The sequence below is a fragment of the Rickettsia parkeri genome (assembly GCF_051427245.1).
GTDB lineage: Bacteria > Pseudomonadota > Alphaproteobacteria > Rickettsiales > Rickettsiaceae > Rickettsia > Rickettsia rickettsii.
Genome location: NZ_CP195774.1, coordinates 922,747 through 1,301,832, shown reverse-complemented (window position 1 = coordinate 1,301,832; position 379,086 = coordinate 922,747). Strand labels below are relative to the sequence as shown.

Sequence of the window (379,086 nt, the reverse complement as noted above, 5' to 3'; positions counted from 1 at the left end):
TTAAAACTGCCACGGTAAGTTATTTTGTTTCCAGCCTTTATCTTGATTATTTCCTTCAAAGCCGTCACTAATATTATAACAATTTTTATAACCTATATTAGTTATAAAATTTGCTGCGATAAATGACCTATATCCTGAACGGCACAGAAAAAATATTATTGCATGAATTTTATCGTTAACGATAGATAAAAAATTATCTTCAAAATCTTTATTCAATTGCCAACTTAGAAAGATCACCTTATTTTTATTATCTAAATGAGGTATCCCCACTTGCTGCCACTCTTCTCTAGTTCTAACATCTACAAGAAAAGCATTATCATTTGAAATTAGCATATCATAAGCTTTTGTAGAACAGATATTTTGAACCGACATATTTATGCTTTTTTGCTGTTATTGATAATAAAAGTTAATAGAATTTTACCCATGTAGAATGGATTTATTAGAGTGCTGAATTATTAAAGCATTTTAAAATGATCTTGGTATCTGATTATTTTAATAATATTATTATAAAAAAATTTTGCAAGATGTTATAGATGAATAAATTAAATAAAAACTCTTTACAAAAGAAACTTTTTTACCGTAGTAAAAATCGCGGTTGCAGAGAAATGGATTATATACTCGGTAGCTTTGCCGAAAAGTACCTATCCTTAATGGATGAAACAAAACTTGGAAGCTATTCTTTAATACTTGATCAAAATGATAATGATCTTTATAATTGGATTAATAATAAATCTTCTGCTCCTTCTTATCTAGATGCCGAAATAATTGATAAATTACACAAAATAGCAAAAATATAAACTCCTGTAGAATGTTACAACAAAAATTTCCGGCGGCTGCCAAATCTTTCTTTACAATTGATAATTTTACTAAGAATCTTAAGCAAGATTTCATCTTGAGTGCGAGTAATGAAGAGGAGGCGTTGCAATTATACAAGCAAGCTTTATTTTTTTCTTCTAATGAAAATATTTATTACTTTCCAAGCTATAATACCATCCCTTATGACCATACGTCACCAAATGCAAATATCTTATCTAGACGTGCAGAAACATTAATCAAGCTAACAACAAATAATAGTAATAGCAACAAAGTACTTATCACTCATACAGTGAACTTATTAAACAAATTACCGCCGAAAGATTTTTTTTCTAAATATTTTTTGAAATTATCCCCTAAAATGAAATTTACTATGGATGAGCTTGTTATGTTTCTAGTAGACAATAGTTTTACAAGAAATGCGAGTAGCATCGATGTCGGGGAATTTGCGGTTAGAGGCGAAATCATTGATATAATATTGTCCGGTCCTAAAGCTTATAGAATTCATTTTAGCTGGGGTTATATTGAATCAATAAAAGAATTTGATATTGATACGCAAATTTCGACTAAATCCTGCAGGGAGCTTATTATTAGTCCTGCAAATGAGATAGTTTTAAATAGTGAAACTATAGGTAATTTTAAGAATAATTACTTACGAAATTTTGGAGTTAATCATACTGATAATGTTTTATATGAGGCGGTAATATCTGGAAGAAAATTCACAGGATATGAACAATTACTCCCATTATTTTACGATTCCTGCTCTAACTTAATAGATTATTTAAACGATCCTATTTTCATATTCGATCATTTGTCAAAACAAGCCATTTTAGAATTTGAACATAGTTATAACGATTTTTATTCGGCAAGGTCAGAGGCAAATAAACTTAAATTTAATAGTTTCTATCCCACCCTTTCACCGACTAGCTTATATTTTACCGCTTCTGAAATAACGGCATTACTAGAACAAAAAAATAATATACTACTTACTTTTGAAAACTCAGAGCAAGCTAGCTTAATTAAAAATATCGCTGCTACAAGTTTTATAGAAAAGAAAACGGTTTCCGATAAATTATTTGAGGTTATTAAAGCAAATTCTCATAAGAAAATTATTATAGGCTCAAGCGTTTTAAGTAGTTTTGAGCGAATCAAAAGCATAATTCAAAATTATGAATATAAATATAATGAGATAAATAAATTAGATGAGGCTAAGGCTTCAATAATAAATGTCGCGATAATTCCTTTAAATCAAAGCTTTTATACGAAAGAATATTTATTTATTACCGCTAGCGAATTATTAGAAGAAAAACCTAGCTCTACAAACACTAACAAAAAACTTAAAAATATCTTGCTGGAGCTTGATAATTTAGCTGAAGGCGAATTTGTTGTTCACAAAGATCATGGAATAGGGCAGTTTTTAAAGCTAGAAGTTTTAGAAATCAAAGGCAAACCACATGATTTTTTAAAGATTTTATATGCCGGCAATGATAAATTATATATACCAGTTGAAAGTATAGAGGTAATAAAAAAATACGGCAATGATAATGCGGAGCTTGATAAGCTTGGTAGCGTTTCATGGCAAAGAAGTAAGGCAAAGCTTAAAAAGCGTATAAAAGAGATAGCACTGCATTTAATACAAATAGCAGCTAAAAGGAAACTTAATAGTAGTGCTTCCGTTGAATTTGATCTTGAAGAATATGATAAATTTTGTGCTAATTTTCCTTTCAGCGAAACGGAAGACCAATTAATCGCTATAAACGATATTAAAGAAGATCTAAGAAACGGTATGTTAATGGATAGGTTAATATGCGGTGATGTCGGGTTTGGCAAAACAGAGGTAGCAATGCGTGCCGTCTTTATGGTAGCAAAATCTCTAAATGAACATTTACCTCAAGTAGCCGTAGTTGTACCGACAACTATTTTATGTAGTCAACATTTTTCAAGGTTCATAGAAAGGTTCAAAGGTTTTGGTTTAAATATCAAGCAATTATCTAGCGTTATTAGTTCTAAAGAAGCAAAAATTATAAGATCGGAGCTTGAAAGCGGTAAAATAAATATAATAATAGGCACTCATTCTTTATTACATAAAAATATAAAATTCTTTAATTTGAAATTGTTAATAATCGATGAAGAACAACATTTCGGTGTCGGTCAAAAAGAATTTCTTAAATCGCTAAAATCCTCTTCCCATGTACTTGCAATGTCGGCAACACCGATTCCTCGAACGCTGCAAATGTCAATGACCGGTTTAAAAGAACTTAGCATTATTGCAACGCCGCCTCTAAACAGGCTGGAAGTTCATACCTCGGTTATGCCGTATGATCCCGTTATTATCAGAGATGCATTATTACGCGAACATTTTAGAGGCGGAAGAAGTTTTTATGTAGTTCCAAGAATTAAAGATATAGAGGATATCGCAAAACAATTAAAACAAATCGTGCCGGAATTAAGTTATAAAATAGCTTACGGAAAAATGACTCCGAGTAAAATTGATGAGGTTATGAGCGAGTTTTATGCCGGCAAATTCGATATACTAGTCTCAACTACTATTATAGAATCAGGAATTGATATAGCCGAGGCAAATACCATGATCATACATAATGCTGATATGCTGGGTCTTAGTCAGCTATATCAATTGCGTGGTCGCATAGGTCGAGGTAAAATGCGGGGTTATGCCTATCTAACGGTAGCAAGTCATAAAAAGATGACATCGCACTCCTTAAGACGCTTAGAGATAATACAAAATAGTTGTGCTTTGGGCTCAGGTTTTACTATTGCAAGCCGTGATATGGATTTACGAGGTTTCGGTAATTTGATAGGTGAAGAACAATCAGGACAAATTAAAGAAGTAGGTACAGAACTATATCAAGAAATGCTGGAAGAACAAATAGCTATTTTTAAAGATGAACCGATTGTTTCAGAACAACCCTTTATCCCGACTATTAATTTGGGATTATCCGTCTTTATTCCAGATAATTATGTAGCCGATGCAGCTCTTAAACTTGGACTATATAGAAGAATAGGTAATTTAAGTAATGAGATAGAAGTAGAGACATTTAAAGATGAGATGATTGATAGATTCGGTTTACTACCGATTGAATTTAATAATTTACTTGATATTGTAAAAATAAAACTATTATGCTTTAAGTTAAATATTGAAAATCTAGATTCAGGAGATAACGGATTTGTGATTAAATTTTATAAAAATGCCGATATGACTGATAAAATTATAAAATTCGTTAGTACTTACTCTAATCAGGCAAAAATCAAACCAGATAATAAATTAGTGTATATCAAGAAATTAGTAGATAAAAATATAATTGTTGAGGCAAATCAACTACTTTGGAATTTATCGGAGGTGTAGACTCGATGTCATTCCTGCTCTGTCATTGCAAGCAGCCGTATGCTGCGTGGCAATCTCATGAAATAATAACAAACTCTTGAGATTGCTTCGTCAATTGCTATGCAATTTCCTCGCAATGACGGTAACACGTTTTTAACATAATAAATATGTCCCATAACCTAAAGCAATTATTTCAACAACATAACGTAAAAGGTTTGTCGATTAATTCTAAAACCGTTAAGGATAAAGATATCTTTTTTGCGATTAAAGGACGGAATACTGATGGAAATGATTTTATTAAGGATGCTTTAAGCAAAGGTGCAGTATTAGTAATTACGGACAATAAAAAAAATATTGTTATAGATAAAGTAATTTACGTAAAAGATGTGCAGGCAGCTTTATATGAAGCCATAGAAATATTCTATCCTAAAAAACCAAAGGATCTAATAGCCGTAACCGGTACTAACGGTAAAAGCTCGGTAGTATCCTATATAGCTCAAACATATTCGTTACTTGGGAAAAAAGCAGCATCTATAGGTACGATAGGGGTAGAAATATTTGGCTGCGTTAATCTTATAAATGATGTACCGGAATTAACAACTTTAGACTATTTAAGCTTTAGAAAAATTGCTCATAATTTAGCTGAAAATGGTATAGAATATTTAGTTTTTGAAGCTTCTAGTCATGGTCTTGATCAAGCAAGACTTAGGGAAATAAAAGTGAATATCGCATGTTTTACTAGCTTTAGTCAGGATCATCTAGATTACCACCATACAAAAGAAAATTATTTATTAGCCAAACTGAAATTATTTATAAATCATTTATTACCGAACGGTATCGCAATATTAAATTCTGATATAGAAGAAATAGAGTTTGTTAAAGATTATCTACATAATCATAATATTAAATTTATAACCGTTGGGACAAAAGGTGATTTAGAAATAACTAGACTTAACGGTTCTTTAAAAGGACAAAATATTAATTTTACATTTAATAATAGAGAATATAATTTTAATACCCGATAATTGGTAGCTTTCAGGCTAGTAATTTATTAATTGCTGTTCTTAGCATTCATTATATTGGTTTTGCTTTTGATGATGTTATAGATTCTTTAGTAGAAGTTAAAGCAGTAAAAGGCAGAATGGAGAGAATAGATAACACTAATATCTTCGTTGATTATGCCCACACTCCGGACGCTCTTGAAAAAGCTTTAACGGAACTGAAAAATATTAAATTACGTGATAGTAAGCTAAGCGTAATTTTTGGCTGCGGCGGTAATCGTGATAAGGCAAAGAGAAGTCTTATGGGGCAAATAGCCGCAAAACGTGCCGATACCATCATAATTACAGATGATAATCCACGCCATGAAGACCCAAAGCTTATTAGAGCTGAAATCATAAGCGGTATAGAGAAAGCAGATTATACAGAAATAGCAAATAGAGAAGAGGCTATTAAATACGGTATAAATAATTTAAAACAAGATGATATCTTATTAGTTGCCGGCAAAGGTCATGAAAATTACCAAATTATAGGCGATAAGAAATTACCTTTTGATGATGCTGAGGTTGTGAGGAAGTGTGTAAAAGTTTGTCATCCCGTGGCTTGACCCATAGTACCGGACAGTTTTAAAAAAACCTTGATGTCATCCCCGCGGAAGCGGGGATCCAGAAAAATAACTTTAATATTAATACAGAAGTTACATATTTGATAAAATAAACATATAAAAAGCTTGCTTTTTATATGTTTACTGGCTTCACGTCTACGCGGGAATGACATAAACACGCCATACAACAACACATAAATAACAAAAACATATGATCTGGAACTCTAAAACTTTAAGTGCTGTTCTCGGTATAACAATCTCTAATTCTATAAGTTGTAATGAAGTGCAATTTAATTCCAAAGATGTTAAAAAAGGTAATTTATTTATAGCACTTCAAGGTAATAGAGATGGTCACGATTATGTTCTAGATGCAATAGATAAAGGAGCAGCAGCCGTAATTATTAGTAAGCGAGTAGAGATCAATGATAAAGATAAAATTATCTTAGTCGATGATTGTTTTGAAGCTCTACAAAAAATGGCTTTATATAAACGAGAGAATTCAAAAGCTAAATTTATAGCTATAACAGGCAGCGTCGGTAAAACTTCTACAAAAGAAGCACTGAAAGTATTATTACAACATGATTTTCTAGTTTTTGCTAGCCGAGGTAACTTCAATAACAAACTCGGTATGCTTATTAATCTTGCTTCAATGGCTGATGATACGGAATATGCTATTTTTGAGCTTGGCATGAACCATAAAGGTGAAATAAGAGAGCTGGTTCAAATATTAAAGCCAAATATTGCCATGATTACTAATATTTCAGAGGCTCATTTAGAATTTTTTAACTCGCTTGAAGAGATAGCTGAAGCTAAATGTGAGATTTTTGCAAATTTTAGCAAAAATGATATTGCCGTTATTAATGCCGATACTAATTGCTATAACAAAATATTATCGATATTAACAAACCTTTCTATCACCGATATACATAGCTTTGGTAGATCAGCTAAAACTTCAGCAGAATTAATTTTATATGAGAACCTAGGAGAGCAAGTCTACTTAAAGTATAAGATAAATAAGAAAGTCTTAGATGTAACGATACCGTTTATTCCTCGGCATTTTACCGAAAATTATACCGGTGTACTTTTAATTATCGATATATTAGGTAAAGATATAGAGATAGCTGCAAATCACTTAGCAAATATTTCTCCTACTAAAGGAAGAGGGGAAATTATCAATATACAAAATTGTCGTGTAATTTGTGATTACTATAACGCAAGTCCGCAGTCAATGAAAGCTGCATTAGAATATTTAAAACAAGTACCTGCCGAGAATAAAACTGCTATAATAGGTGATATGCTAGAGCTAGGGGAAAATTCTAAACGATTACATGAGAAACTAGTACAGTACATATTAGATGCTGCTTGTTCTAAGGTCTATTTAGTAGGAGTAAATACTAAATATATTAATGATTTACTACCTTCCAAAATAGCTAAAAAATACTTTAAAAATGTTGATGAATTAATTACGCATATTACGGATTTATTTGAAGGTAATGAGCTGATTCTAATAAAAGGGTCAAGAGGCGTAAAACTTGATAAGATTGTTGATTATTATAAATAAATACACTAGGATATTCTTAATATTGTGTGGTTTGGTTGCCCGTCATTGCGCGGAAATTACGTAGTAATTGACGAAGCAATCTCAGGATGTTTGACGAGATTGCTGCCGCGCAGTCGTAGACTGCGCGCAATGACGATTTAGTATCCATGCACAATGAATAACATCAAAATATACTTTTAAATTTAAATCTACAAATGTTATACAATCTTTTACTCCCTCATATCCATAATTCACATATAGCTAATTTATTTCACTATATTACTTTTCGTAGCGGTCTTGCTATTATTATAACTCTAAGCCTTAGCTTTATCACGGGTCCGATATTAATAGAATTTCTGCGATCTCTTCAAAAAAACGGTCAGCCTATACGCTCAGACGGACCTGAATCGCATCAAACAAAAGTAGGTACTCCGACAATGGGGGGCATTATGATTATTTTGTCTAGTTGTCTTTCTACTTTATTACTTGCTGATTTAACGAATAAATATATTTGGATTACGTTATTTGGTTTTATTAGTTTCGGTATTATAGGATTTATGGATGATTATGCTAAGGTAACTAAAGATAATCATTACGGAGTAAGAGGAAAAAGTAAGCTTTTACTTCAAGGAATTATTAGCTTCATTATATGTGTTTTACTAGAATATCTAGATAAAAGTCCAAGTTATTTACTTAACGTACCGTTTTTTAAAAATTTAAGTTTGGATCTTGGTTATTGTTATATAGTTTTTGCTATATTTGTTATAGTCGGCTCTTCTAATGCCGTGAATCTAACGGATGGGCTTGATGGTCTTGCTACCGTTCCTATTGCCTTTACTGCCGGTTCTTTTGCTTTAATAAGTTATTTAGTAGGAAATCTAATTTACTCGAACTACTTACAGCTAACCTATATACCGAATACCGGAGAGTTAACGGTGTTATGTGCGGGATTAGTCGGTAGCTGCCTTGGATTTTTATGGTTTAATGCACAACCGGCAGAAGTTTTTATGGGCGATACCGGTAGTCTAAGTCTTGGCGGTGTGCTTGGTATTATTAGCGTTATTACTAAGCATGAAATAGTTTTAGCTATAGTCGGCGGCTTGTTTGTTATTGAAACGGCATCCGTAATTTTACAGGTATATTACTTCAAAGCTACTAAAGGAAAAAGAATATTTAAAATGGCACCGCTCCATCATCATTTTGAAAAACACGGCTGGCCAGAATCAAAAGTCGTAATAAGATTTTGGATTATTTCAGTTATATTTGCTCTTATAGGCTTATCATCCTTAAAATTACGTTAACTATATTCGTTTATCTATCTTTTATTTATCAAAATACATTACATAAATTAACTTTCTCTTTGCTTTTGTACAAGAAATTTGCTATAATACTGATATTAATTTATATTAGGTGTATGGCATGGTTAAAGAAATAGATATAAATAAATTATTAGCACAAGAAAATAATGCTTTAAATACTATATTGAGCCAAGTAAATGAATTATGCAAACAAAATAAGCAGTTGCAAGGTTTAATCGAAATACAAAATGAAACTAAACAACTAGAAAAAGAACATAATAGATCGTTGCCTTGGTTTAAAAGATTTGTAAAAACAGTTTCTAATGTAAAGTATATTTTGATAAAAAGTGAAGAACAGTTAACAAATGAAGCAATAAAGTATAATAATAAAATATTAAAAGATATTGATAATAAGATATATAATATAGCGGAAAAATCTGCACCTTTAAAGCAAGCATTACAAGAAGAAATCGAAAAAAATTTTAAGGATTTAACAAAGAAAGATTTATCTAAAGATCAAAGAGCAAGATTATCGGAAGTATTTTTTAGTTATAAGAGTAAACCTGAAAGATTCTCATCTCTACATATGACAAATCCCTTACAATTCATTAATGCTGAAGCACTAGAGAAACAATATAATTCTTTAAATGCTACAAAACAAAACATCCAAAATTTAATATCCGAAAATTCTAATATCAAAGAACTTAAAGAAATACAAAAACAGGTTGCTGAAATTAGGGCAGAAGTACCTCATACATTTTTTGAAAAGTTAAATAATATTTGGCAAAATGTTAAAAATGTTTTTGTAAATAATAGTGAGCAGGTTTTAGCAAAAAACAAAGAGAGTAATACTAGAACAATTAGAAAGATTGATGAACAATTATATAAAACGAAGCATAAATTTGAGGAATTAATTGAAAATAAAGAAAGAAATATTAAGGATATAATTGCAAAATTACCTGACAATGAGAAGTTACAAAAGATAGTAAGTAACCTTACAAATCACATGGCTTCACAAAAAGAACCAATATTAGCAAATGCGTCCCTAGCTAAACCTTTGGAAAATAATATAACACCACCGTCTCCTTTACCGGAAAATAACACTCCATCACCACCTCCACCTCCTTTACCGGAAAATAACACTCCATCACCACCTCCACCTCCACCTCCACCTCCTTTACCGGAAAATAACACTCCATCACCACCTCCACCTCCACCTCCACCTCCACCTCCACCACCGCCTATGGCTCCGGCTAAGACATTATCTAAGCCTGTAGAATCTACTACGGTTAAAAAACTGGAAAATCAACCAAGTCCTTCTATAGATACTTTTGATTTAATGAGAGAACTAGCAGGGCCAAAAAAACTAAAAAAAGTTGAATTTGACCCTAATACAGGAAAACCGGTTGCACATCCTCATAGTAAGCCTGCTCAGAATGTTAACAAACCTAGTGGACTTGAATCAATTTTCGCACGAAGAGTTGCTATAGAGGTGAGTGATAGTAGTAGCAGTGAAAGCGATAGTGGTAACTGGAGTGATGTTAGTGTTAATAGGAATAAATCAAAAATACTTAAAACTAAAGGAGAACGAGATGCTAAAATGACTACGCATGCTCAAAAAATTAATAATAGGAACTCACAAAAACCATCATTTGTTAGATAATAAATGTCATTCCCGCTTTGCGGGAATGACATAAAACACCATATAAATCTACCCTTTAAACTTCTTAGTTATTTCAACTATTCTTTTACCAAAGAAATTAGCAGTTTTTAAATCGCCTTGAGTAGGAGTAATATCAGGAGAAGATTTGTGGTTAGATTGAGTCATACGTCCTGACCAGCTACCTAAGCGGTGAATTTTATTGGGATCAGGCATCTCATGATCAGAAAAATTCGGAGCAGTTTCAGCTTGCCCGACCCAAATCATACAATGCTGCATAGCGAAGTGAAATAGCTGCTGAATACTGCAAATTTATTACCTGAATAAAAAGCAGAATTAGTAAAAGCTGCAGCTATTTTATCTTTCCATTTTTGTTGTGCCCATCTAGTTGAGGTAGCTTCCATAAATGTTTTAAACGATCTGGCTAAACTACCCATATAGGTTGGGACTCCAAAAATGATAGCATCTGCATTGTCTAATAAATCTCAATCGAGATTATTAGGTTTATCTTTATTTATTTGTATAAGAAACATTTGCTCCTGCTTCCTTTATGCTCTTATTTAGTGTTTCAGCTACTTTGCAGTATGACCGTATCTACTATAATATTTACGATAGCTACTTTAACCATGTTATTCTCCATATTATAAATTAACTATAAACTCGGCTTCAGTTTTAGACTTTATTTCTTCAATAGTAACATCGTCAGCTTGTCTAACTAATATCATTTCATCTTTATCAATATCAAAAATTCCAAGATCGGTAATGACTCTGTTAACTACTTTTTTACCTGTTAACGGAAAGTTGCATTCTTTTAATAATTTAGCACCGCCATCTTTTGCGTTATGTTCCATTATAATAACTACTCTTTTGGTGTTAGCGACCAAATCCATAGCTCCTCCCATACCTTTAACCATTTTACCCGGAATAGTCCAGTTGGCAAGATCGCCTGTTTGTGAGACTTGCATAGCACATAAAATAGTTAAATCGACATGCGAACCTCTAATCATCCCAAATGAAAAGCTACTGTCGAAATAGCTGCTTTCAGGAATAGCAGTAATAGTTTGCTTACCGGCGTTAATTAAATCAGGATCCTCCTCTCCTGCGTAAGGAAATGGTCCCATACCAAGCATACCGTTCTCACTTTGAAATATTACATTCACTCCTTGAGGTATATAATTTGCTACATGCGTAAGCATACCTATACCAAGATTGACATATAATCCGTCTTTAAGTTCCTCTGCGGTTATTTGATAAATTTCTTCTTTGCTCCAAGGCATATCTTATTTTTCCCTGACAGTTAATTGCTCAATACGTTTCTCATATTTTTTACCTACTATTAATCGCTGTATGAAAATATTAGGTGTGTGAATATTGTTAGGGTCAAGCTCTCCCACCTTAACTATTTCCTCTACTTCACAAACTGTAACTTTAGCGGCACCTGCCATGACTGCATTAAAATTTCGTGCAGTTTTATTATAAATCACGTTGCCGCTTTTATCAGCTTTAAAGCCTTTAATAATAGCAAGGTCAGCTTGAAGGGCAGTTTCCATTATATATTTTTTGCCGTTAAACTCCTTTGTTTCTTTACCTTCCTCTACAATTGTACCTATACCTGTTTTAGTATAAAAAGCCGGAATTCCCATACAAGCAGCCCTAATTCGTTCAGCTAAAGTTCCTTGTGGGTTTAGCTCAAGCTCTAAAACCTTATCAAGATATTGTTGCTCAAAAATCTTATTTTCTCCGACATACGAAGAAATCATTTTTTTTATTTGTTTAGTTTGAATAAGAAGCCCAAGTCCGAAGTTGTCAACACCGCAATTATTGCTTATAACTGTTAAATTTTGAACATTGCTTTTAAGAAGTGCATTTATTAAATTTTCAGGAATATCGCATAGACCGAATCCGCCCGACATTATAGTCATGCCGTCATAAAGAAGTCCTTCAAGAGCAGCTTCAGCCGAAGGATAGATTTTTTATTCATAAATTTTAAATTATTTAATATCTATTATTTAAGACATTAGGAAGATTTTCAAAAGAAGTCAAGGACATACACAAGTTTGGTATATTAAAAAAATACTTTACAAGAAATTAAATTTAACCATTGCGGCTTGTTTTTTGTATTCATCAACAGTATTAGTAACTGCATCAAATATTGATGACAATATAACAATTCAAGAAAATTCTAAAAAAATTATAGTTATGTAGTGACGTATGATAAAGATATGTCCTCAAGAGCGAGTAGCAATGTTGCTATGTCATTAATTGAAGGTTACCGTCAATTAGATGATGCTATGTTTGCCGATTCAGATAATATAGCTATGAAGATCTTACGTTATATTACAAGATTTACTGCTACATCTTGGATTATGGTAGGTAATCATGAAATAGGAGGTTATGGAGCAAGAGCAAAGAAGTTGATTTAAAAGTAACAAAATATGAAGTAGATCCTTTTGAGGGTACAACATATTTTAAAACTAAAGATTTTAATTCTTTGCAAGTTCATAAGCACATTGCTATAGATACAGGGGGCATGCAAGCAAGTTATTTGTTATCTGAAAATATTAAAGATAGATACATGGCAAGTAACAAAATTAATCCTACTTACGGTATAGGTTATTTATGGACAAGACTAGAGCAAACAAGTTATATTTTTAGTACTAAGTTTGATGGCAAAGATAAAAGCGGTGATGATATAAATACATATGTAAAAGCGATTAACTCCATATACGGTAAAAATTATATTACTAAAAATAAAATTTTTTCATATGCTTATTTAGATTTATTTGATCCGTTTTTATTCTATTCAGGATATTCATTTATTAACTTAAATAATATTCCGATGATTGAATTAGGACCGGTTAAATATTTACCGGCTACTAGAGCGATACTTGCTCCATACGGTTTAGAGTGTGGTTTAGTTAACCATTTTGTTGTTGATAACAAATATATGCAAGTTAATATTAATTACGGCAAAAATCAAAAATTTAAGTCTTACGGTGTCGGAGTTAAAGCTAATAACTTAGTCAAAGTTGAATTTATCGGTTTAGGTAAGGTATGCCTTTAAAATCCTCAGCTATAGTTAGAGCAGGGTTAAAATTAGATTTATAAGAGAAGGCTTTGTTGCATGATTAATATGTCATTCCTGCGAAAGCAGCAATCCAGAAAAAAGCGCGATACATCAAGCTTTTAATTTTCAAAACTTACTGTGTATGCACCGTTTAATTACTGGATTCCCGCTTTTGCAAGAATGACATATTAATCATAATTTGTATATTTTATTATTCTTCTTTTATTATAAAGTATATATATTTGTATATAAGATAATTATGACTATATATGCTAACTATTTTAGAAAAATTCTTATTCTCTTCTGTAAAAACGTTCATCAATATACGTGAAGATACCGTATCTGCTCTTAAAAGGCTTGGTATTAACAATATTCGTGATTTATTATTTTATCTACCTGTTTCATATCAAAATAAAATATTATCGCCTAATTTAACTGAAGTTAGAGACGGTGACATAATCCAAACAGAAATTGTAGTTGAGAGCATTAATTTACCAAAGAAAAGTAGTCAGCCTTTAAAAATTACAGCTAGCAATGATACTGGTTCTTTGTTATTAGTGTTTTTTCATAAACCCCCACCGTTTATTTTTAATAAGCTGCAAGTTGGTACTTCTCATATTATCAGCGGAAAGGTACAATTTTTTGATCATTACTTACAAATTGCGCATCCTGAATTTATTGTAAATCCTAAACTCGCAAAAGAAATAGAGCCGATTTATTCCCTGACATATTTACTTAGTAACAAGCAGTTATATTCATATATCATAAAAGCAATAGAGATATTTGAAGAGAAGTGTAAGAGTATAGAAGATAAAGAAGTAAAAGATTATTTGGATATTATATTGCAGAATTTGCAAATGTTGCATGTTTTCCATCATTGCGAGGAGGCATGCATGCCGACGAAGCAATCCAGTAATGTAAAATTAATAAATTCTAGATTGCCGCAGCCCCTAAAGGGGTTTCGTAATGACGATTTATATACTAACGCCAAAAAACAACTAGCAGCTAAGGAGCTTATCGCTAATCAAATATCTCTTTTAAATGTACGTACGCAAATAAGTAGAAGACAAGGTAATATTTACCCTAAAGCTGTATCTATTCAAGTAAATATATTAAATGAGCTAGGATTTGAGTTAACCTCTTATCAAAAGCAAGTCATAGAAGAAATAGAGTGTGATCAAAGCGATAAAATAGAAATGATGAGATTGTTGCAAGGCGATGTTGGCTCCGGTAAAACTTTGGTAGCTCTGCTGACGATGGTAAATGTGGTAGCCACTGGATTTCAAGCAACGCTTATGGCTCCAACTGATTTGCTTGCCAATCAGCATTATGAGTTTTTTGTTAAAGCTTTAAAAAATACTAATATAAGAGTCGGATTACTTACAGGTAAGATACTGGGGACAGCTCGTAAAAATATTATGATACAACTTGACAACGATGAGATTGATATATTAGTCGGCACTCATGCTTTATTTCAAGAAAAAGTAAGTTTTAAGAAATTAGGTTATATAGTTATTGATGAGCAGCATAGATTTGGGGTACAACAGCGTTTGAATTTAATAAATAAAGGAGTAAATCCCGATGTGTTAGTTATGACTGCAACGCCGATTCCTCGAAGTCTTGCACTTACTATGTTTGGTGATATGACTATCTCAAAGCTAATGGGTAAGCCGAAAAGTCGTTTACCTATCGCTACAAATACCATGTCCGTTAATAAGATAGAGCATATTATAGTAGCGATAAATAAGAAGCTTATTGCAGGTGAGCGGGTATATTGGATTTGTCCATTGATAGAGCAGGGAGAGAAAGAAACGTCGGAAGAGGATAGTTTATTGATGGATGTGATGAATCGTTTTAACTCTATCGACAATATCTATCCAGGTTATACCGGTATTATTCACGGTAAGATGAAAAACGAGCAGAAAGACCAAATAATGAAGCAATTTAAGGAAGGTGAAATTAAGATATTAGTTGCAACAACCGTTATTGAAGTTGGAATAGACATACCTGAAGCCACTTTGATAATTATTGAAAATGCTGAGCAATTTGGTCTCGCTCAACTTCATCAGCTTAGAGGTAGAGTAGGGCGGGGTAGTTTGCAGTCATATTGTATATTGTTATACAATCCTAAAAGGCTTAGAAAAGTTGCACGAGGTAGGTTTGAGATAATGAAACAAACTAATGATGGATTTTATATAGCTGAGCAGGATTTAAAACTTCGAGGTAGCGGTGAGATTTTAGGAGTAAAACAAAGCGGCGAAATCGCATTTTTCTTCGCCGATTTGGCGGACGATTATGACCTACTTCTTAAAGCGCATAAATTTGCGGCAATAGGCTCAAAAGGTAATGTAAATTTTGTTAACTTTCAGATCAAGCTCTTTGCCAAATCTCAAGTAAGCGAGTTGGTTTAGTTTGAATATGCTATTTCCGCTTGACATTAGCGTTGTTGCGTGGATCGATTTTTCCGTCATTGTGAGAAGAATTACGCAGTAATTCGATAAAGCAATCTCGTGCCAAAATCCTGAGATTGCCGTGCTCCTTTCAGTCGCTCGCAATGATGAAAAACCGTACAGTGCAAGCAAGCTTTTTTATAAAATCTAGAATACTATAAGTTAAAGCTAATCCTGTGTGATTTCAGCAAGTCTAGTAAACAGAGCGTCAATCATATCCCAGCCTTTTTTTTGAATAGTGAGTAAAGAAGAATCATTAATGTTTATTTGTTTTAATAAATCTATTCCCATTTGTTCATGTTCAGGATCAAGATACATATGTGTTTTGAAATGTTTTGCTGCTTTATGATTAAAAAATATTGATCCTAGTTTTGCATAAAATATAGTAGCACAAGACTCTATTACTAAATGGACAAGGACGGCTCTTTCACTATCTCCAAGAGTCATCATTTTTAGCGTAAACCAAGAACCTAAGGCCTCAAAAATAGAATCTGTAGTTTCTTCATTATTTTCTAGATTTTGGAATAATTCTATATTATGTCCAAATTCATCGGTAAGATGCTCCCATGCAAGTTGTTGAAATTCTTTTGTTTCAGAAAACACTACTCTTGCTAATACCATTTTTTGAAATTCGTATGACCAAATCCGAAAATGTTTAAGAAATTTATTTTTTCGTAGCGTACTATCTAACTTAATTTTAAATAGTTTGTTTTTTTTAAATTGCTCTTTATATTGTTCATTATCCAAAATTAAACGATCTATTATATTCATATATTTAATTATCAATTTATTTAAATATATTAATATTAACTAAATTACGCTGTCACTCATTATTAATGTTTATTTACCAATTTTTAAAACCATATGTGTATTTATAGATGAATATGAATTGTAAGATCATAATGTGTATGCAGTAAATATATAAAACATTGCGACTTATCCATTTTAGATTTATAGCTATTTTTTGTGAATAATCGCTTAGGATCATTAATATATAGGTAATTGTTAAGAAAGTGAGGTTTAAAATTAAGTCAGTATTTGAAAAATTAAACTCATTAAAGGAAATCGCAAGAGTAAAAAGAGTTGAATGCACGAAAGAAGCAAAAATTGCTATAAAACAGCAAAGTTTTAAGTTTGCCTGCTCATGTTTTGAAATAAATCCAAGTATCATTGTAGCAATTACAAAAGTCCCGTAATCAATCAAAGTCCAGCTAATATACCACAATAGTACCATTATAATTGCATGACAATAACCGCTATAGAAAAAGCGAGTTAAAGAATTACGAAAATAATAAATATACCATTGCCCTAAATAGATAGAGATTAGAATATTTGTAGTAAGAAACTGTTTAAATAGTACAGTGGTATATATTTGTAATAAAACACCGAATATTATTATATGGGTTTTTGGTTTATCATGAAAATTATAACCGGCAAAAAAGCAAAATACTGGCATAGTTGTACGACCTATGATCCGCATAATCGTTAATTCAGGATATAGATATAAACCTACATGATCAATGATCATGGTTATAATAGCTAAGGCTTTTAGCCAATCCTGATAATTTGATTGGTGCTTATTTGTTGTTATTATCATAATTAACCGTTTTTAATAAATATGCCGTGCCGAAAAATGCTCCCATTCCAACTGCAATTGTACTACCTAGCATACAGACTTTAATCAGTAAATATTCCGAATAAAAATATTCTAAATAATAATGCTTTATTAAAGCAATTATAATAGACATTAATATACAGCATAACAAAATTTTACCGCAGAAAAGTTTTATACCGGCTTCTATATGAAGCTTATTTTGTTTTGTAGTATAGCTATATAATAAACCTAGATTATACCAAGCTGCAATAGATGTACCGACTGCAATACCGATATGTTTCAAAGAATCCATTAATAATAGGTTCATGCCGGTATTAATTATTATTGAAAATAAGGTTATTTTGAGCGGTGTTTTAGTATCTCCGTTAGCATAAAAGATAGGAGTTAAAATTTTTGCCAAAATAAAAGCAGGGAGCCCAAGTGCAAACGCAGAAATAGCCTCAGCTGTATTTGTAGTATCTTGGCTCGTGAATACTCCTCTTTCATAAATTATATTAATAATCGGATGAGATAGAATTATAATACCGAATGTAGCAGGCAACGATAATAATAATCCCATTCTAATAGCATTATTCTGTATTTTTTTTGCAGCTACTATATCATTTGATTTATAGATTTTTGACAGCTCAGGTAGCAATATAGTAGAGAAGCTAGTACCTATTATTGATAGAGGAAATTGATATATCCGGTCGGCATAAGATAATATAGAAATAGCACCTTCAATAAAGCTAGCAATAGATTGGGATATGAAAAGGTTTAATTGCTGTATGCCGGAGCTAATGGTTGCCGGTCCCATATTAATCAAAAGCTTTTTTACATCGGGATCGCTTGGGTTAAAAATTATCGGAAAGTTTAAATCCGCTCTTTTCACACAGACAAACATAAACGAAACTTGTAATATTCCGGCCATTATTAAAGATAAGCTAATTGAGATAATAGATTCTATATAATGATCAAATGTTAAAGTAAAAATTATTACGCATATACTTAAAATAACCGGTGAAAAAGCAAATGCAGCGAATTTTTTTATAGAGTTTAATATTCCGCCAAGTAGAGCCGTTAATGAAACAAATATTAAATAAGGTATTGTAATTCGGCATAAAAATACCGTAAGCTCAAACTTTTCTTTTTTACCGTGAAATCCAGGAACAATAAACAGCATTAATTGTGGCATGAAGATTTGCATTAATGCTATTATTACTATTAATGTCAGAAGTAAAAGGGTAAAAATCTCACCTGAAAAATTATTAGCGGCTTTCTTAGAAATAAGCATTTTTTCATTATAAATAGGAATGAATACGCTTGATAATGCTCCTTCTGCAAAAATTCTTCTAAATAGATTCGGTAGTTTAAAAGCAACATTAATGCTATCACCCATAGGCGTAGAGCCGAATAATGATGCGATAAACTGTTCACGCACTAAGCCAAATATGCGAGAAATTAATGTGAAAAAAGCTACTACGACTCCTGAACGAAATAATCGACTTCTTGCATAACTTGCTTCTAAAGGTAATTTGTGCGCCAATCCGGTACTCGCATTCTCACGTACTAAAGTGTACGCTGCGGTGCTGCGTTCCGTGTTTCCTTCAAATTCCTCTTTATTAGCTACGTTATGCAAGAAGTCGGTCACTGTTTGTTTTTTATCTTATTTTTCTGATGTCATTCCCGCGGAGGCGGGAATCCAGTAAAACCTATAAAAAATAAAAACTTGTTTTTATAGGTTTATTTTGTTAATTAATGTGTAATTGTTGAGATCGGGATTAAGGCTACTTTTTCTGGATTCCCGCCTCCGCGGGAATGACATCAAGCACCATGCAAGCAACGTCATGAATTCTTATCCCTAGCTGACCCTATCTATTCCTTCATTGATTAAAGCGTCTGCTTTTGATTTATTTTCCCATCCAGTAACTTTAACCCATTTACCTTTTTCTAAATCTTTATAATGCTCAAAGAAATGCACGATACGTTGCTTGAGCATGTCACATAAATCATCTAGCTCTTTAATATGATCGAAAGTAATATCGAGCTTAGAAGTCGGTACTGCGATTATTTTCTCATCAAGCCCTGATTCGTCTTCCATCATCAATACACCGACTGCTCGGCATTTTATAACCGACCCAGGCACTACCGGATGATGAGCTACGACAAGTACGTCTATTGGATCACCGTCATTTGAAAGAGTATGAGGAATAAAACCGTAATTGCATGGATAGCTCATGGTAGTTTGCATAAAGCGATCAACAAAAATTGCTCCTGATTCTTTGTCAAATTCGTATTTGATTGGACCGCTATTCATCGGAATTTCGATAATTACGTTTATTTCGTAATTATTTGCTTTTGCTTTGATTTTATCTATAAACATGTTTTTATTTATTTGGTTTAGTTATTTTTTGTCATTGCGAGGAGAATTACAACGTAATTCGACGAAGCAATCTCAGGCCTATTTTACTAGATTGCCACGTCGCTTCGCTCTTCGCAATGACGTTGTTATTGCGGAGGCCTGTAATTCTCATCATGCTTTGCAAGTAATTGTCTTGCTATAAATTTCCCGTTCGATAATTGCCCGATGGCAATAATTCCTTGTCCTTTACGAAATAGAGCCGGAAGGGCTCCTTGATATAATATCTCGAAATCCTTAATATTATCGGTAATAACAAAACTTATCTTATCATCAGCAATTTTATTTATTGAGTCTGTTTTAACAAGCCCACCGACTCTTAACTCTTTGCCTTGTTCTATTTCATTAATTTTTGACGGCGGCAAAAAAAATACTATATTTTTCTCTAAATTGTAAAGTATTATACTAATTCCTAAACATGCTGAGCAAAAACAAATAATTATTGTTATTAATCTATTTCTTACTCTCTTTTGCATTAAAGTTCTGTTTATTTTTCAATGACTTGTAATTTACAAAACTTACAATTAACAATGTCGCTAAGGTTAAAAAGGTAAATAAATACGCTACCGATATATAATTATTCATTTCTTAAAAATTCCATCATTTCCTTAGGTGAAGAATCTAAATAGAAATGTTTCAGATATTTTCCGTTTGCATCGATTAAATATGTAAAAGATGAATGATCAAGCATATAGTTCGGGTCGTCATCATCACCATGCACACGAGCATAGAAAACCTTGAATTTATCAGTTACATCTTTTATTTGCTGCTCGTTACCGGTAAGACCTATAAATTTCGGATGAAAATGTTTTAGATATTCTTTAAGTGCTATAGGAGTATCACGTTTTGGATCAATAGTGATAAAAACAGGTAGAATATCTATTTTATGTTTATTTAAAATTTCTACAATCTCCGTCATTTTATTTAGAGAGGTTGGGCATATATCAGGACAACTAGTAAATCCAAAGTAAATGAGGCTTAAGTTGCCTTTCAACTTATCACTATTAAATATCTCTCCATTTTGGTCTATTAGTTCAAAGTCACCGCCGATTTTTACGTTATCTTCATAGATATTAACTTGACCGGCAAGTGGCTTTTCAGGCGTTCTTAAAGATAACAACAAATATAATGCTCCTACTCCTATTAATAAGCTAATTACGATAATTATTTTTATAACATTTGACTGTATTTTCATAAGATATTATCCATTTTTGCGTTGTCATCCTAGCTGGTCTTGCTGTATGGCTCTTATGTCATTCCTGCGAAAGCAGGAATCCAGAGAAAAGTGAAAATGTCATACCGTGGCTTGACTACGGTATCTTATATCATAGGCCGTGTTCTGAGATTCCGCAATCAAGTTGCGGGATGACATTAAAGGTTACTGGATTCCCGCTTTCGCAGGAACGACATAAAAATACCATACAACAAAGTCTACTCTTTTACACAAGCCCTAATTTTTTAGGTTTAAAATATTGTACCCAAATATCTATTAACAATTTAGTAATGATAATCGCCGAAAACATTGAAGATATAATCCCGATCGTTAATGCAACGGCAAAACCTTTTATTGCACCTACTCCAAATATATAAAGTAAAAAAGCAACGATTAAAGTAGTTAGGTTAGCATCAAGGATAGTGGCAAACGCAGATTCAAAACCGGTTCTAATAGCATAAAGATTAGACACTCCTTTATGCAGTTCCTCTTTAATTCTTTCGTAAATCAATACATTAGCATCAACAGCCATACCCATAGTGAGTATTATTCCTGCAATTCCCGGCAGAGTTAAAGTAGCTTGGAAAAGTGAAAGTAAAGCTAAAATATATAACAATGCAAGGCTTAAGGCTATATTGGCAAATAAACCAAGCACACCGTAAGACCAAACCATAAATATACACACTGCTATAAATCCTATAAGTCCTGCCTTTTTGCCCGACTCTATAGAATCAGCACCCAAATTTGGACCTATACTTCTCTCTTCAATAATTTTAAGTGGGGCAGGAAGCGAACCGGCTCGCAATAATAGTGCAAGCTCATTTGCCGACTCAACGGTAAAATTTCCTGTTATTATACCGCTTCCGCCCATAATCGCTCCGTTTATCGTTGGAGCACTTAGTAATTTATTGTCTAAAACTATAGCAAGGCGTTTACCGGTATTATTTTTAGTTATTTCACCAAATATTTTACTACCTAAATTGTTGAAAGAAAAAGCAACTACCGCTTGCGAATTTTGGTCAAAAGAAGCTGAAGCGGTTGTAAGCTGATCCCCACCCAAAACAACTTTTTTCTTTATAACGACATAATACTCCCCATGACTTGCGTTATCTCCCTTAACTAGCATTGAACCTACTGGAACATGTCCTTTTACCGCTTCTTCGATATTGGCATTTTCATCAACTAAATGAAAAGTTAGCTTTGCAGTTTTCCCTAATATATTCTTCAGGTAAGAGGGATTTTCTTCACCGGGAACTTGCAGTAATATATGCTTATCGCCTTGTTTCTGTAGGGTCGGCTCTTTAGTGCCGGTACTATCAACTCTCATGCGAACGATCTCAATAGATTGGTCTACTACCTTATTAAGTAAGTCATTTAATCTAGATTCGCTGTAGCTAAGCTTTATTTTATTTTCATTTACTTCAGCGATAATTTCTGGATCGATTTTATTAATTATTTTCTTTAACGGCTTTAATTGCTTAGGCGATCTTACTTCTAATTGAATGCTATTTTGTCTAACTAACAGATTTTTATAGCCGATTTTATCCTCACGAAAATTTTTGCGTAAAGTGTCGGCAAGATTTTCCATTGAATCATTTAAGTAGGTGTCAAAATCAACATCGAGTAATAAATGGGCTCCTCCTCTAAGATCAAGTCCTAGATTTACTGAATCATGAGGTAGAAACTTAGAGTTTACCTGCATGAAATTAGGTAAGGCACAAATAACCGCAAAAACCGTACATATAATTGAAAGAAAAATTTTCCACTTAGGAAGCTTTTGCACCGCTTACCTTCTTATTTTTTTTGTTTTCTTTTTTTACTGCTACTTTTTTTGTACGACTAGTTATATCGATAATAGCACTTTTTAAAACTTTAACACGTACATCTTTAGCTATTTCGATTTCAATATTATTGTCATTTTCACTTACTTTAGTCACAATACCATAAATGCCGCTATTTGTTAGAACTTCTTCGCCTTTTTTAACTTCACTTACTAATTTCTCTCTTTCTTTGCGTCGTGTTTCTTGTGGACGTAATAATAAGAAGTAAAATACAGCAAAAATTAAAACCATCGGTATTAAGCTTGTTAACCCCGATTGTAAAGAATTTGTTTCTGCAGGCACTACCTCAGTTTCCTGTATTTCTATAGTGTCGTTATTATTTGCCTGATTATCTTGCGTATTTGCTGACATATGTAATTTCCTAATTGTTGCAATAGTCTTCCTGTATAACCTCTTTCTAAAAGTAATTTGTATACCTTTGATACTTCAAGCTTTGGTACGTCAAATTTTAGGCTTCGCCTTTGCTTATGTAGTTTTCTACGCTCCGCAGGCTCACCACTTATTTGGCTTCCAACTTTTGAAGTATTTGCGGTATACATCAATCCGGTACTCGCATCTCACGTCCCTTTTTGTACGCTGCGGTGCTGCGTGCCGTGTTTCCTTAAAATTTCTCTTTATAAGATAGGTTATGCACTAAGTTTAATAAAATAAAAATAGCTACCTAATAGCTTTAATGCAAGGGTAAAATAATAATATTAAATATATTTAAATGTATTTTATACTAATATAAGTTATCACAAAACCGATAAATAGCTATTTTTATGACAGTTATAACTACTAGAATTTCTAATGAACTAGATATTATACGTAAAGCAATAGAAAGTTATATAGAAGAAAAAGCAGATTTATTAATTGCTTTGTCTTGTATAGAAAAAAGAGAAGAAGTAATTTCATTAGAAGATATTAAGAAAAAATATGGTTTGGAAGATTGAATTTATGATAAACTTACTGATGTCATCTGCAAAAGGGCGTTGTTGCTTAGCTCGAAAAACATGCTCTATGTCATTCCTGCGTAGGCGGGAATGACATAAAACGGACAAAATCACTGGAGCGGGTGAAGGGATTCGAACCCTCGACTTCAACCTTGGCAAGGTAGCGCTCTACCCCTGAGCTACACCCGCTTAAATAAAATAACGGCGTTTTAATGTAACAAGTTTAAGGGGATCAAAATTAATTACATATAAAACGCCTTAGTGCTTTTTAATCTAAGCGAATCTGAATATAAGTAATTATAAGATAAATTGCAAGTATTAAATTAGAAATTTATTGGCATTGCTAAATAAAGATAGATTATTTAATAAATTAACGCCATTGCAAGGCAATTACAAAGTATATTGACTAAGCAATCTAGTTAAAAACTCTGTAAACTAGAAGTTATTATTATTTTTTTAGATTGATACGCTCCTTTCAGTCGCTCAGCTCATTACGACACCTGTCTTGAGTTAGCAATGCTATAAAAAATCTAATTTTGTTAACTTGACTTTTATTTTTATATAAAACAGTATAGTTCTTTATTAATTTTAACTAATCTGTAAAAAAGTATGTGAAGTTACGCAAAAGAGCAAAAAAGTTTAGCCCGTAATCAAAAAGAAACAATAGGGCTACTATCGATAGGTACGTTTCTTGAATATTTTGATCTCACGCTCTATGTACACATGGCGGTAATACTTAACGAGCTATTTTTTCCTGAAGCCGATGCACGAGCAGCTTCTCTATATTCTGCCATTGCATATTGTGCAACATATGTATTTAGACCTATCGGTGCTTTAATATTCGGTTGGATAGGAGATACTATAGGTCGTAAGGCAACGGTCATTATTACAACTTTTTTAATGTCGCTTTGTTATCTTATAATGGCTAATTATAAAAACTTATGCCGAAATTGGTATTACGGCGACTTTTGTAGTAACTGCGTGTCGTATCGCTCAGGGGATGTCCTTTATAGGGGAGGTAGTAGGTGCCGAGCTTTATCTAACCGAAATGACAAAAATTCCTCAACGTTATTGGGTGGTGGCTTCGCTTGTTGTTTTTGTAATTTTAGGTGCAACCGTGTAGCATTGGCGGTAGGAACACTTGTTACTTCTTTTGGACTTGATTGACGTATTGTATTTTGGTTTGGAGCAGCTATTGCTATAGTTGGTGCTGTTGTAAGGACAAATCTTAGGGAGACTCCAGATTTCATTGATGCAAAAAGACGAATAAAGAAAACTGTAGCGTAAGCAGGGATAGATAGTAATCGGCTAAAATCAAGCCCTATTTGGAGTGAAAAAATTAATAAACCAACAGCAATAGCTTTCTTTTTGGTACATTGTGGAGCCCCGTTATGGTTTTATATTGTTTATATTTATTGCGGTAATATGCTAAAAACTCATTTAATTACAGTGCTACTCAAGTAATTCATCAAAATTTTATTGTTTGTGGTACAGAATTAATAAGTACAATAATTGTTACTTATTTGGTTTGTAAAATACATCCTTTAAAAGTCCTTATAAGTAAGATTAACAATATTTTCTATGGTAGCCCTTATGTCTCCTATCTTACTAAATAATATTTCAAATACTATAGAATTACTTTTATTCCAATTATTTATTGTAGTATTTGCCCCTACTATTTTTCCGGCAGGTGCAGTGTTTTATGCAAGATTTCCAGTATTAAAACGTTTTACATGCGGCAGTTTTATATTTGCTTTATCACGAGCTTTAATGTTTGCAGTTTCTTCTTTTAGAACAATTTACTTGATAGATTATTTTAATCACTGGGGATTATTATTCTTGATTATTCCAATTCTAATTGGTTATACATTTGGAGTAAATTATTTTATAAAGTTAGAGGAGGAAGCAGAGAGTTATTATTAGAAAAAGCTTTGTGTCTTTCAAGTTCAATATTAAAAACTTTTAGGCATAACTTAATTCTTGTTCTAGTTTATAATTTATATTAGCAGCGACCAAAAGAAAATTTATTAAAGTCGCTTCAATAATTTTTCTAGCTTTCTCAGGTGATTTAACTCCCAAAGTTTGCACATTATGAATTCGGTCAAATAATTTTATTAATGCCGTATTGTATCTTTTCTCTTTAATTAATAAGTTTAGGCTTTCTCCTCTACTTATCTTCCCGTAAGATTTAATTCTAGTTAGACCTTCTACGTGTTTTGCTACTTCCGGTCCAAAAATTTCGGTAATTGCTTCTTCAGTTAATTCAGTGTCTTCAATAGTATCATGAAGTAAAGCGGCTTGCAGCATAATAATGTTATAAAGCTTAGGTGCAAATTCAGCAAGCATAATTTTTACCTCAATCGGGTGCGAATAATAAGGATTGCCTGATTGACGCATTTGAGAACCGTGTTACGTGCATAGTAGATACCTTTTGTGATTTCGAAGTATATCTATAGGATTTGCTACTTTAGTATTTAAATATTCGAGTTTATCAAGTAATGTTTTACTATAAACACAAATTGCAAACTTTTCTTTCCAAGAGCTTATATCTTCTATAAAAGTTATTTCTTATTTCATTATAATTTGTGGGCTATTAATTAAAAAATTAGGCATTGCCTAGAAAAAGTTGATAATTTGAAAAGTTTACGTCATTGCCACGCTCTTTGCAGTTGCTTAGCTCATGACGATATCAACCGTTTCGAGGAAATGCCAAAAATTGCAGTAATAAATAGCTGCAGATTAGGTTCTGTGAAGGAAAATTAAATTAATCTATTTTTGCTATTTTTTGCTGTAAATCATAAGATTTTTTTGAAATAGGAACAACTATTACTGCAAAAATCTTATTAATGTTCGCTAAAAAATATCTGAAAATATAAATAATTTAATTTTCCTTCACAGAACCTAAAGATTATTGTTATATTATTTTAAATATTAATCCTAAAGTCAAAATATAACTATGTCAAACCGTAATAGTTTAGAAGTACAAGAGTACGCACAAGCTAGCTCCTTAAATAATACTAATCTAACTGCATCACAGGGTGAGTTAATACTAACTGTTGCAAATTTATTGTTCAAAGAGTCAAATATTAATAATCATCAGAATATACAAAGAGATAATAATATATCTTATGAGAATAATATTACTACCGACTTTGGAAATCAGGATACAAGTTGTGGTATATGTAAATGTCTTGGAGCGATAGCTACTGTTTGCTGCAATGTGTATGTATTTTTATTTGAATAAATTTTACACTAAAAAAATATGAGCAAGGCTTAAGAAAGTTAGGAAACCTAGAGCATCGGTTATGGTTGTTAGAAATACACCGGAGCCTGTAGCGGGGTCTATATCAAAATAATGCAGTATTATAGGAATAGCAGAGCCGAATAATCCGGCTATTAAAAAATTTAAAATAACTGCAATAGCAAAAATAACGCTAAGATTTAAGTCAAGCAACATCACAAAGCTAAGTCCTGCTCCGATAATTGCAAGTACAAAACCGTTAAAAGCCGATACGGCTATTTCTTTTAATATAACTTTATTGACATTATTATAATGAATATCTTTATTAGCAAGGGCTCTAACCGTAACGGTCATGGCTTGTGTTCCGGCATTTCCGCCCATTGAAGCTACAATAGGCATAGTGGCTGCAAGCGTTACAAGTTTTGCAATAGTATCGTTAAAATGGTTAATGATAAGTGAGGTCATGCAGGCAGTGATTAGATTAACAAAGAGCCAAGGAAAACGATGTCTAACGGTATAAAATACATTGAAGAAAGTATCTTGAGTGTGTACCCCGCTTAATGATAATATATCTTTGCCGGCTTGTTCTTCGATAATATAAATTATATTATCGATTGATACGCTACCTACTAACTTACCGCTTTTATTTACTACCGGTACAATAGTTAAAGCATATTGTCTAAAAATGAAGCTTAGTTCATTTAAGTCGGTAAAAGCATCTGCAAGTTTAAAATCTTTGTTCATCAAATCTTTTATCAATTCATTTTGTTTACCTTTAATTAGCATGCTAAGAGAAATAATACCGATAGGGCGTAATTTATTATCCGTAACGATTGCCGCATAAAAGTCATTCTTTACGTTCTTGATAAAATTTAATGATTCCTCGACCGTCCATCCTTCTTGAAGATTAATAAAATCTCGTTCAATTACCCTACCTACCGTATTTTCGGGATATGTACAACCTACGGTAATTTGGTGTTTTTTTTCTTTAGTGAGATTACTTAGGATAAGGTCTTTTATATCATCGTCTAGATCGATTACTACTTCAATAGCATCTTCTATAACTAGCTTATTGATTAATTCTGCAGATTTTTTTATGCCTAAAGTTTCTATTATTAAAGGTTTACTATAAGCATTTAATGATACTAACGTTTCAGGCTTAATTTCATCCTGTAATAAAGGAATAATTATTTTATATGTTTTATTGTTAAGATTATCTAAGAAATCTGCTAAATCGGCATAATGAAGCTTGGCCAGCCTGCTTGCAGCAGCATCATAATTGTGATCTTCGATCAGATCGTTAATTTGATCAAAAATTTCAGCAAATTGATCGTGATGATCTGGTAAGATGCTTTTAAATATATTGAAATTAGGCATAGCCTATTGACCTAATAGTTTATTATATACTTATTATAATTATTTAAAGCTGGGTAGCTAGGCTTGGCACAGAATTGTGTACAATTTGCTAATCAATATAAAGCACAGAGTACAAATAAGCAATAGTTTTTATTTCAACTCCTTTTCATTTATCAGGAGTATACAATTAGCACAAACATTTGCTAACAAGACGAACTTAGGAGTAAATATAAAATCTGAAGTGTCGAAACAAACAAAAATTTGACTTTGTGAAAAACCGGCGAATGGTGCGGTCGAGAAGACTTGAACTTCCAATCTTTTTACAGAACAGCACCCTCAATGCTGCGCGTCTACCAATTTCGCCACGACCGCTTAAGTTTTACTCTATAGCAGATTATGAGTAAAATATCAATAGAATTCTTTTGATGTTATTTCCACCTTTCTATGTCATTCCCACTTCCACGGGAATGACATAAACTAGTCATGCGACAACACCTTTAGTCGTTCGCAATGACGGCAAAGCTATTCAAGATAAATCAACAACAAAACTAGGTGTAATCGATTGCTTAACAGCAGCTTTCATTAAACTATCTAGTTTTTCATCAATATTATCAAAATCAATATGATATTCTCTAGAATTTCCGGTTAACACTAGGGCAGAGTCTATACCAAGGCGATTTGCTGCAAGTATATCGGTGTAAACAGTGTCCCCAATCATTAACATGCGATTCTTAGGGGTATTATGACATTCTTTTAAAATTTTGCTATATATTTCTTCATATGGCTTACCACTATAAATTACTTTTCCGCCAAGCTGCTTTATTTTTTCGGCATAATAGCCGCTACAATATCTATAAACACCGTGCTGATTTATTCCAAGGTCAGGATTAGCACAAATATTGACCATTTTACGTTGTACAACAATTTTAAATAATTCATTGAATTCGTTTAAATCTAAATTTTCGTTTTCGTCTCTGTAAATAGTCATTAAGAAAATATTAGCTTTGTTAATATCATCAGTGATAGGACATTGAATTCTGTTTATTATATCATTTTCTAAATGTCCTAAATGATATATTGCTGGTTTTTCTATACCGAATCGCTCTTTACTTTCTAGTATCATTTCTACTGCTATTTCGCCTGAGCTAATGATCATTCCCGGTTCTGCATTTAATCCCCACGATTTAATTGTTTGATGCAGTGAAAAAATATTGCGTGGAGCATTAGTGACAAAATATACTTTTTTTCGTTCAATAATCTTATTGATATTTTGTACGACGCCCGGATAGGTACACCCCCCTTCAATTATTACCCCCCAAAGATCGAATAAAAACACGTCATAATCATTAATTACGTCGAAAACATGTTTTAACTTTAATATATTCATTGTTATCTCGCTAATTTGGTATTGACTAGAATCAATTGATATCGTCATTGCGAGCAGCCGTAGGCTGCGTGGCAATCCCGTCAAATATTCTGAGATTGTGGACGTACAATTACTTCGTAATTTTCTTGCAATGACGTAAACTTTTTAAATTATCAATCTTTATTTTGTTATCTCGCTAATTTTAAATCAAGAAACTTTACTATTTTAATAAGTTACGTTATAGTCATTTTTATTGTTTCTAGCAACAAGTAATAGAGCCAAATATATAATATATATAATATGTCGGAAATTGAAGAAAAATTTAACGAATCATCATACGGTGCTGATTCCATAAAAGTTTTAAAAGGTCTTGAAGCCGTAAGAAAAAGACCGGGAATGTATATTGGGGATGTTGGAGACGGGTCGGGTCTACATCATATGATTTATGAAGTAGTCGACAACGCTATCGATGAGTCGCTTGCTGGTTATTGCGATCTAGTACGAGTAACATTAAATAAAAACGGTTCAGTAACCGTATCCGATAACGGGCGAGGTATACCCGTTGAAATTCATGGAGAAGAAGGCATATCGGCAGCTGAAGTTATTATGACGCAACTTCACGCCGGCGGTAAGTTTGACCAGAACGCTTATAAGGTTGCAGGCGGTCTACACGGTGTTGGTGTATCGGTTGTAAATGCTCTTTCTGAATGGCTTGAGCTGCGTATTTGGCGTAATAATAAGGAATATTTGATGAGATTTAATAATGGTATAACGGAAGCTCCGCTTGCGGTTGTCAAAGAAAATATTGATAAAAAAGGTACAGAAGTTACTTTTTTTCCGTCTGTAGAAACGTTTACTAATATAGAATTTGATTTTGGCACTATAGAGCATCGTCTTCGTGAGCTTGCTTTTTTAAATTCAGGCGTAAAGATTTTACTCGTCGATAATCGCTTTGAAGAAGTTAAAAAAGTAGAGTTTTATTATACGGGTGGTATAGAAGCTTATATAAAATATATAGACAGAGCGAAGCACGCTATCCATCCATGTATAGTAGTTAATACGGAGAATGCTGAGTCTGGTATAAGCCTTGAGCTTGCGATGCATTGGAACGATTCTTATCATGAAAATATTTTATGCTTTACTAATAATATTAGGCAGCGTGATGGCGGAACTCATCTTAGTGCTTTCAAATCAGCGATAACACGTGTTATTACCTCGTATCTTGATACTACGGGTCTTAATAAAAAAGCTAAAAATTACTTTAGCGGTGAAGATACTAGGGAAGGGCTATGTTGTGTGCTTTCCGTTAAAGTGCCTGATCCTAAATTTTCTTCTCAAACAAAAGATAAGCTAGTAAGCTCCGAAGTACGACCGGTTGTTGAGAATGCCGTTTATACAAAGGTTCTTGAGTGGTTTGAAGAGCATCCAGCAGAAGCTAAGGCAATTATAGCTAAGATTATGGAAGCTGCGAATGCTCGTGAAGCTGCTAGAAAAGCAAGGGAACTCACTCGAAGAAAATCAGCTTTAGAAGTTTCGAATTTACCAGGTAAACTTGCAGATTGCCATGCAAAAGATCCTGCTATTTCAGAATTGTTTATTGTTGAGGGGGACTCTGCGGGCGGTACTGCAAAGCAGGGTAGGGATAGCAAAATTCAGGCTATATTGCCTTTGCGTGGTAAAATTTTGAACGTTGAACGTGCAAGATTTGATAAAATGCTCGGTTCGGACCAAATCGGTACGTTAATTACAGCGCTTGGAATTAGTGTTGAACGAGCATTTTCCTTAGAAAAGCTTAGATACCATAAAGTTATTATTATGACCGATGCTGATGTTGATGGTTCGCACATTAGAACTTTATTACTCACGTTTTTCTATCGTCATATGCCTGAGCTAATAAATAAAGGCTATCTATATATAGCTCAGCCACCGCTTTATAAAGTAAAGAAAGGAGCAGCCGAGTTTTATTTAAAGAATGAGCAAGCGCTGCAAGATTATTTGATCAAATCAACTATTAATGATGCAACCTTAATTCTAGACGATAAAGAGCGGTTAGTCGGTGATAATTTAGAAGAGCTAATTAATAAAGTGGTTAAGTTTAACGGCTTGCTTGACCATGCTAGCAAAAAATTTAATCGCTCAATTACCGAAATTCTTGCTATTAATGACTTACTTAATAACAAAATATTTGAGCCTGAAAGTGATTTAAGACTTAAAAAAGCTTTAGATGTTTTAAATAGCTTAGAAGATTCGCCTGATAAGACTAATTGGGAAGTTTTAAAACATGAAAATAAAATAGAGTTCTTCTGTTTTAGTAGGGGTTTAAAAGAAAGTAAAATATTATTGAAAGAGCAGTTAGAATCATTTGAGTTTGTACAAATATCAAAGCTTGCTTTAACGATTTTTGATATATTTAGTAAGCAATTAAAGCTTATAGTGAAAAGTCAGGAATTCGATATTTTAACACCGAGTCAGTTGTTAAATACCATTATAGAATGCGGAAAAAGAGGTATAAATATTCAGCGTTTTAAGGGGCTTGGTGAGATGAATTCCGACCAGCTATGGGAAACTACTCTTGACCCTACAAAAAGAACTTTGCTTCAGGTAAGAGTTGCAGAAATTGATGAAGCAGAAGGCATTTTCTCTACTTTAATGGGTGACGTTGTTGAACCTCGCAGGTTATTTATCCAAGCAAATGCGTTGAATGTCGTGAATTTGGATGTGTAGTATAATCGGTGTCATACCGTGGCTTGACCACGGTATGACAATTTAATCAGTTTCTCCTCGCAATGAAGTTACAATTTTATCAAAATAATTTATGCACAAATTAATTATTCACGGTGGTACACCTCTGAAAGGTAGTATTAATATTAGCGGTGCTAAAAATGCCGTGCTACCTATTATGGCAGCGTCTATTCTTACCGATAAACTGCATATTACTAATGTTCCAAAGTTAACGGATGTTAGTACTATGAAAGATTTGCTCCGAAGTCACGGGGCAGATATTGAAATAATAGAACATCAAGATGAATTTGAGCTTATAATTGATACCAAAAATATAAATAACTTTACTGCAGATTATGAAATAGTCCGTAAAATGAGAGCATCGATTTGGGTGCTTGGTCCTTTGCTTACCAAATACGGTAAAGCAAAAGTATCGCTTCCGGGTGGTTGTGCTATTGGAGCAAGGCAAGTAGATTTGCATATTGCTGTATTAAAAGCTATGGGAGCTGAGATTGAAATAGAAGACGGTTATATTAACGCTTCAAGTAAAGGACGCTTAAAAGGTACTCATTTTGTTTTTGATAAAGTTTCCGTAGGTGCTACGATTAATGCAATACTTGCAGCTGTTTTAGCAGAGGGGGAAACTGTGTTTTTTAATTGTGGTCGAGAGCCGGAAATAGTTGATTTATGTAATTGTCTTATCACAATGGGAGCCGATATTGCAGGTATCGGCACTAGCGAAATAACAATTAAAGGCAAGGATTCTTTAAATAAAGCGAGCTATAAAGTACTTTCTGATCGTATTGAAGCCGGTACTTATATGTTTGCGGCAGCTATTACTAAAGGTGATGTAAAAATTTGTAGGATTGATTATCATATTGTAGAAAATATAGCTTTAAAACTTATCGAAACGGGTATAAAAGTCGTGCCGATCAATAACGGAGTTCAAGTAACTTATGAAGGGAAGTTAAATTCAGTTGATTTAGAAACTAATCCCTATCCTGGCTTTGCTACTGATTTGCAAGCACAATTTATGAGCCTTATGACGCTTAGTAGCGGTGTTTCAATGATCACCGAGAATATTTTTGAAAATCGTTTCATGCATGTCCCTGAATTATGTAGAATGGGAGCAGATATAGTAGTACGAGGTAATAAGGCGGTTGTTCGAGGTGTAGAAATGTTAAAAGGCGCAGAAGTTATGGCAAGTGATCTTAGAGCTTCAGTATCGCTAATACTCGCCGGTCTTAGTACTAATAGCAAAACCGTATTACACCGAATATATCATTTAGATCGTGGCTTCCAAGATTTAGAAAAAAAATTAAGTAATTGTGGTGCAGATATAAAAAGGGTATAATATATTCGATCAACTTCAAAAATGGGCTAAGTCGTTCTACAAGAGCTGCGGTACGCAGCACGTATTAATAAGTATACGCTGTTCCTCGCCTTGTGAACTCCTTGCTCTTTTTGAAGTTGATCTGCGTATAGTCGTTTCCTATTTATTTGTAGTATACTATTTTTAACGGAGAAAAATTATGGCAAGAATTACAGCAGAAGATTGTAATAAAATTATACCGGATAGGTTTCGGCTTGTTGTCCTAGCAACAAGATATGCTAAATTATTAAATTATAAAGTAGAAACTAATCAAATTAAAAAAGAAAAGCGTGATAAGCCTCCTGTTATTGCATTACGTAGAATTGCTGCCGGAAAAGTATCGGTAGCTCAGTTAGAACAAGATTTAATAAATAGTCTGCGTACAAGAACTATGATAGAGCCGCTTGTTAATCAAGATGAATCAGAAGCTGTAGAAGAAAAATTTGAGTATTTACCTGAAGTTTATATCGGGGAAGATTATTCTGATTTAGATGATCAAATCTTTATTGATGAGAATGGCGAAGATTATGAAACCGATAAGTAAATGCTTATCGGTGTTGGTACTGATATAGTACAAATTCCTAGAATCGAAAAAATATTACATTTATATCCAGAACTTTTTGCTAAAAAAATTCTAACTTCAAAGGAATTAAAACAGTTTGCTTTGTTGGGAAAAATAAACCATGCTGCTTTTTTAGCCAAGCGTTTTGCTGCTAAAGAGGCTGTGAGTAAAGCCTTTGGAGTCGGTATAGGTCAAGGTATAAATTTTAAAGATATTACTATACTAAATAATGATTTAGGTAAGCCTATAGTGGAAGTTAGCTCAAACTATACAAACACACTCTCTCCTTTTAATATTCACCTTTCTCTTGCTGATGATTATCCTGTGTGTGTAGCATTTGCAGTGATTGAGAGTGGTTATAATGTTATTCTTGGGTAGAGGCGTGTTTACTGTGTGAACCCTATTTCATTCCCGCGGAGGCATTGTTGTGTGGATACCCAAACCGTCATTGCGAGGCACGAAGCAACGTGGCAATCTCATGCAGTAATAACAAACTCCTGAGATTGCTTCGTCAAAACTTACAGTTTTTCCTCGTAATGACGACTTGGTATACGGGGAATGCCCGCTCTCGCAATAACAAAATATAAATTACGATCCGGCTTTGCTGTCTGCTTTAGGTAACATGATTTTTAAATTAGCTTTAGCTTCTAAATCAGCAATATATTTCTTTAGTATTTCTGCAGCTAATATATTATCAATAGTTACTTTTGCTTCTTCTTTTGTTGGAATATGCACAGGTTTTTTCTCAAGCACTTTGATAATATGCCAACCGAAATCGGTTTTTACAGGAGTTGAAACTTCATTTACTTTTAAAGCAAAAGCTTTCTTTTCAAATTCCGGTACTAACTGCCCAGGTTGATTTAGTAGAATGTAACCGATAACGCCGCCGTTTGAAGCTGAAGCTTTATCAAGAGATAACTCTTCTGCAAGCTTAGTAAAGTTTCCGCCTTTGCTTAATTTGGTTTTGATATCATTAGCTTCTTTTTGAGACTTAACTAAAATATGAGCAACTTTTATTTGTTCTTTACCTTTAAGATTACCGACATATTTATTATATTCGTCATCAAACATCTTATCTGTAATGTTAGATTTTATGTAGTTTGCTAGTAATTCTTGTTGAGCTAATTGATTTTTTGCATTTTCAAGTTTTTCTTGGAATTCTTTAGACGAGGTAATATTTGACTTAGCAACTTCTTCTTTTAACAAAAGATTATTAACATAAATTTTTATTAATTTTTCCTGATCTTGTGGTGGAAAATCATCAAAATTTTTGATTGTTTCACCTGATTGAAGACTAAGCTGAGGCTTAAATTCTTTCATAATTTGCGATTCTTTTACTTCACCGCCTTTATAGGTAGCAACTACCTTGTCTTTATCAGCAAAAGCAATACCGGAAAGCATGCTAACTGATAAAAATATAACAGATAATTTTTTCATTTATGACTCATAATTGTGTTAAATATAAGCTTAAATTTTATAAAAATAATATATAACCGTCAACAGCTATTTGAGAATATTTTATTTATTAATAATAATTTACAAATATTTGTAGTAAAAAATTATTCATTTAAATAAAATTATAACATTTGATAATTTTATAAAATATACCTATATTTAAGTACTAAAATACTAAAAATATCATAAGGACTTTAATGCTTTCTATTTTAAAAAAACTTTTCGGTACTGCAAATGATCGTACTGTAAAAAAACTATTTTCTGAAATTACAAAAATTAACTCGCTTGAACCTGCTATACAAAAATTATCAGATGAGGAGTTGAAGAATAAAACTGTGGAGTTTAAAGAAAAGCTTAAAAACGGAGCTACTTTAGATGATATAGTATATGAGGCGTTTGCGGTAGTTAGGGAAGCAGCTAAAAGAGTTTGCGGTATGCGTCATTTTGACGTTCAGCTTATAGGTGGCCTGATATTACATCGAGGCATGATTACCGAAATGCGTACAGGTGAGGGTAAGACCTTAGTTGCAACGCTTCCTGCTTACTTAAATGCTTTAACTGGAAAAGGTGTACATGTTGTAACCGTAAATGATTATCTAGCACGCCGTGATTCTGCTTCCATGGGTAAAATTTACAATTTTTTAGGTTTATCGGTTGGATGTATTGTTGGCGGTATGCCTGATGAGGTAAAACGAGCCGCCTATAACGCCGATATTACTCATGCAACAAATAATGAACTCGGTTTCGATTATTTAAGGGATAATATGAAGTATAGCTTGCAGGAGCGGGTACTTCGTCCTTTTAATTTTGCTATCATCGATGAGGTTGATTCGATTTTGATAGATGAAGCAAGAACTCCGCTCGTTATCTCGGGTCCGGTTAATGATAATGCAGAATTATACGGTAAAATTGATAAAATAGTACGTCTGCTTAATGCAAGTGATTTTGAAAAAGACGAAAAATTAAAAACTATCAATTTAACGGAAACCGGCATTACACATATAGAATCCCTTTTAAGTAAAGAAAGTATTATAAAACCAGATACCAGTTTATATGATTTTGAGAATTTAACTTTAGTACATTATGTTAACCAAGCCTTAAGAGCTCATAATATGTTTACTGTTAATGTAGATTATTTGGTGCGTGAAGGTAAAGTAATGATTATTGATGAGTTTACCGGTCGTGTAATGGAAGGGCGTAGATATTCGGAAGGGTTACATCAAGCATTAGAAGCAAAAGAAAATGTGAAAATTCAAAATGAGAACCAAACTTTAGCATCTATTACTTTCCAAAATTATTTTCGTAATTATCCTAAATTATCGGGTATGACCGGTACGGCTATGACCGAAGCACCGGAACTAAAAGATATATATAATCTCGATGTGGTCGCAGTCCCAACCCATAATAAAGTTACAAGGCTTGACCTTGATGACGAAATTTACGGTAGTAAAAAAGAAAAATATGATGCTATCTTAAAGCTAATTAGGGATTGTTACGATCGTGGACAGCCTATACTTGTCGGTACGATAAGCATAGAAAAGTCAGAAGAACTTTCAAGCGTTTTAAATAAAGAAAAAATCCCTCATAAAGTATTAAACGCCAAATTTCATGAGCAGGAAGCTTTTATTATTGCTCAAGCAGGTAGGTTTAAGGCAGTAACGATTGCAACTAATATGGCAGGGCGGGGTACTGATATTATGCTTGGCGGTAATCCTGAAATGTTAATAGAACAGCTGGATAAAGAACATAATTATGAAGCTAAAATAGCTGAAATAAAAGCTCAAATTGCCGAAGAAAAGAAGCAGGTTATTGAAGCAGGCGGTTTATTTGTGATAGGTACGGAAAGACATGAAAGCCGTAGGATAGATAATCAACTAAGAGGAAGATCAGGTAGACAAGGTGATCCTGGTAAAACTAAGTTTTTCCTATCGCTTGATGACGATTTAATGCGTATTTTTGCATCAGATCGTATATCAGGAGTCCTTAGAACACTTGGATTGAAAGACGGAGAGGCTATCCACCATCCAATGATTAGTCGTTCACTTGAGAAAGCGCAGCAAAAAGTGGAAGGACATAACTACGAAATGCGTAAAAATTTATTACGTTTTGATGATGTAATGAATGACCAACGTAAGATAATATACGAGCAACGTACTGAAATTATTAAATCTAAAGATAGTCACGGTTTCTTAAATAGTACTACTGAGGAACTCGCCCAAAAGATAGTATTAACTTTCATGCCGGTAGGCTCTTATAGAGAAGATTGGGATATAGAGAATTTAAGCGTAGAATTACATCGTGTTTTTTCTATAAAATTTGATCATAATGTAGTAAGTAAAAATGATGTAACGGAAGAAGAAATCACGAAGACCGTTATACAAATGGCTCATGATATATATAAGTCAAAAGAAGAAGCCTATAGTAGCGAGTTAATGCATAATGCCGTGAAATATATTTTATTAACTACCCTTGATCAAGTTTGGAAAGATCATTTATATAGCTTAGATCATTTAAGACAAGGCATATCTCTTCGAGCTTATGGCCAAAAAGACCCTCTTAGTGAGTATAAAAGAGAAGCATTTAACTTATTCGAGCAGATGCTTAATAATTTAAAAGAATTATTTATTCAAACCGTATACCATTTCCATATTGACTTAAAAAATGTTCAAAAAGAAGATGTTTCGCTTGAGTATAAAAAACTTCAGAAAAATATGCGTGAGAGTCGGGAAGATCCGGCATTTAGTAAATATAACGCAGGAAGTAGCATTGAGACTGACCTTAAACCAGTCGTATCACGCATTGATCCAAAAGATAGAAACCCTGACGATCCTACTAGTTGGGGTAGGGTATCTCGTAATGAGCTATGTCCGTGCGGTTCAGGCAAGAAATATAAATATTGTCATGGTGCAAATTAATAGATGAAAACCTATAATACCCTACGATTTTTACTCTATGTCATTCCCGCGAAGGCGGGGATCCAGCAAAACTCGAAAAAATCAAAAGGTTATAGCTATTTCTTAAAATTTCTTTATATTTTTAGAAAAAGTAAAAATTCTTCGAGATTTTTATATTTGCTGGATCCCCGCCTTCGCGGGAATGACATAGAGTAAAAATCGTAGGGTATTATAATGAAAACCACTTTACCTCAGCGTTCTCTAAAAATCCAAGCTAGGCTTAATTTTATAGTGTAGCAAATTCTAGATATTGCACAAGATAAAATCGCTATGATTATCTTTGGCTCTTTTGCAAGAGGTGATTGGGTGCGTGATCTACCTAACGGTTACCATACGGCAAGGATTAATTAGTAGGAGTTCTTAGTATTGTCTGCGTGACTTCCTAATCGTCATTGCGAGGAAATTGCATAGCAATTGACTAAGCAATCTCAGGAGTTTGTTATTATTTCATAAGATTGCCACGTAGCCTACGGCTGCTCGCAATGACGATTTGGGTATCCAAGCAAGCCTTTTGCAGGAATGACAATGAGATCTTTATCACCTTTAAGAAATACAAAGTATAAATTAAGTAGAATATGATAAAAGAACTATTAAATAGTAATTTAACTCTGTTGCTAAAGTCAAATAGAGTAGTAGTGCAAGATATAGAACATTATGTAAAACAATGTAGCTTTAAAAATGTTTTAAAAGAGTCTATTTTTCTCTTGATTAAAGTGGGCCTAGTAAGGAGTTTAAATGAATTACGTGCAGTATCTACTACTGAACTATTTTCGGTATCTACAAATAATGCACTAAAAGTTGGCTAAATGGTTAGTTGAAGAAAAAAAAGCAAATGTTAATATGTGTAGTGATATTTTGAAGAATACTCCTTGAAATTCAGCCGCACGTCACGGAAATTGTAGCAGAATATCTAATATCAAAAGGCGCTGCAGTAAACGGGAACGAGGAGCTTGGCTAGGATCACCTTTATATGAAGCAGTAAGCACTTTAGTGTAGCAAAACTATTACTTAAGAACGGAGCTGAGGTGGATCAAAGAAAATCCGGAGGAATACCTTTGCATGCGGTTGCTAAAAATGTTCGATGTACTTCTAAAGATATTAAGGATGATGAAATATATAAGCTGTTAGTATCATATGGTGCTGATATCAACGCAAAAGTAGAATTTACAGGAGTAGGGTTTAGTATATATGATGGAAAAACGATATCAGAAATAGTAGAATTTAAAATAGCATTCGTCGGTGAAAGTGAAGTAATAACGGAAGAATAATTATGGATATCTTAACATATTTATAGGCATTGCCTAGAAATCGTTGATACCTTCATTGTAAGTGGCTGTAGGCTCCTGTTGCATGGATACAAAATCGTCATTGCGAGTGATTGTAAGGAGCGTGGCAATCCAGAAAAATAATAAAAATGCTACGCATTTTACTAGATTGCTTCGTCAATTACTTTGTAATTTTCCTCGTAATGACGTCAACTTTTCAAATTATCAACTTTTTCTAGGCAATGTCTATTTATCGACACGGTAGTTATTGACAAGTTTAGGAAAAAGTTTTATATTCTTCACAAGTTTAAGAAAAAGTTAATAGTATATGTCTAAAGCAAAAACAGCTTCCAAAAATAACCCGACTTCTAGGGAACAGGCTAAAGAATATTTTCATAACGGTCAGAAAATCAAACCGGTCAAGCTTATTGCTGCTCAAAAGTCTTTTCTAGCTGCCGAATATGAATCTTCCGGAGATTTAGTCGTAGGGAGCAATGGTCAGCCATTACCTTGGGATTAGTTAAAAGCTTATCTTAATATTTTCACTTCCAAAAACCTCGCCAATAAATAATCGGGGGTATAGCTCAGGGGTAGAGCATCTGCTTTGCACGCAGAGGGTCAAGGGTTCGATTCCCTTTGCCTCCACCACTTCCAATAAGGGTTTCAAGGCTTTTTGAAATTTAGTAAAAACTTTGAATGTTCCTTTTGTTTTAATTTTCGCTCCATGTCTTGCTAAAAAAATATTCTGTACCTACTATTATTGGTTATGGGAAGTATTTACAACAGCAGAATCTAGGCAAAAATAATAATCTACATACTCAAAAGCTGAGGTGACTATTTACTTGAGAAAGAAATATACGAAGCTTTGCTAGAACTCAGTAATTATAGCAGTGAAGAGAATAATAAATTATTAAATACGACTTATTTTCTTATAAATTAATAAAAAAATAAGGACATAATATGAGTGGTACAACAAAAAATATAAATGCAAAGGGAGTTTAGATACTAATAGTAATATTTTTTAGGTATCACCGATACTATGAATTACTATAATGGCTTAGGTAGTATAGACATAAATAATGCACGTGTTAATTTTAATATAACTAATAGAGCTTTAGAAATAAATGCTAATAACAGACCTTTTAAATTGATTGTAGACGAGGATTTTTCTATAAAAATTGCAGAGTTTAACACCTATGAAAATGAGCAATATACTTTTACAAATCATTATCAAGATAAAATGAGTTTCCAAGATATAAATACGTTAGCAAAAATAACTAATCTATCTCATAAAGAATTTGTTAAAATTTTATCTAATAATTATACGCTAGAAGAAATAAAGGAGATTGCAGATAAATATAAAGCAATAGATAAAGAGGCATTAAATTTATACCAGCTAGGTACTCAGACTATGCAGATAGCAGGCGATATAAGAAAGCTAGTAGCAGGCACATCGCTGGTAGACTTAAAGAAAAATTTACAAAATCTTGACTCTGTAAGATTTGGTATGTAGGTATCAAGGGGAGTAAGTACTACAAATAATTTAGTAGTTGAGAGTTTGCAGGACGTAATACAAGATTTTGATATGATTACTAATGGATTAAATAAAGAAGAAAAAGCAGCTTTGAAAACAAGATTCAGTTGCTCAAAGATGCTTGCTCAAACAAAGGAAGCTATTTATGCCAAAGCATTTGATATTTCAACGCACTATTTAAAAACATTTAAAGGCACAGGTTTAAAAGGTATGTTAATAGCTCCTTCTAGATTAATTGCCGTTCGTTTTAAAAAATTTTTAGATGATATAGGACAAGTAAGTTCTGAAGTTGTTATATCTGCTACTGATGACCGGGACGGTTATAAAGATATTGAAAGCGAAAATGAAGTAGATAAATTTATAAAAAACATGAGGGAACAATATGGAGCAAAATTTAATAATAGAATTATTAAAAAATTTAAAAGTTCTGATGATCCTGAAATTTTAATTGTAGTTTCAAAATTACTAACCGGTTTTGATGCACCGCGTAATGTCGTTATTTACATATGCAAAGAATGAAAAGAGTATAGTCTTTTACAAGCAATTGCTCGTGCGAATCGTCTATTTGAAGAAAAAGGGAAAACTAAAGAATACGGTTACATAATTGACTATGTAGGGTTGTCGAATCAATTAAAACAAGCACATCAATTTTATGAAAATTATGGTTTAAACAATTTTGATAGAGAAGATTTAGAAGATGCTATATTTTTTGTAGATGATAAATTGAAAGCATTTTTTCCGTTACTACAAGAAATTAAAAATATTTTTATAAATGTGCCTAACGATTTGGATTCTGAACAGCTCGAACAGCATTTAGCCGATGAAGTTATATGCAATAAGTTTTATTTCTTGTTGAATAAATTTAAAAATCTGATGTTTATAGCTTCTAATTCTTATGAATTTTATGAAGAAAAAGAACAAGTTAATTTACAATATGAATAAAATTTAATAAGCTCAAAGAGATAGTGGAAAAGCGTTATAAAGAAAAACCGGATAAAAAAATATATACCGCTCAAGTCATGAAGTTGCTTGATGAGTATGTTATTGCCGGTCATATTACTAAAATTGAGGCGGTTAACATTCGGTCATGGATATGGCTAATCAAATACAAGATACTATTAAGGCTTATATCAATATCGATCCTGCCTTTTATCAAAAATTTTCTACCCTTAATAAATAACACAATAATACAGCATCATAATAAACGTTTATCGGATAGTGATCTTTTAAATAGAGTTAAAAAAATAAGAGCTGAATTTAAAAATGATGTGCCAAGTGAACTCGGCACTAACAAAACAATAATAGCTTCTTACAGAATCGCAAAGATCAAAATCAGCGTGAAAATGCCATTCAAATTGCTCTTGATACCTATGACATCATTAAGCAGGAAATAATTGTTCATTGGACAAAAAACACTTCCATTTTAAATGAAAAATTCACTTGATGATTATTTTGTTGATGTTGTTAAAAAAGAAATGAGGATTGACTTTAATAATGAAAATTTAAGTGATGTTGTGGAAAGCCTAATTGATTTTGCTAAAGATCATGAAGCTAAATGATTTGGCTTAAATAACGCAAATAGCGAATTATTGCATAATGCGCTATTGTAGAATTTTTAAGCTATCAATATTTATATAATATCTTTAGTCGTATTATCGTAATATTTTCCTAATATGTTTAAAGCGTTTTGGTCATAGTCATTTTGAGCTTTCATATGCCATACCGGTTCATAATCGCGAGCTGCTAAAAAATGTTTTGTATAATGTTTTAATTCTCTCTCACCTGAGTTACCAAGTTTGTATGAAAGTGTATAAGAAATGGTGGGTTGACTTGGGGTCTTTTCTATTTTTTATTGAATATAATTATACTGTAATTCGTTTGTATTGCCTATAATGTGGATATGAAATTTATGTGTCTGTTGTAAGTTATATATCTCTGTTAGCTTTTCAGGTTCTATTTTGCACATAGCATTCCAGCCTTGATCAAATACCTCATTATCTCCTATAGGATTACCGTTTTTTGCTTGTATAAGCTCATTCATTTTCTTACGAAATTTTGCAGTAGTTATTTTACCGGTTTTATACTGATCTATGATTCCGTTAGTTTTTCTTCTTCTTTTGCCATAGTAGCAATATCCGGTATACTTAGTCCGCTGTATTTGCTAAATTTTATTATAGCGAGTTCCCTCTTGGTTAAAATTACCTGAGAATATTTAAAAACATGAGCTTTTATCATAGTGATTACCTATAAATTGTTATAGTTTTAAAAATATAAAATTGTTAAATAAAAAATCAATATTATAATATTAAGAAATCATATTTAGGGTAAAATAATGAGTTTAAAATCCGCTTGGCTAGATACGCCTCTTGGTTCTATGCTGGCAATTAGTGATACAGAGAGACTTTATTTGCTCGATTTTGTTGAAAGTAAAGGATTAGAGTATAAAATTAAAAGACTTAAGATTAACACAAAATCGGCTATTACTGAAGATCGCACTAGACCGATTATATCAATTGAAGAGGAGCTTAAATCTTACTTTAGCGGTACTTTGCAAAAATTTAATACTCCGATATATCTTTTAGGAAGCGAATTTCAAAAATTAGTATGGCAAGAGCTAATGAATGTACCTTATGGTGAAACAAGAAGTTACTTTACCCAAGCTAAATTAATAGGTATGGAAAGATCTTATAGAGCCGTTGCAAATGCTAATGGAGCAAATAAATTTGTTATAATTATTCCGTGTCACCGCATCATCAATAATAACGGTAAGCTTGGCGGTTATGGTTCAGGGCTAGATCGCAAAAAATGGCTTATCGAGCATGAGAGACAGAAGTATTAAATAAAAAATCAATGCCTGAATTTCGGTTACAGGAGTTTTAAAAAGTTCATATAATATAATTATAAATTTATATTATAGGATAAATTAATATGTTTAATAAGCTTCAAAGACAAGAATATTATCAGGCATTAATTAATAAAGATGACAGATATGAAAATATCTTTTTTGTAGCGGTTAAAATAACAAGAGTATTTTGTAGACCGACTTGTCCTGCACGGAAACCTAAATTTGAAAATTGTGAATTTTATAAAACTGCTAAGGAAGCTTGGCATGCTTCATATAGACCTGGTCAGCGTTGCAAGCTTCTTTCACATCCTTGGTGAAGCTTCAGGTTTAGTTTGTACTCTTGTTAATGCTATTGAGTTTAATCCTGCTAAAAGATGGAAAGATAGTGATTGTGATGAGCTATCAGTAGATGCTTCTACAGCACGTTGCCAATTTAAAAAACGTTTTGGTATGACGTTTGTAGAATATGCGAGAGCAAGGCGTATGGGTATTGCGATGAAGCAAATGCGTATGGGTGCATCGGTCATGAATACACAAATTGATATGGGTTATGAGTCAAGTAGCGGTTTGCGAGATGCTGTCTCTAAAATAATGGGAGGACCGCCGACAAAATTTAACCGGCATTTAAATATTTTAAAAGCGGCTTGGCTAGATACGCCTCTTGTTTCTATGCTGGCAATTAGTGATGAAAAATTGCTTTATTTGCTAGAGTTTGTTGATAGAAGAGGTTTGGAGCGTGAACTTGAGAGGCTAAGGATTAAGACAGAATCTGCTATTATTCCTGGAAGCACTGAACCGATTTGAATGATTGAAGAGGATCTTCAATTGTACTTTAACGGTACTTTACAAAAATTTAATACGCCTATATAGCTTTTAGGAAGCCCATTTCAAAAAATGGTTTGGCAAGAATTAATGAATATACCTTACGGTGAAAACGAAGCTATTTAAATCAGGCTAAAGTTTTGGGCAAACCTTAATTCTTATAGAGCTGTTGCAAATGCTAATGGTATGAATCAGTTAGCAATCATTGTTCCTTGTCATCGTATTATTAATAGCAATGGCAAACTTGGATGCTATGGCAGGGGATTACATCGTAAAAAATGGCTTATTGAACATGAGAGACAATTTACAACAAATTAGAAATATTTTACTTGAGAATGCTACTATTCCTGTAGAACGTAGAATGCTATTCTTGAAAACTAGAGAAGGAGAGTATGGAGAGCATGACCGATTTATTGGTGTTACCGTGCCGACTTTACGTACAATAGCTAAAAGTTATTTATAATTTGGATATGGAGGATTTAAGCCGACTTATTACTTCAGAATTTAATGAAGAGAAATTTTTAGCATTAGCTATTTTGATTATGCAATATCAGACAGCACAAGATAAAGAGTTTTTGTATAATTTTTATTTAAACAATATAAAACACGTAAATAATTGGAATTTAGTGGATGCATCAGCTCATCATATAATCGGAGCTTATTTATGGGATAAAGAAAAGGATTATCTCTTTACACTAACAAAATCGGAAATTCTATGGGAAAGACGAATAGCTATAGTTGCTACTTGGTATTTTATCAAAAATAATACATTAAATACGACTTTTGAAATAGCAAAATTACTCTTAAACGATAAACATGATTTAATGTATAAAGCAGTAGGTTGGATGCTACGTGAAGCAGGAAAAAAAGATGCAAAACAATTCATAGATTTTTTGGATCGCTATACTTTAAAAATGCTAAGAATCGCAGTTCGTTATGCTATAGAGAGATTACCACAAGCAGTGTACAAAAAATATCTTTTAAAAAACTAGATTTATATTTAATCTATGTTAATATTTCATTTTAATTTATTAAGGGTATTATTATGCTAAAAACATTACTAATTAGTTTTATAACTTTAATTTGTGCAGTAAACTATGCTGATGCTGATAACCAAACAGCTCGAAATCCTAATTCTACAACTTCTTCTTCTGATCAGCCCGATGATTTACCTGCAGAGGCAGCCGTTCACTTTGCAAAGCCTTGGGCAAGACCTACAACAAATGTGCAAGGTAAAGTTAGCAATTCTGCTATGTATTTTACATTAATAAATAGTAGAAGTAAGAGTTATAATTTAGTGAATATATCTTCAGATAAGATAAGTGGAATAGAAATTCATCAAACAATTAATGATCAAGGGGTTAGTAAAATGGTAAAAGTGGATTATCCATTTTTAATTGCCGGTAATATTAATGTTGATTTTAAGCCCGGTGACATGCATATTATGCTTTATGACCCAAAAGTAGATTTAAATGTAGGAGATGAGTTTAAAATAACCTTTTTCTTTGATGACAATACACGAAAAATAGTGAATGTTAAAGTCGCAAATGACAATCCGTATAATAAAACGGGGAATTGAAGGTTATTGTTGCATGGTGCACTCTTCTATGTCATGCTCACAAAGGCAGGAATCCAGTAAAACCTATAAAAAACTTGTTTTTTTAGGTTTAATGTGTAATTTTTATATCAATATTAAGGTTATTTTTTCTGGATTTCGGCTTTTAGCTAAGAATGACATAGGACCACTATACACATGACCCTAGAAATTACCGGAAGTGAGTTAATTAAATCTAAACTTATAGATGCTCCTGAACGTTCAGGGGTTTATCGAATGTTTGACGTTAACAAGCAAGTTCTCTATGTCGGTAAAGCTAAAAATTTAAAGAAACGCCTTACTAATTACATTAAAAGCAATTTAGATAATAAGACGCTTCGGATGATTGCAAATACTTGTTTTTTAGAGTATAGCATCACTAATTCCGAAGTTGAAGCACTACTTTTAGAAGCACAGTTAATCAAGAAATTTCAGCCGAAATTTAATATTCTTCTTAAGGACTGCAAGTCTTTTCCTTTCATTAAGTTACGTTTAGATCATGATTTCCCACAATTACTAAAATATCGAGGTAAAACTCTAAGTGACGGGAAGTTTTTTGGTCCTTTTGCCTCGAGTGCGGAAGTTAATACTACTTTGACCGAACTACAAAAAATTTTTAAATTACGTTCCTGCACGGATAATTACTTTAATTCACGTACTCGCCCTTGCTTACAATATGAAATAAAACGTTGTTATGCTCCTTGCGTCAGTAAAATAAACAAGGAAGACTATAGAGACTTAGTAACTCAGGTTAAAGATTTCTTACAAGGTCGCACTAAAGAACTCCAAGAGAACCTATCTAGAAAGATGGAAGAGCTAAGTAGTCAGATGCGTTTTGAAGAGGCGGCAGAAATTAGAGATCGCATTAAAGCACTGAGTTATGTGCAGCTTAAGGCAGGGGTTTCAGATGTCGTTAAAGACGCAGATATAATCGCTATTGTGGAAAAGAACGGGCATTATTGCGTGGAAGTGTTTTTATATAGGGCAGGGCAAGCATGCGGTAATATTCCTTATTTTCCTACTTCTACCGAAAATAGTACCAAAGAAGAAGTATTAGAATATTTTTTATTACAATTTTACCAAAAACAACACGTGCCTGCGGCAATTATAATTAATCATGAAATTAATGATAAAGAGAATGTGATAGAGGCGATTAAGAAAATCAACAATATACTTCAGATTAATATTACAGTACCTAATAAAGGTGGTAAGGCTAAATTAGTTCAAAATGCTGAGACAAATGCTTTATTTTCTCTAGAGCAGTATTTGAAGAAATTTGCAAAAAATCAAGAGATTATGTTTGAAATTAAAGAGCTATTTGGTCTTTCTGAAATTCCTGAAAGAATTGAGATTTATGATAATAGCCATATTCAAGGTAAGTTTGCGGTTGGAGTGATGGTAGTTGCTGGTAAAGTCGGTTTTGATAAAAAAGAATATCGGGTTTTTAATGTCCATGCTCCCTCTCTCGTATGTCATTCCCGTGAAAGCGGGGATCCAAAAAGGTTAATGGATTCCTGCTTTCGCGGGAATGGCATAAAGAACTGCGGGGGTGACATAAAAGGTGACGATTATGAGATGCTTCGGCAAGTCCTAACAAGGCGGCTTACAAGGTTAAGGCAAGAGCCGCATAAATTGCCAAGCTTAATGATTATAGACGGCGGCAAAGGGCATTTAGGCGTTGTTAAAGAGGTGATGGATAAATTTGAAATGAATATTCCTTTTGTTTGTATGTCAAAAGGAGTAGATAGAAATGCCGGTTTTGAACAGTTCCATGTGATAGGTAAGGAAGTATTTACTCTAGATAAGAATTTGCCGGTTATGAAATATTTACAAATCTTGCGAGATGAGGCACATAATTTTGCCATAAAGAATCATAGACTAGGTAGATCACGTGCTATAAAAATATCACGCCTTGACGATATAGAGGGCGTAGGTGAAACCCGAAAAAAAGCATTACTGCATTATTTCGGTTCGTATAAAGCAGTATGCGACGCAACCATATATGAGCTTGCTAAAGTAAATGGTATTAACAAGTTACTTGCTGAGATGATTTTTAATGTTTTGCACAGAAAAAACTAATATTATAACTCATGAAAAACCTAGTTGTATGAGTCGCGATGTCATTCCCGCGGAGGCGGGAATCCAGTCACTAAAAAGTCTAGGCATACTAAATTTAAAAAATTAAAAGCTCGATTTTCCTACTTGTCACTGAATTCCCACTTCCGCAGGAATGACATCGAGCAGGTTTCTGGATGCATGCAAAAGGCTAGCTTTTTATATCCTCAATAGGATCTTTAAGTTCTTGGCATGCTTCGCCTATTAATTTAGGTTCATCATTCTGAGATAAATCATTAATATTAAATTTAGTTAAGTCAGGATAATATGGAGTCATTGTACTATGAATAGAATAATTTAAAGTTCCTGTCATTAAAGAGTTAACAGCATCATTTTTTGCTTAGTAGAGTAATACATATTACGCATATTTTCTGAATACGTAGCTATATCAGCTAAAGTGCTGTCATTAATGTCATCACGTGAATTTAAGCTTAAATTTTATTCTCCCATTCTTGTCTTCAATAGGAATTATTATGCTATATTTTCCTTCAATACTATTTTGCTTAGACATAAAATCCTCATAATTCAATTATTAACCTTGAGTTAATATATTAAATTATTTAAAACTGCAAGTAAATAGATAATATATTTTATATGATTTTCTTCGTAATGACATTAGAATACCACCATTCTAGAATAAATATCACAAGACTCACCATTGTCCCTATAAACACTCCTCTAAGGTTGAAATATTGCAACGATAAAGAATAATATTCCCATATTAAGAAGATAGCTGCTCCGCCAAGTGATGATAAGACCATTATAGTTTTAGATGTTCTGATACCAAAAAGCGTTGTTATTAACGGTACTAATGTTACCGGTCCCCAGAAACCAGTGAAGAATACTACTAAGTCAATTACATTACTAAATTTTAAAGCTACAATTATTGCAAAACTTCCTATTATAACGTTAATAATTCGAGCAATTAATAATAATTTTTGCTGATTTTTAACCTTAAAAATAGGATTGATTATATCTTTAACAATAGCTATAGAAGTAACGTTTAAATCAGAATCAGCAGTAGACATAACGGCAGCTAAGAGTCCACTCATTACTATCCCTTGAATTAAAGTTGGGATGATTTGGTTGATTAAATAAGGTAATACTAAATTTGACGGTTGGTTTGGATAAAGCTTATAAGCAATTAAACCATTTAAAGTAATGCAAATCAAGAAGAAAAAATATATAGCGGATTTTGCATATATTGCTTTAGTTGTTTGCGTAGGATTTTTATTAATTAAAGCTCTTTGAATAAATGTAGGATATAGATTCATGACGCTAAAACTTAAAGCTGCTGCAATTGTATAAGAAAGTAGGTTGCTCCGATCAAAATTTGCATTTTCCGTAGGTAGGTTATTAATAAAATCTACAAAACCGATTTTATTTAAACTGATAAAAGTTATGGTTGGTATAGCGATTATCATCGCCAAAAATTGTAGTAAATTAGTAAAAACAATAGATTGTAAACCGCCTATTGTAGTATATATAAGTACTATACTATAACTTAAAATTACCCCATTTACATCATTTATTTCTAAGATATATTGAAAAATATAGCCGCTGACGCTTATTTGAGCAGCCAAAAACCCCACTGAAACGATAACCGAACTAACCCCTCCGATAAAACGACCTATATTACCGTAATATGTACTTAGGATATCGCCGATGCTTTCAGCTCCGTAATGTTTGGCAATTAAAGGCACTATATAGATTGCAATTAATATATCTATAGGTATTGTAAGTATAAGAGCGTAAGCATAATATTCATGCCCCAAAAAAGCCTTTTCCATAATGCCGAAAGTGGTGGCTCCTCCGACAGAACTTACAAATATCGTAGCTATTAATAACAGCTTACTATTTTGCGCTTTACTTTCAACATTTGCATAGTTCTTAAAACTACTATTTTTAGCTCGGTAATATACACCAATAAGTAGAATAGATATTAGGTATATGAATACGATAATATTATCAATAGGTAAATTAAACATAAATTAGATTTTAAAGCTCAAACTTAGCATTTGTTCACAATATATATGTAGTCAAGAATGCTAGATTTATAATTATGTGTCATAATCTGTTCCAAGAAGTTCAGTATCTGGTGTCCAAATATCTTGGTTGGGATCATATTTCTATATTTTACAGTGGGGTTTAATTTTTGTTCAGTAGTTTTTTTCTTTAGGGGATAGTTAGCGTTTGATTGAGTTGTAGTTTTTATATTTTTACAATATTTATGTATTTTAAAAATACCTATTTTAAGTTGCGGCATAATTAACCTTTATTTATGTAAAAAATAAAATCCTTATTAACATTAATCAATAATTATTTCAAATAAAACATAATAAAAATTAATAAGTCAATATTTTTTAAATTAACCTATATTAAAATAGTTCTATAGGTCATTATTGAGTATGTTTAAGAAACCTATTCATGTACTTCACCAGCTAATTCAAGTCCCAACTCTTCAGGATTTTCATTAGCAACTACAACAATTTTAGATATTCTTGAACCGGTATAGAAATTTGTAGTATCATTTAATTTTTCTATATCTTTAGTGGTAACAAGAGAATTATCTATTGTGCTAGAATTATTATTTTGAGACGCTATTGCAAGGCTTAAAAAAGCTTTTAATTCAGGTTTATCATCGGGTACTAATTCTATTAGTTTTTATCTCGATGATCTGCTCCATATTATTAAATTTAACCATTTCTGTGTAGCCTTCATGAATAACTAATTGAAGAGGTGTATATCCATCTAAATCTTTTAACTCTGTTGAAGCTCCTTTTTCTAGTAAAAATTCAGCTATATCATAAAGTTTGCGGTAAATAGCCTTATGTAGAACTGTATGATAAAACGAATCTTGAATATTGATATCATCACCTTGATGATCTAAAATCTTTTTTATAAGATGTTTTAGTTGAGCGGTTTGAAAAAACTTGGATTGGTAAACAGAATATGCGCCGTAAGTGATGTGAAACTGTTCGAATAGTTTATCTAGTGTAATGTTGTAGTCGGAGTCTTGTGCAGAAGATGAAGATATCAGTGGTACTTCTTGAATGGCCGATAAACTAATGCTAGGGATAAAATTGGAAGAAGCAATAGGAGTGAGGGTGTCGTCTTGCTCTAGTAAGGTAATATCCAGACACCATACCTGTATCATAAGAAGATGTTTGTTTTGTTATTAGAGTAGCCATCGTTTCTATAACTTTAGCCATAAAATTACTATAATCATTTATCTGAAATTAATATATTAAATAATATGAATTTTCAAGGTGAAAATCACTTTAAAAAATCCATAAAATCATTGGATTAAGCTTTGTTGTGTGGTTCGATGTTATTCCTGTATGGCGTTGTTGTGTGGATCAATTCCCCCTCTGTCATCCCACGACTTGATCGCGGAATCCATTCTAAAATACTAATATTAGTAGTTTAAATTATTTTTTTGGATACCGTGGTCAAGCCACGGTATGACATCTTAATAATTTAACTCATCCTTGTTAAAAACCCTTGACTCCTTGATATTCCTATAATATCCTATAATTTCCCATTAAATCCCAAATTAACCCAATGAATGTATTTTTATCTAAGTATGTAAATGGTGTTGATAAAAAGAGTAGGGTGTCGGTGCCGGCGAATTACCGTGCGGTACTAGGTAAAGAATTATTTAACGGTGTAATTGCTTATCCGTCGATTAGGAATAATTGTATAGAGGTGTGCGGTATTTCGCATATCGAGAAATTAAGGCAGATGATAGAGACGCTTGATCCTTATTCCGAGGAGCGTGATGCGTTTGAGACTATGATATTCGGGAAGCTGTACAACTTTCCTTTGATGGGGAGGGAAGAGTTATATTGCCGCAATCTTTAATGAAGCATGCAGGAATCGAAGAGCAAGCATGTTTTGTAGGTAAAGGGGTGATTTTTGAGATTTGGCAGCCGCAGAATTTTGAGAAATATTTAAATGCCGCTCAAAAAATTGCTCATGAAAAGCGCTTAACTCTAAGGAGTGCTCATTAATGATACAATCTCACGTGTCTGTAATGCTAAATGAAATGTTAGAGGCCTTAAGCCCAAAAGCCGGTGAGTCTTATTTAGATTGTACGTTTGGAGCAGGAGGATATAGCAAAGTAATATTAGAAAGCTGTAACTGTTATGTCACAGCCTTGGATCGTGATCCAAACGTGATTAAAAGAGCCGAAGAAATTCAGCAAAATTACGGTGAGAGATTTGATTTTGTAGAAACAAATTTTGCGGATAGTTTTGCAAAGCTTAAGGAAAAAAAATTTGATGGGATAGTGCTGGATTTAGGCGTTTCATCAATGCAGTTAGATATAGCAGATAGAGGATTTTCGTTTTTGCATGACGGACCACTCGATATGCGTATGAGCGGGCAAGGGCTTAGTGCCGAGGAGTTTGTAAATGCGGCAGAGGAAAAAGAGCTAGCTGACGTAATTTACAAATACGGAGATGAGAGTTTTTCACGAAGAATTGCTAAGAGAATTGTAGAATATAGAAAAACGGCGAGAATTGATAGTACAAGCAAGTTAGCCGAGATTGTTAGAAGTAGTATAGGATTTAGAAAAGGCAAAATTGATCCTGCAACTAAAACCTTTCAAGCCATTAGGATTTATGTAAACGATGAGCTTGGGGAGTTAGAGCAGTTTTTAGTGAATGTAAAAAATATATTAAAGAAAGACGGACGTTTAGTTGTGGTGTCTTTTCACTCTTTAGAAGATAGGATAGTTAAGAATTTCTTTAAAGAAAATTCGGAAAAGCCGGTAGTAAGATCAAAATATGCTAAAGGCGACATGACGATTGATCCAAATAAATGGCTTAAGATTATTACTAACAAAGCTCTAGCACCGTCAGATAAAGAAGTAGGGCTAAATATTAGAGCGAGATCGGCAAAACTTCGAGCAGCAAAAGCGATATATGAGTAATTAATTATGAGTATAAGAAAGCTTCACTATTTAACAGTATTGATAACAATTATAGCAATATGTAGTTTGTTTAGCATAAAGGAGCGAGTCTCAACTCTTGATTATCAATTAAGTAGCGTTGTAAAACAGATAAATAGTGAGAATAATAATATTCATATTTTAAAAGCAGAGCAAGCTTATCTACTTTTGCCGGCTAGATTGGAAAAACTTGCGGCGGCTTATTTAAAATTAGAAACAGTTAAATCTTATCAAATGATAAAAGATCCGTTAGGGCCAAATATCGATCAAAATATTAAATTTAATCATAATATTAGTATTTCCAAGAGTAGTAAATGGCGTTACAAAAGAATTACAAATAATAAGTATATACAGACTGTTTCGAGTAGAGTGAAGGATACTCGATGAACTTCAAAATTGGCTACGTTATCCTACAAGTACTGTGGTACTCACGTATTAAGTATACGCTCCGTTCCTCGTCTTGTGGATTTCTTGCTCTTTTTGAAGTTGATCTTGTATCTTGGTAGGATTGTTGCATGGCTTGGAAAAAGCGTTCGATGTCATTTCCGCGTAGGCGGGAATCTAGGGTAAAGCGAGATAAATCGAGCTTTTCAAAAAATCTTGATTTTAAAGATTTTTTATTTTTCAAATCAAGTTTTGAAAAGGTTTTAAAGTACTGGATTCCCGCTTTCGCGGGAATGACATAAGGATTGCGGAAATATTAGTGTTTGAAACACCATAAATAACATATGAAACAAATTTGGGAAAAATGGAAACCTACAATTAAAAGTCTAACAATTTGGAATGTTTGTAGTAAAAATACAAAAATCCGATTATTAATGGTTATTTGTGTCTTTTCTTTTCTTTTTTGTACTTTATCTTACAGATTGATAATCGTTGCTACGAATGTTTACGATAAAAATATTAATTCCTTTAAAAAAAATCATCAATTTAGAAAAGAAATAGTTGATCGAAACGGTAATTTATTAGCAGTGAACCTACCTTCTGCCTCATTATTTGCTAATCCACAAATAGTACTTGATCCTGAAACTTCCGTAAAAAAGCTAGCAGAAATTCTACCTGATATTAATAAAGCTAAATTACTTGCAGAACTTAAGTCAAATAAAAGCTTTATATGGGTAAAAAGGGATGTACTACCTAGTCAGCAAGAAAAGATAACTAGCCTTGGGTTACTTGGTTTTGAATTTGAAGAAGAGCAGAAACGAATTTATACCTTTTCTAATTTATTGTCGCATGTTGTCGGTTATGTAGGTAGAGACTCGGTAGGGCTTAGTGGTTTAGAGCTCGCTTATGATAAGTATTTAACTAATTCTGATTATGAATTAAACGAACCAAAGAATCGGAAAGAACCGCTTCAATTATCTATTGATATCAGATTACAAAGTATTTTAAGTGAGGAGATTGATAAAACTTTAAAGCAATTTAAGGCCATAGGAGCAGTAGGTATTATTGCTGATCCAAATAATGGCGAGATTTTAGCATTAGTAAATAAGCCTGATTTCGATCCGCATTATCCGAGTTTAGCCAAACCGGAAGAGCTGTTTAATATAGCAAGTCTCGGGATTTACGAAATGGGTTCGGTGTTTAAGGCATTAACTATGGCAGTCGGCTTTGATACCGGTGCAATAAATATGAATGATGCTTATGATATAAGTTATATGAAAGTAGGAGGATTCCAGCTTAAGGATTATACTCCAAGGCAAGGATGGCATAGTGTACCTGAGATTTTTCTATATTCTTCAAATATTGGCACAAGTCAAATTATGCTTGAAATCGGTAAAAGCAATTTTAAAAAATACCTAAAGAAATTAGGTCTATTAGATCAGTTGCAAATAGAATTACCTGAACGAGGTACTCCGTTATTTCCTTCCGAGAAAAGATGGAATGAGTTAACGAGTGTTACTATGTCGTATGGCTACGGCATTTCGATTAGCCCTTTGCATTTTGTTAGAGCAATGTTACCGGTTGTTAACGGTGGTACTTTATATGATCTTACTTTATTAAAAAGAAAGGATGAAAAAGTAATAGGTACAAAAGTTTTTAGTGAAAATACCTCTACCCAAATGAAGAAATTATTTAGAGCGGTAGTAAAAGAAGGTAACGGTAAAAGAGCAGAGGTCAAAGGCTATCTTATCGGCGGTAAGACCGGTACGGCAGAAAAACTTTCACAAGGGGCAGGAAAAAAGAAATATCTAAAAAATAGTAGAGCGTCATCGTTTTTAGGTATGCTGCCTGCATCTAACCCGCAATATGTTATTTTTATTAGATTTGATGAGCCGAAACCGACTAAAGAAAGCTTTGGCTTTGCAACCGCAAGTTGGACGGCTGCCCCTACTGCCGGTAGAGTATTTGAACGTATGATATCTTTATATGGTTTAGAACCGATAGAACAAAGTGAGGAAGAAAGTTAAAATATTACCTAATAATTATAGATTTTGTCATTGCGAGCAGGCATTGTTGCGTAGATCGATAAAACCTACTTGATGTCATCCCCGCCTATGCGGGAATGACATAAAACGATCTGTGCAACAAAAAGCCTAAATTTTCTGGCAATGACGCATTTATAAGCTAAAAAGGAGGTTTTTATGTCAAAAAATAAAAATATAACAGATAAACCTAGTATACCTATCCCATGGCTTAAGTCTTTTGATCTTACGACAACAATAAATAATATTATATCAAAACAACTATTTATGTCCACAAGTTCCGAGGCACAAGAAGAATTAGAGCTTAGCGATAATGATAAAAGACCTAACCCTAGTTGTTGTGAGTTATTGTAGAATCCATATTCATTTTTTAAAACTGTACAAAATAGAAAATTAATTTATATTTTGTATATGGTTGATATGGTCGTTGGGTGGTTGCAATTTTTCTATTGTCACCCCGTGGTTTGACCACGGGGTCCAGTAAAAATGACCACACAAAATGTTGTTTATATAGATCCCGCGATCAAGTCGTGGGATGATAACCTAATTGCCGATCAAGTCACGGTATGACACATTACAAAACTATATAACAAAAAACTATTTATGTTAAAGATAAAACAGGAAATATATAAAAATAGCTTACAAATAATATTAAAATTGCTGTTTGCTTTGCTATGTTTTTTTATAATATTATTTCCGTTAGTGAGTTATAAAATAAATATTCAAAGCAGAATCTTTCCGGCGATGGAAATTATATTTATTTATTATTTTATGTCGTTATATTCCTTAAATATTTTTAGCATATTTTTTCTCGGTCTATTTATAGATCAAATAAGTGGTATGCCTATCGGTACAAATTCGCTAGTTTTTTTATCGGCATATACGATTTATAAATTATCTTCAAAATATTTTGTAGCTAAAAACTATTTAATAAATTTCATTATTTTTTGCGTTTATTGTTTATTTATATTGAATTTTAAATATTTACTAATAAAAATCAAGAAGCTAGAAGCAGACGGATATTTAATAATTTTCTTTCAATTTTTAACAACTATATTTTCTTATAATATAATTCGTCTTATACTTGACTCTCCTATGAATTACTTTAAAAAGTATGCTAAATAAGACAATACTACATGGTGAGTTAATTTCACGAAGAGCCTTTATAATCGGATTAGGTAAACTCGGATTTTTATCGTTGCTTGGAATAAGAATGTTTTATTTACAGCTTATTAAAAGCGAAGAATATAAGACTTTATCGGATAAGAATCGTATTAATTTTGTTGTACTTCCACCGACTAGAGGAAGAATTTACGATTTAGACGGCAATATTTTAGCTACTAATAAACCATGTTATCAGCTAGTAATAGATAGAAGCATTAATAATAATTATAGGGATGAATTAGAAATAATTAGTAATATTCTAAATTTATCTCCGGAAAAATATAATTATATTAAGCAAAAAATTAAAAAATCTAGTCGCCACACTCCTTTAATAATATTTGATCAGCTTGATTGGCAGCAAGTATCAATGATTGAAGAACAAAAGCATAAACTCGCTTCAATATTTATTGATATAGGTTATTTAAGGTTTTATCCTTTTTCAAGCGTTACTTCTCATTTAATCGGTTATCTTGGTCAAATAAATGAGCACGAGAAGCAGGAATTAAATATACATAGTTTAAGCGATTTTAATATCGGTAAATCCGGTATTGAAAAATATTACGATAACAAACTAAGAGGAGCATTTGGTTATAAAAAAGTTGAAGTAAACGCTTACGGTAAGCAGGTAAGAGAAATAGCAGGAACCCCTACTAAATCGGGTGAAGATATGCATTTAAATATCGATGTGTCTCTTCAGCAAAATATCCAGCAATATTTAAATCCTAAAGGTTCTTCGGCAATAGTTATGGATACTAAAACCGGAAATGTACTAATTTGTGCTTCCACTCCGGGTTTTGAATCAAATCATTTCAGTAAATTATCGGAAAATTATTGGCAAAGTTTAACGAGTGATCCTTATAAGCCTTTAATTAATAAGGTAATACAAAATTCTTATCCTCCAGGCTCGGTTTTTAAAATAATTACCGTACTTGCAGCCCTTGAAGTAGGCATTAATCCTAATAAAACCGTTTTTTGCGACGGTAGCTCTGCTCTTGGTACTAATAGCTTTAGATGTTGGAATCATAGCGGACACGGAACGTTAGATATGATGTCTGCTTTAAAGCATTCTTGTAATATTTATATGTATGAATTAGCAAGAATAGTAGGTCCGGATAAAATTCTTGAAGTTGCAAGAGAATTTGGCCTCGGTTCAAAAACCGTATTGATTTAGCTCCTGAAAGTAGCGGGTTTGTACCGTCAAAAGAGTGGAAAAAGAAAAAATTAAAGCTTCCTTGGTCAATAGGAGATAGTTTTAATTTAGCAATCGGACAGGGGTTTCTAGGGGTAACGCCGATGCAGCTTGCAAGGTTTATTACAGCTATTGCAAGTAACGGTAAACTGTATACGCCTAGAATATTAAAAAATGATCCGGAATTTTATAATGTCAATATTAAGCCCGAAAATATCACAATAATCCAAGAAAGTTTGTATAATACCGTTAATGTTGCGGGAGGTACGGCGTATTATAATAGAATTTTAGGCAAAAATAGGCAGCTCGCTGGTAAAACCGGTACTTCGCAGGTGCAAGGCAAACTAAATGCTAAAGATGATTTAAGTCGTAAATCTATTGCTTGGGAGAGGCGTAATCATGCCTTATTCTTAGGCTTCGCTCCTTATCACGATCCTAGTTATTCCATTACCGTCTTTATTGATCATGGCGGAGGCGGTAGTAAAGCCGCCGCCCCTGTAGCTCGTAAAATTATGTCGGACGTGTTGGATAAGTATTTATAGCTTTTTTCAGTTTGTAGTTTGTGCTATTATGTGTCGTAATGTGTTATTAATTAAAGATAGGTCACAAGATGGCAAGACTGAATTTAACTATTCCGGACGAACTAAATAATAGTTTAGCATAGTCAGCAAAAACTTAGACAGATCAAAAGGGTATATATAGTACGTAAAGCAATTGAATATTATCTACAGGAAATACAAGAAGATTCAGAAGATGCAAAATTGCTTTGCAAAGAATTAATGCCCCTGATTTTAAAACTTACACTACTGACAAAGTGATGGAATGGTTAAAAAAGAAAAATGTTTAAAGTTATATGAGAAAATAAGGCATGTGCAGAATTAGCTGAATTGTGTGGTATCCAGAAAACAACTTAAAATACTAATATTATTAGTATTTTTAATTAGACCCCGTGATCAAGGAACTAGGTGACAATGGCAAAACTGATCCACACGGATAATGCTAGCTTTATATAATTATATCTTAACTCATATCAAAAAATACTTTATTTTAGTTAGTAGTTTGTGTTATTAATAACTAGGCTTTGCATGCGGAAAATTAAATTAATCTATTTTTTGTTGTAAATCATAAGATTTTTTTGAAATAGGAATAACTATTATTGCAAAAATCTTATTAATTTTCTTTTACAAAACCTAGGAATTATTATAGAGGTATATATATGTCTAAGAAAAAGCAGGACGATCAAATAATAAAAGAATTAGAAGAAAGACTAGCAAAACTTAAAGGCACTCCTCCATCACTTGAAGAATTAGAAGAAAGGTTTGCAAAGCTCCAAGATAGACCTTATATCCCCACAAAAAAATCCAGTAATGAAGTAGACGATCTAATTGAGCAGCTGCAATCTGAGCTTAAACTAGAACAAAAAAGTAAAAGCCTTAATGATCAAAAAGACCAAGCAATACGTGATAGGCTAGATAAATTAAGAGAAGACAGTCCTATAACGCAAAAAAAGACACCTATAGATCTTTCTTTTAATGATACTAAATCAATAATTACCGATACTATAGATGCTCAGGCAGATATAGCTAGTTCATATGCTAATCGCTCTACCGAGTTAGAGGAGAAAAAAGCATTACTCCATTTAGCTCATAATCTAACTGAAGCGAGAGATATTATAAGGGATATACCCCCTATATCTAAAGAATATGCGCCTAAACTATTAGATGTTATTGCTAGTTGGTTAGGTAAAATTTATGAAGGAATAAAGAAAATAGCTTCGCCTGCAGTTAATATTATAAAAGAAATAGGTAGTAGTCTTGTTAATTCGATTAAATCACTTCCTCACCAATCTTCCAAGCAACAAATAAAATTAAAGAAGTTATATAGAACATATGTTGATTTGAAAGGAATAAAGCCAAAGATAAAAGAAGAGTTTCTTAAAAAACATTATGAGCGAATTGATCAGCTACAAACTCCTAAGGAAATATTTGTAGAAACTGCCAAAATTACTCAATCTATAAGGATAGCCGGAAAACAAAAGATAAATACTCTTAAACAACAACAAATTATTAATAGAATGAAGCAGCAAAGTCCTACTGCTTTTATAAATAATAATTCATTTACACCGTCTAATACTCCTACTAATAAAGCAAAGTCTTCCAAGAGCAACCAAAGGTAAATGCTATGTTCTTCCTGTGAAAGCAGGCATCTAGAAAAATAACCCTTAATATTGGACAAAATTATACCTTTAACAAAATAAGCATATAAAAAATTTTTTATATGTTTTACTGGATTCCCGCTTTCGCGGGAATGACATAAAGAGCATTTACTGATCCACGCAACAATGCCACGCGGGGATGACATACTGAATGTTCGTATAAGGACCAAGGTATTTAAAGATTATTCTACTCCTTTCATTCCGCTTGTCTTAGCTTTATCAAACGAAGTATCTTTAATTGCTGCTTCGGTAAAATCGGCATTTGTTAGGTCGGAGTTATTAAAGCCCGCCTGATCAATTTTAGCTGATTTAAATATACTATCTGTTAATATTGAGTGTGAAAAATCTGTTTTAGTAAGTATTGCTGCAGAAAAATTAGCCTCTTTTAAAATGGAATTTTTTATTACCGTATTTGTTAGGTTAGCATTTTTAAAGATACTATTTGAAAAATCTACTCTATCAAATATTAAGTTGCTCAAGTCAAAATTTGTTAAATTCATATTTGCTAAGTGAGTTATTTTTTGCAAATCTTTTACCGAATTTATTACTATATTATTTGGTAGAATTTTGCTCGAATTATCACTATTTAAAATAATATTATTAGAAACATTAGTATTAATAAAACCGGAATACGCTTGGTAGTTAATATTATTTATTTGCGAATTAGAAAGGACGGAGTTAATAACCGCAGTATTTGTTAGAGTGGAATTTATTAGAGCTACTTGGTTTAAATTGCCTAAAGTAATTTTAACATCTGAAAAATTTACGTTTTGTATTAAAGATTTAGAAAAATTTATATTATTAAATTGTCCGTTAGTTATAGTTGAGTTTATTATTTCACTGCTGTTTAAGTCAGTATTAATCACTATAAATTGTTTAAAATCATTATTGCTAAAAATATTATTAGTATAGCTAATATTATCTAAAGTAATATTTGAGCCTTTAGTTTTATTAATCCTTACAAAATTAGCATTACTATTTTTTATTGATAAAGTATTAAATTTATTATCGTTTAGACTCATATTATTTAATATCGCATTATTGATTTTAAAATGCTTTAAAACTGAACTACTAATTGTACTATTTTGTAAATCACATTTAGTAAGGCTAATATTTTGTAATGTTGAATCTTGAAAGGAAGCGTATGAAAAGCAAGAGTTATTACTTTGTACGTTATTAAAATTTACTTTATTAAAAATACTTTGTGTGAAGTTAGAATCCTTAATTATTACTGCTGTTAATGTAGTTTGACTTAGGTTGCTAGATTCAAAATAATTATTAGTAAAATTGGTATTATCTATTATACTTTTTTCTAAATTCGTACCGTAAAATATTGAATTTGTTATATTAGTATTTTTAAAGCTATTATTCTGTAGGTTAGATTTTTGAAAATTAACGCCGTCGATAGTATTATTGTTCCATAATACATGACTAAATTTAGAATTTTCAAAGTTGACATTTATTATAGTAGTTTTATTAAAAGCAGTATCGCTAAAATTTGATTGAACAAAATTTGTATTTTGTAATGTTATATTGTGAAAAATTGAACCTTGAAAGTCAGAATTATATCCGGAAATATTTTTTATTACCGAATCTGCAAAATTACTTTCTTGAATTATAGCATTTGTAAGTATTGCTTTGTCTAAATTGCTACCTGCAAAATCAGCACGTAATATTTCGCAGGAAGTCAAATCTATTCCTGATAAATCTTCATTTATTAGCTGTACTCCTATTAATTTTACTCCTTTTAAATTTGAACCGAACTTCTCTTTAAGGTTCACTTTAAGGTTTTTAGAATTTTGCGATATTATATAATTCCGAATTACCGTGCTTTGGCTATCCGTAAGTAATCCGTTCGCATCACGAGTAGATTCGGAGCAGCTGCTTAATAACAAATAAATCGTAATTATTGATATGACTTTAAGCATTTGCTTCCTCATATTCTTCGTCATTTATTCTATTTGTAGGAGGTATATGTAAGCTTAATAATTTTAATTTACGATGCAAAGCCGATCTTTCCATACCGACAAATGAGGATGTTTTTGAAATATTATTATTAAAACGACTCATTTGTGCCGATAGATATTGACGCTCAAAAACTTCTCTAGCTTCTCTAAGTGGCATAGATAACATATCAAAGCTATCTTCAAGTTTTGTAAGATTAGCACTATTTGCTAATATTTCAGAAGGTATCATATAAGGTTTTATAATTTCATTATTACCTGTAGTTAACGGATTCATAATTAAAGTCCATTCAACAACGTTACGTAATTGTCTAATATTGCCCGGCCATTCATAGGATTGAAGAGCAGCGATAGTTTCATCGGCAAAGCTACGTTCTTTTAAACCTGAAAATTTTGAAAGTTGCTTAACAAAATACTTAACGAGTAGCGGTATATCTTCTTTTCTTTCATATAATGAAGGTACTTTTAGAGAGGATACATTAAGGCGATAATATAGATCTTCTAGGAATTTGCCGTTATTAACTTCATCTTGGATATTTTTAGAAGTACCGGTGATAATTTTTATATCAATTTTAATATTTTTTCCGCAAGGTTTTGTAATAGTTTGATCTTTAAGGAATTTTAATAATTTTACTTGGATAGGAATAGGAATATTACTGACCTCATCTATATATAAAGTACCGTTATTGGCAAATTCTAAGATAGTAGGGCGTTTATTATTTGCCTGCTTTTCCGATTCGCCGAATAATTCTTGATTGATTTTTTCCGTAGTCATACAGGTAGGGCTGAAAATAATGAACGGATTATTAACCCTTTTAGATTGTTTATGAATTAATCTTGCTGCAAGTTCTTTACCGCTACCGACTTTACCGTGAATCATTATACGACTGCTAGAGGTAGCTGCCTTTGCTATTGCCATTTTATATTTTAAAGTCACCGAACATTCGCCTACTAATTCAGTTTTATCTATAACCTTTGATTTTAAATCTATATTTTCGCGTTTTAACTTTGTTACTTCACAAGCTCTTGTAAGTAAAATAACTAATTTATCATTATTAAACGGTTTTTCTATATAATCGTAAGCACCCATTTTTATAGCATTTACTGCTGTTTCTATAGTACCGTGACCGCTAATAATTATTACCGGAATTAAAGGATAGCGTTTTTTTATTATCTCTAAAATCCCAAGTCCGTCAATTTCGCTTCCTTGAAGCCAAATATCAAGTATAACTGCAGAGACCGGTTTTTCGGAAAGTATTTTAAGGGCTTGAGTACTATTAGCGGCAACCTTAGGGTTAAAACCTTCATCTTTCAAATTTGCAGCAATGAGATTTCGTATACTCTCTTCATCGTCTACTATTAAAACATCTAGTTGTGACATTACAATTTACCTTAAAAATATTAATACTAGGTTCTTGCGTACGATTGCTAATTGATTTAATATTTTACGATATTTTTTGCTGCAAATTATAAGATTTTTGAAAGAATTAGTTATTCATATTTCAGAAAAAATCTTATAATTTGCAGCAAAAAATATCGTAAAATATTAAATCAATTAGCAATCGTACGCAAGAACCTAAATATATACGTTAATGCCGAATGTAAAAGAAAGCAACATTTTTTTATAACATTTTTGTCACAATAGCTATTTATAATGTAAAGGTTGGCTAAGATTACATAATATTAAAATTATTTAAGGAATTTTAATTAATTTTATTTGCAGTTTGTAGTGTTATAAATGATTATATATAATGAGAGGGGTAGGAGATATCCAAGTCGTCATTGCGAGCGACCGTAGGGAGCGTGGCAATCTCATGAAATAATAACAAGCTCCTGAGATTGCTTCGTCAATTACTTCGTAATTTCCTCGCAATGACGATGACGATTGTGTATCCAACAGTAAAACCGATTTTAAAAATTATGCTTAACATCTTTTTAATTATTATTTCATTATTTATTTGCTTAATAACCTACCTATTTATCAGCAAAACGGATATTTTTACAAATTTATTGATTTTAAATAGTTTCACGACTTTAGCTAGTGTATTGATTTGTTGTTTAGGTTTATACTCAGGCAATAGTTCATATTTGGATATAGCAATTATTTATTTTCTTCTAAGCTTTATAGCAACAAACGGATATTTAAAATATTTCATAAATGAATCGAATGAAAACAAAACAGATTGATAGACATCTTGCCAAATTCGCTTATAGAGAGGAATTTGTAGGAGACACGAAACGCAGCACCGCAGAGTACACAAGCGTACGTGAGGATGCGAGTATCGGATCGACGCACAAATTACCTCTAGAAGTAGAAGAGTTTGGGAAGATGTCTAATACGGTAATTTTAGGATGCGGTCTTAGCGGCATGTTAACGGCGCTTTCTTTTGCACAAAAGGGTATAAAAACTACTATATTCGAGAGTAAATCGGTAAAAAGCCCAGAGTTTTTTAAAGATATAAGAACTACTGCTTTAACGCCGCATTCTAAAAATTTCTTATTCTCTATTGATATATGGGAAGAGCTTGAGAAGTTTGTAGCAGAAATGCAAGACATATATGTAGTAGATAATCAGGCTTCAGAGATATTAGACTTACGAAATGACGCTGACGCTGTACTTGGATATGTGGTTAAGAATAGCGACTTTAAAAAAATGCTATTGTCAAAAATAACTAATAATCCGTTGATAACATTAATTGATAATAATCAATATCAAGAGGTTATAAGCCATAATGACTACTCGATTATAAAATTTGATGATAACCAAATTAAGTGTAATTTATTAATTATATGTGACGGAGCAAATTCAAAAGTGAGGTCTCATTACTTTGCTAATGAAATTGAGAAACCTTATCAAACTGCTCTTACATTTAATATTAAGCATGAAAAGCCGCATGAAAATTGTGCTATGGAGCATTTCCTGCCGCTTGGTCCTTTTGCTTTGCTGCCTTTAAAAGATCAATATGCTTCATCCGTAATATGGTCAACTTCTTCTGATCAGGCTGCTTTAATTGTTAATTTGCCTGTAGAAGAAGTTAGGTTTTTAACTCAAAGAAATGCCGGTAATTCCCTAGGTAAAATTACTATTGATAGTGAGATTAGTAGCTTTCCACTAAAAGCCCGTATAGCAAATAGATATTTTCATAACCGTATAGTGCTTATTGCCGACACTGCCCACACAGTACATCCACTAGCCGGACAAGGGCTTAATCAGGGCATAAAGGATATAGAGATTTTGAGTATGATAGTTAGTAATAATGGCACATTACAAGAATATCAAAAGTTAAGGCAAGAGGATAATTTTATTATGTATAAGCTGACTGATGAGTTAAATAATATTTTTTCAAATTATTCCAAAAATTTAAGATGTTTAAGACAAATAGGATTTAAGGTGATCAATAATTTTAAACCTGTAAAAAACTTGATTACTAGCTATGCGATGGGGAAGAGGTGAGTGTTCTTTTGTATCATTTCTAGCTAGTTCTGATGTCATTCCCGCGAAAGTGGGAATCCAGTAATCAAGAATCGATAAAAGCATTGTTTGTTTATACTTTTTAAAAGATGGATTCCCGCTTTCACGGGAATGACATAGAATGTGAAATAACATAGAACATAATTTTATGAGATATGCATGAGTAAAGAAAATTTAAGCAGTAAATCATCTATTAATACTCCTGAAGAAGGAATAAAAAATTCAGCAGAAGATAATAAGCTTAAATCTTCAATAAATACCCCTGAAAGAGTAGAGCTGTTAGAAGCAGCACAAACAAAAGCTTCTGAGCCTTCACAGGAGAACGGCAATCGTAAAATAAGCCAGCAGGAAAAAGAACGCTGCAAGAGGATACGGCACTTTACGGTGCTAGAGTTGCTCGTGCCGGAATCGCTGCAAGTGGAGTAGCAATCGAAGTGGTACAGGAGGGCAGTAAAGTTATCGCTAGTCCTACTCATATTAGTAGAAGGAGTAATTAACGTTGGAGAAAAAGTAGCAAAAGCTTATGATCCGGTTGATACACTTCAGCAAGGTGCAAAAATTAAAGAGAAAGGTCCCCCAAGTCCCGGTTTAGCCGATAAGGCATTAAATAAAATCATGACACTACCCGGTGGTGAAACTGCAGCAAATGTTCTAGAGAAAACATATAAAACATTAGGTAGTAAAGCAGTAAGACGTGCGGCTAGAATTGGCGGCGTTGCAGTATCGTTAGTCCTGAATCCCACTCCCGTCGGGGTTGGGCTTGCTGCACTTTCTTTATCAACCGTTGCTTACAATGTTGGAAAAGAAACTTTAGAAGTAAAAGAAGATAAGCGTTTAGATAGAAAGAAAAAACTTTAGAAAATATTAAAGCTAATTATGTGAAGCAATCAGAGTTAGTAGTTACTACTCGAATAGATAAAGCAAAAGATAGCCCTGAACTTAAAAATGTCTTGGATACTCAATTAGCTAAAATTTACCAAGAAAAAGTTGAATCTGAAAAATTAAATATAACTAGAACTAAAGAGATTTTAAAAGCAAGATACTACCTTAGAGACGGTATCTTTAGTAGCACAAGTAAGCTTTGTAGGCGGTATTATAGGCGGTTTGGTAGCAGGTGCTATTGGAGGAGGAGCGGAGCTAATGTAATAGGTGAAGGAGATGCTAATTTAGTGCGTATGGAGCGAAAAAAAGATAAAATAAATAGTTTAAAACATCAATAGGAAATTATGAAGATAAGAAAGACTTGCTTGAAAAAGAAAGGCAAGCAAAAATAGATACCAAAGCATTAGAAGAATTTTTAACTATACCCCCTAAAATTGATCAATTAAGTGAAGGGCAGCTAAGAGAGCATTTTAATGTAACTAGAGCAAAGGTTGCAGCGAGACCTGAATTTGCTCCTCCTGCTGAAAAAACTAATTTTGAAAAAGTTAAATCGGCAGTAAAAGTAGGAGTCGGTTATTTTGTTGAATCACAATTTGGTGATTTAAAAGAAATGTACGGTAAAAAAGAAGAAATATTTCAATCTTTTATAACTCCAAATGTTAGTAATAAAGTAAAACCTGAGCAAAATAAAGCTCATGAGCAAGCCAACATATGCAAGAGAATTTGTCACGTGGCAAGGGGGTTCGTTATGGTGCTAGCGCACCATCATCACAATCAACACCAAATGCTTCTAAACACCATGAATCTTCAAGAGGATTTTAATTGTTAATAAAGACTTATAATTATCTTATAGAGATTATATCTTGCCGCAGAGATGTTTAAGCGGTGCGGAAATACTAGGGGGAGGGGAGCGGTGAATTTTGTAGCGATTGTTGGAAGAAGCTAGAGTTTATAGCAAGACCCTATTGTAGTATATGTGGACAAAGATTTAGTATAAAAATCTTAGATAACTGCATTTGTGGTTATAGCAACAAACCTAATTATGAGTTTGCTCGCAGCTTATTTAAGTGTAATGAGCATAGCAAAAAAATAGTTCATCAGTTTAAATATTAAGATAAGACGATATTTGCTAAGACCTTTGCTAAGCTTTTATATAATAGATATAGCAGTGAGGATATAAAAGATATTGATTTAATCATACCTGTACCTACGAATGTATAATCCTGCTCATATTTTAGCTATGGAAATTGCAAAAGTTACCGATAAAATGTTAAAAGCTGAGATTTTAACTAAAGCAAAATGGACTAAGTCTCAGACTTTTCTCCCACGAAAACAACACAAAAATAATATAAAGGGTAGTATCAAATTTAACACAAAGTATAATATTGTAAGTAAAAAAATCTTATTAGTCGATGATGTCGTTACCACTGCTGTTACTATAAATGAATGTGCTAAAATTTTACGACAAGCCGGGGGTGGCGTCGGTAAAAGTCTTAAGTGTTTCTATGACATAACGTTATTGCAAGGGGACATGGTTGTGTGTATCGAAAAACACACTCGATGTCATCCCTTGGCTTGACCACGGGATCCAAAAAATAATAAAAATTTTTATTATTTTTAACTGGACCCCATGGTCAAGGCACGGGGTAACACAGAAGGTAACTTATGCAAAATGAAATAAAAAAAGTTTGTGTTATTGGTGCGGGAGTAATGGGTTCAGGGATTGCAGCGTTAATTGCTAATTCCTCTTATAAAATAGTGCTGCTTGATATTATCGCTAAAGATTCCGATGATCCTAATAAAATAGTTAACACCGCTAAAGAAAATTTGCATAAACAAAAACCTCCACCTCTACCTTTATCTTTTCCTGATAGAGCAAATTTCATTACCATCGGTAATTTAGAATATGATTTAGATTTAATTAAAGAATGTGATTTAGTGATTGAAGTTATTGTTGAGAAGTTAGAAATCAAACACCAATTATATAATAAAATTATTCCTTATCTTAAAGAAGATGCAATTATTGCTTCTAATACCTCTACATTACCGCTTGAAAGACTCAAAGAGAATTTACCAGATAATATTAAATCTAGGTTCGTTATTACGCATTTCTTCAATCCGCCAAGATAATATGGAACTGCTTGAGTTAATTATAGACCCTATGATAAAGGCTGAAGTAATAGAAAGAGTATCAGAGTTCTTAACGAAAACGCTTGGTAAAATTATAGTAAAATGTAATGATACGCCTGGTTTTATTGCTAATAGAGTAGGGTATTTTTTACTTGAATTAGTAGCCCGTAAAGCGATAAGTCAGAATCTTGATGTTGCTACTATAGATAAAATATTTACTACATTTTTGGGGTTGCCGAGTACCGGAATTTTCGGTTTATATGATCTAATCGGGTATGACGTAATGAAGTTAATTTCAAGTTCATTACTTGCCTCTCTTCCTGCAAATGATGCTTATCATAAAATAATATGTAAAGACCCCTGTTCTTGATAAGATGATAGAGAAGCAGTTAATTGGACGTAAAGGTGACGGTGGATTTGATCGTTTATCGGTATCAAATGGCAAAAAGATTAAAGAAGTTATCAATATAAACGACTTATCATATAGTCCTGTTCAAAAAGTAGATATTTTAATCTTGATGCGCTTCTTGTAAGTGATTCGGTTTACGGAAATTTTTTACTGAAATTATCACGGAATTTTATGTTTATTTAGCAGGTCTAGTTCCGTCGGTTACGGATAATATTTATGATATCGATGCTGCTATGAAGCTTGGTTACAGCTGGAAATATGGTCCATTTGAATTATTAACTATAGCGGCTAAAAACGGTTGGAATTCGGTAATTAAAAATGCCGATTTAATGCATATCCCACTTCCGCAATATTTAGCCAATAAAGAATATCAAAAAATCGATAAACAAAAATTTAATTCTCACAAAGATATTTTACAAGAAAGTCAGATAGTATTAGAGAATAGCTCGGCAAAATTAATACTTTATCAAGATGTTTTGATTTTTGTTATTACTATAAAAATGAATTGTTTAAATCATGAGGTGTTTTATTTACTACAAGAAGCAGCAAGTAAAGCCGAAAATGACGGTAAAAATCTTTATATTTATCCGCAAGGAAATAATTTTTCTGCCGGTGCTGATTTAAAACTTCTTCTGTCTTATATTGAAGATAAGAATTTTCACGATCTAGAGAATTTACTAAAGCTGGGACAGCAAACCATGCTCCACTTAAAATATTCCTCTGTACATGTTATTAGCTTGTGGTCTTGGTGTGGCACTTGGAGGTGGATATGAGCTGTTATTGCACTCAAGCTTTATTATAGGAAATCAAAAAACTTAACGCAGGGCTTGTAGAACGTGGTGTTGGTTTAATACCCGGGTGGGGCGGTGTTACCGAAATGTTTGCTTGAAGTAATGGTAATAAAACTATAATTAGAAATATCAGCAATATTATAGAGCAGAATAAAACAAGTTCAGCCGGATTACTTTAAAGCAGATTATGATGTAGAGAATATGCACGTAAATATGAACAAGCATTATATTTTAGAGGAAGCTTTAAAATTAAACCTACCTAAAAAGATAGTACCGATTCCGCATAAAATTACTTTGCCTAAAATAAATTTAGCACAACAGCAATAGATACATCAAAATATAACGATCTACAAAATAAGGTGCTTAGCAAATTTCAAGATATTATTGATACACATAATGAAACAAATGAAGAAGAGCTACTTGCCTATGAGCAGGAAATATTTTTAGAACTTGTAAAAGATCCAAAAACTATAGAGAAGCTGAAAGTAATTGTGGGATAAACTCCTACTATGTCATTCCTGCGAAAGCAGGAATCCAGAAAAAGTAGTCTTAATATTGACAAAATAAACCTAAAAAAACAAGTTTTTTGTAGGTTTTACTGGATTCCCGCTTTTGCAGGAATGACATAAAGAGCATTTACCGGTCCACGCAACAATGCTTCACGGGAATGACATAAAAACCGTGCGGGTAATGCTACTCCACAATAATATTGCCTATAACACCACGATAGTAAGTTTGAGGGTCGTACATAGCTTCACTGTAAATAGCAGGAGTAGAGAATATGCCCTTATTAACTGCTTTGATTTTATACTGATGCGTCATTTTTTAATCAGAAATAGTACCGAAAATCATAACTCTATCATCACGATTATTTATATATATCGGTTTCCATATCATTACTTCTTGCGTGCGTTCTAATATATTTATGTGGTTGTTATCCGGTAAAAGCTCGAAGCCTGCCGGTAATAAATCAAGTAGCACCATATTGCTCAAGGTTTTATTACTACCTGAACGCATGGTGATTTCCACCGTAATATTATCACCTAATTTTACTTTGCTAATCTCTTTATTATTTTCATCGAGATATTTTTTTGTTATTTCTATGCCTTTAACTATCTCTTTATTTTCTGTTAATTGCTTATCATAGCCTGAAGTTAAAAGCTGATAGAAAAAGCCGTTACTTGAGGATGTTAAGTCGATATTCTTATTTTCTACCGACAGCTCAGCAATCATCACTTTATTGCCTGTTAAAGTAACTTCTTTATCTGTAGAGGTTACTTTAATAGTAGCCTCGTCTACATGATTTATTTTATCGGCATAGGCAAGACTTGCCATAATAGCATAGCTTGCGGATAGGCTATTATAGTTATCTTTAGCAAAAAGAGCGATATCCTGTACAATTTTTGGGTCAAAGTCTTTTAACCGTTCTGGAAAATGCATAGCAATTAAGTATAAATACTGACTATATTTTATTAGAGGATTGTAATACTGATAGTCTGTTTTTGATATAGGTTTATTTAGAGTAAATCTGTCTAATAATTTCTCCGCTTCTTCATTCATTTGCAGCATTTTATAGCTAGCTGCTAAATAAACGCTAGTCAAATCATCTTGCCATGTATTTTTATGGTACTCGTCTAAATATTTTAAAATATTTGCAATATAGCTTGTAGTAATAACGCTGTTTTGCGTCAGGATATAAACCGCATATGCCTTTTCTCTTGCTTCATCTAAGGAGTTTATTGATCTGTTAGCCATATTCTCTAAATAGTAAATACCTTGATTAAATGTATCACTTGGAACGGCTAAATATCTGTTGCTCCCTCGCTTAAGAAATGCATAGCATAAACGGAAATAAATGGATCGGAATCGTCATTAAAATTGTTCCAATATCTAAATCCACCGTCATAATTTTGACGTTCTGATAAAGTTTGAAATATTTTTGATAATGATTCATCCATTTTTTTACGATCAGTTTTAAGAATCTGAACTAGTTCTTGTTCATTATATAATAAAATATTGGCAAAATTTTGGCTTATTAATTGTTCAGTGCAACCATAAGGATAATTATCTAGGAAATCTTTAAAGCCAGAAATAATAGCTAGCGGTGATTTAGAAGCGGAAATTTGTAGTTTAGCAAATTCAGGATATACATCCCGTAAGATTTTTAAATTAGCCTTGTTGTCTGTAATAAAGCCTGTATTAACTGTTGTAACGCTTGGACTAGCAGGGCGAACGCTCGTAGTACTAGTTAATTCGGAGCTATGTACTACTGCCATAGATATTATATCCGGCTTTAGGTGATTTATAGAAGCCACAACCTTTAAATTTGCTGAACCGAGTTGATCAGTCGCTTTTAATTTAACATTAATAGTAGCTTCCTTATTTTCGTCTATCGGGATCTCTTTAGGATAATCTAATATTTTAAGTCCTTCACTTGTTTCAATATTTAGAAAAACCTGAGCATTTCCTGAATCTTTTAGGTTATTAAATATTGTTACCGGTACTGTAAATTCATCATTTGGAGCTACAAATAAAGGTAAATTTGGATTGATAATAAGATCGGATTGGACTAATAAATCAGCTTTGGAAGTTCCTATAGAGTCAAGGCTTGAGGCTACCCCTATAACTCTTAAAGTGCCGTTAAAATAGCTTGGTATATCAAATGTGACTTCTCTCTCATCAAGATCTGCTTCTAAAATTCCTGACCAAAATGCTACGGGAGGTTGGCTTTTTCTTTTAAACGGATTAAGGTTTCGAGCGACATTTATACAACCGTCTCCGGCAGGAGCCGCCATATAAGCTTTCATTAATAAAGGACGCTCAGGTAATATTAAATCCATGATTTGTAATGTTCGGACTTCCAAGGCTTTATCGTTAATAAAGTAATGAAGCGGGTCGGGAGTCTGATAACCAGCAAATGATAATATCCCTGCATCAACAGCAAATATTATTATTTTACCGGGATTTGTAGTACGGTAACGAATTGCTAGCTTTTCTCCCGATTTGATTTTTGCAGGAAGTGTTAATCCAATATCTTGTTTATGTTTATAAATGCCCGCAGTAAACGGTACTACTGCATAGCTAAACGGTGATATAAAGATTTCCGTAGCTTCTATGTCTCTTATAAATTGTACATTTACATATCCTTTACCCTCAAAGCCGCCAGGAATTTTTATTTCTTGAATGCTATTATTTTCATCAGCTTTAAACCATTCAAAATTATGTACTTTATCGGTCTCGATAGTAATTAACCCATAACCTGTATAAGGAGTTATAATATTTAAAAGAATAGTATCGCCGGCTGTATAATCATCTTTATCAAGTTTAACTTTTAAATTTGCTTTGTCTGTTAAATTAGCCGTAACATTTCCTTCACCTATTACCGAAAATTCAGCTTGGGCAAAGATTGTATCTTCTTTATCGGTTAAGTAAATAACGTAATCGCCTGCTTCTTTAGTAGGCACTTTATAAATATAACTTTCGTTTGCCGTGATATTAATTTTGTCAGAAGATATATTAGTCTCAATAGGTACTGAACTGTAAGAATAATTACCGTTACTATCTGCTACTAAGTTATTTACATAATTAATCTTTTTTAAGTTAAGAGTTAAATTAGGTGCAGCTACTTTTTCTGCTTTATTTGATATGGCTATGAATTCTATTGCCGCGCTTGTTTTTGTCTTAATATATTTTAGATCGCTATCGCTTCTAAATCCTATAATATAAGGCAGAGGTGACACTATAAGCGATTTGCTTGCGTTTACGCTTCTTCCTGAATCAGGCTCAAATCCTTCTGCTGAAAATGTTAGATTAAAAGTAGCGTTATAATATTTCTCAAGGTTAAGGTCAAAGTTTGCCGTACCTTTAGAGTCGGTAGTAATATCTCCTAAACGTTCGTAAAAAAACTCTTTATTTCCTTTGCTACTATAAAATTTATATTCTTTAAATCTAGGTACGAAAAACTCGGTAGGTCTAATATCAATAAAGCCGCTGACTTTTCTATTTTCTGCAGGAGTGCCGTAAAGATTTATGAGATTAACGGTTGCTTTAAGATCTTTTGGATTCGTCCATAGCTCATCTTGTGAGTTATTGAAGTTTATGTTTATTTTCATGCGGTCAGGCTGAAAATCACCAACCCTGACAGACACGCTATTAAGATAGTTATTGCTGCCTTTATCTCCTACTAAATATAAGCTTATATTGTATAAGCCGGTTAAGGCATCATCAAGCGTTGAGAATAAATATTCGCCGAATCCTTCTGCATCTAGAACTATTTTACTTTTATCTATTACTTTTCCTCTAGGGTTAGTTACTTGTATTTCTAAAGGTAAGCCGTCAAATTTTCCTTGCCAGTCGGTTTGTTTGAGCATAATGCCTATGTGACCTTGCTTGCTTGGTCTATAGATGCCACGATCGGAAAATAAATCAGCTTTTAACCCTTGATCAGAACTAACGGCTCCTGCTACATCAAACCGAGAATAATTAACTTGTCTATCAATTCTACTATACGGCATAAATGAAAAATCATCCTTAGTAGTTAATATATAAGCCACTGGAGTTTTTTCTTTTGAAAAATCATTTATATTTGATAAAACGGCATGTCCTTTACTATCGGTTTTGCTGCTTACTAACACCTCACCGTTAAGTCCTATAATATCTGCTTTTACGCCTCCAGCCGGTTTACCGTTACTGATATAAGAAACAAAGATATGATGCGTCCCGGTTTTATCGGTTTTTACTATACAACCAAGATCGGTAACTAAAATTAATCTTTTATCTTGAGATATAATGTTATTATTGTCTTTAGCATAAACTTTTGCTAGAAATAACCCATTGGAATAGCTGCCTGCTTCTTCTAAATTAAAATATTTACTGAAATCTAAATCGGTATAATGAGGTAAATTTAAATTTTGAGAGTTCACTATTACTTCCTCTTGAAATACCTCGGAAATATTATACTCATTAAAGGTATATTGATTTATAAAAGTCGGGTTTTGGAAAATATTATATCTATTTGTTTGGCTGATTAAATGATTAACTTCTTGCTGATTAATCTTATCGATTTCTAAATATAATTTATCTATGCCAAGTGAATATACGGGAAGCTTTCTTTCGCCGGCTAATGAAAGAATAGAACCGTCGGACATTAGCTTAACTTCTTTAGGGTTATCCGGTATTTGTACGATTTGAAAATAATCTGAGCCGAGTGTTAAATTATCCGATGTTTTAACACCTTGATTTACTTTAACAAGCAAAGCTCTTGAGGCAAACGTATCTACTTTAAAACTATGCATAGTAGTAATGCTTGGGACGGAAGATAAAAGCTCAAAATTTATTTTTTCACTCGATTTAAGAATATCATCGGTTATTTCTTTCGGATTTTGCCATTTATAGTTTTTTTGCCTGCAACTCCTAAGAAAGCCGGCTTATCCTGCGGTAATAAAAATAACTCTAAATGTTTTTTTATTTCCTCACCCGACACCGGTGTATTTGTGGTAATTATAATTATCTGTTTCGGTTTTAGTTTATCATCTTTAACAATTGTAGCAGTACTATTAGTGATTTTTAAATATGAGGATAGACTTGGAATTAATACATTTTCTTTATAAGAATATCTTATGTTATTTGGCGTCTTATTATTTGGATCTTTTACATTTTTATATGTGAAAACTTCTCCGCCATGTAGAGGTTTAACACCGTCTTTTATAATTACGGAAATTGTATCTTCTTTATCTGTAAGCGGTGGTATATTAGTAATAATCGTAGCTTCCGTATTATTGGTATTGAATTTGATAGAAAACGGTAATTTTTCTTTAGTTGAAGATTTTATAAACTCTATTCTTTCCTCTAGAGTTTTAGGATCGATAGGATAGTTAAAAGCTATTTTAGTTTGAACGAATTTTTTGGAAATATCGATATTATCCTGTAGATAATTCATTTCTTTAATAATAGGAAGTAGTGGTAAAGTCGTGAAACTTATATTATTACTTTTTAAACCGACAAAATTAGGGAATATATAATCTTCGATAGTAATCTTATAAGTTTGATGAGCTACAAAATTGTTTTCTGGAGTAAAATTTATGTTATACCACCAGCCAAATCGCCATTCTCCTTTAATATCAGGTGAAATATATATATGTAATCATTGATTTTTTTTCCGTTAAGCCCTAGCTCTCTTTGTGGCTTTGTACACCATTCTTTAATTCTAGAGTCGCAAAGGTCAATATTTAACGCATTTTGTCCTGCTAACAGATTTTCGTTAGTTAATTTAAAATATAAAGGTATTTTTTCGTTAAAGCTTGCAGCAATTAGTTGTAAATTTATTAAACATACGAAAAGAGTAAATACAAATTTGTGGAAAATATTTTTCATATCTATAGCTTATTATTTATGATAACTTCAATTATATATAAATAAAATTAAGTAAAGTAATGAATAAGGATATTTTGTTCAATATTCAACAAAAGTTTTTTTGTTATTTGGACAAGAAGAGTGTTATGAGATTATCATAATACTCGGATTTACTATATTAGGAGGCAACTATTTGCACAAGCTATTTGTGTATTACTTTTCACTACAATTTTAAATATATTGTTAAAATATACATTTGAAATACCTTTGAATCCTGCTCTAAATATTAAAGGTTTTGCTTTCCCTAGCGGTCATATGAGCAGCGGCGTAGTATTTGACGGTTGGTTTTTTGCAAATATTATATATTCCTTATTAAGAATAATAATAGTAGTGATTTTAACCGGTATGGGATTTTCGCTGATTTATAAGGGCTATCATTATCCGTTGATATTATTGCATCTATAACAATTGGAATAATGGTTATTGCTGTTATATATAGTGTAACCAAAGAAGAGATTATTCAAAAATACCCTTATATGTTTGGAGCGTTTTTATGGCTATTAACCGTACCGGTGGTAGTTTATCTTAAAATTATTGACGTGAATTGTCTTGCTTGGGTATGGACGGTATTTTGGGGATTACTCGGTTTTACTATTTCTGGGGGCTGTTTTATAAATATTTTGATTTTCCTCAATCAAAATTAAATCGTTTTATTAATTTAGCTATCATTGTCGCTTCAGTAGCTTTGATTGCATATATTAATTATCTATTCAAACAATATTTGGGATATAAGTTTTATTTAACTTGGTTCTTAATAGGTTTTAGTTTTCCACTATCGGTGAGGTTATGCCATATTCATATAAGATCAATGCATTAGTATATGAAGTGAGTTAAGTTGTACTTCGTTTCCTTATTTATCGTATAAAGCGAAATTTCCTATTGACTTTTATATAAAACAGTATAAGTTTCTTTACAATTTAATTTTTTATAAAAACATTATGCTCGGCTATGAGAAGGAACAAAGCAGCTTAAATCGTAATCAAAAAGAAGCAATAGGTTTATTATCTGTTGGTACATTTCTTGAATATTTTGACCTTATGCTTTATGTACATATGGTAGTAGTATTCAATGAATTGTTTTTTCCAAAGGCTGATCCAAAAGTAGTTTTTATTTATTCATCTGCTTTTTGTTCAACATATTTATTAAGACCTTTTGGAGCTTTTTAATATTTGGTTGGATAGGAGACGCTATAGGACGTAAAACAACAATTATTACTACCACCTTTTTCAATGTCTATATCTTGTGTAGCATAGATGATGTGAAGAAAGATGAGTCTCCCAAAAGACAAAAAATTGACCTTAGTCGAAATGATTTATTGTTGCAGAAAATTAAGAATAATGATCCTGAAATTGTTCGTGTAGAACTACCTTATGAAGAAGATAGTAGTTTTTTGTCAATTGTAATTAAAACTTTAGAGAAAAATACTGTAGTAAAAGAAATTGATTTATATGGCAGCAACCTTAGTAACGATGATATAAAAAATCTAAGTAAAATTGTAAAGTTAAATCAAATATCACATTTAAACCTGAATTCTACTTCTTTAGATAGTGAAAAAATAAAAATTCTTATTGATGCTTTAGCAGATAATACCTCTCTTGAATATTTATCTTTAAATTCTATTGCGCTGAAAATAGAAGATTTAAGAATATTAATAGATGATATTAAAAACCACCCTAATTTAAGTTCTTTAGCATTAGGTAGTAGTGAAGTAGGAAATAAAGGAGCAGCAATTATTAGTGAGTTGTTTCATTCAAAACTACCGTTAAAATCCTTAGATATAGGACAAATGAATATTACTGCCGAAGGGATAGACGACGTTATCGCAAATAATATTAGCAGTGCAAAATTAATGTCGTTAAATTTAGGGTATAATAACCTTAGAAACGAGGGAGTCATAAAATTACTGCATGCTTTAATGGCTAATCAATATATTAAAGAATTAATATTAAATGAAACAAGAATCTCCGAAAAAAGTGCAGAAGTAATTGAAGGTTTTTTTAACCTCACACCTATTGATACTTTAGTTTTAAAACAAATAACTTCATCTGCTTTAAAATTAAATCCATGGTTAAAAACTCTAAATCTTAATAACAATAATTTAACCCATAATAATATAAAAGAACTTACTACTGCATTAACCGAAAATAAAGCGTTAGAAACTTTACTCATAAGCAATAATATTGAAATAGGAGATCTAGGTTTTGAAACAATAGCGAACATCAAAAAAACAATTCTCTAAAAAAATTAGCGCTTATGAACATTAAATTAGGAGATCTAAGAGATAATAACATAACCAATTTGGGTGCGGAAAGCTTAAAAAGCATTCCAGGTAACATGATGATTTTAGTAGACGGTAATGATATTGATAATTCAATATTTGAGAAAAGCGTTGAGGCTTTAGGAGAAAATAATTAAAATTATAAAATAATATTTATATGGCAAATCTAACAAATGCACAGAAAGAAAGGTTAACAGTAGAGTGTGTTAAATATGTAGATAGCCAGACAGTAGAGGAATCATAAGAGATAAAAAATCGAGAGAGGCTTTATTAAAAAGTATTATATTAAACGAATCTATATCTGCCTTAAAAATCCTTACTGAACACTATAAGAAAAAAAATAATAGTGAAGCCCTGGATGAAAGTTTTGAAAAATTAGCAGTTCTAGCGGTTTTAGCAAGTAAAACAGACAAGATTATTCCAAAACAACTTGTTCCTTATATGGTATTTCATGTTGGATTTGCTGACGAGCATCCTACCCACGGGCTATTCAATGACAACAACAACTCAAATCTGCAGAATTTTGCATATGCTTTCCGTACTCGACTTAACTCAAAGATTATAAAAGAAAATGATACTACTTTACAAAATAGACGCTTTGATGCCTTAGGTAGGTTAATTCAATATAATAGCCAATGTAGTGCCGTATGTTTTGACGGCAAACAAATTTTAGTAGCGTTCAACGAATTACATAATTCTAGTGTGAACACAAATAAAGTTGAACAAATTGAGACACATACCACAAAAGTTTTTAAATATTTACAAGATTATGCTACTTACACAGCTTTACCTACAGAAGAGCAAAAAAATTTTCTATAACAACAAAATCTATCTACTCAACGAAAAGCGCTACTTCTAGATGTTGCACAATATTATTATAAAAATAATAGCGACCATAATAATAATCAAGAGGTTCAACAAAAAGTCTGTAATGTAACCAGTGTAAGTCCAAAAGTAGTGAAGGCAGTAGCTAGAGCTAGAAGAGATTTGATGAAATGAGAAGATGCATTAAACCCTGATACTATTGATGCAAGTAAAAAATTTGTCCATTCAATTATTGAAGCTATAAAACAACCATATAAAATTGTATTAGATGGTCCACTTAGCGATAAAGCTCATGCTGAAATGAGAATAATACAGTATATAAAAGCACAACTTCCAGATCGTGATAATCAATTAAGTGCAGAAATATAATACATAGGATTGTCTAAATTTTGTTGTATTAGTTGTGATTTAATTATAAATAAAGAAACGAAAAATGTAGATTTGCATTTTACTGATAAGAGTAAACAAAAACACTTAATACCGCTTAATATTACTACTAGCGGAGGAAATGGAGTAGGATATGAATGGGATTTAATAGATGCTATAAGAAAAAATCCTGACTGGTTAGAGGATTTTCTAGGTAAAACAGCATATGAAAAATATAACGCTTTATCAGAACAGGAGAAGAAAATAGCAATTAACGGTATAGTAAGATATATAGGCAAAGGGGAATTAAAGATTAAGGACACCCCGCTTAAAATAAACCCGGAGAAAGAACATAGCAAAGATAAAGAACATGAACCTTTGAAAAAATAGAGACAAAAGAAATTGACTGCTGACACTTCTTCTAGTGAAGCTGAAGCAAAAAATGAACCTAGGCAAAAGATAATTGCTGCTAAGTACAATGGAAAGCTTTAAACGATCAGTCAAAAAGCAATATCTCAACTGGGAGATAACTCTATATAGAAGAAAAATCTTTATTTCCCGGGAATAAATGTGTTTCTTTCTTGCTTAAAGCTCACTTGGTAAAGCTAAATCCACCTCGCTCAAAATATAGTCCGTTCCAGCTTACGGCATTTAACTAAGCCTTTAAGTTCTTTATCCTTTACATAGGTAATTGTGTTTAAGAAGTCAAGATAAGAGCTAACTTTTTGGCTGTTCCTTTTTTTACAAGTCTTTTATAAAAAGGTTTAACTGCAGAATTATATCTTACAGACGTAACAGTTGCCATATATAATGCTGCCCGCATCGTTTTTCTACCACCTTTAGTTTTTCTAACCTAACACTTAAACCTGAAAAGCTTGATTTTATGCTGCGTCCACCGTTTGATTCATTCATAAAAGTGAAAGAAATTGAAGAATGGCGCACCCGAGAGGAGTCGAACCCCTAACCTTATGATCCGTAGTCATATACTCTATCCAATTGAGCTACGGGTGCCTAAGTTTGAAGTACTTATTTCTAAGCCTTATTTCTTGTTGCTAACATACGAAGAAGCATATATAAAAGCATAGCATTTGTCAAGAAACATAGAGTGTTCTTATGTTTCTCTGAATAATAAAATATAAAAATTACAATTAATAGTTGAATTATCATATTATATATTGTACATAGAGGTTCATAAATTGATATGAGAAAAAAATGAATAAAATAAAATTAATCATAATTTACTTACTTTGGATTAATATGACTGCACAAGCAGACAATATATCAGAAAGTGCTAAAAAAAAATTAGCAGTAATTAACTTTTTAAATGTTGAGGAAAAGTGGTAGAAAGGTAATGTAATAAATTGTAAGTCGGGAGAAACTTTATTAGAAGAAACAGAAAAATATAATTCTCCTAAGTTAAAGCGTTTGACTCATTGTAGTTGTTTTGCGTATGCTGCTAGTGCAGCCTTGGGGCTTCCAAATCAGTCTCTACCATCCTGAAAGCGATAAAATTTTTATACCTTACTTTATCAAATAAGCAAGCTGAGTGGCTTGAAAAAGACCGAATAAAGAACGGATGGCATTTTGTTAAAGCAGGAAATCGTGATGATAGTTTTATTCAAGCACAAAAATTTGCTAATCAAGGATATTTTGTTGTATCCGTATATAACAATGCTAATCCAAAAAGAGCAGGGCATATTGCCGTTGTAGTACCAAGTAGTAAGGATATAGAGAAAATAAAAAATGAAGGACCGGACACGGCTCAAGCCGGTAATATTAATTTTTCCTGTAGCTCTTTGAAAAAGGGTTTTAGGAATAAAAAAGATGCATTTAAAAACAACGAAATAAAATTTTATTATTATAAAATATAACAGATATCAGTAAGGTAACCGGACAGTTTTTATTCTATGTCATTCCCGTGGGGCATTGCCTGTATGGATCGATTTCCTGTTGTCATACCGTGGCTTGACCACGGGATCCATAAATATGATAAAAAAAAATACTAGTATTTTTAACTGGACCCAGCAGGTACAGGCTACGGGGTGACAATGGTGGAATCGATCTACGCGGGCAATGTCTTCCTGCAGCAGCGGGCATCCCCAGTGTTTTAAGTTATTTTTTTGGATACCGTGGTCAAACCACTGTATGACACAGTGGATTTTACTGATTCATGCAACAATGTCTTGCGGGAATGACACCGATTTATGCAACAACGTCCCTGGTTTGCAGGAATGACATAATCAGTTTTTTTAGTTATTGGCTATTTTAGAGATTTATGCAACAGCATCTACTCATGAAATTTCTATGCTACCGACTAGATCCACTTGAGGAGTTTTGCTGTAGCTTGGTAAGTTATCATACACAAGATGAGCTAAGCCGGCTATTCCGTTTACTATTCCTGCTGTATTTTCATAAGCAAATTTTGCTGCTTCTATTCCTGTATAAGTCGTATTTTTTAATAACTCAAATGTGTTCTCCGGCGAATATGCAAGAGCTGTTCCAACACAAATCCCCATAGCAACTGTAGGATGAGCATAAAATCTCCATGCAGCCGTTGATATTGCTGCTTTTACAAATATTCGCATGATAATCTAATATATCAAGTATTGACAAAGTACTTACATTCTTTATAACATTGAAAATGTTTGTATTATGAGTATCAAACTAGATTCTTACGAACAAGATATTGAAGATAATTTTGAAAAGCAGCAAAAAATTGATGATAGAAGTGAAATAGCTTTGCTTCAAAAATTTGCAAAAGCACATCTTAGTAAAAAAAGATCTGTTACTATTAGGATTGCAGAACACGACATAGAAGCAATAAAAATTAAAGCTTCTAAGTATGGTTTGCCTTATCAGACCTATCTTAAATATGCTAATTCATTCAGACCCTACTAAACTCTAAATATTATGACCAAGTATAGATATAATCATGAAAAGAACGTTAAGTTATTGAATGAGCGTGGTATAGGCTTTGAAGAAATAATACAGTCGATTGCTGATGGTAATTTATTAGATATTAAATTACATCATAATTAAGAGAAATATAAAGGTCAAAAAATTTTATATGTTCAAATGATTGCGCAAGTATATGCAGTACTTTATATAAAAGGTGATAAAGATGCTATTTTCCTTAACACTTTATTTCCTAGCAGAAAAGCAAAAAAGGAATTTTTAAAAAATAAGAAATAATATATGCGTTTTATAGAAGAATTTATAAATAAAGGATATTTCCATCAATGTACCGATTTGGATCGGTTAACTGCTATAACGAAAGAAACAAAAATAGCTGCGTATATAGGTTTTGACTGTACTGCTACATCACTCCATATCGGTAGTTTAATGCAGATAATGATTCTGCGATTGCTTCAGCAGCACGGGCATAAGCCTATTGTAATTATCGGCGGCGGTACGAGTAAAATCGGTGATCCTACTTGGAAAGACGAAGTGCGCAAAATTTTAAGCAAAGAAGATATAGCTAAAAATGCCGAAGGTATTAAAAAATCTTTGTCGAAGTTTATCAAATTCGGTGACGGTAAAAGTGATGCTATTATGCTGGATAACGCAGAGTGGTTAGATTCGTTCAATTATCTAGATTTTCTACGGGATTTCGGTAGCTATTTCTCGGTAAACCGTATGCTGACTATGGATTCGGTAAAACTAAGGCTTGAGCGTGAGCAGCATTTAAGCTTCTTAGAATTTAACTATATGTTATTGCAGGCCTATGATTTTTACTATTTAAGCAAGCATTACAATTGCAGCTTGCAGCTTGGCGGTAGTGATCAGTGGGGCAATATCGTAATGGGAGCGGATTTAATTCGTAAAATAAGCGGCAAAGAAGTATTCGGTATGACGACACCGCTACTTACGACTAGCTCTGGTGCTAAGATGGGCAAGACTGCTGCGGGAGCGGTATGGCTTAATGAAGATTTGTTAAGCCCGTATGATTATTACCAATATTGGCGTGACTGCGAAGATGCCGACATAGTTAGATTTGCCAAATTATATAGCGAGTTCACTCAAGAAGAGCTTAATAGGTTTGAGAGTTTAGCGGCAGAAGATATTAATGCAGCTAAAAAACAGCTTGCTTATGAGCTAACTAAGCTTTGTCACTCGGAGCAGGCAGCAAAATCAGCTCTAGAAACTGCAGTAAAGATATTTGAAGAAGGACAAATCGATGAGAATTTACCTACCGTTGTTTTAGAGCAGGAAGTATTACAAGCAGGTATTAGTGCATATGAATTATTTCATGAAGCAGGGCTTGTTACTTCTAAATCGGAAGCACGCAAGCTTATAAGAGGGAATGGTGCTAAGATAAATGATAGATTAGTCGAAGATGAAAATATGATAATTAACACTAATTTCTTACTCGATAAAAAAGTTATAAAGCTCTCTGCCGGTAAGAAAAGACATATATTGGTTAGGGTTTGAATATTTTTCTAGATTACCATGTTCCCTTCAGTTGCAGCATTATTGTATGGCTCAAATATATTATGTCTAATTGAAACTGTAACTTTCAATTAGACAAATTGTATATTTTCTATCTAATGGGCCCTTATAACATAAGTTAAATTCAAATTTAAACAGTAATGACTAAAATAAGGCTTGATAAATATTTGCTGCAAAAAGGTTTTGTAACAGATATTACCATAGCACGAAGTTTGATTATCCAAGGTAAAGTACATAATAAGCATGAGCAGTTAATTAAGCCTGGGATACAGGTTAATATAAATGACACCGACATTAAGGTAAAGCTACCGCAGCATAATTATGTTTCAAGAGGGGCATTAAAATTAATTGCCGCTTTGGATTATTTTAAAATTGATCCCGAAAATTTAGTTTGTATTGATATCGGTAGTAGCACCGGCGGTTTTACAGAAGTGTTACTTGAGCGTAAAGCAAAATTAATTTTTGCCGTAGATGTCGGTTATGGCGAACTTCATCCTAAATTACGCGACAATCCACACATTAAGGTGCTTGAGAAGACTAATGCACGATATTTAACCGATAAACAAATAATAACGAAGCCTGATTTAATTGTTTGCGATGCCAGCTTTATTAGTTTAACTACTATATTACCGACTGTACTAAATTTAGTTAAAGAAGATTGCATGCTTATTGCTTTAATAAAACCGCAGTTTGAGGTCGAAAAGCATGAAGTAGAGCAGGGAGGAGTTATTAAAAATCCTCTCTTACATCAAAAAGTATGCGATAAAATCAAAGATTGGCTTGAGAAAGAGCATAATTTTAAAATATTCGGTATAATAGCAAGTCCAATACTAGGAGCTAAGGGGAATCAAGAGTTTTTAATATGCGGAAAAAGAAAAACGCTTATTTTTCTATAGTTTATCCTTAATTTGAATTGTTTTAGTAATCATTGCATCTTCTAATGTATAATTATTCAATGTTTTTATAAATGCTTCACTTGCTTCTTTAATAAAATGTTTAAATTGGCATGAATTTGTAATTTTGCAGCTATTAGTATTTTTATTGAAACATTCTACTATATCCATATTAGGTTCTAATTTTTCTATTATATCTCCCAACTTCATGGAAGAAGGGCTAAATGCTAGCTTAATTCCTCCTCCTTTTCCTTTACTACTATTAATATATCCTAATTGTGCTAATCTATGAATCACTTTTATCAAATGATTAAGGGAAATATTATGGTACTCTGATATCTCTTTTACACTACAAATTCTTTCCGGTTTTGAAGCAAGATATATAAGGCTACGTAATCCGTAGTCGGTAAAACTTGTTAACTGCATAAAAATTTTATTTATTTTTACCTTGAATATACAAAAAAAACGTCTATATAAGTCTAGTTACTATAATATGTATTTTAAATGCATATTTATAGTGAAGGTTATATTATTCAAAAAGGAGTAATTATGTCTAGAACAACTATAGTGAGAGAAATAAGAAAAACTGCTGAGTTATTTAAGAATTTTGATATTACTAAATCTTTAAATTTTTATGGAAATTTAGCAACTAAATATGAAGCAGTGGTAAATGAATTTTTTAATAGTAAGGGTTTTAATATTGAAAAACCTGAGAAAGGAATACAGCCAAATGCAATGAAAAATTTTTTAAATCTTACCGGTAGTAGTATTCTAAAGGTTTTAAGTGCATATAGCGAAACAGATGAAGTAGGTCTTTTAGAAGTGATCCAATCCAAGCATTAGAGAATGATCATAAATGTAAAAGGGCGGTATCAAAAATTGTTGGTATACATGTAGGGCGTAATATTCTTTCAGAATTATATCAACCTGTTGCTGAAGAGCTTATATCAAATGTAGATGAGGGTAACAAGCTGGTAACCGAAATATTAAATATAGTAGGAAAGCATTTTGTAAGTGCTGAAAAGAAGCAATATGATGAATTAAAAGCAAAGTATAATATAGCGAGTTTTGAAAGTCATAAAATAAAAATCGAAATAGAAAGTGCTGAACAAAAAGTAATACCGCACAAACATAGGCAAATTATTACTGTTAAAGTAGGAGAAAGATACAGTGAATTTACAGTTATAAAAACCGGTCATGATGAAGAAGGTCATTATTATGAATACTTAATAAAGAAAAATCCTAATGGAACTGTAACAAATTATCTATTTGATTCTGAAAATCATCTGGTAAAAGTACACCCTTTATATATTGAATCGGATATAGAAAACAATAAAGATCTTGTTCTTATCAGCGGCGGGTCGGGAGCAAGCCATTCTATTTCTAGAATTAATAGTATAACAAATGAAGAAAATGTTAAGCTTTCCGCCGTTATGCACATTATTCACTCTACTAGAAATAAAAACAGTGATACATTTCAATTAGATGCAGCTGTAAAAAAATTAACTGATATGGCAGCAATATGCGATACTGAAATTCACTATAAATTTTATACTCAAGATAGTTATAATAATATTAATGAGAACGATAATATACATTATCATACCGGTAGAATAGCTGAAGAATTTTTATTAGGCCTTTTAAAAGGTGAAACTGATGAAATTTGTGGTCCTCATTCTTTTAACGATCATGTGCAGCATATATTAGAAGCGAAAATGGGGGTTATGTGTATACTCAGATTCATGTAGAAGCATTTTGTTCATCAGGAGGAGACTATGATCCATCTCTAAGCAGACCAGAGGGATTATCGAGTATTTGCCCCTTTATGAATATGTAGTTTTACAAAAATATAAAGTTAAATATTGCTTATATATTCTAATTAGTGTATTTTCGTTACGGATAAGCATTATAAAAATTATAGATAGGTGGGTTTATCCCACCTTTTTTGTTATAAATATCAAATATGCAAACTATTGAACAACAAATAGCAAACGTAATAGAAGAATCCTTGACAGATATGGGGTTTGAGTTAGTTCTTGTGAAGTTTAAAGGTGTTAACCCTAAAGTAGTCGAGATATTGATTGATAGCTTAAACAGCGAAAAAATATCTGTGGAAGATTGTACTAAAGCAAGTAGGACTATCTCCGCTATTCTAGATGTTGAAGATTTAATAGAAGCTGCATATTCTTTAGAGGTAGCATCAAGCGGTCTTGAACGTCCGTTAGTAAAGTTTGAAAATTATAATAGATTTTTAGAAAGAGAAGTTAAAATCACACTTAAAGAATTATTGAACGGCAAAACTCGTTATCAGGGTAAAATAATTAAAGCCGAAAATAATAAAATATATTTAAAATGTGAAGAACAAGAAGTACTAATTGATTATGATTTAATTAAAAATGCTAATCTAGTTTTAACTGAAGAAGTATTTAAAAAATTGCTAAAGCAATAAGAGATAATGTATGTCTAATATAGGTAATGTAGAAATTTTACAAATTATAGATTCTGTAGCTCGTGAGAAAGGAATATCAAAAGAAATTTTGATTTCAACGGTTGAACAAGCGGTACAAGCAGCAGGACGAAAAAAATACGGTAATGAATATAATATTAAAGCTCAGATAAATAGGAAAACCGGTGAGATAAATCTTTTAAGGATCTTAAAAATAGTAGAAGATGTAGAAGATTACTTAACGCAAATCTCACTTGAAGAAGCTTTAATAAAGAATCCGGAAGCTAAAATCGGTGATGAGATATATGAATATTTACCGCCGATTGATCATGCTAGAGTATCGGCTCAAGCTGCAAAACAAGTTATAACTCAACGTGTTATAGAAGCTGAACGTGAAAAACAATATCATGACTTTAAAGATAGAAAAGGCGAAATTATAAATGGGATAGTTAAGAGAATAGAATACGGTGATATAATAGTTGACCTGAGTCGTGCTGAAGCAATAATAAAAAAAGATCAATTAATTAAGGGTGAGAATTTTAAACCTAATGATCGTATAAAAGCATATGTACAGGATGTAAGGCAAGAAACAAAAGGACCGCAGATTTTCTTGTCTAGAGTAGATAACCAGATGCTAGTTAAACTATTTAAGTTAGAAGTACCTGAAATTCTTGAATCTATTATTCAAATAAAATCAGTAGCACGTGATCCCGGTTCAAAAGCAAAAATAGCGGTATTTGCTTCGGATAGTAGTATAGATCCCGTAGGCTCATGCGTAGGTATTAGAGGTAATAGAGTAAAAGCCGTAACAAATGAATTAAACGGAGAGAAAATTGATATAGTATTATGGAGTAATGATCTTGCACAGTTTATAGTTAATGCTCTTGCACCGCTTGCACCTGGGGAAATCACAAAAATTTTGATTGATGAGGATAGGCATAAGGTAGAAGTAGTAGTTTCGCAAGAAAATCAAAGTATTGCAATAGGTAGAAGAGGGCAGAATGTTCGTTTAGCTTCTCAGCTTACAGGTTGGAATATCGATATAATGACCGAAGAGCAAGAATCAAAAAGAAGAAATGAAGAGTTCTTAACTTCTACGGCATTATTTATGGAAGCTTTAGATGTTGAAGAAGTTATAGGTCAGCTTTTATCGGTAACGGGATTTAATTCAGTAGAACAAATTGCTAGTAGTGAGATTAGTACTTTAACAAGAATTGAAGGCTTTGAGGAAGAACTTGCCGTAGAGATTAAAAATCGAGCTATTAATTACGTCGACCTTAAGAATGAAAAGATTATCAAAAAGCTAGAGGATCTAGGAGTTGAGCAAGAATTAATAGATATATTAGAATTATCGCTTGAATTAATATTACAATTTGCCGAATATGGTATAAAGACCATAGAAGATTTAGGAGAGATGAGTGTAAATGAATTTAAAAATTTAGCTCCAAATTCTAATATAACAGACGAAAATATTAAATTGCTGATTAAAACTGCTAGACAGCATGGTGCATTGAAGGATAGTTAGTGGGTTGAATGTAGGGTGTATGTCATTCCTGCGAAAGCAGGCATCCAGAATAAATAGCTTAGTAATTAGGGCGTCCTTGAAAAATAAACCTATAAAAATAAGTTTATAAATTTTAGTGGATTCCCGCTTTCGCGGGAATGACATAAACGAGCCATGCGAGCAACGCCGTTTTTAGTTAGGAATGACATAATCAAGTAGTAGACGGAAAAAAACAGAAACACAAAGGTTTTAAATATGACGGATAACCAGGAAATCAAACCCAAAAAGTTGACACTTGGCAATTCAAAATTATCGCTTAATAAGTCTTTTGACTCTCTTACAGGAGCTCAAAGCTTTGTTAATGCTAAATCTAAAACGCTAGTAGAAGTTAGAAAAAGCTCTACCGGTAGTGCTACTACCCTTTCATTAAATAAAGAAAGGAATAGTTTAGATCAAACTGTTATTGATGCTAATAAGGAAGAATTTAACAGACGTTTATCTATTCTTAAAAAAGCTGCTGAGCAATCTCAATTAAATGACCCTTCAAAAATAAGCACTTTAAGCAAACTTGCAAGTATTAACCAGTCTGCTAACTCAAAAATAGAACCGCTAGAAACTGATAAAGAAGTTGAACAAAAACAGCAAAATACCGAAGAAAATAAAGTAGAAGTTAGTGCTAAAATCGTTCAAGATGATGAAGATATACCGTCACAAATACCTAAAAAGAAAGAAGAAACTTTTGTAAAGTCTCCTTTAGTAGGAATGCGAACACGTTACGGTATAGAATCAGAGAAAGAATTAGATAAAACAGCAGAGAGTAAAATAATAGCACCAAAAATTAAGCTAGAAGAGCCAAAAAAATTCAAAAAAGCCGATCTTTTCAATATGCTTAGCGACGACGAAAGCGGCAGCGGTAGAACTAGAAGTCTTGCTTCTATAAAAAGAGCTAGAGAAAAAGAAAAGCGTAAATTAGTATCACAAGCACCTGAGAAAGTATATAGAGAAGTAACGATCCCGGAAGCTATCGGAGTCGGCGATCTTGCAAATGCTATGTCTGAAAGAGTGGCTGATGTAATTAAAGAATTAATGAAACTCGGTATTCTTGCAAATGCTAGCCAAACAATAGATGCCGATACGGCAGAACTAGTTGCAACAAATTTAGGGCATACGGTAACAAGAGTCCAAGAGTCAGATGTTGAAAATGTTTTAATTAGTGATGATAAGGTTGAGGATTTAAGAACGCGTGCTCCGGTTGTGACGGTAATGGGTCATGTCGATCATGGTAAAACCTCATTGCTTGACTCTCTTAAGTCTACAGATATTGCTGCAGGTGAGCTAGGCGGAATTACACAACATATTGGGGCTTATAGAGTAACTCTTGCAGACGGTAGAGCAATTACTTTTATTGATACTCCGGGGCATGAAGCTTTTTCGGAAATGCGGTCAAGAGGTGCTAAAGTAACGGATATAGTTATTATAGTGGTCGCAGCAGATGATGGAATCAAAACGCAAACGGTTGAGGCAATTAATCATGCGAAAGCAGCGGGCGTTCCTATAATTGTAGCTATTAATAAGATTGATAAGCCTGATATTGATATTGAGCGTGTAAAGAACGAATTATATGTCCATGAAATTATCGGCGAAGAGGCAGGTGGTGACGTTATGATTATTCCTATCTCGGCACTAAAGAAAATTAACTTAGATAAACTTGAAGAAGCAATTTTATTAATTGCGGAAATGCAGGATTTAAAGGCAAATCCTTTCGGTTCAGCTGCCGGTGTTGTAATCGAGTCAAAAATTGAACAAGGAAGAGGAACGCTAACCACTATATTAGTGCAGCGAGGTACTTTAAGAAACAGTGATATTATAATAGCTGGTACTGCTTACGGTAAAGTTAAAAAGATGACTAATGATAAGGGACTAGAAATAGTAGAAGCAACTCCGTCTGTTCCTGTAGAAATTCAGGGGTTAAATGAAGTGCCTTTTGCCGGTGATAAATTTAACGTAGTACAAAATGAGAAACAAGCAAAAGATATAGCCGAATATAGAATGCGTCTTGCTAAAGAAAAAAAAATATCTATTGCACCGCGTTCAAGTTTAGAAGATTTGTTTTTAAAAGCTTCCGGTAATAGTAAAATTAAGGAATTACCTTTAATTATTAAAGGTGATGTTCAAGGCTCGGTTGAAGCTATTTCAGGTAGCTTATTAAAATTACCGAGTGATGAGATAAAGCTTCGTATACTTCATAGCGGCGTAGGCCCGATAACGGAATCCGATGTATCTCTTGCACATGCTTCTTCGGCTATTATTTTCGGCTTTAACGTTAGAGCAGGGGCAAATGCCTTAACTGCCGCAGAAAAAGAAAAAGTCGATATTCGATATTATAGTATAATATATCATTTAATTGATGATATAAAAGCCATTATGAGCGGTATGCTTGATCCGATCGTTAGAGAGCAGTATATCGGAAGCGCAGAAATTAGACAAATATTTAATATTACCAAAGTTGGCAAAATCGCAGGTAGTTATGTAACTAAAGGGATTATTAAGAAAGGAGCGGGCGTACGCTTATTACGTGATAATGTAGTCATTCATGAAGGAAAACTCAAAACTTTAAAACGCTTTAAAGATGAAGTTAAAGAAGTTAGAGAAGTATATGAGTGTGGTATAGCATTTGAAAATTACCAAGATATTAGAGAAGGAGACACAGTTGAAGTTTTTGAGCTAATTCAAGAACAAAGACAATTATAATATACTCGTTGAACTTCAAAAATTGGCTACATTATCATACAAGTACTGCGGCGTTGTTGCATGGATACTATACTAAATCGTCATTGCGAGTAGTTGTAGACTGCATGGCAATCTCATGAAATAATAACAAACTCCTGAGATTGCTTCGTCAATTACTTCGTAATTTCCTCGCAATGACGAAAAGTTAGAACCACGCAACAATGCCCTGCTTTCGCGGGCATGACATTTAGTAGAATATCCCTTTTTGATAAATTAATCAATTTTAAGTAAAATATAATAAAAAGTTAATAATTATTAGCCTTTATCTTGACCTCCTCATAATTTCTATTATAATGCAATGTTGATTATTATAATCAGAAATGAGGAACAATTATGGCCATAACATTAATTTTTAATAAGTTACAAAATTTAATCCCAAATAATACCTCTCCAAAGTCAGCCTCCTATCTTGCTAACGATGAATTTGAGTTTATAACTTCTCCTACTAAGCAAGAAGAAAATACTGATTTTTTAGCAGCGTTAGATAATTCAATTAAGCAGTATGACGAAAAAAGTGCAAGATGTAATAAAAAAATAGTAGAAGCTCAAGCTAAATATCCTTTTTTAAATTCTAAAATAATCTTCCAAGAAGCAGTAAAAGGTCAGCCAGATACTCTAGGCATCTCTCAAATCAGATTTACAGATCTTTTAAATAAGCTTGATGGTAGTGAAAAAGTAACTAACACACCTAAAAGTAAAGGTTTTTTCAGTACATTTAGTTCATCATTAAAAACAGTTTATGATTTCGGAGTAAAGAGTTTTAATTTTATAAAAAATACATCTAGTATTCTTTCTTCTAAAGTTGCTGAAACTTTTAATTTTGTGAGTAATAAAGTTTTTTCTTATTTAAATAATAACGCTGAAGAAACATTTAATCTCTTAGATCAACTAGAAACTCTTCCTGATAATGAGTTAGTAGAAGCAATTTTAAACACGTCTGAAAATGCATTAGATGAAGTTTTTGAAAAGATAACATATAAAAAATTGGTAGAATTAATGAATAATATTTCCGATGAACAAGCACAAAAATTAGTTCATTATATTTTGCCGGAGCATTTTGAAAAATTAATGCAATTTATTCCAGTAGATAAATTAAATACATATATGGATACTACCCTTTCTTTAGAAAAGCTTACCGAGCAGGAACTAAAAAAATTATCAGATGAGGATATTTCTGATGAACAGCTTGAAAATATAATTATTTTAGCAGGAGAAGAAAAGCTTGCAGAAAATTTTGATATTATTCCAAATAAAAATTTAGTAAGAATCATGAGTCATATTTCAAATGATAAGCTAGCACCAATAATTTCGCACGCCTCAGATGAAAGTCTAGTAAGAATCATTGATATTATTGCCTCGGATAATCATGATTTATCGAAATCATTAGTTGGGCAAATAATAGCCTTAATACACGACAAGAAGTGTGTAAAGCAAGAATCAGGTGCAGTATCTGATACTGATTCCGGATTCTTTGATTATGAAGATGAAATAAAAGTATCAGACAATCAAGTAGAACACTCTAATAGTGATTTTACTATGGAATTATCTTATAATTTTGGAGTCTTTAATTATGAAGATGATGTAGTATACTTATAATAAAGCTCTTATGTCATTTCGTTGATTATAGAAATCCAGTAAATGGGATTCCTACTTTTCACTAGGAATGGCATAATTGATTGCGATTTTAGCATCAGGAGGGCGTATGTATAGTGGCTCGATAGAGCTATTTAATTTTACATCGCTCGACAATCTACTAGCAATATATCTACAGGTAACCCAAGCTTTAACTCGTGCAAAACGTGGCAAGGTTATTATATTCGGCAAATGCATAATTTGGTGATATATAAATTCAAGTCCGCTACCGCAACAAACTATATTCCCTTTCTCATTTGTAAGCAGTTGTATAGCATACTCGAAATCTATCAATAACGGCTCTTCTATTTGTCCTGATTTATGAAAAACTTGCATATAAAGCTGTGAGCGATAAGCGTTTAAAAAGACATATATTTTATCATAATCTGTAACTTGAGTTATGGCTCTAAAATAAGCATATTCAAAATTGCTAACCGCTACTGCTTTAATATTCTCCTTGGAAAATAATATACCTTTAGCACTAGCAAGTCCTATTCTAATGCCGGTAAAGCTACCGGTCCGTTAGTTACCGCTAAATAATCTAAATCATCATATGAACATTTAGCTGATTTCATCACGTCTTCTATCATCGGCATTAGATTTTCTGCTTGCATAGAAGGACGTAATTCTTCTATACATGCAAGGATATTCTCATTTTCGGATATTGCTACCGATGCAGTATTATTGGCTGTGTCAAATGCTAGTATTTTCATAGATTATTATTTGAATAAGTCACTATGTGTACCGGTATGTATATAGATAGTGTACCGGGAAATTTTTGAAAAGCCCTTATGTCATTCCTGCGAAAGCAAAAATGACATGGAATAAAATAGTAGAGGTTTGCAGAATCATATTAAATTAAGCTTTTTATACATTTCTTTATACGCAGAATATGTATTAATATTTAAACCTTTTGCTGATTCTTCTAATATTTTTATTGATTCTGCATTTAATGCTTTTTCCTGTGCTATTTTATGATATATCGCTTCTCTTACAAAATTCATAATAGTATCATTTTTATGTGCAGTGTGAACTTTAAGAAAATGATGTAATTCGTTTGGTATATCTATGCTTAGTCTAGTCATATTACATACTTATTTAAGTAATTACTTAAGTAAGTATATCATAAAATAAGAAAAATAAAAGTAAAAATATAGTCTCTAAAAATTATTTAAAGTATATTCAATAAAAGTTTGGCGTGCTTCAACCTGTCTATTATTATGAAATAAATATCTATTAAAAAAATAGTTTGTTAGAGCTAAAGCTTGCCGTTTTTCTTCTAATGTAATCTCACTATTATCTGAAAGTAAAAATCTTGGTAACATCAATAATTTATCTTTATAAGGTTTTCCTACTTCATATGATAATGCTCTAGCTGATTTAGGTGATACATAGATTAAATCAGTTGTAACATGGCTCACGCCGCACTTGGTAAGATCAAGCTTATAACCCGTCTCGGCAAGTAAAGCTAGCTCAAAATTGATATAATCACGAAAACAAAAATTCTTTGATAAATTATCTAAATAGTTAATTAGAAATGAAAAAAATTTAGAATGTTCTTCTCTTTCATGAAATAACTCTTTGATTAAAGATATAACGGAATTAAAGGCATATAATTTAGCTTTATTTGTGATAAAATAACCGGTGTAAGATTTAATGAGTTCACATTTAGCCATGCCAATATGTTCATGTAATCTTGCCTGCCAAAGAAAATCTATAATATTCCCTTCTTGATATATAAATTTACTTTTTTTAGAAAATTCTTTTACAACCCCCGAATATAAACCATGATTTTTAGTAAAAACCGTAATAATAAATGTATTTTCTTTCAAAGGTTTTTTAGCAATTATTACTCCTATATCTTTGATATTCATGGTTTTTTATTAAATTTTCGTCATTGCAAGGAAAATTACGGAGTAATTGACGAAGCAATCCAGTTAAAAATGCTAATTTTTAGCATTTTTTTAATTATTTTCTGGATTGCCGTGCTCCTTTCAGTCGCTCGCAATGACGGTTTGATATCCGTACAACAACCCCCTAGCTTCCTCAGAATTTCCTGTATATGATATATTCTTATACCCTAGTTTGATTGCAGTAAATAAAGCGGCGTGATCCTCTCCTACCTTTACGGTAAGATCTAAAACTTTTTCCGGAAATTCTTTACTTAGAGTTTTAAACATGTAATCAATTGCTAGCATACCGTAATATTTTACGCTAGAGGCATGATTTGTTAATATCAGCTGTTCTTCTACACTAGATAAAAAATTACGTGCTTCTTCCAAATTTCTTATTTCATAAACTATACTCATTTAATTATCTCTTTTAGGTCCTTTAAATGTGAGACGGAAGATATGAAGTCATACGTTAAATTTTCAAATTTAGAGCAGATAATCTTATTAAATCCAAGTTTTATGGCTTCTTTTATTCTTGTTTCTGCTTTTGCGGTTTTTCTTATTTCACCCGATAAGCTTATTTCGCCGAAAAAGACGCTATGTTCGGGTACAGGGTTGCCGGTTGCAGCAGATATTAAGCTCGCTGTTACTGCTAAATCAGAAGCAGGATCGGCAATTTTAAGTCCCCCCGCAATGCTTAAATATACCTCATAATTAGCAAGATTCAGTCCTATCCTACTACTAAGCACGGCAAGTATCATTGATAACCTATTAGCATCCCAGCCCACCGCAGAGCGTCTAGGAGTTACCATATTTGAGGGTACTATAAGGGCTTGTACTTCCATAAGTAACGGTCTTGAACCTTCGATTCCTGCAAAAATAGACGTACCTATAACGTTCTGTTCTCGCTGCATTAAAAATAGTTCAGACGGGTTTGTTACTTCAATAAGCCCGCTGCCGCTCATCTCAAATACTCCTATTTCACCCACACCGCCAAAACGATTTTTATATGAGCGTAAAATACGGAAATGATTATTATGATCTCCCTCAAAATATAGCACGGTATCAACTAAATGTTCAAGTATCTTAGGACCTGCTAGTTGTCCGTCTTTAGTGACGTGACAGCTTAATAAAATAATTATATTGTTTTGCTTAGCATAATTAACAAGCTCATTTGCACATGTACGAATTTGCGAAACAGTGCCTGGAGGCGATGATAATTCTTTTGTGGTAATTGTTTGAATAGAATCAATCACTATTAAATCAATATTATTTTTATTAGCTTCTGTACTCGCAATAATATCTTCCAAATTAGTAGCTGCTAAAATATCGGTATTATAGTTAGTTAGGTTTAGCCTTATGGCCCTTAATTTTATTTGGTCTAACGATTCTTCGCCTGTTATATATAAGCAATTAATCTTTGATGCAAAGTTACTTGCTGCTAGCTGTAGTAACAAAGTAGATTTGCCTATACCAGGGTCTCCTCCTATTAATATAGCAGAACCAAGCACTAAACCGCCGCCTAGTACTCTATTGAATTCACCTATAGGGGTAGGGATGCGTAACTGCTCGGTTACATGCCCTGAAAGCTTATCGAAATCTTGCTTACTACCGACTTTAACAATTGCTTGATTTGTACTTATTATCTCTTCGACAATACTACCCCATACACCGCAATCAAAGCACTGCCCTGACCATTTAGGACTAATATTTCCACAGTTAGAACATATGTAATGTTTTTTGGTCATGTTTGTTTTTTAATGTCTTGTTACGCGGTTCTATGTCATTCCCACGAAAGCGGGAATCCAGAAAAAATAACCTTAATACAGGTACAAAATTACATACTATTAATAAAATAAAAATATAAAAACAAGTTTTTATATTTTATATGTGTTACTGGATTCCCGCCTTCGCGGGAATGACGGTAAAGCTCAAAACCAACAGCTTACTCTTACCATATAGTTTTTCACGTATAATTTCAATATTTTCATCTAAAATATAATCATCTGTTTTAGCCATCTCAATAACTATAATAGCACCGTCTTTGAGCCAATTATTTTTTATCAGCAGTTTCATTACTTTAGGTACTATATTTTTATGATAAGGGGGGTCTATAAAGACAAGATCAAATGATTTATTAGACATCTTCCCAAACTTCGCTTCTAGAGGTAATTTAGACGTCGATCCGGTATGCGCATCCTCACGTACTAGTGTGTACGCTGCGGTGTTGTGTTCCGTGTCTCCTTTAGATCCCTCTCTATAAGCTGGTTTAAAAAGATGTCTAGTAGCTTTCGGTAGATTTAAAGCATTAATATTAACGAAATTAACATTATTTTCAATGTTTAGAGATTTAGCAAACCCTTCTGCTATTTTTAATGAGGATGTATCAATATCAATTAAGGTAGCAAAACCTGCTCCTCTTGATAGGCTCTCAAAAGCAAGGCTACCGCTACCGGCAAATAAATCGAGAATGTGAGTATTTTCGTTAAATAATTTATTACCGGTAAACTCACCGGAGGTTAATATACTAAATATTGCCTCTTTGAGCTTACCGGTGGAAGGTCGATATTTGATATTTTTAGCGGTAGGTATAATTTGGTTTCTATATTTACCGGATATTATTTTTAACACTTATTTAGTTATATACTTCTTTTATTGAGCATGATTTTTTTTCGTCTTTTATTTTTGTAGCAAATCCTTTGCCTTTAGTGTTAGGCTTAAATTTTGCTGCGAATGTATTAGATTTTGCTTGTTGTTTTTCTACAGTTTTATCTTTCTTTTCTTTGATTTCTACTTTTGGCGTTGCTTGGTTTAAATTATTTTGTGCTTGTTTTAAAAGATCTTGTTCTTTAGCTTTATCAATATTATTATTTACATTATTTAAATTTTCTTCCCTTTCTTTAGATTTTTCTGTCTCAGCTTTTTGTCTTGCTTGTTGTGTTGCTGTTACTAATTCATCAATATTTTTAGGAGGCGGTGAGATATATTTATCTATACGACTAGTTAAGTTTTCAAATGACTTCTGAAGATTGCGTAAAGGTTTTTGAGTGAGTTTATAAGTTCCGGTAGCGACTAGTCCTCCGGCCAAAATACCTGCTCCTAGAATGACAGCTTTAGTAGTAAGGGCCGTGCCGGTGACCAATAACACAGGCATTGCTACGAAAGGTGCAGCTGCTAATGCAAGACCGGCTACTACGGCAAGTCCTACTAAAAATTTTTTGCTTGCTAAAAAATTTGTTACGCGGCTAATTCCTGATGTAGTACTTTTAGCAAGTTTTGTACAAAGCTGTCCTACTCCGGTTTTCAGCAACCAACCGCTTTTCTCTCTTGCATGAATTTTATCTTGTAATTTAGCATGTTCGTTAACATTGACAGATGTTTTTTTACCGTCTTTATCTTGATGATCTAAATTCCCTTTAGCCTCACCTTTAGTATCATGCATCTTTATAGCATCGTTGATTTTTGCTTTATCAAAATCTGCTCCTTCTTTATTAATTCCAGCTAGATTTGCTGCTTTTAGATTCGCTTGTTTTAGATTTGCTTCTTTAAGTATAGCCTCGGCTGCTTCCACTGCTTGCATATCGGCATTTTCCAACACTGCTTTAGTGAAATTGGCTTTAGTAAGATCGGCACGCTGCATAATTGCATTTTTAAAGTTAGCTTCCTTAGCATTAATATTTTTAGCAATAGCATACGAAATATTTAATCCCTCGGCTTCTGCTTTTTCTAAAGTAGCATTACTTAACTTAGCAAATTGTGCAGTTGCATTAGTAAGCGTAGCGTTTGTAAGATCGGCATATTCAAGATTTGCTTTATCAAGCTGTGCTTTTGTTAAATCAGCGTTCTTAAGTTTAACACGCTGCATTATAGCTTCTCTTAAGTCAGCTTCTTTTAAAGATAGTATATTTTCAAATTCAGCATCGCTAAAATAGGCATTTCTTGCAGTTATGCCTTGCATGTTACATTGCTCTTTAAATTTTGCTTCTAATGCATGTGTTTTATTCATAAAAACATTTTCAAGATTAGTAGAAACGATATTTGCTTGATCTAGAAGTGCATTATTTAAAACTACCCCCTGCATTTGAACTCTTTGCATATCTGCATAGGCAAGCGATATACCGGTAAGATTAGAATTTGTCCATTCTGAATCTTTAATAATTAACTTTTCGGCATCGGCATTAACCATCATAACCGCATTAAATTTGCTATTTGTTACCTCTACTTCAGATAAATCTACTTTAGGCATGTAAGCTCTCGACATATCACTATTTTCAATTTTGCTCTTTTTAAGATCAGCAAAAAGAAATCCTGCGTTACGAGCCGTAACATTTTGAAAAACGGCATTTTGTAAATTAGCTCCTTCAAAATTAGTAAAATCTAAATTACAATTTGAGATTTTGACATTCTCTAAGTTGGCTGAAGCAAATAATGTATTCTTCAGGTTAAGATTAGTAAGAGTTTTACCTGATAAATTAATCGCTGAAAGATCAGGAACTATATTTAAATCTTCTGAAAGATTTTTTTGCTTTCTAACAAATTCGGTAAGAGATAATTTTGTATTGGATTGTTTTGCTGCTTCAGCTAAATATAGATCAAATTCGACAGAAGTTAATTTTATATATTCTTTCGGTATATCTCGTTCTGTGGCGGTCGAACCTATAATATATGATGGGTCTAGTGTTATTGGTATTTCTTCGTCTTTTAACTGCTCAAAAATACCATCTAAACCCTTACCGCAGAACATTCTAAGATTATCTAAAGCATATACTTCAGTTTCTAATTTGTTTACTTCATGCTGTAACTTGTTGATTTTTTCTAGTTCGTTTGGTCGGTTTCTAGCAATAGTTTCTGCACTATTCCAAAAAGCATTTAAAAGATTGGTAGCAATCCCAGGATTATCTAAATTTTGCTTTAGAGTTTCTAACTCTTCTTGCTTAGTCTTTAGTTCTTTTGATTTGATGTCCCATAAAGTTTGTTCGTCTTCTCCAGCCAAAATATATTTCTTTGTCTTCGTAGCTTCATCTATAACTATTTCTTTGATATGTTCTTTTTCTAAATCTTTATCTATATATTGATTTAATCTTTCAAGATCTGAAAAAGATAGTTTTATATCTCGTATTTTATCTTTGAGATTGGGGATTTTATAGTTATCATAATCTTTATAATTAAAATCTGTATAATGAAGATTTGCTCCTCTAAAGTCGGTACCGATAAATGTACAATCATTAAATTTTACATTTGTTAAATCTGAATCACATAATATGGTATTTGTTAAGTCACAATTATTAAATACGGCATCTGTTAGTATTGTACCTTGGAAATTAGCATTGGCTAAATCTGCGTTAATTTCCATATTTTCTAAACTAGTAATGATAATGTTATCATTATCTTCAGCGAAATATTTATTTTTGATAAAATCATTTAGCGAGACACTAGGGTTATCTTTTATATAACCAAGGTAATCGTTTAGGTCTGTTTCTGCACATTTATATATATTAAGATTTGTCATATGTATTCTATATGATTAGTTAAAATATATTAATAATAACACATTACTAATTATTTTCCAGTATTTTATTATTTATTTCTTTATAATCTCCGGGTTTTAGATTATCTATTGTAAAACTACCATATTGAATCCTAATTAATTTGTTAACTTTTAGTCCACAATACTCGAATATTCTTCTAATTTCACGATTTTTTCCTTCAAATAAAACTACTTCAAACCAACAATTAGTTTTATTTTGCTTAAGTAATTTTATCGAATGAGGGTTATAAAATATCCCGTCAATTTCTAAATTTTTATAATTGCTTTTTAGTAGAATATCAGACTTCCCATACGCCCTAACATGATATACTCGCTTTAACCTACTTGAGGGGAGCTCAAACTGACGAGCTAAATCACCGCTATTAGTTAGTAATAATAAACCTTCGCTATTTAAATCCAGCCTACCTATTGAAATAACACGAGGTAAACCGGTTAGCTGTTCAAACACCGTTTTACGAAATAAAGGATCTTTATGAGTGGTAATTAAACCAACAGGTTTGTAATAAATCCAAAGCCTTGGTTTGTGTATATTATTGATTAATGTGCCTGATACTTCAATTTGATTACTAATATCAACATTTGTAGTTGGTGATAAAATTGTAATGCCGTCTACTTTTACCTGTCCTTCAACTATCAGCTTTTCAGCATCACGCCTAGAACAAACTCCTGCATTACTAATTATTTTAGCTAATCTATGCATTTTTAAATATAGTAATTTTTAATAGACCTCTTCCCAAGCGTCGTTTCTAGAGATAATTTATACGTCGATTCGGTACTCGCATCTTCACGTATTTCTATATATGCTGTGGTGCTGTGTCCCGTGTCTCCGTTAAATTCCTCTCTATAAGTTGGTTTGGGAAGAGGTCTAATAAGAATATATAAAAATACCCTTAAAAAGCAATATTAATAATTTTACATAAATTATTAATATAATTATACTATACCGCTACATATGTTTTAACAAAATTATACGAATGTTAATTTTACTTATCAAAACTTTTTATTCTTTAAAATTCTTATCGTCTTTTTTTAGCTGATTTTCTTTTTAACAAAAATTAAGTCCTTTGCTTTAATCTAAACTTCATTAAATTATGCAAAAACTTATTGGTTCAATCCTGTTAATTTCAGGTACTTGTATAGGTAGCGGTATGATAGCACTACCCATGGTATTAGCAAAATTAGGTTATAATACCTAGTATAATATTGATGTTTGTAATTTGGTTTATAATGTATTATACTTCTTTAATTAACCTAGAGCTTAATCTTCAAGCGGGTAAAGGCTTAACACTGGGCATTGGGAAAATATTTTTCAGGACATACTGCTCAAATCATCGGTACTGTAAGCCTTAAGCTCCTTTCATATGCTTTACTTGCAGTATTTATATACGGAGGCTCTTCAATATTACAGAAGTTATTAGCTTTAAATACAAGTATAACTTATATAGGAGCATGGTGTATTATTACCTCTAAAAGAAATATCTATATGGGGTATAGTCACTCCGGTAGTTTTTACTTCATTTAGTTTCCAAGTAATCTTCCATACCTTAACTAATTATTGTAACAAAAATGCTAAAGACGGCATTTTTATTTGGAAGCTTAATTCCTGCAATAGTATATATAATTTGGACTTGTAGTATTCTTATTGTAGTACATCATAATAATCCAACATTTTATCAACAAATGATTACCAGTAATGTAGAAGTCGGAGATTTAAGGAATTAAGTAATATAGCAAAATGGCCGTTCGTACAATTATTAGTTTGGATAATTTCAACTCTTGCTATCGTTACATCAATACTCGGAGTAGGGCTATGTGATTCCCTTAAAACTATGTTTATGAATCCGATACCGAATGTAGTAATGCGTAATTATGACCGCTTCTATCGTTACTATATTACCAGTTTATATTGTAGCAGTAGTACCTAATGCTTTTATTATAATTTTAGGATTTGCTGGTATGATTCTCGTAATTATTGCAATTTTATTACCGGTTTATCTGTTATATAAAGTAAAGATAAATAATTTATTATCTTGAATTACAAAAACAATATCTAATTATTATATGTGTAATTGTTGAAATGCTTATAATGGGCTATGAACTTGTTAATATAGTAACTAAATAATAAGGTTATTTATTATTAAATATACTAGTAATATTGAAAAATAGGAATTTTGTAAATATAAATATTATGATAATAGGAAATAATATAGAAACAATCAAACATGTAAGAAATAATGGGCAAATATCCGTGGGGAAGAAATATGCAGGAAAACAGATACAAGTTTTAACATCAAGTGACGGTACTATAATAATAAAGCCCGGTAAGTTCATTCCTTATAGTGAGATGTGGCTTTATAGGAACAATAATAATGAGGTGTTTGATAAAGCAATAGGATAGACAGAAAAAAATAAAAGATAAACATCATCATTGCGAGGAAGGTACGAAGTAACTGACGAAGCAATCTCAGGAAAAATTCCTGAGATTGCCACGCTCACTAACGTTCGCTCGCAATGACGATTTGGTATCCACGCAATAATGACGTAAAACAATTCTGATTTAATTAGAGTTAAAAGTTCTTGTCTCCAAATTACCAAATTTAGAAAATTGACTATCATAATAAAGCGAAACATTTCCAACTGGTCCGTTACGATGTTTTGCAACAATTATATCGGCAATATTATAGACTTTGTTGAGTTTATCTAACCATGCGGCATGTTTAGCATCGCCTGCTGCCGGTTCTTTTCTAGTTAAATAATATTCTTCACGATAAATAAACATTACTATATCAGCATCCTGTTCTATAGTTCCCGATTCTCGAAGATCGGATAGCATAGGTTTTTTGTCCTCACGTAGTTCTACCGCTCTTGAAAGCTGAGATAACGCAATAACCGGAATATTTAACTCTTTTGCTATTGCTTTTAAACCTTGGGTTATTTCTGAAATCTCGCTAACTCTATTTTCGGATTTACTTACTCCTCTAATTAATTGTAAATAATCAATAAATAATATACCGAGATTATGCTTGCGTTTCATTCTTCTAGCTCTTGTTCTTATAGCGGAAATAGATAGAGCAGGGGTATCATCGATAAAAAATTGTAATTCCGATAAAGTATTTGCTTCCTTGCGAAGACGGTTATATTTTTCTTCACCTAGAATCCCCGTACGAAGAGAAGTAGAATCAATTTCTGCACACATTGAAAGTAGACGTGTGGTTAGCTGTTCTGAGGACATTTCTAAAGAGAAAAAACCTACTGACTGAATTTCTTGATTATCTCTAATATTTTTAAGACGCATATTATTACAGGCATTAAGTGCAAGATTTATAGCAAATGCCGTTTTACCCATAGACGGACGTCCTGCAAGAATTATAAGATCGGAATTATGAAAGCCGCATAATTTATTATCTAGATCAATCAAACCGGTAGATATACCGATTATATGATCATTATTTTTCATAGCCCTATTAATACTAGCTAGTGATTCTGAAATAGATATACCGATTTTGGTAAAACTTTTTTCATTCAAGCCTTCGCTAGCTAAATCGTAAAGTTTAGCTTCGGCATGTTCAATCTGTTCCTTTGCTTCAACTTCTAATGAAGAATTATAGGCATTATTTACTACTTCTTCACCGATATTTATTAAATTACGCTTTATTGCTAAATCATATATTATTTTACCATAATCAAGCGGATTTATTACCATCATTGACATAGTTATCAATTTTGCTAAATACTCCGCTCCTTCTACTTCTTGAAATAGTTCATCTTGAGTTAACATACTACGTAAAGTAATAGGTGTAGCTGTTAGTCCTTTTTCAGTAATTTTCTCAATTGCCTTATAGATTTTTTGATGAATAGGTTCAAAAAAATGTTCATCACGTAAAAATTCTGATACGTAATTTAGTAATTCGTTATTGGTTAAAATCGCCCCAAGTAGCATTTGCTCTGCTTGAACATTTGAAGGTAAAACCCTTGGTATAGGTAAATTATCTTCGTTATCAGCTAATATATTTGTTTCGTTATTTATTTTATTACGTGCCATTGTTGTTTGTTAAATTATTATATGGTTTGAAAAAAGAAGCCCTTTATGTCATTCCCACGAGGTATTGTTGCGTGGATACCGAGTCGTCATTGCAAGCAGCCGTAGGCTGCGTGGTGATAAAAAAATTCTGTAAATCAGAATTTTTACTGGATTGCTTCGTCAATTACTTATGTAATTTCCTCGCAATGACGTTAAAACCGATCCACACAACAAAGCCCAAAACAGAACATTTTACATTATTCATTCTTTGCTTCATTTCTACGTTGAGCGATTAATTTATCTACTAAACTTTCTTCCGGTGAAAAATATTTATTAATGATATTACAGGCTTTTTTAAATGCAAGTTTTAATAGTAAAGTTGATACTTTATTGCTCATAACTATCCCAGCGTTTAATTAAATTAGTTTCGATATCGAAAAAATCTAAAACTCTAGTAATAGAATGATTCACTATATCATCTATACTTACAGGGTTATTATAAAAAGCCGGCACGGGCGGCGATATAATGCCGCCGTAACTCGCTACTTTTAACATATTTTCTAAATGTCCGATATGCAAAGGAGTTTCACGGGTCATTAAAATAAGTTTCCTTCTGTCTTTAAGTACAACACCTGCCGCTCTACTAATTAAATTATCTTCCATTGAGTGAGCAAGACTTGCTAAGGTCTTCATACTACAAGGGGCTATTATCATGCCTGAAGTTTTAAAAGAGCCGCTTGAAATAGTAGCACCTAAATCTTTATCGTCATAATAATAATTAGCCAGTAGTTTAACTGTATCTATAGAATATTTAGTTTCGAGCTTTATAGTAAGAGCTGCTCCTTCTGAAATAACCAAATGAGTTTCGATATTTTGTTGCTTTAGTACTTCAAGCAAACGAATACCGTATATTGCTCCTGAAGCTCCAGAAATTGCTATAACAATTTTTGTTTCTTTATTCATCTAGGTTTCTATAATTTATCAGTTTAGTATATAATAAAAAAAAATTATAAAATACATTATATATGCGAATAGCAAAAATATTATTACCGGTAGCAAAATTATTTCCGCTAGATTATTTAATACCTGAAGATTTAGAGCTAAACATAGGTGATCTTGTTGTAGTGCCTTTTAGAAATAAGGAATTAACCGGCATAGTATGGGAACTTGTTTCAAATTCCGAGGCAAAAAAAATAAAAACTATTAGAGTGAAAGTACCGTTAAACTTAAATATTACTTCAGAAGTTTTAGAATTAATTAAATGGATGAGTAGCTACTATATGTCAGAGCTTGGGAGCATAGCCAAGTTAGTATTACCTATGGATATTGCTGAAAAACCGATTAAAGTTAAGGAGCAGAAAGTCAATAATAACTTTGTGCTACCTGATTTGTCGGAAGAGCAGAAACAAGCAGTAACAATTTTAAATGAAAGTAATAAGCCAACACTTGTTAAAGGTGTTACGGGATCAGGTAAAACAGAAATATATTTTCATCTAATAGCAGATTACTTAGCAAAAGGCAAACAAGTGCTTGTTATGTTGCCTGAAATTGCTTTAAGTACACAAATTATTAATCGTTTTATAGAGCGATTCGGTTTTGAGCCTATCATATGGAACTCAAGCGTTACCAAAGCTCACAAGAAAATGATTTTAAGAGGTATATTAAGCGATAAAGTTAAAGTAGTAATTGGGGCTAGAAGTAGTTTGTTTTTACCTTTTAAAAATCTCGGTTTAATAGTTATAGATGAGGAACATGACGATTCCTATAAACAAGATGACGGTATATTATATAATGCTAGGGATACGGCTATCGTAAGAGGTACATTTGATAAAGCACAAATTGTTTTGTGTTCGGCAACACCGTCTATTGAAACGATACATAATATAGAAATTGGTAAATATCAATTGGTTACATTGGTTAATAGATACAAAAATGTCGATTTGCCAAATATAGAAATAATCGACATGACTAAAGAAAAGCTATCTAAGAATTCCTATTTATCCAAGCTTCTTATAGAAGCTATCAAAGGTAATTTAGATAATAAAAAGCAAGTCTTATTATTTCTTAATAGGCGTGGTTATGCTCCGCTCATGCTATGCAAAGCTTGTGGTCACAGATTGACCTGTAAATTCTGTTCTTCTTGGATGGTAGTACATAAAGCGACTAAAAAACTTGAATGTCACCATTGCGGTTATCAAAGTAAAATTTTTAGTTCTTGTCCTGAATGTCTAGAGGATGAAACATTAACTATCTGTGGTCCAGGTATAGAGAGAATAGAGGAAGAAGCAAAAGCACTTTTTCCTGAGAGTAAAATTGCGGTGATAAGTAAAGATCATGCTAAAAGCCCGGAAAAAATAGCACAGCTTCTACATCAAATGGAAAATTTAGAAATTGATATTTTAATAGGCACACAAATAATAACAAAAGGTTATCACTTTCCGAATCTTACTTTAGTTGGAGTAATAGATGCCGATCTTGGAAGCAATAATGCCGATCTTAGAGCATCTGAGCGAACTTTTCAGCTACTACATCAGGTAGGTGGTAGAGCGGGTAGAGGAGATAGTAAAGGTGTAGTATATTTACAAAGCTATTATCCTGATAATACAATTTTTAGTTATGTTAAAGCCGGTGATGAAGATAGTTTTTTTGCAAATGAACTTGAAATAAGAAAATCAGCAGATATGCCGCCATTTTCCAAAACAGCATCGGTAATTTTGTCAGGTTCCAGTGAGGCTAAAATTCTAGAAATTGCTAGGGATATGGTCCGAATTGCACCAAAAGCAAACGTGAAAATTTTAGGACCGGCAAGCTCATTAATGTCAAAGCTCGCTGGTAAATATCGTTACCGAATACTTATTATAGCCGATAAGAAATTTAATTTGCAGAAATATTTAAAATTTTGGCTAAGCCTTATAAAAATTCCTTCTTTTTGCCATCTAAAAATAGATATCGATCCTAAAAGTTTTTATTAGCTTCTATATCTTTCTCCTTGATTCTTCGACGGTGGAACATTAGATGAATGAGGAGAAGGATTGGTAAGAGATTTTTGTATTTCTGCTATAGCTTTTTTAGTATTTTGAGTAGAATTTTTATAGCATCTTTATAAAAAGCAGCTTTAGCTTTATCTCCAGTAAAAGAATATTTTATAAAATTACCAATATTTTTCCAAATAGGATTATTATCCATTTTTGTAGTTTCTTCACACCATTTACCTACCTCTTGCAGTTTTGCTTCAACTTTAGCTATAGCAGCTGGATTATGTTTATTATCATCATAAATCTGAATAATATTATTTACTTTTTCTTTAAATTCAATGTGTTTTCTACTTTGTTTCAAATGAGCTATTATATCATCATTGTTTACTAATTCTCTCAGATTATCAATTATATCAGATAGTGTAGGTGGTTCAGGTAATTTATAATGTTGATTGATTTTTTCAAATTTATCTTTGTGTGGATGATTCTTGATTAGATCATCTTCTATAAAAGAAACAAACTCTTTTTGAGGTACTCCTACTTGTTTTATTAGCCGTCCTAATGATTGTTCATAAGCTTTAATAGTAACATCAAGACGCTTCCCTGCCATAGAAATGCTATATAGTGGCTAAATTCCGGAATCAAAGCATCTTTAGTATCAATATTATGATCTTTAAAAAATTGCTCTATTTTCTCTTTTACGGTTAAATTGGATTGTTTTTTAGGTGTTGTTTCCGGTACTTTTGTTTGTTCCGGAGCCGGTTTTGAAAAAATAATAGGCTTTTGGGTTTCAACTTGCGGAGATGGGGTGTCAACAAATATATCAAGTGCTTGGGAATGTGTAGTTAAGTCAGTCTGTTTTTTATGTGCTTCGTTCCATGCCTTTATTTGCTCAGAAGTGGGTTTTGGAGGAACAGCCGGTTTTGTATTTTTTGGTGGGTTATTTGACATATTTTTTGATTTTTTTCCCACTCTTGTATTCTATCTTTGACTGATTTTGGAATATTATCTTGTGCCATATTAAGCTCCTATGTTTATTTACATAATTAAACAGCTTGCTTAAATTTTTTATAAATTGCAAGCAAAATTTCTTTTTGTAATGCAATATTTTTACTATAAGATAGTTAGGTTATATATTTTATATATTAGAATCCAAGTTATTAACTAAAATGAGATATGAATTTTATGTACCCCCATATTAGACTTAGAAGAAATAGAAAAGCTTTTTGGCTTAGAGAGTTAATATCCGAAAGTAATTTATCGGTTAGTGATTTAGTGTTGCCTTTATTTGTTGTTGAAGGACATAATGAAAGGCAAGAAATTAAAACTATGCCTGGTATATATCGTTTATCGATTGATCAAATAGTAGAAACGGCAAAAGAAGCAGCAGAGCTGGGTATTAATGTTATTGCATTATTTCCGAGTATTGATCAAAGTCTAAAAAGTGAAAATGCCGATGAGGCTTATAATTTAGATAATTTAATATGTAGAACTATTAGAAGCATCAAAAACGCTAATATCGATATTGGTATAATATGCGATGTAGCACTTGATCCTTATACTACACATGGTCATGATGGTATTGTGCATCATGGGGAAGTTGATAATGATAGATCAGTAAGAGCTTTGTGTAATCAGGCATTAGTGCTAGCAAAAGCTGGAGTAGATATTGTTGCACCTTCCGATATGATGGATGGAAGAATCAGGGCTATAAGGGAATATCTTGACAAAGAGGGATTTATAAATGTTGGAATTCTTGCTTATGCCGCTAAATATGCTTCAAGTTTTTACGGTCCGTTTCGCGATGCTGTTAAGAGTAATAAAAAGAATTATTTAGATAAATCAAGCTATCAAATGGATGTACGTAATATTAAGGAAGCAATGCTTGAGATTGAGCATGATATAGCAGAGGGAGCCGATATGGTAATGGTGAAGCCTGGTATGCCGTTTTTGGATGTTATTCGTGAAGCGGCAAATAATTTAAATGCTAAAATTTTTGCATATCAGGTTAGTGGAGAATATGCAATGTTAAAATTTGCAGCAGAAGCAGGGGCAATGGATTGGGAGAGAGCTTTGATGGAGTCATTAATTAGTTTTAAACGTGCCGGTGCCACAGGTATATTTACCTATGCAGCTCTTGAAGTAGCTGAAATATTAAAGAACAATAAAATTAAGTAGAAAACGGCTTCTGATATAAAATAAATAATATGTTTTATAATTATATCAAAATTATCAATGTGGTGTAAATCATTATAAAGAGGCGAAGATGACGCAAAATAAGCAATCGGTATTTAAAGGTTGGAATTTTTTAAAGCCTAAAGAAGGCGGAGCTAATGAGGTAGGAGAGCATGGCGGAGTATATCAAAGCTTAGACGGTAAAATTACGGCGATGATAAAAAAAGAGGCTTCAAGCTCAAAAAATATAGCCGAGTTTTTAGGATCTCAAATTTTTGAAGCTATAAGTCCTGGAAATGGAGCAAAGGTTAATTTAATTGCTCCTGATGATTTTAATAAATCTAAAGCCGTTGATTTGCAAATATATGTCAAATCTGAATTTTTTGAGAATTATAGTAGTGATATGTATGTGGACATGGATAAACATATGTCTGCTAAAACTAAACCGAGTTCTTGGTTTAGAAAGGATGGCGGTAGACCACTTTTTATGGGGACTAGAAATAAATTATTTAGAACCTTAGAAAATGCTTTTAAGGAAATTAAGTATCAGAACTTTGAAAACATTATGCCGGCAAGTTTATTGATCGGTGATTTTGATATACATGTTGGAAATATAGGAGTTATCAGAGATCAAAAAAATCCAAAAACTTTACCTAAATTAGTAAGAATTGATTTTGCTGGTAGTTTTGATAATTTAACAAATAATATATATCCGCATTCAAGAGTCAAACATTTGCCTGGATTCGGTCCCACTAACCATTTTAGAGAATTTCCTTCTAATTTAAGAACAAAAAATCCTAATTTTGCCGATAGCTTACTTGCAGTTTCTAAAATTGATTTAAGCAAAACTATTGATAAAAGTTTTGATGCATTAACTAAATATTATAGTAATGAAGCAATTGCGGAATTTGCAAAACAAGCGATGCCAAAGCAATTTAATAATAAACAATCTAAAGAAATAACGCCTGAAGAAATTAAGGCTAGTTTAATAGATACAATGAAAAAAAGGCAAGAATCCTTAAAGGAATACGGCTTAGAAATTAAAGTAAATAGTTTAATTTCTAAAAAATATAGTTTTCCTTATTACGAAGTGAAAGAGCAAGGATTAAAAACATTAATGAAAGAGTATCCTGATTATTTTGCGAAAATTCTTAATTATGAAGAAAGAAAAAAAGGAGGACAAAAACTTAAATTAAGAAATAAAATTACTACTAATTTTGCAAGAATTTTAGAAATACTTGGTATTAGAGATAGTGCGAAAAAACATTTAATAAAGACAATAAAAAGTTTAAATGAAGATATTAAAGATGAAAGAAATTTAGCTGGTTCTTCTGATAAAATAAAGAAAGAACCAAAACAAAAATTGGTAAAGACAAATATATATGCAAACAGAGAATATGTAGATGCTCTAGAAAAATTTAAGAAAGAAGTTGGAACGGATTATATTGTTAGTGTTACTCCAAGTCAATTAGGTCTAGCTAAAAAAGCTAAACAAAAAGACCAAGATTTATTAAAATTAGATGAAGAAAATCTAAAACATATAAAGAATCTAAAAGAAAAGATTATGAAGCCTACTCAAACTACTGTAGTTAGTGTTGTTAATAAAAAGTCTATACCGGCTAAAACGAGATAATAAATGAACCAAACAACAAGAAGCCTACAACTAAGTAATTAATCAGTAAAAGCCCATATTGCATTGGCAGCTTAATTATCTCAATCTTTTTAGAAAAATACATGGCTTTTACTACTTTAAGATAATAAAACGCAGCAACTACGCTGGTAAAAATACCACAATAAGCTAATGCGAATTCTTCTTGATTAATTGCTTGGTAAAAAAGGTAATATTTACCGAAAAATCCTGTAAGAGGAGGGATTCCAATCATTGAAAACATAACTATGCTAATTACGGCAGCTATAGTTTTATGATACTCTGCAATTCCTTGTATAGTTTTAAAACTAGCTTTATCGACGTCTTTACCGAGCAGTATAATTAAGCAAGTAAAAAATCCTATACTCCCTACCGCATATATTAGAATATATAGCAGAGCTGCTTTATATCCTTCTTGATTATGCAGAAGAACGCCGATTAATACATAACCGATATTTAAAATAGTACTATAAGCCATTAATCTTTTTAGAGAAGTTTGACGAATGGCTCCAAAAGCTCCAAACAGCATAGATAATATAGCAATTATCTTTATTAAATTATAATTAATAGGATAGTAATTACCTATAATTAATTTGCTGATATTTAATAAAACAATAACCATACCTATTTTTGAGGCAGCGTTGAAATAAGTAACCGAAGTAATCGGTGATCCTTCATATACGTCAGGGACCCAAAAATGGAGTGGAACACTTGAGAGTTTAAAGAAAATACTACTTAAAAATAGTATAATACCGATTATTAAACCAAGATTCATTCCGGAATTATCATTTAGTTTATATAAGATATCCTCAAATTGTAGGCTTCCGCCGAATCCGTATATAAAAGAAATACCGAATAATGATAAACAACTAACTAAACTACCTAAGATAAAATATTTTAAAGCACCTTCCGATGATTTCATATCATTTAATTTGAATCCTGCAAGTGCATATGAAGTTAAAGCAGTAAGCTCCATACCGCAGAATAATAATAGAAAATTCCGTGATGAAATTGCAACAAAAATACCTACAACCGATAATAACATTAAAGTAATAAATTCAAACTTTAATTCATCAGCAACAAGAATAGAGTAATCACGGTATATAATCATGGAGATAATAGTGAATAGTAGTACTATGCTTTTACTAATACCGATATTTATTCCGGTAGCAAATGAGTACCATACTCCTTCATAACTTGAGTACTTAAAGGTAAGAAAAATTGATAATATGCATAGTAAAATAATGATATTAGAAATAATTCTATTTTTATTTGGGATCATTACGGCAAAAAACTGCCCTAAAAGTGCTATTAAAGTCAAAGTTATTTCAGGAAGTAGCAGTAGCATATAAAACTAATATTATTTATGGAAATATAAATATTAGTAAATAAATCATTTTTTATCAACAAACTTATATATAATATTGTACTTTAATACTACCTCTAATTAAAATTATTTTCTTCGTAAAATTATAGTATACAAAAAAAAGCCTAAACATGATGAGATTGTACGTAGTGCATTTGAAAACCCTATAGTTGCTAAAGCCCTCTACAGCTTAGTTCTAATAATCCTTCTTTGTTCTTATTCTTTAGCAGGCTTCATATCCTGTGCAAATAAAAATTCCTATGGCTAATATTTCATAACTATAAGTGCTAATTTTGTTGAGTGTATAATGTCTTATACATTAATAATTAATAGTTGCAATAAATAAAAAAATAAATTATTTTGGTTAATCAATTTTAAATTGCTTAAATAAAATTAAATTCTTAAACTCACACCTATAATTGTTTTAATCTAATTAGGTTTTCTAATAAAAATATACTTTCTACCATTAAGTAACAATATGAAGCCTTCTAATTCAAAATCATTAACTGACAAGTTAAGAACCTTATATAGTTCTCACGATACTTTACCAAAGCTAATAGAAGATACGAAAAAAAAGCTCAGTCTTTAGATGAATATTAAGTAAAATTACAGTTAAAGCCATAGATACGGAAAGATAAGAGAGCTGTTTAATAAAAATTATCAAGTTCAAGAAGAAAAAATTGATAATATAGTTAAGTCATAAATGAAGAACATAAGTTTGAGATACTTCGCAGAAATCTACCTAATAAAAGTGAATCAGAAATAAAAAATATAATTGAGCAAGTAAACAGAATAAAAGCAGATGTCGGTAAAGTACTGTTACTCGGTAGTGCAGGAATAGGTAAAACCACGTTAATGCATTATATATCTTATAAATGGGGAAAAGGGGAGTTATGGAGTGATAAGTTTGATTATGTTTTTAGAGTTAAAAGAATTATTAAATGAAAGTTAGAAAGACGGTTATAGTGGGTATTTTGATATTAATAATTTATCTCAAAGTAAGCTTAATTGTTTTATCCATTATTGTTTAGGCAGTAGTGAAAGTACCTCAAGTGTTAAGGAAATAATGGATATCCAAAATAAAGATAAGATGTTGTTATTACTTGACGGGTATGACGAAGTAGCACATCTAAATACTCAAGGTGTAAAAAGTTAATAGATAAAATATTAGAATATCAAAACGTAATAATGAGTTCTAGACCTAATGTGGTTGTAGAAGAAATGCATAAAACAGGTTTGTGCGGAAAGTAGACAATACAGGACAGGCTGGGATAGTGAGGGAATAGAGCAATATGTACATAAAAATTTTGAGTATGATAAAGAGTTAGGAGTGCAATTAAAAAGCTTTTTGGATACTCATAGCCAAATATAAAAGAAATATGTGAAGTTCCTATCAATACTGCATTAATATGTTTGGTTTGGAGTGATCAAGATATAAGGGATCAGTTTCACAAAAACAGCGATGAAGATTTGAATATAAGTCGTTTATATAGTGAAGTAATAAACTGGCTTAATAATAGGCATATAGAAAAAAACAAAATATAAAAATAAAACTGAAGCTAATGATATAGATGAAGTTATAGAACAAGGATGATTAAAAAGCAAAGGAAGTAATTATCAATTTATTCACTTAACTATTCAAGAATTTTTAGCCGCATGTTATTTAAAAAATCAGTTAACAGATAATAAGATGCAAAAATAAGGTTGAAAACCAGTAATTTTAAATTACTAGATGCCGGGGCAAATAAAAGATTAGATGCCTATGAAATTAAGATAGATAGCCACAATAAAACACTATAGTGGAACAATGCAAAAAGCAGAAATCTTTAGAGAAATTGAAAGTTTAGTACAAGAAAGCCCATTATTATACGATTACTGTAAAATACATTTTATTGGAATATAAAAATATCATAAATGCTTGCTGTATTGCTGAAACTAAAATATTTAAAAATAATATTAATGAGCAAGAGGGTATAATAAAAATATTAGTAAAAGGTATAGATTTAATAACGCAAAGTTTCTTAATAGATATATTAACAGATGTGGCTTGCAGTATAGTAGCAGTAAGGCATGAGAGAAAGCATGGAAATAAAGTAATTAGTATAAACGATATTATTCGCAATAAAATTGGAATGGAAGATTTAGACGATAACTTAAAGAAAATAGTTATTATTAAAACACAAGCACGTAGAAACGAAATAATAAATCTCTCAAAAACACCTATATCAAATTCTGATTCTACTAGATTTCGAGCTAATATAAAAGAATTAGGTAATGTAGTTAAAGAATTTAGGCTTTCTAAAGCTATAGAAAGACATGATCAGGATAATATAGCTGTGCAACTAGCTTTAAAGGACTCTATTTTATTTATTGAATCTTTATATACAAACCGTGATGATATATTGAATGAAAAAAACGATTTTTACGTGCAGGATGAAAAGGGTGCAAATAGTAATATTGTCTAATGTTAATCTCTTCTGACACCTAATAAATGTAAAATCAGATAAGCAGCAATTGCCACTCTCCTAAGAATCGTGTATGCTGGTTTTCCCGCACACAGCTCAAACCTTAATGCACATGTGATGAGTTTTTTTTGAGTCGGCTCACGCTTTTCAAAATATTTCTTATATGCCGGATCATATATTGTAGTATCCATTTTAACTTTCACATGTCTTACAATCGGTAAATATTTCATTTTGAGTCTCTTTATTCATACTCTTAGGTTCATCTAGTGACATAGATGGTTGCCTAGCGGAAACAACTCTTTGATACAACCTCGTTGTCACAAACTATTCTATTCTATTAAAAGGTTCTTGCACGATAAACTCAAAAACATGATCTCTAATACGTCCGATTGTATACCATACAAATTCTGGAATCTTCTTAAAACCGTCATATCCAAGCAAAGCAAAAATAGTAATTAACTTATTATCATCATAAGCTCTTTCGCTATAGTATATTTACCCGTCCTGGGCTTTCCTATTAAATAGATAATATTTTTAGAGGCAATTTCTATAGTCCCTAACTTTGAGCTATCGAACCAAGTATTATAGAAGTTTCTACAAGATTCAAAAACATCATATTGTCCACTCTGTAATCTTACAAAAAATCTTCCGTTAAGAAGAGGTTGTCAGTTCTAGTTTTTAATCTTTTTAATCCGTTCTTCAACCGGACAAAAGATTCCTTAAAAAGGTTATTTTGTAACCATGTAGATATTTAAGATAAAATTTAGCAAGTTCTTGAGCATTTAGACCATCTAGTGCCGTATCGATTACAATATTAAAATTTTTATCTAATAATGCTTTTGCGGTTGTAAGCAATATCAACGCAACAATTTTTCTTCTTGCTAACCTATTATTATTAAAACGACCTTTTAGTCTATCATCATTGTTTTCAGTGCCGGCTTCATTTTCTGCAAACTTAAATTCTGTAGGAAAAATCGTACTATAAAACGCTCCGACTTTATCAATTTGTAAATGAATAAATTTATTATTAGATTGCCTACAAATTTCTTTGGCTATTGTTGTTTTACCTGCACAAGAAGGATGGACCGTTGATTATTATAACTTGATTCATATTTAACTAATCTCAATTATGATATAATAAATCGTCCCACAAGTAATTTTTAGAAAAAATATATTTATGTATAAACTTATCAAAGTAGTTTATTTACTTTTAAATCTTTCTTCAAGTTCCTTATCTAAAAGCCAAATATGTTCTTTTCAAGTATTTCATAACGTAATTGTTCTTTTTCTTTATCTATAATATGCTTTGATTTAACATGATCTTTGATGAAAATTGAATCACGATAACTATTAAATATTTTCATAAAATCATTTAAAATTTTAACTTCACTATATATTATGCACTTAAGTAATAACTCCATTAGGCTTATGCGTTGCACACATTATAGCGAGTGGAAAGAATACCATCGCATACGAGCTGAACAAATCTTTGATACTATAAACGTAAAATATGATTCTAACCATCCAACTATAATGGCAGAGAATCATTATCATTTTGTGTTATATAAAAGAGTTAAAATCGTTGCAACTACTCATATAGAATTTTTCAATGAAAATGAATTGGCACTAAGGTCACTTGCAGTAGATAGGCCTTATCAAAACCAGGGATTTGGTAAATATACAATGAAGCTTGCGGTTTTAAACCATTATTTTTAAAGCCACAAAACTATGAATTTAATATGGTGTATATGGTTAAGAATCTAGAATCTAACAATCCTCTACAAAATTTAATTCTGCTTGAGCAAGACGCACGGGGGGCTATGGTTTTGATTGGCCGGATCATGAGATGATTTTAGAGCAGGCAATAGATGAATGTAGAGAGATAAAAGAAGCTATTGACGATGCCGAACCACCGGAAAGAGTACAAGCAGAAATAGGGGATTTTTGCTCCATACGGCGATTTCGTTGTGTATTTTTTCAGGGTTGGATGTTGAGACAACGCTTAGCAAGACAAATGAAAAATTTGAGAAACGTATGAGAGCAATAAAAATGCTTACCAAAAAGCATAACCTGCCAAATCTGCAAGGACAATCCGTAGAATTGATGCTGAAGCTTTGGAAAGAAGCAAAAGAGATAACTAAAAATGTTAAACCCTAAAAGCATTCTTAAATTAATAATCTTTCTTAGTATATTTTTACTTATTTTATACGGAGTAAATTTTGCTTTGCATTGGCATAATCCCGACGTAAATAATGAAGTAGCTGATGATATAGGAATTTGTTTATATAAAAATGCTCATAAAAGCCTACAGGTTAATTCTATGAGAATAGCATTTAATATTTCCTATACCCCAAATGCTGAAAAAGACTGTTTTAATCCATCTTTCCCTATTATTCATACTAAAACAGATGCAAAACATAATACTTGGTTTCACATAGTTCGCACTGATTTGCTCGGATAAGGAATTACAAGAGTTTATAGACGGTGATATAAAACTCAATTACCCATTTTACACTTTAGAACAAGATTTTTATGATGCTCCTTTATGGTACTACACACTTTTCTCTAAACCTTTATCTTACTGGATCGGTCACGTTTATGCCATTAAAATTGATCATGAGCGTAAAACAATAAAAGTTATAGACGGTATCAAATGGGGGTTTAAGCTCTCGTATTTTCCCATTAAGCCGAGCATGATTTTACCATCGCCGCTTAGTTTAGAAGACTGGCAAGAGGATTGGAATATTTTTACAGAAGAATTAAAAGGATATACAACGAATTAAACTATCACTCAAATATGATCTCTTTAAGATTTTTAAGAAATTTATTATTTACTCAAGTGGCATAATACGCGCAAAATATTCATCCCTTATTCCTAGAAACAAATCAAAAAAAGTAGAGCTAACTGCACTTTGTACATGGCAATACTCTATTTTAGAATTTTTTATTGTCCACTTCTCCTCAAGTGTTTTACTTACTTTTTTATGTATATTATTTATAATTATACTAACGATGTTATCTGCACATCGTCTTTCAATGAGATATAATATATTCATATTTAGCAATTTGATGCCATATATCACTGACTTCTTTTTTCTATGATGAAGACCATTCGCCTTTAACTATATTTCGCACAGAATTTAAATATTCTTTTTTTTCGTATCTTCTATTAGCTTTGGTAAAGTATCGTGAGAACTATATAAGGTTCTTAACTTGTCTGTTAATGCTTTTTCTTGATTGAATTTGAAGGCATCAAGACTGCTTGTTAAAGGATTAATTAATACAAAATCTCTACGACCTAGATGTCCTACAATATGATCATTTAAATCTTCGTCCGGTGCTAAACTCGGTACAGAATATCCTTTTAAATATGGCTTTACAAATTCAAGGTCTTCAGAAGCAGAATGTTCTACTACACTTAATAAATATAAAGCATCTTTTAGAGTTAATTCTTCAATTGGCGGAGCTTTTTTTTATACAAAAATGTATCTATTAAAATACGTCTTTTTGCTTCTTTTTCAGTTTGTTTTTGCTGTTTTATAGATTTCTTACAATTATCACATGAACAACTAGAGTTATTGTTATGATTACATATAGGACCCAATAGAGCAAAACTCGTTTCTCCATAAACATAGCTATAATAATTTCTACTCTTTAGCTTAATAACTCAATTTGTATCTCGGTAGTATTTACAGAATAATTTATGATGCGTAACAAGCGGAAATAAACTAACTAAACTATTGGGAGATACATTAACATTAAATTCTTCTAATAAATTAGCTATTTTCTCATAGTTATAATAACGTTTTATTAAATCTTTGATTTGTTCTTCTGTTAAATGTGATAAATCTTTATGCGCCATAACTTAATATAAATTAATTGATTCTTAGGTATATAATTGTAACTTATAAAATTACAGCTGTAATAAAAAAACAATATAAATATACAACTATTTTTATTATAAAAGTAAAAATAGAAATTAAAAGACTATCAATATGAGGTAATTAGTAAACTATAAGCTTTCTAAAAAGCTTTTAGACTTTATAAATGTAATAACAAATGCATATGAAACTTTTAAATACTCGACAGTGGAAACCTTGATTACTATTTGGCTTTCCGGTTCGATAAACTACAAAAATTGGCTAACTGTCCAGACTAGAGCATGGTAAGTTAGTATTACAGAAAAAAGATATTTTTGTTTAGGTAAAGTTGATGGTAATATTTTAACAGTCCGTTTTACATTCCTAGATAATCATATAAGAATTTTTAGAGCAGGATACTGGTGCAAAGGTAAGAGAATTTATGAGCAAGAGAATAAAATACACTGATGGGGAAATAGGGGAAGTAAAAATAGTAAAAGATTTCTTGCCGCACCCTAGAGAACTTTTATTAAAAGATGATTCAGTAAAAGTAACCATTTCTTTAAGTAAATAGAGCGTAGAACTTTTTAAATCGGAAGCAGCAACTGCACATGTTTCTTTACTAGATAAATATACTAAGTATTATAAAGAAAATAAACGAGCATAACATACTCTTCTGCTTTTAAGAATTGCTCTTTGTTATCTGCATGAATTCACGTACTCACTTATTAAGTATAAACTGTACACACTCACCATTTGATAACAAATTCAATTCTTGAAATCATACGAGTATACCATAAACTGAGCTGGCGGAGAGAGGGGGATTCGAACCCCCGACACGTTGCCGTGAACACGCTTTCCAGGCGTGCGCCTTAAACCACTCGGCCATCTCTCCCAAATTTTTAGCATTGCCTGTATGGCTTCCTATGTCATTCTCACAAGGTATTGATGTTGTTGCATAGAGTAAAAAGCCTACTCGATATCATCCCAGCGGAAGCGAGGATCCCAAAAAATAAACCTATAAAAACAAGTTTTTTATAGGTTTTACTGGATTCCCGGTTTCTCGCCGGAATGACATAAAACAATCTATGCCACAAAGCCCTTAGTCGCTTGCAATGACGACTCGGGTATCCATACGACAAAGCTAAGACTTATTCTGAGAAAAAATATTATTAGCTTCTTCTAGCTCATTTTTAGTATTAACACCAACAATTAAATCATGATCAGTAGATAATAAATATGAAACTTTTTCACCGTGATTTTTACATATTTTTACTATTTCAGTTAAATAAACTTCCTTATGACCGTTAGTATTAGTAGCAAATAAAGGTAAGTATTTATTTAAAATTTCGCTACTGAAAGCCATAATACCTGAATTACAAAGCTTTATGTTTTTCTCTTCTGCGCTTGCATTTTTATGTTCGATTATCTCTAAAAATTCACCATTTTTATCAGTAGCTATTCTCCCATATTGAACCGGATTTGCTCTCTCAAAGCTTAAAGTCACTAATGCAGAATTAGTAAGGCTTAAATAAGCTATTAATTCATGCATAAGTTTTGGAGTAATAAGAGGATGATCAGCGTATAAAACTAATATTGTTTTATTTTTATTAATTAAATCTATTGCTGCATAAGTAGCATGAGCTGTGCCTTTAGGTTCTTCTTGCAGTACAAAGCGACACATATTTGCATAGGGCGTTAAATGTTTTTTAAGTTCTTCTGAATACACTATAATTACATCATTTGTAACGTTAAGCGAATTCTTTAATACCGTTTCAAGCATTGGAACTCCACCGACTTTATGCATTACTTTCGGTAAATCGGACTCCATTCTAGTACCTTTACCGGCTGCTAAAATAATTATTTGATAATTTGCATCGTTATAAGTCATAGTTCTCCTTGTATTATTTCGTAAACATCATCAGATAACTCATAATTCCCAAAAACTCTTTGCACATCATCGCTTTCTTCTAAAACTTCCACAAGCTTTAGTAATTTTTCGGCTTTTTCCTTATCATCTATAATTATTGTATTTAATGGGATCCAGCCTATATACGAATCTTCAGGTATGCCGTATTTGCCAGTTAAAAATTCTAGAACTTTAGAGAAATTTTCAATATCCGTATAGATTGTATGGGTGGTATCATCGGATATAATATCATGCCCCCGGCTTCTATGACTGCCTCTAAAACATCTTCATTAGATGCTATATTTATTGGATACTGAATAACTCCGCAATGGTTGAATAAATAATTGACACTACCGGTTTCGCCTAAACTCCCACCATATTTAGTAAAACTAGAGCGTACTTCTGCAGCAGTGCGGTTTTTATTATCGGTTAAAGCTTCAACTATTATAGCAATACCATTTGGTGCATAACCTTCATATCTAATTTCCGTATAATTTTCGTTATTAGAAGAATCATTAGCACTATTAATAGCTTTATCTATTCTTCCTTTAGGGAGATTTTGACTACGTGCAGCGGTTAAAGCATTTCTAAGACGTGGATTATTTTCAGGGTTATTAGAAGAACCGGTTTTAGCTGCAGTAACTATTTCACGAATTAATTTAGTGAAAACTTTTGCTCTTTTTTTATCTTGAGTCCCTTTACGATGCTGAATATTTTTGAACTTTGAATGACCGGCCATATTTATTTCTTTTCTTTCAAAAGTAGTATTATATACTCTGAAGTAAAATGAAAAGTAATATACGAAGATCAACTGGAAAAAGAGCAAGGAGTCTGCAAACCGAGGAGCGGAGCATATAATAAACACTCAGCATCCGAGGACTTACAAAGACGACGTAACTAATTTTTCAAGTTCATCGAGTATATTTTTTTTCTCCAAAAACGATTAATTAACCTTGTTTTGCTTTAAATCTTTTATTCTTTTTATTTATTACAAAAATTTTGCCTCTTCTTTTAACGATCTGACAATCTTTATCACGTTTTTTTAACGATTTTAATGAGCTAACAACTTTCATAAAATATACTTTTACATTTAATTTGGATTGATAATAAACATTTTTATTTAATCAGTCAATTAGGTTCTGTACTCTTGTAATAGAATAATCATAATTATGGCCATTTTTAGTTGCAAATTATAAGATTTTTTTGAAATATGAATAACTATTTCTGCAAAAATCTTATTAATTTTTGCTAAAAAATATCTCAAAATTATAATCATTAATCAAAAGTGTACAGGACCTAACAATTTAAAATATTTAAAAAATACCATACTCAAGAAACTATAAATGAAATCAAGCAAAATGGAAGATAATGGAGTTTAAACAAACCATATTATGATGAATTTCTTGTTGAATTACCGAAATTAGTTCAAAAATTTGATCTATCTGAAATAATTACAAAAGTAGATTATAGATTATCCAGGTAAACATGTATCCATATTTAATGCAGTAGGGAAGCTAGCATCATATGCTCAACTTGCTAAATGGGCTGAGAATGCTATTAAAGATGAGCAGCAAGGTGAAAATGAAAAAGCTAATAATCAATGGAAAGCTATAAAAGCAGTATTAGAGCATGCTAAAACATCAGGTATAGATTATTGTAGTTTAATAAGAGGCTGGGAAAATAATAAAGGGGCAGCACAAGGCGATCAGATACTGAAACTTCTTTTAAACAAAGTGAAACAAAATATTGACTTAAGTATAGATGAACTGAAGATAGCTAAAATCATAATAGACGAAGCAGATAAAGGAGAATACGGCTTATACGCTATTCCAAATAATTATAAAAATAATGAAAATGCAAAACATGCAGCTAACGAACATAAAAAATGGTATGAAAGCGTAATTAAAGATGATGATTTTTCAATGTTAAGCTTTAAGCTATAGTGTGGATACAAGCTCTATATTGCAAGAAAAAGATCTAATTGATCTATCTGAGGATGATTCTACTATATCTCCAGAAATGTCAAAGGAACAAAATAATCTTAACGATCAACAACTTGCAGCTTTGGTTCATCAAGCAACTGCTCACGCTAACAGAGAGGAAATACCACATATACAACCTTCTACTAGTTCTAATAGAGGAGAGAGCGGTACAGAAGATACTATTTTAGGTATGCAAGCTAAGGATTTAGTAACATTAATTAATGCCGGAGTTCAAGTTTTAGATGGGACTACTAATCCTCAAGATGCTCAAGGTAGCACTGCTGAAGGCTTTGTAACACAAGTAAGTAATCTTTTGCAAGCGACAGGAGGCGATATTAATAATTTGTTGGATATGGTACCCGATATATTAGGTAATCCTCAAAACACTAATGATGTTGCTTGGGATTTATATTAAATCCTTACCTCTTAAATTCTATAACTTCCCTTGCTTCATAAGATAAGTTATGGTAGGCTAGTTTATCTTATTGTAACTCAAGTTATTTTAGCGTTGTCGGTATGGTTTGGGAATTATGCCAAAATTGTTATTGCGAGCGACTACAAGGAGCGTGGCAATCCAGCAAAACAATAAAAAAATTCTGTAAATCAGAATTTTTTACTGGACTGCTTCGTCAATTACTCCGTAATTTTCCTCTCAATGACGTTAAAACCATACTACTCCTATTATTATTCTTTATCCTCTTCTCTAAGCCGGCTATTGCCGATCCTGAAATAGCTGAATCCTTTAAATGTTCAAAACTTTTTCCTTACTTTGAAAAAAAATTTAATATCCCATCTAATACGTTACATTCAATAGCTTTAAAAGAATCGGGAAAAAAACATACAACCCGTAAAATTAGAGTAGTATGGCCTTGGACAGTAAATGTTGAAGGAAAAGGCTATTATTTTAACACAAAAAGAGAAGCCGTAAGTTTTGTTAGAGTAGAGCTTATAAAAGGGCGAGAGAGTATTGATGTCGGATGCATGCAGATTAACTTAAGGCATCATTTAGGGGCTTTTAATTCCCTTGAACAGGCATTTGATCCAAATAATAACATTCGTTACGGTGCAGAATTTTTGCGTTCAAAATATGATCAGCTAGGGAGCTGGCACAAGGCGATAGCTCATTATCATTCGGCTACACATTCTTTAGGGTTTAAATATAAACAAGATGTAGTTAAAATAGCAAGTAATATGGCTCTTTATAAAGCATCCTTACATAGTTATCTAAATAATAATGAAGGGGCTTTAGAAGATACAATTCCAGTAAATAATAACAAAGTTCAAAAAAAATCACTTTTTAGTGGTAATAAAAGATACAGAAGTAGTATTATGATACAGGTTCCTGCTAAAATTAATTAATTCTATGAATATTAAATTAATTACATGTTTTTTAATATTAGTAAGTGCGGTAAAAGTAAATGCCGATTTTAACAATATTCAAGATAATTTTGAATATCAGGAAGAGCAATTAATAATAGAATTACCTTGGAGCGATTGTACCGAAATTCATAAATTATTAGAGGAAAAATTATCTTTTTCAGAACAACAAATAAAAAAAGAAAATAAAATTCGTGAGAAATATAAACAATTTTATTTAAAACATAATAATCCTACTAATTTTTCTATGCAATTTCTTGAGAAAAAATCTGAGACTAATGGAGTAGAAACTTTAATATCAGGTTTTTTAAAATTTTGTGAAGATAATTTTCAAACTAGTAAAAGTAAATCTAATTCCCTAAATTATTATATTAAAAAACAACAAGACCAATGGTTTAATGATATAAGAAATGAGAATTACAAAATATATTATAGAAAAAAATACGAAGATAATATCTTTAGAAATAATTAATTAAGGCAACTATATATCTTGTATAACCTAAATTGTTTCGATAATTTTATATAAAATTGTGTTAGTATAGTTAAGTGTTAGAGTTTAAAAGTGTTGTTGATTTATTCAAAACATTACCTACTGAACAAAAAGTGCATAATTATTTTACTGATATACGTTGGGCTAACGGAGCTTATTGTCCGTATTGCGGCAACCAAAAGATTTTTCATTATGCGGATGGAACGAATCACAAATGTTAGGCATGTAAAAAGCGTTTTAGTATCAAAGTTGGCACAATTTTTGAAAATAGTCAGATTTCTTTAAAGAAATGGTTTACAGCAGTTTTGCAAGTTACTACGCAAAAAAAAAGTTTATCATCGTTACAGCTTTCAAGAGATATTAATGTTACCCAAACAACTGCATGGTTTATGCTTCATAGGATTAGAGAAGTGACTAAACTAGAAAGTTTTAGTATTCCTTTAAAAAGCACTGTAGAAATAGATGAGACGTATATTGGTGGTAAAGAAAAGAACAAACATCAAAATAAAAAAACTAAAAGTACACAAGGTTGCAGCACAAAGACAAAAACCGTTGTAATCGGCATGATAGAGAGAAACGGTAACGCTAAGGCTCAAGTTATAACAAAGGTTAATTCAAAGACCATAGAAAAAATTGCAATAAATAATATTCTAATAGGGTCAACTATTTTATCTGATGAATGGGGAGCTTACAAGGTATTAGAAAAGTTATATAATCATGAATATATAAATCACGACTTAGGTAAATATATAAGAGAGTCTGTGTCCACAAACACGATAGAAAGCTTTTGGGCGTTGTTTAAGCGTGGTATAATCGGACTCTCTTATTCTATTAGAAAAAAACACATAGAGAGATATTTAAACGAGTTTGTATTTAGGTGCAACCATAAAAACTATAATGTAAGCAATATGTTTAATGCTATACTTTTAAATACAGGTAATTATTTATTTTATAAAGCCTTGGTAGGTCGGTATGAAACTCAAAGTAGTTAAAAACGGAGAATTATCTTTTAACGAGGTTTTAGCAATGATAGGTCAAGCTCCGTTAAAAATTAATTCTCCAGAGATTGCAGAAGACAAAATCCCTAAACCATTTATAAAATGGGTAGGGGAAAAAGAAGCCTTATCAAAGAGTTGTGCTTACGCTTACCTGCTAGTACAATAATCATTATGAGCCTTTAGGAGGAGCACTTTTTTTGCACTCGTTCCAAACAAAGCTATTATATCAGATATAAACTTAGATTTCATACAAGGCAGTTAAGGGTGAAGCTCGAGCATTAATTGAGCTGTTAGCTAAGCATAAAGCTAATCACTCTCAAGATTATTACTATGCTGTTAGAAAGAACGCAAATAGTGATAACCCTATTGAGATAGCAACACGTTTCATATACCTTAACAAGACTTGTTATAATGGTCTTTATAGAGTAAATAGCAAAGGAGAGTGCAACGTCCCGATGGGAGCTTATATGAATCCTAATATTCTTGATAAGGATAACATACTTGCGTGTAGTAAAGCTTTACAAAATGCTGAAATAATATATCAGGATTTCAGCAATATTTCGCCTAAGCCTAAAGATTTCGTTTATATAGACCCGCCATATCAACCTATTAATAATACTTCATTTACAAAATATACAAAGCTTGGCTTTACAGAGGCAGATCAGGTTAAGCTTTATGAAAAATGCATAGCATTAAATAAGAAAGGTGTATATTTTATTTCAAATTCAGATAGCGATTTTATATTATATCATCCAGAACGTCACCCTAATTGCCTAGTTATAGAATCTAAGTGGCAACAATCAGGAGGATCGGTTGATGAAAAATATACTTATCTTGTGCTAAACATAAAAAAACAAGGAATTTATGATACTATAATAATAATTGATGGTGATGGATATAAAAAAGAAGCCTTGAAATGTTTCAAGGATCAAGTTGGTAGTAATTTAATAGAAGTGTTTAGTATGTCTGAATTTACATCTTGGGTAAATAAAAAGAAAATATAGGTTATACAAGTATATAATTCCCTTAATTTATTTTAGTACTTGATGCATATATTATTTAATGTATATTAACTGTTAATATACAGGGTTATTTATGTTAAAGAAATTTATATTAGTATTGTTGTGTATAAGTAGTTATAAATCTCTAGGAGAATCTAATAAGACCGAGAACAATGTTTCAGCGATAGAAAGAAAAAAAGTTTCTAGTAATGATAAACAACTAAAACCTGTCTACTTAGAGCATTTTGATCTAACTTCGGATTTAAATCCTACAGAAAAAAGCCTGTTGAGTTTAGAACCTTTATCACCTAATAATAACAGTACGAAACCTATAATTGTAGATATTCAGGAGAATTTTGAAGGGCTAGATAGAGTTAAAGGGGATGATATTCACACTGCAAGACAGAGAGAACTTGTTCAAAATAGTTTGCTAGGAGATTTTTTAGGGGGTTTTATTTCTCGACCGCCACCAACAATTTTAGGAGAGAAAATTCAAGATAGGGGAAGATTATATATTCAACAGACTAAAGCTAAAAAATCACCGAAATAATGCAGTAGAGGCGATAAGTAACAGCTTATTTATCAAGCATGCAGCTAATGATATAATAAGTCGATTAGGGATGATTGATAAGGATTTTTCGGATATTCTAGAAATATCGGCTAAATGCGGTTATCTTACGAGCTTACTAACAAATGCTTATCGAAGTGCCGATATTACCGTAACAGATATGTCGCCTTTATTGCTTGATTCTTTTGAGCATAATCATAAATTATTAATCGATGATGAAGATTTAGCATTGCCAAAAGACTCTTTTGATTTAATTATTTATTCATTAGGGTTACACTGGATAAATGATGTACAACGCTTTTTATCTAATATAAGAATATTTTTAAAGTCTGACGGTATTTTTATCGGTAATTTTGTCGGAGGAAATAGCTTAAAGAATTTACGTAAATCCTTAATAGATGCCGAAATAGCAAGTGATTTTAAACACTCTCCTCATATTGCTCCTTTTATTCATTTTGATCATGTTCCGATTTTATTTTCGCAAGCAAGATTTGCCGAAGTAATTGTTGACTATGAAAATATAGAGCTAAAATTTGATAATCCTTTAGCTTTAATGAGAGAAATAAAAAATATAGGTGAGGCAAATTCACTAAATGCTAGTCATAATTATGCTATTTCTAAAAAGATGTTTTCTTTACTACAAAATTATACAAACGGCTTTGAAGATAATATTAATTTAATTAGTTTTATTGCTTCACCACATAAGAATAGTATAATATTAAAGTTGTTATAAAGGTGATGGTGGTGTATTTTAGCAGTATTACATCATTGCGAGGAAATTATGTAAGTAATTGACAAAGCAATCTCAGGATATTTGACAAGATTGCCACGCAGCCTATGGCTGCTTGCAATGACGATCCAACAATTTATTAAGGTCAAACAAATATGCAAGAATTTGATTTAGTGGTAATAGGTAGCGGTCCAGCCGGTTATACAGGCAGTATTAGGGCTGCTCAACTTGGTATGAAAGTAGCGTGTATTGAGAAAAGCGATACTCTTGGCGGCACTTGTTTAAATATAGGATGCATACCATCGAAAGTTTTACTGAATTCTTCCGAAAAATATGAAGCAGCTCTAAAACATTTTGAGAATATAGGTATTATTGCGGATGTAAAACTAGACTTACAAAAAATGCTAGCTAATAAAGATAAAGTAGTTCTTGATCTCACACAAGGTATAGAAAGTCTCTTTGCCAAAAACAAAGTTACTAGGATAAAAGGTGAAGCTAAAATTAGCTCTAGTAATATCGTTGAAGTAAATAAAGAGCAAATTAAAGCCAAAAATATCCTAATTACTACAGGTTCCAGCATCATAGAAATACCGAATATCAAAATAGACGAAGAATTTATTGTTTCATCTACTGGTGCTTTGAAACTTTCTAAAGTACCTGAGAACTTAATAGTAGTTGGCGGAGGGTATATAGGCTTAGAACTTGGTTCAGTTTGGCGTCGTTTGGGAGCTAAAGTAACGGTTATTGAGTATGCACCGAGCATTGTACCTATGCTTGATAAAGAAATTGCTACACAATTTATGAAACTACAGCAAAAACAAGGTATAGAGTTTAAACTGAATACTAAAGTGCTATCTGCTGAAGTAAAGTCAGGAAAAGTAAATCTAACAATAGAGGAGGACGGTAAGAGTTCAGTAGTAACAAGCGATGTTGTGTTGATGGCGGTAGGCAGAAAAGCCTATACGCAAAATCTAGGGCTTGAGTCTGTCGGTATTATTACGGATAAGCAAGGTAGCATTGAGATTAATGACCGGTTCCAAACAGCAATTTCAAATATTTATGCAGTCGGTGATGTGGTAAAAGGAGCTATGCTTGCTCATAAAGCCGAGGAAGAGGCTGTAGCTGCCGTAGAAATTATGGCAGGGCAGGCAGGACATGTTAACTATAACTTAATTCCAAGCGTAATATATACTTATCCTGAAGTAGCAAGCGTCGGTGAAACGGAAGAACAGCTAAAAGAAAAAGGCATTAATTATAAAGTCGGTAAGTTTCCGTTTTTAGCAAATAGTAGAGCAAGAGCAATCGGTAGTACGGAAGGTATGGTTAAGATCCTTGCCGATAGTAAAACCGATAGGGTTTTAGGAGCTCATATTATAGGAGCTGATGCAGGTACATTAATTGCCGCGCTTACGGCTTATATGGAATTCGGAGCAGCTTCAGAAGATATAGCAAGAACCTGCCACGCTCACCCAACTTTAAGCGAGGCTATAAAAGAGGCAGCACTTAGTGTAGATAAGAGGACTATTAATATGTGATATATTTCTACGTCATTGCAAGGAAAAACTGTAAGTTTTGACGAAGCAATCTCAAGCGTCCTGCTTTATGAGATTGCCACGCTCCTTGCAGTCGCGGCGTTGTTTCATGGCTTGAAAAACCAGTTTGGTGTCATACCGTGGCTTGACCACGGTATCCAGTAAAACCACTCAAAATACTAATATTATTAGTATTTTTAACTAGATCCCACGAACAAGTCGTGGGATGACAGAGATGAAGCGAGCCATACCACAAGGCCTTCAGTCGCTCGCAATGACGAATTTAAGGATATTTATGACCAAACAAGAGCTGCGTCTTTATTGCAAAGAATTTTTAATACAAAACCAAGATAAGATTAATTCCGATTTAGTCAAAAACTCTCTAATCAATAAAATTAGCCGGTTATTACAGGAGTTAAAAGTAAAGACAGTAGGACTTTACTTTCCTCTAAAATACGAAATTAACTTACTTGAAATAACAAACTTACATCCTGAAATAAGATTCTTCCTACCGAAAATCATAAAAAATGAGATAAAATATTGTTCTTATCATTATAACGATCAATTGGCTTTAGGGGCTTTTAAAACCTATGAACCTATAAATAATGATTTTTTTATTCCTGAGTTAGTTATTATCCCAGGACTTGCGTTTAGTAAGGAGGGTTATAGACTTGGATACGGCCAAGGACATTTTGACCGATATCTTAATAATAACCGAAATATATTAACCGCCGGAGTTTGTTTAAAAGAACAATTAATAGATAATTTTTTGATTGAATCTCATGATCGTAAGCTTAAATTTATGATTTCGGTATAATAACCTTAACTTTTTATTGTATAAAATATTAATTTATATTTTATTATAAAAATCAACTTAGGGTAAAATGGTTGATATAATAAAAAAATTGTCGTATTGATCGGTGTACCTTTTGCTTTTTTTGCACAAGCAGTTGGAGATTGGCTAGAAACAGGACAAATATCCGGCGATACTCAGACTGGAGATATTTGCTTTCAATTAGCATTAGTAGGAGTAGGGACACTTATCATAGCCCAGGCATTTAGTAACTTGCCTGATTATGTATACAACGAATATGTCAAAGTAGTACAAGATAGTGAGATACAAGTTACATTAGTTGGCTAATTTTTTTCTATTCATAATAGGCTACAAGTTATTTGATTTATAGCTTTTTTCTTATAAGTTATTACACAAACTTATTATTTCATCTTTATATTTTTGTTTGTGTAAATATTTGCTTTTTAAATTTAGATTTTTAAAATCCTTGTGATTCAATGGCGGGTATTTACTAAGCTTTATTAAATCTTCATCTAAAATAAAATGCTTACGAGGAATATTTATAGTTTGTGCATTCTCTTCACGATAAGCTGCAAGCATTTGAATTTTGTGATTAAAACTCTTATCATCACTTCCATATTTTATTTTTTTCCAAGCATCTTTCGGCTCAACCTTATAATTTCTAACATCTAATAAAGCACTAAGAGTAGTTTGATATTTATTAGTTAAATTATTTCTAACAATTATATTATTTATCTCTTTATATATCTTATACAAATACTCCACGTCTAACATTGCATAATTTAACATATCACTAGTAATAGGGCGTTTTAGCCAGTTAGATTTTTGGTGGGTTTTATCGATAGTAATACCGATTAGCTTATAGCAAAGGTCATCATAGCTTAGCTGTTTACCGAATCCGCAAATATTTGCTGCAATTTGTATATCAAAAACATTAGCAGGTAGTGTTTTAAATAAATTATAGAAAATCTCTAAATCTTCACGAGGAGCATGAAATATTTTAGTAATATTATTATCTGCAAGCAGCTTATTAAAAATATTCAGATCTAAATTGCTTAATGCATCAATTATTCCGCAATATTCTTCTGCTTTAACTTGAATTATACTAAGCTGAGCATAATAAGTATAGCGACGCTCAAATTCCGTATCTATGCTTAAGCATGCCTTATTTGCTAACCGGTTACAAAATTCTTCTAATGTTTTTTGATTATCGATAATTTGCATAGAAGCTATTTATAAAGCTCCGATAATTTTTAAGAAAAGATTAGTATGAGATAACGACAGAACCACTTCAAGACCGATTAAAATAATAATAATCCACTCAAGTTTGGTGGAATGTTTATAATTAAGATCGTTTGAAAGAATGTTTAAAAGTTCGTGAATCATATTAAGACGATGATTCATTATATTTTGCCGTATTTCTATGTCTTGAAACTCTGCTGTCATGAGATATAGAGGCTCATAACTCGGACGACGCCAAAAAAATTCTGGAGTATCGAATATATCGCTATGCAAACTGATTGAATAACGCTCGTTAAATAATATACCTATTTGCTGTAATATCTCCTTTTTAGAAAGCGATACGCTACCGGTTCTAGCTAGTTCCTGTTGTATAGGGGTTGTCTGAACAATCAAGTTACTAACAGATTGCTCAAGAACGCTAAGTTTAACCGATTGTGCAAGAGCATGGGAAATAGAAAGTTTAACAAAAACTGATTTATCTGCTAAGATTATTTTATTTTTTTCTTCATCAATAAATGTTTTCTTGACTTCCGTATTATATTCAAAATAAATATAATCGGATACCGGCTCTTTAAGCTTATTTACTGGTACTAAATCAGTATCGCTTAAAACTATTTTTTCTTGAATTTCATCGCCGCCCCAAATAGTTACACAACCAAACGGAAAGAAAAATATCTCTATAAAATCAGAATCTTTATTTATCTCTTTCCGAATATATAAAACATCATCAAAATGTTGAGGTTCAAGACCAATCTTTTTTAAATTAGTAACTAGATCACTCATCTTATATTCGGAAGAAGTACAGTAAGATGAACATCTCATGATTATTACGTTTAATTTATATAAATTTAGAGTATAGTAGTTAGGAACCTATAAAGTCAATAATATTATAATTATGTATGAAATATTAAGTAATAGAGACGTTATCAAAATAATAGGTTTCGATTCCGTAAAGTTCCTACAAAATCTCATTACTAACGATATTTGTAAGAGTATAGTCAATTCAGTTGAATTCGGATACAAGGAGCGAGGAGCGAAGCCTATAATAATAGGCGAGACGACGAGTAACGCAGTAGGCGAGTCCAAATCAATTGACTATAATTATTGCTATACTTATTTGCTTAATAATCAAGGAAGATATTTATTTGATTTTTTCGTGTATGTTCATAACCCTGAGGAAATTTACCTTGATATTGATAAAAGTAATAAAGCTGCTTTGATAGAGTATTTAAACTTCTATAAATTTCGCTCAAAAATACAAGTAATAGATTGTAGTAACGAATATAAAGTTATCTACTCACTTCAAAAATTAGATATAGACTCGCTAATTACGGTTCGTGATCCTCGTTATGCTAAGCTTGGTTTCCGCTCAATAAATAAGCTCGATGTCATACCGCTGTGCGGTATCCAGACAATAATTAAAAAAGACTGGACCCCGTGGTCAAGCCACAGGGTGACAGAGGGGGAACCGCCCTCCTCAACAACATCTCCCTGCGAAAACGGGAATCCAATATACCTAGAAGATAAATATAATTTTGCAATAATAGATGGTGTGGAAGATTTAATCACAGATAAATCTATTCCAAATATGTATGGTGCTGAGGAGTTAAATGCAATTAGTTTTGATAAAGGTTGTTATGTCGGGCAGGAAGTGATTTCAAGGGCTAAATATCAAGGAGTTATAAGAAGAAAGATATATAAAATTACAGCAGATGAAGATTTATCTTCATTAGTTAAAGATGAAGAAATACTCGCAGATAACAATAAAATCGGCGTAATATGCTCAAGTTATCACAATAAAGCAATTGCCTTAATCAGAGAAGAAAAATATCTTGCCGATAAAGAAGCTGATGTTACCGTTAAAGGGATTAAAATCAACTTATCTCTCGCACCTTGGTATTAAATAATAGTTAATTTTTTAATAATTACTTGACATTTATCAAGTTTTCATGTATTATTATAATTATAAATAGATACAAGATACAAACCATATTTCATGGTATTTTTATAAAAAATTAATATAAATTGGAGACTTTTATGTATACACCTTTTCAATTATTAACTTCAGGAAACATACAATTAATACCGGCTATATTAAACAGAACTAATGTTAACAACAAACTTAATATTTTTGAAGCTCTTTGTAGTTTAATACCTCAACAATAAGATCAGAATGTTAAAAATATTTTAGAAAATATTGCTGTACAGATATTAAACAAAATGATCCTCATCCCTGACAATAATTGGGATAAGAAAGATACAAACGGTAATACTATACTTGAATGGGGTATTTGGAGTAATAGCTCCAATGTTATTGATGTATTTCATCATAACCCTGCACTTATGGCAAAATTTGTTTCAACTGAGAAAGCACAAATTCATAATTTTTTCTGTGTTGCTATGGAGTCGCATATTTCTGATGATTTCCGTAAGACACAAATTGAAAAATTTACACAATTAGGTTTAGATATTAATGATCTTGGTCAAGATAATCATATTGCTTTATATTCTACAATAAATATCAGCTTATTACTAATAATCCGAGTAATCAAAATATAAATTTATTAGCTACCGGTACTTTACAAATACAAAATACAATATCTAAAATGTCTGATAACGGTCATAAATATTTAGCTCAAGCAGGTTTTAAAACTTTAATAATGAATGTAAAGGAATTAGTAGAAAAAACATTAGGAAATTGTAACCTTGAAAATTCTACCGGCGGTAATAATATGATTGCTACGTTTGGTAATATAATATGGTCTATTAAACAAGATATTGCAAAAGCATCCGGTCAAGAAAAAACATTGTTAATCAACAATTTTAAAGAACTGAAATCTTTAGCTGAGCCTATAATAGAAAAAATAGTAAAACAGCAAGGATTTAATCCTAACATTATGGATCAATTGAATTCTAATGCAATAGCATGGTTCGGTGAATTTGGAGCCGAATTTTTAGAAAAATGCATAAAAATACGCATACAAAACCTGATGTAAATTTCTATGATAAGAGTGGTAAAACACCACTTGATTGGTATAGCGATTATAACGCTACTAAAATCGTAGAAACTTTAATAAAAAATGGCGGTAATGTATCTTCAGTGTACTTAAGATGCAGCTACTCCTAGCCATAGATTATTTTTAAACAATTCAAAAGTATAATGCTAGCAACTCAAAACTGCCAACTCTAAAAGCATTATTAAATAAAGAAAACAAGCCACCGTTTGATCCAAGTATCAAGATGGTAGGTAATAAACACTGCAGCAGATGTATGAGAAGAGAAAAAAACAGCTATAGTTGATGACAATGATTGTCATAATGCACTTGATGAGTACACAACTTGGTATAATAACGATTATACTGTAGCATCATTAGGTTAGGGCAGTAGAAGTTTAATCTTTATGAATAAAAATGAGTCTTGTATGTCATTCCTAGCTAAAAGCGGCCTTATTGCATGGCTCGTTTATGTCATGCCCGTAGAAGCAGGAATTTCAGCATAAAGCGAGCTTTAAAAAAATCTTTTAAAAAGTTTTGAAGTACTGGATTCCCGCCTACGCGGGAATGACATCGAGTCTTATGACACCCATGTGTATTCGTAGGAATGACATACTTTTTTAACTCCACAAAAATATTGTTTGTTTCTTTTTTTATCTTTATTATTATTTGCATAGAAAATCCCTATAACTTAACTCTATGCCAAATATAGATCTCCTTATTTTTACTAGCTTTTTAGCGATTAATTTGCTAGTTGGACTTCTAAATATCACAAATATAAAAAATATTTGCGAATATGCGATAGGAACAAGGAATTTTTCTACAGGTACAATAGTCGCAACTCTTATTGCTACTTGGATCGGTACTAGTACTTTTTTAATCGATAATTCAAGAATGTATACGGACGGATTATTGTACTTATTACCTAGTATATTCGGTAGCGTTGTTAGTTGGTTATTAATTAGTGACTTTATAGCTCCTCGTTTTGAGAATTTTTTGGGTAGCTTATCGGCAGCAGAAATAATAGGGGAGGCGTATGGTAACAAAGTTCGTATTCTTACGTCGATAGTTAGTATATTAATGTCTATAGGTAGGATTGCCATGCAATTCCACGTAGCAAGTTTAATATTACAGCTATTCTTTAACATTTCAAATTTTTACATAGATTTATGTATTGCCACTGTAATAATAAGCTATTCTGCTTTTGGCGGTGTAAAATCGGTTACTTTTACCGAAGCCGTACAGTTTGTTACTTATAGTGCAATTATTCCAGTAATAGGAATTGTCGTATGGAATGTTTTTAGCGATCCGCATATATTTATAGACTCAAATGTACAAACTCGTCTTACTGATTTACAAGGATTGTTTCACTATACTAGTCCTAAATTTTGGATTTCTTTAAATATTTTTATATATTTTGTGATTCCGTCACTTGGTCCTTCAATTTTTCAAAGAATATTGATGGCAGAAGACACAAGGCAAATATCACGAACATTTTTTATTTCGGCAGTTATTTGTCTTTTTTTATCCGTTTTATTCATTTGGATTGCAATATTATTATTGTCTCAAGATCCGGTAGTTAACACCAATGAATTGTTTTTACGGATCATTAAAAGTTATATAGGATTTAAGGGGTTAATAGTCGGCGTTATTATGGCAATGATAATCGCAAGTACACACTCTTATATTAGCGTTGCATGGTTTTAAAACTTTAGTAGATGATAAGATTTTTTCAGGTGATGCATTGCCTTTTTTCGCTACTTCTAAAGAGGAAAGGTTGAGAATGTTTAAAGAAGCTATGGAAAATGAACAGGTTAAAATAATTTGGGTTTTTCGTGGCGGATATGGATGCAGTGAATTTGTAGAAGATTGTTTTAATATAGAGCAAAAAGGGGATAAAGTCCTGATAGGCTATAGCGATATTACCGTTTTGCATTTATTACTAAATAACCATTATAATATCCCAACTATTCACGTTTCAGTGTTAACTTCGTTACTACCGCCTACTAATCAGGATATTATGCCTATAATAAATGTTCTTATTATACCTATAAAGAAAATTAGTGAGGAAAATATAACAGGTACAATAACAGGCGGGAATTTAACGGTTTTAACTAAATTGATTAGTACTGGTTTGCAAATTCATTCTCATTCCTATGCTTCTTTATTTCATTCCCGCAGAAGCGGGAATCCAGAAAAAATAATACTGGATCCCCGTTTTCACGGGGATGACAATAAAATTCTATTGCTTGAAGACGTTAATGAAAAAGCCTATGCCGTACATCGTAATCTAGTTCAATTAAAAAATACGGTATATTTGAATGCATAAAGGCAATAATCTTTGGTGATTTTACTAAAGGGGATGAGTTTGTAGAACAAGCTATAAAAAGTTTTTGTTTAAATCATATTCAAAATATTGGAACTTATAAAGCAGCAGGCATAGGGCATGGAGAAGTAAATCATCCAGTTATTATGAATCATGAAGTAATTATAAACAGTAATGTTTTAAGTTTTACTAGCCCTTTTGAAATAATAGAAAACAAATGACAAATTCTATCAGAATAGGTACAAGAAAAAGTCCACTTGCTTTAATACACACTAATTTAGTTATTCAGCAAATCAAACAATTTTTTCCTGATATCAATTGTGAAATAGTGCCGATTATTACTAGCGGGGATTTAATCCAAAATAAACCATTATACGATATAGGCGGTAAAGCTTTATTTTTAAAGGAAATAGAGCAAGCCTTGCTTGATAAAAAAATTGACTTAGCTGTTCATTCTTTAAAAGATGTACCGGGTAGAATACCTGAACCGCTAGTAATAGCTGCTGTTTTGGAGCGTGAAGACCCCAGAGATGTTTTTGTTTGTCTAAAATATAAATCTATAGAAGAGCTGCCGCAAAATGCCGTAATAGGTAGCTCGGCAGTACGAAGAAAAGCATTTATCCAAAAAATAAGACCGGATTTAAAGGTAACGGTTTTTAGAGGGAATGTTGATTCAAGAATAAAAAAGCTAATGACCGGCGAAGTTGACGCAACAATTTTAGCATATACAGGTCTTAAAAGGTTAGAGGTGTTTAATCCGGAGTATTGCCATTTGATAGAGTATTCACAGATGTTACCGTGTATAGGGCAGGGAGTCATTGCAGTTGAGATTAGAAAAGATGATAATGCTATGCTTGAGATATGCAACCAAATTAATCATCTTCCCACTTTTGAACTCATAAAACCCGAAAGAGCATTTTTAGAGTATCTAGATGCTAATTGCCGCACCCCGATTGCTGCTTATTCACAATATCTAGATGCAAATCCTAGACATCTTTCCAAACTCGCTTATAGGGAGGTATTTGAAGGAAACACAGAAGCACTTGCCACCGCAGCGTACAAAAGCAATCGCACAGATGCGAGTACCGGATTGACGTACAAATTACCCCTAGAAGTAGAGTTTGGGAAGGTGTCTAATATACAAACCAATTTTATGCTCGGTAACCTTGACGGCAGTAAAATAACTTTCCATACCGAAACTACCAATATAAAAACTTCAACAGAAGCAGGCATAAAAGCCGCTAAAATGATGTTGGAAGCTATCTGTAAATAAATTTTAATCGATAATTTAATTCTTTTTTGCTGCAAATTATAAGATTTTTTTGAGATATGAATAACACCCTATCAAAAATCTTATCAATTTTTGCTAAAAAAGCTCTTTACTTGATAACCTCTTAAATCAACTAGATAAATAGCTATTTAGGGAATATACTCCTAAAATATCTAAATTTGCAAGATATTATCATGACAATACAAAGATTTTTAGACTTAGAATTACCAAAAGGACAGTCCTGTTTTTTGTGGGGAGCACGTAAAACTGGTAAGTCAACATATCTGAAACAACGTTTTCCGGATATATATAGATTTATTACAAGCTGATATCTATAAAGTTTCAAAATCCTGAACGTTTAAGAGAAGAGTTTAAGTCAAAAGACGGCATCTCAACTATTATTATTGATGAGGTGCAAAAAATTCCCTTACTGTTAGATAAGGTTCATTATTTAATAGAATCTAATAAATCTTTACAATTGATCCTTTGCTGCTCCAGTACTAGGCGCTTAAAATCAACAGGTAGCAATTTACTTGGCAGAAGAGTTTGGAGATATATGTTTTTGCTGCTCTATGATATTCTGAGATAAAAGAGCTTGATTGGCATAAAATTTTTAATCATGGACTAATACCTGATCATTATATTGCATCAAAAAAGATTCATAAATATCTTGCGTCCTATTTATATGACTATATTTTACCTGAAGTACAGTTTGTGAAGCAAATTTAAGAAAACGCGAAGCACTTGCAAGGTTTCTAGAGATTATAGGCATTTCAAACGATGAGATGATAAATTATAGTAATATAGCAAGAGATTGCGGTGTTGATGCAAAAACCGTTAGAACATATCTTGAAATATTAGAAGATATGTATTTAGGATATCATCTTTATCCGTATAGATCACTTAGCAAAAGGCAAATTATTACGGAAATGCCTAAATTTTACCTTTTCGATACCGTACTTAGCAAATTACCTAAGGAAATATGAATATCAGGAAATAAAAGGGTTTGATGCTGGTAAATCTTTTGAGCATTATGTATTCTTAGAATTAATAGCTTATAAATATTTAAACAACAAAAGAGATGAATTATTTTATTGGCGTACTAAAGAAGGATATGAGGTTGATTTTATATTTCAAAATAATGATGCATTTGAAGTTAAAATTGCTTCTTCTATACAAAAAAATCATTTAGAAGGTCTATTAGAATTTAGTAAAGATAGTGATTTTAAATTACATATATGGACATTTAGTATAGAGCTAAGTATTATTAAATAAAATTAATATTGGGTAGCATAACGTAAGCTTTTATGAAGCTCAAAAAGCTTTTCTAGATATCAAAAGGATAATCCTTCAAGATGTAGACCATAGTGTTACAGAAAAAAGATATTTTTGTTTAGGTAAAGTTGATGGTAATATTTAACAGTCAGTTTTATGTTCCGAGGTAATCATATAAGAATTTTTGGAGCAGGATACTGGCGTAAAGGTAAGAGAATTTATGAGCAAGAGATAAAATACACTGATGGGGAAATAGGGGAAGTAAAAATAGTAAAAGATTTCTTACCACATCCTAGAGAACTGTTATTAAAAGATGATTCAGTAAAAGTAACCATTTCTTTAAGTAAAGAGAGCGTAGAATTTTTTAAATCAGAAGCAGCAACTGCACATGTGCCTTATCAAAAAATGATTAGGATTTTACTAGATAAATATACTAAGCACTATAAGCAAATAAAAGGGTATAATACTATAAACTAAGTTGGCGGATAGGGTGGGATTCGAACCCACGGTACGGTTGCCCGTACGCCAGTTTTCAAGACTAGTGCCTTAAACCACTCGGCCACCTATCCAAGAAGATTCATACCAAATAATCTTATATATTTCAAGGGAAATCTTGCAATATATGAATCTAAATTACAAATCCGAATTGTTCTTTCACTTCATTAACCGTTTCAGAAGCTCTAATTCTTGCTTTTTCTGCTCCTTTGTGCAGTATTTTTAATAAATATTCTTTATCATTCATTAATTCTAAATATTTATCACGTATCGGTTGTAGATTTGTAATAATAATTTCTGCCAAATCTTCTTTAAATTTTGCGAAACCTTGGTTTTGATAATTACCGATTATTTTTTCCAAGCTTTCTTCGGATAAACTGCTATAAATATCTAATAAATTACTAATTTCCGGTCTTGTTTCTTGATCATAGCTAACAAAACTTAAATGATCGGTTTTGGCTTTTTTTATTTTTTGATGAATAAGATCGTTATCGTCTTTTAAATTGATACGGGAAAAATCCGAAATATCAGATTTACTCATTTTCTTTAATCCATCCCGTAAGCTCATGATTCTTGTGCCTGTTTCACTAATTAACACTTCAGGAACTTTTAGAATTTCTTTGTTAAATTTTCTATTTATTACCCCTGCAATATCTCTTGTTAGCTCTAAATGCTGTTTCTGATCCTCACCTACAGGCACTATATCGGCTTTATATATTAAGATATCCGCTGCCATAAGTACCGGATAGGAAAATAACCCAAGACAAGCCTTTTCTTGATCGCTACCTGCTTTATCTTTAAATTGCGTCATGCGCTTTAACCATCCAAGCGGTGTAACGCAATTTAGTAGCCAAGCAAGTTCAGTATGCTCTTTCACCATACTTTGGGCAAAAATCGTTACTTTGTCGGGGTTAAGCCCTGCTGCTAAATAAACAGCAAGCACCTCCATAATTGAATTGTTAAGTTCTGATGGCTTAATATCAACCGTGATAGCATGCAAATCTGCTAAGAAGAAAAAACAGTTATATTCTTCCTGCATTTTAACCCAGTTTTTAATTGCACCAAGATAGTTACCGAGATGTAAAGAACCGGTTGCTTGCACACCGGAAAGAACAGTTTTTTTCATTTAATACCTTTTTATTTTACTCATTGTAAAATTATGTTATAAATACCATTTTAATTAATATAATTATCTTAATAATTATGCTGTGGCGTTTAAGAATTTTATCATTTTACGGATTATTATCGTTATTTACATTTATTTTTTTTCTTATATGTTACATACCAGTAACATTTTTCAATGTCAACTATCACATAAGATATAGAATTGCCATTATCTTTTCTTATGCTTTTGTGTGGCTTGCAAAAATTTGTTGCGGTTTAAAATATGAAGTAGAGGGGCTTGAGAAATTACCGAAGACTATTGCAATCGTCGTGTCTAATCACCAATCCTTTTGGGATCAAATGTTTATGCAACTGATTATTCCTAAACATTCTTGGGTATTAAAGCGTGAATTATTTAATATACCCCTGCTTGGTTGGGGACTTCGGATGGTTAAACCTATTGCGGTTGACCGTGGTACTAATAGCTCGGTTGCTCAGATTTTAAGAGAAGGTCAGGAAAAAATAAAAGAAGGATTATGGTTAATAATATTTCCGGAATCAACTAAAGTTCCGCCTGATAGAACGGTAAAATTTAAACCAAGTGCCGTAAAGCTTGCTTCAATTACTAAAGTTCCAATTGTGATGATAGCTCATAATGCCGGTTTATTTTGGCCTAGAGGTTTTTGGTTTAAGCAACCTGGAACTATAAAGATAAAGATTATAGGTGTAATAGAAAAAGAAGAAATAGAGCAAACAGACGTACGTATACTTAATGACAAGGTTGAGCAAATTATTAACAGTGAAAAGCAAAAATTATTAAATTAATATTAGGTTTTAAAAATAATTAGTATTATCATAAAATTACAACTTAGTTTTTATGGAGGTATTTATGGTAAGGACAACAGCGTTAAAATTAATTGCGGTTATCGATAGTAAGCAAATGATGCTTTACGACGCTCAAGGAGTTAAAATTACTACTAATACACCTTTAAAATTATCTTTGGATTTAGAGGAGCATCACCACCATAGAGAAAAAAGACAAAGCCTTTACCAAAATAAATCTACACCGGCTTCGTTGTTTGAGCCGCATACTTCGCTAAAAGATATAGCACATAAAGAAGCAGCAAGGAGCGTTATTAAACATTTAGAGAAAGTAACTACTGCTGATCAAGCTAAATATAAGGAATTGATTATTGTAGCAGAACCGCAAATGCTTGGATGTGTTAGACAAGAACTTAAAAACGGTCTAAAAAAGATGATTACTAAAGAAATTGCTAAGGATTTAGTGCAACATAGCGTAGATGCAGTGGAGCGAGCAGTATTTTCTTAGATAATCTTTATATGTCATTCCCGCGAAACCGGGAATCCAGTAAAACCTATACAAAACTTGTTTTTTTAGGTTTATTTTGTCAATAATCTGTAATTTTTATACTAGTATTAAGGTGATCCTTTCTAGACTCCCACTTTCGCGGGAATGACATAGAAGTCGTACAACAAGGTTTTTAGTCGTTTGTAATGATGATACAAATTAGGTGCCTAACTTATTAAATATTTCTTTAGGAATCTTAATATGTGGTTTGAAAGGCAAACCGCCGCTATTTATACATTGAGTTAGAAAAATATCCTCATGGCTTCTGACATAGTCATTCCCATTTGCTTAAATATTTCTGCTGCTTCAAGTTTTATATCTGCTGAAACGCGTAATCTAATATCTACTGTATTCATAATATAGCTCCATTCAGTTATCATTATCCGCTATAGTCAAATGATTTGAATTCACTTACATCGTCTCGCGTCGCTCTCCGATTATCTATAGGCTGCGCTTCTCGCTCTTTGTAATTACATCCAACTGATTTGACTACATTTTAGTATATATGGCGGCATGCGTCAATACACTCATATTTTAATTCAGAATAGTTGCACTAATAAGAAAAAGTGGTAAAATATCATATCGAACAAATTAAATATTATGAATAATTATGCCACAAATTTATTTTAACGGTCCGGAAGGACGAATTGAAGGAAGATATGCAAAAGCTACCGCGCCTAACGCCCCTATTGCATTAGTTCTTCATCCTCATCCTTTATATGAGGGTAATATGAATAATAAAGTAGTTTATAATGCCTATAAGATTTTAGCAGATAACGGTTATACCGTCTTACGTATTAATTTTAGAGGAGTAGGGGGATCACAAGGTAAATTTGATAACGGAGTCGGTGAAGTGGTTGATGCGGGGGCAGCTCTCGACTGGTTACAGCAGAATAACCCAAATGCTCAGTCTAATCTGATATTAGGATTTTCTTTCGGAGCATGGATAGCTATGCAACTTGTAATGCGACGTCCGGAAATAAATCATTTTATTGCTATTTCACCGCCGGTTAATACAATTCATAAATATGACTTCTCATTCCTCTCACCTTGTCCTATTCCAGGGTTTATATTACAGGGAGATAATGATAGTATAGTATCGGCAGATGATGTAAAAGACCTAGCAAATAGATTATCTAAGCAACAATCCCATATTAAAGTTGATTATAAAATTATCAATGGAGCTGACCATTTCTTTCGTTATAAAACTGAAGAATTTTCTAAAGCAATAAATGCTTATTTAATAACAATTCAATCTAATTATCATCACCATAATAATAATGTAAATGAAGAAATTAGTAAGCACCCAAAGAAATTATTTTTATATTAGTTTTTGTTGTGTGGTTCGGCTTATCCGTCATTGTGAGCAGGCGTTGTTGCAGGTACCCAAGTCGTCATGGCAAGGAAATTGCGTAGCAATTGACGAAGCAATCCAGTAAAAATTCTGATTTACAGAATTTTTTTATCACCACGCAGCCTACGGCTGCTTGCAATGACGACTCGGTATCCACGCAACAATACCTAGTGGGAATAACATAAAAGAATCCATATCACAACGTCTACAATTCTAAATAAGCTTCTATTGCTAAAATTAATATTTCATCTTTTTTAGCATCTAACTCTTGAGTTAATTCTTCATAAATTTGCCTATCTGATAGAGAAGTAAATTTTTTAAATAGCTGCACTAATTTTAAAGAAGGGATAATACGAAAAGCATCTTTTAATATTTTGATCTTTTTATTAGCATTAAGCTTATTATTTAAATTAAAGTAAAATTCTAGTAATTCGTCGTTATAAAAATTTAAATCTACAGCCGTTGCCAAATAATCTATAGCATTAGCCGTATTATTACTTTCTACTTCTTGCTTCGCTGCTAATAAATAATACTCAGCAATTTCCGGCATAGACTCATGTTTATGAAATTTTGCGAGCTTATTCGTTATAAAAATAAATTTTGTCCATAGAGAAAGTCTAGCATAACAACGCATTAAAGTAATTAAATTGTCAATATCAAGTTCATTGAAATTATAAGCCTTTGTTGCGTAATTTTCTGCTTGCTCATAAAAAGATTTACCATAATAAAGTTTTGCTAGATTTTTGCTACCGTAAAAAACAAATTCTTTAGATGTAATAAGTTTTTGAAAATAGGAAATTTTTCTATCTACATCCTCTTCAGTTACGGCTAAGATTAAATTATGGAATTCTTGTGAATCTTTTAGATCTTCAGAAGATAAATTTTTGCGAGCAATAGAAGCAGATTTAGCTTTATTATTCATAATATATTCGGCAAAAGCTAAAATTAAAGCATATCTATCATGATTAATTTTTCGTTTACTAAAAATATTATGTATTTTAGATGGTAAATCGATAATTAATATTAGAAATCTAATGACAATAAAACAAGAAATTAGTAATAAAAGGCCTAAAATAAGACTAAAGAACAAGGTAGTCTCTATATTATAATCATATAAACTAATAAAAACTTTTGAATCAAACCTCTCTATAAAAGTAAACCCGAAATAAAGCAGTAAAAAAGTAGCACATATTAATAATAACCTAAACATCTTTATTTACAAACTCCTGCATAAATTTTTCTGAATAAAGACAATCGATTAGATAGTTTAAGTTCTCTAAAATTAGAGGTTTATCTTGCTCTTTTATCATCATAGCAGAAGGTTTTTTTTCAATTTTGATAAACTTCTCCAGCCACTTATGGTTGGTAGGAAAAATTACTTCCGTACTACTTGATTTAGAAAAAAGATAATTATTATATGCTTCTAAGTTATTTAAAATATTCCTTATATCTTGAGGCAGCAGGCGGGATTTTACTATTCTTAGTTCTTTACTATAATCCTTATCTTGCATGAAATTATATACTAATAGATTTACATTTAATAAGTAATTAATATAGTCAAGTGATACCCATACGCCTACCTCATCACTCGTCGCTCTCCTATTAGTTATAGGCTTCTTCGCTCCTTGTGCCTTGTATCCGAATGAAGCTGAATTGACTACAGTTTCTAATTTTGGTTCTACTAAATTAGTCGGTGCTTCAGGAAACTTTAAAGAACTTACGTAATTTAAAAGCGACTTGGTAGATAATAGAGGAGCTGCTTCCTTTTCTTCCAGGGTAGTATTTTCTTTATTTTCTACTGCTTGATCAGGAATTTGGCTTAAATCCTTATTTTCACTTTTAAAAAGTTTTAAAATATCGGATCTATTATGATAAAGAGTAAAAGAAGATAAGACAAATATTACTATTGCTATAAAAAAGATGTTTTTGCTTTTAAATAAACTATCGAATTTGTGCATTTTCAGATAATAACTTGATTATATCGTTAAGGTTTTGATCATCACAATAAACCACATTTTTTATAAAAGGTCTAACTATATTTGCAACTTTCAAACTTATGGCTACAACTAAACTATCTTGTAAGTACTCTAGTAAATTATTTTGCAGTAATAATTTTACTAAAGTCCTAGCACTATTTTGAGAATAAAGTAATATAAAATCAATATTATTTGTAAATTCTTTTATAATAGATACGGGCAGCTCATTCAAATATTCTACATTATAAATGATATGTCTAGTTATTTTGCTAGGTAAATCTTGAGTAATTTCATTTGAAGATAAATATATAGTCTGCTCATATAAATCAGGAGGAAAATGCTTAATCAAATCTTCCACGTTTTTAGCAGTATACATTACTTTCTTGCCTAATAATCGTTTTGACTTACTACCTACTACCCAAATATCTTGTTTTAAGTTATGACCGGTTAAGATACTTGCTGCATATTTACTAGTTATTATTATATTTGAGTAATTATCTAAAATATCGATATTAAAATCTAAAGTTTTATATTTAATTAAAGGACAATGAATATCACGTAAATCTAAATTATATTTACTTATTTCCTTTATAGTTTCATTATTTTCTTCAATATGTCTAGTTAATAAAACCGATTTCATACAATATTTGTACTCCAATATAAAAAGCAACTGCCCAAATAATAATAGCAGCTATTTTATTAATTATAGTTAAAATCGTACTACTTTTATTTAGCTTTCTAATATTATAACCTGCAACTGCTAAAGAAAAAAACCATATCCAAGATATAAGTATGCAAGTTAAGGTAAATATAATTTTTGCAATACCGCTATACTTTAAAGCACTAATACCTATTACTATAATCGTATCCATAATTGCATGCGGATTTAATATTGACACCGATATAGCAAATAAAATTTGTTTTTGAGCTGAAAAAGCCCCGGAATTCATTGTAAGATCAATAGGCGGCTGATTCCAAGTATTATATCCCATATAAATTAAGAAAATAAATCCAACAATAAATATAGATAATTTTAACCAAGAAATTTCAAGAATTAACAAAGATATCCCAAGAACTGCCATACATATAAGCATAGTATCACATATTGAGGCTGCAATTATGCTAGGTAAAGCCTTGCTAAACTTTGGCTGTGTTGCTCCTTGATTGAATATAAAAATATTCTGTACTCCGAGCGGCACTATTAAACCGAGAGCTAAAACGATGCCATGTAAAAAAGCACTTAATATATCATTATTCATTTAAATAGCCATTTTATATACTAGAGCTATGCTCCAAATTGTTACTGCTCCCATTTTATTAATTATATTTAATATACTCATTATATATGGGTTTAATATAGATAATATTGATATCACAATATAGAAACTAAACTTTGTTTCCACATAGAAATAGGCTAAGGTTCTATTGTTAAATTAAAATATGATTGATTCCAAGTATTATATTCCATACAGATTAGAAAAATAAATCCAATTATGAAAAAAGGTATTGCTATATACCAAATCATAAAAATAAAGAAGAAATCATGATTGAAAACGATTATATGTATAAGTATATTATAACATATCGAAGTAACAATTACACTAGGTAGAGCTTTTTTGAAGCTACGATATTTTGCACTTTGATTTAATATAAAAATACTTGGTATAATGGAAGAAATAGCAAAATACGGTATTAAAAATATTATACTTAATATATATCATTCATTATTGTAATTTAGTTTTTATTTTTAATAATATTAATAAAGACGGAATAGTTATAATAGTAGTAAATAAAAAGAAATTTTGCCAACCGAAATTTACTACCATATAGCCTGAAATTATAGGAAAAATTGAGCGCGAAATCCCCATCATCGATGAAAGAAAAGAATATTGAGTAGCTCGAAATTTACCTTGACAGAGTGCAGAAATAAAAGCGATATAAGCAGTCATTGTCATACCGCCGGTAATACTTGCTATTCCTATCGTAATAAATAATAATAAAGAATTTTTACCGTTTATTTCAAGAAAAATAAATAAAATATGTCCTAAAGCATGAATAATACCAAATAAAAATATACTATTTAATATATTTTTATGTTTCATAATAACCCCGCCGACAAGTCCACCGATTATAGCTCCTACAACTCCACAAAACTTTCCAACGCTTGCTATTTCAAAAGCATCATACTCAAGATGAAGCAAAAACGGATTAATCATAACATTAATTAAGTTATCCGGTAACCTATATAATACTAGGAAAATTAATATAAGAATAATGAAATAAACAGAACCTATAGGTTTTAACGCATTATATATAAAATTTATTATGTTTTTTTTATTTTGATTATTTTTTATATCATTCTTGATTATCTGTATATGTATGTTCTCGTTTAAATAACAATACTTAATTCCTACAATCAATAAAATTAAATAAATAAATACTAAACCGGCAAAGATTTTATATATTTCATTAAATGTTAAATAAATAGATAAATAAATAGCTCCAGAACCGGCTAAAAGCATACCGACCCGATAACCGAATATGTATATTCCTGAAGTAAACCCAAGCGATTCTTTAGGTACTATTTCCGTTCTTAAAGCACTTAATATAGTATCTTGTGCAGCACTAAAAAAAGAAATAATTAAAGCCGTGAAAGCAAATAATAATAGATTAGTACTAGGATCTAGAAAACTGAAAATATATATAAGAAATATCAATGCACTACTAGTTAAGCAAATCCAAGATAATCTATGACCGAATATTTTGTTTAAATATTTAATTTGCACTGCATCAAAAATCGGTGCTAACAAGAAATTAATAGAGTAGGGAAGCGTTATGAATGATAATATACCGATTGTTTGCAGTGCTATATCTTCTTTAGCAAGCCAATAATTTAAAGTATTACCGGTAATCATTAGATTAAAACCGCTAATAAGCCCAAACAACCAAATAATACATAAACGAGAGTTATTTAACATGAATTTATAGACTCCTTGCTCTTTTTGAAGTTGATCGAGTATATATGCCTTTAGCTCTAAGTTCCTATAAGCTTAATATGCAAAAATGTGAGTCTTCTGTTTATTTGTGGCATGTAATGTAATCATGTTATTTTAATTTCTCAATATCTTTCTTATCTAATTTTGTTATTGTCATAATAGTTTCTAAAGAAAGCCCTTCTTTTTTCATTTCTTTAGCCATAGTAATTTTCTCTTTTTTTCTACCTTCTTCAATACCTGCTTGTTTCCAGCTATGAGCTAAGCTATTCATAAGGTTTCCTCCTAATGCAGGGTTTAAATGCGATTTAAGCATTTTTTCTATTTCTATTTTATCATTTTCCCTAATCTGATTCAAGGTGTAGAGGACAAAATTAGCTCTATATAATCTATACCGATATTAACTTTAATAAATTCTGGTAAAAGATCAGCTACTTCTTGCCATCTCTTTAATAAATCTCGTTTGTGGATATGTTTTAAAAAAAACTGCAAGATTCCAGACCAAGCTTTTTCTTTTAATTTTTCATCAGAAATATTTTGAACATGAATTAACTGATAATCATTAATCTATATGTATTTTTTACAAGTTCACTGTTTTCAAATAACTCCCATAGATTAGTCATAAAGTGACAAAAGAATATAAGAGAAATATAGCTCATTCTTATAAAAATAGCGGGGTAGTATTTTTAAACTTAAAAAATATGCAAAAAAAGTAAGATAAAACTTTACAAAAGTCAAAATGTGATTTTTCTTTTCCTAACCAAGATTTATTAAATCTTATCGATGAGATGGAACTGTTTTACATATTTTGAGACTCAAAGCCCTTATTTTTCTTATTTCATTTTACACTATGCAGGACCTAAGCCATGGACTACCGATAAGCAGGAATTATGGAAGACAAATCAGTACAAATTAGATAAGATCACAAAGTATTACTGGCGATATAAAGAAATAACACCTTGGAGTAGTATAAATTAATTATTTTAATTGACTTTAGCACTTAAGAGATTTAAAAGTTAACTTTAATATGTAAGGTTACAATAAAAATGTTACCGCCTAAAATTTTCTTTGAAAAAGTTAAAGAAATAATGTGGCCTATAGAAAGGAAAGAATTAAAGCTATTTATACCTATGGCTTTAATGATGTTATGTATCCTTTTTAATTTTGGGGCTTTAAGATCTATCAAAGATAGTTTAGTAGTACCCTCTATGGGGGCTGAAATTATTAGCTTCTTAAAATTATGGTTAGTATTACCCTCGTGCGTAATTTTTACCGTACTTTATGTTAAACTTAGTAATAACTTAAATTTTGAATATATTTTCTACATTATAGTCGGCAGTTTTTTACTATTTTTCTTATTATTTGCCTATATTATTTATCCAAATCAAGATATTTATCATCCTAATGATGAAATGATAAATAAATTAATTGCTTCATACCCTAATTTTAAATGGTTTATTAAAATAGGTAGTCAATGGAGTTATGCACTGATGTATATTTTCGCGGAATTATGGAGTGCAGTAGTCATAAACTTAATGTTTTGGCAGTTTGCCAATCACATTTTTGATACTTCTAAAGCTAAAAGATTCTATCCTGTTCTTGGAATGGTCGGTAATATCGGTCTTATAATAGCAGGCAGCGTACTTGTCTTTTTCTCAAGCGGGCAGGACGTCATTGATTCAGAATTATTACCGGATTCTTTTAATTCATCTGCCGGAAATGCTATAATGCTTCAGCCAATCATGTCAATTATTGTTACTGCAGGAATAATTGCTATGCTTCTATTTAGAATAATAAATAGATTTATTTTAACAGATTCCATAAATGTTTTAGATGAAAAAAAAGTTACAGCTAAAATGAAAACAAAACTTTCGGTAATTGAAAGTATCAAATTAGTAATTCACTCAAAATATATAGGTCGTATTGCCTTATTAATAATCTGTTATGGATTATTAATAAATATAGTTGAAGGACCTTGGAAAGCAAAAATAAAAGAATTACATCCAAACACTATAGACTATGTTAACTTTATGGGCAGGTTTAATATTTGGATGGGGATATCATGCGTTACTTTCATGATAATAGGCAGTAATATTCTTAGAAGACTCGGTTGGCTCATTTCGGCATTATTAACTCCTATTATGTTGTCTATTACCGGCTTGATGTTTTTTATCTTTATAATTTTTATTGAAGAAATAGGAGAATGTTTCGGTGATTTTAATCTGCTATATGCAGCGATTATTGTTGGAGCAATTCAGAACATACTGAGTAAATCGTCCAAATATTCATTATTCGATTCAACAAAAGAAATGGCGTATATTCCTTTATCTTTAGAGCTTAGAACTAAGGGAAAAGCTGCCGTAGAGGTAATAGGTACTAAATTCGGTAAATCGCTTGGAGCATTTATACAGTCTTTGATATTTATTATTATTCCGACTGCTACCTTTGATTCTATTATAATATATTTATTAGTAACTTTTATAGTTATGATGAGTTTATGGATTTGGAACGTTATAAAATTGAATAAGGAATATGTAGAGCTGTGTAAGTAAACGTCATTGCAAGCGGGCATTGTTGCGTGGATACCACCCAGTCATTGGGAGCAGTCGTAGACTGCGTGGCAATCTCATGAAATAATAACAAACTCCTGAGATTGTTTCGTCAAAATTTTCAATTTTTCCTTGCAATGACGAAAAAACTTATCCATACAACAACAGAAAATCACACTATAATACCGATTTAAAGATGAAAAAAATTCTTAAAATAATATTATTTATAACTATCTTTATTATACTCGCATATAGTGGGTTGTGGTTTACTATTATGTTCTCTTTATCACACTCTATAAATCAAAAATATGCCGGTACCAACCTCAATATAGAAGAGGCTGATAATAATCCTAATCAGCAATATCTTATTAAGTTTTCTAAAGTTCAGCCATATGGTTTTCCTTTCAAATTAGGTATTTCAGTAATTAATTGGCAAGAAGAGAGTATTAATAGAGTAACTGAATTTACCACACCGATAAATATCGGTTATGATTTACTTAAGCAGAAATTATTTATACATTTTTCCGGAGAAGCATTCGGAAAATTTAAGCCGGTTCAAAGAGGCTTTGGAGTAAGATTTTATAATGAGAACTGTATATTATCAACAAAAATACCGTTAAATTTTAAATTATTTGAAATAGTACGATTTAAAAAAGATTTATTTGAAGTTATAAATTTAATAGAAAATATTAAATTTACTTCCGGTAAAACAGAAATTTTTGACTTAGTCGATAATCAAAAATTATATGAAGAAGATCATACTATACTTACTATGTTATTTGACAAAAGTAAGTATTATACAAGTAAACAGGATTTCCTTGATAACATACCGCAAAAATTAGCAATTTATTATGAAACCGAAATAGTACAAAGTAACCTTGAAGATAGAATAATACCTGCCGGCTTATTATTATATAGACCCGCTTGGAATAATAATTTCAAATTTTCCGGTAATTTCTTGATTAGTACTAGTAGTGTGCATTTTAAAGATATTGCTAAAGATTTAACAATTGAAGTTACTAATGCAAAAATCAATAGTAATAACTTTGAAAATAATATTAATTTATTATATAAAGGTAAGTTAAACGATTTCGGCAATAATAATATTGATCTTTTGGTAGATTCGCAATTTAAGCTAAAACCTGGTTTTATAATAGGTTCATTAGAATTTATAAAGAAATATTACGATAAGCAAACCTATTTATTTAAACTTTCTGATAATAAGCTATATAAAGATTTTAATAATGAACTAAGCTATATTTTAAATAATAATAAACAATATAATTTTAGTATTTTTGAAGATAGGGAATATAATTTTAATTTAAATATTAATTTAGTAACTGAATTAAACAAATTAACTAGAGCACAGATAAATGCTTTAAGTCTCTATTCAAACGCATCGGGATTTAATATAACAAATGAAACTATAGTAAATGCTCTTAAAGATTCTTACAGTAAAGGTACGATAATAATTAATGATTACTCTAGAATAATAGATGTTTTAAGTGCATATATATACGGAGTAGGGGATTTTAAAGATTTTTCAGAAGAGAGTAAGGAAGTATACGGGAATGCTTTGAAATCATTTTTAAAAACTATTTCTGATCACCCGAATTCATCTAATTTAATTGATGCTAGCATTGAGTATGTGTTTGATTTGTCCGATTTAAACAAAGCTAAAATAGGTAATATAGATGATATAAATAAACTTATACCTTTATATTATTTATCTTTATATCAAGCAGCGGTAAAAAAAGTGCAACCCGGTGAAAATGTAAAAGAAAAAATTATGGAGTTAATTCCTAATGTTAATCAAAAAATATTAGAGGAATGTATACTCGATGAACTTCGTTAATCATCATTGCAAGCAACTGAAAGGAGCGTGGCAATCTCAGGGTTTTGGCATGAGATTGCTGAGTCAAAATTTTCAATTTTTTCTTGCCATGACAGAACAACCTATAAAAATACCAACCATGAATATTATAGTAAAAATACAGCAAGATTTAAAAGATGAAGTAACTAAGTTAAACAATTTAATCATTAGCTGTTTAAAAAGTGATGAAGAGTTAATAGAAAAGGTCGGTAAATATTTACTAGAAGCAGGAGGTAAAAGAATTCGTCCGCTTTTAACTATAATAACTGCTAAAATGTTTGATTATAAAGGCGATAATCATATAAAGCTCGCAAGTGCCGTTGAATTCATTCACACCGCCACATTGCTTCATGATGATGTGGTAGACGACAGCACTTTAAGAAGATTCAAACCTACGGCTAACGTTATTTGGGGCAGTAAAACAAGTATTTTAGTGGGTGATTTCCTCTTTAGTCAGTCTTTTAAGTTAATGGTAGCTTCCGGCTCTATTAAAGCTATGAATGTTCTAGCTAAAGCTTCAGCAATTATTTCCGAAGGGGAGGTAGTACAGCTAGTGAAGTTAAATGAACGACGTATTATAACTATAGACGAATATCAGCAAATAGTTAAATCTAAAACCGCCGAACTATTTGGAACTGCTTGTGCAGTTGGAGCTATTATAGCAGAGCAGGTAGACCATATTTCTAAAGATATGCAGGACTTTGGGAAATTACTCGGTACGATATTTCAGGTTATAGATGACTTGCTTGATTATTTGGGTAATGATAAACAGGTAGGCAAAAATATTGGCGATGATTTCTTAGAAGGAAAAGTTACGTTACCGCTGATTTTTTTATATAATAAGTTAGCGCAAGATAAGCAGCTTTGGCTTGAAAATATAATTAAATGTGATAAGCGTACTAAAGATGACTTTGTAAAAATACATGACTTAATGGTAAAGCATGAAATTTACAATGAAACAGTTAATTATTTGAGTAACTTAGAAAATGCAGCAAGTAAGTTATTAAATAAAATTCCGGTTCAGAATATTTATAAAGACTATTTGTTTTCGATTATTAAATTTATTTTGGAGCGCTCTTATTAGTTATTTGCATTCGTAGCTCAGCTGGATAGAGCGTTGCCCTCCGAAGGCAAAGGTCGTTGGTTCAAATCCAATCGAATGCACCACTAATTGAAATAATATTATCATATCACTTATTTTCCATAATATAGATTATAGAACAACTTTGAAGTATCTAATGAAAAATTGAAAATTGACGAATGGCTGGGACGGGAGGATTCGAACCTCCGGATGACGATACCAAAAACCGTTGCCTTACCACTTGGCGACGTCCCAATATGTATAGAATTTATACCAATAAATGACGGAAACGTCAATTACAATATAAATTTATTTCATTATTAAGCCAATTCCTCGCTTGCGTGGATAATAAATCATAAATTTTAGCTCTAATTTTGTTATAATATTCCTTGATATAGTTTATTTCATCAATATTAAGTAGTTTCATATCAGTCAATTTACTAGCATAAGGTACTAGGCTTAAGGTCTCAAACTCAAGCCATCCATTATTTTCTTTTACATACATCAAATTCTCAATCCTAATACCATATTTTCCAGGAACATAAAACCCCGGTTCATTAGATAAGATCATACCTGCTTTAAGTATTGTTTTATTACGAAGATTTATGCTTTGCGGTCCTTCGTGAACACTTAAGAAGCTCCCTACCCCATGCCCTGTACCGTGTGGATAATCTAGCATTTCTTGCCATAAATATTGCCGAGCGAGTATATCAAGATTAGCTCCTGCGATGATATTTTTTGGGAATTTGGCTTTAGCTAAAGCAATATGTCCTTTAAGTACTTGCGTATAACGCTTTTTCTGCTCATCTGTCGGTGTACCTATTACTATTGTTCTAGTTATATCGGTAGTAGCACCTTGATACTGACCGCCGGAATCTATCAGTAATATCCCCTGCCCTTCAATTTTTTTAGCAGTTTTTTGGTCAGCTCTATAATGAATAATAGCACTATTTTCCTGAAATCCGCAAATAGCAGGAAAACTATCCGAAACATATCCCTCTTGTTTAGCTCGTTGCTCTGTAAGCTTTAAACCGAGGGAATACTCGGTCAATTCGTTATTATGTTTTTCTGGATCCCCGTTTTCACGGGGATGACATTGAGAAAAATCAGCAAAAAATTCACATAAAGCTACTGCATCTTTAATATGCAAATCGATTGCATGCTTAATTTCTACATCGTTCTTACAAGCTTTAAGCATTAAGCATGGATCGGTAATTTTTTGTACTTTTTTATCAGCTACTAAGTCCATTATATGAACAGATGCTATAGTATCATCAATAAAAATTCTATAAGCTGGTTTGGAAAGATGTGTATTCTCGCTATCTCTTAAAATATTTTCAAATTCTTCTTCCGGTAAAATCGTTATTTCAGGACGAGCATTAATAATTTCGGCATCGATTCTTGTAGGATTTATAAACAAATATAATTGTGTAGAAGTGAGTATAACTTTTGCAAACATTAAAGGCGTATAAGCAACGTCACTGGCACGCAAATTTAGTAACCAACATATGGAGGAGCTATCGAGAATGACTAAGGCAGATTGCTCGGTGTCATTCCCGCTTTCCTCTATGTCATTCCTGCAAAAGCGGGAATCCAAAAAAATTTCACGACATTTACTTATTTTATCAGTATGACTAACGCCCGCCAACTTAATATCATGCAAATAAACTTTAGAGTTTGGCTCTAGTGGCTGATTTGGCCAAATCTTATCAACTAAATTTCCATTAATCTTCTGAAAATTGAACTTTAAATTTGATATAGTGGGATAAGTAAATAATTCAGAATCATATCCTATTTTTGCATCTTTACCAAACTTAGATATATCTTTTAAGTCAAAAAGCTTAAAAAGCTCTAAATCCAGCTCTTTATTTGCTTGCTCTAAATAACGTCCATCGGTAAAGAATAATGCTGTATCTTTATATATAATAGCTATACCGTTTGAACCAGTAAAACCTGTTATATATTCAAGTCTCTTTGCATAGCTTGGAACATATTCACTCATATATTTATCGTTAGACGGAATTATATAACCGTCTATATCGTATTCTGTGAATAAATTTCTAAGCAGATTAATGCGGATTTTTGTCATGTTTATATCTCTTATGTCCTTGCCCACTGGCTGAGCCGTCATTGCAAGGAAATTACTTAAGTAATTAAGTAATTGACGAAGCAATCCAGTTAAAAAATTCTGATTTACAGAATTTTTTTATTATTTTTTCTGGATTGCCACGCTCCTTGCAGTCGCTCGCAATGACAGCTCAGCATCCAGCTATGCAACGCTCATAGACGGGAATGACATTTATACCATCCATAATACAAAGGAATACCAAAGATAGTAAAAGAACTAGCTATAATCAGAGTTTTAACAGGTGTTTCATAGATAACCCATGCACAAAAGATAATCGATATTATAGCTATAAGTAAATAATAATAAGAAAAATTTTCTTTTGAGCTAAAAATCACCTTTAAAAAAGCTAAGCTACAAATTAAATAGACGAATAAGAATGTGATTGCCGAGAAATCTATTATTTGTGTAATCTGTTTGGCAAAATTATCATTTGCCGTAAAGACTAATAACGGCACAATGCCAAGGCAGCTTACAATAATTCCGTGAGTTGGAGCGTTATTGCTATTTTTCTTAGCAAAAAATTTCGGTAATAAACCGTCTTCTGCAAGCCCAAGAGCTATCTGTCCGCTAGTTAGCACCCAAGCATTGAGCGTACCTATACATATAATCGAGGCTATAACCGTAATTACGCTTGACCATTTACCCCCGAATAATAATGAAGCGGCATCGGCATAAGGAGCTTTAGCACTGACAAGTTCAGAAGCAGGGATTAATCCCATTATACCTATGCTATTAATAATATATAACACTGCTACGCAAAAAGTTCCAACTATTATGGCTCGTGGAATGGTTTTTGCCGGATCTTTTACCGCACCTGCTGTGGTAGTTGCACATTCTATGCCGATAAATCCCCAAAAAGTAAGAAGTACAACTCTTCCCATAATGCTCGGAATGCTTAAATTCTCTACTTCCTCGGCAATAGTTATATTATCTATATTAAAATGTGATAAAGCACATAAACCTACTATAAGCAATGGAACAAATTTTAAGAGAGTTAAATAAAACTCTGCTTTTCCTGCTACTTCAGGACCTTTTAAATTTAAAACCATAATAGCACCTAATAATATGATCTGTAATATTAAGTCTAAAATCGCTTGTGATTTAAAAAAAGGCGTTAGATAACCTATTGCCGAAATGACTACTATACTTGTACTGACAAAGGATATAACCCAGTAAGTCCAACCGGTGAAAAAAGCTATTTTATCCCCGAAATTTTCCCGTACATAAACGTGCGGACCTCCTGTTTTAGGAAATTTTGCACAAAGGGTAGAAAATACAAGTGCTATACTCATAGCACCGAATAATGAAAGTACCCAGCCCCAAATGCTGTATATACCGAACGGTGCTAAACTTAACGGCAATATAAAAACGCTAGTACCGATTTGACTGCCGGTTACTAAGGCAAAAACCGCCCAGAAACCTAATTTTTGTGACATATTAATCTAATTTAAAGAAACAGCTTTAACATAGCTGAAATAATGATTTTTAGCAATAGTGAAAACTACTATAATTATTTTACTCTTGATTTATAAACAAAAGATTGATAGCTTTTTAAGCTATCAAAAATAATCTTAGGAGTTAATATGCCAAATCGCACCGCTAAAGTTTATACAGTGAAATCAGGAGATGCTTTATCAAAAATTTCACAAAATTATGATACTCCTGTTCAGGATTTAGTTAAATATACTAATATACGTGATCCTAATCATATCGCAGTAGGCTGGGGGATTTCATTTTCCGGTGATTTGCATGATGTTTCTTAAAATAAATCTATTTGTGTAATAGTCAACTGCAAGTGTGATATTATCTTTGTTTGGTCCATAATACCAAAAAATTCTATAAGCAGCAGGAGTATTATTTTCAGCATAAGCTTCAAATATTTCTTCTCCGTTATGTCCTTTAACAGATTTTTATATTTATAGGTATTTAAACTAGGATGATGAGGGTTTGCCTGTAGATATGCCAGTGTTTTTTTACTGCTTTTAAACGTTTTGCTAATCCTTGATTATTTTCGAGTTCTTCCAAATCTTTACTAGCTTGAATAGTAAAAAGAATTTTCAAAGTCATCATCTAAATATTTACTGAAATCTTCTATAAATTTAACTTGCCCTTTAGCAGAATCTTTAATACCGTTATTTAATTGCGTTAAAACCTTTTTGTGATTAAATAGCCAACTTTCTTTTAAAGGTATTTCCGTATAGGGTTCTAAAATAATTTGTCCTTTTTTACTATTGCTTCTAGAATAGACTTTTTATCATTTTCGATATCAGCATCTCTCATAAGTCTAATTTCAGCCCTTCTTTCCTTTTCTTCTGTATTAAGCGGAGAAAAGAAATCAATTCTTTCCTCTAGTGCTTTTCGTAAGCTTTCAATATTAGGTGTTTTATTATAAACCCAGTTAAACATATTTTAAAACCTTTATTGATTCTAAAGTATTACACGCTAAAAGATTTGCCGCAGCCGCAATTAGCTTTTTCGTTAGGATTGGTGAAAGTGAATTGGGATTTGAATTTAGTCTCTACATAATCCATTTCAGAACCTAGAATATACATTAATGCCTTTGGGTCGATTAGTATCCGTACGCCCTTTTCTTCAACTACTTCATCGAATTGATTTTTACTATCGGCATATTCCACGTAATAAGTCTGACCGGCACAACCGCCTGACTTAACCCCTACCCTAATACCAAAGGTAGGCTTGGCGCGTTTTTCTATTAGCAATTTTACTTGCTTTGCAGCAGAATCGGTTAATGAAATAACATTTTTCATATTTTAAGAGTCTTTTTTGCTTTCTTTTTTCTGTTTGTAATCGGCTATAGCTGCTTTTATTGCATCTTCAGCAAGTAGTGAGCAATGTAATTTGACCGGTGGAAGTGACAATTCTTTTGCTATTTCGGTATTTTTAATAGTCTCGGCATCTTCTACCGATCTTCCTTTAACCCACTCCGTTACTAAAGAACTTGAAGCAATAGCTGAACCGCAGCCGAATGTTTTAAATTTAGCATCTGTAATAATCCCGTTATCATCAACTGCGATTTGTAACTTCATAACGTCACCGCAAGCAGGAGCTCCAACTAGTCCTGTACCAACATTTTTATTTTCTTTATCAAGCGATCCAACATTACGAGGATTTTCATAATGATCTATCACTTTTTTGCTATAAGCCATTGTTATTCTCTAAAATTTGGTTTTGTATGTTATACTTGCGTGAATACCTGAGCCGTCATTGCGAGGAAAAACTGCAAGTTTTGACGAAGCAATCTCAGGATATTTGACAAGATTGCCACGCAGCCTACGGCTGCTCGCAATGCCGATATTCTCAATGTACAGCCCATTTAATCTTTTTCAAATCAATTCCCTCTTGCATCATTTCCCAAAGAGGGCTTAATTCCCTTAGTTTATCGATTTTTGAGCATATTAAATTTACTGCGTAGTCAACTTCCTGCTCGGTAGTAAATCTACCTATGCCGAACCTAATTGCAGTATGGGCAAGCTCTTCACCGATTCCCATAGAACGTAAAACATATGACGGTTCTAAAGAGGCAGAAGTACAAGCAGAACCGGAGGAAACCGCTAAATCTTTAATGGCAAGGATCATTGATTCTCCTTCAACTCCGGCAAAGCTTAAATTTAAATTACCTTTATATCTTTGATTTTTATCGCCGTTTAAATAAACTTCTGAAATTCGCTTATGTATATTATTTAAAAATCTGTCGAATAAGTAATTTACGTGCTTAGTATCTTTTTCCATCTCACTATACGCTATTTCAGCAGCCATGCCAAGCCCTACGATTAAAGGAGTCGGTAGCGTACCTGAACGCATACCTCTCTCCTGCCCGCCACCGTTTATGAGCGGTGTAACACGCACACGAGGTTTTTTCCTTACATATAATGCACCTATTCCTTTCGGACCGTAAATTTTATGTCCTGAGATACTGGCAAGATCAATATTAAATGCGTTAACATCAATTGGAATTTTACCAAAACCTTGAGCAATATCGGAATGAAAAAAAACGCCCTTTTCACGGCAAATTTTCCCGATTTCCTTTAAAGGCTGAACAACACCTATTTCATTATTAACCACCATAACTGAAACTAACATAGTCTGATCGGTAATGGCATTTTTTAGAGTTTCTAAATCGATTATTCCATTTGGCTTAATCGGTAAGTATGTGATTTTTATACCTTCTTGCTCTAAATGCCTGCAAGCATCAAGTACGCATTTATGTTCACTGACTACGGTAATAATATGATTCTTTTTATTGCTGTAAAATTTTGCTATTCCCTTTATTGCAAGATTGTTAGACTCAGTTGCACCGGAAGTGAAAATAATTTCTTTAGTATCCGCTCCTATTAACTTTGCTACCATACTCCTTGCCTCTTCAACGGCGTTTTCTGCCTCCCAACCGAAAGAATGGCTGCGTGAATGAGGATTGCCGAACTTGGTAGTAAAATAAGGCAACATTGCCTCCATTACTCTTGGATCTATTGGAGTCGTCGCCTGATAATCCATATATATCGGTAAGGTTAAATTGTTTAATTGTGGGTTCATATGGTTAAATTAATTCATGTTTTGGTATAGTTTAAACAGTCATTGATGTCATTCCTGCGGAAGCGGGAATGACATAAACGGAGCCGTGCAACAACGTAGCTTTTAGCTAGGAATGACATCGTAAATCTCCTCAAAAGCCTCTATAAAAGCCTCTATATCACTTACCGTATTAGTATGGCTTAAAGATATCCTAATCGAAGATTTTGCTTCTTCTTCCCCTACACCCATATTGGTTAATACATGCGATTTAGATATTTTTCCCGATGAACAAGCAGAACCGGAACTTACGCAAATATTATGTAAATCAAACCCGATTAATTTCGCTTGTGCATCCGTATTTGGTATAGTAATTAAGGTAGTATTAGGCAACCTAGCTACGTTATTACTAACAATATTTACATTAGGATATTTTTTTAATTTTTTCTCTAAATTTTCTTGTAACTTTTTGATTTTTATATAATTTTCTGAGATATTATCTGTCCTCAATGCAGAAGCTAAACCAAATCCTGCAATTGCTAAAACATTTTCAGTGCCTGAGCGTACTGATTTTTCCTGCCCTCCTCCTATAATCATTGGAGTAACTTGAAAATTAGAGCTAGAAATTAAAGCAGCACCACCCTGCCCCCCTCCTATTTTATGCCCTGAAATTGTAGCAAAATCTAATCCTAATGCTTTGATATTTATTGGTATTCTGCCAAAACCTTGCACTAAATCGCTATGAAATTTTGCCTCATATTTTTTAGTTATTTTACCTATCTCAGCTATATCTTGTAAAACTCCGCTTTCATTATTAGCCATTATTATGGAAACTAGTTTTTTACTAGTATTACTTTGAGCTAACAACTCTTCTAAATGTTCTAAATCAACTAGCCCTTGCGTATTAACACTTATAACTTTAATATTTGGAGCGTAGTTTATATGGTTATAGATCGATAAATGTTCAATAGCTGAAATAAAAATATCGCCGTCATAAAAATTTTTCATTATTAAATTATTACCTTCAGTTCCTGATGAAGTAAAAGTAATATCATATTCTCTAGATGATAAGGTTATACCAAGAGCCGTCGCTATTTGTGCGCGTACCGTTTCTATGAGATTCTTAGCAAATCTACCTGAGCTATGTGCTGATGAAGGGTTAAGCTCCTTGTCCATTAAACTTATTATGAATTCCTTAACTCTAGGGTCGATAAAAGTAGTAGCATTATGGTCTAAATATATCATATATTTAAATTTGAGTTTAAAGCATCTTTAATTGAGATATTTTCAAAATAATCTCTAATATGCTTACCAAGACCTTGCCATAATTTATGCGAATTACATTTTATTGTATCAGGCACGCAAGTTTTAACTGACTTCTTATAGCAGGTAGTCATTATAAAATTTTCGTTAACGGCGTCCATAATATCGGAAATTTTTATTTCTTCTAGGTTACCGATTAAAATATACCCACCTTTCGATCCTCTAATAGCCTTAACTAGATCAGCTTTTTTAAGTTTAGAAAATATCTGCTCTAAATAGTTAAGCGATATATTTTGTTTTACGGACATTTCATTCAAAGTGACCGGTTCGGCACTTGATTTTGAAGCCATTTCAAGTATTGCCATTACGGCATATCTTCCTTTCGTCGTCAGCATCATATAACCAACCTATTAAAACTTAAAATTATTTAATATCTACAATACCCAAGTAATTTAGTCAAGTATATAATTATATTATTTAATAAAAAATTAGCTTGTTAATATAAACTAAAATTTAATTGTGTAAAAACTAGTAGCAGTAGAAAAGAAGGAGAGAATATTATAAATAAGTGTTAATCCAACATTGCCTAGGGACGTTGTTGCATGGTGCAAAAAACACCTTCGATATCATTCCTAGCTAGAAGCGGGAATCCAAAATTGCTTTGTCATCATCCCGCAAGCTTGTAGCGGGACCCAATTAAATATTAGTACTTTAAATTCTAAAGCTTCAGGTTGATAATGACCGCTATTATTACGAAGGTAATCAATTTTTCTCCTATCATTTATACCTATAACTCCTGCTGCTTCCGCAGGCTTTCCAATTAAAAATGAATCGTGAACAAGATTTTTAGTATTTGGCAAATATTGATTTTTATGAGTACCCATATAAATTGTTCCATCCTCTCCCATTACAAATGCTTGAACATTATTCATGCTTTAAATCATAAATTTACTTTCTTTACCGATAGTAGAAGCTACTTTACCTTTAGCATCAAGTAATCTTTGAGAGGAGGTATCATAGAATAATTGGTGATTTTTTTCTTCTGGTCCCATACGTAATATTTTAAATTTATGCCCATCCCATATTTGTTTACCTTGAGCTATTTCTTGAAGATGATGTTCTGCAAGTTTTGGATTTGGATGAACTACTTTAACTCTTACAGAATCTACTATTGCATCGTTTAATTTTCCTAACTCATGTTCCGGTATTAAAGCATGCTTAAATTTCTTTATTAATCTATTCCAATTATCTCTAGCTCTAGTTTTGGGATCTCTAAAAGGTGTATCAATATTTCTTCTGACATCTCCAACTAGATAAACTTTATTATCTTTTTGGACTAAGTTATCTTTGTATAAAGGCTCTCCTTCTTGATTTATAAGTGGACCTTTTCTTGCAATAGCAGCTAATTGACCATCCTTATAAAGAATAATTTTTTCATTACTTAGTCCAAACTTTGAATTAATTTGTATTTTACCCTGATGATTTAAATTACCAATACCGATACCGTCAATATCTGCAATTTGAATATCTCTATTTTTATCAACAAATTTTCTAATTTCTTCAGAATTATTAATAAATTGACCGTTATCCTCTAATATTCCTTGTATATTGCCGATAGTATAAGTAAATTCTTCTTTGATTGTTTTTGTGTCCTTTATAAGACCTACTGCAGCGAAAATTTGTTGAAAGAAATTTAGATTGCTCTTTACTTCAACATTTTTTACTCCAATAGCTTCTCGTTCATGAATTACCAATTGATCCGGCTTTAAGTAGCCGCCTTTATCATAAATATTAATTACTCTTCCTCTTATAAGGTCTACTTCTGTTGCTTCTTTATCTTGTGAAAATGCCTTAACTTGCGGCTCTTCTGCAAACCATAATAGGCTGTTTTTTTAGTAAATTGAGGATTTAAAATCACATATTATATGATAATTGATTTTTCTTACATATAGTGCGATAGGTTCTTGTTAATTTGCCAAATAGCGACAAATACTAAACAAGTTGTAAACATTTGTAGTAGCTGTAATAATATGCTTAATTCCGGTATTAATATAATAATAACCGGTTGTAATATTATCGGGACTCCGCTTGAAAACATTACTAACCTTATAGAAGTTTGTATTGAAGTTTTAGTAGTAAGTAAATTAGCTAAGCTATATACTAACAAAACTATAATACTTCTCTCTAATAAGAATGTTACAAACCAAAATAATATAATAGCCGGCATACCGAAATAAATAAATAAATTTGGTGCATATAATAAATGATCGGCAAAATATTTTTTTATTATTTCAGGAGTTAAAATTACTTCATTTTGCTTGAATATCTCAGAATAGTTAACAGTACTTGGGAAATTTTTCTTAGTATTGGCTACAATTAAATTTATCTTCAGCTTATTCTCTTCAAGTACAAACGGTATTTTGCTTTTTTCTTTGTTAGAAACTTGATTTTTTGTATCAATGACGACTATTTTATTGTTATTCTTGCTATATAAATATATAGGCTCTACTTCTTCAACTGAAATGTTTGAATTATTATATTTAATTTCCGGTAATTGATTGATAATATATTCAATGTTGGCTGTAACTTTTGATGATTGTATTCCGTTAAAATAATCTTTTAAAGTTATTATGTAATTTAATATAAAAATACAATAAATTATTGATGGAATAAAAGATAAGGTAAATACATATCTTATTCCGTACCCTTGATAGTTTTTATATACATCTTTATAAAACTCTATAGAGCAAATTGATAAATATAATTGACGGAGTAATACATTTAATCCTCCTAATATAAATGATAATAAATACATGTATAAGTAATTTATTTAAGTTTTTCAACCTCTTCCTTCTTTAATCCGGTTGAGGTAGCTATTAAATCAGTTTTTACACCAGCTGTGATTAAATTTTTGGCTATATTAATTGTGATTTAAGTATTTTTTCTATTTCTCTATTTCTATTATATCATTTTGACCGCGTTTGGTCAAAATGTTAAAATTAACTCTATATAATCAATCCCTATATTAACCTCAGCAAATATATGTAAAAGGTCTGCTATTTCTTACCATCTCTTTAACAAATCTCGTGTATGAATGTGCTTCATAAAAAATTATAAAATTCCGGACCAAGTATTTTCTGTCAATTTTTCATCAGGAATTTCATGAACATTAATTAGCTGATAATCATTAATCCAAGTAGCTTTTACTAATTCACTATTTTCAAATAATTCCCATAAATTTAAAGGAGCAGTATATTTTTGTATGCCATTATAAAACACTAAAGGATATATGAAAGGAAATTTTGTGTTTTTTAGTACTTTCTATGATATTCAGCAATATTTAACATATACCTAAATAACCGAAAAGCCAAAAGCCATATAATAATATTAACCAATGTCTTAGAAGATAATTAAGGTGATCATAAGCTTTTTAAGCAAGTAGAAAATATGGCTTTGCAGCGTGACTCTCCTTGTTGTATCGGTAAAACTACTTATTTCAGTAGAGGAAAATAATAAACGAATACAAAGGCCCGATAGAGTTTTGTGTTATAAATCTTTGAGTATTGAAGGAAACGCAGAGTTAATTAATATAACGCATTCTCATTTGTTAGAAATAGATGTTAGTGATCTAACGGCAAGTGCTTTAGCAGAGAAGATTTTAGAGCATACAAATAATGTTGAGTAAATGAATAATATTTTAGATTACAAATCATACTACGATTTAATTGAGAATCTGAAGCTAGAAATCAAGCAAATACGAATTCGTGCACATTTAAGCGTAAATAAAGAATTGATAAAACTATATTGAAATATTGGTTTTCAAATAATTAAACGTCAAAAGCTTGAGAAGTGGGGAGCAAAAGTTATAGAAAATATTTCTTATATGAGGCAATTTGCTGAAGAATATAACGATGAACAAATCCCCCAACAGCCTGTTGGAGAAATTCCCTGGGGATATCATATAGTCATTGTCTCAAAAGTTAAAAATCATACTGAAAGGCTTTGGTATGTATGCACACAAAACTATAGAAAACGGTTGGTCACGTAACGTACTAACCTTGCAAATTAAAAGCAATTTATACGCAAGATCAGGAAAAAGTATAAATAATTTTGGACATACTTTACCGGCAATGCAGTCTGATTTAGCAAAATCAATTATAAAAAATCCTTATAATTTAGAATTTCTAGATATTAAAGAAAATATTTTAGAACGAGAACTAGAAAATAAGCTAATAGATAATATTAAGGATTTTTTATTAGAACTCGGTCAAGATTTTGTATTTATAGGTAATCCATACCTATAGAATTAGAAGGAGAGGATTATTACTTAGATTTAGTTTTTTATCATGTTAAACTTAAATGCTATGTTGTTATTGAATTAAAAACGGGTAAATTTAAACTTAAATTAACCGAAGAATTTACCTACGAAATTAAAAAGCTATTTACCTAGTCCAAAAGATTTAGCTAGGTTAAAGAAACGAAGAGAAAAAGGATAATTATGAGTAGTGTAAATATTAGTTTAGCAACTCCTGATAATATTACAAATATTTTACCTTTGATGGCTTAACTTGGCTATCCTTCTAGTTCAGAAGAATTAATAGCACGTTTTAAGAATTTTATAAATCGTGAGGGGTATGGTGTTGCTTTAGCTAGTTTAGATAATAAAATAGTTGGATTTATTGTTTGGTCTAAATCGCTGCTTTTCGCCTCAGATAAAACTAAAATTCATATTGAAGCTTTAGTTATTGATGAGAATTATCGGGGAAAACAAATAGGTAAAAAGCTTATGGAATATTTGAGAAGAAATAGCAAAAAAATATAACCTCGTAATCGTTGATCTTACTTCTGGTTATCGATGTGCTAAAGACAGTACGCATATATTTTATGAAGTGCTAGGTTATCATAATTCCGGAGAAATGGCTAAATTATATTTAAGAAAAGAGTTATGAAGAATGAATCTGTAAAGAATATACGTTTAACCACTGCAACCGTTGCTGATTACCCTCTAATCCAAAATATGGTACGGTTTTATATATATGATATATCGCGTTATTGTGGGTTTGAATCAGATGAATATGATTGGACATTGCCACGAGATGGTTTATATGAAGCTGATAATTACAAAAAATATTTTATAGAAACGGATAGGAAAGCATATTGAATTAAATTAAATGACGAAATAGCAGGTTTTATATTGCTTAATAAGGTTGGAACGCATTATAAAATCGATTGGAATATGGGGGAATTTTTTATTATAGCAAGATTTCAAAATAAAGGAGTTGGTAGGCAAGTAGCTAAGCAAATTTGGCAAATGCATAAAAGATTATGGGAAGTTGCGGTTATTCCTGAAAATAAGCCGGCATTAATATTTTGGCGGAAAGTCATTAACGAATTTACCAAAGGTAATTTATCTTGAGGACATTAAACTTGTTCAAATGAGTGATTATAAGGCCGAAAGAGTTATTTTTGAATTTGGTGCCAATATATTATGAATATAAATTTTACTACAACCTAATCTCTGCTTTTGCTAAATCTTTTAAAGTGCGTGATCCGGTGCATAGCATGGTAATTTTAAGCTGCTCGATTATCAATTGTATCTCTTCGGAAAGCAAGCTTTCAGAAGTATCTGCCGCTTTTAAAAATTGACCGGCAAGTCCAAAAATATTAGCTCCTATACGAATTGCTTTTGCACCGTCAATGCCGGATTTTAACCCGCCACTGGTAATAATCGGAATATCTTTTGAAACTTCCCGCACCATTTTTAGAGAATCTAAAGTCGGGATTCCCCAGTTAATAAAGCTACTAGCTATACGGTTTTGTAACGAATTTGTAGCACGATAAGCCTCTACTTGACTCCAAGATGTCCCACCGCTCCCTGCAATATCAAGAACCTTAACCCCTGCGTCAATAAGACTCTCAGCAACTTTTTTAGATAAACCGTATCCTACTTCCTTAACAATTACCGGAATAGAGAGGTAATTAACCACTTCTCTTATCTTAGGTAACAGCTTTTCCCAGTTTCTATTACCTTCCGGCTGAGTCAGTTCCTGTAACACGTTTAAGTGTAAAATTAAGGCATCGGCTTTAATAGCATCCACTAAATATTGACATTCTTTAGGTGTCACTCCGTAATTAAGCTGTACTGCACCGATATTGGCGAGTAAAGGGATATCGGGAGCTATATGCCTTACTGCAAATGTCTTGATTGTATCCGGTTCCGTTAACAAAACCCGCATAGAGCCAAGCCCCATAGCAATACCGGCTTTTTGAGCGACCTGTGCAAGTCTATAGTTAATATCTCTAGCTCTAGTCGTGCCTCCGGTCATACTAGAAATTAGGATAGGTGCTTGTAAAGATTTTCCGAGGAAAGTAGTAGTTGTATTTACGCTATCGTAGTTAATTTCCGGTAATGCATTGTGAATAAAGTGAATAGATTCAAAACCGCTTTTAAGTGTAGATTCAACGTTTTTCGTAAGATTAATTTCAATATGGTCTTGCTTTCTTTCTATATCTAAATTCTGATCTTTTAGCATTTTCTCACTAATTCTTTTTACACTTAATCTATATTAATATATCTAGGTTCTGTGAAGATTTCTAATTGATTTTTTATAATTATTATTATTCTATTAAATGTCCACAGAACCTAAGCATTAAAGAAATAATCAAGTGCTGCAAGTTTTGAAGGTAAGTTTATTAATGGGTCTGAACGCTCAAAATCATAAGCCTTGTAAAGGAGTACAGTCTGCTTCTATAATGTAAGCGTGTATATTTTTAGGCTCATTATTTTCTAGCTTATACCCTATAACATAGCTTGAGTATTTTTGTTCGATCAATTCTAAACTCCATTCTATATCCTTATCCCACCATAGTTTTATATGTGGCATTTCTAGCCATTTTAAAAAAAGCACAAAATGAGAAGTAGAAAGTGGGGTAAAGCTTATGTTAATATATTGCTTATCATTAAATAACTTGTATTACCTTTAAAATGCCCCGCTTTGAGCTTTATATTCTCCGACCTGTTGTAATACCAATTAATTTAATTTCTGATAATTGTGTAATTACTTTATGCATTTTATAGCCTCTTATTAATTCACTAAGTAAGTTAAAACTAATCTAAAAAGGAATTATGATAAGATTTGAATATTATCTAATTTTTTTTGAAAAGCAAAAAGTCCTTAGTTTATGATATGTTTACTGTGTGAAGTATTTATAAATTGAAATAGCAATAAGATATGGTGGAGCCAGGGGGAGTCGAACCCCCGACCTTTTGAATGCCATTCAGATAGTCTCTTTTCTAACTATTTTTACCCTCTTGATACATATGCAATTTTATTTACTCTGAGGCTTGTATGCCTATTATTTATAGGATTTTTCTTACTACCAAAATAATAGTTTCACTGTAGTAGAGTTGTAATTATTTGTCAAGAATTTAAAAATATAGCAAATCTACAAACATCATGAGCATATAGACAGCATATGATAACTAAAATTTGTTATTTATTTTTATCATGTAAAAACACACTGAGACCTTTTGAATTAACAAATAATTATTACAATCATTAGCTGATTTTATTTATGCTGATCAAGAATCTCTTTAACGGCAACTAGCAACGATATTAGATTACAAGCTAGTAAACATGGATGAACCAGTAAATTCCTTACATAAAAAATTATATGAAGTAAGGCAAGAAGAAGAAAACAGCCAAAAACTAAGATTGTTAGCTAAGGATTGGGGATTAATTCTGCAAGTAAATCAAGGATGCAATTACTGCCAGACATTTACCCCTATTGTACTAGAATTTGCCAATAAATATAAATTTCAGCTGTTATTTGTCTCTAATGATGGAGAAAATTTTGAACATATAAAAACTACTAGGGATACTGGGTTGCTCAGTCGTCTTAATCCTACAAATCTTGTTCCGGTATTGTATTTAGTGGATAGCAGTGGCAAACAAATATATCCAGTTGCAAGAGGAATTATTAATGAAGATAAAATTGCTAAAAATATTTTATTGATAGTTCAGCACTATAATAGACTAAAGGTTAGTGATTATGATTGGTAACAATAAGTTTAGAAGAGTAATCCAAATAAAACATCTGATGCATATTTTCATGATAGTTTTATTGTTACAAGCAACAACATCTTATGCTTGGGATTTACAGGATGTATTTGAAGGGATGAGTGTTAATATAACTAAGCCTGGTGCGTATCAGACCCAGGCAGCTGGCTATTATGCGGCAGGAGGACTATCAATGCGGACAAGTAAAACATCTTTTAATCCCATTTCTATAACTCCTCCCTCATTAAACATGAGCTGTAGTGGTATTGATTCTTACCTTGGCAGTTTTTCGATTATCTCAGGAGATGAGCTAGTCCAGCTGATGAAAAATATTGGTACGCAAGCAAAAGCTTATGCATTTTCATTAGGTCTTAAGACCTTTGCTCCACAAATAGAAAATGCCTTGAAAGATTTAAGAAATCTTGCTATGGAAATGAATCAATTTGCTAAGGGCGATTGTGAAATGACTAAAGCTATTTTTGCTTCCATTTTGCCTAAAGATTCAGCAGTGAGAGAATCAGTTTGCAAGGATTTACAATCCAGCTCTGGCTTTGATTATTTTGCTGCCGGTAAAAAATGTCGTAGTGATTTAGAGCAGAAACAAGCTTTAGCGAATATCCAAAATAAAGATCCAGAGCTAATGCTAGATAATTATAATATTTTTATCAAGGCAGCAGAAAAAGCAGGGATTCCTGAAAATATGAGAAATGCCATTATGTCAATGACAGGAACTATTATAGTTCGAGATAATAATGTCTATTTTCTTGCGTCACTTGCTCAAGATGAAAAGAGCTGGATTGCTCATTTAAAAGGCGGTGAATCTGCCTCAATTTATACTTGTAATAATATTTATTGTTTAAATCCAGTAATAAGACGCAACATATAAGTGCTAAGAGTAGTGTCCATATCCCCTCTAAAGAAAGCTTGAGATCAAGTTTTGATGAAAATAAACAACGATTAAATGATCAAGCTGCTATTAGTAGTATTGATGACAGAAGAAATGATATTTATGATAAAAATGTAGAACAAATGCTAATTAATAATGTAGATAATAATGAAGTAGAAAAAGTAAAGATTCTTGAGCAGTTATATGATAAAGTAAAAGATAAGAAGGTGCAAATTCAGGGTGAATTTAAGAAAACTCCTGAATCAACGATTGTAAGAACTGGTCAGCAAATAGCAGATAATATTGGCATTAGTGATAAGGCGATAAAGAAAAGAAATATTAAACTACCAGGCTATAAAAATGAAAATAATTAAGAAGAAATTTATGCAAAACATCAAAAAATTAGCTTTCATATTTATCTTACCATTAATATTTTTTAGCAGTGCTTTTGCAGAAAATACCACTAGTATTGTTAATGAAAAACCACAACCAATAGATCCACAAAACAAGATTCAAGATCCAAACATTTTAGCAGAAGAATATTTCAATATTGGTAGAGCATTTTATAAATTAGGTAAATATGAAGAAGCAATTAAAAATTATAATTTAGCCATTAAATATAAATCTGATTGTGCTAAGTGCTATAACAATAAAGGCATGACTTTGAATACATTAAAACAGTACCAAGAAGCAATAGACAATTATGACTTAACTATTAAATATGATTCTAGTTTTGCAGAAGCATATAATAACAAAGCAAATGTATTATGCACAATAGGAAAGCATCGCGAGGCAATAATATCATACAACCTCGCTATAAAAAATAAGAAAGACTTCGCAGTAGCTTATAATAATAAAGGTAGTGCATTAAATGATTTAGGAGAATACCAAAATGCAATAGAAAATTTTGACCTTGCTTTAAAATATAACCCTAGATATCCAGAAGCTTATTTATAATAAGGGAATATCTTTAATGTCTTTATGGCAAAATCAGGAAGCGATAGAAAACTATAATTTGGCTATTAAATATAAACCTGATTATGTTAACAGCTATAACAATAAAAGTGTATCTTTAATAAATTTAGGAAAATATCAAGAAGCAATTGATACCTGTAATATAGTTATCAAATATCAGCCTAATTGTGTAGAAGCATACTATAACAAAGCCATGTCTTTAAACATATTAAAAAAACATAAGGAAGCAATAGAGAATTGTGATTTAGCAATCAAATATAATCCTGATTATATAGGATCATACTTAGAAAAAGGTATAGCCCTTAGAAAATTAGGTAAATATCAAGAAGCAATTAAGAGCTATGATTTAGCGATTAATCGTCAAGCTGATTATGCTGAGAGCTATTTAGAAAAAGCTATTACTTTAGTGAATTTAAACAAACATAAAGAAGCAAAAGAAAACTTTAACTTAGCTCTTAAATATAAACCTAATCTTATGACAGAATATAAAGAAATAATTAAGGCTTTAAGAAAACTAGGTAATGATCTTATGGCTGACGAGTTTGAAGAAAAATTAAAGATAATGCAAGATAATTTGTAATTGGATGCAACAAAATCAAAATAATTTTACTCGTGGTTCACAAATTTTTGCTCATCAGATGAGAATGCTTGGGCAAGGCAGTATTAATGCTCTAATAGCCGGGTTAGTATTTACTGTAGTTTGGTTAATGTGGCGTATATATCAGAAATTATCCTTAGTAAGCTTATATTATTTTATTATAGAGAGATATGCGGAGTTAAAACTTGCTATAGGAGAACATTTTTATCCTATAGATCAAATAGGTATTAAATTCTATTATTTAGAGCAAAAAGCTTGGGTTTACTGTAATGCTGAAGAATTTATTCATAAATTCTGGCATATTACACCGCATTCGCATAATATCAATCAACTTGGGCAATTTTTATTGCATTCAGCTTGGCAAGAAGGTATTATTACTTTTACTATTGGTCTATTTACTGCTATCATCTTTTTTATGTATCGAGGTAAAAAAGCTGTTATCCAAGATAAGATTAGGGGAGCAGATTTTGTAGAAGCTAAAACTTTAGCGAGAATGCTTCATAAAAATAATCAAGCTTCTAATATTTGCTTTTCTGGATTACCATTGGTGAAAAGTAGTGAGAGGAGACATATTCTTATTACCGGTACTACAGGTAGTGGTAAAACTAATATGATCAATGAGCTATTGCCTCAAATTAGAAAAGAGCGAGGTAGAGCAATCATTGTTGATTTAACAGGTAGCTTTACTGATAGATTTTTTGATCCAAAATTTGATAAGCTACTTAATCCCTTGCAAGAGAATACTGAGCATTGGTTACCGTGGAATGATTGTCATGAAATTTGGGATTATAATGATATGGCAAGTAACTTTAGTAATTATAATCCCAAATTAGATGATTTTTTTGCTAAAAGTGCTGAATTGGTGTTAGCTGAAGGATTGAGATTATATCAGGATAGTAAAGACATCAAAAAGCTAATCAATACTATTCTTTATGCGAATAATAAAGAATTTGTAAGAAGTTTTAAAAATAGTGCAGTGTCTAGTATAATAAGTAGTAGTGCCCCTGAAACTTCTTCAGGTATTCAAGCAACTATTAGTAAAAATATTGCAGTGTTGCAGCATTTACAACCTGATGGAAAATTTAGTATCAAAAGATGGTTTAGGGACAAAGAGGAAAAAGGTTGGCTATTTATTACAGCTACTCCTAATCAAAGAGTAATGCTACAACCACTTATTGCTGCATGGATTAGCATAGCTATAAAAGCGTTAATGCATAGGAATATCAATAATACTCATAGTAATATGTGGTTTGTGATTGATGAGCTGCCAGCGTTACAAAAGATATCTTCTTTAGGGGTAGCTTTAGCTGAAAGCAGGAAATATGGTGGCTGCGTTGTTGCTGGCATGCAGAATATTCATCAATTAGAAGAGATATATGGCCATGCGAGAGCAGCTTCAATGCTTGATTTATTTGGTAGTAAATTTATTTTTCGAGTAAGTGATCAGCAAACAGCTCATAAATCTTCTTTAATGCTTGGTGAGCAAGAAATTATTGAAACTCAAGAGAACCTCTCCTATGGAGCTAACTCTATGCGGGATGGAGTTAATATGAACCATTTAGAGAGAAGAAAATTATTAGTAATGCCTGCTGAAATCATGAATCTACCAGATCTTACCTGTTATGTAAAACTTGTGGGTAATTTCCCTATTACTAAATTACCAATGAATTTACAAATTTGATTTAAAGCCAACAAATATAAAAACCATTTTAATGGCATTTTTGAAAGATTTTAATTACTTCACGTAGGAAATTACCTGAACAAGAAAAACCTTATTATAATACCCCTTTAAATCGCTAATTTAGTATTATAAATTTTAAAGGTAATGTATATAGAAAACTTTTTATTTTACAAGAAATATATTTACTCTAAAGAACGAATAAAAACCTCATCAAGACCAGTTACACTAGAAATTAAAGAAATATTGCAACCTTGAGCTAACATTTTCTTTGCTACCTCTACTGCTTTATTATATTCCCCTTCAGCTTTTCCTTCAGCTTTTCCTTCAGCTTTTCCTCTAGCTTCACCTCTAGCTTCACCAATTTGGATACCTTTAGCTTCACCAACTTGTAAGCCTTCAAGAACACCTAATTCTTTTCCTTCTTGTTGCCAATGCTCTGCTAAACTTCTCATAAGCCTTGTCCCTATTTCTGGATTTAACTTTGTTGATAATAAACTCTCTAGCTTTATTTTATCAGCTTGCTCTATTTTTGTCAAACTATAACATAATATCATTTCTAGATAATCATAGCCTATCGTTATTTTAGTTAATTCCGGTAATATATCTGATATTTCTTGCCATCTCTTTAATAATTCCCTCTCATGTATATGCTTGAGAAAAAATTCTAATATCCCTGACCAGATCCTTTGTTTAAACTTTTCGTCAGGAATTTCATGGACATTCACTAATTGATAATCATTAATCCATAACTCTCTCGCTAATTTATTATTAGCAAATAAATCCCACAAATTCCTTGCAACATTATATTTCTCCTGACCATTGTAAAATATCATTGGGTATATTAATGGTAAAGTCTTAGCTTTAGGATTTTGTATCAAATACCGCTCACAAATATTAATCATATATTTAAATAGCCTAAAAGCCATAAAATGATCTGCTGTTGATTGATGCTCGACAAGCAAAAATAAATATCCGTCTTGTTTATCAAATTTGCATGAGAATAAAACATCGGAGATAGAATCTTTTAAAGAGCTTTCTATAAATGTGGTATTTTCCATTGCTAAACTAGGAAAATCTATTAAAGCTTTTATTTCCTTAGGTAAATGTGCATTAAAAAATTCATGGGCTACTAGAGGATTCTCTAGTGCCTTACGAAATATCTTATCATGCTTAGCTTTCTTCGTGCCTTTATCTGGATCACCAAGCAGGTTTCCTTGTTTACTCATATATTTATATTTTTTAATTTGATAAAATATTATTACACTATACTCTTATTCCTTGACTAAGATTTACCTCAGATGCTTGCTTTACCACACTTCTTATTTCTTTACCTATTTTTGAGCTTGGACTTACATATTGCATGACTTGTTTATCGCTTCCTATGGCATTTAAGTAATCCTCAGGCATGAGATGACTTTTACCTTGAAAATCATATACTACTATATCAGAAAATCTTTTATTACCAAGATTATAATTAGGATCAAATTTATTCTTCATAATTTGTAAATCTTGCTGTATCTTCTTCTCTATTGCTGCTATGCAAATCTTGTTACTGTAGAGCATACAAGAATCTATGCCTTTTTCCCTGTAGATTTGTAAGGCAGTATCGATATTTTCTGCTGTGCCAAACTTTGCCAGAGCTGTTATTTGCTGTTGCTGCAAATTATTTAGTGCATTATTATCGTTATTGGCAAATTTTGAAAATAGTAATTCTATAGACTGAAATTGTGATTTGCTATTATCACTTGCTTTTAATGATGATTTAAGTTCAGCTACATTGCTAGCTACTATTAGTTTTTCTATTTCAGGCTCTATAAGCTTATTTATAGATTCTGCTCCTTGGGATTTTAACTGTAAACCTTCAGATTAGGAAAGAGCGTGGTAGAGCGATTATTGTTGATTTAACAGGTAGCTTTAGTAAGTTTTTTGATCCTAAATCTGATAAACTGCTTAATCCATTTGCAATAGGGAGTGAGTGCTGGCTACCATGAAATGATTGTAAGGAGATTGCTGACTTTGATGATATAGCTAGTAGTTTTAGCAGTTATACCCTTAAGATAGATGATGTCTTTACTAAAACTGCTGAATTAGTGTTAGCTGAAGGATTAAAACTATATCAAGATAGCAGAGATATTTAAAAGTTAATTAGTGCTTTAGCTTACTCAAGCAATAAAGAATTTGCTAGAATTTTTAAATCTACCGCTGTATCAAGTATTATAAGCAGTAGTGCTCCTGAAACATCTTCTAGCATTCAAGCAACAATTAGCAAGAATATTGCTGTATTAAAACATTTACAGCCTAACGGTAATTTTAGCATTAGAAGATGGTTTAATAGTGAAGAAGGCTGGCTGTTTATTACAGCTTCTCCTAATCAAAGGGTAACTTTAAGACCACTGATTGCTGCGTGGATTAGTATTGTGATAAAAGCATTAATGGATAGAAACATTAATAATATTAACCAGAATATGTGGTTTATTATTGATGAGCTACCATCACTACAAAAAATACCGGCTTTGTCAGTAGCGTTAGCAGAAGGCCGAAAATATGGTGGTTGTTTTGTTGCTGGAGTGCAAAATATTTACCAGTTAGAAGAAATATATGGTCTTGCAGGAGCAGCTTCAATGCTTGATCTATTTGGAAGTAAGTTTATTTTTCGTGTCAGTGATTATCAAACAGCTCATAGATCAGCTTTAATGCTTGGTGAACAAGAAATTATTGAAACTCAAGAAAGTCCATCTTATGGAGCTAACACTATGCGTGATGGAGTCAATATCAATCACCTTGAGAAGAAAAAATTACTAGTCATGCCATCTGAAATCATGAATCTACCAGATCTTACATGCTATGTAAAACTTGTCGGTAATGTTCCTATTACTAAATTGCAAATGAATCTACAGACTGATTTTAATCCAAAAATATAAAAATCATTTTAATAGTATTTTTAAAAGATTTTTATTACTTGATATAGGAGAAATTAACTGAACACAAGAAATCTTATTATAACACCCCTTAAAATCGCTAATTTAGCATTGTAAACTTTGTAACTAAGACGGTATCAAAAAATTTTATAAAAATATCTTTTTTTTAATTGAGTATTTACGAAATTTTATCGATTTAAAATACACATAACTACTATAGTAAATCCTATCAACAATATTTTACGATAAAGAACGAATAAAAGCTTCTTCAAGACCAGTAACACTAGAAATTAAAGAAAAATCACAACCTTGGGATAGCATTTTCCTTGCTATTTCTGTTTTTACTCTGATATTTTCTTCAGCTTTACCCTCAGCTTTACCTTTTTCAATCCCTTGTTGTATACCTTGAATTATGCCATGCTGAACGCCCTCATCTATATATTTTTGCGCTATTGTTCTCATAATATTATCTTTTTCTTCCGTTGATAAATGTTTAACTATTATTTGTTCTAATTCCTGTTGCTTTTCTTCGGAGATCTTAGCGTCAGTATACCATAAAAATGATCTTAAGTAAATATATCCTGATTCCTTATCCATTATTATACTTGGTTTAAATCTAATTAAAAACTCATCCCATAGTTTCAGCATGTCCCTTTGGTGTATATGCTTTAAAAAATACTCCATCATGCCAAGATGTTTCTTCTGCTCTATTTCATCATCAGACTGATTTTGCAAATCTACTAGTTGGTAATCCTGTACCATTAGTTTCTTCGCTCGCTCTGGTTTTGTAAATAATTCCCAGAAATTTCTTGGCGCATTATATACTTCAGAACCATTATATATTAACAATGGACAAATTAATGGTAATTTATTCTTATTATTTTCATGACGCTCACAAAGCAGTAGCATATATTTCCACAATCTTAGTGCTATCCAATAATCACAACTAGACTGAGCCTCTATTAGTACATACACAAATGCTTTTTCTTGATCTCTAGTTTTTACCGAATAAATTATATCACTATATTTTCTTTTAAGATCATCTTCAACAAATGACTCTTTTTCTACTGTTATTTCTCTTAAATCTATTAACTCCTTAAAATCTGAGGGCAAATAATGTTCTAAAAATTCCTGAGCTGCTATCTTCTCAGTTAGAATCTTCTTTACTAAAGCATCATGTTTTAATTTTTTTGCCATATAACTTTTATTATTTGATTCGTATAGCAGTACCACTTATGGTACTTTTAAACTCTTATTCCTTGATTGAGTTTGATCTCAGCAGCATTTTGAATCTCAGCTTTTATTGCTTTATCTATTTCAGAAGCTGGATTTATATACTGCATGACTTGCTTATCTTTGCCAATAGCTACTAAATAATCTTCAGGTAGAAGATGACTTTTGCCTTGAAAATCACGTACTACTATATCAGAAAATCTGTTATTACCAAGATTATAATTAGGATCAAATTTATTTTTCATGATTTGTAAATCTTTCTGTATCTTCTGCTCTATTGCTGCTATGCAAATCTTCTGACTGTATAGCATACAAGAATCTACGCCTTTTTCTCTGTAGATTTGTAAGGCAGTATTGATATTTTCTGCTGTGCCAAACTTGGCCAGAGCTTTTATTTGCTGTTGTTGCAAATGACTTAGTTCACTATTATCTTGGTTTTTTAATTTTGTAAATAATAATTCTATAGGCTGAAATGATGTTTTACTATTATCATTTGCTTTTAACGATGATTGAAGTGCAGCTACCTTACTATCTGATATTAATTTTGCTATTTCAGGATCTATAAGATTTTTAATTGATTCCGCTCCTTGTGATTTTAACATATCATTGAAATCACCTTTTTCTGGTGGTTGTATTATTGCTACCACAGCTCCTTTTCGCATTAATTCTTCTGCAGCCTTAATTACGGTACGAACTGATACTGCGTCTTTGCCATCATTATCAGCAGCAATTAATATTTTTTCACCTTTCAAAGGCTCATAGTTTCTTATATTACTTACCCCTAAACTACATAGAATTTTGCCTTTAATCCCAGCTTCTTTAATACTTAAAGATGTCTCAAGTCCTTCTGCTATAATTGTTACATTATTTGCCGCATTATTGCTATCATTGCTGCTTGGTATGTTTTTCTGCTCTTCATGATTTTTACTAATCTCAACAAAAGAGCCTTTAATTTTTCCAAAAGAACGTTTATTAATCGCAATTTCAGCTTTATTATTTGTTTCTTTGTTTAAATAAATTGCTTGTCCTCCAGTAACATTACCATCTTTACTTCTAGCAAAGGCAATTAAGGCAGGATAATATTGTTTGCTATTACTGTCCCACATCATATTGGTTCTAAGATCAAAGCTTAGTTGGTATTTTGTTAATACGTCTTGAATTCCACGATGTTCTGATAAATATCTTGTTGCTACATTATTGGGCATGACATATTTTAAATCCTCTGATTTTTCATATAACATTTCTGCCATCTTAATTTTTGCTATTTCAGCTTCTTGCTCTGTTTGAGTCTTAATTTGCCGCTTTTTGTTTGTTGATAAATTTACTGCTAGAGCTTCATCTACTTTGGTTGACATACTAACCATATCTTGTAAATATTTCTTAGCTTCTACAAAATCACAATTTTTTTCTCGTTGTACTAAAGTAAATAAATCTCCTCCCTCTCCTTTACTAAAATCATACCATATGCCAGCTTTACTGCCATTTATCTTCATTGCTATTTTTCCGTCTTGATCCCAGCGGAGTAACTGGCTATTTGATAAATGCTTATTTGGACTGCCTAATAAATTTCGTCCTATTTCTTCAGCTTTAAATGATACTCTTTGCTTTAATTCTACTGTCTCTTGTTTATTAATAGCATTATAGTCTATCTTATTCTTTGCCATAACATCCTCTTGCAACTTAATCTTTGTTATTGTATCCTTTTGATTATGATGCTTAAGGTTATCAGAAGAGGTTCTTATCTCTTCTTGAGCGTTATGGTGTTGGTAAAGATTTTTAGTGTTCCCAAAAATGTTTTTGATTTTGCTAGCTGTATTTGATAATATTTTTGGATGGTAGTAATTATCATTGCTATGTGACCTATCGTGAATATCTTCTACTACCCATTTAAACCAATTGCCTATCTTAATGATGATACCAGGAAGTCCAGTATTATGCTTTATTTCCTGAGTTCTTAATTCTTCTAAGCTCTTAAAATTAATACTTGCTAGATTATTATCTGATTTACTTAGCTGAGATATTAAACTTGCCATATCTTTTGTTGTTTCTCTATTCGAGTAGAGTTTTACCTCTTCTATATGCCTTGTCATTGCAACATAAGAATTACGACTATTGCCAGCTAAATTATGTAGCACATACACATCTTTAATTGATGAGCCTTGTGCTTTATATACTGTAGAGGCATATCCGTGTTTAAAGCCTACCTCACGAGGATTAAATGCTACCTCCTTACCATTATCTGTTTTAGCGATAAATCTATCGTTACTTACTGAAGTAATTGTTGCAAAGTCTCCATTATCTATTTGTAAATTTTTGTTAGTTGTCTTAAATAAAATACGATCTCCTGCCATATAATCTTCATACTTTTCAGATGACACATAGTGTCTATACTCTTGACCAGTAAGAAAGCCTTGAGCTTTTAGTAATTCTCTAATGCCTTGATTGATACTATCTACTTCAGCATTACGCATGGTAATTATTAAACGCTCATCTATAGCAAATTTGCTGTTGCTCCAATCATTAATTAATCTTGCCATTGATTCTGCTAGTGTATGATCAACCTTTAAACAGTTATGTTGCTTAAGTAAATGCAACCCACCAGTAATATCTGATTGTGCAAAGCATGAAGCCATTTCTCTTGCCCATAGTTTATTTTGTCTTCTGATGCTACTTAGTTCATATGAGCCAAACTTGTTGGCCAATATTGCAAACATTCCTCCCTGCTCAACGGAAGTTAGTTGTCTTTCATCTCCAGCAAGTATTAAATTACAATTATTGTTCCTTGCTACTTTGAGTAATTCCAAATAATCACTATTACCTACCATCCCTGCTTCATCTACTACTAGCGTAGTATTTCTTGGTAGCTCAGCTTTACCATTATACAATCTAAATAAAAAACCTTTGACTGTATAACATTGCCGGTAACCTTTACTTTTAAGCTCTGATGCTGCTTTATGCGTAGGGCTTAGCCCTATAACATTTTGTCCATGATTGGTGGCAATTTTATAAGCTTCAGCAAGTACTTGTGATTTACCAGTGCCAGCTCTACCTCGAAGGATTCTAATACCTTGACTATTAATTAAAATATGTTGCAGGCTTGCTCTTTGTGCTTCATTAACACTGGTAATATTTGCGATATCACTTTTAATCTTAAGAACATTACTAAAATGCATTTGGCTATTTACCTTATCTGCTATTCTAACTATCCTTAATTCTTCTTCTCTTACGTCGTGAGTAGTATAGTATTTAGTATCAGTAGCATCTGCATTATATAGTTTGATTAATCTATCAGAATTTAATACATCCCTTAGTAGTTTTAATTTTTCTTCTTTTTCTGGAATCTCTTTAACTGCCTTTGCTATATCGAATTTAGTAAAAATAGCTTGATGACGAATAATGCGATCAAGTACCCCATCCGCTCCTTTGATGATCTCAAGATGAGCGAGATTACATATTTTATTTTGCTCAGATATTTCATTGATAATATTTCTCATTCTAGTAGGACCAACATGCTGCTGAGGCACGAAACTTATTCGGTCTACTCTGATGTCCAAATCTAACTTAGCAAAATATTTATTAATTACTTCTTTAGCTCTTTCATGAATGATTTTATCTTCTGGGATAATAAACGCTTTGCCACTTACTTTGGCAAATTTAGGATTCAAATCTACTGCCTTAGCTCCTAAAGATTTACCGTCTTCTGTAAATCTTCTGGTAGTAACAAGCAAATGTGCATGCCAATTCTTCTCTCCATCATGTGGTTGATGAATATCAACCTGAACCCCTAAACCATTTTTAACCCATGCCATTTCTTCGATTATCTCATGAGTAATTGCTATTCTATCTTGTAAATCTAACTCTTTATCATCAGGCAATGCTATTACTACATCCTTTAATAATTGACTATTTTTTCTTTTCTCTGTACGCTCTACCTCATTCATCAAGACGCTTGAGTCTTTGAATTTTTGATCTACAAGAGTAGGTAACAAAACTGCATGGTAAACATTATCGCCTTTCTTGCTAAAGTTGTAAGTAACGTTAATTCTCTCATCTTTAATAGTTAGTCTGGCATTATAGGCAGCTTTCAGACAAGCGTTCCCTCCTGAGCTTCTACCTACTATTTCTATTCTTGCAAACTGTATTGCCATAGTTTATTAACATTAATCTTCTTCAATCTATCATTGACATTAACATGAAATTTTTTGCTCATCCATTGAATCAGCACAAATAAGCAAATAATAAACCTTTAGGTTTATATATTGCGTAGTGCGACACGATGGCACTAAATTAAAGTCTGCAAGTATATTGCGTAGTGCGACACGATGGCACTAAATTAAAGTCTGCAAGTATATTGCGGCTAGGTTGCATTTAGACCTAATTACTATTATTGCGGTGCAAGATTGGTAACGTTCTTGTGCTAAGCGCAATAAGAAGCCTAACTAAATTACTAATCTGGATGGGCAATAGGGGCAAGGTAAAGTTAAAATTGGTTAAACGAAAGTGAATCTTTGTTTAGAAAATATCGTAAATATAAAAGTAGATACTCCAGATAGCATCTATTATAGGGATAAAGCTGAAAAACTTAACTGTAAGAAGGAAGACGCGACCTTCTTTAAAAATGCCAGTTCCCCGGTATAAAGAAGATAACCAACTTAACGCATCTTTAATTAGTGAAACGTGGTAAGTCTATTACTTGGCAACTTGTAGTAGGTAAGAGAGGTCTTAAAAAGCTAATGACACTAAGCTGAAAGGCTACAGGAATAAATAACCGGGTGTATAGGCACTATGTGCTAATCCGAAATGATGCTGACTTAAGACTGGTGATTTACCCTAGGTAAGTAAACAAGATTATGAATTATATTGGAAAAGTTAGATGCAAAATGCAAATGTAACAATTAAGACCGATAATAATAACTTTGAGAAAATTTATTGGTATGCAATAAATTGGCAAGAAGTTAATAAAAAGGTTAATAATCTTCGTAGACGTATCTATAGGGCATCTGCAAATGGTAACATGAAATTAGTACGTAGTTTACAAAAATTGATGTTGAAATCAAGATCAAATAAATTACTTGCTATAAGACGTATTACCCAAATCAATCGAGGGCGAAGAAGCCCTGGTATTGATAAAATAGTTGTTAATACAGATAAAGAAAGAAATTTGTTAATGGAGAAGTTAGCAAATAATAATCTATCATCTGTTAAACCGATCAAGCGTGTGTATATTCCCAAACGAAAAGGCAAACTTAGACCTTTAGGTTTACCTATTATTTTGGATAGATGTATGCAAGCTGTTGTTAAATCAGCACTTGAACCATTTTGGGAAGCTAAGTTTGAAGGGAGTAGTTACGGCTTTAGACCCTGGACGCAGCACCCACGATGCAATACAGAGAATTTCTGCTATTGTCTGCCCTGGCACAACCAGGGGATGGATACTGGACGCTGATATTAAAGGTGTATTTGATAATATTAATCATAATTTTCTTTTGAAAATTATAGGAAATTTTCCAGCACGAAATTGGATTAAAGCATAGCTTAAATCTGGCGTGATGGAAGAATATCAATTCACCAAAACAACAGTTGGAACTCCTAAAGGGGGAGTAATCAGTCCCTTACTTTTAAATACAGCTCTTCATGGAATGGAAGACATAACTTAACATAACTTATGATAAATATGATCATCTTCATCCAAAATCTGAATATGCTTTAGTAAAATATGCTGATGATTTTATAGTTTGTGCAAAATCTGAAAGCTCTTGTATTAAAGCAAAGAAGATAATTAACGATTGGTTAAATATTAGAGGATTAACATTATCAGAGGAAAAGACCAAGATACTCCATATTAAGGAAGGGTTTGACTTTTTTGGATTTAATATCCGTCAATATAATACCAAGAGTACAAGAAGAGGTGTAACACTACTAGTTAAACCATCCAAAGATACTATAAAATCATTCAAAAAGCGAATGAAGATAGAATGGAAAAGAAGTTTTTCATGGGCAATTGATAAAGTAATTGACAATCTTAATCCTAGCATAATGGGATGGTGCAGTTATTTTAACAAAGTTATCTCTAAGAGAACTTTTACTCAACTAGATCGATGGATGTGGATGCGACAAGCAAGATTTGTTTGTCGAAGACATCCTAATAAATACTGGTGGTGGCTTAAGGAGAAGTATTGGGGCAGAATCAAAGCTCGAAATGATAATTGGGTCTTTATGGATAAAAGTAAAGATCTATATCTATGGAAATTACAATGGACAGCAATCAAAAGGCATATTCTAGTTAAAGGCAAAGCATCTCCTGATAATCCAGAACTTAAGGAATACTGACAAAAACGTCAAGCTAATAAACCAAAGTACTTCTTTAAAACCAGACAGATTCTTTGGCGTAGACAAGAAGGTAAATGCCCTGTTTGTTTAGATTCAATAGATAATGGGGAAAATGTGCAAGTCCATCATAAAAGACCTACAAGGTGTGGCGGCACTGACCATATTAACAATTTGTGCTTATTGCATACAAACTGTCATAGGCAAGTACATAGCAAGCGAGGTCAACTAATTGCAGCTGATTGCAGCTGTTAGTAAATTGCTTGAGCCGTATGCGGAGTAATTCGCTTGTACGGTTCTTTGGGAGGAAAGCACGCTAAGTGCCTACCTACCCGCGGCTCTGTCCAAATAAGTGTGGGAATTTCTCAAAGGTTATATAAAAATATAATATAACAAAAGGAGAAATTATAATGGACCAAAAACAAAATGCAGCAATGAATCAAGCGATAGATTTATTAATAAATAATGATACAGATATATCAACATTACTTAAAGAGGATGGTTTATTAAAGCAATTAACCAAACGGCTTGTAGAGAATGCATTGCAGTCAGAGATGAATAATCACTTAGGATATGATAAATATTGTCATACTGATAGTGATAATGTTCGTAATGGTAAGAATGTAAAGAATCTAGTAACAAATAATGGAGTTGTAGAGATTGAGGTTCCAAGGGATAGAAGTAGTACATTTGAACCTGCATTAATTCCAAAGCGTCAAAGACGTATTGAAGGATTTGATGATAAAATAATATCGTTATACGCTAAAGGAATGAGCTTATCTGATATTAAGATTCAAATGCAAGAATTGTATGGAGCTGACGTTAGCGAAAGTTTGATAAGTCAAATTACTGATGATGTAATTGAGGGTGTCAAGATATGGCAAAGCCGACCATTGGATCGAGTATATGCTATAATATTTTTTGACTGTTTAGTAGTAAAAGTACGTCAAGATAAACGAATTATCAATAAGTCTGTATATGTGGCATTAGGTATTGATTTATCTGGAAGGAAGGATATTTTAGGATTGTGGATCAGTGAAAATGAAGGAGCAAAATTTTGGCTTGGTAATTTTACTGAGATGAAGAACAGAGGTATGCAAGACATGCTTATTGCTTGCAGTGATAATTTAACCGGTATGTCTGAGGCGATAGAGGCAGTTTTTCCGAAAACCGAACATCAATTATGTATTGTACATCAGATTAGAAATAGTTTAAAATATGTATCATATAAAGACCGAAAAGAATTAGCGGCTGATTTAAAGCCTATTTATACTACTAGCACAGAGGAAGAAGCACATCTTGCTTTAGAATCTTTTGAAGCTAAATGGAGTAAACAGTATCCACAAATTGCTAAATCTTGGTATGTTCATTGGGAAAATTTAATGGTTTTTCTAGGATACCCTGAGGCGATAAGGAAAGTAATATACACAACGAATAGTGTAGAATCTGTCAATAGCCAATTACGTAAGGTTACCAAGAATAAACGGGTTTTTCCAAATGATAATGCCGTTTTTAAGACCTTATATTTGGCAATTGATTAATATGACCAAGAAATGGGTTATGCCGATTCCAAACTGGAACGCAGCTATGGCTCACTTTTTGATAAAATTTGAAGGTAGAATTTAAGCCCTATGAAAAATTTACACACTTAATTAGAAAGACTCCTACCCGCTTCTCCCTGTTTTTACAAACAAGGAGAGAACTCTCCTCTCTACTACTTCCTATAGGTTTTGAATAATGGTAATCATCTTTATTTGTTTTTTTATTGATCTTAGTTTTACTGGTTCGGTTAGGTATGGGGATTATATTGATTTTGAATGGCTTGTTATTTTCTTGCTATACCAGATTACACAAACTTGAAGTTGTATCTAACATTGATCTATTCAAGAAAAAAATTTGCAACATTTCTTAGCACTTACAATTATGCAGTTGACTTCCATAATTTATTGATGATTCATGATGATTATAACAATTAAAAATAAAACTATCTATATGGATAATGTCATAAAACGTAGATTAAAATTAGAACAAAAAAAAGCTCAAATTATTACTGAAGAAGCAAGACTTGAAATTCAAGAACGAAAAGCTCGTACTCGCCATTTAATTAGCATGGGTGGTTTAGTGGTTAAAGCTAAATTAGACTGTCTGCCTACTAACAGCTTACTTGGTGCTTTGCTTTCGCTGCAACATGAATTAACCAGTCATCCAAATATACAAAATCAATGGACTCAGATTGGCACAAGTGCTTTCGATAACCAAAAATCCTAATCTTTGCTTACTTACTAAAGAAATTGGCAAAACTTATTAATCTATTTGTTAGTAAGATGCTAAAATTATAATTGTAAAATTTTGTCTTGGTAAAATCTTTATCTTATTTATTGCTTTTTAGAATAATTCTGAAATAAAATATGATTTACCTTTGACATAAAAATTTAATGTTATATGAAATTTTTACGCAAATTCTGGGATAGTGCCGCTACTAATCTCTCCTAATAACTCAGTACTTTGTCCAAATAATAAGTACGATTTTAAATCACCTTTTTCAAGTAGTTCATTTTCAACTAATTTTGAGTGCAGCTCTATAGCTTTATCTTCTGAAGCCCTATCACCAGTTAAATATAATATAAAATTTTCGATCAATTCAGGACCACAGTTAGCATAACTTTGTTGTTTAGTCGGTAGTTGTATGATTTGCAAGCTGTTGTCTATAAACATTTGCTTTAACGTCTCTGGTATGTGTTCATTTGACGAATCGAGATAATACAATTGCAAATTATTTCCTTGATCTTTAATACATATAACTCCAACAGCATGCTTATTGTACAAATTTAGTGGAGCTAGTGTAATTTTTGATTTAGTTTGGATTAAATCAGAAATCATTCTTTGTAGATTATTACAATTTTCTTGCAATATATAACCTCTTACTATGTTTACATCTTCTAGACTAACGTTATTGATTCTTAATTTTAATATTTCTTCAATAGCCTTAATGGTATACTCACCAAAATAAGAACAAATCCAACCAATATTAGAACTCATTAGATCTATACCTTGCAAACCGCTGGGAGGTTCTTTATTGGTAGGATACATTGTCTTAATGTGGGGATACACATTTGGATCATCTTGTTTTCCTGCATGGTGTCCTAATATTGTTGTAATTTTTTTTGCTTGTTGTTGTTGTTTAACATTACCTTTACTAACTGTATACATCATTGGAGCCTTATTTTTTTCAAGTCTACTAGTTGGTACTGATACTACTACTTCTAGTTCACCTTGATTAAGGCGCTCTATAGCATCTCTGCTTTCTGGCATTTTCAGGACTTCATTAGCAATAGAATTTTGTTGTTTCCGTGAAATAAAAGCGGTTTTTGTACTTTGTGTTGCTTTGGTAATATTTTCAGCACATGAGATTTGGTCTTCAGAATCGAAATCTTCCTCTTTTGATATTATATTAAGAGAATTGCTTAGAGCATGTGCTCTTGGATGTCCTTTTGCAAGCTTGATGTTTTTCTTTTTTGCTACATCTACTTGAGATTGGCTTGGTTTGTACTGAGATCCATCAAGAATTTCTCCTGCATCACTAGAAGTATTGTCTGATTCATATTGACATGGAGTACCACCTTTTAATAACAGCTCTGTACCAAATACGCCAAGAACATTAGAAGCTATATAACTTGTTGCATCAGATTCTATTCGTTGTATAGTTTGTGTTCTTAATTCACTTGAATCTTTCCCAATTTGTGATCCTACGGCATCGAAAAGACAATTATTTTTACCATTGCTTGAAGACCAGTTTTCATTCTTGCCATAAGGAACATAATGACCAGTAGGATTGTGCTCATCTGCAGGAAAATAACTAACCTTTATAGGGGCACCTAAATATTGCTCTCCTATAACAATTATGTTACCGCTTTCTTCATAAATATGAACAGGTCTTTTGATCACATCACTTAAAGCTTTAGCTTGTTCTTGCCCTGCTAACCCACCTTCTTTAAAATCTTTATTTACTTCAAGACATTTTGCTTCTTCTTGTTTTTCTTGTTTATAATTTGTGTATGCTGATTTTCCTACCAAATAAACATCCTTACATGTTTTTGTTGTAGTACTTACAACCTGAGAATACATCTCTTCTGACAGCTGTTCAATGAGCTGATTTATTAGCTCATCAATATTTTGATTTATAGACTTACCAGTAGATTTTAACTTATCATTTATTTTTTTACATAGATCTTTAGCGTAATTATAAACCTCTTTCCAGGAAATATATTGATCTACTGCTAAAGCCCCTAGCTGAACTTGCCAATTACTACAATACTTAGTTATTCCTAAGACGGTGTCTTTAAAAATACCCATTACAGTTTCATAATCTATAGACTCTCTTATTTCTTTAATTATATTTTGCATATCTTCATAAGAGCTAGATTTTAATTTCTCTTGGTCTATATTTTCTCTTATAGATTTATCAACATGTTTTTTGATTGTTGGTTTTAATCCTGACATTAATGAACTAAGGGCTGGAGTAACAACTTTACCCATTATTGCATTTTCCACAGTTCTAGTTGTTACGTTTTTAACAGTACTAATTGCCACTTGCTGCAGAGTTGATATACATTTTTCAAAATGAGTTAATTCTGTTAATCTACCCACTTCTTTTAATTCTTTCATTAAATCTTGAATTTGTTTTATATTTTCCCCTAAATATTTTAATTGTGTTAAATCTTTGGATTTTTCTAAATCCTGCACATATTTTAACTTTTCAACTTTACTCATATTGCTAAACTTAGCTATAGTTTCCATTTTCTCGAACCAATTACCAAGTTTATCAAATTTAGTTGCTAAAAATTTGCATGCTATCTGTAAAAAAGGACATTTATGTAAAGTTTCCGATATCCACCTACATGCTTTTTTTGCTATATTTAAAATCTTAATGCATTGCATAGCGGCACTAATACCCATAGTCAGAATAGACACACCATAACTAATGACTTTACCCTTAATATAAGCTTCTTTATGAAATTTACCGTCACTATTTTTGTTAATTAATTCAATTGCAACATCACATACTCCTTCCGTAATCATTGTTCCGCCGATTGCAGATGTTATAGGCAGAGCCGGCGGAAAACAAAATCCAGTAGCAAGTAATGCAATGCCTCCTCCTATTTGAATTTGTGCTCCTTGAGCTATTTCCGGACAAACATCATGCACTTCTCTAAGAGTATAAGTTGTATTTGTACCAACAGCCGCAAGCTCAGATAATTCAGAGTTAGCAATGGTATCTTTTATTTTCTCTTCATGATCATTTTGTGGTTTCAAATTAGCAAAATAATCAGAAACACGACCGCCTATAGAAATACCTCCTTTATGATTATCAATTTGCTGAACCAAGCTATCTACATGCTGCATGTTAAGATTTAAAGCTTGCTGTTTTGACACTATGTGCTTTATAAATAAGTTTCGTGATTCATTATTATCATCACTTTTCAGAATGTTTGTAAATTCTTCAGTTTTAAAAAGATTTTCAATGTAATCTAGCTCCTTCTTCAATGCTGCCTTTGCTTGTTCTAAATATTTTTTAGCATTTTCTTTATATCCCCCATCAGGTTTACCAATTGCCGGAATAACAAAAACATCTCCTACCGCTTTCTGACATTTTTCTATAAACACTCTGCCTTTTTCAATCGCAATTTCAAAAAGCTTTATATAAGCACTGTGTAATATTTCTGGATTTTTACTTATTACAATTGCATGGTTTAGGGCTTGTTCTGCTTTATCTAATTCTGCATTTGAAATAAAGTGTTCAGCTTGTTGTATACTGTAATATGGATTAAATTTAATTTCTCCACTAATTGTCTTACATGCTTCAGATTCGAAATTTCTAAATTCTTCTTCCGGGCTTTTATTAGCTAATTCCAATCCTTTAAAATTCTGTTTCTCTAACCAAAAAGCCCAAAACTCTTTTAAATCATCCAAAACATATTTATACTCTCCTTTACTTTGCCCCTCTCTTTTTAATTTTCTATACAGATCAGAAAAAAGTTCAAATAATCTATCTTGAAATTTAAGTTCCAGTATTTTAATTTCTTTAATTTGTGCAATTCTGTCCTCTTCTCTTAAATCTCTTACAAGTTTAATGTCTGTAAAGATATAAGAATTAATACCTAATTTTTCAACTTCACTTTTCTTAATCATTAATTTAGCAGTACCATTATTACCTTGACGTGCTGTTCTACCAAAAGCCTGATCTTCTACTCTTTTATTACAAGGTAAAAAAGCAACACATACGTGTAGTCCACCATTATTTTCAAGTTCGACAGAAGTCTTAAAATCCGTTCCTCTCCCAGCTATATTTGTTGCTATAACTACTTCACCGGGCTTTATTTCTTCTTTAGTAATATGTGCATTTTCCTCATCAAAAAAAGTCCTAATAATGATATCTTGATTTTTGCTTTTTAATATTTCCTGTATTGTTTTTGCATCCTTTATTGTTTCGCAAATAATTAAAGAAGATCGCCCGCTCTTTATTTCAGCTATAGTATCATCTGCAACTTTCTTACTAAAGATTTCATCATCTACAACCTCACCATTAATTTCGATAAATTTCTTTTCTTTATAAGTTGGAATTTTTGCGTAACCTACATTATAAATTGAAGATAATAATTCTTGTTCTGCTGTAGAACCTAAAGTACCTGTCAGACCAAATATTTTCTGCCCATATTTATTAATGTAACTAAGATTAGAAATGAAGCAACTAGTTAAGCTTTCGGAAGTTAAGTGTAAATTATGTTTTAGTTGTAAAAATTGGTGAAGACCATATTGCCATATGGTATTTTTTAAAGTAATGCCTGTATTTGCATAATCTACCGGTTGTATTATTTCCTCTCCGTCTTTACTACGAATAATATATTGTTCATCTTCATGATAATTAAATTTTGCATCAATAGCACTATTGATCCATCTATCTAACGAGTTGTCAGCATATTCTTGAATATGTGAAGGAATAATATCAATTTTTGTTGGATTAGATGATTTAATATAATCTTTGATTTTTGGAATTATTGAGTCTTGTAATTCATTCTCAAATTGTTCGTATAATAGTTGAGCTTCTTCACTATCTGGTAATTCTTGAGCTTTTCGTTTTAATTCTTTTTGAAATTCTTCTACAATCTTTTCTTCTGCTTTATAAAGTGCTTGCCATATCTTTATATAAACATATTTTAAGCTTTCCATGCCAGCTAATGGTCCAGATAATTTAGCAATATGACTTGCATTATCAATAATCATACTATCTACTTCATCAAGAATAATACTCTCAAATGCCCTACCTGCACGTGTTCCAAGACCTAAAAATGAATCTTTTAGATAATCAAACTGAAAATTGCTAATACTTCCGTATACAATGTCAGATTTATAACATTCTCTTTCACCACTCTTATAGTTTTCATCTAAATTATTTGTTGTCGCATTCAAATTCAATAAGTCATAAAAGAGCTTTTTATCTTTAATTCCATCAGATGCTAAAACAGGATTACTAGTGATAACATCTACAGCTCCACCTTGCAAAGCTTTAATAGCTGCAAGTATTGATACAATAGTAGTTTTTCCTTCTCCTGTTTGAATTTGAGATAATTGTCCCTTATCTTTTTGTTGTAAAAATGTAAGTATAGCTAAAATCTGAGTATCGCGCAGTTTATGTCCTCCCGTCACAAGCTCATTAGCCCTATCCATTATAGCTAATGCTTCATAAATTTCAGTGTCGGCAAGTTGTCCCTTCTTAGAAACTGCCCATTGATTAATTTCCAATGCTTCCTTATTTTCCCATAATTCATAAAACTCTTTGACTTTGTTATAACCTTCCTTTGAAGATTTAATATTTAAAACATCTGATTCTTCTCCTATCTCTGATAATAACTTCTCAAACGGTTTGTTTGTATTTATCAGGTTAGTATCGTAAGATTTAGCTTTTGGTAAAACACTAATAACATCTTCAATATTTCTGACACTAGAAGTATTATAATTATCATCTTGTTTTTTTTCTTCTGTGACTCTAAAAAAACCTTTTAACTTGTCATATTCAAGATCTAACTTTGAGCTAATCTCTTCAAGTACCTTATCTAACTTTTCATCTACTGTAGAGTTTGTAAGTGGCTCAAAAATTTTTATAAATTTATCCATTTGAGTTGGAAAATTTTTGACAATGTCTAATTGTTGATTACCTTCTTTATTTTTAGACACCCCTATTTTTAGTGCCTTAGTTTTGCTAAAAGCCTTTTCTCTTGCCTCCTCTAGTTTTTTCTCCAGTTCTTTGATTTTAACAGTATCGATTTCATTTTCTTCCATTTCTACGAATTCTTTCAAAAGAAGTTGATAGCTTTTGAAGTGATCAACTTCTTCTATTAATGGAATATTATTAATAAGTTCTTTAATTGCTTTTTTGAACTCTGTTTCTCTTGATAGTTGATCAATATCACTAGCAATTATTTTATAATAACCTTCTTCCACTAGGGAAAATAACTCTTTTTTTAAACTTGTAATTCCATTCTTAAACCATCCAAAAAATGTTTTTTTAGGATTAGCAAAACCTTCAATAAAATCCTTCTTGTTATCTGACTTTAAATAAACCATCATAGTTTTTAGAGTTGTTAAAGATAAAATATCCTCATCTTTTTGATTTTTTATCTCTGCTATTTTAGCATGTATCTTAAACTCTATATCTTTATCAAAATACTGTGCTAAAATATTTTTGATATTTTCTGGAATTTGTATATTTGAAAAATCCTGATATAAACAAATAGTTTTATCCAATTGTTTAACAATACAAAAAGTAGCTCTAACGTTGTGCTCGCTATGACAAATAATAAAAATTGGTTTTTCATTAATATCATCATCCTTATGTAACTCTAACCGTTCATTTAATGCGGTAATATCACAAACAATAAGTTGATTTTTATCGTATTCTTGTTGCTCGGCAATACGTTGTCCTAATTCATTAATATTTTCAAGAGTTAACGCATCACCTATTAAGAGTTTGTTACCAACATCACTTACCTTTACACTAGCTTCTGCTATCTGTTCATTAACTTTTTTATTATCTTTATTAATATTCCGTGCTAAATTTCTTTTCATAAGTGATCGCCACTACATTTGTGCATGATAATTATTATGATCTCCAACTATATTAGTCTCAAGAGAATCGGTTTCTAAATAACTGATATTACTAATATTGATATCTAAGTTAGATAACCCTGAAGCTAGAGTATGTTGTTCAGTGATTTCTAGTGATGCCATAACCTCATGAAGTTGCTTCTGCACAAACTCAACACAAGATACAAATCGTTGATCTTCATTACTTCCTATCTCAAATTTTTCTTTTGCATTAGAAAATTTTTCTTTTGCTTCATAAAATTTTACATTAGCTAAATCATATTTTTGTTGTTGTTTTAGTTTGTGTGCTTCTTGTAGCAACTCAAGCCCATCTTGTTGCGATTCAAGGCCTTCATTAAATAGGGCATTTCCTTCCATTTTTAAAGAAACAAGGATTTCATATTGTTTAAATTTTGAATCATTGGGAACTATTTTTAAACCATCCTTGGATTCTCTCAGGACTTCTTGAAAAAATCCTCCTGCTTCTTCAGATCTATCATCTTCTGTGTCGTTTTCAGCTTTCCAAGCGTTGTCCCATAAGGTCTCAAGTTTCAATAATTTATTTATGATAGTTTGGGCTTTTTCTTGATTAACCGCATACTTGTTTTTCTCTTTTATAATTTGAGATTTATTGTAAGCTTCTTGATATTTATTGTGGGATTCATGATACCTGCCTTGGTCAAATAAATTATCGCCTTGAGAATTTAGGTTTATAGCATCTAGTTCAGCTTTGACTTTAGCCAGACTACTTTTATATACATCGCTATTAGGACGTATATTTATGGCCTTTTCAAATTTTTCTTGTGCATTTTTATATTTGAGAATTTTAACAGCAAGATCTCCTCTAGTGCTAGCTTCACTCAATAATTGATAACCTTCCTTATTATATACTTTTGCCTGTATTAGGTCTCTATTATTTTTGTATTGGTCACGTTGATTAAATATTTGTGTTTTATCATAAGCTGCTTGATACTTCATTATAGCCTCAGCAAGCTTACCTTGCTTCAAGAAAACATTAGCCTGATCACTCAATGCAATTGCATCTAACTCTGTTTGAGCTTTATCTTTATTCTTTTTATATTCATGGGGGCTATAAAATAATTTGCTGAAAAAATTATCATTTTTTTTGGCAACTTCAGATATGTTATAAGCCTGCTGGTACTTATCTTTTGCTGCACTAAAATTACCACTCGCAAATAGTGTATTCCCCTGCTCGTTTAACTCTATAGCATCTAACTCTACCTGCGCTTTTGCAACACCTGTTCTACTATAGTAATCTTTGTTAACTTCAGAAGTATATACTGCTTCATTATATTTTGTCTTAGCTTCTACATAATTTCCAGCACGGTATAATGTCTCACCTTGTTCATATAACTGCTTAGCACTTATTTCTACTTTTACTTTAGATATTTCATCATTGTAAGTAGATTTTGCATTTATCACCTTAGAACTACTATGGGCAGCCTGATATTCCTTTAAAGCATCACTGTACTTACCTTGATTAAACAACATCTTACCACATTGATACGCACTTTGCGCATCTAGTTCGACTTGGGCTTTACTTATACAGTTAGTATATGTCGTCTTATGAGCAGCAACTGATGATTTATTGAAGGCTTCCTGATATTTGACTTTTGCACTATCATACCTACCGACATTGAACTCTACATCTCCCAATTCTTTTAGCCCTATAGCATTTAGTTCGGCTTTTGCTTTATCTCTATTAGTACTATATTTATTATATTGTGTATTAACTTGAGATTTATCGTAAGCTTCCTGATATTTACTATGAGCTTCGTGATACCTACCTTGGTTAAATAAATTATCACCTTGAGAATTTAAGTTTATAGCATTTAGTTCGGCTTTTGCTTTATCTCTATTAGTACTATATTTATTATATTGTGTATTAACTTGAGATTTATCGTAAGCTTCCTGATATTTACTATGAGCTTCGTGATACCTACCTTGGTTAAATAAATTATCACCTTGAGAATTTAAGTTTATAGCATCTAGTTCGGCTTTTGCTTTATCTCTATTAGTACTATATTTATTATATTGTGTATTAACTTGAGATTTATCGTAAGCTTCCTGATATTTACTATGAGCTTCGTGATACCTACCTTGGTTAAATAAATTATCACCTTGAGAATTTAAGTTTATAGCATCTAGTTCGGCTTTTGCTTTATCTCTATTAGTACTATATTTATTATATTGTGTATTAACTTGAGATTTATCGTAAGCTTCCTGATATTTACTATGAGCTTCGTGGTACTTGCCTTGGTTAAATAAATTATCGCCTTGGGAATTTAAGTTTATAGCATCTAGTTCAGCTTTAGCCTTGTCTATATTATTTTTAAATGTTTGTTCATTTTGATAGCCAGAAGAACAGGCTTGATAAGCATTATTGAAATATTCAGCAGCTTCACTGTATTTTCCCTCCTGAAATAATTGCCAACCTTTGTTATTGAGTTTTTCAGTCGCTTGATTTTTATTATGACTTAAACACTCCCCAGTTTTACTGTCAAAATAAAGACTGTGCCAATTGGTATCTCCTATTGCGCTATAAATACCATAAGCTATCCATCCACTTATAGGCACCCAGTTTATATGCTTTGATGCTCCCCACCAATATCTTACTTCTTGTAAACCATTACTAGCACCTAAATATCCACTATCTCCGCTAGTTCCATTATTATGAGGACCACGATAGCCTTGCAGCACATTAGCAGGACCTTTACCAACAACCCCCCCTCCCATTGAGTTTTTAAACATTTCCTGTAAATGGTGTGGTAAACTATTGACAAAACCTGTCCAGCTTCCTTTGCTTAAATCACTTTCATAAAAATAATATAAATCATTAGGCATGTATCACTCCCTTTTATCTTGTTAATTACTACTATTAATAATACTCGGTTTGTTATGACTTATACTCTTCTTTAGGAACTTTAATGTAGAAACCGGTATAAGAAACTATTATCTCTTATGTAGAATACATAAAAATAACTCTTTAATATGCCTTTACGATATGCTTCAAAGCTCTGATAATTTTTTTTGAAAATAGATAAATTTAAAAATGATTATATTGGCAACACTTTGTAAAGTTTAACTATACTTAATAAATATTGTTATATTAGTATTAATATTTTTTAACTGATCTAAATTTACGGTATTAAATATTTCTTTGCACTTAACTACCCTGAAACCCTGATACTTTCGTTCTAAAATTAGAAAATTTTAGTTATGAAAATACGTTCAAATCTCCAAAGGTGAGATTTAAATCATTATTAATAACTTACGAGCTTTTTAAAGAATATCTAATCATTTGCTCATAAAATTAATATTTCTCCCTATTTGTAACAGCACTCTGTAAAATTTCATAATTGAAGATTACACCTAGGCAGTGTTTTTCTAATTGCCCCGCAATCTCAGGTATTTTTAAATAAGCAGCTAAAGCTAAAAATATTTGTAAAGTTTCAGATGTGGTTTGCCAGATCTTGTCAAGAGACTTAGCTCTAACCGTTTGTATATTATGTAATCTATCAAACAGCTTAATTAGTAATAAATCATCCTTCTTTTGTATATATAATATCTTAACCATTTCTACGGCACTAATCTTATGATCTTTTTTAATTCTAGTTAAATCTTCAACATAACTTGCTATCTTATCACTAAATGCTTCTGCTATCATTTCTTGCGTACATTCTGTATCCTCAATAACATCATGTAATATAGCGGTAACAATAATATCAGTTTTAAATATGTAATCAGATACCATATAGGCGACTTCTAAAGAATGAGTATAAAATAATTCTCCAGTTCTGCGTTTTTGTCCATTGTGATATTTTTTGGCATAGTAAATAGCCTTAGTAACTTGATTAAAATCTATCTTATTTGTTGTATATTTATCTAGTAGTAAAAGTTTTTGTAATAATCTTTTACTATAATAACAATTTAAAGACTCCTCGTATTTACAATTAACTTGATTTTTAACCATATTACGCCATTCTTTACTCATCCCTTTAGTTTAGTTAACTAAACTAATAATAGTCAAGATATTTTTACTACAGCATGGTTACCAGGACTATAGTTTTATAGATAGTTAAGTGAAGTCTTGTAAATTTTATTTTACAAGACTTTACGTTATTTAGTAATTATTGATGATATATAGGTAATTTTACTGGTATATTACATGTAATAGTAGTACCCTTACCTTCTTCGCTTTCTACCTCAATATCTCCATGCATTTCATTGATAAGTCTTTTAACAAAACTAAGTCCTAATTTTAATCCTTTATACCCAGTTACAGAATCAAATTCGCTATTCTGATCTCTAATATATCGCTGTATTTCTTCAGACATGCCAATACCTGTATCATGGATAATAAGTTGTAGCACCATCTCTTTATTATCTTCAGCTATAGTAGTAGGAAATAGATTGATTGTCACAATAACTTTGCCTGCTTCAGTAAATTTAACTGCATTAGCTACTAATTGTTCTAATATTGCTCCTATCCAGTAACTATCGCCAATAATAATCTTTGCTATGTCGTACTGAAAATTACAAAAAAGATCTAAACCTTTATCCTTAGTTTCTGGTATAATTTTATTAACAGTATCATTTACTAATTGCTCTAGATCGAAAGCTTGTAGATCTATGGGAACTAATTTGGTATCTTGTTGTAAAAAACTCACTAGATTATGAGAATAATCTAATAGTCCCTTAGCACAATCTATGACAATATTAGATAAGGAGTTCTTCTTATTAGGATCTTTTTCTACTCCATAAAGTGTAAGTAGCTCAGAGAGTATTTCATTACATGATATATCTAATTTATTATTAATATTTTTAATTAAATCTATCTTAAATATATTAGATTCTTTTAGTTCATGCTTTGCCTTTTGTAATTTTTGCTCTAATTCTTGATGCTGAGCTGTAAAATTATATTCTTGATCAGATGGCATTAATGTGACAGATATAGGAGATAATTGCAATATCCAAGCTTGCTGCACCATATTTTTAAATTTATTATTATCTTTTGGTTGATTTTGATTATTAATTGTCATAGCATTTCCTTGCTGTTAAAGTTAAGAAAACAGCTCAGAGGTTAAGGTGATAAAATTTTGTAGTTTTTAGTTTAACCTCTGAACAAGAACTACACCATATAGCCCTCAACAAGGACAGATATCACCACAATTCTCTGAAGTACAGAGGATTTAAGAGCTTTTTTGACAGATCTTTATACAATTGGGCAAACAGCTGCACAAATGAGACAGTGCTAAATTACTATTGTTTGTTTGCTCAACTTTTTATCTATGACATATAAATCAACAGTAGCATTAATTATGCTACAAAAAACACCAAAATTCCTTGTAATACAGCATTTTGCTGGCATTTAAGCCTATTTTATACTATAATTTAGTATAAATATTTTATAATAATTTCATGTCAGTAAATAACTCAAACAAGGTACAACCATTCTTACAATGGGTCGGAGGTAAAAGAAAAATTACCGATCAATTAATTAAGTTTCTTCCGTCCACACTAAATAATTACTATGAACCATTCCTTGGTGGTGGGGCTTGATTTTTTCAAGTTAGAGATAAATTTAAACATTGCTTCCTATCTGATATTAATCTCGAGCTAGTAACATCCTATAACGCAGTTAAGAAGAATCCAGATAAGGTCAGTAAACTATTAGACTCTCATAAAGAAAAATACTCTAAAGAACATTATTATCAAGTTAGAAGTAACAATGACAGTAACGACCCGGCGAAGATTACTGCAAGATTTATCTATCTTAATAGATATTCATTTAAAGGTATTTACCGGATTAACATTGATGGAAAACCAGCTCAAACTTTCTCTGGTAGGAATTATAGTAAATCTGATATTGCCTTTAGATTAAAACAGTGCAGTCAGCTTTTAGCTGGCACATACATTTATGCGATGGATTTTTCTTTTATTGAACCGCAAAAAAATGATTTTGTTTATTTTGATCCTCCTTATCATAAATCAGGTGAGAAGTTTTATACCAGATTACCCTTTGATGAAAATGAGCAAACGAGACTTAAAGATTTTGCTGCAGAACTTAATGATAAAAATGTTAAAATAATGGTTTCTAATAGTGACACTTCCTTTATTAGAAACTTATACAAAAATTTTAATATTAGTACTATTAAGGTTAAATATTCCATGCCCGAGCACAATAAAATATCTGATGAAGTAGTTATTACAAATTATCAATTACCACAATAGCTTAGTTATATTCAAACTTGATTAATTCAAAGCAATAATCTTGCGTCTTAAAAGCTTCTTCTAGATCTTGCATATGACGATTCCTAACATAGTAATCATTAAAAGCCGTTGTGGATTTAAGGATTACCTTTTTATTGACTATATCTTCCTCTACAACTACTAATTTAGTTAATACAGCAAAATCAATATATTTGTTATAACGTTCAATGAGGAATTTCCTTACTTTATACCATATTGAATCAGGATTTAATTGTTTGCTTAGCTGCAATAGATAATCTTGTTTTTCATCTTCAGTATTATTCTGCTTCGCTTCAAGCTCAGCAAATGGTATGATTTTCAACTTCTCAATACTACTGCCATAGATCATTTGTACTTGCTGTAGTATTTTATCTTGTGCATTTTCTGAAAGCGTAATATTTTTAAGCAGTTTTATTTGATAGCTATTACCTACTACCCCAATAAATAAGCAGGAGCTTAGTAATTTATAAGCTGAATCAGGATCAAAACTACCAACAATTTTACGTTTTAGCTGAGCTTGCAAGCTAGTATCAAGGCTACTTTCTATCTTATCTAGGTATTGCTCTTTAGCGTTGTTTAAGTCGCTAGATTTAAACTGAAATGTAGCATTATTAGCTTTGTAGTTTCACGTAACTCATGAGCTAAAGCTTTAGCCATATAGTTCAGTAGGACTTTCTTATGACCAAAATGGTGATTGGAATATTCTCCTGCAAGCTTTAAGAGCAATTTATTGATAAAATCTAGGTTAAATTCTCTCTTTGATTTTACTTGTAGTAAATCACCATCTTCTTGGCTTAATGGATAAAAATCTGCTAATTTTTTTCTTTTGAACCAGCCCTTATTCTTTACGATTCCTACTGCTGAATTGTTATTAGCTGATGATATTTGATCACATCTTGCCTTATCAACCTCATCAAGAATTGTTTGCAGTGCTTGATTTACCTGTAGTGGACCTGTGATAAAATTAACCTCAGATTTTCTTACATTTTCACTCTCTTGATGATTATTTGCTGATTGTTTTGTTGTAGATAGAAAATCTTGTTTAAGATTTTGCTGTGGTGAATGTTGTGATAATTGCCTATTTTGATCAATTTCATTTTCATTTTTTTCATTTTGAAAAATTATAGATTCGCTAGATCTAGATTTATTAGATATATCTTTATTATTATCTATATATATGTACTGGTCCAAACTTTTTTGGGTTGAGGCAAAATTTCTTTGGGTTTGACCCCAAAGTTTTTTGGAGTTGAGGCAAAATTTTTTTCATTTTCGTGAGGAATGTTGCCAGAAGCAGGTTGGAAGTTTTTAATAAGCCTAATACAAGGAGTATTGCGGCATTTAATACCATATTTACTAATAGTTGCTTTATAAAACTTAATGAAGCCACTCTTTTCTAATTCAATTAGGCACTGTCTGATACGTTCTTGACAAACTCCCAAATGTTCTTCAAAGAAATGATAGGTTTCCTGAAGTTCGTCTATACTGTTGTTATAGCATATTTGCAAGCGAAAGACTATTAAAGATAGTAGATGTCTTGAGGTTTTACTTAAAATTTTACCATTATGAGATGAGAGATTACTCCATTCAGGAGGGATAAAATTGCCAACAAAATTTTAGAAGATAGTGGGATTTTTATCACTCTCATTATGGATTACACAATCAGGAGTGAAATGTGAGCAGCATATAGTGTGCATAAGACCTCAACTTAAACATCAGGTTTAATCGAGGTAGTAAGAGGATTAAAGCACTATTTTAAAAATGTGAAGAGCATATAAGCAGCATATGAATTATGTAAAGGAATGTGAGAATTGAGAAAATCCTGATAGGAAGTGGTGGAGTCAGGGGGATTCGAACCCCCGACCTTTTGAATGCCATTCAAACACTCTACCAACTGAGCTATGACCCCAATATAGTCAATTGATTTGGACTCGCCTGCATCGTCATTCGTCGTTCTCCTATTAGTTAGGTTTAACTCCTCGCTTCTGGCGTGCAAATCCCACTGACTTGACTATAACAAATTAATTCTCTTATACTATAATAATAAAACTAAATCTATAAAATTTAATCTTTATTTTGCTAACAATGCCATAGCATCTCTGGAAGACAGTATATTATCTACTAATCCAAATTTTTTTGCTTCTTCCGGTGACATGAAATTATCACGTTCCATACTTTTTTCGATATGTTTTAACTCTTGTTCAGTATGTTTACTATACAATTCGTTAAGTAACCTTTTGATTTTTAGGGTTTCTTGAGCGTGGATTTCTATATCGGTAGCTTGCCCTTTATAACCTCCTGATGGTTGATGGATCATAATACGACTGTGAGGTAAACTATAACGCATCCCCTTCTCGCCCCGCACAGTAAAAGTGAACCCATAGAACAAGCTTGACCTATGCATAATGTAGCCACTTTAGGTTTTATATATTGCATTGTGTCATAAATTGCAAGACCTGCGGTTACAACTCCTCCGGGGGAATTGATATACATATATATATCTTTTTTAGGATTTTCTGCTTCAAGAAACAATAATTGTGCAACAATTAAGTTTGCCATATGATCTTCAACAGTACTACATACAAAGATTATACGTTCTTTTAGCAATCTTGAATATATATCATAAGCACGTTCACCGCGTGATGTTGGTTCAATTACTATCGGTACATACGACATTAATATTTTCTCCTGAAATTTATTAATTAAATAGTTTTTCGTCATTACGAGGAGGTTATTTTAATAACCGACGTGGCAATCTCATGAAGTAGCATAGAACTCCTGATATTGCTTCGTTGAAACTTACAGTTTCTCCTCGCAATGACTTATAATAGATTATTACTTCTTATCTTCTAAAGCATTAGCAAGTATATCTCCCATATTGGTAGTATTATCACTAGAACCATATTCTTTGAGAGCTTTTTGACGTTCTGCTATTTTATGAGCTTTTACCGATAATAAAATTCTACCGGTTGATTTCTCGATAGAAACAACTTTGGCTTCTATTTCTTTGTCTATTTGAAACATTTCAGGCTTCTGCTCGTCTTTTTCATCCGATAGTTCAGTTCTTTTAATAAAACCTGCTACTTTATCGTTTAATAATACTTCGAGTCCCTCATCTTTAACTTCTGTTATAAGGGCTTTAACTATGGTGCCTTTTTTATATTCATCACTGATTTCTTGATATGGATTCGGCGACAATTGTTTTATACCTAAACTAACTTGTTCTTTTTCAATATTAATGGCTAGAACTTTGCATTCTATTTCGTCACCTTTTTTGTATGATTTTAATAGATCCGTTCCTTTATCTTCCCAGCTAATATCACCTTCATGAATCATGCCGTCCATATTATTACCGAGTGCAACAAAAATACCGAAATCCGTAATATTTCTAATAGGTGCTTTAATTATAGTACCGACAGGATTATTTTCAGCGAACTTTGTTAAAGGATTTTCTTGGCATTGTTTAATACTTAAAGAAACACGATGCTTTTCAGTATCGACCTCTAAAACTACGAAGTCTACTTCTTGCCCTATAGTTAGCGTTTTTCTAGGATTTTGATTAGATTTTAACCAACTAATTTCGCTTGAATGAACAAGTCCCTCAAGCCCGTCTTTTAATTCTATAAATACGCCGTAATCAGCAAAATTTGTAACTTTACCGGTCATTTGTTTACCGACGGGGAATTCTTCTTTAATTGCTTCCCATGGGTTAGAATCAAGTTGTTTTATACCGAGTGATATTCTTTTTGTTTTTTCATCAAACTTAATAACCATTACTTTAACCTTTTGGTTAAAGTCTAACACTTCTGAAGGATGGTTAACTCTTCCCCAAGAAATATCGGTTAAATGTAATAAACCGTCAACACTTCCAAGATCGATAAACGCACCGTAATCAGTAATATTTTTTACGGTTCCTTCTAATACCATGCCTTCTTTAATTTTAGATAGCATCTCATCTCTAGCTTCGGAACGTGATTCTTCTAAAATAGCTCTTCTTGAAACTACTATATTACCAAGCTTTTTATCCATACTTAAAATTTTAAACGGTTGCTTGATATTCATTATAGAAGTAGGATCTTTAATAGGTCTAACGTCAACTTGGCTTCCCGGTAAGAATGCTACTACACCGGATAAATCCACGGTAAAGCCTCCTTTTACACGACCGAAAATCGTACCGTCGACAAATTCGCCCTTGGAACACATGATTTCTAGTTGTCCCCATAATTCTTCTTTAACTGCTTTTTCACGGCTCAATATTGTTCTGCCGTTACGTCCTTCAATTTTCTCGATGAAAACTTCGACTACGTCCCCAACTTCAGGTAAAGCTAAAAATTCAGACTTAGGTATTCTACCTTCATTTTTTAATCCAACGTCAACAATAATTATATCGTTTTTTATTTCGATTACTTGACCTTTAACTACCGTTTTTTCTTTTATATGACTTGTATCAACGGTTTCAAGCATTTTAGAGAAATCTTCCGCAAATTCGTGATTCATTGCTGCAAGTTGTGGAACAAATCGTTGTTTTAGTTTTATTGACATATTCTTCTCGTAGTATTAGCTAAAGTGCCTAGGCTAATAAAATTTTTTTGAAAGGTTAATAAAATTGGATGCTCTTGCATGGCTAGCATGTCATTCCCGCGTAGGCGGGAATTCAGTAACTAAAAGGTAAAAACACACTGAATTTTTAATATTAAAAGCTCAATTTCGCTTTTTCTGGATTCCCGCCTACGCGGGAATGACATACTAGCCATGCAATAACGCCATACAATCGAATAAAATAACCTAGCACTTTTTCAAGTTATTTTATTCTTTATATAATTTGTTACTTCTTCTACGACTTCCATAGCCGAAAGCTTTGAAGTATCGATAATTAAAGCATCTGAAGCCGGTAATAACGGTGCAGCTTTTCGCTCTTTATCTCTTTTATCTCGCAAAATTATTTGCCGTAAAATCTCATCGAGTATACATGTTTTTCCTTTTGCTTGCAACTGCTTATATCGTCTTTCAGCCCTAATTTGAGGATTTGCGGTTATAAAAATCTTTAAATCGGCGTCAGGTGCAACAACGGTGCCTATATCCCTACCCTCCATAATCATTCTAGGTGTTGTTTTTACTAGATTAATCAGGTATTTGTTTAGATTATTTCTAATTTCACTTATTACGGCAATTTGCGATGCTATATTTCCTATATTCTCATTCTCTAAGTCAAAATTATTGTCGAGTTTTAATTCTTTAGATAAAGCAATTACCGCATCTATATCAGTGACATCTATTTTTTGACTAATACAGTCAAATGCAAGCTGCCTATAAACAATACTTGACTGAAAATATTTAAGAGAAAATTTCTTGGCCAGTATTAAACCGATAGTCCCTTTACCTGAAGCAGCAGGACCGTCAAGAGAAATAGTGAAATTTTGAGAAATATCAAAGGCTTTAGTTTTTAAATCCACCATAAAATTATAGACTAAATAATAAAATATTATAAATAATGGAAATAAAGCTTGAAATCTAGTACATTAATGAATTTTTTAAAAAAACAAGGGTTAAAAACTACATATAGATTTAGTAGTACACCCTATGATGGGGTAATCAACAAATTAATTTTTTGATTTACAGCTTTAGCGTATTTTTGAAGGCTTAAGAAATTAGGAGTATGATGTCCGCTTTCCATTCTTGCTATTTGCGCTTGAGAATTAGACATTTTTTAGCAACATCCGCCTGAGTCATATTAGATGCAAGACGAACCTTTATTAAAGTGCTTGCTATCTCAAATTCCATTTTTCGTTCTTCATAAGCTTTTTTTACTTCGGGGTTTGATAATAACTCTTTTTTAAATTCATCAAAGTTTTTCATTAAAACCTTCCTTTAATCTTAAGTTTTAGTTATTGAAATAGCTGTTTTAGGAGTTTTTTCTGTTTTTTTAATAAATGTATGCAATATAACTATTTTTTATCAATATAATCTTTTTAACATATAACTTGAACTAATCAATTGACACTTATCTTAATTGTAAATATTATAAGCTTCATAATTCAATAAAGCCAAAACTACATAAAGATTAAAAAAATTATCAGGGTGATTAGCTCAGTTGGTTAGAGCATTACGTTGACATCGTAAAGGTCGGTGGTTCGAGTCCACTATCACTCACCATTCTCCATTTTTCGGTATTGCTACAAAGGTATCAAACGGTGAACGCAGCATAAAGTAGAGGCTTTTCAGTGTTCAAAGAAGGTTAGAGAATATCAATTAGATAGGATAAAATTTATAAACCTTCGGTAGGGCAAATCTCCAAATGGTGACCGTTAATAAATACTTCAGCTTCTTTAGGGTTGGTCTCATAATCAAAATTTATTAATAACTCGTGTCTTGTGTTTTCATAAATTTTATCCGTTAATATACGTTTACCGGTGTTAATTTTTATTGCAACAGCATTCTCCTTCAAAAATTTAACTCCATTTATTCCATATGGATGATGTATTATTCCTTTCTCCATAGCTTTCTCAAACTGTGGCAGTAAAGAATCAACAGCTTTCTTTATTTTTTCATCAATAATACTATAACAATCTTGACCTTTATATTTACCTATATTAAGTAGCTTCAGTATTTTTAATATACCCTTTCTCTGGAATATTCCATGAAGTGATATAATGAGTAATTTTATGACTTAATATATGAAGCTGTTGTTTTTTTTTAAGCTGATAATACTGATGAATTTTTTTGCATCATATTGCTTAAATAATTGATCTAAATCCTCTGCGTCATTAACCTCTCCAAAATCATTTGTAAAAATTTCTTCTTGTTTTTCCTTACTTAATTGGTTTGCATGTTCCTTAGCTTTATTTATGTCATTATTAAGTAAAGCAGCATTTATTCCAATTTCTAAAGTTTCTTCATTTTGAGGGGCATCTTCTAAAACTTTCTCTACATTTTGTAAAACGTTTTGAGAATTTTTAGAAACAAATTCTTTTGCATCTTCTGCCATTAGCGAGATGCTGGCAGCATTAAGGACTTCTGTTAGTTCTTCTTTTTTTAATGTATTTGTGCATTATAAATTATAGAATTTGGATCAGGAAAAGCTGCTAAAGTAGATAAATTTAAACTTTTATAAATAGCAATATCGTTGTTAGGAATGTTATTTAATATATTACGTGCTATATCCAATTGTTGTGTATAAATGGCAACCGAAAGTACAAGTAACTCATCAGTATGATTGACATCAGTTTTTTAAATTATTGTATTTAAATCCTTTGCTAAACGTATTTTTTGTGCAATTTTTCTCTCATCTTTCATCTCTCATCTGAAAGAGCATTATATTTAGCAGTATATTTATAAAGCGCAAAACTTTGAACGTGATAAGGTAATAAATTTTTAGAATTCATTGTCTCTAATTTTTCATTGGTGATATTATTTAAGTCTCGACCTAATTTTAGTAAAGCTTTAAGGCTACCTTCAGGCATCTTATTTAGTAAATTTTCTATATTTTTTGAATCAGAGTGATAACCATAGATAGTACATAAATTATATATGATTTCTTCCTCTTCAGGTAACCTATCTATTGCACTATTATAATATTTTATAGCAAGTTCTAACTGACCAGTTTTATAATAAACAACCCCCTAAGTTATACTGACACCAACCTATATATCGTTGGCATTTACTTGATCATCTATAGTGATATTGCTAAGTGCTGCCTTAAGCAATTTTTTAGCTTCATCTAAGTGATTATTATTAATTAATATGGTAGAGAGCGTATATGTAATATTGTAATAATGCCTTATATGAGGCGTTAAATCTTTAATAATTTTATCTCCATACTCTCCATGATATAAAATGATTGACTAACTCAAATAAAGTATTGGTATAAGCTTTATGAATTTGAAATTCGTATTGGGAATATATTAAATTTAAATCTATATTTGCTTTTGACAATATATCTATAAATAATTTTTCTGCTACTTCCACATGGTTATTCATTATACTGCAATGTATAGCAGTGATCATCCCTTGAAGTTGAAGAAAAATATTTATAAAATTAATAGTTTTGGGTTCTTTATTTATAATAGGAGTACTATAAGTTTTGGGGCTTATAAAAATGCTAATTTCTTTATTCGCTTTTAATGCAACATGATATTTGCTTAAGGCTTCTTTCAGTACTTTATGTTCTTGAATATTTTTATATTCATAATTATCAAATAAAGTTTTTAGTGTATTAAGTTTTAGACTTGTTACTTGTGGAATACCCAATTTTGTTGTTGTTTTGCTATCTAAAGAGTGTAAAAGAGTTGTTGCTATTTCTGCACTAGCATCTATAGAACTTTTTACATTTTTTAATGGTTCTATTCATTCCCCCGCTACAATTAAAGCCTTTTGTGATTTAAACTCTATTATTTTATTGTATGACAATGCTATAGGATTAAATTTTGAGACTGCTGAAGATTTAGGATTTTTTATCATAATAAATACTTATTAATAAATAGGCATATATTATAAAGTAAACCCACTATTTTGTAAAGAAAATACTAACTTTTTAATTAAAGTTAATAACTTGAAGCATTTCTATTGGTATTTCACCCCTACTATTTTAACTCTTAATAAACACCAATTCGTTATCGTATGAGTGTTTAGTACTAAAGGCATAACCTAAATATGAGAAATTCTTAAGTAGCTCAGGTGAGTCAATTAGGTTGTTAGCAATAACCTTGACCATCGCCCCTCGAGCTTTTTTAGCATTTATACCGATTGTTGATAATTTACCGTTCCTATTTTCTTTAAAATGAACGTTAACTAATTGATATTTAAGTTTATTTGGGTTTATTACAGATGAATATTCTTGTGATGCTAGGTTGAGTAAATATTTATTTTCCTGTTTAGCAAGAATTTTATTAATATAATTAGTGACTTCATCTTGCCAAAAGTTTGTTAAATTTATTTCATTTAATTTTGTTGCCATTTCTAATCTATACGGCTTAATAGTATCTAGCGGTTTTAAGACTCCGTAAAGTCCTGATATAATAAGCAAATGTGATTGCAAGAAATTTAATGCATGATTAGTTAATTTTTCTATATGTATATTATTAAAAACATCTCCTGCATAAGCAAAAATAGCCGCTTTACTCTCTTGATTATCAAAATCCTTAAATCTTTCTTTATTTATATGTGCAAGTTTTGCACTTATATTCATTATTTTCGATAATTGATTCTCAGAATAGCTTTGGAGTGTAGAAAGTAGTTTATTAGTTAACGTAAGGAACATTGGAATCGTTAGCTCCGTCTTGGGAGCTAACTTCTCGAAATTTAGAGTTTTAGCAGAAGAAATAATAGCAAGCATTTCTATCTAGCCGGAGTACTCGGAAGAGATGAAGTAGTGCTAGCGATATTTCTGTTAGTACTATCGATTGTTTGCATGATTGCATAGCTTGGATCACCGTCAAGCTCTACTACTTCTTTGGGTTTCGTAGTTTTTGGACCGGTACAGCCAATTAAAGCTATAGAAGCAAATAAAATTATTAAATACCTTATCATAAATACCCTGTTTTAATTTTACACTTAAGATAGCTGCCTATTATTATAATGTCAAGTGAGAGGAAAATTTTATTACCCTACCCTATAACCTTTCAGTAATAGTCTAAAGATTCTTCATAATATTTTAAATCTAATTCTGTATAATTTAAATTAGGTTCATCTTTGCTTCTTTCTATTTCGGGTTCAGGTTTAAGCTTATCATAATTTTTTCTAGTTTTTAAATAATATTCTAAAGTTGCTTCATATGCCCATCTAGGTAGAGGGTGATTATCAGATTCTTTTTCTCAATATATCATTATTGATGATGTTTTTTCCTTTAAAGATTCATTACATAATTCTTCAACAATAGGATAATATTCTTTCTTATTCAGATACTAAAGGCATGATTGTTGGTGTACTATCATTTAAGTAATTATATAATGCTTCAAAAAAAGAATCATATTTCCCATTCCCTATAATATCGTGATATATAATAGAGTCTATATTAAGTGCTTGAATAATCAGCTTCCCATCTATCGATAATATTTTTTTGAAGAGTTCTAAATCTTCAGTATGAAGAGCCATGGAAATTTATTCCTTAAATAAATTTTTAGGCATTCTGTAATAAACCGTATTATAGAATTTTTCGCTTTCAGGAAATTTGCGTTTGCGGATAGAGAAATTACCGAAATTTCTGATTTCGATACGCTTTTGTTTTTTAAGAGATTCGTTTAAATAATCTAAAATTAAATCTACTGAATCTTTAACATCTTCTTTAGAAAGATAACTCAGCTTATCATTTATTTTATCTATTAAATAATTCTTAGTAATCATTATTAAAAAATCGCTTTGATTCCGTTAAAACTATTTTTAAAAAAACTAGGTGCTATACTATCAAAATCTTCAAGTATTATGTCCATTAATTTTGGTTTTGGTTTTAATTGATAATCTTTAACTAGTAGATTAACATTAATTTTCTGAACTTCCTGTAACCATTTTAATGCAGTATCTTCCGAGCCTATAGCATCCACAAGCTTTAACTTTAAAGCCTGACGACCTGAATATACTCGTCCGTCTGCGAGCTTTTTTACTTCTTCTATAGGAAGATTACGCCTCTCTGAAACAAGTTCAAGGAAGAAATTATAAGTATCTTCTATATTGTCCATAATGGCTACCCGCACTGCTTCCGTCAGTTTTTCGGTAGGATTTGGGACAGCTTTTAATTCACCCGATTTGAAATTATTAAACTTAATCCCCAATTTTTGAGCAAGCTCTGTTACCTCGGCTGTTTGTAGTATTACACCGATTGAACCCGTAATAGTTCCGTTATGGCTGATAATATAATCACCTCCAAGAGAGATTAAATAACCGCCGCTTGCAGCCATTGTTCCCATAACTATCACTACCGGCTTTTTTGCGGATATTTTACGCAGAATATTATAAATTTTTTCAGCGCCGACTACCGTACCGCCGGGAGAATTTACTTTAACTATTAACGCTTTAATATGAGAATCATCGATTATTTTTTTGAGTTTTTTGTCACGCTTTTCGTCTTCAAGAATTATTTCGTCTATTAATACGGAAGCTATATAGTCTTCATTACTATTAATAGGTAACACCTCTTTTGGAGCAAAATCTTTACCGACTAGTAAGAATACGATCGCAATTAAAATAATAGCTGTTAGCTTCCAAATTAACAAACGAGATTTTATTTGTCTTCTTTCAATTAAATAATCAGGTGTTATACTCATGATCTTATATACTTTTTTAGAATACTAAATGCAGACCTATACTGTGACAGGCGTGAGGAGCGAAGCCTATAATATAATAAGGTGAGGCCGACGCACAACGAAGCACAATATAGGTATTAATTGACTATAGACCGTTCTTAGGACGTTCAGGACTCTTCATCATCTCAAAAAACTCACCGTTAGTTTTAGTATTTTCAAGTTTTTTGAGTAAAAATTCTATTGCTTCACTGCTACCCATTGGATCGATAATACGACGAAGAACCCACATTTTATTTAATATTATTTTATCTACTAATAAATCTTCTTTTCTAGTTCCTGATCTAGTTATATCAATAGCCGGATAAATACGCTTATCGGCAATCTTACGATCTAGAACTATCTCGGAATTACCTGTACCTTTAAACTCCTCAAAAATTACTTCATCCATACGAGAACCGGTTTCAATTAAAGCCGTACCGATTATAGTAAGCGAACCGCCGTTTTCAATATTTCTTGCTGCTCCGAAAAATCTTTTAGGTCTCTGAAGAGCATTAGCATCAACACCGCCCGTTAATACTTTACCTGATGACGGCACTACGGTATTATAAGCACGAGCTAAACGTGTTATCGCATCTACTAAAATTACCACATCTTTTTTATGTTCTACTAAACGCTTTGCTTTTTTGATAACCATTTCTGCAAGCTGCACGTGCCTACTTGCCGGTTCATCGAAAGTAGAGCTAACAACCTCCCCACGCACGGAACGTTGCATATCGGTTACTTCTTCAGGTCTTTCGTCTATTAACAGTACTATTAAAAATACTTCCGGATTATTGGTTGTAATTGCATGTGCTATATTTTGTAATAATACAGTTTTACCTGTACGAGGCGGTGCTACTATTAATGCACGTTGTCCTTTACCCATAGGGGCAACAAGTTCAATAACCCGTGTACTAAAATCCTTACTATCTTTACTATTATTTTCAAGTTCTAATCCTAATTTTTCATCAGGATATAAGGGGGTTAAATTATCAAAATGAACACGATGATAAGCTTTAGAAGGGTCTTCAAAATTTACTCTATTGACCTTCAGTAAAGCAAAATAACGTTCTCCGGCTTTTGGAGCTCTGATCTGACCTTCTACAGTATCACCGGTACGCAGACCAAAGCGACGAATCTGACTAGGAGAAATATAAATATCATCAGGGCCTGCTAAGTAGTTTACTTCCGGCGAACGTAAAAAACCAAATCCGTCAGGTAGTACTTCAAGTACCCCCTCTCCCACTATTAAAACTCCCTGCTCTACGGATTTTTTCAAAATTGCAAAAACTAATTCTTGTTTAAGTAATGAATTAATATTTTCAATTTTTAATTCTTCTGCTTGAGCTTGTAGTTCCTCCGGTAATTTACGTTTTAATTGTTTTAAATTAATAATATTACCGTTCTCTGCAAAATTATTATAATTGTTATTGGATTCGGTATTGTTAAGTTCTGCTGTGGATTCTTTATTAGTTGTGTTCATTATTTTATTATTAATAGATTATAATTGAAAAGTTGAGTTAGCAATCAAGTTTAAAGGTAAGTAATATACTTATTTAAGTTAGGAATCAAATTAGATTTTTAGAAAGTTTTATTTATTCTTGCGGTTTAAAGAATTATTTATCTTGTTAGCTTATAAGAGCTGGCTATGTATGTAAAAGCATACTAACAACGTTAATAGCACATTGTCAACCCAAATCGTCATTGCGAGCAGGTAATCGGTAAATGGTCATTGCGAGAAAATTACGAAGCAATCTTGGGAGTTTATTATTATTGCATGAGATTGCTGCACAGCTTACGGCTGCGTAGCTCATGACGACCCTGGTAACCTCTTCTCGCAATGACGGATGAATCAATCCACGTAACTCTAGCAATCCTTTGATTTTAACAATAACACATTTGTATTAAGTAATGGCATGCATACGTTTTTAACTTCATTTAATAAGGCCTCATTGCGTATTTCTTGGTTTAATTCGTTGCGTACCGCATCAAATATTTCTCTTAAACTTTTCTCTTCTACCATATATTTAAAAATATATTTAGTGCTTCTAAATATCGACATTGAGATATTAACATTATTTAATATCCCATTATTAATAGTAAAATTAATAGCATTATTTACTGCTGAAGGATTAGATTCCAAATGCTCATAAATTTGTTTAGCAAAATTGGTAATATTATGGAAGTACGGTATATTATCAAGGTCATCAAGAGAGGCTACACTATCTTTTTGATTTGATACGTAAAATGAATGTTTAGTAATATTACCGGTAAGTATTTCGGAAATTGCTTCTCTAGTTACTTTATCCATCTTTTTAACTTTTTGTAGAAGTGAAAAATCTTTTATATAATTTTCCGGTCTTAATAAAATTTTCTCTAAAGGATCAAGATAATCAACAAAATTTAAGCTTGCTTTTTCTACGAATTCATATAACTCAGGAACGGAATAGGCTCTATCCTGTTTGTTCAGGAACATATCATAAACTCCGACGTCACCGAAATTTTGGTAATCTGAAAATAACTCCCAACCTCTTTTATACCAGTTAGTAGCAGGCAAATTATCTAGAATTAGCTTCCCGTTCATCACTTCTTCGATACGGCTTTTAGTATCTTTATTTATCATTTTCATTAAATCCTGAATTTGATAAACACCGGTACGTCCGTATTTAGCATATACCATTAAACCCATACCGCCGGTCGGCTTTAAAGAATCTTTTAGATTTTTTAAACCTTCATCAGGATTTGCTAAATGATGAAGCACGCCGGTACAATTTATATAATCGAATTTTCCAAGTTTTAGATTAGGTATATTTAATATTGAATCATTAATCCATTTAATATTTTTAAGACCTCGTACTTCTGCACGTTTTTGTGCTACTTCCATGCTAGGCTTGCTGAAATCTAGATATATTATTTCGGCATTTTTATCTTTTAACTGCTCGGCAAGATAAATAGTCGAATCACCGGTGCCGCCGCCTGCTATTAAGCATCTAAAATTATTATTAAAATTTTCTTTTCCTTGATATAGAAAATGGTTTAATTCTCCTAAGAACTCACCGCATGTTGCAAGTAAATATTCTTTTTCTTGATTTGGGTCTCTGAAAGGATAAGGATAATCTTGATAATGCTCTTGTACTTCTGCTAAGTCTTTAGAAATTGTAGTATTTTTTGTTTTCTTTAAATTTCTCATAAATTATTATTGTTTATTTTAAGTTGTTATTATATATACTTAGTCTATCTACTCTTTTAGAAGTATATCTTTTATAATTAATTGAATAGTATAATTATCTTGCCAATTATTAGTTTTTAACGTTCCTATTGCGGCAATATTTTTTGCTTTAGGGCTTAATAAAACATCTTCAAATGCAGTTCCTACCGAATTAAAAGCAATAGCAGATAAGGCTTTATTACCAAAGCCTCGCTTATTTGGAACAAGCATACATTTAATATGCTTACTTCCAACGATATCCGCTTTTAATACAAATAAATCATCAAATTTAAATATAGGCTCATGATTTCCTTGACCGAAAGGCTCTAAAGTGTTTAATTCCTCCATTAAAGGAAATTCACACTATTAACCGTTAAATCAATATCATATTCCGCATGCTTATAATTTTCTAGTTTAGTTATACTAATTCTAAAAGCATTATTAAAAAAATTCTGCAATTCTTGTAATTTTTCAGCCGTTACGGTAAAACCTGCCGCCATAGCATGACCTCCGCCTGCTATTAGCAAATCTTTGCTTTTAGCATTGATAATTTCAGCACCAAAATCAATACCTAAAATAGAACGGCATGAAGCTTTACCAATCCCGTCATTTAAAGCTATAACTGCCACCGGCTTATCAAATTTTTCTTTTAATTTGCCTGCAACGATTCCTATAACGCCTGGATGCCATCCTTCTTTTACGATAAATAATAAACTACTATCTTGTTGTGTCAAAGCAATTTCCATCGCTTCTTCTATCATTAATAACTCAATTACTTTACGCTCATTATTGTGTTTTTCAAGTTCTTTAGCTAATTTATTTGCTTCATTAGAACAACTAGTAGATAGGAGATGAGCACCTAAACTTGACTTTCCTACTCTACCGCCTGCATTGATACGCGGACCTAGAATAAACCCTAAATGATAACATTTTGGTATTTCATGAAGCCCTGCCATATCATATAATGTTTTAATCCCTATATTTTGCCTTTGTTGCATTACTTTCAATCCGTTTGCAACAAATGCACGATTTAAGCCTGTTAATTTCATCATATCGCAAACAGTACCAAGAGCCACTAAATCTAGATACTGCATTAGATTAGGCTGAAGCATTGTTTGCGTGAAATAATTTTGCTTCTTTAAATTCGATAATATTGCAGTTGCAAATAAGAAAGCAACTCCTACGGCTGCCAAATGTTTATATTCGCTTTTTTCATCAATACGATTTGGATTTACTATAGCTACTGCATCCGGTAATATTTCCGTAGCTATATGATGATCGATTACTATAACATCAAGGTTAACGTCTTTTGCGTATTTTAGGGCTTCATGTGCCATAGCACCGCAATCAACCGTAATTAATAATTCTGTACCGTTATCTTTAATTTTTTGTATAGCAAAAGGAGTTGGACCGTATCCTTCAGCTATACGATCAGGAACATAAATATCACATAGTATATTTAAATCTCTAAAAATATTTTTAAGTAAAGCGGCTGAAGTAGCACCGTCTACATCATAATCGGCAAAGATACATATTTTTTGGTTATTTAAAATAGCTGTAACAGTTCTATCTACAGCCTTTTCCATATCAAGTAGATGAAAAGGATCAGGTAATAAATTTTTGATTTTCGGTCTCAAGAAATTTTCTACTTCCTCTAGATTATTTACTCTTAATGATACTATCCTAGCAAGTAAATCACTAATTTTGAAACTACGACATAACTCGGTGACTATATCTTCGTTAATCAGTTTCTGCTGCCAGATTTTACCGTTTATAGATGCTTGTGGTTTCATTTGTTTATTAGGCTGTATTTTTGCTGTATATCGTCATTGTGAGTAGGCATTGTTGCGTGGATCAATTTCACCTCTGTTCACCCCGTGGCTTGACCACGGGGTCCATAAAAATAATAAAAAATACTAATAATGTTAGTATTTTTAACTGGATCCCGTGGTCAAGCCACGGGGTGAACAGAGGTGAAATTGATCCACGCAACAATGCCTACTCACAATGACGATATACACTTATATCTCCAAAAGTTTTTTAGCTTCATCATCTGCAATTAAAGCTTCAACAAACTCATCTAATTGTCCGTTTTTAACTACTTCGTCTATCTTATAAAGTGTTAAGTTTATTCTATGGTCGGATACTCTTCCCTGTGGGAAATTATAAGTACGTATCCGTTCCGAACGATCTCCCGAACCTACCTGCCCTCTTCTGCTATCGGCTCTTTCTTGTTCCTTTTTACGTCGTTCTTCTTCATAAATTCTAGCACGTAGAATTTTTAACGCCTTTGCTTTATTTTTATGCTGTGACTTCTCATCTTGCAAGGCTACGGTAATACCGGTAGGGATATGAGTTATACGTACGGCAGAATCAGTAGTATTAACGTGCTGTCCACCAGCCCCTGAAGCTCTATAAGTATCGATTCTTAAGTCTTTATCTTCAATTTTAATATCAACCTCTTCAGCCTCAGGAAGTACTGCAACCGTTGCTGCCGAAGTATGAATACGTCCTTGTGATTCCGTTTCCGGTACTCTCTGTACTCTATGAACGCCTGACTCAAATTTGAGCTTAGAGAATACATCTTTGCCTTTTATTGACGCCGATGCTTCTTTATAACCGCCTATTCCCGTATCGGAAATTGCTAATATCTCAAAACGCCATCCTTTTAACTCAGCATATCTTTGATACATATTAAAAAGTACGGCAGCAAAAAGTGCCGCTTCTTCTCCGCCGCTTCCTGCTCTAACTTCAATAATAGCACTTTTACTATCCGCATCATCTTTTGGTAATAAAGCAATTTTTACGGCTCTTTCAAGTTTTGGTAACGAGTTTTCAAGAGTGTATATTTCGTCTTCAATCATTTCTAAAGTGGCATTATCAAGTCCCACTTCTAGCTTAAAATTATTTGCTTCTTCAAGCTCAGATTTAGCCTTATTATATTCTTTAATTTTGCTACAACATCTTCAAGTTCTGCATATTCTTTAGATGCCTTAACAAACTCGTCTCCCATAATGCCGGAAGATAGTTTGTTGCCTAAATTTTCGTATTTGTCTAAAATTTTTGCTAAATTATCTGAAAAACGCATGTTATTTTATTGTGATTTGTTTATGGGTGAGATTTCAACGTTATTGCGAGAAGCAACTGAAAGCTGCGATGAAGCAATCTCAGGATATTTGACGAGATTGTCACGCAGCCTATGGCTGCTCGTAATGACGACTTATATCAACATCAAAACGGGACTCTCTATAAACTTTTTAAATGCTGCCAAGAACTCAGCACCGACTGCTCCGTCTACTACTCGGTGATCGGCAGAAAGAGTTACGTCCATAATTGTTGCTATAGTTATTTGATCATTCTTGACTATAGCACGTTTTGCACTAGCTCCGACGCCCATTATACAACTTTGTGGTGGGTTAATTATAGCATTGAAATTCTTAATACCGTACATACCGAGGTTAGAAATGGTAAACCCTCCGCCCTGAAATTCTTCAGGGGTTAATTTATTATCTTTTGCTTTCTTTATTAATGCTTTCATTTCACGAGATAGTTCTAGAATGTTTTTTTGATTGGCATTTTTAACTATCGGTGTAACAAGCCCGTTCTCAATCGCTACCGCTACTGAAATATCGACATTATTGTAATATCTAATTGCATCTTCTCCCCAGCTAGCATTGGCATTTGGCACTTCTTGTAAAGCTTTGGCTACTGCTAAAATAATAAAATCATTAACCGATATCCTTGTTGATTTATCTTCAGAAAAAAATTTATTAATGTCTTCTCTTATATCTAACAATTTATCGACATTACATTCTATAGATAAATAAAAATGTGGAACTGTTTGTTTAGATTCAAGCAGACGCTTGGCTATAATCTTGCGGATATTATTATTTGGTACTAAACGATATTCTTCAGGATTTCTGCTAACTATTTTATTATGAGCAGTGCTAGGAGTATATGATAAGATATCTTGTTTGACTATTCTACCGTGCGGACCGCTACCTTTCACGCTCTCAAATCTAATATTTCTCATTTTTGCAAGTCTTTTTGCAAGCGGTGAGGCGAATATTTTACTAGCATCATGTTTTATAACTGTTACCTGTTCTTCTACATTAGCTATATTCTCGTGGGGTTTCGGAAGATTAGCATCTGTTTTCGGTGACGGTGATACACTATTATTTTTTGCAATAAACGCATTAATGTCTGTTTTTTCTTCTCCCTCTTCACTTAACACGGCAATTAAAGAGTTAACAGGTACATTTTGACTATTTTGTGGGATAACTATTTTGGCAAGTATACCTTCGTCTACTGCTTCTACTTCCATCGTTGCTTTATCGGTTTCAATTTCAGCAATTACTTCTCCAGGATTAACTTTGTCCCCTTCTTTTTTTAACCACCTAGCTAGATTTCCTTCCGTCATAGTTGGAGATAAAGCAGGCATTAAAATTTTAATCGGCATATTTGACTTTTTATTGTTGTTATTACATGTCATTGCGAGGAGAGGCCAAGCCTCGACGCGGCAACCTCATAAAACAGTAAAATTCCTGAGATTGCCACACTCTCTACGTTCGCGCGCAATGACGATTTGAGTAGCTATTGCACCTTAATATCAGGGCTAACGATCATTATCATCTGTTTACCTTCCATTTTAGCATGCTGATCGATTTTAACGAGTCCTTCGAGCCCTACTTCTATACGTTTAAATAGTTCTTGACCGACCTCTTTATGAAGAATCTCTCGTCCCTTAAACCATAAAGAAATTTTTACTTTATCTCCGTCTTTTAAAAATTCTTTTATTTTTCTTAACTTAGTTTCAAAATCACCTATACTAATATTAGGTTTAAATTTCATTTCTTTAAGTACGACGATTTTTTGTTTTTTGCGTGCTTCATGCAAACGTTTTTTGCTTTCGTACTTAAACTTACCAAAATCTAGAATTTTACAGACAGGGGGTACAGCATTCGGTGATATCTCGACTAAGTCAAGACCGGCTCTTTCCGCCATATCTAATGCTTCTCTAATATTTACGACGCCGTGCATTTCGCCGTTTTCGCCTACTAAACGCACTTCTCTAGATCTGATTTCTCTATTAGCCTTAGGAAAATTATTTTTAGAAATAAAATGTCTCCGTATTATGTTTATAAATAAATATATATTGCATTTAACTTATTTTATTTAAAATTACAAGTAAATAAAATATTTTATCTTTAATTTTATTTAGAAAGTTTTAAAAAAAATTGAAACTACAAGGCAAATTCCAAATGTTAATAAACAGATGCGTGTTAATTTAGCGACTCTTGCCTGTATTTTCAAGTTTTTTAGGTCTATAGCATGCCTATGAGCTTGCTCTTGTTGTGCCATATGCATTAATTCCTGTAAAGTACCGGGATAAATACTCTCATACTCACTGATTAAATCAATTGGCGGTAATATATGTTCAAATTTTTTACGGTAAAAATTATTATCAGGTTCGTTTACACTAAAAGTCTTAGCATAACCTTTATTTAATCTATTATTTTTGTAAAAAAAACGTTTAGTCTCTTTCATATCCCTGTTTTATTTTTTGAAATGTATATAATATATTACTTTCAACTATTTTAAAATAATCAATTAATTGCGTTTCTTTTTTTTGCTGTTGTTTGGAGCTTTTCATATTTATTATATTCTGTAGCTCTGCATATACTAGTTTTATAAAACTTTGTTTCATTGATTATACTAAATTTATAAAATTTGTTTTTGGTATTAGCGGTTCGTCCCTAAAATTTATAGCATTATTAAATTTATTGCAACAGGTTATAAAATTTTTATCACATCCGGCAGTAATTTTTACTTCCTCGGCATCTTTAACATAATCCGGTATAATATCCTCTAATATAATCAAATCACCGAAATTGCTTAGAACTTTAATGTTAAAATGATTTTGCTGAATATAATTTGACCGCCGTTATAATAGCCGTTTTCCTCAAAAATACCTTCAATGATTATATGGTTTTGTGCGGAATCGTTAAATTCTGCTTCTTTTAAATCTAAACTGGAATTCGGTAAAAAACTCTCTCTTCACTTTTTATAGCATGATCGCTATTTGTTGAGTTTAATTCCTCACCGCTAGCTCGCTTAATTTGAAAACAATAAACAAAATTCGTAAGCTTTGTAATTACCTCTTCAATCGCAATACTCATATAATCACCTCCACTAACTCTATGTTGTATAACGCTATAGAACCGTCATTACAATAAGAATATTCAAAACTATCTATACTCAATCTAACTGCTACGTCAAAAGTAAAATCAGTAGTTAAAATTACATCTTGACCTAAGGGACTTGGTAAGGTCACTATACCATCGTTGTAATCTACAATGCCCATAGTTCTTACATTATTAATGTATAGAATGACACTATTATTAACCGGTTTAGTGATAACTCGTTCGTAAGGAGCAATAGGATCGCCATATATCTTCCTTAGCTGAAATTTATTTAAATTACCGTCCCCTTTAGCAATAACTTTGTTAATTCCTCTATAATCTGCATAATTCCTAAATCTCAAAGCAAAATTACTTCCACATCTTGCTTTAAAAAAGCTATTAAATTGCTCAAATTCCGTACTGCTTAACCTTGCATTTTTAAATATTTCTGACTCGTTAATTGCGAAAGGATCTTCACTATTTTGCTGTTGACATATTTCAATAGTTTTTACGTGAGTAACAACACTTGGTTTGAGAAATTTTTCATTAATATTTACTGACAATAAGGAGGTATTTATACATTCATGCTTAAGTTCTCTTCCGACTAAGACCATAATATCTCTAAATTGTGTTATATTTATATTTTGAAGTTCATAATTAGGCATTTTTTATTACTTCGTCATATAATTCTACTAAACCTTCACATGCGTTATTATTACCTGTAAATAGTGTACATTTAAAAGCTTTTTCAATTTTATAAAATCTTGCATTAATGTACGAATGTTATTAGAAGAAAGTTTTTTAAATTCGTTTAATTGCTCATATGCATTTGTTAAAAACGCTTGAGACAGATAACTTGGGTTGTTATTCTCTTGGGGCATATATTTATTACCTTGTTAAATTGGAGCTTAAGTAGAAGTTAACAAAAATTAAATCTACAATTTAAATTTAGTGATATTTTTGCTAAAAAAAAGTTCGGCAGTGGAAAAAGAGATTATTTTTTTGGACGGTAGTTGCAATATTATTCTGCCGGTATTATCGATATCTTTAAAAAGACCGGTTACTATATCATTTTGATATTTAACGCTAATATTTTCATATAACTTATAAGCATGTTCTAACCATTTTTTTCTAATAAAAGGAAAACCGTTATTATGCCAAATTTGATAATATTCTTCAAAATTTTCTATTAATATCTCAAGTAAAGCTTGCGGTTCTATAGGTGGTAGATTTTCGCTTATTAAGCTAGTAGTAGGCTGGTCGATATTATCAGGGTGATAGGTAATATTAATGCCGATACCGATAATAAGGTAATAATTATTTTCTACTTTAACAGATTCAAGAAGTATACCGGCAATTTTCCGACTGTTAATTAATACATCATTGGGCCATTTTAGTTGTATAATGTTATTTTCGTTCCTTATGTCATTCCCGCGAAAGCGGGAATGACATAGAGCACTATGGGAGTGACATAAAGAGGTTATACTATCATAAACGCTAAGTGCCATAACAAAAGATAATTGCGGCAATAATTCTAGCTCTTTATCAGGCTTTATTAGTAAACTTACATGTAAGTTACCTGACCTAGACTGCCAGTTTTTGCCGCTTCTACCGCGTCCATTAGTTTGAGATTTGGCAAGTACTGCATAGTTTGAATCAACTTTAGCATTCTGAGCCATTTTCATAGCCTCAGAGTTTGTACTGTCTAGCTTGTCAAAAACAATTAGTTTAAATTTACCGATCTTCATTTTTTTTAGTAGCCGTCATTGCGAGGAAAGGCGAACTTTGTTGCATGGCTTGAAAAACCCGCTCGATGTCATTCCCGCTTTCGCAGGAATGACATAAAAACACCTAACTCGCCCCCTACTGACATGACTTGTAGCTACACTATGTTTGCTTTGAATTTTTGGTGCTTCGCTTTTACTCTTAGTTATAAAGCTTTCTAAATCTTGTTTAGTAAATTTAAACTTAGCAATATTTTCATCAAAGGTTTTAGTTTTATCAAATCTTACATCTTTATTTTTATCTATTCCAAGTACCTCAATGAAACTATCTTTTATTTTACTTGAAGCAGCAGTATCATTTAAGGTATACAATAAAGCGTTCAATGAGTTTGTATCGGCTTTTAGTGTATTATTACGACTAGTTGCAGCAATAATTACATATTCTTTAAGCTTTTCATTTAATTCTTTTTCGTTTAATGCTCCGGTTTTACAAAATGATAATAACATCTTTGCTTTATCATCATGATTTTCAATAACTCCTTCTTGCCATTTAGAAGTATTATTTTCTTTTGACTGAATAAACATTTCTAACAATTTAGTGCCAGATGTTTTATGTAGATTTTTATTATCATAAACTTCATAAACATTTAGTAGAAATTTTTGATGGTCAAATATTTTATCTGCTTCTTTGCCAAGGTCATGATTATTCAAATGTTCTCTAGTTTTACAATATCCTTTAATATGCAAATAATTAGAATATTTTTGTGCATCTTTGAAATCCAAAGTATCTATTCCGGCAGTATCTAAAACAGCAGTGTTTAAAGCATTTTCACGTAACTGTTCATTAGTTGCTCTTAGAGTTTTCAGTATATTTAAAATTTCCTCCTACTTTTGCAAGTGTCTTAAATAATATATCAGCTAAAAACTTTACGGTATCACTTGGGCTTTCAAATTTTTTTGCACTATATATAGCAATATTTGCATCAGTTTCCATACCCGTACGTACCAAAAGCCATAGCTAGAGTTCTACCTTGTTTTTTAGCTAAGGTAATCTCCTCCATATTATCAGTTATTGCTTTTGTATCAAATTCCAGTTCATTGCCTTTAAAATATTTTGTCGGTATATTATCTCTATATCTGCCGTCTATATATTTTTTACTGTCAATTTCTACCGGCTTAAAAACAAGCGGTATAGAAGCAGAAGCACAGCAAGCTAAAGTAATTTCAACATTTGGCGTATCAAAACTATTGAAAATAGTTAGTTCACTTGTCTCTTGCTGAGTTGCCATAATTACTAAATCTTTATACTGCACTGGATTGTATTTTCGCAGTAACGCTATATCCTTAAAATATATTTTACCGTCTTTTTGGTTGTATCTTTCTCTTAATTCATCAAGAGCTTTATCATCTTTAACATTTACTATATCTGATCTCTGTAAAAAATTTCCTGTATTATTCTTTAATAACAAGTTCTAATAGGGCATATAAAGGTTTACCGTCTTTATTTAACTGTATTATATCCGCAGAAAATCCTTTTTTTCCAAGTAAAGTTTGCAGATTTGTATTTTTAGAAATTTCTTCAAATCGCTCAGGCGGGTGTCCCAAGAGCTACCACTGTGGCAGTTATAGCACCAGCGGAAGAACCTGCTACCGTTCTTGACATTATCTAAAATACCAGCTTTTTTGCTGTCTCATAAGCTCCGGAATATATTGCTCCCTTAGCTCCTCCTCCACTAAAAGCTATATATTCGATAGGAGCTTTCTGTGCTTGCTCTAACTCCTGCAATGTTTTTGTTTGATTGCTAGAAGATTGTTGAATTTTTTTAGGTCTTTTAACTCCTCTAATATATAATTGCTCATTAAACTCCAGGAGTTTGTGACTCTTGCTTCAGATTATTAATAATAGGATGTTTTCTTACCTTTATATCAGCCATAGTTTTATTTTATTAAGTTATCTTCTACAAACTTCCAGTTGATCATATGCTTAATAAATATGTCAACATAATCAGGTCGTTTGTTACGATAATCAATATAATAAGCATGTTCCCATACATCACATGCAAGAAGCGGCTTCATATCGTGTGCTATAGGTGTACCGGCATTAGCGGTTTTTATAATTTGTAACCTATTATCGTGATATATAAGCCATGCCCAGCCGCTACCGAATTGCCCTACTGCCTCTTGCTTAAACTGTTCGCAAAACTCTTCAAAACTACCGAAATCTTTATTAATTTGTTCTAATATTTTACCGCTTGGCTTACCTCCGCCCTGTGGCTTTATTGAATGCCAAAAAAAGGTATGATTCCATATTTGGGCTGCGTTATTAAAAATAGCCGCATTTGAGTTTTGTGATGACCATTCTATTATTTCTTCTAAATCTTTTTTTTGTAATTCTTCTTTATCTTTGAGTAAATTGTTTAGATTTTGTACATAAGTATTATGATGCTTACCATGATGATAATCAAAAGTCTCGAGAGTAAAATGTGGTTTAAAACTTTCTTTCTCATAAGGTAAATCAGGTAAGATAAAAGGATATGAGGTTTGATTAGATTTGTTGCAATAGGTCATGTTATTTTCTCCTATGTTGGTTTTTATATATTTATAGCGAGAATCAATACGTCATTGCGAGGAAAAATTGAAAATTTTGACGAAGCAATCTCAGGAGTCCTACTTTATGAGATTGCCACGCTCCTTGCAGTTGCTTGCAATGACGATTTAGTATCCACGCAGGCATGACATCATAGTAACTTATAAAAATCGGAAGCTAAATAAAGCGATCCGGTTATTATAATATTTGCTTTATTATCGCCGTTTATCTTCTTTATATCACTAATCGCTTCTTCGAGTGAGTCGCTTTCGCTAAAATCAATACCACTCTTTCTGCCTTCCAAATGTATTGTTTCTGCACTATGGCTTAGCGGTTCGGATAAAACTTTAACGCTGTAACCTTTAATTGTCAAATCCTTAAAGTAAGAGCAAAATTCCTCAATATTCCTATTTTTAGTCATACCGAGTATTAAATATATCGATGATTTTAAATTATCACGTATCCAATTTGCCAAAACTTGAGCTCCGCTATTATTGTGAGCTACGTCTATCCAAATTTGAACATTATCACATATTAATTTAGAATATTTTTTCGGTTCTATTTTTTCGATTCTAGCAGGCCAAATAGTATTTTGTAATCCTTTAGCAATAACCTCATTACTAATATTAAATTGTTTGTTAATAAGGCTTATTAAGGCAATAACGCTTGCAGCATTTATTAATTGATGATCACCAAGTAGCGAAGGAGTAGGAAACTCATAGGTAAAATTTTGTGATGAATAAATAAATCCGTTGTCCGTCTTTTTAATACCGAAATCATATTCATAACAGAAACTCGGTACTTCTAACTCTTCAGCCTTGGCAAATAATGTTTCATAAACTTCCAAAACTTGCATACTTATAACGCAAGGAACGCAAGACTTCATAATACCAGCTTTCTCAACTGCTATTAGGGGTAATGTATTACCCAGCATATGCATATGATCATATGAAATAGGTGTAATTAAAGTAATTAACGGTTGTTCTACTATATTTGTTGCGTCTAACCGACCGCCTAGTCCCGTCTCTAAAATTAATATATCGGCTTTTGTTTTCTCAAATGCTAGAAACGCTGCTGCCGTAGTACCTTCAAAGAAGCTAGGTTCAATATTAAATTTTTCGCTTGCTACCCTCACCTGCTCACAAACCTGCCATAATTCATTATCCGAGATTTTCTCACCTGCTACTACGATTCGTTCATTAAATTCTAATAAATGAGGAGATGTATAGCAATGTACCTTATAACCGGCAAGCGTAAAGATGCTTTTAAGCATAGCACTACTTGAACCTTTACCGTTTGTACCTGCTATATGTATGACGGGAGGAAGCCTTAAATGAGAGTTACCTAAGGCTCTTAAAAGTCTTGCTATATTTTCAAGATCATATTTAATGTTATTTTTCCAGGTCGGCACCGGAAAATGCGGCATTAGCATTGTTATTTATTTTTTTCATGAATGATAGAGTTATACCATATTTGTTGTCAACTTAAAGATCGATGCCATTCCTGCAAAGGTGGTGTTTTTGCATGGCTCGAAAAACCTACTCGATGTCATTCCCGCGTAAGCGGGAATCCAGGGTAAAGCGAGATAAATCAAGCTTTTAGAAAGCTTAAAAGTAGCGGATTCCCGCTTGCGCGGGAATGACATCGAAACTTTAGATCAACTGTTTTTAGGCAATACTGAAGTTCATCGAGTTTTTGGTTTTACTGCATTGATAAGTCCAATTAATAATACTGATTTAATTATTCCCGGTATTATAAAAGGTAATACGCCGCCGTAAAAGGCACCGCTTGCTCCTAAGAGTGTAGAGAGCCACATCCAGCCTAAGCTCATAATAATTATATTACCGATCAAACATAAAGATATCTGATTTAACCATTGATTAGAAGTAAAAATTTTATCTTTTAAGCTCGCCATAACATATACGGCAATTACAAAACCTGCTAGATATCCTCCGGTAGGACCGAATAATATTCGTAAACCGCTTGAAAATTCTCCGAACACAGGGATTCCCATTGCTCCAAGAGTTATGAAAGATAATATTGTTAAAGGTGCGGTAGTCTTATTATATGTAAGTCCGATGAATATCACTGCAACGGTTTGCAATGAAATAAATATAGGCTTTATAGGTATTACTATTTGTGAACAAATAGTAAGTAATGCCACTCCTAAAACTATTTCTATTGCTTGCCTTGTGGTTAACGGTAGTGAGATTGAATTAAGTTGCATAAAATTACCGCATGATTTATTTTTAAGTAATTACACTAAATAGAATTATATAATGTCCTTGTCAAGAATATAAAAATGAAAATAAAAATTTATAATGATCTAGGAGTTTCAAAAGAAAGTATTAAGCATTGCGTGCATACCTTAAGACTTTATGCTCCAAAGTATAACGTAGATTATATTACTGCACAAGAAATTATAGACGAAAAGTGGGTTCAAAACACCTTATTACTTATTTTACTCGGTGGAAGAGATTTATACTATGTACAAAAATTGCAAGGCAAAGGAAATGCTAATATAAAGAATTATATTAAAAACGGTGGTAATTTTCTTGGGATATGTGCAGGCAGTTACTACAGCGGTAACTATGTAGAATTCGCTAAAGGAACAAATATAGAGGTTATAAGTAAAAGAGAATTAAAGATTTTCAATGGAACGGTTAGAGGACCATTGCTTGCTCCTTATTGTTACAACTCACATAAAGGAGCAAGAGCCGCTTATTTAAAAATAAATCCAACACTTAATTTAAATATTAAGGATTGTTATGCTTTTTATAATGGCGGTGGATATTTTATTGATGCAGAAAATACCAAAGATACTGAAATAATAGCAAGTTATGAGGATTCTCAGGCTGCAATAATAAAATGTACTTACGGCGACGGGACAGCTATTTTAAGTGGAGTGCATCTTGAATATGAGCCTGCACTCATAAAAAATCAATCTCTTAATAATATTCATAAAATACTAAAAGCTCATGATACGGAAAGAATCAAATTATTAAATTATATATTAGACTTCTTCGGAAACACGCTTATAGAGAGGAATTTGTAGGAAACACGCAGCACAACAGAACCGCAGCGTACGTAGAAGTACGTGAGAGGATGCGAGCAGCGAATTGACTCACAAATTACCTCTAGAAGTAGAGTTTCCGAAGAAGTCTATTCAAAAATCTAAATCTGTATAATAGTTTGGAGGGGTAAAGCCAGGGATTCTATCTTGTAGTAATAACCTAAAAGCCGGTCTTGATTTAATTAGTGAATACCAATGTTTGATAAGCGTCCATTTATCCCAATAAATCTCACCGAAATAATCGAGTACCGATAAGTGACAACTTGCGGCAATATCGGCAATAGTTAGTGACTCCGATACAAGATAACTTCTTTTTTCTAGTAAAGAAGTTATATATTCTAAGTGATAATTTAAATTATTTTTTGCAACACGTAAAAACTCGGTTCGTGGGCTGCTCATTTTAGCAATTGATCTTATAACTTTTTCATCGATAATAATCTTAGTAACTTCACGATAAAATTTATCGTTAAACCAAAAGAATAATCGTCTAATTTCGCAACAAATATCAATATCTTCATCTAAAAAATTAAAATTCGGATATTTGCTATTAAGATATTCAACAAAAGGATAAATACCTACCACAAATAAACCGTATGATTCTGCTAAAATAGGTAAAGTTCCGGCAGGATTTATTTTTAAGAAATCTTTATTGAATTGCCAATAATCTTCTTTAATCGTAGTAAATTCTATATCTAATTCTTTTAAGAAGACACGGGCTTGTCTTGAAAGAGGACAAATAGGATTATGATATAACTTTTTCATTAAATTGTGTTACAGTCCTAGTCATTCCGCGACTTGATCGCAGGATCTATCAATATTTGTTAAGCTATGTTCTAAGCTTCCGCGATCAAGTCGCGGGATGACAATAAGGTCTATAAGCCGGATTCTGTATGAATATCAATTCATTGCAGTTATTTATCTAGGATAAACGTTACCGTTTACCTCAAGCGATCTACCCGCATTACAAGCCGGTTAGAGATAACCCGGGAACTTGATAAGTTCTGTAACGCCTATTTGATCTTGCTCTTGGTGGGGTTTACCATGCGTAATTTGTTACCAACTTACCGGTACGCTCTTACCGTACCTTTTCACCCTTACCAAAAATACTCGATCAACTGCAAAAATTGGCTGCGTCATTTCACAAGTACTACAGTACTCACGTATTAAGTATACGCTCCGTTCCTCGTCTTGTGAACTCCTAGCTCTTTTTGAAGTTGATCTTCGTATTCATACTTGGCGGTGTATTTTCTGTGGTACTGTCCCTAAAGTAATAATACTCTGCCGGAGGTTAACCGGCACCATACCTCTATAGAGTCCGGACTTTCCTCGTGATCTATAGCTTTGCTATATTATCACGCAACTGCACGACCATTTAGAATTATGGTCAATTTTCTTAAATTAGTCAATAACATTTAGAATAAGTTCAATTAACTTATTAGGTTCTGTGAAGGTTTCTAATTGATTTGCTATTTTGAGATATTTTTTAGCGAAAATTAATAAGATTTTTTTTGAAAATTTGACTTTTGTACACAGAATATAATTAAATTAATAAGTATAATAACAAAAAATTTCAACTATTTTATTAAAGATATTCTTAATTTAACGTTGCCACTATTTTTTTCATACTGTATAAATATGTATTTAATGCTCCTAAACACATAAATTGTTAGCAAATTTTGATATATGATATGAAAAAATTAATTTATTATTTTGGCAGTAATGGTAGTGATGGAAACGCTAGCATGAAAAATATACTTGGTAACAAAGGTGCTGGTCTTGCCGAAATGTCCAACCTCAAACTACCTATTCCTGATGGTTTTACAATAACTACAGAGCTATGTAATTATTTTTATACCCACAATAATAACTTTCCTAAAAACTTTCAAAGCGACTTAAAAAAAGCTATCACTGAACTTGAAATAATTACCGGTAAAATTTTCGGCAGTACAAGCAATCCTTTATTGTTATCGGTGCGTTCGGGCTCTACGGTTTCAATGCCTGGAATGATGGATACTATCCTTAATCTTGGAATGAATAACGAAGTGTGTAATGCTCTTGCGGATTCCTGCGGTGATAAACGATTTGCTCTTGATAGTTACAAAAGATTTTTAGAAATGTACGGTTCAACGGTATTATCTATACCTAGTGATCTATTTGAACAAATTTACGAAAAGCACAAGATGCAAGCCGATATTCATAAAGATAGCGATATTACTGTAGAATTATTAGAAAAAATTATTGATGATTTCAAACGGTTGCATATTAAGTATACTAAGCAACTGATTAATGATCCTTATGAACAGTTAGAATCGGCAATTAAAGCGGTGCTACATTCTTGGATGAGTAATAGAGCGGTTATATATAGAAAAATCAATAATATTTCGGAGGATTTCGGTACGGCTATTAATATCCAAGCAATGGTGTTCGGTAATTTAGGTAAAACTTCAGCTACGGGAGTTGCTTGTACTAGATCACCTTCTACAGGAGAAAAAAAGCTCTTTGGAGAGTTTTTAATAAATGCTCAAGGTGAAGACATAGTATCGGGAACTAGAACACCTATGCCTATTATTGCAAATGATTCAAATTCTATGCAAGCAATGATGCCAGAAGTGTTTAAGGAGTTATCACAAATTGCACAAAAGCTTGAAGAACATTACTTAGATATGCAGGATATAGAATTCACTATAGAAAATAATAAGCTATATATTTTGCAAACACGTACTGCAAAAAGAACAGCCATTGCTGCTATTAATATTGCCGTACAAATGGTAGAAGAAAAGCTTATTTCTAAAGAACAGGCCTTAATGCGAATCGATCCGGAATCATTAAATCAATTATTACATACAAGAATTGATTACAGTAAGGGGCTTACTTCTATTGCTGAGGGGCTACCTGCTTCTCCTGGGGCTGCAACAGGTATTGCAGTATTCTCACCTTATGATGCCGAAAAATTATCTCATCATCATAAAGTAATTTTAGTACGCCATGATACTAGTCCTGAGGATATTAACGGAATGCATGTTTCTTCAGGTATTTTAACTATTAGAGGGGGAATGACTTCACATGCTGCAGTTGTGGCAAGAGGTATGGGGAAGCCTTGTGTTTGTGGCACAAGTAATTTATCTATAGATGAGAAAAAGCAAATATTAACAGCAGGCGACATAGTTATTAAACAAGGTGATATTATAACGATTGACGGAGGTAGCGGTAAAATCTTCTTAGGTGAAATGCCGTTAATTCAACCTACTTTCAGTGAAGAATCAAAATTAATTTTAGATTGGGCAGACGAGATTAGTAGCTTAAAAGTTCGTGCAAATGCTGAAACAGTTAACGATGCTTTAGTATCTGTAAAGTTTGGAGCTCAAGGTATAGGTTTATGTCGTAGCGAACATATGTTTTTTGATAAAAATAAAATTCCTTTAGTAAGAGACATGATTATTGCTCCTGATATAGAACGGAGAAAGCTTGCCGTGCAGAAATTATTACCTCTGCAAACTGAGGATTTTAAAGCTTTATTCAGAGTAATGAAAGATAAACCGGTAAATATTAGATTACTTGATCCGCCGTTACATGAGTTTTTACCTACCACCGAAGAAGATAAAAAGAATTTGGCCAATAGCTTAAATCTACCTTTATCCATGATTAATCAACGTCTTCATGCTATGCATGAAGTAAATCCTATGCTCGGTCACCGTGGATGTAGACTTGGTATATGTTCGCCGGAAATTTACCAAATGCAAATTGAAGCAATTTTTACAGCTATTTTTGAGCTACATAAAAAAGAACATATAGAATGTAACTTAGAATTAATGATCCCTTTAATTAGCAATGTAGGTGAAATACAAAAGCTTAAAATGGATATTTATGCGGTAATAGAGGAATTAGAGCAACGTTATAGATATAAGTTTTCCTTTACGCTCGGTACTATGATAGAACTACCCAGGGCAGCACTCGGCAGTAAGAAAATAGCTAAGGAAGTTGACTATTTTAGTTTTGGTACTAATGATTTAACTCAGACTACATATGGAATTTCTAGAGATGATATTGCCTCTTTTCTTCCATATTATTTAGAAGAAAAGATTTTTGAATCCGATCCATTTACTACTCTCGATGAAGAAGGAGTAGGAGAATTAATTGAAATTGCTATAAAACGCGGAAAAAGCAGTAATGCTAATTTGAAACTCGGAGCTTGCGGAGAACATGCAGGGAACCCTGCCTCTATAGAATTTTTTCATAGAATGAATTTAAACTATGTTTCTTGTTCTCCATACCGTATCCCTATAGCAAGAATCGCCGCAGCACAAGCTAAAATTAAACACGGGTGATAAAGGCGTTGTTGCGAGCGGGTATTGGATACCTATAGTACCGGACATTTTCGTTCTATATCATTTCCGCGTGGCCTTGTTGCGTGAATCAATTTCACCTCTGTCATTCCGTGGTTAAGCCACGGGGTGACACAGTGGGTTTTACCGGTTCACGCAATGACCAAAAAATTATTTACAAATTAATATGATCATAATACCAATATTAAGCATTTTTGGGTTTTCATCTTTTTTTGCCAAATATTTCAAAACAAAATTGACTTTCGCTATTCCCATAACAATCAGCATATTAGTACCGATTTTATATTGTTTTGCTATGTTAAAGCTATTACCGGCTGCAACATATATATATTATTTCATCGGTATATTTTTAGCTTTCATGTCATTCCTGCATTTTATAGGCGTTGTTGTAGGGGGTGGCTCCGCTCCTGTCATCCCGCGACTTGATCGCGGGATCCAGTTAAAAATGTTTAGTATTTTTAAGTTATATTTTTGGATATCGTGGTCAAGTCACGGTATGACACCGCACGCATTTCTTGATCTACGCAATAATACCTCCTTCATGTCATTTCTGTGGAAGCAGGAATCTAGAAAAAATATAATTGAAATCATTGTATTTACTTTATTGATTCTTTTGTTTTTTCTTTATACCAGAGATGCATCGCTGCATTCTTATGATGATTTCTCACATTGGGGAATATTTACTAAAGAATTGTTATATTTCGGTGTTTTTGAAAATCAGTCTTCGTTAACTTCCATTATTACTACTCATGCCCATTATCCAAGAGGAGCTGCCGTTTATCATTATTTTATGCTGCTACTTTCAGGTTATTCGGACGGTAACGTATTATTTGCTCATTTCTTATTACATTTAGCATTTCTAGCTCCTTTAGCCGCAAATAAGAAATTGTGGCAAACCGGAATGTTGTTTTCACTTTTACTTTGCGACGTAGTATTATATACGACCGGAATTCGTTCAATATATAACGATAGTACTATTGGCTTAATGTTCGGAGCTATTTTTGCAATTTATATCCTTGCGGAAGACAAGAAAAAAGCATTATTACTTATTTTACCTATTACGATATTACTTGCCTCTTTCCGAGAAATTGGAACATGGCTTGCTAGTTTTGCTTCGATAATTCTTATAGCTCATTATACAATTTTTTATAAAAAGCCTAAAAAATCAAGTGATTATATTACGTATCTGATTTTACTTACTTTACCTATTTTGTGTAATTTTATTTGGATGAGTTATTTTAAAAACACCCATGATTTTTTTGACAGATGCGAACATAGTTTTAGCAATTTAGTATATATTGCTGAAAATTTTAATGAACAGCATAGATCATTATTACTAAATTACGGTAAATTTCTCTTGTTATTCTTATTAAAAGAAGGAAGTTTAGTTGTATATACTATTTGTATAGCTGCATGGTACGGAATTCGTAAATATAAACCGGATTTGCTGAAAGAATATAAATTTTTCCTGATAAGTACGTTTGCGTGTTTTATAATTTTTGCTTTGTGGCGGTTATATTTATATTTCTTTAACTTTAGTTATGAAGAGGCAATTAGAGGGGCATCATTACTTAGATATCTTGGATGTTATGTTATAGCTATCGGAATGATTGCAGCTTCGTATGTTAAAAATAGTATTTTCTTACACAAGCAAAGTAATAAAGAGTTATTTATATTCCTTCTGCTTCTTGCTGTTTCTACGTTTTCCGTAGTAAAAAATATACTAAGAATCAAACACTTAAACTTAGAACAAAAGAATTTTATCCAGCAAACAACAGAAGTTAAAAAGCTATTGGAGCAAGGCAATAAAATTGAATTTAACTTTAGCGGTAAGAAAGATAATTTACAATGTTATATATTAAATTATAATCTAGTACCGTATTTAGGTAAGAAATCCTTACAAGAATGCATAAAAGCTTCTAAAGAAGCGATTATAGAAACAAAGGAAGAAGCGGTATACGCTCCTTTTAAATAGCGTTGAGGATTTTGTTGCACAGCTCCTATGTCATTCCTGTGTGGCCTTGTTGTGTAGATATTACCCCATCATTGCGAGCAGTTGTAGTACTTGCGTGGCAATCTCATAAAATAATAACAGATTTCTGAGATTGCTTCATCAATTGCTATGCAATTTCCGTAGCTCAGATGGGAAAGCTGATTCACGCAACAACATCACGCGAGAATAACATAAAACCAATATAGATTTTAACAATTATGGATATAAAATATAATTTAGCTGCCGCTTACCGAATAATGGCGTATTTATCGCTGGATGATCATACTTATACGCATCTATCCGCAAGACCTAAAAATGCCGTTTTTTACTATATTTATCCTTTTGGACTAAGATTTGAAGAAGTAACTACAGAGAATCTTTTAAAAGTTAGTTTAGACGGACAAATTTTAGAAGGAGAAGAATATCAATATAATAAAACCGGTTACTTTATTCATGGTAGTATTTATAAAACACGCCCTGATATTTCTGCTATTTTTCATTATCATACTCCTGCAGCTATTGCCGTTTCTGCTTTAAAATGCGGGCTTTTACCGATCAGTCAATGGGCATTACATTTTTACGACAGAATATCATATCATAATTATAATTCTCTAGTACTAGATGCCGACAAACAGAGTAGTAGACTTGTTACTGACCTTAAACAGAATTATGTGATGTTACTTCGTAATCACGGTGCTATTACTTGCGGAAAAACTATTCATGAAGCTATGTTTTATACTTACCATTTAGAACAAGCTTGTAAAACGCAATGCCTACTAAATTCTACAAAAGAACAAGAGCTTATAATCCCTTCCGTAGAAATATGTAAGCAGACGGTAAAAGACTTATTATCGTTTGAAGAAGATTTAGGCAAACGTGACTGGGCAGCTTGGCTACGACTTGTGAAGATGTGATCACAATACTACGACCCCAACGGCTTTACTTGCTTGTTTTAAGGATTTATCAAGTGTTGCTATTGGTAACCCACAGCGTAATACTAGCTCTAAATAGTTAGCATCATAAAGTGTTAATCCATATTGTACGGCTAAATCCATTGTCTCAAACCATATATGTTCCAATGTTATTTGATCAATTTTGATGTAAAGATCCTTTAAAGTATAAATTGCTTGGTGACGTTGATTTGAAGTAAGACGTTTTGCACGCTCTGCACATAATAATACATTTCCAATCTCAAGTCCCCAAATAGCAGGGACAATTGCTCCTTCTGTTATGGTTTTATCTAGTATACCCAAGCTTGCTACTTCATCAGGCATAAGCCATGATAAAGCAATTGAAGAATCTAAAACAAAAGAGAGCATTTTTTACTTCTTACCCTCATTTTTGTAATTTAGCCATACTTCTAAATCCGATGGTTGTAAATTAATGTCTTTTGCAAGTTTTCGAAGTCTAAGAGCTGCAATCTTTGCTATTTCAATATTATTATGAGAATCAATAGGAACAATTTTTGCAGCAGCTTTTCCTCTTTTAGTAATTAAAATTTCTTCACCTTTACTAACTCGGTCTAATAATTTAGAAAAATGGGTTTTAGCATCAAAGGCTGTAATTGTGTTTTTTATATAATGAACTAGTTAATTAACTAGTCAGTTATAACATATTTTAAATTTAAATGTCAAAAACTTTAATAGACATCTTTCCAAACACTTATAGAGAGGAATTTAAAGGAGACACGAAAGCACTTGTCACCGCAGCGTACAAACTAGTACGTGAGGATACGAGTCTAGGCTTGATGTATAAATTACCTCTAGAAGCAGCGAAGTTTGAGAAAATGTCTAATGCCTACAACCGCTACCGTGAATATGTGGAGGATGGAGTTTGATATGCTTTAGCATCTTTTTAAGTAGTGTATCACGCTTAAGTTTTGATAAATAATCTAAGAAAGTTTTGCCGTTTAAATAATCTATTTCATGCTGAATTACAGTTGCTAAAAAGCCTTCTGCTGCTAGTTCTTGCTTATTACCGTTATAATCAAGATATTTTACCTTGATTGCTTTTGATCGTGTAATAGATGCTTCAATGCCTGGAAACGATAAAGAACCCTCAATAAAAGTTTGTTTTTCTTCTGAAAAATAAGTTATGTTCGGATTAATAAAAACTATAGGCGATGATTTATTATTTTCATGTAGGTCAACTACCGCTATACGCTTTAATATTCCTACCATATTAGCACCCAATCCCACTGCCCTTTCTATATGTAAATTCTGAAGCATTTTATCGACAATAGTACGAATATTATCATCAACAATGTCTATATATTCTGCTTGTTTTTTAAAAATATCGTTTGGTGCATAAACTATTTGATAGTAAGGTTTATCTTGATTCATTAATATACTCCGATAAATGAAGAGTTATTTTTGCATTGCTAAATAAAGATAGATATCGTTATTGCGAGTGAGCATTGTTGCGTATACCGGTTTTCCCGTCATTACAAGGAAATTACAAAGTAATTGACGAAGCAATCCAGTAAAAAATTCTAATTTACAGAATTTTTTAATTATTTTCTAGATTGCCACGCAGCCTACGGCTGCTCACAATGATGACTCAGTGTCCATGCAACAACGCCTCCTTGCAATGGTGTAGCTTTTTCAAACCATCAATATTTATTTAGCAATGCCATTATTTCATTACGATAGCTGATAATATATTCTGATTATAAGGTTCTTGCAAATGATATGAGCGTCTTTTACTTGGATATTTTAACGGATTTGTGTAAGTATCTTCAGCAATATTTTTTATATCTTTGACGCCTGCTTCTTTAAGTTTTAACTCTACAAAAGCCGGTAAATCAAACATATAATGGTTTTCTTTTATAGAGTTTATAAAAAACTGTTTATTGTTAATATCCTTACTTAAGAAAGCTTTATAATATTCATCATCAACTTCATATGAACTTTGAGCTATAGCAGGACCTATCACTGCTATTAAATTCTTTGCTCCTTTTTCTGTTATTTTAGTAACTATATTGCTAATAATATTATTTATACTTCCTTTCCAGCCTGCATGTGCCGCTCCGATTATTTTACCGTCGCCGCTTGCAAGTAATACCGGTACACAATCTGCTGATTGTACCGCTAATATTAAATTTTTCTTAGTTGTAATGCTGCCATCTGCTTCAGGTACGGCAATTATGGACTCATCAGCATTAACAATTTGATTGCCATGTACTTGGTTTAAAATTAAAATATCTTGTGCTTTAAAATAAGTAGTAATAGATTTTTTGTTTTCAACTATTTCTGTTTCATTTATAGAGTTATTTTTTTTTATATATCTATGACTAGAATTATTGAATGTTTTATCAAAAATTTTATAATAAACTGATCCGTTTATTAATCCTTCCATGAAAATATCCCATATTAATTATAATAGTTTTATTAATACTTTATCCGGTCGTTTACAAAAAAATAAACAGCTAGAAAAAATAATAGCACAATTTCATCAAGACTATAACCTAATCCCTATTATTGGCGTAGAAATAGAGTTTTATTTAAGTCACAATATTGATATAGCTAAATTTGAAATACTTTCAAGAAAATACTTAGCTAGATTTAAAATTGCTAAAATAAAAAAAGAAAAAGGCAATAACCAATTTGAAATAGATCTTCCCCCTTCTGTAAACTTAATACAATATATAAAAAATATATTAGAGGTTAAAACTATTTTAACAAAAATGGCACAGCAGTTAAACGGTTATATAGATTTTTCGCCTAAGCCGTTTTTGGATGATTATGGTAATAGTATGCATTTTCATATTAATTTTAATTCCGAGTTCAATGATTATTATATAATTTTAGCAGCACAAGGGCTATGTCACTATATGTTAGACACCCTACTCGTTTTTATGCCTACTACTCTAGATTATGCACGGATAAATAAAAAATTTATGGCTCCTACGCATATATCGTACGGTGGAAATAATAGAAGCGTAGCCGTACGAACTCCAAATGCTTTTCCCAAACGTTTAGAACATCGCTTATCTTCCCCCGAAACCGATCCATATATAGCAATTTTTACTATTTTAAAGTCAATATTGTTGGCTTTAAAATCTCCAAGTTCGCTCCAAACAATAGAAAAAATTTACGGGAATGCTTTCGATCCACAATATAATTTAACTCCATTACCGACATCATCTCAGGCGAGCTTTATGTTATTTAAACCGGATTTTTTTAAATAATTTGTATTTTGTTCACAAAACCTAAAAACTAAACAATAATTGTTTTTTACAACTAAAATAAAGATTGATATAAAATATTAAATATAAAACTGCCGAAATTGTTTCAATTAAGTATTTTATTTTTCTGATGAAGTGCTTTAAGCTGCACTTCACTCTATATTTTCATAATTTTTCATTAGATAATTAAATTCCGCACCATAGATAAATATCATATTTATAATATAGAAGAATATTAATGTAACTATTATACTACCAAGTGAACCATACATTAGATTTAATTGATTATAGTAGACTATATAAGTTGAAAGTAAATAGCCGCTTATTATCCATAATATCACAGTTAATAAAGCCCCTGGAAATACATCAATAAAATTTAGTTTTACATTAGGTAATATATAATACAAAGATGAGGCACCTAAAAATAATAAAATTAAAATTAAAAAATATCTTATAAAATTTAAAATGATCTTATATTTTTCAATGGTCTCTAATATTATCGGAATTTTTGTAAATAATATTGGAATCACCACTAAAAGAAACATAGTAAAGGTAATCAAGGCACTAATTATAAGAAACTGTATAATACTAAGTAATCTTCTTCTTATATAAGGGGGTGGAGATTTTATTTGATATACACGATTTAAAATAGTCCTTAAACATTCTACAAAAGAAGAAGCAGTCCAAATACTGCCTACTATGGCAAGATTCATTAAACTTTGAGGAGGAGCACTTAGTAATTCGCGTATTCTTTTTTCTATTGATTCCGTTGCTTGTTCCGGAAGACTCTCTAGAAAAATTTGTATAAAATTTTGACCAAGTTCTGAAGCTCCTAAAAAGCTTGTTAAAGCTAATAAGAATACTAGGAAAGGGAAAATAGATAAAAGTATCATGAATGACATATATCCCGAATGTTCGACACCATCATCTTCTATTGTTCTAAATAAGGCTACGTAAAGACAATTAAAAATTTTTCTCATTATAAAAGCTAAGTTGTTATTATTAATTTTATATTTAATCTTAAATAAGTTCGCTGTAAATAATTAATTTATAATTAAAATGAAACTATACTTTATCCTTGATTTGAAATATTAATATAGAAATGAAATTTTTTCCTTGCATTAATTTTATATTTTTCTATAATGCACCAAAATTTTATTTTTTATAAATTGTTAATTTATGCTTCAGTAAATAAGTTTTTAAAACATAAGGTATTCATATTTTACAAATAATTTTAAAGTTCTTATGATATTTTTATTTGATAAGAAATAATTTTATTCTTTAATAATTATTTACCAAATGATTACAAAAAACTTAAAAAATGTTATTTTATAGTTGCTTATAATATTAATTTATGGTATTATTTCTACTTACACTTGGATAAGTTTAACGGTATTAAATTATTAATAACCACATGTTTTATAATAATATAGGATAATATCATTTTTGTTCAAAGAAAATTTTTAAATATAGATGTAATTAGTAGTAACCAAGGAGAGGATAATGGGTAGAAAAAACGATATTATACAAAAAATCGATAGTTTTATCGGCAAGAAAATTTATTCTTTAAGACTCGCTAAGGGGTTGTCTCGTCAACAACTGGCTGAAGTAATTGATGTTACGCATCAACAATTACAAAAATACGAAAAAGCAATTAATAGAATTTCTGTAGGAAGGCTAGTACTAATCGCAGAAGCTTTAGATAGGAATATTGATTATTTCTTTGAAGGTTTAGAAGAAGCTAATAAACCGCAGCCCGTACATACTCAACATCAACGTATGTGCATTGAAGTTTCAAGAAATTTTATGAAAATTAATAGCACGGAAGAACAACAAGCCGTTAATAATTTAGTAAAATGTTTAGCTGGAAAGAAAAACTAAAAACTAATGCATAATGGCAAGCTGCCATCCTGATTACGTTGTGATATAATTTATGTCATCCCGCAGAAGCGGGAATAACATTGCTTGCCTTGATAATATACAGAATACAAATCTTGATCAGCGTTGTGGAGGGGAAGACTCTCTTTTAATAGGTGTTGATTTATTTAAATTTTCCGACTGAATGATATCTCTTGCATTCATTAATGCTCCCATAATTTTTATATTCCCTTTGATATTAACTCTATCTCTTCCTACTACCATTTTAGCTTTTTCAATATCTGGATTATCTTTACTTATAGGTTTTAATTTAGACTTTCCTGATACTACCCTTACATCTTCCGTTTTAAAACTAGGGTTTTCAATTGCTTCTGCTCGTTTTTGTTCTTGTAATAACTTATCTATAGTTTGTAAACGTACCTCTTTAGATAAAGTTTTATCATCAATTAAATTAGTTTTAATGAAACTTTGCTGTTCTTCAGTAGAAGATTTAGTACCAAATGCCTTTACCAGCTCATCTACTTTTTTTATTGATTCCTCTTTTTTTTCTTCAAGAGTTTTAAGGTTACCATTTGGAGAAAGCATAGAACGCAAATTATTGACTTTCTCAACTGCAAGCTTAGAGATATTATTTAATATACTAGAAGTTTCTTGTACAATTCTTTCTTCTGCCGACACTACCGGTTCTTTAGATTTTTCTAATGCTTCTATAACAGGATTAACAGCGTTAATTACTTCTCGAGCTTTGTTATATATATCATCGTGAGGCTTGTGTTCTTCTATATTCTGTCCTTTTAATCCTTCAGTTAAATTTTGAGTGTCTCTATCTAAAGCTGCCTCACTCGCTGTATCTTTAGCTTTTTTAAGTGCCTCTTTCTCAGAGTCATTACTATTACTATTATCGATCCCGCTAGAAACTGCCTTAGTTATTTCAGGACCTCCTTTGCCTTCATAAATACCGTCTACTAACCCTTTAGTCATTAGCTCTCTATCAGGTAAATTGGTCTGACTTTCTGCAATACCTTTTTCCGCTGATGCCATAATAAGTGCTTTATTAGGTAAGGATAAAGAGGTATCACTATGAGTAGCTATAGTCTCGCCTACCCCTTTAATAATCGCTGCTTTGTCTTGAGCTTCAAGCGAGCTTCCTGCAACTGTGTTAGTAATTTCTTGAATTATTTCGCCTTTGACTTCTGCTGTAGCCGGACCATCTAAAACATTAGACATAATGGCTTGTATGTTTGTTGTTTTTAATTCAGTATTACTTAGAGGATCAAACAAAATATCATTTACTTTTTTTATTGTATCTTTTTTAGTTTGTTCTGCCGTAATCTTATCTAAATGCTGCTGCATCAATTGTTGTTGTGCCGGACTGAGAACTTGGGCTTCTACACCTTTCTTTAATACAGAACCTAATAATTTTTGTTTTTCCGCATTGCTTAATTCAGATACATTAACCTTATCACCTACTGCTATAAGCATTGTCCCTTTATCTTCAGTATAAAGGTTACTTTTTATTACAACATCCTTAATACCGTCAATTGTTGCAGCTCTACTTGCATCATCTTTAAGACTTAAACCGACATCTACTGCCTTTTCTAACATCTGTTGTTTTTGCTTTGGCTCAAGATTCTCTGAATTTAAAACAATAGCTACTGTAGCTTCAAGCATTTTTGATTTTTCTAGGTTTGGGGTATTCTGATCATTTTTTATGATTTCTAATACTGCATTGACTCCAGCTACTTTTGCATCCGGTTTGAGGTTTTTATTATTGACCGTATTTTCAGCTAAAGCAATGATATTAGCCTGCTTTTCAACAATATCACTTTTCTCATTATTAAGAATTGCCGTGGCTGCTTCTTTAATTAAATCAATTTGTTTATTGCTATCAATTTCTTTTGTTAAACCTGCATTTACATAATTTAATAAATCTTGCATGCTGCCTGATAAAGCCGTAGCTGTATTAAGAAGATTTGGATTCACTTGTTGCGACTGTGGCATTTGTGAAGTCTCAGGTTGCAGTGGTTGGTTAGTAGGAGTAATTGGCGGTACTTGTTGTTTATGCTGAGGTGGTTCAACCGATGAACTTGTTGTTTGCTGTGGAGTTATTAGCGGTTGTTCCTTACTTTGTCCTTGTCCTATTATAATATCTTCAGCTTGCGATAAATCAACGCTCTGTCCTTGGTTTAGTTCTACCTCCTTCATCATGTCTTTATATTTACCGCGTGTTACCGCAAGTGTATAAATTTCTCCACCATGCTCTATATAAGCTATTGCGTCATCTCCGGTTCCGGCAAATTTTAAAGGTTTTGGTGAGCTTATTTCTTTAAGTTGAGGTTTACCGTTTGGTCCTTCTTCGTAGTGGGCAGTGAAATATACGGCTTTATCTTTGGAGGGCTTTGTGCCATCAGCTTTTAATGCTACCATCGATAAATGCATTGACCCATCGGCTTTATCAAGTTTTATAGGAAAATCTATTTCCCTATATGAGCTGATCTGAACCTGAGTACCGTCTTGTTTAGCTAAAGTAAAAGGCTTAGTTTTAACAGTTGTTTCATTTAAGGTACAGAGTTCATCACCTGCATCATTTTTAACTACTGTTGCTCTAAGATCGCTTGCACTTACGTGATTTTCCCACTGTACCGGTTTAAATCCACCAGGGTATCCACTAGCGGCGCTAAATGTATTATGCACATTTTTATAGCCGGCTATTTCTATTGATTCTAATTTCTTTTTAAGTTCAGGATTTTCTAAAGCCTTATCAATAAATTCTCTATTAGCCGGATTACCGAAAAAAGTACTTAATGTTTTATCTTTTTCTTTTTCCTCTTCTATTTCTTTTCTTTTTTGTTCAGCTAAATCACGGTCTGTAAGGGCTGCCAGGTCTTTTAATATTTGTTCTATTAAATTATCTTTTTGCGGTTGTATAATTGTTTCTCTTACAGCCTTGGTTATTGGGTCTGATGTCTGACTAGGAGAGATATTGCCCGATAAAACACTCATTGAAGGGGTAGATTGAGCAAAAGATGCAGAAGTAACGATAAAACCATCGTCAGCTTCTAGTGCTGGGGTTGTAGTTTGAGATAAAAATTCTTTTTGTTCTTGTTCTAATGTTTGCTTTTGTTCTTCTGTATATTCCTTATTTGCTAAAGGATCAAATTCACTTGTATCTAGGTTACCGTCTTTACTCATAAAACCTCTTATTTAACCAAAAATTAATTAGCATAAACTGTAAGTGATGTGTAGTCAAGCCGATGTTGTTACATTGATCTTTACCCTCTTATGTCATTCCCGCGTAGGCAGGTATCCAGTCACTAAAAAGTCTAAGCACACTAGATTTTTAAATTAAAAGCTCGATTTATTTCGCTTTTTCTGGATTCCCGCCTACGCGGGAATGACATAACATATCCTTTTTTCACAGTTTGAGTTATACTGTCAAAGATAGTATATAGAGATTTTAGTAATATCAAGAAAAAACTAATATTATTGAGAAAATTTAATAGAATTTTTATATTCTTTATTGAGTGCTTTAGTTGCCCAAAGCCAGGTTAAGCAAGTAATTATAAATATAATCATTAAACAGGTGGAAATAGATTGATAACTAGCGGAAGGTAATATTATAAATACCAATGATTGTAAAAATGCACTACCAGATTTACCGAGTTTTGTACCTATCACGTCGGCAGCAGCTTTGCCTTTTATTTTTATTTCCGGATCTAAAGGAACATAGGCCATTTCTTTTGTTGAATCAAATAAGGTATATTTGCTTGATTTACTAAGCACATTTTGAATAGCACCTATTGTTATAGCAATTAAAGCAGGATCGGTTAGAATAAAATTTGCTATTATTAAGCCGGCAAATCTTTCAAAATTATTAACGGCAAAAAATAATATACCGGTAATAAAAACTATTAAAGGGGTGATAACAGCCGCCGTAAACCAGCCAAGTCTTCTAACTATATTTGAACCAAGTACGACAAATAAAATAGTCAATACTCCGGTATAGCTCAAATAACTTCCTATAAAAGCTGCATATTCGGTTGGAGTTTTATAAATTTTAGTAGCTGCTGCTTTCCAAGGACCTTCTACTAAATTAATGGCAATGCCATAGCAGATAAGCAAAGTTGCAATTAATCTAATATGTCTTGACGATAGAAGCATCTGAAAACTTTCGGCAATAGTCATAGATTTTTTCTTTGCTTTAAACCTGAGTAACGCCATATGCTCTTTGTCTAGTACTTTATGATTAAGCAACCAAAAAGTTTTAATAGCTATTATTCCTAAAATTAATACTATAGTTAGTATAATTTGTATAGAAAGTGTATGAAAAGACGATTGCAATGCAAATTTATTAGTTACGTAATCATTAATATTACTTAGATTTTCTAAAAACTGCCCTGCTAAATAAATACCTGTTTGACTAAGTAAACCGAATAACGGATAAAATCTTTTAGATTCTTCTACTGTAGTAATATTATTAACACAAACTGCCAAAAAAGTAATGCGAAAACTACGTTTGGCCATAATTCGGCTATTATATAAAATAACGAAAAACTCCATTTTGATAAAAGCCATATAAACCATTTTAAATTAGGTAAACTTGCCGTTAATTTTGAACGGTTACAGGACTGAAATGCAACATTTCATGATTTGGAAAAATAGCGTAAGCAAAAAGAGCAAAGAATGTTAAAAATATTGATATAATAAGATAAATATATTTTCTGCTTTCATCTTATTAACAAGCTTTACATATATAGCAGTCATTAAAAAAGCTGACGGCATCACTCCCCAAAACTTCAAAAACGAGATAATCTCGGCACCGATCATAGTAGTAACAATACTATCTTTTAAAGCTCTGATTAGATTTTGGATAAATAAAATACAGAACATTAATAAAGTGATGAATAAAAATTTAGAAACTTCATGGCGTTTTATAGGCCAGATATAATCGGTAAGTTTAGAAAAATAGCTATTGATTTTAGAGGAAGAATTTTCTATATTACTGGGGTTAATCGTCATTTTATTTGGTCTAACCTATCTTGCTATTGGCTAGAGTTATATATTAAAGATTGTCTAAATTTAGTCAAGTTAAAATCACATTAAAATGAGTAATTATTGGTTAAATATTTATAAACCAAGAGGTATAAGTTCTGCTCAACTTGTTAGCATAGTAAAAAAAATACTCGGTAAAACCAAGATAGGACATGCCGGTACTTTAGACGTAGAAGCGGAAGGAATATTACCGTTTGCCGTAGGTGAAGCTACAAAACTGATACATCTGCTAATTGATGCTAGAAAAACCTATATTTTTACCGTAAAATTCGGAATGCAAACCAATAGCGGCGATTGTGCCGGTAAAGTAATAGCAACGAAAGATTGTATCCCTTCTCAAGAAGAAGCTTATGCGTATGTTCTAAGTTTATCGGTAACGTAACACAAATACCGCCGGCTTTTTCAGCTCTTAAAGTTAACGGTGTAAGAGCTTATAAATTGGCTAGAGAGGGAAAAAAAGTAGAATTAAAGCCACGAAATATAACTATTTATGATCTAAAATGTTTAAATTTTGATGAGAAAAATGCTACCGCTACATACTATACGGAATGCTCAAAAGGTACTTATATAAGGACTTTAGCAGAAGATTTGGCATTGTCCTTGCAAAGTTTAGGATTTGTGATAGAATTACGCCGTACTCAGGTTGGAATATTAAAGAAGAAAATGCTATCCGAATTAAATCGCCTGACGAAATTACCAAAAATGCCCTAGAGGAAAAAAGTATAAAGATAGAAGCAATACTGGACGACATCCTGGTTCTTGATGCAACTGACAGCCAAGCACAGCAAATTAAATATGGACAGAAATGTTTATTTAATTATGAAAAAGACTTTAGACATCTTGCCAAATTTGCTTATAGAGAGGAATTTAAAGGAAACACGGAACGCAGCACCACAGCGTACACTTTAGTACGTGAGGATGCGAGTACCGGATTGACGTACAAATTACCTCTAGAAGTAGAGTTTGGCAAGATGTCTGTTGATCTTTTGTGGGTTCGCTATAAAGGCACTTTGCTTGCAATAGGTAGCTTAAACAAGAGTTGCTTTAATTCTTTACGAGTATTTAATTTAACACAAGACTTCTTTTAAAACTGGAAGTCTATATATTTAAGGAGAAATTATCGATGTCGATTACTACAGAACGTAAACAACAATTAATTAAAGAATATGCTATAACGGAAATGATACCGGTTCAAGTGCAGTGCAATGTGCTATCTTAACTGAAAGAATCAATATTTAACCGAGCATTTTAAATCTAACCATAAAGATCATACTTCAAGACGCGGATTATTAATTTTAGTTGGGCGCCGCCGCAGATTACTTAACTATATAAAAAGAATAATGTTAGCAAATATTTAGATTTAATAAGTAAGCTAGGAATTAGAAAGATTAAGTAGTTGGATAATCGTCATTGCGAGCAGCCGTAGGATGCGTGGCAATCTCGTCAAATATCCTGAGATTGCTTCGTCGAATTACTTCGTAATTTTCCTCGCAATGACGTGGTAGAATACAATAAAATATAAATTATGAAATGAGATAAATAGATGTTTAACGAAATAACTAAGAGTGTTACATGGAACGGGCAAGTTCTTGAGCTTAGTACAGGTAAAATAGCAAGGCAAGCTGACGGGGCAGTTACGGTAAAAATGGGTAATTCCGTTTTATTATGTACGGCAGTAGTAGCTAACAAAGCAAAAGAGGGCATAGGTTTTCTTTCCTTTAACAATTAATTATAGAGAAATGGCATATGCTGCCGGTAAGATACCAGGGGGATTTTTTAAACATGAGGGAAAAGCATCAGATAGAGAAGTTTTAGTATCTCGTTTAATAGATAGACCGATTAGACCATTATTTCATCCGGCTTTTGTGAATGAAACGCATGTAACTTGCAGTGTTCTTTCATATGATCCTGAAACTCCGGTAGATATACTTGCAATTATCGGTGCATCGGCTGCACTTAGCCTATCCCCTGCTCCTTATCTAGAAATAGTTGCGGCAAGTAAAGTAGGTTTAATCAATGGTGAATTTGTTTTAAATCCGACACTTGCATTATTAAAAACAAGTCAGCTTGATTTAGTAGTTGCAGGAACATCAGATTCAGTAATGATGGTTGAATCGGAAGCTCATTTACTTTCTGAAAGAACAAATGTTAGAAGCAGTAAAATTTGGATTTGAAAGCTTTCAGCCGGTAATAAAGATAATTAAAGAACTAGCAGAAGAAGCTAAAAAAACAAAACTTGAAATGCAAGCTTTATATCCTGCTTCATTAAAGAAAGAAATTGAGAAGTTATTTGTAAAAGAAATTGAACAAGCTTTTGCAATTAAATCTAAACAAGAACGTAGCACTAATTAGATTTAATATCTGAAAAAGTTCTTACACATTTTGTAAGCGACATAGAAAATAAAAAATATAGTAATTATCAAATCGAATCAGCTTTAAAAGCTATTGAATCAGATATATTACGTAACGAGATTTTAGAAAAAAATAGACGTATCGATGGAAGAAGTACCACGGATATAAGACAAATTGCTTGTGAAATAGGTTTACTACCTTCCGCACATGGTTCAGCTTTATTTACTAGAGGTGAAACGCAAAGCTTAGTTAGTACTACATTCGGTACTAGTTTAGATGAGCAGATAGTTGACAGTTTAGAGGGTGAGTATAAAGAGCGTTTTATGCTCAATTATATCTTTCCGCCCTACTCTGTAAATGAAGCAATGCCAAATGAAAGCACCTAGTCGTCGTGAAGTCGGACACGGTAAACTCGCATGGCGTGCTATTAATCCAATATTACCTAATAAAGTACAATTTCCTTATTCTATTAGAGTAGTTGCCGAAACTACGGAATCTAACGGTTCTTCTTCAATGGCAACTGTTTGCGGTAGTTCTCTTGCTTTAATGTATGCCGGCGTACCGATAAAAGCACCGGTTGCGGGTATTGCTATGGGACTTGTTAAGGAAGGTAAAAATTTTTGCCGTATTATCGGATATTCTCAGTGATGAAGATTATTTCGGTGATATGGACTTTAAGGTTGCAGGAACTAGCGAAGGGATTACTGCATTACAAATGGATATCAAAATATCCGGAGTAGATTTTAAAATAATGAAAGTAGCTTTAGAGCAAGCACGACTCGGTCGTTTGCATATACTGGAGCAAATGAATAAAGTTATCAGTAAACCAAATAACGAACTAAGTAAAAATGCTCCTTCTACTACTACTATAAAATAGATAAGGATAAAATTAGAGATATTATAGGACCGGGCGGTAAAGTAATAAAGGAAATTTGTGAAACTAGCGGTGCTAAAATAGATATAAGCGATGACGGTACGGTGTCTGTTTATGCTTCAGATAGAGATAAGCTAAAAGTTGCCTTAGATAAAATTAAAGCTATTGTCGTTGAACCTGAAATCGGTGAAATATTTAACGGTACGGTAGTGAAAGTCTTAGATTCCGGTGCTTTTATTAATTATGTAGGTAATAAAGACGGCTTTGTTCATATTAGTGAAGTATCAGGAGAAAGAAAAGAAACGGTTAGCAGTGTTTTAAAACAAGGCGATATAGTAAAAGTTAAGCTAATAGGCTTTGATAATAAAGGCAAAGCAAAATTAACTATTAAAAATGCCGATAAAGATAAATCTTCAAATAATACAAAGCCAAAAACCAATGTTTAATAATACTAAGGACAATTCAGAACCTGAGCAGCGACGTGATTCTAGTAAAAAACGAGCTTGGAATGAAGATAATAATGCTGAAACTGCTGAAGTAATTACAGAACGTAAGTATTTTAATTGATATGAAGCTTAATCGTCATTGTGAGGAAGTTACGAAGTAATTGACGAAGCAATCTCAGGAGTTTGTTATTATTTCATGAGATTGCCGTGTAGCCTACGGCTGCTCGCAATGACGGTTCGGGTATCCACAAAAATAGCTCATAATACTAATAATTTGCTGGATACCGTGGACAAGCCACGTTATGACAATGAGTAAATAAATGACCAACACAAATAATTACCGAATTATCGCAAAGAGGGTTATTTCTAGTGAAGCAAGTGCTTTAGAAAAATTATCCGAAAATATCCCTGAAGACTTTAACAGAATTATAGAATTTTTACTATCTTTCAAAGGACGGATAATCCTAACCGGCATAGGCAAAAGCGGTTATATTGCAAGAAAAATAGCTGCTAGCTTTTCTTCAACCGGTATGCCTGCTTTTTATTTACATCCGGCAGAAGCAAGTCACGGCGATTTAGGTATGGTGACGAGAAATGATCTAGTAATTATGTTATCTAATTCCGGCGAAACTAAAGAACTATTTAATATAATTGAATATTGCAAGAACTCTTCCATAAAAATTGCTGCAATGACAATGAATAAAAATTCTACTTTAGCTAAAAGAAGCGATTTTTTATTAATAGTACCTGAATACCCAGAAGCTTCTGTAATTGGAGTTCCTACTATATCATCTTTAATCATGCTATCACTTGGTGATGCTTTAATGACTGTTATACATGAAAAACGAGGCTTTACTAAAGATGATTTTAAAATTTATCATCCGGGAGGTACAATCGGCGCTAATTTAACAAAAATTAAAAACCTAATGCGTAGCGGTGATGAAATACCTTTAGTATATGAAGATACTTCCTTTGCCAAAACTATAATTATTATGAATAAAAAACGTTTAGGTTGTACGCTTGTAACAGATAAAAACCAAAATTTGGTGGGAATTATAACCGATGGGGATTTACGTCGTCATATTAACGATCAAATCCACTTAAAAACAGCATCAAGCATTATGACCAAAAACCCTATTCATATCTCATCGGAAATATTTGCAAAAGAGGCTTTAAATTTAATGAAAGCCAAGAATATCACTAATATACCGATTGTTGATGATAATATTATTATAGGCATTATTCATATTCATGATTTACTACGCATAGGGGTTAGCTAAAATCTATGCCCTCTTCTTATAAACTGCGAAAAAAAATTTGGAAATCTGTATATCTTTTAATAACAGTTGGAATTTTATATATAGGGTATATATTAATTAAAAGCGGTTATATTAATGAAAAAAACGATATTAACGTAAAAAGTTTAAAAGACAATAAAAATTTTGATTTAAAGTATAATATTATATTGAAAGATTCAATTTTTGAAGGAGTAAGTAAAAATTTAAATGCGTATAAGATTAAAACTGAACGAGCTATAAAAGAGTCGAATAACAAATATAAACTAGATATAATAAATGCTATTTATAACGTAAATCAAGACCAAACTCTTATTATCAATGCGAAAGAAGGCTTTTTAGATGAAGAATCAAGCATATTAGATTTAAAAAACGATGTAAAACTTCTTTTTGATGAGATCATATTTAACACTAATGATGCAAGGATTGATTTAGTAAATAAGAATATAACCGGTTCTTCCCCTGCTAAGTTACTTTACAAAAACTCTTCAATTACTTCGGATAGTTTTAATACAAAAGATGAAAATAATATTATAATTTTTAAAGGCAATGTCTCTACAATCATCGATTTATCGGATTAGACATCTTGCCAAACCAGCTTATAGAGAGGAATTTAAAGGAGACATAGAATGTAGCACCGCAGCGTACAAAGAAGTACTTGAGGATACGAGTACCGATTCGACGTCTAAATTACCTCTAGAAGCGAAGTTTGGAAAGATGTCTATTATTAAACTTGTTTTACTTCTTATAATTAGTACTATAATATATGCTAATGATAAAAATATTTCAAATTTACATATCACATCTGATAGTTTAATTATTGATAGAACCAAACAAAAAGCAGCATATCTTGGAAATGTTATTGTTTACTTCGATAATGCGATACTTAGAACGAAAGAATTATATATTTTTTATAAAACAATAGATGAAAAGCAAACTATTGATCATATAGTTGTCCCTACTAAATTGACTGTAGAAAGAAAAATAAATAATGAATTATTACTTGCAGATAGTGCTAAATATTTTTGCGATAATAAACAACTTATTCTACTTGGTAATGTAATATTACAGCGTGACGATAATGTTTTAAAAACTAATAAACTAATCTACTATGTAGATATTATTAAAAAATAGAGCTATTTACCGTTGGTACGTCATTGCAGCAAGCGATTGCAAGAAGTGTGACAATCCCAGAAAATAATTAAAAAAATGCTAAAGATTAATATTTTTAACTGGATTGCTTCGTCAATTACTTACGTAATTTTCTTGCAATGACGTTGAAAATTAATCCACGCAACAAAATCTTAACAAATAAAAAAGATGGACAGCTTACACGTTAAAAATATATCAAAATCCTACAAAAAAAGGAATATATTAACTGATATATCTCTGAATATAAAACAAGGAGAGATAGTTGGTTTATTCGGTCCGAATGGAGCCGGTAAAACAACTTGCTTTAACATTATTATCGGTTTAATGAAACTGGACTCAGGGCAATTACTTTTAAATGATATAAATATTACCAACTTGCCTATTTATTTACGAGCAAGGCTTGGACTCGGTTATCTTCTTCAAGAACCTTCGATATTTCGGGAATTGTCAGTTGAAGATAATATTAAGGCTGTAGTTGAGATATCTAACAATGATAAAGAAGTAATTGAACAAAAAACCCATAATTTGTTAGAGAAGTTTTCGATAGTTCATTTAAAAGATTTATCCGCTGCTAGCTTATCAGGCGGTGAAAGGCGTAGGCTTGAGATTGCACGTGCACTTGCAATAGAGCCTAAATTTATCATGCTTGATGAACCGCTTGCTGGTATTGACCCGCTTGCTATTTCCGATATTAAAAATCTAATTACTTATTTACGTGAATTTAATATAGGTATATTAATTACCGACCATAATGTACGTGATACTCTAGATATAGTCGACCGTGCTTATGTTATTTTTGAAGGTAAAGTATTATTAGAAGGAAGTGCTAAGGAAATAGCAAATAGCAAGAAAGTTAAGGAAGTGTATTTAGGTGAGAGCTTTAGTTTCTAGACTATGCAAATTCGTCATTGCGAGCGACTTGCAGGTGTTGTTGCATGGATTGTTTTATGTCATTCCCGCCTACGCGGGGATAACATCGAGTAGGTTTTCCGAGCCATGCAACAAGGCTCTTTTGTAGGAATGACATAAGAGCCATGTAATAATATTCAAAACAGTTTTCTATGCAAATTAACAAAGAAATTTTTAGGGCTTATGATATAAGAGGCAATAGCCTTAAAGATTTAACGGAAGAAGTAGCTTATAAAATCGGCTTTGGTTTTGCCGAGATGACTATAACGAAAGATAACGATAAAATCTGTGTCGGTTTAGACGGTCGGCTTAGTTCCCCTACCCTTTGTAAAGCTTTAGAACTAGGATTAACTAATGCAGGGGCTGAAATCATAAATATTGGCGTAGTTCCAACACCAGTTTTATATTTTGCCGATAAACACTTTACGCCCGCCGGTAGTATTATGGTCACGGGGTCACACAATCCTCGTGACGATAACGGCTTTAAAATACTACAAAACGGTAAACCTTTTTTCGGTGATCAGATACAGGAGTTATTGACTAAGATTTTGGATAACTACTCCAATACCACACCAGCATCCCCTTATGTCATTCCTGCGAAAGCAGGAATCCATAATATACAATCTAAATACCTAAAACGTATTTTAGATGGAATAAACATTAATCCAAAATTAAAAGTGGCTTGGGATTGCGGCAATGGAGCAACCGGCGATATTGTTGAAGAACTTAAAAAGCATCTCTCAAACAAGAATATAATCATACATAGTAAGATTGACGGGAATTTTCCAAGCCATCATCCTGATCCTACAAATCCTGCTAATTTGCAGGAGTTAATAAAAGTGGTTAAAGAACAAGATTGTGACCTTGGTATAGCTTTTGATGGTGACGGTGATAGAATCGGCATTATAAGCTCAAGCGGTAAAATATTATTAGGTGATCAAATTTTATGCATTTTTGCTGAGGATATTTTAAAGGAAAATCCAAACGCAACTATAATAGTTGATGTAAAAGTCAGCCAATTTATAGTCGCTAAAATAAAATCATATGGAGGACATCCTATAATATGGCGAACAGGTCATCCTTTTATTAAAAGCAAAATGCTTGAGACAAAGGCTTTACTCGCTGGCGAAATGAGCGGGCATATATTCTTTGCCGATAAATATTTTGGTTTTGACGATGCAATTTATGCAGCTCTTAGATTTTTAGATTTACTTAGTAGATCAAGTAAAACTCTAGATGAGATAATAGAGGATGTACCGAAAAGCTATAGTACACCGGAAATTAAAATTTTTGTTCCTTCAGAGTTAAAATTACAAATTATTAAAGAGATTAAAGAAAAATCATTAGAAGAGAAAATAGAGTTTAATGATATAGACGGTGTACGAGTAAATACTGCACATGGTTGGTGGCTCTTGCGTAGCTCTAATACCGAATCTATTATAGTTGCAAGGGCTGAATCAGATAGTAAGAATGGTTTAGAGGAAATAATCACTATAATTAATAAATATCTTGAAAAATACGGGTTATTAATTAATTATTAAAACATTATTGCTTTCTAAAATATTATTTTATATATTTTTCTTACATTAAATTAATATAAAGAAAAATAATATGTTAAAAATCTCAAATATCAATCACTCATTTGTTGATACTAAATTAGTTACAATAACGCCAATAGGTGTAAATACATTAAATATTAACATTGAGGCACCATTAGTAATAAAAAATAAAGACCTTGAGCCTACTGATAATCCTCTTAACAGTGACGTAGCCGCATCTAACGGTTTAAATAGTCTGACCATTGACTACAGTGATGCGGGCTTATTTAGTGGTCCAACTATTAGTTATGACAACAAACTTGGTACAATAACATTTAGTGGACCAGCAGATAGTAATGCTAATACTGACACTTTAGGAAATACTAATGAAACCGTTTAAGGGTATGAGGTCATTCCTGCTAGGCGTTGTTACATGGATAGGTTTTTCCGTCATTGCAAGGAGTTGCGTTAGCAACGACGCGGCAATCTCATAAGATAATATAAAAAAACTCCTGAGCTTGCCACGCCAGCATAAATGCTGGCTTGCAATGACGATACAAGTTTGTATTTATTAGTTAAACAAGTGACAAAGAAAGAAATATACTCAAATGATTTGGAGAATGGAAATGTAAAACGAGGAGCGAGTACGCACAGCCTATGTTTAATAGGTGATCCGAAGTGTTGCAGAAACAATTCTTCAAAGCAGAAGAGTATAATTATATTATGCGGCCGACTGCTAGCGGGAAGTCTTATTTAGGTCATGAACTGGCTAAAGCTTATAACGGCGAAATCATTAATATCGACTCAATGCAGGTTATAAGGAAATTCCTATTATTACCGCCTCCCTCCGAAAAGCTACAAAACTGAAATCTTGTATCACTTATATAACTTCTTATCAATGACAGAAGATTTCTCGGTAATAAAATATCTAAAACTTGCGACAGAAAAAATAAAAGAAATAACCGACAGGGTAAGCTACCTATATTAATAGGTGGAACGGGTTTATATATTAATTCTTTAGTTTTTGGCTATAATAATATTCCTGATATATCAGAAGATTTACAAGAACAGGTAAGAAATTTACATGTTAAAATAGGCAATATAGAATTATGGAGTAAATTAGAGAAGTTTGACCCGCTTGCTGCTTCTAAAATAAACCAAAATGATACTCAGCGTTTAATTAGAGCTTATGAAGTATTCATGCAAACCGGTAAATCTATTTTTTCTTTTCAAACTTTGCCAAAAGAACAAATCTTATCTGATTTTAATTTCAAAATTATTTTCTTAAATCCTGAGCGAAAGTTTTTATATAAAACATGTGATGAGCGTTTAGATAAGATATTTAAAGAAGGGGCAATTGACGAAATAGTTTTAATAAAAAAGCAATTTGCTCCTAAAGATTATACGAATTTGAAAGCTGTAGGGATAAAAGAAATTTTAGCTTATTTAAACGGCAATCTCACTTTAGATGAGGCTTTAAATGCAGCTCAAATACGAACCCGTCAGTATGCTAAAAGACAAGTTACTTGGTTTAAAAATCAGATACAAGATAAAATCACATTGGAATATGCTAACCAAGAAGAATTTACTCAAACTTTAAAAAACCCTTTTAAAATTATATAGCTTATCTCTACGTATTGCTTCTTTCTTTTTATTATTGGAAATAGGAGTAATGGAAAGTGTATTTGTCTTAGGTCCTACAATATTAACCTTACTATTTAAATTTGAGACGATACTTTGTGCTTCTTTTAATACATCAGCCGGAACTTTATTTTCTAATTCTGGTTTCTTATCAGATTTTTGATTAAAATAACCAACTCCCGCTTTAACAACATTTAGTATTTGTTTAATAATATTCAGTGCTTGTCCTTCTTTCCAAACTAAACTACCTATACTAGTAGCAACATTAATATATTTTTTATTTTCAATATTTTCTAAGATTGGAATCAGCTTATCCGGTTGATTGAGCATAGGTGTTAGTATACTATATAATTCTTTCTTATCGAGCTTATTTATACCGGTACATCTTTTAAAGTTTTATCTAAAATACCTGTAAATATTTCCTTATTATCGTTTAAATATTTTTTGATCTCGGGATTATCTTTAGTTAACATTACCAATTCTTTAGCTATTCCCGTATAATCACCTTTAACAAATCCATCAAAAACCTTTTTTAATTATTCAGGATTATCAAGTAATATAGGCATTACATTCGTAAGTTTTGTAGTACCTTTTGTTTCTAGTCCATAATTTTCAAGCTGCTGTTTATAGTGTGGCTATTTTTTTCATTTTGCTCTAAAATGCCTTTAATTAAATTATCGAATAAACCCTCTTTACTTTGCTCTACTAATATATTTTAACTTAATGAAGGTTCGTTAAAAGCAGTAATTACACGGCTTGTTACGGTCATATCATCGCCTTTATTTATATCTGTAATAATAGCATGTGCAATTTCCGGTTTTGACATAACTTCACCTACTATACTAAGCATTTGTTTATCGAAATTATATTCTTGCGTTATGCTTTGTATATTCGGAGTATTTTCAATAATAGCTGCGGCAATATCTGGTAAGACTGTTTTATTATCAGCAAAAAACTTTTTAATTTATCGTCACCCGCTACCATTTCTAAAGATTTCTCGCGAGCCACCATTACTCTTGATTTGCATTCAGAGTATCAAAAATCTCTGTTGTTTCAGGCATTTTATTTAATAAAGTAGGAATAGTATCTACATCAACTTTATAGCTTTCAAAATATTCTTTTTTAAGAAAGGTTTAGCTTGTTCTTTAGTTTCTATTAAGAAACCTTCTATAATTATTTATTTTTCAGGAGATAATTTATTAAACTTTTTAGAGCATTAGGATTGTTTATATTTTCAGCCAGCTCTTGTTTAAACTCAGGATGTTCATTAAATATTTTTATAACTTTTGCATATGTGTCATTTACTTTGAGGTTTTTGTAATATCAAAAGCTTTGATATAGTCGCTTGGAAGTATTGCAGTTATGTAATTCGCAATATCGTTACCTTTTTCATTAAAAAATTTTCATCAGCAATTTTTATCCGTGGATAACATTCCTAATGTTTTAGAAGTTACTTTATTATAGTCCGGTACTTCTTGCTTTATCTCAAGTGCAATTTCTTGAAGGCTTTAAGTAAAGCATAATTTTTAAAACATTCTTTTAGTATTTCGAGTCCCTTTTCATCTAAAGCACTCTTATCTTGAAATTCTCTAAAACCTGCTTTTGCTAAGATTTGTCCTATTTTTGGTAAATCATCGGCATGCTTTTTTAGAAAATCCTATATTTCGGATTTTTCAAGAACAGATTTTTGAAACTTTGAATCTATCAGAGGAACTTGCAAGTTTAACAAGATTATAACTATTTACGGGATTAGTGAAGGCAAACTTCGCACCTTTTAATAATGCTCCTATACTAACTGGTAATATTTTTTCTTTGGAGATGCAAGGTCATAAATAAAGCTTGTCAATGCCTTTCTGCATCAGTAGAAGATAATGTCCTTTTAACAGTTTTATTAAAATTCTTTAATTTAATATCTTTAATGGAATTTGTAACTGCCGTAAAAATAATGAAATATACTTAATTACATAAACATTAAATTATCTTAAAATTGATTCAAAGAAATAAATTAAGCACTACTTAAATATTTTAATTTATATTACATAATATGGTAATTAAATCAATTTGATCTAAGATTTAAGATTCATGGAGTTATCTGTGTATTTGTTTACTTTTTGTAGGTAATGATGCGTAAGTATGTGATTTATCGTGATTATCTACTACATGCACTTTACTATCTAAATTTGAAACTATATTTGTTGCTTCTTTTAAAACATTTAATTTATTAATATTTTCGAACTCATTTTTAAAGTTATCTTTTAACTGTTCATTGAAGATTTCTTTTGGTAAATAAATTCCACCGTAATAGTGCCTACCCCAGTATATTTAGATTTAGAATATAAAGTAGAGGCAATATTACTTGCTAACTTTTCTAGATTTTTTGGCTCTAAAAAATTATTTATATTATCAGGATTTTCTTTAGAATATTCAGAAACGATAGGTTTTAGCACCTGATTTATCATGTAAAAATCTTCACCTCTATTATCACCTTTATCAAAAAGTTTTTGTGATATTTTCTCGCTTAAAATATTTGCCAATAAATTACTCTTAATATTTTGTTTATTTGCAATATTTTCATATAAAGGGTTCAATATTTGTAATGGAGAATTTACATGATTTGTAATATGTTTATATTGATTTGTTCTAGGAGTAGCTAGGTTAGTAACCATATTCATAGGTAGTGAATTTAGTTTTTCTATAATATAGTCTTTAATCGTTTGATTTTCTTCATATAATCTTTTTACTTGTTGAGCAAAATTTTTTTTACTAAGTACATTTCTTTTTCCTTCAGCTTGTATTTGTAAAAATAATTTATCAATTGCCTTATCAATTAATTTTGCTTGTTGTTCTTTAATTAGTTTAGGTACTAAAGGAGGGATAGCCTTATCAAGATTGTAAGTATCAGTAAGTAGCATTAAATTATCAGGTAATTTAGCCTCTGCTAAATTAATATTTTTAAAATTACAATCTTTTAAAGAAGTGACTTTAGTTAAATCTGCATTTTTTAATGATACGCCTGAGAAGTCGATATTAGATAAATCACCTACTAATATAGCTCCCTCTAAGCTGAATTTTCCATTTTGTATTTTATGTAAATTATTTCTAAGAGTAATTGCATCTATAGTTTTACCTTTAAAATCTTGTGATGGACTAAATACGTCTTTTAGTTTTTCAGTAGCATAGCTAAAACCTGCTTTTATAATATTCGGCAATTGCCCTTCCAAATAATTTGTTTTTTGAGCTAGAGTATATATAGCACTAGCAGCCTCACGATAATTACTTTTTTCAACCTCTTCTATAACTTTAACTAATTCATTAGGATGGTTTAACATTGATGGAAGTACATTATATAATTCTTTCTTATCAAGGTTATTTATACCTGGTATTTCTACTAAAGTTTTATCTAAAATACTTGCAAATATTTCTCTATTATTGTTTAAATATTTTTTAATTTCAGGATTGTCTTTAGTTAAAGCTATTAACTCTTTTGCCATTCCCGTATAATCACCTCTTGAATAAATTCTCGAAAGAACCGTTTTAATGATTCCAGGATTGCAAGTAATATAGGCATTATGCTCGTTAGCTTTGTAACATCATTCGCTTCCAGACCATAATTTATAAGTTGTTGTTTTATAGTTTGGCTATTTTTTGCATCTTGTTCTAAAACTCCTGTAATTAAATTATCAAATAGACCTCCTTTACTTTGCTCTACTAATATATCTTTTAATTTAAATGAAGGATCATTAAGGGCGGAGATTATATTACCGGTTAAACTCATATAATCGCCTTTATTTAAGTCTGCAATAATCTCATGAGCAACTTCCGGTTTTGACATAACTTCGCCTACAATACTAAGCATTTGTTTATCAAAATTATATTCTTTTGTTACGCTTTGTACACTATGAGTATTTTCAATAATACCTAAAACAATATTTGGTAAGATTGTTTTATTATTAGCAAAAAAACTTTTTAATTTATCATCACCAGCTACCATTTCTAAGGATTTCTCAAGAGATATCATTACACCTTGATTTGGAGCATTAAGAGTATCAAAAATCTCTTTTGTCTCAGGCATTTTATTTAATAAAGTAGGAATAATATCTAAAATTTTAAGATCAATTTTGTAGGTTTCAAAATGTTCTTTTAAGAAAGGTTTTGTTCTTTTGCGTCATCTAAGAAATCAATAATTATTTGTTTTTCAGGAGATAACTTATTAAATCTTTTTAGAATATTAGGATTGTTTATATTTTAGCCTCAGTTTCTTGCTAAAATAGGTTGGTTCATTAAATATTTTTAATAAATTTTTCTTTTCGGGTTTTTGTAATATATCATCAAAAGTTTTTATATAATCGCTTGGAAGTATTTCAGTTGCTCCTGTACGTATGTATTTCGTAATATCTTCACTCTTTTCGTTAAAGAATTTTTGGAAGTTTTTATCGGTAACCAGCATATCTAAAGTCCTAGAAGTCACTTTATTCCAGTCCGGTAGCTCTTGCTTTACTTCAACTGCAATTTCTTGAAGTTTTTTAAGTACTTGTTCATTTTTAAAACATTCTTTTTTAAGTATTTCGAGTCCCTTTGCATCTAAAGCACTCTTATCTTGAAATTCTCTAAAGCCCGCATTTGCTAAGATTTGACCTATTTTAGGCAAATCATCCGAATTTTTTTTTAAAAATTCCCATATTGGAGATTTTTTAAGAAGTGATTTTTGAAATTCCGGATCAAGATATATCTTAGAAGAGTTAGCAAGCTTAACAAGATTATAACTATTTACAGGATTAGTTAAAATAAATCTTGCTCCGAGTAATATCGTTCTTAAGCTTATACTCTTTGAAGATGATAAGTCCTGAATTGCACTCTTTAGTACTTTATTAGCTTTAGAAGAAGATAAAACTTTTTCTACAACTTTTTGATAGTTTTTATTATTTATAACAGCCATAAAATCACTCGCTAATGTTAAAATATTCTAAATCTATTTTAAAAAATTTTTAAATAAAGAACAGTGTATTTTTAATTTTTTGTTATTGTTGTAATATGTATACTTCGACACAACATGTTCAGCATAAGTGCTATCTGAGTATATTATTTAGCCTCCGCTGTGGCGTCCATCTCAGTGAATACTTCTTCCCATGAACCGGTAGTCGCTGCTTTTGAATATTCAGTTGTTCTATTTTCAAAAAAGTTCGTATGTTCGACTCCGTTTAGCATTTCATCAAGCCAAGGAAGGGGGTTATGATTTACCAAATATACATCTTTGAGTCCTAGCTGCATTAAACGACGGTCGGCAATATAACGAATATATTGTCTTACTTCATATGCCGTTAATCCCTCAATACCGCCAACTTCAAAAGCAAGTTCAATAAAGGCATCTTCAAAATGCACAATAGTCGTACAAGCTTCATAAATACGTTTACGTACAGTTTCTGTCCAAACTTCAGGGTTTTCTCTTACAAAAGTCTTAAACAGAGTAATAATTGAGTTAGTATGAAGTGTTTCATCACGCACTGACCAAGCAATAATCTGTCCCATACCTTTCATTTTATTAAAACGAGGGAAATTAAGCATGATCGCAAAAGAAGCAAATAGCTGTAATCCTTCAGTAAAAGCTCCAAATACTGCGAGTGTAGTTGCTATATCTTCTTTGGCATCCACTCCGAATTGCTGCATATAATCATACTTGTCTTTCATTTCCTTATATTTAAGAAATGCTGAATATTCTACTTCCGGCATACCTACCGTATCAAGTAAATGTGAATATGCCGCGATATGTACCGTTTCCATATTAGAAAATGCTGATAACATCATTAATATTTCAGTCGGTTTAAATACTCGTGAATAATGCTTCATATAGCAATTATTCACTTCAATATCTGCCTGTGTAAAAAAACGAAATATTTGCGTTAATAGATGTTTTTCCCCTGGAGTTAAGTTATATTTCCAATCTTTAACATCGTCGGCAAGCGGTACTTCTTCCGGTAGCCAATGAATTTTTTGTTGAGTGTGCCAAGCTTCATATGCCCATGGATATGAAAACGGTTTATAAATTGGACTTGCATCAAGTAGTGACATAATTTTTCTTCTTTTAATTTTTCTATTCTTCTTGGAAAAGCTTAGTATATTCGAGGAAATCATTAACCGCTAGCATTTCTTTTGCTATTTCTGTATTTCTTCTAGTTTCTCCAATTTCAATACCCTCAGCTTTCCCCTCATTATATTTACTTTTTTGATTTAACTCTTCCGTTTGAGTAGCAAGCATCACTTTAATATAATTATCATATTCTGCTTCGCTCCAGTTAAATTATTCAATAGTTTTATAAACTGATAATGCTATTTTCATCTTTTGTATGTTGCGGGGGTTCTTTTGCTCTATCGAATTTAGCCATCATATATAACCAATCATCTTCTAAGCTTTCTAACTCATCTGCTTCTTTGGTAAATTTGTCTAATTCAACAAATACGCAAGCATTTAAGTTGATGCTTACCGTTGCCGACATTAATAGTTTGATGATAGCTAATACATTCTTTTTCCTCGGGCAATGCCTGAAATCCAGAAATAATTACTACCATTACTACAGGAGCTAGATCAACATATTCTTTTCCTCTTTTTAATTGCGAAGAAAATGCTATACAACTGTAAAATGGTACTCTTGCTAAAGAAGCATCGGCATAGCCGTCTTGCATCTCAACAATATAAATATTGCCGGAGTTATCTCGAACTTTTACGTCTACTATACTCCTTTTATTCTGCCCTAAATCCGGCGCTTGTTCGTTTGAAATATATTCAAGGTTGATAATCCTTAACTCTTCAAGTAACCTCATAATATATTGAGAAAGCCTAGTCACCTTGTTTTATCCGTAAACAATTTTTTAAATGTTACATCATTTGTTGGGTCTAAATATCTTTGCATAGTTATACTTACTGACAAGCTAAGCATTCTTCGTAGTTACCGGCTTCTGCTAACTTATCGTTTTGTTCCTCTAAATCTTTAAAATCGGCCTTTAATACGTCATGCGAGACCTTATCGGCTCGCTGTATTGATGTCGATCTACAGTAATATAAACTTTTTACCCCTTTTGTCCAGGCTTTAAAATGAATATTATTTAAATATTTCTTACTAACATTCCCCGGTAAAAAGATGTTTAAAGATTGTGCTTGCGTAATGTAAGGAGTACGATCGCTTGCCAGTTCAATTAGCCAATTCTGATCAATTTCGTAAGCGGTTTTGAAAACCTGTTTTTCTTCTTCGGATAAAAATGTTAAATGTTGTACTGATCCTTCATGTGTTGCAATCGAAGACCAAACTTGATCATTATTAAATCCTTTCTCCTCTAATAACTTTTCTAAATGTTTGTTACGCACGTTAAAAGAACCGGTTAAAGTCTTTTGTACAAAGCTATTAGCGGCAAACGGCTCTATTCCGGGTGAGGCATTACCTGCTATTACCGAAATTGAGGCGGTAGGTGCTATTGCGGTTTTATTGCTAAATCGTTCATTACTTCCTGCATCTAGAGCATCAGGACATGCTCCTTTTTCTTTACCGATTTCTATTGAGGCTTTATCAGTTTCAGCAGATATATATTCAAATATTTTTTTATTCCAAACTTTTGCCATAACCGATTCTATCGGTACTTTTTTCATTTGCAAAAATGAGTGGAAGCCCATTACGCCAAGTCCAACGCTGCGCTCACGTAAAGCCGAATATTTAGCTCTTGCCATAGTATCCGGTGCTTTATTAATAAAGTCTTCTAAAACCTTATCAAGGAACAACATAATAGAGTGGATAAATTCTTTATCGTCTTTCCACTCTTCGTAATACTCTAAATTTAAAGAGGAAAGGCAGCAAACAGCAGTTCTTGACTTGCCTAGATGGTCAATTCCCGTCGGCAATGTAATTTCGCTACAAAGATTAGACATTTTAACTTGAAGCCCTAATTTTTTATGATAACTTTATTTACGACTTTTTTGGTAGCAGGACTAACAAGGTCAAAATCCGTATTGTTTTCAACTGCTTTCATAAATTCATCGGTTATAGCTATACCGTGATGAATATTAAGAGCTTTACGGTTAACATCCCCACCTGTAGACGTCCTTATATCGATAAATTCTTCAATTTCAGGTGATTAATAGCAAATATACACCGATGAACCTCGTCTAATAGAACCTTGCGAAATAGCAAGAGTCATAGAATCCATTACTTTAATAAACGGTATAATACCAATGAATGACCTTTATCACGAATCCCTTCATTAATAGCACGAACATTACCCCAATAACTGCCAATCCCGCCACCACGTGCAGCAAGCCAAACATTTTCTGTCCATAAATTTACTATATCGTCTAAGCTATCATCGTCTCATTCAAGAAGCATGAAATAGGAAGTCCCCTATCCGTCCCGCCGTTACTTAAGATTGGTGTTGCTGCATAAACCACATTTTACTCATATATTCATAAACTTCTGAGCATCTGTTTATTTTCGCATAATAACTAGAAACTCTTGCAAATAAATCTTGAAAATCCTCACCTTTCATAAGATACCGATCTCGCAAATAGCTTTACCGAAAGGAGTAAGTAAATTGTTATGGTTGTTGGTTATAGTGATTTGAAATTTATTTTTTTTAAACGTGTTCATTATAGGTACTAATTGGTTGTAGATTTATAATGCTTATGAAAAAATGACACCATATTCATGTATAGAATCTTCACTTCAAGTAGACACGAAAATAATAATTTATTCAATATAAATATTTATTTTTTTATTTTTAGATTTTTGACTTGACACAAATCACTCTTGATTACTATATAAAATAGTTGTACAAATATTATACTTTCTTAAGGCACAAACAGTCCTTATCCTGCGAAGTAAGGCAACGTGGCGTGTTCCCGTTGCATTGTCGCGTAGACATAATTTAAGGATCGATTCCATCTCTGTCATCTCACGATCAAGTCACAGCGTAACAGAAAGAAAACCGATCCATGCAACAAGACCTTATCTATACGGAATAACGTTAAATACATTCTCCATCATTCGTATTAAGAGACCTATCGTGTAACCTCATCCTTATTTCAACAATAAACGATGCAACAAACGTGTGTGTCGGCTACTATCCAATCAACTTCTACAACATAATATCCTGGCTCTCTATCTGGAAAAGTTACTTCAATCATTTTAGAAGGAACTAATGTAGATCCCAGTAAGACATTGATCAGAAAGTTCAGTATAAATTTCGTCTAAATCATCGTGTTTCAGTCTATTTTCAAAGGTAAACTCTGCTTTTGTCATTTGCACTATATAACCGCAAGTGTTATGTGATACAGTATAATCCCATGCTATTGTAAGTTTTTTCTCACCTTCTAATGGTATAGTTTATCCAGTTAAACGTTGATCTTTAAATTCCGCTCTTATTTCTTCATTAGTACATTTACCCAATCTGTATCATCTTACGCCCACCATTAAGAATATCCCATCTAGCGTAGCGGTTCCCCTGCACATCATTTCCAAAACGCTCATCACTCCCTTTCCCTGTTTCAAATTCGTTAAGTTTCCACTCTTCATCTACTAGCTTCTTATCTACACAAACTTTTCCCATTGTGTAAAGCGGGAATATTATTCGACCATGTTTTGGAGTTGGTGGATTGTGTTGTTCTTCATTTTTCATAAATTCGACCTTTATTTAAGTTAAAAATATTAAGTAACTACAAAATACTAAATGTAGTTATAGTAATATAAAACTAAATTGTTTTTGATATTATAATAAAAATACAGCTTCATAATACTGGACAGCAATGTCTAGCACCCTAGGAGTCAATCCATGTAAGCAACAAAGTTAGAACCTAGGCTGAAGAATTTTGATTTTAAAGATTTTTTATTATATAGCCATGCTGGGTTACGGTAATAGTGTCTTGAAACGTGCCGCAGCAGCAAAGAGTTGTGAAGGCAGACGTGCATATACGGTATAGTTTTTTGTGACCGTTCAAGACCTAGTGTATAGCTATCGGTAAATGTTACAGTACTAATAGTACCGTTACCGAGGATTTGAGTAAAACCGCATCTTTATACAAATTATAATTCAGCTTACGTACCCCATTAATCATATTTCTTGGTTATAAATATTAGCAGCTCCCGTACTAAAAGTTACGGTATAGCTAACAAGTAGTGATAATAAAGCACCACAAGTAACTGAAGCAATAACGGTAGTTGTGCTAATGGCACCAACATTAAAACTAACCGAAATTTACGGTTGGAACTGACGATTTACATGTTGCAAGTAACGCCATAGCATTTCCTGACATAATCATGTTGATAATAATATTATTATTGATTTCTTGACATTGCTTAAAAAGAATTTGTTACTGTGGTGTCAAGCCACGTATGACAACGGAGCGTTTTTTAGTCCACACAGGATAACAATAAAGTCTTCATTTGCATATTGCTTCGCCTAAATCAATTACAGGGTCATTTAAATCTCTATTAACCGGTACGCTAAAATGACAGCATTTATTATTCTCCTCATTCTCGTCACAAATAGAACCGTTTAATACTTCAAGATTTTTAATATATATCTTACCGTCATAGCCTACAAATATTTCTTCATCTAAACCTTCAATACTCACGTACTATCAAATACTGTCATTTCAATGCTTTTAATTATTTTAATATTAAAGTCTAATAATACCGCTGATTTTGTTCTTGGAGCAACTTTCAAAGCAATTTCTTCAAACTCTGTATTAAGAGGTAATTTTCATCGTCTAGTCTTATTTCGGAAGGAACATACGGTGTTAAGTTAGGTACAAGCATTTTACCTTTATCATCGGTATCACCCACTATTATTATAAACCCCGACATTCTTTAAACTATTTACTTTAATCAAAGCAAGACCTCCGTTAATCGGTCTTGTCTCATAATAGCTTTTATCAATAGAGAAAATTCCTCCTTTGATATTAAACTGTTTCATTATTTCGGTATCATTTTTCTGCAGATAAACTCCAATATCATTATTTTTACCGTTACGGTTAACTTGTACATTGTAATTTGTAGCTTTAGCTTTGATCAGGTTAGCATTATATCCCCATCCCATATTTGAAGTAATCGGCAAGGAAACACCAAGTTGCTTTGTATGATATTTATTTTGATATAAATCGTCAATGAAATGCTTTTATTGGAATCTAAATTCAAGTTAAATGTATATAGCAAAATTATTTTACGTTTACTGTTTAAATCGGTACCTATAGTAAAACTTAAGAACCTTTTTTAGTAATATTTCTTTGATAAGTCGATGATAATATATTTGAGCGTTTACCTTTTTGCATTGTGTTATTTACGACAAAAGACAAAAAATTAACACTTATATTACCAAAATCGGTATTACCGCAACTAGCTGAAATCTGATAATTTAAACTTGAGAAAATCTTATCGGATCGTTATATACGTCCTGATAATTACTATTATTCCAATCTAAATTACTATTAATATCAAAATATTCCGATTCATAAGTATAGCCGCAATTAATTCTTTGACAGCGACCGAAATTTTTGATATTATTTGCAGCTGAAATGCCTATAATAAATTTCCGACTTTTAAATTATTTACCCCTACTGCTCCATTATTTTTTAAAATTCAAAATGTCCGCCGCTTGTTAAATAATCATTCATACCAAGCATATAATCAGTATTTAGAACTAAATATTTATAAGCACTGCTATATATAGTAAAATCTTGTCTTTGAAAACCTGCTTCGTAAGAGAAATGTGAAAGCCCGGGACGTAATAAGCTCGGTGATGCGTAATAAGGAGAATAGTAATTGTCTAAACTTTACCGGTTATATCTTGCGTTTTAACTATTAAATCACCTCTACCGGTGATAACCGGAATATTGGTTATATCAAAATCCCCCATATGAGCTTTAGTATTATATATAGGTATACTATTTGAAAATATCTCTATACTGCTTGAAGTTCTGATTTCCCTCTAAAATCCAGTAACGGATAGGTAACTAAATTCGGTCTAACTGCAAAATTGGTAGCATACTGAATACCGGCAAATATAGTTGAATTAGACCAAGAAGACACTTTAGTTATGCTATTATCCCCTACCCACCAATTAGTCATCTTATCCACATTCTCATATGTCCCATTTGTGTCTAAACGTGTAAATTTATTTTGGTTTTTTGTGGTATTTGTGATTTTAGAAAAATTTGATTTAACGGCTTCAGTTTGAAATAAGAAACTATAACTATACACTGTGTTCAGTGTAATAATTGAGTTCCTCTACTCCGGCTAAATAATTAATATTATCATTTGGACTAAGAGTCACATCATAGTTTAAATATACCCCACTAATAAGTTTAGTATCGACGTTCTTCATAGGACCACCTGAAGCATCAAATGATTGAGGTTAAATTTTTCTGCTGGAACTTTTACAAAGTTTAACGATTTTACAAGGTTAGTTTAAGAAATGGTTATATTTAAATATGAATTGATGATATTTGCCCCACAGAATTTGTTTTGGTTTTTCTTTAAATTTTATTTTTTACATTAAAATATAATGAATATAACCCAAATTAGCTATAAATAGATTCTTTATATAGAAAAATTACAAACAGATAAAGAATCTATTATAATTACCAAAAGCGATAGGGAAGTAGCACAAATATTACCTATAAATACTAAAAAATCTCATTATTCGGTATGCTACAAAACAAAGCCGAGATAAAAGCGGATATATTAGAACCCGTAGAAGAAAAGTGGAATGCAGCACAACCTTTAAATGCATCTCGTCTAGTATAATATCCGACAGTTTTTAAAAATCCCCCTGCGAAAGTGTTGGATTTCTATAAATATACTCACATAACCATTGATTATTTTCTCAATATCCAATAAAATCCTTTTTAAAATTTAAATATAAAAAGTATGTATAATACTGATGTTGTAATAATAGGTGCCGGTCCGGTTGGATTATTTGCAGTTTTTCAAGCAGGAATGCTTGGCATGAAGTGTCATGTCATTGATGCACAAGAAGTTATCGGCGGTCAGTGTATTACCCTATATCCTGAAAAGCCTATTTACGATATACCGGCATATCCTAAAATTGCAGCAGAAGAGCTAATAAAACAGTTAGCACTTCAAGCAGCTCCTTTTAACCCTATATATCATTTAAATCAGCAAGCTATAGAGCTAAATAAACAAGATGATTTTTTTGAAATTAAAACCTCAAAAAACACTCTTATTAAAAGCAAAGTTATTATTATTGCAGCAGGAGCAGGTTCATTCGGTCCAAACAAACCGCCCTTGCGAATATTGAAGATTTTGAAAGCAAATCAGTTTTTTATTTCATCAATGATAAAAGCAAATTTGCGGGTAAAAATATAGTTATAGCAGGCGGCGGGGATTCGGCTGTTGACTGGGCTATTTCTCTTTCAGATATTGCAAATAAAATATATTTAGTACATAGGCGGGATAAATTTACGGCAGCTCCTGAAAGCGTAAGGCAATTAAGGCATATTGCAGAAACCGATAAAATCGAGTTAATAACCGGTTATCAATTAAATGCTTTAGATGGTAATAATAGTGAACTTCAATCGGTTATAGTTAAAGATTTACAAAATAATACTCGCAAATTGGATGCCAATATATTACTACCTTTTTTTGGTTTAAAACAAGATTTAGGTAGCTTAGTAAATTGGGGTTTAAATGTTAAGCTTCACCATATTGAAGTAGACTCTTCCTATTATCAAACTAATATAGAAGGTATTTACGCCATTGGCGATATTGCTCATTATGTTGGTAAGCTTAAGCTGATTCTTACGGGTTTTGCTGAAGCGGCAAGCAGTCTTCATCATGCTTATAGTAGAGTATTTGACGGCAAGGCTCTACATTTTGAGTATTCTACTACCAAAAATACGGGGACAAGAAGTAAGAGCGTGACTAAATAAAGAGATCGTCATTGCGAGCAACCGTAGAGAGCGTGACAATCTCATGAAACAATAACAAACTCCTGAGATTGCTTCGTCAATTACTTACGTAATTTTCTTGCAATGACGTTAAAACTGAACGGAGACAAAAATAAGAGTGAATAATATAATTGACGGTAAAGCATTAGCCAATGAGATACTAGCAGACTTAAAGCTAGAAATTCAAAAACTTACAAGCCAAACCAACGCTTCACCGAAGCTTGCTATAGTCCTAGTAGGCGATAATCCGGCAAGCATTATTTATGTAAGACACAAAATAAAAAATGCACATAAAATAGGAATTTATACTTTATTAATAAATCTATCTGCTACTATTCATACTAATGATTTAATATCAAAAATCAATGAGTTAAACCTTGATAACGAGATTTCAGGAATTATAGTTCAGCTTCCTTTGCCAAGCTCCATAGATAAAAATAAAATTTTATCTGCAGTATCACCTTCTAAAGATATCGATGGTTTCCACCCTTTAAATGTCGGTTACTTACATAGCGGAATTAGTCAAGGCTTTATTCCCTGCACTGCTCTTGGTTGTCTTGCAGCTATAAAAAAATACGAACCTAATTTAACCGGTAAAAACGTTGTAATTATTGGACGCTCAAATATAGTAGGCAAACCTTTAAGTGCTTTACTGTTAAAAGAAAATTGCAGCGTTACTATTTGTCATTCTAAGACACACAATTTACGCTCTATTACTTCTAAAGCCGATATTGTCGTTGCTGCAATAGGCTCACCTTTAAAATTAACTGCAGAATATTTTAATCCTAAATCTATAGTAATTGATGTAGGCATTAATAGAATTAGCAGCAATAAAATTATCGGTGATGTTGATTTTGAAAATGTTCAGTCTAAAGTACAATATATTACTCCCGTCCCAGGCGGCATCGGACCGATGACTATTGCGTTTTTACTTAAAAATACGGTTAAGGCATTTAAGGATTCCTTATATACTCTTGATACGTAAAAAGTAGATAGACGACGCCAATTTTTCAAATTAAACGAGTATCTTATAAACATTTGGCAAGTTCTACATAATGTCTTACATTATCTTGCATATATTCTAAATCTTGATCGGTTAAATATCTAACAAATTTTGCAGGGATCCCATCCATAATTCTTGAGATTTAATTATCTTCTTTGGCAGGATAAGACTGCCTGCAGCAATAAAAGCATATTCTTCTATTACTGCATAATCCATTATCGTAGCACTCATACCGATAAAAGCATTATTATGTATTGTACAGACATGAATAAGAGAGAGATGACCGATAGTTATATTATCGCCTATTTCTACCGGTCCGTTAAACCTTGAAGCATGAATTACACTACTTTTTATTGATTCAACGTCGCCTCTAAGAACCGTATTAAACCAAATGCTTGAATTACTACCTATTTCAACATCTCCTATTAAAGAGCTGCTTTCGGCAATATATGCACTTTTATCGATTCTTGGTGTAACTCCTTTGTAAGGGATAATGAGCATTAATTATAATCTACCCAAGAAATATTACCGTCTTTACGATAATAAACTATATTGATACGATCATTATTTATATTTTTAAATACTACTGCAGGTAAATCTTCTAAATCCATTTGCATTACCGCTTCTTTTACTGATAATTTTAATATTTCTACAGGCTTTTCAGCGATAATTACCGGATTATCATTATCTTCGGCGTTAGAGGTTTCACTATCAGATTGCGGATTAATAATATATTTGGTACCTTCGTAAGCAATTTCTGATATTTTTACTTTACCCGCATGATGATTTTTGAATTTTGATTTATATTTTCTAAGCTGTTTTTCTAGTTTTGACATAGCTTTATCAAAAGCTACATATATATCACTACAACTATCATTACTTTTGACTATATTATGTTTACCGGAGCCATATTTTACTATAATATCACATTTAAAGTTAATTCCTTCTTTTGAAAAATGTATATCTATATTTATTATATCGGTAAAATATTTTTTAACGACTTGCGTAGCCCTCTCTTTTGAATATTCTTGTAAATTATTACCGATAGAAATATGTTGACCTGAAACTGAAATAATCATAAATAACCTTTATAATCTGAAATAATTAATATATAGGCGTTACTAAGTAACACCTATACAATTAATTTATATTTAGAGTAATTTCAAGTTTTATTACAAATTAATTTATTTAAACTTTAGCCGTAGAGTTTAGGACGCTTATCCTTACTTTGTTGCGATTTAATTAGTTTTTTAGCAGTCTTTCTTACATAATTAGGCTCAATGCCAATTTCTAAGCAGGTAGCATTAAAATTTTCATTATTTTCAACAAGCCATTTTTTAACGTTATATTCTGCTTTTGTTGCCTCTTTCTTGGTAGAAGTATTAGTTGCATCTATTATTGCTGCATAATAATAGCACTTCTAAGAGCAATATCGGGTATAGGATTATAAAGTTTAATACGTTCAAAAGGAGTAGTTAATTTAATGACATATGGTTTAGTCATATAAAACCTCTAATAATTATTAATAAAGTAAGATTTTATTAATATAAATGTAACTACTAGGTTTTTCTTTTTTAACAAAGGCCTTAAAAAGTATAATAATTTTCAAGGCTTCAACTAGTAGTGACTAATTTGGATTAATAGAGATATCTAGTAATTATAATATTAGGAATAAGCTAGATGTTAGGTTCTGTATATTTTTGATAAAATACGATATTTTACTCTTGCAGAAATAGAAGAATTGTTATATACATTGTTATCTTTTACGTATACTTAAATGATTTCAAGAATTGAATTTTATTTTGAGAGGTGAGCACCCGCAGCCTATACTTAATAGATGAAGATGCAATCCTTGATAAAATGAAAGAGCAATTCTTAAAAGCAGAAGAGTATATAAGGGGGTGTAGCTCAGTTGGTTAGAGCATCTGCCTGTCACGCAGAAGGTCGCGGGTTCGAGTCCCGTCACTCTCGCCAACCCCTTTCGGGTTTCGGGATTTCCTGTCGTTTTCTAAAAAATTCATATGCTCCTTTTATTCGCCTTTTGTTTTAATTGTTATATTAAACTCTTTTAAATTCCGAATTTTAAATATTATAAAAAACTAACTTTGTATATTCCTTAAAGTAACCTCAACTCATTTGTTCACACTTTTAGTTAAATTTCTATTGTATTCTTAAAACTTCTTATTATGATTCTATCTATAAGCTCATTTTTAACAAAATATTAAAATTTATAGAATTTAATAAGAAAATAATTATGTTTAGATGGTTTCAACCCTCAAATCAAGAATTAATAAGAACTATACAGAAAGAAAATACGCAGAAGCACAAAAATTAATTGCGCAATGGATATTACTGAATTAAGTAAAGTTAGGGATATTTATATTAGCATTAGCAGGACTATTTGCAGCATCCGTACCTATATTTTGAGTTACATTACCGTCACCTATCAAATTCAATGTACCGCCTACACCGCCGGTGCTCAGTACTGCTCCATTTGCTCCTACGCTACCGGTTAGCGTAACCCCATCTGCTAAAGCTAAGATAGAGCCATTCTTATTTAAAGCTACGGGAACAAATACATTAGCTGAGAACGTAATGGGGGTTGCTCCGATATTTACGAGTTTTAAGCTGCTGCCGTTAGCTCTAATCGTACCGTTAACATTACCGCTTTGTATTGTCAGTGTGCCTTAGTTATTTCCTTGGTTATTTGCGGAGGTCGTAACTGAAACTGGTCACACCATTTACTATTAACTCACCATCTGCTCTAAATAATATGTTACCACCCACTCCTAGATCTAAAGCTTGGTTAAATGTTACCTGCTATTCATACTAAGTAACTTACGACATCACCTGCTCAGTCTACTATGAAATTCTTAAGGCGATGGGTATTCTATAGTATAAGGTCCACCGTTATTTGCTATGGTTAGGTATTTTGTGATTGCTCCTATTCTCACTATTCCATATTCATCATTGCCAGATTTGTTTAAATTATTATTTTAGCAAATTTACATTCCATTTGCTGCATCTATTGTATATGTTGTATTATCCGCTATTCTAATATCACCTATATCTCCGGCACTTGGATCATTGATTATTAAATTAGCATTTATTTGTATTTTTGTTTGTATAGCGTTTAATAATGCAACATTAATTGTATTTTCGGTATTTACTATTAAAGTACCGCCGCTAGCATTACTATTATTAAAAGTAATACCTCCTACATCTAATAGACTGTTAACACTTATAGTTCCCGCAGCTAAAACACTATCTGCAAAAACAATACTATTTACCGTAGTATTACCTTGTAAATCAAGAATTTTACCGTTACCTCCATTACACTGAAGTATGTCGTCATCTAAATTAAGTACGGACGTATTACTTTGTAAATTAATATTAGTAGCTTTTAATATTGTAGAATTAAGTGTTGCCGACCCAAGTAAAACATTTACTGCGGCTAATGAGCCTATATTACCTATATCGCCTGTTATTATGTTACTACTAACAAGATCATGAGCTAGATTTATTATCCCCCCTTGACCGTCAACGCCGGTAGTATTATTTATATTACCGTCAAAAAGAGTAAGTATAGAGTTATTGTTAGTAAGATTTATATTTGCAGCATTAATTGTAATATTAACTGCTCCGGACATATAAATCTGTGCTTCCCCATTTCCTACATTTATTCCGGCAAGAGAGTTAGTTAGACCTATGTGATTTGATATAGTACCCGTACCTACAAATGTTATTGTTGCCAGCTACCGTATTATCTATCTGAGTTGTAATATTTAAACCGTTATTAATTTGTCAAGTAGAATTCTTACCGGCGAAATCTATATTACTAAATGCTTGATTACCGACTCCGGTAACAATTGACATAACATTATTATTAATAAATTTAAGAGGAGTGAAATTAGGAGTAAGACCTACTGTTGCACTAAAAGCACCTATTGATACATTTTGACTTACCTCAACCCCACCAAAAGCAGGTAGTGCTATTAATTAATGTATTTATCCCACCAATAACAGCATTTGTTTTATCTGCCGATATTTTAATTCCAAGCCCTTTGAATAAATATTGCCGTTATTAAATACTCCTCCTACAAGACCGACACCGGAACTCAAGCTTACGCTACCGAGATTAGGAATTGTTGCTCCTGCAGTATCAGAACTAGTGAATAATATTCCGCATAATGATGCCGTTGCTAAAAATTTTCTTAATATTTTTAATTCTTTCATTAATATTAATACATTTAATTAATACTTTGTAGCAACTTTTTTACAATAATAAAATAGAAGCAGATAGAGCTAGATTCAGAAAGCTTTAGACAAGATGAATTGACGACTGAGCCTGCGGAACGTACAAAAAGTACGTGAGCAAAGGCGCATGTCAGAAAATTCACTTGTATCAAGCTTTCTGAACGACGCTGTACCAAAAAAATATTGTTACTTGGTAGTGTAGAAATTTAATTTTGTATTTAGAATTAAGTTAAAGGAATTTCTCAATGAAAGTTGGAAAGCAGAAAGATAAACTAAGCTGTTTTGTCTTTTATTGTAGGCATGGATTTTACTACCTCAGATACACCGCTTTGAGTAGCTGCCGCAGTAGTAGCAGCATTACTGTGTCACACCCCCACGGGGTCCATAAAAACAATAAAAAATACTAATATTATTAGTATTTTTAACTGGATCCCATGGTCAAACCACGGGATGACAGAGGTGAAATTGATCCACGCAACAATATAGTCAATTCAGCCCAATTTAGTGACAGGCGTAAGGAAGAGAGTCTATAATAATAGGTGAGCTCAAGATAGTCAGGAATTAAGCAAGAAAAATCGCATTTTGATTGAAAAGTCAAAAAGAATTACTTTACTATAGCTTGCATTAATTTAATATATGATATTTTGACTATTAACAAATCTCTATTTATTTATCGGTGTTCCTACCAAAGCATGCTTAAGTACTTGATCAATATTTGATACAGATATAATTTCTAGGCTTTCTTTTATATTCGGCGGTATATCTTTCAAATCTTTGACATTTTCTTCAGGAATCAACACGGTTTTAATACCTCCCCTACTTGCAGCAAGTAACTTCTCTTTAAGACCACCTATAGGTAAAACATTGCCTCTTAATGTAATTTCACCGGTCATTGCTACAGTACGATGTACGGGTATTTTAGTCATCAACGAAACAATAGTCGTAAACAAAGCACAGCCGGCAGACGGTCCATCTTTTGGAATAGCTCCGGCCGGTACGTGAATGTGAATATCAAAATCTTTATAATTGTCGTACTTTAATCCAAAATTTGTTGCTCTGCTTCTAAAACAACTATAGGCAGCCATTGCCGATTCTTTCATAACATCACCGAGTTTTCCGGTGGTCTTTATTTCACCTTTCCCTGGAAATGCTAAAGCCTCTATAGTTAAAAGCTCTCCGCCTACTTCAGTGTAAGCAAGTCCGTAGTACTTCCTATTTGATCTTCTTTCTCGGCAAGCCCGAAATTATATTTCTTAGCTCCTAAAAATTCTTCAAGATGATTACTATCTATGGCGATATGCTTAACACTTTTATCTGCTAAAATCTGCTTTAATGCTTTTCTAGTTAATGCCCCTATCTCACGCTCTAAAGCTCTTACACCTGATTCCTTGGTATAATATCTAATTAAATCCAAAATTGCCGTCTCGGATATAGTAATTTCATCTTTTTTGATTTTATGCATTTTAAATTGTTTTGGAACTAAATAATTTCTGGCAATTTGGAGCTTTGTTTCCTCTACATAACCGGAAATATATATTTTTTCCATTCTATCACTTAAAGCTCTAGGTAAATCATGAGAGTTAGCAGTAGCAATAAATATTACATTTGATAGATCATATTCTACTTCTAGATAATGATCAACAAAGTGACTATTCTGCTCAGGGTCTAATACCTCAAGCAAAGCGGATGCCGGATCACCTCTAAAATCAGAACTCATTTTATCGATTTCATCAAGCAGCATTACAGGATTACTAGTCTTAACTTTCTTAAGTTGACCTAAAATTTTACCGGGCATTGATCCAAGGTAAGTTTTTCTATGCCCTCTGATTTCTGCTTCGTCTCTAACACCGCCGAGCGCAAGTTTAGTATATTTTCTGCCCATTCCTTCGGCAATAGATTTTACAAGTGAAGTTTTACCGACCCCTGGAGGACCTATTAAACATAATATAGGTCCTCTAATTTTACTTGAACGCTGTAATACCGCTAAATATTCTATAATTCGTTCTTTAACTTTTTCGAGTCCAAAATGGTCACGATTTAAAATTTTCTCTGCTTGGTTAATATCTATTTTGCTATTATCATACTTACCCCAAGGCAGGCTAAGCAATGTCTCAAGATAGTTACGCGTTACTCCCGACTCCGCTGACATTTGGTTCATAGTACGGAGTTTCTTAAGTTCAGCCTCAGCTTTTTCTTTTGCTTCTTTTGATAATTTTAAACTTTTAATTTTTTTCTCAATATCGGCAAGTTCTGATTTATCTTCATCAAGCTCTTTTTGAATAGCTTTCATTTGTTCGTGCAGATAATAATCACGCTGCGTTTTTTCGATTTGCTTTCGTACTCTTTGCTGCAATGCCTGCTCGGTTTCTGAATTTACTATATTGGAAGTAAGCATACTAATAACCGTAGTGATACGCTTAAAAGGACTCGTTTCTTCTAATAAATGCTGCTTTGCCTCAAGTGAAGTTATCAAATGTGAGGCTAATATATTTATAATATCTATGAAATTAGTGCTATTACTTATTTTTTTATTGATAGTTTCAATAATTTCTGCATTAACTTTCTTATCATTAATCGCATATTTACTAAATAGTTGTACTGCATTATCAACGAGTGAACGCATGTTATTAACGTCAAATATTTCTTCATCTGGAATAATTTTGTAATTTGCTTCAAAAGCTTCCTCGCCTTTGATATTGCTTAGCTTTACTCTTGCTACTGCTTCTATTAAGATTTTTGCCGTATTATTAGGCAGCTTCACTATTTGGATAATCTTGGCAAGTATAGCTGTGTTATAAAGTTCGTGTGTACTAGGGTTTTCTTGATCAAATTTTTTCTGTAAAGTTACTAAAATATATTTACTATTATCTTCCTCGGAAATGGTAGTATGAGAGAGTGCTTGCAACGATTTTGGCCTACCCACAAAAATAGGCGCAATTACTCCGGGAATACTACCATATCTCTCAGTGCCATTAACGGAAGGGATTTTTTATGCATCAATTAAAACCTTTTAAAATTTCTAATTATTAACTATATAATATAGTATCAACCTGATTTCAAGCTACCATTATTAATTATATTTATGAATTTATTACTACAACCTCCTCAAAATGTAGCAGCCGCACATAATAGAATAAAACAATATCTACATTTAACTCCGATCGTTCACTCTGAAAGCTTAAATGAGATGCTCGGTCATGAGATTTTTTTTAAGGTTGAATCATTACAAAAAACCGGTGCATTTAAAGTTAGAGGCGTGTTAAATCATTTATTAGAATTAAAAGAGCAAGGAAAATTACCTGATAAAATAGTCGGTTATAGTACGGGTAACCATGGAATCGGTCTTGCTTATGCGAGTAAATTATTTGGTATTAAAACAAGGATTTATTTACCGTTAAATACTTCAAAAGTAAAACAGCAAGCAGCTCTTTATTACGGCGGTGAAGTTATATATACATATACTCGACAAGAAGCGGAAGAAAAAGCAAAAGAAGATGAAAAGCAAGGATTTTACTATATGCATCCTTCCGATAGTGATTCTACAATAGCAGGAGCAGGCACGTTATGCTATGAAGCATTACAGCAGCTAGGTTTTAGTCCTGATGCTATTTTTGCCTCTTGCGGCGGCGGCGGTTTAATTTCCGGCGCATATCTTGCCAAGGAATTAATATCACCGACAAGCTTGTTAATAGGTTCAGAACCTTTAAATGCCAATGATGCTTATTTATCTGTTAAAGATAATAAAACATATAGATTTAACTATGCTCCGAATACTATTGCGGACGGTCTTAAAACCTTGAGTATATCAGCTCGTACATTTGAATATCTGAAAAAACTTGATGATTTTTATTTAGCAGAAGAATATGAAATATATTACTGGACGGCGTGGCTTACTCATTTACTTAAAGTAATATGCGAGCCGTCAAGTAGTATAAACATGGTTTCAGTGGTAAATTTTTTAAAAACACAATCCAAACCTCAAAAATTACTAGTACTAATCTCAGGCGGTAATATCGATCCTATTCTTTATAATGAATTATGGAAAGAGGAGTATTTAAGCATCTCACCTAAATCTTTATGTTCTGATGTCATTTCTGCGAAAGCAGCAATCTAGTAACCTTTAATGTCATACTGCAACTTGATCGCAGTATCTTAGGACTCAGCTGGTGATACAAGACCCCGTGGTCACGCCACGGGGTGACAATAAAAAATCTAGATTCCCGCTTTCGCGGGAATGACATAGAAGCAATGTAACAACGCCTCCTCACAATGATGAAGTTATATTAAAATTTAACCCTTTCTTCTTACTGCTTCTTGATTTTTAGTAGAAGGATTAGGAGTGATGTGCGGATGTTTTATATTAGAACTTCTTAGTTTTATTGAATCTTCAAATATGGTTTTATCAAATGCTATTGGATTGATTTTTCTGAGTTCCGCTAAATTAAAATTATTAATTTGTTGCGGTTGCACTATAATAGGCTCACCCGTAACAGGAATTAAATTTTTAAATTCAGGATTAGTTTCTACTTTATCTTTATTTTCATTTAAAAATTTTGTTAGACCTGCAGCAATGTCAGGGTTTGTTAAAGCATTTGAAAAGATTTTATCATTAATTGTCTTCACTACATATCCATCACTCAGAGTAATATATTTATCTACAACTTTTCCTAATCTTTTTTCCAAATAGTTTCTACCTGTAAATATCTGCTTAAATTTTTCCCCTAAAGAAGTACCTCTATCATTAATATCTTTTAATTCAGTGGCTATTTTAGTACTATTCTCAGTTAGATAAGTAGAATCTAACTTATTTAATTTCCTTATTATTTCAGGATTCTTTATGCCTGATGAGTTAGTAAGTATAATAATTTGTTCTAATTGCTTACTAATTTTATTATTTTTTTCTAATCTATTACTAATCTGCTGTACCGTATAAGTGGCTGCATTTTGTAATGCCTTAAATTCCACTTGAGATAATTGATTTACTCTTGGGATAAACTGCTTACTATTTTTATTAAATTTCTGGTTTTTATCTCCTTGCATAATAAATTTTTCATATTTCTCAAGTTTGTCTGGAGTGTTTTTAGGATCTTGTTTTAAGATTTCTATAGCTTGATCTTTTACAGCCTGTGCATATTGCTCTTTAGGTATAGACTTTCCGCTTACGGCTATTAATGCTTCTTTAGTTGCTCTTATAGGATTGGCAAAGATTTCTTCTTCATTTTCTATACCCATCAATGATAATGCATCAAAAGGTCCTCCTTTATTTAGAGGAAGTACAAAACCCTTAAGTGCTGCTTCAGCCCTTGCGACATCAAACTTTAGCTTATCTGCTAAACTAGGTGTTAGTTTTATATCTTGTCCTAAATTGATATGCAAGTTATCTACTAATTTTTGTATATCTTTATTTTCTACAACTTCACTAATAATTTTACTGGCAAGTACTTCAAGCGTACTAGTGATATATTCTTCAGATTGTAAATATTGTTGAATAGGATCGGGAGTAACAATATTTTTATTCAAAGTATCTAATCTCCTATCTACGTTTTTTATATCAACTATTTTATCTTTTACTGCAGCCAATACCTCAGTCACTTCATCGTTTTTTTTAATAGTATCATCTATATTAGTTATAATCTCTGCCATATAATATTCATTATTAAGTTATTTGATATAATGAACTAAATTATCAAACTTTTTAAAAATTCGCAACTATATTATCATATAAATCACTACTTACTATGCCCTGACTGTTTGCCCACTCTCTCTACTTTTATTAAGGTTTTCAACATGAGATATAGGGGTTGATATAGAAGACTTATAGCCTTGGGGTATTGTTTTATTTTGCTTTACAATATTTGGTGCTTGTTTTTCTCTTTGTAGTTCTTCCGACAAATTTTTCGTTTCTATATGTAAACTATTACTTTTTTCAAAGTTAGCAAATGCTTTATCTATATTTTTTTGAGCATAATCCGTACCGGTAAAAACTGCTACTATTCTTTGCCATAGCTTAGGTTTGGTTACTCTTTGTAATTCTAATGCTATACTTTCTCCCCCCCATCCGTGTGTTCCTTAAATATCCAGGATCTAACTCTGCTAATACTCTTTTAGTACCGTTAACAAGTACAGAATTGCTGCTCTCAAGTAATGGGGCAAAATTCTTGATAATTTCTTTACCTTGCTCTATCATTTTTTCAGACGGTAGTTTACTTATCGCTGGTAATAAAGTTTTAATTATATTAGGCTCATTTACTCCTAACTCATTAATAGACGATAAAGCTTTTGCTTCTTTTTCATAAGTAATTTTTAAAAATTCAGCTATCTTTAATGCTGCTTGTATTAATGCTTCTACTTGTTGTGGATAATTAATTTGCTCTTGTTTATCAAGTTTAGGGGTAGTATTTTTAGTAAGAAATTTTCTGTAGTTACCTAATGTTGTTTCTGAAACATTTTCTTTAAGGTTATCTAATGTTTTATCTATTAATTTCTCTCTATATTGTTCTTTAGATATTTTTTGGTTAGCTAATTCTAACATAGCTTTTTCTAATGGTTTTTTAATATCCATCACTTCATCTTCGCTTAAGCCATTACGTTTTTCGTCGTGCATCTGCTCTACTTGAGACTCACTTAAATCTATGGCAAACCAATTTAAAATTTATGAATGAAAATTAATTAAAACTTATAAAAAGAATTGTATTTTTTCATAGAAGAGGTCCTGATCGTAATTTCATCAGGGATTTCAGTTATGAACCTTGAAGGGTAAGAACGGACTATTTCATAAAATATTTTTCTGCTTTCAGCATGAGTAATGTAGAGGTCTTTTTTGGCTCTCGTAATACCGACATAAGCAATGCGGCGTTCTTCTTCTAAGCCTTTTTCGCCGTCTTCGTCTAGAGATCTTTGAGACGGAAATACCCCCTCTTCCCAGCCCGGTAAAAATACCACGTCAAACTCAAGCCTTTAGCTGCGTGCAGGGTCATTATAGTAACAGAGCCACCGTAATTGGTTTCAAGCACTTCATTTTCCATAACTAAGCTTGAATGTTCGATAAAATCATGAACATCGTTAAATTCAGCAATAGCTCTAAGCATTTCGTTAATATTTTCGATTCTACCGAATGCTTCTTCGTTTTTTCTTCTTGAAGCATTTCAAGATAACCGGAATCATCAAGTATTGCTTTAACTACGTTTATTGGAGCATCTATACTAAATCTTTCGTACCAATTATCGATTTTGGTAACCAAATCTTTTAGAGTTTCATATGATTTTGCTTTAATCTCACCTATTTCTAGCATTTCTTTAATGGCTGCGAAATTAGAAATATTTCGCTCAAGTGCATAGCCTCTAATTTTATTTAAGCTAGCTGCACCTATTGCCCTTTTCGGCACATTTATAATACGCTCAAGTGCTAGATTGTCATTTTGATTCAAAGATATACGGATATAAGCAAGTACGTCTCTTATTTCCATACGTTCATAGAACCGCAAACCGCCTATAATTTTATAAGGCATAGCACTATTTATAAACGCTTCCTCAAAACATCTTGTTTGAAATCCGGCTCGTACTAATATTGCAATATTGCCGGCATTATACCGGTTTTCTCGCACTAAATTATCTATTTCACTGGCTATATATCTTGCCTCTTCTTTATCACTCCAACAAGAGATAATTTTTATCTTTTCACCGTTTTCCCTATCCGTCCATAACGTTTTACCGTGACGGTTTTTATTATTATTGATAACATTGGAAGCAGCAGCAAGTATTGGCAAAGTTGATCTATAATTCTGCTCTAATTTAATAATTGTTGCACCTGCAAAATCTTTTTCAAAACGTAATATATTCCCGACTTCTGCTCCTCGCCAACCATAAATAGATTGATCATCATCCCTACACAGCAAATATTTTTATATAAACTTGCGAGCATTCTTGCCCATAAATACTGGACAACGTTAGTGTCTTGATATTCATCAATTAAAATATATCGATATTTTTCTTGGTAATATCTTAGTATTTCAGAATTTTTAATAAAAAGCTCATTATTATAAAGTAGCAAATCTCCAAAATCTAAAACATTAGAAATAAGTAAATTTTTCTGATATTCTTCGTATACAAGTTTTGCAACCCTCTGCAGCGGTAAATTAGTATCTGATACTGATAGTTTAGTTGGTAATAATCCTTGATCTTTCCATCTAGAAATTATGATATGTATTAATTTAGGAGCATATTTTTTAGTATCAATATCTTTTAGCTTTACTATATCTTTCACTAGTTTTAATTGATCATCATGACTAATAATAGTAAATCTATTATTTAAACCAAGATTTAAATGCTCAATCTGGTCACGTAATATCCTAGCTGCCATTGAGTGGAAAGTGCCTATATTAAGACCATAGCAATTAATTAGACTATTAACTCTTTCAGCCATTTCTTTAGCAGCTTTATTAGTAAAAGTAACGGCTAGAATATTTTGAGGTGAGGCTAAATTTTGGTGAATAATATTAGCTATTCTTGAGGTAAGTACCTTTGTTTTACCTGTCCCTGCACCTGCAAGCAATAAAAGCGGTCCTTCAGTGTGAAGAACTGCTTTTTGCTGCTCTGGATTTAATGTATGTATGAAATCTTGATTTTGCATTTATTTTAAGGATGTTGTGCTATGACTCTACTATGTCATTCCGCTTTTGCGGGAATGACATTAAAGCATTAAAATATCACCTTATTCTTCTTAGATTTTTAATAATATACGAAATAGTAATTATCGGACTACAAATAATTATTTTAAATAACCTAAAATAAGAGCTTAAATTTCTATCTTCAATAAACCAATTATATAAATCATTTATAGGTTTAATCTCAGCAGGAATAATATATTGATCTTTAAATAATGCTTTTAAAACTCTTTTTGCCTGTTTTGCTTCTACTTTACGCTCTATTGTTAAGCTTTGATTATGTACTCGGTAGAAATATAAAGATTCCGGTATATGAGCAAATTTCGTAACAAGCCCAAACCTTAGCCAATATTCATAATCATCCACTAACTGCATATTTTCATTATATCCACCTACTTGCCTTGCTAAACCGGCTCTATATAAGAAACATGCACCGACGCAATCTCTAATCGGTAAAAACTCAGGAGGTTCTTGATAAAGTCTTATTCCTACTTTACCGTGGTCATCGATCAAAGTATAATCAGTATATACAAGCCCTATCTCAGGTGAATTATCAAGTATCTTAACCATTTTTTCTAAAGCATTTTCATGGAAAAGATTATCATCTGAAGTCCAAGTAAAATACTCCCCCTTGGCCTCTTTAAAAGCAATATTAAGACTTGCCGGTAATCTTTTATTGGTCTCATTTACTATTACCTTAATACGTGAATCCTGCTCTGCATATGTCCTAGCTACTATAACGCTATTATCTTTTGAGCAATCATCAATAATAATAAGCTCAAAGTCTTTAAAGCTTTGATTAAGGCAACTCTCAATAGCAAAAGGTAATAGCTTCTTTCTATTATAAACCGTAAAACTATTGAGATTTTTGGAAGATTACTATGCATGTCCTCCTAACATATCAAGAGTATTTAAACTATTAATTATATTTTCTATTAGTTCTGATTCTTCAGCTTTACATCCATCTTCAAGGATTAATAATATATTGCTTAAAGCATTATTAAGCATTTTGGGTATTATAGTATTTTGCTCTTCAAACCTTTTTTAATTAGTTGCATCAAAGGATCAACATATTCAATTGTTAACGATTCTTTATATTGAGCTAATAGCTCGGCAAGACAATCAGATACTGCCCATAACAAAAGATCAGCTCCTTCATTATCTATTAAATCAAATACTTCATAAATTTTTTCAATTTGTACTTCAATATTATCTACAAGCACTAGCATAATTTTTACTATTTAGATTATTATATTTCCTATGTCATTCCCGCGAAAGCGGGAATCCAGAAAAAATAATCTTAATACTGCTACAAAGAATTATATTCTTTACTAGATTCCTGCTTTCGCAGGAATGACATAAAAGGAACCATGCGGGCATGCTTAATTCTGTAAATTTATATATTTCGTATTTAGATATTCAAATATTCCTTCAAATGAGCCTTCAACTCCAAAACCTGAAGCTTTACGTCCTGCAAAAGGTGCTTTTGCATTTGCAGGTAACGGGTCGTTAATCGATACCATACCAAAATCAAGCTTAGACGCTATCATTTGTGCCACGGATATATTATTTGAATATACATTATCCTTGCAAGCCGTATTCGGTATTATTTGCATGTTCTATTACTTCATCCAAATCTTTAAATTTATAACAAGCAACTACCGGACCGAATATTTCTATTCTAAAGATATCCATATTATCCAAACAGTCAATAATAATAGTAGGCTCAATAAAATTATCAACAGTTTTACCGCCGCAAATTAATTTAGCTCCTTTACTTTGTGCATCAGCGAGTAACTTTTGTATTTTTTCTATGGCAGCAGAATTAATTAACGGACCTATATCCGATTCCTTATCAAATCCGTCACCGGCTTTAAGCTTAGTAAATTTAGCCTTTAGAATTTCTATAAATTTTTCATATATAGATTCTTCTATAAATATTCTGTTAGGTGAAGTACAAGACTGTCCACTATTCCTAGTTTTAGCGATTACTAAATCACTTACTACTTTCTCTAAATTATTATCTGCCGTTATAATGAAAGGAGCATTGCCGCCAAGTTCCAAAGATAAACGTTTTAGAGTATTTGCGGCATTTTGATATAGAATTTTACCGACATTTGTAGCGCCGGTAAATGATAATTTCTGAAGCCTAAAATCTTCACAAAAAGCCTTACCTATAATATCTGAACTACCTGTAATTACATTAAATACTCCGGCAGGCAAACCGGCATCGCTTGCAAATTTCGCAAGTACTAAAGCTGATAGAGGCGTAAGACTTGACGGTTTTAATATAACGCTGCAACCTGCAGCTATTGCAGGTACTACCTTGCGAGTAATCATTGCATTGGGAAAATTCCAAGGAGTTATAGCAGCAGACGGTCCTACAGGCTCATATTGCGTAACAATTTTATGAGTGTTACTATTACCGGGTTTGATAGTCGAATGAATATTATGTATAGCATCAATCAATAAAAGAGGCTCCATATAAAATTTCTTTTTTTGATTCAGCAAGTACTTTACCCTGCTCTAGGGTTAATATATGACTTAACTCCTCAATATTTTCGATTACTAAATTATACCATCTTCTAAGAATTGCTATTCTCGCTCCAAATGAACTTTGTGACCATAAAGAAAAACTAGTCACCGTATTATTAATCGCTGAATTAATCTCAGATAATCCTAAATTCGGAACTGTAGCAATTTCTTTTAAGGTCGCAGGATTAATAACGGATATTTGCTTCCCGAACTCTATAAATTCACCGTTTATATAATTCTTTCCCGTAATGTTTTTAAGTAAGTTCATATATTTTTACCTGCGTGGATACTAAAATCGTCATTGATTGCGAGCGAACATTGGCGTTGTTGCATGGCTCGAGAAAAGTGTTATAAACTTATCTTAAAATTATACGGCAATACTAGCAAGAAAAATATTTATAATGAATTATTTATACCAAAATCTTCACCACCCATTTGACTTTCTAATACATCATAAGAAATATTTGCCAAATTAGCATGTTTTATAATATTAATGATATCTTCAGGAGCTATTGCGTTTAATATAAGATTCAATATTTCTTGAGGAAATTTATATCCAATGTCAGATAATATAGCAGAGTTTTCTATTATAATAAAGTCATACACCTATCTTGTTTAAGTCTTCTAGAATATTTTCTCACAATAAATTTGATACTTTATCTACCTTTATAGCCTCAGCTATTTTAACCCATAACTCAGAGGGACTTATTTCTTCTTTGCCAAAAGCTATTAAATTCTTGAATGGCTATAAATAATTACCTTTAACTCCTTTAATATTTCCCCATGCATACTCAATAACCTCAGATGAAATATCAGAGTAATATTTTTTCTTAGGATTTATTAATTGTAACTCTAAAGAGATCACAGCTGAGAGAAATACTTTTTCTAAGTTATTAAATAACCGCCTTTATTAAGATTTATAATTGCTAACAGCCAACCATTTGAGTCATCTCCATTAAAAATCCAATTCTGATGTAACATATTGAGTCCAAAGTCAAATTTTTAAATATATTAGTAGTCGTAGGCTTATTGGTAGCTAACCTAATATCAGGAGCCTTTATCACTTGATCATATCTAACTCCGGTTATTTCTAGCTCTGTAAATTTTTCACTTTGGCTATTTGGATAAAAATGATTTAAGTAAAATTTTATTGCAGAATATATTAAAAATTTTTTTGAAAATGCGGCTTCTGCTAGCTCTATTTCTAAATTAGCATTTTTCAATGCTTCTAAATTTTGTATGTTAAAACTACCTCATCCAACTAAAAATTTCATAAGTAATGGATATGTATCAATATTTTGTTTTTGTGGTGGTATATTTGTTCCAAGTCATTATATATTTGTACCTAATTAAATTAATACACAATGACTATAATAAGTGTCTTACTAAATTCAACAATTTTTTATTAACTTATATGTTAATTTACAGCTAAAAAATCTAAATTATTTATTTAGAAATTTTTCAGCCTCAAGAGCCGCCATACAGCCTGTTCCTGCAGCAGTTACTGCTTGTCTATAAATTTTATCCTGAACGTCACCAGCAGCAAAAACACCTTCTACACTAGTTCTAGTAGTACCTGACTTCGTGATGATATAATTATCGTCATCCATTACAATTTGTCCGGTAAATAGCCCTGTATTCGGTGCATGCCCAATAGCTATAAATACACCACTACAATTCAATAAACTAATCTCTTTGGTGTGAACATTTTGAATTTTAACTCCAGTAACGGATTTTGGTTTATTGCTACCTACAATCTCATCTACTACATGATCCCAAATTACTGATATTTTAGAATTTTTAAATAATCGATCCTGTAATATTTTCTCAGCTCTAAAACTATCTCTTCTATGCACTATAGTGACTTTGTTAGCATGATTGGTTAAGTATAAAGCTTCTTCTACTGCACTATTTCCTCCCCCTACTACAACTATTTCTTGATTCTTAAAAAAGAAACCATCGCAAGTAGCACATGCCGAAACACCAAAACCACGAAATTTCTGCTCTGAAGCTATACCAAGCCATTTTGCTTCCGCACCGGTACAAATGATTATGCTCTCCGCGTCATATTCATTTCCTGCTCCTGTAAATACTTTAAAAGGTCTTTTTGATAAATCCACCTTTTCTACGTAATCACTAACAATTTCCGTACCGACATTTTTAGCCTGCATATACATCTGCTCCATAAGCCAAGGTCCTTGCACCGTTTCCGCAAATCCTGGATAGTTCTCAACATCGGTGGTAATTGTAAGCTGCCCGCCTGGCTGCATACCATTTATTAATATTGGTTTTAAAGCAGCTCTAGCTGTATAAATAGCGGCACTTAAGCCCGCAGGTCCTGAACCTATTATTAGTACTTTAGTAGTAATTTTCATAATTATTATTTATTAATTTAAATGATGCCTATGTCATTCATGCGAAAGCAGGAATCCAGAAAAACATATAAAAAACAGTTTTTTTATATGTTTATTGTTAAATATGTAATTTTTGTACTAAGATTAAGGTTATTTTTCTGGATTCCCGCTTCCGCGGGAATGACATCCTGAACGTTCGTACAATACAAGGTCATACAATCTAAGACTTCTTTTCTAACCAAGATTTGACATAGTTAATTTCTTCAGGGTTCATTAGAGAAGGAGCATGACCGGCATATTTTATTTCATAAAGATCAAAAATTTTTGTTTCTTTCATCTTTTTAATAGTAGATTTTGTTAAAATTTGAGATTTCATCCCATGAATTACTAATATTCTACATTTTATTTTATTCCATACAGACCATAGTTTAATATCTTCCTGGTTACTAGCATTTTTCATTCCTTTTGTTATAGCAGGATCATAATTCATTTTATATTTTCCGCCGAATGTAGAAATTACACTATATTTTGTTAAATAATCCCAATCTTCTTCATCTTTAATACCGCTTTGTGCATAAATAAGTTTTAAATGTTCTTTTGCACTAGCCAAATCATCTAAGAGTATCGTTTTTTTAGCATAACCTCCAATTTTAATTAAAGGAGCAGCATCAATAAACGCCCCTATATCATTTAATATTAAGGCTTTAAAAATATTTTTATATTTACTGGCAAGTATCATACCTATAATACCGCCCATTGAAGTACCAAGCCAAATAGGATTTTTGATATTTAGCCTTTTTAAAAAAAATAACGTATCTTTAATATAAGTCGTATAGTTATAATGATTAGCTTTTTTTAAATTTTCGCTATCACTGCGACCGGGATAATTTATTGCAATTACTCTATAATTTTTACTCAACTCTTTAGCTATTTTATCAAAATCATGAGCATTTCTAGTTAAACCGTGAGCACATACTATTATATTTTTATTTTTAGGATCACCGAATTCCAAATAAGAAATTTTATGTTTCGGTATATATTGAAGAGGTAATAAATTAATATAGGGACCAATTTTTATTGAATTAATTTTCATATGAACCTATTAATACCAATTTAGAATAAATTGTAAAAAAATCATTGTCATCAATTGTCATCATGTTATTAATTTAAGTCACTTAAAAATATACTGACCATGGTCGGCATATATATAACTACAAAAAGCAAAGATAAAAACACAGTAGCTGCAACTTTTTCAGGGTAAAATTTCTGTAAATTCGCTATAACTATAGTATTTGCTGCGAGTGGTGCCGTAGAAAGTAGTTTTAGGGCATTATAGTAATCATTGTTATACCATTTTGTTACAAAATGATCAAACATGATAAATAACCCTACTCCCAAAGGATAGAATAGAAATTTAGCAGCAAAAGTAGCAAGAGTAAATTTGATATCGACTTCAAATTTTTGTAGAGACGAAAGAGCAAGACCCACCATCACCATACCGAGTATCGAAAAAGAGCCTTTCATATTATATATAAAATCATCTAAAAAATCCGGTAAAGTAAAACCGCAAAAACTAAATAAACATCCCAAGAAAAAAGCGTTTAAAATCGGTAATTTTACTACTTTTAATATACTATCGGTGGTATTAGCAAAGCTCCTCATACAAATATAAAAGCCGACGGAACATTCATAAATATTCACTCCTATAACAGCCATCATGTAAATACTTAATGTATAATCATCAAAAAGTGCTGCAGCTATAGGCAACATAAAATACCCGCCATTGGCCGTACCTGCAGACAAAGCTATAATATTACGTGTATGATCCTGCCAAAATTTACCAAAAAAATAATAAGAAAAAAGCGATAAGAGTGTTGCAATTACAAATGTTACAACCGTAACGCTTAATGCCGCAAGTGTTAAGGTTGTACTAGCAGGTATCGTAAAAAATACTATAGGCGATATAAAATAGAATAGTAACGAAGAGATACTATCTCTTTCAACATTTGAATATTTACCTGCTAAAAATCCTATTACTACACTTAATAATACCGAAACGGTTTTAAAAAAAACTATACTAAAGATTATCATGTAATGAGCTAAAGATATAATTACTTATAATATATGAGGTTTTATTTTTTTCACTAAATTTTGTAAAGATTTTTACTTCATCAGACCAAAATAAATTCCTAATTGAAACTTTAAAAACCTTATGTGATTTAAGGCATCTAATTTAATATGAAATTTTCATATTTATTGGTATTGCTCGCGTGGAGTCATATGTCATTCCCGCGGAAGCATTGTTGCGTGGATACCTATGTTATTCCTGCGAAAGCAGGAATAACATAAGGAATAACACACGAAGCTACTTCGGAAATTATAGGCATATGTAAATTATATTTTTTTATCAAATCCAAAACTAATTTTAATGCTTCTCTTCCCTCTACTAGCTCTTTATATTCCTGTAAAAATTTCTTTTTATCGCTACTAATTCCAAGTTCATAACCAAATTTTGTATTACGTGAACCTAACGAATAACAAGTAAGCACTAAATCGCCTACTACGCCCTCTAGTAAAATATCAGAATTTTTTTGCATACCACCTAACGCTTTCGACAAAATAGCAATTTCTTTTAAGGCAGCTACTATAAGCGTTGCTCTTGCATTTTCGCCCTGCTTTCTTGCTAAATCAATCCCGCTTTTAATAGCAAAAATATTTTTTAAAGCTCCTGCTACCTGTAATGTTACAATATCGCTTGACACATTAGTAGTAAAAATTTTTGAACTTAGGTTATAAGCTATTTTATTTGCTATATCTATATCTAAACTTGCAATACTTGCCGAAGCAGGTAAATTTTTAGCAAGTTCTTTTGCTAGATTCGGACCTACAAAAAACGCTGTAGGGTTATACGGTAATAGAGTTTTTAACCTATCTGAAAATAATGCGGTAGGATTACGAGCAAAGCCTTTTGTTGCAATTAGAAGAGTATTGTCTTTAGAAATGCTGTGAGTTTTTAATAATTTTATTGAGTCATCAAAAGCGTAAGACGGCAATGCAATAATAATTAGTTCAAAATCCTTAATTATATCTAAGTTTGTAGTAGCATGTAAATGAGCAGGTAATTTAATATCCCCTAAATATTTTACATTAGTTTTGTTATGTAAAATTTCCTTTGCTATTGCCTCATCACGTAAAAATAAAGTAACGTTATTACAGTTTTGTGCTGCTAAAGAAGCAAGGCTAGTACCGAAACTCCCTCCCCCATACACCGCAATATTTTTAAATTTGTTCATGTGCTTATTTTTTCTTTGTCACTTACAGGTTTGTAGGTATCGTTGCTTGGCTTGTTTATGTCATTCTCACGAAGGCGGGAATCCAGTAAAACCATATACAAACAAGTTTTTATATGGTTTTTTTATCAAATATGTAACTTCTGTATCAATATTGAAGTTGTGTTTCTGGATTCCCGCTTCTGTGGGAATGACATTGAGCGAATTTCTCGAGCCATAAAACAATACCTACTCACAATAACAATTTCACTACTCCACAGCTTTCTCAAGATTTACTATTATAACGGGTGACTTATTAATTTCTTGTTTTAAGGTTTTACGGATTGTTCCTTTTATTGCCTCGATTACTTGTTCATCCGACAATGCTTTTTTAGCCTGTTTATTTTGAATGGTAACAAGTTCTTTAATGTCGTTTTTAATGAGGTTAACTAATGCCATATCCTCTTTCGGATCAAGCAGCCCGGGCATAGACAGCATTGGGTTTGCAGCAAGTAGTCCTTTTTTATTAATGACTACTGATGCTACCACGATACCCGACTCACGCATACGTCTTCTAGCTTTGAAAATCGGAGATTCAACGGGCAGCAAATAATTACCGTCAACAGCTAAATAACCGTTTTCAACCTTTGAAATTACTTTTGCATTACTAGGTTCAAGCAGTACTACACTACCATTTTCAACCTCTACTACCTGTTTTATGCCGTTTTTCTTAGCAAGCTTAACATGTTCATGAATATGTACAGGCTCGCCGTGAACAGGTATACAAATATTCGGTCTAATTAGAGAATACATTTTTTGTAGCTCGTCAATCGATGGATGTCCTGAAACATGTACAAAATGGTCTCGCTCGGTAATAACTTCTACACCGGCTTTAACAAATATATTAAATAGCCTGAATATTTTCTTTTCATTACCCGGAATAATTTTTGAAGAAAAAATCATTGTATCCTTAGGAACAAGCTTTATAGACGGATGAGAATTACTAGCCAGTTTTGCGGTAGCAGCCATAGGCTCACCTTGACAACCGGTAGCAATTACTAATAATTCTTCTCTTCTAAATCTGCTAACATCACGTTCACTAATTAGAGGAGCAATATCTTTCAAATAGCCGCTTTCCTGCGCAGCAAGCATCATACGGTGCAAACTTCTACCGGTTAAGACTACTTTTCTACCCGCAAGCCCTGCAGCATGAATTATTGTATCAAGCCGTGCTAAATTAGAGGCAAAGGTTGAAACTACTACCATTTGAGGACAACCGGCTATAATATCTACTAAACTTTTTCTAACATCCCCCTCAGAACCTGAGCTTCCTTTATTAAATACGTTAGTTGAATCACAAACAAGTGCAAGAACCCCTTCATCTCCGTAAGATTTTAAAAGCTCCTCATCGGCTTTTTTCCCAAGTATCGGATCGTTATCAAATTTCCAATCCCCCGTATGTAAAATATTACCTGCATCCGTACGGATCATAATTGCTTGCATTTCAGGAGCCGAGTGAGTCAGTGGCACCATCTCTAAGGAAAAAGGATCTAGATTTATTTTACTACCGGGTTTTACTTCATGAATTTTTATATTTTTAGCAAAATCATATTCATTTAAACGAATTTTTAGAAAATTTGCTGTAAAAGTAGTAATATAAATAGGACATTTAAGTCTATTCCATAAATATTGGACTCCACCTAAATGATCCTCGTGAGCATGAGTTAAAATCAGACCTACTATATCTTTTTTATATTTCTCGATAAAGCTGCTATCAGCAATTATCATATCAACACCGGGTAAATAATCATCGGCAAAACCGCTACCACAATCAATCATTAACCATTGACCTTGATAATGGTAAAGATTAAGATTCATACCTATTTCATTAGATCCCCCTAGCGGTACAAATAGCAGATCATTTTTATGATTTTTGATGTTGAATGATGACATAATTTAACTTAATATTTATTTTATTATTTTATTCTTATAACTTATTATTAGTTAAGCGTCTATATATTAAAAAAGAAATTCATATAATGAATATAAATAAAATAGCATTAATTTATAACCACAATTCCAAACATTTAGCTATTATAGAGGAAATAAAAAAACTCTATAATTATTGTAAAATAGAGGAAGCGGAGGTCATTATCGTAATAGGCGGGATGGAGAATTACTACATAATATTCACCGCTATATGCATCTTAATATACCTTTTTACGGAGTTAATTTAGGAAGCCTCGGCTTTTTAATGAATCCTTTAGATAACAAAAAATTATTACAAAATATACACGAAAGTACGGTTTCTATCCTAAATCCTCTTCTTATGCAAGTCGAAGATACGAGCGGTCAAATATATACGGCACTTGCTATTAACGAAGTATCGATATTTCGTAAAACTAATCAAGCTGCTAAATTTAGAATAGAAGTAAACGGGATAGAGAGAATGAGCGAATTAGTAGCAGACGGAGCTTTAGTTGCAACACCTGCCGGAAGTAGTGCTTATAATTTATCTGCCAGCGGTCCTATTTTACCGCTTGAGTCAAACATGTTATGCCTAACCCCTATCTGCTCGTTTAGACCGCGTAGATGGCACGGTGCTTTACTGCTTTCATCTGCTACGATTAAATTTGAAATACTTAATACAAATAAACGACCGGTAAATGCTACTGCCGACTTTCAGGAGTTTAATAATATCACAAATGTTACCGTTAAATCTACTAAGGATAAGCCTGTCAAACTGCTCTTTAATAAAAACCATACGCTGGAAGATAGAATTATTAAAGAGCAATTCGGTGGGTAATTATTAAAAAATATTAATAATTTTTTGACTAAGAATTAAACTAATATATGATGCCTTGTTAAAAATAACTAGGCATCATATATGAAATCAAGTCTTCTATTAACTTTTCTGAAAATAACCATATTTTATGGTTATCACGTAAAGCTCCAATATTACCTTAAATACAGCTATAGAATTGTACTCAGCAATAGTTAAGGATTTTGATATAAAAAATAATTATTTAAGAACTATTGCAGTTACGAAGAACTTAAAAATCATGAGTTATTTAAAGAGTATGAGATTAGTGAATATAATGCTTTAATTAATAAAAATTCTAAAGTAGCAATATTGTTTGAATACAAACCTAGCTCCAATTCTTCTAACCCTATCACTAAGATTATCAATAAATTTATCGCTAAGGAAAATATTTTTCGTTTAGCCTTAGTAGAAAAGAATATTGCATTAATGGAAGAAGTAACTAAAGATATACTTAAATCAGCATCTATAGTTTTAAATTTACTTAAAACTCAAGGAGAATGGTATCAAAAATATCTAAATTTTATTGCAGAAATTTATTTCAACCTGATATTATTAAACAATTAGCAAATATAGAAGATTTTGCTATTCTAGGCTCTTTTTCTGAAATATTGCTTGCTACCAAAAAATATGATGAAATAATAACATTACTTGCACCACGACCAACGAATCTAGTAAACAATGAGCAAAAACAGGAAAGTAAATTCATCTATTTTTGCCGTTATAATCTATCAGTAGCCTATAATAATAATACAGGAAAATTATCATTAGACGAAAAACAATTATTACGCATTTTAAAGGATCGACCAAACGATAGCGCTTCATCAATCTATAGCTTATTTAATATTTATTTACTTAACGAAAGGGCAACAGCAACAAAAAATTTAATCAAAAATGCTCCTACAGATATCAAAATTTTGACAGCAATGAGTTTTAATTTAGCTGAAATTGCTGAAGCTAAATTAAATCTAATTAACCAAGACAATTTATCTAAAGATAGTCAAGAACAGTTTCGATGTTTTCAATATATTGCCAAATACAATCAATATTCTGCTGCTGAGAAAATTGTGAATGAAGAAAACCTAAAGGATGAGTGAATCGAAATTAGCAACTCTATTAGTGGTGTTATATTACTATCTACAACAGCCTTATATACCAAACAATATGAATTAGCTAAACAATTTATACAAAAAATACCTAAAAATAAAATAACTCCATATCTCAGTAATATCTTCCAGGCAATAGAATTTTTATAAATCCTGAAGAATATATTAACCAAATTCATATCGAAGCTCTTGTTAGCAACCTTAATTTTGCACAAGCACAAGCTATAGAAAAAATTAATAAGATTATCACTTGTTTAATCGCAATTAAGAAATACAACTTAGCGTTAAAGAAAGTTGAGGAAATTTTACAATATGATAATAAAAATCAGAAAGCCATTGAGATTAGATAAGAATCAATGTGATAACTTTATAAATGCCTTAAAGAAAGATATAATATATAGACAACAGGGGGATAACGGCGTTAAATTTATCGGTAAAAAGTAGTTGACATTAAAATTGATGGTGACCAGCGTTTATTCACAAATATATTACATTCAAACGAACAAGGTGAATTACTGATACATTTTGATCATCAAGGAAATCATAATGATGTAATAAAATTCGCCGGCGAACATCATCTAGAATTTCATCAAGATTCACTATAACTTTAATAAAATTATTAATTTTTACTCAAAAGGTTGGCGTAGGTTAATAGCGGCAGATACGGTACCCTCGTCTAAATAATCAAGTTCACCTCCGATAGGTATACCGCTAGCAAGGCGAGAAATTTTAGCAGGATGCTCTTTTAAATATTCTGTAATAAAATAAGCAGTAGTCTGACCTTCTAAAGTAGAATTAGTAGCAATAATAACTTCTTTAATATTTTCTGCAAAACATCTTGTAAGTAGTTCAGGTAACCGAAGTATTCTAGGGTTTTGTCTACTAGCTGCCGATAAATTATGACCGAGTACATGATATAAACCTTTAAAATTACCGCTACGCTCCATTGCCCATAATTCAGCCACAGTTTCGACAATAGCAATAATTGATTTATCTCTATATTCAGAAGAACAAATACGGCACATATTTTCCGTATCCATATTACCGCAAATCTCGCATTTTACTATTTTCTTATCTATCTCTACAAGATTATTAATCAGGCTTTTTAACCTTACGTCTTTATCTTGCAATAGGTAAAGCGCTATACGCCTTGCCGATCTAATACCAAGACCGGGTAATTTTGAAAAAAGATAAATTAGCTGATCTATATCATTATCATTTGTTTCATTCATAAATATACTCGTTTAATTTGAAAAATGAGCTACGTCGTATTATAAGAACTGCGGTACTCACCTATTAAGTGTATATGCTCCGCTCCTCGCCTTATATACTCCTTGCTCTTTTCCAAATTAAACTTCGTCTATTACTTAGTATTACTTAGGAGTATATTTAAGACTTAATAACGACGGTTCCGGCTATCTTATCATGTAATGCTTGTTTTTTAGAAGAAAAAAGTATGAAAAAAATACCGATAGGAAAAGTCATATACCCTAAAAATCTTTTAATTAACTGCTTTAAGGTCGGACGATTTAATGTTACGGCATCTACGATTTTCATACGTAAAAACATTTTACTAAGCGTTGCACCTTTATAATACCAAAGCGTTATGAAATATGAGCCTATTACTAATATATTAGTAGCAAAAATTGAAATATTAAACAAAATATATTTATTAAAATTTCCTGCTTTAAGATATTCATAAAATTCCTGACTCATAACCGAGTTAAACATTTCATTGGGATTATGAAGATTAATGTTATTGCTAAGGAAGTAATCATTAAAGAACAACCATAATAAATTAAAAGAACAAAATTGTGATATTGGGATTGCTATAAAGGCAAATACTGATAAATCAAGTGCCGTAGAAAAAATTCGTGCTATAAAATCAGGATAAATAATTTGCTTTTTCATTGCCAGTTACTTTATTGTGGTGTTAGATAGTAAGGGTTATGGCAATCTCAGGATTTTGGCATGAGATTGCTTCGTCAAAACTTACAGTTTTTCCTCGCAATGACGATTAATACCCCTAATCAAAATTCAATATATTACATTCATGAATCAATTTAAAGCATATAGTTTATTATTTGTTGATAGTTTTGTCTCAAATCTTGTTATAGGTTTTCAGAATGAATTAATATTTCATTCTATGAAAATGTTCGGAGGCTATAATAGTTTAATAATGCTGTTAGTAGCTATTTGTGCTTCTCTTAGCGGTAATGCAATCAATTATCTTTTTGGAAAAATAGTTTTAAATATCTTTTATGCTTCCAAAAATACACAAAATATTTTAAGACATAAAAATTTAACAAAACTATATTATAAATATGAGATATTTATAATTTTCTTAATGGCATTTGCTTTTTGGGGAAGCTTTATTTCTTTATTCTCCGGTTTTTTTAAAACAAAATTTCTAAAATTTTTAGGTATTGGTTGTTTGGCAAAAGCATGCTATTATGCCTTAGAATTGTATATATTTTTTAACGCATGAAAAAATTAACCAAAACTCATTCTCATAGACAACAAAAATTAGCAAGCATTATAAATGAAGCATTAATAGAAATTCTAAGGCGTGGCAAAATGCTGGATACCAGACTTTTTGATTGTCCTCTCACTATTACGAAAGTTATAGTTACTGCTGATCTCAAAATAGCTAATTGTTATTTCTTGCCTTTTAATACTAAACTAACAATAGATGAAATTATGGATGCATTAAATAATTCTAAAAATGCTATCAGAAATTTTATTACTAATAAAATAAATATGAAATTCTCGCCTGATATAAGATTTCATTACGATCACGGATTTGATAATGCTATAAAAGTGGCACACTTATTAAAAGATCTCTGAATATAAGAATCTAATAATTTATAAAAAAAATTATTATTAATAAATTGTTTTAATATTTAGGTTATTGTATCATGCCATATTTTAATCAGTAATGTTATAACTTAAATATGGCATAACAAAATAGATAACTTAAAAGAAATAAAAGGATTAACAGGTTTACGCGGGTATACTGCATTATGGGTATTCTTCTTAACACGCCACATATAATTTGGCCATGTAACTCAATTGGAATGAATATAGCAAGACTTGGCAGTCTTGGGGTTGTAATATTTTTTGTGTTATCCGGCTTTATTTTATGTTATGTATATAATACTAGATTTTATACGCATACCGTTAGTTATAAAAGTTTTTTATTTGCACGTATTGCCAGAGTTTATCCCTTACATTTATTTATGCTTTTATAATGTGTTCCTTATTCAAGCATGGGGGTTCACGGATTTAGTATCTTGGAATCAACCTTCATGTACAATACGTACGGCAATGTTTGCATATTAATTATTTCCTTTTTTAATATCATTGATGCAAAGATTATCAATAATTAAGTTATTGATAATCTTGTTATTTATATCTTATGGGATAATTTCTGCTCCTTATGCTTTTCAATGGCTGCAGACCCATATTAGTAACGAAAGAGTACAATTTGCTTACGGTAAAAGCTTAATAATGTTTTTAGGTGTATTTATTTTTGGTTGTATAACATTTTTTATTACAAAATATATAAAATCTTTGAAACTTAATTATATTATTTATGATATTATTACATTTGTAGGAATTGCTGTTTTTGCTTATATTTTTATTATAATTAATGCAGAAACATTTTGGTGGCTTGCAGTTGGCTCATCCTTAATAATTATTGGAACATCTAATGATTCAGGATTAAGTACACTTATTTTCGGTAATCCAATAACATATTTTCTAGATTAAATTTCATATGCTTTATACCTTTCTGTTTTAACTACAGAATTTTTTGTAGCATATTACTGGATTTATCCAACTCCTTTATGGCTTAAATTTGCTACTTCGGTTACAATAGCTACTATGTTGCATTATACAATTGAATTACCAGCTCGCCAGTTCATTCATCAATTAAAAGTGAATAGATAGGTGCTAGGGGATAAACACAATCATTGAAAACAATAATTATCCGTTATACTAAAAACGCTTAAAAATTAAGTTTTAGTACAACAGCCCCCTAACATAAATGGACTAAAGGCTATAATAAATGTTTTGCAATGATGGAGTTTAAACATCATTTACAAAACGATAAATATCATAATAATTAAAATAATCAAGATATTTTAGTGATTTTTTAAATTTTAAGTATAACTCAAATAAAAATAAATCCTTATTTTTATTAAATAACTTTAAAAGATTATTTTTTTATATTAATATATAAAAATAATCTTTTAATAAAAATAAATAGAAAATGTCTCCTCAAATAATAGAGTTATTAATTTTTGCCGTTATTGCCTTTTACATTATCAACAAATTAATTACGACTCTCGGTTCTACTTCAGAAGAGGAACAGACAAAGCAAAAATCTTATTTTGGCGAACCGGTTATTAAGGACGTAACTTACAGTATAGTGAAATCTAATAAAGAAGAAAAAAATATTCCAACAGCCCAAGATATTAAAGCTTTTAAAGATATAATAGTAGAACATAATATAACTGCGGTCGTAGATGGAATGGAACAAGTCCATAAACGCCTTTACTCCTTTGATCCGGTTAAATTCATAAATAATGCTAAAACTGCTTTTCAAATGATTATAGAAGCTGCTTATAAAAAAGATGCTAAAGAATTATCTGAGCTGATAGATAAAAGATACTTGGAAGAATTTGAAAAAATAACACCGTCCTATGGTGATTTTTTTGACTCATCGGCTTTAAGTGCAAAATATTCAGAAATTTACATGTTCGGTAATAACATATTTATTAAGTTACTATTTCAAGGTAAAAATGTAGTTGACAAAATCGAAGATTTAAAAGAAGAATGGACATTTACACGTAATGCTAATACCAAAGAAGTTGATTGGTTTTTAAGCAATATTGAGAGAGTGTAGCAATTACATTTTATGACCTGAATGTCATTTCCGCGGAAGCGGGAATGACATCAAAAGACTATACAACTAAATAACAAACTATTAGTAATGAGTAAAATTTTCTATATTATAGGCACTATATTAATAATAAGTGTCGGTATTTTTATGTTTCAAACGATAACGGATAACAATCAAATAATCCCCAGAAAAGTTTTATTCGGTAACCCTGATAAAGCAAGGGTTTCTCTAACCCACGACGGCAAATATATTCTATATGTTGCACCGAAAGACGGTGTATTAAACATTTGGCTAGCACCCTCAGATGATATTAGTAAAGCAGAAGCCATAACCCATGATAAAGGACGCGGTATTTGGTCTTATGCTAAAGCTTATAATAATAAAAATATTTTATATACCCAAGATTTTAACGGTGATGAAAATGACCGAATTTATAGCTATAACATAGAGACAAAAGAGACAAAATTACTTACTCCTGCAAAAGGAGTTAAAGCCACAATAGCCGGAGCAAGTCATAAGAAGCCAAATGAGATATTAATATATTTAAATGAGCGTAATCCTGAATATTTTGATATTTACAAATTAAATCTAGATACTCTAGAAAAAGAACTGATTTATAAAAATGATAGATTTACTGATTATGTAACTGATGAAAATTTAAATTTAAGATTCGGTAGCTTACTAGATAAAGACGGAGCTGTTGAATATTATGAATTAAAAGACGGAGAACCAAAGTTATTTACTAAGATATCAATGGAAGATTCTTTTAACACTTCCATACTTGGTTTTGATGCTAGCGGTGAAACTTTATATATGCTAGAGGGACGTAATCGTAATACCTCCGCACTTAAAGCTATAACACTAGCTACAGGTAGTGAAGAAATATTAGCCGAAGATGCAAAAGCTGATATCGGCTTATTTACAGTTCATCCCACAAAGCAAACTCCGCAAGCAGTATCTATAGATTATGATAGAGTCTCATATAAAATATTAGATAAAGATATTGAAGATGATATTAAATATTTGCAATCTATTGATCGCGGTGATTTAATTATTAATAGTAGGACGCTAGACGATAAAACTTGGATCGTTGCTTATATGGCTGATAATGCACCGGTGAAATATTATAAATATGATAGGGCAAATAAAAAAGCTGAGTTTTTATTTACTAATCGCAAAGAACTTGAGCAATATAATCTTGCTAAGATGATACCGATAATTATCAAGTCACGTGACGGGCTTGATTTAGTTAGCTATATCACTTTTCCAAATGATGTAAAGCTCGATAAAAATAATATACCCGATAGAAAAGTACCTCTAATTTTAAATGTCCACGGCGGTCCGTGGGTACGTGATAGCTGGGGATACAATCCTGAGCATCAGTGGCTTGCAAATCGTGGTTACGCAGTTTTAAGTATAAATTACCGTGGTTCTACCGGTTTTGGGAAAGATTTCTTAAACGCCGGTAATTTAGAATATGCCGGTAAAATGCACACCGATTTAATTGATGGTGTTAACTGGGCTATTAAGAATAATATAGTTGATTCTGACAAAGTTTGTATTATGGGTGGAAGCTATGGAGGTTATGCAACGCTTGTAGGTCTTACCATGACGCCTGACGTATTTGCTTGCGGTATTGACGTTGTCGGTATGTCTAATTTATTAACTCATGTGCAATCTAAAGCTCCTTATATGACACCATTGTTAAGTATATATAAAACACGTATAGGACCTTGGGATACTGAAGAAGAAAAAGAATTTTTAAGACAAAGATCACCGATTAATTTTGTTGATAATATCAAAAAGCCTTTATTTATAGCACAAGGTGTTCACGATGTGAGAGTCGTGCAGGCAGAATCAGAACAGATTGTAAACAGCATGCAAGCAAAGCATATACCGGTAGTTTATGCACTTTACAAAGATGAAGGTCATGGATTTGCAAAAGCCGGTAATCGAATCTCATATTACGCTCTTGCCGAGCAGTTTTTAGCTAAGGTTTTAAAAGGAAGAGCGGAACATATAGGAGATGACTTAAAGAATGCTAATCTCATTCTGAATGATAAAGAAAAAATTAGCGGTACAGAGGCAGAAAAGATTATAGATACGGCCGTTGGGAATTAAGAAGAAACTGTCATACCGTGACTCGGTGTCACCCCGTGGCTTGCCCATGGGATCTAGTTAAAAATACTAATAATTTTAGTATTTTTTATTGTTTTTTAGATTCCTGCTTTCGCAGGAAAATGACACAGAAGAGCGACAATGACATTAAGTAAGTTTGAGTACTATCATGCTACTTACAAATACTGAAAATTCTTACGGCTTAATTGCAAAACTTTTTCACTGGATCATGAGCATTATAGTTATAGTAATGCTCGTTGTCGGTGTCTTAATGGATAATTTCTTAGAACTTCCTTTAAAATGGCAATTATACGGGATACATGAAGCAACCGGTATAGTTGTTTTATCTTTAGTAATAATAAGGCTTTTATGGAAATTCTATAATGCTAATGTTTTGCTACCGGAAGATATGCCGAATTGGCAAAAAAAGCCGCTAATATTAATATACATTTGCTATAGCTTTTAATGTTATTAATGCCGATAAGCGGCTTTCTAATAACTATTTTATCAAACCATCATATTGATTTTTATGGTTTGTTTACTATAAATTCTTTTGCTCCAGATTTACAATTTGCCAAAATCTTTAAAAAATCTATAAAAATGCTGCTTATTTACTGCTTTAATTATTTTGATATACTAGCTGCATTATATCATCACTTTATTAGGAAAGATAACCTATTCAAAGAGGATAGTGAATGAGTAACCTCATTATAAACTTATTGACATATAATAAATTGTGTTTTATATACAAAGTAAGATCAGATAACTTCCTATATTAGTATTATGAGTAAAAGTGCCAGAGTAGTAATCTCATCGAAACAGGTAGTTATACCTAAATATATAAGAAATAAACTTGGTTTACATTCAGGCTCTGAGTTAATAATTAACTACAAAAAAAATGAAACATTAGAATTGCTTCCCATAAAAAAAGATATCTATAGCTTTTTTGGTAAAGGTAAACATAAAGCTAAAAACGATCCGGTGGATGTAGATGAAGCTATTAGTATTGCGGTTATCGAAAATGATAGGAATTGACACTAATATCTTAACTTGTACTTTTCTTGAAGATGATGAAATACAAGGTAAAGCAGCTCAAAATTTCTTAAACAATAACATCACTAATAAGATTTTTATTGCATCATATGCATTACTTGAATTTGTATGGGTGCTAAAAGTAAATAAATTTACTCGCCAGGAAATTTATGAAGCAGTAATTAATCTTATTGATAATTCCGGCTTTATCATTGGACATCAAGACATAATAATATCAGCTACTGAGAAATATATTAAAGGTAAAGCAGACTTTGCCGATTATATAATTATTGCAGAAAGAGAAGTCAATAGTGCTAATAAGTTTATCACTTTTGATAAAGACCTAGTAAGAGAAGTTAAAAATGCATCTTATCCATAAAAATTAATAGCAATTTAAATAAATTATTTAAAATGAATATTCATGAATATCAAGCAAAAGAGATTTTAAGAAAATACGGCGTACCTACTTCCACCGGGCTAGTTGTTACGAAAACCGAAAAGATTAATGAAACCATAGATAAATTAAATACGGAAGTATATGTGGTTAAAGCACAAATACATGCCGGCGGTAGAGGTAAAGCAGGCGGTGTTAAGGTTGTTAAGAGTAAAGAAGAAGCCAAAAAAGTTGCTCATGACATGTTTGGTATTAATTTAGTAACGCATCAAACAGGACCTCAAGGACAAAAAGTAAACCGTCTTTATATCGAATCAGGTTGTGATATTTTAAAAGAATATTATTTTAGTATAGTATTTGATAGATCGGCTAGCTGTATTACTTTTATAGCTTCTACAGAAGGAGGAGTTGATATTGAAGCAGTAGCAGAAAAAACTCCGGACAAAATTATTAAATTTTCCGTTGATCCTGCAACCGGTTTACAAGATTTTCATATGCGAGGCATAGCTTATGAGTTAGGCTTTAAGGATAACCAAGCTAAACAGATGAAAGAAATAGTAAAATCAGTCTATAATGCTTTTATTGAAACCGATGCAGCACAAATTGAAATCAACCCATTAATTGTAAATAGCAACGGGAACTTATTAGCTTTAGATGCAAAAATTACTTTTGACGATAACGGCTTATTTCGGCATCCGAATATTACGGCAATGCGTGATCATGATGAAGAAGATCCTCTAGAAACTAGAGCAGCAAATGCAGGACTTAGCTATGTAAAAATGGACGGTAATATCGGTTGTATGGTTAACGGTGCCGGTCTTGCCATGGCCACTATGGATATTATTAAACTTTACGGTGCTTCGCCTGCTAATTTCTTGGATGTCGGTGGTGGAGCTGATCGTGAGCGTGTAAAAGAAGCTTTAAAAATAATTTTATCTGATAAAGAAGTACAAGGGATTCTAGTTAATATTTTCGGCGGTATCATGCGTTGTGATATTATAGCAGAAGGGATTATTGCCACTGCAAAAGACATAGGTATAAAAGTACCGTTAGTAGTTCGTTTAGCCGGTACAAACGTTGAAAAAGGCGAAGAAATTTTATCAAATTCCGGTTTAGCAATAATACCGGCACATGATTTAGCAGATGCGGCAAATAAAATAGTTGAAGCGATACGGTAGATAACCGTCATGAGCTATACAGGCATTGACCTTGTTGTATAGCTCGAAAAACCAGTTCAGTGTCATACCGTGGCTTGACCACAGTATCCATAAAAAAATTAAAAAAGGACTGGATCACACGATCAAGTCGCGGGATGACATCAAAGTAAAATAAAAACAATAAACATTATTTAACATGGCAATATTAATAAATAAAAAAACACAAGTGATCTGTCAGGGTTTTACTGGTTTACAAGGAACTTTTCACTCTGAACAAGCGATAGCGTACGGCACTAACATGGTTGGCGGTGTTACACCCGGCAAAGGCGGTCATACTCACCTTGATTTACCTGTATATAATACCGTACATGAAGCAAAAGCAAAAACCGGTGCAAATGCAAGCGTTATATATGTTCCGCCCGGCTTTGCCGCTGATTCAATATTAGAAGCAATCGATGCCGAAATTGAAGTAGTAGTATGTATAACGGAAGGAATTCCGGTGCTTGATATGGTGAAAGTAAAACGTGCTTTAGTCGGTTCTAAAACTAGATTAATCGGTCCTAACTGCCCTGGAGTTATCACACCGGGTGAATGTAAAATCGGTATTATGCCTGGGCATATTCATAAAAGAGGAACAATAGGTATTGTTTCAAGATCAGGTACTCTAACTTATGAAGCAGTAGCACAGACAACAGCAGTAGGACTTGGACAATCTACGTGTGTCGGTATAGGCGGCGATCCTGTTAACGGCACTAATTTTGTTGATTGTATTGAGATGTTTTTGAAAGATGATGAAACAAAAGCAATTATTATGATCGGTGAAATTGGCGGTAATGCAGAAGAAGATGCAGCTGAGTTTATCAAGCAGTCAAAAATCAAGAAACCTATAGTAAGCTTTATTGCAGGTATTACAGCACCTCCAGGTAAAAGAATGGGACATGCCGGAGCCATTATTGTCGGAAGAACAGGAAGTGCCGAAGATAAGCTTGAAGCTCTACAAAGTGCCGGCGTAATTATCACTAGATCCCCTGCCAATATCGGTAAAACTATGTTAGATTTACTAAATAAAGGCTAAAGTTATTCAAGAGCAATTGCTGTCATTCCTACTAGGCCTTGTTGCGTGGAGACTGAAGGTCGTCATTGCGAGGAAATTACGTAACTAATTGACGAAGCAATTTCAGGATGCTTGACAAGATTGCCACGTCGCTTCGCTCCTCGCAATGATGATTTGGTATCCATGCAACAATGCTTTCACGGGAATAACATAAAAAGCATTTACTGGTCTACGCAACAATTCTTAAGAACTCTTAATTACCCCTAATTTCTTTAACTATATTTAGTAATTGTGGGAAATCTATTAACCCAGGTATTAATTTTGAATCGATTATATACGCAGGTACTCCTTGAATTCTAAGACTTCTAGCTATTTTCATATTTTGAGTAATTAAATCTTTAATCTCATTACTATCGGCAATTTCTTCAATGTCCGTAGCATTTAAGCCATTCTCAGTTAATAATTCTTTTATAGATTCCTTAGAAACATCTATTATTTTTATTAATTCATCATGAACAGCTTTGAATTTACTTGGATTAACCTTATAAACAGCTAAAACTATTCTTGCAAGATATTCGGAAACATCTCCAAGGATAGGAAGCGGTCGTAATACAACTTTAACTTTTGGATCGTTTTGCAATAATTCATTTATAGAAACATCGCCTTTTTTACAATAAGAACAATTGTAATCATAAAAAGCAATTATTGTTACATCACCGTCTTTATTTCCTATAACAGGAAAACTTGTGCTATCTTCAATACTTAACTTATTATCTTTTATATAGTTATTAACTTTAGTCTCATTTTCCTGTACTTTACGTTTTTGCAACCCTTCTATTGATTCTATTATTATTTCCGGAGTTTTAAGCAAATAATCTTTGATTATTTCTTGTACTCTTTCCTCTTCACATTTTCTTGCATCTTCGCTTTGTTTAACCTCAACGGAAACCGGATTTGTAGAATAAGTTTTCATTGTTTTGAAAACAAATAAAACTCCTATTATAACTATAAATATAACCAATATTTTACCTATAATATGCTGCATAAATACCTTTTTTAAAAATTTTATATCTTCCTAAAGTCTAAGTAATTCTATATGTCATTCCCGCTTTCGCGGGAATGACATAAAACGAGCTATGTAACAAAGCCGGCTTGTCATCCGGTGTAGCAAAGTCCATTACTTCTGTCTTATTAATCTACTCTGATCTCTTTTCCAGTCTTTTTCTTTAATTGACTCTCTTTTATCATGTAATTTCTTACCTTTAGCAATACCAAGTTCAACTTTCACTTTATTTTTTTTATTAAAATACATAGAAAGAGCTACTAGCGTATAGCCTTTTATTCTAATTCTACCGATAATTTTCTTTATCTCTTTAGTATGCAATAATAATTTACGCGGTCTACGAGTAGCATGATTAAATCTATTCGCTTTTTCATATTCTGCAATATGGCAGTTATACAAAAATACCTCATGTCCGGTATCTGCCGCATGACTTTCTTCTATAGAAGCTTTGCCCTGACGCAGAGACCGTACTTCACTACCCTTTAATACAATACCCGCTTCTAATCTTTCTTCAATAAAATAATTAAAAAGGGCTTTCTTATTTTGTGCAATAACTTTCTTATATTCAGTCATATTTTTATAGATAGTGATGTTATGATGTTTTCAATTTGTTTTTTGGCACTATCGCTTGCTTCAGTTAATGGGGGTCTAATTTCATTTTCACATAAACCTAAATAATGTGCAGCATATTTTATCGGAATCGGATTAGATTCTACAAATAATGCTGTATATAAAGGTAGTAATTTCTGATGGATTTCTAATGCTCCTTTAGTATCATTCTTATTCCATTTTTCTAATAGCTCTTTACATATATTAGGAACAATATTAGAGGCTACAGAAGTCCACCCCACCCCACCTTGAGCGTTAAAAGCTAAGACTACTTCATCATTACCGGTTAAAATATTGAAATCCTTTTTAACTGTTGCTCTGATCCGCAATGGACGTTCTAAATCTACACCACAATCTTTTAATGCTAAAATACGCGGTAGCTTGCTAAGTCTCAATATTGTCTCATCAGAAAAATCTACTCCGCTTCTAGTTGGAGCTGAATATAACATAATAGGTAGATTACACGCTTCATGCAATGCTTCAAAATGCTTATAAATCCCGTGTTGGGTAGGTTTGACATAAGATGGTGGACTAGCCATAAAACCATCTACGCCGATTTTTGTAGATTCCGCTGCAAGTGCTCTTGCATAAGTAGTATTATTTGATGAACACCCGCTTATTATAGGAATACACTTATTAACGATTTCTACGCTAGTTTGCAGTAATAATTTATATTCTTCAAAGCTTAAACTACTACTTTCTCCCGTTGAGCCTGCAATTAATACTGCATCGACTTCATGCTTTATTTGATGTTTTACAATTCTCTCTAAAGCATATAAGTCTAACTTATTATCTTTAAAAGGTGTTATAAGTGCGGTAATTAAACCTTTAAATATGTTATGCATGATTTTTTTGATTTTAATTGTTTAGCTTATTAAATCGTCATTGCGAGAAGAATTACGTAGTAATTCGACGAAGCAATCTCAGGAGTTTGTTATTATTTCATGAGATTGCCACGCAGTCTACGACTGCTCGCAATGACGACTCGGTATCCATACACAGGCAATACCTCCTCGCAATGACGTTTCTTCTACTCCCTAACAACACGCCTATACTCTTCTTTCAAACGATCTGCAATTTTACGATCATCAAAAATAATCTTTTTATTGCCAAGATCTATAGAATCAATATTTTGTACCTCAATTGCCGTGCCTGTAACAAAACATCCGGTAAAATCCTCTATTTGCTCTAATTTTAAACGCTCTTCTTTTACTTCTAGACCTAAATCTTTTGCAATTTCAATAATAGTCTGTCTTGTTATACCGTTTAAAAACCTATCGGCAATTGGAGTATATAATATTTTATCTTTAACAAAGAAAATATTTGTTGTAGTGCATTCAGCAATATACCCTTCATAATCAAGTAATAATGCATCCTCATAGCCAAGAGCCTTAGCTTCTTTTTTACTCGTTATTGCCATATTATATTGAGCGGCGGATTTAGATTGTACCGGGGTGCTATCAGGCATTGCTTTACGCCAGCGGCTTACATGCAAATTTATACCTTTCTCAAAAGACCTCGGCATAGATGGAATACCGGCAATCAAAAGATTAGTAGATAAATACTGATTAGTGATATTTAGCGACTCGTCTCCGCACCAAATAAGCGGTCTTATATATGCATCCTTAATATTATTTTGTTTTATTACACGTTCATGAGCCTTTATTATCTCGTCTACATTATAAGGTACTTTCAAACCTAATGCTTCTGCTGATTTTATTAATCTTGCCGTATGTTCTTTTAGTTTAAAAACTTTGCCGTTATAAACTCTCTCACCCTCAAATACCGATCCTGAATAATGCAGGCTATGAGTCAAAACATGAATCCTTGCAAATTGATAAGGAACTAAATCACCGTTAATCCAAACATGCCAAAAAATTTGCTCTAGTTTTACCATTGTCATTAACCTATATTTATATTAAAGTATTGTCAATCGTCATGAGCTATACGGCCGTAGTTCTTATGTCATTCCTGCGAAAGCGGGAATCCAGTAGTATTTAACGTCATCCCGCGACTTGATCGCAGGATCTCAGAACACAGCCTGCGACATAAGATCCCGTGGCTTGACCACGGGATGACAATAGTGAAATACAATTTTTTTAAATTAAACGAGTATACATGCATACATACAAAGCACATATTTTAATCGTTGATGATGATAGCAGAATATTAGCACTTTTAAAGCAATTTTTAAATAAAAACGCGTTTTTAGTATCAACGACAAGCTCAGTCATAGAAGCTAAAAATCTATTAAAAACTTCTAATTATGATTTAATTATTTTAGATGTTATGTTACCTGAAATAACAGGGCTTGATTTTGCTACTACTATAAGGGATACCGGTAATAATATTCCTATAGTTATGCTTACTGCTTTATCGGAAGCTGATGACCGTGTTAAAGGACTTGAAGCCGGTGCCTCTGATTATATAACTAAACCTTTTGAACCGAGAGAATTATTACTTCGGATAAATAACTTAATCAATAATTATAATAACTTTACAAAAGAAACGAATATAATTAAATTCGGCAATAATTTTTATAATTCCGATACAAAAGAATTTACCAAGAATAATCAAATTGTATCTCTTAGCTCTACTGAACAAAAATTACTTGAGATATTAATAAAAAATTCCGGTAAATCTACTAGTCGTTTTGAACTGTCAAAAATAATGGGAGGGCTTAGTATGCGTTCTATCGATGTACAAATTACAAGAATAAGAAGCAAAATAGAAGACAACCCAAAAGAGCCGAAATATTTAAAAACTGTGCGTAATGAGGGCTATGCACTTTATATCTAAATTATTACAGCATATTTCAAAGAGCTTCAGACAAGATGAATTTAAAAGCGAGCCTATACAGCGTATAAAAATACGTGAGCACAGACGAATCTTGAAAAATTCGCTTGTATCAAGCTCTTTGAAATATGCTTTACCAAGAACATTATTTGTACGGTTTATGTTTATTATAATCATTCCGATTTTAATAGGACAAATCGTTGCTATATTTTTGTTTTACGATCGTCATTGGTATAATGTTTCATATTATACTAGTACTATTATTATCAATGAAATAGAATCATTGATTAAAGAACATAGAAATAATTCAAGAAAGATAACCCATTTATCGGAAAATTATCTTAATTTATCTTATCAGTTTCAGCTTAATAAAAAGTTATCTATAAAACAGCCTAAATTAGGTGAACCTTTAACTATATTCAAAAATATTTTAGCTACAAAAATCCATGAAAAAAATATAGTTAAACTAAATAAGGAAAATAAAATTGAAGTATTTTTAGAATTAAAAGATGGAGTATTATATATTACTTTTCCTGCAAAGTTACTACTTAATCCTACAGTATATATATTTGTTTTATGGATTATATCTTTAACTGTTATATTACTTTCTGTTTCTATTATTTTCTCCAAAAATCAAATTAAATCAATACTCACTCTTGCGGATAGCATGGATAAATTTGGTCGAGGTGTTTTAAAAGGCAAAAATTTTAAACCTTCAGGAGCCTTAGAAATAAGAAAAGCAGGGCTTGCTTTTTTAAAAATGAAAGCTCGTATTGAAAAACAAATTACTAAAAAAACCACTATGCTTGCTATGATTTCTCATGACCTGAGAACTCCTTTAACAAGAATGAAGCTACAACTTGAATTGATGGAAGAAAGCGAAGAAATCGAAGGGTTAAAACAAGATATATTAACTATGCAGCAAATGATAAATTCTTATTTAGATTTTGCTAAAGGTGAAAGTACAGAAGAATTTGAAGACATTTTATTATTACCTTGGATGGAACGTTTTTTTAACAAATGGTCACATGTAAATATTGAATTTATAAAATCTACTAATTTAGATAAACTAGAAGTATGCATTAAGCCGCATTCTTTTGAAAGAGCCTTGTCTAATTTAATCGGTAACGCTATAAAATATGGAACTAAAATTAAGATATCCTCAAAAGATAATTCATCTACCGTAGCTATAATTATTGAGGATAACGGTCCCGGTATAGATGATACGGAAACACACCTTGTATTTAAACCGTTTTATAGATCGGATAAAGCAAGACAGCTTGATAATGCAAGTAACGTAGGGCTTGGGCTTGCTATTACTAAAGAAATAATAAACGATCATAAAGGCTCTATTTATTTAGAAGATAGCAAGGATTTAGGCGGGCTATCGGTAAGAATCGAAATACCTAAAATATGACTACCGATGTCATTCCCGTGTAGATGCCAAGTCGTCATTACAAGGATAGGCAAAGCCGAGGGCGTGACAATCTCAGAAATTTTATATTGTTTCATGAGATTGCCACGCTCCTTGCAGTCGCTCGCAATGACGGAAAAATCGATCCATGCAGCAACATCTAAAATATAAAATAATGACTAACATAAAACATTTAGCAATAATAATGGACGGTAATGCTCGTTGGGCAGATCAGCATAACTTAACAAAATCTGAAGGGCATAAAGCAGGAGCCGATAAAATTCGTGAATTACTGCCTGAGTTTCTTAACCTTAACATACCTTATATAACTTTATATACTTTCTCTTCCGAAAATTGGCAACGCTCAAGCACGGAAGTAGATTTCTTAATAAAATTATTAAGTATTTATTTAAAAACCGAATTAAATAATTTACATAAAAACGGCGTTAAAATAAAAGTAATAGGTAGGCTGACTTTATTAAGTAGCTCATTGCAAAAACAAATAAATAATGCTATAGAATTAACAAAAAATAATAATAAGATAACGCTTTGTATAGCTTTTAGTTATGGAAGTCGTCAAGAAATAGTTGATGCCTGCACAAAAATTATTACAAGCGGTAAAAAAGCAGTAAGTGACAGCGATATACAACACGCTTTATATGATCCTGAAATGCCGGATGTAGATTTATTAATAAGACCGGGCGGGGTTTATCGCATCAGTAATTTCTTGCTTTGGCAAGCAGCTTATGCTGAATTATATTTCTCACCCAAATATTGGCCTGATTTTAATAAATATGATATACAAGAAGCTATAAATGATTACTCAAAAAGGAAAAGAACATTTGGTAAAAGATAAACAAAAATCAAACATATATTTAAGAATCCTGTCCGGTATAGTTTTAGTTCCGTTATTTGTCATAGCTATATTATGGTGTAAGCCTTTATTCTATATTCTAATGATATTAGTAGGTACGGGAATGTTAAGTGAATGGTATAATATGACCTACTCTTCTATTCCTGATCTATTAATCGGGCTAATTATTATTCCGATTCCTATAAGCCTATTAATATTTTTAAGTATGGAAGATACCAATAGATGGCTTATTATGCTTTATTTTTGCATAATGTGGTCGGTAGATACTTTCGCTATGATTGGCGGTAAAACTTTTAAAGGAGCAAAACTTGCTCCGAAACTTAGTCCTAAAAAAACCTGGAGCGGTTTAGTGACGGGAGTATTATCAGCAGGTTTAGTTGCGGTATTAGTTAGTTTTATACCAAACTTTCATATTGAAAATTACTATTTTTCAAATAAAATTTATTTGTTTATAATTAGTTGTATATTAGCATTAATAGCTCAATTAAGTGATTTATTTATTTCATATTTTAAGCGAAAATTTAATATTAAAGATAGCGGTCATATAATACCCGGTCATGGAGGAGTGCTAGACAGATTTGATAGTATTATTTTAACCACTCTGATATTATTTCTTATGAAGATATATATTTATGATAATACATTTAAATAATCATGCTAAAAAAATAATTTTAAATATCGTTTTAGCTTTACTGCTTGGATATTTTATTTTTCATTGCATATATGGTAACAAAGGGATTATTGCATATCTAAAAGTAAATAGGCAGCTTGAAAAAGCTTATGATGAACTAAAAGGCTTACGAGCAGAAAGAGTAGAACTTGAGCATAACGTCAAATTACTTCGAACGGAATCTCTAAATAAAGATATGTTAGAAGAACAAGCAAAGAAAGTTTTAGGAGTAGCTGCTCCAAATGAGCAGGTGTTTAATCACCAATAACAAAACTTTGTTGTCATCCCGCGACTTGATCGCGGGATCCAGTCTTTTTTAATTTTTTTTTGATACCGTGGTCAAGCCACGGTATGACACAGAACGCGTTTTTCGATCCGCACAACAACATTATTGATTCAAAGGAATTAAAAATCATTTATGACTATAAAAATTTATCAAAACGACCTACCTAATAATTTTAAACTTGAAGGAGATCTAGCTATAGATACCGAGACAATGGGACTAAATCTACATAGAGATAAACTATGTTTGCTACAATTTAGTAACGGCAATGGTGAAGCTCATCTTGTTCATTTTACAAATCAAGATTATACAGCTCCTAATGTAAAAGCATTATTACTAGATAAAACTAGATGTAAGATATTTCATTTTGCTAGATTTGATCTAGCATCCATAAAAAAATATTTAAGTATAGATTTAGAAAATATCTTTTGTACTAAAATATCTTCAAAACTAGTTAGAACTTATACCGATAGTCATGGGCTTAAGGATTTGTGCCGAGAATTGCTTAATATAAATATTTCAAAACAACAACAATCTTCCTATTGGGGTGCGGATAATTTATCTTCAGAACAAAAAGAATATGCAGCAAAAGATGTGCTTTATTTGCATCAGTTAAAAGATATTTTACAAAAAATGCTACTTAAAGAAAATAGGTATGAACTTGCCCAAGATATTTTCCGTTTTTTACCGATAAGAGCTAATTTAGACCTTATCGGTTGGAATGAAATCGATATTTTCATGCATTAATTTATTAATACCATTTTTAGTATTGACTTCAGGTATAAAATCAGGCGCACTATTTAATAGTCTATCTGTAATAAATTTTAATTAATAATTGAAGATTTTTGCAGAAATAGCAGTTCCTATTTCAAAAAAATCTTATAATTTACAGCAAAAAAAAATTAAATTACCGGTTAAAATTTATTACAGACAGTCTATTAGTAGCTAATTGATTTTTTTAAATTACTGAGCCTACAATAGACTTATTGCATAATGTAGCTAATAAGGAAGAATTTGAAGACGACACGGAAACACTTGCCACCGCAGCATACATAAAAATACGTAAGGATGTGAGTACCGGATTGACATACAAATTTACCCTTAGACACAAGTTATACAAAAAGTTTAATTAATTAGTAACTAAAAGGGGATCTTTATGACTAATAGAAAAAAATAGACGTGCTAGATTCAGAGTCAGATTTAAATCTAAGTCTAGATAGTATAGCAAACCTCTGTTATCCTAGGATTATAACTTGTGAAACAGAAGAAGACACTTTAAGTATTGATGGCGGTGTTTTTGCCGCATTTTGGTAGGCAACCAATTATATAATAGATAAAGTATTAATGGCTAATAAACAATATTTACTATTACCTTAGAGAAGGGGCATTATGAAACTTCATCTTATCAGAGTTATAAGGGTGCTTCAAAAGGTACTTACCATAATAATTGCAGTAATTTTATAAATGAGACGCAGCAGCATTATGACGCTTCATTAGATAAACATAAGGAGGTAGTTTTAGGTCATACTACTACTTTTTTTTGGGTTAGTATGGTGGTAATACAATAAAAGTATGCTAGGTGTCATACTGCGGCTTGACCACGGTATTTAAAAAACAACTTAAAGTACTAATAATTTTAGTATTTTAAACTAGATCCCGCGATCAAGTCGCGGGATGACAGATTCAAAAAATAATATACTTCTGATAAATGAAAAGTAGATAGACGCAGTTTAATTTGGAAAGAGCAAGGAGTCTGTAAGCCGAGGAGCGGAACATATACTTAATACATGAACATCCGAAGACTTACCAAAACAACGTAGCCAATTTTCCAAATTAAACGAGTATATTCACAATTTTACGAGGAACGAGGATAATCTTCTTCGGCTCTTTCCCTTCTAAGAACTTTTGTACCTTTGGCAGACTGACGGTAACTTGCTTTATTTCATCTTCACTTACGGAAGTTTTAAACTCATAGGTATCACGGAGTTTGCCGTTAACCTGCACTGCCATAATATATGTATCTAACTCTAGCATTGATTCATCAAATACAGGAAAAGACAAATTATATAATCGCTCTTTATTGCCAAGCTTTTGCCAAATTTCTTCCGTAATATGCGGGATAAAAGGATTTAGTAGCTGTACTAAAACATTAAAGCCATGCCTTACGGTTTTAACATCAATTTTATCTTTGGATATTTCAGCAGATATAGCATTAGAAAGCTCGCGCATACGTGCTATTGCTCTGTTTAGGGCAAAATGCTTTATATCTTCGGCGACGTGCTTTATTGTAAAATGTACTAACCTATTAAGCTCTTTATTAACCTCACTATTCACATCATCTTTTAAAGAATCTATCGCCTTAAACATATACTCAAGCTTATTAATAAAACGTGAGCAGCCTTCAATACCGCTTGCCGACCATTCTAGATCTTTCTCAGGCGGACTATCGGACAGTACAAAAAGCCTAATAGCATCTGCCCCATATTGCTCTTGCATTGTCTCAAGATCGATGAGATTCTTTTTAGACTTACTCATCTTTTCAATGCGTCCCTGCACTACTCTATTATTGCTTTCTTTATGAAAAAATTCATTACCCTTTTTAACTACTTCTTCAGGATATAACCAATTATTATGTTCATCTTTGTAAGTGGCATGTAGTACCATACCTTGAGTAAATAGCCCTTTAAAAGGCTCTCGAACGCTTACGTAATTCTGTTCGTTCATTACTTTTGTGAAAAACCTTGCATATAATAAATGCATTACCGCATGTTCAATGCCGCCTATATATTTATCGACCGGTAGCCAGTAATCACAAGCTTTTTTATCAGTCATCTCTGTAGCATTGCTATTGCAATATCTCGTAAAATACCAAGATGATTCAAAAAATGTATCAAAAGTATCGGTTTCACGCACAGCCGGCTTATCGCATTTCGGACAATTAACATGTTTCCAACTAGGATGATGATCAAGCGGATTACCGTGACCGTCAAAATTGACATCATCAGGTAAAGTAACGGGTAAGTCTTTGTAAGGTACAGGCACTATGCCACAAATTTCGCAGTGAATCATAGGAATAGGACATCCCCAAAAGCGCTGCCTTGAAATCCCCCAATCTTTTAGACGATAATTTACGCTGCGTTTACCTATGCCTAGTTTCTCAAATTCTCCGATGACTTCTTGTTTTGCTTCGTGACTAGTTAAGCCGTTTAGAAAATCCGAATTAATTAAAATTCCATCTTCCGTATAAGCGGTCTTTTGTACATCCATATCTGCTTTAATTACTTGTTTAATAGATAAATTCATTTTGACAGCTAATTCATGGTCACATTCGTCATGAGCAGGGCAACCAAATATTGCACCAGTTCCATAATCCATTAGCACAAAATTAGTAATAATAACCGGTAAAACTATATTTGAATCGAAAGGATGAGTAACAAAAAGACCGGTAAATACACCTTCCCTTTCAGCCTTTTCTAGTTCGCTACTTCTTGTAATATGCGAGCATTGAGTTATAAAAGCGAGTATTTCAGGTGTTTTAGAAACTAACCGCCCTATTATCGGATGATTAAAGGCAATTCCTATAAAGCTAGCACCAAAAATGGTTTCAGGTTTGGTTGAGAATACTTCTATAGTAGTCTCTTCATTATCCTTAATTTTGAAATGAAAATTAGCACCTATCGATTTACCTATCCATTTCTCTTGCATAGACCGAACAGCTTCAGGCCACTCTTTTAAATTCTGAATTTCGTTTAATAATTCTTCAGCATAATCGGTAATTTTTAAGAACCATTGCTTTAAATAACGTTTTGCAACTATTGCACCTGAACGCCAACCACGCCCGTCTACAACTTGTTCATTCGCAAGCACGGTATTATCAACCGGATCCCAATTAACAAATGATTCTTTTTGATAAGCAAGATTTCGTTCATAAAGCTCTAAAAAGAATTTCTGCTCATGTTTATAATACTCAGGATCGCAACTATTTATCTCTCTAGACCAATCATAAGAAAAGCCCATAGATTTTAGCTGCTTTTTCATATTCTTGATATTAGAATATGTCCATTTTTTTGGGTGAGAATTATTTTTATTGCGGCATTTTCGGCAGGTAGCCCGAAAGCATCCCAGCCCATCGGATGAAGCACATTAAAACCTTGCATAGTCATAAACCTTGCAATAACATCACCTATAGAATAGTTGCGTACGTGACCTACATGGATTTTACCGGAAGGATAAGGCAGCATTTCAAGTACGTAATATTTTGGCTTGCTACTCGCGTTTGATACCTCAAAAGCTTTTTCTTCTTGCCAAATGTACTGCCATTTTTGTTCTATTTGGTTCATATTTTTTTAATTTATATACTGTATTGTCATTGCGAGCAGTCGTAGACTGCACAGCAATCTCATCAAATATCCTGAGATTGCTTTGTCAATACTCCGTAATTTCCTCGCAATGACGGCAATACTGTTATTACCTCACACTATTAATATATATCTCTCTAGCTTTTCTTAAAATTTTATCTTCAAGCGTGATAGCAAGATTTGAGGTGTTTTCATTAAGTACCCATTGTTTATTTTTAAGCATTTCTTCAAATACTTTCACTTCGATTGAATCAGGGCTGATTACATCGTCTTTAATAAATATATTTATTTTAAATCGAAAATTAGGATTAGAACGTGGGCTATACCATTCCGTAATAATCACACCGCCGTTTGAGTCGGCTGATGCAAGAGGAGCAACACTTATAGTCTCTAATGCTGCTTGCCAGAGATATTTATTAACTGAACCTCCTACAGCTTTAGTAGATTCATTCTTAACCCTACCCGGTCTAAAAACTAATCCTTCTTCACCTGCTATAGAACCTACTTCGTCCCATTTCTGCTCTCGTTCTGTTTTTGGATAATCACCCGCTAAGATACTAGTACTTATTGCACTAAGTATAATTACAAAAAATAATCCGATAATTTTCTTCATAACCAATATTTAATTAGTGTGCTTGAGGGAAATAATAGAGAAGCTTTAGCTATTAGTCAAAAATTATTTCTTCCCACCGTTCTTTGGCATTGTTATATGGCTCAAAAAAACCCACTCGATGTCATGCCCGCATAGGCGGGCATGCACATAGGGCAGATTTAATTATTTCTCAGAAATAAATTCAAAACGTGGAATATTTTTGCCGTGTAATAAAACCTTTTCGTTAAACATTTCAAGCGGCCTTACCCAGAAACTGGAAATTATCATATAACTCTTGCAAAGTTTCAGTATGTTTTGCAGTATCTATAACTTGATATAATGTTTCTTTGTAATGCTTATATATTCCGGTTCTCATAACACTTACACCTTAACAGGCATGACGACAAAAATATCTTTAGGATTCTCAGGAAATTTAATAAGTACCGGTGCTGAAACATCTGAAAAATATAGTTCTACTACATCCGATTTCAATGCTTTTAAGACATCTTCCAAATATTGCGGGTTAAAGCCTATAGCTAAAGACTCATCACTATTATATTCATAAAAACTTTCCTTATCTTGTGAAGAATTAATAACCTCTTTTGCGTTACCTCTTGCTTCACCGACGGCACTAATCTCTAAGGTTTCACGAGATAACGATAATTTTACTGCTCTAAATTTTTCAACGGTTATTATCGCTATCCTTTCTATACTATCTGCAAACATTTTTCGATTAATTACTAATTTTGAGCTGCTGCTTTCCGGAATAAAAGTACTATAATCAGGGAAAGTACCGTCTATAAGCTTTGATAGCATACTAGTATTTTCGTTACATATAAATTTAATCTTATTGCTACTTAATAAAATTTCTATATCTTCATTTATATTTTTAGGATCTTTAACGATTTTTAAAATTTCCTCTGCACTTTTTTGGGGTAATATAACTCCAAAATTCTTTATTTGTTTTTCTAATGTTACCCATGAAATCGAAAGTCTATGCCCATCGGTACTTGCCGAACAAAACTCTTTGTCTTTTATGTGTAAATAAACACCGTTTAAATTATAACGAGTTTCATCTAAAGAAATCGAAAATTTTGTCGATTCGATTATTTTAGCAAAATCCGTGCAGGAAATTTTAAAACTTGCTTCAGGATTAATACTATCCATTGCAGGAAAAGAACTAACCGGCAAAGTAAATAAATTAAATTTACAATTTTTTCCTTTGATCTCAAGTCCCGTTGTACCGAGATCTGTTAATGTAAGCTCGGAATCCGGAAGTTTTCGGACTATATCATTTAGAGTTTTCGTAGAAACGGTACATTCACCTTCACTTACTACCTGTACTGCTATTTTTTGACTTAAGTACAAATCCATATTAGTAGAACTAAGCTCTAGATTGCCGTCTTTTGCCGATAATTTAATGTTTGCATATTCAGGTATGACATTACGTTTTTCAACAACGGAACTTGCAAACCCTAGGGACTGAACTAATGTTTTTGTTTCAACTATTAATTTTAACATATTGTTATTCTCTTAATGTTCCTTGAAATTTTTGTGAGATGGCAGCAACTAAATCTTTACTGAACGAATTTAAATCAGTATCAGATAACGTCCGATCATCTGCTTGTAGCTCTATTTTAACCGCTATAGATTTTTTACCTTCAGGTAATTTATCACCGCTATAAATATCAAATAATATAACTGATTTGATAAGCTTTTTATTAAAATTATTTATATATGATATTATTTCACCGACTCTATGATCTTGACCAACAATAAATGCGTAATCTCTAAAATTAGCTTGGAAATCCGATACTGCAAATTCGTCTCTTTTACCAAATTTAGCTTTTATCAACGGCAAATTCGTAATATTTAGCTCGAATGCAAATATTTCCTGATTAATATCGTAATATTTCAAGATTTTAGGATGTATCTGCCCAAAATGACCTAATAAATTTTTACCAAGCCCTATATTTACTGCTCTAGTTGGATGATAATATTGTGGCAATGCTGTCCCATTTGTTGCTATACATTTATCTATAGATAGTCCTGCATAATCAGCTACCAACTCTAAATCGCCTTTAAGATCAAAAACATCATAGCCTCGTCCAAGCGAATGAGGGTTTTTATTATTATATGAACCGCTTATAATTGCCGTCAAATAAGTTGCTTCCGTATTTAAATCTATAAAACTTGGTCCAACTTCAAAAAAAGCCATATCTTTTATAGAGCGTGCTAGATTTTTACTTACTATACTTAACAAATTCGGCAGTATAGTAGGACGCATATAATTGTCTCCTATGCTAATAGGATTAAGCAAAAATAACTCTTCTTTTAATTCAGCAAACAACTTTGCATCTTCACTACTCATAAAAGAGTTAGTTACTACCTCATCATAGCCTTTGCTTGCTAATATCCTTTTAAAACTAGATATTCTTTTATGCTCTCTTAGCTTATTATTATCTTGGTCTAGTTCAGGTAATTTTATACTCTCTATTTTATCATAGCCGTAAATACGAGCGATTTCTTCAGCTATATCTTCTAAAATAGTTATATCGTGACGCCAAGAAGGAGCTATTACCTTTATAATCTCACCTTTAACATCCGTAATAAATCCTAGTTTATTTAATATGGCTTCTATCGCTTTGATATTTAGTTTAATTCCTGTAATTTTTTCTAAATAACATGCTGAAAAATCTAAAGTTTTTTTTTGTGACTCTTTTTCACCGACTTTCACTACTTCCGATACTTCACCGTTTCCGCATATTGACAAAATAAGATTAGTTGCTATATCCAAAGCCTTTTCCGTAAAATTTCTATCGATATTACGCTCATTACGATATCTAGCATCCGTATCAATTTGGAACCTTCGCCCGCTAGCTGCAACCATTTTAGCATTAAAACAAGCAGCCTCGAGTATTATATTAGTCGTACTATCAGTACAACTACTATCAGCCTCGCCAATGACACCGGCCAGACCTTGAATACCACTTTCATCTTTTATAACTAAATCATTTTCTGTAAGTAAATATTCTTTGCCGTTTAGGGCGTGGCATTTAGCTACGTCATTGCGAGGCTGCAAAGCAGCCGTGGCAATCTCATTTTGTTGTCCTGAGATCGCTTCGTCGTTATGCTTCTCGCAATGACGTGCTACAGTAATTCCCCCTTTTATCCTATCTGCATCGTAAGCATGCATCGGCTGCCCAAAGCTATAGGAAATATAATTTGTTACATCCACTAAGCTTGAAATAGTTTTTACCCCAACATTTTTTAATAATTTCCGTAACCAATCAGGGCTTGGTTTATTTTTTAAATTTCTTATCTCTCTAAAAGTAAATAACGGACAGGCTTCCTTATCTTGCACGTTAAGCTTCATTTTAGAAATAAATGTACTCTTTATTGCCGAAATTTCTAGCTCTTTAAGTATTCCTATTCCTTTAGCTGCTAAATCTCTTGCGATGCCGTAAACTCCAAGTGCATCACCACGATTAGGAGTAACGTTAATAACAAATATAGGATCATCTAAACCATAATATTTAGTAAAATTCTCTCCAACTACGGCATCTTCAGATAGCTCTATAATCCCTTCAGACTCTGAAGCTAGCAGTAATTCCTCTTCAGAGCAAAGCATACCACAGCTTTTTTCGCCTCTAATAACAGATTCCTTAATCTTAAATTTACCGTTTGGTATTTCTATTCCGATATTTGCAAGTACTACTTTTATACCTGCTCTTGCATTACGCGCACCACAAACTATTTGCAGCATACCGCTTTTAGTCTCAACATCACAAAGCTTTAATTTATCAGCTGACGGGTGAGGTTTAATATTTGTAATATATGCTACTTCAAACTTTTGTAATTCCGCCGCTTTATCTATCACCTCTTCCACTTCAAGGCCAATAGCTGTTAGGGCTTCGGCAATTTCAGTAACTGAAGCCGATGTCTCTAAAAATTGTTTTAACCATGATAACGTAAATTTCATTTCGTAAGCCCTCCTGCTAAATTCGGTATATCAAAGCTCCCAAAATTATAATGTTTAAGCCAACGCATATCGCCTTCAAAAAATTGTCTTAAATCTTTGATATTATATTTTAACATTGCAAAACGCTCTACTCCAAGCCCAAAAGCAAAACCTTGATACTCGCTGCTATCGATACCAACATTTTTAAGCACGTTTGGATGAACCATCCCGCAACCGAGGACCTCAAGCCATTTATCGTTTTTATTCATCCGAATATCAACTTCGGCAGAAGGTTCGGTAAATGGGAAAAAGCTGGGTCTAAAACGTAATTCAATATTAGAATTTTCAAAAAAGCTTTTTATAAATGTCGTTATAACATATTTTAAATGTCCCATATTGATATTTTTATCCATAACAAGCCCTTCTATTTGGTGGAACATTGGCGTATGCGTCATATCCGAATCCGATCTATAAGTCCTACCCGGTGCTATAAACCTAAAAGGCGGTTTGCCGTTTTTCATAGCTCTAATCTGCACTGTTGAGGTATGAGTACGTAATAACAACGGCTTATTATTTTCCTGACTTTTCAAATAAAAAGTATCATGCATTTGCCTTGCGGGATGATCATCTTCAAAATTGAGAGCGGTAAAATTATGAAAATCATTCTCAATATTCGGTCCGTTTTCTATAGTAAAACCAAACTGCGAAAATACTTGTATTAACTCCTCACTACATTGTGTTATTGGATGAATAGAACCTTGTTTATATCTCCGTGCAGGGATTGTTAAATCAATTTTATCGGCAGCAAGTTTAAAATTTAGTTCCTGCTCCTCTAAAATTTCTGCTTTTGCTTTTATTATATTCTGTATTTTATCTTTTAATTTATTGATTTTTAAGCCAAATTCTTTACGTTCCTGTTCATTTAAACTACCTAATTTTTTAAGCTCACCGGTCACTATACCGTTCTTGCCTAAAAATTCTACTTTATATTCTTGCAGAGCTTTTAAGTTTTGTACTAATAAGATTTTGTCCTCAGCAAGCCTTAATATTGTTTCTATATTTTCCATGATTGTTTTTTTGTTTTTGATTTTTTATTGTAAGGTAGAACGTCATTGCGAGCGGGCATTGTTGCGTGGACCTGTTTATCCGTCATTACAAGGAAATCGCATAGCAATTGATGAAGCAATCCAGTTAAAAATTCTGTAAATCAGAATTTTTTTAATTATTTTCTGGATTGCCGCGTCACCTACGGCTCCTCGCAATGACGACCTTCAGTATCTACACAACAATACCTCCCTGCAATGATGTTAAACCAACATACACTTCATATAATTCTCTTCTATCGCCACCAACTTCGCTTTAAATATCTGCCCTATTTCTAAAGGTTTATCTAGCTTTACCGGAATAAAATTTTCGGTATGGGCAATATTATTATTCTCTACTAATAACTCCACTTTCTGTCCTATATGTTTTTTAAAGAATTCGGTCAACTGGTTTTGCCCTTCTTGCCTTAAAATTGCTGCCCTTTCTTTTCTTATATTTTTAGGTACTTGTGGCATACGTGCTGCAGGCGTTCCTTCTCTTTCCGAATAAGGAAAAACATGTAAATATTGTAATTCCGCTTCTGAAATTAATTTTCTTGTATTTTCAAACATTTCAGGGGTTTCAGTCGGGAAACCAGCTATAATATCCGCACCAAAAGATACTTCCGGTCTTATTGCCCGCAGCTTCCGACAAAACTCTATTACGTTTGCTCTATTATGACGTCTTTTCATACGTTTTAATATCATATCATCACCTGCTTGCAAGCTAATATGAAAATGCGGCATTATCCTTTCACTATAAGCTATAAGCTCAAAAAGTTCATCATCTATTTCTGCAACATCTATTGAAGATAATCTAAGCCTCTTTAATTCAGGGACTAAATTCAACACTCGTTTAATCATTTGTGCGAATGTTGGACTTCCTGGCAAATCACTACCATAAGCCGTGACATCGACACCGGTAAAAACTACTTCTTTAAAGCCGTTTAATACCAAATGCTTTACCTGCTCTGCTATAGCTCCTATTGCTACTGATCTACTTTTTCCTCTACCATAAGGGATAATACAGAAAGTACAAAAATGATCACAACCGTTTTGTACCTGAATAAAAGCACGAGACTTACAGTCAAAGCTACTTACTAAATGACTTGCCGTCTCTTTCACCGACATTATATCGTTAACTGTTATTTTTGCATCGGTAATTTGGTAGTAATTAGGTAATAACTTCTCTTCATTACCTATAACTTTGTCAACTTCCGGCATATTACCGTACATTTGCGGACTTGTTTGAGCACTACAGCCGGTAACAATAATTTTTAAATCAGGATTATTTTTTTTAGCCTTGCGTATAGCTTGTCTTGCTTGTTTCTCAGCTGCTTTAGTTACCGCACAAGTATTGAATATTGCTACATTATCGATACCCGACAATTCCAAGTTTTTTCGTATTATCTCACTTTCGTAAATATTAAGTCTACAGCCAAATGTTACTACGTTTTGTCTTAAATTATTGCTCACAATAATATTCCCCACGTGCTACAAGCGTAGCTGCCCCTTGCATTATTATATTACCATTTTCTTCTTTCATAGTAAGGTTACCGTGCTTAAAGACTATAGTACTTGGTGAATGAATAAAACCGCGCTTTAAACCGGCAGCAAAACTACCGCAAGCTCCGCTTCCGCAAGCAAGGGTTAACCCTGCCCCCCGCTCCCAAACGGATAAATAGATTTTATTATCTTTTACTTCAGCAAAATTAACGTTTACCCCATCTGCGAATAATTCCTTAGCCTGCAATCTTTCACCGACAATTTTTTGATCTTGAGGTTCTAACTTACTAAAAATAACTACATGCGGATTACCTATATCAACGCAAATAGTTTCCTTTAAATCAATCATATAACGCTCTGCAAATTCCCAAACTTTATCACGACTTGGCATCCAAGCTTCATTAAAACTTACGCTTCCTACATTAACGCTAATATTATCTTCATCATTGACATTACATAGCAATTTTTTATTGCCTACCATTACGGTAATATCTTGCTTTCCCGTATCAAGATAAATTAACTTGGCTAAACATCTTGTAGCATTACCGCATAATTTAGCACTAGAGCCGTCTATGTTATATATAATCATTTCATAAAAATCATTATGCTCTTCATAAATAATAAACTGATCGCAACCAATACCTGTATGACGCTCAGCCATATTTTTTGCTAACTGCGATAAATCATATGAACTTGATAAATCTCGTTTGTTAACAATAACAAAATCATTACCGAGACCATGCATTTTTACAAAATTAATTTTACTAATCATAATGTTTTACATATTAGGAAATTGTATTATAGCAAATTTCTTGGAATTTGCTATAATGAAGTGATGATATATAAAAATATAGACTATTATGCTAATTTCACGTTTCTTAGACCCTAAAAATAACTATGCATTTTTAAAAATTTTCGGTACAGAAAAAAATAAGGATATACTTATTCATTTTCTAAATAACATTTTAGGTTATACGGGAAAAGAAATAATTACCGAAGTTACTTTTTTAAAAAAATCTAAGGTTCCGACATCGCTGCTTATAGACAATCTATAGTTGATGTATTATGTAGAGATAAATACGGTACTCAATTTATTGTAGAGATGCAGGTCAGCAAACATCCAGGTTTTGAAAAACGAGCTCAGCTTTATACAGCAAAGGCCTATTCAAGAATAAATAATAAACAAAGATGAAGATCATAAAAAAATGGCAGTATATGCAAAACTTCGAGGAGTAATATTCTTAGCTATTGCCGATTTTATTTTATTGCCCGACAAAAAAGATTGGAGATCAAATCATAGATTACTTGATACTAAAACTTATGAGAACGACCTACAAGATTTTTATTTTATATTTTTAGAGCTTGAGAAATTTAATAAAGAATTAGATCAATTAGAGAACCTTCAAAAAAAATGGGCATAGTTTCTTTAAACATGCACATGAAAGCACTCTAGAAGGAATTTGATAGGTCATGATTTTATTATTAAAAAAGCTTTTTATGCTTTGGATCAAGCTAGTTGGTCTGAAAAAGAGTTAAATACTTATGAAAAAATGATAAAAACCGAAATGGATAATCTAGCCGTAAAAGAGCAGAAAATTATGGATGCTAAAGCTAAAGGGGAAGCCAGAGGGGAAGCAAAACAAAAAAATTTCTATAGCTAAAAAAATGTTAGCAAAAAACAAACCTTTAGATAAAATTATAGATTTTACCGGTTTAACAGAAAAAGAAATCGAGCAATTATAAGTAATGAAGATCCTTAATATTATGCTAAGTCGTGACCTTGGCGGCATTCAACAAGCATTTTTAGATTATAGCACTGCTTTAGAGATGCAAAAAATTGAGGTTATAAATATCACTTCTTACAAGGCAAAAATAAATTCCTTTCTACACAAACAAAGCTTAAAACTACCTAATATAGTACCGTTTGATTTACTCTCGGTACTTATTTTTAAGTATATAATTCATAAGACTAAACCCGATATAATTATAGCACACGGTAACAGAGCAATAAATTTTAGTAAATTTGCTAAATCACAAAATATAAAATTAATCGGTATCGCTCATAATTATAGTTTAAAAGGACTACGTAAATGTGATTTTGTTATTGCCTTGACGCATCATATGAAAGAATTTTTATTAAAAAATCACTTTGCCGAATCTAGGATATGCATCCTACCGAATATGATAAATATTGCTAAAGACTTTATTCCAAATAAAACATATAGAAAACCTGTCGTAATTGGTGTACTAGCAAGATTTGTAGCTAAGAAAGGTGTTGATGTTTTTATTAAAGCTATCAAAATTTTAAAAGAAAAAAAATATGATCTTCATGCAGTTATAGGTGGAAGCGGCGAAGAAAAAGATAATTTAATTGCTTTAGCACATAAACTTAATTTACAAGATCAAATATCATTTACAGGATGGGTTAACGATAGAGATAAATTCTTTAAACAAATAGATATTTTTTGCTTACCGTCTCTTCATGAACCGTTTGGAATTATAGTGCTTGAAGCAATGGAGGCAAGCATGCCTATCGTTAGTACAGATACTGAAGGACCTGCAGCAATCTTAAACGACATGCAAGACGGGCTTATTTGTAAAGCCGGCTCTGCTGAAGATTTAGCAGCAAAAATTGTCTATCTAATAGAGAACCCTATAAAAGCAAAAGAATTTTCTAAAAACGCCTACCTTACTCTCAAACAAAATTATGAAATTAAAGTTGTTTCTGAAAAGTTACAGCATATTTTAGAAAGCTTCAGATAAGATGAATTTAAGGGTGAGCCTACACAGCTTATAAAAATACGTGAACACACAAGCGAATCCTGCAAAATTCACTTATATCAAGCTTTCTAAAATATGCTATAGCAACATTATTACGTAATTATAAAAATAGTTAGTTGAACAAATAATAGTCTATATTGACATAACGGTTTAAAGATTCATAATTAATATTAAGTAATTTATTTTAATGAACCTAATCGATGAACTTCATATGCCGATTTTGCATTTACTTAAAATATATTCTAGTTTTATCGATTTCATCATTTCTTCTATGTGGTTGTAATGCAAAACACGATAATATTCCCCCTAAACTCTCATTACCTACTACTTGGAATAATTATTCTCTAGAACAAAATAATAATGCATCCTCCAAGTGGTGACTGCAATTTAACGATCCGGTGTTAAATAACCTAATCAAAGAATCTTTAACCGGTAACTCCGATATTGAGCTGGCAATGAGTAATGTGCTAGCAGCGCAAGCACAGCTTAACCTTATTAATTCTTATAGATTTCCACAAATCAATTTACAAGGCGGAGCAAATCAAACAAAAAACAGTAAAGAAACAAAAGCACCGAATAAACCGAAATTCTCTAATAATTTAGGGCTAGCAAGCGTGCTTAATTACGAGCTGGATTTATAGAGGCAGCCGCCAACGCTAGCGAATCAGCTAAAAAAACTTTCCTTGCAAGTGAGTATAGCAAGGCAGCGGTACTTTTATCAGTTATAAGCAACGTCACTATAAGTTACTTTAATCTTTTAGTATTAGACAAACAAATCTATCTAACTGAAAAGCTAATTGAGGCTCAAACGGAAATTTATAAATTAAATCAGAAATTATATAATCTTGGCGTAGGTGATTTAATATCGGTTAGTGAAGCTGCTTCCGAGCTTGCACTTACTAAGTTATCATTGCCGCCTTTAAAACAACAAAGACATGAGCAGGAAACCACTTTAAAATTTTAGTAGGTAGAATTCCTGAAAATATAGTAAACGGCTTAATTTATCGTAATAAACCAATAGATTACTTCCCTGCTCTACCGATATTACCTAAAATATTACCATCAGAGCTTTTAGAGCAAAGACCGATATTAAAGCAGCAGAGCAGAATTTACTAGCAGCAGATGTAAACTTAAAAACAATAAAAGCTACTTATTTTCCACAAATTTCTTTAACAGGCTTATTAGGATTCGGTAGCAATAAACTTAATACTCTGTTTACTAATTCAGCTGAGACTTGGCAGGTAGGCGGCAACATAGCAGGACCTATTTTTGATTTTGGCAAATAACAATGCTTAAAACAATAATGCGGAATTTGATATTGATAACATTACTAGTACTAAATAGTAATATTAGTGGTTTGGGTAATAAAACATCATAATAAAAGCAGTAAACAAATCACTATAGCAGCTCCGGTTGAGGTAACACAAGTTATCAGAAAAGACGTATCTGATGTGATAGAACTTGCAGGAGTAGCTGAAACTGACCAAAGTGCCGATATTCAATCTCAAGTTACGGGCCAAATATTAAGTGTAAATTTTGATGACGGACAAGAAGTAAAAACAGGTGATTGATTATATGAAATCGATTCTCGTCCTTTTCAAAATCAATTACAGCAAGCACAAGCAAATTTACTAAGTGATACTTATAACCTTGAAGATGCTATAAAAGAAAAGGCAAGATATCGTGCTTTATACGAGGAAAAAGCTGTTTCGGAAGAGCAGTATTTACAGATACTAACTAATATGAATATGCTTAGGGCCACCGTGGAACGCGATAAAGCAATTATTGCAGACGCTAATTTACAAATCGAGTATTCAAAAATAGTAGCTCCTTTTGATGGTAAACTTAGTGAGAGTAATGTGGATATAGGTGATTTAGTATCGCCGGATTTTGTGCGTCTAGTAACTATCAATACTAGCTCGCCTATTTATGTCAGCTTCTCCGTACCTGAAAAATATCTCGAGCGTATTAATAAATCTCAAAAATCTAATCATTTAGCTTTGACGGTTAGAACCGTAAGCGACCAAGAAATTAAAGACGGTGAGATCGTTTTTGTCGATAATTCGATTGATCCAAATAGCGGCACTATCAAAGTTAAAGCAACACTACCTAACCAAAACGAAATATTATGGCCGGGACAGTGTGTTCGTGTATCCCTAACGATTTACATCGAACAAGAGGCTTTAATAGTTCCGTCTAAAGCCATGCAAACTAACGATCAAGGTCCTTATATATTTGTTGTCGATCAAGATATAATAAAGCCGTGGTCAAGAATATAGATATAGTGTTTTCTAATGATGATTTTATTGTTATTAAAAGCGGTATAGATGAGGGAGAAACGGTAATCACCAACGGGCAGCTACGATTATCTAACGGAGCAGAGGTGAGTGTTAGGGAGGAGTAGTGTCAAATCGTCATTGCGAGGAAATTACAAAGTAATTGACGAAGCAATCTTAGGAGTTTGTCATTATTTCATGAAATTGCCACGCTGCTTACAGTCGCTCACAATGACGATATGTATGACAGAAAAAATCCATAAAACAGGAAAAAATAATTGGGTATTTCAGAAATATTTATTAAGCGTCCGGTTCTTGCTACTTTATTCATGGCAACTATTTTGCTGTTTGGAGCATTCGGCTATAGGATATGACCGGTAAGCGTTTTACCTGACATCAACTGCCCGACTATTCTGGTTTCAGTAAGCTTGCCTGGAGCTGACCCTACTACTATGGCATCTTCAGTTGCATTACCGCTTGAAAAGCAATGCTCGACGATATCAGATATTGACTCGATGAGTTCGGTTAATAGTAACGGTACTACTCAAATTACTTTGCAGTTTAATTTAGACCGAAATATAGATGCAGCGGCACAAGACATACAAGCAACTACCGAACGACTTACCTACCCCGCCCTCATATTGTAAAGTAAATCCTGCCGACGCACCTATATTTTATTTATCTTTAACCTCTGAGACTCTTCCCCTTATATACCGTGGACTATTACGCCGAAACAATTATGGCTGAGCGTTTATCTATGCTGCCGGGTGTTGCACAGATACAAGTTTACGGCTCACAGCAATATGCAGTGCGTGTGCAGATTGACCCTGTGAAAATGGCAGCAAATAATATAGGGCTTGACCAAGTATCAAACATTATCAGCTCTGCTAACGTTAATTTACCGACCGGAGCTTTATACGGTACAGATATCTACTCAAGCATTAGAGCCCCTGGGCAATTACAAAATGTTAAAGAATATAATGAGTTAATATTAACTTATAAAAACGGTAATCCGCTTTTTCTTAAAAATATTGGGAAAGCCATTGATAGCGTAGCTAATAATAAAATAGCCGCTTGGTATAGGGATAAGCCGGGGGTAATACTTGCTATTCAAAAACAACCGGATACTACTAATACTATTGAAATAGTCGACTCTATAAAAGAAGTATTGCCGTTGCTTCGCAGGCAAATCCCTGAGGGCATTAATATTAATATCATGTTTGATAGGTCAATTTCTATATCAGAGAATCGGTAAATGATACCAATTTTACTATGCTACTCGCTTTAATACTCGTAGTGATTGCTATATTTCTCTTTCTACATAACTGACGGTCCGTGATTATTCCGACTATTGCCCTTCCTTTATCAGTTGTCGGTACTTTTGCCTTTATATATCTATTCGGTTATAGCATCGATAATATGTCTTTAATGGCTCTAACGCTTGCGATGGGTTTTGTCGTGGATGATGCAATAGTAGTGCTTGAAAATATCACACGACATATGGAAAAAGGCGAGAGTAAAATAGCAGGATGTATTAACGGTACTAAAAGAAATAGGATTTACTATCGTCTCAAGGACTTTATCCCTAATGACGATATTCATCCCAATATTATTTATGAGCGGAATTTTAGGGAAGCTACTGCACGAACTTGCCGTTGTTATTACTACCTCTATTTTGCTTTCGGGAGTTATCTCGATAACCGTAACTCCTATGTTATGTAATGTGTTTTTGAGGGATCGTCATTGCGAGGAACGTAGTGACGAAGCACTCTCAGGGCAACCAACCGAGATTGCCACGGCGCCTTTGACGCCTCGCAATAACGACCTACCACTAACCGAAGAAGCCTTTGAATATGTCAAACAAAAATATGGTAGCAGTCTAAAAACAGTAGTAGAGCATTCAAAAACTACTATGCTTATATTTTTCTCTTAGTAATCATCGCAACGGCTTATTTATTTGGGAAAGTACGCAAAGGCTTTATGCCTTATTCCTATACGGGACAAATCTTAGTTTTTACCGACGCCGCTCAAACTATTTCTTTTGATGCGATGGTGCAAGAACAGCAACAAGTAAGTGATGTATTACTTAAAAATCCTAATATAGATTCATTTTTTTCTGCCGTAGGTGTTTCAGGTAGAAACTCTGCCGTAAATCAGGGTACGATTTTGATTAGCTTAAAACCTCGTGATCAAAGAATAGGAGCTGACGCCGTTATAGATCAGTTATGTTCAAAACTAAATCATTTAGTAGGTTTAAGGGTATATATCCAGAACGCACCTACTATTACGATCGACGGACCAGCAACCAAAAGCCAATATCAATATACTATGCAAGAACTCGATCAAGATGTACTATTTAGCTTTGCACCGAAATTAAAGGACAAGCTCGCACGACTGCCAGGTTTTATTAACGTAACTTCGGATTGACAAATAGCACAGCCATAAACTTTAGTGCAGATTGATAGATATAAGGCTGCAAAACTCGGTATATCAGTCGAGCACGTCCAGAATATCTTATATGCAGCTTACGGTGCTGAGCAGATTTCCACATTATATACCCCAACAGCTCAATATGACGTTATTTTAGAGCTAGATCCTAAATATCAAACAGATTCATCAATGTTATCTTTAGTCAATATTAACTCCACAAACGGCAATTTAGTAACGCTAACTACCCTTGCTAAAATTGTAGTATTTCACATTTCGGGCAATTACCTTCAGTTATGGTATCATTTAACCTGCAAGATGGATATTCAATTAGTGATGCCGTTCCAAAAGTTAATCAAGCAATAAGAGAGTTACAAATGCTGGCTACGATTACGGGAAGCTTCCAAGGAACAGTTCAGGCATGTCAGTCGTCTTTTTCCGATCTTGGCTTATTGCTTGGACTTGCCGTTATAGTTATTTACATCATCCTTGGCATGTTATATGAAAGTTTTGTGCATCCTATAACTATACTTTTAGGACTACCTACCGCTATATTGGGAGCATTACTCGCTCTACTAATATTTAATAGCGAACTTGATATGTACGGATTTGTCGGACTTATAATGTTAATCGGTATAGTGAAGAAAAACGCTATCATGATTATCGATTTTGCCTTAGAACTTGAGAGAACTGGCAATCAATCTTCGGCATGAAGCAATTTATGAAGCATGTATAATACGATTCAGACCGATTATGATGACTACCCTAGCTGCCTTAATGAGAACTATGCCTATTGCGCTTGGAGTCGGAGCAACAAGAACAGAGAGAAGATCACTAGGACCTGCAGTAGTGGGAGGTTTACTCACACATTGCAATTACTTACTCTTTATACATCACACCGATAATTTGCCTATATTTAGAAACAGTTAAGAAATGGTTAAAGCATAGCAATTATAAAGCTGAAATTAGAAACTATCCGGAATTAAATTGGAAATCTTAATGTTGTTGTATGGCGCGAGAAACTCGTTCGGCGTTATACCGTGGCTTGACCACGATATCCAGAAAATAACTAAAAATACTAATAATATTAGTATTTTTGACTAGCTCCCGTGGACAAGCTACGGCGTGACAGTGGTATCAAGCGTGTTCAGTATTCGGCATCGTGTTCTCTTCTCCAGTAACCGTAATTTCATCACTATCATAATTAAATGTGTCCGTTGTAGAAGGAGTAGACGGTACAGGCGATGTGCTTACTAACTCATAAGACTTTTGATCTAAATAGTCTCTTACTTCTCGTTTACCAAGCAATTCCATAGCATCATTTTTATTCCTTTCTTTTATATATGCTTCAGGAATATATGCCTTAATATATTCCATATCAGATGCGTTTTTTAATAAATAAGGTGATACAAATTCTAGTATGTCCTTACCGCTTCTTTTATAATTAGCAAATGAGTAAGCAACACAAATACCATAGTCATTTAATAAATGCTTGTGTCTTGTCTGTTGAATGTTGTTTTGCAGATTCCACAGCTCTTAAAGCATATAATATCTGTTCTCTTGTTGCTTGAATAGAAACATCATCTGAAGCCATACCGTAAGCTTTTTCAAGCTCTTGATCTTTAAAAATGTAATTTTTTTGTTAATTCTTTTATTTCAGTAACAATAGGGTTTTGAAGACCTTTTATAAAGGTAAGACTAGCAGTACTTACTGAGAGTTTACTTTTCATAATATACCTATATTTCTATATTCAAATATTAATTTTTATTAATAAATAATAAACCTATTGGTAGTGATAAATATATCATATCAGAGATTGCTGTATATATCTAAAGACTGGAGATTTCTGCTTTTAGCTAAGAATAGGCTTATTATATCGAACAAGCATTACTGCCGTTATCATCATCTTCAAGGATAAATTTTTGCTTTACCTTAGAATTGTTATTATACGGCTTACTATTTTTTACCGGTGGATAATTTACAGGCTCATAATTTGTAACGGGCGGGGCATAATTTTGATTTACTACAGCATTTGGACAAGTATATTTTGATATATCACGCTTAGTTTCTCTAAGCATGGCTTTTATCTGATTTAATTCCTCTTGTATCTTTTTTTCTTTATCGCTATCGTCTTTTCTAACCTTTTTATTCGCTCTACTTAAAGTCATATCATCATCGGATTCAGCGAAACCGGCTTCTGCTTTTTGCCTTGCTATATCCCTTTTAATCATCTTAAGATACATTTCACGATTTCTCTTTACAGGATCGATTCTTTCTCCTCTTAAAGGACTATCACTATCATAGTCATCATCGTTATCATAATCAAGATTATCTTCTACTATATTCTTTTTAGCCAAAGTAATATATTTATTATTATATACAGGTTTTCTCTTGCCGCCTTTAGCACCTTTGCTATCAACCAATCTGTTATTTGCTGATCTTTGAAAATAGCTTCTAAAATTATCTGTACAAGCTGAAAGTAAAAACATTCCTAAAAATAATATTATAATTTTTTTTAACATATATTTATATTATTCCAAAACTTTTATTAGACTTCCTGTACAACTTAGCTAATAAGGAGGAATTTGTAGAAGACACGGAACACAGCACCGCAGCGTACGCTTTGGTACGTGAGGATAAGAGTAACGGATCGACGCACAAATTACCCTTAGAAGCAAGTTATGCAAAAAGTCTAATATGATTAATGCCACATAATAGCCAAACTTGCAAGAATAAAGAGCCGAACTGCTATGTGCTTAATTAAATTATTGTTATTCTGAGGTATTTTTGGTCTTGTTGTATGTCTCCACCCCGTCATTACAAACGACTAAAAGGAGCGTGGCAATCTCAGGACTTTAGCACGAGATTGCTTCGTCAAAACTTACAGTCTTTCCTCGCAATGACGGAAAACAAAATCTAAATCACCTCTTCTATTAGGTTACTTAATAGCTTATGCCCTTCTTTTCTTCTTTTTAATAAATTTTGTGAAGCATCCTCTAATATTTTTGGATTACTTATCAACTCGAGTATTTTATCTGCTAATTTTCCTGCAGAAATATTATTCTGCTCTAAACACCATCCTGTTTTTTCATCTTCCAATAATTGTGCATTGTAATATTGATGATTATCCGCAGCACTAGGCAGTGGAATAAAGATTGCCGGCAACCCTATATAGGTCAATTCTTCTATAGTAGATGCTCCTGCTCTTGAAATCACTAAATCGGCTTCTTTATATTGCAATGCCATATTATCAAAAAATTCAGCAAATTCATAGGTAATGTTTAATTTCGAGTATATATCTTTTATTTTTACTTGATCATCTAATGCCGCTTGCTGGATTATATTTAATTCAAGACTTGGCTGTTTTTGCATCAAAATTTGGATACTTGCAGGTATCAGCTCTGAAAATAACTTAGCTCCTTGACTACCGCCAAAGATGAATATTGTAAAAAGCTTGTCATTCCGTGGCTTAACCACGGAGTCCAGTGCTTTTATTAAAGACTTTTTGGACCCCGTGGTCAAACCACGGGACGACATTTCTATAACCTTTAATTCCCTAATATTCTCTCTAACTACCCCACCGGTAACTACTATTTTACTTTTTGCAAATTCCGGTAAATTCTTTATTTTTTCATAAGAAATAGCTATCTTTTTAGCAAAGCTTGCAAAAAATTTATTAACTTTTCCAAGGTAAGAATTCTGTTCATGAATTATAATCGGTACTCTTAAAAAAATTGCCGCAAACATTGGAGCTATAACAGGATAACCGCCAAACCCTACAGTAACGGAAGGCTTCATATTATATAATAATTTAATAGCCTTTAAAACTGCAATTGATAACCTAGGTAAAAACAAGAAAATATTACCTGAGCGTTTTAAATCTAGAATATGAAAAATTACTTTCATATCCTGCTTTATATATTGTTTGCATCTTAAATCAGTAATAAAATAAACTTCATAGCCACGTTTGATTAATTCTTCTCCAAGAGCAACTGCCGGAAAAAAATGTCCCCCCGTCCCTCCTGCTACCAAAATGATTTTTTTCATATTTCAATATTACGAATTTTGTACGAATTTAACGGCGTTCGGTATCTTGTAAAGCCAAGAAGCATACCGGTAGCGATAGCTATTGCAAGCGTTGAAGAACCACCGTAACTAATAAACGGTAATGTCATACCTTTAGTAGGAAGTAAATGTAAAGTCACACCCATATTAATTATTGCCTGAAGCCCTAATTGTGCAATTATACCGCTAGCAGCGAATTGTACAAATTTATCTGTTTCGTTTAATAACTTAATAAGACTTCTTAATACTATAAAAGCAAATATACCTATAACAATAAGGCAAATAATAGCTCCAAACTCCTCACCTGCTACAGCAAAAATAAAATCCGTATGCGAGTCGGGTAGTACCTGCTTGACTGCCCCCTCCCCTGGACCTCGTCCATATAACCCGCCATGCTCAAACGCCTTAAGAGACTTACTAACTTGATAATTCTCGCTACTATCTGGATCTAAAAACGAATTAATTCTTTGCGTTACGTGCGGTAACCAAAAATAAGCAATAGTTACTCCTATCATTCCTAAAAAACCGGCTAAAACAATCCAAAATATCGGCATACCCGCAATAAACAGTTGAATACCAAAAACTGCCGTAATCATTACAAGCATTCCAAAATCCGGCTGAATAATTAAGAGAATAGCAACAATAGAATAAAGTATTACACAAATCGTAAAACTTGGAAAATCATCATTAAATTTTAGCGATAATATCCAGCCCGTAACAACTGCAAAAAACGGTTTGATAAATTCCGAAGGTTGAATAGATAGACCTAGAATATTAATCCATCGCACTGCGCCTTTTACTTCATAGCCAAAAAATTTAACTGCTATTAATAAAACTATACTAGCAATAAATCCAACTATTGCAAAACGCCTTAACCATTTTTTATTAAGACATGAAAATAATAATATCAGTCCTGAAGCGGCAGCTAAATAAAATATTTGTCTAGATGCAAAATAACTTTCTTCAAGACCTATTCTACTTGCTACTGCTGAACCTGAGGTAGTCACAAGCATTAGACTAAAAGCAAATAAGATAATTAAAGAAATTATTATTTGCCTATCGGTACTCCGCCACCATAATTTTATAAAGTTATTAGATATTTCGTTATGCATATTATAGTTATTCAATTATGGCTATATTTATAATGTTATTGCATGGATCGGAAAACACCCTCGATGTCACTCCGTGGCTTGACCACGGTATCCAGAAAAACAATAAAAAATACTAATATTATTTAGTATTTTTAACTAGACCCCGTGGTCAAGCCACGGAGTGACAGGATACTACACAATTTTATAAACAACTCGCCACGCTCTTCAAAATTTTTAAACTGATCATATGAGCTACAACTAGGTGCTAACAAGATATTTTTTACCTCCGCGTTATCACCTACTGCATCCTTATAAGCAAGATCGAAAGCCTGCTCAAGATTATCACATATTACAAAATCTACTATATTCTTAGCAGTATTTGCAAATATTTCTTTAGCTTGACCATAAAAATAAGCTTTCTTAATGTGACTGAAATAAGGCTTTATTTCCTCAATACCACCCTCTTTAGGAATTCCTCCCGCAAGCCAGTAAATATTATCGAGTGCTTTAATTGATTGCACGGCAGATATGGCATTTGTCGCTTTACTATCATTGTAAAAACTTATATTATTTATACTACCGATATATTGCATTCTATGAGGTAAACTTTGAAAACTACTTATAGATTCAAGTATTTTTTTAGGTTCTACTCCTATTATTTTAGCTACTGCATAACTTGCTGCAATATTCTCACAATTATGAACTCCTTGCAGGTTTTTATTAAAAGGTACAGCATAATGCATAAAGCTTGATACAAGCGAATTTTGCAGGTCTTGCCTGTGCTCACGTATTTTTATACACTCCGGCTCCGCAGGCTCACCTTGAAATTCATCTTGTCTAAAACTTTCTGAATTATGCTGTAATTCAAAACTTATATCATCAAAAAAATTAGCTCTAATTTTATCATCAACTACCGAAATACCGTTTTCAAGAATTTGAGCAACCGAAAAAGGAATTAGCTTTATACGCTGCTCTTGCTGCAATTTTATAAAGACTTCACGACAATAATCATTATCGATATTAATTACCGCATAACTCTCTTGATCCATTCGATCAAAGATCTTAGATTTTGCGGCAATATAGCAGGTCATATCCTGATGTCTATCTAAATGGTCGGGAGTTATATTAAGAAGCACGGCTATTTTAGCTGTAAAGGTTTTTACTAGATCTAGCTGAAAAGAAGACAATTCAAGTACATATCCATCCTTACTTGCTTTAGCTTGCAAAGCAGAAACTCCAATATTACCGGCAACCGGATAGTCTAAACCGCTACTATTTAAGATATGGCTTATTAAAGCAGTAGTAGTACTTTTACCGTTTGTACCGGTTATAGCTATAAATTTTAAGTTTTTTGATTTTGCAAATAATAAGTCTATATCAGAAGTGATTGGAATATTAAAACTTTTTGCAATATTGACTATCTCATGCGTTAAAGGAATTCCAGGACTTAAGACAATTGTATCTAAATTTTGCCATCTTGAATCAGATAAAGCAGCGATAGCGGTTTTACTATATAATTCTTCAAATATATCTCTATTTGCTTTTAAATCATCATAAACAATTACATCATATTTATTTTGCAATTCCTCGTAAACCGATATACCGGTTTTACCAAGCCCAAAAACACCTATTTTTTGTTTTGTATGAGAATTCATGAATTAATTTGCAAAAACATTGCAGTCTTAGTATTCAAGAACAGGTATACTTGATTAACTTCAAAAAGAGCAAGGAGTTTACAAGTCGAGGAGCGGAGCATATACTTAATACGTAAGCACCGCAGATCTTGTAAAACGACGTAGCCAATTTTTGAAGTTAATCAAGTATACTAATGCATGTCCTGCATTAATGCTTGTTCACCTTCATTAAATTCACCTTGTCCTTTTACATTACTGTAAATTGTTTTGCTATGCCCAGGATCAGGTAAATAATAATGAGGCGGAACTTCTAGTGCTTTAGCACGCTGTACTTGATACTCATTAGGTCCAACTGTTGATATACCTACGGTTTCTTTTAACTTTTTACTACAAGCAGAAGTAATTAATAAAACAGTAAATAATACAAAAATCTTTTTCACTTAAACACCTATAAATTAAAATTATACTAGCCTCCTTGCAAAATGAACTTCTAGAGGTAATTTGTACGTCAATCCGGTACTTGAATCCTCACGTAGGTCTACTACGCTACGGTTCTGCGTTCTGTATTTCCTTCAAATTCCTCTCTATAAGTTTAATTTTGCAAGGAGGCTATTTTATCGTTACCACCCTTATCGGTATTACGAATTTTTTCAGCCATAGCTTCAATTTGAGCATTATCATAATTCCCTTTAGCCTTTTCTTCAATAACTTTTTTAGTACTATAATAATCTTCTATTAAGATAATTACTCCTATTGTAATAAAGCAATCAGCTAAATTAAATACGGGGAAGCTATAATTCTGATAATGAAAATGGATGAAGTCAAAAACTGCTCCTCTAAAAAATCTATCAATTAGATTACCAACAGCTCCGCCGATTACAAAGCTATAACCGGCAAAGCTTCCGATCGTTTTTGAACGTATCATCAAATAATATAAATAACAGACAATAATCGTGTTCGTTATTAAGAAAATAGCATTGCTATATTGATAATATTCACGCATTAGACCAAAGCTAATACCGTAATTCCAAGTATAAACCATATTTAAGAAAGAAGTAACCTTAAGCATTAAGCCCGGCTTCCATCTCAAATTATCAATAAACCACCATTTACTTAACTGATCAATAATCACTAAGGTTATTATTATACGACTACTACGAGCAAATGTGAGATATAGTTTTTTTAATAGTGGGAGCATAATTGTAAATGTCATTCCCGCGAAAGCGGGAATCCAGAAAAAATAACCTTAATATTAATACAAAATTATATATTTGATAAAATAAACCTATAAAAAACAAGTTTTTTATAGATTTTACTAGATTCCCGCTTTCGCGGGAATGACATAAGAGTCGTACAACACCAAGTTGATTACGGTATGACAAGGATTCACTCTACAATGAAACTGTGGCTGCTTTATCAGCTTGCAATTCCTTATCAAGCTTAACACTTAAAGTTTTTATTTCTTTTTTAAATTGTTTAAATTTCTCTAAATTTTTTCCGTTTAATTCTATACCCGGTGTTGTTTTAACTGACATAGGATTAACATGTTTGCCATCAATTTTAACTTCATAATGTAAATGTGGAGCTGTAGCTCTGCCGGTACTTCCGACATATGCAATGATTTGTCCTTGTTTTACGATACTTCCCACTTTTAAATTTTTTGCAAAATTTGAAGCATGCGCATAAGCAGTAGATAGCGTACCGCTATGTTTTACCTGAATAAATTTTCCATAACCTGACTTCCAACCTATTTCTGTTATAACTCCGTTTCCTGCGGAATATATAGGCGTACCGGTTGGAGCTGCAAAGTCAACCCCCCTATGCATTTTAGTATAACCGAGTATCGGATGTTTTCTATTACCGTAATGTGAAGAAACTTTTATAACTTTTAGCGGAGTTTTAAGTAAGCTTCTTTTTACGCTTTTACCGTCTTCGGAAAAAAATGCATGATTATTTGTGTTATTGTCATGAGAATAACGATATATATTATATTCTTTCCCTGAAAGATTTAATGAAACATATAGAATTTTACCGTGGTGGGAAAATTTACCATCTTCCGTTACGTATTTTTCCGTTATTACGGTTGCAATATCACCGCGTTTTATTTGACGCTGAAAATCGATTTGATAAGCATAAGCATTAATCAGCTCTATTATACTGTTATCCGATAAGCCCAGTTTTTTAAGAGCTGACATAAAATTTGCCTCAATACTTACCGACGATTTAGCAACTTTTTTACTTAAAGGTACTACAATTTCTTCAACTTTAAAATTATCACCTTCTCTAATTACTTCAATAGTTTTTAGCTTATCGATAATTATAATGATTTTATTTAAGAATGCTACCTCTGAGGTTAAATCTTCATCCTCGTTTTCGATAATTTTTGTTTCATATTCAAAAGTAATTTGCTGCCCTATTTTAAGAGCAGAAGATAATTTTCCCTCCTTTATTAAACTTACAATTTTGTCTATTTCATTTTTAGGGATATGTTGTTCTATCAAAATTGACTTTATAGTATCGCCTTTTTTTACTACTACTTCTTTAAATGAAATTGTTTCTTCTTCACTACTATCAGGTTGTACTAAAGTTATGGATAAAGTGTTGTTAACATAATTATTAACAGCAAAAGAGACAAAAACAACTAATCCTATAAATAATAATAAGGAGGCAGAGGTGAGGATTTTCCTGAGACGTGCACTAATAAAAGATGATGGTAATATGCCATTAAAATCATAAGATAGTGCGGTATCACTCATTAATCACTCATTAAAATTGCTCTGAAGATTATTTGAATCAATTTTTCATTACTAGTAATAATATGAACTATATACAAACAAATTACAATAGAAAATTGTAAAATTTTGTTTTATTTCTGTCTTAATTAGTTTTTTATTGATTAAAATTTAATTTTTATTAACTTATATAGATAAATATTATGCCTAGACTTTTCCTATTTGTATTAATTTTTTATTAATTTTTATAAATCTTATGTCCTGCTCATCTAGCCATAATACTGTCAAATTACCCAAAATAGAATATTATGAGAATATTTCTTTAAATAAAAACTGTCCTATAAATAGTGAAATAGTTCTAGTAGGCGGTTGTTTTGATTTATTACATTACGGTCATATAGAATTTCTACGCAAAGCTAAAAAACACGGTAAATACTTAATCGTTGCTTTAGAGCCGGATGAAACAATTATTAAATATAAAAAACGTCAACCTATCCATAATCAATTACAACGAGCAAAAATTTTAAGTTCTTTCACATTTGTTGATAAAGTACTTATATTACCTAAACTAAAAGATTTTAATGATTATGCTCGGTTAGTGCAAAATATTTGTCCTTCTGTAATCGCCGTAACAAAACACGATCCTCAGTTAATAAATAAATTCAAGCAAAATTAAGAAATGCGAAAGTAATAGAAGTTATTGACTTACTGCAACATCCTAATATAGGTACACTTTCTAGCTCAAATATTATTAAAAATATGTAGTTTTTACAAAAATTTATCGATTTTTACTTTAATAAAACTGTATATCCATTTATATTAAATGTAAATAACTTTATATGTGCTATGCAAAATATTATTAGACATCTTTCCAAACCAGCTTATAGAGAGGAATTTAAAGAAGACACTTCCCCTCGAACCGCAGAGTGCAAAAGCGTAAGTGAGGATTCGAGTACCGGATTGACGTATACATTACCTCCAAAAGCGAAATTTGGAAAAATGTCTATTGCTTTAATTTGTTTTTTGATTGTTAGCAGTAATTGCTTTGCTTCCGAGCCGTTACCTTGGCAAGTAACGTTCCAGCCGCCGGCAAGTCCGATTATGGAGGAATTACATCATTTTCATAATTTTCTGCTTTATATCTCAACAGCTATTGTTTTATTTGTTGCCGGATTACTTGGCTTTGTATGCATCAGATTTAATGCAAAAAATAATCCCGTACCGGCAAAATTTTCACATAATGTTTTAATAGAAATAATTTGGACTGTAATACCTATAATAATTTTAGTTATTATTGCAGTGCCGTCTTTTAAAATATTGCGTCATGCCGAAAAAATACCCGAAACGGATTTAACTATTAAAGTAGTAGGTTATCAATGGTATTGGCATTATATATATCCTGATCATGATAATTTAGAATTTGATAGCGTAATGATCTCTGATGAGAATTTAAAACCTAACCACAAAAGATTATTAGACGTTGATAATCGAATTGTTATCCCTGAAAATGCTACCGTAAGGTTTCTCATTACCGCAGGTGACGTAATACATAGTTTTGCCGTTCCATCACTTGGATTTAAAATAGACGCAGTCCCAGGCAGAATAAACGAAACCTGGACAAGAGTGGCTAAAAAAGGCGTATATTACGGACAATGCTCCGAACTATGCGGCATCCATCACGGCTTCATGCCGATTGCTATAGAAGTAGTAAGTAAAGAGGATTTCGACAATTGGATTGCAAGCAAGAATAAGACTGCTATGAATGGCAAGAAGCCAAAATTGGTAGCTAACTAATTATATTTAGAAGTTCTATGGAAAATTATAATACAAAAATATCTGAACTAGATAAATTACTAAACGATATAACCGATTCTAATCGACATCAAGAAATTATTAAGTAGTGATGATTCAGCAGGTAAAGAAGCATGGTAATTTATAACGCAAGTATTTTATAAACTAAAACTATTACTTTAAATTTTTTAATATATGACTAACCACAATAACCCTTATCCCCATCTTTTTCCTAAACAAGCAAAAGAAACGATATTTTTAAAACATTTTATCCATAATCTAAATATAATAGTCGGAGATTACACTTATTACAATGACGCTAATCACCCTGAGAAATTTGAATATGAAAATGTTAGAGGAGCTTATTTTGTTAAATTGATTATAGGAAAATTTTGTGCTATTGCTATGGGTACTAGTATAGTATTGTTGTCGGTAATCCTGCAAAGATATAGATTTCCTGATGAGATAGTTGAGCAATTACTTGAAATTCAATGGTGGGATTGGGATTATGATAAAATCACTCGGAATATTCCGGCAATTGTTGGAGCAGATATCGAACAATTAAAACAGGCAGAATAATAATTATGTATATAACTACTACCGAAATTTATCACGATGGCCACCACACCCCACACGGTTGGAGGCGATGGCTTTTTTCTACCAATCACAAAGATATCGGCATTATGTATATCATATTTGCCGTTTTTGCCGGAATTGTCGGAGGTTTGTTTTCACTGCTTTTTAGGTTAGAGCTTGCAATGCCCGGCGGCACTTTCTTAAATCATGATTTCCAGCTATATAACGTGCTTATCACAGCACATGCGGTTATTATGGTATTCTTTATGATTATGCCGGCTTTGTTCGGTGGCTTTGGTAACTATTTCGTACCTCTGTTAATAGGGGCTCCCGATATGGCATTTCCACGCCTTAACAATATCAGTTTTTGGCTACTAGTGCCTGCTTTTCTTTTACTTATGGGATCAGCTTTTGTTGACGGTGGGCCAGGAACGGGCTGGACGCTCTACCCTCCTTTAAGTAATTTAAGCGGTCACCCCGGTGCAGCCGTTGATATGGCTATTTTCAGTTTACATTTAACCGGTCTATCGTCAATCCTTGGATCAATTAACTTAATCGTTACTATCTTTAATATGAGAGCTCCGGGAATGGGCCTTTTCAAGATGCCGTTATTCGTTTGGTCTATTTTAGTTACCGCATTTCTAATAATTCTTGCGATGCCGGTACTTGGTGGAGCTATTACTATGCTACTTACAGATCGTAATTTTGGAACTACTTTCTTTAAGCCTGACGGCGGCGGTGATCCTGTATTATTTCAGCATCTATTTTGGTTCTTCGGTCATCCTGAAGTATATATCGTAATACTTCCAGGCTTTGGTATAATAAGTCAAGTTATTTCAACTTTTTCACGCAAACCTATATTCGGCTATCAAGGTATGATCGGGGCTATGGTGATCATAGGCTTTGTTGGATTTATCGTATGGGCTCACCATATGTTTACTGTTGGGCTTTCTTATAATGCACTTATATATTTCACTGCCGGAACAATGATTATAGCAGTTCCGACGGGTATTAAAATATTTAGCTGGATAGCGACTATGTGGGGTGGTTCGATTACATTCCCAACTCCTATGCTATTTTCGATAGGATTTATTATATTATTCACGATCGGCGGCGTAACCGGCATAATCCTATCAAATTCGGCACTTGATAGAGTTCTGCACGATACATATTATGTTGTTGCACATTTCCATTATACGATGTCGCTCGGTGCTTTATTTACGGCATTTGCAGGCTTTTATTATTGGTTTGGCAAAATATCTGGTAAACAATATCCGGACATTTTAGGCAAAATTCATTTTTGGATTACCTTTATAGGCGTTAACTTAACTTTCTTCCCGCAGCATTTCTTAGGTCTTGCGGGCATGCCAAGAAGAATACCGGACTACCCTGAAGCTTTCGCCGGCTGGAATATGGTTTCGTCGATAGGAGCAGGTATTTCTATGTTTGCTGCCCTTTATTTTGTATTTATCGTTTTCTATACGCTAAAATACGGCAAAGATTGTCCAAACAATCCTTGGGGAGAAGGAGCAGACACATTAGAGTGGACACTTACCTCACCACCACCGTTCCATACTTTTGAAACACCACCGCATATTGAGGGGTAATAGTGGCTTTGCTGCGTGGATGCCAAGTCATCATCATTGCGAGGAGTTGCGTTAGCAACGACGCGGCAATCTCATAAGATAATATAAAAAAACTCCTGAGATTGCCACGTCAGCATAAATGCTGGCTTGCAATGATAGGACCTTTATGAACTGTCCAGTACTATGAAGAATGACATAGCTGACAGAAAAATAATAAAATGATAATAAAATGTATAAAAAACCGATAATAGGTGTTACACCTGATTTAGCTCAAAATTGTGAAAAATATACTTACGCTGCTTTTCCATGGTACGCCTTGCGAAGAAACTATACCGATGCGATTATTGCAGCCGGCGGTGTACCGCTATTATTACCTTATCAAAGTGATACAATAAATCAGCTTATGGAACTTGTTGATGGTGTTGTAATGCCAGGCGGTGATGAGGACATACATCCTAAATTTTATGAGCCGGAATACGCCGAAGATATAGTAGTTTCCAATGAAGAACGTGATAATTTTGAGATATTAGTTTTAAAGAAAGCATTAGAGAGAGATATTCCGGTTTTAGGAATATGCCGAGGTATGCAGTTATTAAACGTTATTTTTAAGGGTACGCTTATTAAACATATTCCTGATTATATTGAAACTGTAATTAATCATACACAACCTTTGCCTAAAAACATCGTTTCGCATGCAATTAATATAGAAGCAAATACTAAACTTGCTAAAATAGCTAATAATCAGCTACAAACTATGGTTAATTCGACTCATCACCAGGCTGCTAAACAACTTGGTAATGATCTTATCGTATCTGCAACAGCAGAAGATGGTATAATTGAAGCCATTGAATCAACGAAACATAAATTTGTTATCGGCATTCAATGGCATCCTGAATATCTTAACGATAATGGAGTAGATTTAGAATTATTTAAAGAATTCGTAAAAGTTAGTAAGTAAATATTAGTTTTTAACATCATTAGATGAACATATTACAAACGCTTTATTATATTCATATCCAAGCGGCCAACAACATACAGAATTTTTAGAGCATTCATATACGAAAGTAGAACCTCTACCATTGCCTTCTAGTTGATACTGACCATAAATTACAGGTCCACATTGTTCTTGCCAAGCAATTGAATATTTTACCCGATTATCTTGCACATCCCATTGTTGTAAACAGCCGCTAATAATACAATTCATTTCAGTCACAAATAGTTTAACCAATTTTTGTATTACCAAATCTTCTTGTTGTTCTACTTGTATATTATCACAATAAGCTATATGTGAGTTTAAATTATTAGCATAAGCTCGTGATATTATAGAGACTATAATAGTAAATAATATAATAAAAATTTTCATATGATACCTTATTTATTAAATTTAAATTAATATATTTAAAGATACTTAATAAGAAACTAATAATCAAATATTATTTATTGTACTATATTATCATTTTAAATAAGATTTCGGACCTTTGATCTGCTATATTATCGTCAAAAACATTATTTATGACTGCTGATTATTCTTTTTTGAAAAGTTTTGCTGAGTATATCATTGATAAATTAGGTAAAGATACAAAAGTTCAAATAATATTGCCTAATAATTTCTCATGCCTAGAATTAAAGAAGATTTTAACCGATAAATATAAAATTAAATTACCTATCATTATTCCTTTTAATTCTCTTATTTCAAAAAAAATCGATTCGGATTATATATCTAAAATAGAAGAATTACTTATTTTATCATCCATTATCACCGAATATAAAGAATTACCTTTGAATAAAAATGAATCATTAAAAGCTGCAGAACTTTTAAGAAAATTGTTTAATGATCTTATAATCAATAATATCAATATAAAATTAATTGAAGTCTATAACAATTCTAACTATTGGCAAAAGATTTATAAATTTCTAGAATATTGCTTTTTAAGATGGCAAGAAGAAATATCGTTTACTCAAAAACAAACTAAAGCAGTTTATAAATTAAAGCTATTACAAGAAGAAATAATAAAAATAAAAACAGGACATAAGCAGGTAATACTCGCCGGAATATTCAAGCCTAATGTTTTTTTTAAAAGATTTGAAGAAGAATTAAAGGATTACATAATTCACTATAATCCTGCCTCCAAGCAGATTAGCGATGGTATATCTTATTATGAACCTAATGACATTTATGAAGAAACTAAACAAATATCTTATATATGTAGCCGTAATAAAGACAGACGGATTGCAATCGTTACAAATAATAATAAGCTTAAAAGAGTATATTGTAATTTTTTAGACAAATATGAAGATCTACTAGGTAATGACTTAAGGCTTACTAATATAGGTGAATTACTAACGTCCATTATTAAAATATTATGTAATAATTTTGATTTAAAACTTCTATTTTTATTACTTAAAAATCCTTTAATTAACTGCCCTACTGTGCAGCAGTTAGAGTTAATGCTATCTAATAAAAACCGTTTTATATCCTCACCGAAATATTTATTGCAATTACAATTTGATAATGAGGATATAAGAGAGTATTGCCGTAACTTAATAGATATTTTATTTACCGATACTCCACACAATATACAAGCTATTCTAACCTTAACTAAAGAAATAACTGAAAAACTTTTGCCTACTATTTGGGAAAAAGAAGGAGGAGCAGAACTACTTGAGTTTTTAACAAATTTAACTGCATATAGTAAATATATAAATTCAACGGATAAAAAGGATTTTCCTAAAATTTTTTCTTTTTTACTTTCTAATATCAAATATTACAAAAATACCGACGCTGCTAGTATTATTATAGGACGGCCTGAAGATTTAGCATTATGTGAATTTGACTTAATTATATTACCGCATTTTAATAATGAAAACTGGACACTTAGTGCTAAAGCTCACCCATGGCTTAGCAAGAAAGCATTGCAGATACTAAATATAGATTACGATGAAATTGCCCCTACTCTATATTCAGATTACTTCAATTTATTTCTACAAAATAAGCAAATAGTTATACTGAATGCTAAAAAATATGATGGGAAACTGTCAGTGCCGAGTAATTTATTTTTGAAGCTAGAAAAAGGTTCTGTGTCACCCCGTGACTTGATCACGGGGTCCAGTAATTATATGGATACCGTGGTCAAGCCACGGTATGACAAGAGTATTGAGATCCACAGCCCCTCTTTCCCAACCACCTTATCAGTAACCGAAATAGAAACATTAATAAGAAACCCATACGGTTTTTATGCTAAGAAAATTCTTGGACTACGTAAAAAAGATCATATATGGGAAGAACCTAAAATATCGGATTTCGGTAATTTGATTCATAAAGTTTTAGAGGAATATTCTAAAAATTACGACAAACAATATATTAATTTAAATTTGCTTGATAAACAAAATGCTTTAATAAATATCGGTAATCATATTTTATATAGCACTATTTTACCAAGCTACACAAAAAAAACTTGGCAAATAAAACTCACGGCTTTCAGCAAAGCTTTTATTTTATTCGATATAGAACGCCGAAAAAACTGCAAAGAAATCTATTTTGAAACTAAAGGGGAGTTACGGCTAAATATTGTAGGTCAAGATATAAAAATAATCGGTATAGCTGACCGAATTGAAATAAGTAAATCAAACAATATCACTATACTAGATTATAAGACCGGTACTATTCCGACTAAGAAAGAAATAGAGCTTGGACTCTCTCCGCAACTTATCATAGAAAGTTTGATGTTACTAGAAAACGGATTTACGCAATGTAATTCTCTGTCCCTTTTATGTCATCCCCAGCCCCTTTTGTGTTATTCCCGCGAAAGCAGGAATCCAGTTATAAATAACAATATTACTATCGCCTACGTAAAAATAACTAGTACCGAACCTTATGTGCACACAACGGAAATAGCTTTAAGCATCGAGACTTTAAATAGACATAAAGCAGGATTAGTAAAATTACTTGAACATTATATTACAAATAAATTCTTTTCTTATGATTTGAATTTATCAAAGTATAATAATTATTTGCATTTGAGTCGATAAGGCTAATTATGTCATTCCCGCGTATGCAGGAATCCAGTACTTTAAAACTTTTTTTAAAGCTCGATTTATCTCGCTTTACCCTAGGATTCCCGCCTACGCGGGAATATGACATAAACAAACCATGCAACAAGGCTTTCAGTCGCTCGCAATGACGGCTTAGCAACTGCTCGCAATAGTGCTTACAACCCCATCACTAACTTAAATTCTTTACTTTTAATAATCTTACTATTCGTATTATAAATAATCGGATCGTTAATTTTCTCATGACCGAATCTATTTGTTTTAAATACCGGTATATCTAAACTATCTGCAAAATTACTAAGCACTAACATTGTGGCATCAAGATCTTTACCAAATGAACCAAATATTATAGCCTTAACATCCTCAAGTAACCCTGCTTGCTTTAAGTGTAAAAGCTCACGATCTAATCTAAAAGGAACTACATTCACATCTTCTAAAAAAAGAATTTTGCCCTTAGTCTTTATTTGCCAACTCGTTCCTATACTAGTCTGCACCATAGTTAAGTTACCGCCTGTTAGTTTGCCGTTAACAAGATCACTTGATTTTGCTATATCGTTAAGAGGCACTAAATTATCTATAGTAACCTGCTTTACTTTACCTTTTAATATTTCAGCAAGCTTGGTAAAATTACCTTGATCTTGTTCCGGCTTTAAGAGATCGGCTATATTACTGCCGTGAATAGTTTTCCAGCCCCATTCTTGTGATAGAAAAAGATGTAACGCTGTTATATCGCTATATCCTATAAAGAATTTCTCTTTATTTGGTTTTGATAGCTTTAGTAAATCGGGAATTATTCTCGCAGAGCCGTAACCACCTCGTAAACTCCATACTATATTATCAGACTCATCAAATAATGCATCCCGCAGGCAATTAAATCTTACTTCATCGCTACTTGCAAGAAAGGGTAGCTTACCTTTAGCAAAACACTTAGAAGAAATTTGTAAATTTAGTCCATTAATATTTTTTAAATCCGACAAGGTTTTATTATCCGCTCCTGTTGCCGGAGCAACAACAGTAATAGAGATATTTTTTAGACTATGACCAGCAGAAAAAGTTGATATTGAAAAAAATAATATTATTAGTAAAGATATATTTTTAAGAATCATGAATATAATTGATAGGTATTGTTGAACAGGTAAACCTACTATGTCATGCCGTGGCGCTTGACCACGGCATCCAGTCTTTATTTTATTTTTTCTAGATACCGTGGACAAGCCACGCTATGACAGAGGCAAGCACTGGATTCCCATTTTAGCTAGGGACAGACATGACATAGAAAATGCGAATAACCTTAAGAAGCTATTCTAAAGCAGCATCATCACCGGCAATCTCTACTGCTTTAGCCTTGATTTGGTCAATAGTAAGGCCACTATATTCTACAGACCCACCTAATACAGTATCGTCCTGACCAAAAAAATTAATGTTCTTAACAACAGTTGCTTTATCTATATTACCTTTCCTCATATCATATACAAGCTTTAATGCTTCTTTTTGTGCTGGTAGTTCATGAGTATTAGATAGTGCTAAAGTCTTTACTTTTGCTCCAAGTTTATTCGCCGAAGCCTCTGATATTTCATCATCTTCAGATTTATCAGTTGAATTTTCGCTTATTCTAAGGTTTTCTATTATAGGTTCAACAAACTTTGTCCATAGCTGGTCAGTTGAACTACAATCACAATCGGCTAGATATTTTCTACCTTCTTCTCCAGTTTTTACAGCATTATCAACAAACTCTTTAACTATCCACTTATTGTTAAATTTGTTATAAGCAGCTTTTATGAATAGTTCTAAATGATTAGAACCTAAATCTAAGAATTTTTGTTTAAGGTCCACAGGGATATGACTTTTTGTATCTAGCCATGTTTGCATTCCTGATAATATTTCTGACATTACCTTATTAGTGTCTTGTATCGGTACAGTAATATTATTACTCTTAATAGTAACCTCAAGTGCATTTTTAGTACTAGCATCCAAGTTAGATACTAAGTTTTCATACTGGGCTGGGTTACTTTGAGCTTCTTTTAAAATGCTTACTATTTTCTTAAATCTTGGTACTATTTCTGGAATGACTACCCGTAATGCTTGTCATCCAATCCCATTTAAAATATTCAAAACCGCCGGTAGCATGATTTGGAACTGCAACATGTGCAAATTTATGGTCATATCTAATGCCGATTACATTAAGATCGTCTTTATATTTCTTTACTTGAATATCGTTATCATTGCGCTGTTTTTTAAAGTGTTGCTCTAATTTTTTCATACTCTCCTCCTTAATTCATAGTTTTTAATTAGTGTCGATGTTATACTTATATATTACTATATGTAAAAATAAAACACTAATAGAAATTAACTTTTTGCTATATCACAAGCATGTAAGTCACGCTTAAAGTACAAACTACTATTCTTATTTAAGATTACCCGATAAATCTGAACATTTTCAAGTACTCTTTGAACGTAATCTCTTGTTTCTCGATAAGGTATAAGTTCTATCCAGTCAATAACTTTTCTTGTATCTTTTATATCCCTTGGATCACCAAACCTATCTATCCATTTTACTACATTATGACTTCCGGCATTGTAAGAAGCAATGGATAGAATATAAGAACCTTTATGATTATCTAATAATTTTTTGAAATGATGCGCACCAAGTTTAATATTATATACCGGATTTCTAGTTAAGTCTGCTACATTACATTTAACATTTATGGATCTTGCGGTATCACAAGCAGTACCTTTAATAAGTTGCATGAGACCCATAGCATTTGCATAACTTACTGCTTTATGATCAAAAACCGATTCTTGTCTAATTATTCCATAAGTTAAATGAGGTGGGATAGGCAAACCTACTAGATTATAAGGCGTTGGAAAAGCACAATCCAGAATAAAAGCATTATTTTGGGCAGCAATTTTTGCCACCTCAACCATATGATTAGTATTATTATTGGCTTTAATAATATTCGCAATTATTTGAATTTCTGCAGAATTTTTAGTATTTTTCATTGCTGCTTTGGAATATATCAGGGCTAAGTAGTTTTTATTATATTTAACCAATAACCTTATTGCTTTAATAATCTCTTTATTTTCTATAATTTTCCTTTCTTCAGAAGTTATTACGGGAATAGGAGGGAAAACTAACTTTGTCCTATTTAATTCAATATTTGCTACCTGCCCATAAAAGGTAAAAGAATATTTAGCTGCCTGCTCGTAAAATTTTCTAGCCATTTGCTTATCGCCTTTTGCTGCATAAGTACGACCGAGCCAATAAAACCCACGTGCCAAACTAATCGGAGTCTTAACAACTTTAATAAACTTATTAAAATGTACTAATGCTTGATCAGGCTTTTTCAAAAAACTTAAAGAAAGCCAGCCCGCAAGCCACTCCTGCTCCCTTATAGTTTCAGGACAAGTAGCAAAAGGAAGCGTTGCCATTCTATAGCTATTAGCAAAATCTTTGTACTCGATGAATTCACGAGCATAATAGGACTGAATACTACACCATTTAGCAAAATGTTTACGGTTATTTTTAGCTTTCTTAAACAAAGTAATAATTTCCTTTGTCGGCTTTTGCATTTTTTTAAAATCTAAATAACGATATAATAAACCGGAAGTATAGTATTTTTCAGGAACACTTTTAAAAAGCTTTTCAGCATTTGGCGATTTACCTATAATCGCAATTTGGACTTTAAAAGAATTACGGTAACCTTGCTCTACATATTTCAGGGATTGCTCAGCAGATCTAATATCATTTTTCCATAAATGTTCTTCTATTCGCTCTAAATGATCACTCGCAGTTAAATATTTATGCCACTTATTGTAATATGCATTTTCTTCTTCAGGAGTGAAATTGGCGTATACCCAAGCCTCTTTAATAATAGGTAGTAATATCTTCTGATCTTTGATTAAACTACTTGCAGCTGCTGCATAAAATTTATAACCTTTGCCGGTAAGAGGAGAATGTTTACTAAACCAATCAACAATTACTTTTTTATTTGTATTATTATTTAGATATTCTTCTGCTCTTTCTTCAAGCAGCTTATTTTGAGGCCAATCCGGGTTATTGCATAAAAACCTTATTACATGTTCAAAACTATTATCTGAATATTTATTATCTAAATATTTCTGAGAAAGTACAATTTTTGTTAAAATTTTATTATTTACTTCTAAAGCTAAATCTTCGGCTTGCGACCAATTTTTTTGATCGATATAGGTAAAAACTTGCTTAACATTATCTACAGCATCAGAATTAGCATTTACTTTCAAAGCTAATAACAACAATATAGAGGTTAACAATTTTATTGTGATTCTCATAAGTTTTATGATTTGTTGCGTGGATACCTAATAGTCATTACGAACTACTAAAAGCGTTGTTGCATGGCTCGTTAATGTCATTCCCGCGAAAGCAGGAATCCAGTAAAACCTATAAAAAACTTATTTTTTTATAGGTTTATCTAATATGTAATTTTTGTATCAATATTAAGGTTATTTTTCTGGATTCCCGCCTACGCGGGAATGACATAGAGACCCACTAAACACCGGTAGAACCAAAGCCACCGCTACCACGCATCGTTTCCATAAGACTACTACTTTCTTCCCATAATATACGTTCGTACTTTGCGATTATCATCTGTGCAATTCGCATGCCTTTTTCTATAATAAAATCTTCTTTACCGAGATTAATAAGAATGACCTTTATTTCACCTCGATAATCTGCATCAACAGTACCGGGTGAATTAGCAACCGTGATACCGTGTTTAACGGCAAGACCCGAACGGGGTCTTATTTGGGCTTCAAACGAATCCGGTAGTGCTATAGCGATGCCTGTTGGAATTAGCTGTATTGCGGCTGCTTTTATTGTTATAGGTTGCTCGTTTGCGGCTATTAAATCCATCCCCGCACTATGCTCTGTAGCATATTCCGGCAAACTGCCGGAAAAATTTTCTAGTTTTTTAATTTTAACTTGTGTTATTGTCATATTATTTCATATCAAATTTATCGTTAATAATTTTATTTTCTACCGCATCAATTAAAGAATTAGCAAGATTATCGGTTAATATCTTACTTCCCATGCCAAGTTTCTTTTTAAGCCAAGGTTGCTTAGCACACAGATATTGAAACTTAATATCATCACCGAATTTTTCTTTCATTACGCTATACATATCACCTATGCCATCAATTAAGCCGTAATCAAGCGCCGTTTGCCCTGCCCAAAATTCACCGTTAAATAAAATTTCGTCTTGCTGAGTTAACTTCCCTGCTCTTCTTGTTTTTACATATTCTATAAAATGTTCATAAACCTGCTTTTGCAAATCTTTGATAATTTTAAGATCATCTTTATTAATAGGTTTAAACGGATCCAATACTGATTTATTCTTGCCTTCCGTATAAACTCTTCTCTCTATCCCAAGTTTATTAATTGCTTCATGAAAACCGAATCCGCTTGATACTACTCCGATACTACCGATAACCGAACTCGGCAAAGCATATATCCGGTCACCGCTGCAAGCCAGCCAATATCCGCCTGAAGCCGCCATATCTTCAATAAAACTATAAATTTTTATTTTATTTTCTTCAGCAAGATCACGAATACGTTTTGCAATAAGTTCAGATTGTACCGGAGAACCGCCGGGAGAATTAATAATTAAACATAATGCTTTTAATTTCTTTATTTTAAAAGCTTTTTCTATTAGTGCATCGAAGCAAATAATTGGTCTAATTTACTTATCTGTCGTTTGGTTATTATCTGATCAAATTCCAGCATTCGCCATAGTTGATTTAATTACTTCATTCATTAATTTTACTCATTTTTAATTTAATATACTCGTTTCATTGAAAAATTGGCTATGTTGTCTTATAAGATCTGCGGTACTCACCTATTAAGTATACGCTCCGCTCCTCGCCTTATAGACTCCTTGCTCTTTTCCAAATTACACTTCGTCTATTTACTTGGAGTTACTATAGAGCATCCTTTTTTTATTGGCAGCAAAGGCTTAGCCGGTTTATTCAGAGATTGCGCGTTATAACTATTTTAGGTCAGGATAATTTCCGAAATGCAGATAAAATGTACCTCTAACTTTTTCGTCATACCAATTTGTATTGCCAACAAAGCTAGTTACTATTTTGCCGTTTGGGTCTATTAATATACTAGTCGGCAAACTAACAACCCATAAGGCTTTAAATTTCATATTCTATAATCATGATAAATCGGCAAGTATCTTATTTGATAGCTTTTAAATATTCTTTCACAACTTTTATGTCTTGATAATCTTCTGAAATCGGAACTACTGAAAAAGGTAATTTCCTAAAATCTTTTTGCAACATATCAAGGTCAGGCATTTCTTTGACACAAGGAGCACTCCAAGTAGCCCAAAACACTAACAATATAGTCTTTCTTCAAACTGATCAAGAGAATATTGATTTTTTTCTTCATCAAAAAAAATTATATTATCAGGAACGCTTGAACCTCTTAAAAATGCTAATTTATCCTTAGGCTGCTCATAGAGCCTAGCAATGAATTTTAGGAATAAAAAATTATTATAGATAATAAAAATACTATAATATACATAAGATATTTATTATAATTTCTTAAGGTCATATAATAATTTATAGTAATGAAGACATTTTATTTAATTCGTATTAGCACTTACATTATGTAGTTGTGTATAAAAAAGCCTTTAGAAGCCACCGCAGAAGAGGCAAAACATCATTAGCGAGATCGTAGACTGCGTGGCAATCTCGTCAAATATCCTGAGATTGCTTCGTCAAATTACTTCGTCATTTTCCTCGCAATGACGTACTGTATCAATACCTCTTAAGCGTCGTACCTTGCAAAACTAAGTCAAAACAATAAGATGGCATATTTTCTTGCGGTTCGATCAATATCGGATTTACTTCACCGCACTCATTATCACACATATTTTGATCAGATAAGTCTAAGCGTGTTTCGAGAGTAGTAAGACTAGGCATGCTCTATTCTTATATTTGCACTTCTCAAAGAACGAGAAGATGTATAAGGCAACATACTAATAAAGTAATATTCTCCTTTATTATTAGTAGTAGCAATACCGGAACCGGTAAAACTTGAATCGCTTTTACTTGTAAATCTTCTTTTATCAACTCTAGTTTTTAAAGGTTCGTAAGGATATTTCCCCCGCTTCCTGCTTGCCATAAATAAACTTTAGCATCCGCAACCGGGCACGCAAATTTGATCTAATACTTTTCCTTTAATTAATATCCTTTCACCGTAAATTTTGATAATTTTCCTGTTTTACGTAATAAATTATTAGTAGTTTCAAAAACTTTCGGTTCATAATCATTAAATATATTTCTAGTAATTTTACAACGATTAAGTTATTAGGGTAAGTTTTAGAAGCAGCAAATATGTTTAATGTCCATAAACATAAAAAACAAAATATAAATTTTTTCACTTTTCACCGCTATATTTATAAAATTCTGCATCTAAATTTAAATCAATTATTTTTATTAATCAAATTATTTTTATTCTCATTTGATTATTAAGTAATTGATTGTTATAGTAAACTTTGTTATACTAAAATATTATATATATATGCAAAAATTTTTATCTTTAATAATTGTAATTCTAATACTTTACAATATAGTAAAGTTAAAAATATCTCCCGACAACAATAATCTTACAACTGTAGAGCAAACGGCTTCAAATAATTCATCTACCGATGAAAACCAAACTAGTATAAATAATGAACCTCCTATTTCATTAAACGGCAACTTATTTGAACGTACGGTTTCAAAAATAGTAATAAATGCTCTTAAAACCGAAGAAGGGAAAGCATTTTTTGAAAATATTTTACAACCGTTAAATGGACCTATCAATCCTAATGATTACACTATTGAAGTACGTAAGGATTTAGTAAAAACACTGTTCAAAATTAATACGCTCGGTAGCGGTAATATCGGTCCCGCTTCTTGCGGACATGTAGTTACCGTATTTTATCAAATATCAGATATGAACAATACTTTAATATCTGAAGATACTAAGACTTTTACTTTAGGCTCTGCTCCTGTAATGCTTGGCTTAGATAATGTAATAATCGGTATGATGGTAGGAGAAGCACGAGAAGCTATTATTCCGGCAAAATATGCTGTTAATAATAGTAATAATATTATCTTCGATGATGCTTATAATTATAAAGTTAATGTAATTTTAAAATCCATATTACCGCAAAATTTTGTTAAAAGTAATGAAGTTAAAATTTATGACGATGAGATAGCTTATCGTGTTCCTTTATTATGTGGTGAAAAAGTAAGCTTTAATGCTAAAATTACTCGCTTATCAAACGGTAAAATACTATATGATTCAAAAGCAAAAGGACAACAAATAGATATGAAAATCGGCGATATTACATATCCTTTAATTTTTTCTTACGCCTTGCAAGGTAAAGTAACGATTGGAACACGCAGTGTTATTGCTGAAGGCAAAACATTTAAAACTTTAGGTTCTAACATAAATAAAATTATTTCTCATGAATCATTACCGACAAATGAATATCTTTTGCTTGAACTAGGAGACTTTAAACAAAATTAAATAAATATGAAACAAAATAAAATTCAAAGACAAAAAAATTATATTTTATTATCTATCCTTGTCATAATGATAATAATTGTATATCTTATAGCATTAATAAAAATTGCAGGATAAATAAATTGCAGGATAAATTTTGTAATTATTAAAAATTTAAAACTCAAATTAAACGAGTATATAAGCATCTTACTTTAAACTTTAATTATAGTATGGAAATTATTAAAAAAAACAAAAATATTATTATATTAGTAGGTTTAATATTTTTAGCAGTAATTATTTATATCTCTACAAGTAAGAGTTCCGATAATAAAACAAACGATAATATATTAGAAGTAAAGATAGCTATACAAGATCATAAATTTGTTCCGAATATAGTTGAAGTACCAAAATCGACTAAGATAAGGTTAATTGTTCATAATGAAGATGATACGGTAGAAGAGTTTGAAAGTCATGATTTACATCGTGAAAAAATAGTTATGCCAAATGAGTCAATACATATTATACTTGCACCTCTCAAGTCCGGAAAATATGAATTTTTTGGAGATTTTCATCAAGATACGGCTCAGGGTTTTATAATTGTTAATGATTAGATAAAAAATATGTTTAAAATTGCTTTAGTAGTGTTTCGTGAATGTTTAGAAATATCCTTATTACTTGGTGTAATACTCGTCGTAACAAAACAAATAGAAAAATCTCGTCTTTATATTATTGCTGGAGTAATGCTTGGAGTAGTATTTGCTTCAATTTTTGCATTTTTTACACGTAAATTATCTTTATCTTTTGGCGGAATAGGCGACGAGTTATTCAATTCCGGAATTATGATACTAATAACAATTCTGATTAGCTGGACAATAATATGGATGCAAGGTTACGGTATAAAAGTAAAGCAACATATAAACGACTTATCAGTAAAAATTCATGAAGGTAATGCCAGTTATTTCATGTTGTTTTTTTTAGTTGCCACTACTATATTACGAGAAGGTGCAGAAATTATTATTTTAGTATATAGTATATCTTCAGTTGAAACAATATCAAGCAGTATTTACTTGCAAGGAGTGATAATAGGTGCTACAAGTGGCTTCTTACTTGGTTTAGTAATATATTTCGGTTTCATTAAGATTGCTAATCAAAAATATATTTTTAAAATCTCTACCATATTATTAATGCTAATAGCAGGCGGATTTGCAGCAAGTGCTGCAGGTATTTTAACCTCTTCCGGTCTAATTATGTTTTTATCCGATCAACTTTGGGATAGTTCATGGTTAGTAGCAGATAGAAGTATGATAGGTAAAATCTTACATATTGTTACCGGTTATATTGCAAGACCTAACGGGCTACAAGTACTGGCTTATTTTACTACTATATTACTGATAAATATTTTCATACAAATAAAATTAAGATATTCCAAAAATAACTTAATATCAGTACAAAAAAATGAATCAAATTAATTTTATCAAAGAGAACAATTAAATTAAATATGTTAAAACTTTTATCAGAAATTGGTCCGGTCATAGCATTTTTTGCAGGCTTTTTTTATGGAGGCGGTATACAACACGCTACTCTTTATATGCTTATTACCTCTGTTATTTGTATTACCCTTTGTTATGTTATAGATCAGAAAGTATCCAAACTTTCTATTATTTCTACGACTGTTTTATTAGTTTCGGGAAGCATTACTTTAATTAGCGGCGATTCAATGTATATAAAAATCAAACCTACTATATTATATGTTATTTTTGGAATAATATTTCTCATGAGCGGTATAAGAAAAAATCCTTTTATCAAATATGCTTTAGAGAGTATAGTACGTCTTAAAGAAGAAAGTTGGATAACCTTAAGCTATAGAACAGCGGCTTTTTTCTTTTTTATGGCTGTAGTTAATGAAGTAGTTTGGCGTAATTGCTCAGATGAAACATGGGTAAAATTCAAAGTATTCGGTGTAATACCTATTACTTTTATATTTATTTTACTGCAATTACCTCTTTTATTAAAGAATAAATTACCGGATAGTAAGATATGATATATAATACCTTACTATTTTTACTTTATGTCATTACCGCACAGGTGTTGTTGCATGGACCGGCAAAATCCACTGTGTTACCCCGTGGCTTGACGACGGGGTACAGCTTAAAATACTAATAATATTAGTATTTTAAGTTGGATCCCACGATCAAGTCGCGGGATGACACAGGATCCCTGCTTTCACAGAGATAACACCGATGGCTTTTTAAAAATCGTAGGGTACTATTGTTATGATATTACGAGTTCTAATTTTTATAACTCTTTCTTTTAGTCTATCTGCTTGTTTACCTGCTATTTTTACCGCAGCAACCACTACTGGTATTGTTGCTTCAAAAGATCAACCAATATCTGAAACATTAAATGATTCAAGGATTTCTGCCAGCATTAAAGCTGATTTAGTAAAAAATAACTTTAGAGATTTAGGTGCTAAAATAAAGGTTGAAGTATCACAAGGAAGAGTATTATTAACAGGAAATATTCAAAAAGAATCTGATGCGTTAAAAGCCGTAGAAATTGCTTGGAATCAAAAAAGCGTAAAAGAAGTTATTAATGAGTTGAAAGTAAATAAAAACAGTAATCATTTTGACTTAGCCCAATATACTAAAGATAGCATGATAACCACGCAAATTAAAGCTAAAAATTTAGTCAGAAAAGATATTAAATTTGCTAATTATACTATTCTAACTATAGATAATATTGTTTATTTATTTGGAGTTGCAAGATCAGAAGAAGAGCTAGAAAAGCTTGCTTCTATTGCATCAAAAATAAAAGGTGTTGAAAAAGTTGTGTGTTACGCTAAAATAATGAATAACTTTAACACCAATAATGATAATAGTGAAGAATCATAAATTCAAATTAGACCTCTTGCAGAATGAAGCTAATAAAGAGAAATTTGAAGGAAACACGGCATGTAGCACTGCAGCATACACTTTAGTACGTGAGGATGCGAGTACCGGATTGACGTATACCGCAGATATTTCAAAAGTTGGAAATCAAATAAGTGGTGAGCCTGCACAGCGTATAAAAATACGTGAACACAGGCGAATCCCAAAATTTGACTTACCAAATCTTAAAGTATCAAAGGTATACAAATTACCTTTAGGAGCAAGTTATGCAAAGGGTTTATTACTTTTGTTAATTTTTTGTTTTGGTCTAAGCGGTTGTAATACCTCAAAAAGATTACCTTATTCCCACAAATATTCTTACAAAGAATTATCAAAAGATGATCCTCATAATCTAACTTATAAAGGACATTATAAAGTCGGTAAAAATTATAAAATAAAAGGAAAGACTTACAAACCTCACAACCCTAAATCTTTTACCGAAACAGGTTATGCCTCATGGTACGGTGGACTTAAAGACGGTTTTCACGGTAAAAAAACAGCTAATGGCGATAGATTTAATAGAAATTTATTAACTGCTGCACATAAAACTCTTCCGCTCCCTTGCTTAGTTAAAGTTACCAACAAAGCCAATAATAAAGCAGTAATTTTAATGGTTAATGATAGAGGTCCTTTTAAGAAAAATCGTATAATAGATGTTTCTCAAAGAGCGGCTGAAATTTTAGCATTTAAAAATCAAGGTATAACTAAAGTAAAAATAGAATATTTACCTAATGAAACTGAGAAATTTCTAAAAAATATTAATCTAAAAAAACCACAAAGTAAAACTTTAGCTAAAAACTCTAAAAAATCTTCATCTAATAAAGTTACAAACAACAATAAATGTAGCGTTAATTGTCATATAAAACTTATAAATTTAAAGTATAAATTGGCAGTAACTCCTTAAAAGATGTGTGAATATTAAATCGTCAATAGTCGTAGGCGTTGTTGCATGGCTCGATTTTTAACGTCATTGCGAGGAGCCACTTAAGTTTCGACGAAGCAATCTCAGGAGTTTTTGTATTACCTCATGAGATTGCCACGACCACTTCGTGGTCTCACAATGACGATACATATCAACTACGTATATTCTTTTTCTTTATTATTTTTGATTTAGCTTTTGTAGTAGATTTATTATTAGAGGCAAGCTTGATTGAAGGTTTAGGGACTATAGGCTTAATATTAAAATACTGATCTAATAGCCCCACCATCTTTTGATCACGAGATGCGGCACTTTTACCGCCTGTAACAACGGCAATCAATGATTTACCGTTCCTAGAAGCAGTAGTTACTAAATTATAACCTGCCGGTGTATGAAAACCTGTTTTCATCCCTTCTGCACCTTGATAATTTTTAGTAACCCTATTATGTCCGTTTACTACATTTCCACGAAATACAAAGCTGGTTTTAGCAAATAACGGATAAAATTTAGGATAATCTCTCTTCAAAGCCATAGCAAGTTTAGCCATATCTCTCGCGGTAGTTTGCTGCAATGGGTCATGCCAACCTGAAGCATTTTTAAAATAGGTATTCTTCATACCGAGCTGTTTAGCTTTAACATTCATTAAATGAGCAAAAGCTTTCTCTGAACCTTTCATGCCCTCAGCAACCGTTACAGCAGCATCATTAGCAGATTTTATAATTAATCCATTAATTGCCTCTCGAACGGTTATAGTTTCCCCTGCTTTTAAACCCAGCTTACACGGTGGCATTTTTGAAGCTTTTGCTGATACAAGTAATTTTTTATCTAAAGGTAACTTACCGGCTTCAATTGCTTCAAACATTAAGTATAGAGTCATTAGCTTAGTTAAAGAAGCAGGGTAAATCCGAATTTGTGAATTATGGGCCTGCAACACTTTACCGCTTTTTGCATCAATTACTAAACTAGTTTGAACAGGAGGTTTAGGGGTATTTTTTACGGCTTTTTTTGCTTCGCTTATAGGCGCAAAGAAAAATGTTACGACAAAAATATAAGGTAATAAAAATTTCCTAAACATTTTAAATAAATAAAATATTATTCAAATTAAACCAAGTGTGATTTTTCGTCATTGCGAGGAAAAATTGAAAATTTTGACGAAGCAATCCAGTAAAAAATGCTATGCATTTTTTTATTATTTTCCTAGATTGTCACGCTTCCTACGGTCGCTCGCAATGACAATGAAAATAATACTTACTACACATTAACCTTTTTATTAAGATACATGAATATAAACAAAGCAGGCAAGGCTAAAATTATAGTAAAGAGGAAAAAACCGTCCCAGCCCATCATATTTACGAGTTTTCCAGCATAAATAGTGACAGTATTGTTACATAAACTACTAGCACTACTAAGTAAAGCATATTGTGTTGCGGAATATTTTTTATTACATAAATTACCTATATATCCGACTAAAGCAGTAGCACCCATAGCGGCAGCAAAATTCTCTATAGTAATAGCAATTAATAAAGCTTCAAAAGAAGGAGGCTGATGGTTAAGCCAAATAAATGCAAAATGCGTTAAGCTTTGGGCAATACCGGTAATAATCAAACCTTTAAAATTCCCCACCCTATACATTACAATACCACCGACAAAACCGCCGACTAAGGTTGCAATCAATCCATAAAGTTTAGCTATTATTGCTATTTCGCCTTTTGTATAACCAAGCTCTATATAAAAAGGTGAGGCAACCGCTCCAAGCATAGCATCGCCTAATTTAAAAAATATTACCGCAAGTAAAATAGTTGCAGCAAATTCTCTTTTGAAAAAATCCTTGAAAGGATTAATTACTGTAGAAATCCATGAAGTAATAGAAATAATATTAATTTTTTCTCTTACTAATTCTTTTTCGTTTACGGTTATTATAAATATCGTTGCAACGACAAATATTATAGCTATAACACAAAAAGTTAGTTGCCAATTATTTCCAGTTATTTCTGCAAGGTACAAAGCACCTGCCCCTGTAATAAGCATACCGATTCGATAACCGAATACAGCGGTTGCACTAGCTATGCTTTGTGTTTCTTGATCAAACTTATCTATACGCAACGCATCAACGGCAATATCAAACGTGCTAGATAAAAAGCCTAATAATATAGTCAAAAAATAGAAAGAAGTTAAAGAAACTTCAGGATTTTCCTTGCTCATAGCAATTAGTACTAAAGCCATTAAAGAGCTACATAATATAAGCCAGCTTTTGCGATGTCCCCACCTACTTAAAAAAGGTATTTTAAAATTGTCGACTAGAGGCGACCAAAATACTTTTAACGAATATGATAACCTTGCAACCGAAAAAGTAGTAATAACGGCGATATCTATACCAGATTCTTTTAACCATACCGCAAGAGTAGAAAAAATTATAACCAGCGGCATACCGCTAACTATTCCTAAAATAAATATTTCAAATAATCGATAGTCTTTAAAAATCTTGGTAATGCGCATTGTGATATTTCATTAAATCGTCATTGCGAGGAGTGGCATAGTCCCAACGTGATGACAATCTAGGCAAATAATAAAAAAATGCTATGCATTTTTTACTGGATTGCTTCGTCAAAATTTTCAATTTTTCCTCGCAATGACGAAAATATTAGTGTTGCAATAATAATTAATAAATATAAGCTATTTACTTTATAAATCAACCATTTTCTCTTAACTCCTTATTATACAACCTATAATATTCATCTTTATTCTTAAGCAATTGTGTATGAGTTCCTTGTTCACAAATCTCACCGTTTTTCATGACGATAATATTATCAAGATCGGTAATACTGCTTAAACGATGCGTAATAATTAAAGTGGTTTTTCCTTGGCGTAATTTCTTTAACGATTCTAGAATTTTCTGTTCGGAAGCTTGGTCTAAGCTGCTTGTTGCTTCATCCCAAATTAAAATAGGGGCATCTTTTAAGAAAGCTCTAGCAATAGATAAACGCTGACGCTGACCGCCTGAAAGAGTCGTCCCCTGCCCCCCTATCTGCGTGTCGTAACCATTCGGCAGATGCATAATAAACTCATGAGCATCGGCATATTTTGCTGCTCTAATTATTTCTTCTCTTGTAGCGTTTTTCTGACCGTATGCTATATTTTCTGCAACGCTTGTATCAAATAAATGAGTATCTTGAGTAACTAAGGAAATCTGACCTCTAAGTGAAGTAAGCTTAATATCTTTAATATCATGATTATTAATTAAAATTCTTCCTTCATTTGGATCATAAAAACGCACTAATAAATTACTAAGCGAAGTCTTAGCACTACCTGAACGCCCGACAAACGCAATAATTTTATGAGGTTCTAGCCTTAAATCTATATATTTTATAGCTATTTTACTCTCAAACCTTAAAGCTAGTTTTTCAAAAGTAATTTGTGGATTATATAAATCTACGTCTTTAGCATCTTCATGATCTTTAATAAGAGGCTCGGTATCCAAAATACTAAATACCCTCTTAGCTGCTGCGATTCCTTCTTGCAAATTAATATTTAACGATACCAAACTTTTAAACGGTCTATAAGCCGCTGCAAAAGAAGCCAAAAAAGCAAAAAGAGCCCCTGGCGTACTTTTCCCCTCCAGGACTAGATTACCTCCATACCATATCATCCCTCCAACTGCAAGACCGCTTAAACCCTCCATAATCGGTGAAACCATCGCATCTAGCTTAGATGTTTTTTTGTAGAACTCTAAAATATTATTAATAATCAACGATGCTCTATTACTTTCTATTTGTTCGCCTACAAAAGATTTAATAATCTTAATTGACTGAAATGTTTCATCAAGCCGAGAGGTATAATGCCCAAGCTCTTCTTGTGACTGTGCAAATATTCTTCTTATCTTTCTACCCATCCTTTGCACCGGATAAACAGCTAAAGGGAAAACAAGAAAAACTACGCAAGATAATAGCGGTTCTAAATGAAACATTGTTGCTATTAAACATACTACAGTTAGGAAATGTTTAGCACATCCGACAAGTAAGTTAGAAACAGCTCCACGCATCAAAGAAATATCATTAGTAAAACGAGATATTAAACGTCCTGAAGATTGGTTTTGAATAAAAGAAATATCGGCAAATAACAAATGCTCATACATTTTTATCTGTAAATCGTTTAGTACCCTCTGCCCAACAAATTTTATTAGATAATTCTGATAATACTCTGAAATTCCTTTTATAACAAAAGTTACAGTAAGCACTATAGGCATTATTATAAGCATTTCCTTATCATGCGTTAAAAAAACCTTATCAATAATAGGTCTAGCCGCATGTACGATCACTGCCGTACAAAGTGCTGCAACAACCATACAAAATATCGAAAAATATATTTTATTTGCGTAAGGTTTAACATGATCTTTTATCAGCCTTTTTATAACATCTGCGGCTGTGTAGTTATCATTTAAATTATTGTTATTCATTCTCGTTAAAAATACTAAATTGATGATGTGATTGATTCGGTACAGGCATTTTCAAATGCTCAAAAGCGGCAATCGTGATTACCCTACCTCTAGGAGTTCTTTGTAGTAAACCTATCTGTATAAGATAAGGTTCTATGGTTTCTTCAAGTGCATCACGTTGTTCAGATAAGGCAGCTGCAATCGTTTCAATTCCGACAGGACCGCCGTTATAATTATCCGCTATGAATTTTAGATAACGATAATCATTGCTATCAAGTCCTATGCGATCAACTTCCAAACGACTTAACCCAAAATCAGAGATTGCCTTATCTACTCTTGATTTACCGTCAACTGCTGCAAAATCTCTTATACGACGAAGCAATCTTAATGCAATTCTTGGCGTTCCTCTACTTCTTTTAGCTATTTCTTCAGAACCCGAATCGGTCAAATCAATATCAAGTAGTTTACTTGCTCTATTTAGAACTTTCTTCAATTCCTCGGTATTATAAAAATTTAGCCGCATAGGGATACCGAACCTATCACGCAAAGGATTACTAAGCAGCCCGAGGCGTGTGGTAGCACCGATTAAGGTAAATTTCGGCAAGGTTATTTTCACTGACCTTGCGGCAGATCCTTCACCGATAATTATATCAAGCTCAAAATCTTCCATAGCAGGATATAAAACCTCTTCAACCGCAGTATTTAAGCGGTGGATTTCATCAATAAATAATACATCGTTCTTTTCAAGATTGGTAAGAATAGCAGCAAGATCAGCGACCTTAAGTATAGCAGGACCGGAGGTGGATTTAAAATTACCGCCGATTTCGTTAGAGATAATTTTAGCAAGCGTAGTTTTACCAAGCCCGGGCGGACCGTAAAATAAAGTATGATCAAGATGCTCATTTCGAGATTTTGCAGCCTTAATAAATACCGAAAGATTTTCTTTAATCTGCTGTTGACCGACAAATTCTTGCAAATATGACGGCCTTATCGGCAATTCTTGATCATTTTCACTTTTTTCAGGTGATAATATATTAGTCATTATTTTAAATCGAATATAATGACTAATAATAGCCCAAAAATAGTTTTATGCTATAAATTATTTTAGACTTGTATATTAGCCCTTTTCATAGAAACTAGTTACCCCTTCTCTAAGTTTATCTACGGTTTCAAAAAATTTTTCTGTATCAGTGACGCCTAAGTTTTGTAATTCTTCTTTAAGGTAATTTTTGATTTAATCCTTTACATAACTTGAAATAATGGCCAAATATCTCATTTGATAATATTATATTAGGATTTTCATAATAATTTTTCAAAACTTCTGCTACATCTTTTAGAGTAAGGTTATTTTCATCAGTTATTTCTGTAATTTGTGCGTCCAATTCTTGTCTATCTTGAGATTTCATTCCTATCTTATAACCTAAAATATTACATCCAATTAAGCTTTTATTCTATTTTATAGCATCCGATAAGACTTTCTTTTATTCCTCGCTTACTTCTGTACTTAATGAAAAATTCAATCCGGCAAGTTTAGTATTTTTAACAAATGAGGATCAGGCAGGAACATTATTATCAAAAAATATCCCACTTATATCTAAATCGCTTATTTTTGTTTCGTTTACTCTTAAGGTATCTAAAAGAACATCTATCTTATTAACATTATTCAAAGCATTTATAAAACTAATGTCGGTAATGCGGCATAGCGGATCTTTAAAAAATTCAGCAAATAACTTTATTGATTTTAAACTCCACGCAAAACTATCAGTACTTAAGTACTTTATAGTAGCGTCTCCTTGTAAAGCATTAAATAACCCATTTTAAAGCATCTTCAGGAATTTTAGAGTATCCAGCAGCTGCAAATACCGGTGATTGTGGTACAAAATTAACCTCGGTAATACTTAAAGTAGCAGGGTCTTTCTATAGCTCTTTTAATATTTCTTCAGCCTGTATTTTTCCTAAATATTCTATTAACTTGGACATATATTTTACCTATTAATTTTAGTAATTAAAATTAATATAAAATAACTGCTAATTTATCAACTAAAAATTAGAATTTCGATTTTTCAGGGCTGTTTTGATTAATTCATCAATAGAGATTTCGGGATTTTGGGTAATGATGCCTTGAACAGCGTTTTGAGCTTCAAATCTAGAAAATCCTAGATTTACTAGAGCTTTGATTACTTCATTACTTGCAACGGGTGTGATATTCTTAATATTTAAGCTCTCTTTAATAATAGCTGAACCGCTTGATATTTTCGCTACTTTACCTTTCAGCTCTAGCACTATACGTTCAGCAAGTTTAGCCCCTACTCCGGATATTGCTTTAAATATATTTTTATCTTCATTATTTACAGCAATTTGAATATCTGAAGGCGTAAGGCTTGATAAGATAAATAAAGCCATTCTTGTACCTATACCGTTTACTGATTGTAGTAAATTAAAAAAAATCTTCTCTTCTAGAGTCAAAAAACCGTAAAGATGAATATGTTCCTCTCTAACATGGGTTTCGATAAATAGTTTATAAAACTCCCCTTCAGCAAGTTTACCTAAAGTTTTACCTGAAGCATAGACTAAGTACCCTACCCCGTTTACGTCAATTATAACGTAATCATCGCCTTGGGCATCAACTTTACCACTTAATTGACCGATCATATATTTACTTTTTCTTTTTACATATATTAAAATTAGTGTCGGTAAAGCGGTAATAATTGCTGCTAAGATGTAATGAATAACAAACGGTCTATCCATCATATGACACTGCCCATCATTAGGAATAGTTTGAGCCAAAACCATATAAGCAACTATTATCGTCACTACTATATATAGACCGGTGAAAAACAAATATTTTATAAAATTTTTCATGTTAATCTCTTTTTGAATCAGTGATATGATGTTATTCCTGCGAAAGCAGAAATCTAGGGGTAAAGCAAGATAAATCGAGCTTTTAAAAAGCTTTAAAGTACTGGATTCCGGCTTTCGCGGAAATGGCATCAGAGGTTTTTTCTTCTCTTAAGTTAACACTCATACACGAAAGCGGGAATGACATTAAACACTACACAAACTTATAATAAGTTTGATTCTTATACCCTTTACTTATTAAAAGTTTACGCTCTAAACCATATAACAAATCTCTACTAGCCGTTGCCGTAGAAATATTTTTATGTACAGTAATATAATCTTTTCTAGAAAACCATTGATCTATTAAATTAACCTTAGCAAATTCCATTCTAGATAAAGGCGTATTTGCCTCATATGTAATATTATTACTATATAATCTTAATGCTGCAACTATTTTATCAAGCATAAACTCGATAAATAAGGTCGATTCACCAAGCTTATCACACTTACTTAAAACACTATAATATTCACTTTGATTATTCCTTATCAAACTTTCAACGGAAATATACTCAAAAATTTTATTAGCTTGCATTAGTAATAATTGTTGCCATAATCTACCTATTCGTCCGTTACCGTCTGAAAAAGGATGGATAAATTCAAACTCATAATGAAATATACAAGCTTTAACTATTCCAGAAATTTGCTTATCTTGTGCTATAAACTCAAATAAATCCTGCATTAATAAAGATACACGGCGTGCCGTAGGGGCAAAATATATAATCTCTGTGCCTTTAAATATAGCGGCATTACCTTTACGCCCACTTTCCGTTATCTTCTACTAATCCTTGCATTAATATCTCATGTGCTTTTAATAATGATTCAATTTTGAAGGGATTAAATATAGTCAGATTATTGTATAGTTTTATAGCATTTTTACTTCTACAATATCTTTTTCAGGTGCGAGTACACGCTTGTCGTTTATTATATCGGTTATCTGCTCTACGCTTAAACTATTTCCTTCAATTGCTAAAGAAGAATGGATGGTTTTAATTTGATTATTTTTTCTAAGTTTTATAGGTTGAGAGTAAAGCTTGCTACCGGCTAAAATACCAAGCTCATAAGAAATATCTTGTGATAACTCCAAGATTTTATTAGTTATTTGAAAAGACGGTTTACTATTCATTATATGATAGTATCATATGATATTATCATTGTCTACCCAGAATATTTTTGCTATATCATTCCCATAGGGTATTAGCCTTATTGCATGACTCCAAAATCGTCATTGCGAACAGCCGTAGACTGCGTGGCAATCTCATGAAATAATAACAAACTCCTAAGATTGCCTCATCAATTGCTATGCAATTTTCTCGTAATGACGTATATCTCTTTATTTTACAATACACTCATTAGACTACCTACCTCAATATCTTCTATAACACCACTTTTTACGATCTTTTAATTCAACAATATTATTTGTGGCTTTTTTAGGACCAATTATAATTTGATGAGGTGAGCCTATAAGATCATGCGTTGCAAATTTACTGCCTGGACGTGCTTCGGTATCGTCATATAACACTTCTATATTTTTATCTGATAGCTCTTTATAAGCCATTTCCGCAAGCTCTACGCATTTACTATCATGAATATTTAAATTAATTAGAGAAACTTTGAAAGGAGCAACGCTAGAAGGCCATATGATACCTTTCTCATCGCAATTTGCTTCTATGATAGCAGCAACTAACCGTGAAATGCCTATGCCGTAAGAACTCATTTCTATAGGAGTTAGTTTACCATACTCATCATTAATAAGTGCATTCATATTAACCGAATATTTTGAGCCTATATAAAAAATATGCCCGACTTCTATTCCTTTACTGCTGGTTATTTCTTGCTCAGATATAGGTAATTTATTTACTTCATATTTTTCTTCAGCTGCTGCGTACCAACTTTTAATTTCCTCTACATCGATATCAGGATTATCTTTTAATGTCTTAAATTTTTTATCGTAATAAATAGTACTTTCACCAGTTTCAGCGATTATATGAAACTCATGGCTTAAATTGCCACCGATCGGACCGTTATCGGCAATAACAGGGATAACAAACACGCCTAAATCCCTGAAAGCATTGATATAAGCCTTATACATTTGATTATAGTTTTAACGGCATTTTCTTCATTTATATCAAAAGAATAAGCATCTTTCATTAAAAACTCTCGTCCTCTCATAACACCAAAACGAGGTCTAATCTCATCACGAAATTTCCATTGGATATGATAAAGATTTTTCGGCAAATCCTTATATGACTTAATATTATGACGAAAAATATCCGTAATCATATCTTCGTTAGTAGGACCGAATAGTAAAGTATTATCGTGGCGATCTTGAAATTTCAGCATTTCTTTACCGTAATTATCAAAACGTCCCGATTCCATCCATAAATGTGCGGCTGAATGCAAGGCATTAGAACTTCCAAAGCTCCCGCTTTATTCATATTTAAGCGTACTATATTCTCGATATTCTTCAATACTTTTAAGCCAAGCGGAAGCCAAGTATAAATCCCTGCTGCTTGCTGCCTAATCATTCCGCTTCTAAGCATTAATTTATGCGAAGTTACTTGAGCTTCACTTGGCTCTTCCTTTAACACAGGTAAAAAATATTTGATAATAACATATTTTATTTACTTTCTTGCTATATTTATAATCATTTATTTGGTTATCCCGTGCTTGACCACGGGATCCAGTTCGCGGTATGACAAAATGACTGGATTCCCGCTTCCGCAGAAATGACATTAATAACGTATCACCTTTTAGCAGTAAGGTTTAAAAACTCATGACGATATTTCTGCTGTTCGGCAAATATACCCGTATAATGCATGGTATTCATAACGCTATTATCTTGCATCACGCCACGCATTGACATACAACTATGTACGGCAGAAATCTTAACGGCAACGCCAAGCGGCTTTAAATTCTCCTGTACGCTTTCTGCTATCTGTACCGTCATTTTTTCTTGGATTTGTAGTCTTCTAGCAAAAATATTTACTATTCGTGCTAGCTTACTTATGCCGACAATACAATTATCAGGAACATAAGCTATATCTACTGTACCGTTAAAAGGTAATATATGATGTTCACAGAAAGAGGTAAATTTTATATTCAGTAAGATAAAATCTCGAAAATTACAAGTTTCATAAAACTTGGTATTTAATATTTCTGCTACATCCTTTCCATAACCGGAAAATATTTCTACGTAGCTATTAATTACTCTATCAGGCGTTTGAAGCAACCCTTCTCTGCTTGGATCTTTCACCAATGAATTTTAGTAACGTTCTTACTGCCTCTTTAGCTTCTTCTCTAGTTGGTTTACTCATGTGCTAGTTTTATACTTTTAAAAAAATATTACTTTAACACAAATATATACAAACATCAAGCCGCCTACTATAGCAATAACCCCTCCTCCGCCCATCATTCCCATTAATAGCTTAGCTGACATCGGCATTACACTATTTGGGTCTTTCCGCATAACACCGTAACCACCGGCGAATGCTAGACCTAGTATGTGCAGAATCTGCCCGAATGTTAGGAGGTAAAATGTAAAATTAATAATATTGTCATTGCGAGGAGGCACGAAGTGCCGACGCGATAATCTAGGGAGTTTTTGTATTACCTCATGAGATTGCCACGCTCTTTTTAGTCGCTCACAATGACGTTGATACCTCCCAATACCCAAATAACTACACCCCATACAAGCAATGCTAATCCCTACTATAGACCCGTGATAATGAGCAGGAATTGCTACATTTATCCCTGTGATATTCATTGCTATAAGCCCGCCAAGTAAGAATAAAGTAATAGAGCAAAGTAAGATGGTTTTGATTACTCTGTCATTTATTGTAACCGTGTCATCCCGCGGGATGACAAATACCCACACCAACTCAACCCCCATACCTATTAAACATAAAACAGGAGCAATGCCGCCTAGATATTTCATATGATTTGTATAGAATACTTTGAAGGCTCCATCGATAATATCATAAAATATATGACCGAAAAGTGTAAGAATTCCGAAAATAAAATTTAAATAAAGTAAGAAAAGATAGAATTTTTGACATTTCACTTCTCTAGCTATTAACTCTCTAAATAAACTAACCCAAATAAATATTAATATTTGAGTATATATAAATTGCAGTAAATGACCTCCGCTCCAAAAAAGTAATTCATAATAAAATTCTATCTCGATTGGAATAATTTGAATGATGTTTTGCAAGCCATTATAAGACCATCCAAAACAAACAAAGCTTAAAATAAACATTATAATAGTCGATAATACGGTAAAATTAACTAGACTATTTAAGTTCGTCCAATCGAAGCAATATAAAATATTTATAGCGTACAATAGCAACGTAACACCAAATAAGCTTAACCCCCCAATAAATACGATATTTTCAAGCATCGGTATATAATTATTCATCACCGGATTATGCCCGGCTATTGGGGAGATGGCGATTAGAAGAGTAGCTAGAAAAGCAAGTTTGGGGTAAAGGCGAAACACGTCATTGCAAGCGAACGTAGAGAGCGTGGCAATCTCAGAAATTTTGTATTGTTTCATGAGATTGCCGCGTCGAGGCTTTGCCTCTTCCTCGCAATGACGTTTCACCCCCCCAAACACTAGCCGTAACGGACAATAACCAAATCAATACCGATAAATTAACATGAATAATTAAAGCAGATTTGAAAATATGCGGATTTGGGAAAAAGCTTGATAATTGCGGGGTACGTAGTACCACCAAAATAATTGAATATAAACCCGCAAATCCCAAGGATAAAATACCAAGCTTAAGCCAAGAATTAGTTAAGCTATTATTTTGTAATTGATTGGTAGAATTCATAACTACAGGTAAATATTAAATATAATCTACAAATAGCTCACAGTATTTAAATAAGCAATATTTTTTTATTTGCTTTAGACGCTAACATACGATATTAATAAGTCAATCCAGAGTTAATAGTTAGATATGACTAACCACCTACGCATCGGTATCGGTATTTTAATCTTTGAATAATAGGAATGAAATTTTATTAGGTAAACATATTAGTTCCCATGGTGAGTCTAGTTATGCTCCTGTCGGTGGACATTTAGAATTTGGAGAAACATTTGCAGAATGTGCTATCCATGAAGTTTTAGAAGAAACAAATCTGATCATTGAAAATCCACAATTGATAGCGGTGACTAACGATATTTTTGAAAAAGAACAAAAGTATTACATCTTGATTTGCCTTAAAGCTCATTGTTTAAATGAGCATGAATTACAGAATCTTGAGGCTCATAAAGTAGAAAGCTGGTAGTGGTTTGTTCTTGATAATTTACCCTCTAACCTTTTTCTACCTCTAAAAAGACTCATTGAGAAAAAATGTTATTTATATAAAAAAAGTATTGATTAACTAAGTTTATCTAATTTTAAATATCCGGACGCGTATTTGTGTAAAACACTAGCAATAAGAGTTTGATAAGACATTCTTTCTTGTGCTGCAATTCTTTTTATATGATTTAAATCGTATAACGGCAATCTAATATTAATTCTTTCCGATTTTTTTAAAAAAATTAGCTGCGGCAATTTTAGCTATATTTTTTGGCTCTCTAGTTCTTTTTTAGACAACTCTAAAAGCTCATCTTGTTCAAAATAATCTAGTATTTCTTATTCTTTTTCAGTAAATTTGTATTTTTTCATAATCTAATCCTTAGCTTGACAATATCATCCTAACTTAGCAATATTAATAAATGATCACCTTGATTTATAATTATGATAATACAGATTTTATTGTTGTAGCGGTGGTGAGCTCGCCGGATTTGAACCCGGACCCTTTGATTAAAAGTCAAATGCTCTACCGACTGAGCTACGAGCTCTTAAATATATTGCATATATTCAAAAATTATGTTTTACTTTATCGCCGAAAAAGGCTAATCTGTCAACAATTATTTTTTAATTTAAACTTAGGAAGTTTATGCGGCATCAGGACGTGGCTATAATTATCCCCTCAAGGCTAAGTTCAACTAGGCTTAAACAAAAACCGCTGCAGCTTATCGGCTCTATAACTTTAATCGAGCGGGTATTCAAACAAGTAAATCAAGCGGGCCTTGAGCATACATATGTTGCGACCGACTCGGAAGATAGCAAGCGTTATTACAAAAGTCGGAGGAAAAGTAATATTCACCGATAGTGCTATCCCAACCGTACTGATCGTACTTATGAAGCTTTTAAATTAATTCCAAATAATCAAAACATTAATTACATAGTTAATGTACAGGGAGATATGCCTTTCATTGAACCTAGCTCTATTTTGAAAATTATAGAATATTTAAAAAACAGCAAATACGATATTGTTACACCGATAGTAAAAGTAGATAGGGAATCAGTGAAAGCTAGTAGTAATGTTACCGTAGCGGTTGACTCGGCGGGACAGCATTGTATTTTTCGCGTAGTCTTATTCCAAACGGTGCAGAAGAATTTTTATATCATGTAGGCATGTATGGTTTTCGCAAAAACGCTTTAGAAAAATTTGTATCTCTTAAGCCAACTTTTTTAGAAAAAACAGAACGTTTAGAACAATTACGTGTCCTTGAAAACGGCATGACTATAGGTACATGTTTAGTTGAGAATGTTCCTATTTCCGTAGATACGGAAGAAGACTTAAAAAAAGCAGTAAAATTTTACGAAAATATTAGTAAACTAGGTTTATAATAATGGTACATTTCATTTTTGTTACCGGCGGCGTTGTTTCATCACTCGGTAAAGGTCTAACGGCAGCATCTCTTGCTATGCTATTGCAAGCGAAAGGTTTTAGAGTAAGTGTACGAAAACTAGACCCTTATCTTAACATTGACCCGGGAACTATGAATCCTCACGAACATGGTGAGGTATATGTAACCGATGACGGAGCAGAAACCGATCTAGATCTTGGACATTATGAACGTTTTACCGAGTTTCCGCATGCAAATTTGATAGCATCACAACAGGTGCGATATACTCAAAATTACTTAAAGATGAACGTTTAGGAAATTACGCCGGCGTTACTGTTCAAGTCATCCCGCATGTTACAAATATAATAAAAGATTTTATACTTTCAAACACCAAGGTTTTGATTTTATTATTTGTGAAATAGGCGGTACAGTCGGTGATATTGAAGGTCTACCGTTTTTTGAAGCTATAAGGCAAATTGGTAACAAATTAAAAAGCGAAAATTGTTTATTTATTCATTTAACATTATTACCTTATGTTAAAACCGCCCGTGAATTAAAAATCAAACCTACCCAACACTCAGTTAAAGCATTACGCGCTATAGGTATTTCACCTAATATACTAGTGTGTCGTGCAGAACGTAACATTTCAAAAGGCGAAATAGATAAAATATCTTTATTGTGTAATATAGAATCTGAGTATGTTGTTCCGGCAATAGATCAAAAAAATATATATTT

At 32.2% G+C, this 379,086-nt stretch carries 339 protein-coding genes, 12 tRNA genes, 1 other RNA gene and 78 pseudogenes (1 of these 430 only partly in view); 216 read left to right on the top strand and 214 right to left on the bottom strand.

Annotation, left to right across the window (positions count from 1 at the left end; genetic code table 11):
• Complete coding sequence (locus tag ACSFFC_RS07420) at positions 1–372, bottom strand: rhodanese-like domain-containing protein (protein ID WP_004997961.1); 372 nt, start codon at positions 370–372, stop codon at positions 1–3.
• 161 nt (positions 373–533) lie between these two features.
• Here ACSFFC_RS07420 and ACSFFC_RS07415 point away from each other — a divergent pair, with 161 nt between their 5' ends.
• The 6 genes and pseudogenes from ACSFFC_RS07415 to rickA all read left to right on the top strand — a co-directional run bounded on the left by ACSFFC_RS07415 (position 534) and on the right by rickA (position 10,260).
• The gene (locus tag ACSFFC_RS07415; protein WP_004997963.1) at positions 534–797 is read left to right on the top strand and encodes an FAD assembly factor SdhE; all 264 of its coding nucleotides are present in this window, start codon (positions 534–536) and stop codon (positions 795–797) included.
• An 11-nt stretch (positions 798–808) separates the two neighbouring features.
• Positions 809–4,177, top strand: coding sequence for a transcription-repair coupling factor (gene mfd / locus ACSFFC_RS07410; RefSeq protein WP_014410899.1), 3,369 nt, complete (start codon positions 809–811; stop codon positions 4,175–4,177).
• Positions 4,178–4,323: 146 nt separating this feature from the next.
• A pseudogene (locus tag ACSFFC_RS07405) lies at positions 4,324–5,762 on the top strand (UDP-N-acetylmuramoyl-L-alanyl-D-glutamate--2,6-diaminopimelate ligase).
• Between the two features lie 208 nt (positions 5,763–5,970).
• A complete protein-coding gene (locus ACSFFC_RS07400; protein WP_014410897.1) occupies positions 5,971–7,320 on the top strand; it encodes a UDP-N-acetylmuramoyl-tripeptide--D-alanyl-D-alanine ligase in 1,350 nt (449 codons plus the stop codon).
• Between the two features lie 194 nt (positions 7,321–7,514).
• The gene (gene mraY, locus ACSFFC_RS07395; protein WP_014410896.1) at positions 7,515–8,600 is read left to right on the top strand and encodes a phospho-N-acetylmuramoyl-pentapeptide-transferase; all 1,086 of its coding nucleotides are present in this window, start codon (positions 7,515–7,517) and stop codon (positions 8,598–8,600) included.
• Between the two features lie 118 nt (positions 8,601–8,718).
• Positions 8,719–10,260 carry an Arp2/3 complex-activating protein RickA gene (gene rickA / locus ACSFFC_RS07390; RefSeq protein ID WP_045817004.1) on the top strand — a complete coding sequence of 514 codons (1,542 nt, stop codon included), beginning with the start codon at positions 8,719–8,721 and terminating at the stop codon, positions 10,258–10,260.
• Between the two features lie 48 nt (positions 10,261–10,308).
• Here the strand turns inward: rickA and ACSFFC_RS07385 are convergent, their stop codons facing one another.
• The 4 genes from ACSFFC_RS07385 to ACSFFC_RS07370 all read right to left on the bottom strand — a co-directional run bounded on the left by ACSFFC_RS07385 (position 10,309) and on the right by ACSFFC_RS07370 (position 12,179).
• The gene (locus tag ACSFFC_RS07385) at positions 10,309–10,524 is read right to left on the bottom strand and encodes a hypothetical protein (protein WP_004997978.1); all 216 of its coding nucleotides are present in this window, start codon (positions 10,522–10,524) and stop codon (positions 10,309–10,311) included.
• Positions 10,521–10,694, bottom strand: coding sequence for a flavodoxin family protein (locus ACSFFC_RS07380; protein WP_004997979.1), 174 nt, complete (start codon positions 10,692–10,694; stop codon positions 10,521–10,523). The genes ACSFFC_RS07385 and ACSFFC_RS07380 overlap by 4 nt, the downstream gene beginning before the upstream one ends.
• A gap of 204 nt (positions 10,695–10,898) precedes the next feature.
• Positions 10,899–11,534, bottom strand: a complete 636-nt coding sequence (locus ACSFFC_RS07375; protein WP_014410894.1) for a 3-oxoacid CoA-transferase subunit B — start codon at positions 11,532–11,534, stop codon at positions 10,899–10,901.
• A 3-nt stretch (positions 11,535–11,537) separates the two neighbouring features.
• A complete protein-coding gene (locus ACSFFC_RS07370) occupies positions 11,538–12,179 on the bottom strand; it encodes a CoA transferase subunit A (RefSeq protein ID WP_014410893.1) in 642 nt (213 codons plus the stop codon).
• A gap of 282 nt (positions 12,180–12,461) precedes the next feature.
• Here ACSFFC_RS07370 and ACSFFC_RS07365 point away from each other — a divergent pair, with 282 nt between their 5' ends.
• The 3 genes from ACSFFC_RS07365 (at position 12,462) to ACSFFC_RS07355 (ending at position 15,735) form a co-directional block, all read left to right on the top strand.
• Positions 12,462–12,680 (top strand): hypothetical protein, encoded by a 219-nt coding sequence (locus tag ACSFFC_RS07365; protein WP_231564143.1) that lies wholly within the window; start codon positions 12,462–12,464, stop codon positions 12,678–12,680.
• A 68-nt stretch (positions 12,681–12,748) separates the two neighbouring features.
• Positions 12,749–13,321 carry a hypothetical protein gene (locus ACSFFC_RS07360; protein ID WP_041472227.1) on the top strand — a complete coding sequence of 191 codons (573 nt, stop codon included), beginning with the start codon at positions 12,749–12,751 and terminating at the stop codon, positions 13,319–13,321.
• A gap of 272 nt (positions 13,322–13,593) precedes the next feature.
• The gene (locus ACSFFC_RS07355; protein ID WP_014410892.1) at positions 13,594–15,735 is read left to right on the top strand and encodes an ATP-dependent DNA helicase RecG; all 2,142 of its coding nucleotides are present in this window, start codon (positions 13,594–13,596) and stop codon (positions 15,733–15,735) included.
• Positions 15,736–15,942: 207 nt separating this feature from the next.
• Here ACSFFC_RS07355 and ACSFFC_RS07350 read toward each other — a convergent pair whose 3' ends face one another.
• The 9 genes from ACSFFC_RS07350 to ACSFFC_RS07310 all read right to left on the bottom strand — a co-directional run bounded on the left by ACSFFC_RS07350 (position 15,943) and on the right by ACSFFC_RS07310 (position 23,383).
• Positions 15,943–16,545 (bottom strand): hypothetical protein, encoded by a 603-nt coding sequence (locus tag ACSFFC_RS07350; RefSeq protein WP_004998004.1) that lies wholly within the window; start codon positions 16,543–16,545, stop codon positions 15,943–15,945.
• A gap of 73 nt (positions 16,546–16,618) precedes the next feature.
• Positions 16,619–17,371, bottom strand: coding sequence for a TraX family protein (locus tag ACSFFC_RS07345; RefSeq protein ID WP_014410891.1), 753 nt, complete (start codon positions 17,369–17,371; stop codon positions 16,619–16,621).
• Positions 17,352–18,914, bottom strand: coding sequence for a murein biosynthesis integral membrane protein MurJ (murJ, locus tag ACSFFC_RS07340; RefSeq protein ID WP_410526329.1), 1,563 nt, complete (start codon positions 18,912–18,914; stop codon positions 17,352–17,354). Before murJ ends, ACSFFC_RS07345 begins: the two co-directional genes overlap by 20 nt.
• A gap of 315 nt (positions 18,915–19,229) precedes the next feature.
• Entirely contained in the window at positions 19,230–19,751 is a 522-nt protein-coding gene (gene ppa / locus ACSFFC_RS07335; RefSeq protein ID WP_014410889.1) for an inorganic diphosphatase, read from the bottom strand.
• Between the two features lie 125 nt (positions 19,752–19,876).
• A complete protein-coding gene (gene ccmE / locus ACSFFC_RS07330; RefSeq protein WP_004998015.1) occupies positions 19,877–20,263 on the bottom strand; it encodes a cytochrome c maturation protein CcmE in 387 nt (128 codons plus the stop codon).
• Positions 20,264–20,364: 101 nt separating this feature from the next.
• Positions 20,365–20,982 carry an SCO family protein gene (locus ACSFFC_RS07325; RefSeq protein ID WP_004998018.1) on the bottom strand — a complete coding sequence of 206 codons (618 nt, stop codon included), beginning with the start codon at positions 20,980–20,982 and terminating at the stop codon, positions 20,365–20,367.
• Between the two features lie 244 nt (positions 20,983–21,226).
• Complete coding sequence (gene secD / locus ACSFFC_RS07320) at positions 21,227–22,783, bottom strand: protein translocase subunit SecD (RefSeq protein ID WP_014410888.1); 1,557 nt, start codon at positions 22,781–22,783, stop codon at positions 21,227–21,229.
• Positions 22,767–23,192 (bottom strand): preprotein translocase subunit YajC, encoded by a 426-nt coding sequence (gene yajC / locus ACSFFC_RS07315; protein WP_014410887.1) that lies wholly within the window; start codon positions 23,190–23,192, stop codon positions 22,767–22,769. The genes secD and yajC overlap by 17 nt, the downstream gene beginning before the upstream one ends.
• The gene (locus ACSFFC_RS07310) at positions 23,144–23,383 is read right to left on the bottom strand and encodes a palindromic element RPE5 domain-containing protein (protein ID WP_014410886.1); all 240 of its coding nucleotides are present in this window, start codon (positions 23,381–23,383) and stop codon (positions 23,144–23,146) included. Before ACSFFC_RS07310 ends, yajC begins: the two co-directional genes overlap by 49 nt.
• A gap of 207 nt (positions 23,384–23,590) precedes the next feature.
• On the opposite strand from ACSFFC_RS07310, the gene ACSFFC_RS07305 reads away from it, so the two are divergent.
• Positions 23,591–23,773, top strand: coding sequence for a hypothetical protein (locus tag ACSFFC_RS07305; protein WP_004998028.1), 183 nt, complete (start codon positions 23,591–23,593; stop codon positions 23,771–23,773).
• A gap of 114 nt (positions 23,774–23,887) precedes the next feature.
• Here the strand turns inward: ACSFFC_RS07305 and ACSFFC_RS07300 are convergent.
• Positions 23,888–23,962, bottom strand: a tRNA-Gly gene (locus ACSFFC_RS07300).
• A 534-nt stretch (positions 23,963–24,496) separates the two neighbouring features.
• Here ACSFFC_RS07300 and ACSFFC_RS07295 point away from each other — a divergent pair.
• The 3 genes and pseudogenes from ACSFFC_RS07295 to ACSFFC_RS07285 form a co-directional block, all read left to right on the top strand.
• Positions 24,497–24,652 (top strand): annotated as a pseudogene (locus tag ACSFFC_RS07295) (MFS transporter); the annotation flags it as partial.
• Positions 24,653–24,773: 121 nt separating this feature from the next.
• Positions 24,774–24,896 carry a hypothetical protein gene (locus tag ACSFFC_RS07290; RefSeq protein ID WP_014364865.1) on the top strand — a complete coding sequence of 41 codons (123 nt, stop codon included), beginning with the start codon at positions 24,774–24,776 and terminating at the stop codon, positions 24,894–24,896.
• 458 nt (positions 24,897–25,354) lie between these two features.
• On the top strand, positions 25,355–25,696 hold the full coding sequence (locus ACSFFC_RS07285; protein ID WP_014410883.1) for a hypothetical protein: 342 nt from the start codon (positions 25,355–25,357) through the stop codon (positions 25,694–25,696).
• Positions 25,697–25,735: 39 nt separating this feature from the next.
• On the opposite strand, the gene ACSFFC_RS07280 is transcribed toward ACSFFC_RS07285, so the two are convergent.
• On the bottom strand, positions 25,736–26,170 hold the full coding sequence (locus tag ACSFFC_RS07280) for an HD domain-containing protein (protein ID WP_014410882.1): 435 nt from the start codon (positions 26,168–26,170) through the stop codon (positions 25,736–25,738).
• A gap of 559 nt (positions 26,171–26,729) precedes the next feature.
• Between ACSFFC_RS07280 and ACSFFC_RS07275 the strand changes: the two genes are divergently transcribed.
• Positions 26,730–27,017 carry a hypothetical protein gene (locus ACSFFC_RS07275; RefSeq protein ID WP_014410881.1) on the top strand — a complete coding sequence of 96 codons (288 nt, stop codon included), beginning with the start codon at positions 26,730–26,732 and terminating at the stop codon, positions 27,015–27,017.
• A 3-nt stretch (positions 27,018–27,020) separates the two neighbouring features.
• Here ACSFFC_RS07275 and mgtE read toward each other — a convergent pair whose 3' ends face one another.
• The 3 genes from mgtE to ACSFFC_RS07260 form a co-directional block, all read right to left on the bottom strand.
• Positions 27,021–28,391, bottom strand: coding sequence for a magnesium transporter (gene mgtE / locus ACSFFC_RS07270; protein WP_014410880.1), 1,371 nt, complete (start codon positions 28,389–28,391; stop codon positions 27,021–27,023).
• A gap of 264 nt (positions 28,392–28,655) precedes the next feature.
• Positions 28,656–28,742: transfer RNA gene (locus ACSFFC_RS07265), tRNA-Leu, on the bottom strand.
• Positions 28,743–28,896: 154 nt separating this feature from the next.
• Complete coding sequence (locus ACSFFC_RS07260; RefSeq protein WP_014410879.1) at positions 28,897–29,757, bottom strand: TIGR01459 family HAD-type hydrolase; 861 nt, start codon at positions 29,755–29,757, stop codon at positions 28,897–28,899.
• 279 nt (positions 29,758–30,036) lie between these two features.
• Between ACSFFC_RS07260 and gyrB the strand changes: the two genes are divergently transcribed.
• From gyrB to acpS, 4 genes are all read left to right on the top strand, one after another.
• Entirely contained in the window at positions 30,037–32,460 is a 2,424-nt protein-coding gene (gene gyrB, locus ACSFFC_RS07255; protein WP_014410878.1) for a DNA topoisomerase (ATP-hydrolyzing) subunit B, read from the top strand.
• 91 nt (positions 32,461–32,551) lie between these two features.
• Entirely contained in the window at positions 32,552–33,811 is a 1,260-nt protein-coding gene (murA, locus tag ACSFFC_RS07250) for a UDP-N-acetylglucosamine 1-carboxyvinyltransferase (protein ID WP_014410877.1), read from the top strand.
• A gap of 178 nt (positions 33,812–33,989) precedes the next feature.
• Positions 33,990–34,373 (top strand): DNA-directed RNA polymerase subunit omega, encoded by a 384-nt coding sequence (gene rpoZ, locus ACSFFC_RS07245; protein WP_010977486.1) that lies wholly within the window; start codon positions 33,990–33,992, stop codon positions 34,371–34,373.
• Complete coding sequence (gene acpS, locus ACSFFC_RS07240; RefSeq protein WP_014410876.1) at positions 34,374–34,769, top strand: holo-ACP synthase; 396 nt, start codon at positions 34,374–34,376, stop codon at positions 34,767–34,769.
• Positions 34,770–34,979: 210 nt separating this feature from the next.
• Here the strand turns inward: acpS and ACSFFC_RS07235 are convergent, their stop codons facing one another.
• Entirely contained in the window at positions 34,980–35,828 is an 849-nt protein-coding gene (locus ACSFFC_RS07235) for a foldase protein PrsA (RefSeq protein ID WP_014410875.1), read from the bottom strand.
• Positions 35,829–36,043: 215 nt separating this feature from the next.
• On the opposite strand from ACSFFC_RS07235, the gene secA reads away from it, so the two are divergent.
• The 11 genes and pseudogenes from secA to ACSFFC_RS07180 all read left to right on the top strand — a co-directional run bounded on the left by secA (position 36,044) and on the right by ACSFFC_RS07180 (position 43,158).
• The gene (gene secA, locus ACSFFC_RS07230; RefSeq protein WP_014410874.1) at positions 36,044–38,761 is read left to right on the top strand and encodes a preprotein translocase subunit SecA; all 2,718 of its coding nucleotides are present in this window, start codon (positions 36,044–36,046) and stop codon (positions 38,759–38,761) included.
• A 213-nt stretch (positions 38,762–38,974) separates the two neighbouring features.
• Positions 38,975–39,136: pseudogene (locus ACSFFC_RS07225) on the top strand (nucleotidyltransferase); the annotation flags it as partial.
• Between the two features lie 239 nt (positions 39,137–39,375).
• On the top strand, positions 39,376–39,606 hold the full coding sequence (locus ACSFFC_RS07220; RefSeq protein WP_014410873.1) for a hypothetical protein: 231 nt from the start codon (positions 39,376–39,378) through the stop codon (positions 39,604–39,606).
• A gap of 219 nt (positions 39,607–39,825) precedes the next feature.
• Positions 39,826–40,068: an ankyrin repeat domain-containing protein gene (locus ACSFFC_RS07215; RefSeq protein ID WP_012719859.1), complete on the top strand. Its 243-nt coding sequence runs from the start codon at positions 39,826–39,828 to the stop codon at positions 40,066–40,068.
• A 325-nt stretch (positions 40,069–40,393) separates the two neighbouring features.
• A pseudogene (locus tag ACSFFC_RS07210) lies at positions 40,394–40,602 on the top strand (hypothetical protein).
• A gap of 36 nt (positions 40,603–40,638) precedes the next feature.
• Positions 40,639–40,713 (top strand) — tRNA-Ala (locus ACSFFC_RS07205).
• Between the two features lie 391 nt (positions 40,714–41,104).
• Positions 41,105–41,578, top strand: coding sequence for a hypothetical protein (locus tag ACSFFC_RS07200; RefSeq protein WP_012719858.1), 474 nt, complete (start codon positions 41,105–41,107; stop codon positions 41,576–41,578).
• Between the two features lie 72 nt (positions 41,579–41,650).
• The gene (locus ACSFFC_RS07195; RefSeq protein ID WP_014410872.1) at positions 41,651–42,118 is read left to right on the top strand and encodes a type I restriction enzyme subunit R domain-containing protein; all 468 of its coding nucleotides are present in this window, start codon (positions 41,651–41,653) and stop codon (positions 42,116–42,118) included.
• A gap of 99 nt (positions 42,119–42,217) precedes the next feature.
• Positions 42,218–42,541, top strand: coding sequence for a hypothetical protein (locus ACSFFC_RS07190; protein WP_041472225.1), 324 nt, complete (start codon positions 42,218–42,220; stop codon positions 42,539–42,541).
• Positions 42,542–42,564: 23 nt separating this feature from the next.
• Positions 42,565–42,993, top strand: coding sequence for a hypothetical protein (locus tag ACSFFC_RS07185; protein ID WP_041472224.1), 429 nt, complete (start codon positions 42,565–42,567; stop codon positions 42,991–42,993).
• Between the two features lie 33 nt (positions 42,994–43,026).
• A complete protein-coding gene (locus ACSFFC_RS07180) occupies positions 43,027–43,158 on the top strand; it encodes a hypothetical protein (RefSeq protein WP_014410871.1) in 132 nt (43 codons plus the stop codon).
• Between the two features lie 290 nt (positions 43,159–43,448).
• Here ACSFFC_RS07180 and ACSFFC_RS07175 read toward each other — a convergent pair whose 3' ends face one another.
• Entirely contained in the window at positions 43,449–43,640 is a 192-nt protein-coding gene (locus ACSFFC_RS07175; RefSeq protein WP_014410869.1) for a hypothetical protein, read from the bottom strand.
• Between the two features lie 47 nt (positions 43,641–43,687).
• The gene (locus tag ACSFFC_RS07170; RefSeq protein ID WP_014410868.1) at positions 43,688–43,834 is read right to left on the bottom strand and encodes a hypothetical protein; all 147 of its coding nucleotides are present in this window, start codon (positions 43,832–43,834) and stop codon (positions 43,688–43,690) included.
• A gap of 97 nt (positions 43,835–43,931) precedes the next feature.
• Between ACSFFC_RS07170 and ACSFFC_RS07165 the strand changes: the two genes are divergently transcribed.
• The 8 genes and pseudogenes from ACSFFC_RS07165 to uvrC all read left to right on the top strand — a co-directional run bounded on the left by ACSFFC_RS07165 (position 43,932) and on the right by uvrC (position 48,939).
• On the top strand, positions 43,932–44,438 hold the full coding sequence (locus ACSFFC_RS07165) for a methylated-DNA--[protein]-cysteine S-methyltransferase (protein ID WP_014410867.1): 507 nt from the start codon (positions 43,932–43,934) through the stop codon (positions 44,436–44,438).
• An 89-nt stretch (positions 44,439–44,527) separates the two neighbouring features.
• The gene (locus tag ACSFFC_RS07160) at positions 44,528–44,761 is read left to right on the top strand and encodes an Ada metal-binding domain-containing protein (RefSeq protein ID WP_014410866.1); all 234 of its coding nucleotides are present in this window, start codon (positions 44,528–44,530) and stop codon (positions 44,759–44,761) included.
• Positions 44,709–45,005: pseudogene (locus tag ACSFFC_RS07155) on the top strand (helix-turn-helix domain-containing protein); the annotation flags it as partial. The gene ACSFFC_RS07160 and the pseudogene ACSFFC_RS07155, both read left to right, overlap by 53 nt.
• Positions 45,006–45,035: 30 nt before the next feature.
• Positions 45,036–45,584, top strand: a pseudogene (locus ACSFFC_RS07150) (methylated-DNA--[protein]-cysteine S-methyltransferase).
• Positions 45,559–45,729 (top strand): DNA alkylation repair protein, encoded by a 171-nt coding sequence (locus tag ACSFFC_RS07145; RefSeq protein ID WP_016770286.1) that lies wholly within the window; start codon positions 45,559–45,561, stop codon positions 45,727–45,729. Before ACSFFC_RS07150 ends, ACSFFC_RS07145 begins: the two are co-directional and overlap by 26 nt.
• Before the next feature lie 7 nt (positions 45,730–45,736).
• Complete coding sequence (locus ACSFFC_RS07140; protein WP_045798665.1) at positions 45,737–46,258, top strand: DNA alkylation repair protein; 522 nt, start codon at positions 45,737–45,739, stop codon at positions 46,256–46,258.
• Positions 46,259–46,311: 53 nt separating this feature from the next.
• The gene (locus ACSFFC_RS07135; RefSeq protein ID WP_014410862.1) at positions 46,312–46,845 is read left to right on the top strand and encodes a copper chaperone PCu(A)C; all 534 of its coding nucleotides are present in this window, start codon (positions 46,312–46,314) and stop codon (positions 46,843–46,845) included.
• A gap of 174 nt (positions 46,846–47,019) precedes the next feature.
• The gene (gene uvrC / locus ACSFFC_RS07130; RefSeq protein WP_014410861.1) at positions 47,020–48,939 is read left to right on the top strand and encodes an excinuclease ABC subunit UvrC; all 1,920 of its coding nucleotides are present in this window, start codon (positions 47,020–47,022) and stop codon (positions 48,937–48,939) included.
• A 187-nt stretch (positions 48,940–49,126) separates the two neighbouring features.
• Here uvrC and ACSFFC_RS07125 read toward each other — a convergent pair whose 3' ends face one another.
• From ACSFFC_RS07125 to ACSFFC_RS07115, 3 genes are all read right to left on the bottom strand, one after another.
• Positions 49,127–49,288: a hypothetical protein gene (locus ACSFFC_RS07125; protein WP_004998095.1), complete on the bottom strand. Its 162-nt coding sequence runs from the start codon at positions 49,286–49,288 to the stop codon at positions 49,127–49,129.
• A gap of 277 nt (positions 49,289–49,565) precedes the next feature.
• Entirely contained in the window at positions 49,566–50,963 is a 1,398-nt protein-coding gene (locus ACSFFC_RS07120) for a sodium:solute symporter family protein (protein ID WP_014410860.1), read from the bottom strand.
• 650 nt (positions 50,964–51,613) lie between these two features.
• Positions 51,614–52,132: an ankyrin repeat domain-containing protein gene (locus ACSFFC_RS07115; RefSeq protein WP_014410859.1), complete on the bottom strand. Its 519-nt coding sequence runs from the start codon at positions 52,130–52,132 to the stop codon at positions 51,614–51,616.
• 407 nt (positions 52,133–52,539) lie between these two features.
• Between ACSFFC_RS07115 and mraZ the strand changes: the two are divergent.
• The 8 genes and pseudogenes from mraZ (at position 52,540) to ACSFFC_RS07075 (ending at position 60,884) form a co-directional block, all read left to right on the top strand.
• Positions 52,540–52,988 (top strand): annotated as a pseudogene (gene mraZ, locus ACSFFC_RS07110) (division/cell wall cluster transcriptional repressor MraZ).
• A complete protein-coding gene (rsmH, locus tag ACSFFC_RS07105; protein ID WP_014410857.1) occupies positions 52,988–53,911 on the top strand; it encodes a 16S rRNA (cytosine(1402)-N(4))-methyltransferase RsmH in 924 nt (307 codons plus the stop codon). The pseudogene mraZ and the gene rsmH overlap by 1 nt, the downstream one beginning before the upstream one ends.
• A gap of 6 nt (positions 53,912–53,917) precedes the next feature.
• The gene (ftsL, locus tag ACSFFC_RS07100; protein ID WP_014410856.1) at positions 53,918–54,316 is read left to right on the top strand and encodes a cell division protein FtsL; all 399 of its coding nucleotides are present in this window, start codon (positions 53,918–53,920) and stop codon (positions 54,314–54,316) included.
• Between the two features lie 341 nt (positions 54,317–54,657).
• Positions 54,658–56,340: a peptidoglycan D,D-transpeptidase FtsI family protein gene (locus tag ACSFFC_RS07095; RefSeq protein ID WP_012719850.1), complete on the top strand. Its 1,683-nt coding sequence runs from the start codon at positions 54,658–54,660 to the stop codon at positions 56,338–56,340.
• A gap of 174 nt (positions 56,341–56,514) precedes the next feature.
• A complete protein-coding gene (locus ACSFFC_RS07090) occupies positions 56,515–56,709 on the top strand; it encodes a hypothetical protein (protein WP_014410855.1) in 195 nt (64 codons plus the stop codon).
• A gap of 249 nt (positions 56,710–56,958) precedes the next feature.
• Entirely contained in the window at positions 56,959–57,480 is a 522-nt protein-coding gene (locus ACSFFC_RS07085; protein WP_014410854.1) for a hypothetical protein, read from the top strand.
• Positions 57,470–59,250 (top strand): annotated as a pseudogene (gene mrdA, locus ACSFFC_RS07080) (penicillin-binding protein 2). Before ACSFFC_RS07085 ends, mrdA begins: the two are co-directional and overlap by 11 nt.
• A 674-nt stretch (positions 59,251–59,924) precedes the next feature.
• Positions 59,925–60,884, top strand: coding sequence for a hypothetical protein (locus ACSFFC_RS07075; RefSeq protein WP_014410852.1), 960 nt, complete (start codon positions 59,925–59,927; stop codon positions 60,882–60,884).
• A 221-nt stretch (positions 60,885–61,105) separates the two neighbouring features.
• Here the strand turns inward: ACSFFC_RS07075 and ACSFFC_RS07070 are convergent, their stop codons facing one another.
• Together ACSFFC_RS07070 and ACSFFC_RS07065 are read right to left on the bottom strand one after the other, a co-directional pair.
• Positions 61,106–62,851 (bottom strand): pentapeptide repeat-containing protein, encoded by a 1,746-nt coding sequence (locus tag ACSFFC_RS07070; RefSeq protein WP_014410851.1) that lies wholly within the window; start codon positions 62,849–62,851, stop codon positions 61,106–61,108.
• Positions 62,844–64,268: a sigma-54-dependent transcriptional regulator gene (locus ACSFFC_RS07065; protein ID WP_014410850.1), complete on the bottom strand. Its 1,425-nt coding sequence runs from the start codon at positions 64,266–64,268 to the stop codon at positions 62,844–62,846. Before ACSFFC_RS07065 ends, ACSFFC_RS07070 begins: the two co-directional genes overlap by 8 nt.
• A gap of 539 nt (positions 64,269–64,807) precedes the next feature.
• Between ACSFFC_RS07065 and ACSFFC_RS07060 the strand changes: the two genes are divergently transcribed.
• From ACSFFC_RS07060 to ACSFFC_RS07000, 13 genes and pseudogenes are all read left to right on the top strand, one after another.
• A complete protein-coding gene (locus ACSFFC_RS07060) occupies positions 64,808–65,074 on the top strand; it encodes a monovalent cation/H+ antiporter complex subunit F (RefSeq protein ID WP_012719844.1) in 267 nt (88 codons plus the stop codon).
• Positions 65,055–66,341, top strand: coding sequence for a 2-octaprenyl-6-methoxyphenyl hydroxylase (ubiH, locus tag ACSFFC_RS07055; protein WP_014410849.1), 1,287 nt, complete (start codon positions 65,055–65,057; stop codon positions 66,339–66,341). The genes ACSFFC_RS07060 and ubiH overlap by 20 nt, the downstream gene beginning before the upstream one ends.
• Before the next feature lie 177 nt (positions 66,342–66,518).
• Entirely contained in the window at positions 66,519–66,785 is a 267-nt protein-coding gene (locus ACSFFC_RS07050; protein ID WP_014410848.1) for a hypothetical protein, read from the top strand.
• A 189-nt stretch (positions 66,786–66,974) separates the two neighbouring features.
• Positions 66,975–67,217 carry a hypothetical protein gene (locus tag ACSFFC_RS07045; RefSeq protein ID WP_014273606.1) on the top strand — a complete coding sequence of 81 codons (243 nt, stop codon included), beginning with the start codon at positions 66,975–66,977 and terminating at the stop codon, positions 67,215–67,217.
• Between the two features lie 20 nt (positions 67,218–67,237).
• Entirely contained in the window at positions 67,238–67,579 is a 342-nt protein-coding gene (locus ACSFFC_RS07040; RefSeq protein WP_014410847.1) for a hypothetical protein, read from the top strand.
• A 23-nt stretch (positions 67,580–67,602) separates the two neighbouring features.
• A complete protein-coding gene (locus tag ACSFFC_RS07035; RefSeq protein WP_014410846.1) occupies positions 67,603–68,070 on the top strand; it encodes a hypothetical protein in 468 nt (155 codons plus the stop codon).
• A gap of 119 nt (positions 68,071–68,189) precedes the next feature.
• Positions 68,190–68,354: pseudogene (locus tag ACSFFC_RS07030) on the top strand (ComF family protein); the annotation flags it as partial.
• 100 nt (positions 68,355–68,454) lie between these two features.
• Positions 68,455–68,820: a ComF family protein gene (locus ACSFFC_RS07025; RefSeq protein WP_012719840.1), complete on the top strand. Its 366-nt coding sequence runs from the start codon at positions 68,455–68,457 to the stop codon at positions 68,818–68,820.
• 86 nt (positions 68,821–68,906) lie between these two features.
• The gene (locus tag ACSFFC_RS07020) at positions 68,907–69,371 is read left to right on the top strand and encodes a 3-hydroxyacyl-CoA dehydrogenase family protein (RefSeq protein WP_014410845.1); all 465 of its coding nucleotides are present in this window, start codon (positions 68,907–68,909) and stop codon (positions 69,369–69,371) included.
• A 1-nt stretch (position 69,372) separates the two neighbouring features.
• On the top strand, positions 69,373–69,741 hold the full coding sequence (locus ACSFFC_RS07015) for a 3-hydroxyacyl-CoA dehydrogenase family protein (RefSeq protein ID WP_014410844.1): 369 nt from the start codon (positions 69,373–69,375) through the stop codon (positions 69,739–69,741).
• A 4-nt stretch (positions 69,742–69,745) separates the two neighbouring features.
• Complete coding sequence (locus tag ACSFFC_RS07010; protein ID WP_014410843.1) at positions 69,746–69,904, top strand: hypothetical protein; 159 nt, start codon at positions 69,746–69,748, stop codon at positions 69,902–69,904.
• A 109-nt stretch (positions 69,905–70,013) separates the two neighbouring features.
• Positions 70,014–70,553: a Clp protease/crotonase-like domain-containing protein gene (locus ACSFFC_RS07005; protein ID WP_041472223.1), complete on the top strand. Its 540-nt coding sequence runs from the start codon at positions 70,014–70,016 to the stop codon at positions 70,551–70,553.
• Positions 70,554–70,930: 377 nt separating this feature from the next.
• Positions 70,931–71,071, top strand: a complete 141-nt coding sequence (locus ACSFFC_RS07000; protein WP_231282932.1) for a hypothetical protein — start codon at positions 70,931–70,933, stop codon at positions 71,069–71,071.
• 193 nt (positions 71,072–71,264) lie between these two features.
• Here the strand turns inward: ACSFFC_RS07000 and ACSFFC_RS06995 are convergent.
• Positions 71,265–76,943, bottom strand: a pseudogene (locus ACSFFC_RS06995) (alpha-2-macroglobulin family protein).
• A 219-nt stretch (positions 76,944–77,162) separates the two neighbouring features.
• On the opposite strand from ACSFFC_RS06995, the gene ACSFFC_RS06990 reads away from it, so the two are divergent.
• From ACSFFC_RS06990 to ACSFFC_RS06960, 7 genes and pseudogenes are all read left to right on the top strand, one after another.
• Complete coding sequence (locus tag ACSFFC_RS06990) at positions 77,163–77,387, top strand: phosphatase PAP2 family protein (RefSeq protein WP_010977441.1); 225 nt, start codon at positions 77,163–77,165, stop codon at positions 77,385–77,387.
• A gap of 11 nt (positions 77,388–77,398) precedes the next feature.
• A complete protein-coding gene (locus tag ACSFFC_RS06985) occupies positions 77,399–77,626 on the top strand; it encodes a hypothetical protein (protein WP_499217206.1) in 228 nt (75 codons plus the stop codon).
• A 294-nt stretch (positions 77,627–77,920) separates the two neighbouring features.
• Positions 77,921–78,148, top strand: coding sequence for a hypothetical protein (locus ACSFFC_RS06980; protein ID WP_004998146.1), 228 nt, complete (start codon positions 77,921–77,923; stop codon positions 78,146–78,148).
• 92 nt (positions 78,149–78,240) lie between these two features.
• Positions 78,241–79,006, top strand: a pseudogene (locus ACSFFC_RS06975) (leucine-rich repeat domain-containing protein).
• 229 nt (positions 79,007–79,235) lie between these two features.
• On the top strand, positions 79,236–79,397 hold the full coding sequence (locus tag ACSFFC_RS06970; protein WP_014410841.1) for a hypothetical protein: 162 nt from the start codon (positions 79,236–79,238) through the stop codon (positions 79,395–79,397).
• Between the two features lie 304 nt (positions 79,398–79,701).
• Entirely contained in the window at positions 79,702–80,079 is a 378-nt protein-coding gene (locus ACSFFC_RS06965; RefSeq protein WP_014410840.1) for a hypothetical protein, read from the top strand.
• A gap of 384 nt (positions 80,080–80,463) precedes the next feature.
• Positions 80,464–80,943, top strand: a pseudogene (locus tag ACSFFC_RS06960) (hypothetical protein).
• 442 nt (positions 80,944–81,385) lie between these two features.
• Here the strand turns inward: ACSFFC_RS06960 and ACSFFC_RS06955 are convergent.
• Together ACSFFC_RS06955 and ACSFFC_RS06950 are read right to left on the bottom strand one after the other, a co-directional pair.
• A tRNA-Arg gene (locus ACSFFC_RS06955) sits at positions 81,386–81,462 on the bottom strand.
• A gap of 1,280 nt (positions 81,463–82,742) precedes the next feature.
• A complete protein-coding gene (locus ACSFFC_RS06950; protein ID WP_014410836.1) occupies positions 82,743–83,036 on the bottom strand; it encodes a hypothetical protein in 294 nt (97 codons plus the stop codon).
• Between the two features lie 67 nt (positions 83,037–83,103).
• Here ACSFFC_RS06950 and ACSFFC_RS06945 point away from each other — a divergent pair.
• The 4 genes and pseudogenes from ACSFFC_RS06945 to ACSFFC_RS06930 all read left to right on the top strand — a co-directional run bounded on the left by ACSFFC_RS06945 (position 83,104) and on the right by ACSFFC_RS06930 (position 85,796).
• Positions 83,104–83,356, top strand: a pseudogene (locus ACSFFC_RS06945) (CopG family antitoxin).
• Between the two features lie 5 nt (positions 83,357–83,361).
• A pseudogene (locus ACSFFC_RS06940) lies at positions 83,362–83,643 on the top strand (hypothetical protein).
• 3 nt (positions 83,644–83,646) lie between these two features.
• Entirely contained in the window at positions 83,647–84,882 is a 1,236-nt protein-coding gene (tyrS, locus tag ACSFFC_RS06935) for a tyrosine--tRNA ligase (protein WP_014410833.1), read from the top strand.
• 158 nt (positions 84,883–85,040) lie between these two features.
• Positions 85,041–85,796 (top strand): TlyA family RNA methyltransferase, encoded by a 756-nt coding sequence (locus ACSFFC_RS06930; RefSeq protein ID WP_014410832.1) that lies wholly within the window; start codon positions 85,041–85,043, stop codon positions 85,794–85,796.
• Here ACSFFC_RS06930 and ACSFFC_RS06925 read toward each other — a convergent pair.
• The gene (locus tag ACSFFC_RS06925; RefSeq protein ID WP_012719828.1) at positions 85,791–86,219 is read right to left on the bottom strand and encodes an Rrf2 family transcriptional regulator; all 429 of its coding nucleotides are present in this window, start codon (positions 86,217–86,219) and stop codon (positions 85,791–85,793) included. The genes ACSFFC_RS06930 and ACSFFC_RS06925 overlap by 6 nt on opposite strands.
• Positions 86,220–86,342: 123 nt before the next feature.
• Here ACSFFC_RS06925 and ACSFFC_RS06920 point away from each other — a divergent pair, with 123 nt between their 5' ends.
• The 6 genes from ACSFFC_RS06920 to srfC all read left to right on the top strand — a co-directional run bounded on the left by ACSFFC_RS06920 (position 86,343) and on the right by srfC (position 94,129).
• The gene (locus ACSFFC_RS06920; protein ID WP_231282930.1) at positions 86,343–86,636 is read left to right on the top strand and encodes a hypothetical protein; all 294 of its coding nucleotides are present in this window, start codon (positions 86,343–86,345) and stop codon (positions 86,634–86,636) included.
• Positions 86,637–87,226: 590 nt separating this feature from the next.
• Positions 87,227–87,541, top strand: a complete 315-nt coding sequence (locus tag ACSFFC_RS06915) for a ferredoxin reductase domain-containing protein (protein WP_004998166.1) — start codon at positions 87,227–87,229, stop codon at positions 87,539–87,541.
• Positions 87,542–87,756: 215 nt separating this feature from the next.
• On the top strand, positions 87,757–88,242 hold the full coding sequence (gene rimP, locus ACSFFC_RS06910; protein ID WP_004998168.1) for a ribosome maturation factor RimP: 486 nt from the start codon (positions 87,757–87,759) through the stop codon (positions 88,240–88,242).
• Between the two features lie 10 nt (positions 88,243–88,252).
• Positions 88,253–89,764: a transcription termination factor NusA gene (nusA, locus tag ACSFFC_RS06905; RefSeq protein WP_012719826.1), complete on the top strand. Its 1,512-nt coding sequence runs from the start codon at positions 88,253–88,255 to the stop codon at positions 89,762–89,764.
• A 234-nt stretch (positions 89,765–89,998) separates the two neighbouring features.
• The gene (infB, locus tag ACSFFC_RS06900; RefSeq protein ID WP_014410830.1) at positions 89,999–92,494 is read left to right on the top strand and encodes a translation initiation factor IF-2; all 2,496 of its coding nucleotides are present in this window, start codon (positions 89,999–90,001) and stop codon (positions 92,492–92,494) included.
• A gap of 372 nt (positions 92,495–92,866) precedes the next feature.
• Positions 92,867–94,129 carry an SrfC family effector protein gene (gene srfC, locus ACSFFC_RS06895; RefSeq protein ID WP_014410829.1) on the top strand — a complete coding sequence of 421 codons (1,263 nt, stop codon included), beginning with the start codon at positions 92,867–92,869 and terminating at the stop codon, positions 94,127–94,129.
• Positions 94,130–94,180: 51 nt separating this feature from the next.
• Here srfC and tsaB read toward each other — a convergent pair.
• From tsaB to ACSFFC_RS06855, 8 genes and pseudogenes are all read right to left on the bottom strand, one after another.
• A pseudogene (tsaB, locus tag ACSFFC_RS06890) lies at positions 94,181–94,878 on the bottom strand (tRNA (adenosine(37)-N6)-threonylcarbamoyltransferase complex dimerization subunit type 1 TsaB).
• Between the two features lie 135 nt (positions 94,879–95,013).
• On the bottom strand, positions 95,014–95,250 hold the full coding sequence (locus tag ACSFFC_RS06885) for a hypothetical protein (RefSeq protein ID WP_014410828.1): 237 nt from the start codon (positions 95,248–95,250) through the stop codon (positions 95,014–95,016).
• A 75-nt stretch (positions 95,251–95,325) separates the two neighbouring features.
• Positions 95,326–96,039, bottom strand: coding sequence for a DNA repair protein RecO (gene recO, locus ACSFFC_RS06880; RefSeq protein ID WP_004998176.1), 714 nt, complete (start codon positions 96,037–96,039; stop codon positions 95,326–95,328).
• Positions 96,040–96,159: 120 nt separating this feature from the next.
• The gene (locus ACSFFC_RS06875) at positions 96,160–96,474 is read right to left on the bottom strand and encodes a hypothetical protein (protein WP_014410827.1); all 315 of its coding nucleotides are present in this window, start codon (positions 96,472–96,474) and stop codon (positions 96,160–96,162) included.
• Positions 96,471–97,805 (bottom strand): DNA repair protein RadA, encoded by a 1,335-nt coding sequence (gene radA, locus ACSFFC_RS06870; protein ID WP_014410826.1) that lies wholly within the window; start codon positions 97,803–97,805, stop codon positions 96,471–96,473. The genes ACSFFC_RS06875 and radA overlap by 4 nt, the downstream gene beginning before the upstream one ends.
• 145 nt (positions 97,806–97,950) lie before the next feature.
• On the bottom strand, positions 97,951–98,688 hold the full coding sequence (locus ACSFFC_RS06865) for an RsmD family RNA methyltransferase (RefSeq protein ID WP_014410825.1): 738 nt from the start codon (positions 98,686–98,688) through the stop codon (positions 97,951–97,953).
• A 4-nt stretch (positions 98,689–98,692) separates the two neighbouring features.
• A complete protein-coding gene (gene srfD / locus ACSFFC_RS06860) occupies positions 98,693–101,566 on the bottom strand; it encodes an effector protein SrfD (protein WP_014410824.1) in 2,874 nt (957 codons plus the stop codon).
• A gap of 46 nt (positions 101,567–101,612) precedes the next feature.
• The gene (locus ACSFFC_RS06855) at positions 101,613–102,305 is read right to left on the bottom strand and encodes a pseudouridine synthase (protein ID WP_014410823.1); all 693 of its coding nucleotides are present in this window, start codon (positions 102,303–102,305) and stop codon (positions 101,613–101,615) included.
• 391 nt (positions 102,306–102,696) lie between these two features.
• Here ACSFFC_RS06855 and ACSFFC_RS06850 point away from each other — a divergent pair, with 391 nt between their 5' ends.
• The 4 genes and pseudogenes from ACSFFC_RS06850 to ACSFFC_RS06835 all read left to right on the top strand — a co-directional run bounded on the left by ACSFFC_RS06850 (position 102,697) and on the right by ACSFFC_RS06835 (position 104,003).
• The gene (locus ACSFFC_RS06850) at positions 102,697–102,801 is read left to right on the top strand and encodes an aromatic amino acid transport family protein (protein ID WP_012150982.1); all 105 of its coding nucleotides are present in this window, start codon (positions 102,697–102,699) and stop codon (positions 102,799–102,801) included.
• Positions 102,802–102,899: 98 nt separating this feature from the next.
• Complete coding sequence (locus tag ACSFFC_RS06845) at positions 102,900–103,127, top strand: amino acid permease (RefSeq protein ID WP_014410822.1); 228 nt, start codon at positions 102,900–102,902, stop codon at positions 103,125–103,127.
• A 307-nt stretch (positions 103,128–103,434) separates the two neighbouring features.
• Positions 103,435–103,639: pseudogene (locus tag ACSFFC_RS06840) on the top strand (aromatic amino acid transport family protein).
• A 154-nt stretch (positions 103,640–103,793) separates the two neighbouring features.
• A complete protein-coding gene (locus tag ACSFFC_RS06835; RefSeq protein WP_014410820.1) occupies positions 103,794–104,003 on the top strand; it encodes a hypothetical protein in 210 nt (69 codons plus the stop codon).
• 159 nt (positions 104,004–104,162) lie between these two features.
• Here ACSFFC_RS06835 and ACSFFC_RS06830 read toward each other — a convergent pair whose 3' ends face one another.
• From ACSFFC_RS06830 to ACSFFC_RS06820, 3 genes are all read right to left on the bottom strand, one after another.
• On the bottom strand, positions 104,163–105,647 hold the full coding sequence (locus ACSFFC_RS06830) for a replicative DNA helicase (protein ID WP_014410819.1): 1,485 nt from the start codon (positions 105,645–105,647) through the stop codon (positions 104,163–104,165).
• Between the two features lie 236 nt (positions 105,648–105,883).
• Positions 105,884–106,024 carry a hypothetical protein gene (locus tag ACSFFC_RS06825; RefSeq protein WP_014410817.1) on the bottom strand — a complete coding sequence of 47 codons (141 nt, stop codon included), beginning with the start codon at positions 106,022–106,024 and terminating at the stop codon, positions 105,884–105,886.
• Positions 106,014–106,589, bottom strand: coding sequence for a UbiX family flavin prenyltransferase (locus ACSFFC_RS06820; RefSeq protein WP_014410816.1), 576 nt, complete (start codon positions 106,587–106,589; stop codon positions 106,014–106,016). The genes ACSFFC_RS06825 and ACSFFC_RS06820 overlap by 11 nt, the downstream gene beginning before the upstream one ends.
• Before the next feature lie 62 nt (positions 106,590–106,651).
• Between ACSFFC_RS06820 and ACSFFC_RS06815 the strand changes: the two genes are divergently transcribed.
• Entirely contained in the window at positions 106,652–108,598 is a 1,947-nt protein-coding gene (locus ACSFFC_RS06815) for a primosomal protein N' (RefSeq protein ID WP_014410815.1), read from the top strand.
• Between the two features lie 85 nt (positions 108,599–108,683).
• Here ACSFFC_RS06815 and ACSFFC_RS06810 read toward each other — a convergent pair whose 3' ends face one another.
• Together ACSFFC_RS06810 and ACSFFC_RS06805 are read right to left on the bottom strand one after the other, a co-directional pair.
• On the bottom strand, positions 108,684–109,211 hold the full coding sequence (locus tag ACSFFC_RS06810) for a hypothetical protein (RefSeq protein ID WP_231282928.1): 528 nt from the start codon (positions 109,209–109,211) through the stop codon (positions 108,684–108,686).
• The gene (locus tag ACSFFC_RS06805; RefSeq protein ID WP_196792908.1) at positions 109,160–109,552 is read right to left on the bottom strand and encodes a hypothetical protein; all 393 of its coding nucleotides are present in this window, start codon (positions 109,550–109,552) and stop codon (positions 109,160–109,162) included. Before ACSFFC_RS06805 ends, ACSFFC_RS06810 begins: the two co-directional genes overlap by 52 nt.
• A 234-nt stretch (positions 109,553–109,786) precedes the next feature.
• On the opposite strand from ACSFFC_RS06805, the gene hemB reads away from it, so the two are divergent.
• Both hemB and ACSFFC_RS06795 read left to right on the top strand, forming a co-directional pair.
• Positions 109,787–110,779, top strand: coding sequence for a porphobilinogen synthase (hemB, locus tag ACSFFC_RS06800; RefSeq protein ID WP_014410814.1), 993 nt, complete (start codon positions 109,787–109,789; stop codon positions 110,777–110,779).
• Between the two features lie 88 nt (positions 110,780–110,867).
• The gene (locus ACSFFC_RS06795; RefSeq protein ID WP_014410813.1) at positions 110,868–112,409 is read left to right on the top strand and encodes a hypothetical protein; all 1,542 of its coding nucleotides are present in this window, start codon (positions 110,868–110,870) and stop codon (positions 112,407–112,409) included.
• On the opposite strand, the gene nuoN is transcribed toward ACSFFC_RS06795, so the two are convergent.
• The gene (gene nuoN / locus ACSFFC_RS06790; protein ID WP_014410812.1) at positions 112,396–113,772 is read right to left on the bottom strand and encodes an NADH-quinone oxidoreductase subunit NuoN; all 1,377 of its coding nucleotides are present in this window, start codon (positions 113,770–113,772) and stop codon (positions 112,396–112,398) included. The genes ACSFFC_RS06795 and nuoN overlap by 14 nt on opposite strands.
• An 873-nt stretch (positions 113,773–114,645) precedes the next feature.
• Here nuoN and ACSFFC_RS06785 point away from each other — a divergent pair.
• Positions 114,646–114,735: an NTPase gene (locus tag ACSFFC_RS06785; RefSeq protein ID WP_231567149.1), complete on the top strand. Its 90-nt coding sequence runs from the start codon at positions 114,646–114,648 to the stop codon at positions 114,733–114,735.
• Between the two features lie 947 nt (positions 114,736–115,682).
• Entirely contained in the window at positions 115,683–116,255 is a 573-nt protein-coding gene (locus tag ACSFFC_RS06780; RefSeq protein WP_014410810.1) for a hypothetical protein, read from the top strand.
• A 2-nt stretch (positions 116,256–116,257) separates the two neighbouring features.
• Here ACSFFC_RS06780 and ACSFFC_RS06775 read toward each other — a convergent pair whose 3' ends face one another.
• From ACSFFC_RS06775 to ACSFFC_RS06765, 3 genes are all read right to left on the bottom strand, one after another.
• Positions 116,258–116,485, bottom strand: coding sequence for a hypothetical protein (locus tag ACSFFC_RS06775; protein WP_010977405.1), 228 nt, complete (start codon positions 116,483–116,485; stop codon positions 116,258–116,260).
• Between the two features lie 469 nt (positions 116,486–116,954).
• Positions 116,955–117,110, bottom strand: coding sequence for a hypothetical protein (locus ACSFFC_RS06770; protein ID WP_196792931.1), 156 nt, complete (start codon positions 117,108–117,110; stop codon positions 116,955–116,957).
• Between the two features lie 380 nt (positions 117,111–117,490).
• On the bottom strand, positions 117,491–117,694 hold the full coding sequence (locus ACSFFC_RS06765; protein ID WP_010977402.1) for a hypothetical protein: 204 nt from the start codon (positions 117,692–117,694) through the stop codon (positions 117,491–117,493).
• Between ACSFFC_RS06765 and ACSFFC_RS06760 the strand changes: the two genes are divergently transcribed.
• From ACSFFC_RS06760 to ACSFFC_RS06750, 3 genes and pseudogenes are all read left to right on the top strand, one after another.
• Positions 117,684–117,971: a GNAT family N-acetyltransferase gene (locus tag ACSFFC_RS06760; RefSeq protein ID WP_014410808.1), complete on the top strand. Its 288-nt coding sequence runs from the start codon at positions 117,684–117,686 to the stop codon at positions 117,969–117,971. The genes ACSFFC_RS06765 and ACSFFC_RS06760 overlap by 11 nt on opposite strands.
• Positions 117,972–118,101: 130 nt before the next feature.
• A pseudogene (locus tag ACSFFC_RS06755) lies at positions 118,102–118,412 on the top strand (MazG nucleotide pyrophosphohydrolase domain-containing protein).
• Positions 118,399–118,716 carry a hypothetical protein gene (locus tag ACSFFC_RS06750; protein ID WP_014410807.1) on the top strand — a complete coding sequence of 106 codons (318 nt, stop codon included), beginning with the start codon at positions 118,399–118,401 and terminating at the stop codon, positions 118,714–118,716. The pseudogene ACSFFC_RS06755 and the gene ACSFFC_RS06750 overlap by 14 nt, the downstream one beginning before the upstream one ends.
• A 370-nt stretch (positions 118,717–119,086) precedes the next feature.
• On the opposite strand, the gene ACSFFC_RS06745 is transcribed toward ACSFFC_RS06750, so the two are convergent.
• Both ACSFFC_RS06745 and ACSFFC_RS06740 read right to left on the bottom strand, forming a co-directional pair.
• Positions 119,087–119,311: a hypothetical protein gene (locus ACSFFC_RS06745; protein WP_041472220.1), complete on the bottom strand. Its 225-nt coding sequence runs from the start codon at positions 119,309–119,311 to the stop codon at positions 119,087–119,089.
• A gap of 611 nt (positions 119,312–119,922) precedes the next feature.
• Positions 119,923–120,117, bottom strand: coding sequence for a hypothetical protein (locus ACSFFC_RS06740; RefSeq protein ID WP_014410805.1), 195 nt, complete (start codon positions 120,115–120,117; stop codon positions 119,923–119,925).
• Between the two features lie 440 nt (positions 120,118–120,557).
• Here ACSFFC_RS06740 and ACSFFC_RS06735 point away from each other — a divergent pair.
• Positions 120,558–120,782 (top strand): annotated as a pseudogene (locus ACSFFC_RS06735) (CopG family transcriptional regulator).
• Positions 120,783–120,922: 140 nt separating this feature from the next.
• Here the strand turns inward: ACSFFC_RS06735 and ACSFFC_RS06730 are convergent.
• From ACSFFC_RS06730 to ykgO, 4 genes and pseudogenes are all read right to left on the bottom strand, one after another.
• Positions 120,923–121,010: transfer RNA gene (locus ACSFFC_RS06730), tRNA-Ser, on the bottom strand.
• 249 nt (positions 121,011–121,259) lie between these two features.
• Positions 121,260–122,006: a sugar phosphate nucleotidyltransferase gene (locus ACSFFC_RS06725; RefSeq protein WP_004998219.1), complete on the bottom strand. Its 747-nt coding sequence runs from the start codon at positions 122,004–122,006 to the stop codon at positions 121,260–121,262.
• Positions 122,003–122,763, bottom strand: a pseudogene (locus ACSFFC_RS06720) (YebC/PmpR family DNA-binding transcriptional regulator). Before ACSFFC_RS06720 ends, ACSFFC_RS06725 begins: the two are co-directional and overlap by 4 nt.
• Positions 122,764–122,971: 208 nt before the next feature.
• Entirely contained in the window at positions 122,972–123,097 is a 126-nt protein-coding gene (ykgO, locus tag ACSFFC_RS06715) for a type B 50S ribosomal protein L36 (protein ID WP_004998227.1), read from the bottom strand.
• A 660-nt stretch (positions 123,098–123,757) separates the two neighbouring features.
• Here ykgO and ACSFFC_RS06710 point away from each other — a divergent pair.
• The 14 genes and pseudogenes from ACSFFC_RS06710 (at position 123,758) to ACSFFC_RS06645 (ending at position 131,843) form a co-directional block, all read left to right on the top strand.
• Positions 123,758–123,967 carry a hypothetical protein gene (locus tag ACSFFC_RS06710; RefSeq protein ID WP_004998229.1) on the top strand — a complete coding sequence of 70 codons (210 nt, stop codon included), beginning with the start codon at positions 123,758–123,760 and terminating at the stop codon, positions 123,965–123,967.
• 1 nt (position 123,968) lies between these two features.
• Complete coding sequence (locus ACSFFC_RS06705) at positions 123,969–124,421, top strand: hypothetical protein (RefSeq protein WP_014410802.1); 453 nt, start codon at positions 123,969–123,971, stop codon at positions 124,419–124,421.
• A 101-nt stretch (positions 124,422–124,522) separates the two neighbouring features.
• Positions 124,523–125,365, top strand: coding sequence for a lytic transglycosylase domain-containing protein (locus tag ACSFFC_RS06700; RefSeq protein ID WP_014410801.1), 843 nt, complete (start codon positions 124,523–124,525; stop codon positions 125,363–125,365).
• Between the two features lie 4 nt (positions 125,366–125,369).
• Positions 125,370–125,855: a DUF2532 domain-containing protein gene (locus tag ACSFFC_RS06695; RefSeq protein ID WP_012719801.1), complete on the top strand. Its 486-nt coding sequence runs from the start codon at positions 125,370–125,372 to the stop codon at positions 125,853–125,855.
• A gap of 74 nt (positions 125,856–125,929) precedes the next feature.
• A complete protein-coding gene (locus ACSFFC_RS06690; RefSeq protein WP_155813505.1) occupies positions 125,930–126,094 on the top strand; it encodes a transposase in 165 nt (54 codons plus the stop codon).
• Positions 126,095–126,115: 21 nt separating this feature from the next.
• A complete protein-coding gene (locus ACSFFC_RS06685; RefSeq protein WP_331270845.1) occupies positions 126,116–126,865 on the top strand; it encodes an IS1595 family transposase in 750 nt (249 codons plus the stop codon).
• On the top strand, positions 126,846–127,037 hold the full coding sequence (locus tag ACSFFC_RS06680; RefSeq protein WP_014410799.1) for a hypothetical protein: 192 nt from the start codon (positions 126,846–126,848) through the stop codon (positions 127,035–127,037). Before ACSFFC_RS06685 ends, ACSFFC_RS06680 begins: the two co-directional genes overlap by 20 nt.
• Positions 127,038–127,113: 76 nt before the next feature.
• Positions 127,114–127,875 (top strand): Dam family site-specific DNA-(adenine-N6)-methyltransferase, encoded by a 762-nt coding sequence (locus tag ACSFFC_RS06675; RefSeq protein ID WP_081497783.1) that lies wholly within the window; start codon positions 127,114–127,116, stop codon positions 127,873–127,875.
• 91 nt (positions 127,876–127,966) lie between these two features.
• On the top strand, positions 127,967–128,422 hold the full coding sequence (locus tag ACSFFC_RS06670; RefSeq protein WP_014410797.1) for a hypothetical protein: 456 nt from the start codon (positions 127,967–127,969) through the stop codon (positions 128,420–128,422).
• 31 nt (positions 128,423–128,453) lie between these two features.
• Complete coding sequence (locus ACSFFC_RS06665; protein WP_269208372.1) at positions 128,454–129,173, top strand: methyltransferase domain-containing protein; 720 nt, start codon at positions 128,454–128,456, stop codon at positions 129,171–129,173.
• A gap of 152 nt (positions 129,174–129,325) precedes the next feature.
• A complete protein-coding gene (gene lpdA, locus ACSFFC_RS06660; protein ID WP_012719796.1) occupies positions 129,326–130,705 on the top strand; it encodes a dihydrolipoyl dehydrogenase in 1,380 nt (459 codons plus the stop codon).
• A 96-nt stretch (positions 130,706–130,801) separates the two neighbouring features.
• Positions 130,802–130,901, top strand: a pseudogene (locus ACSFFC_RS06655) (permease); the annotation flags it as partial.
• A gap of 96 nt (positions 130,902–130,997) precedes the next feature.
• Entirely contained in the window at positions 130,998–131,519 is a 522-nt protein-coding gene (locus ACSFFC_RS06650) for a 5-formyltetrahydrofolate cyclo-ligase (RefSeq protein WP_014410795.1), read from the top strand.
• Positions 131,520–131,615: 96 nt separating this feature from the next.
• A complete protein-coding gene (locus ACSFFC_RS06645; RefSeq protein ID WP_004998256.1) occupies positions 131,616–131,843 on the top strand; it encodes a hypothetical protein in 228 nt (75 codons plus the stop codon).
• 51 nt (positions 131,844–131,894) lie between these two features.
• Here the strand turns inward: ACSFFC_RS06645 and ACSFFC_RS06640 are convergent, their stop codons facing one another.
• The gene (locus ACSFFC_RS06640) at positions 131,895–132,740 is read right to left on the bottom strand and encodes a ribonuclease D (RefSeq protein ID WP_004998258.1); all 846 of its coding nucleotides are present in this window, start codon (positions 132,738–132,740) and stop codon (positions 131,895–131,897) included.
• A 9-nt stretch (positions 132,741–132,749) separates the two neighbouring features.
• The gene (locus ACSFFC_RS06635; RefSeq protein ID WP_014410794.1) at positions 132,750–133,541 is read right to left on the bottom strand and encodes an RMD1 family protein; all 792 of its coding nucleotides are present in this window, start codon (positions 133,539–133,541) and stop codon (positions 132,750–132,752) included.
• A 112-nt stretch (positions 133,542–133,653) separates the two neighbouring features.
• Here ACSFFC_RS06635 and ygfZ point away from each other — a divergent pair, with 112 nt between their 5' ends.
• The 10 genes and pseudogenes from ygfZ (at position 133,654) to ACSFFC_RS06585 (ending at position 141,099) form a co-directional block, all read left to right on the top strand.
• Complete coding sequence (gene ygfZ / locus ACSFFC_RS06630) at positions 133,654–134,661, top strand: CAF17-like 4Fe-4S cluster assembly/insertion protein YgfZ (protein WP_014410793.1); 1,008 nt, start codon at positions 133,654–133,656, stop codon at positions 134,659–134,661.
• 317 nt (positions 134,662–134,978) lie between these two features.
• Positions 134,979–135,317, top strand: coding sequence for a hypothetical protein (locus ACSFFC_RS06625; protein ID WP_014410792.1), 339 nt, complete (start codon positions 134,979–134,981; stop codon positions 135,315–135,317).
• 47 nt (positions 135,318–135,364) lie between these two features.
• Positions 135,365–135,754, top strand: a complete 390-nt coding sequence (locus tag ACSFFC_RS06620; protein ID WP_041472219.1) for a hypothetical protein — start codon at positions 135,365–135,367, stop codon at positions 135,752–135,754.
• A gap of 696 nt (positions 135,755–136,450) precedes the next feature.
• Positions 136,451–137,449 (top strand): annotated as a pseudogene (locus tag ACSFFC_RS06615) (sodium:solute symporter family protein); the annotation flags it as partial.
• Positions 137,436–138,298, top strand: a pseudogene (locus ACSFFC_RS06610) (LD-carboxypeptidase). The pseudogenes ACSFFC_RS06615 and ACSFFC_RS06610, both read left to right, overlap by 14 nt.
• Positions 138,295–139,350, top strand: coding sequence for a hydroxymethylbilane synthase (gene hemC / locus ACSFFC_RS06605; protein WP_014410788.1), 1,056 nt, complete (start codon positions 138,295–138,297; stop codon positions 139,348–139,350). The pseudogene ACSFFC_RS06610 and the gene hemC overlap by 4 nt, the downstream one beginning before the upstream one ends.
• Positions 139,351–139,660: 310 nt before the next feature.
• Positions 139,661–139,936, top strand: coding sequence for an AAA family ATPase (locus ACSFFC_RS06600; protein WP_081497781.1), 276 nt, complete (start codon positions 139,661–139,663; stop codon positions 139,934–139,936).
• 181 nt (positions 139,937–140,117) lie between these two features.
• On the top strand, positions 140,118–140,333 hold the full coding sequence (locus ACSFFC_RS06595; protein ID WP_410003124.1) for a DUF4143 domain-containing protein: 216 nt from the start codon (positions 140,118–140,120) through the stop codon (positions 140,331–140,333).
• Complete coding sequence (locus ACSFFC_RS06590) at positions 140,230–140,622, top strand: DUF4143 domain-containing protein (protein ID WP_410526328.1); 393 nt, start codon at positions 140,230–140,232, stop codon at positions 140,620–140,622. Before ACSFFC_RS06595 ends, ACSFFC_RS06590 begins: the two co-directional genes overlap by 104 nt.
• 156 nt (positions 140,623–140,778) lie before the next feature.
• Positions 140,779–141,099, top strand: coding sequence for a hypothetical protein (locus tag ACSFFC_RS06585; RefSeq protein ID WP_014410785.1), 321 nt, complete (start codon positions 140,779–140,781; stop codon positions 141,097–141,099).
• A gap of 2 nt (positions 141,100–141,101) precedes the next feature.
• On the opposite strand, the gene ACSFFC_RS06580 is transcribed toward ACSFFC_RS06585, so the two are convergent.
• Positions 141,102–141,191 (bottom strand) — tRNA-Ser (locus ACSFFC_RS06580).
• Positions 141,192–141,250: 59 nt separating this feature from the next.
• A complete protein-coding gene (gene trpS / locus ACSFFC_RS06575) occupies positions 141,251–142,243 on the bottom strand; it encodes a tryptophan--tRNA ligase (RefSeq protein ID WP_014120857.1) in 993 nt (330 codons plus the stop codon).
• A 77-nt stretch (positions 142,244–142,320) separates the two neighbouring features.
• On the opposite strand from trpS, the gene ACSFFC_RS06570 reads away from it, so the two are divergent.
• Both ACSFFC_RS06570 and ACSFFC_RS06565 read left to right on the top strand, forming a co-directional pair.
• Positions 142,321–143,046: a lysophospholipid acyltransferase family protein gene (locus ACSFFC_RS06570; protein WP_010977331.1), complete on the top strand. Its 726-nt coding sequence runs from the start codon at positions 142,321–142,323 to the stop codon at positions 143,044–143,046.
• Between the two features lie 64 nt (positions 143,047–143,110).
• Positions 143,111–143,551: a host attachment protein gene (locus tag ACSFFC_RS06565; protein ID WP_004998294.1), complete on the top strand. Its 441-nt coding sequence runs from the start codon at positions 143,111–143,113 to the stop codon at positions 143,549–143,551.
• 281 nt (positions 143,552–143,832) lie between these two features.
• Here the strand turns inward: ACSFFC_RS06565 and ACSFFC_RS06560 are convergent, their stop codons facing one another.
• Positions 143,833–143,946, bottom strand: a complete 114-nt coding sequence (locus tag ACSFFC_RS06560; protein WP_014273549.1) for a type II toxin-antitoxin system RelB/DinJ family antitoxin — start codon at positions 143,944–143,946, stop codon at positions 143,833–143,835.
• A gap of 254 nt (positions 143,947–144,200) precedes the next feature.
• Between ACSFFC_RS06560 and ACSFFC_RS06555 the strand changes: the two genes are divergently transcribed.
• A complete protein-coding gene (locus ACSFFC_RS06555) occupies positions 144,201–144,920 on the top strand; it encodes an alpha/beta hydrolase (protein WP_012736801.1) in 720 nt (239 codons plus the stop codon).
• Between the two features lie 229 nt (positions 144,921–145,149).
• Here the strand turns inward: ACSFFC_RS06555 and ACSFFC_RS06550 are convergent, their stop codons facing one another.
• The 7 genes from ACSFFC_RS06550 to ACSFFC_RS06520 form a co-directional block, all read right to left on the bottom strand.
• Positions 145,150–146,154 carry a tetratricopeptide repeat protein gene (locus ACSFFC_RS06550; RefSeq protein ID WP_014410783.1) on the bottom strand — a complete coding sequence of 335 codons (1,005 nt, stop codon included), beginning with the start codon at positions 146,152–146,154 and terminating at the stop codon, positions 145,150–145,152.
• Positions 146,147–146,902, bottom strand: a complete 756-nt coding sequence (locus ACSFFC_RS06545; RefSeq protein WP_014410782.1) for a palindromic element RPE2 domain-containing protein — start codon at positions 146,900–146,902, stop codon at positions 146,147–146,149. The genes ACSFFC_RS06550 and ACSFFC_RS06545 overlap by 8 nt, the downstream gene beginning before the upstream one ends.
• Positions 146,886–147,560: a uroporphyrinogen-III synthase gene (locus tag ACSFFC_RS06540; RefSeq protein WP_014410781.1), complete on the bottom strand. Its 675-nt coding sequence runs from the start codon at positions 147,558–147,560 to the stop codon at positions 146,886–146,888. Before ACSFFC_RS06540 ends, ACSFFC_RS06545 begins: the two co-directional genes overlap by 17 nt.
• Positions 147,538–148,179, bottom strand: coding sequence for a LysE/ArgO family amino acid transporter (locus tag ACSFFC_RS06535; protein WP_010977336.1), 642 nt, complete (start codon positions 148,177–148,179; stop codon positions 147,538–147,540). The genes ACSFFC_RS06540 and ACSFFC_RS06535 overlap by 23 nt, the downstream gene beginning before the upstream one ends.
• A gap of 465 nt (positions 148,180–148,644) precedes the next feature.
• Positions 148,645–149,898, bottom strand: coding sequence for an AmpG family muropeptide MFS transporter (locus tag ACSFFC_RS06530; RefSeq protein WP_014273545.1), 1,254 nt, complete (start codon positions 149,896–149,898; stop codon positions 148,645–148,647).
• A gap of 127 nt (positions 149,899–150,025) precedes the next feature.
• Positions 150,026–150,271, bottom strand: coding sequence for an RpnC/YadD family protein (locus tag ACSFFC_RS06525; protein ID WP_014410780.1), 246 nt, complete (start codon positions 150,269–150,271; stop codon positions 150,026–150,028).
• Positions 150,268–150,447 carry a hypothetical protein gene (locus ACSFFC_RS06520; protein ID WP_231283001.1) on the bottom strand — a complete coding sequence of 60 codons (180 nt, stop codon included), beginning with the start codon at positions 150,445–150,447 and terminating at the stop codon, positions 150,268–150,270. The genes ACSFFC_RS06525 and ACSFFC_RS06520 overlap by 4 nt, the downstream gene beginning before the upstream one ends.
• A gap of 512 nt (positions 150,448–150,959) precedes the next feature.
• Here ACSFFC_RS06520 and tlc3 point away from each other — a divergent pair.
• The 4 genes from tlc3 (at position 150,960) to ACSFFC_RS06500 (ending at position 155,502) form a co-directional block, all read left to right on the top strand.
• Positions 150,960–152,465, top strand: a complete 1,506-nt coding sequence (gene tlc3, locus ACSFFC_RS06515) for a nucleotide exchange transporter Tlc3 (protein WP_014410778.1) — start codon at positions 150,960–150,962, stop codon at positions 152,463–152,465.
• 193 nt (positions 152,466–152,658) lie between these two features.
• On the top strand, positions 152,659–154,317 hold the full coding sequence (locus ACSFFC_RS06510) for a hypothetical protein (protein ID WP_014410777.1): 1,659 nt from the start codon (positions 152,659–152,661) through the stop codon (positions 154,315–154,317).
• A gap of 118 nt (positions 154,318–154,435) precedes the next feature.
• Positions 154,436–155,419 carry a polyprenyl synthetase family protein gene (locus ACSFFC_RS06505; protein ID WP_014410776.1) on the top strand — a complete coding sequence of 328 codons (984 nt, stop codon included), beginning with the start codon at positions 154,436–154,438 and terminating at the stop codon, positions 155,417–155,419.
• 6 nt (positions 155,420–155,425) lie between these two features.
• Positions 155,426–155,502: transfer RNA gene (locus ACSFFC_RS06500), tRNA-Arg, on the top strand.
• Between the two features lie 94 nt (positions 155,503–155,596).
• Here the strand turns inward: ACSFFC_RS06500 and ACSFFC_RS06495 are convergent.
• The 4 genes and pseudogenes from ACSFFC_RS06495 to ACSFFC_RS06480 form a co-directional block, all read right to left on the bottom strand.
• Positions 155,597–155,671 (bottom strand) — tRNA-Gln (locus ACSFFC_RS06495).
• 37 nt (positions 155,672–155,708) lie between these two features.
• Positions 155,709–157,547 carry an aminopeptidase P family protein gene (locus tag ACSFFC_RS06490; protein WP_041472218.1) on the bottom strand — a complete coding sequence of 613 codons (1,839 nt, stop codon included), beginning with the start codon at positions 157,545–157,547 and terminating at the stop codon, positions 155,709–155,711.
• A 24-nt stretch (positions 157,548–157,571) separates the two neighbouring features.
• Positions 157,572–157,681, bottom strand: a pseudogene (locus ACSFFC_RS06485) (lytic transglycosylase domain-containing protein); the annotation flags it as partial.
• Positions 157,682–157,696: 15 nt separating this feature from the next.
• Positions 157,697–158,980 carry an APC family permease gene (locus tag ACSFFC_RS06480; RefSeq protein WP_014410774.1) on the bottom strand — a complete coding sequence of 428 codons (1,284 nt, stop codon included), beginning with the start codon at positions 158,978–158,980 and terminating at the stop codon, positions 157,697–157,699.
• Positions 158,981–159,127: 147 nt separating this feature from the next.
• On the opposite strand from ACSFFC_RS06480, the gene ACSFFC_RS06475 reads away from it, so the two are divergent.
• Positions 159,128–159,307: a LysM peptidoglycan-binding domain-containing protein gene (locus tag ACSFFC_RS06475; RefSeq protein ID WP_014410773.1), complete on the top strand. Its 180-nt coding sequence runs from the start codon at positions 159,128–159,130 to the stop codon at positions 159,305–159,307.
• Between the two features lie 442 nt (positions 159,308–159,749).
• Here the strand turns inward: ACSFFC_RS06475 and ACSFFC_RS06470 are convergent, their stop codons facing one another.
• The 10 genes from ACSFFC_RS06470 to ACSFFC_RS06425 all read right to left on the bottom strand — a co-directional run bounded on the left by ACSFFC_RS06470 (position 159,750) and on the right by ACSFFC_RS06425 (position 166,613).
• Positions 159,750–159,950, bottom strand: coding sequence for a hypothetical protein (locus tag ACSFFC_RS06470; protein ID WP_014410771.1), 201 nt, complete (start codon positions 159,948–159,950; stop codon positions 159,750–159,752).
• 29 nt (positions 159,951–159,979) lie between these two features.
• A complete protein-coding gene (locus tag ACSFFC_RS06465; protein WP_004998325.1) occupies positions 159,980–160,312 on the bottom strand; it encodes an iron-sulfur cluster assembly accessory protein in 333 nt (110 codons plus the stop codon).
• 3 nt (positions 160,313–160,315) lie between these two features.
• Positions 160,316–160,711: a Fe-S cluster assembly scaffold IscU gene (gene iscU / locus ACSFFC_RS06460; RefSeq protein WP_014410770.1), complete on the bottom strand. Its 396-nt coding sequence runs from the start codon at positions 160,709–160,711 to the stop codon at positions 160,316–160,318.
• A 151-nt stretch (positions 160,712–160,862) separates the two neighbouring features.
• Entirely contained in the window at positions 160,863–162,095 is a 1,233-nt protein-coding gene (locus ACSFFC_RS06455) for an IscS subfamily cysteine desulfurase (RefSeq protein WP_010977349.1), read from the bottom strand.
• A gap of 102 nt (positions 162,096–162,197) precedes the next feature.
• A complete protein-coding gene (locus tag ACSFFC_RS06450; protein ID WP_014273534.1) occupies positions 162,198–163,316 on the bottom strand; it encodes a cysteine desulfurase family protein in 1,119 nt (372 codons plus the stop codon).
• Entirely contained in the window at positions 163,313–163,732 is a 420-nt protein-coding gene (locus ACSFFC_RS06445) for a Fe-S cluster assembly transcription factor (protein ID WP_012150915.1), read from the bottom strand. The genes ACSFFC_RS06450 and ACSFFC_RS06445 overlap by 4 nt, the downstream gene beginning before the upstream one ends.
• Positions 163,733–163,966: 234 nt before the next feature.
• Complete coding sequence (locus ACSFFC_RS06440) at positions 163,967–164,266, bottom strand: hypothetical protein (protein WP_014410769.1); 300 nt, start codon at positions 164,264–164,266, stop codon at positions 163,967–163,969.
• A 3-nt stretch (positions 164,267–164,269) separates the two neighbouring features.
• Entirely contained in the window at positions 164,270–165,088 is an 819-nt protein-coding gene (locus tag ACSFFC_RS06435; protein WP_014410768.1) for a hypothetical protein, read from the bottom strand.
• A 188-nt stretch (positions 165,089–165,276) separates the two neighbouring features.
• Complete coding sequence (locus ACSFFC_RS06430) at positions 165,277–166,149, bottom strand: DUF1189 family protein (RefSeq protein ID WP_041472217.1); 873 nt, start codon at positions 166,147–166,149, stop codon at positions 165,277–165,279.
• 296 nt (positions 166,150–166,445) lie between these two features.
• Complete coding sequence (locus ACSFFC_RS06425; protein WP_014120874.1) at positions 166,446–166,613, bottom strand: Rpn family recombination-promoting nuclease/putative transposase; 168 nt, start codon at positions 166,611–166,613, stop codon at positions 166,446–166,448.
• Positions 166,614–166,781: 168 nt separating this feature from the next.
• On the opposite strand from ACSFFC_RS06425, the pseudogene ACSFFC_RS06420 reads away from it, so the two are divergent.
• The 7 genes and pseudogenes from ACSFFC_RS06420 to ACSFFC_RS06390 all read left to right on the top strand — a co-directional run bounded on the left by ACSFFC_RS06420 (position 166,782) and on the right by ACSFFC_RS06390 (position 168,750).
• Positions 166,782–167,019, top strand: a pseudogene (locus ACSFFC_RS06420) (hypothetical protein).
• Between the two features lie 198 nt (positions 167,020–167,217).
• Complete coding sequence (locus tag ACSFFC_RS06415) at positions 167,218–167,382, top strand: DUF1016 N-terminal domain-containing protein (protein WP_081497780.1); 165 nt, start codon at positions 167,218–167,220, stop codon at positions 167,380–167,382.
• Positions 167,303–167,638, top strand: a complete 336-nt coding sequence (locus tag ACSFFC_RS06410) for a PDDEXK nuclease domain-containing protein (RefSeq protein ID WP_041472216.1) — start codon at positions 167,303–167,305, stop codon at positions 167,636–167,638. Before ACSFFC_RS06415 ends, ACSFFC_RS06410 begins: the two co-directional genes overlap by 80 nt.
• Entirely contained in the window at positions 167,629–167,784 is a 156-nt protein-coding gene (locus ACSFFC_RS06405; RefSeq protein WP_081420740.1) for a PDDEXK nuclease domain-containing protein, read from the top strand. Before ACSFFC_RS06410 ends, ACSFFC_RS06405 begins: the two co-directional genes overlap by 10 nt.
• Before the next feature lie 48 nt (positions 167,785–167,832).
• Positions 167,833–168,283 (top strand): annotated as a pseudogene (locus ACSFFC_RS06400) (GNAT family N-acetyltransferase).
• Positions 168,280–168,495, top strand: a complete 216-nt coding sequence (locus ACSFFC_RS06395; RefSeq protein WP_004998351.1) for a hypothetical protein — start codon at positions 168,280–168,282, stop codon at positions 168,493–168,495. Before ACSFFC_RS06400 ends, ACSFFC_RS06395 begins: the two are co-directional and overlap by 4 nt.
• Positions 168,496–168,528: 33 nt before the next feature.
• Positions 168,529–168,750, top strand: coding sequence for an acetyltransferase (locus tag ACSFFC_RS06390; RefSeq protein WP_012719761.1), 222 nt, complete (start codon positions 168,529–168,531; stop codon positions 168,748–168,750).
• 88 nt (positions 168,751–168,838) lie between these two features.
• On the opposite strand, the gene fni is transcribed toward ACSFFC_RS06390, so the two are convergent.
• Both fni and ACSFFC_RS06380 read right to left on the bottom strand, forming a co-directional pair.
• The gene (fni, locus tag ACSFFC_RS06385; RefSeq protein ID WP_012719760.1) at positions 168,839–169,867 is read right to left on the bottom strand and encodes a type 2 isopentenyl-diphosphate Delta-isomerase; all 1,029 of its coding nucleotides are present in this window, start codon (positions 169,865–169,867) and stop codon (positions 168,839–168,841) included.
• A gap of 183 nt (positions 169,868–170,050) precedes the next feature.
• The gene (locus ACSFFC_RS06380) at positions 170,051–170,218 is read right to left on the bottom strand and encodes a hypothetical protein (protein ID WP_014410765.1); all 168 of its coding nucleotides are present in this window, start codon (positions 170,216–170,218) and stop codon (positions 170,051–170,053) included.
• A gap of 717 nt (positions 170,219–170,935) precedes the next feature.
• Between ACSFFC_RS06380 and traF the strand changes: the two are divergent.
• The 5 genes and pseudogenes from traF to ACSFFC_RS06355 all read left to right on the top strand — a co-directional run.
• A pseudogene (gene traF, locus ACSFFC_RS06375) lies at positions 170,936–171,397 on the top strand (conjugal transfer protein TraF); the annotation flags it as partial.
• Positions 171,387–172,277: pseudogene (locus ACSFFC_RS06370) on the top strand (conjugal transfer protein TraH); the annotation flags it as partial. The pseudogenes traF and ACSFFC_RS06370, both read left to right, overlap by 11 nt.
• Positions 172,278–172,318: 41 nt before the next feature.
• Positions 172,319–172,654: a hypothetical protein gene (locus ACSFFC_RS06365; protein ID WP_499217205.1), complete on the top strand. Its 336-nt coding sequence runs from the start codon at positions 172,319–172,321 to the stop codon at positions 172,652–172,654.
• Positions 172,641–173,835 (top strand): annotated as a pseudogene (locus ACSFFC_RS06360) (tetratricopeptide repeat protein). The gene ACSFFC_RS06365 and the pseudogene ACSFFC_RS06360 overlap by 14 nt, the downstream one beginning before the upstream one ends.
• 4 nt (positions 173,836–173,839) lie before the next feature.
• Positions 173,840–175,534 (top strand): type IV secretion system DNA-binding domain-containing protein, encoded by a 1,695-nt coding sequence (locus ACSFFC_RS06355; protein WP_014410761.1) that lies wholly within the window; start codon positions 173,840–173,842, stop codon positions 175,532–175,534.
• A gap of 182 nt (positions 175,535–175,716) precedes the next feature.
• On the opposite strand, the gene ACSFFC_RS06350 is transcribed toward ACSFFC_RS06355, so the two are convergent.
• Positions 175,717–176,760, bottom strand: a complete 1,044-nt coding sequence (locus tag ACSFFC_RS06350) for an Rpn family recombination-promoting nuclease/putative transposase (RefSeq protein WP_014410760.1) — start codon at positions 176,758–176,760, stop codon at positions 175,717–175,719.
• Between the two features lie 37 nt (positions 176,761–176,797).
• Positions 176,798–177,385 (bottom strand): annotated as a pseudogene (locus ACSFFC_RS06345) (hypothetical protein); the annotation flags it as partial.
• Positions 177,386–177,396: 11 nt separating this feature from the next.
• Between ACSFFC_RS06345 and ACSFFC_RS06340 the strand changes: the two are divergent.
• A pseudogene (locus ACSFFC_RS06340) lies at positions 177,397–178,455 on the top strand (type IV secretion system DNA-binding domain-containing protein); the annotation flags it as partial.
• A gap of 237 nt (positions 178,456–178,692) precedes the next feature.
• Here ACSFFC_RS06340 and ACSFFC_RS06335 read toward each other — a convergent pair.
• Complete coding sequence (locus ACSFFC_RS06335; RefSeq protein ID WP_041472215.1) at positions 178,693–179,649, bottom strand: Rpn family recombination-promoting nuclease/putative transposase; 957 nt, start codon at positions 179,647–179,649, stop codon at positions 178,693–178,695.
• A 47-nt stretch (positions 179,650–179,696) separates the two neighbouring features.
• On the bottom strand, positions 179,697–183,833 hold the full coding sequence (locus tag ACSFFC_RS06330) for an AAA family ATPase (RefSeq protein ID WP_045798634.1): 4,137 nt from the start codon (positions 183,831–183,833) through the stop codon (positions 179,697–179,699).
• Positions 183,834–184,558: 725 nt separating this feature from the next.
• On the opposite strand from ACSFFC_RS06330, the gene ACSFFC_RS06325 reads away from it, so the two are divergent.
• The 5 genes and pseudogenes from ACSFFC_RS06325 to ACSFFC_RS06305 all read left to right on the top strand — a co-directional run bounded on the left by ACSFFC_RS06325 (position 184,559) and on the right by ACSFFC_RS06305 (position 188,280).
• Positions 184,559–185,131 (top strand): reverse transcriptase N-terminal domain-containing protein, encoded by a 573-nt coding sequence (locus tag ACSFFC_RS06325; RefSeq protein WP_014410755.1) that lies wholly within the window; start codon positions 184,559–184,561, stop codon positions 185,129–185,131.
• Positions 185,132–185,343: 212 nt separating this feature from the next.
• Positions 185,344–186,015, top strand: coding sequence for a group II intron maturase-specific domain-containing protein (locus ACSFFC_RS06320; protein WP_331270843.1), 672 nt, complete (start codon positions 185,344–185,346; stop codon positions 186,013–186,015).
• A 48-nt stretch (positions 186,016–186,063) separates the two neighbouring features.
• Positions 186,064–186,267 (top strand): HNH endonuclease, encoded by a 204-nt coding sequence (locus ACSFFC_RS06315; RefSeq protein ID WP_410526327.1) that lies wholly within the window; start codon positions 186,064–186,066, stop codon positions 186,265–186,267.
• Positions 186,268–186,422: 155 nt separating this feature from the next.
• Positions 186,423–187,638, top strand: a pseudogene (locus tag ACSFFC_RS06310) (IS256 family transposase).
• A gap of 366 nt (positions 187,639–188,004) precedes the next feature.
• Entirely contained in the window at positions 188,005–188,280 is a 276-nt protein-coding gene (locus ACSFFC_RS06305; RefSeq protein WP_041472287.1) for a conjugal transfer protein TraD, read from the top strand.
• 183 nt (positions 188,281–188,463) lie between these two features.
• Here the strand turns inward: ACSFFC_RS06305 and ACSFFC_RS06300 are convergent, their stop codons facing one another.
• The 4 genes from ACSFFC_RS06300 to ACSFFC_RS06285 form a co-directional block, all read right to left on the bottom strand.
• Positions 188,464–195,135, bottom strand: coding sequence for a preprotein translocase subunit SecA (locus ACSFFC_RS06300; protein WP_014410750.1), 6,672 nt, complete (start codon positions 195,133–195,135; stop codon positions 188,464–188,466).
• A gap of 12 nt (positions 195,136–195,147) precedes the next feature.
• Positions 195,148–198,018, bottom strand: a complete 2,871-nt coding sequence (locus ACSFFC_RS06295; RefSeq protein ID WP_014410749.1) for a tetratricopeptide repeat protein — start codon at positions 198,016–198,018, stop codon at positions 195,148–195,150.
• A gap of 469 nt (positions 198,019–198,487) precedes the next feature.
• Positions 198,488–199,168: an HD domain-containing protein gene (locus ACSFFC_RS06290; RefSeq protein WP_014410748.1), complete on the bottom strand. Its 681-nt coding sequence runs from the start codon at positions 199,166–199,168 to the stop codon at positions 198,488–198,490.
• Between the two features lie 136 nt (positions 199,169–199,304).
• Entirely contained in the window at positions 199,305–200,216 is a 912-nt protein-coding gene (locus ACSFFC_RS06285) for a sensor histidine kinase (RefSeq protein ID WP_014410747.1), read from the bottom strand.
• Between the two features lie 379 nt (positions 200,217–200,595).
• On the opposite strand from ACSFFC_RS06285, the pseudogene ACSFFC_RS06280 reads away from it, so the two are divergent.
• A pseudogene (locus ACSFFC_RS06280) lies at positions 200,596–201,408 on the top strand (DNA adenine methylase).
• Between the two features lies 1 nt (position 201,409).
• Here the strand turns inward: ACSFFC_RS06280 and ACSFFC_RS06275 are convergent.
• The 6 genes and pseudogenes from ACSFFC_RS06275 to ACSFFC_RS06250 form a co-directional block, all read right to left on the bottom strand.
• A pseudogene (locus tag ACSFFC_RS06275) lies at positions 201,410–203,120 on the bottom strand (hypothetical protein).
• A gap of 136 nt (positions 203,121–203,256) precedes the next feature.
• Positions 203,257–203,332 (bottom strand) — tRNA-Ala (locus tag ACSFFC_RS06270).
• 162 nt (positions 203,333–203,494) lie between these two features.
• Positions 203,495–204,099 (bottom strand): annotated as a pseudogene (clpP, locus tag ACSFFC_RS06265) (ATP-dependent Clp endopeptidase proteolytic subunit ClpP).
• Between the two features lie 159 nt (positions 204,100–204,258).
• Positions 204,259–205,965 (bottom strand): 30S ribosomal protein S1, encoded by a 1,707-nt coding sequence (locus ACSFFC_RS06260; protein ID WP_012719758.1) that lies wholly within the window; start codon positions 205,963–205,965, stop codon positions 204,259–204,261.
• Between the two features lie 254 nt (positions 205,966–206,219).
• A complete protein-coding gene (cmk, locus tag ACSFFC_RS06255) occupies positions 206,220–206,879 on the bottom strand; it encodes a (d)CMP kinase (RefSeq protein ID WP_012719757.1) in 660 nt (219 codons plus the stop codon).
• A gap of 223 nt (positions 206,880–207,102) precedes the next feature.
• Complete coding sequence (locus tag ACSFFC_RS06250; protein ID WP_004998366.1) at positions 207,103–207,279, bottom strand: hypothetical protein; 177 nt, start codon at positions 207,277–207,279, stop codon at positions 207,103–207,105.
• A 220-nt stretch (positions 207,280–207,499) separates the two neighbouring features.
• Between ACSFFC_RS06250 and ACSFFC_RS06245 the strand changes: the two genes are divergently transcribed.
• A tRNA-Val gene (locus ACSFFC_RS06245) sits at positions 207,500–207,576 on the top strand.
• A 112-nt stretch (positions 207,577–207,688) separates the two neighbouring features.
• Here ACSFFC_RS06245 and ACSFFC_RS06240 read toward each other — a convergent pair.
• From ACSFFC_RS06240 to ACSFFC_RS06220, 5 genes are all read right to left on the bottom strand, one after another.
• Positions 207,689–207,868, bottom strand: a complete 180-nt coding sequence (locus ACSFFC_RS06240) for a hypothetical protein (RefSeq protein ID WP_231282922.1) — start codon at positions 207,866–207,868, stop codon at positions 207,689–207,691.
• 222 nt (positions 207,869–208,090) lie between these two features.
• Entirely contained in the window at positions 208,091–208,408 is a 318-nt protein-coding gene (locus ACSFFC_RS06235) for a hypothetical protein (protein ID WP_041472213.1), read from the bottom strand.
• Positions 208,409–208,455: 47 nt separating this feature from the next.
• A complete protein-coding gene (locus ACSFFC_RS06230; RefSeq protein ID WP_016830817.1) occupies positions 208,456–208,587 on the bottom strand; it encodes a hypothetical protein in 132 nt (43 codons plus the stop codon).
• A 125-nt stretch (positions 208,588–208,712) separates the two neighbouring features.
• The gene (locus tag ACSFFC_RS06225; protein WP_016728275.1) at positions 208,713–208,883 is read right to left on the bottom strand and encodes a hypothetical protein; all 171 of its coding nucleotides are present in this window, start codon (positions 208,881–208,883) and stop codon (positions 208,713–208,715) included.
• A gap of 346 nt (positions 208,884–209,229) precedes the next feature.
• A complete protein-coding gene (locus tag ACSFFC_RS06220) occupies positions 209,230–209,670 on the bottom strand; it encodes a hypothetical protein (protein ID WP_081497778.1) in 441 nt (146 codons plus the stop codon).
• A 13-nt stretch (positions 209,671–209,683) separates the two neighbouring features.
• On the opposite strand from ACSFFC_RS06220, the gene ACSFFC_RS06215 reads away from it, so the two are divergent.
• The gene (locus tag ACSFFC_RS06215; RefSeq protein ID WP_041472212.1) at positions 209,684–209,896 is read left to right on the top strand and encodes a hypothetical protein; all 213 of its coding nucleotides are present in this window, start codon (positions 209,684–209,686) and stop codon (positions 209,894–209,896) included.
• A 111-nt stretch (positions 209,897–210,007) separates the two neighbouring features.
• Here the strand turns inward: ACSFFC_RS06215 and ACSFFC_RS06210 are convergent, their stop codons facing one another.
• The 23 genes and pseudogenes from ACSFFC_RS06210 to ACSFFC_RS06100 all read right to left on the bottom strand — a co-directional run bounded on the left by ACSFFC_RS06210 (position 210,008) and on the right by ACSFFC_RS06100 (position 228,624).
• Positions 210,008–210,754, bottom strand: a complete 747-nt coding sequence (locus tag ACSFFC_RS06210) for a YaaA family protein (RefSeq protein WP_014410744.1) — start codon at positions 210,752–210,754, stop codon at positions 210,008–210,010.
• Positions 210,755–210,756: 2 nt separating this feature from the next.
• Positions 210,757–210,948 (bottom strand): hypothetical protein, encoded by a 192-nt coding sequence (locus ACSFFC_RS06205; protein WP_004998377.1) that lies wholly within the window; start codon positions 210,946–210,948, stop codon positions 210,757–210,759.
• Positions 210,949–211,311: 363 nt separating this feature from the next.
• Positions 211,312–211,512, bottom strand: coding sequence for a hypothetical protein (locus ACSFFC_RS06200; RefSeq protein ID WP_014410743.1), 201 nt, complete (start codon positions 211,510–211,512; stop codon positions 211,312–211,314).
• Between the two features lie 6 nt (positions 211,513–211,518).
• Positions 211,519–211,761 carry an HU family DNA-binding protein gene (locus ACSFFC_RS06195; RefSeq protein WP_014410742.1) on the bottom strand — a complete coding sequence of 81 codons (243 nt, stop codon included), beginning with the start codon at positions 211,759–211,761 and terminating at the stop codon, positions 211,519–211,521.
• Between the two features lie 2 nt (positions 211,762–211,763).
• Positions 211,764–212,678, bottom strand: a complete 915-nt coding sequence (sppA, locus tag ACSFFC_RS06190; RefSeq protein WP_014410741.1) for a signal peptide peptidase SppA — start codon at positions 212,676–212,678, stop codon at positions 211,764–211,766.
• Between the two features lie 124 nt (positions 212,679–212,802).
• Positions 212,803–214,179: a transcription termination factor Rho gene (gene rho, locus ACSFFC_RS06185; RefSeq protein WP_004998383.1), complete on the bottom strand. Its 1,377-nt coding sequence runs from the start codon at positions 214,177–214,179 to the stop codon at positions 212,803–212,805.
• Positions 214,180–214,563: 384 nt separating this feature from the next.
• Positions 214,564–215,886, bottom strand: coding sequence for a class I SAM-dependent methyltransferase (locus ACSFFC_RS06180; protein ID WP_004998384.1), 1,323 nt, complete (start codon positions 215,884–215,886; stop codon positions 214,564–214,566).
• Between the two features lie 48 nt (positions 215,887–215,934).
• Positions 215,935–217,697: pseudogene (gene recJ / locus ACSFFC_RS06175) on the bottom strand (single-stranded-DNA-specific exonuclease RecJ).
• A gap of 228 nt (positions 217,698–217,925) precedes the next feature.
• Positions 217,926–218,992: pseudogene (gene prfA / locus ACSFFC_RS06170) on the bottom strand (peptide chain release factor 1).
• A 132-nt stretch (positions 218,993–219,124) separates the two neighbouring features.
• Entirely contained in the window at positions 219,125–220,363 is a 1,239-nt protein-coding gene (locus ACSFFC_RS06165; protein WP_014410739.1) for a pyruvate dehydrogenase complex dihydrolipoamide acetyltransferase, read from the bottom strand.
• A 134-nt stretch (positions 220,364–220,497) separates the two neighbouring features.
• The gene (gene infC, locus ACSFFC_RS06160; RefSeq protein ID WP_004995610.1) at positions 220,498–220,971 is read right to left on the bottom strand and encodes a translation initiation factor IF-3; all 474 of its coding nucleotides are present in this window, start codon (positions 220,969–220,971) and stop codon (positions 220,498–220,500) included.
• A 150-nt stretch (positions 220,972–221,121) separates the two neighbouring features.
• On the bottom strand, positions 221,122–221,451 hold the full coding sequence (locus tag ACSFFC_RS06155) for a DUF2335 domain-containing protein (RefSeq protein ID WP_014410738.1): 330 nt from the start codon (positions 221,449–221,451) through the stop codon (positions 221,122–221,124).
• A gap of 163 nt (positions 221,452–221,614) precedes the next feature.
• Positions 221,615–221,785: a phage BR0599 family protein gene (locus ACSFFC_RS06150; RefSeq protein WP_014410737.1), complete on the bottom strand. Its 171-nt coding sequence runs from the start codon at positions 221,783–221,785 to the stop codon at positions 221,615–221,617.
• Between the two features lie 145 nt (positions 221,786–221,930).
• On the bottom strand, positions 221,931–222,083 hold the full coding sequence (locus ACSFFC_RS06145) for a hypothetical protein (RefSeq protein ID WP_014410736.1): 153 nt from the start codon (positions 222,081–222,083) through the stop codon (positions 221,931–221,933).
• Entirely contained in the window at positions 222,080–222,751 is a 672-nt protein-coding gene (locus ACSFFC_RS06140; RefSeq protein ID WP_014410735.1) for a phage distal tail protein, Rcc01695 family, read from the bottom strand. The genes ACSFFC_RS06145 and ACSFFC_RS06140 overlap by 4 nt, the downstream gene beginning before the upstream one ends.
• Positions 222,752–223,021: 270 nt before the next feature.
• On the bottom strand, positions 223,022–223,834 hold the full coding sequence (locus tag ACSFFC_RS06135) for a biotin--[acetyl-CoA-carboxylase] ligase (RefSeq protein ID WP_014410733.1): 813 nt from the start codon (positions 223,832–223,834) through the stop codon (positions 223,022–223,024).
• Between the two features lie 15 nt (positions 223,835–223,849).
• Positions 223,850–224,593 carry a hypothetical protein gene (locus ACSFFC_RS06130; RefSeq protein WP_041472211.1) on the bottom strand — a complete coding sequence of 248 codons (744 nt, stop codon included), beginning with the start codon at positions 224,591–224,593 and terminating at the stop codon, positions 223,850–223,852.
• A 61-nt stretch (positions 224,594–224,654) separates the two neighbouring features.
• Positions 224,655–224,804 carry a hypothetical protein gene (locus ACSFFC_RS06125; protein ID WP_269208346.1) on the bottom strand — a complete coding sequence of 50 codons (150 nt, stop codon included), beginning with the start codon at positions 224,802–224,804 and terminating at the stop codon, positions 224,655–224,657.
• Positions 224,794–225,279: a patatin-like phospholipase family protein gene (locus tag ACSFFC_RS06120; RefSeq protein ID WP_041471869.1), complete on the bottom strand. Its 486-nt coding sequence runs from the start codon at positions 225,277–225,279 to the stop codon at positions 224,794–224,796. Before ACSFFC_RS06120 ends, ACSFFC_RS06125 begins: the two co-directional genes overlap by 11 nt.
• On the bottom strand, positions 225,263–225,415 hold the full coding sequence (locus ACSFFC_RS06115) for a hypothetical protein (RefSeq protein ID WP_004995624.1): 153 nt from the start codon (positions 225,413–225,415) through the stop codon (positions 225,263–225,265). The genes ACSFFC_RS06120 and ACSFFC_RS06115 overlap by 17 nt, the downstream gene beginning before the upstream one ends.
• Positions 225,416–225,748: 333 nt before the next feature.
• On the bottom strand, positions 225,749–226,378 hold the full coding sequence (locus tag ACSFFC_RS06110; RefSeq protein ID WP_014410732.1) for a superoxide dismutase: 630 nt from the start codon (positions 226,376–226,378) through the stop codon (positions 225,749–225,751).
• Between the two features lie 170 nt (positions 226,379–226,548).
• Positions 226,549–227,829 carry a folylpolyglutamate synthase/dihydrofolate synthase family protein gene (locus ACSFFC_RS06105; protein WP_014410731.1) on the bottom strand — a complete coding sequence of 427 codons (1,281 nt, stop codon included), beginning with the start codon at positions 227,827–227,829 and terminating at the stop codon, positions 226,549–226,551.
• 252 nt (positions 227,830–228,081) lie between these two features.
• Positions 228,082–228,624: a biotin transporter BioY gene (locus ACSFFC_RS06100; RefSeq protein ID WP_014120825.1), complete on the bottom strand. Its 543-nt coding sequence runs from the start codon at positions 228,622–228,624 to the stop codon at positions 228,082–228,084.
• Positions 228,625–228,699: 75 nt separating this feature from the next.
• On the opposite strand from ACSFFC_RS06100, the gene ACSFFC_RS06095 reads away from it, so the two are divergent.
• Together ACSFFC_RS06095 and ACSFFC_RS06090 are read left to right on the top strand one after the other, a co-directional pair.
• Positions 228,700–229,452 carry a BPL-N domain-containing protein gene (locus ACSFFC_RS06095; protein WP_004995637.1) on the top strand — a complete coding sequence of 251 codons (753 nt, stop codon included), beginning with the start codon at positions 228,700–228,702 and terminating at the stop codon, positions 229,450–229,452.
• Positions 229,395–229,576: pseudogene (locus ACSFFC_RS06090) on the top strand (palindromic element RPE1 domain-containing protein); the annotation flags it as partial. The gene ACSFFC_RS06095 and the pseudogene ACSFFC_RS06090, both read left to right, overlap by 58 nt.
• On the opposite strand, the gene ACSFFC_RS06085 reads toward ACSFFC_RS06090, so the two are convergent.
• Both ACSFFC_RS06085 and rnpB read right to left on the bottom strand, forming a co-directional pair.
• The gene (locus ACSFFC_RS06085) at positions 229,564–230,232 is read right to left on the bottom strand and encodes a glutathione S-transferase family protein (RefSeq protein ID WP_010977394.1); all 669 of its coding nucleotides are present in this window, start codon (positions 230,230–230,232) and stop codon (positions 229,564–229,566) included. The pseudogene ACSFFC_RS06090 and the gene ACSFFC_RS06085 overlap by 13 nt on opposite strands.
• A 97-nt stretch (positions 230,233–230,329) precedes the next feature.
• An RNA gene (gene rnpB, locus ACSFFC_RS06080) (RNase P RNA component class A) lies at positions 230,330–230,846 on the bottom strand.
• 312 nt (positions 230,847–231,158) lie between these two features.
• Here rnpB and ppdK point away from each other — a divergent pair.
• Positions 231,159–233,795 carry a pyruvate, phosphate dikinase gene (gene ppdK / locus ACSFFC_RS06075; RefSeq protein ID WP_014410730.1) on the top strand — a complete coding sequence of 879 codons (2,637 nt, stop codon included), beginning with the start codon at positions 231,159–231,161 and terminating at the stop codon, positions 233,793–233,795.
• Positions 233,796–233,963: 168 nt separating this feature from the next.
• Here the strand turns inward: ppdK and ACSFFC_RS06070 are convergent, their stop codons facing one another.
• Positions 233,964–234,080 carry a hypothetical protein gene (locus tag ACSFFC_RS06070; RefSeq protein WP_014273508.1) on the bottom strand — a complete coding sequence of 39 codons (117 nt, stop codon included), beginning with the start codon at positions 234,078–234,080 and terminating at the stop codon, positions 233,964–233,966.
• A gap of 28 nt (positions 234,081–234,108) precedes the next feature.
• Between ACSFFC_RS06070 and ACSFFC_RS06065 the strand changes: the two genes are divergently transcribed.
• Positions 234,109–235,788: a hypothetical protein gene (locus ACSFFC_RS06065; protein WP_331270831.1), complete on the top strand. Its 1,680-nt coding sequence runs from the start codon at positions 234,109–234,111 to the stop codon at positions 235,786–235,788.
• 236 nt (positions 235,789–236,024) lie between these two features.
• Positions 236,025–236,720, top strand: coding sequence for a class II aldolase/adducin family protein (locus ACSFFC_RS06060; RefSeq protein ID WP_010977301.1), 696 nt, complete (start codon positions 236,025–236,027; stop codon positions 236,718–236,720).
• Here ACSFFC_RS06060 and ACSFFC_RS06055 read toward each other — a convergent pair whose 3' ends face one another.
• From ACSFFC_RS06055 to pgeF, 5 genes and pseudogenes are all read right to left on the bottom strand, one after another.
• Entirely contained in the window at positions 236,721–237,125 is a 405-nt protein-coding gene (locus ACSFFC_RS06055; RefSeq protein ID WP_014410728.1) for a type II toxin-antitoxin system VapC family toxin, read from the bottom strand.
• 3 nt (positions 237,126–237,128) lie between these two features.
• The gene (locus tag ACSFFC_RS06050; RefSeq protein ID WP_081497812.1) at positions 237,129–237,383 is read right to left on the bottom strand and encodes a type II toxin-antitoxin system Phd/YefM family antitoxin; all 255 of its coding nucleotides are present in this window, start codon (positions 237,381–237,383) and stop codon (positions 237,129–237,131) included.
• A 213-nt stretch (positions 237,384–237,596) separates the two neighbouring features.
• The gene (gene def / locus ACSFFC_RS06045) at positions 237,597–238,148 is read right to left on the bottom strand and encodes a peptide deformylase (protein ID WP_004995657.1); all 552 of its coding nucleotides are present in this window, start codon (positions 238,146–238,148) and stop codon (positions 237,597–237,599) included.
• Between the two features lie 108 nt (positions 238,149–238,256).
• Positions 238,257–238,369, bottom strand: a pseudogene (locus ACSFFC_RS06040) (lytic transglycosylase domain-containing protein); the annotation flags it as partial.
• Positions 238,370–238,440: 71 nt separating this feature from the next.
• Positions 238,441–239,163, bottom strand: coding sequence for a peptidoglycan editing factor PgeF (gene pgeF, locus ACSFFC_RS06035; protein ID WP_004995662.1), 723 nt, complete (start codon positions 239,161–239,163; stop codon positions 238,441–238,443).
• Between pgeF and ACSFFC_RS06030 the strand changes: the two genes are divergently transcribed.
• Complete coding sequence (locus tag ACSFFC_RS06030; RefSeq protein ID WP_014410727.1) at positions 239,162–239,995, top strand: type I glutamate--ammonia ligase; 834 nt, start codon at positions 239,162–239,164, stop codon at positions 239,993–239,995. The two genes, pgeF and ACSFFC_RS06030, sit on opposite strands and share 2 nt — an antisense overlap.
• 149 nt (positions 239,996–240,144) lie before the next feature.
• On the opposite strand, the gene ACSFFC_RS06025 is transcribed toward ACSFFC_RS06030, so the two are convergent.
• Positions 240,145–240,972, bottom strand: coding sequence for a YihY/virulence factor BrkB family protein (locus tag ACSFFC_RS06025; protein ID WP_010977294.1), 828 nt, complete (start codon positions 240,970–240,972; stop codon positions 240,145–240,147).
• A 523-nt stretch (positions 240,973–241,495) separates the two neighbouring features.
• On the opposite strand from ACSFFC_RS06025, the gene ACSFFC_RS06020 reads away from it, so the two are divergent.
• Complete coding sequence (locus tag ACSFFC_RS06020; RefSeq protein WP_010977292.1) at positions 241,496–241,873, top strand: helix-turn-helix domain-containing protein; 378 nt, start codon at positions 241,496–241,498, stop codon at positions 241,871–241,873.
• A gap of 117 nt (positions 241,874–241,990) precedes the next feature.
• On the opposite strand, the gene ACSFFC_RS06015 is transcribed toward ACSFFC_RS06020, so the two are convergent.
• Positions 241,991–245,062, bottom strand: coding sequence for a Sca4 family spreading effector (locus ACSFFC_RS06015; protein ID WP_014410726.1), 3,072 nt, complete (start codon positions 245,060–245,062; stop codon positions 241,991–241,993).
• Between the two features lie 291 nt (positions 245,063–245,353).
• Positions 245,354–246,889: pseudogene (gene tlc4 / locus ACSFFC_RS06010) on the bottom strand (NTP/NDP exchange transporter Tlc4).
• Positions 246,890–246,974: 85 nt separating this feature from the next.
• On the opposite strand from tlc4, the pseudogene truB reads away from it, so the two are divergent.
• From truB to miaA, 10 genes and pseudogenes are all read left to right on the top strand, one after another.
• Positions 246,975–248,010: pseudogene (gene truB, locus ACSFFC_RS06005) on the top strand (tRNA pseudouridine(55) synthase TruB).
• Positions 248,011–248,045: 35 nt separating this feature from the next.
• A pseudogene (rpsO, locus tag ACSFFC_RS06000) lies at positions 248,046–248,318 on the top strand (30S ribosomal protein S15).
• 147 nt (positions 248,319–248,465) lie between these two features.
• Positions 248,466–250,715: pseudogene (gene pnp, locus ACSFFC_RS05995) on the top strand (polyribonucleotide nucleotidyltransferase).
• A gap of 199 nt (positions 250,716–250,914) precedes the next feature.
• Complete coding sequence (locus ACSFFC_RS05990) at positions 250,915–251,874, top strand: KpsF/GutQ family sugar-phosphate isomerase (protein ID WP_004995680.1); 960 nt, start codon at positions 250,915–250,917, stop codon at positions 251,872–251,874.
• Between the two features lie 5 nt (positions 251,875–251,879).
• The gene (gene lptC, locus ACSFFC_RS05985; protein WP_014410722.1) at positions 251,880–252,470 is read left to right on the top strand and encodes an LPS export ABC transporter periplasmic protein LptC; all 591 of its coding nucleotides are present in this window, start codon (positions 251,880–251,882) and stop codon (positions 252,468–252,470) included.
• 136 nt (positions 252,471–252,606) lie between these two features.
• A complete protein-coding gene (locus ACSFFC_RS05980) occupies positions 252,607–253,023 on the top strand; it encodes an LptA/OstA family protein (protein WP_410003122.1) in 417 nt (138 codons plus the stop codon).
• A gap of 186 nt (positions 253,024–253,209) precedes the next feature.
• Entirely contained in the window at positions 253,210–253,932 is a 723-nt protein-coding gene (lptB, locus tag ACSFFC_RS05975; RefSeq protein WP_004995684.1) for an LPS export ABC transporter ATP-binding protein, read from the top strand.
• Between the two features lie 170 nt (positions 253,933–254,102).
• On the top strand, positions 254,103–255,491 hold the full coding sequence (locus ACSFFC_RS05970; RefSeq protein WP_014410721.1) for a phosphomannomutase/phosphoglucomutase: 1,389 nt from the start codon (positions 254,103–254,105) through the stop codon (positions 255,489–255,491).
• A gap of 70 nt (positions 255,492–255,561) precedes the next feature.
• The gene (locus ACSFFC_RS05965) at positions 255,562–255,888 is read left to right on the top strand and encodes a hypothetical protein (protein ID WP_499217204.1); all 327 of its coding nucleotides are present in this window, start codon (positions 255,562–255,564) and stop codon (positions 255,886–255,888) included.
• A 135-nt stretch (positions 255,889–256,023) separates the two neighbouring features.
• Positions 256,024–257,111 (top strand): annotated as a pseudogene (gene miaA / locus ACSFFC_RS05960) (tRNA (adenosine(37)-N6)-dimethylallyltransferase MiaA).
• A 174-nt stretch (positions 257,112–257,285) separates the two neighbouring features.
• On the opposite strand, the pseudogene ACSFFC_RS05955 reads toward miaA, so the two are convergent.
• From ACSFFC_RS05955 to ACSFFC_RS05895, 13 genes and pseudogenes are all read right to left on the bottom strand, one after another.
• Positions 257,286–259,049 (bottom strand): annotated as a pseudogene (locus tag ACSFFC_RS05955) (pentapeptide repeat-containing protein); the annotation flags it as partial.
• Between the two features lie 168 nt (positions 259,050–259,217).
• A pseudogene (locus tag ACSFFC_RS05950) lies at positions 259,218–262,065 on the bottom strand (pentapeptide repeat-containing protein).
• A gap of 143 nt (positions 262,066–262,208) precedes the next feature.
• Positions 262,209–263,195 (bottom strand): ribonucleotide-diphosphate reductase subunit beta, encoded by a 987-nt coding sequence (locus tag ACSFFC_RS05945; RefSeq protein WP_014410717.1) that lies wholly within the window; start codon positions 263,193–263,195, stop codon positions 262,209–262,211.
• A gap of 22 nt (positions 263,196–263,217) precedes the next feature.
• Positions 263,218–263,382, bottom strand: a complete 165-nt coding sequence (locus ACSFFC_RS05940) for a hypothetical protein (RefSeq protein WP_499217203.1) — start codon at positions 263,380–263,382, stop codon at positions 263,218–263,220.
• Between the two features lie 55 nt (positions 263,383–263,437).
• Complete coding sequence (locus tag ACSFFC_RS05935) at positions 263,438–263,620, bottom strand: hypothetical protein (RefSeq protein ID WP_010977276.1); 183 nt, start codon at positions 263,618–263,620, stop codon at positions 263,438–263,440.
• Positions 263,574–263,969: a PD-(D/E)XK nuclease family transposase gene (locus ACSFFC_RS05930; protein WP_196792916.1), complete on the bottom strand. Its 396-nt coding sequence runs from the start codon at positions 263,967–263,969 to the stop codon at positions 263,574–263,576. Before ACSFFC_RS05930 ends, ACSFFC_RS05935 begins: the two co-directional genes overlap by 47 nt.
• Before the next feature lie 73 nt (positions 263,970–264,042).
• Positions 264,043–265,756 (bottom strand): annotated as a pseudogene (locus ACSFFC_RS05925) (ribonucleoside-diphosphate reductase subunit alpha).
• 790 nt (positions 265,757–266,546) lie between these two features.
• On the bottom strand, positions 266,547–266,783 hold the full coding sequence (locus tag ACSFFC_RS05920) for a chitin-binding protein (RefSeq protein ID WP_499217202.1): 237 nt from the start codon (positions 266,781–266,783) through the stop codon (positions 266,547–266,549).
• Between the two features lie 146 nt (positions 266,784–266,929).
• Positions 266,930–267,423 (bottom strand): annotated as a pseudogene (locus tag ACSFFC_RS05915) (spore coat protein U domain-containing protein).
• 120 nt (positions 267,424–267,543) lie between these two features.
• The gene (locus ACSFFC_RS05910; RefSeq protein ID WP_041472210.1) at positions 267,544–267,738 is read right to left on the bottom strand and encodes a hypothetical protein; all 195 of its coding nucleotides are present in this window, start codon (positions 267,736–267,738) and stop codon (positions 267,544–267,546) included.
• Between the two features lie 88 nt (positions 267,739–267,826).
• The gene (locus tag ACSFFC_RS05905; protein ID WP_499217201.1) at positions 267,827–267,949 is read right to left on the bottom strand and encodes a hypothetical protein; all 123 of its coding nucleotides are present in this window, start codon (positions 267,947–267,949) and stop codon (positions 267,827–267,829) included.
• Entirely contained in the window at positions 267,942–268,202 is a 261-nt protein-coding gene (locus tag ACSFFC_RS05900; protein ID WP_041472158.1) for a hypothetical protein, read from the bottom strand. Before ACSFFC_RS05900 ends, ACSFFC_RS05905 begins: the two co-directional genes overlap by 8 nt.
• Positions 268,203–269,062: 860 nt before the next feature.
• Positions 269,063–269,362 (bottom strand): hypothetical protein, encoded by a 300-nt coding sequence (locus ACSFFC_RS05895; RefSeq protein ID WP_499217200.1) that lies wholly within the window; start codon positions 269,360–269,362, stop codon positions 269,063–269,065.
• Positions 269,363–270,031: 669 nt separating this feature from the next.
• On the opposite strand from ACSFFC_RS05895, the pseudogene ACSFFC_RS05890 reads away from it, so the two are divergent.
• Positions 270,032–271,037, top strand: a pseudogene (locus tag ACSFFC_RS05890) (NAD(P)/FAD-dependent oxidoreductase).
• 152 nt (positions 271,038–271,189) lie between these two features.
• Positions 271,190–272,056 (top strand): bifunctional methylenetetrahydrofolate dehydrogenase/methenyltetrahydrofolate cyclohydrolase FolD, encoded by an 867-nt coding sequence (gene folD / locus ACSFFC_RS05885; RefSeq protein WP_014410710.1) that lies wholly within the window; start codon positions 271,190–271,192, stop codon positions 272,054–272,056.
• Positions 272,057–272,086: 30 nt separating this feature from the next.
• Here the strand turns inward: folD and ACSFFC_RS05880 are convergent.
• The 3 genes and pseudogenes from ACSFFC_RS05880 to ACSFFC_RS05870 all read right to left on the bottom strand — a co-directional run bounded on the left by ACSFFC_RS05880 (position 272,087) and on the right by ACSFFC_RS05870 (position 273,577).
• Positions 272,087–272,575: pseudogene (locus ACSFFC_RS05880) on the bottom strand (gamma carbonic anhydrase family protein).
• Positions 272,575–273,153 carry a ribosome hibernation-promoting factor, HPF/YfiA family gene (gene hpf / locus ACSFFC_RS05875; RefSeq protein ID WP_014410708.1) on the bottom strand — a complete coding sequence of 193 codons (579 nt, stop codon included), beginning with the start codon at positions 273,151–273,153 and terminating at the stop codon, positions 272,575–272,577. The pseudogene ACSFFC_RS05880 and the gene hpf overlap by 1 nt, the downstream one beginning before the upstream one ends.
• Positions 273,154–273,269: 116 nt before the next feature.
• A pseudogene (locus tag ACSFFC_RS05870) lies at positions 273,270–273,577 on the bottom strand (hypothetical protein).
• Between the two features lie 394 nt (positions 273,578–273,971).
• Here ACSFFC_RS05870 and ACSFFC_RS05865 point away from each other — a divergent pair.
• Both ACSFFC_RS05865 and ACSFFC_RS05860 read left to right on the top strand, forming a co-directional pair.
• Positions 273,972–274,048: transfer RNA gene (locus tag ACSFFC_RS05865), tRNA-Asp, on the top strand.
• A gap of 501 nt (positions 274,049–274,549) precedes the next feature.
• Positions 274,550–274,765, top strand: a complete 216-nt coding sequence (locus ACSFFC_RS05860; RefSeq protein ID WP_014410705.1) for a hypothetical protein — start codon at positions 274,550–274,552, stop codon at positions 274,763–274,765.
• A gap of 314 nt (positions 274,766–275,079) precedes the next feature.
• On the opposite strand, the gene ACSFFC_RS05855 is transcribed toward ACSFFC_RS05860, so the two are convergent.
• From ACSFFC_RS05855 to lon, 3 genes and pseudogenes are all read right to left on the bottom strand, one after another.
• Complete coding sequence (locus ACSFFC_RS05855; protein ID WP_499217199.1) at positions 275,080–275,724, bottom strand: hypothetical protein; 645 nt, start codon at positions 275,722–275,724, stop codon at positions 275,080–275,082.
• A 358-nt stretch (positions 275,725–276,082) separates the two neighbouring features.
• Positions 276,083–276,310: a hypothetical protein gene (locus tag ACSFFC_RS05850; RefSeq protein ID WP_014410704.1), complete on the bottom strand. Its 228-nt coding sequence runs from the start codon at positions 276,308–276,310 to the stop codon at positions 276,083–276,085.
• 683 nt (positions 276,311–276,993) lie between these two features.
• Positions 276,994–279,328: pseudogene (lon, locus tag ACSFFC_RS05845) on the bottom strand (endopeptidase La).
• Between the two features lie 85 nt (positions 279,329–279,413).
• Here lon and ACSFFC_RS05840 point away from each other — a divergent pair.
• Entirely contained in the window at positions 279,414–280,445 is a 1,032-nt protein-coding gene (locus ACSFFC_RS05840; protein ID WP_010977257.1) for a serine/threonine dehydratase, read from the top strand.
• 176 nt (positions 280,446–280,621) lie between these two features.
• On the opposite strand, the gene ACSFFC_RS05835 is transcribed toward ACSFFC_RS05840, so the two are convergent.
• The 15 genes and pseudogenes from ACSFFC_RS05835 to ACSFFC_RS05765 all read right to left on the bottom strand — a co-directional run bounded on the left by ACSFFC_RS05835 (position 280,622) and on the right by ACSFFC_RS05765 (position 295,104).
• Positions 280,622–281,974 carry a hypothetical protein gene (locus tag ACSFFC_RS05835; protein WP_014410702.1) on the bottom strand — a complete coding sequence of 451 codons (1,353 nt, stop codon included), beginning with the start codon at positions 281,972–281,974 and terminating at the stop codon, positions 280,622–280,624.
• A gap of 93 nt (positions 281,975–282,067) precedes the next feature.
• Positions 282,068–282,223: a hypothetical protein gene (locus ACSFFC_RS05830; protein WP_014410701.1), complete on the bottom strand. Its 156-nt coding sequence runs from the start codon at positions 282,221–282,223 to the stop codon at positions 282,068–282,070.
• 115 nt (positions 282,224–282,338) lie between these two features.
• Complete coding sequence (locus ACSFFC_RS05825) at positions 282,339–282,935, bottom strand: hypothetical protein (protein ID WP_014410700.1); 597 nt, start codon at positions 282,933–282,935, stop codon at positions 282,339–282,341.
• A gap of 65 nt (positions 282,936–283,000) precedes the next feature.
• Positions 283,001–284,959: pseudogene (gene pcrA, locus ACSFFC_RS05820) on the bottom strand (DNA helicase PcrA).
• A gap of 76 nt (positions 284,960–285,035) precedes the next feature.
• Positions 285,036–285,880: pseudogene (locus ACSFFC_RS05815) on the bottom strand (glycosyltransferase).
• Positions 285,873–286,001 (bottom strand): hypothetical protein, encoded by a 129-nt coding sequence (locus tag ACSFFC_RS05810; protein ID WP_255374147.1) that lies wholly within the window; start codon positions 285,999–286,001, stop codon positions 285,873–285,875. Before ACSFFC_RS05810 ends, ACSFFC_RS05815 begins: the two are co-directional and overlap by 8 nt.
• An 8-nt stretch (positions 286,002–286,009) precedes the next feature.
• Positions 286,010–286,222 carry a hypothetical protein gene (locus ACSFFC_RS05805; protein WP_029374460.1) on the bottom strand — a complete coding sequence of 71 codons (213 nt, stop codon included), beginning with the start codon at positions 286,220–286,222 and terminating at the stop codon, positions 286,010–286,012.
• A gap of 153 nt (positions 286,223–286,375) precedes the next feature.
• A pseudogene (locus ACSFFC_RS05800) lies at positions 286,376–287,796 on the bottom strand (NAD-dependent succinate-semialdehyde dehydrogenase).
• Between the two features lie 128 nt (positions 287,797–287,924).
• The gene (locus tag ACSFFC_RS05795; RefSeq protein WP_004995723.1) at positions 287,925–288,134 is read right to left on the bottom strand and encodes a hypothetical protein; all 210 of its coding nucleotides are present in this window, start codon (positions 288,132–288,134) and stop codon (positions 287,925–287,927) included.
• 320 nt (positions 288,135–288,454) lie between these two features.
• The gene (locus tag ACSFFC_RS05790) at positions 288,455–288,751 is read right to left on the bottom strand and encodes a hypothetical protein (protein ID WP_014410696.1); all 297 of its coding nucleotides are present in this window, start codon (positions 288,749–288,751) and stop codon (positions 288,455–288,457) included.
• A 219-nt stretch (positions 288,752–288,970) separates the two neighbouring features.
• On the bottom strand, positions 288,971–289,903 hold the full coding sequence (gene trxB / locus ACSFFC_RS05785) for a thioredoxin-disulfide reductase (protein WP_004995725.1): 933 nt from the start codon (positions 289,901–289,903) through the stop codon (positions 288,971–288,973).
• Between the two features lie 199 nt (positions 289,904–290,102).
• A complete protein-coding gene (locus ACSFFC_RS05780) occupies positions 290,103–290,975 on the bottom strand; it encodes an alpha/beta fold hydrolase (RefSeq protein WP_014410695.1) in 873 nt (290 codons plus the stop codon).
• 68 nt (positions 290,976–291,043) lie between these two features.
• Positions 291,044–291,973 (bottom strand): AEC family transporter, encoded by a 930-nt coding sequence (locus tag ACSFFC_RS05775; protein ID WP_014392234.1) that lies wholly within the window; start codon positions 291,971–291,973, stop codon positions 291,044–291,046.
• Between the two features lie 224 nt (positions 291,974–292,197).
• Entirely contained in the window at positions 292,198–293,175 is a 978-nt protein-coding gene (locus ACSFFC_RS05770) for an NAD(P)H-dependent glycerol-3-phosphate dehydrogenase (protein ID WP_014410694.1), read from the bottom strand.
• Between the two features lie 246 nt (positions 293,176–293,421).
• A complete protein-coding gene (locus ACSFFC_RS05765; protein WP_014410693.1) occupies positions 293,422–295,104 on the bottom strand; it encodes a ribonuclease J in 1,683 nt (560 codons plus the stop codon).
• 86 nt (positions 295,105–295,190) lie between these two features.
• On the opposite strand from ACSFFC_RS05765, the pseudogene ACSFFC_RS05760 reads away from it, so the two are divergent.
• The 3 genes and pseudogenes from ACSFFC_RS05760 (at position 295,191) to ACSFFC_RS05750 (ending at position 297,069) form a co-directional block, all read left to right on the top strand.
• Positions 295,191–295,957, top strand: a pseudogene (locus ACSFFC_RS05760) (NAD kinase).
• A 327-nt stretch (positions 295,958–296,284) separates the two neighbouring features.
• A complete protein-coding gene (locus tag ACSFFC_RS05755; RefSeq protein ID WP_014410691.1) occupies positions 296,285–296,539 on the top strand; it encodes a hypothetical protein in 255 nt (84 codons plus the stop codon).
• Positions 296,473–297,069, top strand: a complete 597-nt coding sequence (locus tag ACSFFC_RS05750; RefSeq protein ID WP_041472207.1) for a hypothetical protein — start codon at positions 296,473–296,475, stop codon at positions 297,067–297,069. The genes ACSFFC_RS05755 and ACSFFC_RS05750 overlap by 67 nt, the downstream gene beginning before the upstream one ends.
• Positions 297,070–297,704: 635 nt before the next feature.
• Here ACSFFC_RS05750 and recR read toward each other — a convergent pair.
• Together recR and ACSFFC_RS05740 are read right to left on the bottom strand one after the other, a co-directional pair.
• Entirely contained in the window at positions 297,705–298,310 is a 606-nt protein-coding gene (gene recR, locus ACSFFC_RS05745) for a recombination mediator RecR (RefSeq protein WP_014410689.1), read from the bottom strand.
• 157 nt (positions 298,311–298,467) lie between these two features.
• Entirely contained in the window at positions 298,468–298,989 is a 522-nt protein-coding gene (locus ACSFFC_RS05740) for an RDD family protein (protein WP_004995736.1), read from the bottom strand.
• Positions 298,990–299,131: 142 nt separating this feature from the next.
• On the opposite strand from ACSFFC_RS05740, the gene ACSFFC_RS05735 reads away from it, so the two are divergent.
• The 12 genes and pseudogenes from ACSFFC_RS05735 (at position 299,132) to sucD (ending at position 307,760) form a co-directional block, all read left to right on the top strand.
• On the top strand, positions 299,132–299,566 hold the full coding sequence (locus ACSFFC_RS05735) for a YqaA family protein (protein WP_014410688.1): 435 nt from the start codon (positions 299,132–299,134) through the stop codon (positions 299,564–299,566).
• Positions 299,563–299,925, top strand: coding sequence for a 30S ribosome-binding factor RbfA (gene rbfA, locus ACSFFC_RS05730; protein ID WP_014410687.1), 363 nt, complete (start codon positions 299,563–299,565; stop codon positions 299,923–299,925). The genes ACSFFC_RS05735 and rbfA overlap by 4 nt, the downstream gene beginning before the upstream one ends.
• A gap of 176 nt (positions 299,926–300,101) precedes the next feature.
• Positions 300,102–300,329, top strand: coding sequence for an acyltransferase family protein (locus ACSFFC_RS05725; protein WP_012719693.1), 228 nt, complete (start codon positions 300,102–300,104; stop codon positions 300,327–300,329).
• 115 nt (positions 300,330–300,444) lie between these two features.
• Entirely contained in the window at positions 300,445–300,849 is a 405-nt protein-coding gene (locus ACSFFC_RS05720) for a hypothetical protein (RefSeq protein WP_231569125.1), read from the top strand.
• A gap of 502 nt (positions 300,850–301,351) precedes the next feature.
• Positions 301,352–301,987 (top strand): Tim44 domain-containing protein, encoded by a 636-nt coding sequence (locus ACSFFC_RS05715; protein ID WP_004995740.1) that lies wholly within the window; start codon positions 301,352–301,354, stop codon positions 301,985–301,987.
• Positions 301,988–302,074: 87 nt separating this feature from the next.
• Entirely contained in the window at positions 302,075–304,105 is a 2,031-nt protein-coding gene (locus tag ACSFFC_RS05710; RefSeq protein WP_014410685.1) for a S9 family peptidase, read from the top strand.
• Between the two features lie 166 nt (positions 304,106–304,271).
• Positions 304,272–304,568: a cytochrome b gene (locus ACSFFC_RS05705; protein WP_014410684.1), complete on the top strand. Its 297-nt coding sequence runs from the start codon at positions 304,272–304,274 to the stop codon at positions 304,566–304,568.
• Positions 304,568–304,725: pseudogene (locus ACSFFC_RS05700) on the top strand (cytochrome B). Before ACSFFC_RS05705 ends, ACSFFC_RS05700 begins: the two are co-directional and overlap by 1 nt.
• 160 nt (positions 304,726–304,885) lie before the next feature.
• Entirely contained in the window at positions 304,886–305,137 is a 252-nt protein-coding gene (locus tag ACSFFC_RS05695) for an AbrB/MazE/SpoVT family DNA-binding domain-containing protein (RefSeq protein ID WP_014410682.1), read from the top strand.
• Positions 305,124–305,513, top strand: coding sequence for a type II toxin-antitoxin system VapC family toxin (locus tag ACSFFC_RS05690; RefSeq protein WP_014410681.1), 390 nt, complete (start codon positions 305,124–305,126; stop codon positions 305,511–305,513). The genes ACSFFC_RS05695 and ACSFFC_RS05690 overlap by 14 nt, the downstream gene beginning before the upstream one ends.
• A 32-nt stretch (positions 305,514–305,545) precedes the next feature.
• Positions 305,546–306,706 (top strand): ADP-forming succinate--CoA ligase subunit beta, encoded by a 1,161-nt coding sequence (gene sucC / locus ACSFFC_RS05685; protein ID WP_014410680.1) that lies wholly within the window; start codon positions 305,546–305,548, stop codon positions 306,704–306,706.
• Positions 306,707–306,881: 175 nt separating this feature from the next.
• The gene (gene sucD, locus ACSFFC_RS05680; protein WP_014410679.1) at positions 306,882–307,760 is read left to right on the top strand and encodes a succinate--CoA ligase subunit alpha; all 879 of its coding nucleotides are present in this window, start codon (positions 306,882–306,884) and stop codon (positions 307,758–307,760) included.
• A gap of 232 nt (positions 307,761–307,992) precedes the next feature.
• Here sucD and ACSFFC_RS05675 read toward each other — a convergent pair whose 3' ends face one another.
• The 4 genes from ACSFFC_RS05675 to ACSFFC_RS05660 all read right to left on the bottom strand — a co-directional run bounded on the left by ACSFFC_RS05675 (position 307,993) and on the right by ACSFFC_RS05660 (position 311,314).
• Positions 307,993–308,784, bottom strand: a complete 792-nt coding sequence (locus tag ACSFFC_RS05675; protein ID WP_014410678.1) for a DsbA family protein — start codon at positions 308,782–308,784, stop codon at positions 307,993–307,995.
• Between the two features lie 132 nt (positions 308,785–308,916).
• Positions 308,917–309,375: an SsrA-binding protein SmpB gene (gene smpB / locus ACSFFC_RS05670; RefSeq protein WP_004995749.1), complete on the bottom strand. Its 459-nt coding sequence runs from the start codon at positions 309,373–309,375 to the stop codon at positions 308,917–308,919.
• Positions 309,372–310,256 carry a 4-hydroxy-tetrahydrodipicolinate synthase gene (dapA, locus tag ACSFFC_RS05665; protein WP_004995750.1) on the bottom strand — a complete coding sequence of 295 codons (885 nt, stop codon included), beginning with the start codon at positions 310,254–310,256 and terminating at the stop codon, positions 309,372–309,374. The genes smpB and dapA overlap by 4 nt, the downstream gene beginning before the upstream one ends.
• A 185-nt stretch (positions 310,257–310,441) precedes the next feature.
• Positions 310,442–311,314, bottom strand: a complete 873-nt coding sequence (locus ACSFFC_RS05660) for a branched-chain amino acid transaminase (protein WP_014410677.1) — start codon at positions 311,312–311,314, stop codon at positions 310,442–310,444.
• 215 nt (positions 311,315–311,529) lie between these two features.
• Between ACSFFC_RS05660 and ACSFFC_RS05655 the strand changes: the two genes are divergently transcribed.
• The 7 genes and pseudogenes from ACSFFC_RS05655 to ACSFFC_RS05625 form a co-directional block, all read left to right on the top strand.
• Positions 311,530–312,210, top strand: a complete 681-nt coding sequence (locus tag ACSFFC_RS05655; RefSeq protein ID WP_014410676.1) for a response regulator transcription factor — start codon at positions 311,530–311,532, stop codon at positions 312,208–312,210.
• Positions 312,194–313,624 (top strand): palindromic element RPE3 domain-containing protein, encoded by a 1,431-nt coding sequence (locus ACSFFC_RS05650; protein ID WP_014410675.1) that lies wholly within the window; start codon positions 312,194–312,196, stop codon positions 313,622–313,624. Before ACSFFC_RS05655 ends, ACSFFC_RS05650 begins: the two co-directional genes overlap by 17 nt.
• Positions 313,625–313,769: 145 nt before the next feature.
• A complete protein-coding gene (uppS, locus tag ACSFFC_RS05645) occupies positions 313,770–314,477 on the top strand; it encodes a polyprenyl diphosphate synthase (RefSeq protein WP_010977222.1) in 708 nt (235 codons plus the stop codon).
• Positions 314,437–315,147, top strand: coding sequence for a phosphatidate cytidylyltransferase (locus ACSFFC_RS05640; protein WP_014410674.1), 711 nt, complete (start codon positions 314,437–314,439; stop codon positions 315,145–315,147). The genes uppS and ACSFFC_RS05640 overlap by 41 nt, the downstream gene beginning before the upstream one ends.
• The gene (locus tag ACSFFC_RS05635; RefSeq protein ID WP_014410673.1) at positions 315,128–315,433 is read left to right on the top strand and encodes an FtsB family cell division protein; all 306 of its coding nucleotides are present in this window, start codon (positions 315,128–315,130) and stop codon (positions 315,431–315,433) included. Before ACSFFC_RS05640 ends, ACSFFC_RS05635 begins: the two co-directional genes overlap by 20 nt.
• 150 nt (positions 315,434–315,583) lie before the next feature.
• Complete coding sequence (locus ACSFFC_RS05630) at positions 315,584–316,195, top strand: ribonuclease D (RefSeq protein WP_004995765.1); 612 nt, start codon at positions 315,584–315,586, stop codon at positions 316,193–316,195.
• A gap of 993 nt (positions 316,196–317,188) precedes the next feature.
• A pseudogene (locus tag ACSFFC_RS05625) lies at positions 317,189–317,285 on the top strand (palindromic element RPE5 domain-containing protein); the annotation flags it as partial.
• Here ACSFFC_RS05625 and leuS read toward each other — a convergent pair.
• From leuS to dapF, 9 genes and pseudogenes are all read right to left on the bottom strand, one after another.
• Positions 317,282–319,788 (bottom strand): annotated as a pseudogene (leuS, locus tag ACSFFC_RS05620) (leucine--tRNA ligase). The pseudogenes ACSFFC_RS05625 and leuS overlap by 4 nt on opposite strands.
• A gap of 127 nt (positions 319,789–319,915) precedes the next feature.
• Positions 319,916–320,419, bottom strand: a complete 504-nt coding sequence (locus tag ACSFFC_RS05615) for a DUF3576 domain-containing protein (protein WP_004995768.1) — start codon at positions 320,417–320,419, stop codon at positions 319,916–319,918.
• 162 nt (positions 320,420–320,581) lie between these two features.
• On the bottom strand, positions 320,582–320,650 hold the full coding sequence (locus tag ACSFFC_RS05610; RefSeq protein ID WP_231839134.1) for a hypothetical protein: 69 nt from the start codon (positions 320,648–320,650) through the stop codon (positions 320,582–320,584).
• Between the two features lies 1 nt (position 320,651).
• A complete protein-coding gene (locus ACSFFC_RS05605; RefSeq protein WP_014410668.1) occupies positions 320,652–320,774 on the bottom strand; it encodes a DUF1653 domain-containing protein in 123 nt (40 codons plus the stop codon).
• 5 nt (positions 320,775–320,779) lie between these two features.
• Positions 320,780–321,919, bottom strand: a complete 1,140-nt coding sequence (dnaN, locus tag ACSFFC_RS05600; RefSeq protein WP_014410667.1) for a DNA polymerase III subunit beta — start codon at positions 321,917–321,919, stop codon at positions 320,780–320,782.
• Between the two features lie 4 nt (positions 321,920–321,923).
• Positions 321,924–324,380 carry a phenylalanine--tRNA ligase subunit beta gene (pheT, locus tag ACSFFC_RS05595; RefSeq protein ID WP_014410666.1) on the bottom strand — a complete coding sequence of 819 codons (2,457 nt, stop codon included), beginning with the start codon at positions 324,378–324,380 and terminating at the stop codon, positions 321,924–321,926.
• Complete coding sequence (gene pheS / locus ACSFFC_RS05590; RefSeq protein WP_010977215.1) at positions 324,377–325,426, bottom strand: phenylalanine--tRNA ligase subunit alpha; 1,050 nt, start codon at positions 325,424–325,426, stop codon at positions 324,377–324,379. The genes pheT and pheS overlap by 4 nt, the downstream gene beginning before the upstream one ends.
• 240 nt (positions 325,427–325,666) lie before the next feature.
• Positions 325,667–326,932, bottom strand: a complete 1,266-nt coding sequence (gene mtaB / locus ACSFFC_RS05585) for a tRNA (N(6)-L-threonylcarbamoyladenosine(37)-C(2))-methylthiotransferase MtaB (protein ID WP_012150773.1) — start codon at positions 326,930–326,932, stop codon at positions 325,667–325,669.
• The gene (dapF, locus tag ACSFFC_RS05580; protein WP_014410665.1) at positions 326,907–327,719 is read right to left on the bottom strand and encodes a diaminopimelate epimerase; all 813 of its coding nucleotides are present in this window, start codon (positions 327,717–327,719) and stop codon (positions 326,907–326,909) included. Before dapF ends, mtaB begins: the two co-directional genes overlap by 26 nt.
• Positions 327,720–327,807: 88 nt before the next feature.
• On the opposite strand from dapF, the pseudogene ACSFFC_RS05575 reads away from it, so the two are divergent.
• The 15 genes and pseudogenes from ACSFFC_RS05575 to ACSFFC_RS05505 all read left to right on the top strand — a co-directional run.
• Positions 327,808–328,690 (top strand): annotated as a pseudogene (locus tag ACSFFC_RS05575) (Rpn family recombination-promoting nuclease/putative transposase).
• A gap of 3 nt (positions 328,691–328,693) precedes the next feature.
• The gene (locus ACSFFC_RS05570; RefSeq protein WP_012719669.1) at positions 328,694–329,710 is read left to right on the top strand and encodes a glycosyltransferase family 4 protein; all 1,017 of its coding nucleotides are present in this window, start codon (positions 328,694–328,696) and stop codon (positions 329,708–329,710) included.
• A gap of 416 nt (positions 329,711–330,126) precedes the next feature.
• Entirely contained in the window at positions 330,127–330,369 is a 243-nt protein-coding gene (locus ACSFFC_RS05565) for a TolC family protein (protein ID WP_041472205.1), read from the top strand.
• On the top strand, positions 330,366–330,692 hold the full coding sequence (locus ACSFFC_RS05560; protein ID WP_499217223.1) for a TolC family protein: 327 nt from the start codon (positions 330,366–330,368) through the stop codon (positions 330,690–330,692). The genes ACSFFC_RS05565 and ACSFFC_RS05560 overlap by 4 nt, the downstream gene beginning before the upstream one ends.
• A gap of 91 nt (positions 330,693–330,783) precedes the next feature.
• A complete protein-coding gene (locus ACSFFC_RS05555; RefSeq protein WP_499217222.1) occupies positions 330,784–331,014 on the top strand; it encodes a TolC family protein in 231 nt (76 codons plus the stop codon).
• A 66-nt stretch (positions 331,015–331,080) separates the two neighbouring features.
• A complete protein-coding gene (locus ACSFFC_RS05550; RefSeq protein WP_014410664.1) occupies positions 331,081–331,299 on the top strand; it encodes a biotin/lipoyl-binding protein in 219 nt (72 codons plus the stop codon).
• 9 nt (positions 331,300–331,308) lie between these two features.
• Complete coding sequence (locus tag ACSFFC_RS05545) at positions 331,309–332,007, top strand: efflux RND transporter periplasmic adaptor subunit (RefSeq protein ID WP_081497772.1); 699 nt, start codon at positions 331,309–331,311, stop codon at positions 332,005–332,007.
• Positions 331,992–332,132, top strand: coding sequence for a hypothetical protein (locus ACSFFC_RS05540; protein WP_156144471.1), 141 nt, complete (start codon positions 331,992–331,994; stop codon positions 332,130–332,132). The genes ACSFFC_RS05545 and ACSFFC_RS05540 overlap by 16 nt, the downstream gene beginning before the upstream one ends.
• A 258-nt stretch (positions 332,133–332,390) precedes the next feature.
• Positions 332,391–332,651: pseudogene (locus tag ACSFFC_RS05535) on the top strand (efflux RND transporter permease subunit); the annotation flags it as partial.
• Positions 332,652–332,743: 92 nt separating this feature from the next.
• The gene (locus ACSFFC_RS05530) at positions 332,744–333,259 is read left to right on the top strand and encodes an efflux RND transporter permease subunit (protein ID WP_014410663.1); all 516 of its coding nucleotides are present in this window, start codon (positions 332,744–332,746) and stop codon (positions 333,257–333,259) included.
• An 80-nt stretch (positions 333,260–333,339) separates the two neighbouring features.
• Positions 333,340–333,937: pseudogene (locus ACSFFC_RS05525) on the top strand (efflux RND transporter permease subunit).
• A gap of 47 nt (positions 333,938–333,984) precedes the next feature.
• A pseudogene (locus ACSFFC_RS05520) lies at positions 333,985–334,797 on the top strand (efflux RND transporter permease subunit).
• Positions 334,728–335,144, top strand: coding sequence for an efflux RND transporter permease subunit (locus ACSFFC_RS05515; RefSeq protein WP_331270836.1), 417 nt, complete (start codon positions 334,728–334,730; stop codon positions 335,142–335,144). Before ACSFFC_RS05520 ends, ACSFFC_RS05515 begins: the two are co-directional and overlap by 70 nt.
• Before the next feature lie 40 nt (positions 335,145–335,184).
• Positions 335,185–335,361, top strand: a complete 177-nt coding sequence (locus ACSFFC_RS05510) for an efflux RND transporter permease subunit (protein WP_081463600.1) — start codon at positions 335,185–335,187, stop codon at positions 335,359–335,361.
• A 69-nt stretch (positions 335,362–335,430) separates the two neighbouring features.
• A pseudogene (locus ACSFFC_RS05505) lies at positions 335,431–335,532 on the top strand (permease); the annotation flags it as partial.
• 36 nt (positions 335,533–335,568) lie between these two features.
• Here the strand turns inward: ACSFFC_RS05505 and ACSFFC_RS05500 are convergent.
• Positions 335,569–335,808, bottom strand: a complete 240-nt coding sequence (locus ACSFFC_RS05500; protein WP_014410660.1) for a hypothetical protein — start codon at positions 335,806–335,808, stop codon at positions 335,569–335,571.
• Between the two features lie 495 nt (positions 335,809–336,303).
• Positions 336,304–336,954, bottom strand: coding sequence for a hypothetical protein (locus ACSFFC_RS05495; RefSeq protein WP_012719668.1), 651 nt, complete (start codon positions 336,952–336,954; stop codon positions 336,304–336,306).
• 11 nt (positions 336,955–336,965) lie between these two features.
• Between ACSFFC_RS05495 and ACSFFC_RS05490 the strand changes: the two are divergent.
• Positions 336,966–337,124: pseudogene (locus ACSFFC_RS05490) on the top strand (palindromic element RPE1 domain-containing protein); the annotation flags it as partial.
• 224 nt (positions 337,125–337,348) lie between these two features.
• Here ACSFFC_RS05490 and murG read toward each other — a convergent pair.
• From murG to ACSFFC_RS05455, 7 genes and pseudogenes are all read right to left on the bottom strand, one after another.
• The gene (gene murG / locus ACSFFC_RS05485; protein WP_014410657.1) at positions 337,349–338,479 is read right to left on the bottom strand and encodes an undecaprenyldiphospho-muramoylpentapeptide beta-N-acetylglucosaminyltransferase; all 1,131 of its coding nucleotides are present in this window, start codon (positions 338,477–338,479) and stop codon (positions 337,349–337,351) included.
• Entirely contained in the window at positions 338,476–339,609 is a 1,134-nt protein-coding gene (gene ftsW, locus ACSFFC_RS05480; RefSeq protein ID WP_014273448.1) for a putative lipid II flippase FtsW, read from the bottom strand. The genes murG and ftsW overlap by 4 nt, the downstream gene beginning before the upstream one ends.
• Positions 339,610–339,740: 131 nt before the next feature.
• Complete coding sequence (murD, locus tag ACSFFC_RS05475) at positions 339,741–341,243, bottom strand: UDP-N-acetylmuramoyl-L-alanine--D-glutamate ligase (protein WP_014410656.1); 1,503 nt, start codon at positions 341,241–341,243, stop codon at positions 339,741–339,743.
• A 170-nt stretch (positions 341,244–341,413) separates the two neighbouring features.
• Positions 341,414–341,662, bottom strand: a complete 249-nt coding sequence (locus ACSFFC_RS05470; RefSeq protein ID WP_014410655.1) for a DUF3035 domain-containing protein — start codon at positions 341,660–341,662, stop codon at positions 341,414–341,416.
• Positions 341,663–341,686: 24 nt separating this feature from the next.
• A pseudogene (locus tag ACSFFC_RS05465) lies at positions 341,687–341,811 on the bottom strand (palindromic element RPE1 domain-containing protein); the annotation flags it as partial.
• A 3-nt stretch (positions 341,812–341,814) separates the two neighbouring features.
• The gene (lspA, locus tag ACSFFC_RS05460) at positions 341,815–342,420 is read right to left on the bottom strand and encodes a signal peptidase II (protein WP_004995831.1); all 606 of its coding nucleotides are present in this window, start codon (positions 342,418–342,420) and stop codon (positions 341,815–341,817) included.
• 193 nt (positions 342,421–342,613) lie between these two features.
• Positions 342,614–343,978, bottom strand: coding sequence for a M23 family metallopeptidase (locus ACSFFC_RS05455; protein ID WP_014410654.1), 1,365 nt, complete (start codon positions 343,976–343,978; stop codon positions 342,614–342,616).
• 232 nt (positions 343,979–344,210) lie between these two features.
• On the opposite strand from ACSFFC_RS05455, the gene ACSFFC_RS05450 reads away from it, so the two are divergent.
• The 5 genes from ACSFFC_RS05450 to ACSFFC_RS05430 all read left to right on the top strand — a co-directional run bounded on the left by ACSFFC_RS05450 (position 344,211) and on the right by ACSFFC_RS05430 (position 348,865).
• Entirely contained in the window at positions 344,211–344,630 is a 420-nt protein-coding gene (locus tag ACSFFC_RS05450) for an FAD synthase family protein (protein ID WP_014410653.1), read from the top strand.
• Positions 344,631–344,800: 170 nt separating this feature from the next.
• On the top strand, positions 344,801–345,748 hold the full coding sequence (gene coxB, locus ACSFFC_RS05445; RefSeq protein ID WP_014410652.1) for a cytochrome c oxidase subunit II: 948 nt from the start codon (positions 344,801–344,803) through the stop codon (positions 345,746–345,748).
• Between the two features lie 192 nt (positions 345,749–345,940).
• Positions 345,941–346,324 carry an LbetaH domain-containing protein gene (locus ACSFFC_RS05440; RefSeq protein WP_004995837.1) on the top strand — a complete coding sequence of 128 codons (384 nt, stop codon included), beginning with the start codon at positions 345,941–345,943 and terminating at the stop codon, positions 346,322–346,324.
• Positions 346,325–346,329: 5 nt separating this feature from the next.
• Entirely contained in the window at positions 346,330–347,928 is a 1,599-nt protein-coding gene (ctaD, locus tag ACSFFC_RS05435; protein WP_014410651.1) for a cytochrome c oxidase subunit I, read from the top strand.
• Between the two features lie 208 nt (positions 347,929–348,136).
• Complete coding sequence (locus ACSFFC_RS05430; RefSeq protein ID WP_014410650.1) at positions 348,137–348,865, top strand: gamma-glutamyl-gamma-aminobutyrate hydrolase family protein; 729 nt, start codon at positions 348,137–348,139, stop codon at positions 348,863–348,865.
• Positions 348,866–348,868: 3 nt separating this feature from the next.
• Here the strand turns inward: ACSFFC_RS05430 and ACSFFC_RS05425 are convergent, their stop codons facing one another.
• Complete coding sequence (locus ACSFFC_RS05425; protein ID WP_012719657.1) at positions 348,869–349,270, bottom strand: hypothetical protein; 402 nt, start codon at positions 349,268–349,270, stop codon at positions 348,869–348,871.
• Between the two features lie 149 nt (positions 349,271–349,419).
• Between ACSFFC_RS05425 and ACSFFC_RS05420 the strand changes: the two genes are divergently transcribed.
• Positions 349,420–351,936 carry a PD-(D/E)XK nuclease family protein gene (locus tag ACSFFC_RS05420; RefSeq protein ID WP_014410649.1) on the top strand — a complete coding sequence of 839 codons (2,517 nt, stop codon included), beginning with the start codon at positions 349,420–349,422 and terminating at the stop codon, positions 351,934–351,936.
• A gap of 179 nt (positions 351,937–352,115) precedes the next feature.
• On the opposite strand, the gene ACSFFC_RS05415 is transcribed toward ACSFFC_RS05420, so the two are convergent.
• The 7 genes and pseudogenes from ACSFFC_RS05415 to ACSFFC_RS05385 form a co-directional block, all read right to left on the bottom strand.
• Entirely contained in the window at positions 352,116–353,063 is a 948-nt protein-coding gene (locus tag ACSFFC_RS05415) for an LD-carboxypeptidase (protein WP_014410648.1), read from the bottom strand.
• 193 nt (positions 353,064–353,256) lie between these two features.
• A pseudogene (gene srfF / locus ACSFFC_RS05410) lies at positions 353,257–354,217 on the bottom strand (SrfF family effector protein).
• Between the two features lie 86 nt (positions 354,218–354,303).
• The gene (locus tag ACSFFC_RS05405) at positions 354,304–356,265 is read right to left on the bottom strand and encodes a lytic transglycosylase domain-containing protein (protein ID WP_014410646.1); all 1,962 of its coding nucleotides are present in this window, start codon (positions 356,263–356,265) and stop codon (positions 354,304–354,306) included.
• Positions 356,266–356,482: 217 nt separating this feature from the next.
• A complete protein-coding gene (gene dut / locus ACSFFC_RS05400) occupies positions 356,483–356,929 on the bottom strand; it encodes a dUTP diphosphatase (protein WP_014410645.1) in 447 nt (148 codons plus the stop codon).
• Position 356,930: 1 nt separating this feature from the next.
• A pseudogene (locus tag ACSFFC_RS05395) lies at positions 356,931–357,746 on the bottom strand (S49 family peptidase).
• Positions 357,747–357,892: 146 nt separating this feature from the next.
• A pseudogene (locus ACSFFC_RS05390) lies at positions 357,893–358,549 on the bottom strand (TlpA disulfide reductase family protein).
• A 206-nt stretch (positions 358,550–358,755) separates the two neighbouring features.
• Positions 358,756–359,381: pseudogene (locus tag ACSFFC_RS05385) on the bottom strand (dioxygenase family protein).
• 140 nt (positions 359,382–359,521) lie between these two features.
• Between ACSFFC_RS05385 and ACSFFC_RS05380 the strand changes: the two are divergent.
• From ACSFFC_RS05380 to ACSFFC_RS05355, 6 genes are all read left to right on the top strand, one after another.
• A complete protein-coding gene (locus tag ACSFFC_RS05380; RefSeq protein WP_014273437.1) occupies positions 359,522–360,517 on the top strand; it encodes an FKBP-type peptidyl-prolyl cis-trans isomerase in 996 nt (331 codons plus the stop codon).
• 206 nt (positions 360,518–360,723) lie between these two features.
• Positions 360,724–361,104, top strand: a complete 381-nt coding sequence (locus ACSFFC_RS05375) for a cupredoxin domain-containing protein (protein ID WP_012719649.1) — start codon at positions 360,724–360,726, stop codon at positions 361,102–361,104.
• Between the two features lie 9 nt (positions 361,105–361,113).
• A complete protein-coding gene (locus tag ACSFFC_RS05370) occupies positions 361,114–361,962 on the top strand; it encodes an FTR1 family protein (protein WP_014410641.1) in 849 nt (282 codons plus the stop codon).
• 29 nt (positions 361,963–361,991) lie between these two features.
• The gene (locus tag ACSFFC_RS05365) at positions 361,992–362,534 is read left to right on the top strand and encodes a septation protein A (protein WP_014410640.1); all 543 of its coding nucleotides are present in this window, start codon (positions 361,992–361,994) and stop codon (positions 362,532–362,534) included.
• Positions 362,535–362,766: 232 nt separating this feature from the next.
• Positions 362,767–363,384 (top strand): BON domain-containing protein, encoded by a 618-nt coding sequence (locus tag ACSFFC_RS05360; protein ID WP_014410639.1) that lies wholly within the window; start codon positions 362,767–362,769, stop codon positions 363,382–363,384.
• The gene (locus ACSFFC_RS05355) at positions 363,362–364,324 is read left to right on the top strand and encodes a septal ring lytic transglycosylase RlpA family protein (protein WP_014410638.1); all 963 of its coding nucleotides are present in this window, start codon (positions 363,362–363,364) and stop codon (positions 364,322–364,324) included. The genes ACSFFC_RS05360 and ACSFFC_RS05355 overlap by 23 nt, the downstream gene beginning before the upstream one ends.
• 62 nt (positions 364,325–364,386) lie before the next feature.
• Here the strand turns inward: ACSFFC_RS05355 and ACSFFC_RS05350 are convergent.
• The 12 genes and pseudogenes from ACSFFC_RS05350 to ACSFFC_RS05295 all read right to left on the bottom strand — a co-directional run.
• Positions 364,387–364,486 (bottom strand): annotated as a pseudogene (locus tag ACSFFC_RS05350) (lytic transglycosylase domain-containing protein); the annotation flags it as partial.
• Between the two features lie 7 nt (positions 364,487–364,493).
• Entirely contained in the window at positions 364,494–365,414 is a 921-nt protein-coding gene (locus tag ACSFFC_RS05345) for a D-alanyl-D-alanine carboxypeptidase family protein (RefSeq protein ID WP_014410637.1), read from the bottom strand.
• 176 nt (positions 365,415–365,590) lie between these two features.
• Positions 365,591–366,835 carry an AmpG family muropeptide MFS transporter gene (locus tag ACSFFC_RS05340; RefSeq protein ID WP_014410636.1) on the bottom strand — a complete coding sequence of 415 codons (1,245 nt, stop codon included), beginning with the start codon at positions 366,833–366,835 and terminating at the stop codon, positions 365,591–365,593.
• A gap of 193 nt (positions 366,836–367,028) precedes the next feature.
• Positions 367,029–368,792 carry an ABC transporter ATP-binding protein gene (locus ACSFFC_RS05335; RefSeq protein WP_014410635.1) on the bottom strand — a complete coding sequence of 588 codons (1,764 nt, stop codon included), beginning with the start codon at positions 368,790–368,792 and terminating at the stop codon, positions 367,029–367,031.
• Positions 368,785–369,813, bottom strand: a complete 1,029-nt coding sequence (gene ruvB, locus ACSFFC_RS05330; RefSeq protein WP_014410634.1) for a Holliday junction branch migration DNA helicase RuvB — start codon at positions 369,811–369,813, stop codon at positions 368,785–368,787. Before ruvB ends, ACSFFC_RS05335 begins: the two co-directional genes overlap by 8 nt.
• Positions 369,814–369,888: 75 nt before the next feature.
• Positions 369,889–370,177 (bottom strand): annotated as a pseudogene (locus ACSFFC_RS05325) (hypothetical protein).
• 634 nt (positions 370,178–370,811) lie between these two features.
• Positions 370,812–371,423: a Holliday junction branch migration protein RuvA gene (gene ruvA / locus ACSFFC_RS05320; RefSeq protein ID WP_014410632.1), complete on the bottom strand. Its 612-nt coding sequence runs from the start codon at positions 371,421–371,423 to the stop codon at positions 370,812–370,814.
• 9 nt (positions 371,424–371,432) lie between these two features.
• A pseudogene (locus ACSFFC_RS05315) lies at positions 371,433–371,633 on the bottom strand (hypothetical protein); the annotation flags it as partial.
• A gap of 190 nt (positions 371,634–371,823) precedes the next feature.
• Positions 371,824–372,792: pseudogene (locus ACSFFC_RS05310) on the bottom strand (Fic family protein).
• A 212-nt stretch (positions 372,793–373,004) separates the two neighbouring features.
• Positions 373,005–374,290, bottom strand: a pseudogene (gene proS, locus ACSFFC_RS05305) (proline--tRNA ligase).
• 122 nt (positions 374,291–374,412) lie between these two features.
• A pseudogene (folE, locus tag ACSFFC_RS05300) lies at positions 374,413–374,983 on the bottom strand (GTP cyclohydrolase I FolE).
• Positions 374,976–376,501: pseudogene (locus ACSFFC_RS05295) on the bottom strand (cbb3-type cytochrome c oxidase subunit I). The pseudogenes folE and ACSFFC_RS05295 overlap by 8 nt, the downstream one beginning before the upstream one ends.
• A gap of 166 nt (positions 376,502–376,667) precedes the next feature.
• On the opposite strand from ACSFFC_RS05295, the gene ACSFFC_RS05290 reads away from it, so the two are divergent.
• Positions 376,668–376,958 (top strand): nucleotide triphosphate diphosphatase NUDT15, encoded by a 291-nt coding sequence (locus ACSFFC_RS05290; RefSeq protein ID WP_014410628.1) that lies wholly within the window; start codon positions 376,668–376,670, stop codon positions 376,956–376,958.
• A 485-nt stretch (positions 376,959–377,443) separates the two neighbouring features.
• Here the strand turns inward: ACSFFC_RS05290 and ACSFFC_RS05285 are convergent.
• Positions 377,444–377,517, bottom strand: a tRNA-Lys gene (locus ACSFFC_RS05285).
• A 176-nt stretch (positions 377,518–377,693) separates the two neighbouring features.
• Between ACSFFC_RS05285 and ACSFFC_RS05280 the strand changes: the two are divergent.
• Positions 377,694–378,352, top strand: a pseudogene (locus ACSFFC_RS05280) (cytidylyltransferase domain-containing protein).
• A gap of 2 nt (positions 378,353–378,354) precedes the next feature.
• A pseudogene (gene pyrG / locus ACSFFC_RS05275) lies at positions 378,355–379,086 on the top strand (CTP synthase); it runs 880 nt beyond the window's last position.

Excerpts from the sequence above, each read along its gene's own strand:
- ACSFFC_RS07420 (WP_004997961.1), bottom strand. The coding sequence starts at position 372 with ATGTCGGTTCAAAATATCTGTTCTACAAAAGCTTATGATATGCTAATT.
- ACSFFC_RS07415 (WP_004997963.1), top strand. The coding sequence starts at position 534 with ATGAATAAATTAAATAAAAACTCTTTACAAAAGAAACTTTTTTACCGT.
- mfd (WP_014410899.1), top strand. The coding sequence starts at position 809 with ATGTTACAACAAAAATTTCCGGCGGCTGCCAAATCTTTCTTTACAATT.
- ACSFFC_RS07400 (WP_014410897.1), top strand. The coding sequence starts at position 5,971 with ATGATCTGGAACTCTAAAACTTTAAGTGCTGTTCTCGGTATAACAATC.
- mraY (WP_014410896.1), top strand. The coding sequence starts at position 7,515 with ATGTTATACAATCTTTTACTCCCTCATATCCATAATTCACATATAGCT.
- rickA (WP_045817004.1), top strand. The coding sequence starts at position 8,719 with ATGGTTAAAGAAATAGATATAAATAAATTATTAGCACAAGAAAATAAT.
- ACSFFC_RS07385 (WP_004997978.1), bottom strand. The coding sequence starts at position 10,524 with ATGATTTGGGTCGGGCAAGCTGAAACTGCTCCGAATTTTTCTGATCAT.
- ACSFFC_RS07380 (WP_004997979.1), bottom strand. The coding sequence starts at position 10,694 with ATGGGTAGTTTAGCCAGATCGTTTAAAACATTTATGGAAGCTACCTCA.
- ACSFFC_RS07375 (WP_014410894.1), bottom strand. The coding sequence starts at position 11,534 with ATGCCTTGGAGCAAAGAAGAAATTTATCAAATAACCGCAGAGGAACTT.
- ACSFFC_RS07370 (WP_014410893.1), bottom strand. The coding sequence starts at position 12,179 with ATGACTATAATGTCGGGCGGATTCGGTCTATGCGATATTCCTGAAAAT.
- ACSFFC_RS07355 (WP_014410892.1), top strand. The coding sequence starts at position 13,594 with ATGCTAACTATTTTAGAAAAATTCTTATTCTCTTCTGTAAAAACGTTC.
- ACSFFC_RS07350 (WP_004998004.1), bottom strand. The coding sequence starts at position 16,545 with ATGAATATAATAGATCGTTTAATTTTGGATAATGAACAATATAAAGAG.
- ACSFFC_RS07345 (WP_014410891.1), bottom strand. The coding sequence starts at position 17,371 with ATGATAATAACAACAAATAAGCACCAATCAAATTATCAGGATTGGCTA.
- ppa (WP_014410889.1), bottom strand. The coding sequence starts at position 19,751 with ATGTTTATAGATAAAATCAAAGCAAAAGCAAATAATTACGAAATAAAC.
- ccmE (WP_004998015.1), bottom strand. The coding sequence starts at position 20,263 with ATGCAAAAGAGAGTAAGAAATAGATTAATAACAATAATTATTTGTTTT.
- ACSFFC_RS07325 (WP_004998018.1), bottom strand. The coding sequence starts at position 20,982 with ATGAAAATACAGTCAAATGTTATAAAAATAATTATCGTAATTAGCTTA.
- yajC (WP_014410887.1), bottom strand. The coding sequence starts at position 23,192 with ATGTCAGCAAATACGCAAGATAATCAGGCAAATAATAACGACACTATA.
- ACSFFC_RS07290 (WP_014364865.1), top strand. The coding sequence starts at position 24,774 with ATGTCCTTTATAGGGGAGGTAGTAGGTGCCGAGCTTTATCTAACCGAA.
- ACSFFC_RS07285 (WP_014410883.1), top strand. The coding sequence starts at position 25,355 with ATGGTAGCCCTTATGTCTCCTATCTTACTAAATAATATTTCAAATACT.
- ACSFFC_RS07280 (WP_014410882.1), bottom strand. The coding sequence starts at position 26,170 with ATGCGTCAATCAGGCAATCCTTATTATTCGCACCCGATTGAGGTAAAA.
- ACSFFC_RS07275 (WP_014410881.1), top strand. The coding sequence starts at position 26,730 with ATGTCAAACCGTAATAGTTTAGAAGTACAAGAGTACGCACAAGCTAGC.
- mgtE (WP_014410880.1), bottom strand. The coding sequence starts at position 28,391 with ATGCCTAATTTCAATATATTTAAAAGCATCTTACCAGATCATCACGAT.
- ACSFFC_RS07260 (WP_014410879.1), bottom strand. The coding sequence starts at position 29,757 with ATGAATATATTAAAGTTAAAACATGTTTTCGACGTAATTAATGATTAT.
- gyrB (WP_014410878.1), top strand. The coding sequence starts at position 30,037 with ATGTCGGAAATTGAAGAAAAATTTAACGAATCATCATACGGTGCTGAT.
- murA (WP_014410877.1), top strand. The coding sequence starts at position 32,552 with ATGCACAAATTAATTATTCACGGTGGTACACCTCTGAAAGGTAGTATT.
- rpoZ (WP_010977486.1), top strand. The coding sequence starts at position 33,990 with ATGGCAAGAATTACAGCAGAAGATTGTAATAAAATTATACCGGATAGG.
- acpS (WP_014410876.1), top strand. The coding sequence starts at position 34,374 with ATGCTTATCGGTGTTGGTACTGATATAGTACAAATTCCTAGAATCGAA.
- ACSFFC_RS07235 (WP_014410875.1), bottom strand. The coding sequence starts at position 35,828 with ATGAAAAAATTATCTGTTATATTTTTATCAGTTAGCATGCTTTCCGGT.
- secA (WP_014410874.1), top strand. The coding sequence starts at position 36,044 with ATGCTTTCTATTTTAAAAAAACTTTTCGGTACTGCAAATGATCGTACT.
- ACSFFC_RS07220 (WP_014410873.1), top strand. The coding sequence starts at position 39,376 with ATGATAAAAGAACTATTAAATAGTAATTTAACTCTGTTGCTAAAGTCA.
- ACSFFC_RS07200 (WP_012719858.1), top strand. The coding sequence starts at position 41,105 with ATGAATTACTATAATGGCTTAGGTAGTATAGACATAAATAATGCACGT.
- ACSFFC_RS07195 (WP_014410872.1), top strand. The coding sequence starts at position 41,651 with ATGATTACTAATGGATTAAATAAAGAAGAAAAAGCAGCTTTGAAAACA.
- ACSFFC_RS07180 (WP_014410871.1), top strand. The coding sequence starts at position 43,027 with ATGAAAAATTCACTTGATGATTATTTTGTTGATGTTGTTAAAAAAGAA.
- ACSFFC_RS07175 (WP_014410869.1), bottom strand. The coding sequence starts at position 43,640 with ATGAATGAGCTTATACAAGCAAAAAACGGTAATCCTATAGGAGATAAT.
- ACSFFC_RS07170 (WP_014410868.1), bottom strand. The coding sequence starts at position 43,834 with ATGATAAAAGCTCATGTTTTTAAATATTCTCAGGTAATTTTAACCAAG.
- ACSFFC_RS07165 (WP_014410867.1), top strand. The coding sequence starts at position 43,932 with ATGAGTTTAAAATCCGCTTGGCTAGATACGCCTCTTGGTTCTATGCTG.
- ACSFFC_RS07160 (WP_014410866.1), top strand. The coding sequence starts at position 44,528 with ATGTTTAATAAGCTTCAAAGACAAGAATATTATCAGGCATTAATTAAT.
- ACSFFC_RS07145 (WP_016770286.1), top strand. The coding sequence starts at position 45,559 with ATGAGAGACAATTTACAACAAATTAGAAATATTTTACTTGAGAATGCT.
- ACSFFC_RS07140 (WP_045798665.1), top strand. The coding sequence starts at position 45,737 with ATGGAGGATTTAAGCCGACTTATTACTTCAGAATTTAATGAAGAGAAA.
- ACSFFC_RS07135 (WP_014410862.1), top strand. The coding sequence starts at position 46,312 with ATGCTAAAAACATTACTAATTAGTTTTATAACTTTAATTTGTGCAGTA.
- uvrC (WP_014410861.1), top strand. The coding sequence starts at position 47,020 with ATGACCCTAGAAATTACCGGAAGTGAGTTAATTAAATCTAAACTTATA.
- ACSFFC_RS07125 (WP_004998095.1), bottom strand. The coding sequence starts at position 49,288 with ATGACAGGAACTTTAAATTATTCTATTCATAGTACAATGACTCCATAT.
- ACSFFC_RS07120 (WP_014410860.1), bottom strand. The coding sequence starts at position 50,963 with ATGTTTAATTTACCTATTGATAATATTATCGTATTCATATACCTAATA.
- ACSFFC_RS07115 (WP_014410859.1), bottom strand. The coding sequence starts at position 52,132 with ATGATACAGGTATGGTGTCTGGATATTACCTTACTAGAGCAAGACGAC.
- rsmH (WP_014410857.1), top strand. The coding sequence starts at position 52,988 with ATGATACAATCTCACGTGTCTGTAATGCTAAATGAAATGTTAGAGGCC.
- ftsL (WP_014410856.1), top strand. The coding sequence starts at position 53,918 with ATGAGTATAAGAAAGCTTCACTATTTAACAGTATTGATAACAATTATA.
- ACSFFC_RS07095 (WP_012719850.1), top strand. The coding sequence starts at position 54,658 with ATGAAACAAATTTGGGAAAAATGGAAACCTACAATTAAAAGTCTAACA.
- ACSFFC_RS07090 (WP_014410855.1), top strand. The coding sequence starts at position 56,515 with ATGTCAAAAAATAAAAATATAACAGATAAACCTAGTATACCTATCCCA.
- ACSFFC_RS07085 (WP_014410854.1), top strand. The coding sequence starts at position 56,959 with ATGTTAAAGATAAAACAGGAAATATATAAAAATAGCTTACAAATAATA.
- ACSFFC_RS07075 (WP_014410852.1), top strand. The coding sequence starts at position 59,925 with ATGTCTAAGAAAAAGCAGGACGATCAAATAATAAAAGAATTAGAAGAA.
- ACSFFC_RS07070 (WP_014410851.1), bottom strand. The coding sequence starts at position 62,851 with ATGCTTAAAGTCATATCAATAATTACGATTTATTTGTTATTAAGCAGC.
- ACSFFC_RS07065 (WP_014410850.1), bottom strand. The coding sequence starts at position 64,268 with ATGTCACAACTAGATGTTTTAATAGTAGACGATGAAGAGAGTATACGA.
- ACSFFC_RS07060 (WP_012719844.1), top strand. The coding sequence starts at position 64,808 with ATGCTTAACATCTTTTTAATTATTATTTCATTATTTATTTGCTTAATA.
- ubiH (WP_014410849.1), top strand. The coding sequence starts at position 65,055 with ATGAAAACAAAACAGATTGATAGACATCTTGCCAAATTCGCTTATAGA.
- ACSFFC_RS07050 (WP_014410848.1), top strand. The coding sequence starts at position 66,519 with ATGAGTAAAGAAAATTTAAGCAGTAAATCATCTATTAATACTCCTGAA.
- ACSFFC_RS07045 (WP_014273606.1), top strand. The coding sequence starts at position 66,975 with ATGACACTACCCGGTGGTGAAACTGCAGCAAATGTTCTAGAGAAAACA.
- ACSFFC_RS07025 (WP_012719840.1), top strand. The coding sequence starts at position 68,455 with ATGTATAATCCTGCTCATATTTTAGCTATGGAAATTGCAAAAGTTACC.
- ACSFFC_RS07020 (WP_014410845.1), top strand. The coding sequence starts at position 68,907 with ATGCAAAATGAAATAAAAAAAGTTTGTGTTATTGGTGCGGGAGTAATG.
- ACSFFC_RS07015 (WP_014410844.1), top strand. The coding sequence starts at position 69,373 with ATGGAACTGCTTGAGTTAATTATAGACCCTATGATAAAGGCTGAAGTA.
- ACSFFC_RS07010 (WP_014410843.1), top strand. The coding sequence starts at position 69,746 with ATGATAGAGAAGCAGTTAATTGGACGTAAAGGTGACGGTGGATTTGAT.
- ACSFFC_RS07005 (WP_041472223.1), top strand. The coding sequence starts at position 70,014 with ATGAAGCTTGGTTACAGCTGGAAATATGGTCCATTTGAATTATTAACT.
- ACSFFC_RS06985 (WP_499217206.1), top strand. The coding sequence starts at position 77,399 with ATGGTTATTGCTGTTATATATAGTGTAACCAAAGAAGAGATTATTCAA.
- ACSFFC_RS06980 (WP_004998146.1), top strand. The coding sequence starts at position 77,921 with ATGCTCGGCTATGAGAAGGAACAAAGCAGCTTAAATCGTAATCAAAAA.
- ACSFFC_RS06970 (WP_014410841.1), top strand. The coding sequence starts at position 79,236 with ATGAACATTAAATTAGGAGATCTAAGAGATAATAACATAACCAATTTG.
- ACSFFC_RS06965 (WP_014410840.1), top strand. The coding sequence starts at position 79,702 with ATGGTATTTCATGTTGGATTTGCTGACGAGCATCCTACCCACGGGCTA.
- ACSFFC_RS06950 (WP_014410836.1), bottom strand. The coding sequence starts at position 83,036 with ATGCGAATATTTGTAAAAGCAGCAATATCAACGGCTGCATGGAGATTT.
- tyrS (WP_014410833.1), top strand. The coding sequence starts at position 83,647 with ATGCGTTTTATAGAAGAATTTATAAATAAAGGATATTTCCATCAATGT.
- ACSFFC_RS06930 (WP_014410832.1), top strand. The coding sequence starts at position 85,041 with ATGACTAAAATAAGGCTTGATAAATATTTGCTGCAAAAAGGTTTTGTA.
- ACSFFC_RS06925 (WP_012719828.1), bottom strand. The coding sequence starts at position 86,219 with ATGCAGTTAACAAGTTTTACCGACTACGGATTACGTAGCCTTATATAT.
- ACSFFC_RS06920 (WP_231282930.1), top strand. The coding sequence starts at position 86,343 with ATGTCTAGAACAACTATAGTGAGAGAAATAAGAAAAACTGCTGAGTTA.
- ACSFFC_RS06915 (WP_004998166.1), top strand. The coding sequence starts at position 87,227 with ATGCACATTATTCACTCTACTAGAAATAAAAACAGTGATACATTTCAA.
- rimP (WP_004998168.1), top strand. The coding sequence starts at position 87,757 with ATGCAAACTATTGAACAACAAATAGCAAACGTAATAGAAGAATCCTTG.
- nusA (WP_012719826.1), top strand. The coding sequence starts at position 88,253 with ATGTCTAATATAGGTAATGTAGAAATTTTACAAATTATAGATTCTGTA.
- infB (WP_014410830.1), top strand. The coding sequence starts at position 89,999 with ATGACGGATAACCAGGAAATCAAACCCAAAAAGTTGACACTTGGCAAT.
- srfC (WP_014410829.1), top strand. The coding sequence starts at position 92,867 with ATGGCCATAACATTAATTTTTAATAAGTTACAAAATTTAATCCCAAAT.
- ACSFFC_RS06885 (WP_014410828.1), bottom strand. The coding sequence starts at position 95,250 with ATGACTAGACTAAGCATAGATATACCAAACGAATTACATCATTTTCTT.
- recO (WP_004998176.1), bottom strand. The coding sequence starts at position 96,039 with ATGAATATCAAAGATATAGGAGTAATAATTGCTAAAAAACCTTTGAAA.
- ACSFFC_RS06875 (WP_014410827.1), bottom strand. The coding sequence starts at position 96,474 with ATGAGTATAGTTTATGAAATAAGAAATTTGGAAGAAGCACGTAATTTT.
- radA (WP_014410826.1), bottom strand. The coding sequence starts at position 97,805 with ATGACCAAAAAACATTACATATGTTCTAACTGTGGAAATATTAGTCCT.
- srfD (WP_014410824.1), bottom strand. The coding sequence starts at position 101,566 with ATGACAAATCTTAATATATATAAATGTGCAGAAACAGACCTAAACGAT.
- ACSFFC_RS06855 (WP_014410823.1), bottom strand. The coding sequence starts at position 102,305 with ATGCATAGATTAGCTAAAATAATTAGTAATGCAGGAGTTTGTTCTAGG.
- ACSFFC_RS06850 (WP_012150982.1), top strand. The coding sequence starts at position 102,697 with ATGCAAAAACTTATTGGTTCAATCCTGTTAATTTCAGGTACTTGTATA.
- ACSFFC_RS06835 (WP_014410820.1), top strand. The coding sequence starts at position 103,794 with ATGATAATAGGAAATAATATAGAAACAATCAAACATGTAAGAAATAAT.
- ACSFFC_RS06830 (WP_014410819.1), bottom strand. The coding sequence starts at position 105,647 with ATGGCACGTAATAAAATAAATAACGAAACAAATATATTAGCTGATAAC.
- ACSFFC_RS06825 (WP_014410817.1), bottom strand. The coding sequence starts at position 106,024 with ATGAGCAATAAAGTATCAACTTTACTATTAAAACTTGCATTTAAAAAA.
- ACSFFC_RS06820 (WP_014410816.1), bottom strand. The coding sequence starts at position 106,589 with ATGAATAAAGAAACAAAAATTGTTATAGCAATTTCTGGAGCTTCAGGA.
- ACSFFC_RS06815 (WP_014410815.1), top strand. The coding sequence starts at position 106,652 with ATGCGAATAGCAAAAATATTATTACCGGTAGCAAAATTATTTCCGCTA.
- ACSFFC_RS06810 (WP_231282928.1), bottom strand. The coding sequence starts at position 109,211 with ATGGCAGGGAAGCGTCTTGATGTTACTATTAAAGCTTATGAACAATCA.
- ACSFFC_RS06805 (WP_196792908.1), bottom strand. The coding sequence starts at position 109,552 with ATGTCAAATAACCCACCAAAAAATACAAAACCGGCTGTTCCTCCAAAA.
- hemB (WP_014410814.1), top strand. The coding sequence starts at position 109,787 with ATGTACCCCCATATTAGACTTAGAAGAAATAGAAAAGCTTTTTGGCTT.
- ACSFFC_RS06795 (WP_014410813.1), top strand. The coding sequence starts at position 110,868 with ATGACGCAAAATAAGCAATCGGTATTTAAAGGTTGGAATTTTTTAAAG.
- nuoN (WP_014410812.1), bottom strand. The coding sequence starts at position 113,772 with ATGCTACTGCTACTTCCTGAAATAACTTTGACTTTAATAGCACTTTTA.
- ACSFFC_RS06785 (WP_231567149.1), top strand. The coding sequence starts at position 114,646 with ATGCATTATATATCTTATAAATGGGGAAAAGGGGAGTTATGGAGTGAT.
- ACSFFC_RS06775 (WP_010977405.1), bottom strand. The coding sequence starts at position 116,485 with ATGAAATATTTACCGATTGTAAGACATGTGAAAGTTAAAATGGATACT.
- ACSFFC_RS06760 (WP_014410808.1), top strand. The coding sequence starts at position 117,684 with ATGCGTTGCACACATTATAGCGAGTGGAAAGAATACCATCGCATACGA.
- ACSFFC_RS06750 (WP_014410807.1), top strand. The coding sequence starts at position 118,399 with ATGTTAAACCCTAAAAGCATTCTTAAATTAATAATCTTTCTTAGTATA.
- ACSFFC_RS06745 (WP_041472220.1), bottom strand. The coding sequence starts at position 119,311 with ATGAATATATTATATCTCATTGAAAGACGATGTGCAGATAACATCGTT.
- ACSFFC_RS06740 (WP_014410805.1), bottom strand. The coding sequence starts at position 120,117 with ATGGCGCATAAAGATTTATCACATTTAACAGAAGAACAAATCAAAGAT.
- ACSFFC_RS06725 (WP_004998219.1), bottom strand. The coding sequence starts at position 122,006 with ATGACTTATAACGATGCAAATTATCAAATAATTATTTTAGCAGCCGGT.
- ykgO (WP_004998227.1), bottom strand. The coding sequence starts at position 123,097 with ATGAAAGTTGTTAGCTCATTAAAATCGTTAAAAAAACGTGATAAAGAT.
- ACSFFC_RS06700 (WP_014410801.1), top strand. The coding sequence starts at position 124,523 with ATGGTTTGGGAATTATGCCAAAATTGTTATTGCGAGCGACTACAAGGA.
- ACSFFC_RS06695 (WP_012719801.1), top strand. The coding sequence starts at position 125,370 with ATGAATATTAAATTAATTACATGTTTTTTAATATTAGTAAGTGCGGTA.
- ACSFFC_RS06680 (WP_014410799.1), top strand. The coding sequence starts at position 126,846 with ATGAAACTCAAAGTAGTTAAAAACGGAGAATTATCTTTTAACGAGGTT.
- ACSFFC_RS06670 (WP_014410797.1), top strand. The coding sequence starts at position 127,967 with ATGTTAAAGAAATTTATATTAGTATTGTTGTGTATAAGTAGTTATAAA.
- lpdA (WP_012719796.1), top strand. The coding sequence starts at position 129,326 with ATGCAAGAATTTGATTTAGTGGTAATAGGTAGCGGTCCAGCCGGTTAT.
- ACSFFC_RS06650 (WP_014410795.1), top strand. The coding sequence starts at position 130,998 with ATGACCAAACAAGAGCTGCGTCTTTATTGCAAAGAATTTTTAATACAA.
- ACSFFC_RS06640 (WP_004998258.1), bottom strand. The coding sequence starts at position 132,740 with ATGCAAATTATCGATAATCAAAAAACATTAGAAGAATTTTGTAACCGG.
- ACSFFC_RS06635 (WP_014410794.1), bottom strand. The coding sequence starts at position 133,541 with ATGAGTGATCTAGTTACTAATTTAAAAAAGATTGGTCTTGAACCTCAA.
- ygfZ (WP_014410793.1), top strand. The coding sequence starts at position 133,654 with ATGTATGAAATATTAAGTAATAGAGACGTTATCAAAATAATAGGTTTC.
- ACSFFC_RS06625 (WP_014410792.1), top strand. The coding sequence starts at position 134,979 with ATGATCCTCATCCCTGACAATAATTGGGATAAGAAAGATACAAACGGT.
- ACSFFC_RS06620 (WP_041472219.1), top strand. The coding sequence starts at position 135,365 with ATGTCTGATAACGGTCATAAATATTTAGCTCAAGCAGGTTTTAAAACT.
- hemC (WP_014410788.1), top strand. The coding sequence starts at position 138,295 with ATGACAAATTCTATCAGAATAGGTACAAGAAAAAGTCCACTTGCTTTA.
- ACSFFC_RS06585 (WP_014410785.1), top strand. The coding sequence starts at position 140,779 with ATGTTCCGAGGTAATCATATAAGAATTTTTGGAGCAGGATACTGGCGT.
- trpS (WP_014120857.1), bottom strand. The coding sequence starts at position 142,243 with ATGAAAAAAACTGTTCTTTCCGGTGTGCAAGCAACCGGTTCTTTACAT.
- ACSFFC_RS06570 (WP_010977331.1), top strand. The coding sequence starts at position 142,321 with ATGCTGTGGCGTTTAAGAATTTTATCATTTTACGGATTATTATCGTTA.
- ACSFFC_RS06565 (WP_004998294.1), top strand. The coding sequence starts at position 143,111 with ATGGTAAGGACAACAGCGTTAAAATTAATTGCGGTTATCGATAGTAAG.
- ACSFFC_RS06560 (WP_014273549.1), bottom strand. The coding sequence starts at position 143,946 with ATGAATACAGTAGATATTAGATTACGCGTTTCAGCAGATATAAAACTT.
- ACSFFC_RS06555 (WP_012736801.1), top strand. The coding sequence starts at position 144,201 with ATGCCACAAATTTATTTTAACGGTCCGGAAGGACGAATTGAAGGAAGA.
- ACSFFC_RS06550 (WP_014410783.1), bottom strand. The coding sequence starts at position 146,154 with ATGTTTAGGTTATTATTAATATGTGCTACTTTTTTACTGCTTTATTTC.
- ACSFFC_RS06545 (WP_014410782.1), bottom strand. The coding sequence starts at position 146,902 with ATGCACAAATTCGATAGTTTATTTAAAAGCAAAAACATCTTTTTTATA.
- ACSFFC_RS06540 (WP_014410781.1), bottom strand. The coding sequence starts at position 147,560 with ATGAAATCGGTTTTATTAACTAGACATATTGAAGAAAATAATGAAACT.
- ACSFFC_RS06535 (WP_010977336.1), bottom strand. The coding sequence starts at position 148,179 with ATGAATAATGATATATTAAGTGCTTTTTTACATGGCATCGTTTTAGCT.
- ACSFFC_RS06530 (WP_014273545.1), bottom strand. The coding sequence starts at position 149,898 with ATGTTAAATAACTCTCGTTTATGTATTATTTGGTTGTTTGGGCTTATT.
- tlc3 (WP_014410778.1), top strand. The coding sequence starts at position 150,960 with ATGTTACCGCCTAAAATTTTCTTTGAAAAAGTTAAAGAAATAATGTGG.
- ACSFFC_RS06510 (WP_014410777.1), top strand. The coding sequence starts at position 152,659 with ATGAAAAAAATTCTTAAAATAATATTATTTATAACTATCTTTATTATA.
- ACSFFC_RS06505 (WP_014410776.1), top strand. The coding sequence starts at position 154,436 with ATGAATATTATAGTAAAAATACAGCAAGATTTAAAAGATGAAGTAACT.
- ACSFFC_RS06490 (WP_041472218.1), bottom strand. The coding sequence starts at position 157,547 with ATGACGGCTCAGCCAGTGGGCAAGGACATAAGAGATATAAACATGACA.
- ACSFFC_RS06480 (WP_014410774.1), bottom strand. The coding sequence starts at position 158,980 with ATGTCACAAAAATTAGGTTTCTGGGCGGTTTTTGCCTTAGTAACCGGC.
- ACSFFC_RS06475 (WP_014410773.1), top strand. The coding sequence starts at position 159,128 with ATGCCAAATCGCACCGCTAAAGTTTATACAGTGAAATCAGGAGATGCT.
- ACSFFC_RS06470 (WP_014410771.1), bottom strand. The coding sequence starts at position 159,950 with ATGTTTAACTGGGTTTATAATAAAACACCTAATATTGAAAGCTTACGA.
- ACSFFC_RS06465 (WP_004998325.1), bottom strand. The coding sequence starts at position 160,312 with ATGAAAAATGTTATTTCATTAACCGATTCTGCTGCAAAGCAAGTAAAA.
- iscU (WP_014410770.1), bottom strand. The coding sequence starts at position 160,711 with ATGGCTTATAGCAAAAAAGTGATAGATCATTATGAAAATCCTCGTAAT.
- ACSFFC_RS06455 (WP_010977349.1), bottom strand. The coding sequence starts at position 162,095 with ATGAACCCACAATTAAACAATTTAACCTTACCGATATATATGGATTAT.
- ACSFFC_RS06450 (WP_014273534.1), bottom strand. The coding sequence starts at position 163,316 with ATGATATATTTAGACCATAATGCTACTACTTTTATCGACCCTAGAGTT.
- ACSFFC_RS06445 (WP_012150915.1), bottom strand. The coding sequence starts at position 163,732 with ATGATGCTGACGACGAAAGGAAGATATGCCGTAATGGCAATACTTGAA.
- ACSFFC_RS06440 (WP_014410769.1), bottom strand. The coding sequence starts at position 164,266 with ATGAATAATGTTCAAGCATTTGTAATGGGAGAGGATGGAACAATTTAT.
- ACSFFC_RS06430 (WP_041472217.1), bottom strand. The coding sequence starts at position 166,149 with ATGTATTTATTATCATTTATATTAGGAGGATTAAATGTATTACTCCGT.
- ACSFFC_RS06415 (WP_081497780.1), top strand. The coding sequence starts at position 167,218 with ATGAGGCAATTTGCTGAAGAATATAACGATGAACAAATCCCCCAACAG.
- ACSFFC_RS06395 (WP_004998351.1), top strand. The coding sequence starts at position 168,280 with ATGAAGAATGAATCTGTAAAGAATATACGTTTAACCACTGCAACCGTT.
- fni (WP_012719760.1), bottom strand. The coding sequence starts at position 169,867 with ATGCTAAAAGATCAGAATTTAGATATAGAAAGAAAGCAAGACCATATT.
- ACSFFC_RS06380 (WP_014410765.1), bottom strand. The coding sequence starts at position 170,218 with ATGCCACATATAAAACTATGGTGGGATAAGGATATAGAATGGAGTTTA.
- ACSFFC_RS06355 (WP_014410761.1), top strand. The coding sequence starts at position 173,840 with ATGCAACAAAATCAAAATAATTTTACTCGTGGTTCACAAATTTTTGCT.
- ACSFFC_RS06350 (WP_014410760.1), bottom strand. The coding sequence starts at position 176,760 with ATGAGTAAACAAGGAAACCTGCTTGGTGATCCAGATAAAGGCACGAAG.
- ACSFFC_RS06335 (WP_041472215.1), bottom strand. The coding sequence starts at position 179,649 with ATGGCAAAAAAATTAAAACATGATGCTTTAGTAAAGAAGATTCTAACT.
- ACSFFC_RS06330 (WP_045798634.1), bottom strand. The coding sequence starts at position 183,833 with ATGGCAATACAGTTTGCAAGAATAGAAATAGTAGGTAGAAGCTCAGGA.
- ACSFFC_RS06325 (WP_014410755.1), top strand. The coding sequence starts at position 184,559 with ATGCAAAATGCAAATGTAACAATTAAGACCGATAATAATAACTTTGAG.
- ACSFFC_RS06305 (WP_041472287.1), top strand. The coding sequence starts at position 188,005 with ATGGATAATGTCATAAAACGTAGATTAAAATTAGAACAAAAAAAAGCT.
- ACSFFC_RS06300 (WP_014410750.1), bottom strand. The coding sequence starts at position 195,135 with ATGAAAAGAAATTTAGCACGGAATATTAATAAAGATAATAAAAAAGTT.
- ACSFFC_RS06295 (WP_014410749.1), bottom strand. The coding sequence starts at position 198,018 with ATGCCTAATGATTTATATTATTTTTATGAAAGTGATTTAAGCAAAGGA.
- ACSFFC_RS06290 (WP_014410748.1), bottom strand. The coding sequence starts at position 199,168 with ATGAGTAAAGAATGGCGTAATATGGTTAAAAATCAAGTTAATTGTAAA.
- ACSFFC_RS06285 (WP_014410747.1), bottom strand. The coding sequence starts at position 200,216 with ATGACAATTAATAATCAAAATCAACCAAAAGATAATAATAAATTTAAA.
- ACSFFC_RS06260 (WP_012719758.1), bottom strand. The coding sequence starts at position 205,965 with ATGTCAATAAAACTAAAACAACGATTTGTTCCACAACTTGCAGCAATG.
- cmk (WP_012719757.1), bottom strand. The coding sequence starts at position 206,879 with ATGGTGGATTTAAAAACTAAAGCCTTTGATATTTCTCAAAATTTCACT.
- ACSFFC_RS06250 (WP_004998366.1), bottom strand. The coding sequence starts at position 207,279 with ATGAAAAACTTTGATGAATTTAAAAAAGAGTTATTATCAAACCCCGAA.
- ACSFFC_RS06235 (WP_041472213.1), bottom strand. The coding sequence starts at position 208,408 with ATGGCAGAAGATGCAAAAGAATTTGTTTCTAAAAATTCTCAAAACGTT.
- ACSFFC_RS06225 (WP_016728275.1), bottom strand. The coding sequence starts at position 208,883 with ATGCCTGAAGGTAGCCTTAAAGCTTTACTAAAATTAGGTCGAGACTTA.
- ACSFFC_RS06210 (WP_014410744.1), bottom strand. The coding sequence starts at position 210,754 with ATGCTTGCTATTATTTCTTCTGCTAAAACTCTAAATTTCGAGAAGTTA.
- ACSFFC_RS06205 (WP_004998377.1), bottom strand. The coding sequence starts at position 210,948 with ATGATAAGGTATTTAATAATTTTATTTGCTTCTATAGCTTTAATTGGC.
- ACSFFC_RS06200 (WP_014410743.1), bottom strand. The coding sequence starts at position 211,512 with ATGGCTCTTCATACTGAAGATTTAGAACTCTTCAAAAAAATATTATCG.
- ACSFFC_RS06195 (WP_014410742.1), bottom strand. The coding sequence starts at position 211,761 with ATGATTACTAAGAATTATTTAATAGATAAAATAAATGATAAGCTGAGT.
- sppA (WP_014410741.1), bottom strand. The coding sequence starts at position 212,678 with ATGAGTATAACACCTGATTATTTAATTGAAAGAAGACAAATAAAATCT.
- rho (WP_004998383.1), bottom strand. The coding sequence starts at position 214,179 with ATGAACACAACTAATAAAGAATCCACAGCAGAACTTAACAATACCGAA.
- ACSFFC_RS06180 (WP_004998384.1), bottom strand. The coding sequence starts at position 215,886 with ATGAGAAATTTAAAGAAAACAAAAAATACTACAATTTCTAAAGACTTA.
- ACSFFC_RS06165 (WP_014410739.1), bottom strand. The coding sequence starts at position 220,363 with ATGCCGATTAAAATTTTAATGCCTGCTTTATCTCCAACTATGACGGAA.
- ACSFFC_RS06155 (WP_014410738.1), bottom strand. The coding sequence starts at position 221,451 with ATGAAAGAGACTAAACGTTTTTTTTACAAAAATAATAGATTAAATAAA.
- ACSFFC_RS06145 (WP_014410736.1), bottom strand. The coding sequence starts at position 222,083 with ATGAGTATTGCGATTGAAGAGGTAATTACAAAGCTTACGAATTTTGTT.
- ACSFFC_RS06140 (WP_014410735.1), bottom strand. The coding sequence starts at position 222,751 with ATGCCTAATTATGAACTTCAAAATATAAATATAACACAATTTAGAGAT.
- ACSFFC_RS06135 (WP_014410733.1), bottom strand. The coding sequence starts at position 223,834 with ATGAAGATCGGTAAATTTAAACTAATTGTTTTTGACAAGCTAGACAGT.
- ACSFFC_RS06125 (WP_269208346.1), bottom strand. The coding sequence starts at position 224,804 with ATGGAAACTGATGCAAATATTGCTATATATAGTGCAAAAAAATTTGAA.
- ACSFFC_RS06110 (WP_014410732.1), bottom strand. The coding sequence starts at position 226,378 with ATGACCTATTGCAACAAATCTAATCAAACCTCATATCCTTTTATCTTA.
- ACSFFC_RS06105 (WP_014410731.1), bottom strand. The coding sequence starts at position 227,829 with ATGCTAATGCCGCATTTTCCGGTGCCGACCTGGAAAAATAACATTAAA.
- ACSFFC_RS06100 (WP_014120825.1), bottom strand. The coding sequence starts at position 228,624 with ATGCAACTTAATTCAATCTCACTACCGTTAACCACAAGGCAAGCAATA.
- ACSFFC_RS06095 (WP_004995637.1), top strand. The coding sequence starts at position 228,700 with ATGAAAATAAAAATTTATAATGATCTAGGAGTTTCAAAAGAAAGTATT.
- ACSFFC_RS06085 (WP_010977394.1), bottom strand. The coding sequence starts at position 230,232 with ATGAAAAAGTTATATCATAATCCTATTTGTCCTCTTTCAAGACAAGCC.
- ppdK (WP_014410730.1), top strand. The coding sequence starts at position 231,159 with ATGAAAAAATTAATTTATTATTTTGGCAGTAATGGTAGTGATGGAAAC.
- ACSFFC_RS06070 (WP_014273508.1), bottom strand. The coding sequence starts at position 234,080 with ATGCTGATTGTTATGGGAATAGCGAAAGTCAATTTTGTTTTGAAATAT.
- ACSFFC_RS06065 (WP_331270831.1), top strand. The coding sequence starts at position 234,109 with ATGTTAAAGCTATTACCGGCTGCAACATATATATATTATTTCATCGGT.
- ACSFFC_RS06060 (WP_010977301.1), top strand. The coding sequence starts at position 236,025 with ATGGATATAAAATATAATTTAGCTGCCGCTTACCGAATAATGGCGTAT.
- ACSFFC_RS06055 (WP_014410728.1), bottom strand. The coding sequence starts at position 237,125 with ATGCTCTCTTTTGTTTTAGATTCTTCAATTGCTTTATCATGGCTTATG.
- def (WP_004995657.1), bottom strand. The coding sequence starts at position 238,148 with ATGAATCAAGATAAACCTTACTATCAAATAGTTTATGCACCAAACGAT.
- ACSFFC_RS06030 (WP_014410727.1), top strand. The coding sequence starts at position 239,162 with ATGAAAATATCCCATATTAATTATAATAGTTTTATTAATACTTTATCC.
- pgeF (WP_004995662.1), bottom strand. The coding sequence starts at position 239,163 with ATGGAAGGATTAATAAACGGATCAGTTTATTATAAAATTTTTGATAAA.
- ACSFFC_RS06025 (WP_010977294.1), bottom strand. The coding sequence starts at position 240,972 with ATGAGAAAAATTTTTAATTGTCTTTACGTAGCCTTATTTAGAACAATA.
- ACSFFC_RS06020 (WP_010977292.1), top strand. The coding sequence starts at position 241,496 with ATGGGTAGAAAAAACGATATTATACAAAAAATCGATAGTTTTATCGGC.
- ACSFFC_RS06015 (WP_014410726.1), bottom strand. The coding sequence starts at position 245,062 with ATGAGTAAAGACGGTAACCTAGATACAAGTGAATTTGATCCTTTAGCA.
- ACSFFC_RS05990 (WP_004995680.1), top strand. The coding sequence starts at position 250,915 with ATGACCAACACAAATAATTACCGAATTATCGCAAAGAGGGTTATTTCT.
- lptC (WP_014410722.1), top strand. The coding sequence starts at position 251,880 with ATGCCCTCTTCTTATAAACTGCGAAAAAAAATTTGGAAATCTGTATAT.
- ACSFFC_RS05980 (WP_410003122.1), top strand. The coding sequence starts at position 252,607 with ATGTCTATTATTAAACTTGTTTTACTTCTTATAATTAGTACTATAATA.
- lptB (WP_004995684.1), top strand. The coding sequence starts at position 253,210 with ATGGACAGCTTACACGTTAAAAATATATCAAAATCCTACAAAAAAAGG.
- ACSFFC_RS05970 (WP_014410721.1), top strand. The coding sequence starts at position 254,103 with ATGCAAATTAACAAAGAAATTTTTAGGGCTTATGATATAAGAGGCAAT.
- ACSFFC_RS05965 (WP_499217204.1), top strand. The coding sequence starts at position 255,562 with ATGTTAAAAATCTCAAATATCAATCACTCATTTGTTGATACTAAATTA.
- ACSFFC_RS05945 (WP_014410717.1), bottom strand. The coding sequence starts at position 263,195 with ATGTCACTACTTGATGCAAGTCCAATTTATAAACCGTTTTCATATCCA.
- ACSFFC_RS05940 (WP_499217203.1), bottom strand. The coding sequence starts at position 263,382 with ATGCTTGCTACTCAAACGGAAGAGTTAAATCAAAAAAGTAAATATAAT.
- ACSFFC_RS05935 (WP_010977276.1), bottom strand. The coding sequence starts at position 263,620 with ATGTCGGCAACGGTAAGCATCAACTTAAATGCTTGCGTATTTGTTGAA.
- ACSFFC_RS05920 (WP_499217202.1), bottom strand. The coding sequence starts at position 266,783 with ATGAAAAATGAAGAACAACACAATCCACCAACTCCAAAACATGGTCGA.
- ACSFFC_RS05900 (WP_041472158.1), bottom strand. The coding sequence starts at position 268,202 with ATGGGATGGGGATATAATGCTAACCTGATCAAAGCTAAAGCTACAAAT.
- hpf (WP_014410708.1), bottom strand. The coding sequence starts at position 273,153 with ATGATTATTTCAGTTTCAGGTCAACATATTTCTATCGGTAATAATTTA.
- ACSFFC_RS05855 (WP_499217199.1), bottom strand. The coding sequence starts at position 275,724 with ATGTCCGGAGCAGTTAATATTACAATTAATGCTGCAAATATAAATCTT.
- ACSFFC_RS05850 (WP_014410704.1), bottom strand. The coding sequence starts at position 276,310 with ATGAAAGAATTAAAAATATTAAGAAAATTTTTAGCAACGGCATCATTA.
- ACSFFC_RS05840 (WP_010977257.1), top strand. The coding sequence starts at position 279,414 with ATGAATTTATTACTACAACCTCCTCAAAATGTAGCAGCCGCACATAAT.
- ACSFFC_RS05835 (WP_014410702.1), bottom strand. The coding sequence starts at position 281,974 with ATGGCAGAGATTATAACTAATATAGATGATACTATTAAAAAAAACGAT.
- ACSFFC_RS05825 (WP_014410700.1), bottom strand. The coding sequence starts at position 282,935 with ATGCACGACGAAAAACGTAATGGCTTAAGCGAAGATGAAGTGATGGAT.
- ACSFFC_RS05810 (WP_255374147.1), bottom strand. The coding sequence starts at position 286,001 with ATGCTTAATAATGCTTTAAGCAATATATTATTAATCCTTGAAGATGGA.
- ACSFFC_RS05805 (WP_029374460.1), bottom strand. The coding sequence starts at position 286,222 with ATGCTAGTGCTTGTAGATAATATTGAAGTACAAATTGAAAAAATTTAT.
- trxB (WP_004995725.1), bottom strand. The coding sequence starts at position 289,903 with ATGAAAATTACTACTAAAGTACTAATAATAGGTTCAGGACCTGCGGGC.
- ACSFFC_RS05780 (WP_014410695.1), bottom strand. The coding sequence starts at position 290,975 with ATGAAAATTAATTCAATAAAAATTGGTCCCTATATTAATTTATTACCT.
- ACSFFC_RS05775 (WP_014392234.1), bottom strand. The coding sequence starts at position 291,973 with ATGATAATCTTTAGTATAGTTTTTTTTAAAACCGTTTCGGTATTATTA.
- ACSFFC_RS05770 (WP_014410694.1), bottom strand. The coding sequence starts at position 293,175 with ATGAACAAATTTAAAAATATTGCGGTGTATGGGGGAGGGAGTTTCGGT.
- ACSFFC_RS05765 (WP_014410693.1), bottom strand. The coding sequence starts at position 295,104 with ATGTCATCATTCAACATCAAAAATCATAAAAATGATCTGCTATTTGTA.
- ACSFFC_RS05750 (WP_041472207.1), top strand. The coding sequence starts at position 296,473 with ATGGTATCAAAAATATCTAAATTTTATTGCAGAAATTTATTTCAACCT.
- recR (WP_014410689.1), bottom strand. The coding sequence starts at position 298,310 with ATGAATGAAACAAATGATAATGATATAGATCAGCTAATTTATCTTTTT.
- ACSFFC_RS05740 (WP_004995736.1), bottom strand. The coding sequence starts at position 298,989 with ATGAAAAAGCAAATTATTTATCCTGATTTTATAGCACGAATTTTTTCT.
- ACSFFC_RS05735 (WP_014410688.1), top strand. The coding sequence starts at position 299,132 with ATGAATCAATTTAAAGCATATAGTTTATTATTTGTTGATAGTTTTGTC.
- rbfA (WP_014410687.1), top strand. The coding sequence starts at position 299,563 with ATGAAAAAATTAACCAAAACTCATTCTCATAGACAACAAAAATTAGCA.
- ACSFFC_RS05725 (WP_012719693.1), top strand. The coding sequence starts at position 300,102 with ATGGGTATTCTTCTTAACACGCCACATATAATTTGGCCATGTAACTCA.
- ACSFFC_RS05720 (WP_231569125.1), top strand. The coding sequence starts at position 300,445 with ATGCAAAGATTATCAATAATTAAGTTATTGATAATCTTGTTATTTATA.
- ACSFFC_RS05715 (WP_004995740.1), top strand. The coding sequence starts at position 301,352 with ATGTCTCCTCAAATAATAGAGTTATTAATTTTTGCCGTTATTGCCTTT.
- ACSFFC_RS05710 (WP_014410685.1), top strand. The coding sequence starts at position 302,075 with ATGAGTAAAATTTTCTATATTATAGGCACTATATTAATAATAAGTGTC.
- ACSFFC_RS05705 (WP_014410684.1), top strand. The coding sequence starts at position 304,272 with ATGCTACTTACAAATACTGAAAATTCTTACGGCTTAATTGCAAAACTT.
- ACSFFC_RS05695 (WP_014410682.1), top strand. The coding sequence starts at position 304,886 with ATGAGTAAAAGTGCCAGAGTAGTAATCTCATCGAAACAGGTAGTTATA.
- ACSFFC_RS05690 (WP_014410681.1), top strand. The coding sequence starts at position 305,124 with ATGATAGGAATTGACACTAATATCTTAACTTGTACTTTTCTTGAAGAT.
- sucC (WP_014410680.1), top strand. The coding sequence starts at position 305,546 with ATGAATATTCATGAATATCAAGCAAAAGAGATTTTAAGAAAATACGGC.
- sucD (WP_014410679.1), top strand. The coding sequence starts at position 306,882 with ATGGCAATATTAATAAATAAAAAAACACAAGTGATCTGTCAGGGTTTT.
- ACSFFC_RS05675 (WP_014410678.1), bottom strand. The coding sequence starts at position 308,784 with ATGCAGCATATTATAGGTAAAATATTGGTTATATTTATAGTTATAATA.
- smpB (WP_004995749.1), bottom strand. The coding sequence starts at position 309,375 with ATGACTGAATATAAGAAAGTTATTGCACAAAATAAGAAAGCCCTTTTT.
- dapA (WP_004995750.1), bottom strand. The coding sequence starts at position 310,256 with ATGCATAACATATTTAAAGGTTTAATTACCGCACTTATAACACCTTTT.
- ACSFFC_RS05660 (WP_014410677.1), bottom strand. The coding sequence starts at position 311,314 with ATGACAATGGTAAAACTAGAGCAAATTTTTTGGCATGTTTGGATTAAC.
- ACSFFC_RS05655 (WP_014410676.1), top strand. The coding sequence starts at position 311,530 with ATGCATACATACAAAGCACATATTTTAATCGTTGATGATGATAGCAGA.
- ACSFFC_RS05650 (WP_014410675.1), top strand. The coding sequence starts at position 312,194 with ATGCACTTTATATCTAAATTATTACAGCATATTTCAAAGAGCTTCAGA.
- uppS (WP_010977222.1), top strand. The coding sequence starts at position 313,770 with ATGCAGCAACATCTAAAATATAAAATAATGACTAACATAAAACATTTA.
- ACSFFC_RS05640 (WP_014410674.1), top strand. The coding sequence starts at position 314,437 with ATGATTACTCAAAAAGGAAAAGAACATTTGGTAAAAGATAAACAAAAA.
- ACSFFC_RS05635 (WP_014410673.1), top strand. The coding sequence starts at position 315,128 with ATGATAATACATTTAAATAATCATGCTAAAAAAATAATTTTAAATATC.
- ACSFFC_RS05630 (WP_004995765.1), top strand. The coding sequence starts at position 315,584 with ATGACTATAAAAATTTATCAAAACGACCTACCTAATAATTTTAAACTT.
- ACSFFC_RS05615 (WP_004995768.1), bottom strand. The coding sequence starts at position 320,419 with ATGAAGAAAATTATCGGATTATTTTTTGTAATTATACTTAGTGCAATA.
- ACSFFC_RS05605 (WP_014410668.1), bottom strand. The coding sequence starts at position 320,774 with ATGAGAACCGGAATATATAAGCATTACAAAGAAACATTATATCAAGTT.
- dnaN (WP_014410667.1), bottom strand. The coding sequence starts at position 321,919 with ATGTTAAAATTAATAGTTGAAACAAAAACATTAGTTCAGTCCCTAGGG.
- pheT (WP_014410666.1), bottom strand. The coding sequence starts at position 324,380 with ATGAAATTTACGTTATCATGGTTAAAACAATTTTTAGAGACATCGGCT.
- pheS (WP_010977215.1), bottom strand. The coding sequence starts at position 325,426 with ATGGAAAATATAGAAACAATATTAAGGCTTGCTGAGGACAAAATCTTA.
- dapF (WP_014410665.1), bottom strand. The coding sequence starts at position 327,719 with ATGATTAGTAAAATTAATTTTGTAAAAATGCATGGTCTCGGTAATGAT.
- ACSFFC_RS05570 (WP_012719669.1), top strand. The coding sequence starts at position 328,694 with ATGAAGATCCTTAATATTATGCTAAGTCGTGACCTTGGCGGCATTCAA.
- ACSFFC_RS05530 (WP_014410663.1), top strand. The coding sequence starts at position 332,744 with ATGGCTGAGCGTTTATCTATGCTGCCGGGTGTTGCACAGATACAAGTT.
- ACSFFC_RS05515 (WP_331270836.1), top strand. The coding sequence starts at position 334,728 with ATGGTATCATTTAACCTGCAAGATGGATATTCAATTAGTGATGCCGTT.
- ACSFFC_RS05510 (WP_081463600.1), top strand. The coding sequence starts at position 335,185 with ATGATGACTACCCTAGCTGCCTTAATGAGAACTATGCCTATTGCGCTT.
- ACSFFC_RS05500 (WP_014410660.1), bottom strand. The coding sequence starts at position 335,808 with ATGGAATATATTAAGGCATATATTCCTGAAGCATATATAAAAGAAAGG.
- ACSFFC_RS05495 (WP_012719668.1), bottom strand. The coding sequence starts at position 336,954 with ATGTTAAAAAAAATTATAATATTATTTTTAGGAATGTTTTTACTTTCA.
- murG (WP_014410657.1), bottom strand. The coding sequence starts at position 338,479 with ATGAAAAAAATCATTTTGGTAGCAGGAGGGACGGGGGGACATTTTTTT.
- ftsW (WP_014273448.1), bottom strand. The coding sequence starts at position 339,609 with ATGCATAACGAAATATCTAATAACTTTATAAAATTATGGTGGCGGAGT.
- murD (WP_014410656.1), bottom strand. The coding sequence starts at position 341,243 with ATGAATTCTCATACAAAACAAAAAATAGGTGTTTTTGGGCTTGGTAAA.
- lspA (WP_004995831.1), bottom strand. The coding sequence starts at position 342,420 with ATGCTCCCACTATTAAAAAAACTATATCTCACATTTGCTCGTAGTAGT.
- ACSFFC_RS05455 (WP_014410654.1), bottom strand. The coding sequence starts at position 343,978 with ATGAGTGATACCGCACTATCTTATGATTTTAATGGCATATTACCATCA.
- ACSFFC_RS05450 (WP_014410653.1), top strand. The coding sequence starts at position 344,211 with ATGTCCTGCTCATCTAGCCATAATACTGTCAAATTACCCAAAATAGAA.
- coxB (WP_014410652.1), top strand. The coding sequence starts at position 344,801 with ATGCAAAATATTATTAGACATCTTTCCAAACCAGCTTATAGAGAGGAA.
- ACSFFC_RS05440 (WP_004995837.1), top strand. The coding sequence starts at position 345,941 with ATGACTAACCACAATAACCCTTATCCCCATCTTTTTCCTAAACAAGCA.
- ctaD (WP_014410651.1), top strand. The coding sequence starts at position 346,330 with ATGTATATAACTACTACCGAAATTTATCACGATGGCCACCACACCCCA.
- ACSFFC_RS05430 (WP_014410650.1), top strand. The coding sequence starts at position 348,137 with ATGTATAAAAAACCGATAATAGGTGTTACACCTGATTTAGCTCAAAAT.
- ACSFFC_RS05425 (WP_012719657.1), bottom strand. The coding sequence starts at position 349,270 with ATGAAAATTTTTATTATATTATTTACTATTATAGTCTCTATAATATCA.
- ACSFFC_RS05420 (WP_014410649.1), top strand. The coding sequence starts at position 349,420 with ATGACTGCTGATTATTCTTTTTTGAAAAGTTTTGCTGAGTATATCATT.
- ACSFFC_RS05415 (WP_014410648.1), bottom strand. The coding sequence starts at position 353,063 with ATGATTCTTAAAAATATATCTTTACTAATAATATTATTTTTTTCAATA.
- ACSFFC_RS05405 (WP_014410646.1), bottom strand. The coding sequence starts at position 356,265 with ATGAGAATCACAATAAAATTGTTAACCTCTATATTGTTGTTATTAGCT.
- dut (WP_014410645.1), bottom strand. The coding sequence starts at position 356,929 with ATGACAATAACACAAGTTAAAATTAAAAAACTAGAAAATTTTTCCGGC.
- ACSFFC_RS05380 (WP_014273437.1), top strand. The coding sequence starts at position 359,522 with ATGCAAAAATTTTTATCTTTAATAATTGTAATTCTAATACTTTACAAT.
- ACSFFC_RS05375 (WP_012719649.1), top strand. The coding sequence starts at position 360,724 with ATGGAAATTATTAAAAAAAACAAAAATATTATTATATTAGTAGGTTTA.
- ACSFFC_RS05370 (WP_014410641.1), top strand. The coding sequence starts at position 361,114 with ATGTTTAAAATTGCTTTAGTAGTGTTTCGTGAATGTTTAGAAATATCC.
- ACSFFC_RS05365 (WP_014410640.1), top strand. The coding sequence starts at position 361,992 with ATGTTAAAACTTTTATCAGAAATTGGTCCGGTCATAGCATTTTTTGCA.
- ACSFFC_RS05360 (WP_014410639.1), top strand. The coding sequence starts at position 362,767 with ATGATATTACGAGTTCTAATTTTTATAACTCTTTCTTTTAGTCTATCT.
- ACSFFC_RS05355 (WP_014410638.1), top strand. The coding sequence starts at position 363,362 with ATGATAATAGTGAAGAATCATAAATTCAAATTAGACCTCTTGCAGAAT.
- ACSFFC_RS05345 (WP_014410637.1), bottom strand. The coding sequence starts at position 365,414 with ATGTTTAGGAAATTTTTATTACCTTATATTTTTGTCGTAACATTTTTC.
- ACSFFC_RS05340 (WP_014410636.1), bottom strand. The coding sequence starts at position 366,835 with ATGCGCATTACCAAGATTTTTAAAGACTATCGATTATTTGAAATATTT.
- ACSFFC_RS05335 (WP_014410635.1), bottom strand. The coding sequence starts at position 368,792 with ATGAATAACAATAATTTAAATGATAACTACACAGCCGCAGATGTTATA.
- ruvB (WP_014410634.1), bottom strand. The coding sequence starts at position 369,813 with ATGACTAATATATTATCACCTGAAAAAAGTGAAAATGATCAAGAATTG.
- ruvA (WP_014410632.1), bottom strand. The coding sequence starts at position 371,423 with ATGATCGGTCAATTAAGTGGTAAAGTTGATGCCCAAGGCGATGATTAC.